This window comes from Rheinheimera tangshanensis, assembly GCF_014645135.1.
GTDB classification, from domain to species: domain Bacteria; phylum Pseudomonadota; class Gammaproteobacteria; order Enterobacterales; family Alteromonadaceae; genus Pararheinheimera; species Pararheinheimera tangshanensis.
The window spans coordinates 1-398,395 of the sequence record NZ_BMLH01000003.1 but is presented as its reverse complement, the minus strand read 5'-3'; the positions used below and the strand labels follow the sequence as shown (position 1 = coordinate 398,395).

Annotated in this window: 342 protein-coding genes, 15 tRNA genes and 2 riboswitches; of the genes, 160 read left to right on the top strand and 197 right to left on the bottom strand. The window is 46.8% G+C overall.

Translation table 11 applies throughout. The annotated features are described in order from the left end of the window. Positions 1-591: 591 nt before the first annotated feature. Both IEW88_RS08990 and IEW88_RS08985 read right to left on the bottom strand, forming a co-directional pair. A complete protein-coding gene (locus tag IEW88_RS08990; protein WP_147903663.1) occupies positions 592-876 on the bottom strand; it encodes a DUF6482 family protein in 285 nt (94 codons plus the stop codon). A 118-nt stretch (positions 877-994) separates the two neighbouring features. After that, complete coding sequence (locus IEW88_RS08985; protein WP_053426147.1) at positions 995-2,155, bottom strand: DcaP family trimeric outer membrane transporter; 1,161 nt, start codon at positions 2,153-2,155, stop codon at positions 995-997. 262 nt (positions 2,156-2,417) lie between these two features. Between IEW88_RS08985 and acs the strand changes: the two genes are divergently transcribed. Together acs and IEW88_RS08975 are read left to right on the top strand one after the other, a co-directional pair. Then, positions 2,418-4,367, top strand: a complete 1,950-nt coding sequence (acs, locus tag IEW88_RS08980) for an acetate--CoA ligase (RefSeq protein WP_147903664.1) — start codon at positions 2,418-2,420, stop codon at positions 4,365-4,367. A gap of 97 nt (positions 4,368-4,464) precedes the next feature. Further along, positions 4,465-5,136, top strand: coding sequence for a response regulator transcription factor (locus tag IEW88_RS08975; protein ID WP_053426149.1), 672 nt, complete (start codon positions 4,465-4,467; stop codon positions 5,134-5,136). Positions 5,137-5,151: 15 nt separating this feature from the next. Here the strand turns inward: IEW88_RS08975 and IEW88_RS08970 are convergent, their stop codons facing one another. Then, positions 5,152-6,216 carry an AI-2E family transporter gene (locus tag IEW88_RS08970; RefSeq protein ID WP_147903665.1) on the bottom strand — a complete coding sequence of 355 codons (1,065 nt, stop codon included), beginning with the start codon at positions 6,214-6,216 and terminating at the stop codon, positions 5,152-5,154. Between the two features lie 72 nt (positions 6,217-6,288). Next, the gene (locus IEW88_RS08965; RefSeq protein WP_147903666.1) at positions 6,289-9,825 is read right to left on the bottom strand and encodes a PAS domain-containing hybrid sensor histidine kinase/response regulator; all 3,537 of its coding nucleotides are present in this window, start codon (positions 9,823-9,825) and stop codon (positions 6,289-6,291) included. A 180-nt stretch (positions 9,826-10,005) separates the two neighbouring features. Here IEW88_RS08965 and IEW88_RS08960 point away from each other — a divergent pair, with 180 nt between their 5' ends. The 4 genes from IEW88_RS08960 to IEW88_RS08945 all read left to right on the top strand — a co-directional run bounded on the left by IEW88_RS08960 (position 10,006) and on the right by IEW88_RS08945 (position 14,551). Then, positions 10,006-10,272, top strand: coding sequence for a DUF4212 domain-containing protein (locus tag IEW88_RS08960; protein ID WP_053426151.1), 267 nt, complete (start codon positions 10,006-10,008; stop codon positions 10,270-10,272). A gap of 10 nt (positions 10,273-10,282) precedes the next feature. Continuing rightward, positions 10,283-11,998, top strand: a complete 1,716-nt coding sequence (locus tag IEW88_RS08955) for a sodium:solute symporter family protein (RefSeq protein WP_147903907.1) — start codon at positions 10,283-10,285, stop codon at positions 11,996-11,998. Positions 11,999-12,070: 72 nt separating this feature from the next. Continuing rightward, positions 12,071-13,891 (top strand): putative nucleotidyltransferase substrate binding domain-containing protein, encoded by a 1,821-nt coding sequence (locus IEW88_RS08950; RefSeq protein ID WP_053426153.1) that lies wholly within the window; start codon positions 12,071-12,073, stop codon positions 13,889-13,891. Further along, a complete protein-coding gene (locus tag IEW88_RS08945; RefSeq protein ID WP_147903667.1) occupies positions 13,892-14,551 on the top strand; it encodes a 3'-5' exonuclease in 660 nt (219 codons plus the stop codon). Positions 14,552-14,625: 74 nt separating this feature from the next. Here the strand turns inward: IEW88_RS08945 and IEW88_RS08940 are convergent, their stop codons facing one another. Both IEW88_RS08940 and psrA read right to left on the bottom strand, forming a co-directional pair. Next, a complete protein-coding gene (locus IEW88_RS08940) occupies positions 14,626-16,923 on the bottom strand; it encodes an acyl-CoA dehydrogenase (protein ID WP_053426143.1) in 2,298 nt (765 codons plus the stop codon). 19 nt (positions 16,924-16,942) lie between these two features. Further along, entirely contained in the window at positions 16,943-17,596 is a 654-nt protein-coding gene (gene psrA / locus IEW88_RS08935; protein WP_053426142.1) for a TetR family transcriptional repressor PsrA, read from the bottom strand. Between the two features lie 562 nt (positions 17,597-18,158). On the opposite strand from psrA, the gene IEW88_RS08930 reads away from it, so the two are divergent. After that, positions 18,159-20,753, top strand: coding sequence for a TonB-dependent receptor plug domain-containing protein (locus tag IEW88_RS08930; RefSeq protein WP_147903668.1), 2,595 nt, complete (start codon positions 18,159-18,161; stop codon positions 20,751-20,753). Positions 20,754-20,917: 164 nt separating this feature from the next. Further along, positions 20,918-22,765, top strand: coding sequence for a cytochrome c/FTR1 family iron permease (locus IEW88_RS08925; RefSeq protein WP_147903669.1), 1,848 nt, complete (start codon positions 20,918-20,920; stop codon positions 22,763-22,765). 64 nt (positions 22,766-22,829) lie between these two features. Here IEW88_RS08925 and IEW88_RS08920 read toward each other — a convergent pair whose 3' ends face one another. Continuing rightward, positions 22,830-24,167: a DUF2252 family protein gene (locus IEW88_RS08920; protein ID WP_147903670.1), complete on the bottom strand. Its 1,338-nt coding sequence runs from the start codon at positions 24,165-24,167 to the stop codon at positions 22,830-22,832. Positions 24,168-24,315: 148 nt separating this feature from the next. Beyond that, positions 24,316-25,317 (bottom strand): NADPH-dependent aldehyde reductase Ahr, encoded by a 1,002-nt coding sequence (gene ahr, locus IEW88_RS08915; protein WP_147903671.1) that lies wholly within the window; start codon positions 25,315-25,317, stop codon positions 24,316-24,318. A gap of 242 nt (positions 25,318-25,559) precedes the next feature. On the opposite strand from ahr, the gene rimO reads away from it, so the two are divergent. Beyond that, positions 25,560-26,960 carry a 30S ribosomal protein S12 methylthiotransferase RimO gene (gene rimO / locus IEW88_RS08910; protein WP_147903672.1) on the top strand — a complete coding sequence of 467 codons (1,401 nt, stop codon included), beginning with the start codon at positions 25,560-25,562 and terminating at the stop codon, positions 26,958-26,960. 68 nt (positions 26,961-27,028) lie between these two features. On the opposite strand, the gene IEW88_RS08905 is transcribed toward rimO, so the two are convergent. The 9 genes from IEW88_RS08905 to IEW88_RS08865 all read right to left on the bottom strand — a co-directional run bounded on the left by IEW88_RS08905 (position 27,029) and on the right by IEW88_RS08865 (position 38,016). Further along, a complete protein-coding gene (locus IEW88_RS08905) occupies positions 27,029-28,186 on the bottom strand; it encodes a GGDEF domain-containing protein (protein ID WP_147903673.1) in 1,158 nt (385 codons plus the stop codon). Between the two features lie 197 nt (positions 28,187-28,383). Beyond that, complete coding sequence (locus IEW88_RS08900; RefSeq protein WP_147903674.1) at positions 28,384-30,201, bottom strand: monovalent cation:proton antiporter-2 (CPA2) family protein; 1,818 nt, start codon at positions 30,199-30,201, stop codon at positions 28,384-28,386. 24 nt (positions 30,202-30,225) lie between these two features. Next, positions 30,226-30,759, bottom strand: coding sequence for an NAD(P)H-dependent oxidoreductase (locus IEW88_RS08895; RefSeq protein WP_053425951.1), 534 nt, complete (start codon positions 30,757-30,759; stop codon positions 30,226-30,228). Positions 30,760-31,085: 326 nt separating this feature from the next. Then, entirely contained in the window at positions 31,086-31,883 is a 798-nt protein-coding gene (locus IEW88_RS08890; protein WP_147903675.1) for a hypothetical protein, read from the bottom strand. Between the two features lie 325 nt (positions 31,884-32,208). Further along, the gene (locus IEW88_RS08885) at positions 32,209-33,846 is read right to left on the bottom strand and encodes a P-loop NTPase fold protein (RefSeq protein WP_147903676.1); all 1,638 of its coding nucleotides are present in this window, start codon (positions 33,844-33,846) and stop codon (positions 32,209-32,211) included. A 428-nt stretch (positions 33,847-34,274) separates the two neighbouring features. Continuing rightward, positions 34,275-35,024: an NUDIX hydrolase gene (locus IEW88_RS08880; protein WP_147903677.1), complete on the bottom strand. Its 750-nt coding sequence runs from the start codon at positions 35,022-35,024 to the stop codon at positions 34,275-34,277. A gap of 124 nt (positions 35,025-35,148) precedes the next feature. Beyond that, positions 35,149-36,351 carry an ABC transporter permease gene (locus IEW88_RS08875; RefSeq protein WP_147903678.1) on the bottom strand — a complete coding sequence of 401 codons (1,203 nt, stop codon included), beginning with the start codon at positions 36,349-36,351 and terminating at the stop codon, positions 35,149-35,151. Then, positions 36,352-37,152 carry an ATP-binding cassette domain-containing protein gene (locus IEW88_RS08870; protein ID WP_147903679.1) on the bottom strand — a complete coding sequence of 267 codons (801 nt, stop codon included), beginning with the start codon at positions 37,150-37,152 and terminating at the stop codon, positions 36,352-36,354. It abuts the gene before it with no gap. 39 nt (positions 37,153-37,191) lie between these two features. Further along, positions 37,192-38,016, bottom strand: coding sequence for a DUF3025 domain-containing protein (locus IEW88_RS08865; protein WP_147903680.1), 825 nt, complete (start codon positions 38,014-38,016; stop codon positions 37,192-37,194). Between the two features lie 297 nt (positions 38,017-38,313). Between IEW88_RS08865 and asnB the strand changes: the two genes are divergently transcribed. From asnB to IEW88_RS08850, 3 genes are all read left to right on the top strand, one after another. Next, entirely contained in the window at positions 38,314-39,978 is a 1,665-nt protein-coding gene (gene asnB, locus IEW88_RS08860) for an asparagine synthase B (RefSeq protein ID WP_147903681.1), read from the top strand. A 230-nt stretch (positions 39,979-40,208) separates the two neighbouring features. Then, a complete protein-coding gene (locus tag IEW88_RS08855; RefSeq protein ID WP_185148560.1) occupies positions 40,209-42,227 on the top strand; it encodes a hypothetical protein in 2,019 nt (672 codons plus the stop codon). After that, entirely contained in the window at positions 42,190-42,450 is a 261-nt protein-coding gene (locus tag IEW88_RS08850; RefSeq protein ID WP_053425967.1) for a VF530 family DNA-binding protein, read from the top strand. The genes IEW88_RS08855 and IEW88_RS08850 overlap by 38 nt, the downstream gene beginning before the upstream one ends. A gap of 63 nt (positions 42,451-42,513) precedes the next feature. Here IEW88_RS08850 and IEW88_RS08845 read toward each other — a convergent pair whose 3' ends face one another. After that, the gene (locus IEW88_RS08845) at positions 42,514-45,510 is read right to left on the bottom strand and encodes a di-heme oxidoredictase family protein (protein WP_229670413.1); all 2,997 of its coding nucleotides are present in this window, start codon (positions 45,508-45,510) and stop codon (positions 42,514-42,516) included. A 327-nt stretch (positions 45,511-45,837) separates the two neighbouring features. Here IEW88_RS08845 and IEW88_RS08840 point away from each other — a divergent pair, with 327 nt between their 5' ends. Beyond that, on the top strand, positions 45,838-46,428 hold the full coding sequence (locus IEW88_RS08840) for a LemA family protein (protein WP_147903682.1): 591 nt from the start codon (positions 45,838-45,840) through the stop codon (positions 46,426-46,428). A gap of 5 nt (positions 46,429-46,433) precedes the next feature. Further along, on the top strand, positions 46,434-48,290 hold the full coding sequence (locus IEW88_RS08835) for a M48 family metallopeptidase (RefSeq protein ID WP_147903683.1): 1,857 nt from the start codon (positions 46,434-46,436) through the stop codon (positions 48,288-48,290). A gap of 10 nt (positions 48,291-48,300) precedes the next feature. Here IEW88_RS08835 and IEW88_RS08830 read toward each other — a convergent pair whose 3' ends face one another. The 4 genes from IEW88_RS08830 to IEW88_RS08815 all read right to left on the bottom strand — a co-directional run bounded on the left by IEW88_RS08830 (position 48,301) and on the right by IEW88_RS08815 (position 56,942). Beyond that, a complete protein-coding gene (locus tag IEW88_RS08830; RefSeq protein WP_147903684.1) occupies positions 48,301-52,866 on the bottom strand; it encodes a sensor domain-containing protein in 4,566 nt (1,521 codons plus the stop codon). Continuing rightward, positions 52,863-53,252, bottom strand: a complete 390-nt coding sequence (locus IEW88_RS08825) for an MmcQ/YjbR family DNA-binding protein (RefSeq protein WP_185148561.1) — start codon at positions 53,250-53,252, stop codon at positions 52,863-52,865. Before IEW88_RS08825 ends, IEW88_RS08830 begins: the two co-directional genes overlap by 4 nt. 95 nt (positions 53,253-53,347) lie before the next feature. Further along, on the bottom strand, positions 53,348-55,369 hold the full coding sequence (locus IEW88_RS08820) for a S9 family peptidase (RefSeq protein ID WP_147903685.1): 2,022 nt from the start codon (positions 55,367-55,369) through the stop codon (positions 53,348-53,350). A gap of 52 nt (positions 55,370-55,421) precedes the next feature. Continuing rightward, on the bottom strand, positions 55,422-56,942 hold the full coding sequence (locus tag IEW88_RS08815) for a fumarate hydratase (RefSeq protein ID WP_147903686.1): 1,521 nt from the start codon (positions 56,940-56,942) through the stop codon (positions 55,422-55,424). Between the two features lie 316 nt (positions 56,943-57,258). On the opposite strand from IEW88_RS08815, the gene pabB reads away from it, so the two are divergent. The 3 genes from pabB to IEW88_RS08800 all read left to right on the top strand — a co-directional run bounded on the left by pabB (position 57,259) and on the right by IEW88_RS08800 (position 60,731). After that, positions 57,259-58,647, top strand: coding sequence for an aminodeoxychorismate synthase component I (gene pabB / locus IEW88_RS08810; protein ID WP_147903687.1), 1,389 nt, complete (start codon positions 57,259-57,261; stop codon positions 58,645-58,647). A gap of 4 nt (positions 58,648-58,651) precedes the next feature. Continuing rightward, the gene (locus IEW88_RS08805; protein ID WP_147903688.1) at positions 58,652-59,218 is read left to right on the top strand and encodes a CoA pyrophosphatase; all 567 of its coding nucleotides are present in this window, start codon (positions 58,652-58,654) and stop codon (positions 59,216-59,218) included. 133 nt (positions 59,219-59,351) lie between these two features. Then, positions 59,352-60,731 carry an L-serine ammonia-lyase gene (locus IEW88_RS08800; RefSeq protein ID WP_082335855.1) on the top strand — a complete coding sequence of 460 codons (1,380 nt, stop codon included), beginning with the start codon at positions 59,352-59,354 and terminating at the stop codon, positions 60,729-60,731. 491 nt (positions 60,732-61,222) lie between these two features. Here the strand turns inward: IEW88_RS08800 and IEW88_RS08795 are convergent, their stop codons facing one another. Then, entirely contained in the window at positions 61,223-64,411 is a 3,189-nt protein-coding gene (locus IEW88_RS08795) for an efflux RND transporter permease subunit (RefSeq protein ID WP_147903689.1), read from the bottom strand. Then, positions 64,411-65,631 (bottom strand): efflux RND transporter periplasmic adaptor subunit, encoded by a 1,221-nt coding sequence (locus IEW88_RS08790; protein WP_053425977.1) that lies wholly within the window; start codon positions 65,629-65,631, stop codon positions 64,411-64,413. Before IEW88_RS08790 ends, IEW88_RS08795 begins: the two co-directional genes overlap by 1 nt. A gap of 428 nt (positions 65,632-66,059) precedes the next feature. Between IEW88_RS08790 and IEW88_RS08785 the strand changes: the two genes are divergently transcribed. Further along, on the top strand, positions 66,060-66,368 hold the full coding sequence (locus IEW88_RS08785; protein ID WP_053425978.1) for an isoamylase early set domain-containing protein: 309 nt from the start codon (positions 66,060-66,062) through the stop codon (positions 66,366-66,368). Positions 66,369-66,435: 67 nt separating this feature from the next. Here IEW88_RS08785 and IEW88_RS08780 read toward each other — a convergent pair whose 3' ends face one another. From IEW88_RS08780 to IEW88_RS08765, 4 genes are all read right to left on the bottom strand, one after another. Then, positions 66,436-67,554, bottom strand: coding sequence for a beta-ketoacyl-ACP synthase III (locus IEW88_RS08780; RefSeq protein WP_147903690.1), 1,119 nt, complete (start codon positions 67,552-67,554; stop codon positions 66,436-66,438). 102 nt (positions 67,555-67,656) lie between these two features. Continuing rightward, positions 67,657-68,688, bottom strand: coding sequence for an RDD family protein (locus tag IEW88_RS08775; protein ID WP_221411384.1), 1,032 nt, complete (start codon positions 68,686-68,688; stop codon positions 67,657-67,659). Positions 68,689-68,745: 57 nt separating this feature from the next. After that, positions 68,746-69,978: a vWA domain-containing protein gene (locus IEW88_RS08770; RefSeq protein WP_229670411.1), complete on the bottom strand. Its 1,233-nt coding sequence runs from the start codon at positions 69,976-69,978 to the stop codon at positions 68,746-68,748. Then, a complete protein-coding gene (locus IEW88_RS08765; protein ID WP_053425982.1) occupies positions 69,926-70,771 on the bottom strand; it encodes an AAA family ATPase in 846 nt (281 codons plus the stop codon). Before IEW88_RS08765 ends, IEW88_RS08770 begins: the two co-directional genes overlap by 53 nt. Positions 70,772-70,897: 126 nt before the next feature. On the opposite strand from IEW88_RS08765, the gene cysK reads away from it, so the two are divergent. Both cysK and IEW88_RS08755 read left to right on the top strand, forming a co-directional pair. After that, positions 70,898-71,869 (top strand): cysteine synthase A, encoded by a 972-nt coding sequence (gene cysK, locus IEW88_RS08760; RefSeq protein WP_147903692.1) that lies wholly within the window; start codon positions 70,898-70,900, stop codon positions 71,867-71,869. Positions 71,870-71,974: 105 nt separating this feature from the next. After that, a complete protein-coding gene (locus tag IEW88_RS08755) occupies positions 71,975-72,418 on the top strand; it encodes a hypothetical protein (protein ID WP_147903693.1) in 444 nt (147 codons plus the stop codon). A 133-nt stretch (positions 72,419-72,551) separates the two neighbouring features. On the opposite strand, the gene IEW88_RS08750 is transcribed toward IEW88_RS08755, so the two are convergent. Continuing rightward, the gene (locus IEW88_RS08750) at positions 72,552-73,283 is read right to left on the bottom strand and encodes an enoyl-CoA hydratase (protein WP_147903694.1); all 732 of its coding nucleotides are present in this window, start codon (positions 73,281-73,283) and stop codon (positions 72,552-72,554) included. 17 nt (positions 73,284-73,300) lie between these two features. Further along, on the bottom strand, positions 73,301-75,037 hold the full coding sequence (gene ggt, locus IEW88_RS08745) for a gamma-glutamyltransferase (protein WP_221411385.1): 1,737 nt from the start codon (positions 75,035-75,037) through the stop codon (positions 73,301-73,303). A 148-nt stretch (positions 75,038-75,185) separates the two neighbouring features. Between ggt and rrtA the strand changes: the two genes are divergently transcribed. Next, positions 75,186-75,785: a rhombosortase gene (gene rrtA / locus IEW88_RS08740; protein WP_229670409.1), complete on the top strand. Its 600-nt coding sequence runs from the start codon at positions 75,186-75,188 to the stop codon at positions 75,783-75,785. On the opposite strand, the gene IEW88_RS08735 is transcribed toward rrtA, so the two are convergent. After that, positions 75,748-76,434, bottom strand: coding sequence for an RluA family pseudouridine synthase (locus tag IEW88_RS08735; RefSeq protein ID WP_147903695.1), 687 nt, complete (start codon positions 76,432-76,434; stop codon positions 75,748-75,750). The genes rrtA and IEW88_RS08735 overlap by 38 nt on opposite strands. Positions 76,435-76,538: 104 nt before the next feature. Between IEW88_RS08735 and IEW88_RS08730 the strand changes: the two genes are divergently transcribed. Further along, positions 76,539-77,198 (top strand): RluA family pseudouridine synthase, encoded by a 660-nt coding sequence (locus IEW88_RS08730; RefSeq protein WP_147903696.1) that lies wholly within the window; start codon positions 76,539-76,541, stop codon positions 77,196-77,198. 45 nt (positions 77,199-77,243) lie between these two features. On the opposite strand, the gene IEW88_RS08725 is transcribed toward IEW88_RS08730, so the two are convergent. From IEW88_RS08725 to IEW88_RS08715, 3 genes are all read right to left on the bottom strand, one after another. After that, positions 77,244-79,697 carry a S9 family peptidase gene (locus tag IEW88_RS08725; protein ID WP_147903697.1) on the bottom strand — a complete coding sequence of 818 codons (2,454 nt, stop codon included), beginning with the start codon at positions 79,695-79,697 and terminating at the stop codon, positions 77,244-77,246. Between the two features lie 171 nt (positions 79,698-79,868). Then, entirely contained in the window at positions 79,869-82,025 is a 2,157-nt protein-coding gene (locus tag IEW88_RS08720; protein ID WP_229670407.1) for a hypothetical protein, read from the bottom strand. A gap of 182 nt (positions 82,026-82,207) precedes the next feature. Further along, positions 82,208-82,813, bottom strand: coding sequence for an FMN-dependent NADH-azoreductase (locus IEW88_RS08715; protein WP_147903699.1), 606 nt, complete (start codon positions 82,811-82,813; stop codon positions 82,208-82,210). A 232-nt stretch (positions 82,814-83,045) separates the two neighbouring features. Here IEW88_RS08715 and IEW88_RS08710 point away from each other — a divergent pair, with 232 nt between their 5' ends. Further along, a complete protein-coding gene (locus tag IEW88_RS08710; RefSeq protein WP_147903700.1) occupies positions 83,046-83,627 on the top strand; it encodes a sigma-70 family RNA polymerase sigma factor in 582 nt (193 codons plus the stop codon). After that, complete coding sequence (locus tag IEW88_RS08705; RefSeq protein ID WP_053426083.1) at positions 83,611-84,279, top strand: ChrR family anti-sigma-E factor; 669 nt, start codon at positions 83,611-83,613, stop codon at positions 84,277-84,279. Before IEW88_RS08710 ends, IEW88_RS08705 begins: the two co-directional genes overlap by 17 nt. 156 nt (positions 84,280-84,435) lie before the next feature. Here the strand turns inward: IEW88_RS08705 and IEW88_RS08700 are convergent, their stop codons facing one another. Both IEW88_RS08700 and fadR read right to left on the bottom strand, forming a co-directional pair. Further along, positions 84,436-86,682 (bottom strand): aminotransferase class V-fold PLP-dependent enzyme, encoded by a 2,247-nt coding sequence (locus IEW88_RS08700; RefSeq protein ID WP_147903701.1) that lies wholly within the window; start codon positions 86,680-86,682, stop codon positions 84,436-84,438. Positions 86,683-86,824: 142 nt separating this feature from the next. After that, on the bottom strand, positions 86,825-87,544 hold the full coding sequence (gene fadR, locus IEW88_RS08695; RefSeq protein ID WP_053424722.1) for a fatty acid metabolism transcriptional regulator FadR: 720 nt from the start codon (positions 87,542-87,544) through the stop codon (positions 86,825-86,827). A 182-nt stretch (positions 87,545-87,726) separates the two neighbouring features. Between fadR and dsbB the strand changes: the two genes are divergently transcribed. Further along, on the top strand, positions 87,727-88,260 hold the full coding sequence (gene dsbB, locus IEW88_RS08690) for a disulfide bond formation protein DsbB (RefSeq protein ID WP_147903702.1): 534 nt from the start codon (positions 87,727-87,729) through the stop codon (positions 88,258-88,260). 59 nt (positions 88,261-88,319) lie between these two features. On the opposite strand, the gene bamJ is transcribed toward dsbB, so the two are convergent. The 6 genes from bamJ to prmB form a co-directional block, all read right to left on the bottom strand. Next, complete coding sequence (bamJ, locus tag IEW88_RS08685; RefSeq protein ID WP_053424724.1) at positions 88,320-88,940, bottom strand: BamJ family beta-barrel-assembly machinery protein; 621 nt, start codon at positions 88,938-88,940, stop codon at positions 88,320-88,322. Between the two features lie 87 nt (positions 88,941-89,027). After that, on the bottom strand, positions 89,028-89,306 hold the full coding sequence (locus IEW88_RS08680) for a YfcL family protein (RefSeq protein WP_147903703.1): 279 nt from the start codon (positions 89,304-89,306) through the stop codon (positions 89,028-89,030). 2 nt (positions 89,307-89,308) lie between these two features. Continuing rightward, positions 89,309-90,466, bottom strand: a complete 1,158-nt coding sequence (locus IEW88_RS08675; protein ID WP_221411387.1) for an ATP-NAD kinase family protein — start codon at positions 90,464-90,466, stop codon at positions 89,309-89,311. A gap of 34 nt (positions 90,467-90,500) precedes the next feature. Continuing rightward, on the bottom strand, positions 90,501-91,664 hold the full coding sequence (locus IEW88_RS08670; protein ID WP_147903704.1) for an MFS transporter: 1,164 nt from the start codon (positions 91,662-91,664) through the stop codon (positions 90,501-90,503). A gap of 107 nt (positions 91,665-91,771) precedes the next feature. Continuing rightward, positions 91,772-92,869, bottom strand: coding sequence for a chorismate synthase (gene aroC, locus IEW88_RS08665; RefSeq protein WP_147903705.1), 1,098 nt, complete (start codon positions 92,867-92,869; stop codon positions 91,772-91,774). 36 nt (positions 92,870-92,905) lie between these two features. After that, complete coding sequence (gene prmB / locus IEW88_RS08660) at positions 92,906-93,853, bottom strand: 50S ribosomal protein L3 N(5)-glutamine methyltransferase (RefSeq protein ID WP_147903706.1); 948 nt, start codon at positions 93,851-93,853, stop codon at positions 92,906-92,908. A gap of 35 nt (positions 93,854-93,888) precedes the next feature. Between prmB and smrB the strand changes: the two genes are divergently transcribed. Continuing rightward, positions 93,889-94,425 carry an endonuclease SmrB gene (gene smrB / locus IEW88_RS08655; RefSeq protein ID WP_147903707.1) on the top strand — a complete coding sequence of 179 codons (537 nt, stop codon included), beginning with the start codon at positions 93,889-93,891 and terminating at the stop codon, positions 94,423-94,425. Here the strand turns inward: smrB and sixA are convergent. Then, entirely contained in the window at positions 94,422-94,913 is a 492-nt protein-coding gene (gene sixA, locus IEW88_RS08650; RefSeq protein ID WP_053424730.1) for a phosphohistidine phosphatase SixA, read from the bottom strand. The two genes, smrB and sixA, sit on opposite strands and share 4 nt — an antisense overlap. 172 nt (positions 94,914-95,085) lie before the next feature. Between sixA and IEW88_RS08645 the strand changes: the two genes are divergently transcribed. Together IEW88_RS08645 and IEW88_RS08640 are read left to right on the top strand one after the other, a co-directional pair. Next, positions 95,086-97,857 (top strand): insulinase family protein, encoded by a 2,772-nt coding sequence (locus tag IEW88_RS08645; RefSeq protein WP_147903708.1) that lies wholly within the window; start codon positions 95,086-95,088, stop codon positions 97,855-97,857. A 54-nt stretch (positions 97,858-97,911) separates the two neighbouring features. After that, complete coding sequence (locus tag IEW88_RS08640; protein ID WP_147903709.1) at positions 97,912-100,149, top strand: putative bifunctional diguanylate cyclase/phosphodiesterase; 2,238 nt, start codon at positions 97,912-97,914, stop codon at positions 100,147-100,149. 71 nt (positions 100,150-100,220) lie between these two features. Here the strand turns inward: IEW88_RS08640 and IEW88_RS08635 are convergent, their stop codons facing one another. The 4 genes from IEW88_RS08635 to fadI form a co-directional block, all read right to left on the bottom strand. Beyond that, positions 100,221-100,568 carry a MaoP family protein gene (locus IEW88_RS08635; protein ID WP_053424731.1) on the bottom strand — a complete coding sequence of 116 codons (348 nt, stop codon included), beginning with the start codon at positions 100,566-100,568 and terminating at the stop codon, positions 100,221-100,223. A 591-nt stretch (positions 100,569-101,159) separates the two neighbouring features. Further along, complete coding sequence (locus IEW88_RS08630) at positions 101,160-103,253, bottom strand: S9 family peptidase (RefSeq protein WP_147903711.1); 2,094 nt, start codon at positions 103,251-103,253, stop codon at positions 101,160-101,162. Positions 103,254-103,492: 239 nt separating this feature from the next. Next, the gene (gene fadJ, locus IEW88_RS08625) at positions 103,493-105,616 is read right to left on the bottom strand and encodes a fatty acid oxidation complex subunit alpha FadJ (protein WP_147903712.1); all 2,124 of its coding nucleotides are present in this window, start codon (positions 105,614-105,616) and stop codon (positions 103,493-103,495) included. Continuing rightward, on the bottom strand, positions 105,616-106,926 hold the full coding sequence (gene fadI, locus IEW88_RS08620; RefSeq protein WP_053424735.1) for an acetyl-CoA C-acyltransferase FadI: 1,311 nt from the start codon (positions 106,924-106,926) through the stop codon (positions 105,616-105,618). Before fadI ends, fadJ begins: the two co-directional genes overlap by 1 nt. 211 nt (positions 106,927-107,137) lie before the next feature. On the opposite strand from fadI, the gene IEW88_RS08615 reads away from it, so the two are divergent. From IEW88_RS08615 to IEW88_RS08580, 8 genes are all read left to right on the top strand, one after another. Then, a complete protein-coding gene (locus IEW88_RS08615) occupies positions 107,138-108,091 on the top strand; it encodes an AAA family ATPase (RefSeq protein WP_147903713.1) in 954 nt (317 codons plus the stop codon). A gap of 10 nt (positions 108,092-108,101) precedes the next feature. Next, a complete protein-coding gene (locus tag IEW88_RS08610; protein WP_147903714.1) occupies positions 108,102-109,043 on the top strand; it encodes a DUF58 domain-containing protein in 942 nt (313 codons plus the stop codon). Continuing rightward, the gene (locus tag IEW88_RS08605) at positions 109,030-109,488 is read left to right on the top strand and encodes a DUF4381 domain-containing protein (protein WP_147903715.1); all 459 of its coding nucleotides are present in this window, start codon (positions 109,030-109,032) and stop codon (positions 109,486-109,488) included. The genes IEW88_RS08610 and IEW88_RS08605 overlap by 14 nt, the downstream gene beginning before the upstream one ends. Next, on the top strand, positions 109,488-110,480 hold the full coding sequence (locus IEW88_RS08600; protein ID WP_147903716.1) for a vWA domain-containing protein: 993 nt from the start codon (positions 109,488-109,490) through the stop codon (positions 110,478-110,480). The genes IEW88_RS08605 and IEW88_RS08600 overlap by 1 nt, the downstream gene beginning before the upstream one ends. Next, a complete protein-coding gene (locus IEW88_RS08595) occupies positions 110,470-112,296 on the top strand; it encodes a VWA domain-containing protein (RefSeq protein WP_147903717.1) in 1,827 nt (608 codons plus the stop codon). Before IEW88_RS08600 ends, IEW88_RS08595 begins: the two co-directional genes overlap by 11 nt. Continuing rightward, positions 112,290-113,930 carry a BatD family protein gene (locus tag IEW88_RS08590; RefSeq protein WP_147903718.1) on the top strand — a complete coding sequence of 547 codons (1,641 nt, stop codon included), beginning with the start codon at positions 112,290-112,292 and terminating at the stop codon, positions 113,928-113,930. Before IEW88_RS08595 ends, IEW88_RS08590 begins: the two co-directional genes overlap by 7 nt. A 116-nt stretch (positions 113,931-114,046) precedes the next feature. After that, positions 114,047-115,588, top strand: a complete 1,542-nt coding sequence (gene putP / locus IEW88_RS08585; protein ID WP_301331468.1) for a sodium/proline symporter PutP — start codon at positions 114,047-114,049, stop codon at positions 115,586-115,588. A gap of 143 nt (positions 115,589-115,731) precedes the next feature. Then, complete coding sequence (locus tag IEW88_RS08580; protein WP_147903719.1) at positions 115,732-116,955, top strand: EAL and HDOD domain-containing protein; 1,224 nt, start codon at positions 115,732-115,734, stop codon at positions 116,953-116,955. 17 nt (positions 116,956-116,972) lie between these two features. Here IEW88_RS08580 and IEW88_RS08575 read toward each other — a convergent pair whose 3' ends face one another. Continuing rightward, positions 116,973-117,287, bottom strand: a complete 315-nt coding sequence (locus IEW88_RS08575) for a ComEA family DNA-binding protein (RefSeq protein WP_053424743.1) — start codon at positions 117,285-117,287, stop codon at positions 116,973-116,975. A 370-nt stretch (positions 117,288-117,657) separates the two neighbouring features. Between IEW88_RS08575 and IEW88_RS08570 the strand changes: the two genes are divergently transcribed. The 4 genes from IEW88_RS08570 (at position 117,658) to IEW88_RS08555 (ending at position 121,018) form a co-directional block, all read left to right on the top strand. Further along, positions 117,658-118,335: a response regulator transcription factor gene (locus IEW88_RS08570; protein WP_147903720.1), complete on the top strand. Its 678-nt coding sequence runs from the start codon at positions 117,658-117,660 to the stop codon at positions 118,333-118,335. Further along, positions 118,336-119,658 (top strand): ATP-binding protein, encoded by a 1,323-nt coding sequence (locus IEW88_RS08565; RefSeq protein WP_147903721.1) that lies wholly within the window; start codon positions 118,336-118,338, stop codon positions 119,656-119,658. Further along, on the top strand, positions 119,655-120,047 hold the full coding sequence (locus IEW88_RS08560) for a lysozyme inhibitor LprI family protein (protein ID WP_147903722.1): 393 nt from the start codon (positions 119,655-119,657) through the stop codon (positions 120,045-120,047). Before IEW88_RS08565 ends, IEW88_RS08560 begins: the two co-directional genes overlap by 4 nt. Positions 120,048-120,124: 77 nt before the next feature. Then, complete coding sequence (locus IEW88_RS08555) at positions 120,125-121,018, top strand: TIGR01777 family oxidoreductase (protein ID WP_147903723.1); 894 nt, start codon at positions 120,125-120,127, stop codon at positions 121,016-121,018. On the opposite strand, the gene IEW88_RS08550 is transcribed toward IEW88_RS08555, so the two are convergent. Beyond that, entirely contained in the window at positions 121,009-123,489 is a 2,481-nt protein-coding gene (locus IEW88_RS08550) for an ABC transporter permease (protein ID WP_147903724.1), read from the bottom strand. The genes IEW88_RS08555 and IEW88_RS08550 overlap by 10 nt on opposite strands. Then, positions 123,479-124,195: an ABC transporter ATP-binding protein gene (locus IEW88_RS08545; protein WP_053424747.1), complete on the bottom strand. Its 717-nt coding sequence runs from the start codon at positions 124,193-124,195 to the stop codon at positions 123,479-123,481. Before IEW88_RS08545 ends, IEW88_RS08550 begins: the two co-directional genes overlap by 11 nt. On the opposite strand from IEW88_RS08545, the gene IEW88_RS08540 reads away from it, so the two are divergent. Further along, positions 124,194-124,799 (top strand): arylesterase, encoded by a 606-nt coding sequence (locus tag IEW88_RS08540; RefSeq protein WP_053424748.1) that lies wholly within the window; start codon positions 124,194-124,196, stop codon positions 124,797-124,799. The two genes, IEW88_RS08545 and IEW88_RS08540, sit on opposite strands and share 2 nt — an antisense overlap. Positions 124,800-124,966: 167 nt before the next feature. Here IEW88_RS08540 and IEW88_RS08535 read toward each other — a convergent pair. The 16 genes from IEW88_RS08535 to tkt all read right to left on the bottom strand — a co-directional run bounded on the left by IEW88_RS08535 (position 124,967) and on the right by tkt (position 136,567). Beyond that, positions 124,967-125,042: transfer RNA gene (locus IEW88_RS08535), tRNA-Ala, on the bottom strand. A 22-nt stretch (positions 125,043-125,064) separates the two neighbouring features. Next, positions 125,065-125,140, bottom strand: a tRNA-Glu gene (locus IEW88_RS08530). A 24-nt stretch (positions 125,141-125,164) separates the two neighbouring features. After that, positions 125,165-125,240: transfer RNA gene (locus tag IEW88_RS08525), tRNA-Glu, on the bottom strand. 35 nt (positions 125,241-125,275) lie between these two features. After that, positions 125,276-125,351, bottom strand: a tRNA-Glu gene (locus tag IEW88_RS08520). Between the two features lie 26 nt (positions 125,352-125,377). Further along, positions 125,378-125,453 (bottom strand) — tRNA-Glu (locus IEW88_RS08515). Positions 125,454-125,469: 16 nt separating this feature from the next. Continuing rightward, positions 125,470-125,545 (bottom strand) — tRNA-Ala (locus tag IEW88_RS08510). A gap of 293 nt (positions 125,546-125,838) precedes the next feature. Then, positions 125,839-127,104 (bottom strand): tetratricopeptide repeat protein, encoded by a 1,266-nt coding sequence (locus IEW88_RS08505; protein WP_053424749.1) that lies wholly within the window; start codon positions 127,102-127,104, stop codon positions 125,839-125,841. A gap of 4 nt (positions 127,105-127,108) precedes the next feature. Continuing rightward, on the bottom strand, positions 127,109-127,729 hold the full coding sequence (locus tag IEW88_RS08500) for an energy transducer TonB (protein WP_053424750.1): 621 nt from the start codon (positions 127,727-127,729) through the stop codon (positions 127,109-127,111). A gap of 1 nt (position 127,730) precedes the next feature. Continuing rightward, on the bottom strand, positions 127,731-128,132 hold the full coding sequence (locus IEW88_RS08495) for an ExbD/TolR family protein (RefSeq protein WP_147903726.1): 402 nt from the start codon (positions 128,130-128,132) through the stop codon (positions 127,731-127,733). A gap of 13 nt (positions 128,133-128,145) precedes the next feature. Then, entirely contained in the window at positions 128,146-128,670 is a 525-nt protein-coding gene (locus IEW88_RS08490; RefSeq protein ID WP_147903727.1) for a MotA/TolQ/ExbB proton channel family protein, read from the bottom strand. After that, positions 128,670-130,034 (bottom strand): MotA/TolQ/ExbB proton channel family protein, encoded by a 1,365-nt coding sequence (locus IEW88_RS08485; RefSeq protein ID WP_147903728.1) that lies wholly within the window; start codon positions 130,032-130,034, stop codon positions 128,670-128,672. The genes IEW88_RS08490 and IEW88_RS08485 overlap by 1 nt, the downstream gene beginning before the upstream one ends. Positions 130,035-130,040: 6 nt before the next feature. Then, the gene (locus tag IEW88_RS08480) at positions 130,041-130,814 is read right to left on the bottom strand and encodes a DUF3450 domain-containing protein (RefSeq protein WP_147903729.1); all 774 of its coding nucleotides are present in this window, start codon (positions 130,812-130,814) and stop codon (positions 130,041-130,043) included. Positions 130,815-131,055: 241 nt separating this feature from the next. Continuing rightward, positions 131,056-132,120, bottom strand: a complete 1,065-nt coding sequence (gene fba, locus IEW88_RS08475) for a class II fructose-bisphosphate aldolase (RefSeq protein ID WP_053424754.1) — start codon at positions 132,118-132,120, stop codon at positions 131,056-131,058. Between the two features lie 144 nt (positions 132,121-132,264). Next, positions 132,265-133,443, bottom strand: coding sequence for a phosphoglycerate kinase (locus IEW88_RS08470; protein WP_147903730.1), 1,179 nt, complete (start codon positions 133,441-133,443; stop codon positions 132,265-132,267). Between the two features lie 51 nt (positions 133,444-133,494). Further along, positions 133,495-134,508 carry an erythrose-4-phosphate dehydrogenase gene (gene epd / locus IEW88_RS08465; RefSeq protein WP_147903731.1) on the bottom strand — a complete coding sequence of 338 codons (1,014 nt, stop codon included), beginning with the start codon at positions 134,506-134,508 and terminating at the stop codon, positions 133,495-133,497. Positions 134,509-134,566: 58 nt separating this feature from the next. Next, positions 134,567-136,567, bottom strand: a complete 2,001-nt coding sequence (tkt, locus tag IEW88_RS08460; protein WP_147903732.1) for a transketolase — start codon at positions 136,565-136,567, stop codon at positions 134,567-134,569. A gap of 351 nt (positions 136,568-136,918) precedes the next feature. Between tkt and metK the strand changes: the two genes are divergently transcribed. From metK to IEW88_RS08425, 7 genes are all read left to right on the top strand, one after another. Continuing rightward, positions 136,919-138,070, top strand: coding sequence for a methionine adenosyltransferase (gene metK, locus IEW88_RS08455; RefSeq protein ID WP_053424758.1), 1,152 nt, complete (start codon positions 136,919-136,921; stop codon positions 138,068-138,070). 143 nt (positions 138,071-138,213) lie between these two features. Then, positions 138,214-139,773 carry an AbgT family transporter gene (locus IEW88_RS08450; RefSeq protein ID WP_053424759.1) on the top strand — a complete coding sequence of 520 codons (1,560 nt, stop codon included), beginning with the start codon at positions 138,214-138,216 and terminating at the stop codon, positions 139,771-139,773. A gap of 111 nt (positions 139,774-139,884) precedes the next feature. Further along, on the top strand, positions 139,885-140,613 hold the full coding sequence (gene rsmE / locus IEW88_RS08445; protein WP_147903733.1) for a 16S rRNA (uracil(1498)-N(3))-methyltransferase: 729 nt from the start codon (positions 139,885-139,887) through the stop codon (positions 140,611-140,613). Between the two features lie 23 nt (positions 140,614-140,636). Next, complete coding sequence (gene gshB, locus IEW88_RS08440) at positions 140,637-141,599, top strand: glutathione synthase (protein WP_053424761.1); 963 nt, start codon at positions 140,637-140,639, stop codon at positions 141,597-141,599. Positions 141,600-141,608: 9 nt separating this feature from the next. Continuing rightward, the gene (locus IEW88_RS08435; RefSeq protein WP_053424762.1) at positions 141,609-142,166 is read left to right on the top strand and encodes a YqgE/AlgH family protein; all 558 of its coding nucleotides are present in this window, start codon (positions 141,609-141,611) and stop codon (positions 142,164-142,166) included. After that, the gene (ruvX, locus tag IEW88_RS08430) at positions 142,166-142,597 is read left to right on the top strand and encodes a Holliday junction resolvase RuvX (RefSeq protein WP_053424763.1); all 432 of its coding nucleotides are present in this window, start codon (positions 142,166-142,168) and stop codon (positions 142,595-142,597) included. The genes IEW88_RS08435 and ruvX overlap by 1 nt, the downstream gene beginning before the upstream one ends. Next, positions 142,587-142,844 (top strand): DUF1653 domain-containing protein, encoded by a 258-nt coding sequence (locus IEW88_RS08425; protein WP_053424764.1) that lies wholly within the window; start codon positions 142,587-142,589, stop codon positions 142,842-142,844. The genes ruvX and IEW88_RS08425 overlap by 11 nt, the downstream gene beginning before the upstream one ends. Before the next feature lie 48 nt (positions 142,845-142,892). Here the strand turns inward: IEW88_RS08425 and IEW88_RS08420 are convergent, their stop codons facing one another. Together IEW88_RS08420 and IEW88_RS08415 are read right to left on the bottom strand one after the other, a co-directional pair. After that, positions 142,893-144,011: a PilT/PilU family type 4a pilus ATPase gene (locus IEW88_RS08420; protein ID WP_147903734.1), complete on the bottom strand. Its 1,119-nt coding sequence runs from the start codon at positions 144,009-144,011 to the stop codon at positions 142,893-142,895. Positions 144,012-144,016: 5 nt separating this feature from the next. Further along, on the bottom strand, positions 144,017-145,090 hold the full coding sequence (locus IEW88_RS08415; RefSeq protein WP_147903735.1) for a type IV pilus twitching motility protein PilT: 1,074 nt from the start codon (positions 145,088-145,090) through the stop codon (positions 144,017-144,019). A 42-nt stretch (positions 145,091-145,132) separates the two neighbouring features. On the opposite strand from IEW88_RS08415, the gene IEW88_RS08410 reads away from it, so the two are divergent. The 11 genes from IEW88_RS08410 (at position 145,133) to IEW88_RS08360 (ending at position 156,490) form a co-directional block, all read left to right on the top strand. Next, complete coding sequence (locus IEW88_RS08410; RefSeq protein WP_147903736.1) at positions 145,133-145,822, top strand: YggS family pyridoxal phosphate-dependent enzyme; 690 nt, start codon at positions 145,133-145,135, stop codon at positions 145,820-145,822. Continuing rightward, positions 145,815-146,630, top strand: coding sequence for a pyrroline-5-carboxylate reductase (gene proC / locus IEW88_RS08405; RefSeq protein WP_147903737.1), 816 nt, complete (start codon positions 145,815-145,817; stop codon positions 146,628-146,630). The genes IEW88_RS08410 and proC overlap by 8 nt, the downstream gene beginning before the upstream one ends. 9 nt (positions 146,631-146,639) lie before the next feature. Then, positions 146,640-147,182, top strand: a complete 543-nt coding sequence (locus IEW88_RS08400) for a YggT family protein (RefSeq protein ID WP_147903738.1) — start codon at positions 146,640-146,642, stop codon at positions 147,180-147,182. Then, entirely contained in the window at positions 147,183-147,473 is a 291-nt protein-coding gene (locus IEW88_RS08395; RefSeq protein WP_053424770.1) for a DUF167 family protein, read from the top strand. Then, positions 147,473-147,898, top strand: a complete 426-nt coding sequence (locus tag IEW88_RS08390) for a DUF4426 domain-containing protein (protein ID WP_147903739.1) — start codon at positions 147,473-147,475, stop codon at positions 147,896-147,898. The genes IEW88_RS08395 and IEW88_RS08390 overlap by 1 nt, the downstream gene beginning before the upstream one ends. 54 nt (positions 147,899-147,952) lie before the next feature. Continuing rightward, on the top strand, positions 147,953-148,567 hold the full coding sequence (gene rdgB / locus IEW88_RS08385) for an RdgB/HAM1 family non-canonical purine NTP pyrophosphatase (protein ID WP_147903740.1): 615 nt from the start codon (positions 147,953-147,955) through the stop codon (positions 148,565-148,567). Continuing rightward, positions 148,567-149,736, top strand: coding sequence for a radical SAM family heme chaperone HemW (hemW, locus tag IEW88_RS08380; RefSeq protein ID WP_229670405.1), 1,170 nt, complete (start codon positions 148,567-148,569; stop codon positions 149,734-149,736). Before rdgB ends, hemW begins: the two co-directional genes overlap by 1 nt. A 158-nt stretch (positions 149,737-149,894) precedes the next feature. Next, positions 149,895-151,736 (top strand): DUF885 domain-containing protein, encoded by a 1,842-nt coding sequence (locus IEW88_RS08375; protein WP_147903741.1) that lies wholly within the window; start codon positions 149,895-149,897, stop codon positions 151,734-151,736. 241 nt (positions 151,737-151,977) lie between these two features. After that, a complete protein-coding gene (locus IEW88_RS08370) occupies positions 151,978-153,102 on the top strand; it encodes a glycoside hydrolase family 43 protein (protein ID WP_147903742.1) in 1,125 nt (374 codons plus the stop codon). 173 nt (positions 153,103-153,275) lie between these two features. Further along, the gene (locus IEW88_RS08365) at positions 153,276-154,235 is read left to right on the top strand and encodes an alpha/beta hydrolase (protein ID WP_147903743.1); all 960 of its coding nucleotides are present in this window, start codon (positions 153,276-153,278) and stop codon (positions 154,233-154,235) included. A 410-nt stretch (positions 154,236-154,645) separates the two neighbouring features. Continuing rightward, the gene (locus tag IEW88_RS08360; protein WP_185148563.1) at positions 154,646-156,490 is read left to right on the top strand and encodes a diguanylate cyclase; all 1,845 of its coding nucleotides are present in this window, start codon (positions 154,646-154,648) and stop codon (positions 156,488-156,490) included. A 109-nt stretch (positions 156,491-156,599) separates the two neighbouring features. Here IEW88_RS08360 and IEW88_RS08355 read toward each other — a convergent pair whose 3' ends face one another. The 5 genes from IEW88_RS08355 to IEW88_RS08335 form a co-directional block, all read right to left on the bottom strand. After that, the gene (locus IEW88_RS08355) at positions 156,600-157,424 is read right to left on the bottom strand and encodes a LytR/AlgR family response regulator transcription factor (RefSeq protein ID WP_229670403.1); all 825 of its coding nucleotides are present in this window, start codon (positions 157,422-157,424) and stop codon (positions 156,600-156,602) included. After that, positions 157,421-158,506: a sensor histidine kinase gene (locus tag IEW88_RS08350; RefSeq protein WP_147903745.1), complete on the bottom strand. Its 1,086-nt coding sequence runs from the start codon at positions 158,504-158,506 to the stop codon at positions 157,421-157,423. Before IEW88_RS08350 ends, IEW88_RS08355 begins: the two co-directional genes overlap by 4 nt. 92 nt (positions 158,507-158,598) lie before the next feature. After that, on the bottom strand, positions 158,599-161,223 hold the full coding sequence (locus tag IEW88_RS08345) for a glycoside hydrolase family 3 protein (RefSeq protein WP_229670401.1): 2,625 nt from the start codon (positions 161,221-161,223) through the stop codon (positions 158,599-158,601). A 108-nt stretch (positions 161,224-161,331) separates the two neighbouring features. Continuing rightward, entirely contained in the window at positions 161,332-164,031 is a 2,700-nt protein-coding gene (locus IEW88_RS08340) for a TonB-dependent receptor (protein ID WP_147903746.1), read from the bottom strand. A gap of 341 nt (positions 164,032-164,372) precedes the next feature. Further along, a complete protein-coding gene (locus IEW88_RS08335) occupies positions 164,373-164,789 on the bottom strand; it encodes a hypothetical protein (protein WP_185148564.1) in 417 nt (138 codons plus the stop codon). A 399-nt stretch (positions 164,790-165,188) separates the two neighbouring features. Between IEW88_RS08335 and IEW88_RS08330 the strand changes: the two genes are divergently transcribed. The 4 genes from IEW88_RS08330 (at position 165,189) to IEW88_RS08315 (ending at position 169,644) form a co-directional block, all read left to right on the top strand. After that, on the top strand, positions 165,189-166,154 hold the full coding sequence (locus IEW88_RS08330; RefSeq protein WP_147903749.1) for a magnesium transporter CorA family protein: 966 nt from the start codon (positions 165,189-165,191) through the stop codon (positions 166,152-166,154). Between the two features lie 36 nt (positions 166,155-166,190). Next, positions 166,191-167,537, top strand: a complete 1,347-nt coding sequence (mgtE, locus tag IEW88_RS08325; RefSeq protein ID WP_147903750.1) for a magnesium transporter — start codon at positions 166,191-166,193, stop codon at positions 167,535-167,537. An 82-nt stretch (positions 167,538-167,619) separates the two neighbouring features. Next, on the top strand, positions 167,620-168,573 hold the full coding sequence (gene rimK, locus IEW88_RS08320; RefSeq protein WP_147903751.1) for a 30S ribosomal protein S6--L-glutamate ligase: 954 nt from the start codon (positions 167,620-167,622) through the stop codon (positions 168,571-168,573). A gap of 3 nt (positions 168,574-168,576) precedes the next feature. After that, entirely contained in the window at positions 168,577-169,644 is a 1,068-nt protein-coding gene (locus IEW88_RS08315; RefSeq protein WP_229670399.1) for a succinylglutamate desuccinylase/aspartoacylase family protein, read from the top strand. A 26-nt stretch (positions 169,645-169,670) separates the two neighbouring features. Here IEW88_RS08315 and IEW88_RS08310 read toward each other — a convergent pair whose 3' ends face one another. Together IEW88_RS08310 and IEW88_RS08305 are read right to left on the bottom strand one after the other, a co-directional pair. After that, positions 169,671-171,389 (bottom strand): potassium/proton antiporter, encoded by a 1,719-nt coding sequence (locus tag IEW88_RS08310; protein ID WP_147903752.1) that lies wholly within the window; start codon positions 171,387-171,389, stop codon positions 169,671-169,673. A 104-nt stretch (positions 171,390-171,493) separates the two neighbouring features. Continuing rightward, on the bottom strand, positions 171,494-171,808 hold the full coding sequence (locus IEW88_RS08305; protein ID WP_147903753.1) for a hypothetical protein: 315 nt from the start codon (positions 171,806-171,808) through the stop codon (positions 171,494-171,496). Positions 171,809-172,083: 275 nt separating this feature from the next. Between IEW88_RS08305 and IEW88_RS08300 the strand changes: the two genes are divergently transcribed. From IEW88_RS08300 to IEW88_RS08285, 4 genes are all read left to right on the top strand, one after another. Further along, a complete protein-coding gene (locus tag IEW88_RS08300) occupies positions 172,084-173,412 on the top strand; it encodes an amidohydrolase (RefSeq protein WP_147903754.1) in 1,329 nt (442 codons plus the stop codon). Positions 173,413-173,589: 177 nt separating this feature from the next. Beyond that, positions 173,590-175,461: a DUF885 domain-containing protein gene (locus IEW88_RS08295; protein ID WP_147903755.1), complete on the top strand. Its 1,872-nt coding sequence runs from the start codon at positions 173,590-173,592 to the stop codon at positions 175,459-175,461. A 127-nt stretch (positions 175,462-175,588) separates the two neighbouring features. Then, positions 175,589-175,960 carry a VOC family protein gene (locus IEW88_RS08290; protein ID WP_147903756.1) on the top strand — a complete coding sequence of 124 codons (372 nt, stop codon included), beginning with the start codon at positions 175,589-175,591 and terminating at the stop codon, positions 175,958-175,960. A gap of 141 nt (positions 175,961-176,101) precedes the next feature. After that, positions 176,102-177,415 carry a TonB family protein gene (locus IEW88_RS08285; protein WP_147903757.1) on the top strand — a complete coding sequence of 438 codons (1,314 nt, stop codon included), beginning with the start codon at positions 176,102-176,104 and terminating at the stop codon, positions 177,413-177,415. A 39-nt stretch (positions 177,416-177,454) separates the two neighbouring features. Here IEW88_RS08285 and IEW88_RS08280 read toward each other — a convergent pair whose 3' ends face one another. Next, entirely contained in the window at positions 177,455-179,047 is a 1,593-nt protein-coding gene (locus tag IEW88_RS08280) for an MFS transporter (protein ID WP_147903758.1), read from the bottom strand. Positions 179,048-179,284: 237 nt separating this feature from the next. Here IEW88_RS08280 and bdpA point away from each other — a divergent pair, with 237 nt between their 5' ends. Next, positions 179,285-180,778 (top strand): BAR domain-like protein A BdpA, encoded by a 1,494-nt coding sequence (bdpA, locus tag IEW88_RS08275; protein ID WP_147903759.1) that lies wholly within the window; start codon positions 179,285-179,287, stop codon positions 180,776-180,778. 64 nt (positions 180,779-180,842) lie between these two features. On the opposite strand, the gene IEW88_RS08270 is transcribed toward bdpA, so the two are convergent. From IEW88_RS08270 to IEW88_RS08255, 4 genes are all read right to left on the bottom strand, one after another. Continuing rightward, positions 180,843-182,123, bottom strand: coding sequence for a DEAD/DEAH box helicase (locus tag IEW88_RS08270; RefSeq protein ID WP_147903760.1), 1,281 nt, complete (start codon positions 182,121-182,123; stop codon positions 180,843-180,845). A 191-nt stretch (positions 182,124-182,314) separates the two neighbouring features. Beyond that, the gene (locus IEW88_RS08265) at positions 182,315-182,635 is read right to left on the bottom strand and encodes a DUF6172 family protein (RefSeq protein ID WP_053423576.1); all 321 of its coding nucleotides are present in this window, start codon (positions 182,633-182,635) and stop codon (positions 182,315-182,317) included. A 598-nt stretch (positions 182,636-183,233) separates the two neighbouring features. Next, positions 183,234-183,566, bottom strand: coding sequence for a DMT family transporter (locus tag IEW88_RS08260; protein ID WP_147903761.1), 333 nt, complete (start codon positions 183,564-183,566; stop codon positions 183,234-183,236). A gap of 29 nt (positions 183,567-183,595) precedes the next feature. Continuing rightward, a complete protein-coding gene (locus IEW88_RS08255) occupies positions 183,596-184,033 on the bottom strand; it encodes a MarR family winged helix-turn-helix transcriptional regulator (RefSeq protein ID WP_147903762.1) in 438 nt (145 codons plus the stop codon). A gap of 119 nt (positions 184,034-184,152) precedes the next feature. Between IEW88_RS08255 and IEW88_RS08250 the strand changes: the two genes are divergently transcribed. Next, positions 184,153-184,362: a hypothetical protein gene (locus IEW88_RS08250; RefSeq protein WP_147903763.1), complete on the top strand. Its 210-nt coding sequence runs from the start codon at positions 184,153-184,155 to the stop codon at positions 184,360-184,362. A gap of 35 nt (positions 184,363-184,397) precedes the next feature. On the opposite strand, the gene IEW88_RS08245 is transcribed toward IEW88_RS08250, so the two are convergent. The 6 genes from IEW88_RS08245 to IEW88_RS08220 form a co-directional block, all read right to left on the bottom strand. Further along, positions 184,398-185,147: a DUF2884 family protein gene (locus IEW88_RS08245; protein WP_229670415.1), complete on the bottom strand. Its 750-nt coding sequence runs from the start codon at positions 185,145-185,147 to the stop codon at positions 184,398-184,400. 138 nt (positions 185,148-185,285) lie between these two features. Beyond that, positions 185,286-185,798, bottom strand: coding sequence for an Lcl C-terminal domain-containing protein (locus tag IEW88_RS08240; RefSeq protein WP_147903764.1), 513 nt, complete (start codon positions 185,796-185,798; stop codon positions 185,286-185,288). A 9-nt stretch (positions 185,799-185,807) separates the two neighbouring features. After that, positions 185,808-187,484 carry an Lcl C-terminal domain-containing protein gene (locus IEW88_RS08235; RefSeq protein ID WP_147903765.1) on the bottom strand — a complete coding sequence of 559 codons (1,677 nt, stop codon included), beginning with the start codon at positions 187,482-187,484 and terminating at the stop codon, positions 185,808-185,810. Between the two features lie 153 nt (positions 187,485-187,637). After that, positions 187,638-189,314, bottom strand: a complete 1,677-nt coding sequence (locus IEW88_RS08230; RefSeq protein WP_147903766.1) for a flagellar assembly protein A — start codon at positions 189,312-189,314, stop codon at positions 187,638-187,640. A gap of 85 nt (positions 189,315-189,399) precedes the next feature. Next, entirely contained in the window at positions 189,400-189,735 is a 336-nt protein-coding gene (locus IEW88_RS08225; RefSeq protein WP_053423581.1) for a hypothetical protein, read from the bottom strand. A gap of 64 nt (positions 189,736-189,799) precedes the next feature. Beyond that, entirely contained in the window at positions 189,800-190,468 is a 669-nt protein-coding gene (locus IEW88_RS08220; protein WP_185148565.1) for a DUF2982 domain-containing protein, read from the bottom strand. A 376-nt stretch (positions 190,469-190,844) separates the two neighbouring features. Between IEW88_RS08220 and IEW88_RS08215 the strand changes: the two genes are divergently transcribed. The 3 genes from IEW88_RS08215 to IEW88_RS08205 all read left to right on the top strand — a co-directional run bounded on the left by IEW88_RS08215 (position 190,845) and on the right by IEW88_RS08205 (position 196,611). Then, positions 190,845-191,744, top strand: coding sequence for an efflux RND transporter periplasmic adaptor subunit (locus IEW88_RS08215; protein ID WP_229670385.1), 900 nt, complete (start codon positions 190,845-190,847; stop codon positions 191,742-191,744). Positions 191,745-191,746: 2 nt separating this feature from the next. Continuing rightward, positions 191,747-194,851, top strand: coding sequence for an efflux RND transporter permease subunit (locus tag IEW88_RS08210; RefSeq protein WP_147903769.1), 3,105 nt, complete (start codon positions 191,747-191,749; stop codon positions 194,849-194,851). Between the two features lie 155 nt (positions 194,852-195,006). Beyond that, positions 195,007-196,611, top strand: a complete 1,605-nt coding sequence (locus IEW88_RS08205) for an L-lactate permease (RefSeq protein WP_147903770.1) — start codon at positions 195,007-195,009, stop codon at positions 196,609-196,611. Here IEW88_RS08205 and IEW88_RS08200 read toward each other — a convergent pair. Further along, complete coding sequence (locus IEW88_RS08200; protein WP_147903771.1) at positions 196,601-197,398, bottom strand: substrate-binding periplasmic protein; 798 nt, start codon at positions 197,396-197,398, stop codon at positions 196,601-196,603. The two genes, IEW88_RS08205 and IEW88_RS08200, sit on opposite strands and share 11 nt — an antisense overlap. 185 nt (positions 197,399-197,583) lie before the next feature. Between IEW88_RS08200 and IEW88_RS08195 the strand changes: the two genes are divergently transcribed. The 10 genes from IEW88_RS08195 (at position 197,584) to IEW88_RS08150 (ending at position 205,228) form a co-directional block, all read left to right on the top strand. Then, complete coding sequence (locus IEW88_RS08195) at positions 197,584-197,940, top strand: PDZ domain-containing protein (RefSeq protein ID WP_053423587.1); 357 nt, start codon at positions 197,584-197,586, stop codon at positions 197,938-197,940. Positions 197,941-198,013: 73 nt separating this feature from the next. Next, positions 198,014-198,173: riboswitch (cobalamin riboswitch) on the top strand. Positions 198,174-198,305: 132 nt separating this feature from the next. Continuing rightward, positions 198,306-199,091, top strand: a complete 786-nt coding sequence (locus tag IEW88_RS08190) for an ABC transporter ATP-binding protein (protein ID WP_229670377.1) — start codon at positions 198,306-198,308, stop codon at positions 199,089-199,091. Further along, positions 199,088-200,086 carry a FecCD family ABC transporter permease gene (locus IEW88_RS08185; protein ID WP_147903773.1) on the top strand — a complete coding sequence of 333 codons (999 nt, stop codon included), beginning with the start codon at positions 199,088-199,090 and terminating at the stop codon, positions 200,084-200,086. The genes IEW88_RS08190 and IEW88_RS08185 overlap by 4 nt, the downstream gene beginning before the upstream one ends. 9 nt (positions 200,087-200,095) lie before the next feature. After that, positions 200,096-201,151, top strand: a complete 1,056-nt coding sequence (gene cobT / locus IEW88_RS08180; protein ID WP_229670375.1) for a nicotinate-nucleotide--dimethylbenzimidazole phosphoribosyltransferase — start codon at positions 200,096-200,098, stop codon at positions 201,149-201,151. Then, entirely contained in the window at positions 201,151-201,933 is a 783-nt protein-coding gene (locus tag IEW88_RS08175; RefSeq protein ID WP_147903774.1) for an adenosylcobinamide-GDP ribazoletransferase, read from the top strand. The genes cobT and IEW88_RS08175 overlap by 1 nt, the downstream gene beginning before the upstream one ends. After that, entirely contained in the window at positions 201,930-202,460 is a 531-nt protein-coding gene (gene cobU / locus IEW88_RS08170) for a bifunctional adenosylcobinamide kinase/adenosylcobinamide-phosphate guanylyltransferase (RefSeq protein WP_229670373.1), read from the top strand. The genes IEW88_RS08175 and cobU overlap by 4 nt, the downstream gene beginning before the upstream one ends. Further along, positions 202,447-203,061 (top strand): histidine phosphatase family protein, encoded by a 615-nt coding sequence (locus tag IEW88_RS08165; RefSeq protein WP_147903776.1) that lies wholly within the window; start codon positions 202,447-202,449, stop codon positions 203,059-203,061. Before cobU ends, IEW88_RS08165 begins: the two co-directional genes overlap by 14 nt. Further along, a complete protein-coding gene (cobO, locus tag IEW88_RS08160; RefSeq protein ID WP_147903777.1) occupies positions 203,058-203,657 on the top strand; it encodes a cob(I)yrinic acid a,c-diamide adenosyltransferase in 600 nt (199 codons plus the stop codon). The genes IEW88_RS08165 and cobO overlap by 4 nt, the downstream gene beginning before the upstream one ends. Next, complete coding sequence (locus IEW88_RS08155) at positions 203,657-204,499, top strand: cobalamin-binding protein (RefSeq protein ID WP_147903778.1); 843 nt, start codon at positions 203,657-203,659, stop codon at positions 204,497-204,499. Before cobO ends, IEW88_RS08155 begins: the two co-directional genes overlap by 1 nt. A gap of 78 nt (positions 204,500-204,577) precedes the next feature. Next, on the top strand, positions 204,578-205,228 hold the full coding sequence (locus tag IEW88_RS08150) for a DUF5610 domain-containing protein (protein WP_147903779.1): 651 nt from the start codon (positions 204,578-204,580) through the stop codon (positions 205,226-205,228). Between the two features lie 119 nt (positions 205,229-205,347). Here IEW88_RS08150 and IEW88_RS08145 read toward each other — a convergent pair whose 3' ends face one another. From IEW88_RS08145 to IEW88_RS08130, 4 genes are all read right to left on the bottom strand, one after another. Then, complete coding sequence (locus tag IEW88_RS08145; protein WP_147903780.1) at positions 205,348-206,235, bottom strand: hypothetical protein; 888 nt, start codon at positions 206,233-206,235, stop codon at positions 205,348-205,350. Between the two features lie 106 nt (positions 206,236-206,341). Continuing rightward, positions 206,342-206,722: a PH domain-containing protein gene (locus IEW88_RS08140; RefSeq protein ID WP_147903781.1), complete on the bottom strand. Its 381-nt coding sequence runs from the start codon at positions 206,720-206,722 to the stop codon at positions 206,342-206,344. Positions 206,723-206,784: 62 nt separating this feature from the next. Then, complete coding sequence (locus IEW88_RS08135) at positions 206,785-207,525, bottom strand: SDR family NAD(P)-dependent oxidoreductase (RefSeq protein WP_147903782.1); 741 nt, start codon at positions 207,523-207,525, stop codon at positions 206,785-206,787. Continuing rightward, positions 207,522-208,523, bottom strand: a complete 1,002-nt coding sequence (locus IEW88_RS08130) for an NAD(P)/FAD-dependent oxidoreductase (protein WP_147903783.1) — start codon at positions 208,521-208,523, stop codon at positions 207,522-207,524. Before IEW88_RS08130 ends, IEW88_RS08135 begins: the two co-directional genes overlap by 4 nt. A gap of 92 nt (positions 208,524-208,615) precedes the next feature. Here IEW88_RS08130 and msrA point away from each other — a divergent pair, with 92 nt between their 5' ends. Continuing rightward, the gene (gene msrA, locus IEW88_RS08125; protein WP_053423601.1) at positions 208,616-209,149 is read left to right on the top strand and encodes a peptide-methionine (S)-S-oxide reductase MsrA; all 534 of its coding nucleotides are present in this window, start codon (positions 208,616-208,618) and stop codon (positions 209,147-209,149) included. Between the two features lie 80 nt (positions 209,150-209,229). On the opposite strand, the gene IEW88_RS08120 is transcribed toward msrA, so the two are convergent. Continuing rightward, the gene (locus tag IEW88_RS08120; RefSeq protein ID WP_147903784.1) at positions 209,230-211,044 is read right to left on the bottom strand and encodes a TonB-dependent receptor domain-containing protein; all 1,815 of its coding nucleotides are present in this window, start codon (positions 211,042-211,044) and stop codon (positions 209,230-209,232) included. A gap of 34 nt (positions 211,045-211,078) precedes the next feature. Beyond that, positions 211,079-211,353: riboswitch (cobalamin riboswitch) on the bottom strand. Positions 211,354-211,555: 202 nt separating this feature from the next. On the opposite strand from IEW88_RS08120, the gene IEW88_RS08115 reads away from it, so the two are divergent. The 3 genes from IEW88_RS08115 (at position 211,556) to IEW88_RS08105 (ending at position 213,459) form a co-directional block, all read left to right on the top strand. Continuing rightward, on the top strand, positions 211,556-212,038 hold the full coding sequence (locus tag IEW88_RS08115) for a YajQ family cyclic di-GMP-binding protein (RefSeq protein WP_053423603.1): 483 nt from the start codon (positions 211,556-211,558) through the stop codon (positions 212,036-212,038). 183 nt (positions 212,039-212,221) lie between these two features. Next, positions 212,222-212,572 carry a VanZ family protein gene (locus IEW88_RS08110; protein ID WP_147903785.1) on the top strand — a complete coding sequence of 117 codons (351 nt, stop codon included), beginning with the start codon at positions 212,222-212,224 and terminating at the stop codon, positions 212,570-212,572. Continuing rightward, complete coding sequence (locus tag IEW88_RS08105) at positions 212,551-213,459, top strand: ketopantoate reductase family protein (RefSeq protein ID WP_147903786.1); 909 nt, start codon at positions 212,551-212,553, stop codon at positions 213,457-213,459. Before IEW88_RS08110 ends, IEW88_RS08105 begins: the two co-directional genes overlap by 22 nt. Here IEW88_RS08105 and thiI read toward each other — a convergent pair. The 3 genes from thiI to pomA all read right to left on the bottom strand — a co-directional run bounded on the left by thiI (position 213,441) and on the right by pomA (position 216,712). Further along, a complete protein-coding gene (gene thiI / locus IEW88_RS08100; RefSeq protein WP_221411388.1) occupies positions 213,441-214,901 on the bottom strand; it encodes a tRNA uracil 4-sulfurtransferase ThiI in 1,461 nt (486 codons plus the stop codon). The genes IEW88_RS08105 and thiI overlap by 19 nt on opposite strands. Before the next feature lie 81 nt (positions 214,902-214,982). Continuing rightward, on the bottom strand, positions 214,983-215,927 hold the full coding sequence (locus IEW88_RS08095) for a flagellar motor protein MotB (RefSeq protein WP_147903788.1): 945 nt from the start codon (positions 215,925-215,927) through the stop codon (positions 214,983-214,985). Between the two features lie 8 nt (positions 215,928-215,935). Next, on the bottom strand, positions 215,936-216,712 hold the full coding sequence (gene pomA / locus IEW88_RS08090; RefSeq protein WP_053423608.1) for a flagellar motor protein PomA: 777 nt from the start codon (positions 216,710-216,712) through the stop codon (positions 215,936-215,938). A gap of 210 nt (positions 216,713-216,922) precedes the next feature. Here pomA and xseB point away from each other — a divergent pair, with 210 nt between their 5' ends. Genes xseB through dxs form a run of 3 tightly spaced genes read left to right on the top strand, consistent with a single transcriptional unit; the run spans position 216,923 to position 219,937 of the window. Next, the gene (xseB, locus tag IEW88_RS08085) at positions 216,923-217,168 is read left to right on the top strand and encodes an exodeoxyribonuclease VII small subunit (RefSeq protein WP_053423609.1); all 246 of its coding nucleotides are present in this window, start codon (positions 216,923-216,925) and stop codon (positions 217,166-217,168) included. A 1-nt stretch (position 217,169) separates the two neighbouring features. Continuing rightward, on the top strand, positions 217,170-218,057 hold the full coding sequence (gene ispA, locus IEW88_RS08080) for a (2E,6E)-farnesyl diphosphate synthase (RefSeq protein ID WP_053423610.1): 888 nt from the start codon (positions 217,170-217,172) through the stop codon (positions 218,055-218,057). Positions 218,058-218,071: 14 nt separating this feature from the next. After that, positions 218,072-219,937 carry a 1-deoxy-D-xylulose-5-phosphate synthase gene (dxs, locus tag IEW88_RS08075; RefSeq protein ID WP_147903789.1) on the top strand — a complete coding sequence of 622 codons (1,866 nt, stop codon included), beginning with the start codon at positions 218,072-218,074 and terminating at the stop codon, positions 219,935-219,937. Between the two features lie 102 nt (positions 219,938-220,039). On the opposite strand, the gene IEW88_RS08070 is transcribed toward dxs, so the two are convergent. The 10 genes from IEW88_RS08070 to glyA all read right to left on the bottom strand — a co-directional run bounded on the left by IEW88_RS08070 (position 220,040) and on the right by glyA (position 230,295). Continuing rightward, positions 220,040-223,078 carry a ligand-binding sensor domain-containing protein gene (locus tag IEW88_RS08070; protein ID WP_229670371.1) on the bottom strand — a complete coding sequence of 1,013 codons (3,039 nt, stop codon included), beginning with the start codon at positions 223,076-223,078 and terminating at the stop codon, positions 220,040-220,042. A 32-nt stretch (positions 223,079-223,110) separates the two neighbouring features. Beyond that, a complete protein-coding gene (locus IEW88_RS08065; RefSeq protein ID WP_147903791.1) occupies positions 223,111-223,605 on the bottom strand; it encodes a phosphatidylglycerophosphatase A family protein in 495 nt (164 codons plus the stop codon). Beyond that, positions 223,605-224,564 (bottom strand): thiamine-phosphate kinase, encoded by a 960-nt coding sequence (gene thiL / locus IEW88_RS08060; protein WP_053423614.1) that lies wholly within the window; start codon positions 224,562-224,564, stop codon positions 223,605-223,607. Before thiL ends, IEW88_RS08065 begins: the two co-directional genes overlap by 1 nt. A gap of 32 nt (positions 224,565-224,596) precedes the next feature. Then, a complete protein-coding gene (gene nusB / locus IEW88_RS08055) occupies positions 224,597-225,010 on the bottom strand; it encodes a transcription antitermination factor NusB (RefSeq protein WP_046520722.1) in 414 nt (137 codons plus the stop codon). A gap of 9 nt (positions 225,011-225,019) precedes the next feature. Next, positions 225,020-225,484: a 6,7-dimethyl-8-ribityllumazine synthase gene (gene ribH, locus IEW88_RS08050; RefSeq protein WP_053423615.1), complete on the bottom strand. Its 465-nt coding sequence runs from the start codon at positions 225,482-225,484 to the stop codon at positions 225,020-225,022. Positions 225,485-225,613: 129 nt separating this feature from the next. After that, positions 225,614-226,723 (bottom strand): bifunctional 3,4-dihydroxy-2-butanone-4-phosphate synthase/GTP cyclohydrolase II, encoded by a 1,110-nt coding sequence (ribBA, locus tag IEW88_RS08045; RefSeq protein ID WP_147903792.1) that lies wholly within the window; start codon positions 226,721-226,723, stop codon positions 225,614-225,616. Positions 226,724-226,753: 30 nt separating this feature from the next. Further along, positions 226,754-227,404, bottom strand: a complete 651-nt coding sequence (locus IEW88_RS08040) for a riboflavin synthase (protein WP_147903793.1) — start codon at positions 227,402-227,404, stop codon at positions 226,754-226,756. Beyond that, positions 227,389-228,513, bottom strand: a complete 1,125-nt coding sequence (gene ribD / locus IEW88_RS08035) for a bifunctional diaminohydroxyphosphoribosylaminopyrimidine deaminase/5-amino-6-(5-phosphoribosylamino)uracil reductase RibD (RefSeq protein WP_147903794.1) — start codon at positions 228,511-228,513, stop codon at positions 227,389-227,391. Before ribD ends, IEW88_RS08040 begins: the two co-directional genes overlap by 16 nt. After that, positions 228,514-228,966, bottom strand: a complete 453-nt coding sequence (gene nrdR / locus IEW88_RS08030; RefSeq protein ID WP_147903795.1) for a transcriptional regulator NrdR — start codon at positions 228,964-228,966, stop codon at positions 228,514-228,516. A gap of 75 nt (positions 228,967-229,041) precedes the next feature. Beyond that, a complete protein-coding gene (gene glyA / locus IEW88_RS08025) occupies positions 229,042-230,295 on the bottom strand; it encodes a serine hydroxymethyltransferase (protein WP_147903796.1) in 1,254 nt (417 codons plus the stop codon). A gap of 235 nt (positions 230,296-230,530) precedes the next feature. On the opposite strand from glyA, the gene dinB reads away from it, so the two are divergent. Continuing rightward, the gene (gene dinB / locus IEW88_RS08020) at positions 230,531-231,583 is read left to right on the top strand and encodes a DNA polymerase IV (RefSeq protein ID WP_147903797.1); all 1,053 of its coding nucleotides are present in this window, start codon (positions 230,531-230,533) and stop codon (positions 231,581-231,583) included. A gap of 126 nt (positions 231,584-231,709) precedes the next feature. On the opposite strand, the gene IEW88_RS08015 is transcribed toward dinB, so the two are convergent. Together IEW88_RS08015 and IEW88_RS08010 are read right to left on the bottom strand one after the other, a co-directional pair. Further along, positions 231,710-231,922, bottom strand: a complete 213-nt coding sequence (locus IEW88_RS08015) for a cold-shock protein (protein ID WP_008898286.1) — start codon at positions 231,920-231,922, stop codon at positions 231,710-231,712. A gap of 289 nt (positions 231,923-232,211) precedes the next feature. Next, complete coding sequence (locus IEW88_RS08010) at positions 232,212-233,528, bottom strand: DEAD/DEAH box helicase (protein WP_053423621.1); 1,317 nt, start codon at positions 233,526-233,528, stop codon at positions 232,212-232,214. 138 nt (positions 233,529-233,666) lie between these two features. Between IEW88_RS08010 and IEW88_RS08005 the strand changes: the two genes are divergently transcribed. The 5 genes from IEW88_RS08005 to IEW88_RS07985 are packed head-to-tail and all read left to right on the top strand — an operon-like array spanning position 233,667 to position 236,461. Beyond that, positions 233,667-234,209, top strand: a complete 543-nt coding sequence (locus IEW88_RS08005) for a DUF2058 domain-containing protein (RefSeq protein WP_147903798.1) — start codon at positions 233,667-233,669, stop codon at positions 234,207-234,209. Beyond that, the gene (gene arfB, locus IEW88_RS08000) at positions 234,203-234,631 is read left to right on the top strand and encodes an alternative ribosome rescue aminoacyl-tRNA hydrolase ArfB (RefSeq protein ID WP_147903799.1); all 429 of its coding nucleotides are present in this window, start codon (positions 234,203-234,205) and stop codon (positions 234,629-234,631) included. The genes IEW88_RS08005 and arfB overlap by 7 nt, the downstream gene beginning before the upstream one ends. A 15-nt stretch (positions 234,632-234,646) precedes the next feature. Beyond that, positions 234,647-235,507 carry a TraB/GumN family protein gene (locus IEW88_RS07995; RefSeq protein ID WP_053423624.1) on the top strand — a complete coding sequence of 287 codons (861 nt, stop codon included), beginning with the start codon at positions 234,647-234,649 and terminating at the stop codon, positions 235,505-235,507. Further along, positions 235,504-236,022, top strand: a complete 519-nt coding sequence (locus IEW88_RS07990) for a GNAT family N-acetyltransferase (RefSeq protein WP_053423625.1) — start codon at positions 235,504-235,506, stop codon at positions 236,020-236,022. The genes IEW88_RS07995 and IEW88_RS07990 overlap by 4 nt, the downstream gene beginning before the upstream one ends. After that, the gene (locus IEW88_RS07985) at positions 236,006-236,461 is read left to right on the top strand and encodes a YaiI/YqxD family protein (protein WP_053423626.1); all 456 of its coding nucleotides are present in this window, start codon (positions 236,006-236,008) and stop codon (positions 236,459-236,461) included. Before IEW88_RS07990 ends, IEW88_RS07985 begins: the two co-directional genes overlap by 17 nt. On the opposite strand, the gene IEW88_RS07980 is transcribed toward IEW88_RS07985, so the two are convergent. Further along, positions 236,458-237,198 (bottom strand): class I SAM-dependent methyltransferase, encoded by a 741-nt coding sequence (locus IEW88_RS07980; RefSeq protein WP_147903800.1) that lies wholly within the window; start codon positions 237,196-237,198, stop codon positions 236,458-236,460. The genes IEW88_RS07985 and IEW88_RS07980 overlap by 4 nt on opposite strands. Before the next feature lie 45 nt (positions 237,199-237,243). On the opposite strand from IEW88_RS07980, the gene gloB reads away from it, so the two are divergent. The 3 genes from gloB (at position 237,244) to IEW88_RS07965 (ending at position 240,167) form a co-directional block, all read left to right on the top strand. Then, the gene (gene gloB / locus IEW88_RS07975; RefSeq protein ID WP_147903801.1) at positions 237,244-237,999 is read left to right on the top strand and encodes a hydroxyacylglutathione hydrolase; all 756 of its coding nucleotides are present in this window, start codon (positions 237,244-237,246) and stop codon (positions 237,997-237,999) included. A gap of 67 nt (positions 238,000-238,066) precedes the next feature. Beyond that, complete coding sequence (locus tag IEW88_RS07970) at positions 238,067-239,644, top strand: LysM peptidoglycan-binding domain-containing protein (protein WP_147903802.1); 1,578 nt, start codon at positions 238,067-238,069, stop codon at positions 239,642-239,644. A gap of 34 nt (positions 239,645-239,678) precedes the next feature. After that, positions 239,679-240,167, top strand: coding sequence for a hypothetical protein (locus tag IEW88_RS07965; RefSeq protein ID WP_147903803.1), 489 nt, complete (start codon positions 239,679-239,681; stop codon positions 240,165-240,167). A 17-nt stretch (positions 240,168-240,184) separates the two neighbouring features. Here the strand turns inward: IEW88_RS07965 and IEW88_RS07960 are convergent, their stop codons facing one another. From IEW88_RS07960 to pspA, 14 genes are all read right to left on the bottom strand, one after another. Further along, entirely contained in the window at positions 240,185-240,388 is a 204-nt protein-coding gene (locus tag IEW88_RS07960) for a hypothetical protein (protein ID WP_147903804.1), read from the bottom strand. A 60-nt stretch (positions 240,389-240,448) separates the two neighbouring features. After that, positions 240,449-241,090, bottom strand: a complete 642-nt coding sequence (gene maiA, locus IEW88_RS07955) for a maleylacetoacetate isomerase (protein ID WP_308936423.1) — start codon at positions 241,088-241,090, stop codon at positions 240,449-240,451. 79 nt (positions 241,091-241,169) lie between these two features. After that, on the bottom strand, positions 241,170-242,186 hold the full coding sequence (locus tag IEW88_RS07950) for a fumarylacetoacetate hydrolase family protein (protein WP_147903805.1): 1,017 nt from the start codon (positions 242,184-242,186) through the stop codon (positions 241,170-241,172). A gap of 9 nt (positions 242,187-242,195) precedes the next feature. Next, on the bottom strand, positions 242,196-243,338 hold the full coding sequence (locus tag IEW88_RS07945; RefSeq protein ID WP_053423634.1) for a homogentisate 1,2-dioxygenase: 1,143 nt from the start codon (positions 243,336-243,338) through the stop codon (positions 242,196-242,198). Between the two features lie 2 nt (positions 243,339-243,340). Beyond that, on the bottom strand, positions 243,341-244,405 hold the full coding sequence (gene hppD / locus IEW88_RS07940) for a 4-hydroxyphenylpyruvate dioxygenase (protein ID WP_147903806.1): 1,065 nt from the start codon (positions 244,403-244,405) through the stop codon (positions 243,341-243,343). 216 nt (positions 244,406-244,621) lie between these two features. Then, complete coding sequence (gene tyrR / locus IEW88_RS07935) at positions 244,622-246,184, bottom strand: transcriptional regulator TyrR (protein ID WP_147903807.1); 1,563 nt, start codon at positions 246,182-246,184, stop codon at positions 244,622-244,624. 173 nt (positions 246,185-246,357) lie between these two features. Beyond that, positions 246,358-246,699, bottom strand: coding sequence for a 4a-hydroxytetrahydrobiopterin dehydratase (locus IEW88_RS07930; protein ID WP_053423638.1), 342 nt, complete (start codon positions 246,697-246,699; stop codon positions 246,358-246,360). Positions 246,700-246,726: 27 nt separating this feature from the next. After that, positions 246,727-247,527 carry a phenylalanine 4-monooxygenase gene (phhA, locus tag IEW88_RS07925; RefSeq protein ID WP_147903808.1) on the bottom strand — a complete coding sequence of 267 codons (801 nt, stop codon included), beginning with the start codon at positions 247,525-247,527 and terminating at the stop codon, positions 246,727-246,729. Positions 247,528-247,791: 264 nt separating this feature from the next. Next, on the bottom strand, positions 247,792-249,006 hold the full coding sequence (gene megL, locus IEW88_RS07920) for a methionine gamma-lyase (RefSeq protein ID WP_147903809.1): 1,215 nt from the start codon (positions 249,004-249,006) through the stop codon (positions 247,792-247,794). Positions 249,007-249,145: 139 nt separating this feature from the next. Further along, positions 249,146-250,159 (bottom strand): TIGR01620 family protein, encoded by a 1,014-nt coding sequence (locus IEW88_RS07915; protein WP_147903810.1) that lies wholly within the window; start codon positions 250,157-250,159, stop codon positions 249,146-249,148. Next, the gene (locus IEW88_RS07910) at positions 250,156-251,535 is read right to left on the bottom strand and encodes a YcjX family GTP-binding protein (protein ID WP_147903811.1); all 1,380 of its coding nucleotides are present in this window, start codon (positions 251,533-251,535) and stop codon (positions 250,156-250,158) included. Before IEW88_RS07910 ends, IEW88_RS07915 begins: the two co-directional genes overlap by 4 nt. A 57-nt stretch (positions 251,536-251,592) precedes the next feature. Continuing rightward, on the bottom strand, positions 251,593-252,003 hold the full coding sequence (gene pspC / locus IEW88_RS07905; protein ID WP_053423642.1) for an envelope stress response membrane protein PspC: 411 nt from the start codon (positions 252,001-252,003) through the stop codon (positions 251,593-251,595). Next, entirely contained in the window at positions 251,996-252,232 is a 237-nt protein-coding gene (pspB, locus tag IEW88_RS07900; RefSeq protein WP_008898263.1) for an envelope stress response membrane protein PspB, read from the bottom strand. The genes pspC and pspB overlap by 8 nt, the downstream gene beginning before the upstream one ends. A 25-nt stretch (positions 252,233-252,257) precedes the next feature. Beyond that, positions 252,258-252,926 (bottom strand): phage shock protein PspA, encoded by a 669-nt coding sequence (pspA, locus tag IEW88_RS07895; RefSeq protein ID WP_053423643.1) that lies wholly within the window; start codon positions 252,924-252,926, stop codon positions 252,258-252,260. 183 nt (positions 252,927-253,109) lie between these two features. On the opposite strand from pspA, the gene pspF reads away from it, so the two are divergent. The 6 genes from pspF to IEW88_RS07865 are packed head-to-tail and all read left to right on the top strand — an operon-like array spanning position 253,110 to position 259,473. Beyond that, a complete protein-coding gene (gene pspF, locus IEW88_RS07890; RefSeq protein WP_147903812.1) occupies positions 253,110-254,192 on the top strand; it encodes a phage shock protein operon transcriptional activator in 1,083 nt (360 codons plus the stop codon). Next, positions 254,189-255,805 (top strand): ABC transporter substrate-binding protein SapA, encoded by a 1,617-nt coding sequence (sapA, locus tag IEW88_RS07885; RefSeq protein ID WP_147903813.1) that lies wholly within the window; start codon positions 254,189-254,191, stop codon positions 255,803-255,805. The genes pspF and sapA overlap by 4 nt, the downstream gene beginning before the upstream one ends. Beyond that, positions 255,802-256,821 carry an ABC transporter permease gene (locus IEW88_RS07880; protein ID WP_221411389.1) on the top strand — a complete coding sequence of 340 codons (1,020 nt, stop codon included), beginning with the start codon at positions 255,802-255,804 and terminating at the stop codon, positions 256,819-256,821. The genes sapA and IEW88_RS07880 overlap by 4 nt, the downstream gene beginning before the upstream one ends. Then, positions 256,821-257,714: an ABC transporter permease subunit gene (locus IEW88_RS07875; protein WP_147903814.1), complete on the top strand. Its 894-nt coding sequence runs from the start codon at positions 256,821-256,823 to the stop codon at positions 257,712-257,714. The genes IEW88_RS07880 and IEW88_RS07875 overlap by 1 nt, the downstream gene beginning before the upstream one ends. Beyond that, positions 257,714-258,706 carry a peptide ABC transporter ATP-binding protein gene (locus tag IEW88_RS07870; protein ID WP_147903815.1) on the top strand — a complete coding sequence of 331 codons (993 nt, stop codon included), beginning with the start codon at positions 257,714-257,716 and terminating at the stop codon, positions 258,704-258,706. Before IEW88_RS07875 ends, IEW88_RS07870 begins: the two co-directional genes overlap by 1 nt. Next, a complete protein-coding gene (locus IEW88_RS07865) occupies positions 258,703-259,473 on the top strand; it encodes an ATP-binding cassette domain-containing protein (protein ID WP_147903816.1) in 771 nt (256 codons plus the stop codon). Before IEW88_RS07870 ends, IEW88_RS07865 begins: the two co-directional genes overlap by 4 nt. A gap of 83 nt (positions 259,474-259,556) precedes the next feature. Here the strand turns inward: IEW88_RS07865 and IEW88_RS07860 are convergent, their stop codons facing one another. From IEW88_RS07860 to tig, 6 genes are all read right to left on the bottom strand, one after another. After that, positions 259,557-261,470: a SurA N-terminal domain-containing protein gene (locus IEW88_RS07860; RefSeq protein ID WP_147903817.1), complete on the bottom strand. Its 1,914-nt coding sequence runs from the start codon at positions 261,468-261,470 to the stop codon at positions 259,557-259,559. A 187-nt stretch (positions 261,471-261,657) separates the two neighbouring features. Then, the gene (gene hupB, locus IEW88_RS07855) at positions 261,658-261,930 is read right to left on the bottom strand and encodes a nucleoid-associated protein HU-beta (RefSeq protein ID WP_008898812.1); all 273 of its coding nucleotides are present in this window, start codon (positions 261,928-261,930) and stop codon (positions 261,658-261,660) included. A 208-nt stretch (positions 261,931-262,138) separates the two neighbouring features. Continuing rightward, positions 262,139-264,535, bottom strand: a complete 2,397-nt coding sequence (lon, locus tag IEW88_RS07850) for an endopeptidase La (protein ID WP_053423648.1) — start codon at positions 264,533-264,535, stop codon at positions 262,139-262,141. 147 nt (positions 264,536-264,682) lie between these two features. Beyond that, a complete protein-coding gene (gene clpX / locus IEW88_RS07845) occupies positions 264,683-265,957 on the bottom strand; it encodes an ATP-dependent protease ATP-binding subunit ClpX (protein WP_053423649.1) in 1,275 nt (424 codons plus the stop codon). Between the two features lie 65 nt (positions 265,958-266,022). Then, on the bottom strand, positions 266,023-266,628 hold the full coding sequence (clpP, locus tag IEW88_RS07840) for an ATP-dependent Clp endopeptidase proteolytic subunit ClpP (RefSeq protein ID WP_053423650.1): 606 nt from the start codon (positions 266,626-266,628) through the stop codon (positions 266,023-266,025). Between the two features lie 244 nt (positions 266,629-266,872). Continuing rightward, on the bottom strand, positions 266,873-268,183 hold the full coding sequence (gene tig, locus IEW88_RS07835) for a trigger factor (RefSeq protein WP_147903818.1): 1,311 nt from the start codon (positions 268,181-268,183) through the stop codon (positions 266,873-266,875). Positions 268,184-268,515: 332 nt separating this feature from the next. Between tig and IEW88_RS07830 the strand changes: the two genes are divergently transcribed. The 4 genes from IEW88_RS07830 to sugE all read left to right on the top strand — a co-directional run bounded on the left by IEW88_RS07830 (position 268,516) and on the right by sugE (position 271,269). After that, entirely contained in the window at positions 268,516-269,229 is a 714-nt protein-coding gene (locus IEW88_RS07830; protein ID WP_053423652.1) for a DUF969 domain-containing protein, read from the top strand. After that, positions 269,222-270,160: a DUF979 domain-containing protein gene (locus IEW88_RS07825; protein ID WP_147903819.1), complete on the top strand. Its 939-nt coding sequence runs from the start codon at positions 269,222-269,224 to the stop codon at positions 270,158-270,160. Before IEW88_RS07830 ends, IEW88_RS07825 begins: the two co-directional genes overlap by 8 nt. A gap of 12 nt (positions 270,161-270,172) precedes the next feature. Continuing rightward, positions 270,173-270,817: a pyroglutamyl-peptidase I gene (gene pcp, locus IEW88_RS07820; RefSeq protein ID WP_147903820.1), complete on the top strand. Its 645-nt coding sequence runs from the start codon at positions 270,173-270,175 to the stop codon at positions 270,815-270,817. 137 nt (positions 270,818-270,954) lie between these two features. Further along, positions 270,955-271,269 (top strand): quaternary ammonium compound efflux SMR transporter SugE, encoded by a 315-nt coding sequence (gene sugE / locus IEW88_RS07815; protein ID WP_053423655.1) that lies wholly within the window; start codon positions 270,955-270,957, stop codon positions 271,267-271,269. Between the two features lie 46 nt (positions 271,270-271,315). Here sugE and IEW88_RS07810 read toward each other — a convergent pair whose 3' ends face one another. From IEW88_RS07810 to IEW88_RS07800, 3 genes are read right to left on the bottom strand one after another with little or no spacing between them, the layout of a single operon-like run. Beyond that, positions 271,316-272,860 (bottom strand): cation:proton antiporter domain-containing protein, encoded by a 1,545-nt coding sequence (locus IEW88_RS07810; protein ID WP_147903821.1) that lies wholly within the window; start codon positions 272,858-272,860, stop codon positions 271,316-271,318. 20 nt (positions 272,861-272,880) lie between these two features. Next, on the bottom strand, positions 272,881-273,447 hold the full coding sequence (locus tag IEW88_RS07805; RefSeq protein ID WP_221411390.1) for an MgtC/SapB family protein: 567 nt from the start codon (positions 273,445-273,447) through the stop codon (positions 272,881-272,883). Further along, positions 273,444-273,695, bottom strand: coding sequence for a DUF1289 domain-containing protein (locus tag IEW88_RS07800; protein WP_147903822.1), 252 nt, complete (start codon positions 273,693-273,695; stop codon positions 273,444-273,446). The genes IEW88_RS07805 and IEW88_RS07800 overlap by 4 nt, the downstream gene beginning before the upstream one ends. A gap of 185 nt (positions 273,696-273,880) precedes the next feature. Here IEW88_RS07800 and IEW88_RS07795 point away from each other — a divergent pair, with 185 nt between their 5' ends. Together IEW88_RS07795 and ygiD are read left to right on the top strand one after the other, a co-directional pair. Then, entirely contained in the window at positions 273,881-277,048 is a 3,168-nt protein-coding gene (locus tag IEW88_RS07795) for an amidohydrolase family protein (protein ID WP_147903823.1), read from the top strand. Positions 277,049-277,263: 215 nt separating this feature from the next. Continuing rightward, positions 277,264-278,043 (top strand): 4,5-DOPA-extradiol-dioxygenase, encoded by a 780-nt coding sequence (gene ygiD / locus IEW88_RS07790; protein WP_147903824.1) that lies wholly within the window; start codon positions 277,264-277,266, stop codon positions 278,041-278,043. Here ygiD and IEW88_RS07785 read toward each other — a convergent pair. The 7 genes from IEW88_RS07785 to IEW88_RS07755 all read right to left on the bottom strand — a co-directional run bounded on the left by IEW88_RS07785 (position 278,040) and on the right by IEW88_RS07755 (position 284,767). After that, positions 278,040-278,273 (bottom strand): hypothetical protein, encoded by a 234-nt coding sequence (locus tag IEW88_RS07785; RefSeq protein WP_053423660.1) that lies wholly within the window; start codon positions 278,271-278,273, stop codon positions 278,040-278,042. The two genes, ygiD and IEW88_RS07785, sit on opposite strands and share 4 nt — an antisense overlap. Then, positions 278,258-278,893: a hypothetical protein gene (locus tag IEW88_RS07780; protein WP_147903825.1), complete on the bottom strand. Its 636-nt coding sequence runs from the start codon at positions 278,891-278,893 to the stop codon at positions 278,258-278,260. The genes IEW88_RS07785 and IEW88_RS07780 overlap by 16 nt, the downstream gene beginning before the upstream one ends. Positions 278,894-279,016: 123 nt before the next feature. Next, complete coding sequence (locus tag IEW88_RS07775; RefSeq protein WP_185148566.1) at positions 279,017-279,535, bottom strand: GNAT family N-acetyltransferase; 519 nt, start codon at positions 279,533-279,535, stop codon at positions 279,017-279,019. Between the two features lie 4 nt (positions 279,536-279,539). Beyond that, positions 279,540-281,747, bottom strand: coding sequence for a YgiQ family radical SAM protein (locus tag IEW88_RS07770; RefSeq protein WP_185148576.1), 2,208 nt, complete (start codon positions 281,745-281,747; stop codon positions 279,540-279,542). A 187-nt stretch (positions 281,748-281,934) separates the two neighbouring features. Then, a complete protein-coding gene (locus IEW88_RS07765; protein WP_147903828.1) occupies positions 281,935-282,498 on the bottom strand; it encodes a TMEM165/GDT1 family protein in 564 nt (187 codons plus the stop codon). 258 nt (positions 282,499-282,756) lie between these two features. After that, the gene (fghA, locus tag IEW88_RS07760) at positions 282,757-283,593 is read right to left on the bottom strand and encodes an S-formylglutathione hydrolase (protein ID WP_147903829.1); all 837 of its coding nucleotides are present in this window, start codon (positions 283,591-283,593) and stop codon (positions 282,757-282,759) included. A 64-nt stretch (positions 283,594-283,657) separates the two neighbouring features. Beyond that, positions 283,658-284,767, bottom strand: a complete 1,110-nt coding sequence (locus IEW88_RS07755) for an S-(hydroxymethyl)glutathione dehydrogenase/class III alcohol dehydrogenase (protein WP_425543301.1) — start codon at positions 284,765-284,767, stop codon at positions 283,658-283,660. Positions 284,768-284,873: 106 nt separating this feature from the next. Here IEW88_RS07755 and IEW88_RS07750 point away from each other — a divergent pair, with 106 nt between their 5' ends. Then, positions 284,874-285,776: a LysR substrate-binding domain-containing protein gene (locus IEW88_RS07750; protein ID WP_147903831.1), complete on the top strand. Its 903-nt coding sequence runs from the start codon at positions 284,874-284,876 to the stop codon at positions 285,774-285,776. On the opposite strand, the gene IEW88_RS07745 is transcribed toward IEW88_RS07750, so the two are convergent. Both IEW88_RS07745 and IEW88_RS07740 read right to left on the bottom strand, forming a co-directional pair. Next, a complete protein-coding gene (locus tag IEW88_RS07745; protein ID WP_147903832.1) occupies positions 285,754-287,073 on the bottom strand; it encodes a sensor histidine kinase in 1,320 nt (439 codons plus the stop codon). The genes IEW88_RS07750 and IEW88_RS07745 overlap by 23 nt on opposite strands. Next, entirely contained in the window at positions 287,063-288,445 is a 1,383-nt protein-coding gene (locus IEW88_RS07740; RefSeq protein WP_147903833.1) for a sigma-54-dependent transcriptional regulator, read from the bottom strand. The genes IEW88_RS07745 and IEW88_RS07740 overlap by 11 nt, the downstream gene beginning before the upstream one ends. Before the next feature lie 239 nt (positions 288,446-288,684). Between IEW88_RS07740 and IEW88_RS07735 the strand changes: the two genes are divergently transcribed. Genes IEW88_RS07735 through IEW88_RS07720 form a run of 4 tightly spaced genes read left to right on the top strand, consistent with a single transcriptional unit; the run spans position 288,685 to position 294,171 of the window. Next, entirely contained in the window at positions 288,685-289,932 is a 1,248-nt protein-coding gene (locus IEW88_RS07735; protein WP_147903834.1) for an efflux RND transporter periplasmic adaptor subunit, read from the top strand. 10 nt (positions 289,933-289,942) lie between these two features. Then, positions 289,943-290,632 (top strand): ABC transporter ATP-binding protein, encoded by a 690-nt coding sequence (locus IEW88_RS07730; RefSeq protein ID WP_147903835.1) that lies wholly within the window; start codon positions 289,943-289,945, stop codon positions 290,630-290,632. After that, positions 290,625-293,042 carry an ABC transporter permease gene (locus IEW88_RS07725; protein ID WP_185148567.1) on the top strand — a complete coding sequence of 806 codons (2,418 nt, stop codon included), beginning with the start codon at positions 290,625-290,627 and terminating at the stop codon, positions 293,040-293,042. Before IEW88_RS07730 ends, IEW88_RS07725 begins: the two co-directional genes overlap by 8 nt. 31 nt (positions 293,043-293,073) lie before the next feature. Further along, positions 293,074-294,171 carry an MBL fold metallo-hydrolase gene (locus IEW88_RS07720; RefSeq protein WP_221411391.1) on the top strand — a complete coding sequence of 366 codons (1,098 nt, stop codon included), beginning with the start codon at positions 293,074-293,076 and terminating at the stop codon, positions 294,169-294,171. A gap of 10 nt (positions 294,172-294,181) precedes the next feature. Here IEW88_RS07720 and IEW88_RS07715 read toward each other — a convergent pair whose 3' ends face one another. Genes IEW88_RS07715 through IEW88_RS07705 form a run of 3 tightly spaced genes read right to left on the bottom strand, consistent with a single transcriptional unit; the run spans position 294,182 to position 296,131 of the window. Then, positions 294,182-294,460: a superinfection immunity protein gene (locus IEW88_RS07715; RefSeq protein WP_147903837.1), complete on the bottom strand. Its 279-nt coding sequence runs from the start codon at positions 294,458-294,460 to the stop codon at positions 294,182-294,184. Positions 294,461-294,463: 3 nt separating this feature from the next. Beyond that, positions 294,464-294,607: a hypothetical protein gene (locus tag IEW88_RS07710; RefSeq protein WP_185148568.1), complete on the bottom strand. Its 144-nt coding sequence runs from the start codon at positions 294,605-294,607 to the stop codon at positions 294,464-294,466. Between the two features lie 51 nt (positions 294,608-294,658). Further along, complete coding sequence (locus IEW88_RS07705; RefSeq protein WP_147903838.1) at positions 294,659-296,131, bottom strand: amidohydrolase family protein; 1,473 nt, start codon at positions 296,129-296,131, stop codon at positions 294,659-294,661. A 183-nt stretch (positions 296,132-296,314) separates the two neighbouring features. Between IEW88_RS07705 and IEW88_RS07700 the strand changes: the two genes are divergently transcribed. The 6 genes from IEW88_RS07700 to IEW88_RS07675 all read left to right on the top strand — a co-directional run bounded on the left by IEW88_RS07700 (position 296,315) and on the right by IEW88_RS07675 (position 301,338). Next, entirely contained in the window at positions 296,315-296,839 is a 525-nt protein-coding gene (locus tag IEW88_RS07700) for an RNA polymerase sigma factor (protein WP_147903839.1), read from the top strand. After that, positions 296,829-297,428, top strand: a complete 600-nt coding sequence (locus tag IEW88_RS07695) for a hypothetical protein (RefSeq protein WP_147903840.1) — start codon at positions 296,829-296,831, stop codon at positions 297,426-297,428. Before IEW88_RS07700 ends, IEW88_RS07695 begins: the two co-directional genes overlap by 11 nt. Before the next feature lie 93 nt (positions 297,429-297,521). Beyond that, entirely contained in the window at positions 297,522-297,923 is a 402-nt protein-coding gene (locus IEW88_RS07690; RefSeq protein ID WP_185148569.1) for a hypothetical protein, read from the top strand. A 241-nt stretch (positions 297,924-298,164) separates the two neighbouring features. After that, the gene (locus IEW88_RS07685) at positions 298,165-298,896 is read left to right on the top strand and encodes a hypothetical protein (protein WP_147903842.1); all 732 of its coding nucleotides are present in this window, start codon (positions 298,165-298,167) and stop codon (positions 298,894-298,896) included. Positions 298,897-299,131: 235 nt separating this feature from the next. After that, positions 299,132-300,385, top strand: a complete 1,254-nt coding sequence (locus IEW88_RS07680) for a multidrug effflux MFS transporter (protein WP_147903843.1) — start codon at positions 299,132-299,134, stop codon at positions 300,383-300,385. Between the two features lie 278 nt (positions 300,386-300,663). Then, complete coding sequence (locus tag IEW88_RS07675; protein ID WP_185148570.1) at positions 300,664-301,338, top strand: hypothetical protein; 675 nt, start codon at positions 300,664-300,666, stop codon at positions 301,336-301,338. A gap of 4 nt (positions 301,339-301,342) precedes the next feature. On the opposite strand, the gene IEW88_RS07670 is transcribed toward IEW88_RS07675, so the two are convergent. Further along, a complete protein-coding gene (locus IEW88_RS07670) occupies positions 301,343-302,170 on the bottom strand; it encodes an AraC family transcriptional regulator (protein ID WP_147903845.1) in 828 nt (275 codons plus the stop codon). 222 nt (positions 302,171-302,392) lie between these two features. Here IEW88_RS07670 and IEW88_RS07665 point away from each other — a divergent pair, with 222 nt between their 5' ends. The 3 genes from IEW88_RS07665 (at position 302,393) to pntB (ending at position 306,539) form a co-directional block, all read left to right on the top strand. Beyond that, positions 302,393-303,184, top strand: a complete 792-nt coding sequence (locus IEW88_RS07665; protein ID WP_147903846.1) for an alpha/beta fold hydrolase — start codon at positions 302,393-302,395, stop codon at positions 303,182-303,184. A 437-nt stretch (positions 303,185-303,621) separates the two neighbouring features. After that, positions 303,622-305,154, top strand: a complete 1,533-nt coding sequence (locus IEW88_RS07660; protein ID WP_147903847.1) for a Re/Si-specific NAD(P)(+) transhydrogenase subunit alpha — start codon at positions 303,622-303,624, stop codon at positions 305,152-305,154. A 5-nt stretch (positions 305,155-305,159) separates the two neighbouring features. Next, on the top strand, positions 305,160-306,539 hold the full coding sequence (pntB, locus tag IEW88_RS07655; protein ID WP_147903848.1) for a Re/Si-specific NAD(P)(+) transhydrogenase subunit beta: 1,380 nt from the start codon (positions 305,160-305,162) through the stop codon (positions 306,537-306,539). A gap of 77 nt (positions 306,540-306,616) precedes the next feature. Here pntB and IEW88_RS07650 read toward each other — a convergent pair whose 3' ends face one another. Then, complete coding sequence (locus tag IEW88_RS07650) at positions 306,617-307,483, bottom strand: LysR family transcriptional regulator (protein ID WP_147903849.1); 867 nt, start codon at positions 307,481-307,483, stop codon at positions 306,617-306,619. 133 nt (positions 307,484-307,616) lie between these two features. Here IEW88_RS07650 and IEW88_RS07645 point away from each other — a divergent pair, with 133 nt between their 5' ends. The 4 genes from IEW88_RS07645 (at position 307,617) to IEW88_RS07630 (ending at position 311,627) form a co-directional block, all read left to right on the top strand. Further along, entirely contained in the window at positions 307,617-308,624 is a 1,008-nt protein-coding gene (locus tag IEW88_RS07645; RefSeq protein ID WP_147903850.1) for a zinc-dependent alcohol dehydrogenase family protein, read from the top strand. Positions 308,625-308,944: 320 nt separating this feature from the next. Continuing rightward, positions 308,945-309,826 (top strand): TrmB family transcriptional regulator, encoded by an 882-nt coding sequence (locus IEW88_RS07640; RefSeq protein ID WP_147903851.1) that lies wholly within the window; start codon positions 308,945-308,947, stop codon positions 309,824-309,826. Next, entirely contained in the window at positions 309,823-311,316 is a 1,494-nt protein-coding gene (locus IEW88_RS07635) for a serine hydrolase (RefSeq protein ID WP_147903852.1), read from the top strand. The genes IEW88_RS07640 and IEW88_RS07635 overlap by 4 nt, the downstream gene beginning before the upstream one ends. A gap of 128 nt (positions 311,317-311,444) precedes the next feature. Then, positions 311,445-311,627, top strand: a complete 183-nt coding sequence (locus tag IEW88_RS07630) for a DUF6435 family protein (RefSeq protein WP_053423688.1) — start codon at positions 311,445-311,447, stop codon at positions 311,625-311,627. Between the two features lie 257 nt (positions 311,628-311,884). Here the strand turns inward: IEW88_RS07630 and IEW88_RS07625 are convergent, their stop codons facing one another. The 5 genes from IEW88_RS07625 to IEW88_RS07605 form a co-directional block, all read right to left on the bottom strand. Beyond that, positions 311,885-312,298: a hypothetical protein gene (locus tag IEW88_RS07625; protein ID WP_147903853.1), complete on the bottom strand. Its 414-nt coding sequence runs from the start codon at positions 312,296-312,298 to the stop codon at positions 311,885-311,887. Continuing rightward, positions 312,299-313,174 (bottom strand): RHS repeat domain-containing protein, encoded by an 876-nt coding sequence (locus IEW88_RS07620; RefSeq protein ID WP_147903854.1) that lies wholly within the window; start codon positions 313,172-313,174, stop codon positions 312,299-312,301. It lies immediately after the preceding gene. 342 nt (positions 313,175-313,516) lie between these two features. Next, positions 313,517-316,582, bottom strand: a complete 3,066-nt coding sequence (locus tag IEW88_RS07615) for an efflux RND transporter permease subunit (RefSeq protein WP_147903855.1) — start codon at positions 316,580-316,582, stop codon at positions 313,517-313,519. A gap of 4 nt (positions 316,583-316,586) precedes the next feature. Next, positions 316,587-319,826: an efflux RND transporter permease subunit gene (locus tag IEW88_RS07610; RefSeq protein WP_147903856.1), complete on the bottom strand. Its 3,240-nt coding sequence runs from the start codon at positions 319,824-319,826 to the stop codon at positions 316,587-316,589. 70 nt (positions 319,827-319,896) lie between these two features. Next, positions 319,897-320,964 (bottom strand): efflux RND transporter periplasmic adaptor subunit, encoded by a 1,068-nt coding sequence (locus IEW88_RS07605; RefSeq protein WP_147903857.1) that lies wholly within the window; start codon positions 320,962-320,964, stop codon positions 319,897-319,899. A 275-nt stretch (positions 320,965-321,239) separates the two neighbouring features. On the opposite strand from IEW88_RS07605, the gene IEW88_RS07600 reads away from it, so the two are divergent. Then, complete coding sequence (locus tag IEW88_RS07600) at positions 321,240-322,703, top strand: OmpP1/FadL family transporter (protein WP_147903858.1); 1,464 nt, start codon at positions 321,240-321,242, stop codon at positions 322,701-322,703. A gap of 109 nt (positions 322,704-322,812) precedes the next feature. Here the strand turns inward: IEW88_RS07600 and IEW88_RS07595 are convergent, their stop codons facing one another. The 4 genes from IEW88_RS07595 to IEW88_RS07580 all read right to left on the bottom strand — a co-directional run bounded on the left by IEW88_RS07595 (position 322,813) and on the right by IEW88_RS07580 (position 326,338). Beyond that, positions 322,813-324,144, bottom strand: a complete 1,332-nt coding sequence (locus IEW88_RS07595; RefSeq protein ID WP_147903859.1) for a DUF4397 domain-containing protein — start codon at positions 324,142-324,144, stop codon at positions 322,813-322,815. Positions 324,145-324,346: 202 nt separating this feature from the next. Then, positions 324,347-325,306, bottom strand: a complete 960-nt coding sequence (locus tag IEW88_RS07590; protein WP_229670369.1) for a DUF4097 family beta strand repeat-containing protein — start codon at positions 325,304-325,306, stop codon at positions 324,347-324,349. Between the two features lie 11 nt (positions 325,307-325,317). After that, positions 325,318-325,851 carry a hypothetical protein gene (locus IEW88_RS07585; protein WP_147903860.1) on the bottom strand — a complete coding sequence of 178 codons (534 nt, stop codon included), beginning with the start codon at positions 325,849-325,851 and terminating at the stop codon, positions 325,318-325,320. Further along, on the bottom strand, positions 325,841-326,338 hold the full coding sequence (locus IEW88_RS07580) for an RNA polymerase sigma factor (RefSeq protein WP_229670367.1): 498 nt from the start codon (positions 326,336-326,338) through the stop codon (positions 325,841-325,843). The genes IEW88_RS07585 and IEW88_RS07580 overlap by 11 nt, the downstream gene beginning before the upstream one ends. Positions 326,339-326,595: 257 nt before the next feature. Here IEW88_RS07580 and IEW88_RS07575 point away from each other — a divergent pair, with 257 nt between their 5' ends. From IEW88_RS07575 to IEW88_RS07555, 5 genes are all read left to right on the top strand, one after another. Further along, the gene (locus IEW88_RS07575; protein ID WP_147903862.1) at positions 326,596-328,308 is read left to right on the top strand and encodes an esterase/lipase family protein; all 1,713 of its coding nucleotides are present in this window, start codon (positions 326,596-326,598) and stop codon (positions 328,306-328,308) included. Between the two features lie 54 nt (positions 328,309-328,362). Beyond that, positions 328,363-329,667, top strand: a complete 1,305-nt coding sequence (gene yegD, locus IEW88_RS07570; RefSeq protein WP_147903863.1) for a molecular chaperone — start codon at positions 328,363-328,365, stop codon at positions 329,665-329,667. Positions 329,668-329,811: 144 nt separating this feature from the next. After that, positions 329,812-331,227: a DEAD/DEAH box helicase gene (locus IEW88_RS07565; RefSeq protein WP_147903864.1), complete on the top strand. Its 1,416-nt coding sequence runs from the start codon at positions 329,812-329,814 to the stop codon at positions 331,225-331,227. Positions 331,228-331,251: 24 nt separating this feature from the next. Continuing rightward, positions 331,252-331,938 carry a pseudouridine synthase gene (locus IEW88_RS07560; RefSeq protein ID WP_147903865.1) on the top strand — a complete coding sequence of 229 codons (687 nt, stop codon included), beginning with the start codon at positions 331,252-331,254 and terminating at the stop codon, positions 331,936-331,938. A gap of 67 nt (positions 331,939-332,005) precedes the next feature. Beyond that, complete coding sequence (locus IEW88_RS07555) at positions 332,006-332,407, top strand: hypothetical protein (RefSeq protein WP_147903866.1); 402 nt, start codon at positions 332,006-332,008, stop codon at positions 332,405-332,407. A 36-nt stretch (positions 332,408-332,443) separates the two neighbouring features. On the opposite strand, the gene IEW88_RS07550 is transcribed toward IEW88_RS07555, so the two are convergent. Both IEW88_RS07550 and IEW88_RS07545 read right to left on the bottom strand, forming a co-directional pair. Further along, a complete protein-coding gene (locus IEW88_RS07550; RefSeq protein WP_147903867.1) occupies positions 332,444-334,024 on the bottom strand; it encodes an ATP-binding cassette domain-containing protein in 1,581 nt (526 codons plus the stop codon). Positions 334,025-334,222: 198 nt separating this feature from the next. Then, positions 334,223-335,407 (bottom strand): MFS transporter, encoded by a 1,185-nt coding sequence (locus tag IEW88_RS07545; protein WP_147903868.1) that lies wholly within the window; start codon positions 335,405-335,407, stop codon positions 334,223-334,225. Between the two features lie 176 nt (positions 335,408-335,583). Here IEW88_RS07545 and IEW88_RS07540 point away from each other — a divergent pair, with 176 nt between their 5' ends. Continuing rightward, on the top strand, positions 335,584-337,455 hold the full coding sequence (locus IEW88_RS07540) for a DUF885 domain-containing protein (protein ID WP_147903869.1): 1,872 nt from the start codon (positions 335,584-335,586) through the stop codon (positions 337,453-337,455). Positions 337,456-337,510: 55 nt separating this feature from the next. On the opposite strand, the gene paeA is transcribed toward IEW88_RS07540, so the two are convergent. After that, a complete protein-coding gene (gene paeA, locus IEW88_RS07535; protein WP_147903870.1) occupies positions 337,511-338,824 on the bottom strand; it encodes a polyamine export protein PaeA in 1,314 nt (437 codons plus the stop codon). 146 nt (positions 338,825-338,970) lie between these two features. Between paeA and IEW88_RS07530 the strand changes: the two genes are divergently transcribed. Further along, on the top strand, positions 338,971-339,756 hold the full coding sequence (locus tag IEW88_RS07530; RefSeq protein WP_147903871.1) for a CLCA_X family protein: 786 nt from the start codon (positions 338,971-338,973) through the stop codon (positions 339,754-339,756). Between the two features lie 92 nt (positions 339,757-339,848). Next, entirely contained in the window at positions 339,849-340,106 is a 258-nt protein-coding gene (locus IEW88_RS07525) for a hypothetical protein (RefSeq protein WP_147903872.1), read from the top strand. A 66-nt stretch (positions 340,107-340,172) separates the two neighbouring features. On the opposite strand, the gene IEW88_RS07520 is transcribed toward IEW88_RS07525, so the two are convergent. Further along, positions 340,173-340,424: a DUF4282 domain-containing protein gene (locus IEW88_RS07520; protein WP_053423711.1), complete on the bottom strand. Its 252-nt coding sequence runs from the start codon at positions 340,422-340,424 to the stop codon at positions 340,173-340,175. Positions 340,425-340,693: 269 nt separating this feature from the next. Between IEW88_RS07520 and IEW88_RS07515 the strand changes: the two genes are divergently transcribed. Next, positions 340,694-341,389 carry a 2OG-Fe(II) oxygenase gene (locus IEW88_RS07515; RefSeq protein ID WP_147903873.1) on the top strand — a complete coding sequence of 232 codons (696 nt, stop codon included), beginning with the start codon at positions 340,694-340,696 and terminating at the stop codon, positions 341,387-341,389. A gap of 48 nt (positions 341,390-341,437) precedes the next feature. Here IEW88_RS07515 and mazF read toward each other — a convergent pair whose 3' ends face one another. The 21 genes from mazF to IEW88_RS07410 all read right to left on the bottom strand — a co-directional run bounded on the left by mazF (position 341,438) and on the right by IEW88_RS07410 (position 358,315). After that, the gene (gene mazF, locus IEW88_RS07510; protein WP_147903874.1) at positions 341,438-341,773 is read right to left on the bottom strand and encodes an endoribonuclease MazF; all 336 of its coding nucleotides are present in this window, start codon (positions 341,771-341,773) and stop codon (positions 341,438-341,440) included. 116 nt (positions 341,774-341,889) lie between these two features. After that, positions 341,890-342,000: an AbrB/MazE/SpoVT family DNA-binding domain-containing protein gene (locus tag IEW88_RS18680; RefSeq protein WP_229670364.1), complete on the bottom strand. Its 111-nt coding sequence runs from the start codon at positions 341,998-342,000 to the stop codon at positions 341,890-341,892. A gap of 318 nt (positions 342,001-342,318) precedes the next feature. Beyond that, positions 342,319-342,408: transfer RNA gene (locus IEW88_RS07500), tRNA-Ser, on the bottom strand. Positions 342,409-342,523: 115 nt separating this feature from the next. After that, positions 342,524-343,582: a quinolinate synthase NadA gene (nadA, locus tag IEW88_RS07495; protein WP_147903875.1), complete on the bottom strand. Its 1,059-nt coding sequence runs from the start codon at positions 343,580-343,582 to the stop codon at positions 342,524-342,526. Between the two features lie 78 nt (positions 343,583-343,660). Then, a tRNA-Lys gene (locus IEW88_RS07490) sits at positions 343,661-343,736 on the bottom strand. A 21-nt stretch (positions 343,737-343,757) separates the two neighbouring features. Continuing rightward, positions 343,758-343,833 (bottom strand) — tRNA-Lys (locus tag IEW88_RS07485). Between the two features lie 17 nt (positions 343,834-343,850). Beyond that, a tRNA-Lys gene (locus IEW88_RS07480) sits at positions 343,851-343,926 on the bottom strand. A gap of 27 nt (positions 343,927-343,953) precedes the next feature. After that, positions 343,954-344,029: transfer RNA gene (locus IEW88_RS07475), tRNA-Lys, on the bottom strand. Between the two features lie 327 nt (positions 344,030-344,356). Beyond that, complete coding sequence (ybgF, locus tag IEW88_RS07470) at positions 344,357-345,220, bottom strand: tol-pal system protein YbgF (RefSeq protein WP_053423721.1); 864 nt, start codon at positions 345,218-345,220, stop codon at positions 344,357-344,359. Between the two features lie 21 nt (positions 345,221-345,241). Then, the gene (gene pal / locus IEW88_RS07465; protein WP_046520642.1) at positions 345,242-345,748 is read right to left on the bottom strand and encodes a peptidoglycan-associated lipoprotein Pal; all 507 of its coding nucleotides are present in this window, start codon (positions 345,746-345,748) and stop codon (positions 345,242-345,244) included. A 42-nt stretch (positions 345,749-345,790) separates the two neighbouring features. Beyond that, the gene (tolB, locus tag IEW88_RS07460; protein WP_147903876.1) at positions 345,791-347,140 is read right to left on the bottom strand and encodes a Tol-Pal system beta propeller repeat protein TolB; all 1,350 of its coding nucleotides are present in this window, start codon (positions 347,138-347,140) and stop codon (positions 345,791-345,793) included. Between the two features lie 4 nt (positions 347,141-347,144). Further along, a complete protein-coding gene (gene tolA, locus IEW88_RS07455; protein WP_185148571.1) occupies positions 347,145-348,050 on the bottom strand; it encodes a cell envelope integrity protein TolA in 906 nt (301 codons plus the stop codon). A 1-nt stretch (position 348,051) separates the two neighbouring features. Further along, entirely contained in the window at positions 348,052-348,483 is a 432-nt protein-coding gene (gene tolR / locus IEW88_RS07450) for a protein TolR (RefSeq protein WP_147903878.1), read from the bottom strand. Beyond that, a complete protein-coding gene (gene tolQ / locus IEW88_RS07445) occupies positions 348,483-349,166 on the bottom strand; it encodes a protein TolQ (RefSeq protein WP_053423725.1) in 684 nt (227 codons plus the stop codon). The genes tolR and tolQ overlap by 1 nt, the downstream gene beginning before the upstream one ends. Continuing rightward, the gene (gene ybgC / locus IEW88_RS07440) at positions 349,141-349,566 is read right to left on the bottom strand and encodes a tol-pal system-associated acyl-CoA thioesterase (RefSeq protein ID WP_147903879.1); all 426 of its coding nucleotides are present in this window, start codon (positions 349,564-349,566) and stop codon (positions 349,141-349,143) included. The genes tolQ and ybgC overlap by 26 nt, the downstream gene beginning before the upstream one ends. A 978-nt stretch (positions 349,567-350,544) precedes the next feature. Then, positions 350,545-351,555 (bottom strand): Holliday junction branch migration DNA helicase RuvB, encoded by a 1,011-nt coding sequence (gene ruvB / locus IEW88_RS07435; RefSeq protein ID WP_053423726.1) that lies wholly within the window; start codon positions 351,553-351,555, stop codon positions 350,545-350,547. A gap of 12 nt (positions 351,556-351,567) precedes the next feature. Then, complete coding sequence (ruvA, locus tag IEW88_RS07430; protein ID WP_127024496.1) at positions 351,568-352,191, bottom strand: Holliday junction branch migration protein RuvA; 624 nt, start codon at positions 352,189-352,191, stop codon at positions 351,568-351,570. 26 nt (positions 352,192-352,217) lie between these two features. Further along, positions 352,218-352,739 carry a crossover junction endodeoxyribonuclease RuvC gene (gene ruvC, locus IEW88_RS07425; RefSeq protein ID WP_053423728.1) on the bottom strand — a complete coding sequence of 174 codons (522 nt, stop codon included), beginning with the start codon at positions 352,737-352,739 and terminating at the stop codon, positions 352,218-352,220. Continuing rightward, positions 352,739-353,479, bottom strand: a complete 741-nt coding sequence (locus IEW88_RS07420; protein ID WP_053423788.1) for a YebC/PmpR family DNA-binding transcriptional regulator — start codon at positions 353,477-353,479, stop codon at positions 352,739-352,741. Before IEW88_RS07420 ends, ruvC begins: the two co-directional genes overlap by 1 nt. Positions 353,480-353,579: 100 nt before the next feature. Further along, positions 353,580-355,355: an aspartate--tRNA ligase gene (aspS, locus tag IEW88_RS07415; RefSeq protein ID WP_147903880.1), complete on the bottom strand. Its 1,776-nt coding sequence runs from the start codon at positions 355,353-355,355 to the stop codon at positions 353,580-353,582. A 140-nt stretch (positions 355,356-355,495) separates the two neighbouring features. After that, positions 355,496-358,315, bottom strand: coding sequence for a transporter substrate-binding domain-containing protein (locus tag IEW88_RS07410; RefSeq protein WP_147903881.1), 2,820 nt, complete (start codon positions 358,313-358,315; stop codon positions 355,496-355,498). An 81-nt stretch (positions 358,316-358,396) separates the two neighbouring features. On the opposite strand from IEW88_RS07410, the gene IEW88_RS07405 reads away from it, so the two are divergent. The 8 genes from IEW88_RS07405 to IEW88_RS07370 all read left to right on the top strand — a co-directional run bounded on the left by IEW88_RS07405 (position 358,397) and on the right by IEW88_RS07370 (position 364,884). Continuing rightward, positions 358,397-359,236, top strand: coding sequence for a DUF72 domain-containing protein (locus tag IEW88_RS07405; RefSeq protein ID WP_147903882.1), 840 nt, complete (start codon positions 358,397-358,399; stop codon positions 359,234-359,236). Between the two features lie 64 nt (positions 359,237-359,300). Continuing rightward, on the top strand, positions 359,301-360,041 hold the full coding sequence (gene cmoA, locus IEW88_RS07400; protein ID WP_147903883.1) for a carboxy-S-adenosyl-L-methionine synthase CmoA: 741 nt from the start codon (positions 359,301-359,303) through the stop codon (positions 360,039-360,041). Further along, a complete protein-coding gene (cmoB, locus tag IEW88_RS07395; RefSeq protein WP_147903884.1) occupies positions 360,038-361,003 on the top strand; it encodes a tRNA 5-methoxyuridine(34)/uridine 5-oxyacetic acid(34) synthase CmoB in 966 nt (321 codons plus the stop codon). Before cmoA ends, cmoB begins: the two co-directional genes overlap by 4 nt. 15 nt (positions 361,004-361,018) lie before the next feature. Continuing rightward, on the top strand, positions 361,019-361,909 hold the full coding sequence (locus IEW88_RS07390; RefSeq protein ID WP_053423733.1) for a LysR family transcriptional regulator: 891 nt from the start codon (positions 361,019-361,021) through the stop codon (positions 361,907-361,909). A 15-nt stretch (positions 361,910-361,924) separates the two neighbouring features. Further along, complete coding sequence (locus IEW88_RS07385) at positions 361,925-362,332, top strand: hypothetical protein (protein ID WP_053423734.1); 408 nt, start codon at positions 361,925-361,927, stop codon at positions 362,330-362,332. A 131-nt stretch (positions 362,333-362,463) separates the two neighbouring features. Next, positions 362,464-363,507, top strand: coding sequence for a phosphoribosylformylglycinamidine cyclo-ligase (purM, locus tag IEW88_RS07380; protein ID WP_147903885.1), 1,044 nt, complete (start codon positions 362,464-362,466; stop codon positions 363,505-363,507). A gap of 8 nt (positions 363,508-363,515) precedes the next feature. After that, the gene (gene purN, locus IEW88_RS07375; RefSeq protein WP_147903886.1) at positions 363,516-364,166 is read left to right on the top strand and encodes a phosphoribosylglycinamide formyltransferase; all 651 of its coding nucleotides are present in this window, start codon (positions 363,516-363,518) and stop codon (positions 364,164-364,166) included. Further along, entirely contained in the window at positions 364,147-364,884 is a 738-nt protein-coding gene (locus IEW88_RS07370) for a DUF3108 domain-containing protein (RefSeq protein ID WP_229670363.1), read from the top strand. Before purN ends, IEW88_RS07370 begins: the two co-directional genes overlap by 20 nt. A gap of 52 nt (positions 364,885-364,936) precedes the next feature. Here the strand turns inward: IEW88_RS07370 and IEW88_RS07365 are convergent, their stop codons facing one another. Further along, complete coding sequence (locus IEW88_RS07365; RefSeq protein WP_053423738.1) at positions 364,937-365,701, bottom strand: class II glutamine amidotransferase; 765 nt, start codon at positions 365,699-365,701, stop codon at positions 364,937-364,939. Between the two features lie 160 nt (positions 365,702-365,861). Here IEW88_RS07365 and fadE point away from each other — a divergent pair, with 160 nt between their 5' ends. Continuing rightward, positions 365,862-368,324 carry an acyl-CoA dehydrogenase FadE gene (gene fadE / locus IEW88_RS07360; protein ID WP_147903887.1) on the top strand — a complete coding sequence of 821 codons (2,463 nt, stop codon included), beginning with the start codon at positions 365,862-365,864 and terminating at the stop codon, positions 368,322-368,324. 214 nt (positions 368,325-368,538) lie between these two features. Here the strand turns inward: fadE and IEW88_RS07355 are convergent. From IEW88_RS07355 to IEW88_RS07340, 4 genes are all read right to left on the bottom strand, one after another. Further along, positions 368,539-368,615: transfer RNA gene (locus IEW88_RS07355), tRNA-Pro, on the bottom strand. Positions 368,616-368,635: 20 nt separating this feature from the next. Further along, positions 368,636-368,711 (bottom strand) — tRNA-His (locus IEW88_RS07350). A 33-nt stretch (positions 368,712-368,744) separates the two neighbouring features. Further along, positions 368,745-368,821 (bottom strand) — tRNA-Arg (locus tag IEW88_RS07345). A gap of 29 nt (positions 368,822-368,850) precedes the next feature. Beyond that, positions 368,851-368,927 (bottom strand) — tRNA-Pro (locus IEW88_RS07340). Positions 368,928-369,170: 243 nt separating this feature from the next. On the opposite strand from IEW88_RS07340, the gene folD reads away from it, so the two are divergent. Beyond that, the gene (gene folD, locus IEW88_RS07335) at positions 369,171-370,028 is read left to right on the top strand and encodes a bifunctional methylenetetrahydrofolate dehydrogenase/methenyltetrahydrofolate cyclohydrolase FolD (protein ID WP_053423740.1); all 858 of its coding nucleotides are present in this window, start codon (positions 369,171-369,173) and stop codon (positions 370,026-370,028) included. A gap of 66 nt (positions 370,029-370,094) precedes the next feature. Here the strand turns inward: folD and cysS are convergent, their stop codons facing one another. Continuing rightward, positions 370,095-371,474 carry a cysteine--tRNA ligase gene (gene cysS, locus IEW88_RS07330; RefSeq protein WP_147903888.1) on the bottom strand — a complete coding sequence of 460 codons (1,380 nt, stop codon included), beginning with the start codon at positions 371,472-371,474 and terminating at the stop codon, positions 370,095-370,097. Between the two features lie 181 nt (positions 371,475-371,655). Here cysS and IEW88_RS07325 point away from each other — a divergent pair, with 181 nt between their 5' ends. The 4 genes from IEW88_RS07325 to IEW88_RS07310 all read left to right on the top strand — a co-directional run bounded on the left by IEW88_RS07325 (position 371,656) and on the right by IEW88_RS07310 (position 374,430). Further along, positions 371,656-372,150: a peptidylprolyl isomerase gene (locus IEW88_RS07325; RefSeq protein ID WP_147903889.1), complete on the top strand. Its 495-nt coding sequence runs from the start codon at positions 371,656-371,658 to the stop codon at positions 372,148-372,150. Next, entirely contained in the window at positions 372,143-372,886 is a 744-nt protein-coding gene (lpxH, locus tag IEW88_RS07320; protein WP_147903890.1) for a UDP-2,3-diacylglucosamine diphosphatase, read from the top strand. The genes IEW88_RS07325 and lpxH overlap by 8 nt, the downstream gene beginning before the upstream one ends. Before the next feature lie 13 nt (positions 372,887-372,899). Further along, positions 372,900-373,697 (top strand): tRNA isopentenyl-2-thiomethyl-A-37 hydroxylase MiaE, encoded by a 798-nt coding sequence (miaE, locus tag IEW88_RS07315; protein ID WP_147903891.1) that lies wholly within the window; start codon positions 372,900-372,902, stop codon positions 373,695-373,697. Between the two features lie 133 nt (positions 373,698-373,830). Then, the gene (locus IEW88_RS07310; protein ID WP_053423745.1) at positions 373,831-374,430 is read left to right on the top strand and encodes a Yip1 family protein; all 600 of its coding nucleotides are present in this window, start codon (positions 373,831-373,833) and stop codon (positions 374,428-374,430) included. Positions 374,431-374,511: 81 nt separating this feature from the next. Here the strand turns inward: IEW88_RS07310 and purF are convergent, their stop codons facing one another. The 10 genes from purF to fabB all read right to left on the bottom strand — a co-directional run bounded on the left by purF (position 374,512) and on the right by fabB (position 387,330). Continuing rightward, on the bottom strand, positions 374,512-376,026 hold the full coding sequence (gene purF, locus IEW88_RS07305) for an amidophosphoribosyltransferase (RefSeq protein ID WP_147903892.1): 1,515 nt from the start codon (positions 376,024-376,026) through the stop codon (positions 374,512-374,514). A gap of 20 nt (positions 376,027-376,046) precedes the next feature. Beyond that, positions 376,047-376,535 carry a CvpA family protein gene (locus tag IEW88_RS07300; RefSeq protein WP_053423747.1) on the bottom strand — a complete coding sequence of 163 codons (489 nt, stop codon included), beginning with the start codon at positions 376,533-376,535 and terminating at the stop codon, positions 376,047-376,049. Positions 376,536-376,594: 59 nt separating this feature from the next. Then, entirely contained in the window at positions 376,595-377,326 is a 732-nt protein-coding gene (locus IEW88_RS07295; protein WP_147903893.1) for an SPOR domain-containing protein, read from the bottom strand. After that, positions 377,323-378,603 (bottom strand): bifunctional tetrahydrofolate synthase/dihydrofolate synthase, encoded by a 1,281-nt coding sequence (gene folC / locus IEW88_RS07290; protein WP_147903894.1) that lies wholly within the window; start codon positions 378,601-378,603, stop codon positions 377,323-377,325. The genes IEW88_RS07295 and folC overlap by 4 nt, the downstream gene beginning before the upstream one ends. A gap of 9 nt (positions 378,604-378,612) precedes the next feature. After that, the gene (gene accD, locus IEW88_RS07285; protein ID WP_147903895.1) at positions 378,613-379,485 is read right to left on the bottom strand and encodes an acetyl-CoA carboxylase, carboxyltransferase subunit beta; all 873 of its coding nucleotides are present in this window, start codon (positions 379,483-379,485) and stop codon (positions 378,613-378,615) included. A gap of 135 nt (positions 379,486-379,620) precedes the next feature. Beyond that, positions 379,621-380,415, bottom strand: coding sequence for a tRNA pseudouridine(38-40) synthase TruA (truA, locus tag IEW88_RS07280; protein ID WP_147903896.1), 795 nt, complete (start codon positions 380,413-380,415; stop codon positions 379,621-379,623). A 179-nt stretch (positions 380,416-380,594) separates the two neighbouring features. Beyond that, positions 380,595-383,414 carry a FimV/HubP family polar landmark protein gene (locus tag IEW88_RS07275; protein WP_185148573.1) on the bottom strand — a complete coding sequence of 940 codons (2,820 nt, stop codon included), beginning with the start codon at positions 383,412-383,414 and terminating at the stop codon, positions 380,595-380,597. A 278-nt stretch (positions 383,415-383,692) separates the two neighbouring features. Continuing rightward, on the bottom strand, positions 383,693-384,712 hold the full coding sequence (locus IEW88_RS07270) for an aspartate-semialdehyde dehydrogenase (protein ID WP_147903898.1): 1,020 nt from the start codon (positions 384,710-384,712) through the stop codon (positions 383,693-383,695). A gap of 136 nt (positions 384,713-384,848) precedes the next feature. Next, positions 384,849-385,982, bottom strand: a complete 1,134-nt coding sequence (locus IEW88_RS07265) for a 4-phosphoerythronate dehydrogenase (protein WP_147903899.1) — start codon at positions 385,980-385,982, stop codon at positions 384,849-384,851. Between the two features lie 133 nt (positions 385,983-386,115). Further along, positions 386,116-387,330, bottom strand: coding sequence for a beta-ketoacyl-ACP synthase I (fabB, locus tag IEW88_RS07260; RefSeq protein ID WP_147903900.1), 1,215 nt, complete (start codon positions 387,328-387,330; stop codon positions 386,116-386,118). Positions 387,331-387,495: 165 nt separating this feature from the next. On the opposite strand from fabB, the gene mnmC reads away from it, so the two are divergent. Genes mnmC through IEW88_RS07245 form a run of 3 tightly spaced genes read left to right on the top strand, consistent with a single transcriptional unit; the run spans position 387,496 to position 390,403 of the window. Next, complete coding sequence (gene mnmC / locus IEW88_RS07255) at positions 387,496-389,340, top strand: bifunctional tRNA (5-methylaminomethyl-2-thiouridine)(34)-methyltransferase MnmC2/FAD-dependent 5-carboxymethylaminomethyl-2-thiouridine(34) oxidoreductase MnmC1 (RefSeq protein ID WP_229670361.1); 1,845 nt, start codon at positions 387,496-387,498, stop codon at positions 389,338-389,340. A gap of 5 nt (positions 389,341-389,345) precedes the next feature. Continuing rightward, entirely contained in the window at positions 389,346-389,960 is a 615-nt protein-coding gene (locus tag IEW88_RS07250) for an Hpt domain-containing response regulator (RefSeq protein ID WP_147903902.1), read from the top strand. Continuing rightward, positions 389,945-390,403: a response regulator gene (locus IEW88_RS07245; protein WP_147903903.1), complete on the top strand. Its 459-nt coding sequence runs from the start codon at positions 389,945-389,947 to the stop codon at positions 390,401-390,403. The genes IEW88_RS07250 and IEW88_RS07245 overlap by 16 nt, the downstream gene beginning before the upstream one ends. Position 390,404: 1 nt before the next feature. On the opposite strand, the gene IEW88_RS07240 is transcribed toward IEW88_RS07245, so the two are convergent. Then, complete coding sequence (locus tag IEW88_RS07240; protein WP_229670359.1) at positions 390,405-391,289, bottom strand: flagellar protein MotY; 885 nt, start codon at positions 391,287-391,289, stop codon at positions 390,405-390,407. A gap of 111 nt (positions 391,290-391,400) precedes the next feature. Between IEW88_RS07240 and rnt the strand changes: the two genes are divergently transcribed. Beyond that, the gene (rnt, locus tag IEW88_RS07235) at positions 391,401-392,078 is read left to right on the top strand and encodes a ribonuclease T (protein ID WP_053423758.1); all 678 of its coding nucleotides are present in this window, start codon (positions 391,401-391,403) and stop codon (positions 392,076-392,078) included. A gap of 63 nt (positions 392,079-392,141) precedes the next feature. On the opposite strand, the gene IEW88_RS07230 is transcribed toward rnt, so the two are convergent. After that, positions 392,142-392,480: a Grx4 family monothiol glutaredoxin gene (locus IEW88_RS07230; protein WP_053423759.1), complete on the bottom strand. Its 339-nt coding sequence runs from the start codon at positions 392,478-392,480 to the stop codon at positions 392,142-392,144. Positions 392,481-392,705: 225 nt separating this feature from the next. Between IEW88_RS07230 and IEW88_RS07225 the strand changes: the two genes are divergently transcribed. The 4 genes from IEW88_RS07225 to IEW88_RS07210 all read left to right on the top strand — a co-directional run bounded on the left by IEW88_RS07225 (position 392,706) and on the right by IEW88_RS07210 (position 398,259). Then, positions 392,706-393,290 carry a Fe-Mn family superoxide dismutase gene (locus IEW88_RS07225; RefSeq protein ID WP_053423760.1) on the top strand — a complete coding sequence of 195 codons (585 nt, stop codon included), beginning with the start codon at positions 392,706-392,708 and terminating at the stop codon, positions 393,288-393,290. 230 nt (positions 393,291-393,520) lie between these two features. Then, positions 393,521-395,443, top strand: coding sequence for a PrkA family serine protein kinase (locus IEW88_RS07220; RefSeq protein ID WP_147903904.1), 1,923 nt, complete (start codon positions 393,521-393,523; stop codon positions 395,441-395,443). A 21-nt stretch (positions 395,444-395,464) separates the two neighbouring features. After that, a complete protein-coding gene (locus IEW88_RS07215) occupies positions 395,465-396,733 on the top strand; it encodes a YeaH/YhbH family protein (RefSeq protein ID WP_147903905.1) in 1,269 nt (422 codons plus the stop codon). A 23-nt stretch (positions 396,734-396,756) separates the two neighbouring features. After that, on the top strand, positions 396,757-398,259 hold the full coding sequence (locus tag IEW88_RS07210; protein ID WP_221411393.1) for a SpoVR family protein: 1,503 nt from the start codon (positions 396,757-396,759) through the stop codon (positions 398,257-398,259). Positions 398,260-398,395: the final 136 nt, after the last annotated feature.

The window sequence follows — 398,395 nt, the reverse complement described above, 5'->3', positions numbered from 1 at the left end:
TCAATCTGAGCCATGATCAAACTCTTCAATTAAAGTTTAATTGCCACCGAAATGGCTGCTCAGTATCACTGACTTAAAACGTCTGCTCTTTCGAACAGATTTCTGTATAAGTCACTTCACTGATAAATATTCTTTGTGCGATTGCTCGCTGCAGAATCTAAACCGTGAGTGCCCACACAGATGATTGATTGCTTATTGTTAAAGAGCAGTGCTGAACCGGTTAAGACCTTGCCCAGCGGGAGGCGTATCTTACACTTCCCAGAATTTGTGTCAAGCCAGTGTTTTGAAATTATTTATCAAACTCACCTACTCAACTCACTTCGCTTCGCTTCACTTTTGAGCCTTTCGACTCGGTCGCGCTTCGAGGCGGCCATTTTAGTGATTTTCAATCTCGTGTCAAGCGATGTTTTGCATCATTTTTCACTTCATTTCAAAACCACCCCAGAGCTGCTTTCGCACTACCCCGTTGGCATGGCGCGCATTATAGGGAGTTTTTAATCCTGCACAACCCCTAAAATGACAATTTGATGATATCTGTGATCGTTCGCTCAGAAATAAAGCAAAACGGGCGAAAAAGAGGCTTTTTCTCCCTCAAACAGGGATACGTAAGCTGTTATCCACCTTATCAGGCCCACCAATCATTTCGTCATACGCAGACTGATGCTGTAACCAAGCCATTTTTACAGTGGCTTCTGATAAGGATTGCTTGATTTGGTCCACACTTAAGAAACGCTGAGGTCTATTATCTGCATCAACCAGAAAAGCGACTTTATCATCGTAGTTAACCTGAGCGAGATAGATCCCCATTTCAATAGAGTGGATCACCAGTTCATCGATGACTACGTCTTGTCTGTTTAAATGTTCAAGTCTGTGCATAGGATGTCGCTCCCTTGAGTTGTTTGATTACTCTACGAAGCACTTTTAATTTTGGATGTATTCGACTGAAAATACGACTGGCAAACAAAAGTCGCCAGTCGTATAAGGAAGCTGAAGATCAGAAGTCGTATTTAGCACTAAACTGCACACGATTCAGGTCACCTTCATCGCCCGATAAAATTTCCCGGGTGGCATGACGAAGTTCAACACCAAACATCAGCTTACTGGCGGCCTGATAAATCAGATTCACTGCATAGCTGCTGGTGTTATCTGTAACGGCTAACCCCGTTAACTGTGCGTCGTTGTCTATGTGCTGAGCTGAATAAATCAGACTTGAGCGCCATTTGTCAGCCCAGGCATGCTTGTATGCAAGAGCATAACCTGTCACTTTGATTGCATCCAACTTGCCTGCAGCGTCCAATACAGCATCATTACTGGTATTTAAACCGATATAACGACCAAGCCCTTCGCCACTATTAACAGTAAAACGAATATCGTCTGTTGCTGAGACGTTATACTTGCCGGAAAGCGATACCGCATAGCCGTTTGTATTGTCATCCATACCGCCTGATTCAATAGCAAGCTGACGAGCCATCACGGCAACAGCCAGAGAACCCCAACTATCTGCGTGATTATATTTCACAACGACGTCAGGAACCGAGTTGTCATCAGTAACAATACGGGCACCACCTGTGTTTGGAGTGACTGTCGTTTCTGGATTTTCCAAAGCAACTTGCCAACCACCAGAGGTATAACGAACCTGCGCTTGACGGGCAAATATAGCGCCGTCGGTATTACCGATAAAATCTAAGCTGTCAGGTAAAGACGCCAGATCCATGAAGGTGGACCAGGTTTGACCCATCAACCAATTGTCGTAGGTTAAGAAGGCATGCCGAAGCTCTGGCGCATACCCGTTACTAATACGCTCATCGCCTATAGGGTAAGTCGACATCATATCGAACTCGAGGGTACCGTTAATTTTTTTACCGTTATCCAGGGTTGTTGCAGTCTTTAAGAAGAAACGCGATTGACGGGCATGCGCGTCAAATGTCGCCGACTCACCTTCTCCACCAACTGGGATTACACCTGGTACGTAAAAATCTCGACCAACTCCTGTTGCCATTTGTCCATCGGATGTGTCTGTCCACATCGTATCTAATTTAATATAACCGCCGTAGGTCAGCTCGGTATCACCAAAGGTGACAGCAGCAAAAGCTTGGCTACTAAGTGCGCCGAAAGATAATGCCACTAAGCTGGCAAGAGGTTTTTTCGTCAGCATTGTTTTCTCCTGGTCCAAGTTAAAATGTTGTTATTGTCTGTACCACAGCTCAACTTTGGTTCGCTTTTGGCAAAGGGACAATTAGCCTTTAGTCGCAGATTGTTTTTTATTCAGCCCGTTCAAAGACGGCGACAAACGAATTAGCTAGACTAAGGTCTAATGTTGCGGACACCTTAAAAAAGGTAGAACGAAGATAGCCATAACAGGTGGTTGTCACGAGTTGACCAAGCCACTGAGCCTACATGACAGGGGAATATTAATAATGAGTCACGCCCAACTTTACCCGGTACCAGAGCATACTAAAGCCAGAACTTTAGTAACCAACGAGCAGTATCTGGCCATGTATGAAGAGTCAGTAAAACAACCAGAAAAATTTTGGGCAGAACATGGCAAACGCATCAGCTGGTTTACACCTTTTACTAAAGTGAAAGATACCAGCTTCGACTTAGGTAATGTGCATGTGAATTGGTTTAGTGATGGCAGCTTAAATGCCAGCTATAACTGCCTGGATCGTCATTTACCAGCTAAAGCTAATCAGGTTGCCTATTATTGGGAAGGAGATGAACCTGGGGTGCAAAAGGCTGTCACTTATCAGGAACTCTACGACGAAGTCTGCCAGTTAGCGAATGCCATGCGTGCGCTAGGGGTCGGTAAAGGCGATCGTGTCACTATTTATTTACCCATGATCCCCGCAGCCGTAGTGTCCTTATTAGCCTGTGCACGGATTGGTGCTATCCACTCGGTCGTTTTTGCAGGTTTCTCACCTGATGCCCTCGGCAGTCGTATTCAGGATTGTGATTCAAAATTAGTGATTACTTCCGACCAGGCTGCCCGTGGTAGCCGCCTTACCTACCTGAAAGACAATACCGATCAAGCCTTAGCCCACCTGGGTGACGCCAACCCTGCTAAGCATGTCATAGTGGTGAAACATGTTGGCGAAAATATTGATTTTCATCAGGGTCGCGACCTGTGGTACCACGAACTATTAGCAAAGGAGCCAAAACATTGTGAACCAGAGGTGATGAACGCGGAAGATCCGCTGTTTATTCTTTATACCTCAGGTTCCACTGGCAAACCTAAAGGTGTGTTACATACCACTGGCGGCTACATGGTGTGGGCGTCCATGACACATCAATATGTATTTGATTACAAAGACGGAGACATTTACTGGTGTGCCGCGGACATCGGCTGGGTCACAGGTCATACCTATATAGTCTATGGTCCATTGGCGAACGGCGCTAGCAGCATCTTATTTGAAGGTGTCCCTACTTATCCGAGCGTTAAGCGTATTGCTCAGGTGGTTGATAAATACAAAGTCAACATTTTATACACAGCTCCAACTGCAATTCGTGCCTTGATGGCCCATGGCACTGCTGCGGTTGACGGCGCAGATTTATCCTCACTGACTTTATTAGGCAGTGTCGGTGAGCCTATTAATCCGGAAGCATGGAGCTGGTACCACGCCTCTTATGGTAAAAACAATTGTCCTATAGTAGATACATGGTGGCAAACTGAAACAGGTGGAATTCTGATCACGCCTTTACCTGGTGCTACAGACTTAAAACCAGGTTCAGCGACCAGGCCATTTTTTGGTGTCAAACCCGCTATAGTGACCAACGAAGGCGAATTAGTCGAGGGTGTGGCTGAAGGTAATCTGGTTATACTCGACAGCTGGCCTGGCCAAATGCGCTCAGTCTATGGTGATCACGAGCGTTTTGAGCAAACCTATTTCAGCACTTATAAAGGTATGTATTTTACAGGGGATGGCGCTAAACGTGATGAAGACGGTTATTACTGGCTAACAGGCCGGGTAGATGACGTCCTGAACATTTCAGGCCACCGTTTAGGCACTGCAGAAATCGAAAGTTGTCTGGTCGCTCATGACGCCATTGCCGAAGCTGCAGTCGTAGGTTATCCGCATGACATTAAAGGTCAGGGCATTTATGTCTTTGTAGCGCCACGGGTAGGCGTGGAGCCAAGTGATGAATTGACCAAAGCAGTGCGTGATTGGGTGCGTCGTGAAATATCCCCTATTGCTGCGCCTGATATCATACAGTGGACACCTAGTTTACCAAAAACCCGTTCAGGCAAAATTATGCGCCGTATTCTGCGGAAAATTGCGGCCAACGAATACGATCAGTTAGGAGATATCTCGACTTTAGCGGACCCATCTGTAGTGGAACACTTGATCCAGAACAGATTAAACCGCTAATCTGTTGACAATAAGTTGCTAATATTCAATTAATAGCAACAACACTTTAGCTGAACCCAGTCTCTGTTTTATAACGGAGGCTGGGTTAGGAGTTTATATGGCAAAGTTAATTGTCGCAGATGACCATCCTTTATTTCGAAATGCGCTGATCCATGCGATCAGCAATACCTTCGTGACCAAGGCAACGATAGAAACAGATAGTTTTGAAGCAACCTGTGAAGCTTTACTCGAGCATCCGGATACAGATTTATTGTTGCTGGATTTGCATATGCCGGGTAACTGCGGATTTTTAGGGCTGATCCAGTTGCGCAAGCAGTACCCTACTCTGCCTATAGTTGTCATTTCAGCCAGTGAGGATCTTGATGTAATTAAACGCGTGATGGCGTTTGGCGCCTCAGCCTTTATTCCAAAATCATCTCATCCGGCAGAAATTGGCAAAGCGTTAAGCGCAGTCATTGACGGAGAGCTCTGGGTGCCACCTGCGATACGCAGCCAGGTGATCAACCAACAAGAGCATCAACCCGATTTAGATTTGGCGAGCAAAGTCGCAGAACTAACACCACAACAGTATAAAGTTTTGTTTTACCTAACCGAGGGCTGGCTGAATAAACAAATTGCTTATGATTTACATATCTCCGAAGCTACTGTTAAAGCGCATATCACAGCAATTTTCAGAAAACTTGGGGTCACCAACAGAACGCAGGTGGTGATCCAGGCCCAGCGTCTGCAGCTGGAAGCTCCAGCTGACAAAACTCTGGTTGCACACTAAAACAGCAGACTGGTCTCAGCCTGATGATTCAGGCTTATGAGGCCGCTGAAACTCATCGATAAAAATCTGCCAGAATACCAGAAAAAGCGCTGCAACCATTGGACCCAATACAAAACCATTAATACCCATCAATGTAATGCCACCTAGCGTAGAGAAAAGCACCAGATAATCCGGTAACTTGGTGTCGCGCCCTACTAACAAGGGTCGTAATATATTATCAGCCAGACCAATCACTAAAGCGCCATAAGCCACCAGAATAGTTGCAATCACCCAGTCTCCTGTTGCGTACCAGTATAAGGAAACAGGTAACCACACCAAAGCAGCTCCAACCGCCGGCAATAAAGACAAAAAGGCCATCACCACGCCCCATAAAATTGGAGCAGGTAACCCTAACAACCAAAAAATAAGCCCGCCTAAAGCGCCCTGTACTATTGCAACAACTAAATTACCTTTGACGGTAGCCCGGGTCACTTCGGCAAATTTGGAAAACAGCAAACGTTCACGTTGATCACCTAATGGTAAAGCCCTGACCATCAGCTCGACTAAATGATGCCCCTCACGTAATAAGAAAAATGTCAGATATAACATCAAACATAAACTCAGAATAAAGCCAAAGGTATTCTGACCGATAGACAAAGCCTCTTTTGCCAACAAACGGCTGGCTTCTACCGCTCCCGAGGACAATTTTTCGCGCACTCCATCCGTTTGGATGCCAAAACGAGCTAAAAACTCAGTTACAACCGGAAAAGCCTGTCGAATGGACTCAATAAAGCCATCAGGATTTATTTCACCCTTTTCAATTTTGTCGTAAAAAGCGACGCCTTCCTGAATAAAAGCTGCACCAATGGCCAGTACAGGCAAAATTACAATCAGCACGCAAAGCAATAACGTGATCAACGCTGCACGGTTTGGTTTATCACCAATCAAACGCAAAATCTTCTGTTGTACCGGATAAAAAATAACAGTGATGGCGCAAGCCCAAAAAATGCAGCCCCAAAAAGGCTCCAGCACCAAACCAAACGCCAGGCTCACGACCACCAGCATGATTAAAAAAAAACGCTCTTCCAACTTGGCCAGCATGACTCCCTCCTAGCAACTGTTTTATCTTTCAGGCATTTAAACACAGCACGCTGAAAGCAACCAGACCCCGTTTTACGGTCGCTGGTTTTTTAAGTGGTTAATACCAGCACGCAGCGCTGCAGGTTTAATAGGTTTAGCTAAGAACAATAACCCTTCGGCTTTTGCACGCTGAGCCAGATCAGGCTCCGGAGCAGCGGAGACTAAGATACCAGGGACTTTCCCCCAATACGGCTGCAACTGTTGATACAGTTCGAGGCCGTTGATCCCTTGTCCCAATTGATAATCCATAATCAGTAGATCCGGTTTGTCCAGCGAAGGAGCCTCCTGCAACAGTTGTTCAGCGTACACATAGCTTTTTACCTCCCCCAACTGCCATTGCTGCAGCAATAAACTCAAAGCAGCCAGATTGGAACTGTCATCATCAACACAAAGGACCCGCCACTGCGGTAAAGATGTACTCTGAATCTCTTTCAGCGTATTTTCCTCAATCAAATCCTGCTCAGAGACCAGAGGCAAATACAGATTAAAAACGGTTCCCTTACCCACCACTGAACGAACATCCAGCTGATGCCCTAACAAACGCGTCATTCTTTGCACGACAGCCAGCCCCAATCCAACCCCCTGCTGGCCTCTGGCGGTGCTATCAACCCGATAAAAATCGTCAAAAATACGTTTTAACTCATGTTCTGCCACGCCAGGTCCGCTATCCCATATCTGCAACAACACCTGCTGCCCTCTTTTGCGACAAGACAGCAATACCTGGCCAGAAGGGGTGTATTTAATCGCATTGCTTAAAATATTTTGCAAAATACGGCGCAAATACGTGCCATCGGTTTGTACCTGCCATTCGCTAAAATGCGTACGAAACCTGAGCTGTTTTTGCTCTGCCAACCAGCTGAATTCATCCGTTAATGGCTTTAAAATGCTTTGCAATGAAACCACTTGGGTTTTAGGTTGCAAACGACCGTCATCCAGACGGGCAATATCAAGCAAAGTGGCAATCAGCTCTTCTGTCGCTTTTAAAGAGTTATCTAACTGGTGGATAATTTTTTGTGGATGACCTTCAATACTCTGATCCTGCAATGCCGCGGTGAAAAGTCGTGCAGCATTGAGTGGCTGCAAAATATCATGGCTGGCCAAAGCGAGAAAGCGTGTCTTGGAGACATTGGCCGCTTCGGCTTCAGCTTTAGCCTGCAGTAGTTGTAACTCAGTAGCACTTCGCCTTGCTACTTCCTCCATTAACTCCTGATTTATTTCACTGATCCTGTGGGTGCGTTCCTGTACCCGCTGCTCTAAGTGTTGTTTGGCTTCAGCCAGTTGCTGCACAGCACGCACATGTTCAGTGATATCTGTAAAACTGGTGACAAAACCACCACCAGGGATAGGGTTCCCCCGCATCTCTATCACTTTGCCATCAGGCCTTACCCGCTGAAATACGTGCGAGGTGCCGTTTTGCATATGTGCAATACGCTTGCTCACGTGCTCTTCTGGAGAGCCTTCGCCAAAAAGCCCACGCTCAGCATTAAACCGTACAATATCAGCTACAGGACGGCCAATTCGGATCATACCATCCGGGTAATCAAACATTTTCAGGTAGGCTTTGTTCCATGCCACCAGCTTTAAATCCCGGTCTACTACGCTGACCCCCTGACTTAAATGCTCTAAGGTCGAGAACAGAATTTTGCGAGAAAATTGAATAGCCTGAGTGGTATCGTCGAATAAAGTCACGACATCTTCGAGCTCAAGTTGCCTACCTTCAGTAGCTGCGCTGACCACTGCCAACGCAGAAGCCGCACCTATTACCCCGGCGAGTTCGCGCTCAACAAAGGCAACAAGTTCTGGTCCGGCGATACTGTCCTGCAGATCAAGATCCGGGAAGCGGCGTTGAAACTCTGCCATAGCTTCGTTACAGCGCTGTGCACCAATAAAACGCTCCAGCAACATAGTGATATCTGTACGGCGAACCCGGACCCGTCGCACCGGAGCTTCTTTGTGCTCCAAAGGCAAAGTCGGTTTGACAAAAGCAGCAGCCTGCAGACGATCTTTTAGATTCACTTTGACCAGCAGAGAAAACAGCAGATAACAACACAGATTCAACCCCAAAGACCAAATCACGCCGTGACTTAAGGTATCCAGTTGTACCCCAAATAACGCAGTAGGTTTGAGCGCTTCAATACCAAACAGACCTTGTTGTAATAGCGTTTGCTCAAGCACACCAACAGCGGATAGCTGTGGCACCATAAGACAGAAAAACCACAGGGTAAAACCTACAGCAAGGCCAGCATAAACACCAAAAGCATTGCCATGGCGCCAATACAGGCCCCCCACAACAGCTGGAGCAAGTTGAATAGCCAAAGCAAAAGCTAACAGACCCGTCTCAGCAAGTTCATAATTTCGGGCAAATAAAGCGTAGTAACCATAAGAGAGCAGCATCACAGTGATAATCATGGTACGGCGTACCAGCAGAATAAGACCGCTGTAATCTTTGATGCGTTGCCCATGGCCGGGACGACGCAAAATAGTAGGCATCACCACGTCATTACTGATCATGGTACTCAACGCCAGAGTTGAGATAATAATCATCGAAGTGGCCGCAGAAAAACCACCGATAAACACCAGTACACTCAGGGTGTGCCAGCCAGACTTTTCCGGGATCAGTAAAACAAAACTGTCCGCCAGATGCTCCTGTCCGGGAAATAAATGCATGCCAGCTAAAGCGATAGGGATCACAACCAAAGTGACTAAAAATAAATAACTGCTGTACCAGCGTTTGGCATGACGCAGGTGCCGGTGATCAACATTTTCAACAAAAGCGACATGAAACTGGCGCGGTAGCAGAAAAATAGCAGTCATCGCCAGCAAGGTTTTAACCGCAAAAGACAGCCAGCTTGTATGCTCTGTGTTGTACTGCAGATGACTGGCATGCTCAACAAACTGACTGACACCGATTTTTTCCGGCAAGAGCAACCAGTATGCCATCAACGCCAGGCAAAGCAGCGCGAATAACTTCACCACAGATTCAAAGGCAATAGCCACCATCACGCCACGGTTTTGCTCAGTCAGTTGCACTTTGCGGGTACCAAATAAAATGGCAAAGACGGTCATCGCCATCGCGCTGAACCAAGCGGTATCCTGCCACCAGGGTAAGGATTGATCGGATAAATCATGGCCCAGCAGCACCTGATAGGAACTTGCAACAGCCTTTAATTGCAAGGCGATATAAGGGATCACGACCACTAAACACAATAAAGCTGTGACTAAGGCAATATTTTTGCGTTTACCATAACGTGCGCTGATAAAGTCGGTGATGGAGGCGACGTTTTGTTTTTTTGCGACATACAACAGCTTAAATAAAAAAGATTGAGCAAATAAAAAGACCAAAATAGGGCCGAGGTAAATCGGGATATAGTCCCACCCCTGAGTCACAGCAGTTCCTACTGCTCCATAGTAGGTCCAGGAGGTGCAATAAACAGCCAAAGCAAGGCTATACAACAACCCTCCATACTTTCGTAGTAATTGATCACCAGCATGGCGTTCGCCCCAGTTGGCAATAAAAAACAGCAACCCCACATACAATAAGGCTAATAAAGCGACTATCCAGGCTGACAAAACGCACTCCCCTTTGATTTCTGACCTTACTTTTGGCGCAAAGCATCAGAAAGTCAATGATCTGTTTTTTCGGCTTCGACTAAAGTCGGGCTATCACTTCCTGTACCTGCTGCTAGATTAAGCATGCAAGTCAACAGAATTTCTATAACAACCACAAAAAACAACAAGAGGAAGACAACAATGGCATTTCAAACAAATGAATTAGCCAAAGCCTATTGGCGGGAGAATATCTCGCTGATGCTCAAACTGCTGGCAGTCTGGTTTGCAGTATCCTTCGCAGCAGGGATCTTATTTGTAGACCAACTGAACATGGTGCAGTTTTTTGGCTTTAAGCTCGGATTCTGGTTCGCGCAGCAAGGCTCGATCTACACCTTCGTTTTGCTGATCTTTATTTACGTGGTCAAGATGAATGCGCTTGATCGTAAATACGATGTCCACGAAGATTAAGGGGTAGATGATGGATTTACAGACTCTAACTTATATAGTGGTCGGTGCAACCTTTGCGTTGTATATCGGCATTGCTATTTGGGCCCGGGCGGGTTCAACACAAGAATTCTACGTGGCAGGCGGCGGTGTATCGCCTTTAGCCAATGGTATGGCAACAGCCGCTGACTGGATGTCTGCCGCGTCATTTATCTCTATGGCCGGTTTAATCTCTTTTATGGGCTATGACGGTTCAGTTTATTTGATGGGCTGGACAGGTGGCTATGTGCTGCTGGCTTTATGTTTGGCTCCCTACCTGCGTAAGTTCGGTAAATTTACCGTACCAGACTTTATCGGTGACCGTTATTACTCCCAAACAGCACGCACAGTCGCTGTTATTTGCGCCATTTTAATCTCCTTCACTTATGTGGCAGGCCAGATGCGTGGTGTAGGTGTGGTGTTTTCGCGCTTCCTCGAAGTCGATATCACTACAGGCGTGATCATCGGTATGGCCGTGGTATTTTTCTACGCTGTATTAGGCGGCATGAAAGGTATTACCTACACCCAGGTTGCTCAGTACTGTGTGCTGATTTTTGCCTACATGGTTCCTGCTATCTTCATCTCTATCATGATCACAGGTCATGTATTACCTCAAACAGGTTTAGGTGCCACCTTGCTGGATGGCTCAGGTATGCATTTACTGGAGCGATTAGACGGGCTTTCGGCAGAACTTGGCTTTGCTGCTTATACAGAAGGGACAAAATCCACAGCTGACGTCTTTGCTATTACTGCCGCATTGATGGTCGGTACTGCAGGTTTACCTCACGTTATTGTACGTTTCTTCACTGTACCACGGGTAAAAGATGCTCGTATCTCCGCAGGTTGGGCTTTGATTTTCATCATGATTTTGTACACAACTGCTCCGGCTATCGGTGCCTTTGCCCGTTACAACATGATTGATACCATCAATGGTCCCGATGCTCAGGGTACTTTAGTGACAGAAGCTCCAACCTGGATTAAAAACTGGGAAAAAACCGGTCTGATTAAACACGAAGATAAAAATGGTGATGGTCGTATGTTCTACTCAGGTGATGAGCGCAACGAAATGACCATCGACCGTGACATCATGGTGTTGGCAAACCCGGAAATTGCTCAATTACCAGATTGGGTCATAGCGTTGGTGGCCGCAGGTGGTATTGCTGCAGCCTTGTCTACAGCAGCAGGTTTGTTACTGGTGATCTCGACATCAATTTCGCACGATTTACTCAAACGAAATCTGATGCCTAAAATTACGGACAAGCAGGAGTTGCTAGCGGCACGACTAGCCGCCGCTGTAGCCATTATAGTGGCCGGTTACTTAGGTATTAACCCACCGGGCTTTGTCGCGGAGGTAGTAGCTTTTGCCTTCGGCCTGGCGGCGGCGAGTTTCTTCCCAGCCATCATTCTTGGTATTTTCTACAAGAAAATGAATAAGGAAGGTGCTATCGCCGGTATGTTGGCAGGTATCATTTTCACTGTGGGTTATATCCTGTACTTCAAGGGTATTTTCATCACTCCTTTGGCTGAAAACAAACCTGAAAACTGGTTGTTTGGTATTTCTCCAGAGGGTATTGGTACAGTCGGTATGGTGGTGAATTTTGTCGTCGCCTTTGCGGTCAGCAAAGTGACCAAAGAAGTACCACAAGAAGTACAAGATATTGTAGAACAAATCCGCTATCCAAAAGGTGCAGGTGAAGCTCAGGCTCACTAAAGTAGCGTAGAAAAAGCAGACTTGACAAGGCGTGGAGACACGCCTTGTTTTTTGATAAAGCAGGAAGGTTGTATGCAGATCCAGGAAGTAGTTACTTTTTTGCAGCAAACACCGCCTTTTGACGACTTAGCGCCACATGTACTGGAAAGCTTATGTCGCGAACTGACTGTTGTGTATTTCGCAAGTGGTGAAGAGCAACAACCTGAACCTCAGCTGATGCTGATACGCTCAGGTTTATTTGCCCTGCACACAGAGCAACAACGTTTAACCCATCTGCAAACCGGGGATTATTATGGTTATCAGTTACTCCTGACCGGACTTGCCGATCCTGACACTATCCGCTGCGAAGAAGATGGATTAGTGTATTTTTTTCCTCAGGAAAGTTTTGATAAATTAAGACACCAGTACAAAAATTTTGATCTATTTTTCCAGCGTTTATTTAGCCGTCGTTTGCATTTATATCAAAGCAGTCAACAACAAAACACTTCGACGCTAAAAGTCGCCGACTTCGTGACCCGACGCACTGTCTCTATTGACTGTCAGGACACAGTACAACAAGCCGCCTTGCTGATGACAGCTCAGAGGGTGTCGTGCGTCCTGATTAAACAAGATGAAAAATTGATAGGCATTTTGACCGACCGGGATTTACGCAGTCGTGTTTTGGCAAAAAACTTATCTGCCTCTACATGCGTCTCACAAGTGATGACTAAAACGCCACACAGCATTGATATCGACTGTTTTGCCTTTGAAGCTATTCAACAGATGAGCCAGCATAATATTCACCACTTACCCGTTACCGAACAAGACAAGCCTATCGGAGTGCTCACAACAACAGACTTGATCCGTAGCCAGCAAGAACACCCGGTTTTTCTAATCAGCCATATTCACCGTCAACATCAAGCTGCAGGTCTGCAGGCCATCACACCGCAAATACAGCAACTAGCACTGCAACTGGCTGAACAGCATATCCCTTCTTATGAGGTTAGTAGCATACTGACCAGTATTATGGACGCCTTAGTGCAAAGTTGGTTGAATATTGCAGAGCAACAGTTGGGCCCTGCCCCTTGTGTATATAGTTGGTTGGTGTTTGGTTCCCAAGCCAGGCGAGATATGCTACCCAGTGCCGATCAGGATAATGCTTTATTGTTGGAGAAAGAGCCCAGCGGTGCTATCGCAGAGTATTTTTCCGCGCTTGCCGATATCGTTTGTCATGGTCTGGCCTCGTCAGGGCAGGCTCTTTGTGATGGTCAGATCATGGCCGCCAATCCGGAATTGAGACTAAGCCTCAAAGGCTGGTCGAATCGTTTTGCCAAATGGCTCAATACGCCAGATCCACAAGCTTTACTCAACAGCAGTATCTTTTTCGATATGCGCCTGGTTCATGGCAGTAAAGGCTTATTTAACGTCTTGCATGAAGACGTATTGGCTCGTTGCAAAAATAATGAACTGTTTTTATACCATCTGGCTAAAAATGCCACAGAGCGTCAACCTCCACTGGGTTTCTTTAAACACTTTCTGCTTGAACAGGATGGTCGGCAACGTAAAGGACTGGATCTGAAAAAACGTGGTATTAGCCTCGTCACCGACTTAGTTCGGGTGTATGCCCTGTCTGCTGGGATCCAGGCAGTCAATACCAGAGAGCGACTGGCGCTGTTGCAACAACAAGCAGTCTTGACTCAGCGCCAGCAGCAAAATTTATTAGGAGCATTAGATGTGCTGGCTAATTTACGCTGGCAATTGCAAGCACAGGATATGCAGCGTGGCAGGCATTTATCTAACCTGTTGGATCCAAGCCAACTGAGTTTGTTACAACGTCATCAACTCAAAGATGCTTTTGCGGTGTTAAGTGACGAGCAGCAGATACTCAGACAACGTTTTTGTCGGGAACTCTAAATGTGGAACTGGCTGAAAAAACCAGTGGCTGTGCATCAACTGGTGGTAGATTTTGAGAAAGACTACAATCTGGATAAACAAAGTCTGGCCAGTAAAGCCAATTACCTGGTGCTGGATTTTGAAACTACAGGGCTTGATTCGAAAAAACATCACATTGTCAGCGCAGGCTGGGTAAAAATTACCGGCGGGAAAATTCATTTAAACTCAGCACGATACCAGTTGGTTCGAAGTCCGGCGTCAGTGGGACAAAGTGCAGTGATCCACGGTTTGCATAATACTGAAGTGCAACAAGGGATAGAGCTGGAAGACTTACTTCGCTTGCTGTTGCAGGAATTGACAGGAGCAGTATTGGTATCACACCACAGCGCACTGGAACTTAACTTTCTCAAACAAAGCTGCCAGAACTGTTTTGGTCGTTCTCCTGCGTTTAAAGCTGTCGATACCTTAAAGCTGGAGCTTTATAAAATGCGGCTCAAAGGAGGTCCTGTGGCACAAAACTCATTAAGCTTATCTGCTTGTCTGGCTCGTTACCACTTACCTGAAGTGACAGAGCACCATGCCCTCTCCGATGCCTTTGGTTGTGCTCAGCTTTTATTAGCACAATTAAAAAGCCGCGGAACATCTTGTACTTTGGCAGAACTGTTTCAACAAAGCCGTTAAGCCAAACAACAAAGGCAAATAAAACATAACAAAAAGCCAGGCGTTCGCCTGGCTTTTTTCGTTTAAACAACAACTTACACAGCGTTGTCTGACAATACACCCGGCTTAAAGCTATCGACACTAATAGAGCTGAAACGTAATTCGTTCATTCGTACCAGTTGCTTGGCTTCATCTGCCGTTACGACATTGATATCCAAAGCTTTGGTAATCAGCTGATCCATAGGAATTTTGCGTGGCAATGAGCCTTGTTTTTGCGCGGCATAAATTTTCTTCATAATAGGCTGAGCATCATGCACTGCAACAAAAGCCGATTCCATTAAGCCTGTCGGGTCTTCATCACCTTCACCGATAAAACACAGGTGGGTTAAACGATCACGAATCACACCTGGTTTTAACAGCGCATCAGAAATATCCTGAGTCACCGCATCGGCCGGCATTTTGTAACCGATACCGAAAGGGAATACTAAAGTTTTTAATAAACGAGCGACCACCCGGCTTGGGAAGTTCTGGAAGAAACCAGAAAATGCTTTGCCAATTTCAAACAGGTTACGTTCGATAGAGTACCGCACGAAAGGTAAATCAGCGACCTGACGACCATTATCTTCATAAAACTTCAGCACAGCAGACGCGATATACAAATGGCTCAACACGTCACCTAAACGAGCAGACAGCATTTCTTTACGTTTTAAATCACCACCTAACATCAGCATGGAAAAATCAGCGCTTAACGCCAAAGCACGACTCATACGGCTTAACTGCTTGTAGTATTTTGCAGTCTCACCAGACACTGGGCTTGAATTAAAGCGGCCCAGAGTTAAACCCTGCCACAGTGCGCCAAAGGTGTTACCTAAAGCAAAACCAATGTGCTTCATCAGCAAGCTATCGAATTGCTGTAAGCCTTCTTCGGCATTTGGATTCGCCGCAGCTTCCAATTCCTGCAATACGTACGGATGGCAACGGGTGGCTCCCTGACCAAAAATCATCAGGTTACGAGTCAGGATGTTGGCGCCTTCAACTGTAATAGAAACAGGCATCCCCATATAACCGTGTGCCAGATAGTTTTTCGGACCCACCTGAATAGCGCGGCCTGAATGAATATCAAAAGCATCGTTTAATAAAGTACGGGACATTTCTGTCATGTGATATTTAGCGATTGCAGTCACTACTGAAGGACTCAGCTTCAAATCGATAGCCCCGGCTGTCATAACCCGCATGGCTTCTAAGCTGTAGGTGTAGGCACCGATACGGCCCAAACTCTCCTGAACCCCTTCAAACTTACCAATGGCCATACCAAACTGCTGACGCACGTAAGAGTAGGCACCCGTCATACGAGTGGCTAAATGACCTGTGGCAGTAGCCAGAGCCGGCAGAGAGATACCACGGCCAGCGGATAAACATTCGACCAGCATACGCCAGCCGCGGCCAGCATAATCCGGTCCACCGATGATCCAGTCCAGTGGAATAAACACATCTTTACCGTAGGTGGTGCCGTTCATAAAGGCCATATTCATTGGAAAATGGCGATCACCAATCTGAACACCTTCATGGCTGGTCGGGATCAGTGCACAAGTGATACCCAGTTCAGTTTTTTCACCTAACAGGTTTTCCGGGTCATACAGCTTAAAAGCCAGACCTAATACAGTAGCCACAGGAGCCAGCGTGATATAGCGTTTGTCCCAGTTCAGGCGAATACCTAACACTTCTTTGCCTTCAAACTGGCCTTTGCAGATGACCCCAGTATCCGGGATACCACCAGCATCAGAACCTGCTTCCGGACCTGTTAAAGCAAAACATGGTACTTCTTTACCCGCAGCTAAACCCGGCAACCAACGGTCTTTTTGCTCTTGAGTACCATAGTGCATCAAAAGCTCACCCGGGCCTAAAGAGTTAGGTACCATCACCGTTACTGCAGCAGTTAAGCTGCGAGTCGCGATACGGGATACGATAGTTGAGTTGGCAATGGCAGAGAACTCACGACCACCATAGCTTTTTGGAATGATCATCGCAAAAAAGCCATTGTCCTTAATGTATTGCCAGACTTCAGGTGGTAAATCGCGCTGTTCCTGCACAATTTTGTAGTCGTCCAGCATTTTCAGCAGGGTTTCTACTTCATTGTCCATAAAGGCTTGTTCTTCAACAGACAACTCCGCCTTTGGAATAGCATGCAGCTTTTTCCAATCCGGCTTGCCCTGAAATAAGTCACCGTCCCACCAGACGTCTCCTGCTTCCATGGCTTCACGTTCTGTATCAGACAGCGGAGGTAAAATTTTCTTAAAGATGCCAAACACTGGTTTGGTGATCAGGTTACGGCGAATGTCTGCTACACCGAGCACAACAATCAGCACAACCAACAGCAGGATCAAAATTGACATAAATACGTCCTTCCAGAGATTAGTGAGCTTGACTAGATAAAGTTAAAGGTGACGCTATACCCGCGGCTAAATAAGGAATAAGCCTGTGGATCACGCCTTCTATTTCTACATTTTCGTTAAAGTCTGCCGCTGCAATTTCCTGTAAAGCCTGATTAGACGCCATGGTAAACACCACAGTGCCCAGCGAAAAATGCAAGCGCCAGAAAATTTCACTGGCTGGTAAATCAGGGCAAGCCTGCTGCACCAGCAACACAAATTTATCCAGGGTACGACCATAGTGATGATTAAAAAACCAACGCAAATGCCCCTGAACATCGGTATAACCACGACCCAGTAACTGTAAAAAGGTCCGGGTGCCGTGATGTTGTACTTTATTCAGTTCCAGCAAAGGTTGAATGAACACAGACAGCACCGCCGTTAAGTCATTTTGTTTTTGACTGGACAACAGCTGGCTGAACTCCTGATCCAAACGTGGCATCAGCACAGACAAATAACGCTGCAGCACCGACTGAATCAGCTCTTTTTTTGAACCAAAATGATAGTTCACCGCTGCCAGATTCACCTGCGCCAGACTGGTAATTTGCCGTAACGAAGTATCAGCAAAACCTGTAGAGGCAAAAAGTTGCTCTGCTGCATCCAGAATTTTGTCTTGTGTTGTTGTTTTATTCACCATAACCCTGACTAAATTAAAACACTTGTTTGAAATGTACGTTTGAAAAAAAATACTGTCAAGTCAGCAAGAGAGAAAAAGGCCAATCTGGTCAGATGAGCGACAAATATCACATGCCATTTACAACAAAAATGTAAAACAGAGACAAATTTTGCCCTTAAAAGGTGCAAAACCATGTCAGCGCAGATTGCTTAAAAAAAGCACTTGACATCACTAGCAGGATCAGACAATTTTGATTCATGCCAATACCACTCAATAAATAGGAGAGCAAAATGCAACGTTGTGCTGCAAACCCAAACAGCTACTACTGCTCTACCTATTACCTCTCCGAGTGGTTCAATAATTAGAACAGCTTCTGCCATAGCCAGAAGTGTGTTCTGTTTGTCTGTGTTTTAAAAACTACATCTGACATTACACCTATTTGCTCTCTGACAACATTTTTCAGGCATTGACTCGTCTGATGGTTGTTGCTGCATCTTTTGCTGCGCTTCTCGCTTTGGCACGTCCTTTTTAAGTTCGAAAAAACAGATTGCCATCAGGCAACAACGACACCAGAGGAAACATCATGTCACAGCATAAAAAAATGAAGCTCAGTAAAGTAGGTATGGCCACACTGTTTGCCTTGTTTGGCTCACAACAGGTTTATGCGCAACAGGCTGAAGCAACAGAGCAAGACGAAGCGACAATAGAAAAAATTGAAGTTACAGGCTCACGCCTCAAAGGCGTGGATATGGAAGGTGCAAACCCGCTGCAAATTTTCAGCCGGGACGATTTAGCGAAAAAAGGCTATGACAGCGTCAGTGCTTTTTTACGGGACCTGCCACAGGCCTCCAGTGCCGGTACTTTTACAGAAAACGGTGGCGTAGCCGGCAATGACGGCACACCCGCAGGGGCAGCCGGCGTTAGCTTACGCGGTTTAGGTTCAAGTTCTACTTTAGTGCTGGTCAATGGCCGCCGGGTTGCTGTGGATTCGTTTACTAACGGCTTTGATTCTTTTGTTAACGTCAATGCCATTCCGATGTCTGCATTGGAGCGTGTTGAAATTCTGACGGACGGTGCATCCTCTGTCTATGGTTCAGACGCAATAGCCGGCGTGATTAACTTCATCCTGCGCAAAGACTACGAGGGTCACGAACTTAGCGCCTCTTACGGTGACGATACGGCAAACGGAGACTTCAGTAAGTACAATCTGACCTACACAGGTGGTTTTAGTACAGACAACAGCAATACCACGGTAGTGATCGACTACTTTGACAAAAACGCTTTGTTCAATACCGATCGCCCAATCGACGTCACTTTTACCTCCTCTACCCGCGTTAGTATAGATGGCAACGATTACGCTGAGCCTTGGTGTGGCAGCGCAACCAGCAACGGCGGGACTCGCTGTCGTTATGATTATGTCAGCGAACGTGCGATTCAGCCGGACAGCAAGGCCGTTGGTGCAACCATCAACCATACCTATCGTTTAGGGAATGAACGGGAGTTCTTTGCTGAAGCCATGCTGCAACAAAATACTGGCTCAGCGTACGATTCTGCCGCAGCTTTTGATGTGCGGGTTGATGGTGATGCCAGCTTTGTGCCTGCATGGGCACAGGCCATTGATGCTGAAGATGGTGACGTCAATCAAATCCGTATCCGCTCACGTTTTCCTGAGCGCCGTATTCAGGACTACGATAGTCAAAGCTACCGGTTATTAGCAGGTTTACGGGGCGAGTTAGGCGAGTGGTCATGGGAAACTGCAGCCACCTATGGCAAAACGGATAACGAAATTACCCATGTTTCAGGGTATATGGGTATAGATAAAGTGGCCGATGCACTGGCAGATGGCAGCTTTAATCCATTTAATTTAGGCCGCGATAATTCAGACTCAGTCATTGCTGGTTTACGTGAAATCGCGCCTCGGCTCGGTGAATCTGACGTCTACTCTGTCGACTTTAATTTCTCTGGTACTTTATTTGCAGATATCAGCGCTGTATTTGGCGGTGAATTCCGTGGCGAGGAGATCTCTGATAATCCAGCAGAAGTGGCCCAAAGTGGCGGTATTTTTGCACTGGGAGCCAGTGACGCCGCTGCAGATCGGACTCAGTATGCGTTTTATAATGAGCTTAATATTCCGCTGACCGACAAACTCGATGCCATTGCTGCGTTACGCTATGACCACTACAGCGATTTTGGCGGCGACATCAATCCTAAATTATCTTTGCGTTACCGCCTGAGTGATGACCTGATTTTACGTAGCTCCTGGAGCACAGGTTTCCGTGCACCTTCACTATCACAACTGGGTGCTGGTACTTCGTTAACAGCCAACTACATTGACTGTGGCACAAATCAACCTTTCGACGCACTTTGTGGCGACTTTGGTGCCACTTCAGGTGAACTGGAATTTGACCAGGAAACCTTAGGTAATAAAAATCTGGACGCCGAGAGTTCAGAGGCGATCAATATTGGCGCGTCATGGAATCTGACAGAAGACTTACAGTTCACCATCGACTACTGGAAATACACTCACGAAGATATAGTTGATGTGGATGCTAATACCACCTTACGTGCTTGTGTCGCAGGCACAGCACCAGTGGTCAGCAACGAAGCTGATTTAAATGGCGAGTTTGGTTGTGTGATAGATGGCGGCAATGATTTAGTCTTCCTGCGCACCGGCTTCTTTAACGTTGGTAGCCAGGAAACCGATGGCGTTGACTTTAAACTGAACTATAAGCTGACAACCAGCAATGCCGGTGAATTCAAGTTCAACCTGGCCGGTACCCGCACTTTGTCGTACGAGCGCCAGATCACGCAGGACAGCCCGGCTGAAGATTTATTGGGCAAACTCAGCGGAGCTTCAGAAATTGCCCGCCCTGAATTCGTTGCCGATGCGGGTACTGAATGGCGTCTTGAAAACTGGAATGCCAGTTTAGGCGCCCATTACATCAGCTCCTTAGGCGATGGCGACTTTAAGTTTGATAACGAGACAGTGGACTCGTGGCTGACGTACAACGCCAGTCTGGGTTATGACATCAGCGCCAATCAAAGCCTGCTGCTGAGCATCCGCAACCTGACGGACAAAGAACCGCCTTACGCATCTTCACCTACTAACGGCTACGCCAGCTCAGTCCACGACTGGTTAGGCCGCAACTGGACGTTACGTTATTCAGTAAAATTCTAAGCTTTCTTCTACCTGGATGAAGTTGGGGCCTGAGTCTTCTCAGCGCCCCTTTTTTTGGTATTTATCGCAAAGTTTTACAGAAAAAACAGAAGAGACTAGGTTTCATCCTTCAGCTTCCGTATAATGAGAATAATTCTTGTTAAAGCGATAAATATAGGTGAATTATGGCACTTCGTGTAGTTTTGGTCTGGATAGCCTTGTTGGCTTTTCCAGCACTCGCTTCGGATAAACTGATCCAATACATTGAATATATTGGTGCTGACTACAGCGCGGCAGTGGTAGATGGCAAGATCGTCAGCGAAGCTGAATACGGTGAAATGCAGGAGTTCTCATCTTTAATAGCAGAAGAAGTTGCCACAGCCCCCGAAGCATTGCAGCAACAATCTGCTCAGTTAAAACAACTCATTGCTGATAAAGCAGCAGAAAAAGATATTCAGGCCTTAACTGCCCTGATGCGTCAAAGCGTCATTGCGGCCATGCCCTCCATTCCTTTGCCTAAACAAAGCCCGGATTTAAAACGCGGTGAAGCCTTGTTTGCCACCAACTGTGCCGCTTGTCATGGCGCAACAGCTATGGGTGATGGCGTAGCTGGCGCTCAGATGGACCCTGCCCCTACTAACTTTCATGAAGTAGAACGTTATCAGGCCCGCAGTGCTTATGGTTTGTTTAATACCATTACTTTAGGTGTAGCGGACACCGGCATGGCATCCTTCGCTCATCTGGATGAACAAAGCCGCTGGGATCTGGCGTTTTATGTCGGTCATATAGCGGGAAAAGGTTTAGATACCACTAAAGTACCAGAGGCCATGATTGAAAGCGGTGCAGTAAAAGATTTACTGACCGCGACTCCAAAGGATGTGATCAAACTCTACCCTGACTTTGGCGCAGAGCTGATGAGCCTGTTCAGAAGCCAGCCAGAGCGTTTTTTCCAGGCCCAAAGTAAAGATCCGCTAGTGATAGCGCAGCAGAAATTACAACTCTCTGCTGATTTATACAGCCAAAATCCACAAGCAGCTTATGACCAAGCTGTGTCAGCTTATCTGGATGGTTTTGAACTGGTCGAAAACCCATTGGGGACAGTCAATGTTGAGCTGCGTGACCAGATTGAACACGCCATGATGGGCCTGCGCCAACTCCTGAAAGACCCGGCGCAAAAAGATGTTGTGGCACCTCGTATTGCCGAAATTCAAAGCCTGTTAAAACAAGCTCAGGCTGAGTTATCAGAAACACAATTGAGTGGCATGAGTGTATTTTTGGCTGCGCTGCTGATTTTATTACGTGAAGGTTTAGAAGCGTTATTGGTGGTAGCTGCTATTTACAGCGTCGCGGTAAAAACCGATAAACCCGCATTGCGCCACACTGTGCACATTGGCTGGGTGGGTGCTTTGGCATTAGGTGTTGTGACCTGGTTTATTTCCAGTTTTGTGATTGATATCTCAGGTGCATCCCGTGAACTGACCGAGGGTTATACCGCACTGATCGCAGCTGCTATTTTGTTCTACATGGGATTCTGGATGCACAGCAAAACCAGCGCCAAAGAGTGGAGTAACTTTATCCAGCATAAAGTACAAAATGCCGTATCAGGCGGTGCTTATTTTGGTTTAGGTTTGGTGGTATTTTTAGCGGTTTACCGTGAAGCCTTTGAAACTATTCTGTTTTATCAGGCCTTGTGGTTGCAGGGCGGAGAACAGGCACAGCAAAGCTTTATCGCTGGTATAGCTTCAGCTTTAGTGCTGCTGGCTATTTTAGGTCTGGCAGTGTTTAAGTTCGCGCTGAAGTTACCACTGAAAACCTTCTTTGGCAGCACTGCTTTGCTGATGCTGGTTCTGGCCATCGTCATGGCGGGCAAAGGTATTGCTGCATTGCAGGAGGCTGGTACTTTATCAGTTAGTCAGTTGAACCTGCCTACTATTAGCTGGTTAGGTTTCTACCCTAATACTCAGGGTGTAATTTTACAGTCAGTTTTAGTGCTGATAGCTTTGGTGTATTTGGTTCGTAGCCGCAAAGGTTAAACTAAAAATGGGGTCAGATCACATTGTTAACTGTTAACAATGTGATCTGACCCCATTTTCATAGTTAGCTGCTTAATAGTCCCGCCAGTAACTCACAGTCTGTTTTTTGCTGCTCTGCGTAGTCCACGCAAGCCTGCACTAATGCATCTGTCGCTTTAGGTAAGTACTTCACTACGGCTTGTTCAAAGCGGAATGAGCGTCTGTCGCCTCTGCTGTGTGCTAAGGCCAAAGTTCGTCCACAGGCCTCGGCATACTCGGCCAGTTCTTCGCCTGGCGCTTTTTCAGCAAAACAGACATCTTCCGGATCGACATCCACATTGGCGTGATGCAGCGAACGCACCAAATAATGAGCACCATTCCAGTAATGTTCATCCAACACCAGATCTGGCCGGCGTTGCATTAATCTCTGACAATCCACCGTTAAATGGGCCGCATTTAAACGGTTGACCGGACTTAAATCAGGGAAGAAGTACAAAGGTGCAGCGTCACGTTGTTGTTTGGCCTCGACCACATGGCACAGCGCTAAGTCTTGTTCTGAATGGATATGTTTTGGCCCAACCAACAAATAATAGCGCTGCATATTCAACGAGCCAGTGCCAGCACCCTGGCGGGTCACTATATCCAAAATATCGTCGCTGACATAAGGCCGGAAGCCAGACTCCACCTCGTTGTAGAGCTCGGATGGTAAGCGGATGAATTTCGCAGAGTCCTGTTTAAAGCAAAGAGGCCGGGCCGACAGGTCAACACTTTTGGCTAAGGTACTTTTACGTAAAAAGTCTTCACCTTTGGCTGAGCGTTTAATTGCTTTTTTTAACACAGGTTTAAGTACATGATTTTTCGGAAAATCGTCCAGTACTGAATACCTTAATTCTGGCTCTTCCAAAATAGCCTGACATTGAGCTGTATAGGCCAGCAAAAAGGCGCGCACTGCTTGCACAGCATCTTTGGCAGACACCACCTGCAGAGTATCCAGCTCCAGCTTGTTGTCATTGGCATAACGTTGCTGCTTTAAACCCTGGCAGTACTCCGCAGCCAATAAAATACTCACCGCATAACGACTCCAATCCCAAACCGCATGACCAACACAGGCATCATCAAAATCGTTGGGGGCAAAAATCACTCTGTCCCCGGACGAGCCTTCTTCGGTAAAAAAACCGAAGTTGGATAAATGACAATCCCCTACTACTGTGGTCAGCGGGATTTTCGTCGTTAATAGCTCAGGCAACTTCAGTACTGAATTTTTGATATCCGCATAAAACAGCCCGGAACTGCCGCGTAAAAAGCGGAAGGGGTTTAATGCCATTTTCTGATGTTTGGTCAGGGCAGGATCCAGGCCAGGTGTAACTGAATCTGTGCGTTTGAATTCCTGTTGTAATTGCTGAATACGTGACTCTGATTGCATAACATCCTCAATAAATTCTTGCATCTATTTATTGATAGTACGCTAGTCGGCACAAAAACAAGTGGTAGTTTTGTAACAAAGCACAACAACAGCCTGACATGAAGCAGCGAGCACTGAACAGTGCCCGCTGTAACTGACGTTGAAAAGGTTATCGTTCCAATACAACACGATAACGCGCTTTACCACTTTCTAAATGAGCTATGGCCTCATTGATCTGGTCAAACTTGAACATTTCCACCACAGGCTGGATCTTATGTTGTACAGCAAAATCCAGCATCTTTTTGATAGTCGCCGGACTACCAACAGGCGAACCTGAAACAGAGCGCTGTGCGCCAATCAGACTAAACACATTGATATCCAAAGGCTCTAAGGTGGCGCCAACAAAATGCAGCCGGCCTTTAGGTTTGAGGGTGGAAAGATATAAGTTCCAGTCTAACTTCACATTGACAGTGGTTAAAATAAAGTCGAAACGCCCTGCCGCTGCGGCTATTTCGTCTGCATTTCTGGAGTTAATACAATGATGGGCACCTAGCTCTTTCGCTTCGGCCGTTTTGCTCTCGCTGGAGGTAAAAGCCGTAACTTCACAACCAAAAGCCCGTAAAAACTGCAGCGCTATATGGCCTAAGCCACCTATACCCACCACCGCCACTTTATCAGTGGGTTTGATATCAAATTGCACCAGTGGGTTAAATACGGTAATACCACCACAAAACAGTGGACCCGCTGTTTTTGCATCCATCCCTTCGGGTAAAGCCACCACGCTGGCGGCGTTAGCCCGCACTTTATCAGCAAAACCACCATGACGGCCGACTATGGTGCCTTGTGCTGTAGCACATAAGTTATGATCGCCACTACCACAGCTGCTGCAGTGATGACAGTAACCCGAATGCCAGCCCAACCCGACTACCTGACCTGTTTTAAGGTGACTGACATCAGAACCTACAGCTGCGACGCGCCCTACAACCTCGTGGCCTGCGACCAGAGGGTAAGCCGACATCCCCCACTCGTTATTGATCATTGATAAATCGGAGTGACAGATACCACAGTAATCCACGTCAATTTCCACCTCCTGACGACCCAACGGGCCCGGATCATACTCAATCACCGACAGAGGTGAATGAGGTTTATGTGCAGCATAAGCTTTGATCATCAAGTGTTCTCCAATTAAACGAAAAGTAAACTACGCCAAGAGTATTAGCGAAGATCAGTCGATTGACAGAGCTATCAGGTATATTTTTGCGGTTTTTAAGCGACTTTAATTGGATCCACTCCAGGATACGAAGATAAGCCCCTCTATTGAACATTTTTCATACAGCAAAGACTGTTTCTTCTAACCGATTCAGGTATAATCCGCGCACTTTTTTTCCGGCCATTTTACTTTGCAGGATTTACATGACAGTCGAAACCTTTGACCCATCACAAACCACCACACTGGAAACGCCAGTGAAAAGTCTGACCGCACAGGCACAAGCCAATGGCTCAGGCGCAAAAATTGGGTTTGTAAGCTTAGGTTGCCCAAAAAACCTGGTGGACTCAGAGCGCATCCTGACTCAGTTAAAAACTGAAGGTTATCAAATAGTTCCAAGCTATGATGATGCCGAATTGGTCATAGTCAACACCTGTGGTTTTATCGACAGCGCAGTGCAGGAATCTTTAGATACCATAGGCGAAGCGTTGGCTGAAAACGGTAAAGTGATAGTGACAGGCTGTTTGGGCGCGCGTGAAGATGAAATCCGTGAAGTGCATCCAAATGTATTAGGCATCACTGGCCCACATGCTTATGAAAACGTATTAAAGCAGGTGCATGATTTTGTGCCTAAGCCAAAATACGATCCATTTATTCAGCTGGTACCGGATCACGGCATTAAGTTAACGCCCAAACATTACGCCTACTTAAAAATTTCTGAAGGCTGTAACCACCGTTGTACTTTCTGCATTATTCCTTCGATGCGTGGTGATTTAGTCAGCCGTCCTATTGGCGAAGTACTGGACGAAGCAGCACGACTGCAAAAAGCCGGTGTCAAAGAGCTGCTGATTATTTCTCAGGATACCAGCGCTTATGGGGTGGATGTAAAACACCGCACAGGCTTCTGGAACGGCCAGCCAGTCAAAACCTCTATGCAATCTTTATGTGAAGCATTAGCCGATTTAGGTATTTGGGTTCGCTTGCACTATGTTTATCCGTACCCGCATGTCGATGATGTGATCCCATTAATGGCGCAAGGTAAGTTATTGCCATACCTGGATATTCCATTCCAGCATGCCAGCCCACGTATTTTAAAACTGATGAAACGCCCAGGCCAGTCTGACCGCGTGCTGGAGCGCATCAAAAAATGGCGCGAAATTTGTCCTGAATTGACCATTCGTTCTACTTTTATCGTCGGTTTCCCAGGTGAAACTGAAGAAGAGTTCCAGGAATTATTAGACTGGTTAGAAGAAGCACAGCTCGACCGTGTTGGTTGCTTTAAATACAGCCCGGTGGAAGGTGCTAAAGCCAACGACTTGCCGGATCAAATTGCGGAAGAAGTGAAAGAAGAGCGTTACCACCGCTTTATGGAAACTCAGCAGCGTATCAGCGCCGCTCGTTTACAAAGCAAAATTGGCCGTACTATCAAAGTGTTAATTGATGAAGTGGATGACGAAGGCGCCATAGGCCGCAGCTTCGCAGATGCTCCTGAAATTGACGGCGCTGTGTATTTAAATGGTGAAACCTCATTAAAACCGGGCGATCTGGTGGATGTAGTGATTGAAGAAGCTGACGAATACGATTTATGGGGCAGCTTAGTCGAATAAGTGCGTAACTAAATTGCAATTAAAGAAAAACGGCCTGTTGGCCGTTTTTTTATTCGCCAGATAAATCCTCAGATATGTTCTGAACCAAAAACGATACGGTTACGCCCCTGAGCCTTAGCCTGATACAAGGCCTGATCGGCATCGGCTAATAATTCTTTAAGGTCCCGCAAGGCACCAACGCAACTAGTACCCCCAACGCTGACCGTTAATTTCACCGGTCTGGCTTCAATTTCCCAGGCATGATGCGCGATACGTTCACACAAACGCTGACCAATGGCAGATGCTTGCTCAGCGCTGGTGTGCGGCATTAACACCGCAAACTCCTCACCACCTAATCGCCCTATTAAATCTGTAGTGCGAAGCCCCACTTTAAGTAAATCGGCCACTTTTTTCAGAGCCAAATCACCAATGGCGTGCCCCCATCTATCGTTAATTTGCTTAAAGTGGTCCAAATCAATCATCAGCACCACCACACTGTACTGCAGTCGCCTGTTTTGCAATAAAGCCTGTTCAGCTCTTTTTAAAAACTCTCGCCGGTTCAACAACTGGGTTAAATCATCCAGCTCAGTCAGGCGCAGGAGCTGATTCTCAGTATGAGAAAATGACAACAGAGGCAACATCAGCCCTGTACTGGTGGTTAAAAGCACATGGCCCAACAAGACCCACTGCAAACCAGGTGAACTAAAGGCTCTGTAGTCTTCGCCTATCAATGGTATAACCAACACAACCTGAAATAACATCAACAGGGCGTGCACAGCAAAAAACAATTGCAGTACATAAATAGGAAAAACCGGGATTAACCGGGCTTTTTTTAAAAGCACTATGGCATACATAAAGATCACAGCAATGCTGAATGAGGTTAATGCTGTTGAAGCATTATTGACCTGATACAGCATACTCAGCGGCAGTAGGTACAAAGTCAGTAATAAAGCCACTTGCTGTTTGGATCTGGCGCTCAGTTGCCCACGCAAAAATAAGACCAGCCCTGTCACCACTAAAGCAGGAGAGAGCAGTAACAAAATATCGGCCAGCAGATAAGTGATCAGAGGCTGGTCGATATAGTATCTTGCACCGGCAGCGCAACCACCAGCGACAAAAACAAAACAGGCGACAGACCACAACAGAAAACTCTGATCATGACGACGTAACAAATACACCATCGCCAGATAGCAGCCAATCATCACATTTACCAGCAGCGTTAACAGCAACAGCGTGGGTAAATGCAATTCAAATCCATGAAAATTAATAACTAATTACTCCGTTATCAGATAACGATGGCAGTATAGCCCTTTGAGTTTCCTATTTACAAACAACTTAGCTTGTCGCTTTATACCATTTAGCGCTGATAAACTAAGGCCTGTCGCGCACCTGGCAACGAAGTGAGCCTCACAACCCTAGGTGCTGGCCTGTGTTTATGCTGGTGCTAACTTGTATTTTTCCGATGGTCAGCAGATGAATATCCACCTTGATAACGCTGCGGTGCATCCCTGCTCTCTCGTTCCAACTGACGTTGCAGCTCTTCCCGGCTTTGCCTGAGCAACTGAATGTAGCTTTTCTCGTCCTGCTGTTCACGCACCAGCTGCATTTTATCAATCAGCTGGTAGTTTGCAGCCCTGAAACGGTCCGCCAGCTCTTTGGCTTCATACTGTCCCATCCCTAGCTGAGTTAATACATCCCTGCCCTGACGCAACGAAGCTTCAAACAGTTCACGCTCAATGTGGTCAACCCCTAACTGACGTAACTGATAGATATGCGCTACATCTTTGGCTCTGGCCATCAGGATTAAATGCGGAAAATGCTGCTTCGCACTGCTGACAATAGCGTTGATCGCCTGCACGTCATCCACCGCAATCACCAGAATTTTGGCATGCAGAGCGCCGGCGGCCTCCAACACATCCATCCGGCTCGCATCGCCGTAATACACCTTGAAACCAAATTTCGTCATGGTTTGAATAGTGTCAGAGTCATGGTCCAACACTGTAGGCACCACACCGTTGGACAACAACAAGCGCCCCATAATCTGACCATAACGGCCAAAACCGGCAATAATGACCGGACTGTCGGAAGCTTCAACATTGGTGTTCTGCAGCGGTGTATGCTGCTGGCGGGCTGACCAGACATCCAGAGCTTTCATTAACAGAGGTGAGACGGCAACAGACAAAGCGATTAATAAATTTAACATGGCACCTTCGGTCGCACTAAGCAGCGCCCCTGCTGTTGCCAAAGCAGCCAGAACAAAGCCAAATTCGCTCCCCTGCCCAAGCAAAACGGCGTAGCTCAATCGCTCCGGCGCAGCAATGTGTATAACCCGGGCTACTCCATACAACAGCAGCAGTTTTAATCCGACAAATAACAACAATAACAAACTGATCAGTGGCCATTGTGTACTGAGCAGCTGCATATTGATACTTGCCCCAATGGTGATAAAAAATAGCCCAAGAAACAGACCTTTAAAGGGTTCTAAATCAGCCTCCAACTGATGACGGAACTCAGAACTGGCCAGCAGCACTCCGGCAATAAAAGCCCCTAAACCTGCGGAGACCCCAACTATGGTCATCAGCTCCATCACCCCTATCACGAGTAATAAAGCCAGGCCAACAAACAATTCACGCGAACCATAATGGGCTACCCAATGTAGCAAATAACCAATCAGATAACGGCCAGTGAAAATAACGGCCACTACAGCAGCTAAAGCAGGTAAGGCTTTAAATTCAGCTGTATCGGCCGAAGGCGCTAGTAAACTGATGCCAATCAACAGTGGAATGGCCACCATATCTTGCAGCAACAAGGCACCAAACACAGATTGCCCGGTCTGAGTGCCCATTAAATTGCGATCTTTCATCAGTTGCACAGCCACAGCAGTGGACGACAAAGCCAAAGCCAGACCAATAAAGACCGACAGCGCGTACGATAACCCCAGTACGCTGGTGGCAAGGCCTATACCCAAAGCACAGACCAGCACCTGCAATGAGCCAAACAGGAAGACTCTGTGCCGCATGGCCCAGAGTTTTTTTGCATCCAGCTCCAGGCCTATACTGAATAACATCAGCACCACACCCAGCTCAGCCAGCAACTTAATGTCGTCGGTATTACTGGCAATAGAAAAACCTGCCGGGCCCAGCGCTACACCAGCTAATAAATACCCCAGCACAACGCCAAGGCCAAAGCGCTTGGCTAAAGGCACCACCAGCACCATAGCGGCCAGGTAAATCATTAAATAAGTCAGAACGTTAAGATGCATACTCAGTCCTTTAGTGCTGCTTTGTTAGTCCAGCGTTATGGCCGAAGAAAGTTGCTCCAGCCCAGAGCGGAATAATTCGGCAGCTTCTGTGGCAATAGTGCTGTCGGTTAACTCGGGCAGCATCAGGGGTTGTTGCCATTCCATGCCACAAGATAAAGCCAGTTGGCGCAAAGGTGTGAACATAGTCTGCTGATAACAAGGGTCTAATTCATGCTGGGGTGCGACTGCATGAGTAACTAACCAAAAGCCTTTTCCCTGCAGCGACATCACAGGCCCGGCGGAAGCATCTTTGCCATAAGCCCAGCCATACTGAAACACTTTATGCAGGTACTGCACTAATAAAGCCGGCGGCAAGCCCCACTGCATAGGGTAATGCAACACAATGGCCTTACTGTGGGCCAGCATCTTTTGCTCAAGTGCTACATCAATATAAAAATCAGGATACAACTGATACAAATCGCGCAGCTCAAGCCCAGGCCAGTGCTGCACAGCATTAAGCATCATTTGTTCCAACCTGGCATGGCGGGCATAAGGATGGGCATACAACAAGCTAATCATAAAGCGCCGATAGTCCGTTAAAAACAGTAGCACTAGTGTTTATGAACAACCTGGCTCTGGCAAGGGTGTGGCAGAAATAAAGCAGTGTTACAGATGAGGCCTAGCTGTGTGTCTCAGTGCGAATTTGCCTGAAAAATAGCCAGATAGGTTGAGTTGACTGGCGGGTGGTATCGAGAGGTCTGCTTAATCGTCACTTTGTGCCAATAACAGACATTCATTCCATTCTTAGCGATTAATTTCCAAAACTTATTGCCCAAACATAACATAGTTTCTAAGCGTAATTTACTATTAGTAAATGTCTCGCTCATGCACTGGTTAATTGAACATCAGCCACTTAGTATCGATACCGTGCGTGGTGAGTTAATAAAACTGTCGAGTGCAAAAATAACACGCCGTATCGCGCTTTCCTCTAGCGTTTTAAGTGATTTAAAACACAACTGTCTACTTTCCTCTAACTTTATACGCTTCAACTGGTTTAGTTTAAAATCATTCAAAATATTGACTGTTGGCTCGGTGCATGAAAAAACATAAATGAACAGCTTCCCTAATAAAAAGGAAGTCGCTTGGGTGTTGTTATCTGTTCGGTCTATGTGTGCAGCCTTAGTCGCAACGGTTCCAAGTCGCACAGAGGTTCGCGAGTAAGCAAAAATCTCGTTCATATCATGCTTTACTACATAAATCTTAAAGTAATCGGGGATCGTTTGTTTTTCACCAAACCTTTGCAAGTCTACTTTCGGAGTTGAACTAGTATTCAGCTTTGTATGTTCAGCAAGCATCGTTTTCATTACTATCCATTTCGAAAAAAAATGGAGTTGCTGTTCATTCAGCCTCATATCGCAAGTTGTAATAGCATTTTGAAGAATTGGCTTAACCTTCTCTTCCAAAGCACTCATCCATCCGCTATTGCAGGTGGCGCATACGACCCTGAATTTTTTAGTCTCTACACCACCTGAGCGAGTGTTAATAATTTCGTCCGAGTCATCTAACTTCGGAGTGGCCTGGATAGAGCCTTCAATATACTTGGCTGACTCCTGTTTACCTATATGCTCTCCAAGCCAATTTGGCCAAAAGTGCTCTTTAGTCAAGCCACTGCTGTTGCAAAAAATACAAAATTTTTGGGTCAAGGTCATCCTGTTCACTTATCAATTTATTTAAGAGTGATTATGTCTTTTTTCTATTACAGCCGCTCTCATTTTTCTGCTATTCATATTTGCATCATGTTACTTAACTGATTACTACATAGAAGTTTATTCACAATTGGTGGTGGCTAATACATGATGAAAACAAATAGCCTTTGGGGTCAGGTCTTGCACCTTGCCCTGGGTAATTTGTTCAATGTGTTTGACCAAAAAATAGCGGATAAAAACATAGGAAATTGCTAACCGTTTTGAACTGAATTCAGCGGGCAAGACGCAAGACCTGACCCTAATAGTTCACCATTGGCTTCTACTAGTAGAACTTAGACATCCTTAATTTATTCAAGACACTCATTTTAGAAATCTTATCCAGTGTGTTGGTGATTTTTTGTGCAAGCTCTTGGCAGCTGCCAGAGATGAGTAAGAATACTCGAATGAAATCTGTTAAATCTTCACCTTTGAAACTCATAAACAAATCATACATCTGCTCCTCAGTTAGCTCATTGAGTATCTCTGCCTCTGAACTATTGTATGAATTTGATTTTCTTCTTTTATTCAAAACATCGGTAACTGTAGGCTTCGGATTAAACTGCAAATATGCCTTTCTAAGCTCATCTTTGAAATTTTCATCACGAATACCGAACGGATTACGAATAACATTATCCACATCAAATATTTCAGGGGTGGCTTTTCTTTTATCTATAAAAAAACAAACAAGCTCGTCAGCTAGTTCATCTTTACCTATACCCCTCAAAACCTTCAAGCCATCACTATACTGAGAGCATGAAGTAGTTGAAGCAATATCTCTCATCCCCGCATCCATTGCCTCTGCAACTTCATCATCGTTAGTCTCGAAAGAATAATGGTAGATTTCCCACGCTTTGTTCCACTTGGTATTTTCTTTCCTAAGATCAACTTCTCTCTGTTTGTGCTGACAGAGTGTGATAAGTTTTTCTTTATCCAGAAAACCTTGCTCAATACTATGTGCGACAGCTAAATCAATTTCATCGGTAAGCTGAAAGCCATAGGAATTCAAAAATCTGTCCCAACTTTTTGCTTTTTTTGCATCCCAGCCATGGCTCTCGTCTTTTTTTCTCAACCCAGAGCGGTTAACAAATTTGAATTCAGGGATACGCTCAGGATCTTCACCATGGCAGTAATAACACCAGCTCAACACCACAGTTGAATGTATGACTTGTCGTTTTATCTCGTCATCAAAAGTATCTACAAGCGCTAAGAATTCCTTTGTGTGTTCCACTATTTTTATTATTACTCGTTTATTCTTAATATTTAGACCTATACAGCAATCACGCACGTAGCTCCGAAACTCAAAATCGGTTTCATACATGGTGTCAAAGCTCTGCTCTGCGGTGGGTTCAAAGTGCAATTGTCTATCTACAATTTTCTCTTTGTATTTTTTGTAGTCTTGAAAACTTTCATCTGTCGAGTCTTCATTTAGTAACAACACAATCTTGCAATTTTTTCTCTCTTTAAAGTAGGAAATTAGCCCCATGAAGTCTTTAATTTCTAACCCAGTACTATGTCTTTCAATATCATCAAAACAAATTATTGTATCTTTCAAGGCTAGTTGGGAAAGTGAACTAAAAGCCTCTCCAATACCACTTATATACTGGTCTATTATTGGTAGCTTTACGCTTCTAAATCTTTCTGCCCATATCTTTGCTTGGGCCTTTGCGTTCTTTTTTTGTCCAATAGTTTGGGTGTCTATAGCGTTAAGAAGAGTCAATTGCTTGAGTGCGTCAATGGAATTGACACCAAAAAGAGATACGTAGGAATATGATTTTAAGGCACATTCATCCTTAAATTCTTCGATGCACTTGTCCCAACAATGTGTCTTACCTACTCCCCAATTACCTTTTATAGCTAATACCTCTGGTGCTGACGTAGATAAAAACGTTTTGATTTGTTGCTTAACGAATTCAGTCGACATGGGGGAGCTCCAATTTTTCGCAGACTACTACAAACAAAAGGGGATAAACTGTGAAGGATGCGGTCATTTCTGCTCAACAATCAATATCGCTAAACCGCTTTGGATACGCCTTGGTAAGGTAAACTCCCGTTCTCAAAAAGTAAACGAGCAAATTGTCTGAATGATAAATATGCAGAAATGAGTATGCTAATGTCCGCAATTCGCTCATACCAGACGCTCAATTAACCGGATAATTTGAACTGATATTGAGCGACCTATGACCTTGGGGTTAAATTCGAATGCCTTTTGCATCCCGGTTCAAGCGATAGACTGGATAAAAAGCAGCCTTCTCCCCAGACAATCTACTCACTATAGGGAATAGCCATTTTATGGCAAAACACAATTCGAATAGCCTCTCCCCTTTGAACTAAAAGCCTTTAAATCTAAACCTACCCCATAAAAATCTCATATTCGTCAGGGCTTTTCATATAACCCGGTACTTTCTGACTGGAAAGTCGCGCACCAGTTAAGGCCGTTTGTACCAAAAGCTTGTTGTAGGGGCTGGCGTTGGGGTCGGCCAGGTAGTGGGCGCAGTCGAACCAACGCGCTTGTAGTATTTCGCGTGGGTCGGGTTTAGGTTCAGTTTCTTCGGCTGTTAAGCGGCATACCATATACAAATTCGATGCGCCAAACTGCCCCTGATGATGGTGGCGTAAGCCTAAAAAGCTTTCAAAACGGGCTGTTACTCCGGTTTCTTCCTGCACTTCACGTACTGCAGCGTCTGCCAGATGCTCCTTGGCATCCACCATGCCGCCTGGCAATTTAAAATAACCAGGGCGTTTGCCTGGCAGTGGTTTTTCCTGCACCAGTAACACCTTGCCAGCGGCAGATAACACCACAGCCCCTACCCCAATGCTATGAGTCGCAGCTAAAGGTAAATAACTATCGGCTTGTAGCTTTTTGCATAACATCAGTTGGTCGGGCGCACAATGATGAAAGCTAAAACCAAGCGCAACAGCTGCAGCAATCAGTTCTGAACGGCAGGCCGGTATCTCAAGCCAGACTAAAGCATGCTGATGCTGCCATACGTCGACAGAGGCGGCCAGGCGAGCGGCAAATTCGGCGGCAGAATCAGGTAATTGAGCTGGCCCTATGTAGCAGCCGTTGTAGGGATTTACGATAGCGTCAAATAACTTCATTGGACGATAGACTCTGCATAGGATTAGAAACGAGACGGGCGCCGATAAACGACGCCCCTACATTAAATAAGACAGACTTAGGGGGTAGACAAGCCACGCCCCACAGCAAAGAGGATTTGCCGTGTTATCTGAACAATACTTTTTCTTTTTGGAACCAGCTGACACAAAAGGCCAACATAGCCCCTGCTATCACTACTGTTGAGCCAAAAATAACTACTAGCATGCCGACATCCATAGTGCCCTTAATCAGCTCTTTAATCGCCAAAGCCACGTTCGCTATAGGCAACATCGCCATAGCCCAGCTCAGTTCTACGCCAGGCATTAAAGCAACAATCAACGGCATAAAGACCATCATGCTCAAAGGACCAATGTAGTTTTGTGCTTCTTTAAAGCTGCGGGCATAAATAGAGAGCGATAATAGTAAAGCTGCGAAAATGGCTGACAGCGGGATCAGCATCATCAGGATCAACAGCAAGTCGGCTACACCCAAAGTCGACATGGTTTTCGCCACTATATCCACGCCCATCAGGGAGCCTATGACATAACCCCAACCGCCAAAGCTGCTGACAGTAATAAGTGCAGAAGCAAGGCCTGTGGTTAGTACTGTCAAAAACTTACCTAACACGATAGAGGTTCTGCTGATCGGGCATATTAATAAGGTTTCTAAAGTGCCGCGTTCTTTTTCGCCTGCACCTATATCAACAGCAGGGTAAGAACAACCGATTAAACACAAAGGGATCAGGATATAAGCGACAAAACCACCGATTTTTTCACCTAAGTTTTCACGGCTTTCTGCTGTATTTACTTTTTCCAGCTTCACAGGTTGCAGTAAGGCATCTACCTTGTCCGCCTCCACACCTAAGCTATCGAGCTTGGCCAGTTGCAGCTTCTTGCTGTAATCCCGAAGTAACTCATTGAAATATCTGTCAATCATATCCAGCTGTGACGACATATTGTAAATCACTGTCCATTGGCTTTGCGAAAGGTTCGCCACATCCGCACTAAAGTCGTCGGCAATGATAATAGCTAAATCAAATTTATCGTCGCGAATGGCTTGTTTTAAGGCTTCAGGATCAGTCAGGTCCGACTCTACTTTTTTAAAGTTTTTATGATAAAACAAGGCTTCAGCCAGCTCTGGCGCTTTATCGGCGTTGATAATCACATACCTGTGCTCTTCAGCTTCGGCATTTTTAGCTACATTGGCAACCACCAGCCCCATAATGCCAAACAGCACAGGGAACACCAGGATCGGCAGCAAAATAACAAAAAACATGGTCTTTTTATCGCGGAGTAATTCGGTCAGCTCTTTTAAATAGACTTGCCACATTTAGTTGTACTCCCTGTTTTGTCCTGTCGGATGAATCACATTCATAAAAGACTGGCGTAAGTCACCGTCCGCACTTAAGGCTTTAAATACATCAAAGCTGTCGGAAAATGCGCTGATGCCTTTATCTATCACCACCACCCTGTCACATAAAGAGGCCACTTCATCCAAATGGTGAGTGGAGAAGATGACCGGCGTGCCTTGCTGTTTCAGGCTGCGGATAAAGTCCAGCACGGTTTGAGTGGTCATAATATCCAGGCCTGTGGTAGGTTCGTCCAAAATCACCACTTTAGGCGAATGCACTACGGCGCGGGCTATGGCGGTTTTTTGTTTCATACCACTGGACATAGCTTCTGCTTTTCGGTTGGCAAAGTCGTGCATATTCAGCAGCGTGAACAGCTCGTCAATTCGCTGTTTTAATGCAGTTTCGCTCATGCCATGCAAACGGGCGAAATAAGCGATATTTTCATAAGCCGTTAAACGGCCATACAAGCCTGTACTGCTGGATAAAAAGCCGATTTTTTTCCGCGCCAGTATCGGCTGCTTTAACACATCGACGCCTTCAATCAGCACAGAACCAGAATCTGGCTGTAACGCCGTTGAGAGGATACGTAAAGTGGTGGTTTTACCAGCGCCATTCGGACCCAATAAGCCCAATACTTCGCCCGAACCGCATTCAAAGCTGACATTACGGACCGAATGAAACGCTTCTTTGCTGTAGCGAACATCTTGTTTTTCGCTGTCTGACAGCTTTTGGCCACGACTGATGGCAAAAGATTTAGCCAGAGCTTCTATTTTTATCATGCCTTATTCCCTGCTGATGCTTCTGTTGCTTTGAATGAGTCAGGTCTGTCGTTTTGGTCTGAAGTAGCTGGTGTCGGCGTAAAAAGCCAATCCCTGCTCTTTGTACCAGCCCGGAACACCTAACAAAGGTAACGGACTAAGCTGTTGATTATCAAGTAACAGTTCTGTGCACACAAGCTGTTTCGCCAATAATTCATCAACAAAATTGTAACCTTTTATACCTTCAGGCAACGCTGTATGTTCCGGTAGTTCAATACACCATAATTTGCCTGTTAAACCAATAAAAGGCTTAGTCGCCATTTCATAGTTGGCATGGCCAAACATCAGCGGTGTAAGTGTTTTCCACTGAGCTTTATGTTGATAAAAAGCTTGTATCCATTGCTGATCACGCAGCAAATCCAGCAGATAACGCTGTGATGGTTTGATACAAAGCAGCACGCCACATTCATCCAGCAGGGTTAATTTATGCCGCACCTTAGAGCGTTCTTTGTTGCCAAATTGCTGAATTTGCGCCATATGCAACTGGTTCATCAACTTTTTACTTTGAGGAAATAAACACCAGATTAAAGCGCCAAAAAAGTCATGCCAGTTGTTGGCACGCATTGGAATTTGCTGACTTTGATAAATGAAGTCCTCATAGTACCGGCCATCCTGGTCCAGCACAGTGCTATCGACAAAGCTCCAATTTTTTAATGCAGTATAGCGATGTAACCATAAGGTCAGCAGTTCTGGGGATGGGAAATCTGTTTGTTCTGCTAAAGGAAAAATATCGGCTAAAGCGCTGAATAGCCCGGGCTCAGCAAAAAGCTCTGGCTGCCATTCCAGCGGTGCTGTGAATCGCGAATTTACGTTGTTTTTTTGCATGAATAAGAAAAAACCGTTTGTTGTACTGAAACCATACCGTAGCAATTACCTGTAAAAAGCACGAAAAACCTCTTGCAATTTTCCCGTAAGCTGGCAAATTCAAGGAGTACGTTTAGACGTACATACTGCCAAAATCTGTTTGCCCGTCGTTCTTGACGCTGCAGCTTTGTTGCCTGCGTTCGCTCGCCCCAATCACATAGGACAACTATGCTCATGGGGACTCGTTCGCTTGTCGCCTCTCTGCAACGCCAATAACTTAGGGGAAACGCTTAAATAATTAATTAGAGGTTACCCATCATGTGTTCGATATTCGGGGTGCTTGACATCAAGACTGATGTTAAAGCCTTGCGCCAGCAGGCGCTACAGTTATCTAAGTTATTACGCCACCGTGGACCAGACTGGTCGGGTGTATGGAACAACGACAATGCAATTTTAGTGCATGAGCGTCTGGCGATTGTAGATACTGAAAATGGCGCTCAGCCCCTGATTAATCCAAATCGAAATCACATTCTGGCAGTGAATGGTGAGATTTATAATCACAAAAATTTAGAGAAAAACTTAACCGTCGACTATCAGTTCCAGACCAAATCGGACTGTGAAGTGATATTGCCTTTGTATTTACAGCACGGCGCTGATTTTATTGATCAGCTGCAAGGTATGTTTGCTTTTATTCTGTATGACGCAGAGCAAAATCGTTACCTGATTGCCCGTGACCATATCGGTATTATTCCGCTGTATTACGGTTACGACGAACATGGTCAGCTGTATGTGGCCTCTGAATTAAAAGCTCTGGTGCCTGTCTGTAAACAAATGCAGGAATTCCCACCTGGTCACTATTTTGATAGCAAAGTAGGCAAACTGGTGAAGTACTATCAGCGCGACTGGCAAAGTTTTGATGCAGTCAAAGACAACCCGGCTGATTTAGGTGAACTGCGCGCTGCTCTGGAGCAGAGCGTAAAAAGCCATTTAATGTCCGACGTGCCTTATGGCGTGTTGTTATCAGGAGGTCTGGATTCATCACTGATTTCGGCTATTACTCAGCAATTTGCCCGTAATCGTGTGGAAGATGATGGTCAATCTGAAGCCTGGTGGCCTCGCCTGCACTCTTTTGCTGTGGGTTTACAAGGCTCACCTGACTTAGTGGCAGCACGTAAAGTAGCGGATGCCATAGGCACAGTGCACCACGAAGTGCTCTTTACTGTGCAGGAAGGTTTAGATTCTTTGCGCGACGTGATTTATTTCCTCGAAACCTATGATGTCACCACCATTCGCGCTTCAACCCCTATGTACTTAATGGCCCGTAAAATCAAAGCCATGGGTATTAAAATGGTGTTGTCGGGCGAAGGTTCTGACGAAATTTTTGGTGGCTATTTGTATTTCCACAAAGCGCCAAACGCCAAAGAATTCCACGAAGAAACCTTACGTAAGCTGGACCGCTTGCATATGTTTGACTGCAACCGCGCTAACAAAGCTATGTCAGCCTGGGGTATTGAAGCCCGCGTGCCTTTCCTCGACAAGCACTTTATGGATGTCGCCATGCGGTTAAATCCTGAAGCGAAAATGTGTGGCAAAGGCAAAATGGAAAAACACATTTTGCGCCAGGCCTTCGATGGTTTGTTACCGCACGAAATTTTATGGCGTCAAAAAGAGCAGTTCTCAGACGGCGTGGGCTACAGCTGGATCGACAGCTTAAAAGCACATGCTGAAAAAGAAGTGACGGATCAGCAAATGGCTACAGCGGCCTTCCGCTTCCCGGTCAATACACCGGACAGCAAAGAAGCCTATTACTATAGAGTGATCTTTGAAGAGCATTTCCCTCACCCTGGCGCAATATCCTGCGTGCCTGGCGGTAAGTCGGTCGCCTGCTCTACGCCTGAAGCTCTGGCTTGGGATGCGAAAATGGCACAAATGACAGACCCTTCAGGTCGTGCAGTGCGGGATGTTCACGAACAAGCCTATTGATATGAGCTCTCATCTGACGTAGTGATTCAGGTGAGGACTTAATACAGATGAAAAGCCACAGATTAGCACTGCCTTTCTGTGGCTTTTCTTTTCATCCTCTGCTATTCCTCAATTGATTGTATTTTTTTTCGGCGAATAATGCGTTTTTATCGGGTTTCGCTAGCGAAATAGTCCGGTAGATCGTATGTTAGGCGCCATCTGAATGTGCCCTGAATTATGGATCGACGACTGTGATCAATTTATCCAAATCCCTGTTCACTATAGTGCTGCTTGCTGGCTTAAGTGGGGATCTGAATGCAGAAACGGCTCTGACAGGCCAATGGCTTACCGATATAGAAAAACAAACCTTACTCGACCCTCAAACCTCAGGCGTCACCTTCCGAAAAGGAGAGCTGGTGGTGGTGGGTGATCAAAGTGCTCATGAAAGCACGCGGATGAAGCTGTTCCGTATCGACCCCAACACAGCCACAGCTATTACTCAGCCGATTCAAATCACAGTAGCAGACAGCTTAAAAAGCAGCTGCTTTTACAACTATTTAGCAGATAAGCCCGATTTAGAAGCTTTGACATGGGACAGGCTGGATGACACGACCCTAATCACAGTGACAGAAGATGCGTCGGCTTATCAGTTGAGTAATGAGTGTGCAAAAAAGTTTAATCAGTCCAACTCAACGGCTTACCCTACTCTGCTGTTAAAAATTCAGGTCGACAGTGCCTTAACCCGTGCCGAAATTGTGGCAATCCGACCTGTGCAGTTTCCGCTGGAGGCCAAAGTAGGTAATTTTCCGAATGACGGTATTGAAGGTTTAGCTGTGGATGACCACCAGAATTTATATCTGGCGCTCGAACAAGACATGGTCAATAAACCCAGATTATTTAAAACCCGTTTAACTCAGGACTTTTGGCTACGCGATAATTTTGTCAAAGTGATAGACGCCAACCTCACTTTACCTGTGCTGGATGACAACGATCATCCTATTAATGGTATTGAGTTTTTACCTAGTCCGATTTTAGGCCATCCGGGTTATTTAGTCGCAGTAGCGCGCAATGACGATGAGTTATGGGTGTTTGATTTAACCAACCGTATTCCACCTTTTGTGCAAAAGCTGAGTTTTTATGTCAGTACAGATGACAGTGGCCTTTGCCCTGCCTACGACAAACTGGTGCAAACAGCGCTGGAAGCAGTGACTATTCATAACGGCACAGTGTATTTAATTAACGACCCGTGGAAACAACACTACGGCGATAATATTCAGTGCGGCACCCATACCGATAAATTTAAACGTATGTCGCCACTGCTGTTTAAAATGCCGGTTGACCCACGCTGGTACACGCCGTACCGGCCTAAAACTCAAACCGCCTTACCTGCGATCAGTGGTTTAGCCGCTTTGGACCAAAACCATTATCTGGCGGTACAAGATAAAAAAATTCAACGCCAGGGTGACAGGTTAACGCTGATCCAATTGAATCAGGATCAACAACTGACAGCACAGAACTTATTTGTCACTAACTGGCCAGCCGGTCAGGCGTCTAACGATTTAGAAGCTATCTGTGCTTTACCGGGCCAAAATGGCGAGTTTTTAATAGCAGAAAGTGGCACCTGGCAAGGCTCGTTCGGCCGACTGTTTCATATCAAAGTCTTCCCTACCTATGCACAGGTGCTGAACACTTTCGAATTACCGGTTGAGCGTGACAGCAGCCCGGAGCAGGATGGCGATAACGTTGAAGGTTTGGCCTGTGCGAAAAAAGATGTGAACCGCTATCTGGTGATTTTAGGTGAACGTGGTTCAGCAACAGCTGCAGGATTTTTGCAATGGGGCGAACTGGACATAGCGGCAGCCAGTTTGCAGTGGAATAGCCAGAAAATTCAGGTGACAGGCCCGACTGCGGTGAAAAACCGTAACTACAACAGAGTGATAGCCGACTTACATCTCGAAGGCGACGTACTCTGGGCTAGCGCTGTACTTGATAGCTCAGATAACGGCCCTTTTACCAGTGCTGTGTATCCGTTGGCACTGGTGAATCCGTCAACAAAACAGCCGATTAGCTTAATGGCTGAACGGCCTGTACTATGGCAAATCGATGGTTTTAAAGTCGAAGCTTTGGCCAGCCCAAGCCCATTGATCCCAGGAACCGCGCTGATGATTGGCACAGACGATGAAAACTACCACGGCCAGTTCCGGCCTCTAGCGACGACAGAGCAAAGTCCTTATGGCAACCCAAGCCCCAAATCAGCCACAACACAATAACCCGCTGCATGGTTTCACCCTGCAGCAAATTCTGGAGCTGTTGCTTGAACAGCATGGCGGTTTTGCGCCTTTAGCAAAGCAAATACCGCTGAAATGTTTCAGTAACAACCCCAGCATTAAATCCAGCCTGACGTTTTTACGTAAAACGCCATGGGCCAGAACCCAAGTGGAAGAGCTGTTTATCAAATTGAAGTTGTATCAAAAAACTCAAAAGTCAGAGTAAGCTACAGCTCCTCAATAAAAAGCCCGGTACAGAGTCTGTCTGCACCGGGCTTTTTTGTCGATATTACAAGGAGTTCAGGAACGCTAATAAAGCTTCACGCTCAGCGGTAGGCAAGTTCACAAAGCGATTTTTAATCACTTCAGCTTCACCACCGTGCCATAAAATAGCTTCGGTTAAGGTACGGGCGCGGCCATCATGTAAATAACCTGCCGGAGTGCCACCAGCCACAAACTGGGTATAGCCTATGCCCCAAAGTGCTGGAGTTCTCCACATACTGCCAGTTGCCAGACCTTCGCTAAAATTATCAGCAAGTTCTGGTCCCATATCATGCAGTAACAGGTCAGTGTAAGGTTTAATCGTCTGGTTACGCACTTCGTCAAACTCAGAGCGAGCGCTGGTTTTCACTTCGCTGACGTGACAAGCCACACAGCGAATATCCTTAAAGACTTTTTCACCAGCTGCTATTTTGGCTGGATCGACATCCAGATAGGCCAGAGGAGAAACCCCTTTAGGAAAACCGCTTATGACACTGCGCTGCGCCGGCACAGCTAGTAAATGCAAGTACTGTGTCATCGCGGTCACGGCTTCATCCGGTAAACCCGGCTCAGCTGTTGCGCTGTCGCAATCTTGTGGGCCAGCTAAACAGGCCTGTTTCGGATAGACAGAAGAGGTCACCGCCATATCCAGCAAAGCGGCATTAGTTACCTGATGACGTATACTCACTTTACTGCCTTTCCAGCCATAGCGACCTAAGCGTACTTCTGCGGTTTCGGGATCGTACGCATAGTTCGCTGTCCCCAATACGCCATCAGCGTCTGGTGTACTGCGAACTCTGGATAAAATAGTTTCATCAGAGATCGCTTCCAATAATCCCATCCCTATTAAAGGCTGGGCCTGACGGACGGAATAGACTTCAGGTTCAGGTCCTTCAAAAGCAACAGTGGCTTTACGCAGCTCTACTTGCGTGCCATCGGCAAGACTGACGTTTCGGCTGACAAAATCAGCCACCCAGGCGGCGTTGCCCCAGTTTTGTAAGGCCCCAGTCTCAACAGAGCGGGCATTCATTTGCAGCGCCTGACCATAAATTGGATGCGGCAGGTAATGGCCATTGGCGTCGGTTCCGGTCGCTCCAACCCGCACTGCCATAGTATCCAACTTCTGGTTACGCACCGTAGGCGCCACGCTACGACCATTATTCACATGGCAGTTGAAACAGGACGATTGATTAAAACGCGGTCCCTGCAACTGACGACCTGCGTCGTTGCGATCATTGCCATCTTCGTTATGCTCGCCTGTCCATAAGTTGGTATGCAACCAGCGCCGCCCCTCCATAAAACGTTGCATATTCTGCATCCCAATAGTGTTATGCGGCTGCTGAAATATAAAGGTGGAATTGTCGGCATAATCGTAGGAAACAGAGCCTAAGCCCCCCTGCAGGGTGTGCTCTGGCAGAGGTTCGTTCATCAGGCGTGGCTGCACACCGTACCAAGGGCGCAAGCCTTGCCCCATCACATAGGTCAGCTCGTTGGTGTAATAACGAAAAGCACCGTTATCGCCTATGGCATCCATCGCCTCCCGCGTAGAGAAAAACGATCCGGTAAACTCAATCACGTCACCTTTTCGAAGGACTCTGGGATCAACAGAACTACCATTGGGGACCAGCACACCATCGGCATTTGCAGAAAGCGCTCTGTGGCCGGGGTAGCGGTCAAACACCACGCTGCAGCCGTCATTCGCGCCAATCACTCCGTTATAACCGCTGTCAGGACGTAACAACACACCATTGACTGGTTTTGCCACTACTGGGCAGGCGGCACCAGGATCCTGATAGGTCGAGTCATCCAGTAAATCACCAGGGCTCATCCACCCAAAACCTGTGACTCCAGGTTCATCAAAACGACGAACAAAAGAGTGCCCACCACCTTTTTGCGCTTGCTGGTAATATTGGTTCACCACAATACGAGGTTCAGTGACCCCAGCGACATTGCTATTGTCAATAAACTCCACACCCCAGGTGCGGTTTTTAAAGTAATTGGCGACAAAATTTAAATGCGCGCCAGGCCCTTTATCTAAAGGTTTGCCTGCCGGATCAACAGTGTCATTCACGCCAAAACCAATTTCATTCCAGTCTTCACCGCGCTCGCGTGCATGGCGCGAGCGTCCAACCATACCAAACCGGGTCACCAGGGTGCCATCGGCCAGAGTAAAGCGAACCATCTCAATGGGCTTTACCGGCGCTGGCAATGGAATACGTCCTGAGCCATTTAAAGGAAAAGTGATCGCAGAGGTATTGAGTTCAGGCATAGAGTTTGTGCTGTCAGGCGCTGCAAATTCTGCCTCAAACAAAGAATAACCATACTGAGTTTTACGGCTTATACCTTGAATGCGCAGGTAGCGAGCGTACATATTCAGGTTAAAAAATTCTTCCGTCTTGCCTTTAGAGTCAACGACATAACGCAGTTGATACCAATTCTGCGCGTCATCCGATATGTAAATAGCATACTCCGCAGCATGAGCATTCTCCCAATGCAAGGTCATCTTACCTACGGCGGTTTTTACTCCAAAGTCGAATTGGAGCCAGGCGTTGTCTGCATCACTAACCTCATCCCCCCAGGCACTTTCCCATCTGCTGGTCAGATCTGCGTCTGCAGCTTTGGCAGCCGTATTGTTTTCATTCTCATCACCGGAAGAGGTCACGCTGACAACAGAGAGAGGTTGAGCGACGGCCATTGTTAAAACACTGTCTGGTATTCTCAAAGAAGCAGGAGGAGGCGGTAAAGACGGGGCTCCGGCTTTGGGCAATGCAGCGGCTTTTACATCAGGCAAAGTCTCAAGTTCGGGTTCAGGTAACTCTTGTACCGGAGGCGGATTTTCTACAGGTGGGGTAACTATGGGGGGAGCAATCACAGGTGGTTTATCTGAACCTGATGGATCAGGTACTGCAGTTGTGTCACCGCCCCCACCGCATGCTGAAATGGATAATGCTAACAAAGGCAGCATCAGCCAAGGTTTTCGTTTTAACTTATTTGTACCTGATTGCACAAAAGAATACGGGCCCATACCACTAACTCCACGTTAACACTAAATAAAATTTCATCTCCCCCAGTTGTCAAAAAAGACTGAGGACGCTTTTCACCAAAGCGGCAACAAACAACCAAATCATGAGGGAAGAACTACTTTTCTTTTGTAATTAATTGTAGGCAGCTTTGTATTCAGACCTTTGTTTTTTCATTGGTGCATGAAGTGAGCATACTGCTGTAAAACACAGAGCGACCAAGCGACAACCCCATCACCACTTTGTCTGCACAGTGCTTAAGCTATTCAACTAATTTTTACAATGCTAGAGTGGCATGGAATAGATTCTATTATTGGTAATAAGGAAATCCCATGACCACCATCATTAGCTTAGTGATCGCCGCTGTTATTTTGTTTTTCATCATGGCTATTTATAACCAATTGGTGAAGCTGAAAAATCGATTTCAAAATGCCTTTTCCCAAATTGAAGTACAGCTAAAACGCCGCTACGACTTAATTCCTAATCTGGTGGAAACCGCCAAAGCCTATATGTCCCATGAACGCGAAACACTCGAAGCGGTGATAGCTGCGCGTAACAGTGCCATGAGCCAATTAGCAGCGGCTGCGGCTCAGCCCGGCGATGCAGGCGCTATCAGTCAACTGGCCGGAGCAGAATCAGCACTACAAGGTGCTATGACTAAATTCAGTATGGTGATGGAAGCTTATCCTGATTTAAAAGCCAATCAGACTATGATGCAGCTGACCGAAGAGCTGATCAGCACCGAAAATAAAGTAGCCTTTGCTCGTCAGGCTTTTAATGATGCAGTGACCGAATACAACAGCTATAAACAAAGTTTCCCGCCCGTGATATTTGCCGGTTTATTTGGTCATCAAAACGATGCCAAACTGCTGGAATTTGCTGATAGTGCAGAGATCCAGACTGCACCTAAAGTCAGTTTCTAAGCGCGATGGCCAGCAACTTTTTTGCCGCTCAGGATCAGGCGCGCAGCAATACCAAACTCCTGGTGTTGTTATTTACTCTGGCGGTGATCACGCTTTTGATCCTGACCAATCTGTTAGTGATGGTCACTTTAGGTGTGATGGAGCCGGAGCAGTATCAGTTGCTGCTCAGCCCACAGCATCCGGACTGGTTCAATCAACTGCCGTGGCACATGATGGGCTGGGTCAGCCTGTTGGTGTTTGCAGTGATCGCTGTGGTGGTCAGCATCAAGCGGGCAGAACTGAGTCAGGGCGGTCAAGTGGTCGCTAAAGCGCTGGGCGGTCGCCTGGTAGACTATCAACTGGCGGACAACAAACAACAACGGCTACTGAATATTGTTGAAGAGATGGCCATTGCAGCAGGAGTACCTGTGCCTCCGGTCTACCTGATGAACGAATCATCAATCAATGCTTTTGCTGCAGGTTATTCGCCAGCTGATGCGGTGATAGGCGTTACTCAGGGATGCCTGAACCTTTTAAACCGCGATCAATTACAAGGAGTGATAGCCCATGAATTCAGTCATATCTTAAATGGCGATATGCGACTGAATATCCGTCTGATAGCCTTATTGCATGGCATTGAATTTATCGGTCATTCCGGCTATTTCCTGCTTCGCAGCATGGGTCGTCACAGAGCTGTGGGGGCTGGTAGCTCAAAATCAAAAGACAATGGCGGTGGTATTTTAGGTTTAGCCTTAGGCCTGATGGTATTGGGTTATTTAGGCACTTTTTTTGGCAGCCTGATCAAAGCTGCCGTTAGCCGTCAGCGTGAGTTTTTAGCCGATGCCAGCGCTGTGCAATTTACCCGCAATCCATCAGGCATAGCGGGTGCACTCAAATCTATAGGCGCAGCAACGTTCGGCAGTCAGGTTAAAAACCCTAATGCAGATGAAATGAGTCACTTATTTTTTGCTGAAGCCATCAGTCGCTGGAGCAGCCTATTTGCCACGCACCCGCCTTTACAGCAACGGATCAAACGGCTGGATCCAAGCTGGGACGGAGTTTTCCCGACCGAAACACAGCTGAAACAGCAAAGCAGCGAACAGTCTTCAGCCACAGTTCAAATCGGACATCGGCAATCTGCGGCGGTGCTATCTGTATTGCCGGCATTTTTGCTGGAGACTAGCCGTCACGCCCTTTCAGCTCCAGCTTTGTGCTGTGCTTGTCTTCTTCAGACCGAACATCTGGAAAAACAGTGGGCTATGGTCAAAGCGCATGGCGACCCTCAACTGCTGCAGAATATCGATAGGTTATACGATGAAGTCAGTCGTTTATCAGGCAGGCAAAAGCTGCAGTTAATTCAAATAGCCGTACCGGCTTTAAAACAGTTGTCGCAGCAGCAGTTTGTTGAATTTCAGACGTTATGCCAGAACCTGAGCCGCTGTGATGGTCAGGAAGATTTATTGGAATGGACAATACTGAATTGGTTACAACACTGTGTTGGCAGTCAGTTTAATCCTTCACTGTTGCATCGCAGGGATCGCAGCAGCAATCTGGCGCAGGTTCAGCAATCTGTGCTGGCCTTACTGTCGTTGTGTGCCCAACAAGCCAAAGATGAAAAATTACAGCAGCAAGCCTGGAGTAGTGGTTTACAGCTGCTTGCTTTGCCTTCTGCCACTGCTCGTCCTGCTATGAGCCTCTCGCAGCTGACTGAACAGTTGCCCGCCCTTATTCACAGCACGCCACGCCTGAAACAGCAGTTATGGCAGATGCTAAAAATAGCAGTACAGGCCGATCAGCTGGTTAATGATCAGGAAGCCATGTTATTACAGGCGCTGGCGTTATTGCTGGAAATTCCTGTCGGTCCGGATCAGTCTGTTGCTTAAGATCGCGCAATCAGAAGTTCTGATTGCGCACCAGTTGTTCAAATTTTTCAGCGGGCAAAGGTTTACTGCATAAATAGCCTTGATAATAATCACAGCCTTGCTGACGCAGGAACTCCAGCTGTGCCTGTTGTTCAACCCCTTCAGCCAGAGCTTTTAATCCGAGAATATGTGCCATAGAGATAATAGCAGTGACTATGGCCTGACTTTCAGTATTCTCTGCCACATCATCAATAAAACTTTTATCTATTTTCAGTACATCCAACTGATAACGTTGTAAATAAGCAAAGGAGGAATAGCCTGTGCCAAAGTCATCAATGGCAAGATTGACCCCCATTTGATGCAAATCAGACAGCACCAGCTCAGCTTGTTGTTCACGTGACATAATGGCGCTCTCCGTGAGTTCAAGCTCCAGGAACCTGGCAGGGAAGCCCGTCTCATTTAGGATCTGCGCTGTCTGAGCTCCAATATTTCCATGACTGAACTGATGTGAAGATAAATTCACGGCTAGTTTCAGATCGGGTAAACCTGCTTCGCGCCACAAGGCCCCTTGACGACAGGTTTGTGCGAGCACCCAATCCCCTATAGATCCAATCAGTCCTGTATCTTCCGCTATGGGAATAAAACGTGCTGGCGCTATCAGTCCCTCGATAGGATCATTCCAGCGCACCAAGGCTTCAGCACCCACAATGCGGCCGGTTTCGATCTCGAGCTGTGGTTGGTAATACACCAAAAACTGATCCTGCGCCAAAGCTCCACGCAAGCGAGCTTCTAAATCAATACGCTGGCGGGCATACAGAGTTAAATCATCAGAGTAATACGCAAAACGCCCCCGCCCCTGCTCTTTCGCTCGGTACAAGGCAGCATCGGCGTTGCTGAGTAACGTCTCTCCTTCTGTGCCATGATCCGGATACACAGAAATACCAATACTTGCACCAATCCTGACTTCCGCATTGTTACTTAACAGCCAGGGTTGACTCATGTCGTTGATCAATTGGGTCGCGAAACGAGCGGCATCTTCACTTTGATGTAGTTGCTCCAGCAGAATAATAAATTCATCTCCACCAAAGCGGGCCACAGTATCTATTTCACGTAAACGTTGTTTCAAAGAGGCAGCCACCAGTTTTAACAACTCATCACCGGCTGGGTGACCAAAACTGTCGTTAATGTACTTAAAGCGATCGAGATCCATCATCAGTACCGCAAACTGATGCTGATCCCGTTTCGCTAAATCCACCGCATTTTGTAGCCGTGAGCTCATCAGCAAGCGATTCGGTAAGTCAGTCAGCACATCATGATGCGCCAGATACGCCAATTCCTGCTCCGACGCTTTTAACTGGGTAATATCTGCAAAGACAGCTACATAATGACTAATATCCCCGGCAGCGTCGAGAATAGTACTGATACTGAGCAGCTCAGGGTAGATTTCTCCGTTTTTACGCCTGTTCCACACTTCTCCCTGCCAGTGTCCCTGCTCAGAAAGTTCCTGCCACATTTGAGTGTAAAAGGCCTGATCGTGCCGTCCTGATGAAAACATCGCAGGAGTATTGCCTATGACTTCAGACTCTTTATAACCTAACATCTGCAATAACGACTGATTCACCTGAATGATACGGTTGGACGCATCCGTTACCATAATCCCCTCTCGGGTACTTTCAAACACAGCTGCAGCCTGCTGCAGGGACGATTCAAACTGTTGGCGTTTCACCGCGTTGCCTAAAGCTGTTGCCAGCATTTTTAGAGCATCCAGTTCAACCTGATTCCACTCGCGGCATCTGTGATGCTGCTCAACACCAAGTAATCCCCACCAGACACCATCGACCATCACTGGCATCAGAGCTATGGCCTGAATACGGAAACGTTTCAGTACAGGTTGCAACATCGGATCCATGTCTTTTGCCTGCCCTGCAACCATATTTCCTTTCATTAATTGCTCAATCGCCGGATACCAGCGGGATAACCTATGGTTTAACTGTTTGAAGGTACGGACATGTTCTTTTTGATCTCTGCGCCACTGCGTCAACAGAGCACCACTGATCAGCTCTTGTTGCACTGTATTCTTGTACAAATAGATAGCGTCCACATCCAAAGCTCGGGTGATAGACGGCAACATACTGCGTAATAACTGTAACCAGTCACTGTGCTGTAAAAAACGAGCCGCCATATCGGCAAGATTCGACATCACTAAAGCTCTTTGCTTTAGTTCCCGACGAAAGTGCACTTCAGCGCTAATATCATCAACTGTCACTAAAACACCAGACAACTGCTCTTGCTCAAATAAGGGTTCAGCATTTACCTTGAGCCAGCGTTGCACCTGACCACGTTCTATGCCCATCACCACATCGCGCACAGGTCCGCCGGTACGCAACACCTCATTGCTTGGATAAAGTTCGGTGGGGTATTGAGAACCGTCTTCATAAATGGTTTTCCACTCTTCGGCTCTTGGCTCCTGAGCTCGCATTTCTGCCAGACTGCAGTTGAGCATGCTCTCTGCAGCAGGATTCGCATCGACTATTGCCCCGGTTTTGTCGTGTAACACCAAGCCTTCAGACATGGTATTAAATAAGGTTTTCAGCTTATCACTGCTGGCTTCCTGCTCCAGTTTGGCTTGCCTGAGCTCAGTAATATCAACCATAGCTCCGATAATATGCTGCTGCCCTTTTGTGAGCTCAGGTAGTAAACGCAAGTCATCCCGAATAAAACGTAAATAGCCAGCGGCATCAAAAAAGCGATACTCATGACGATAATGACCATGCAACAAGGTTTGCTCGATGGCGAGTTCTGCCCTGGCTTTATCGTCGGGATGAACGCCCTTCTCCCACCATTGTTCCCGTAAGGATTGTTCTACACTGTACCCAAATAAACGCTCGACATTGCTACTCACCCAACTGGTTCTGCACTGGCTGCCATCTAACTCAATACGATGTAATACGGTCGAACTGGCCGCCAAAATAGCATCCAGTTGCTGTGAGTTTTGCAGCAGTTGCTGGTGGCTACGACTTAAATCTGCATAAAGCTGACGCTTTTCTGTCACATCATCAAAGGTAGCCAACAGCTGGTCGGGTTGGCCTTCCTGACTAAATCGTTGCATCATCAATTTGATGGTTAAAACACGACCTGATTGATGTTGCAGCTGAATATCGCTCTGGGCCAGATTTTGATCTTTAGATGCAAAACTGGTTGCCATAAATTGTTCGGGGTTTAATGCCAAATCACGCAAGGACAACCTGAGTAATTGTGCTTCGGAGTAGCCCAACAAAGACTGCAGTTTTTGATTGACCCGGATAAAAGGCTGATGAGTGCGGGATAATATGGCCATACCAGAAAATGGCATATCGAAAAATGCCTGAACCGTTTTATCCTGCTCCGTTTGTTTAGCCGCTAATGCCAGTTGATGTGACTGCATCAATTCGCGCCAATACAACAAAGCACCCAGCACCATTAGCATCAACAAGGTGCCGGAGATCATCGACAGCCACAGCAGCAAGGTATCTAAAGGCTGCAATACTTCCGCTACATCTATTTTGCTGACCAGCATCCAGTTGGTTTGCTGTATCGGTGTATAAGCGCCCAGTACTTGCTGATGGCGGTAATCTAACTCTTCAGCCGTATTAAATTGACGCTGCCTCAATGCCTTTGCAACCAACAGCGGGCCATCAATATCAGTATCAGTATCAGTATCAGTATCGTGTGTCGCAGAGAGTTGCGGGTGACGCAATGGATTTAAAAACACCACAGAACGACCTCGCTGCTGTACCAGCAGCACTTCAGCGGTCGGACTGGACACAGGCCAGTTTTGAATAGATGGAAATAAATACAGGCTGGTATCCACCACAAAGACCAACTGATAAATCTGTTGCCCTATCGCCAGTGGTATAAACCAGCTTAATTGGCAATATCCGTCCATGTTGCTGTGATCGCATTGGGTGGCTGGCTGAGCCTGGTCTTGTCCGGCAGACCAGACATCGAATTTTAGAGGGCTTCCTAATAAAAGTCGTTGCTTACCCTTGGGGTCAAGTAACAATACGGAATGAAAGGAGTGCTCGGTAATCAGAGCGGCCAATCGATTTTGTACCTGTGTGATATGTGTTCCTTGCTCAAGGTAATGCTGTAATTCTTGCCGGAATGAACTGTCTCGGGATAACCCATTGATATCGTATTGCCGCTCCGCCAACCAGAGTTCTAACTGCTGTTTTTTAATCTCAGTGACGTTGCGCAGATCGGCCAGGGCTTGTGTTTTTAGCTGGCTACCATGAATCGATTTGGTGATGTAAGCCATAGCGGGTATAGCTAGCAAAAACGCCAAAATAACAGCAATAACACGTAATTGTTTGTATCGTACTGAAACGACAGAATCAAAAAACTGCTGTTTTCGCCAGGTGGCCAATAGCACATAAATGATGCAGCCGCTGATACATACAAAAGCCACTCCTTTGACTGTGCCCAATAATGAATTTACTTCAGGATCACTGATGGTCAGATGCAATAAATGGTCGGAACCAAAAATCCACAGCAACGCAAAACCACAGTACAGCAGTACAATTCGAATAGCAGTTAAGGGGTAAGCAGGTTTAGTCATGTCTGTCCGTGTCGTTTATTTTTCTGATCTGGTTCGAGCTGTAAGGCCTGCCTCTGTACTTTAGATAAAGATTGGAGCACCAATAGTCTGGAGTGATCGATTTGTCTTTTTATTTCCAGCTCCGGCACAGTGTTATCTAAACGCAGCGTATTCCAGTGTTTTTTATTCATATGATAACCGGGGCTTATCGCCGGAAAAATATCTCGCAAAGCCAAAGCTTCATCCGGATCACATTTCAAATTCAGTCGCGCTTCGCCCTGTCCAGTGAATAGGATAGCAAAGATTTTACCTTTTATTTTATAGACATAGAGATCGGGACCAAAAGGAAAATCCTCCTCGCTTCCCATCAACTCAAGGCAGTAATGACGCACATCGGAAAATTGCATAGACATCATCCGGCTGATTGCTGCAGTAAAGAAACACAACGCAAATTACAAAAATAAAGAAGGCTGCACAGGCAGCCTTCCGCGAACAGAACCGCTTATTTGCTGGTATGCAATTTCATCCAGTCAAAGACTTCGTTGTACCAACGCTCGGCATTACGTGGTTTTAAAATCCAGTGGTTTTCATCAGGGAATATCACCAGTTTGGATTCAATACCTTTGCGCTGTAAGGTAGTAAAAGCCGCTAGTCCCTGCGCATAAGGCACGCGGTAGTCTTTTAAGCCGTGGATCACCAACATAGGCGTTTTCCAGTTATCGACAAAAGCTGACGGATTAAACTTCTGATAATCGCCGTCTTTGTTCCAAACCGGGCCGCCCATGTCATGTTCAGGGAACCACAACTCTTCGGTACTGCCATAAAAACTTGGCATATCAAATAAACCAGCATGATTGACTAAACATTTAAAACCTTCAGGCCAGTTACCAGCAATCCAGTTCATCATATAACCGCCGTAGGATGCACCCAAAGCGCAGGCGTTTTTGCCATCCAGCCACTTTTCTTTTTCAGTGATAAAAGCTAAACCTTTTTGTAAATCAATCAGTGGCTTGCCACCCCAGTCGCGGGCAATAGAGTCAGTAAAAGCCTGACCATAGCCAGTCGAGCCGTGGAAGTCGATCATCACGACGCCATAGCCCTGAGCGGCCCATAACTGCGCATTCCAGCGGTAGTTAAACATGTTACCAAAGCTGCCTTGCGGGCCACCATGCACGATAAAAGCAATGGGGTATTGCTTACCTTCTTTGTAATTGACAGGCTTCATCCAGTAACCATGCACCGTTTCGTCATTGGCTCCAGGGAAATTAAACTGAGCAAATTCAGCAAACTGAATATCTGCCAACGCCTCTTTGTTGATTTGAGTTAAAGCGGCTGGCGCTCCGGCTTCAGCAGTGATTTGGTAAATATCCGTAGGTTTATCCAGGCTATGATTAGTAAAAATAAGTTTGTTGCCTGCCACATTTAAGTCACCGGCAGTGCCCTCTGCATAGACTTTGCTGATATCACCAAAACTGGTGTTGATAGAGAAAATACCGTGCTGGCCCGTGTCTTGTGCTGTGACATAAATAGTTCTGTTGTCCGCTCCAAACTTGTAGTCACTGATGGACCTGTCCCATTCTGGTGCCAGCTCTTTGCGCTGACCTGTCACCATATCCAATAAAATCAAACCAAAACGATCGGCCTCGTACACTGGTTTTTTCATCGCAAGGTAGGCCATAAAGCGACCATCGCTGGAAAATGAAGGTTTGGCATCCCAGGCTGCGTTATCGCGGGTTAAATTGACTTTTTCGCCACCTTTAACCGATACCTGAAAAATATCAAAGTTGGTATGCCAGGCTTGATCGACACCTGGAATTTTCGCGCTGAATACCAGATTTTTACCATCTGGCGTAAATGACACTTCTTTAATACCAGCAATGTCGGTATTCCATTCTGGCAATAAGTCTTTGGCATCTGTGACTTTTTTGCCCGTTAAATCTGCTATGTATAAATGACTTCTGAATTCATCCGCCCAGGTATCCCAATGCCTTACCATCAACTGGTCGTAGACCATAGCACTGTCTTGTTGTCCGGCTTTGATTTGTTTCGCTTCGACGGTGCAGGACAAGGTTTCGCAACCCGGCTTTGCGGCCATTTGCAGTACAATTTTACTGTTGTCTTCTGCGACTAAGAAACCATCAACATCCAAAGGCAAATCCGTGATTTGTTGAGCTTCACCACCAGTTACAGGCAAACGCCAGACTTGCGAGGTCCCTGAACGGCCGGCGATAAAATACAGCGCACTGCCATCATGGCTCCAGGCTACACTGTGTTCTTTGTCGTCGTTAAAGGTTAAACGGCTGACTTTATTGTTTTGCTGCAAATCAATCAAATACAGATCGGCACTAGTATCTGCTGGAGCAAAGCCGCCATTTTTTTGGCCATACACCAAGTAACGACCATCAGGGGATACTACGACATCGTAAACTTTGTTGAGTTTATTTAAGTGTTCAATAGTAAGTGGGGTTTTGGCAACAGCAGCACCGCTTAACAAAGCCGCGGTCAGAAAGATCAAGGCTTTCATAGATTCTCCCGGTAGAAAAACGCCCTGAGGGTCAGGGCGTTATGTATTAATTTTAGTTATTGGCAAGTTCAGCTATCTTCACTTTCCAAATAGCAGGTCCTTGTTTATGCACGTTATTTCCCTGACTGTCAACCGCCACAGTGACAGGCATGTCTTCAACGTCAAACTCGTAAATCGCTTCCATACCTAAGTCGGCAAACGCGACAACGCGGGACTTTTTAATAGCTTTAGAAACTAAATACGCAGCACCACCGACCGCCATTAAATAGACAGCTTTGTGCTCTTTAATGCTTTCTACGGTTTTGTCGCCGCGCTCAGACTTACCAATCATGCCAAGCAGGCCAGTTTGACCTAACATCATGTCGGTAAATTTATCCATACGGGTGGCTGTGGTTGGACCGGCTGGGCCTACGACTTCAGAACCTACAGCATCGACAGGACCGACGTAATAAATAAAACGATTTTTAAAATCGACGCCTTCTGGCAGCGCTTCGCCTTTCGCTAACATATCAGCGATACGTTTATGCGCCGCATCGCGCCCTGTCAACATTTTGCCCGACAGGAGCACAGTTTCACCTGCTTTCCACTCCAGCACATCTGCAGGAGTCACTGTATCCAAATTCACTCGGCGAACATTGTTGCCCAGCTCCCAGGTCACTTCTGGCCAATCTTCCAGCTTCGGAGGTGTCAACACCGCAGGGCCTGAACCATCTAAATGGAAGTGCACATGACGGGTCGCAGCACAGTTCGGGATCATCACCACTGGTTTTGACGCTGCATGAGTAGCGACAGATTTGATTTTTACATCCACCACTGTAGTTAAACCACCCAGGCCCTGAGCACCGATGCCCAGTTTATTGACCTTGTCGTACAGCTCAACCCGCAGTTTTTCGTCGGCTGTTTCAGCACCTTTTTCCAGTAAGTCCTGAATATCCACAGGCTCCATCAGGGCTTCTTTGGCAAGCACTGCTGCTTTTTCTGCCGTACCGCCAATACCTATACCTAACATGCCTGGTGGACACCAGCCAGCACCCATTTTCGGCAGCGTTTCCAGCACCCACTCCACCACTGAATCCGATGGATTGAGCATCACCATTTTGGTTTTGTTTTCGCTACCGCCGCCTTTAGCCGCAATAGCCACTTCCACATGATGACCCGGGATCATATCGATATGCACTACAGAAGGTGTGTTGTCCTGGGTATTTTTGCGGGCACCTGCAGGGTCAGCCACAATAGAGGCGCGCAGCGGATTATGTGGGTTCAGGTAAGCACGACGTGTACCTTCATCCACCATTTGCTGCACTGTCATATCGGTTTTATCCCATTTGACATCCATACCGATTTTAACAAAACAGGTGACAATACCTGTGTCCTGACAAATAGGTCTGTTGCCTTCAGCCGACATGCGGGAATTGATCAGGATTTGGGCTATAGCATCTTTGGCGGCCTGATTTTGTTCTTTGTGATAGGCCTTTTCAAGCGCCTGAACAAAATCCAGCGGGTGATAAAAAGAGATGTACTGCAACGCATCTTCGATGCTGTCGATAAAGTCTTGCTGGCGAATTACGGTCATGTTCTTTGTGCCCTTCTGTTTTCCCCGCCGCTGTTGAAACTGCAGCTTTATTGACTTCGATTTTCACCCCGCACGCATAGTGGCCTATGTTTCCGGGGATTCACTCGCTGTCGTTACGCTGAAATTCCAATAACTTAGGGTAACATTATCTTTTCTTGTGTTTTGGCCTCTGTCTGTTCTGCATCCAGACAAAGCGGCTTTTCCTGTGTTCAGGTTAACTAATATCAGTTGGGCTGATATCATACAGCGCAACAGATCCAGCGGCTAGTCAACAAGCGTATTTTTGCCGGAATTAGCCCGTTTTATGAGACGACTTATGTCACAGTTTTTGAAGTTAGATGCCAAAGTGCCGCATCTGCTGGAGTATTTTTCTGCCGTAGCTTCAGAGCCATGGGCCATGTTGCTCGACTCAGCGGCAAGTAATCACGTCAATAGCCGCTTTGATATTCTGGTGGCTCGCCCTGTCGCGACCCTTGTCTATCAGCAGGGTCAATTAATCCAAACCGAACGAGGCCAACCTCAGTTGTTGCAAATGGATCCTTTTGGCGCCTTGCAGCAACTTATCCATACTTATTTTCCGGATACCCCCACGTTATCAGACCATGCTGATTTACCTTTTATCGGCGGCGCTTTAGGTTATTTTGCTTATGACTTAGGCACAGTGATTGAACCCGTGCCACAAGCGACAGATGCAGGAACTTTGCTTCCTGATATGGCGGTTGGTATTTATCTCTGGGCCCTGATTTTAGATAAACAACAGCAACAACTGTGGTATGTCGATTACCGGGGCAATGCGGCTGCGCACTGGACAGAAAATGCAGCACTTTTTAATAATACAGCTGACATCACACCTTTTGAACTCACAACAAAATGGCAAGCTAATATGGATAAAACAAGCTACAGCCAGAAGTTTGACCAGGTACAAAACTATCTGAAAAGTGGTGACTGTTACCAAATTAATTTAGCTCAGCGTTTTGAAGCCAGTTACAGCGGTGATGAATGGCAGGCCTATTTAACCTTACGCAGTAAAAATGCCGCTCCTTTTTCGGCTTTTTTGCGTTTGCCCCAAGGCGCCGTATTAAGTTTGTCGCCAGAGCGCTTTTTACAGCTCAAAGCAGGTCAGGTAGAAACCAAGCCAATTAAAGGCACCAGACCACGTTTTGCTGATGCCCAGCTTGATAAGCAAAGTGCCGATGAGCTGCAAACAGCCCCGAAAGACAGGGCAGAAAATGTGATGATTGTCGATTTACTGCGTAACGATTTAGGCAAACACTGTGTACCAGGCTCGGTCAAAGTACCTGCTTTATTTGCCATCGAGTCGTTTCCCGCAGTGCATCATTTGGTCAGCACTATTACCGGTACTTTAAGCCCAAGTGCTGACGCTTGTGATTTGTTGCGCGGCGCTTTTCCGGGTGGATCTATTACTGGCGCTCCTAAAGTGCGTGCCATGCAGATCATTGCTGAGTTAGAACCCAATAGTCGCTCTGTGTATTGCGGTGCTGTAGGCTATATCAACAGCTGCGGTGATATGGACAGCAATATCGCTATCCGCACTTTAGTTATGGCGCAAGGCAAAGCTTACTGCTGGGCCGGAGGCGGTATAGTGGCCGACTCACAGGTCGATGCCGAATACGCAGAGACCTTCCATAAGGTCAATAAGATCCTGCCTTTGCTCACTGAAACAACATCAGCCTTGATGGGCTAACCATATGAACCGGCAGCAGTTTTTACAACGTTTTTTCCTTCAACCAGCCAAAGGCTCTGTGTTGTTGCAGATGGAAAAAAGTAAAGCTGCTGCTGTACTGGTTGTATTAAGAGAGTATCAAGGCGAATTGCAACTGCTACTGACCAAACGCAGTTCTGACTTACGCCACCATCCGGGCCAAATCAGTTTCCCCGGCGGTAAGATGGAGGCAAATGAGCAAAGCCATCAGGCCGCTTTGCGTGAAACTCATGAAGAAACCGGTATCACTCCAGAGCAACTGCAGTTGATTGGCCAGCTCCCCAGCTACGCCACAGGTACTGGCTTTTTAATTCAGCCCTGGATCGCCTTGTTAAACCAAGAGGCGGAACTCAAACTGCAAGCCTCTGAAGTAGAATCGGCCTTTTGGCTGCCTTTGTCTTTCGTACTGGACTCACAAAACATTCACAGTGAATATTTTGCTATGCATGGCCAGTCGCATCTGGTGCACTTTATGCCCTATGGCCCACATCTGATCTGGGGCGCAACAGCGGCTATCCTCTATTCGTTAAAACAACAACTGCATTTTTACTGACTGTAACAAAATCAGCACAGCACCGCGTACAGTTTCTGCTGTACTAAGCACCGACCAGTTACAAAGCGAGTTACGAAATTCATTTGCTTCCGTTAGAATGGCGCCCAGTTCTTATAACGAAAAGCAGACTCCAATGATTATTAGTGCTTTTGATATGTTTAGCATTGGTATAGGCCCATCCAGTTCTCACACTGTAGGCCCAATGCGTGCCGCAAAAAAATTCTGTGAAAACCTGCAAGCCATGGGTTTATTTGATCAAGTAACCAGCGTTAAAGCTGAACTCTTTGGCTCTTTAGGCCAAACCGGTATTGGTCACGGGACAGGCAAAGCTGTCATTTTAGGTTTGTCCGGTTTTTTACCGGAAAACATTAACCCGGATGCAATCCCCGCTTTATTAAAATCCGTCGATGACACTCAACAAATTCTGCTGGATCAAAAGCATTCCGTCGCGTTCCCACGCGAAGGCGCTATCGTCTTTCACCGTCGCAAAACTTTAAAAGAGCATTCCAACGGCATGGAGCTGATCGCTTATGCTGGTCATGAAGTGTTGTTCAGCGAAATTTATTTCTCGATAGGTGGCGGTTTTATTGTTAAAGCGGAAGATTTTGCCAAAGAAAAAGAAGCCGCCAGTCAGTTTGCCGCTGACAACCCACCGCCTTTCCCTTTTGAAAGCGGTGCCGAGCTGATGAAGCTATGTAAGGAAAACGGTTTATCCATTGCAGGTTTGATGATGGAAAACGAAAAAGTGCTGCGTAGCGAGCAACAAATTCAGCAGGAGCTGGGTAAAATCTGGCAAACCATGTATGACTGTGTGCAGCGTGGCATTCGAACCGAGGGAATTTTACCTGGCGGTTTAAAGGTCAAACGCCGCGCCCCTGCCCTGCATAAACGCTTGATGGCGGAAAAAAGCTCCGATCCATTGCAAGTGATGGACTGGGTGAATTTATTTGCCTTAGCGGTCAATGAAGAAAACGCCGCTGGAGGCCGTGTAGTGACAGCACCGACTAATGGTGCCGCAGGTATTATTCCGGCCGTCTTGATGTATTACGACAAATACATTCAGCCTGTGACGCCGGACATTTACTGCCGTTACCTGTTAACAGCGGCCGCTATTGGTATTTTATATAAGAAAAATGCCTCAATTTCAGGTGCTGAAGTCGGCTGTCAAGGTGAAGTGGGGGTCGCTTGCTCTATGGCTGCAGGTGCTTTAACTGAGATCCTCGGCGGCTCTGTCGATCACGTCGAAAACGCTGCAGAAATTGGTATGGAACATAACCTGGGTTTAACTTGCGACCCTGTCGGCGGTTTAGTGCAGGTACCTTGTATTGAACGTAACGCGATGGGTTCTATTAAAGCCATCAACGCCTCACGCTTAGCTTTGCGTGGTACGGGTGAGCACAAAGTCACTTTGGATAAAGTGATAAAAACCATGTGGGATACAGGCCGTGATATGCAAAGCAAATACAAAGAAACGTCGCGCGGTGGGTTAGCCGTCAATATCATCGAATGCTAAATCCCCTGCGTCCTTGAAGCTGCTGCTTCGTTGGCTGCATCCACTCGCCCCGGTCACATAGTCAGCTATGTTCCCGGGGTCTCGTTTTCTTGCCGCCTCGCTGCAACATCAATGACTTTGGGGATTAGTCTGGCGTCCTTGAAGCTGCTGCTTCGTTGGCTGCCCCCTGCTTTTAAAATAAGAGTCTCGCCCCGGTCACATAGTCAGCTATGCTCCCGGGGTCTCGTTTGCTTGCCGCCTCGCTGTAACATCAATGACTTTGGGGATTAGTCTGGCGTCCTTGAAGCTGCAGCTTCGTTGGCTGCCCCTGCTTTTAAAATAAAAGTCTCGCCCCGGTCACATAGTCAGCTATGCTCCCGGGGTCTCGTTTGCTTGCCGCCTCGCTGTAACATCAATGACGTTGGGGATGAGTCTGAGTCCTTGAAACCAGTGCTTCGTTGCCGGCATACCCCATAAAAAAACCGCCTTTCGGCGGTCTTTTATGGGTGATGTCATTTCTGCTGTGGTAACTCATCCACTGTATAGGTTGTATCTTCAGCCTTTTTACGTCTGAATACCCCTAAAAAGTCATCGAGTATCACATACAAAGCGGGGATCAGCAGTAAAGTGATCACTGTCGCAAACAAAATACCGTAGGCCAGTGAAACCGCCATAGGCACCACAATTTGCGCTTGTAAGCTTTTCTCAAGCACTATAGGCGCAAGACCTAAGAAGGTGGTTAAAGATGTCAGCATAATAGGCCTGAAACGTCTGGTGCCAGCTCCAACCACAGCCTCTTTTAATGGGATACCATTGCGGCGCGACTCATTGACAAAATCCACCATCACCAGCGAATCATTGACTACAACCCCAGCCAATGCAATCAAACCGAACAAGGACATAATGCTGACACTAAGGCCCAGCAACATATGACCTAAAATGGCACCAATTAAACCAAAAGGGATCACTGACATAATAATCAGCGGCTGAGTATAGGATTTCAGCGGTATAGCCAACAGCGCATAAATCACAAACAATGCCAGCAGGAAACCTAAGGCTAAGTCAGTCATGGCGTCTGCTTCTTCCAGACTGGCCCCTTCCAATGCCGTCTCAATGCCGTATTTTTCTGCAAGTTTCGGCAGCACTTTGTCCTGTAACTCCTTCGTGATCTTCATAGGTTCGGCTAACGCTTTATCTACTGAAGCACTAATAGTGACGGAACGCTCACCATCTACCCTGTTGATCGCAGAATAACTGGGCTGAGCTTTGTATTCAGCGACTTGAGAAAATGGCACTTCGGCACCTGAGGCAGTGCGGATTTTCATATTCTCCAGATTGCCAACTGAACGACGCTCTTCTTTCGGATAACGCACCATCACTTTGACTTCTTCGCCATCACGCTGGATACGCTGAGCTTCAGCACCGTAAAAACCGTAACGAACCTGAGTGGCCAGGTCAGACAAGGTAATACCCAAAGCTTCAGCCTGAGGCTTAATCTTCAGCACTATTTCGTCGTTGCCACCACTGATACTGTCCTCAATATCATAAACGCCCTGATAGGCGACCATAGCAGCTTTTAACTCTTCAGTAGCTAAACGCAACTGATCAAGCTCTTTGCTTTTTAGCTGGAATGAGATATCACCGCCACCACCGCCACTGGTGGAAGAGAAAATTTGTAGTGTTTTTATGCCTGCAATTTCCGGGATTTGCTCGCGCCATAACCGGACGAACTCGTTGGCATCTATGTTACGACCTTCACTTTTCTCCAGTTCAATCACCAGCTCACCACGAGTGTCTGATTCGGTAAAGGTCAAGCGGTGCTTCATCAGCCCCTCTTCTCCCTTCGCCACGATTTGCTCGTTAGTTTTGACCAAAGCCGCTTCCAACTGCTGCATGGCTTGCACTGTCGCCTGACCTGATGAGCCTTCCATCATAGTTAAATTGGCATTAATAAAGTCACTTGGGATATTAGGAAAGAATACCCAACGTACATGACCACCAGCCATTAAACCTATCATCAGCACCATCATGGCGAAAAAGCTGGTCGCCGTGATGTAGCGATACTCAATGCACCACGCAATCGCCCTTTTGTAACGACCATAAACGAAACTGTCCGTTGCCCCAGATACTTTAAGACGAACAAACTTAAGTCCATTGCTGCAGGCACGACCTAAGCTGTAAAAAATGCCATGGCGATCTGGATCCCAGGGCTTACTGTCCATTGCAATTAAATGCGCGGGCAAAATAAACTTGGATTCGACCATAGAAAACAGCAGACAGAGGATCACTACCCAGGCGATAGACTCCCAAATCGGTCCTTGAGGACCACCGACCATCAACATAGGAATAAAGGCAGCAATGGTGGTTAACACACCAAAAGTGGCAGGCATAGCCACACGCTGAGCGCCGCGGATCACGGTCTCGGCGGATTTGCCGTATTTTTCAATTTCCGTGTAAGCACTCTCGCCTATGATGATGGCGTCATCCACCAGTATGCCCAGCACCAGAATAAAACCAAACAGACTGATCATATTGATCGACACATCAAACATCGACAAAGGCATCAGCGCTATAGTGCCAAGGAAACAGACCGGAATACCCACCATCACCCAAAAAGCGACACGAAATTCCAGAAACAACGTCAGACTGATCAGCACCAGTAAAGCGCCCATCAGCATATTGTCCGTCATCAGATCCAGCCGACCTTGCAGGTAATAACTCGAGTCGCCCCAATAATCTATATTCATACTATCGGGTAAATCAGCCTTTTTCTTCCCGACGTAGTCTTTCACCGCAGCCGCAATTTTTAAGGTATTGTCCTCGCCTACCGCATCCACTTTAATCGACACAGAAGGTTTGCCGTTAAAGGTAGAGTAAGACTCCATCTCGACAAAACCATCGTTCACTTTGGCGATATCACCCAATAATAAACGGGTACCATCGGCTCTGTTGATCAGCACTATGTCGGCAAAGTCTTGTTGACGGTAGGCCTGGCCTTTGGCACGGAGTAAAATATTGCCATTATCCGCTTTAATAGAACCACCGGGTAAATCCACAGAACTGCCACGCACTGCAGTCACAATCTGGTTAAAGGTCAGGCCATATTCGCGTAGCTTATGCTCTGACACCTCGATGGAGACCTCGTAGTCCAAAGCCCCAACCACTTCCACTTTGCTAACACCAGGCAGTTTTTTCAGCTCGTCCCGCACATCTTTGGCAAATTCTTTTAAGCCGCGTTGGTCGGTATCGCCATAGACAGATAACCACAGCACATTGCTCTGGAATTTAGTGTTGTACACTACCGGACGTTCTGTTTGTTCGGGAAAAGATGAGATAGAGTCCACCTGCATCTTAATTTCGTTCATCACTTCCTGAATATCATATCCGGATTGAATTTCCACATTGACAGTGGCTAAACCTTCCACCGCATTAGAGCGGATTTTTTTAATTCCATTGAGACTTCGTAAGGATTCCTCAATTTTATCAACTATACCTTCTTCCACTTCCTGCGGCGCAGCCCCCAGATAAGCCACCCGAATGGTGACCTGCTCTAATTGAATCTCAGGGAAGGTTTGCTTTTTAATAGTGAATACACTGGCGATACCTGCCAGCAATAAAATAACCATCAATAAATTAGATGCCACGCTATTGCGGGCAAACCAGGCTAACCAGCCTTTATGGGTTTGATCCAATGGCTGCATTAGCGTTTCTCTCCGTTCTCAGTGGCCGCTATCGCTGTTTTCTCTTTTTCTGCATGATCGACTGCCGTATCAGCCGAGGTACGCAATGCCATACCTTCCAAAGGATTAGCAATAGCGGTCAGTACTAATTGTTCAGCAGAATCTAAGCCAGCACTGATATAAGCGTACTCTTCGTCCATCCGTTGTACGGTAACAGAGCGAATATGCAGCTTATTGTCTTTACTTATGGTCAGCACCTTTTGATCTGGCTTTAATAAGTGCCGCTCAACCAACACCAGATTGTCGCCTGATTTACCATCGATACGGGCTTTGACAAAACGGCCAAAACGCAATGGAGCCTGACCGTCTGATTTTAAACGATAAGGATCTTTGATTTCGGCTACAGCATAAATAACCCGATTTTCATCATCCAGCATGCCTTCAGTACGCACCAGTCTGGCCTGCCAGTTCAGTGGCTGTCCTGCCACCTCTGCCGATAACAACACTTCAGGTTGCTGCTGCTCTGAGGTGGTGAAACCAGGCATATTTAAATAGCCCACATCGTTATCTGACAAAGGCAAGCGGACTTCCGCCACTTCTGTGCCATAAATAGTGCCCAGGTTAAAACCACGGCTGATAAACTGGCCAATGTTGGCATTTTTAACTTTGACTATGCCATCGTAGGGAGCCCGTATTTCAGTACGAATTAAATTGCGGCGGGCGTTTTCAAGTTCAGCCTCAGCAGAACGCACATTCGCCAGTTCCTGTGCCAATTGGGGACGGCGTAAACCCAGTTCAGGAGCTTTACCTGCGCTGAACTCACTCCACTCCTTTGCCGCTACTTTACCTCGGGCTTTTTCTTCCTCTAATAACGCCTGAGCGCGGGCCAGATTCGCCTCGGCCAATTTAACCGCCGTTTGATAATCGTATTGCTCGACCTGGATCAATAAGTCTCCGGCGCGGAAAAATCCCCCTTCGATAAAGTTATCCGCTACTTTAACAATAACTCCATTTACTTCAGAGGTTAGGCTGGTGATCACTTTAGGCTGCACTGTTCCCTGAGACCAGACCTGATAAGTCAGGTTTTGTCGACTGACAGGTTTGACTTCAACAAACAAATCTTTACGTGTTTCTTTTTTTTGCTCTGGTGGTTTTTTTCCCGCAACCAGAGCTGAAGCAATAATTACAGCGCCCAGCACAATTAATACAGGAACCCCAGCTTTCACCCACTTACCCGCCATTTTTAGTCCTTTAGTCACAATACTGTCTGACTTTATCTTACCTTTGTGTACGCCAGAACTGTACCTGTAGATGTTAAGGTTTTTATTAGTCGCCAAAATCCGTAGTGCGTTATTTATTCTTTTCTGTTGCCTCTTTTTTCAGTCAGACCTTAAAACAAAGGCCTTGCAGCGGGGTTTGACCTGCTTCATCAGAAGTTCGGACAGAACCCAATGTGAAGTTTCGACATATTTAGTTACAACTTCAGTCTGTGTCTGGCAGATAAATAGCTAAATCATCTATACCCATTCCAGAAAGTTCTTTTGGGGACTTCTGTAGCTTCGTTATGGTGGAGATGACCAAGATTTGGTTGTTTTTTAGACACATCATTGTCATCACGATGCAATAGAGTGTGGTTTTAAACCTAAAGTAATTCAGGAAGGAAGCGGCTATGAGTATCAGTAAACAGTATTTAAAAACGAAACCCGTCTGCAAAGTCACTTTTACTTTTGCAGGTCATCAGTATCCGCAGGCTCAAACTGTCGCTTTGGCGGGAGACTTCAACAACTGGGATCCCGTAGCTGTGTTGATGAAAAAAACTAAAACGGGTGATTTTACTGCCAGTTTAAATCTGGACAAAGAGAAGCAGTATCAGTTCAGATATGTGGTAGATGGGCAAACCTGGCTGAATGATGAGCAAGCTGACGCTTATGTGCCAACTCAGGTCAGCTATGAGCAAAACTCAGTCGTGCAGTTGTAAAAACGAACAGGGAGCAGAGTAAAATCAAGCTCAACGGCTTCATTTTGCTCTGCTCCCCATTGATCAATTAACGTTTTTCCAGCACCAGACAACCTACGGAGTAGCCTGCTCCGAAGGAGCATAAAATGGCTTTTTCGCCGGATTGAATACCTTCTTTATGTTTATGAAAGGCGATAATAGAGCCTGCTGAGGCTGTATTGGCATAAGTATCCAACACCAGCGGAGCTTCTTCAGGCAAAGGATCTCTGCCTAAGATTTTCTTGGCCGCAAACAGATTCATATTAATATTGGCCTGATGCAACCATAAACGTTTTAGATCATCCGGATTTACAGCTAAACGCTGCATCTCATTTAAAATCACATCCGCTACTATCGGCAGTAATTCTTTAAACACCTTACGGCCTTGTTGTTTAAAAAACGGCGCTTCAGGATCAGTTTGCGGATGGCAATGTTCGGTATACCCCACATCACAACGGATATTATTAGAAAATTCAGTTTTTAAACTCATGCCGAGAATGCGATACGCATTCTCTGAAGTGACTGTATCTTCGGCTTCAATAATAGTAGCGGTGCAGACATCACCAAAAATAAAGTGGCTGTCGCGACTGGTGTAATTCACTTGGGGTGAGGCAAATTCAGGATTGACCACCAACACCACTTTGGCCATACCACCACGAATGGCATTCACCGCATTGCTAATAGCAAAAGTAGCGGATGAGCAAGCCACGTTCATATCAAAAGCATAACCTGTTGCGCCCAAAGCCTGTTGCAGTTCGATAGACAAAGCCGGATAAGGCCGCTGCATATTAGACGCAGCACAAATAACCAGATCGATATCTGCGGCCGTCTTACCGGCTTGTGTCATGGCCTCCTGCGCTGCAACTATCGCCATCTCCACCATTTCAGGGTGCTCGTCTTCGCCACGCTTAGGGAAAACCGGCATCATCACGGCTGGGTCTAAGATCCCCTCTTTGTGCAACACATGGCGGGATTTGATGCCTGAGGCTTTTTCAATAAATTCGCAGCTGGAATACTCCAGTGCAGCCAATTCGCCTGATGCAATCTCAGCAGCATATTGTGCGTTAAATAAATCGACATACTGATTAAAACTGGCCACTAACTCTTCGTTGGTGACAATTTCGGTGGGAGTAAACAGGCCTGAGCCGCTGATCAGCACATTTTTCATTCAGAATACCTTTGTCATAAATGCAACTTCTTTTGATGAGTTGCTACATTGGTGGCTATTCTAGCTTAATACGACCACGACCTGCCGAGATTTTTTATCCGCTCAAGGCTGCTGGATCACGACAGTGCTGGCGACTTTATCTTGTATCGCTTGTCGGTTTGGATCCCATAAAATCTGCGCAAACCCAATCAGTCCTGTTGCAAAACCTGCGCCGTAACCGCCTTGCCGGCTAAAGGAGGCCCACAAGGTCAAAGGCTGGTTATCCAGTTGCACCACACGAATACCAGTCAATAACTTGCCTATGGTCTGGCCGTTATTCCAACTGACAAAAAAGGTAAAATAAACCATAGCCCAACCATAACCCAGGCCAAAGTCGGCCAGTATGCCTTTGACCCATTTGATCAGGCTGTAATCTGAGTTTTTTAGCTTCTCCAAGATTGAAGAGGATTCTTCGTTGACAGCTTCAGTTGTAGTAACGACGGGCTCCGCAGCCACTACTTTGGGTTCTGTTACATACTGATCCAGTAAAGCACGTTTTTCAGCACCTTTAAGCTCAGTGATATCCAACACCTCATTCAGCAAATCTCTCTGGTGTTCAGTTCTGACTCCAGTCTCTTGCAGCTCAAGCGCCAGCTCTTTTATCTTGTCTTCGACGCATCTGTCATCACAGGCTTTGCTGGACAACTCTATCGACACTTTAGCCAGTTCAGCACCTGCATGCGGGGTTAAATTCATGTCTGAGGCTGAGGTCCTTTCCTGCTCCTGTTCTTGCACCAGCTGTGGCGCCCAGCTTAAAGTCCCCAGCATAGCCAGAGTTGCAAACACCATCAGCAACAGATGATTGCTGTTGTGGGTTTTGTATCTGTTCCAGCATAAATACAGCATAGTGGGTAACACAAATATCAGACTGGCCGATGCCAGACCGCTGATAATTAAGCCGTCTATACCCATGGCAACCCCACGACGCAGGGGTTTGGCCAAAGGCTGGCCTATCAGCTCATCAGCCACAAAAAAGGCATGAGGCGTGACTATTTGCCGAACTTCTTTTTTGGTCAGTTGATGGCCCGTCTCGTCGACAAAAGTGTCGGGCGCAACTTCTCTGATATCCTGATGGTCCGGCTGTTCGTGCTGCATTAAATTTTCCGTAAATGCCTGATGAATAAACCACTTTAATCAGTTCGTCTGGCCTTTTCAATGCCGCTTTGATAAATGCCGGATGGCGCCGCTTAAACCGTCTAGCGTCATGGCATACATCTGGTTTTGCATCAGTTTTTGCAGTATCTCAATGGAGTGATAATGGCTCCACCAGGCTTGCGGCTGTGGGTTGAGCCAGACTGCATTGGGAAAATGCGCCAACAAGCGTTTTAACCAGACTTCGCCGGATTCAGGGTTAAAATGCTCGACACTACCGCCCGGATAAGTAATTTCATAAGGGCCCATAGTGGCGTCCCCCACAAAAATGACTTTGTAGTCACTATGATAAGTCTGTAACAGTTGAGTAATAGACACCGCATCGGCACTACGTCTTTGATGAGTGCGCCATACCTGTTCGTACGGGCAGTTATGAAAGTAAAAAAACTCCAGATGCTTAAATTCAGTGCGGGCGGCAGCAAATAGCTGTTCGCATTCATGAATATAATCATCCATAGAGCCGCCTATATCAAAAAACATCAGCACTTTGACGGCATTATGCCGCTCCGCCTGAAACTTTAAATCCAGCCAGCCTGCTTGCTGAGCTGTGGCTTTAATAGTGCCGTTTAAGTCCAGTTCTGTGGCTTGTCCGGTACGGGCAAAACGCCGCAATTGTCGCAGTGCCAGCTGCATCGCTCTGTGATTCAGCTCAGCGTTCTGATCAAAATCTTTAAAATCACGCTTATCCCAAACTTTAACCGCCCGGCGCTGACCACTGCCCTGCTGTCCAACTCTAATACCTTCAGGGTGAAAGCCATAAGCACCAAAAGGGGAAGAACCGCCTGTGCCTATCCATTTATTGCCGCCTGCGTGTTTTTCCTGCTGCTCTTTTAAACGTTGCTTAAATTGCTCCAGCAACTGCTCCAGCCCACCTAAAGAAGCCAGTTTGGCCTTATCTTCGTCACTCAACTGCCGAATCAGTCCGGGCAACAGCCAGTGGTCAGGAATAAGCGAGGCTAAATCCAGACTTTCAACGCCTTCAAAATACTCTGCAAAAGCACGGTCAAATTTGTCGTACTGGCTTTCATCCTTGATCAGACACAAACGCGCCAGCAGATAAAAGTCATCTGTACTTGCAAATATAAGTTGCTGCTGCAGCGCCTTGAGTAAATCCAACAGCTCGGTGATGCTGGATTTCAGACCGTATTTTCGTAAAGTTAAAAAGAACGAAATCAGCATATCAACGGCCAGCGCGACGAGCCATAAAGGCCAGTTTTTCCAGCAAAGCGACATCTTGCTCATTTTTCAGTAAGGCGCCATACAACGGCATTAAACCGCCCTGGTGCTGTTTATCCTGCAATACCGAAGGCGCTATTTGTTCGGCCAACAAAAGTTTTAACCAATCCAGTAACTCAGAGGTTGACGGCTTTTTCTTCAAAGCGTCTACCGCCCTTAAGTCAAAAAACACCTCTAACGCGGCTGTTAATAACTCGGCCTGTAGTTTAGGAAAATGCGCCAGCACTATTTGAGTTAAGGTGTCTTTGTCCGGAAAGCGGATGTAGTGGAAAAAGCATCGACGAAGAAAAGCGTCTGGCAATTCCTTCTCGTTGTTGGAGGTGATCACTACTATTGGTCGTTGTTTTGCAGTGATACGTTCTCCTGTTTCGTAGACATCAAAGGACATCCGATCGAGCTCATGCAATAAATCGTTAGGGAATTCAATATCAGCTTTGTCAATTTCATCAATCAGCAACACAGGGCGTTGTTCTGCGGTAAAAGCAGTCCAGAGTTTACCCGGTTTGATGTAGTTGCTGATGTTGGCAACCCGCTCACTGCCCAATTGGCCATCACGCAAACGCGATACTGCATCGTATTCATACAAACCTTGCTGAGCTTTACTGGTGGATTTGATTTGCCAGTTAATCAAATCAGTGCCTAAGCTTGCGGCTAATTCTTCTGCTAAGCGGGTTTTGCCAGTACCAGGTTCACCTTTGATCAATAAAGGTTTTTCTAAGGTCACTGCAGCGTTAACGGCCAGTGCCAATTCAGGAGATAAAATATAGTGTTCTGTGCTTTGGAAAATCATCTGTGATTACTTCTTTTTTAAAGGACAGGCTTAAGATGGGAATATCTTATATCAAATCTTTTCTTTCGTTTTAACAAGGCGCGGGTATTCTTATACCCATTCATCAAACCCTGAAGGTTTTTTATTATGTCAAAGATCTATGAAGATAACTCACTCTCTATTGGTAACACGCCGCTGGTGCGCTTAAAGCGTGTCACTTCAGGTGCCAATGTATTCGCCAAAATCGAGTCCCGTAACCCTAGTTTTTCTGTGAAATGTCGTTTGGGTGCGGCGTTAATTTGGGATGCGGAGAAAAAAGGTCTGTTAGGTCCAGGTAAAGAAATTATCGAACCTACGTCTGGTAATACAGGTATAGCTCTGGCTTTTGTTGCTGCCAGCCGTGGTTATGCTTTAACTCTGACCATGCCTGCGACCATGAGCTTAGAGCGCCGCAAGCTGCTGAAAGCTTTAGGTGCCAATTTAGTGCTGACTGAAGGCGCGAAAGGCATGAAAGGCGCTATTGAAAAAGCCAAAGAAATTCTGGCATCAGAGCCGGATAAATATGTGTTGTTACAGCAGTTCGAAAATCCGGCCAACCCACAAATTCACTTTGACACTACAGGCCCAGAGATCTGGAACGACACAGATGGCAAGGTTGATATCTTCGTGGCTGGTGTAGGCACAGGCGGTACTATTACCGGTGTCAGCCGTTATATTAAACAGGAGAAAAAACACCCGCTGATTAGCGTGGCAGTGGAACCTGTGGATTCACCGGTGATTACTCAGGCGCTGGCTGGTCAGGAAATTAAACCTGGTCCACATAAAATTCAGGGTATAGGCGCAGGTTTTATTCCGGGCAACCTGGATTTATCCGTCATTGATGCGGTAGAAACTGTCAGTAATGACGATGCCATTGCAATGGCGCATCGTCTGATGAAAGAAGAAGGTATTCTGGCAGGCATTTCTTCAGGTGCAGCAGTCGTTGCAGCCAAACGTCTGGCAGAAAAACCAGAAAATGCTGGTAAAAACATTGTGGTGATCATTCCAAGCTCCACAGAACGTTATTTATCAAGCGCGCTCTTTGCCGACTTCTTCACTGAAAGCGAATTACAAGCTTAATCAAGTATTTAGAACTATAAAAAGGCTACTTCTGTGGCCTTTTTCTTTACTTTTGCTACGGAGTTCCCCAGACTGTAGGTTGTTTATTTCATTTGGGTAAAACGAATGCAAAAAATTTTAGCACTACTTTTTTCATTGCTGCTGTTCGCCTGCTCTGAAGATGGTCCCAAAGTAAATGCCGATTTAGGCTCACCCGAATTTGCTGCCGGTGAGTTTTTTCATTCGTTGTACACTACTAAAGATTTAGAGCGTGCCAAAGCGCTGAGCACAGAATCTTACGCCCGTATTCTGGATGCGTACGGCAATACCAGAGGCGTGGTACGCACCTTATACAACATGAGTTTTGATGAAGTGGCGATCAGCATTGACCGCACCGGCAAAAACCTGCGTGAGCAATATGGTAACCATGCCGAAATCACTATGTTGTTTGAAGGCAAAAGCAACGGCAATAAAAAAATAGAGCTGCGCATTGTTAAAATGGTAAAAGAAGATGGCCGCTGGCTGGTGGAAGGGGTCAAACCCAATCCTTATTCACGAACAGACGTCTGATAACCTTCTGACGTGAAGCTGCAGCATAGTTGACTTCAGGCTATAGCCCCAGTCACAGAGCTAAACTCTGCTGCTGGGGTCTCAATCACTTGCCGCCTCCCTGCAGCTTCAACCAATGTGGCTATGCTGCAGGTTACCCTCTAAAAAACTGCTGGATCACCTTTTGACAATCTGGTCCTTGTAATAAACGACTAAAATCCACCAGCTCCAGCGCTATCGTCTGTTGTACAGCACCGCCTGCTTTCATCAGTCTTTTACTGCTTTGCACCGCATCTGTTGGTAAGGCTGCCAGCTTCCTCGCCTTATTCAGGGCAAACTCCAGCACCTCTTCTTTTGCCACCAATTGATTTACCAAACCTATACGCCAGGCTTCATTGCCATCTATAGCCTCTGATAGCAATAACAGACTGCTGGCACGCTGGTGGCCAATCAGCAGAGGCAACAACAGGCTCGACCCCGCTTCAGGACATAAACCCAACTGGGTAAAAGGTAACTGAAAACGGCAATCAGCAGTGCTGTAGACCAAATCACAATGCAGCAACACCGTAGTACCAATACCTATCGCCAAACCTGCCACAGCAGCGACTACAGGTTTTGGAAACTTCGCCATTTCATACAAAAACATCACTGTTGGATGAGTGTCATTGAGCTCACCACTTTGTAGAAAATCTGCTAAATCATTGCCCGAGGAAAAACACTCTGCAGAGCCTTGCAACAGAACGACCTTGACCGCATCATCCTGCGCCGCTTGCTGCAATTGCTGCACCAGTTGCTGATACATCTGCTTGTTCAGCGCATTTTTTTTATCCGGCCTGTTCAGAGTCAGGCTTAACACGCCATCCTCTGTCGATACTTTAATACTCATGTCCTGATCCTTTTTGCTTACTGACCCGCTGCAATGCCTTCACGCCTTGGATCGGCAGCACCTTCCAAACGGTCTTTTTTAATCTCTACAGCATGAATACCGCTATTTAAATCGGCTAATTTCGGTTGGTATCCCAGTTCTAACAATGCCGGCACCAGCTGGCTTAAGTTGGTATTTTGCTCCAGCACTAAGCCATCATTTCTGTGAGTAAAACGTGGTAAGTTGGCTGCTTGTTGCGCATCCATGTCCCAGTCAAGCACAGCTACCAGATTTTGTGCTACGTAGTTAATAATGCGGCTGCCACCCGGTGAGCCTGTGATGTAGACCAAGCTGCCGTCTTTATCAAACACCATCATAGGAGCCATTGAAGAGCGAGGTCTTTTCTTCGCTTCTACTCTGTTGGCCACCCAATAACCATCTACTTTTGCTTGCAATGAAAAATCGGTTAGCTGATTATTCAGTAAATAACCATTCACAAATAGTCCTGAGCCAAAAGCATTTTCAATGCTGGTGGTCATACTCACTGCATTGCCTTTACTGTCCACTACAGATAAATGGCTGGTGTTAGCAAATTCAATGGCGTTGCCTGATGCCAAAGGTTCGGCGCCTTGCGGCTGACCAGCGACAGCTGCAGCGCCTTCAGGAGCAGTCAATAAGCCAGCTCTTTGCTTCAGATAATCCGCTGCCAGCAAGCCCTGAACCGGCACTTTGACAAAATCCGGATCAGCCGCAAAACGTTCTCTGTCGGCAAAAGCTAATTTACCGGCCTGACTGATCAGATGAATAGCTTCTAACGAATTGGGTTTGAGTTTCGCCAGAGGGTAATGTGACAACATCCCCATCATTTGCAGTACAGCTAATCCCCCTGAGCTTGGCGGTGCCATGCTGCAAATTTTAAACTCCCGGTAGGGAATACAAAGCGGCTCACGCTGTTTTGGCTGATACGCCGTTACATCAGCAAGGGTGATATTGCCAGCATTCACCGTGGCCTGCTGCACAGCTTCAACTAAAGCTTTTGCATTATCGCCCTGATAAAAAGCCTGACTGCCCTGTTTGGCAATTTTTTTCAGTAAGGCCGCGTAGTCGGGGTTTTTACGCACAAAACCTGCTGGCAACCACTGACCTTCGGTTTTGAAATAGGCGGCACTTAAGGCAAATTTATCCAGCCCCGGATTCCAATTGGCTTTAAGTAAACCCGCTAATCGGGGCGATACCGTAAAACCCTGCTCCGCAATTTCAATAGCCGGAGTAAAAAGTTCGGCCCATGGCAGTACACCATGCTGTTGATGCGCGAGCTCCAATGCCTTGATCACCCCAGGCACACCCACAGATTTACCACCAACAAAAGCCTCACGCCAGCTCATCAGCTTGCCGTTTTGCATGAATAAATCAGGTCCGGCGGCCGCAGGTGCAGTTTCACGGCCATCAATAGAAGTTAAGCTGTTTTTTTGTTTATCCCAGTGCAGTAAAAATAATCCACCACCAATACCTGAACTTTGTGGCTCCACCAGGCCCAGCACCAGTTGCATGGCTATAGCTGCATCGGCCGCACTGCCCCCTTTAGCAAGGATCTGTTCGCCAGCTTTTACCGCCAAAGGATTTGCAGCAGAGGCCATATAGTGCCTGGCTATGACCAGTTGTTTTTGTTCTATAGCCGTAGTGGCTTCAGGATCAGTAATAGCGGCAAATAAAGCGGAGCTACTAAACAGCAAGGTCGCTGCCAGAGCCCAACATTTGGGTTTCATTGTTATCATTGTTTTTCCTACCTACGACAGACCTTCACCTTACCTAGTCGGGCCAGTTGGATCAATGACTGAAGCTGTTTTTCACGTTAAAAACCTTGACCTGAAGCGACGAATGCTTTTGCATAGCAGCAGTTTGATCAAGCACATGATGGTACTGATGAATTTTCGCGCATTGTCTTCTTTCCAGTTCGGCCTGCTGGCTTTTTTTTTGCTACTGGTCGCCCTGCATTTTCTGCCTGAACAGTTGCGCTCTGTGCTGGAATACCACAGAGCTCAGCCGGAACAAATCTGGCGCGCTTTGACTGGCCATTTGCTGCACAGCAACCATTGGCATTTAGCAATGAATCTGGCGGCTTTGGTGTTGACGCTGATGCTGCATCAGCTTTACTACAGCCTCAAATCCTTTACCTTGCTGCTGATCTTTGGTTGTCTGGGTATTAGTGTTCTTTTGTATCTGCTAAGCCCTGATATTCAAATTTATGTCGGTTTATCTGGCTGGTTACACTGTTTTATTACTGTGGGAGCGCTGCTTGATATCAACCATAAAATTCAATCCGGCTGGCTTATTTTATTCGGCGTATTTGCCAAAGTAGCTTATGAGCACTACCAGGGGCCAGATGCAGAACTGGCCGCTTTGATAGAGGCGAATGTAGCGATAGACGCTCATTTGTATGGGGTGGTCTGTGGTTTGCTACTTGGCCTGCTGTTTGTGCGTCTGATTAACACAACGCCTTTAAAAAATCAGCCTCAGCTTTAAAATGCATCAACTCACCGCTTTGTGGATGAGTAAACTCAAGTTCAGCAGCATGCAACATTAAACGACTGCTTTGTTGGTGCTGCGCGGGCTTTGCATAAAAAGGATCACCTAAAATTGCGTGCCCTATGCTTTGCATATGCAGCCGTAATTGGTGTGATCGCCCTGTCACTGGCTCCAATTGCACCAAAGAGGCCTGATGTTCAGGTAATTCTTTCAGCACCTTATAGTGAGTCACCGAGGCTTTACCATCCGAACTGATTTTATACAAAGGCCTGTTGTCCGGATCTGCAGCTATGGCTTTATCAACAGTACCAACGGGAGGATATGGCACACCTGAAACCACAGCCTGATAGAGCTTTTTTGTCCCCCGGCTTTGGAACTCTTTACTGATGGTCGATAAGGCTTTTTTAGTCAGAGGCAATACTAATAAACCTGAGGTGTCATAATCCAGCCGATGTACCACAGCAGCATTTGGAAACTCCTGCTGGACACGGCTTATCAGGCAATCCTGATTTTGTGGGTGGCGACCTGGCACAGTGAGCAAATGCGCAGGTTTATTCACTACCAACAGGAATTCGTCCTGATACAGCAAAGTCCAGGCCTCTTTTGTGGCGGGTAAAATCGCCAAATCATCAATAGCAGTTTTCATCGACCAAATAACTAGATACAAAGTGAAGGCTAGTATGCCAGAATTGGGGCTATAACTGCAGTAGCTAATCTGTACTAACCATCTGTATGAATAAGAGTAAGTGGATGCAACGGCCTTTTGTGTATAACCCACCAACTAATCCCGTGCTGGATATTTTGTATCTGGATAAAGACATCTTGGTTGTAAACAAGCCCAGTGGTTTATTAACCAATCCTGGCCGCAGCGCAGAGATGCAGGATTGCCTGTTAAGCAGGGTGCAGCAGCAGTTTCCATTAGCCCAACTGGTGCATCGCCTTGATATGAGTACCTCAGGTTTAGTGGTCTTCGCCCTTCGTCGTAAAGCTGAAGCTGCGTTAAAACAGCAGTTTGCCTCGCGCTCTGTGAAAAAAATCTATCGCGCCCGGGTCTGGGGTCAGATAGCTGAACAAGGTATGGTCAACGCACCATTGCTTGCGGATCCAACTCAGCCGCCGCTACAAAAAATCTGTCAGAAAACCGGTAAAGCTGCGCTTACCTATTTTCAGCGGTTAAGTTTTGACGGTCAAAGCAGTTTAGTGGAACTCAGACCTGTGACTGGACGTTCGCATCAGTTGCGGGTGCATATGCAAAGCCTGGGGCATCCGATTTTAGGCGATGCTTTTTATGCGCATGACGAAGCATATGCCGCTGCGCCGCGTTTATTATTGCAAGCCTTGTGTTTAGAAGTGTATCAGCCTTATTCATCGCAATTATTACGCTTTGAACTTGAACCAGATTTTGATTAAGTAAAAATGGGGTCAACTGACCCCATTTTCATTGGTATTGCTCTGTTACAGCTCTTGTTCAAATAAACGGAAGATGCGTTTGTACTCATCCAGCCAGCTGCTTGGCTGACGGAAACCATGTGGCTCGACCGGATAAATTGCTGTCTCAAAATTAGCATTTTCATGCTCAATTAAACGCTGTACCACCCGCACTACATCCTGAAAAAACACGTTGTCATCAACCATAGGCGCATTGATCAACAGTTTGCCTTTTAAACCTTCAGTAAAGTAAATAGGCGAGCTACGACGATACGCTATAGGGTCAACATCTGGTGTGTTCAGAATATTTGAGGTGTAACCATGGTTGTAATAAGCCCAATCGCTGACAGGACGAAGTGCTGCACCGGCTTTAAACAGATCCGGTTGGGTAAACAGCGCCATAAAGGTCATAAAGCCGCCATAAGACCCACCATAAGTACCAATACGTTTTTCATCTACATGAGCATTGGCCACCAGGTATTTCACACCATCCACTAAATCCTGAGTCTCAGGCGTCCCCATTTGACGGTAAATAGCGGTACGCCAGTCACGGCCATAGCCTTTTGAGGCACGGTAATCCATATCCAGAACCACATACCCTTTTTGGATCAGCAGGTTATGGAACAAATATTCACGGAAATAACCAGACCACCCCAAATCACTGTTTTGCAGATACCCTGCACCGTGGTTAAAAATCACGGCACGGCGTTTTTCGCCTTGCTGATAATCTTTAGGCAAGTAGAGTTTGGCAAATACCGGTTGTTTACCATGACTGGACGGAACTGCAACAACTTGTGGTGCCGCCAGATTTAGTGCGGTCAGTTCTTTAGATACGGTATAGGTTAACCGAGTCACTTTCGCTTTAGGTTTGTTGTCCATCAGGTACAACTCTGGTGGTGTTACAGAGTTAGACCAGGTCAGCAGCAGCTTGTTTTCATCCGGCGATAACTGGTAATCGGCCGAGCCTTTTAAAGCCGTCATCTGTTCCAGTTGACCGTTATTTAACGCCACACGATAAATTTCATAAATACCAGGATGGCTGACGTTACCTTTGAAATACAGGTACTGATCGTTTTTCGATAGATGCGGGTTGCTGACTTCAAAAGTACCGGCCGTCAGTTTTTTCGCATCGCCATTTAAAGCTTTGACATACAAATGCGCATAACCTGACTCTTCGGACAGGTAATACAAGGTCTCTTTCTGGCTTAACCAGCCAAAGTCGTTAAAGCTGTAGTTGATCCAGGCCTCGTCATGCAAACGGTGCTGACTCACCAGTCTCTTCCTGGCAAAATCGACAGTCGCCAGCCAGCGGTCTTTGTTGTCCCAGGCTTTGAGCATTACGGCAACCTGTGAACCTGAGTTATGCCACTGAATAGCGGACTGGTTCCAGCTCCAATCATTAATCAGCTCAATAGCACGAGGCGCCTTCTTCGACTGATAGGTTTTGCCTTGTGCTTTGGCATTTTCAGCTTTTACCGCCGCTAATACATCTTCATCAAAGCCAGGCAAGGTATCAAACTTCAGTTCTGTGGCTTGTTGAGTTTTGACATCCACTAAAAACAGCTGATGAGATTGAGGTTTCTGATCCGCCACACGACGACGCACCTCCTCTGCTGCGATCTGGCCTGAGGCCGTAATGTAGTTTGGCATAATGTCGGTTTTATCACGCCATTCAGCTTTGTCCGCGAGCGCAACCAAAAGCATATCGCCTTTAGGTGACAAACTGGCTGAAGCTATACGCTTGGTTTTATCCAAATACACCGCAGGTTGTGCCAGAGCCTGATTTTGGCTAGTTAGTAATTGCTGCTGTTCAAATTTCTCTGTTTTGTTTTTATGGGTCAGCGCAATAAACTCTATCAGCTTGTGTTGCTCCTGAGCCATATAAGTGTCTGGCACTTTGGGGGCAGCTGGCTTCTCAGCATTTTTTAAACTAACAAGTTCAGTCAATGCGCCTGTATTCAAATCAAGCACCTGATAAGTCCAGCCTGAACGGAAGACCAGTCGACCATCAGCTAAAAACTGTACTTCATCATAACGGGTCGAACTGCGCGTCACCTGGGTTAACTTGCCCTGATGCTTTACAAATACATTCCCTTCAAACAAGTAAGCCAGCGACTTACCATCCTGACTATAAACAGTCCGTGCTGACCCCATTAAATGCCAGTCGGCCATAGGTACAGTGGTAGTGACAGCACCCTGCTCTGCCTTTACGCTGTACCAGTCACGGATTTCAGAGCCCTGGCGTTTTTGCTGAAAATACAACTGACTGTTGTTATCGGCCCAAAAAGCACCTTCAGCAGGACGACCCAACCAGTCCGGATCTGCCATGATCTGTTCCAGAGTCAAAGGCGCATGAGCCGGATTTTCCGGGGCTTTGACGCTAACAGGACTGAGTTGATAAGTTTGAGGTTCCGCTGCCACAGCAGAACCTATGACACTTGCTGCGACAAAAGCCGCTATTAACCATGGTTTTGTTTTCATTGATGTTCTTTTTTAGTGGTGGTTGTCAGCTCTTTATACAAAGAAACGTATCAAAGACCAAGAGCAGTCGGCGGCTGTTAGGTTTAATGGTGGCTGGCAGGCGATGAGCGGTGTTAAAGAATGAGGGATGAAGCCTGTGAAACATTTCACAGGCTTATCAACTAAGCGTATCTAGTTCATCCTGAACCACCAGAAAAGCCCGGCGCCAATCAACACCAGCAGCAGGATCAACAGACTGCCCCAGGGGCGTTTTTTCTCCGCAAAAGGGTCGGTTAAACTACGTTTCGCCCCAGCTGGTAAACGGGCTAAGCCAGTTAAAGCGGCGCCAAAAGGTACATTAATTTTTGCTCTGGTATTCACAGCCCAGCCATTGGCATCCAACAGCGGTCCCAGATTACGCCGGCGTAAAGTTAAAAACGCCATCAACATGGAAGGCCCTGAAATCAGTAACAATACCCCCAATATCACCAATGGAATTTGCCACCATAACAAGGAGAACAATCCCGACATGACCGCCGCAAGGGCTGTACCAATAGCACCAACGGCCAACCCCATAGCCGCAAAGATACCGGCAAATTTGGCAATATCAAAACCAGCTACAGCAGCTGGCGCCGCAGGCGCTGCTGGTGTGGGTGCGGCAGCAACAGTAGTCACTCCAGTGGTAGTTTTAGCTTCAATATCTTTATCACGCGACGCGGCGAACTTTTGCAGCTGAGCTTCAATAAAAGCCGCTACTCGTTTATAAGGTGACCAGAAGGCTTGACCAATACTGACAGGCTGAACCACCACTTTAGTGACCATAGCTCGCCAATCACGGCCTTGTCTGTCATAAAATACACCATTGCGACCGGGCACCATCAACTCATCAACATCCCCTCCAGTCAGTGCCGCTACTATGTGTAAAGGCGCTTCACCTTGTCTCTCACAGGTGCAATACACCAGATAACAACCACTAAAAGGCGCCATAGTCGCATGACGTGCCATATCTGAGACTTTGAGTACCAGCTCACAACTGCGTTGATCCAGATACAAAGTACCGATCTGAAAAATAGCTTTGTGTTTACTCTGATAAAAGTCGCTTAAAGAGACGAAATTACGCAGCAAAGTGACTAAATCTCGCTGATAACGCACCAGACGTTCTACTGCATCCACATTATCTGCGAAAGTAGAAGCTGCAATATCTTGTGCTATCAAAGCTTCAAGCCGTTCTTTGCCATCACCTGAGACTATAGCCTGCAAACGATCCAACTCCAGTTGGTGCACTTTGGTGTCGGGCTTAGCGGCCTGCCACGCACACCATGGTTCTAACTGTTCGCAGATCTGCTGCCACTGCTCTGCAGTCAAGTGCCCGGCTTTGTGTTTGCCTTTTGCCGCTAATAAAGGTTCAACCACCCTTTGTTTAAACTCTGTGATAGCAGAGGTCCAGGCCGGGTTAATGCCTTCTCCCAAAGGCAAAGGCGACCCTGCTGTAACAGCAGCTAAAGGTAAAGCTGCCACATCTGCATCAGCACTACTGATGGCTTTATTACTTAAAACGTCATAGACAGCAACTGCAGGATTGAGAGCATCCGCAGCGCGATGGTCAAAAGCGGCCAATTGGCAACGAACAAAAAAGTCATCTACTTTGGCTTTCACAGCGTCAAAAGCAGCCACTGCCGCTGCCATGTTATCACCCAGAGGACAAAACTGCGGATCATCAGAGCCTCCTGCCGCATGCCACTGCACCACAGCCTCAACTTGCTGATAAAAGGCATTTAAACTATCGCTGTGAATACCTTCACCGCCACTGCGATCCGGCTGTCCACCCTGAGTTTGAATAATTTCAGTAATAAGTTGCGCTAATTCAGCATCGGCAGTCAATTCAGCCATGACTACGCCATCCCCATTAAAATGATGAGGAGAAAACAGCAGCGTCATATCGGCCAAATCCGAAACCTGCAACGCATCAGCGTCAGTTTTACCCACAATTTCCAGTACCCGAAGTGCCGCTGCTCTGAGGTTCGCACCTTCAGCATCCTGATCATGGATAGCGGCCAGTGGTAAGCCCGGCGCCTGAAACATAATGTCCGCGTCCTGCAAACGCTCACAGCACCAGCGCACCGCAGCCAGAATTTCAGGTACACGGATTTGACCGTCACCATCGGTATCTAATAAGGCTGCAGTGCGGTTATCAAATTCAAGGCCAGTGGTAGGGCAATTCAGGACTGTCCAGAGTTTTGGATCCAGTTCATGCAAGTGCTGCAAGTCTGCTGCAGAATCCAAAGCTACCTGGTCAAAACCACCGGAACGAAAAAAACGCCATTTATGTTGAGACTGAAGTGTTGCCAAAGTTTGCTCTCCCTGAGGCATAAGTTTCACCTAGCATAATTCACAGACGAGTCATATACCAAACTCTAAGTAGAGAAAGTCTATAAAAAACAATAGAAAAGTGGATGTAAAAAAGGCCCCTTGAGTAAAGTGGCCAAAGCTTGCGGGAACGAAAACGGCTTGATGGGTTAACTATGCAACTATCAGGCTGCTACAGCTGGCGCTAACTCAGCAATACGAGCTTTTGCTGCAGTCAAGGCTTTTTCCGCGCTTTCAGGCCCCATATTTAAGCCTTCAGCATAAATAAAGTTTAAATCTTTTAAACCGATGAAATTCAGGAAAGCGCTGACAAAGGGCGTTTGTGAATCCATCGCTGTCCCCTGATAAAAACCACCACGAGTTGCGAAAATAAACACTGGTTTGTCTTGCAACAGACCTATTGGGCCTGTTTCGGTGTATTTAAAGGTGATGCCAGCACGAGCCAGTCTGTCAAAGTAAGCTTTTAACTGGCTTGGCACACCGAAGTTGTACATAGGTACGCCGATCACAATGGCATCAGCCTTTTGAATTTGAGCTATGGCGTTATCCGACAAGGCTGCTAAAGCTTTTTGCTCATCAGAACGATCAGACTCAGGTGTCATCCAAGCCCCCATTTCTGCCATAGTTAAATGAGGATAGCTGTCTTGTACCAAATCCAGTGTTTCTGTGCTGAAACCTGCAGGTAAAGATGCTAAAAACTGTTGGCTTAATTGTGTTGATTGGCCTTTGTCGCCGCTGATAGAACTGTTAATTACTAATACATGTGCCATGGTAGTTACTCCTGTCTGGTGAATAACAGCAGAATAACTTTAATTTTTTAGATAAAAAATCAGAATAAATCAGACAAATCTTTCTATTTTTTAAACCAATCTAAAACTAAATCTTCAGCGTAAAAGTTTGCATCTACTAAACGATACAGACAGGATTGGAATAATGTTGGATCCAACATCAGTTCAAAGGCATGATGGTAGTACTTATCAGAGGCCCAGTATTCAAGGATCTATGTCAGTTCAACCACAAGACAATGCGCAGTGGGAACAAGCTTTAACTTTTATTGCAGTAGACCGCGATAAACAAGCCTACTCGCAATTATTCAGCTACTTTGCACCACGGCTAAAAGCCTTTGGTTTGAAAATGTTCGGCAACGAACAACAAGCGATGGAGATGGTGCAGGATACCATGCTGAACGTATGGCAAAAAGCCCGGTTATTTGACGCAAGTCGCGGCTGTGCCTCCACCTGGATTTTTACCATAGCCCGTAATGTACGTTTTGATATGTTACGTAAAAAACAAAGCCGCAAAGACGAATTGAGTGCGGACGATTTGTTTTTTGACGGTGACTACCCAGAACAGGAAGGCACAGATAGCAACGAATGGGATTTATGGTTGCTGGCTGAAAAAGTAGCTCCCCACTTTGCAAAGCTGCCTCCGGCACAACGTGACGTGATGGAAAAAGTGTATTTAGAAGAGAAATCGCACCAGGAAGTATCGGAAGAGCTGGCTATACCTTTGGGAACAGTCAAGTCACGTATTCGCCTTGCGTTAGACAGATTAAGAGAGGCTATTGATGATCCACGCAGTTAAACATCACCCGGCTCTGGAATTGCTGGAACAATACATCGAAGCCAGTCTGGCTCCGGAATTGAGCCTGGCGATAGCTGCGCACCTGGATTTATGTCCGCATTGCCAGCGCATAAAAATGGATTTGGAAGCTGAGGCTGGAACCGCACTTGCCAGCTTACCTGAAGAACAAGCTGCAGAAACAGAGTGGCAGCAGATGCTGGACTTTATCACGGCGCAACCAGAAGTTGTGGCCCAGATGCAACAGCGGCAGCCCTTTGCACTGCAAATTCAAAACAGTGAAATATTAGTACCGGCGTCGCTAAAACCTTTGTTGCACAATAAGTTAAAGTGGCTTAATTTGGGTGGGATCAGTACAGCAAAACTCGCAGGCGAAGACCAGCACAATGTGTCCTTGTTGTATATTCGCAAAGACAGCGAAGTACCACAGCATACACACCTTGGTTTGGAAATTACCTTAGTACTGAAAGGTAAAATCTATGACGAGTCGGGTTGTTATGGCGAAGGTGACTTATTGATAAATACACCGGACCATACACATACTCCACGTACCATGAGCGAAGATTGTTTGTGTTTGTCAGTGTTAACTGCGCCACTGAAGTTTAAAAAAGGCTTAACCCGCCTATTAAACCCATTGCAGCATCTGTTTTATTAAATAAATTGCGGCTTCCAACGACAAAGGGGCTCACCTAAAGTAGTTGGAGTTGCAGCGAGGCGACAAGGGATTGAGACCCCAGGAGCATAGTTTACCTATGCGACTGGGGCGAAAGCTCGAAGTCAACAAAGCTGCGGCTTCAAATACGAAGGGTAATCAGGCTAATAGCGCGACTCCACCCTTTAAATTAAACACCAAATCAAACCCAGCTCTATTCAGCACTTTTGCTGCCAATAAACTACGATTACCAGAACGGCAGACCAGCAACAAGGGCTGAGGGGTAGCAGTCTGTTGCTCGGTAACCTGCTGCACCAGTGCAGATAAAGGAACTTCCTTACAGACTAAATCAGGTAAGTACACAGACAAAGCACCTGCGGCTTGTTCATGGGGTTCACGCACGTCCCAGATTTGTAAGTTGGGGTGCTGTTGTATCAAGGCAGCGATCTGATGTTTATCAATCACAGCGGTCGCATCAGAAGCACAGACTTCCACTACCCCACAAAAATGCCCGGCCTGTTGTTGCAACCATTGTGTCTGACGCTGTAAATCGCTTAACCACAACTCTGGTGTAGCTTCGGTATGTAGTACCTGCTGCAATACAGGCTGCTCCTGCAGCATCAGATCCCAACGGGTGAAAAAACGCTGGGCATAATCATGGCTGGACAATAACAAGGTATGAGATTCAAGTTTCTGATCTAAAGCCCTTAAACTCAGACGAAAGGCCTTTGTGTCTCCACCTGGCAGATCCAATCGTCCTGTACCACCTGGCAAAATAAAATCGCCGACAAAAGCAAATTTTTGCTGATGGTGCTGCGTGACAACAATAGTCACAGCTTCAGGACTATGGCCCGGCGTAGCCAGACTTTCCAACTGATAAGCTCCCATTTGTAACAGCGGTGCGGCTAGAGGCCAACCCAGCACATCGGTCGGTACCTTATCCAGTAAATCAGCTAATAAGGTCGCCAGCTCAGGCCGCGCTGAGGGATGATCTTTATGTACATGGGTATCTAAAATAGCCCGCACTTTGAACTGATGTCCCTGCACCAACTGAGCAATCCGGCTGGCCAGAGGCAACACAGCGTCGATAATAATGACTTCCGAGGTGTCAGCTGATACCAGTAAATAGCTGCATAAATCTTCATGTTTTAACTGCACTAAACCAGTCACTGGCTGCAGCTCTGTACTGCTGGCATCACTTAACACCAGACAACAGGAGTTCACTACAGTTTTTAATGCCAAAATAGCCTGACAAGCCTGCTGACACTCCCCCACAGTCATTGCAGGGCCAAAAGATAAACGAATCGCGCCCTGACTACGCCACAAAGGTAAACCCATAGCGTTGAGCACAAAGCTGGTCGGAATTTTAGAGCTACAAGCCGAACCCGAGCTGACCCGAATACCTGCAGCGTCAAACAAATCCATAATGTCTTTGCTGGCAAAACCCGGTACAGAAAAGTTGATGGTGGTAGGTACTATATAAGGTTTGTCGCTATTAAGGACTAAATCAGGAAACACACGACGTAATGCCGATAGCAGTTGTTCGCGGTAAGCCCAAAGTTGTGGCTCTGACTGAAAAACTGAGTCCTCTTTTAATTTCAATTGCTGAAAAATCGCTTTTAATGCAGCAATACCAGGCAAGTTTTCCGTTCCTGAACGTAAACCACTCTCCTGACCACCACCGGCCAGCAGCGGCTGATAAGGCGTGCCTTCGCGCACATATAAAAAGCCAATACCTTTGGGCGCATACAGCTTATGGCCACTAAAAGGTGCGTAGTCTATCGTCATGTGCTCAAGCTGCAATGGCATTTTGCCAAGCGCCTGCACGCAATCCACCATCCACAGCACTTGCGGCGCTACGCTACGAATAAGTTGCTGTAAAGCCACTAAATCCTGCTTTACACCGGTTTCATTATTCGCTGCCATAGTGCAAATCAGCAACGTATTCGGCAGTTCAGTGCGGATAAACTCAAAATCCAGTACACCATGTTGATCCACAGGAATAGCTTTAATCCTGGCGCCTAACTGTAATACATGATTCCAGTGTTCCAGGCTCTGAGGCACAGCTTTGTGTTCAGTCGCACCATAAAGCAAAGTATAAGCTGGGCCCGTTTTGCCGGACATTCGGGCATGCAACAAAGCGGAGAAAATAGAACTTTGAATGCCTTCAGTCGCCCCTGAAGTAAAAACAATATCGCCGGAACCTGCGCCAACGAGCTGACGAGCCAATTGTCTGGTGGTTTCCAGCTCGACCTTGGCTTTAATACCAGTACTGTGACTGCTGCTTGGATTGCCAAAACACTGCTGCATCGTATGTTGCACGGCTTGCGCTGCACAAGCCAACACAGGAGTTGTAGCATTATTATCCAGATAAATTTCTTGAGGTCGCACAGCAGGCTTTTGCATCAGTTACACCATATAACTAAAGGTTATAATATATATAGTAACATGATAACCAGCACCACCTGATGTGGCAAGGCTGCTGAAAAGCCTTCATCAGCCTTATAGTAAAAAACCGCCATGACGGCGGCTTTTTACAACTTAGAATTTATTCAATTAAATCTTTTGGAATTTGTGAGCGTAAACCTGCCCAAATTTTACCGCTCTCTTTACCGTACTTACGTACTGCAAATACTACCTCGTCATGTTTACCTGCTTCAGCATATTGCTTTAACTGGTGATAATACTGACGGGCTAATTCACGGGCTTCAGGAGAGGAGAAATAGAAACGGGCAATTTTGTTATACAAACCGCGGAAGCCATTTAAAATCAGCACATAGATACGATTGGATGAATGCAGCGCCATTTCATGGTTTAAGTTGTAGTCAAAAGCCGCAAAAGCTTCGGCTGTGTCAGCTAAATCTTCAGCACCGGCAAAAGACGCAATCACCTGTTCTTTATGTGTCTTAATAGCACCACGAATATAAATAGCGCTGATGTTGGTACGGGCAGACAGCAGCTCATCGACCAGTTCCGGCATCCGCTCTTCATCTAAACGGGCTAGCGTTTCCAGAATATTTAAACCTGAGGTTTCCCAGAAGTTATTCACCTTCGTTGGTTTGCCGTGCTGAATGGTCAGCCAGCCATCACGGGCTAAACGTTGTAACACTTCACGTAACGTAGTGCGGGTAACTCCTATCAGCTCTGACAATTCACGCTCAGCTGGTAAAATGGACCCTGGAGCAAATTTGCCATTCCAGATAGATTCAACAATATATTCTTCAGCAAAACCAGCTGGGCTTTGCGCTTTAATCAAATTCATAGTCATGCGGAGAGACCCGTTGTCATTATTATAATGTCAGATAAATGGCACTGATTGTACCAGAGACAATCCAGTTAACAAGCTATGGATTAAAAATAGCTGTTCAGCGTACTGTGGGTTGTCTTTCCACTGTTTTTGCCTTAGATTGACCGACTTATAGTTTTGTTTTATCAAACAAAGGGATCCGAATGTTATCCAGTCTGGCAAAATGGTCAAAACAACGATCGGCATGGCTTGTGTTAGCGCTGTCAGCCACGGTGTTGTTAGGTCTGGCGTTGTACTTTCAATATCAGATGAATTTACAGCCTTGCATGTTGTGTGTGTATGCCAGAGCGGCATTAACTGGTGTGATACTGGCAGCACTGGTTGCCCTGATATCACCGACCAACGGTTTATTACGCTGGATAGCTTTGTTCACTTTTAGCGCAAGTTCGGTTTGGGGAGTGATGATCACCCACGAACATATAGGTGTCGAAGAGCTGGTGCAGTCCGGTGGTCTATACACCTGTAGTTTGTTTCCTGAGTTTCCACTGGGTTTGCCTTTAGATAAATGGTTTCCGGAAATCTTTAACCCTACCGGTATGTGCGGTGATATAGCATGGCGCTTTATGGATTTCTCTATGCCGGTTTGGACAAGAGTAATTTTTGTCGTCTATACCCTGCTATCACTGATGTTAATCTTCAGCCAGTTTAAGAAGAAAAAATACAATCCTTACGACTAAATTCGACATCTAAAGAAAAAGGAGCTCACAAGCTCCTTTTTCTTTATAAAAACAAACGATTAACTAACGATAGCTAAAAGTTCTACATCAAAAACTAAAGTGCTGAATGGAGCAATTTTGCCACCAGCGCCACGCTCACCGTAAGCCAGGTTATGTGGGATAGTTAAACGTAACTTGGTGCCAACAGGCATCAATTGCAGCGCTTCAGTCCAACCAGCGATCACACCAGAGACAGGGAATTCAGCAGGCTGACCACGGTCGTACGAGCTGTCAAACACAGTACCGTCAATTAAAGTGCCGTGGTAATGCGTGCGCACTGTTGACGCTTTAGTTGGCTTTTCGCCTTCACCTTGCACTAATACTTCGTACTGTAAACCTGAAGCAGTCACAGTCACGCCTGGTTTTTTTGCATTTTCAGCCAGGAAAGCTTCACCAGCACCCGCTAAGGCTTTGGCTTGTTGTTCCTGTTGTTGCTGCATACGCTGGCTGATCACCTGGAACGCAGCACCAATTTGCTCATCAGAGACTTCTGGCTCATCACCCTGGAAAGCAGCAGCTAAACCTGCGGCTACCGCCAGAATGTCTAAACCGTCAAACGGGTTGTCAGCAAGTTGCTGACCCATTTGCAGACCTATGCCATAACTGGCGTGTTGCTCTAAGCTGGTAAATTTAGTAGACATAAAGTTCACTTGTAGTTTGGCGCACAAAGCGCGTGGTAGAAGCGCAAATCAAATTCGGCTTCAGTTTCAATCTGATGCAATATCAGATCACGAAAGTTGTTGTAGCTGCTGCCATAAACCTAACACCAGCTGTTGATCCTGCTCCGTCAGTTCACCACCCGCAATCGCCATGCTCAGACTTTGCTGCACTGACTCTGCAAGTTCAGCTTGCTCAAATGGTTGCTCCGTCAGCTCTAACCGCCCGACGGCTAGATCAAAATGGCCACGTAAGTAACCACCGGCAAATAATTCATCATCACTGGCTTTTTGCACCATTGCATCTAAAAACTGGGCAACCTGCTGAATATAGGCCTGAACGTCCTGCATTTTTACTCCTCCAGACCTAGTCTGTACATCACGTAATCATTATAGCCGACCAGTACAGGCAAAAGCCCTTGTAACTGCTGATCAAGGCTTGCATCACCGGTATCGGCTAATAAAGGCCGGCCGGCAAGTTGCTGCAATTTAGTTTTAGTGGCAACTAAACAAATATTAGCGCGCCCTACTGCGCGAATAACCGCAGGGCTTAACTGCTGATTGCCCCGGCCAAACACATGACCCTGGCCACCTATTAAGGTGATCACCAACTTGCTGGGATAATCCTTTACCAGCTCAAGTAATTCTGTGGCTGTAACGTCAGATGCAATCAACTCACCATTCTCCACTACATCCACACCTAATAAGGTGTTGGGCAGGCCGAGTTCTTTCATCACAGCGGCTACTGTGGAACCTGAGCCCATCACATACCGCACATTCTCTTCCATTTCGCTTGCTATATAAGCGGCTAAATCATCCAGCACCAGCTCTTCGGATTCTTTACCACCGTTTTTTACACTTTGAATATATCGAAGCTCAGCCGGGATACGCATTTCACCAAAACGTTTGGCGCGCACTATGCCCTGGCGAAAGGCGGTTTCGTCTATATCCATCACTGCAGCTTCGGTTAAGGTGACCAACTCGCCTTTGACCAGCTGAGCTATGACTTTACCAGCAGCAGAGGGGCTAATGGCATACACTCCGGAGTGAATTTTACAACCTGCTGGCACACCAAGTACTGTCGCTCGTTCGCCGACCGCTGCACAGATATTGCGGGCTGTGCCATCGCCACCGGCAAATAACAATAAGTCTACGCCTTGCTCTGAGATAGCAGTAGCGGCTTGTTCTGTATCTTCTGCCGTGGTTTGACTGAACTGAGGGGTGTAACAAATCTCAAACTGAAAACCTAAAGAGGCCAATAGATCAGCGCCCATAGCACCGGCAACCGTCAGGATCTGCAGCTGGTCTTTCAGAGGCAACAGCGACTCTAACGCCAAGGCGGTTTTATGTTGCGCCTGCGGCACAGCCCCTAATGCCAAAGCTTGTTCTACGACACCGTCGCTACCTTTAAGCGCAACAGCACCACCTACTCCAGCTACAGGATTGATAATTAAACCTAAACGAAACAGACTGGCCACACTACCCTCTACAGCGTAAAAAAAACGCCGCATTGTAGCCTTTTAGCAAAGCTATGCCCAGCCAGAACTAGAGCTTTTGCTGCTGGCGTAAAGTATTTGGCAAAGAAAAGGCCATTAAAGTGGCCCCTAAAGCCGCCACTGCAGCACTGACAAAAGTTAAAGTAGCGCCTGGTCCATCAGCCCACAATATACCGGCACAATAAGCCCCTATAGCACCACCGCCACCGTAAACCACACCAGCATACAAGGCCTGGCCACGACTACGCTGCGCCGGGGCAAAAAAGCTTTGAATAAACTGCATAGCGCAACTGTGTGCCAGCGCAAAACTGGCAGCATGGAATAACATACTAAACGCCAGCCAGTGCCAGTGTTGTGCCAGATAAGCCACAATCAACCAACGCAGCACCGTCAGACCGTAACAAAAGGTCAGCAGCCCCCTGTAGCTAAAGCGGTTAAGCACTTTTCCTGCATAAAAAAACGCAATAATTTCCGCCAGTACCGCCAGCGCTATCATCATGCCCGAGGTCACACCGCTGTAACCTAAATCGCGGCAATACAAAATAAAGAAACCATAAAAAGGCGCAAAACTGATTTGCATTAAAAAAGTTGCGGCCATAAAACGTAAAAACACCGGATGCTTAAACAAGGTGCGAAAACGAATCGACTGCTGCCCTTCGGTGTTTTTCATGGTAAAAGAAGGCAATAAAAACAGAGTTCCCAGCAGCAGAGCCAAAAATACAGTAGCGCCCCAGGGTAAAAATTCTGAGCCAAAATGTTGTAGTAACAAACCGCCCAGCATCACGACCAGGATGTAGCCGACACTGCCAAAACTGCGGACCCGGCCATAGACACTACTGTCGTTATTCAGATAATGAAAGGCGCTGACTTCCAGCTGCGGTAAAATTGCAGTCCAGAATAAACTGAACAACCCCAACCCCAGCACCAGAGGCCAATAGCCAAAATCAACATAACTGCTGAGCCAGCCAATGGATGCCAGCACAGCGCCAAAACGCATGACGCTGATGGGGTCGCCTTTACGCTCCACCACCATAGCCCACAAGCTCGGGCCAATAATACGACTGGTGGTGACTATCGCCAGCAACAAACCTATATCGTGAGAGTTAAAACCGCGGCCATCAAGAAACATCGGCAGGTAAGGTACAAAAATGCCTAACACGGCAAAATAGGCAAAGTAAGCAAGTCCCAGGGCTGGGGTGGTAGCAAGTTTCATCGGGTCAGAGCCTTGGCTCTGCACCTTGTTCAACAAGGGCAGAGCAAAATTACAATTGAAAAACAGGTCTTCGATAAACAGGTCTGAGCTTAAGCTCAGACCTTTGATTAAGGCTGCCTTGCAATATCTGGTGTTGTGACGACCACATCAGCATTTTGTGCTCTGTGCCGCAGGAAATGATCCATCAGTACTATCGCCAGCATAGCTTCGGCTATAGGCACAGCCCGAATACCAACACAAGGATCGTGACGGCCTTTGGTGATCATCTCTGTTTCTTCACCACTGGTGGTAATAGTTTTACCTGCAATGCTGATACTTGATGTAGGTTTTAACGCAATACTGACGTTAACATCCTGACCAGAGGTAATACCCCCTAAAGTGCCACCTGCGTGGTTGGCGCTAAAACCTGCTAAGCGCAGCTCATCGCGATGGGTAGACCCCCGTTGTTCAACTACGGCAAAACCATCACCTATTTCGACGGCCTTCACCGCATTAATACTCATCATGGCATGGGCAATATCGGCATCAATGCGGTCGAACACAGGCTCTCCCCAACCCACAGGCACACCGGAGGCCACCACATTGATGCGGGCTCCTACTGAATCACCGTCTTTTTTCAGCTGACGCATATACTCATCTAACTGCTCGAGCACGTCGACATCAGGGCAGAAAAAAGCATTTTGTTCCACCTGGTCCCAATCCAGCTTTTGCGCTTTGATTGGGCCAAGCTGCGCCAGATAACCACGAATTTCGATACCAAACTTCGCTTTTAAGTACTGCTTGGCAATAGCACCAGCGGCCACACGAACTGCAGTTTCACGGGCTGACGAGCGGCCGCCACCGCGGTAATCGCGAATACCAAATTTATGCCAGTAAGTGTAATCGGCATGACCAGGGCGGAACAGGTCTTTAATAGCAGAATAGTCCTGTGAGCGCTGATCAGTATTTTCAATCAGTAAGCCGATGGATGCTCCCGTACTGTAACCTTCGAACACACCGGATAAAATTTTAACGATATCATCCTCTCGACGTGCCGTGGTGTAACGTGAGGTGCCAGGTTTGCGTCTGTCTAATTCGTGCTGAATTTGCTCCAGGTCGAGCTTTAAGCCAGGCGGCAAACCATCCACTATGCCACCAATGGCTGGGCCATGGCTTTCACCAAAGGTGGTCACTTTAAAGAGTTGGCCTATAGAATTACCCGACATCTTCTGCTCCTGAGTCTTGTTCTCTGTTCTGACGAATTACGCTTCTAAACTATGCTGATGTTTCACCAGGTCAGCTTTGCTGATGGCAAATACCCCTAAACCACCGCGTTCGAATTCCAGCCATTGTAATGGCAAATCCGGATACAGCTCTTGCAGTGCAACCATACTGTTGCCTACTTCACAAATCAGCCAGCCACCGTCATTTAAATGTTCTACCGCTTGCGCCAAAATACGACGAGTCAGCTCCAGACCGTCATGGCCAGAGGCTAACCCTAATTCCGGCTCGTGATGGTATTCATCCGGTAAGTCAGCCATATCCTCTGCATCAACATAAGGCGGATTGGTGACAATCAAGTCGTAAGTCTGACCTTTAATGGCGTTATAACCATCAGACAACATAGGGAACACCTGATACTCCAGCTCATGCTGTTCGATATTAAATATCGCCACATCCAGCGCATCTTCGCTGATATCCAGTGCGTCTACTTCAGCATTTGGAAACTGTTTAGCGCAGGCGATAGCAATACAGCCAGACCCTGTACACAAATCTAAAATACGAGCTGGTTCATGTTCTTTAAACCAGGGCTCGAAGCTGCGACTGATTAGCTCTCCTATCGGCGAACGTGGCACTAACACCCGCTCATCGACATAAAAACTTAAGCCACAGAAAAAGGCCTGCTGCGTCAGATAAGCCGCAGGAATGCGCTGTTCGATGCGTTGCAGTAACAAATCGCAAAAGACTTTGGCTTCAGTGCTGGTGATACGAAGCGGCAACAGGTTTTCGCTAATGCGGGCTATATCCAGACTATGAGCCAGCAGCAAGGCAGCTTCATCCCATGGATTGTCGGTGCCATGACCAAAATAGATATGGGCTTTATTAAACTGACTGACAGACCAGCGTAACCAGTCGTGGATGGAATGCAGCTCGCGGATGGCTTCGTCGATAATTTCCGCAGTCAGATGGCTGCTTTGATGCTCTGTCATTGTGTTTTACTCTAGTGATTGGTTAGACTTCGGGCATGCGAAAAAAAACACCAGTTTCAAATCTTCCTGATGAAGAAAAACAGCTGTTCCGGGACTCGGTAACAGGCGCACGCCCCTTGCAGCAGGACAAGATACCTTTTGCCCGTCAGCCCGGCAAGGTCAGAATGGCCGCTACTTTAACAAATAGCAGTCCAGATAGCCATTTGTTTTACTTTTCAGACCAGTACGAAGGTTTTTTCAGCGACAGTCAAACTCTGGCTTTTGTGCAAACAGGTGATGACCCGACCTTAGCCAGACAATTAAAACGCGGTGAATTTCGCCCCGCTGTGGTCTTGGACTTACATGGTTTAACCCAACAACAGGCCAAAACTGAACTGGCAGCTTTACTGGCGTACTGCGAGCAACAGCACTTTAACTGCGCTTGTGTGGTCCATGGTAAAGGGCTGGGCATACTAGCCAAAAGAGTACCAAACTGGCTGGTACAACATCCGAATGTGCGGGCTTTTCATACGGCCCCCACCGAATGGGGCCGGGATGGTGCGTTACTGGTGTTACTTAGAACTCCGACTTAAGAGACCGATTTTACCAAACGAAGCATACTTGGGCAGGCATATTCCAGCAGTATGCCCCTGTGCTGGTGGTAATCAATGCAGGCTACACCTGCAGTATCAAAAATCGGCGTCTGGCCACTGCGGGTAAAAGCTTCAACCAAAAAACTGACCAGCGGCATATGAGACACCAATAAAATTTTGGTCTGTGGGTTTTCTGCATACAACATATCCAGAAAATCGACCACCAGTTGTGCATTGCCTTCTGGGACCAGATCTGCATTGACTTCAACAGGGTGCGCTGACAGCCCTTTTTGCAGCAAAACTGCGGCAGTTTGCTGTGTCCTGCGATAAGGGCTGGAGAAAATCCGGTCAAATGCACTATAGTGGTGATGCAGCCACTGAGCCATTTCACTGACTTCGGCCTGACCTGCTGCTGTTAACTGTCGTTCACTGTCGCTCAAGTACTGCGGTTCAGCTTCACCGTGCCGCATAATAACCAAATTAACCATTGTTGCTACCAGTTACAACTTCGCGACGCTCGCGAAAAGAGTGCGCTATGATAATGAAAGTTAATGCCGACAGTAACTGCTAATAAAGCATAAAATTGCGTTACTATATTCCTAATCGCTATGATGAACCCTCGCATTCTGTATTTTCAGGGTTCCCGTCACGAGGCATAAATTGAAAAAAATCCAGTTAATGCAAAGCCCTAACGATAAACGTCAATACCTGGCGCTGACTTTATCGAATGATCTCCCTGTTCTTCTGGTGCATCAGCAAGATGCAGAAAAAAGTGCTGCGGCGCTGACAGTGAACGTTGGGCACTTTGATGATCCGGCGGAACGTCAGGGCTTAGCACATTTTCTGGAGCATATGCTGTTTTTGGGCACTGAAAACTATCCGGATGCCGGTGAATATCAGCATTTTATCAACCATCATGGTGGTAGTCATAATGCCTGGACTGGTACTGAACACAGCAGTTTTTTCTTTGATATAGACACAGACTATTTTGAGCAGGCGCTGGACAGATTCGCCGACATGTTCCGCGCACCGCTGTTTCATGCAGATTACATAGAAAAAGAACGTCAGGCCATTGAGGCTGAGTTTTCATTAAAGCTCAAAGACGACAGCAGACGCATTTACCAAGTGCATAAAGAAACGGTCAATCCAGCCCACCCTTTTGCCAAATTTTCGGTGGGTAACTTAACGACCTTGTGTGATACACCGGAGCAAAGCCTGCAACAAGCGGTGCAGCAGTTTTTTGATAGCCATTACGGTACACGCCGTATGACCTTATGTCTGGTGTCACCTTTACCACTGCAACAACTGGAGCAGCTGGTACACCAGTATTTTGACGCTTTACCAAACCATGTTAGTACCAAAGCCCCTCTATCCGAGCCTTTGTATCTGGCCGAACATCAGGCGCTACAACTGGATATCGCGCCACATAAATTCAGTCAGAGGCTGGTCGCCAGTTTCGCCTTACCCGACATCCAGCCCTTGTACAAATACAAGCTGATTTCTTTTTTAGCGCATTTATTAGGAGATGAAGGCTCGGGTTCTTTATTGGCTTATTTAAAAGACCAGGGCTGGGTCAATCAGTTGAGTGCTGGTGGTGGTATAGACGGCAGTAACTACAAAGATTTCACTTTATCTTTCGAACTGACAGAACAAGGCGTTTTAGCCAAAGATCAGATTTTAGAAGCCATGTTTGGTCAGCTGCAGTTACTTCGACAATCCGCCTTTCCAGAGCATTTGTTTCTGGAGCGCCAGCGTTTAGTGCAGTGGAGCTACCTGTATCAAGAGCCCAGCACAGCCCTGCAGGGTGCCTGCGATTTATCCGTCAATATGCAACATTATCCGGTCGATGATTATGTCTATGGGGACTACCGCATGGACCTGCCTCCAGAATCTCTGTATCGCGAGCTGTTGCAGAACTTCCGTCCCGACAATATGAGGGTGATGTTTATTGCACCCGATATAGAAGCCAACCGTGAAGCGCGCTGGTATCAAACCCCTTACCGTGTCCAGCGGCTTACGCACTCTCAGCTGGAACATTATCAACAAGCTCAGGTGCCTGAAGGCAATCATCTGCCAAAGAGCAATCCTTATCTGGTGACAGAGCTGAACTTACTCTCAAACTCTGCACATATGACCAAACCCCAGCTTTTGGTACAGCAGTCTGGCTTTAAGTTGTGGTTTAAAGCCGATACCGACTTTAAAACACCCAAAGGTCATATTTTTGTCCAGCTGAATTTACCCCGTTGTATTCAGTCTGTGGCTCATATGGCGTCCAGCCGGTTATGGCTGGAGTTATTTCAGGATCAGATCAATGAAAGTTTTTATGCCGCCACTACCGCAGGTTTAACTTACCATTTGCATGTCCAGCACAATGGCATCAGTGTGCACAGCAGTGGTTTGGCAGGGAACCAGATTAAGCTAGTCTCAGATTTATTAGCCCAAATGGACTGCTGTCAATTTGACGAACAACGTTTTGATGAAATTAAGCGCCAATTGATCAGACACTGGCAAAATCACAGCAAAAACAAACCAGTCTCTAAACTTTTTAGTCAATTGTCGTCTTTATTACAGCCGTTAAATCCGGATATTGATCAACTGGCTGCAGCGTTACAGCAACTCAGTTACAACGATTTTCTATTGTTTCACCAGCAGTTATTACAACAGGTCTATCTGGATGCTTTTATGGTCGGAAACTGGCGTACTGAAGATGCAACAGAGTTAAGTCAGGCTCTGCAATTGTGGCTATCCAGGCAACAGCAAGGCGACGCTTTACCCCGCCAACGTTTTAATACAGAGGGCATTGGTCCGGTGTGGGTTCAGGTTCAGGTTGAACACAGTGATCAAGCACTGGTGATCTATCTGCCGTCACGACAAAAACGCCCCGAAGATATGGCGCTTTTTATGCTGGCGAATCACTTACTCTCTCCTGAGTATTTCCATGTACTGCGCACCGAGCAGCAGCTGGGTTATTTAGTTGGTACTGGTTATGTACCGATGAATCTGTTGCCTGGTATAGCGTTTTACATTCAGAGTCCGACTGCATCCTGCGCTGATTTATACAAAGCGACTTTGGCGTTTTATAAAAACTTCCTGTGGGAATTAGAAGAGCTGGACGAAGATGAATTTGTGCAGATGAAACAAGGTCTGGCAACCCAAATTAAAGAACGGGACAGCAGCTTAGGTGCCAGAGCAAAACGGCTGTGGCTGGCGATAGGCCAGGGGGATCACCAGTTTGATTTAAACGAGCAGATCGAAAAAGCACTGGAACAACTCAGTCTGACCGATTTTATCGCATTTTTTTATCAGCTGTTGGCACCAGACTATGATGCAATTTTCCTGGCGACAGGAGATAAACCGGATCACAGTCATTTGACTGAACAAAACCCGTTCAATTTATTAGAGAAATTGCCTTTATTGTCGGAATGGCTTTGACAGTGTGGATAACATTAGTTACCGTGAATTGATATCCATTAAAAAAGTCTGACTGTGCGCCTGACTCCAGTTTTACCGCTGCCCTTTGCTGTCATATCAGCCATGCCTCTGCCTGCCGTTGCGGCAGGTTGGGAGCAGTTGCAACCTTACATGTTGACGCTGATCTCCGTCCTGTCGATAGTCGCTTTGGTGCTGGCTCACTTGAGTATTGTAAGGATGCGACGTTATCAGTCGAAGCTCGAGCAAAGTGAAGAGCGTTTACGTTTGTCTTTATGGGGCAGCGGCGATGAGTTATGGGACTGGGATATGAAGGCAGGCCAGTTGTATCGCTCCAGCTCCTGGCATCAGCCCTTAGAGAAACCAGGTGACAGCCAGCAATTTCCGCCGAATCGCTCTGAAATTCATCCACAAGATGTAGAAAGAGTCACCAGCGCACTGCAACAACATATGCATGGTATGACGCCTATTTTCGAAGCCAGCTACCGGATAAAAGCCGCCAACGGCCAATGGATCTGGGTACTCGACCGTGGCAAAGTGGTGCAGTTGAACGAACAAGGCCAGGCTATTCGCATGACTGGTACTTTAAAAAATATTCAGCAATTAAAAGAGACCGAAGAACGTTTAAGCTTATTTGCCCGCTGCCTGGACAATATCTCCGACGCGGTAATGGTCTGTGATACCAATTTTGCCTTATTAGAAGTTAATCCGGCCTTTGTCAGTATGACAGGCAAAAGTCGGGAGTCAGTGTTGCATACCGTGTTTGAGCTTTGCCTCTACCCTGCCCGCTTTTTACATGAAATCCGCCAGTCTTTATTAGAACAAGGTTACTGGGCTGGTGAAATCGAAGACAAAAGACACAATGGGGAGCTATATCAGGCTGAACTGAGTTTTGACGTGATCAAAGATGAACTTGGACAAGTGCAGCAGTTTGTTGGTGTGGTTTCAGACATCAGCGAACGTAAAAAACGCGAAGCGGAACTGAATCGTCTGGCCGATACCGACACCTTAACGGGCTTGCCAAACCGTGCCCGTTTTTCCAGCCACTTAAGCCAACTGGTGCGTGAACAGGTTGAACACGCGCTGTTGGTGTTCGATTTAGACAACTTCAAAAAGATTAACGATTCACTCGGCCATGAGCTCGGTGATACCTTGCTCTGTAAGTTGTCCGAACGCTTAAGTCATTTCACCCGCTTTAAAGCGAAACTCTATCGCCTGGGTGGTGATGAGTTCGCGGTGGTGCTGGAAAATACCAATGATATTCACAGTATCACCAGCCTGGCCAAAGATCTGCTGAAACAAATCAACCTGCCATTTTTTATCGAACAGCACGAACTGGCGATCACCAGCAGTATAGGCATAGTGTTATATCCGGAAGATGGCAGCGACCCTCAGGCACTGCTGCGTAATGCTGACACGGCCATGTACCACGCCAAACATGAAGGTGCCAACCGTTATTTGTTTTTTAACGACTCAATGAACAAGCTGGCAGTGAAACGATTGCAGGTGGAAAACCTGATCCGTCATGGCCTAAAAGAAGACTATTTCACCGTGTTTTATCAGCCCAAAATGGACATAGTCACAGGTCAGTTGGTGGGTATGGAAGCATTGGTACGTTTTATCACACCGAAAAAAGGCTTAATCAGTCCGGCCTCTTTTATTCCTGTGGCAGAAGAAACAGGCCAAATTCTTGAAATTGGTGAAGTGGTTTTGCAAAAAACCTGCGAAGACGTCAAACGCTGGATAGATATGGGGCTGTTTCATGGCCGTGTTGCGGTCAACTTATCAGCCAAACAGTTTATGTTACCCTTTTTGTGTGAGCAGATAGACGACATACTGCAGCGCTCTGAACTGCCCTCTTATCATCTGGAATTAGAAATCACCGAAGGCACAGTGATGCAATCGCCCACTCTGGCGATAGATACCATGAAGAAACTTCGGGCTCGTGGTATTCATTTAGCCATGGATGACTTTGGCACAGGCTACTCGTCTTTGGCCTATTTAAAACAGTTTCCGCTCAATACCTTAAAAATAGATAAAGCCTTTATCGATGATATGAATACAGCCCGTGGCCGCAATATGGTGGACACTATAGTTACCATTGCTCACAACCTGAACCTGACCGTAGTGGCCGAAGGAGTGGAGCAAGCAGAGCAGCTACAACAGCTGAAGCAGCTGCGCTGTGAGATTATTCAAGGCTATTTTTATAGTAAGCCGTTGTCTGCCCATGATTTTGGTTTGTTCTTAAAACAACAGAAACAACAAAAACCCAAACTGACTGCAGTTCCAGGTTAAAAGCAAAAAAGGGGTCAGATCACATTGTTAACTGTTAACAATGTGATCTGACCCCTTTTTCATCTGTTGGTTTAATCTGCGTCGTTATCTACAAAAGAGAAATCTTCACCACCATCTGCAATACGCTTCTTACCGAACACGGTATGAAATTTGCGTTTTTCCTGCAAACGTTGCTTGTACTTCATCCAGACCTTTTCATACTGGCTGGTTGCTTCCTGTTCACCTTTGCAAACAGCGATAAAACGTTGTTCTTCTTCATTGACTGGCTGGCGTGAGCCTGCTTCCAGTTCCTGCATGGCATTGCCATGTTTTTCCAGCAGATTACCCTCTGCCAGAGTAAAGCGCCCGGACCTGGTGAATCCCTTAGGGAAATTCTGGTCATCGAAAAAGCGACGGTTAGCGACAAAACTTTGCTGCATCACTTTTTTCCTCTAATTTTGTTGTATCTACAGCTATCCGAATCAAACTGTGCGCAGTATGGTAAACAAAATCAGACTCGTCAAACAAAAATTTTGCTTTGTCAAAAGAAATGATTTTGGAATGCCACAGAAGCCGCATTTTGTTCAGAAAATAATCGCAACTGATTGACGAATAACCCTTTTAATCCGTCCAAATTGCAAATTTTGATACGTCAGGAATTAGAGGCGAGATCAGTGTTAAAAGAAATTTGAAAAGCGACCGAAAGCGCGGCGTAAAGCCAGTCTTTTATGATTATGAAACAGTGGAAGCACTATAGGTCCTAAGCACAACGCCGCCAAAGCCCAGCGTTTAGCCGCCATACCAGAGCGTAACGCTGCAATATAAACACTAACGCTGCTCAGACAAAAAAGACTCAGGATAAAAACCACACTGAACTCCTGCTTGGTCACACTGCTTAAAAAACCGCCGCACTATACCAGACTGAGCTGAGCTTGGCTTCGAAAAATAACTACAATTGCGACGAAAGTCTGAGTCAGGGTTATAAAAAAGGCGCCGGCAACAACTGCAGCGCCTTTTGGTTATCTGCTTAATTAAGAGGCAGGAGTTGCCGGCAGCAGTGACAAGATAAAAGCGTATTCGTCAGCAATTTCAATCATGCGTGAGAAACGGCCAGATTTGCCGCCATGGCCCGCTTCCATATTGGTACGGAACAGTAAAGGTTGCTGATCGGTTTTAACGGTACGCAGCTTAGCGACCCATTTCGCCGGTTCAAAATACTGTACTTGTGAGTCATGCAAACCTGTAGTGACTAACATGGCAGGATAAGCCTGTTTTTTCACCTGATCATAAGGTGAATAGGACAACATATAGTCGTAATAAACTTTTTGTTTTGGATTACCCCACTCGTCAAACTCATTGGTCGTCAGTGGAATAGACTCATCCAGCATAGTAGTCACCACATCGACAAAAGGCACATGAGCCACCAGGCCACGGTATTTATCCGGAGCCATATTGGCAATAGCGCCCATTAGCAAGCCACCTGCACTGCCGCCCATCGCAAAGACTTTATCTTTCGCAGCATATTTTTCTGCCACCAGGTAATCAGTCACGTCGATAAAGTCGGTGAAGGTGTTGACCTTTTTCAGCAGCTTGCCGTTTTCATACCAGCTGCGGCCCATTTCCTGACCACCACGAATATGAGCTATAGCGTAAACAAAACCCCGGTCGACTAAAGAGATCACTGTACTTCGAAAGGATGGAGAGCTTGAGATCCCATAAGAGCCATAAGCATATTGATACAAAGGGGCTGAGCCGTCTTTTTTCAGACCTTTTTTATACAGCAGGCTGACCGGAATTTGAGTACCGTCTTTGGCCTTGGCCCAAACACGTTCTGTCTGGTAATTGTTTTTATCAAAACCACCTAAAACCTCCTGTTGTTTTAACAAACGTTTTTCACCTGTTTTCATATGCATTTCATAGACAGAAGGTGGAGTCGTCAGGGAGGTGTAGCTGTAACGCAGCCACTGGCTGTTTTGCTCTGGGTTGTTGTCAGTTTTCGCCACGTAAGCCGCTTCGTCGGATTCGACATAGCGGGCTTTGCTTAAATCAGACCATGGCATCAAACGCACTCTGTCCAAACCATTGCTGCGCTCGTTAATCACCAGATAGTCGTTAAAAAGCTGGAAGGAATCAATAAACACATCCGGGTCATGCGCAAGCAGCGGCTGCCAGCGGTCGCGATCACCAATCTGGTCATCATTGACCGTCATCAGGCGGTAGTTAGGCGCATCCCAGTCGGTCATGATGACCCAGCGGTTATTGATATGCTCTACTTCATATTTAAAATCGCGCTGACGCGGGGCTATCGCAGTAAATTTGCCTTTTTTATCGTCGGATTTGAGCACCAGCATTTCATTGGATACTGTGCTGCCGAGCCAAATCACGACGAACTTATCATCGGCACTGTTGCTAACCCCCATGTAAAAACTGCTGTCTTTTTCTTCGTACAGTACTTCGTCCTTGGCAACAGCCTGTCCAAGCGTATGACGACGAACTTTAGTGCCTAATAAAGTTTGCGGATCTTTTTCAATATAAAACAGCTGACTGTTATCTGCCGACCAGGCGATAGAGGCTTCAGCCCCAGTAATAGCCGTGTCTAAGTCTTTGCCTGTACGTAAATCCCGGACTTTGAGCGTGTAATTGCGACGGCCTGTAGTATCTTCTGCATAAGCCAGCAGCTGTTGATCAGGGCTGACCTGAAAGTTGCCAATCTGATAAAAATCTTTGCCATTAGCTAACTCATTGACATTCAGCATCACCTGTTCAGCGCCGCCCGCTTTGGGCTTACGGGCATAAATCGGATACTCTTTGCCTTGCTCATAGCGGGTGTAGTAGGAATAGTCGCCTTTCACCACAGGCACTGTACTGTCGTCCTGTTTAACGCGACCAATAATTTCATCAGCCAAAGTTTTGCTCAGTGTTTTGTATTGGTCTGCATACTGCTGGTAATACTGATTTTCTGCGTTGAGATAAGCCAGAACTTCAGGAGCCTGTCGTTTATCGTCCCGCAACCAATAATAAGGGTCTTGCCTGTCGCCATGTTCTGATTTCACGACATAAGGTTTGACTGGTGCCACAGGGGCTGCAGATGGCATAGCAGCCATCAATTGAAAACTGCTGAGCATAACAACTCCATAACCAAGGATACCGACCGGATTAGGCATATTTCTCTCTCTTTTGTGGTTGGACTGAGTGGTTAAAAACAACAAAACGTTAACACACCAGCAGTTTTACAACCACAGCAAGAACAGTTGATACGACGAATAAGATGTAACAAAACAATGCAGCAGCAAAGCAGCAGTAGCGCGGCAGAAAAAGAAAAGGCTTCTGTCAATAAGAAGCCTTTTGCGGGTCAAAGGAGGACTTAATAAAAAGTCGTGTTTTGCTCTGCTTTTTCCAACAGAAGTTTGCTTGGGGCAAAACGTGCGCCAAAACGACTCTCAAAGCTGCGCAGGTGCGCAACTAAAGTGGCTGACCCCATCTGATCGATATAACGGAAAGGGCCACCTAAGAACGGCGGGAAGCCGATACCGAAGATAGCGCCTATATCACCGTCACGGGCGCTGCTGATAATGCCTTCTTCTAAGCAGCGCACGGCCTCGTTCAGCATTTGCACTGTGCAGCGCAGCGCTATTTGATCGCCGCTGAGCTTAGCCTGCGGGTTTAAACCCAGCACGCTGTAGACTGATGCATCGACCTGCTTTTTACCTTTGGCTTTGGCGCCATAGAGGTAAAACCCTTTTTCGGTTTTACGGCCTTTACGGCCATCCGCCAGTAAGCGGTCAAAAGCCGCTGGTGCAGTAAAACGCTCACCCAATTCATTCAGCAGAATAGGCGATATTTTTGCGCCAACATCTATTCCCACTTCATCCAGTAAAGTAATAGGACCGACTGGGAAACCAAACTTCACCAGCGCTTTGTCCAACGCTTCAACTGGTTCGCCTTCAAGCAAAATATTAGCCGCTTCGTTCATATACAGCGCCAGAATACGGTTGACATAAAAACCTGCACCGTCTTTGACGACTATAGGCGTTTTACCTTGCTTACGGGCAAAAGCCACAGTAGTGGCTATAGTTTCAGCCGAGGTTTTGTCATGAGCTATCACTTCGACCAGTGGCATTTTATCCACAGGAGAGAAGTAATGCAGACCAATCACATTTTCCGGGCGAGCCGCTTTGGCTGCGATCTGGCCTATAGGCAATGAACTGGTGTTGCTGGCAAAAACCGTATGTTCTGAGCAGTTGGCTTCGATATCAGCGACCATCTGTTGTTTTAAGTTTAAATCTTCAAACACAGCTTCGACCACTAAATCCACATCGTGGAAACCGCTGTAATCTGTGGTACCTGTTAGTAAAGACATTTGTTTTTGTACTTCAGTCTTCGTGACAAAACGTTTACGCAGCTTTTTCTCCAGCAGGCTGTAGCTGTATTTCATTGCATTGGAAATACCCTGCTGGCTAATGTCTTTAATCCGCACTGGCACACCGGCTTTAGTGGCGGTAACGTTGGCGATACCACCGCCCATCAGACCACCACCTAAAATAGCGGCTTTGCGCACTTTACGCGGCTGCACATCCCCAGCCCCTGTCTCTTTTTTCATCTGAGTGGTGGCAAAAAATAACGAGCGTAAGGCTTTGGACTCGCTGGTCATGCAGAGCTCACCAAAAGCTTTGGCTTCCACATCCAGGCCTTTATTAAAACCACCGTCCACCCCAGCTTTAATGGCTTTGAGGATTTTCAGCGGTGCCGGGTAATTGCCATGCGTCTTGGCTAAAGTTTGTTTTTCAGCCTGACTAAACAAAATGGCGCGACCAAAAGGCGTTTTTTCCAGCACTTTACCGACAAAGTTCAGTTTGACATCCCGTGCCGCTGGTTTGCCTTTAAGCGCCAGTTGCACCGCCGCCTCCAGCAAAATGCTTTTCGGCACTACGGCATCCACTAAACCGATTTTTTTCGCCTGAGCAGCACGCAGCTGTTTGCCGGTTAAAATCATATCTAATGCTTTTTGAATGCCAACCAGACGAGGCAAACGCTGAGTACCACCGCTGCCTGGCAATAAGCCCAGCTGCACTTCAGGTAAACCCAATACAGTCTTGTTATCTGTAGTGGCAACACGGGCATGACAGGCTAAAGCCAGCTCTAAACCACCACCTAAACAAGGGCCATGAATAGCGGCTACTAACGGAATAGCTAAAGCTTCAAGCTGGTTAAACACCAGTTGGCCCATACGGCCAATGTCTTCAGCTTGCTGCGCTGTAGTGCAGCCATCCAGCATCGATATATCAGCACCAGCGATAAAGGAATCAGCTTTGCCACTGATAATCACCAAACCTTTGATGTCTTTGTTGTTTTTAATTTCGCCAAGGAGAGATTTAATCTCATCAGCAAAAGCAGCTTTAAGCACATTCATGCTCTCGCCAGCTACATCCATGCTGATCACACCAATCTGATCTGGCCTTACTGTTAAACTAAAAGTAGGCTGAGTCATTATTCAGTCTCCACAATCATAGCTGCGCCTAAACCACCTGCCGCGCAGGCTGTGGTTAAACCAATACCACCACCACGACGTTTTAATTCATTTAAGGTTTGAGTAATTAAACGGGTGCCTGTAGCCGCAAAAGGATGGCCGTAAGCCAAAGAGCCACCTATGACGTTAAATTTCGCCATATCAATGTCACCTATGGCTTCAGCTCGGCCCAGTTTTTGTTCAGCAAAAGTTTTGCTGCCAAACATTTTCATATTGGCCAGCGCCTGAGCGGCAAAAGCCTCGTGCATTTCAATCAGGGTTAAGTCAGATAACTTCAAACCAGCGCGATCCAAAGCAATTGGCGTCGCATAAGACGGGCCCATCAGCATATCTTCCCACACGTCGATAGCGGCAAAAGCATAGCTGCGGATATAACCCAGCACTTCATAGCCCATAGCTTTGGCGCGGCTTTCCGTCATCATCAGTACAGCAGAAGCACCATCTGTTAAAGGCGTGCTTGTAGCCGCTGTGACAGTACCAAACTGACGGTCAAATACTGGTTTTAACTTGCTGTAAGATTCCAGTTTGGAATCCATACGAATATTGTTGTCAATTTCAAGGAAGGTTTTGTACGGCTCGATATGAGCGGCCATTACTTCATCTTTTAACAAGCCGTCTTTCCAGGCTTGTGCAGCTAAGCTGTGTGAACGGTGCGCCAGTGCATCCTGATCAGCACGGCTGATACCATGAGTTTTGGCCATTTGCTCCGCCGTATCGCCCATAGACAAGCCCGTGGTGTATTCAGCTACTGCCGGAGGTACTGGCAATAAATCTTTTAAACCTAAACGGCGGAAAATCGCCAGCTTCTGACCAAAAGTTTTGGCTTTGTTTAAATCGACCAAAGCACGACCTAATTTTTTGCTGACGCCAATAGGTAAAACAGAGCTTGAATCTGCACCACCGGCGATGGCGATTTCAGTGTGCCCTGCCATCATACTTTCAGCCACGCTGACCACAGACTGGAAACTGGTGGCGCAAGCACGGGTCACACTAAAGGCATCGGTATGCACATTCATGCCCGTACCTAATACGATTTCACGGGCAATGTTTGGCGCTTCCGGCATCTGTACAACTTGACCAAAAACCAATTGATCTATTAACTTGGGCGACAGCTCGCTGCGGATCAGCAGCTCGTTCACCACCAGCTTGCCCAGCTCCAGTGCTGAAACACCATGGAATTCGGTGGCTTGTTTTGCAAATGGAGTACGCAGACCACGCACTATGGCGATACGGTCTCCCTGACGTGTGGTAAGTTGTATTGGCGCAGCCATGAACAATCCTCTTAATGTGACTCGTGACAGGTCTGACCTGTAGTTACTTTTGATTGTAACCAGAGATTAGACAAATTAAAACACTTGTTTTAAAACGTCTTGAACCTTATATAAAAGCAAGTGGTCTTAGCCTAGCTTTTTTTCAAGCTAACTGCTTGGAAAACAAACAACAATAAGTCATGACGATAACTAAAAAACAGTAGTGAGTATTATGGTAAAGGCATTCTCCGCTTTAAAAGACTATCTGGACAGTCAGGTCTTAGGTCAGCATGCGCTGACGGAAGGTATTTTGTTGGCGTTATTGGCCAATGGTCATTTGCTGGTGGAAGGCCCACCGGGTTTAGCTAAAACCCGTGCGGTGAATGCGCTGGCTCACGGCGTTGAAGGCCGTTTTCACCGCATTCAGTTTACGCCGGATTTATTACCCGCTGATTTAACAGGCACAGATATCTATCGCCCTGAAACAGGCCAATTTGAATTTCAGGCTGGTCCTTTATTTCACCATATTATTTTGGCCGACGAAATTAACCGCGCACCGGCTAAAGTGCAGTCGGCTTTGTTAGAAGCTATGGCGGAAAAACAAATTACGGTAGGACGCAAAACTTATGCGCTGCCCGAACTGTTTTTAGTCATGGCCACACAAAACCCACTAGAGCAGGAAGGCACTTATCCATTGCCTGAAGCGCAGCTGGACCGTTTTTTATTGCACCTGAAAGTCGATTACCCGGATGCAGCTACTGAACTGGCTATTCTGCGTTTAACCCGCGGTGAAGCTTTAGCCCATGTCAAAGCCAAATTAAGCCCTATTAGTCAGGCCGATATTTTTGCTGCCCGTCAGGATATTTTAAAACTGCACATGGCCGAAAGTCTGGAAAACTACATAGTGCAGCTGGTGATGGCAACCCGAAACGCCAAAGCTTATAGCGAGCAACTTGCCAAATGGATAGCTTATGGCGCCAGTCCACGCGCCAGTATTGCATTGGAGCGCTGCGCCCGTGCTAAAGCCTGGTTAGAAGGCCGTGATTTTGTTACGCCAGATGATATTCAGGCGGTATTTTTTAATGTGTTACGTCATCGTCTGATTTTAACCTACGATGCCGAAGCTCAGGGTTTAAGCACAGATGATGTGCTCAGAGAGATTTTAAAACTGGTTCCGGTTGCCTGATGTGGCTTTGATGAATACCCAACTTCAGCTTGAACAACTGGCCACAGACGGTATCCATCTGGATTTACCGCAGCTTTTGGCCTATCAGCGCCACCATGCTTTGCTGGATTTAGCTCCCAAAATGGCCATCCAAAGTAAGCTGGCAGGTAGTTATCTTGCCCGCAGTAAAGGCCGAGGTATGGAGTTTGATGAAGTACGGCATTACCAGATCGGTGATGACGTGCGTACCATCGACTGGCGGGTGACTGCCCGCACAGGCAAAGTACACACTAAGCTATTTCGCGAAGAAAAAGAGCGTCCGGTTTTTATCCTGACCGACTTATCCGAGTCGATGCGCTTTGGCACAAAGTTATTGCTTAAGTCAGTGCAGGCAGCACATTTAGCGGCTTTATTGGCCTGGCATGTGCGTGAAACCGGCGACAAATTGGGTGGTCTGATCTTTAGTGAACAACAACTGCTGGAGCTTAAACCTGCAGCTCGCAGTCAGGCGGTATTACGCTATTTAAACGCACTGATTAAGATTCAGCAAAACCAGGGGATGGCGGCAGAGTCCAATCTTAATCATGCTTTGGGTTTAATGCGGCGTTTAGCCCGTCCTGGATCACTTCTTTTTGTGATCTCAGATTTCAGCACACTTGACGCACAAGGCTTGCGTCATTTACAGGCGATGCGCCAGCATAATGAAATTCGTTGTGTGCATATTACCGACCCTTTGGATTTACAACTGCCCTTGTCCGCTTCAGGTTTAGCTGCAGTGACTGACGGCCAGCAACTCAAAACTCTGGACTTGGGCTCATCGAGCTTAAAAGACAGTTACAAGCAGCAACAAAGCCAGTGGCAGCAAGCCTTGCAACTGAATTTAAAAAAGCTGAACTGCCGCTATTTGGAAATCAGCGCTGCTTTGCCTTTAATTGAACAATTAAACAGGAGTTGGCCTGATGGCGAACACTGAACCGCAACTGGCGTTAGTTGATATACAGGAACCAGTGCTCAATACCTTCTGGCCACCGGCGCCAGGTTGGTGGTTGCTCGCTGTGCTGGTTGTTTTATTCATGGCTTATGGCTTTCGTTTTTTCTGGCAAAAATGGCAAAAAGCCTTACCTTTACGCCAGGCAAAAGCAGAGTTGCGCCTGATCAACAGGCCAGAGCAGAGTGCGCAATTAAACGAACTATTAAAACGACTGGTGCATTGCTACAGCCCACGACATCCGGTGTTGTCTGCGCCTGTGCAGCAATGGCAGGATTTTTTACAGCAGCAATTACCACTACAATCGTTACCTGACCTACAAAGCTTGTTGTATAAATCAGCGCCCACAGAAGGCGATTTTTCCGCTTATCTGCAGTTTGCTACACAGTGGCTAAATAAAGTTTGTGTCAAACAGCTGGAGCGGCTTTGATGTTTGAATTCAGCTACCCCTGGTTATTGATCCTGCTGCCTCTGCCCTTGCTGCTGCGACGTAAAACTCAGCAACAAGGCAGCCCGCTCAAACACAAAGCCTTAATTCAGGTTAGCGGTCAAAATTCTGGTTTAGCCAGCAAAGCCCCACGATCTGTTAAAACTTTACTCGCACTCCTATGCTGGTGTTTTTTAGTGCTCAGTGCCACTCAACCTAAATGGCTGGGTGAAACCGTGACCTTGCCACAACAAGGCCGCGATTTAATGTTAGCGCTGGATTTATCTGGTTCTATGGCCATCAGTGATATGCAGCATCAGGGTCAAAGCATTGACCGATTGAAGGCCGTCAAGCTGGTGGTCAGCGACTTTATTCAGCAGCGTAAGGGCGACCGGATAGGTCTTATTTTATTTGGTGACGCAGCTTATCAACAAACCCCTTTAACTTATGATTTAACCACTATTCAAACCATGTTGGATGAAGCGGTTCGGGGCTTGGTCGGTGAACGTACTGCGATAGGCGAAGCCATAGGCTTAGCTGTAAAACGCTTAAACACCTATGAAACCTCAAACAAAGTACTGATTTTATTAAGTGATGGCGCCAACACTGCGGGCGTGATCCAACCCTTGGAGGCCTTGCAACTGGCTAAAGCGGCTGGAGTAAAAATTTATACTGTAGGCGTCGGTGCAGAACAAATGGTGCAACAAAGCATTTTTGGCCGCCAATTGATTAACCCATCGCAGGATTTGGATGAAGTGCTGCTGACACGTATCGCAGAAGAAACAGGGGGCAAGTATTTCCGGGCCCGGGATTTAGCTGAACTGGCACAAATTTATAAGCTGCTGGATCAGTTAGAACCGATAGAACGCGACCAAATTAGTTATAGACCACAACAAAGTCTGTTGCACTGGCCCTTATTAGCGGCATTGTTTTGTTCTGTGTTGCTTGCCTTGGGCCAGATCCAATGGTCTGGGAGATTTAAAAATGTGGGCTGATTTTCACTGGTTAAGACCAGAGTATTTCTGGTTGCTGCTCCCCACTGTGCTGATTTGGGGTTTATTTGCCAAACTATGTCGCCCCCAAAGCGCCTGGCAACATTGCATAGCACCTCATTTGCAAAAAGAGCTGTTAACAGTGCCTGCTCTGCAGCGACAAAAACCTGTACTGTGGCTATTGTTGCTCATCTGGCTGATTAGCCTGATAGCTCTGGCTGGACCAAGTTGGCAACGTTTACCCCAGCCGGTGTTTCAACTAAAAAAAGCCACTGTGATCCTGATGGATATGTCGATGTCGATGCGTGCCACGGACTTATCGCCGGACCGTTTTACTCAGGCCCGTTTTAAAGCGCTGGACTATATCGATGGTATTAAAGAAGGTGAATTGGCTTTGGTCAGTTTTGCCGGTGACGCTTTTGTGATATCCCCTTTAACTCAGGATCACAATAACGTACGGCTGCTTTTGCCCGAACTCAGCCCCGATATCATGCCGGTGCAGGGTTCTAACCTGGAGGCAGCCCTGCTCTTGGCTGACCAGCTTTTAAAACAAGGGGGTTATCTGCAAGGTGATGTGGTGCTTTTTACCGATGGCTTTGCTTCCTCTGACTACACCCGCTTGCGTGAACTGATGGATAACTTTCCCCACCGCTTGTCTGTGCTGGCCTTTGGCACATCACAAGGAGCCCCGGTGCGGTTGAGCAATGGTGAGCTGTTAAAAGACCGCCAGGGCGCAATTGTCCTTCCCAGAGTCCCTTTGGTGCAGTTGCAACAATTGGCAGAGTTGCGCTCCGGTGTGTTTGCGGTAGCAAGTTCAGAAGAGAGCGATATTCAGGCCCTGTTGGCATTAAAACCTCTGGATAAAAAAGCAGACAGTGACGATCAGCAAAAACTTTTTGGTGATCAATGGCAGGACAATGCGGTTTATCTGGTCTGGTTATTGCTCCCACTCGCTTTATGGCTACACAAACGTGGTGCGCTGACTGTGTTTGTACTGGTACTTTTTATGCCAAAGGCTGAAGCTTTTGAATGGAGTGACCTGTGGCAAACTCAACAACAAAAAGCCCAACAAGCCTATCAGCAAGGCGATTACGCAACTGCCTGGCAGCGTTTTGAAGACCCTTTATGGAAAGGGAATGCCGCCTATAAAGCGCAGGATTATGCCGCAGCTGAGCAGTCTTATCGCCAGCTGGATACTGCAGATGCGCTTTATAACCTCGGCAATAGCCTGGCACAGCAACAAAAGTACCAGCAGGCGATAGAGGCCTACGAGCAAACGCTGACAAAAAATCCACAGTTTGAAAAAGCGCAGCAAAACCTGGATACGGTGAAAAAAGCGCTGGAACAGCAAAAGCAGCAACAGCAGCAACAGCAGCAACAAAAAGGGGATGGCGAGCAGCAGGACCAGCAGCAAGAAGATCAATCCGGCGACCAGTCCGGAGAAAAAGCTGAAGGTTCGGGTTCAAAACAACAATCAAAAGAGCAGCAATCCTCTGAACAGCAGTCTGCTGAACAAGGTAATGATGCCGCTTCACAAAAAGATCAGCCGCCTGGTCAAACTGAACAACAGCAAAAACAACAAGAGCAGCAACAAGCTTCAGAACAGGCAGAACAAGACAAAGACAACAAAGAAACTCAGCAACAAAAGGCTATTTCGCAAGCCTGGCCGAATGCTAATGCTGAACAAAGTCAGCAACTGGATAATCTATTGCGCAAAGTGCAAGATGACCCTTCGTTGTTATTGCGTCGCAAGATGGCGATTGAATATCAAAAACGTCGTTATGACCAACCACCAGCCGGAGTTGTTGAAGAATGGTAAAGCAGTGGTTCTGCCTGTTGTTAATACTAAGTAGTCCTGCCTGGGCCTTGACTGAATTAAAGGTATCTTTGGATAAGAATCCTTTGTTACTAGGTGAAACAGCGGTGCTGGAGTTGGTCGCCGATGATCAGGTTGCCACTCAGCCTGATTTTTCCGTATTGGATAAAGATTTTCTGGTGCAGGGTCCTTCGCTCGGCCAGCAAATGCAAATCGTCAATGGAAAAGCCAGCCGTACCACCAGTTGGCGTCTGTTACTCAAGGCCAAACAACAGGGCACTTTTATCATTCCATCTTTTGAGATTGAAGGTGTTAGTTCCACGGCTATTGAAGTCGAAGTGGTCGAAGGTTCAGCGCAGACTCAAACCGATAACGACGCTCAGCTGTTTTTACAAAGTAGTCTGGACAGCACTCAGCTTTATGTACAGCAGCTGGCGTATCTGGAAGTAAAAATCTTTTTTCAGGGCGACTTACAGCGAGGTTCGCTGAGTGAGCCCAAAGTAGAAGGTCTGAGCATCGAGCAACTGGGTAAAGATAAAGAAGGTTCTGAGCTGGTGAACGGAGAACGTTACCGCACCTTTACCCGTCAATACCGTGTGATCCCTGAGCGCAGTGGCACTTTTGTGCTGCCAGGCTCAGTCCTCAGCGGTGAAATGCTCGACAGAAACTCTGGTCGTTATGACTATTTTGCTCAAACCAAAGCGGTCAGTGCTAAGGCCAATGACATAACCATTGAGGTGGCGGCGAAACCGGATAACTTCCCTGGCGACTGGCTCATCGCTGATTTGGTCAGCCTGAATGAAGAATGGAGTCCGGCAACCGATCAGCTCACTCAAGGCGAGCCTGTCACCCGCACTATTACCATCACAGCACTGGATGTGGCAGAGCACCAGTTGCCGGATTTAACTCTTGACACTCCTGATGGTGTAAAACTTTATAAAGAACAACCTCATGCCAAGCAAGCCGAACGCAATGGCACCCTGGTCTCTCAAAAAGTATTCAGCATGGCAGTCGTTGCCAATCAAGCTGGTGAACTGGTTTTGCCGGAGGTGAAATTGCCCTGGTGGAACAAAAAGACCAACTCAGTGCATTACGCCACGTTGCCGGAAAAGCGCTTAACAGTGCAGCTGAATCCTGAATTACCCCAACAAAATGCAGCACCTGTGATTATACCAACAGCACAACCGCCCTTAAGTGGAACTGCAGTGGAAAATCCGTGGCAATGGAACCACACCAGCACGCTGCTCAGTCTGCTCTGGCTGAGCTCTGTGGCTGTATTGCTTTGGTTCAGACCAACAAAAGTTGTAGCCAAGTCAACTATTCAGCCTGCAGATATAGCCAAAGCAAATCCCAAAAAGTTGCAGAATGCTTGCCATAACAATGATGCACCTGCAGCACGACAGTGGCTGATGCTATGGGCAGAACAGCAATTCGGCCGCCCACCTGCCTCATTAACTGAATTAGCTGACTGGTGTAAAGATCCGGCTTTTGCAGAGCAATTACAGCTGTTAAACCAACAGCTGTATCAGAAAAATCAGCAAAGCTGGCAAGGGAAAGCCTTGTGGATTTGCTGGTCAAAACTAGTATTGGAAAAAGCCACTGCTTCATCAGCCTTGCCTGAGCTCTATCCACACTAGAGCCTGTTGAGGTTTTGAGAATAACTTTTGTTCACTCTGGAGATCAGCCGTGATTGGCAGCAGCACTTTGGTGGTCTGCCTTAAAAAACTGGCTGTTGGTTGCTGCTATTGGTAGCATGCGCCAGCCTTATAACTATAAAAAAGACCAATCTGGGAGAACCACTGTGGCCACGGGAACCATCTTAGCTTTATCTATTTATTTTCTTTCTATGTTGGCAATAGGTTTGTACGCCTATCGTCAATCCAGTAGTAATTTGTCTGAGTATATGCTCGGAGGTCGTAAGTTAGGCCCTGCAGTCACTGCTTTGTCGGCCGGCGCCTCTGATATGAGTGGCTGGTTACTGATGGGGGTGCCTGGTGCCATGTATGTGGCGGGTATCTCTCAAATCTGGATTGGGGTGGGTTTAGTCATTGGTGCCTATCTCAATTACATGCTGCTCGCCCCCCGTTTTCGGGTCTATACCGAATTAGCCAAAGATTCCATCACCCTACCCGACTATCTGGAAAATCGTTTTGCCGATCCAACACGGCTGTTACGTCTGGTCTCAGCTTTAGTTATCGTCGTATTCTTTACCTTGTACACCTCTTCCGGCATGGTGGCAGGCGGCAAGTTGTTTGATGAAGTTTTTGGTCTGGATTATGAGTTTGGTCTGTTTCTGACTGCAGGCGTTGTGATTGCCTATACCCTGCTGGGTGGTTTTTTAGCCGTCAGCATGACGGACTTTGTCCAAGGCATGATTATGTTTATTGCGCTGGTGATGGTGCCACTCGTTGCATTTAGTGCCTTAGACCAGCCAAGTCAGATGTTTGCGACTATAGAGCAACTGAACCCCAAACATCTGGATTTATTCACCGGCACCAGTGTGCTTGGCATTATCTCTTTATTGGCCTGGGGTTTGGGTTATTTTGGCCAGCCTCATATCATAGTGCGTTTTATGGCGATACGTTCAGTCGAAGATTTTAAAGCAGCCCGTCGTATTGGCATGTCCTGGATGATTATTTCTATTTTAGGCGCCATGGCCATAGGTTTTGTCGGTATCGCCTATGTGCAGCAAACCCAACTGCCACTGAAAGACCCGGAAACTATTTTTATCCTGCTGTCGCAAGTGTTGTTCCATCCATTTGTAGGTGGCTTGTTATTAGCTGCTATTCTGGCCGCTATTATGAGTACCATCTCTTCGCAGTTATTAGTGACATCCAGTGCGTTAACTCAGGATTTCTACAAAACCTTCCTGCACAAAGCAGCAACGGATCAACAGCAGGTGTTGATTGGTCGCGTTTCAGTATTTGCTGTAGCTCTTGTCGCTATCCTGCTCGCGCTTGACAGCAACAGTTCCATCTTAGGTCTGGTTGCCAACGCCTGGGCAGGCTTTGGTGCAGCTTTTGGTCCTGTCGTATTGATGAGCTTGTACTGGAAACGAATGAATCATTGGGGCGCCCTGGCTGGTATAGGCGCAGGAGCCTTAACTGTCTTGTTCTGGGCCTATAGTCCTTATCAAATTGATGGCAAACAATTAAATGACTTCCTTTACGCCATGATCCCCGGCGTATTTATTTCCACTCTCCTGACTTGGCTTGTCAGTCTGGCTACGTCGACCCCTGCAGCAGAAGTAAGTAATTTGTTTAAACAAGTATCTGATAAGTTAGAAAATAACTGAGTATCAGCGTTCGGGCGTTCCCCTTGATGGATTGCCCGATGTTGTTCTGATATGGCCTTTGAAAAAATCTGCAGGACCGTAGTCATTTCCCATAGATCTTTGCTACATTGAAGCATGACTTCTGTTTCGCTGTTCAGGGATTTATGTATTTTTACACCGCGCGCCAACCTATTTTGGATAAAGATAAAAACCTGTTTGCCTATGAGCTGTTGTTCAGGGATGGTGTAGAAAACGTATTTCCCGAAGTAGACAGCAACGAAGCGACGTCCAGAATGATTGAAGGCAGTCAGCTGAATTTAGGGCTGGATGAGTTTTTGGGCGATAAGCCCGGCTTTATTAACTTCACGCTTGACTCTTTGCTGAAGAAATATCCTTCGATGTTGCCCTGCGAACAAGTGGTGATCGAAATACTGGAAACAGTGCAGCCTGGAAAACGTTTATTAGCAGAATGCGAATCGCTGAAGGCTCAAGGCTATATTCTGGCGCTGGATGACTATATTCATCAGCCGGTTTGGCGGCATTTTTACCCTCTGATCGATATCATTAAAATTGATTTTCGTGCAACCAGCCTTGATATCATTATGCAAATCAAAGCGGCTATTAAAGACTTTCCTCACATCAAACTGTTGGCCGAAAAAGTAGAAAGTAACGAAGAGTTTTTGCAGGCACTGGACTTAGGTTTTGAGTATTTTCAGGGCTACTTTTTTTCGCGTCCGGAAATGATGCAAAGCCGCGCTTTATCACCAGCACAAATGACACTGGCTGAGCTATTGTATGAAACAGCAAAGCCGGAGATGGATTTACATACCATCACCAGTGTATTTGAACGCGATGTACATCTCTCTTATAAACTACTGCGTTACACCAACTCCGCGGTCTTTAAACGACGCACAGACATAGCGACTATTAAGCAAGCTATAGTGGTTTTAGGTCAGGCTGAGCTGAAACGTTTTTTATCTGTACTTTTTACGGCTCAAATCAGCAGTGATAAACCTGCAGAACTGATGCGACTGGCGATGACCAGAGCGCGTTTTGCCGAGGATATTGCTGTCCTTGCAGGCTTTGCTGAGGTATCCAAAGCTTTTTTAACCGGTATGATGTCACTGATAGATGCGATTCTGGATGAGCCAATGAGCTCAGTGATGAGTAAATTGCCACTGTCCAAAGACATCAAAGACGCGCTGATCGACGGTATAGGGCCTATGGCGCAATTTCTGCAATTGATTAAGTTTTACGAGCAAGCAGCCTGGGATGATGCCAATGCATTGATCTTATCACTCAAACTCGATAGTAAGTCTGTACCTGATGCTTACCATACGGCAGTACAATGGGCCAACGAACAAATGAAAGCGCTCGGCGACCACTGACGAGCGCCTTTTTCGGCTTAAAAACTGACGTGCTCCGCTACTTTAGCGGCTAATTTATCACCAATGCCTTTGACTTCTGTCAGCTGCTTTTGGTCTTTGATCGGACCATTTGCACTGATATAGTCTTTAATGGCCTTCGCCTTCTTTTCGCCTATACCAGGCACAGCAACCAGCTGCTCTATCGAAGCCTGATTAATATTCAGCTTGGCTTTATCAGCCACTTTGGCTGCGGCAGGAACAGACAGAGGGGCTTTCGCCAGTTCCTGAGCTACGGTCAGATTAACTGCACAGGCCAGACTGGCCACGACTGCTGCAACGAGTGCGATTTTCATCACAGTTCTCTCCTTTTAACAGTTTCTTGCCCTCTCACTGTGTTGCTGAAGGTTGTTGTCAGTAACTACAATCCGGTAAACGAAGACAAAGAAACTACTTTGAGTTGCAACCTCGTCAATAAAGATAGCTAAAAGACAACTTTTTGCATCATTATTTTTACATTTTAAAAACAAAAAATCACCTAATGAAAGGTGCAGTAAGACGAAAGTACAGCATGACCTCAATCAAGACGACTAAAGGTGTTCAGCCGCAATTCAGAGCCTGACTCTTACACTTTCAACGATTTGTCTGATGTTAAGGATTGCTGCAACTGGCAGAGTGATTTAGCATAACCCCACTTTGTCTTTGCCCATTTTAAAAGGAAGTCCCATGCGTTTATTAGTTGTTGAAGACGAGAGCTTATTGGCGGAACAAATTCGCGAACATTTGGTGCAGCAGCAATTTAGTGTAGACGTAGCTCATGATGGTGCTGACGGTTGGTTTAAGTTAAGTGAGTACCCTTATGATCTGGCCATTATTGATATTGGTCTGCCAAAAATGGATGGGCTGAGTCTTATTCGTAAAGCACGGCAAAATGACATTAAGACGCCGGTTATCGTATTGACGGCTCGTGGTAGTTGGCAGGAGAAAGTACAAGGTCTGGATGCAGGTGCGGATGACTATCTAACTAAACCTTTTCATACCGAAGAGCTGCTGGCTCGTATTAATGCATTGATACGCCGCGCTGCAGGTCAACCTGATCCGATGCTGCATTCAGGCCCGGTCCGACTGAACAGCAGGACTCAACAGGTTTGGTTAGGTGAAGATGAAGTCAGTCTGACCGCTTATGAGTACAAAGTGCTGGAGTACTTTATGCATAATCCAAATAAAGTGATTTCTAAAACCGAGCTGACCGAACATATCTATGATCAGGATTTTGATCTGGATAGTAACGTAATTGAGGTTTTTGTCTTACGTCTGCGCAAAAAACTCGACCCGGATGGTGAATTAAAACCTATCGAAACTTTACGTGGCCGTGGGTATCGTTTCACTATGGCAGTTAGCTAAATGCAGTTATCGCTCAAGGTTCGTCAGGGTATTATCAGCCTGTTTTTATTGTTCTTTTTATTGCCCAGTTCGTTTTTTGCGATAGAGCAGGCTTTTTATACCCAACTACTGACCAGCACTGAGCAAAAACTCGAAGTGCACATGTACTCCATTTTGGCCGAAGTTCAGCCTAAAGATGGCAAAGTGGAATTGAGTAATAATTTGCTGCCGCCAGATTTTTATCGCCCTGATTCAGGGCTTGCTGCTTTTATTACCAGCGAAAACGAATTGCTCTGGCAGTCCGATTCGTCAATCAATCAGCAGTTTGACCCTCCAACCCATCAAATTCTGCCCGCATCTCACGAATTTGTTTTGATGGAACAGTATCAGCAAAAATACTGGGTCTTGTCTTTTTCAGTGCTGTTTGATTTAGGTGATAACACTCTGCCGTTGACTATTCATGTTGTGCAGAATGATCAACTGCTGCAAGAGCCATTAAAAGCTTTCCGGAAAACCTTAAGCCAATGGTTTATTGGCATAGCCTTGGTCCTGATAGGTCTGACCTTGCTGGCGTATTACTGGATCACTAAGCCTCTGACCTCTCTGGATAAAGAAATTCATAAACTGGAAAGTGGTCAGCAAGAGCAACTGCTGCACGACTATCCTTCAGAACTAAATAAAATCAAAGAAGATTTAAACCTGTTGCTGGCGAATCAAAACAGACAAAAGCAGCGTTATCGTCATCACTTAAGTGATCTGGCCCATGCGTTAAAAACACCTATAGCGGTGCTGCGTACCTCAAAACTGTCAGAGCAACCTGAATTGCGTGAACAATTGGATCGTATTACCGGCATGATAGAACATCAGCTCAAACGCGCCTCCAGTTCAGGCCAGGATTTGTGGCATAAACAAATCAAAGTCAAACCGCTAATTGATAAACTGGAACAGGCCTTAAGCAAAATCTATCGGGATAAAGGCTGTCAGATTGACATCCAGTGCACAGATCAGGTGGTGTTTCGGGGCGATGAAACGGATTTAATGGAAATTCTGGGTAACCTGCTGGATAACGCCTGCAAAGCCTGCAATCACAACGTAAAGATCAGTGCTTTTGGTAAACCCTTGCAGCTGGATATTGAAGACGACGGCCCTGGTATACCGACCAATAAAAGAGAAGAACTATTCGAGCGAGGCACCCGCTTAGATACCTACAAAGAAGGACATGGCGTAGGTCTTTCCATCGTCTCTGAGCTGGTAAAATCCTACTCAGGTGAACTGCAGGTCTCTCAAAGTCCATTAGGGGGCGCCCGTTTTGTTATACGCTTTCCGGAGTCAGGCATTAAATGATCAAACCGTTGCTACTTTTGACCGTCATCAGCGCATTCCCGCTCAGTGCCCAACAAAACTGTGATCCGCAGCAGCAGAACAAAGTTGACTATATGCAGTGTCTGGATCAACAACTGCAGCAGACCAGACGAGAGCTAACCAGTTGGGAAAATAACCATCTGTTTAAACTGGAAGAACAAGCCAGCAGCACGGGTCGTAAAGATGGTCTGAAATTATTTAATAAAGCCCGTCAAAGCTTCGAGCTTTATACTGAACAGGACTGTCGTTGGCAATTTGTCGGTCAGTTGCCCGATAATCACACGGCAAGCGTCTCTTACAAACAATGCCAGTTGTATCACCTGAAACAACGTATCGAGTTTTTAAAGCACGTTAACTCGACATCAGACTAAACCACAATATGCCACACAACCGTATATAAGTGCTTATACTTGGCTGTATTCAGTCACTTATCGATACGGAGATACGGATGAAGATTTTAATTACAGGAGCGACAGGGCTGATTGGTAGAGCCCTTGTTGCACAGTGGCAAGACCAACACCAGTTGGTTATTCTCAGCCGTTCCGTCGCCAAAGCCAGAGAAATTTTAGCCATTGACGCCAGCTATCATCAGTCTCTTGATGAGATAGATTTTAATCAGCTTGATGCAGTGGTTAACCTGGCTGGCGAAGCTATTGCCGACAAGCGCTGGAGTGAATCGCAAAAACAAAAAATCTGTCAAAGTCGCTGGCAAATCACCGAAGCTTTAGTGGAAAAAATTCAGCACTGTACTACCCCACCTAAAGTGTTGATCAGCGGCTCTGCCATTGGCTTTTATGGCCGTCAGGGTAGCCAGATTGTTACAGAGGAGCACAGTTCTTTTTATCCTGAATTCAGCCATGATATTTGCGCACGTTGGGAAAATCTGGCACAACGTGCAGCCGGTGAGCACACCAGAGTCTGTATACTGCGCACAGGCATAGTACTGAGTAGCAAAGGAGGCGCTCTTAGCAAGATGCTACCGCTGTTTAAGCTTGGGTTGGGCGGTCCTGTTGGTGATGGCAAGCAATTTATGTCCTGGATCCATCTGGACGATATGGTGCGCTTAATCGATTTTTTACTGTACCGAGATGATTTAAGTGGGCCTTTTAATGCCACAGCCCCCCGCCCTGTCACTAACAAGCAGTTTAGTCAGTTGCTCGCTGAACGTTTTGGTAAAAAGGCACCTTTTACAGTGCCTGCTTTTGTGCTGCGTTTGGCTTTTGGCGAGATGGCTGATCTTCTGTTATTCGGTCAGAACGTACAGCCGAAACGACTGCTGGACAATAGCTTTGAGTTTCACCATCCACAGCTGAAAGAAGCTTTAAACGCCCTTCAATTTTGAAGGGCGCGACGTAACAAGGTGCTACCGGACATTTTCAGTAAAACCCTAACCTGCCATGCACCTAATGCGGTGACTAAGCCGACACCTAAGACAGGGCCTAACCACCATAAACTCCAGTGTGGACTGTAAGGCAAGTCAAAAAATTGCTGCTGAACTACAGCAAGCAGAACTTCTGCAAGCACTGTTGCAAATAGTCCGGCCAAAGCACCCAACGCAGCAAACTCATACAACAAGGCAGATTTTAAGAACACCGACTTCGCACCTAAAGTGCGCAGAATAGCCAGCTCCTGCTCACGTTGCTCCAACGTCGCCTGCACCTGCGCAACTAATACCAGCACTGCTGATGCAAACACCAGAATTAGAATAAAGGTTAAGGCCACAGACACCTGGCTGATAATGTCATTGACCTGCTTTAAGATAGTATCCACAGAAATCAGACTGACAGTAGGGAATTGTCGCACTATCTGATTCAACAAGTCTTGTTCTGACATATCCAGATAAAACGCCGTGATATAAGTGGCAGGAAACCCCTGCATCAGATCAGGCGACAGCACCATGTAGAAGTTGGGCTGCAGACTGTTCCAGTCCACTTTACGAATACTGCTTATTTTTGCATCGAATACCTGACCACCGACAGAAAACTGCAAGGTATCACCAAGCTTTAACTGTAAACGCTCCGCCATTTGAGACTCAACCGACACTTCAGCTTTAGATTGCGCGGTAAACCACTGCCCACTCTCCAGCTTATTGTTGTCCGGCATTTGTGTTAACCAGGTCAAATTCAGCTCACGTCCAACACCTTGTCGCTGCTCAGGTTTTTCTTTTGTCGCTTCATCGGCAAAGTTCTCACCATTAACCGCCAGGACCCGGCCATTAACCATAGGATAAAAGTCAGTCAGGCTGAGTTTGTGCTCAGCGGCCAGCTGCTGCAACGAGGTTTTATCTTGCTCCGTTAAATTCACCAGAAACTGATTCGGCGCGCCTTCAGGCACCTGCTGTTGCCATTGGTCCAGCAACTCAGAGCGTAAAAAATACAGCAACAGAGTTAAAAATAAAGCCAGACTAAAGGTGATCAACTGGAACGCATTAGGCCATAACCTGCGGCGTAAATTGGCAAGAGCCAGTCGTAACGCACTACTTTGCCCTGCAGCCATGGGTTTAGCTACCCGCACCAATACGGCAGCAAACCCCATCAACAAAGCGGCAAATACCAGACAGAGCGCAAATAACCAGCTGCTGATCCAAATATCACCACTAAAAAGCCACATCAATAACCAAATGGCGACAGAGCCACTGATTAAATGCACCGGGTCAAATTTTAATTGATCGGGCTTTTCCCGCAGCACATTAAGTGCAGGTACTGCAGCTAAACGCCATAATGGCCTGGCCGAAAACAACACAGCACAAATAGCCGCAGTTAACACACCTAAACCTAAAGGGCGGACACTAAATTCTGCCAGATACTCAGGCATCCAGAATCCAACGCCCCATTGACTCAGTTGTACCAGCAACTGACCTGCCAGCAAACCAAAACTCACACTGAACAACACGACAAAAAGCAAATGACTGCCGTAAATCTTCCTGCTCAGGGTGGTCGAAGCACCCAATGCTTTCATCACAGCGACAGAGCGGGCATGGCGCTGACTATACCGATTCGCGGCTACTGCTGCGGCACAAGCGGCCAGCACTATGCCAAGTAATCCCGATAACAATAAAAACCGCTCTGATCTATCCAAAGCGCCGCCTATGGCGGATTCTCTGTCCATTTTCTGCCATCTGTCTTGTGGTCCCAGCATTTGCTTCGTTTGCGTTTCTAACTGCTCAAGACCTTGCTGGCTACCTGCGAACATTAAGCGATAGCTGATGCGGCTACCTGGCTGGATAATTCCGGTTGCAGCGACATCATCAAGATGCATCAATACCCGTGGCGAACTGCCAAATACAGACAAGGGGGCATCAGGTTCAGCCACAATAACACCTGCTGCGGTAAATACTTTTTCACCTAACTCAAGACTGTCACCTACTTTAATGTTCAGCAAACTGTAAAGACGGCTTTCAAGATACAACTGATGGGGTTGCAAAGAGGCCAGTGCCGTAGCGTCGGTCAGCGAAGCACTTAATTTCAATTCACCTCGCAGCGGGTAAGCGGAAGAAACTGCCTTAACAGAAACAAGCTGCATCAAATCTTTGGCAAATAACATAGAGTTAAACTGCACTTGCCGTGATGACCGCAGTTGAAGCTCGTCAGCCTGTTGTTGCACTTGTTCATTAAAGCCAACGCTGGAGCGCAGAATTTGATCGGCAGCAACAAAATTAGCGCTACGCTGATACAAAGCAGAACGGACCGATTCGGTGATACCGGATAAGCTCACCACAGTCAGCACAGCTAAAAATAGTGAAAAGGCTATGACCCATAACTCCCCACGGCTTAACTCACGCCAGAACAGCCGCCAGGCTATTTTACCCCACATGACGTTGATCCTCTGTAGCTTGAGTTAAATCAGCCGTTAAGTGGCCTGCATGCATCTGAAATCTGAACTGGCAACGCTGAGCCAACTCATGATTGTGCGTCACCAGGACTAAAGTGGTACCTTGCTGCTCATTCAGTTCAAACAATAAATCTTCTATTTTTTCACCTGTCGCACTATCCAGATTGGCCGAAGGCTCATCGGCAAACAACACAGCGGGTTTGGTAATAAAAGCTCTGGCTATAGCGACTCGTTGTTGCTCCCCTCCACTCATCTGGTTAGGAAAGAAATCGGCTCTGTGGCTTAACCCAACCTGAGCCAATAGCTCCAGACCACGGGCCCGAGCATCAGGCATACCGGCCAACTCTGCCGGTAAGGTGACATTCTCTAATGCCGTCAGGCTGGGTAACAACAAAAACGACTGAAACACAAAACCAACAGAGCGTGCTCTTAATTCAGCACGTTCATCCTCACTAAGTTGATGCAACGCCTGACCTGCCAGGTACACTTCCCCTGAACTTGCCTGATCCAAACCTGCCAAAATACCTAATAAAGTAGACTTACCTGAACCCGAAGCTCCAACTATGGCAACTGTCGCGCCTTGATTGATCCTAAGGTCGATATTTTGCAGTATGGTAAGCTCAGATCCGGTAAGCTGAACTTTCTTCACAACATCTTTTGCAACAATATGAGGTACAGGTGTTTTCATGATTCGATTCATCTACGTTATGCTTTTGGTCTTGTGTTTCACCGCAGCTGCAGTGCAAGCCAAAACGCTGTTAATTCTGGGCGATAGTCTGAGCGCCGGTTATGGGTTAAGCCAACAACAAAGTTGGGTGTATCTGCTTCAGCAAAAGCTGAAAGAACAGAACACGGGGTGGACACTGGTCAACGCCAGCATCAGTGGCGAAACCTCAGGTGGAGGTCTGGCTCGCCTACCTGCCCTGCTCGAACAACACAAACCCGATTATGTGCTGATTGAACTGGGTGCCAACGATGGTCTGCGTGGTTTCCCTATTCCCCAGCTGGAAGCCAATCTCAATGCCATGGTACAACAAATAAAGCAGCAACAAAGCAAGGCTGTATTAATGCAAATACGTATTCCACCGAACTATGGCCCACGTTACACTAAATTATTCACTGAGTTATATCCAAAAATTGCAGAACAGCAGCAGATCCCGCTATGGCCTTTCTTTATGGAGACCATAGCGTTAAAACAACAATGGATGCAAGCCGACGGATTACATCCGAACCTGGAAGCACAGCCCGTGATCACAGATTTAATGCTACCTTTGGTATCGAGTCTAGAATAAAGATGTAACCAAGTTTGAGGAATGTCAGCAAGCGGCTTTTAAGCCGCTTTTTTTGCAGCCTTGAACTGTAAAGACACAATAGAGAATATGTCAGCAGCGAACGGAGGCTGAAGCGTTAAGTAGTTGAGATTATGATGAAGATGCGAAGCTTGATAGGTCTTTCAGTTTGGTGGAGCTAAGCGGGATCGAACCGCTGACCTCTTGCATGCCATGCAAGCGCTCTCCCAGCTGAGCTATAGCCCCACTCGCAGATGCAACGCTGAAGTGGCGTCCCTTAGGGGATTCGAACCCCTGTTACCGCCGTGAAAGGGCGGTGTCCTAGGCCTCTAGACGAAAGGGACACTGGGTAGGTCTTCATATGATGTTGGCGTCCCTTAGGGGATTCGAACCCCTGTTACCGCCGTGAAAGGGCGGTGTCCTAGGCCTCTAGACGAAAGGGACAGGCGCATAACCATCACATTTTTTTACTGACTAATTGGCGTCCCTTAGGGGATTCGAACCCCTGTTACCGCCGTGAAAGGGCGGTGTCCTAGGCCTCTAGACGAAAGGGACACTACAGTCAGTTTGTCAGATTTTGTTGGCGTCCCTTAGGGGATTCGAACCCCTGTTACCGCCGTGAAAGGGCGGTGTCCTAGGCCTCTAGACGAAAGGGACACTGGAACAAAATCTTTGGTGGAGCTAAGCGGGATCGAACCGCTGACCTCTTGCATGCCATGCAAGCGCTCTCCCAGCTGAGCTATAGCCCCACACCAATTGCAGAGGTTGCTAAGCAATCCCCTACAAGACGAGGCGAATTCTAGGGGCCGAGGCCAAAGGTGTCAACAGTTTTTTGGAAAGCCTTTACTGTTCGCGTATTTTTTAAACTAAGTGATGATTCATGCAGCAAATTACAGCAAAATAAAGCACATAGCTGCCCCGCCCCAGTCCTGAACTCTAATGTGGCATATAAGCATGAGGATAGCGGTGTAAGTGTAAAAAAGAATAGTAAAGATGATGACAAGAAAGAAAAAACCCTGCCTGGGCAGGGTTTTTTTAACGCTTAAAGAGACACGTTGTTTTTACTGGCGCGTTCTTTAATGTAGCTTTCCCAACTTGCAGCCTGACGGCCAAACTTAGGATCCGCTTTCACTTTCTGAACGGCTTGATACGCATCTTTAAACTTGTTCTGATAGAAGTATGCTTCTACCAGAGCCAGGTACACAGGAGCTTTAGCTTTTACACCAGCGTCCAGCGCTTTGTTCAAAGCAACTACGGCTGCAGAGTATTTTTCAGCGAGGATCAGTGAAGAACCCTGACGGCGATAAGCATCACCATCGTTGTCTAACTGAGCTGACTCACCGTAATACTGAGCGGCTTTGTCCATTTCACGAGCAGCCTGGAACGAACTGGCCATACTGTTCAGCATAGTTTTATCTTTTTTGATTAAACCAGACTTAATATGTTTTTCCAGTGTAGTACCTGCTTTGTAAGGCACGTTCGCGTTAGAGTAAAGTTGAGCTAACAACTTAAACTCGTTCGCTGAATCCAGCATACCTTGCATAGCTGCAACTTCTAATGTCACCAAAGCTTTTTCGTATTGCTCTTCAATACTGTAAAACTGAGCCAGGTAAGTCCACCAGCGCTTTTCTGAAGGGAAAAGTTTCACTGTGGTCTCTAATACTTCGATCGCTTTCTTGTTGTTTTTCATCTCGTAATAAGCTGAAAACTTCAAGGTGTAAGGACCAGCATTTGGCTTAGCTTTATCTTGCAGAGCAATGGCCATATCAGCAGGTTCAATGACCTTCTGATATTGCTTGGTTTCCATATAAGCACTGGCAATACGCAGATAAACGTTCCCATCCTTTTCACCAGTGAAATCTAACCACTGGTTATAGGTTTTGATCGCTTCATTGTATTGCTTGTCGCTTAACAGCAAGTCAGCTAACAAGCGATAAGCAGCAGCCTGATCGGTAAAACTTAATACATCAGGCGCTATTGCTTTGCGTAAGTAGCCTATGGCTTTTTTCTCGTCTTTCGCGGCCCACATGTTGCCTAAAAAACGATTTAAGTACGCCATGTCAAACTCGTTGCTTGACTCCACACCTTGCAAGGCTGCGATAGCTTCGTTTAACTTCTCTGCACCGTATAGTTCATAAGCTTTTGCTATAGCTTTACCAACTTTCTCACCTACAGCACTTGATTTGCGGTTTTTCCGCGCTTCAATTTTTGCAGGATCCGGAGCTGCTACAGCATAAGAACCCAGAGTTGTTACACCAAAACTGGCTAATACGATCAACGCTGAAGTAAGATTACTTATTTTCTTCATAGTGTTAACCTCCAGACTGGTCTAATGAGAAGTCCAGTTGAACCATAATACCTGGTTGCTGAACTGCTTTACCATCGACCACTTTTGGTGAATATTTCCAGCGTTTCAGTGCACGAATCGCTTCACGGTCAAATACACGTTTAGGTTCTGCTTCCACAACTGTCACGTCACCAACGCTGCCATCTTCCAGAATAGTGAAACGCATTTTTACCCAACCCTGTAAGCCGTCACGAGCAGCCTGTACCGGGTATTTTGGTTCAATACGTACTATTGGAGTCGCATCGCCATCACGCATCATTGCTGAAGACGGATCGCCTAATCCTGTACTGGCACCACCTACGTCTACTGACGGCAGGTTAAAACCTATAGAACCACCGGTGTCGGTTGATTCTGGTTCAGCAACCGGAGCCTTTGGAGGCTCTGGCGGCGGTGGTGGTGGTGGTGGCGGCACCCGAACACGAGTCTGAGCTTTAGACTCAGGCGGCGTCGAGTTAATTTCAATAACGATTTGTTCCTTTTTAGCATTGGTGAACGTATCATCCCCACCTATAAGGAATGCCATCAACACATACAGGAAAAACGTTATTACCGCACCAACTACCAGTGATAGTAATAACCTTACCATATTACTTGTTCTCCGCAGCGATCGAAATCTTATCGATACCAGCCAGCTTGATTTGGTCCATTACTGAAACCACGATACCATGCTTAGCTTCTTTATCTGCTTGGATGATTACTGTGTCTGTTGGCGATTCAGCTAACAGCTTTTCAACTGTTGCACCAACACGCTCAACGTCTACAGCACGTTTATCCATCCAAATTTCACCGTTTGCACGGATTGCAATAAAGATAGTGGCTGACGGCTTAGATTGAGCTTTCGCCGCTTTAGGACGGTTTACGTCAATACCAGCTTCTTTAACGAACGACGTCGTCACGATAAAGAAGATCAGCATAATAAATACAACGTCCAACATAGGCGTTAAATCTACTGCTGCCTCTTCGGCTTCACGTCTAATTTTACGTGCCATAAATTACTCTCTATCAATGATGAGGCATGTTGTCAGCTAAATCATGAACTGCTGACTTCACCTTACCTTCCAGTTTGGACGTTACAAATACACCTGATAAACACGCAACCATACCAGCCATAGTTGGAATTGTTGCCATTGAAATACCAGCTGCCATCAGTCTTGGGTTACCAGTACCTTGCACCGCCATAATTTCGAAAACGGCGATCATACCGGTCACAGTACCTAACAAACCAACCATTGGGCAGATTGCAACCAAAGTTTTGATTACACCTATCCGCTCACGCAGTTTGGTAGATGCCTCAGACACCCACGCATCACGAATTTTATGCGCATACCAGGAGGTTGTATCAGCCCGTGCGTTCCAGTCTGCGATAATTTTATTACGCATCACTGGAAACTCCCGATTGATAAACCAGAAGCGCTCTATGATCAATACCCACATGATGAAGAGCACTATGGCGACGATATACAGAACATCACCGCCGGTTGCGATAAAATCCCTGACAGATTCCCAAAGCTCTATCAGGCTATGCATTACGCTTTCTCCTTCTCCGCATGAGCAGCGATGATACCAGCACTTTGCTCATCCAGAACATGCAGGACTGAGTTTGACTTACTTTGTAACATAGAGTGGATAAACAGTAATGGCAGAGCACATAACAGACCTTGAACAGTTGTTACTAACGCCATTGAAATCTGGCCAGCCATAATTTTCGGGTCACCAGTACCGTGTAAGGTAATAACCTGGAACGCACCGATCATACCGATAACTGTACCTAACAGACCTAATAAAGGACCTACAGCAGCGATCAGCTTGATAATACCGATACCTTTTTCGATATCCGGAGTTTCACGCATGATAGCTTCGTCTAATTTCAGCTCTAAAGTCTCAACGTCAACAGATTTGTTGTCGTGGTAAACTTTCAGGATACGGCCCAGAGCATTTTTGTCTGAAGGGTTGTTCAGATTTTTCAGCTGAGCTTTCACACCAGCAGAAGCTGCTGACAGAGATACGAAACGCACAGCACCAATCAGTAAACCGATCAGTAACAGAGCAGTAATTACATAACCTGGAGTACCACCCTGGTGGAACTGTTCAGTTAATGTAGCTTCCTGAGTTTTCAGACGCAGTAAGTTACCGCCAGTTGGGTCGATGTATACTGGTTTGATTTCGCCAGGAGCTGCGTTTTTGAACGCTTCAGCATCAGCAACAATGTAAGACTCAGGTTGTTTAACCAGAGGTTGCATTTCCTGAGTGTCAGCGTTAAATACTAAGTAACCACCGTCAGAAATCAGGTTGAATGCACCGATACGAGTCACAGAAGCCTGAGCACCGTTACCATCCAGAGAAACAACGTTACCTTCGAACTTAGCTACTTTAGCAGACTCAGTCATTTCAGTTTGCAGAGCAACCCACAGTTCTTCCAGTTCGTTGATAGTTGGAAGTTCTTTAGCTTCAGCCAGTTTTTTCAGCAGTTCATCACGGCCTTTGTACTGAGCACTGATATTAGAAGTTGCAATAGAACCGATAGTTTCAGTTGCAGCACCACGAACGATACCGAACATTTCACCTAAAGTACCCTGAGCAGCTTGCAGCTCAGCTTCTTTCGCAGCTAATTTGCCTTCGTTATCAGCAAATTGTTGAGTCAAAGACTTGCCACGAGCTTCTTCAGCTGCAAACTCAGCTTTCGCTCTGTTTAACAGGGCTTGTTTGTCAGCACGGTCAGATAAAAATTCCTGTTCGCGCTGCTGGTTGATTTTACCTTCAGCAGTACGTGATTTTTTAACTTGCTCTAACAATTGGTCAAGTTTGGCTGTATCAGCAGCAGCTGTTAAGCACACGCCTGCAGACATAGTTACCACAGCTGCAACTACTAAACCTTTAAAAACTTTCTTCATTTATGCTTACTCCGCTGCTAACACTGGAAGTTTCAACAATTCTGGGGCAGCTTGTTTACCCGCAACACGAATCGCGAACTTGGTAGATTCCAGGTACTCTTGACCCAGAGCTTCCCACTGACCTGTAGTTCTGTTGAACATCCAGGCTTGTTTTTCATCCAGAGATTGAGCCAGTAACGCAACGCGACCTACGTAAACGTAGTTCACGGTAATTTCGCTGCCATCAACAGCCAGTTTGTCTGTGTAAGTCACCAGCGCTGTACCTAAATCTTTTTCGATTTGGTAGGCTTCGATCACCAGACGGTACATTTCAGAAGTGTTTACTGCTGAGTTACCTAACACTGAACGTAAACGCTCAATACGAGCTAAACGATTGTTCAGGTCGATAGGCATATCCGCTTTGATAAAGGCTTCTAAGGTATCAACCATACGATACATCAGAGGAACGATACCTTGCTTAGTACCTTCGATAGTACCAATTTGTTTATCAAAAGAAGCCAGTTGAGAATTCTGATCGGCAACTAATTTAGCAACGTGGTCGTTGTAAACTTTCAAGTTTTCAGTTTGTTCAACTAATTGACGGTACTCAGCCAATAATTCCTGGCTTTGGTCAAAAATGTTGTTAATTTTTTCCTGAGATTGAACTGAAGCGCGGATATTTTGCTGACCCGCTTTCTGCAGTTCTACCAGTGGATCTGCTGCTACTGAGGTGCTGGCCAATGCGAATGCTCCAAACAGAGCAGAAGCAACCAGACTCTTACGAATGTTATTGTTAGACATAGTTCCCAACCAATAATTGCTGATTAACGTAACCTGTTTTTGAAAGGTTATTTTTTGTAACAAAAGATAACCCGGTTAAAGGGTAAACCGCCCGCATCATTGCAGCAAACTGGCGTATTGTCAATATAACAACGACGGTCAACGATGACAGTTTTGTTGCAATTTAACGACGGTTTAGACCCATTTTTTCTTAAGCAAAACCGGGCGCCTTCCCGTATTAATATTCCATTAAAATTTTTGCTTATTTAATGTTCGGTGTTAACTTCCCCGACTCATACAGCTTGACCATTTGCTCAAGAGAAATGGCTTTTATTTTTGATGCATTACCGGCAGTACCGAAAGCCAGATAACGATCTTTACAAATTTCAGTCATAGCTTTGACTGATTCCTGCAAATACTTACGTGGATCAAATTCGGCAGGGTTTTTCGCCATATAGCGACGAATTGCGCCTGTTGAGGCTAAACGTAAGTCAGTGTCTATATTGATCTTACGCACGCCGAATTTGATCCCTTCCTGAATTTGTTCTACAGGCACCCCATAAGTTTCAGGGATAGCACCACCGTATTCGTTGATGATGGCTAACCACTCTTGAGGTACCGAAGATGAACCGTGCATCACCAGGTGAGTATCCGGGATGCGGGCATGAATATCTTTGATGCGATCAATCGCCAGAATGTCACCTGTAGGTGGACGACTGAACTTATAAGCACCATGTGAAGTACCACAAGCAATAGCCAGCGCATCTACACCCGTTGCTTTTACAAACTGTGCAGCTTCTTCCGGATCCGTTAGCATCTGGTCATGACTCAAAATACAATCTGCGCCAATCCCGTCTTCTTCCCCGGCAGCTCCCGTTTCAAGCGAGCCTAAACAACCTAATTCGCCCTCGACCGAAACACCACAAGCATGCGCCATATCTACAACACGGCGCGTTATATCGGCATTGTAGTCATAATCCATCGGTGTTTTGCCATCAGTACCTAAAGAACCATCCATCATCACAGATGAGAAGCCTAACTGGATCGCTTGTTGGCATACCGCCGCTGAGGTTCCGTGATCCTGATGCATGACCACAGGTATATGCGGGAATTCTTCCACTGCTGCCAAAATTAAGTGACGCAGAAACGGTGCACCGGCATATTTACGCGCACCGGCAGAAGCCTGCACTATCACAGGGCTATCCGTTGCATCAGCGGCCAGCATAATGGCACGCATTTGTTCTAAGTTATTCACGTTAAAAGCTGGTACTGCATAACCAAACTCGGCAGCGTGGTCCAGCATTTGGCGCATTGAAATCAGAGCCATGAGATCCTCTCTCTTTGTGTAGGGTAAGGGTTGTATTTAAAACCGCGGGCTCTGTTGTCACCTGAGGTGATCTTTAGTTATACAGAACCTGCGGCCGTTCTCTTTTAGATTTTTGTAGTGAATTGTAATCTAACAGCTTTAGTGTCAGGCTTTGGCTCGTTGTTCCAAAATTTCCACTGCTGGTAAAGTTTTACCTTCAAGAAACTCCAGAAATGCACCGCCACCGGTTGAAATATAGGAAATCTTGTCGGCTAACTCATATTTATCAATAGCAGCTAAGGTATCGCCACCACCGGCAATAGAAAATGCCTGACTGTCGGCTATCGCTAAAGCCAACGCTTTAGTTCCTTGTTCAAAGGATGCAAATTCAAATACACCCACAGGGCCGTTCCAGACAATAGTGCCGGCATTTTTCAGAATATCGACCAGTGCAGCACTGCTGTCAGGGCCTATATCAAACACCATATCATCGGCACTGATATCAGCAACAGACTTCGTCGTCGCCGGTGTATCTTCGGCAAAAGCTTTACCCGTCACTACATCGGTAGGTACAGGAATAGAACCACCATTGGCTTTGGCTTGCGCCATCAAACGTTTCGCTTCAGGAATAAGATCGGTCTCAACCAGAGATTTACCGACCTGATAGCCCTGAGCGGCAATAAAAGTATTGGCAATGCCACCACCCACAATCAGCTGATCCACGATACCGGACAAGGATTCCAGTACAGTCAGCTTTGTAGAAACTTTTGAACCACCCACTATGGCGACCAATGGACGTTTTGGATTTTTCAACGCTGCAGCCAAGGCATCTAATTCGGCAGCCAATAAAGGCCCAGCGCAGGCAACAGGTGCAAACTTCGCAACACCATGAGTAGTCGCCTGAGCACGGTGAGCCGTACCAAAAGCGTCCATCACAAACACATCACACAAAGCGGCCAGCTTTTTTGACAAGCTTTCATCGTTTTTGCCTTCGCCTTTGTTAAAACGCACGTTTTCAAAGACCACCACTTCACCGGCATTGACTTCTACACCGTCCAAGTACTCTTTGACTAAACGCACAGGCACAGATAAAGCAGCGTTTAAATACTCCACCACAGGCGCCATAGAAAACTCTTCGGCATAGACGCCTTCTTCAGGGCGACCTAAGTGTGAACACACCATCACTTTGCCACCTTTTTTCAGCGCTAACTCAATAGTAGGTATGGCTGCTTTTAAACGGGCATCTGAAGTCACTTTGCCGTTTTTCACTGGCACATTTAAATCTTCACGGATCAACACCCGCTTCCCTGTTAAATCGATATCGGCCATCTTCATTACTGACATACCAGACTCCTGTGATTTGAGTAATTTTTTAGTATTTATTTAAATAATAATTCAGACAAACCGCATCATTGCGCGGCTTGTATCGAGCATTCTGTTGGCAAACCCCCATTCGTTGTCACACCAAACCAAACATTTGACTAAACGTTTATGGCTGACCCGGGTTTGCGAGCCATCGACAATGCAGGAGTGCGCATCATGATTAAAGTCGACGGATACCAGCGGCTCTTCGGTGTAATCCAGAATACCTGTCAGTGCCCCAGCCCTTGCGCGCTCTAAGACCTGATTGATTTGAGTGACATCCACATCCTGATGCAGAGTCACGCTTAAATCCATGGCGGTTACATTCACTGTTGGCACACGCACAGCAATGGCTTCAAAACGCCCGGCTAAATGCGGCATGATGCGCTCAATACCGCGGGCTAACTTAGTATCGACCGGAATAATAGACTGACTGGCAGCCCTGGTACGCCGTAAATCCGTGTGATAAGCATCTATCACCTGCTGATCATTCATAGAGGCGTGAATAGTGGTAATAGTGCCGCTCTCTACACCAAAGTGCTGATCCAACACCTGAATGACCGGCACAATGCAGTTGGTGGTGCAAGAGCCCGCAGAGACTACTGTCATCTCATCGGTCAGCAAATGCTGGTTAATGCCAAAAATGACTGTGGCATCAATATCGGCATCTGCAGGATGTGAAAACAATACTTTTTTTGCACCTGCATCTAAATGCAGTTGTGCATCGGCACGGCTATGAAACACACCAGTGCATTCCAGCACCACATCAACCTCTAATTCTTGCCAGGGTAATTGCGCAGGATCGGCCTGGCAGAATAAAGCGATGACATCGCCATTGACCACTAAACCTTGTTTCGTTAACTCCACAGGAAAACCAAAACGACCATGCGAGGTGTCATATTTTAATAAATGAGCGATACCTTTAGCATCCGCTAACTCATTAATAGCAACCACCTGAACCTGCTCTGTTAAACCACACTCGTACACAGCGCGCAGAATATTCCGACCGATACGGCCAAAGCCGTTAATTGCCACTTTAATGGTCATTATTACCCAATCTTCAGAGGTTTACTGATTAAAAAGAGGGGCCACCAGGCCCCTTTCATTAGTACGCGAATAACTCGTTGGCAGCTGCAACGACGGCTGCCGTGGTAATGCCAAAGTGTTCAAACAGCTGTTCAGCCGGAGCCGACTCGCCAAAACTGTCCATACCAATGATTTTTCCGGTCAAACCAACATACTTGTACCAGCTATCTTTAATACCAGCTTCGACAGCAACACGTTTGGTCACTGCGGCTGGCAATACGGCTTCACGGTAAGCAGCGCTTTGAGCTTCAAATACATCGGTGGAAGGCACAGACACAACCCGAACTTTACGCCCTGCAGCAGTTAACTGATGACAGGCCTGCACGGCCAGCTCTACTTCAGAACCCGTAGCGATCAGAATAAGTTCTGGCGTACCAACAGAATCTAACAATACATAACCGCCTTTACGCACATCAGCCAGTTGCTGCGCTGTACGAGGCTGTTGCACCAAATTCTGACGGGTGAAAATTAAGGTACTTGGGCCTTCAGTGCGTTCAATAGCGGCCTGCCATGCCACAGCCGATTCCACTGCATCACAAGGACGCCAGTTCATCAGATTTGGGGTCACACGCAGCGAAGCGAGTTGCTCAACAGGTTGATGCGTTGGGCCATCTTCACCTAAACCAATAGAATCGTGGGTGTAAACGAAAATAACCCGCTGTTTCATCAAAGCGGCCATACGCACTGCGTTGCGGGCGTATTCCATAAACATCAGGAAAGTCGCGCCGTACGGGATAAAACCACCGTGTAGGGCTATACCGTTCATCATCGCAGACATACCAAACTCGCGCACACCGTAATACAGGTAGTTACCGCTGGCATCTTCTGCAGTCACGCCTTTAGAACCTGACCAAATCGTCAGGTTCGAGCCTGCCAGGTCAGCTGAACCACCTAATAACTCAGGCAACAAAGGACCAAAAGCATTTAAGCTGTTCTGAGAAGCTTTACGGGTGGCGATAGATTGAGGGTTATCCTGCAAATGTTGAATGTAAGCTGCTGATTTTTCTGCCCAGTCTGCGGGTAAATCACCGGCCATACGGCGTTTAAATTCAGCCGCCAGTTCAGGGTAAGCTTTGGCATAAGCCGCAAATTTTTCATTCCAGCTTTGCTGAGCCGATGCACCTTTGGTTTTGCCATCCCACTCTTGATAGATATCTTGTGGAATGACAAAAGGAGCATGCTCCCAGCCTAAATATTCACGCGCAGCCGCAATTTCAGCATCACCTAAAGGCGCGCCGTGGCAGTCGTGTGAACCCGATTTATTCGGTGAACCATAACCGATAATGGTTTTGCAGCAAATTAAAGTAGGTTTGTCTGTAACAGACTTGCCCTGTTCAATGGCAGCAGCAATAGCAGAAGAGTCGTGACCATCGACACCTGCAATCACATGCCAGCCGTAAGCTTCAAAGCGCGCAGGTGTATTTTCAGTGAACCAGCCTTCAACATGACCATCGATAGAAATACCGTTGTCATCCCAAAACGCAATCAGTTTACCTAAACCTAAAGTACCGGCCAATGAACAGGCTTCGTGCGATACCCCCTCCATCAAGCAGCCGTCACCTAAAAAGGCGTAGGTGTAGTGATCAACCACTTCGTGGCCAGGCTTATTAAACTGAGCCGCTAAGGCTTTCTCAGCAATTGCCATGCCTACAGCATTGGTAATGCCCTGCCCTAAAGGTCCGGTTGTGGTTTCCACACCAGGTGCGTAACCATATTCAGGGTGACCAGGAGTACGGGAGTGTAATTGACGGAATTGCTTTAAATCTTCAATGCCTAAATCATAGCCAGAGAGATGCAACAGGGAATACAACAGCATAGAACCATGGCCATTAGACAACACAAAGCGGTCACGATTGGCCCAGCTTGGGTCTTGTGGATTGTGAATCAGATAATCGCGCCACAATACTTCAGCAATGTCTGCCATGCCCATAGGGGCGCCCGGGTGACCTGATTTCGCTTTTTGCACTGCATCCATACTCAATGCACGAATGGCATTAGCGAGTTGTTTACGAGATGGCATCTTCTCTCCTGCTTGATTGACTTTATATGACTTTGATCCAAGGGATGGGGTTCCCCGTACTCTTGCTCTGCTCTTTTTGTCTTTATTCGATTGGCGGCTAAGCGGGTGAACACTGTTTTTACATGGATACGGCAAAGTTGGGCTTATTTTCACAGAGCGTCGACCAAATCGCAAATTTTAATCCACGGCAAAGCAAAGTTTTCAGACCTTTGGACGATACATTAACAAGCTTTAGCATTAAAGACGTCCGGGCGGCAGAAAGTTCTGGCAATGACCTTCGCCTTTCACTAAAATAGCCGCCCCAAATTACAGCGCCCAGGCGCGATAACAACCAACATGTGGAATACGTAAATGGCACAACACATTTTTACCTCTGAATCTGTTTCTGAAGGACATCCGGATAAAATCGCTGATCAGATCTCTGATGCAGTGTTGGATGCAATTTTAGAACAAGATCCAAAAGCCCGTGTTGCGTGCGAAACCTTCGTAAAAACAGGCATGGTGTTAGTAGGTGGTGAAATTACTACCTCAGCCTGGGTCGACATCGAAGAACTCACTCGCAACACGATCCGTGATATTGGTTACGTGCATTCCGATATGGGTTTTGATGCTAATTCCTGTGCAGTATTAAGCGCTATTGGTAAGCAGTCGCCAGATATCAATCAGGGCGTAGATAAAAAAGATCCAAGTGAACAAGGTGCGGGCGATCAGGGTTTAATGTTTGGTTATGCCAGCAACGAAACTGACGTATTAATGCCAGCTCCTATCACTTACTCTCACCGTTTAGTGCAGCAGCAAGCTAAAGTACGTAAAGACGGTACATTGAGCTGGTTGCGTCCTGATGCCAAGTCTCAGCTGAGCTTTGTCTACGAAAATGGCAAGCCAGTGGGCATAGATGCTGTGGTTTTATCCACTCAGCACTGCGACACCATTTCTACAGCAGACTTACGTGAAGCTGTGATGGAACACATTATCAAACCAGTGTTACCAACAGAATGGTTGAGCAATAAAACCAAGTTCTTTATTAACCCAACAGGTCGTTTTGTGATTGGCGGTCCTATGGGTGATTGCGGTTTAACAGGCCGTAAAATCATCGTCGATAGTTATGGTGGTATGGCGCGTCACGGTGGTGGTGCTTTCTCTGGTAAAGACCCTTCAAAAGTGGACCGCTCTGCTGCTTATGCCGCTCGTTATGTGGCAAAAAACATCGTAGCGGCTGGTTTAGCTGAGCGTTGTGAGATTCAGGTGTCTTATGCTATAGGCGTGGCAGAACCTACGTCTATCAGTGTTGAAACTTTTGGCACCAGTAAATTAAGCGAAGATCAACTGATAGCGCTGATCCGTCGTCACTTCGATTTACGTCCTTATGGCCTGATCCAGATGTTGCAGTTAGAGCGCCCGATTTACCGCGCAACAGCAGCCTACGGTCACTTCGGTCGTAACGAATTCCCATGGGAAAACACCGACAAAGCAGAAATACTGCGCTCTGAAGCAAAAATCTAAGTTTTTGTTTTAGCTTATAGAAAAACCGAAAAGGAGAGCGTTGCTCTCCTTTTGGCTATTTACGGTTTTGTCAAAGCAAGATAAGGTAAAAACTATAAAAAAACAGTCACAGCAGATGACTAAAACAACCACACGGAGTATACATGACGTCTAGTGCCGTAAAAACTTCCTGGCTCAATCGCAGCCTTAATGCCATAGAGCGAATTGGTAATAAACTGCCCGACCCTGCCATCTTATTTGCTTTACTGATGTTTTTTGTCTGGGGCTTATCCTGGGCTTTGTCAGGTGTGACCTTCACAGATATAGACCCACGGACAGGTCAGCCTTTTCAGGTAAAAAATCTGTTGGAGGGTGCGGCTTTTGCTGATTTTATGGCGAAAATGGTGAGCACTTTTGTCAACTTCCCGCCTTTAGGTGTAGTGCTGGTTGCTATGTTAGGTTTAGGGGTCGCTGAGTACACAGGTTTTATCAACGCTGGCCTTCGCAGTATCTTAGCGGTCACGTCAAAACGTCTGCTGACACCAGTTCTTATTGCTGTAGGCGTTTTAAGTCATGTAGCTGTAGATGCGGGTTACGTCTTAGTTATCCCACTGGGTGCCGTGATTTTTTATGCTGCCGGCCGTCATCCTTTAGCGGGTATCGCCGCAGCTTTTGCCGGTGTCTCTGGTGGTTTTGCCGCCACTTTATTTGTACCGTCCAGTTTAGACCCTTTGTTGGCCGGTTTAACTCAAGCCTCAGCCCGTTTATCGGCCGATCCTGCCGCCGCTAGCCTGGTGATTAACCCACTAAATAACTATTACTTCACCACAGCCTCAGTGCTGCTGATTGTGATTGTAGGTTGGGTGCTGACCGATAAATTTGTCGAACCACGCCTGCAGCAAACCAAAGTGGATGGTGACCCGGAGCAACTCCCTTCGATGGAAGCATTAAACGATAACGAGCGCAAAGGCTTACGTTATGCTTTGCTCTCTATGCTGATCGCTGCCGCTGCTTTAGTAGCTGTAGTTTGGCCTGAAAACTCAGCCTGGCGAGCCAGTACAGGTGAACTCACCTCAGCCTCAGCGCCGCTGATGCAGTCTATCGTCGGACTTATTTTTGTATTTTTCCTGCTCCCCGGCATAGTCTACGGTTATGTTTCAGGCAAAGTAAAAACGCATAAAGATGTAGTGCAAGGTATGACCAAAGCCATGAGCGGTATGGGTTACTACATCGTCATGGCATTTTTCTGTGCTCAATTTATTTTCGCTTTTGGTCAATCCAACTTAGGTGCTTTACTGGCAATTAAAGGCGCGAACTATTTGCAGGAAATGGCATTCCCTATGGCGGTAAACCTGATAGGTTTAGTGCTACTAACCGCAACTGTGAATTTACTGATAGGTTCAGCTTCTGCTAAATGGGCGCTGATTGGAGCTGTATTAGTGCCAATGTTGATGCAGCTGGGTGTTTCACCGGATTTAACCCAGGCGGCCTACCGTGTCGGTGACTCGTCCACCAACATCATTACGCCTTTAATGCCGTACTTCCCATTGATCGTGGTGTTTTGCCAGAAATATGTGAAATCTACAGGTATTGGTACTTTAGTGGCGCTGATGTTGCCTTATTCAGTGGCGTTGCTGCTGTGCTGGACCAGCTTTCTGATTTTGTACTGGATGTTGGGTTTACCTTTAGGTATTGGTGCCAGTTACGTCTACCCAGCCCCTTAAACCAGCGTTTTTAATGGCTGGTGAAGCAGATTGTTGCGTCACCAGCCATACCCAGCCCCGCTTTTGCCTGTTACCATACACACTTTCTCAAACGCTTAAGAAGCTATAGTTATGCGTATTCCCAGAATTTACCAAGCTGGCAGTATCCCGCTACAGCAGGAATTTGCCCTGGCCGAAGACGGTGCCAATCATATAGGCCGTGTATTACGGATGCAGGCAGGTGACGAGTTGTGCTTATTTAATGGAGACGGCCAGAATTATCAGGCTCTGATCACTGCCGTTGAAAAAAAACAGCTGCTGGTCAAAGCCATTAGCTCCACCGATAATCCGGTAGAGTCTCCGCTTAAACTGCATTTAGGTCAGGGCATTTCCCGTGGTGACCGCATGGATTTTGTCATTCAAAAAGCAGTGGAGCTTGGCGTGACTGAAATCACTCCGCTGTTTACCGAACGTTGTGGGGTTAAATTGGATGCTGAGCGTTTGGCTAAACGTACAGAGCAGTGGCAAAAAATAGCGATAGCAGCCTGCGAGCAATCCGGACGTAGTGTGGTGCCCCAGGTTCATACGGCAATTCAACTGACCAAATGGCTGGCACAAGAGACAAAAGATTTGAAGCTGACCTTGGATCCATGGACTTCAGACTCCATTAAGACCATTGCTGGCAGTCAAGCTATTCGTTTAGTGATAGGCCCTGAAGGCGGTTTTACCGATGCCGAAGTAGCCCAAACCAAAGACGCAGGTTTTATGGCGGTTCGGTTAGGGCCGCGAGTGCTACGTACAGAAACTGCAGCTTTAACAGCCATTAGTGCATTACAGTTACAATTTGGTGATCTGGCCTGAGCCAATCACAAACAGGAGTAAAGATGATTAAATTAGGCATAGTGATGGATCCGATCGCGGACATCAATATCAAAAAAGACTCCAGTTTTGCCATGTTATTACAGGCTCAGTCACGGGGTTATCAGCTGCATTACATGGAAATGAATGACCTGTATTTAATCGAAGGTCAGGCCCGTGCCCGCACCCGTTTATTGTCCGTTCAGCAGAACGGTGAACATTGGTATGACTTTGGTGGCACTCAGGATATAGCTCTGTCCGATTTAGACGTAATCCTGATGCGTAAAGACCCACCTTTTGATACTGAGTTTATCTACGCTACTTATATTCTGGAAAGAGCTGAAGACGAAGGCACCTTGATTGTCAACAAACCACAAAGTTTGCGTGATGCCAACGAAAAGCTCTACACCAGCTGGTTTGCACAGCATACGCCAAAAACTCTGGTCACCCGCGATGCGGCTCGCTTAAAAGCCTTTTACCAGCAAGAACAGGACGTGATCTTAAAACCGCTGGATGGCATGGGCGGCGCCTCCATTTTCCGCTTAAAACCAGAGGACGCCAACGTCAGTGTTATTATCGAAACTCTGACAGAACACGGCAGTCGTTATGCCATGGCGCAGCGCTTTATCCCAGAAATTAAAGACGGAGATAAACGTGTACTGGTCGTCAACGGCGAACCTGTCCCCTATTGTTTAGCGCGAATTCCGGCTAGCGGTGAAACCCGCGGTAATTTAGCCGCTGGTGGTCGTGGTGAAGCCCGCCCTTTAAGCGAAACTGACTGGGCTATAGCCCGTGCCGTAGGTCCTACGTTAAAGGCCAAAGGTCTGATTTTTGTTGGTCTTGATATTATTGGTGACCGACTGACTGAAATTAATGTCACCAGCCCAACCTGCATCAGAGAAATTGAAGCAGCTTTTCCGGTCAGCATCACAGGCATGTTATTTGACCAGATTGAACTACTGTTAAAGCAGAAGCAGCAACAGTCCTAAGGCGGTACTATGGACAATTTTCAGAATCATTTATTGATTGCGATGCCAGGTCTTGATGACCCGATGTTTAAACGCAGTGTAACTTACATTTGTGAGCACAATGCTGAAGGGGCTATGGGTATCGTTATCAATCATCCTATGCCCGTCAAAGTCACAGAACTATTGAGTCAGTTGCAGATTGAACATGATACAGAAAGCGCTGCGGCCAAAGCTCATGTCTGTGCTGGTGGTCCGGTGCAAAGTGACAGAGGTTTTGTGTTGCATACTCCCAAAGAAGGCTACACCAGTAGTATGAGGTTAAACAACGATCTGATGGTCACGACCTCACGGGATATTTTAGAGAAACTCACGACAGAAGATGCGCCAGAAAAGTTTATTCTGGCTTTGGGTTATGCTGGCTGGAGCGCTGGTCAACTGGAAAAAGAAATGGCTGAAAACAGCTGGCTGATGATCCCGGCCGACAACAACATTATTTTTGAAATGAGCCATGCCGAAAAATGGCAAGGCGCAGCTCATGCCATGGGTATTGAAGTCTGGCAACTCAGCCCAGAAGCAGGTCACGCCTGATGAGCAGTGTAACGGTATTAGCTTTTGACTACGGTTTAAAAAGTATAGGTGTGGCCGTAGGTCAAAGCATGACAGGCACAGCCACTATGCTCAAAGCCTTAAAAGCTCAGGATGGTATCCCAAACTGGGATCTCATCGAAGCTTTAATTAAAGAATGGCAACCTCAACTTTTAGTGGTAGGTTTACCCTTGAATATGGACGGCACAGAACAGCCCTTCACGGCTCGGGTACATAAGTTTGTGAATCGCCTGCATGGCCGTTATGGCCTGCAAGTCAAAACTCAGGACGAGCGTCTAACGACGGTCGATGCCCGTTCACAGCTTTTTGCTGAAGGTGGTTTTAAAAAACTCAGCAAAGAACTGGTGGATAGCTTGTCAGCCAAACTGATTTTAGAAAGCTGGTTTGAAAATGGCGGCGCTTATGGCGATTAAAACCGGCTTCTACCGTCATTACAAAGGGCCTTTGTATCAGGTGCTGTCTGTGGTGCGTCACAGCGAAACCGATGAAGAACTGGTCCTCTACCGCGCTTTATACGGTGACTTTGGTTTATGGGTGCGGCCTTTGGAGATGTTTATCAGCAATGTTGAAGTGGCTGGCGAACTGGTACCGCGTTTTAGTTTTGTCTCTGAACAAGCCCCAGTTGAACTCGGTACTTTACCACCAACAATAGCTCTATGATGGCAAGGCGCAGAGCTCAAATCTTTGCGCCTTTTGGGAGCCACTCAATTAATCATTATCCGTCAAACCCGCCACTGTCACACCAGACAATAAGCCAGCTCCAGAGCTACCTTCCTGCAGTTTCATCATCAAGCGTAAATCGTTGGGTGAATCGGCATAATGCAGCGCATCGGCGTGGCTGATTTGGCCTGCTTTGTACAAATCGTACAGCGCCTGATCAAAGGTTTGCATACCCAGTTCTCTCGATTTACTCATCACAGCTTTGATTTCGCCTATCTCACCGCGTTTGATTAAATCAGCAATCAGTGGCGAATTGAGTAGCACTTCGATAGCGGCTACTCGTTTTTTACCATCGACAGTAGGTACCAGTTGTTGCGCTACTATGGCGCGTAAATTCAGCGATAAATCAAACAGTAACTTGCCGTGTTTTTCTTTAGGCACTAAATGCATAATGCGGTCTATCGCCTGATTGGCGTTGTTCGCGTGTAAAGTCGCGATACATAAATGACCGGTTTCAGCAAAAGACAAGGCGTATTCCATGGTGTCCTGACTACGAATTTCACCTATCAGTATCACATCAGGCGCCTGGCGTAACGAGCTTTTCAGCGCCGCTTCAAAAGATTCTGTATCTATCCCTACTTCACGCTGCGTCACCAGACTTTTTTGGTGATCGTGCACAAATTCAATAGGATCTTCGATAGTTAAAATATGACCCCGGGCATTCTGATTCCTATACCCCAGCAAAGCAGCTAAAGAGGTAGATTTACCAGCACCTGTACCACCGACAAAAAGTACCAGCCCACGTTTGGACATAATAATGTCTTTGAGCACAGGTGGCAGACCTAAATCCTCCGCTTTTGGAATAGTGGTGATGATACGACGCACCACCATGCCAGCCTGATCCCGCTGCCAAAAGGCGGAAATACGAAAACGACCCGCTTCATTGGCGATAGCAAAGTTGCATTCTTTTTCTTGCTGAAATTGGGCTTGTTGTTTTGGCGTCATCGCGGAGAGCACCAGCGCAAGTGACTGCTCTGAGTTCAGCACCTGGTCAGCGATAGGCAGCATCTCGCCATTAATTTTGGCTGAAGCAGCAAGTCCTGCAGTGATAAATAAATCCGAAGCACCAGCAGCTACCATTTTATGTAAATAGTCAATTAAGCCCATTGCTGTCACCCCATCCGCCCCATGCCGCTCATAGTCCCCATGCTATTAAAGGAATTTTTATCCTGCGCTTTGGACAAGGCATCTTTTTGACTGATCACGCCGCGGTTGACCAGATTAATCAAACATTGATCCATGGTTTGCATGCCATGAGCGGCGCCTGTCTGGATCACTGAATACATCTGCGCAATTTTGTCTTCGCGAATGAGGTTACGAATCGCAGGGATCCCTAGCATAATTTCGTGCGCAGCCACCCTGCCACCGCCATTTTTCTTCAGCAGAGTCTGGGAAATGACCGCTCTTAAAGATTCTGACAACATAGAGCGCACCATGGATTTTTCATCACCTGGAAAGACGTCGATAATCCTGTCTATGGTTTTGGGTGCTGAGGTAGTGTGCAAAGTACCAAACACCAGATGACCGGTTTCAGCCGCTGTCATCGCCAGACGAATGGTTTCCAAATCCCGTAATTCGCCCACCAAAATCACATCCGGGTCTTCACGCAGCGCTGAGCGTAAGGCATTACTGAAACTATGGGTATCCCTGTGCACTTCACGCTGGTTAATTAAACTGAGTTTATTCTGATGCACAAATTCAATAGGGTCTTCGATGGTCAGAATATGGTGGTTTTTGGTGCTGTTGATGTAATCAATCATCGCCGCCAGCGTAGTGGATTTACCCGAGCCTGTCGGCCCTGTGACCAGCACCAGCCCCCTGGGATTATCGGAAATACTGCGAAATACCTCCGGGGCATGCAAGTCTTCCAGGCTTAACACATCGCTTGGGATAGTACGAAACACAGCCGCAGCGCCGCGGTTTTGCACAAAAGCATTGACACGAAAACGGGCTAAGCCCGGAACTTCAAAAGAAAAATCGGATTCGAGCTTTTCTTCGTACTCTTTACGCTGACGGTCATTCATAATGTCGTACACCAAAGCGTGCACGGCTTTATGGTCCAAAGCCGGTATATTTAACCGACGTACATCACCATCGACCCGGATCAGTGGCGGTACTCCAGCGGATAAATGCAAGTCCGACGCTTTATGTTGCACACTAAAGGCGAGTAATTCGGTAATATCCATGATGAAAAGCACTCCAAAGCAAAGGCGAAGAACAGAGTTGATATGACAAACAACATAGCAGAAGCGTTGAATTCAGCCTACAACGCCATCACAGAATTTCAGACAAAACAGCAATTAAACCAACAAAGCCGCCTGATTGCGGTCAGTAAAACCAAACCTGCTGCCTCTGTGGCACTAGCCTACCAGGCAGGACAACGCGCCTTTGGCGAAAATTATGTACAGGAACTGGTGAGTAAAGCGACAGAGTTACAGCAGCTCGCTGGTATAGAGTGGCATTTTATTGGTCCTATTCAGTCAAATAAAACCAAAGACATAGCCCAATACGCGGACTGGGTGCACAGTGTTGAACGTTTAAAAATTGCCGAACGTTTATCAGCGCAGCGTCCCTTGGATAAAGCGCCGCTGCAGGTGCTATTGCAAGTGAATATCAGCGGCGAAGAATCCAAATCCGGCATAAAGCCCGACGAATTGTTGCAGCTGGCTGACGCTGTCGCACAATTACCGCAGCTTCAACTCAAAGGTTTAATGGCTATTCCAGAGCCTGGCAAAGGCGCACAAGCCTTCGAGCAGATGCAAAAGCTGTCACTGCAATTGCAACAGCAACATCCTGATGCGAAAGAACTCTCCATGGGCATGTCAGATGACTGGCAAGAGGCTCTGCGCTTTGGTTCTACTATGATAAGATTAGGCACGGCCATTTTTGGAGCCCGGGAAAAACAGACGCATGATTGATAACACGGTCGCATTTATAGGCGCAGGCAATATGGCGCAATGCATTATCGGCGGCATGATAAAGCAGGGTTATCCTGCTGAAAATATTATTGCTGCCAATCGTAATGCGGAAAAACTAAAGGCCTTAAAAAGCCAGTACAAGATTGAAACCACCACAGACAATATTGAAGCTGTGACTAAAGCCGATGTCATAGTGCTGGCGGTAAAGCCTCAAATGATGGCTGAAGTTTGTCAGCAGATCATAGAACAAGCGCCAGAGTCTCAGGAAAAGCTGTTTATCTCTGTTGCAGCAGGTATTTCTGTCGAGCGTTTTGAGCAGTTGCTGGGCCAGGTGCGTATTATCCGCGCTATGCCGAATACTCCTGCTTTGGTAGGTTTAGGTGTGACAGGTTTATTCCCAAGCCGCTGCTCAGTATACGAACAATCTTTTGCTGAAAAGCTGTTTGCGGGTACAGGTAAAACAGTCTGGCTGGAAAAAGAACAGGATATCAACGCTATTATTGCCGTGACAGGCAGCGCACCAGCCTACTTTTTCTATTTTATGCAGGCGATGCAACAAGTGGCGCTGGAGCTCGGCTTTGATGAGGCACAAGCCAAAGCTATGGTGGCCCAAACTGCGTTAGGCGCAGCTACTATGGCGAATCAGTCCGAATTTAGTTTCGAAGCTTTACGTGCGCAAGTCACCTCTAAAGGCGGTACTACACACGAAGCCATTGAAACTTTTAAACAGCATAAGCTTGAAAGCATGGTCAAAGACGCCATGTATGCAGCAATACGCCGAGCTGAAGAAATGGCAAATACTCTTTAAGGATCCATAATGACCGAAGCGTTCTTTTTTCTGATAAGCAGCCTGATTAAACTCTATCTGATGGTGGTGATACTGCGCATTTGGCTGCAAAGTGCTAAAGCAGATTTTTATAACCCGTTTAGCCAGTTTATTGTCAAAGCCACCAATCCGGTGATCATCCCGCTGCGCCGTTTCCTGCCCAGTCTGGGCCCTGTGGATACAGCGAGTTGGATTTTTGCCTTTGCCATTTGTGTGCTGCATGTGGCGATAGTACAAATGTTGCAGTTAGGTCAGGTGATCTATATCTATTTGCCACTCAGTGCGCTGGTTTTGCTGATCACCGAAGCGCTGCAATTGGCCTTCTGGATTTTAGTGATTAGGGCATTACTGAGCTGGTTCAGTCAGGGCCGTAATCCTGTGGAGCTGGTGATGCATCAGTTGACAGAGCCATTGTTACGCCCGGTGCGCAGAGTGATCCCGGCTATGGGTGGTCTGGATTTATCTTTACTGGTAGTGCTTTTGGGCATTCAGTTTATCCAGATTTTATTAAGCAATATGTTACGTGGTTTCTAAATGTTAACCCGGCTGACCAATGGCGATATTTTGCTGCAATTGCATGTGCAGCCAGGTGCCAGCCGTGATCAGTTTTTAGGCTTGCATGGCGATGCGATCAAAGTGGCGATTAAAGCCCCTCCTGTGGATGGCAAAGCCAATGCCCATTTACAACAATTTCTGGCATCAAGCTTTGACGTGGCTAAACGTCAGGTGCTGCTGGAAAAAGGCGAACTGAGCCGACAGAAAAAATGGCGTATTGTCGCGCCTTGCACTGTGCCTGACGCCTTACAAATTTATCTGGAGTCCTGATGAAAATTTATCTGCTTGCTGCAAGCCTGGTTCTGGGCCTGTTTTTAAGTCCGGTTCACGCCGAACAAAAGAAAGTTCTGGGGCCCTGGGATGTGCATTATATTGCCTTTGACAGCACTATGATTGACGCTAAAATCGCCCAAAGTTACCAGTTACAGCGCAGCAAATATCAGGCTGTGCTGAATATCTCTGTACTCAAGAGCAGCGACCAAAAAGCCCAACAAGTGCGGATTTCCGGCACAGCGACAGATTTAACGCAAAAGCAAATTGAACTGAGCTTTCGTGAAGTAAAAGAAGGCGACGCCATTTATTATCTGGCGCAGGTGCCAGTGCATGACCAAAAACACCTGAACTTTAAACTGGATATCTGGCAAGGCACAGAAAACCAGAAGCTGGAGTTCTCTCAGGTTTTCTATATAGATTAATCCTCTTGTTACGGCTCAGCATCCCTGAGCCTTGTTGTTTCAAAGGTTTCCCTAATGCAAAAACTTGTTTTAGCCACAGGCAATAAAGGCAAATTAGCCGAATTATCTGCCCTGCTCGCCCCTTTTGACTGGCAAGTGTTGCCTCAGTCCGATTTTCAGGTGCCGGATGCGATTGAAGATGGCTTAAGTTTTATTGAAAACGCACTGATTAAAGCCCGTCATGCCAGTCGTTTAACAGGTTTACCTGCCATAGCCGACGATTCAGGTTTAGCTGTAGACGCTTTAGGCGGCGCACCCGGCATTTATTCGGCCCGTTATGCCGGTGAGCACGGCAATGATTTAAAAAACCTGCAGCAGTTACTGGTGGATTTAAAAGATATACCACAAGGCGAACGTGCAGCGCAGTTTCACTGTGTATTGGCTTTTGTCCGCCATGCCGATGATCCTGTGCCAGTGATAGCCCATGGCATCTGGCATGGTCAAATTGCCTTTGAAGCGACAGGCTCCGGTGGTTTTGGTTATGACCCTATTTTTCTTCCGAACGATAGCCAAGGCAGCGCCGCAGAATTAACCGCAGAGCAGAAAAAGCAATTAAGTCATAGAGGCAAAGCTTTACGTTTATTGGTGTCCTTATTAAAAGGTGAACCATTAAAAGGCGACCAAGCCTGATGACTGCTATGTCGGTATCGCCTTTAGCGCTGCAACTGCCGCCGCTGGCGTTGTATATTCATATTCCCTGGTGCATTCAAAAATGCCCTTATTGCGACTTTAACTCGCATGCGGTGAAACAAGGTATACCTGAGCAGGAATATGTCAGCCATTTATTGGCCGATTTACGTCAGGATTTGGGCTATGTGCAGGGCCGCGTCATCAGCTCGATTTTCATTGGTGGAGGTACACCCAGTACCTTTAGCGGTGAAGGCATTCAGGCTATTTTGGATGGGGTGCGTACAGAGCTGCAGCTGTCCCCTGACTGCGAAGTGACGATGGAGGCCAACCCTGGCACGGTCGAAGCCGCCCGTTTTGCCGCTTATGTCGCCGCTGGTGTCACCCGTTTCTCTATAGGCGTACAAAGTTTTCAGACCGAACAGCTCAAAGCCTTAGGCCGTATTCATGATTGCGATGAAGCAATAAAAGCTGCTCAGCTTGCCGCAACTTTGCCGCTTAAAAGCTTTAATCTGGATTTAATGCATGGCCTGCCGAATCAGGATGTCGCAGGAGCTTTGGCGGATTTACAGCAAGCTATTGATCTAAAACCACCACATTTATCCTGGTATCAGCTGACCATTGAACCTAATACCGCTTTTGCCTCACGCCCGCCTGTGCTGCCGGAAGACGAAGCCTTGTGGGATATTCAGGAGCAAGGCCATCAGTTGCTACAACAACATGGTTACAGTCAATACGAGATATCCGCTTATAGTCAGCCAGGCCTGCAGTGCCGGCATAACCTGAACTACTGGCGTTATGGTGACTATTTAGGTATTGGCTGTGGCGCTCATGGCAAAATTACTATGCCGGAAACTGGCCAAATTATAAGGCCGGTCAAAATTAAACACCCCAAAGGCTATATGGATATCAGCAAAGGTTATCTGGACGAAACTAGTGAAGTGGCGCCAGAAGACAGAGCCTTTGAGTTTTTTATGAACCGCTTTCGTTTACTCGAAGCTTGTCCTAAACAGGATTTCAGCGCTTATACCGGTTTGCCCATCACATCTGTGACAGATGCGCTTGCCAAAGCAGAGCAACTGGGGTTAATTAACAGCACAGAATTGCACTGGCAAATCAGCCCCAAAGGTGCACGTTACCTGAATGATTTGCTGGCTTTATTTATCGACTAACAATTAATAATTAATAGACCCAAAGTAATTGGAGTTGCAGCGAGGCGACAAGTGATTGAGACCCCAGGAGCATAGTTTACCTATGTGACTGGGGCGAGATCGCGAAGTCAACAAAGCTGCAGCTTCAAGTGCGAAGGGTATAAAATGAAGGTCCACTTATGTATTTACGTTATTCAGCATTGGCGCTGGCAGTAAGCCTTGCCACAGTAGCAGGCTGCAAACCAGCCCCTACTCAAATTGATCAAAGCAAAGTGATTGAAGCCACTGTGGTTTTGACTGAAAACCAAAAAGCCGATGCGCTGTTTGAACAAATTTTTCAGCAGCAAGTGGATAATAGCCCGGAAACTCAAACGGGTTTAGGTTTAAAAACCAATTACGATCAGTGGGATGATTTATCTCAGGCCCACAGAGATAAAGAGCTGGAGCAAACCAAACAACAGCTGGCTCAAGTACAGGCTCTGAATATGCAAAGTCTGGACAGCGGTCGTCAGTTGAGCGTGAAATTACTTACTGCATCTTTGCAGGAAGAATTGGACGACGCTAAATGGGACTTATACAGCTACCCTGTCAATCAAATGTATGGCTACCACTCCAATGTGCCATCCCTCTTGATCAACCAGCACAGCATCAGTGATGAAAGCGACGCCAAAGCTTATATCGGCCGCTTAAAAAACGTCATCACTTACTTCAAACAGTTAGAACAACTGTTGCAAGTTCGGGCTGATGCCGGCGTGTTACCACCAAAATTTGTGTTTGCTCATGTGATAGGTGCCAGCCGCAACATTATCAGCGGCGCACCTTTTGACGGTGGCAACGACAGCACTTTACTGGCCGATTTCCGTGGCAAAGTGCAGGAATTAAAGCTGGAACAAGCGGAAAAAGACTTGTTGATCAAAGAAGCGGAGCTGGCCTTAGTCGGCAGTGTAAAACCAGCCTATGAAAACCTGATCAAGTTGCTGACCACACTGGAAGAGAAAGCCGGTACTGAAGATGGCGTTTGGCGCTTTAAAGATGGCGATAAGTTTTACGCGACCCGCTTAGCCCGCATCACTACTACAGATTACAGCGCTGAAAAAATTCACAATCTGGGTTTATCTGAAGTGGCACGTATTCATGATGAAATGAAAGCCATTATGAAAAAGGTTGGTTTTAAAGGTGATTTACAGCAATTCTTCGCCTTTATGCGCGACGACCCACAATTTTATTATCCGGACACAGCAGAAGGCAAAGCCGCCTATTTAGCTGAAGCCACCCGTATTATCGACACCATGAAATCGCGTTTAGACGAGCTGTTTATCGTCAAACCTAAAGCCGATATGGTGGTCAAAGCCGTAGAGCCATTCCGCGAGCAATCTGCGGGGAAAGCTTTTTACGAACAACCTTCAATGGACGGCAGCCGCCCTGGTATTTATTACGCCAATCTGTACCGCATGAGTGGTATGCCGAAGTATCAGATGGAAGCCTTGGCGTACCATGAAGGTATTCCAGGCCACCATATGCAAATTGCGATAGCGCAGGAGCTGGAAAACGTACCTAAGTTCCGTAAGTTTGGTGGTTACACTGCTTATATTGAAGGCTGGGGTTTATACACTGAGTTCTTGCCCAAAGAGATTGGCATGTATCAGGACCCCTACTCCGATTTCGGCCGTTTAGCGATGGAGCTGTGGCGCGCCTGCCGTTTAGTGGTCGACACCGGCTTACACGACAAAAAATGGACTCGTGAGCAGGCCATTCAGTATCTGGTCGACAATACACCGAACTCCAAAGGCGAAGCAGTTAACGCTATCGAACGTTACATCGTGATGCCAGGCCAAGCCACGGCTTACACTGTGGGTATGCTGAAACTGTTGGAACTGCGTGAAAAAGCCAAAACAGCACTCGGCGACAAGTTCGATATCCGCCAATTCCACGACGTAGTACTGAAAAACGGCGCTGTGCCTTTGGATGTGCTGGAGCAGCTGGTGGATCAATATATTCAGTCGGCAAAAGCCAAGGCTTAAACTGAGATTTTGTTACTGTCCTGTCTTTCGGAGGCGCCCCTGGTGGGCGCCCTTTTTTATGCTGCTGGCCAGCTGCTGAAATCCATCTGAAACACCAAAAGTGACTATTTTTCAAGCACAGCTATTGATCAAATAAGGTAAAGCTATTAACCGGATTCGTAACAGCCTCGCCGTTCCGTTATGCCGAAAATTTCTACACACTGTGCCTTATTCCATTCTTGTGGCTTAAGGATACCCTTCAATGATTACCGTTAAAACCTTCAGTACAACTAGAAAACCCTTAGCGCAGCTGTGCCTGGCTTTCTCTTTTTCAGGCTTATTCGCCTGCGGCACAACACAGGCAGAGACAGCGCCCTCGAGCTTTGACAACCCCATTATCAAATACGATACCCAGGACCCAACCCGGCTGGTGGGCGACTTGATCTACACCGCAGATCCAGCCGCTTTGGTGCTAGGTGATACCCTGTATCTGTATAGCACGCACGACGAGGCGTTACCGGATGGCAAAGATTACCGGATGTACGACTACCGGCTTTGGACTAGCAAAGACTTAGTCACCTGGCAAAACAAAGGCGCTGTGTTTCGCTACTCAGACTTTGCCTGGGCCAGAGGCGATCAAAAAACTGGTAACGCTTACGCCCATCATGTGATCCACCGTAAAGATGCTTCGGGTAAGTCTAAATACTATTTTTATGCCGCAGCAGAAGGCGGCCAAACCGAAGGGAAATTTGGTTTTTCTATTGGCGTGGCCGTATCGGACAGCCCTGAAGGCCCCTTTAAAGACGCCCGCGGTATGCCGATGATTTTGCTGGAAGATACCGCAAAAGATAAAGACCACACCTGGCGCAATATAGACCCGGCCGTCTTTATTGATGACGATGGCAAAGCCTACCTGTATTGGGGCAATCAGCAATTATGGTGGGTGGAACTGGAAGCCGATTTAGTCCATCTGAAAGGCGAAAGCTACAGCCTGGATGCAGAAGGAAAGATGCAAAATCGCGATACCAGCAAGGTCAAAATCCATACGGTAGATACTTTGCCTAATTTCGAAGAAGGCCCTTATCTTTCAAAACACAACGGTATTTATTATCTGGTATACGCGGCAGGTTTTCCGGAAAGTCTGGCCTATGCCACCAGCTCATCCGCCAAAGGCCCATGGAAATACCAGGGCATCATTATGCAGCCACTGCCTAACACCACCACTATCCATCCGGCTATGTTCGATTTTAATGGCCAGACCTATCTGGCCTATCACAACGCCGACCTGCCGGGAGGTGGCAATTACCGCCGCTCAGTCAGCCTCGACAGAGTGTATTTCAATAAAGACGGCACCATTAAACCCATAGTGAGAACGTCCAAAAAATAGCCCGAACCATCTGTTTATACCCAATGGATTTCAAGATGCTCGTAGGCGGCAAGTGACTGAATCCTCAATCACATAGAAATCCTATGTGATTGAGGTGAAGGCACGCGGCCAACAACCGAGCAACTTGAAAGACGAAGGGTATATTCAAAAGACACAACAAGGAAAGGAATAAGATGAAAACTAATTTTATCAATCGCAACTCCTCACACTGTAGCCTGCTCCGGCAAAGCCTGTTGCTGGCCGCTTGTTTGTTCACAGCACAAGCTGTAGCGCAGGCCAACGACGCAATGACGCCAATCAAAGCCCCCGATCAGAGCAACGCCATAGAACTTGGCACTGGCCCACTGCCTGATGCCAAGGCGCAAGAATCCTGGCATTCGCAGTACGGCAGCAGATTTGTGCGTAACGTTACAGTGGCCACACTAACGCCCTTTTTACCTGATGCCAGCAATGCCAGCGGCGCTGCCGTCATTGTGGCCCCTGGCGGTGGTTTTCGCACCTTGTCGATGGACAACGAAGGCTGGGATGTCGCCACAGCTTTAGCCAAACAAGGCATTGCAGCCTTTGTACTGAAGTATCGCTTAAATCAAACCCCGGCCGATATGGCGGCCTTTGAGCAAGAAATGGCACAGATGTTTTCCGGCACAGCCCGCCGTCCACCCCGCCCTGATCCGGCCGAAATGGCCACTCGTCTGGCGCCACAGCTGGAGGATTCAAATGCCGCCTTTGCACTTATTCGCAAACGCGCCACTGAATGGAAAGTCGATCCGGACCGTATTGGCATGATAGGTTTTTCTGCCGGTGCCATGCTGACAATGGCCACTACACTGGTAGGTAAAGACGCCAAACCTGCTTTTATCGCCAATATCTACGGCCCATTGGCTGAAGTCAAAGTGCCTGCCGATGCGCCACCACTCTTTGTTGCCCTTGCTGCGGACGACCCATTTTTCGCCAATGGCGACTTCGGCCTGGTGAAGAACTGGCAGCTAGCGAAAAAGCCGGTTGAATTTCACTTTTACGAGCAAGGCGGCCACGGCTTTGGCATGTACCCCAAAGACACAACTAGCACTGGCTGGTTTAACGCCTTTAGCAGCTGGCTAAAAATGCACGGCATGATGCAGCCGAAAACCTGAAAACCAGACGGCTCACCTGGCAGCCTGCTGCGGAATTACGAAGTTATTACAAGGGGCGTCCCTTTTTGGCGCCCTTTTTTAGGATTTGTTTATTAACTGGCATTTTTAGCTGTTCGACATGTTGTGCCAGAAAAGATACAAGGCTTATGCTGGAATACTCTGTGTTCACATTAATCCGACTTACCTGCCGTTTTAAAACCACAGAATTTCCAGAAAATCACTGTGCTAACAACAAAAATTCGTTTATAACTAAGGCTTTATCAGCGTATCTTTAATCCCTAGTTGTTCATGGAGTGAACCGGATGATGTTGTTTGATTTATCGTCTCTGCGCCTTTTGCCTCCCTCTATCCTATTGACTAAAAGCTGCCGCTTCGCTGCGATAGTGCCAGTACTCACATTGTGGTTGGTTATGGCTGTTAGTTTAGCAACATCTTTTACTGCACTTGCCAAAGAAACTTTTAGTCTTGCTAACATTCAGGCTGAGCGGCGTGAGCTGGAGATGGCTTCTGCGACAGATAAGGTAGACGTTATTCAAGACATCGATCAGCGTATTGCCGACAGTCATAACGACCAAGTGCGTCGTGCCTCGCTGTATATAGTCAAAGCCAATATACTCCAACACCATGGCCTTAAAGCCATAGAAGATAACATTGCCAAGGCACTGTTATTAATTGACGAGCAAACCCAGCCTGAGTTGTATCTCTATGCCATGGTGGTTAAAAGTTACGGCATGTATATCTATCAAAACCAGGCAGAGCAAGCCGCAATAGTACTGGAAAAAGTGCAGCAGCACCCGGCGTTAAAAAATGATCTTTATGTGCAGGTACAGGGCTTGTCGAGTTTATTGGAAGTCTATTATAAGCTGAAAGATTTCAACAAAATTGCTAAACCCCTATTTCAGTTAGCCAGAACATTGACATCAAAAGAAATAGCGCCCGAATATCAAGGTTTTTTTAAAGAACTGGACGCCGAACTGGCTTATCACAGCGGTTTGATTGGTGATACCAATCAGGCGATAGCCGGTTACAGAAAAATAATCACCGACAGTAAACCCAAAGGGCAAATAGAAAATATCGCTGTAGCTAACTGTAATATCGCGAATATGTATTTCCTGCCATTGGCAGAAAAAATTCAGTATGCCAAAGCCTCGCTTGCAGCTGCCCGCAACTTGTCTTGCTCGGATGCGATGGAAAAGCTGGTCCTGTTAGACGAGGTACAGCAAGGCAATCTATCCAATATTGCACGACTGTCGCAGTTTCATTCAAATCAGCAAATGCCGAGCTTGAACCAACGTTCTGCTTATTATGCGGGTTTAGCTTATCTGAAGTTAAACGACTTAGCTGGCGCGCAAAGCATGGCAAATCGGATGACCGACACCGAGAACTGGGAACGTTATGATTTGCTGCAAAAAATTTATGAAAAGCAAGGCAATTACAGAGATGCATTTACTGCCAGTCAGCGTTATCACCAATTACGGGCGCAAAAAGATGCAGATGCCCGAGCCTTGATGCTTAGCAGCTATCAAACCCGTTTAGAGATGGCACAGGAGGATACCATTGCAGCAGAACAAGCAAAACAAGCAGAGCAGCTGCAAGCCGCAGAACAAAAAGCCGAAGCGCGTTTGCAGTTGATGCTGACAGTCATTGCTGCTGGTGTTGGGATCACAGTCGTTTTAACACTCTACCTGTACCGCAGTCGTCAGTTACAACGCAAACTTCAGCAATTATCGGACACAGACCCACTGACTGGCTTACTAAACCGCCGGGCATTTTTACGCCAAGCTGAGCACTTAAAGCAATTGGCAGAGCGCCAGCAATTCCCGCTCTCTGTAGCACTTATTGACCTCGATTTTTTTAAACAAATTAATGACCAATACGGCCATCAGGCGGGCGATACAGTGCTTTGTGCCTTCGCTAAGGCTGCGAACAGTACACTTCGACAAACAGACCTATGCGGACGCTTCGGGGGGGAAGAATTTATTCTGCTTACGACCCAACAAGACACAGCCGCCTTTGCGGCGTCATTACAACGGCTACAACAATGTTTTAGTGAACTTTGCTTGCAGGACAAGCAGTTAGGTTATGCGGTAAGTTTCTCTGCTGGTATCACTACTGTGTTCGAGCAGAACGCGGGGATTAATCAACAGATTGAGGACGCGATTCGTCAGGCTGACGAGCACCTCTACCGCGCCAAAGCTAGCGGCCGACAACAGGTTTGCACAGAAGATCTATGTTTGCAGTTGGTAAGCGCATAGAGTTCAGCTTTCTATACACTTGGTTTGTACCGGTGCCGTAAATGATACAGATGCAATTCATCTTAAAGGCCAGCCCCTCTCTACTCGCCAGATGAGCAATGCTTGGTCCCTACCCCAACAACCTCTGTTTCAATGCTCTGGCATAAGTACGACTCACCTTCAGCACCTTATTATTTGCTAGCACAGCCTTGTATTCGGAGTTAGACAAAGGTTGAAGTTTTTCGATATAAGTCAGGTTCACTACGGTCGATTTATGAATACGGACAAAAACATCGGGTAAGCGCTCGTCGATCAGGCTTTTTAAGCGAGCCCGCATCACATGAGTTTCTGTTTGGGTATGCACGCACATATAGTCACCTGCGGCATCTATCCAGATAATGTCCTGATACGGGATCAACTGAATGGGGTTGCGGCCGTCCTGGATCACCAGTTTTTGGCTTTCTATGCAGTATTGCGGCTCTGCAGCTGTAGTTTTTTCCGCTGTGCTGCTACTTTGATTATGCCCTTCCGTGCTGAGTTCGGCCACAGCGGCAAGTAACTGGGCTTTATCGGCGCGAATAGAAGTCACTTCGCCAACTCTGGCTATAGCTTCGGCTAAACGCTCACGTTTAACCGGTTTTAATAAGTAATCCAGGGCTCGCACTTCAAAAGCTTTCACCGCGTGTTGGTGAAAAGCTGTGACAAAAACTATGGCGGGACACTGCTCAGGTTGCAGCTGGCGAATAAGCTCAAAACCACTTTGTTCTGGCATTTCAATGTCGAGAAAAATCAGGTCCGGCATTTGTGTATTGATTGCACGGATAGCTTCAGCCACGCTGTTGGCCTCGGCTATTACCCTGATCTGTGGAAATGCCTCCAGCCTCAATCTAAGGCCTTCTATGGCCGCAGGTTCGTCATCAACAATCAACGTGTTTAATAATCGCACACTGCTCATAGCTTTTGCCCACCTGCGACTTCTTTGGGAATACTGATTTGGATCCAAGCGCCCTCTTCTGCTCTGTTGCCAAAACTCAGAGTACTTTGGTTAGGATAAATCAGTGCTAAGCGCTCTTCACAGTTATGCAAACCTATACCGGTAGATGAGCCACCTGCTGTCGTTTCTGGTTGCTGGCTAAAACCGCTGCCATTGTCCAGCATACGGATCAGCAACTGACCATTTTGCTGACTGAAGCTGACGGAAATAGCGTAGCTTTGTTGCGACATTTTCATACCATGTTTTAGTGCATTTTCTGCCAGAGGTTGCAGCAATAACGACGGCACCAAACAGTTTTTTACCTCGTCATCCGCCACAATAGACAGATCCAGTTTGTTTCTGAACCGGCACTGCTCGACATCAAAATAGGTTTGCAGAATTTGAATTTCTTCCGCCACTGTTACTTTGGCGAGCGGGTCTGTGTACAGGCTATAGCGCAATAAATCACAGAGCTTCTCCAGCATAGACACCGCATGCTGATTGTCCTGCTTTAAAATTAAGGTGCAAATGGCATTGATGCTATTAAACATAAAATGCGGATTGAGCTGATAACGCAGCATTTTTAGCTGAGCTTCTTTGGCCAGATGAATAGCCTCAGCCGCTTTTTGCCGCTGCTGCATGGTCTCAAAAGTGGCCTTGGAAGCGTAATACAAAGCTGTCCAGGTTAATAACATGGTTAAGGAGGCCGAATTCCAGGTACCAAAGTCAAACCAGGTCATTCTCAACCAGACTTGACCATAAAGCCACTGCAAGGTCTGCCATTTCCACTGAGTCCAGACCAGGCAACTCACTAGGATCACCAACAGATGCCAGAGAATTTTTAAGCGCGCTTCCTGTGTACTAAGACGGCCATACCAATGCCGCAACAACAGGGTTAACAGAAAACCAAAGCTGGTATCCAGCAGCAAATGCGGCAGGCCAACCTGCCAGGGCTCCTGGCTGGGAATCTTAATCATCAGCGCGGTTAGCACGGCATACACAGCCCAGCCGCCACATTGGCAGAGCCAGAACAATTGACTACGACTTAAGGATTGCAACACCATATGATCCCTATTTAAAACAAAAAATGGTGCCGCTGCCGACACCACTTTTCATTTTTTAACTGTTCTTAAAGACTTGGCACTGACTGGCCAGGTCAGTTAGCGCAACCTACCACTACAGTACCAGTGGCAGCTGCCGTGCTCTGTTGTGCAGTCAGCACCATCTCTGCCACAGCCAGGCTATGTTGTCCGCTGGAACTAAAAACCAAAGCATCGGACACCTGTTTTACCGCCGATGTGTCAGCACAATCCAAAGCTACTTCGACACTATGCCACACACCAGGCTTTAACTGTGCAAGAGCTTTAGTTAGCGAAAGCTTACGCTGACACACAGCTTGCTGGTCACAAAGTACGCCCAGATTTAGTTCGGCCGGCGCTTGCTGGTCAAGTCGCAAGCTCAGGCGCAGCGCTTTGGCTTTGCTGAAATCGCTGGCAGCCACACTTTTCAGATAACGCAGGCTGGCTGAAGCCTGTGCCGTGCTGTTCCAGCGCAGCTGTCTGCCATCTTCCTGATAGGACAAATTCACCGACTGCATCGCCAGGCTGTTACCATCGGTGCTAACGCCATATGGTGTGGTAATCAAAGCGCTGTTTTCCGAACCCGCCACGCTGCTGTCAGTCAGCACCCAGGCCATATCAGAGGCTAAGTTGCGGACAAACAGCGGTTGAATGCCATCGTCAGAACTGCTGGCTGCTACAACAGACACTTGCTCAGAGAATTGCCCCAGCTCTTTGTGATCGGCATAGCTTAACCCATAGCCATAGGCAAACAAAGGATCGTAGTTGGCATCGCCTTTATTCAGCACAAACTGCTGATCGTACTTAGGCCAGGAAAAACTCAGTTTGCCCTGAAAATCATAACGGGTTTTGCCTTCGGCATCTGACAGCAGCAGATCCGCCACCCCCTGGCCTTCAGAACCTGGTAACCAGGCCACGACAAAAGCATCCGATGCATTAATTTCTTTATTGGTCCAGAGCGGTCTGCCTGTTAAAAATACGGTGACCACAGGAATACCCTGCTGTTTTAGCTGTTTAATTAAAGCCAAATCACGCTTGTCGCCATGCTGGTATTCCAGTTGCTGAATATCACCAAACCATTCGGCATAAGGTTCTTCTCCTATCACCACCAGGGCGACATCAGGTTTTTTGCGGTACTTGCCATCAACTGCCAGCTCCACTTCACCACCAGCGGCCTTTACTTGCTGCGCTATGCCCTGATACACCGAAGTGGCATTAGGGAAATCGGCGTTGGTATTGTCCGTACCCTGCCAGGACACACTCCAACCGCCTGCTTGTTTAGGAATATTATCGGCGCCATCACCGGCCACCAGCACGCGGCTTTTGGCTGCGACTGGCAGTACTTTTCCGTTGTTTTTTAGCAGCACCAAAGATTTGCGTACGGCTTCACGGGCTAAGTCTTTATGCTGCTGACTATTAAATACCGCAGCAGTGCCAGATTCAATCCGCTCTGACGGTTTACCACGGCCAAGCAAGCCCCAACGGATTTTCGCCCGTAAAAAGCGCCGTACCGCATCATCAATCCGAGCTTGCGGAATAAGGCCCTGCTCTACCTGACGAATAGTATTGTGGTAAAAAGCTTCGAAGTGCTCAGGCACCATCAACACATCAACACCGGCGTTAATAGCGCCAGCGCACTGCTCCAAATCACAGCCTTCAACAAACTTATGCGCGTTCCAGTCACTGACGACAAAGCCATCAAAACCCATTTGGTTTTTCAAAACCTCGGTCAGCAGGTATTTATGACCATGCAAACGCACACCATTCCAGCTGTTAAAGGACGCCATCACCGACTGCACACCCGCTTCAATCGCTGTCATATAACCTGCAGCGTGAATATCGCGCAGGCCTTGTTCGTCAATCAGGGTATCGCCGCGGTCTATGCCTTTTTCAGTGCCGCCGTCACCGACAAAGTGTTTAGCTGTGGCAATACGGCCATAGCCTTGCAGAAAATTTTTGCCTAAAGAGCCCTGTAAACCCGACACCATTTGGCCTGCATAGGCTTTAACTATGGCCGGATCTTCAGAGTAACTCTCATAAGTACGGCCCCAGCGGTCATCCCGCACTACGGCCACAGTAGGCGCAAAACTCCATTCTATGCCGGTAGCAGCCACTTCTTTGGCGGTAGCCACACCTATGCGGTGTATAAGATCTGGATCATTGGCTGCACCTAAACCAATATTGTGTGGAAACAGGGTAGCGCCATAGACATTGCTATGACCATGCATAGCGTCTGTGCCCCAAATGGTTGGAATGCGGCTGCCATCCTGACTGGCATCAATGGATGCCTGATACATTTCGTCAGCGTATTTCAGCCAAACCTCAACTGACGCCCGTTTTTTGCCATAAGGCGCTGTATTGCCGCCGTTCAGGTAAGAACCAAAGCCATATTTACGCATTTGCGCCAAGGACAAATAACCAATCTCAGGCTGGATCATCTGCGCCACTTTTTGCTCTAAAGTCATACGGGCCAGGATCTGGTCCAGCATTTTTTCCAGCTCTGGGTCACGTTTTAGCCCCGTGTTGACATAAGGCCATTGCACGGCAGTGCTTTGAGTTTTTGTCTCGGCTATGGTTTCGCTCTGACTTGCAGTTGCTGTGGCTTGAGCTGCGGTAGCGGCCAGCATGAAACTCAATGCGGCCAGACTTTGTTTTTTGTAGCGGTTTTTACTAAGAGTGTTAGTGATCCTGGTACTGATCATCAATAGATTCCTTCGCATGGTCACAGCGCACCACCTGCTCTGGTGTGAAACGCCGGATAAAAAGAAACCGCTGATCAAAACGAGCGGTTTCTGCACTAGTGAGAAAGCTTAGAAATTAAAGCCTGCACGTACGCCGTAATACCTCGGCATGTTAAAACTGCCTTTTGGGAAGCCTTTGCCCGTATTACTCCACTGTTGCACTGTTTCGTCTGTGGCATTGCTGACAAACACCTCAGCAAACCAGACCTGACCGACAGGCTCATATTTCAGTGAGGCATTGGCAAAGGTATGAGCGTCTCTGCGATCGTCTATATAACGCACCGCTTCCTCAGACACCGCAAAGTCCATATCGTCCAGATGTCTGTCGACGTTCCAGATAGTGTTGTAGGACTTGTCTTTCCAACTCAGATTAAACCAGCCATGGATAAAGCCGTAACTGCCTAAATCAAAACTATGGGTGTAGCTTAAGTTGGCGGTGTATTTCGGCACCATCGCCAGCTGATTGCCTTTCAGATTCGTGATCAGCCTGTCGTTTTCAGGGTCAATCGACTCTTCATAAGACAAACCAAACAGGTACTCAGGATCGTAATCCCATTTGGTTATCCAGTCTTCGGTCACCTGAGCGTCCGTATAAGTGACATAACCATTGATGCGGCCTGCTGGATAGGGTTTCCAGTCAAATTCCAGCTCCAGGCCTTTGATGGTCGAGCCCGGCACGTTTTGGGTGTAATAGGCCACCACTGGCATATTGCGGTAATCCAGCACAGGCTGACCGTTTGCATCCAGCACAGGGCTGCCATCCGGGTTTTCTACCGGAGCCAGACGTTCGACAGTGCCGACTGAACCTACTGAGGCATACTGCATATCTGTGTAGTCGGTGTAGAAAAACACTGCCTGTAAATTCAGTGAGTTATCTAACAAGCTAGTTTTTGTCCCCAGCTCATAGGTCACTACTTGTTCAGGATCAAACTGAGTTTCGATACGTTGTACCTGACCTGTTCTGTCATTGACCACTTCAAACACGTCGCCTATACCACCGGCTTTAAAACCTGAGGCCACATAACCATAGACCATAGTATTTTCCGTCAGATCATAATCCAGACCTAAGCGGAAATCGTGGTTGCGCCAGCTGCCTTTGTTGTCATTGGCAAAAGAAGATTTGTAAATGGACGGATCTTCAAAGGCATTAGTCGGCAGATTGGATAAAACGGTGCGGTTATACCAACCCGGCGCACAACCATCGGCATTGGAACAACGTAAAGTGCGGCCGCCCACGTCTTCTTTGGTTTCGTCACTGAAACGGTAACCCAAGGTCAGGTGCAAATCAGAGCTTAAGTTGTAGGTCGCCTGGCCAAAAACCGCCAAAGCGTCGGTAGAACGGTCGGGCTGATCCCAAAAGGCTTTATCATCCATAGGGTTGTCGTAATAACCGACAGTCTTGGTTTTTTCATGGAACAGGTTTACACCAGCTATCCAGACTAAATCACCCAGCTCATCCGACTGCAGTTGCAGCTCTGTCGAGTAAGAACGTGCGCCTGTGCCATCAAGGAAAAACATAGCGCCGTCCCAGACATCCAGCCCTGTATCAATATCCTGAGCCGATTGGCGCTGCATATCCTCATAACCCGCTAACCAGACCAGACTCAGCTCGTCGGTCAGCTCGTAGTTTAAGGTGTTACGCAGGTAAGTGATGTCCAATTCCAGTTTACCCGGCACGTTCACTACGGCCTGATAGGTGTTGTCGCTGGGTAAAAAGTTAGAACAATCGCCACCCAACTCCGCAGGTCTGCCGCGTAATTTTTCGCAGTTGACCATATCGACAGAGCCCGCACTGTCGTTTTTGTAATACTGAAACACAGTGTGGTTAGAAAAATTGCCTGCTGCAGGCTCCCACAAGGTACTGACGCGGAATGAATGCTCATTGGCGTTGTTGTAAAAATCGCTTTTATCGGCCGCAGTTAAAGCCCGCACTTTTTGTGCTTCAGGATCTGTACCTGCTGCATCTATCCACCAGTTCTCGCGTTGGGTTAAAGTTTGGCCTATACCCTGATAAGAGTCCTCTGAAATGACTTCCGCGTCCAGCACGCCGGCTGGCAGATAACGGGTGTCGTATTGGTTCGGGTCAAAATAACCTTCGACATAAGAATCACGTTTTAAGCCTTTGCCAGAAAAACGCACGGCAAAATCATCGCTCACCGCCAGGTTAAACATGCCGCCGACACTCTTGGCATTAAATTTACCCATCTCGCTATTCAGGTTACCAAAGGTATTGCTCAGATCGGGCTTGGCGGTCAGCACGTTAATGCTACCCACTGTAGAGTTACGGCCAAACAAGGTGCCTTGTGGGCCACGTAAAGCTTCAACCCGTTCTACGTCATACATCAGCGCCAGCGCGCCCTGCATCCGTGGCGAATAAATACCATCTAAGTGCACACCTACGGCAGGGTCACCCAGTTCGGTGATATTGGTAGAGCGGATCCCCCGCATGGTGATCACAGGTGCCGCCTGCTCAGAGGAGACAGCGATATCCAAACCAGGCACTAAATTGGCGATATCCACCACATTATTTACGCCGCTTTGTTGCAGCTGGGCTTCACTCAGGGCTGAAATAGCCACCGGAGTTTCCATCAGTTTGGTTTTGCGTTTGGTGGCCGTGACTGAAATCACTTCCAGCTCGGTTTCATTGGCAACGGCCTGAGCTTTGGCCGCTTCTGTGTTGCTGCTATGACTAACATCAGCTTGCTGCGCCACGGCAGAAAAAGCGCATGCCATAGCTATCGCAAGCGAAAGTGCGTTACGTTTATGCATTGTCTCACCCCTGTCTGTTAATACTTTTTTGTTTTATGTTGTGATGGCGAACCAAACAGCAGGGTTTGCCACGGCTTTAACCTTAATGGCTGGCCAAACACAGAGAAACAGAGATTCGACAAGGCGAGCTGGTTACACTACAACACGATTTTTGCTGGGTTTTGCTGTATTCACGTCAGCCCAGCTGATGGATTTTGCCCTATGTAATTCATTGGTTTAGTTTTAATAGGCTTGCCGAAGGAATTGCAGATAAAAACTTCGTAAATAGCCAAGGACTTGAAGCTAAAAGGGCAAGACGCAAGACCGCCTCTGGTGGGCGGCTCCAAAACACACTGATTGTATTAAGAAGCCTTTTGCTGAAAATCCTGAGTTTGCACCGGAAAACCTTCCGATGCTAACCATTGAAATGCTTCGTGCTGCGTTGGATATACTCTTCGTTCAAACACTTCAGTACTATCAACAATCATGCGCTCCAGCTGATACTTTTTCACCATATGTGGGCAGTAAACCTGTGCAGCAAAACGAAGATTATTGGCAATACACCAGTCCACCAGTTCTCTGATTATTGGCTCGATCTCAGGCACACCTAATTCCCATTGATCCAGATAAACGACATGAGCCCATTGAGAATCCAACAACTGAGCCGCAACCTTTTTAAACTCTGTCGAGTATTGTTCAGCGGTGATCCAGTCCCAACTTCCGCTGACAACAGCTAAAACAACTTTCTGTTCACACCATATTTGGAATTTTCGACTCATACACATTCACACCACATTGTTCTGTACTATTAAGACTAGCGTATAAATGCGTTGCAATTAGAGAGATAACGGATATTTATCAACCCGAAGTCCAGCTTTTGTGATTTGCAGCCAGGCAATTTAGTTGATTGAGCAGCATTCGACTGCTCAAGCAGGCTTCTTATAGGTTTTAACTTTGCATACTTTATTTTGGTGTAGCAAATGAAAGCGACTCGGTGAGCAAAAACTTGAGAGCACGAAAAAAGGTATAACCATCAACGTATCCAATCCACATGGTTGAACTATGTTCTGCTCAGATTTTCAGCAAAGTCTTCAATCTAAGTCTAAGTTCCACAACAGCATTTGCATTCGTGTTACCTTTTTGCTTATGCTGCCAAAAGTTTTCCAAAGGCTATCACCATGATTGAACTTCACCAGTATTGTCCGGAGCAAAAACAATGGCAGATCAGCGATTTTCAGGCGCTGCATTACCCTTTGCTCACCGATACGAAGATCTGGATTAATTTGACGGCCGCCAATCAGATGGAACAGCGGCAAGTGCTGGAGTTTTTCCGTATTCATCCTCTAATCGCTGAGGATTTTTTACGTGAACGCCATCCACCGAAGATGGAGTTTAGCGACAGCTTTAGCTTGTTAATTTTACGTGGTTTTTCTGGCCCGGATTTCAGTGATTATCCCGGCCATAGTCAGATTTCTGTACTCTTTAACGAGCAGGTTATTTTGGTTAAATACCATAACCAGCAAGACGACAGCAAAATTGATCTGCCGTTTTCAGCCATGGTCGGTATCGAGAAGTTTAAAGACTGGATAAAAAAATATATTCACGCAGTTTCCGCCACTTATCTGGAAAAGCTGCTGCAGTTTGAAGACGAGCTGGGTGAGTTGGAAGATAGTATGCAAAGCAACGGTAACGATCAGAAAATGGCGCAAATCATGAAATACCGCTCGGTGTTTCGGAAAATTGATCGCAATCTGGCTTACCAGAAAGAAATGTTTTCAGATCTTTTATATGAAGAAGATGCCAGTCATCCATTTAAACGTCATTTTGATGCGATAGAATTGCGCGATTTTTACGAGAAGTTTGAGCGCCTGCACAGCATGACGCAGATGTACTATGACCAGTTAAGTGATTTGGTCGGCAGTTATATTTCAACTTCGTCGCATCAAATTAACGAAAAGATGAAAGTACTGACTATGCTCAGTGCAGTATTTATTCCACTGACCTTTATTGTGGGTGTGTACGGTATGAACTTTAAGTACATGCCCGAGCTGGACAATCCGTCCGGCTATTATATTACCTGGGGCCTGATGCTTGGATTGGCAGTAGGTCTGCTGGCTTATTTCAAAATCCGCCGTTGGTGGTAACGCTGTAGCCTGACAGCAAACAGCAGGAGCGGTTTAATGGTAGAAAATTCCCAACTGGATATTGAAGAAATAGTCCGCGACAGTTTTGATGAAAACGAAACTGAACAGCTGGCAGAAAAACTGGACCAGTTGGAGCCGGAAGAGATAGCTTTTGCCCTTGAAGCTATGCCACTGGAACAACGGGTTGGCACCTGGCTGACGCTGGAAAAAGAACAACAAATCGCCGCCTTAACCTATATGAGGGTGGATGCACGCAGCAACATCTTTAAACAACTGGAAACAGCACAACTGCATGAACTGGTTGAAGAAATTGATGTTGATGATCTGATTGAACTGCTGGACGAATTACCGGACGCCATTTATCAGTACGCCTGCTCGAGACTGGATCAAAGCGAAAAACGCTGGCTGGATCAGGCCTTAACTTACGATGATGAACAATGTGGTCGTTATGCTGACCACGATGTATTGATTGTAAGCAAAAACGCCAAAGTACGGGACGCGGTACGATTATTTAAAAAACTAACCGAAGATGCCGAATATCAGGAAGCCTTGTTTGTGGTCGATCGCACCGGCCGTTATGTCGGTTTATTGCAGGGCATACGCTTATTAGGCCAGCCGAACCATATGCCTGTGGTGGAATTTATCGACGCCGAAGCCCCTGTGGTGCAAGGGGATATGGAGCTGGATCAAGGCTCAGATTTAGTGGCTCGCTCAGGTTACAGCGCTTTGGCTGTGGTGGATAGCGAAGGCAAGCTCCTGGGTCGTTTATCTATAGGTGAAGCACTGGAAAACGTGCGGCGCAGTCTCGAAGGCCAGTTTATGCATACGGCTGGTCTGGATGAAGAGGAAGATTTATTCGCCCCTATTATCAACAGTGCCAAACGCCGTGCTTTATGGCTGGGTATAAACTTATTAACCGCCTTTTTAGCGGCCTGGACCATAGGTTTATTCGAAGCTACTTTGCAGCAAGTAGTGGCTTTGGCTGTGTTGATGCCTATAGTGGCCTCTATGGGTGGCATCGCAGGCAGTCAAACTTTAACTTTGATTATCAGGGGTTTAGCCCTGGGGCAAATTACGCCACAAACTTACTGGACTTTAATGCGTAAGGAGCTTGGGGTCGGTGTTATTAACGGTGTGCTCTGGGCTTTGGTGATCGCTGGTATTACGTATCTATGGTTTGGTGATTGGATTATTGCCACAGTGATCAGTCTGGCCATAGTGATCAATATTTGTGTCGCCGCTTTTAGTGGCGTAGTGATCCCGGTCTGGCTGGAAAAAATGAAGATAGACCCAGCCCTGTCAGGTTCAGTGATACTAACTACGGTTACAGACGTGATAGGTTTTTTTGCCTTCCTGGGCTTAGGTTCTTTGTTTTTGCTTTAATGTAAATTTTTTGATTTTATACAGATACTTGGCTGGGAAAGCGCACTAGAATACTCATAACAAAAAAATTAAAGGTGTTGTTATGAAAATTGCGGTTTTATCGCGCAATAGTGAGTTGTATTCGACCCGCAGGTTGGTCGAAGCGGCCGAAGAAAGGGGTCACCAGATTGAGGTGATAGACCCGCTGATGTGTTATATGAACATCAACAAAACCAAATCCGGCATTCACTACAAAGGTGAAGTGCTGGAACAGTTTGACGCCGTGATCCCCCGCGTTGGCGCGTCCATTACCTTTTATGGCACTGCAGTATTGCGTCAGTTTGAAATGATGGGCGTGTATGCACTGAATGAATCCAGCGCCATCAGCCGTGCCCGCGATAAACTCTGCTCATTGCAACTCTTAGCCCGCGAAGGCATAGGTTTGCCTATTACCGGCTTTGCCGATAAACCCGGTGATATTCCTGATTTAATCGACATGGTTGGTGGCGCACCACTGGTGATTAAACTTTTAGAAGGCACTCAGGGCATTGGCGTCGTTTTAGCCGAAACCCGCACTGCAGCCGAAAGCGTGATTGAAGCTTTTATGGGCCTGAATGCGAATATTCTGGTGCAGGAATATATTAAAGAAGCCAATGGTGCTGATATCCGTTGTTTTATTATCGGCAATAAAATTGTTGCTGCAATGAAACGTCAGGCTAAAGCTGGTGAATTCCGCTCTAACTTACACCGAGGTGGCACAGCCTCTCTTGTTAAACTCAGCGCTGATGAAAAACGCACCGCTCTTGCTGCAGCTAAGATCATGGGCTTGCATGTAGCTGGGGTGGATATTTTGCGTTCCAACCATGGCCCCGTGGTGATGGAAGTCAACAGCTCACCAGGCCTGGAAGGTATAGAAGGTGCAACTGACATAGATGTGGCAGGCCGGATGATTGAATATCTGGAAAAAAACGTGCCTTTGCATCAGGCACGGATGCACCAAAAAGCGCTGCAAAAAGCACAACAAAAAGCCTCGAAAAAAAAGCAGGCGGACTACTAGCAGATGTTAACCACAGAAGGCAAATCCATGCTGACGGAAAAACAACAGCCCTTTAGCTTAGGCGGCACAGAGATCCAGCCAGGCCAGCGTGCCGTGGTGGATATTCCTTTTGGTAAACTCTACACCCACACTGAGCTGAATATCGGCGCTCATGTGGTGCATGGCAAAAGACCCGGGCCTGTATTGCTCATCACCTCGGCTTTGCATGGCGATGAAATTAATGGCGTGGAAATTTGCCGTCGTCTGTTGAAGATGCCCAAACTCAGCCAGTTGCGGGGTACCCTGATCGTTGTGCCTATCGTCAACACTTATGGTTTTGTCCAGCAATCTCGTTATTTACCCGACAGACGCGATTTAAACCGCAGCTTTCCGGGCAGCGAAAAAGGCTCACTCGGTAGTCGTATGGCTTACCAGTTTACCGAACGTATTTTAAAACAATGTACCCATGTCATTGATTTACATACGGGTGCTATTCATCGCAGCAACCTGCCTCAGGTACGGGCCAGTGCCAAAGACAAAGTAGCCTTGCAAATGGCCGAGGTATTTAACGCTCCTATTATTATCAAAGCGGCCAGCCGTGAAGGCACAATGCGTGGTACAGCCAACGCCTTGGGTATTCCTATTATTTTGTACGAAGCAGGTGAAGCGCTGCGCTTTGATGAACAGTCGATCAAAATTGGTGTGCATGGCATTTTAAATGTGATGCAAGACTTGCGGATGTTCAGCCCAAGCAAAAAGGCGGTCAAAACAGGCTCTTTGTTCAGTAAAAAAAGTAGCTGGATCAGAGCAGAGCACGACGGCATAGCACGTTATTACGTAGGCCTTGGTCAAACGGTGCAACAAGGCGATGTGCTGGCGCATATTTACAGCCCCTACTCCGATTTTGAAGTGGCGGTTGAAGCCAGCTTTAACGGCATAGTGATAGGCCGCAATAACTTACCGCTGGTAAATGAGGGCGAAGCTTTATTCCATATAGCCGAAGTCAGCTCATTGGATGAAGCAGAAAAAACTCTGGATGCCATCACAGACGAGGTCGATGCTGCGATGCCATCCATATTGGGCGTGGTGTAAGAATGGGGTCAGAAGACCCCATTTTGTTATAACGGACTAGCTTTAGGCGCTATACCCACAGTGGCTATGCGTTGCCCTACCATTTCACGGACGGAAAGTGTCACTTCGCTAAAGTCTTTGCTGGCACCCAACACAGCCTGGTCTGCTAAAGTCTGACGCAATAATTCATCCAGCGACACCCCTCCTTCAGCCGACAACTCGATGCCATAGGAATGCTGCAAGTCTTCCACTTTGGTATAGCCTTTTAAGCGTAATTCGGTCGCAGGCAGCTCCTGATGGCTGGCTTCAGACACTCCGGCGCAGACCAAATCGACAAATTCGCGCGCCTCTGGTTTCATCACAATAAACAAATGATCACCGGCATGCAGCAAGGTTGACCCACGGGGCGGGATCACCTCATTACCACGAGTGATCATCGCCACCACAGTTCCATCAGGCAAAGCCATTTGGGATAAACGACGCTTTGCCGCTCTCGAATTATCTCCCAGTTGGTATTCGACTATGTCCGCATCAACATCACCCAAAGCAGTGATCTCGAGCGTTGCCGCAGGCGTTACTGGTGGAGGTTCTGTCAGTCCCAAAGTACGAGCCACCCAGGGTAAGGTAGAACCTTGAATGGTGGCTGAAATGAGCACTACGAAAAACACCACACTAAAAATCAGCTCTGCGCCAGGTAAACCATAAATCAGCGGGTAAATCGCCAGAATAATAGGCACTGACCCCCGTAAACCCACCCAGGATACTAAGGTCATTTCGCGCGCATTAAAGCCAAATATCTTCAACACCGGCAGTACAGACAAAGGTCTGGCGATCAGGATCAACACTGCGGCTATGCAAAGCCCTTCCAGCCAGACATCAAGCAAGGAAGACGGGTTAATCAGCAAACCTAAAAATACGAACATGATAATTTGGCCCAACCAGGCCAAACCGTCGTGAAACAAAAAGGTACTGCGCTGAAAAACAAAACGGCTATTGCCTATCACCACACCAGCAATAAAAATGGCCAGAAAGCCACTGCCCCCCAGATTAGCCGCAATACCAAAAGCCAATAAACCCAAAGCGGCCACCATAACGGGGTATAAACCTGAGGTGGTTAAATGAATGCGGTTAATAACACGTACAGACAACCAGCCACCAGCCAAACCTACCGCAGAACCTATGCCCATTTGCTGGATAAACAGCATCAGTAAGCCAGTGCCGGGTTCCAACCCTTTCACCATGACTTCCAACAAACCCACGGTCAGGAAAATCGCCATAGGGTCGTTGGTTGCACTTTCAATTTCCAGCGTCGATTTTAGTCGCGGATTGATATGAATACCGGCGTTACGCAATAACGAAAATACCGCGGCAGCATCAGTAGAACCGACTATGGCACCAATGAGTAAGCCATAAAACAACGATACATCCAGAATATAGGCGGCAGCTACACCAGTGATAGCTGAGGTGACTAATACACCTAAAGTAGCCAGTACAGAGGCGGGTTTCCACACTTGCTTAATAGAGGCCATGGGGGTTTGTAGACCACCATCAAACAGAATAACAGCTAAAGCTAAAGAACCCAGCGCATGGGCAATTTGCGCATTATCAAAGACGATACCACCTGGGCCATCTTCCCCTGCCAGCATACCGACCATTAAAAACAGCACCAGTACGGGCAACCCCAGGCGGGCCGACAACTTGCTGGATAAGATGCCAAAAATAATCAGAATAGCGGCTAATAAAATAATTTGGTCAATCACAAACATAAATAGGGTTCTCACATTGTGGCTACAGGCCAAACCTACAGCAGAACTTCATTTTGCAGCACCTGACTTTTTAAAGTGGGAGACTGCCTGACACTACAGCTGAGTTAACTTAAAACCACAGGAGGAGCACGTGCCAAAAAAGGCAGTAAGGAAAAGACATGCCATCTTGTCACTAAATAGCTATAAGTTTGGCTGAATACCGGGCTAAGGACTTTCTGATGCAATTGAACCAGACTATTGTCATCGTCATCGGATAACATCATATGTTTGGCAGGTGAAGCAGCCGAGGTCAGTTGGGCCAGGCTATGGCTGGCTGAAGTTTGAGGTGACTCTAGCCACTGTTGGGCAGCCGAAAACTGCGCTGAGGGAAGCAGTGAACTTAAATAAAAAAACAGCGCAATAAAACTTAACAGTCTCATAGTCAACCACCTGAAAGCATAAGAGAAACAACCCCTTGGTCTACAAAGTTCGTGAGTAAGTGTGTTGATCATACCATCGGATCGGCAGCACAACCTGACAAATTTAACCAAAAGATCAGGTTTTTCAGTCTTCTACCTCATATGCGTTCACCAATAGTCTTTAAAAGGCTGGATTTGAACGCATATCTGTTCCAGCCCCTTGTCCTTTGTTGATTTTTTATGCTGTGATGAATACGCGACCAACCGCCTAAAACAACAACAAAAAGGATTTCAGAATGCGTCTGCTTCCCCTCGCCTGCCTGATCAGCTCAGCCTTGCTCAGCACCAGCACTATAGCTGCAACCAAAGACTTAGCCGCAGCTATTCACACCGATTATCAACAGCATCTGGAACCGCTGTTTAACCACTTTCACCAAAACCCTGAACTGTCTTTTATGGAGTTTAAAACAGCAGAGCGCTTAGCCAAAGAGCTCAAAGCGGCTGGCTTTGAAGTGACTACCGGAGTAGGTAAAACCGGGGTCGTCGCTATTTTAAAAAATGGCAAAGGACCACTGGTGATGATGCGCGCAGATATGGATGCTTTGCCGGTAGAAGAAAAAAGTGGTTTGCCTTATGCGTCCAAAGTAAAAAGCAAAGATTGGCACGGCAACGAAGTTTCGGTGATGCACGCCTGTGGTCATGATATGCATGTCACCAGCTTAATTGGCACAGCACGTCAGATGGTTAAAATTAAAGATCAGTGGCAAGGCACTTTAATGCTGATAGGCCAGCCTGCAGAGGAGTATGTTGGTGGTGCACAGAGCATGCGTGACGATAACATCTGGCAGCGTTTTGGCACACCGGATTACGCCATGGCGCTGCATGTGTCCAGCGAAATTGAAGCAGGTAAAATTGTTGCTGTCGAAGGTTCGCCCTACTCTGGTGTCGATTCGGTGGATATTCATATTCATGGCGTTGGTGCACATGGCGCCAGCCCGCACCGGGGTAAAGATCCGATCGTCTTAGGCTCCCAAATCGTGCTGGCACTGCAGACTATTGTCAGCCGGGAAGTAGCGCCAAAAGAGCCCAGCGTCATTACCGTTGGCTCTTTTCACTCAGGCTCGAAGCACAATATTATCCCCGACTCAGCTCATTTACAGCTGACAGTACGTAACGATACTTTAGAAACCCGAGAGCAGCTGATTGGCGCTATTAAAAGAGTAGCGACCAATATGGGCCGGGTCGCGGGTTTGCCTGAAGATAAACTGCCTGAAGTGACAGTAGACCCACAAACCACACCACCTACAGTGAACGATATTCCACTGACACAACGTTTAAAGCAGCGTTGGGTCAGTCACTTTGGTGCTGATATTCTGGATCAGAATTACAAACGTTTAGGTATGGGCGCAGAAGATTATCCGTTTTTAATTATGAACCCGACCATTCAGAGTGTGTATTTTCAGATTGGCGGTACACCCAAAGAGGACTTTGAGCGGGAAAAACAAGGCGGCGCACCTGTGCCCAGCCATCACAGCCCTTTATTTAAAATTGCACCAGAGCCTTCGATTAAAGCCGGTGTGGAAGCAACTGTGGTGGCTTTGCTGGATCTGATGCCAAAACACTAAACGAGGCTTCAGAGAATACAAACCAAGGCTTGCCTCAGGCAGGCCTTTTTGTAAGATAAAGTTACAAATGAGTTTCGACTCGGGTGACAATTCAGGTTAGTCTGATAGTCACATCCTCAGTCCGGCTGTTTCAAACCGATGATGTTCCATAATCAATAACTAAAAGGAAAACGCAACGTGCGCCATTCATTATTAGCTCTTAGCATTGCCGCATTACTGGCAGGCTGTAATCCGGCACAAGATACCAAAACAACCACCGCAGCCGCAGCTGAACCTGCGACAGCAGCAGAAACTAAAGCAGCTTTATCTGAATCAGAGCGGTTAAACCAGTGGTTTGAAACCAAATACGAAGAGCAGCTGCAAATGAGTCCGCTGCAAATGACCTTCTTAGGTCGTAAAGATAAGCAAGATCAGATTGACGACGTGACAGAAGAAGCCGAAGACAAGCAATTGGCCTGGGCTGCCGCTTCTGTTGAAGAATTAAAATCTCAGTTTGATTACAGCAAGTTAGATACGGAAGCCAAAACTTCGTACGACTTATGGATTTATCAGTATGAACAAAGTCGTGACGCTGCCGCATTTCGTGTAAACACTTATGTGTTTAATCAGATGCAAGGTGTACATGCGTTATTGCCTCAAGTTTTGATGAACTTCCATAAAGTTGACGAAGTGGTCGATATGGAAGCCTATGTCAAACGTATTGGCGGAATTGCCAAAGCTATTGCTGACTTGCAGCAACGTGCCGCTAAGTATGCTGAAGCAGGTGTACGCCCACCACGCTTTGCGTACGAAGGTGTATTGGAACAAGTCAATAACCTGTTAGACGGCGCGCCTTTTAAACAAAGTGACAAAGACGCTCCTTTATGGGCTGATGCCAAAGCTAAAGTGGAAGCGTTGAAAAAAGCCGACAAACTGGATGATAAAAAAGCTGAACAGTTACTGGCTGACGCGAAATCAGCTTTAACCACTCAGTTCCAACCTTCTTATGAAGCCCTGTCTGCTTTTTTAACCAGCGAACTGGATAAAACTCAGGTTAATGTGACGGGGGTATCGACTCAGCCTAACGGCGTGGCGTATTACAACCATCGCTTAGCCCAATCAACAACAACCAACTTAACTGCGGATGAAATTCACCAGATAGGTTTAAATGAAGTTGACCGCCTGACCAAAGAAATGAATGCGATTAAAGATAAAGTGGGCTTTAAAGGTTCTCTCAAAGAGTTCTTTACCTTTATCAAAACTGATGCACAATTTTTCTATCCGGATACAGATGAAGGCCGTCAGGGTTATTTAAAAGACTCAGAAGCTTATTTAGCCTTTATTGAGAAAAAGCTGCCTGAATACTTCGGTATTCTGCCCAAAGCGGCTTTAACAGTAAAACGGGTGGAAGCCTTCCGTGAACAACCAGGTGCGGCTCAACATTATTACCCTGGCACACCAGATGGTAAACGTCCTGGTATTTACTACGCGCATTTATCTGATATGAAACAAATGCCGAAAAATGAAATGGAAGCCATCGCTTACCATGAAGGCAGCCCGGGCCACCATATGCAGATTTCTATTGCACAAGAGCTAACCTCAGTACCAACTTTCCGTACTCAGGCTGGTTTTACTGCTTATGTTGAAGGCTGGGCTTTGTATTCTGAGTTACTGGCCAAAGAAATGGGCGCTTACCAGAGCGACTACTCTGATTTTGGCCGTTTAATCACGGAAATGTGGCGCGCAGTGCGTTTGGTGGTCGACACAGGTATGCACAGCAAAGGCTGGACTGAACAACAAGGTATTGAGTATTTCAAAGAAAAAACCCCTGTTGCCGAAGGTGCAGTCACTTCTGAAGTGCGTCGTTATTTAGTGTGGCCAGGTCAGGCAACAGCCTACAAAATTGGTATGTTAAAAATTCTGGAAATCCGCGCTAAAGCCAAAGAACAGTTAGGCGACAAGTTCGATATCAAAGGTTTCCACGATACAGTGTTAGGTGGTGGTGCCTTGCCATTACAAGTACTGGAAAAACGAGTGCAGAACTGGGTCGATAGCGTAAAAGCGGCTTAAGTTCCGGACAACCTCTTGAAAATGGCCCGTTTAAGGGCCATTTTTTTGCCAAACACTTCAATTCGATGCAACCAATTTTGCATTGCAGGCGTATTGATTAGGCTTTTTCTCACTACAGGATAATTTTATGTTTAGTTATGCCACTTTAGGTTCAAACGATTTAGATAAATCAGTTGCCTTTTATTTGGAGCTGTTAAAAGAGCAAGGTGCTAAGACGTTGATCAAAATGGACCGCATTGTATTTATCGGCAAAAGTATGCAAAGCCCTATGCTGGCTATTTGTATTCCTTACAACAAAGAACCAGCGACACCAGGTAACGGTACTATGCTGTCTATCGCTCCAGGCACTAAAGAGAAGGTAGATGAGCTGTATCACAAAGCTCTGGCGCTGGGAGCAAGCTGTGAAGGTGCTCCAGGTCAACGTATTGAAAAAACGTTTTACGGCGCTTACGTACGGGATTTAGACGGCAATAAGCTTTGCTTTAATCATTTCGGCTAATTTTCATACCACTGCCAGAGCAGATTTAGGTGAAGCCTGAGTCTGCTCTTGATTTCTTCGCCCTTTTCATGTCAAATAATTGTAAATAAAAACCCTCTATTCTCCTCCTCCGGATAAAACCATTTGCGAAAGGATTCTTTGATGCGCACTTTGCTGCTGTTCACTAGTCTTGCTTTTAGTCCATTTGTCTACTCAGATCTGCTCGATGCCTTACAACAGTATGAGCAACAAGACTATCAAAAAGCCTCTGCAGAATTTTCCTCACTCTTACCCTTGGGGAATGAACTGGCCGCTTTTAACCTGGCCGTTATGCATTACAAAGGGGAAGGTAGAAAAGCCGATACAGTCAAAGCTCTGGCTTATTTTCAACTGGCCGATGCGCTCGGGGATAAAAGAGCGTCAGCTCTTGCCAAATCTGTCGCAACTAAACTGTCAGCAGAGCAGCAGCAACAAGCGACTGAGCTATTTCAGGAACTACTAAGCAAAGTACAGATCCGTGATTTGCCTGATGACGAAGTGGATTTAGCGGCTCTGCCTGAAGTGATCAACCGTAAAGCTCCTGCTTATCCGAAGGAGGCGGCCCACAGCGGCATTTTCGGTTACACAGTGATGAAGTTTTTAATAGATGAGCAAGGTCATGTCAGCACAGTGGAAGTGTTGGGATCCTTTCCTGACAAAACCTTCAACAAAGTATCTGTCAAAGCGGTTAAATTATGGAAGTATGCTGCCACAGGACAAAAACACCAAGGTAAAGTGATGCTGCATTACAGTCTGGGGCCTTTAAAGGAATATCAGGTGAAGGCCTTTATGCAGCAGCATAAGTTAATGGATTTTGCTGTCGCCGGCTCCCCCCAGCACCAATTCTTGCTAGGTACTCTGCTGGATATGCTGGCGACTAACTCTAGCTATGTTGTGCAGGCGGATAAAAATCTGGCTTTAGAGCCAACCGCCGAACTACCAGCCCAGCTCTTTGACCGCAGATCCGGCTTCAGTAGCCGTATCCAAGGTTTTTCTGGTACAGCCATGGTAAAAACTGATGTGACTGGCAAAGTGACTGAAGTGCTCAATGCCGACAAACTAAGTAAGCAGCAAGCCAATACTCTGCTGCTGGGCAAAGTACTGGATGAAGATGCCAGCAATGGCGTTTTCAGACTCTGGGCCGATCCTGGCAAAACGACCTATGTCACTCCTGTTGTTTATGTGTCTGAATTACATACTGGCGGCTATTGGTGGACTATGGCGGCGAAAAACGGCAATTTAGCAGCACAACGCCAATTGGCCATGATATCTGAGTCCTGGGAGAATTATCTGTTACAGCGCAACGATCCCCAGGTACAGGCCTGGAGTGGCGTTAGAAAAATACTGCAGGGGAACAAGGCTGAGGGTCAATTACTGCTGGATAAAGCCGTAGCGCAAAACTACGAAACCGCGGCGGAGCTTAAAGCCGCACTGTAAGCTCTGTCGACACATCAGCCCACCTCTGCGTGGGCTTTTTTAACGCTCAGACTTCTTTTGTAAAGCATCATGCATATCCTCCAGTCGTACCCCTCTGGTATCTATACCGTGGCGATGCAATAACAATGCAGCGGTAACCAAAGCAGCCATAATCAACAAGGCCGACCACGCCATCTGGTCGAACACACCAATGACACCAAGTAAAGCCCCTAAAATACCACCAAACTTTGAGCTGGCAGCCACTATACCAGAACCAGTGCCACGCAAATGCACCGGATAAATCTCTGCCGCGTAAGGGATCAGCATGGCGATCACCCCACTGGAGCTGACCAGCAGCAACGCAATGGATACAGAGAGCAAGGTCACAGAACGGCTATCGAGCCAGTCAAACAAGCAAAAACTTAGCAAAGACAAAGCCGTTAACAGAATAAACAGCAATAAGGTTTTTATGCTACTCCAGCTGTGATACAGCCAGATCACCACTGCCACGCCTGGCAATGCAAAAAAAGCGGATTTGGTGATAATAGCGCTGGCCTGCCCTGCTAAGCCCATTTCGCCTAAATTGGTTGGCAGCCATAACATAAAACCAAAGTTCACCAACCCCCAGGCCACACCTGCCGCCACTAAACCTAAAGTAATACCAGGATAATGCCCTTTTAACAGCTGTTTAAATCCTGCTTGCTCAGAGGCAGGCTCTTCCTCGACCACTACGCTGCTTTGATCCTGCGCCTGAACCCCACTGAAACGCTGTAGCACCAGCCGGGCTTCGCTGGTTAAACCTTTACTGGCAAGATAACGCGGAGATTCCGGAATATAACGGTTTAAAAAAATAACCAACAAACCTGTCGGCAACCCCAACATCCATAAAACACGCCAGCTAAACATGGGCTCCAATAACGCCGCAGAGCCAGAGGCGACCAGATAACCTGCTGCAGTGCCAAAGCCACCCAGAGCCACCAGTAACCAGCCCCGGTGAGCCGACGGAATAGTTTCGGCCATCAGGGTAAAGGTAATAGGTAATAAGCCCCCCGCTGACATCCCCATTAAAAAGCACATCACCAGATTCCATTCAAAAGTCGGCATAGCACCACAAATCGCGGTACCGATAAACATCAGTGCTGACAACAAAATAGCGGCTCTGCGACCAAACAAATCCGCCATCAGGCCCCAAATCACTGAGCCTATGGTGGTGCCCGTTAAAGCCACCAGAGCTAAAACGCCGGCTTCTTTTGAACTGATACCATATTCAGCTTTCATACCCGGCATAACAAAACCCAAAGTGGCAGGTTTCATCACATCCACTATCACAGCAGCCATCAGCACCATGACTAAGGTCCAATGTTCTTTGTTGAGCGGTAACTGATCCGCTACATGAAAATGCAATCTGCTGTGATCTGCAGTGCGAAGTTGCTCTAGCCTTGGCATCAATCCATACATGGCAAACAGCAAACCCAACGGAATAAGTCCCATACCAATCAACATATTATTGTCCATCGGCATACCCACCATCTGATAATTCATATGAGAAGCGTGGATAAACATGGGCACATGAGCCAGAACCCCCAAAGTGATAGCAATACAGCCCAGCCAAAAGGCGAACGGATGGTAAAAATTAATTCCCTGAGATTTCATGGTACTTGTCTCTGTGATTGGCCCCTGCTGAGGCTCTGATGTAAGCGCAAAGCATACCGGGCAACTTGCTTGAATAGCAAGAATAGAAACAGCAGCCTGCAGATAAAAGCTGTTGATTAGAAAACAAAAATTAGCGCTGTTTTGGCTGGCAAATTCAGCTACCATAAATCTTCGTTCTGTCAGCCTTACACCAGACTGTAAGGACAGTTTCTTTGCCCTACTCCATCTGAGGATTGTATGCGCCCTTTGTCTGTTGCCCTGCTTTGTTTATGGAGTGGTTTTGCTCTGGCCAAACCCGGTGAACTGGTATTTTCCAGCGACTTTGAACAAGACGCCCATCAGTGGAATATTCTTGCAGGTTGCCAGCGTAGCTCTGAAATGGCGCGAACTGGTACAAGCGCTTTATTTTGTCAGGATGGCAGCAGCTCGTTAGTCAGCCGCTATCCTGTGTCTGAACTGGGTTTGCTGGAGTTTTGGGTCAAGCCTCAGTCCGCTTTTGCCAGCTACCGTATTAATATTTTGACCTCCTCTTCTGTCGCTTTGGATGCGCAGTGGCAACAGGTTGGCTTAATTGAAGCGCCTGCCGGCACTGAAGCTTATATGGCACATCGGGTTTCTATTGATGATCCGGGTCGTAAGTATCTGCGCTTAGATATAGAAACCTTGCATGGTGGTCTTGCACTGGACGATGTGACTCTGGAACGTATCTTACTCGACACAGCGCTGCAGAAAAATGAGCAGAAAATTATCAGTGGTATTCTGGATAAACTTCAAACTAATAAAAACTACGAATTACAAAGCGAGTCGTTCCGAACTATTGGCAAAAACTACGCAGCACAGCTGGAGAGTCAACGCCAGTACCTGGAGTACGCCAACGCTATTTATTCAACCATTACCTTTGCACTAGCCAGTTCAGAGCGCAATAAAATGTCCAATCCAATGGCCTACTCTTCATTTCGTACTATTCTGGCCGACACCAAAAGAGTGGCTTCGCCTTTACAGCAAGCCCGGCTCAATTCAATGGTGAAACCCTTTGGTGATTTAACCACTGCGACTTTGACCGTGGTCAGTGGTGGGTTATACGCCGCTTTTGCGGAGCCTTTTAAGTCTTTCCTGGCCACAGCTTTTGATAAATCCAATTATGAAAACGCCGATTTAAACCGCAAAGATCGTAAATTTGCCGAGGAGAATGGTTTAAAAATTTACGAGCAGGCAGAGAAGTTTTTAAACGAGCTGGAAAAAGAGCTGGTGCAGGTATCCGCCCTGGAAAACGATTTGCAAAGCATGCTGAAGATGGTGGAAGTATTTCGCAAAGATTTAGATAAACACCTGCGCGATTATCTCCAGCACGCCGGTCTTGCCCGCACTCAGGAAAACTACAGCAGGGTGATGAGCAAAGAAGACTCCATTCGTGCTCTGATCATTAACGAAGTGGGTGAAAATGTGACCAATAAAGCGCAGGGGTATCTGGCCGCCAATGACAATACGCAGCTTATCCAATACATGTTAAAAACCTCTGAGCAGCTCGAAGGCATGCAGGAATTTAAAGAACGTTTTAACCAAATCACTTCGTCGGCTATTACCTTTTACGACAGATTTGAACGCTCAGTCGCACCGGATCAAAACCCATTCACTGACGCCAAAGACAAAGCGGCCTGGGAGCAGCATGCACAAAAAGCCCGCAGCTATATCAGGCAATCCAAAGAGGCCTTCGCCAAGGCTTATATGTAAGGGATAAACAAAGCAAAGAAACCAGTCAAAGTACAAGAACTTTGACTGGTGAAAAGACATAAAGTTATTTAGTAGGGCGTGGTTTGGCTTTTGGTTTTGCCTTAGGTTTTACTTTGTTGGCACTATCCAGATCAATCCGGGTTTCGCTGGCTTTATTAGAGCGGCCTGAGAGCACCTTGCGCGAAATACTTTTGAGCAATGACTCACGGTTACTGACTTCAAAACCAGGTACCAGCACTCGTTTAATTTTACTGCCGATCAACTTTTGGATGCGCTCTAAGGTTTGCTCTTCTTCACGACTGACAAATGAAATCGCCTGCCCTTCGGCACCTGCCCGGCCAGTGCGACCTATGCGGTGTACATAATCTTCCGGCAGATAAGGTAAGTTAAAGTTAACCACATAATCCAGCCCCTGAATATCCAAACCCCGGGCTGCAACTTCAGTGGCGATTAATACCTGTAACTTAGCGGATTTAAAATCAGCGATAGCACGGCGTCGTGCACCCTGACTTTTATCTCCATGACACACAGCGGCTTCAATACGGCGTTGTTGTAAACCTGCTAACAAGCGGTCAGCCTGCTCTTTGGTACTGGTAAAAACCAACACCTGAAACCAGTTATTTTCTGCTAACAGCTGTTCGAATAATTCGATTTTGCGGCTTTCTTCCACCGGATACACCACGTGGTGCACTGTATCTGCAGTACTGTTGGTTTTCGCCACCCGGATTTGCTGATGATTTTTCAGAATTTTATGCGACAACTCATTCACTGCTGGTGAGGTTGTAGCGGAGAACAACATGGTTTGGCGTGAAGTGGCTGTCATTTGAATAAGTTTCAGCACATCCGTAACAAAACCCATATCCAGCATACGGTCGGCCTCGTCCAGCACGACAAATTCAACATCAGTTAAAATCACATTGCCAAGAGCCATATGCTCAATTAAACGGCCCGGTGTACTGATGACAATATCGACACCGGCTTGTAGTTTATTCGCCTGCCCGCCCATTTTTACGCCACCGTACAGTGCCGTCACGCTCAAAGGCACAAACCTGGCATACGCAGAAACAGACTCGGCGATTTGCTCAGCTAATTCACGGGTTGGAGTCAGAATTAAGGCGCGTGGGCGCTGTGCCACTGTATCTTTTGGTTTATCCAGCATGCGTTGTAACACAGGAATAGCAAAAGCAGCCGTTTTTCCCGTACCTGTTTGTGCTGTAACTTGTAAATCTTTACCACGACGAGCCGGCACTATCGCCTGCTCCTGTACCGGAGTCATAGTACTGTAGCCGCATTCAACCAAAGCGCGTTGTAAATCCGGAGCTAAATCTAAAGATGAAAATTGCATAAGAGTTCCTCTGTAGAATAGCTACAGTAAAAAATGAGGGCAGAATATACAGTATTTTAGCGGTAGAAGAGACAATTCTTTGTGATTGAATGAATTTTACGCAGTTTTTCTGTACTTTTCAGCTGCCAGAGGCAAGCTGGTTTTCAATTAAAAAGTGAAATGCTTATCTGCAGCGACAAGCATCCAGAGTATTAACCTTCGTCAGCTTCGTCGATGTCAAAGCCAAGTTCGCGTGGTTTATGTTTACAGGCACGAGCAAGAATTTCTACATAGAAACTCTCCAACTCTTGAGCCACAGCAGCATCAATATGTTTATTAATTTCAGAGGTGAAAATCTTTTCAGCTTTCTCTTCAGACGCACCAAAGCGGCAATCAAAAGTCCAGTAATCCATACCTACAGGCAGGGTTTTACGGCGCTCTCTGTTCAGATACTTTTTAATATCATATTTAATGGAGTCTACCCAGCGGGCCGGTTGCAGTTTGGGGTGGGTCAAAGCTATGGTTTTTTTCATTACAAATCCTGAATAGGTAGGCCGGCGCGCATTCTACATGGAAGAGCGCAAGACTGCTATTTTCTGGAAAAATTTAACGGAAAAACGCGGGGGCAGGATCACCCCCCCCCCACCATCAATCTGAACTAAAAGTATTGTCCAGAAGACAGCATATAGATAAATCTTAGTATAATTACAATGTTGCTGAGGGTCGCATAGTCAAAGCGATCATGCCCCAGTTCTTTATCCAAACATTGTGTTATTTTAAGAGTTCTTGATTTAAGGTAATCCAATACCAACAAAATGACTTCAAATAAGAACTCAACTTCAGGACTATTCATAATTAACACCTCAGATAAGTGAGTTAAGCTCTTTGCTCAACTACATCTATAGTGCGTGTTAATTAAAATAAATATTAATATCAATCAATTAAAGGCCGACCCACTTCCAGTACTCAATAATTTTGTCACTTTTTTTCACGCAACTCAAAAACTGCCAGATGATTTTTCACCATATCTGTATGCACTTCCTGCCGCTCAACTGCGACAGCGTTATCCCCACTTTTACCTTTGTTCAAGGTGATGCACATTCATTGGCTGAGGAAGTAAACAACGAGCCCTTAATGACTCACAACCTTAGAAAACACCTGCATAATCACCACACCAGCGATGATCAAAGCTATGCCAACCAGAGCTGGTAAATCGAGTTTCTGACCAAATAAAAACCAGGAGATGGTGGTGATCAGCACTATACCAACCCCAGACCAGACTGCGTAAGCTATGCCTATAGGAATAACTTTTAAGGTGAGTGACAGAAAATAAAAAGCGATAGCAAAACCCAGAATAACCAGCATTGATGGCCAGAACCTAGTAAAACCTTCGCTGGCTTTAAGGGATGACGTGGCGATCGTTTCAGCTACTATAGCTGTGGCTAAAAATAACCAGTGTTTCATTGCAGCTCTCCTTTGATCAGTGGTCCGGCTCAGATGTCCCTGCTAAGTAAATTCTGATACATCTGTGCCAACAGTTCAGACATGTGCTGTTGCTGCTGCGAAGTCAAGCCTGCCAGCATTTTACTGGCTATCTGGCGTTTTTTTATTTGTAACTGCGTAGCGACGTGTTGGCCTTGGCCTGATAATACTAATAATTGCCGCCTGCCATCGCTCGGATCGGTATGACGCTGCACTAAGGCCGCCTGCTGCAAGTCATTTAGCAACCGGGTAATTTGTGCTTTATCCCGCCTTAACAATTCCGACAGTTGTTGCGCTGTGCAGCCGTTTGTTCTGGCGATCAGTATCAGTAAGCGGCCATGCATAGCAGTTAAGCCTGGTAATTCAGGCCCGAGTTGCTGGAAAAACTGCCCTCTGAGTTCAGCAGTAAGTTGCTGTAGTTGATCCAGTACATCCTGTTTTTGTTCCATGATCGTTCCTCATCACACAGATAGTTGACTTCATCCACAAACACACAGATAATTAAGTTGATTATATCAACTAAACATATAATTTACCAAAGCTCAAACCAGCCCACAATGAGGTATTTATGTCAGATATACACAGTTGCCCAACCTGTAATGCCAGAGCAAGGCAAGTGAGAGATGCAGACTCAGGGGAACTCAGGCTTAAAGCTATACAGGATGATGAAGCTGCCGCCAAAATTGCTCAGTTAAAGCTGTTGTTGGAGAAAGAGAAAAACCGTAATGAGCGGCTAAAAGCTAAACTCGCCGAACTGGATGGACAGCCTGAAGTTTAATGATGAGCTGAGTGATTTAACTGGCCCACTCAATTTTATTTCATCGTGACAACATCATAGGCAAGAAGTTGGGGAACACGCTGTTGCAGCTGCGTTTCAATCTGATCAAGCTCAGTCAGGCGCTGACAAAACAACACAGATTTTTGCTCCAACTCGTCGGCTTTTAAATCCAGCCCTGTGTTAATTTTTGCCAATAATTCATCTGCCGGTTGCCAGTTCTGGCTTTCAGTCCGTTCAAAATCGTCTTCACTTTGGCGCAAAGCATCACGTAAAGCGTCCCACACTGCGCCTACAGTGTATTTGGCAAGGTCTTTCAGTTGAGTTTTTAATTCCCCATGTAAAAAGGAGTCCAGTTCATTCAGACTTTGTGGTGCCAGATAAAAATGCTCACCACTTCGGACAAAACGTGAGGTCAGCTGATAGGTGGTTTCGCGGATCAGCGCTTGCCATTCCTCCTGCTGAGCTGTGCTGCCAATACCAACCAACATATTTTCAATGGCCGTCAAACCAAGTTCGACGCTGTCCACCGCTATGGTCACCAGCTCTGGTACAAATTTACGTAACCCCTGAGCGTATTGGCGAACCAACTCCTGCTCTGCCGGGTTTAAGGTGATCCATTCACCCCGGATAAATAGATCTTTATCCTGATTGATCTGAAACACTGTGCGGTTGGTGTTTTGAATACGAATTTGTTCAGGAGAAATAAGAATACCGTGGCGAAAGGCCATATTGCATTCAGCCGCCAAGCCTTGCCAGCTGCAGAACATCAGAAACAGGATCAACACAAGGCGCAAAATATCAACTCTCTTTCAACGGGATTGGTCAGGCAATGCAGGCTAGCTTAGGTGAAAAAGATTGCGAAATCATCTGGAAGTAACGCATTGCTGTGGTCTTTCATCGAAAAGACCACAGCATATAACCTTTTATTCATCACTGAATCGGACCAGGCGCACATACAAACGAATAATTTTCTCTTTGGTATTGTTTTTGCCACTGTACATCGCAATGGCCCAGGCCCTGTCAGGCTGATTGACCACTGTAGTTCCTGTCCACATGTTTTCACTGTTGCTGGCAGGAAAAGCGGTCAGGTTGATAGCCGGGTCTACACAGCTGCGTTCAACCAGCGTCAGCACTTCTTTGGCATTAGGCAAACGCCAGGTGCTAAAACCTGCCAGAGTACTGCGTTTTGCTTCAGTTAAAGCCTCGGGCCAGTCCAGTTGCTGCGCTGTTCCGGTACAGGTGCGGCTGGAGCTATCCCAACTTTGCCCAATCAGACAACGTGACCACATCAGCTTAGTCTTAGTATCCAGCACTGTGCCATCTGCGTTCAGCTGAAAATTACTGATAGGTTTAGTCGTCGTAATATCGCTGTAACATACTTGAGCTGCATAAGCGGGTAATGCCACCATCAGCATCATCAAAACATATTTTGACATAAATTTTCCTTATGGTGAGCGCACCAGACGCACATAACCTAACTGGTTTTGCTGTTTTGGCAAGGTGTTGTCGTTGCCGTTACGGATATCGAACACCCAGGCTGAGATACCCCCGCCGCCCTCAGCGCTGGTTTGAGCTGTCCAGTAAAACATATTGTTTTGTATCGAATAATCAGGTTCAAACCGGAAAAACGTCGGATCTAACAAATGATTTTCACCCACACGACCAAAGTCAGCGATGGACATTAACTCTTCCAAGGTAGGCAAACGCCAGTTTGCACCACCGCAATAGGCAGTTTCATTCACCTCTTCGACATAGACCTCAATACCACAGTTTTCTGCACTGGGGCAGGTACTTAAAGCCGCGGCCGGGACACCGGCTTCATCACCATTGCCTGGATTAGTGCTGACAAAACTGTATCTGTTATTGGCAGCGCGCAAGGTACTGGCTGGTGGGGCGGTAATCACCGGTTCTTTTAATTCCCAAATAAGACCAGTGACATTATCGCGCAGACAGGCAAATTCAGTGGCTGTGTCGGGTAACTCATCACCAAATGGATCCAGCTTGGTAAAATCGAAGGCTTTTTCACCTTTGCCTATTTTGCGCAGATACTGCACCACGCTGTCACGTCCGCCATCCCCATCCTGACGTGGGTAACTTTCATCACCACAAGGGATCACTCCGGAGAGATCATAACAATTCACTACACCGGTGTCGGGCAAGTCACCCAATACCGCATTGCTGACCGTCACCAGCATGGTATCGGTAGAGGTTTGGTTATTGCTGTCTGTGGCAATTAACTGCAGCTCTAACTGACTGGTACCTGAAATATCAGGAGCAATAAAAGACGCCTGACAAGAGGTTGGATTCACCAGAACTAATGCCTGACCTTTTAACTGACTCCAACGACAACTAAAACTACCTGCCACTGTGCGAGTGCCACTGCCGTCTAACAGCACTTCAGCAAACTCACGTACCTGCTGATCGGGTCCGGCATTGGCAATAATTTGTTGCGTGCTGGCGCGTATCGGCACTTTAATACTGCCTTGGGCTGTTAACCCCTCATCATCAGTGATCAGCAGACTCAGCTCAATATCAGTTTGGGCAGCCACTAAAGGGGCCACAAAACTAAGGGTCGCTGTGCCTGCGCCTGTTAAAGTGACTTCTGGTCCTGATGTCTGGCTCCACTGATAGGCGGCAATACTGCCATCAGCATCTAAGTCATAAGAGGACGCAGCGCTGATACTGACGGTTAGCCCTTGAGCTACAGGTAAAATCGAAGGTTGGGTAATTTGAAGAACAGCAACAGGCCCTTTATTCTCAGCCTTGACCAATACCTGAGTTTCGTCCGTTAAGTTTTGTCCCGCAGGTGTAGTGTAAGTCACCTGAAACACTAAGATGCTATCTGCTTTTACCGCTGGTGCGGTTAAAGTCACTGCGGCTGTGCTGGCAGGCATCCCTGTGACTGCAGTTCCGGATAACTGACGCCAGGCAAAAGTTCCACCTGCCGGGTCACCCAAAGCGGTCAGGGTAAAACTGTCGGTTTCATTGACAGTCTGCTCTCTGCCGGCATTGACACTGGATGTCGAGCCTGACTGGTCAGAGTCGTCACCACCCCCCCCCCCACAGCCAATCAGCGCAGTGCTTAGTAAAAGCAAAATAAACCATTGTTGTATTCGGATCATTGTCTTGTTTCCACCACAGGCCGCTCGTGGCACTGTCAATCAGCACCAATAACAGCAAAAATTTGACATCAGAAGTAACACAGGATAAACGAAGCAAAAGACAGGCCAGTTTTGCGCAGGAATACGGCAGAACTGGCATAAAGATTAGGAAGGCTACAAGGCTTCGACAACAACACCTTGCTCAGACAATCGAATACGGGAAGGACCATACTCTTTTTTTGTTCTTAATAGTTCGTTGCCAAAACTGGTTTCGACTCCGGCAAATAGTTGCTGTGTCACTTCAATACAAACTGACAATAACAACTGTCGTCTTTGCTCTTCCAGTTGCTTGATATCTGCAATAAAGGCGGAGGCAATACTACGGTGTTCTTCAAACTCTTCCACCATAGCGGCCATCTGCTCTTGTACTGCCGCAGATTTCTCCATCTGTTTAAGTTGCTCGACGTGTTGTTTCACCAGTTCCATCTCGGCTTTTAAACCGGCTAAACTGGCCCTCAGTACAGTTTGTTTTTCTATCAGAGGATCCATCTGCTTATTCAGCACTATTTGCAATAAGCTGCCTGATGGCGCCCCCAGATTGCCGCAACGTAAGCCATTGCCCAGGTAATAACGGCCACCGACAATTTTTCCGTTAGCCTTTTCGACTGTACCGGCTAGTACCGAATTCGCTTCAACCTGACAATGCAGCAGTTGTTTGGACACTGTTAGGATGCCCTCACATTTGATAGCGGCGTATTGCGCCAGCGTACAGTGAATATTACCTTTAGCCCTCAGCTGGGTGCTCAGTTCAGTATGTTCACTGACTTCGCCTATCTGATGGCCGATGATAGCGCCACCTATAGTGATGTCACCGCCAGACTCAATCAAATCACCTTCAAAAATACCTTTGACAAATACATTGCCACCGGCAATCACTTTCATTGCTTCAGCAACGTCGCCGTTAATGACCACCGCACCTTTGAAAATAATATGACCTGATCCTGTGTCGACTTTATTGATCACAAAGACTTCATCAACCGCAACACAGGCCTCCATCAAACGCGGCATTCCATCTTTGCTGGCAATTAAAAGATCGGGGTTATCTGCAGAGATCTCAGAACCTTCAGCCGCTCCCCAAGGTAACTGCTGTCCATCCAAAGCAGAGAGCCGGGTCCCTGTCACCGTCATGCCTTCTTTGCCTTTGGTCGGCGGAAGACGACGCATCAGAGCTTCCCCCTTTTTGACCGACGCAATAGCACCAAAATCACGTAAATCGACTTTGCCTTCAGAGCGGGCAACAGGCTGTTTACTGCGGTTAGACATATCACGGATCAGCAGTTCGAACACAGAATCACGGCCTGGTGTTGGTAACCGCCCGGCTGCAATTTCGGCTTTAATTTTACTACCGGGTTCGGCACGACTGGCTTGTGCTACCAACTGCAGTATCTGCTCTTTCTGGAAACCAAAAACGATGCCGGCTTCCTGCCCTGTCTTTACGGCTTCATTGGCTGAGATAGGGTTCCCGCCATAAGCAGCTGTGATTTCGGCGGTAGCGTGCATGGCGTCGCTGCTAAGCTCAATCTTCAGCTGAGCATGTACACGCTGAGCAACTTTATACTTCAGTACATAGCCTTCGGCCTGTAACTGCTGTTTGATTTTCTGCTGGATTTGCTGATATTCCAGCAATAAATTTTTGATTTGGTCTTGCAATAATAAACAACGACCGTAACCAGCCTGGTGTAATTGCTCTTTGAGTAAATCCACAGTCAGATTGGTCTGAGTGACAGGCATATGAATAAAGACTAAATCGTCCTGGAGGCTAAACTGACACGCTAACACATTTACTGTCACAGGCAATTACCACTTAAAGAGAGCAAGCCACCATGATGTCAAACTCGTCCGGCTTAAGCCGGCATTGAGTTTGTACCTAATTTTACTAAATATAGTTTTCCTGGTGAATACGGATAAACAAATCTGTACCTACTTTACTGTAATCTACTTTGTATTCTTTGTTATTCAAAGCTTGTACAAATAACAAAGTTTTGTTTTCACTGAATACGTCGGAGCTGGCGATATCAACTAATTCCAGATAACGGGCTTTTGCATCCGCTTTGCTTGACGGAACTTCTTCAGTGAATATTTTCACGCCGTGACGAGTGGCAACAATCACCGGATCTCCCGTGTCATTTACTATGACTAAATCCACTTTTTTCTGTTTGTGGATCAGGGTGTTACGCCCACTAACTAAAAATGCTTTTTCATAATTATTCATAACTGAAATACCGTTTTTAATTTTGTTTTATTGCGCCATTATGATACAGACGCATATCAAGTGTCTAGGTCACTGTATTATCTAAACATTGTAACCGGATTTGATTCACTTTGCGGCAAAACTCAGCAGGTTCCGGACCTATAGCACTCATTGGAATAAATAGATCAAAGCCTGTTAATTGCCTCAATAATTGCATGCGCCGGGCAAACATTGCAATAGCACCTTTATAACTGCGCGTTGTTCCTCTGTATTCACCAACTTCTACCATCAGATCTGTTGGACAGGTCCCTGAGGGGCAATTACTGCCCAGTGCAGCAATCAGCAAGTGGCGCTGCTCTACCATTAAATGGACAGCTAAACGCGGTTGCAGTTGAGCGAGAAAATCATCGTAGCTTTTCAGTTTTACACCGATATAAGCGATTTGTTTACCATCCAGCTCCGGCACTGCAACAAAAAAAAGCCCGGTCCAGGGAATACGCCAGTGCCCTTTGTGGTGTATATAACAGAATCCCTGCTGGTCAAGCTCTACGACATAAAAAGGTTCTGTTAATTTGGCATACCCCGCCAACAATCCAAGCAAACAACAAATCAACAACAAGACCCAGGCTGAACTGTGCAATAGATCTGGCGTTAGCAATAGCAAGAACAGCCATAACAACAAAGCAGAGCTACTGAAAAGCAGAGTTTTCACACCACCTTTGGCTGTTGCCGCTCTGTACTGCAATTTATCCATCAGCCCATGTACCAAAAATAAAATGCAGCCATCAGTGCCACCCATACAATGTAAAACCGCATATTTTGGCAAAACTCACACTTTTGTTCCGACATTCTCTACTCCGATACGACCAACACCTGAGTCATTGCGATAACACGTGCACTCTGCTGGCTATTATTCCCTACAATAAAGCCCATTATTCTAAGAGTACCAGACCGGGGTTATCGTGACGCAAAAAAATTCGAATCTAATATGGGTGTTGTTAGTGGGGTTATCCCTGTTTATTGTCTACCTTTTCTTTCAAAATCAATCAATTGAGGAGGAAAGAAAGGCAGAAAGCTCAGCGACCTTAGTCACCACCCAAGTCGTCAGGCACTCAGCTTTAGTGCGCCAGGTGACAAGTTTAGGTACAGCTCTTGCTAATGAGTCTGTGCAAATTGTCAGCAACACCAGTGATTATCTAATTGAATTAAATATTAACGAAGGTAAGTTGATTGAAAAAGGCCAACTGATCGCTCAGTTAAATGATGTGGAAGAACGAGCCAGGGTAGCTGAACTCTCTGCCTCTTTGGTGGACCAAAAACGCCAATTGGAACGGGTGAAAAACCTGGCAAAAACTCAAGCCACAGCCCAGTCTCTGCTGGATGAACAGCAAACCAGGGTGAATACCACACAAGCTCAGTTGGACGCAGTCAAAGCCCGCTTAAATGAAATGACGATCCGGGCTCCTTTTACTGGCGTTTTAGGTTTACGTCAAGTCAGCGAAGGTGCCTATTTAACCGCAGGTACGGTACTCACTACACTGGATGATTTAAACAAAATCCGTCTGGAATTTAGCGTGGCTGAATATTATCTGGCTCAATTAAAACCTGGTATGACAGTCAACTCCAGCAGTGTGGCTTACCCTGGAAAAGTCTTTACCGGTCAGATCAAAGCGATAGACACCCGCTTAGACCCTGTCACCCGTTCTGTAAAAGTGCATGCCTTAGTGTCAAATGACGAACTGGAATTACGCCCTGGTATGCTGCTGAATGTCAGCGTGACGCTGGCAGAAGTGCAGGCGCTGCAAGTCTCTGAAAAGGCTATAGTGCCACTGCAAAACAAGCAGTACGTCTTTGTGGTCAATCAGGACAACACTGTGACTCAAACTGAAGTGCAGCTGGGGCAACGTATGCCGGGTCTGGTGGAGGTTGTATCAGGGTTAAATGCAGGCGATCAGATAGTGATTGAGGGCACTACTAAAATCCGCTCAGGTTCTGTGGTGACTCCTACTGTTAGCAAAGCGGGGCAATAAGCATGTGGTTATCTGATGTTTCGGTCAAACGACCGGTCTTTGCCACTGTAGTGAACTTGATTTTACTGATTTTTGGTATCGTCTGTTTCACTATGCTGCCGCTTAGGGAATTCCCTGATATTGATGCGCCTATAGTGACCATCAGTACCGACTATCCGGGAGCCTCAGCTGAAATCGTTGAAACCAAAATCACACAGCCCATTGAGGATATGATTTCGGGTGTGGAGGGTATTAAAAATATAAACTCCAATAGCCGTGATGGCCGCTCCAACGTCACCATTGAGTTTAATATCAGCCGTGATATAGACGCCGCTGCCAACGATGTGCGCGAGCGGGTGTCCCGTATTCTGGATAACCTGCCGGATCAGGCGTACCCGCCTGAAGTGTTTAAAGCTGATGGCGATGACGACACTATTGCCTGGTTTGTGCTCAATAGCGAAACCATGACCAATCTGGAGTTATCTGATTATGCCGACCGTTACATCGTTGAGCGTTTTTCAGTCGTTGATGGTGTGGCCCGTATTCAAATCGGTGGGGAACGCCGCTATGCGATGCGCTTATGGCTGGACAAAGACGCCATGGCGGCCCGTGGGGTGACAGTCCAGGATATTGAAACTGTGCTGCGGGCTGAAAACGTTGAATTACCGGCAGGTAATATCAAATCTGAAGATCGGAACTTTACAGTACGGGTGGTTCGGACTTACAAAACTCAGCAGGACTTCAGACGCTTAGCTATTAAACGCGGTGAAGATAATTACCTGGTGCGTTTAGGTGAAGTAGCTCAGGTTATTTTAAGTTCGGAAGATGAAGAAAACGAATTCCGTGGTGATGGTAAAAACCTGCTGGGTATCGGCATCATCAAACAGTCAAAAGCCAACACGCTGGATGTGGTGCAAAATGCCCGCGCAGAGATGGAAAAAATTAAAGCCAGTCTGCCAGCAGGTACAACGATAGAACCGGGTTATGACTCTTCACTCTTTATCGCTGAATCTATTAAAGAGGTGTACAACACCTTAGGTATTGCCATGGGCATGGTGGTCCTGGTGATTTTCCTGTTCCTTGGGAATTTACGCGCTACTTTTATTCCTGCCATCACTGTTCCAGTCGCTTTAGTTGCCGCGGTCACTGTGCTCTACGCTCTGGATTTTTCCATCAATTTGCTGACGCTGCTGGCCATGGTTTTAGCCATAGGTTTGGTTGTGGATGACTCCATCGTCGTACTAGAGAACATTTACCGCCGCATCGAGGAAGGCGAACATCCGCTGCTGGCATCATACCGTGGTGCCCGTGAAGTAGGTTTTGCTGTAGTCGCCACCACTTTAGTACTGATTGCGGTTTTTGTTCCCTTGGTCTTTATGCAGGGTGAACTGGGTAAACTCTTTACTGAATTTGCGTTAGCCGTAGCTGCTGCTGTGGCCTTCTCTGCTATTACCGCATTAACCCTCTCCCCTATGCTGGCCAGTAAGTTGTTGACGCACAAAAAACGCGAATCCCGTTTCAGTGCTGCTATGCACAAGGGGTTTGCCAAACTGGAAGCGGGTTACAGTAATCAGCTGAATGCAGTGATAGCAAGGCGCTGGCCGACTATGGCCGTGCTGGTGATGAGCTTTGTTGCAACTATACTGCTATTAAAGTTAATTCCTTCTGAGCTGGCACCACAGGAAGACAGAGGCACCTTTTTTGTCAATATGAGTGGCGCTGAAGGCGCAAGTTACGCCAACAACAGCCGTAACATGCGTTTAATCGAAGACATACTGATGCCCTACTACGAAAAAGGTGAGTTTAATCGCTTGCTGATCCGGGTCCCTGGCTGGGGTAATTCAGGCGGCGTGGCCATAGTAGGCACTGAAAACTGGAATAATGGCAAAAGACGTACCTCAGAGCTGATGCAGGAAGTCAGCGGTAAACTGAATCAATTACCTGATGTCAAAGCCTTCACCTTTATGCGCAGCGGCTTAGGTGGCGGTCGTGGTGGTGGTCGTCCTGTACAGTTTGTAATTCAGGGCAATACCTATCAGGAACTGGTGCAGTGGCGCGATATAGTGCTGGCAAAAGCTGCAGAAAATCCACAACTGCAAATGCTGGATCACGACTACAAAGAGACTGTGCCTCAAGTGCTGGTGGAAATTAACAGTGAGCGGGCTGCCGATTTAGGGATTTCTGTTGGCGCTGTAGGTCAGGCATTGGAAGCTATGCTGGGCGGTCGCAGAGTCACCACTTTCCTCGACCGGGGTAAAGAATACGACGTGATACTCGAAGGCGCAGACAAAGACTTTGCCAAGCCTGGCAGTATCAGTAATGTCTACGTGCGGGCGAAAGAGTCTGGCAAGCTTATTCCACTGGATAACCTGGTGGTGCTTAAAGAAGAAGCCACTACATCCAGCTTAAACCGCTACAACAGGATGCGTAGTATCACTATTACCGCTAACCTGGCGCCTGGCTACAGTCTGGGTGAAGCGCTGGAGTTTTTAGAACAAACGGTGAAAGACAATATCGAAGGTACAGTCGGTATTGACTACAAAGGTGAATCACTGCTGTTTAAAGAAAGCGGCGAGTCGACAGTGCTGATTTTTGCATTAGCTTTGCTTATTACCTTTTTGGTTCTGGCGGCGCAGTTCGAAAGTTTTGTCCATCCTTTTGTCATTATGCTGACGGTGCCGCTGGGCTTAGTCGGTGCTTTGGCTGGTTTATATTTGGCTGGTATGACGCTGAATATATACAGCCAGATAGGCTTAGTGATGCTGATAGGTTTGGTGGCGAAAAACGGTATTTTAATAGTTGAATTTGCTAACCAGTTGCGTGACGCTGGCGTCGAGTTTGAAGAGGCGATTAAGCGGGCTTCCGCTTTACGATTACGGCCTATTGTGATGACCGCTTTTACTACCGTATTCAGTGCTATTCCACTGATCATCACCACAGGCCCTGGCTCTGAAAGCCGTATGGTGATAGGTATGGTGATCTTCGCAGGTGTAGGTGTTGCCACCTTGCTAACCATTTATGTCGTGCCTGTGGCTTATATGGTATTGGCCCGTAATACAGGCTCACCACTGGCTATTAGTAAAGAGCTGGACTTACTGGACAAAGAGTCACCGGACAAAGGGTCGTAACATTCAGGGTTCGACTGAGTAAAAAGACCTCGCTTCGTGCGGGGTCTTTTTTATCCAAGCGCAAATTAAAACACAGTCCTTTGTTTTAGCTCTGGTTTATATGGATAAAAATCAGCTACCTTAACCACGAGATCTGATGAATGGAGCAATAGCAAATGGACGCCTGGCTTTTGTTGAGTGCACTTTTTCCGCTACTGAGCGTGCTCACGTTTTTAGTCCTGTTGCGCTGGCCTGCCCGCCAAGCCATGCCGCTGTGTTTGCTGGGTACAGCTATCTTAAGCGCTTTTGTCTGGTCTGTATCGCTGTTACAGATAGCAGCAGCTATTGCTGAGGGACTAGTCATCGCTGCCACTGTGCTATGGGTAGTGTTTGGCGCCTTGCTGCTTCTAAACCTGCTCGAGAATAACGGTAGCTTTTTATTGATCCGTCGTGGTTTTGCCGCGATTTCCGGCGATCATCGTATTCAATTATTATTTGTTGGCTGGTTACTGGTGGCGTTTTTAGAAGGTGCTGCTGGTTTTGGTACGCCAGCCGCCATAGCGGCGCCTCTGTTGATTGCTTTGGGTTTCAGACCATTAGCTGCAGTGGTTTTAACTCTGATCGCAGATTCAGTCCCGGTCTCTTTTGGTGCCATAGGAACTCCAGTACTGGTCGGACTGACCAACGGATTGCCGGGCATATCGCCAGAACTGATTGAACAAAGCGCCGTAACCGCAGCCAGTATTGACCTGTTTTGTGCCAGTCTCATACCTGTACTGATGTGCCTGATATTGTGCCGCTATTTTAGCGATAAGCCCGACTGGCGTTCAGGTTTGACTATTGCACCTCTGGCTTTTTTATCCGGCCTTTGTTACAGCTTGCCCGCTTTTTTTGTCGCCCGTTACCTAGGCCCTGAATTTCCCTCTTTGTTAGGTGCTTTGGCAGGTTTGATCGTGCTGACCTTGTTAGTGCGTTTTGGTATAGCGGTACCTGCGACTTTGTGGCGCTGTGACAACGAAACAAATAACACCAGCACAGGAGAAGTTGCGCCTGAGCACTTAGCTTTATTCAAAGCCTGGGGAGCTTACCTGTTGCTGGCGGTTTTATTGGTGCTCAGCCGATTGGAGTTTTTACCTTTTAAAGCTGTTTTGCAGACCGTGCAACTCAACTGGTCAGAGATTTTTGGTTCAACTTTATCCACCTCAGTTCAGCCTTTGTATCTACCCGGTACTGTGTTTGTGTTGACCGTACTTTTGTTGTTGCCATGGCAAACTAAGCGTCGCCAGTTGATGCGCAAAGCCACTACTGAAAGCTTACACAGAATTTGGCCAGCGGCTATTACGCTAGCCAGCGCAGTGCCTATGGTACGGCTGTTTTTACATTCAGATCTCAACAGCGCAGATTTGCCGGCTATGCCAATCTATCTCGCCTCTGTTACGAGCCAGCATTTAGTGGAGTTCTGGTTGTGGTGTGCCCCATGGATAGGCGCTTTAGGGTCCTTTATTGCCGGGTCAGCCACCTTTTCCAACCTGATGTTTGCCAGTGTGCAACAACAATTGGCGCTCGATGCTACCCTGCCTTTATCTCTGGTACTGGCACTACAAATGCTCGGCGCAAACGCAGGTAATATGGTGTGTGTAGTGAACGTAGTAGCTGCGGCTTCGGTCTGCAAGCTGACCGGCCAGGAAGGGCAGATCATGCGTTTTACCTTGTTGCCGATGGCGCTATACTGCTTACTGGCAAGCGCAATAGCCACTGTACTCTACAGTACTACAGCTTAGTCGAAGGGGTCAGCACATCTGTGGTTGTGCTCTGATAACGCTTCACCGTTTTTTCTATATCACCTTGCTCAAACAACTTCTGCCAGGCTTTTTGCAGTTTGATTAACATAGCTTTGGATAAGGTTGTTTTACTGAAACCAAAATAGACAGGGCTTTGATACACCAGCACTAAAGCCTGGTAATTTTTAGCATTTTTATACTGATGTGTTTGCCAATAATGCAGTACTGACTGATCCTCCAAAATTGCATTGACTCTGCCCGCCTCCAACAACGCAAGTTTGTCCTGAATACTGCTGATACTAACCAGTTGTCTGGCAAAAAAGGGGTTTTGTTCCAGTAACTCAAACTCCTCGCCGTAATAAGCGCCATTGAGCTTCGCAATACGTCCCAGGTCAACCTTGTCAGATAAGTCATTTAATTGTTCGATCTTAGGTAACTTGCTCGGATCACCAATCAGCCAGATAGATTCAATATGGTGAGGACCAATAAAGGCAAAGTCAGCTTTGCGGGCATCGCTGTATGACAAATGACTGACTAAATCCAATTCACCGCTTTTAAGTTGTGCCAACGAACGCAACCAGGGGCTGTTGACAAACACCAGCTCGCATCCCACCTCTTTTGCCAGCAGTTGCAACAACTCGACACTCTGCCCTTGCCAGCCTTGTTCTCTTAAAATCAAGTGGGGAGGGAAATCGGTTTCTGCCGCCATCCGCAGCACACAGGCCTGAATACTGGCAGAGCAAAGTAATACCATTGCAGCTAATGCAGACAATACTCTTTTGCGCATTCCTGATCCTGTTGATTTAATTAGACAGTTCTACTATTACACGACATTATTTGCTTTACCAGATGCCTCTTCAAGTAGTGATAAATATCTTTAGCAATCACTTGTTTCTATTTCTTATTCGTTTTAATGTCAAATATGTAAGCGATTGGTTTTGTTAGTTAATTTAAAGATAAGGAGTTGTCGAATTGAATAAAAAAATACTGTTGTTATCTGCTGCGTTTTGCAGTGTATTTATCAGCACTGCAGCTTTGGCAGCGGACAAAGGCAAAATAGGTTTGTCTCTGGATATTGCAGTAGAAGGAGGTTTTTTTAACCCTACTTTATCCAGCGTAAAAGTGAAACAACTTGTGGCTGGCGGCGCAGCAGAAAAAGCCGGAGTATTGGTAGGCGATCAAATTCTGAAGATTGCGGACTGCGCTATTCCTGGTTGTCCTGCCGATGATGCCAAAGACTTGCTGAAGAAAAATAAAGGCGAGTCTGTCAGCTTCTTGATTAAGCAAGCAGACGGTGCACAACTGACGAAAACTGTAATTGCTGAATAAGCATCTCCACCACGCTAAAGACACCTGACCGCCGGACATTTCTGCTAACGCCCGGCTCCCAGCTCTGCTACACTGCACAAGTTTTGTCAAAGGTGTTCTGCATAAGCAATAGCTACTGTCATGAACTTGAAAGGGAAACAGGTGTAAATCCTGTACTGTACCCGCAACTGTAAGCCACTTTGCTCGAGCAGAGTATGGCAAGTCAGATGTCCTGCCTTTACAAATCTCAGGCGTTGCCGGACTTCCAATGTCATTGGGGTATACAGTCCGTGCGGCACACAGTGCGGGCTTACACTGTGCCGGAACTCTGCGGTTTTTTCTGCTGCCAGTGCTGGTCCCTGCCCGTTATTTCATGGAGCTTTGTTGTGGGCCAGACCCCGGTTATCGAATTTTCAGAGGTGCAGCTACGCATCCATCAGCAACAGATCTTAACAGCGCTGAATTTTGTCATTCAGCCGGGCCAATTTGTCGCTTTACTTGGTCCTAACGGCGCAGGTAAAACCAGCTTATTGCGCTTGCTACAAAAAGAATATCAGCCAAGCTTTGGACAGATTAAGTTGCAAGGTCGGCCGCTTAGCGCTTTTAGCCAATCCGAACTGGCTGCGAAAGTGGCACTGGTCAGTCAGTTATCTGGTCCTTTATTTGATTTAACTGTAGCTGATGTGGTGCTGATGGGGCTGATCCCTCATAAAGCCTTATGGCAAACCAATACAGAACAAGACTTGCAGCAACTTAAACACAGCCTTGAACTGGTTGGTTTAGCCAATAAAGAGCGTCACTCTTTTGCTCATTTATCAGGTGGTGAACAACAACGGGTGTTATTGGCCCGCGCTGTGATGCAAAAGCCTCTGTTGTTACTGCTGGACGAACCGACTAACCATCTGGACTTGTATTACCAGCATCAGGTGCTGCGTATTGCCAAAGCGCTGGATATTACCGTGATTGCCAGTATTCATGATCTCAATCTGGCATCGCGTTATTGCGACCGTTTATTGCTGTTGAATAAAGGCCAACTGGTCGCAGATGGCACAGCAGAACAAGTGCTGACGCAGCAGTTGCTCACCGAGGTATTCCGCATCCCCTGCCTTATTGATCAAAACCCTTTTGGTGATTGTCCTCGGGTAAGTTTTGGTTATAAGGACAATTTATGAGCAAAGTGTTAGTGGCAGCTTTGCCTGTCCCTTTACGTTTTTTATTGGCAACAGCCTTGTTACTGCTGGTCTGCATGCTGGCTTTAAACACCGGCTCCGTGTCTATCCCCTTTACTGGCTTATTCGGCTTTGCCGCGCTGGATGAAATGCAATCGACTGTGCTGTGGCAACTGCGTTTTCCGCGCTTATTATTGGCATTACTGGCGGGGAGCGGTTTAGCTCTCTGTGGCGCTTTGCTGCAAAATGCCAGCCGCAATCCACTGGCCGATCCTTATTTATTTGGCATAGTTTCAGGCGCTGCTTTGGGGGCAACCATTGCGACTATAGTGCTGCCAGAGTGGCAACTACTGACTCCTCTCTTCGCTTTTTTTGGCGCTTTGCTGGCAGTATTTCTGGTGCTGCTAATTGGCGCTCGTAGTCGCTGGCAACGTTTAGAAACTTTGCTGCTTTGTGGTGTAGCGGTCAGCTTTATGCTCAGTGCCATCACTACCACCTTGCTGTATTTATCTGAGCCTTTTGCCGCCAATAGGGTGATGTTTTGGCTGATGGGCAGTTTAAGTCAGGCCAGCCTGACTCATGTGGCTCTGATCAGTCCCCTTGTGTTTATCACCTTGTTGCTGGGCCTACTGTATCGCCGCCAGCTCGACGCCTTGGTTTTAACCGATGAAAGTGCCCGCAGCCTGGGGGTCAAGGTCCAACCTTTGCGTCTGATTATTCTATTGCTTTGTGCTGCGGTCAGCGCCGCTATCGTAGCCTGTTGTGGCGGTATAGCTTTTGTCGGCCTGATGATCCCCCATCTGGTGCGTTCTTTGTTTGGCTTATCCAGTGTGGCTTTATTACTGGGTTCTGTCTGGTTGGGCGCTTTATTTTTAGTCGCGGTCGACACCTTGTCGCGCAGCTTGTTGCCAGATCAGGAGCTACCTATAGGTGTGGTCACATCCGCCATCGGCAGCTTGTTCTTTTTATCCATGTTATTTAAATACCGCCGCGGTTAACGGAGTTTTATGATGTTATTTGAGATACCTGCTCTGGATAAAACGGCGACGGCAGCCATACAGCAACGCATTGATTTAAAAACTAAACCTGCAGGTGCTTTGGGTGTGCTGGAGATGCTGGCGTTACAACTGGCGCTGATACAAAACTCAGAGGCCCACTTATCACTCAATAAGCCTGTACTGCTGATATTTGCTGGCGATCATGGCATCAACGCTCATGGTGTCAGTATAGCGCCCAGCGCAGTCACACAGCAGATGGTGCTGAATTTTCTTGCCGGAGGCGCTGCGGCCAACTGCTTTAGTCGCAGTAACGGCATTGAGTTAGCTGTAGTAGATGCCGGTATCTTATCTGCCCTGCCCGACGCAGCCGGTTTAATTCAGCAATCGTTAGGCTGTGGCACCGCAGATTTCAGTCAGGGTCCGGCCATGACTCTGGCTCAGGTGGAAGCGGGTCTGGCCTTAGGCCGCCATATCGCCCGGCAGCAGATCCTGGCTGGTTGTGATCTCTTACTGCTCGGTGAGATGGGCATAGCTAATACCAGCAGCGCAGCAGCCTTACTGGCCGCTGCGACTGATTTGCCGGTTGAAACTTGTGTTGGTCGGGGCACCGGCATCAGCGATGCGCAATTTGCATTAAAACTGAATTTAATCAAACAGGCGCTGCAGCGGCCTTATGCCAAAGATCCGCTATCCGTACTCGCTGAATTTGGTGGTTTTGAACTGGTCCAGCTCTGTGGCGCTATCTTAGGTGCAGCTTCTTTGCAGAAACCTGTACTGATTGATGGCTTTATTGTTTCAGTCGCAGCTCTGCTCGCTTGCCAGCTAGCGCCCAATTGCCGGGATTATTTAATTTTTGCTCATCAGGGAGCTGAGGCCGGTCATAAGGCGGTGTTACAACAGCTCAATGCAACAGCCTTACTGGATTTAGGCTTACGTTTAGGCGAAGGCACAGGTGCCGCTTTGGCTGTACCGCTCGTGCGTGCCGCCATCAGCTTTTACAACGATATGGCCAGTTTTGCTGATGCTGGCGTGACTCAAGTGGTGGAAGCCGGAGTCGCGACGTGATGAGCACTTTGCTGCAATGGCCCCTCCGACAATGGCAACTCTTTTGTCTGGCGTTAGCATTTTTCAGCCGTATTCCAGTGCCTGCATCGACCCCTTACAGCCCGGAGCTGTTAAATCAAAGCAGCCGTTATTTAAGTCTGGTGGGGTTGTTATTAGGTGCTCTGCAAGCTTTGGTGCTGCTATTGGCTGCTCAACTGCTGCCTTTTTCCATTGCCGTGCTGCTCAGTTTAATCTCAGGTCTGGTGCTGACCGGTGCTTTTCATGAAGACGGTCTGGCCGACACAGCGGACGGTTTAGGTGGCGGTTTGTCTCTGGATCGTAAACTGGAGATTATGAAAGACAGCAGAGTAGGCACTTATGGTCTGGTCGCGCTGTTCTCTGTGTTTTTAATCAAATGGCAAAGCCTGTTCGCTTTAGACACCCAAGCGGTTTGGGCTCTGGTGCTGGTAGCTGGCTTATCGCGCGCAACCGCAGTCAGCCTGACCTTTGTGTTGCCTTATCAGCAATTAGACGTTGTCAGCAAAAGCAAACCTATAGCGACCTCCTTACAAAAACGAGCCTTGCTGTCGATTTGGCTTTTTGTCCTGCCGTTTTTATATTTTATCCCTCTGTCTTTAACTTTATCTCTGCTTGCAATATTAGCCTTGAGTTTTATCCTGCTGTTTTTTTACTACCGCAGCCAGTTGCAAGGCTATACCGGAGATTTATTAGGCGCAGCGCAGCAAGTTACTGAACTGAGTTTGTACTTGGTATGGCTGATATGGTGGAGACAACAGGGATGAAAAAAACGCTGATTTTAGGAGGAGCCCGCAGCGGTAAATCCAGTCTGGCAGAGCGTCTGGCTAAAACCTCAGAGCTGGTGACTTATATAGCAACAGCCACAGCTTTTGACGCCGAAATGAGCCAACGAATAAAACTGCACCAGCAGCAAAGACCTAAACACTGGCATTTGCTTGAATGTCCTTTATTACTCAGTGAAGCTTTACATCAGCTTTCAGGCTCGGGCCAAACAGTGTTAGTCGATTGCCTGACCCTGTGGCTGAATAATCAGTTGTATCATTCGCCAGATCAGAACTTTGCGTTTTTACGCCAGCAGCTCGCTGAAGCTGTTGCACAGTTTGAAGGACAACTAATTTTAGTCAGCAATGAAGTCGGTATGGGACTGGTGCCACTGGGCGAGCTGAATCGTCTGTTTGTCGACCAGCAAGGTTGGCTGAATCAGCAACTGGCTGCCGTCTGTGATGAAGTTGTGTTTGTGGCAGCGGGTTTACCGCTGTATTTAAAACGAGGCACAGATGCAACAGATTGATTTAGTCCGCCATGGTCCTGTGGCCGGTCCTGCGGCTTTGTATGGCTGGACAGATGTCGCGCTGCAACAGTCAGCGCCAGCCTGTCTTGACTGGTTAAACAAACAAAATTATCAACAGGTGCTGAGCTCGCCGTTACAGCGCTGTCGCCATAGTGCCGCAGCTCAGGCACAGCGCCTGCAACTTGGGCTTGTGATAGAGCCGGATTTCAAAGAAATGAATTTTGGCCGCTGGGACTCTGTGCCTTTTGATGAGCAAAGTCCGGACTGGCCGTTACAACAAGACTTCTGGCAGCAGCCTTTTGCAATCACGCCGCCTGCAGGTGAATCTTTAACTGAGTTTCAGCAACGGGTTTTACAGGCTTTTGAACGACACAGTCAGTATCAAAGTGGACGAGCATTATGGCTGTTGCATGGTGGTGTGATCCGTCTGCTACTGGCCCATTTACTTCATATTGATCTCAGACACAGCCACTGGCTGCAACAGCTATCAATTGGCTATGGCAGTGTCAGTCGGATCAGCCGTTATAACGAACAGAGTCCCTGGCAAGTCCATTGCATTGCCGCGCCAGGTTTTTCATTTGAACAACGAGAACTGCCATGACCGATCTGAAACAACAAAACCATAAAAAACGTCAGCAAAAACTGAAAGAACAAGTCGATAGCCGTATTGCCGCTGCTACGGCCGACAAAGCCTTATTGCTGGTGATCACCGGCAATGGGAAAGGTAAATCCACAGCGGGTTTTGGTACTGTGGCCCGCGCTGTCGGCCATGGTTTAAAAGCTGCTGTGGCGCAGTTTATTAAAGGCAGTTGGGACTGTGGCGAGCGCAATTTATTGCAGCAGCACGGTGTTGAATTTGCCGTGATGAACACAGGGTTTACCTGGGATACCCAGGACAGAGCTGCCGATATTGCTGCCGCTGAGCAGGTTTGGGCCAAAGCCGAACAGTTTTTGCAGGATGACAGTATTCAGCTAGTGCTACTGGATGAGCTGACTTATATGGTGAGTTACCACTACATAGACTTAGAGAGAGTAGTCAAGGCACTAAATAACAGACCCACGACTCAACATGTGCTGATCACAGGCCGTGCTGCGCACCGGACTTTAATTGAGATGGCCGATACCGTTAGCGAAGTGCAGTCAATCAAACATGCTTTTGATGCAGGCATACAAGTACAAAAAGGAGTCGATTGGTAATGTCTGTGCTACGTATTGTGTTGTGCTGCTGTGCTTTATTTACAGTGACGGTACAAGCCAAACCGGCTCAACGTATTGTTGCGCTCTCTCCCCATTTAGTAGAGCAGCTCTATAGCCTTGGTGTAGGTGACATGATTGTTGGCACAACCGATCATGCCGATTACCCGGAAGGCGCAAAAAACATACCTCGTGTTGGCAATTATGCCCAATTGCAGGTCGAGAAAATTCTGGCGTTAAAACCGGATCTGGTTCTGGTCTGGACGGACGGCAACCCGCCGGCTGATGTCGCCAGGTTACGCCAGTTTGGCTTAACTGTGGTGGATTCGAATCCACTGCTGCTGACAGACATTGCCAAAGAACTACGTTTATTAGGTCAGCTGACAGGCGCTGACGCGGCGGCAGAACAACAAGCTCAGCTAATGGAACAAGGCTTAGCTGAACTACAGAAAAACTACAGCGATAAAATTAAAGTCACAGTTTTTTACGAGCTCTGGCAACAACCACTGTCGACTGTGGCACAAAAAGCCTGGCCGCAGCAGCAGTTGGAGCTTTGTGGCGCCCACAATCCCTTTGCTGATGCTATAGGGGATTACCCGCAGGTTAGTTTGGAGCATGTGGTCGCCAGTCAGCCGCAACTGATTATTCAGCCTGTGTCGGTGAATGAACCACGCGCCCTGCTCGACTGGAGCCGCTGGCCCGCCATTCCGGCCGTTAAATATCAACAGTTTAGCCAGCCAGATTCAGACCTGGTGCACCGCACCACAAGCAGAATGCTGCATGGGGTGCGGCAACTTTGCGCCGACATCGACAAAGCGCGGCAATTTTTTGCCAAAAAGTCCTAAAGTTATTTAAACCAGCGCCGATAACCTGATTAGTCAGAACTATACTGCAAACGATCCAGCCCCTAAGGGAGTGTATTTATGTCATCTGTGAACGGTGTCGGCGCATCAAATGCTTCAGCCCAGGCTCAAGCGAACAAAGCAGAAAGCAATGAGAAAACCGAAGAGAAAAAGCTCTCTGGTTACGATGCATCACGCATGAATAAGCAAAAACTCAATGCTGCTATTATGGAAAACCAACTGAAACTGAGCGCAGGTGAAGACGATAACTCGATGAAGTTATTGTATAAAACAGCTCTTGAAGGCATTAACAAAGAACTGGAAGCTGAATTTGGTCCCAATGCCGCAGAGAAAATTAAAAATAGTGGTGTCGATACCTCAGCTCAAGCGACAGCCGATCGTATCGTAGGTTTTGCCACAGCGTTTTATCAGAAATACTCAGAACAAAACCCCGATATGCCGGAAGAAGAGCGGTTGGATAAATTTCTCGCCTTAGTAGGTGGTGGTGTAGATAAAGGGTTTGAAGACGCCCGCGGTGTTCTGGATGGCTTGGGTGTGCTCAATGGCAAAATTGCCGAAGACATCGACAGCACCTATTCCTTGATCCAGGACGGTTTTGCCAAGTTCCGTGAAATGATTTTAAACCCGGATAAAACTACCGAAGATCAAGACATGAGTGAATCTGTTGCGGCCAATACCGGCAGCGAATTACGGTTTTCGGTGAAAGTGTAATTCATTCTCTGTAATAGCGACTCCTGACGTGCTGGTTTCAGTGAATGTTTGAAACCAGCGGTTTTTACACTGGCCTTAGACCGTTAAGGCCAGTTTTTTTGTTTCAGGCACAAGAAAATTTAATGGCTGCTCAGCCCTGTTTTCATCAGTAACGCTGGGTTTTGTTTGCTTCCTTCCTCACTGATCCAAATCTGATTATCCTGATCAATGCAGACTCCTTCGACTTGACCTTTAGTCGGTAACGTCTTGGTTTGTAACAATTGCAGCTGATGATCATAACGGGCTATCTGAGACTGAAAACCCGCATTACTTAAGTGAGCCCAAATTGCTGTTCGCGGATCCGGGTAGCCGACCAACCACCACTGCTGCTGGTTATGATCAAAAATCGCATCCGTCACCAAAAAGCCGGGATTAGCGAAAGGCAGAGCATCACCAAGATATTGCTGTTTCACATCAGGACTGATTTTGTAACGTGCAGGGATTTGGCTCTGCCAGCTTTTACTGATCAGCCACAATGCACCTTGTTGATACACCATAGCCTCGAAGTCCAGATCATGTTGATAAGGCTGACGTTTTTCATCTGGCGGCAACAAGACCTCCAGTCGTTCAGGCCGATAAGGTTGTGATAAATCAGACCAATCCAGAGGTACTTTGTAAATAAATAATCTATGTTTACGACCCGCATTGTTACCTGTATCGGCCAGATATAAAAATTTACCATCTGAAGTGATAGCTTCCCAGTCACTATTTCTGACGGACAATTGAAGCTGGGCGCGGATCAAACCGCTGCGATCAAACCGATATAAGACCGGTTTTCCCCCCGAATCATTAAAGCTTATAAAGTCTTGCTCCAGGCAAAGTAAGCCTGAGGTCTCCAATAGCTCTGGCGGCAAAGTGACAATAGACTGCCCCTGAACTGGCGCGGTCTGACTGATGCTACAGCCACTTAACAGCAACAAAAGCCCCGCCAGGCCGGACAATATGCTGTATCTGATTGGATGGCTCACAACAACTCCCTGAAGTGGCAGAGCCGGCAACAAAGACACGGCATGCATAATGATGCCTGCACTGGCATCTTTTTGGATAACGGCTCAACGCCTCTGTGGTTTCATTCTATGAACGGCAACAATACTGAGCCAGCGCTTTTTGTACATCCAAAATGGAACCGTCTTTATTAAAGGTTTTAGTGAGAGGACTGTCTGCACCGCTGAGCCAGATATGCAAGTCAGATTCCAGGTCAAAGTGACCTTTGGTTTGTGCACTAAACCGCATAATAGAGCGATAAGGCACGGACATAAACTCTTTTTTCGACCCGGTTAAGCCTTGTTTATCAACAAAAATCAAACGCCTGTCGGTAAAAACAATCAAGTCGCGAATCACTTTATAGGCTTGTTGCAGTTTTTCATCTGGTAGTAAAATCTGGCTGAACTCAGTTTCAATATCAGCCAAATCAATTTGTCCTGCATTGCCCAATAAACCGCTAAAAAGTCCCATCTGTATTCCTTGTTCAAGCCTGTGCAACTGAGCTTATCTTTGCCTCAGGCTTAGAGCAAGAACTAAAAACTCAGCACTCTGCCATCCCAGTTCAGCAATAAACCACTGTGCTCAGACTGAAGCTGCTCAGCCACCTGTGCCAGATGTTGCGCCGTTTGGGCCGGAGTCTGTAACTGCCCTGCAGGCAAATTGCGCTGAAAAGGTTCAGACAAAGCAGAATCTGTAGTACCAGGATGCAAAGTGACCACTGCCGCGGTTTTATTACTGCGCTTGAGTTCAATGCTGGCGGTTTTTATCCATTGATTCAATGCAGCTTTCGCACTACGGTAGCTGTACCAGCCACCTAATTGATTGTCACTGATACTGCCTACTTTGGCACTTAATTGCAGATAACGAATGCCAGAAGTTTTACTTAAATAAGGCCAAAGCCCTTGTAAATACATCACCGGAATTTCCAGATTCAGTTGCAAAGTTCTACGAAGCAACAGAGCACAGCTTTGACTTAAACTTTTTTCCGGCAAAAGTTTTGGCTCAGTCTGCTGATGCAGCCAGCCGATGCAGTTAAAAATAAGTCCGACCTGATACTGCTGCAGCGTACTTGTCACTGCGCTGAAAAAACTCCGATGCACAGTCCAGTCCGCAGTTTCCGCCAGATCCGGCGCCTGGATCACCAGAAGCTTCGGATCACTGAGATCCGGGCTGTAACGGGACAACCAAATCACATGCAAACCTTGTTGCAGATAATGAGTCGCCAGCGCCTGCCCTATCGCGCTGCTGGCCCCAATGATAAGTACTGCGCTCATCGCATTGCCTCAGTGTGATCAGAGTATTCATGCACAGCTTGCGCTAACTGCAGCCCGGCCAAATAAGCATTCTCAACCCGCCCGCCGTAACTCCAGTCACCAGCGGCCCATAACTGCTGTGCAGGCATAGCCAATATACCAGGAGGAGCCATCTGGTCTTTTTGACTGGCGTAAAGCCAACGATGCGCCACCAGCGTCTTGATATCCCCCTTTACCTGAAGCTCCTGGCGTAAGATTTGACTCGATCTCTCAAACCAAAACTCTGCAGGCTCATCCAGATGCAAAGCGCTGAATTGTGCATTAAAGTGCAGAATGTAACAGCTGCTGCGGCCAGTTTTATGCTGCTGGTGACTAATAAATCGCAGTTGCGGGTGCTGACAAAAAATAGCATCTCCGTAAGGGATAGACTGAGCTTGCACTGCAACAGCCCAGCAGGGTTCCAGTAAATCTGTGACAGAGTCAAAAATGTTGGCCAAACCGCTTTGCGTCATCAGTTGCTGCGCCTGAACCGGTGGTACAGTGACAAGAACTGCATCAAAACCAGCATAGTGTTGACCATCTTCAGCGTATAAAGTCCAACACTGCTGCTGATAGTCCAGCTTATGAATACGACAGCTGGTGAGCAGTGGTATTCCCTGCAGCAAAGCAGAGACCGGACTTTGCATCGATGGGATCCCAATAAAACGCTGTTGTTTATCTTCGGAAGCTGTCAGGGAAATCACCCCTTCATCATCGGATAAAAGTGCCGTTTTGCAGCGCCATAACTCAACCAGCCCCGCCTCAAGCCACTGCTTGACCTGCTGTGTAAACACATCGCTGCGGGCAGTAAAATACTGAGCCCCCATATCCAGGTAGCCTTGTTCTGTTCTTTTACTGCTCATACGGCCACCTGCAGCACGGCCTTTATCGAACACTGTCACCTGATGGCCCTGCCGAACCAGACTTGCCGCCGCTGACGCTCCTGTAAGCCCCGCACCTAACACTGCTATTTTTTTCATGGCTGTATTTCTTTAAACCAAAAACTTTCTTTTGAACTGATATCGAACTTACGCTGTATCATAAGCTTAAGATCAACGATGGAGATAAACCCATGGCTCAGACAGAAATAGCAACCTTTGGAGCTGGCTGCTTCTGGTGTATTGAATCAGCGTTTAATCAGTTACAAGGCATTAAAAAAGCGGTCAGCGGTTATATGGGAGGCCAGACACTGAATCCGGATTACCGTCAGGTTTGCACAGGCACCAGTGGCCATGCAGAAGTGGTGCAAGTCGAGTTTGATCCGGTTCAGGTCAGTTTTGAACAGTTGGTGCAGGTGTTGTTTTTTCTACATGACCCAACTCAGCTCAATCGTCAGGGCAATGATATAGGCACTCAGTATCGCTCTGCTGTATTTTACCATTCAGCGCAACAGAGGGAGCAGGCGCTTGCGTCGATAAAAGCAGCTCAGCCGTTATTCGATTTGCCTATAGTGACGGAAGTGACAGCCGCCAGTACTTTTTATCCGGCTGAAGATTATCACCAGGGGTATTATTTACAGAACACTAACCAGCCTTATTGCCAGTTTTTGATCACACCTAAACTGGCTAAATTTCGTCAGACTTTTGCAAGTCTGCTGAAAGCTTAATGGCGAACTAATCTGCTGCAAATAGCCGATAGCATGGGAGATAAACAGAAGGGTCAGAGCCAAGGCTCTGACCCTGGTGATTAAAAATCAGGAGTCCAGTTTAAACGCAGTGACCATTCGGCCCCTGCTGTAGCATAACCAGGCAAGTACAGATAGTCTTTATTCGTAAGATTATCCGCTTTAACCGAAATCTGTAGCTCAGGGCTTAACTCATAGCTGGCCCCAACGCCCCATAAGGTGTAACCACCCAGCTGGGGTGTAGCGAAATCTCCCGTCTGGAAATCACTCTGGTAGTCTGAAGTGACAAAAACACGCCAGTCTTGCCACTGATAAGCACCTTGCCAGTGCACTGTGTGTTTAGAACGTTTGATCAGCGCTGCATCAGTCACTTTATCTTTCGCATCAGTGTAGCTATAAGCCAATTGCTGATGCAGCTGTTGCCAGCTATGACTGACACTGAATTCAGCACCTTTGATTTTAGCTTCACCAACGTTTTGTGGCACCCAGTTACCATCAGCCATTGGCGCCCATTGGATCAGATTATTGACGTTCTGCTGATAAACAGAGCTTTCAATCTGCACATCGCCTGCACTGTACTTTAAACCCAACTCATCTGAAGTTGCAGTCTCAGGTGATAAACCGGCATTGCCACTGAACGGATAATACAGGTCGTTAAAGCTTGGCGCTTTAAAGGCGCTGCTGCGACTGGCCCGAACCAATAACTCGTTAGTCAACTGATAACCCAGGCCCAACTCGTAGGTATTGTAATGACCATACTGGCTTTGTTTATCATGGCGGCCTGTTACATCAGCCAACCAGGCACCTGACTGATAACTCAGACCGGCAAACACTGCTTTATTGATGCGGGAATCGACGTCATAACCCAGATCGCTGTCTGACACGTCTTCCTTGTACCAGTTCACTCCAGTTAACGCAGTTAAACCTTGCGTCAATGGTCTGCTGTATTGATAATCCAATTCATGCCGCTTGGTTTCAAACAAAGTGGCCGGACTGTTGTCTCCCCAGTTCAAATCTTCTGTCTGATTCTGAGAAAGGCTCAGCTTCTGACTGGATGTAGCGCTATCCAGTGCCCAACCTAAACGGCTTTGATTGGTCTTAGTCTCAACCTGATCTGCACCTGGCCATGTGGGATCAAAGTCATACTGGCCACGGCTTCTGAGTACATTGTGATCAGCAGACCATACACCGTAAGACGTCTTGAATTCACCCGCTACTTTACCATAACGCTGGTCAAAACCATCTTGGTCAGCTTGAGTGCCGGGACGGACATCAAAACCTTCAGAGTCGGACCAGCCCAAATTACTGCGAAGGGTCAAATCACCATAGGTTTGACTAGTGGCGACATCCGCTTCATGGCTGTGGTAACGACCGGTTTTTAACTGTAATGAGGTATGGTCAGATTTACGAGTACTGATAGCAATCACACCAGCTAAAGCATCTGAGCCGTATAAAGCCGCTTTGGGCCCTTTAATCACTTCAATTTGTTCTATTTGTTGCAGAGAAATTTCAGCTAAAGAGGCATAACCTAAAGTGGCAGAACCTGCACGTACACCGTCAATCAGCACTAAGGTATGACCAGCGGCACCACCGCGTAAAAATACGGTATTGGTCTGGCCTTTACCGCCTGAGCGGCTGATTTGTATTCCAGCAACCTGGCGCAATAAAGCGGGCAGATCAGACACCTGAGCCTGTTCGATTTGCTCACGGTCAAGCACTGTGACTGACGATAAAATCTGATGCACGGGCTGAGGTTGGCGAGTGGCGTATACACTGATATGTTCCAGTGGATCGTCCGAGCTATCGTCCGCTTGGGCGGTCAATACAAAAGCAGGCAGGCCAACGACAAGCGTCGCCAGCAAAGATTTTTTAAACATGATGTCTCCCAAAGACGCCCACCGCGTCCTGATTAGTGAATGAACTTTTCAGGCCGGTCTCCGGGCTAACAGCAGGCAAAAATAACCAAAGTGGTTGGAGTTGCAGTCACCAAAGCTGCAGCTTCAAGTACAAAGGATATAAAAGCGACTTTAATCCCTTCCCATCCGTAGACAGTGGTTTGATTAAAGCCAGAGCAAAGCTCTCTGTTATTTTACCGTTGCGGGGGCAGCTCTGGATTTACACCAGATTCCCGTTTCACCCGCAAATATGAAACATATTCTGTGGGCACCTGAAAAACGCGGCGTCAGTGTAGCTGCGACAAGATGAAAGTCAATAGAAATCCAGACGTCTCTATCCTGCGGTAAATACAGAGTTCCAGGGATTTAAGCTTGTTACCACAACAGGCCAGCACAAGCTAAATAGTAGTAATTAGCCAGTGTTGAGGTTCGCTCTGTGGATTCTTTCGCTTATAATGGCCCTATAACTTTCAATGGAAAAAAAGAGAACGCTATGCCTTCATTTGATATTGTTTCTGAAATTGATATGAATCAAGCCAAGAACGCGGTTGAAAACGCTAAACGTGAGCTTGAAACCCGTTTCGATTTTCGTGGAGTGGATGCAAAAATTGAGCTGAACAAAGATCACATTGAGCTGACTGCAGAAGCGGATCAGCAAGTTATGCAACTGTTTGATATTTTCGCCACCAAAGCCAGCAAACTTCAGCTGGATGTCAGCAGTTTTAAAATTGAAAAAGAAGATCGTCACGGCAAATACATCACTCGCCATATCACGATCAAACAAGGCATCGACAAAGAAATCGCGAAAAAAGTCGTCAAGCTGGTCAAAGACAGTGGCATTAAAGTACAAGTCGCGATTCAGGGCGAAGAGCTGCGTGTGACAGGTAAAAAACGTGACGATTTGCAAGAAGTGATGCAGTTAGTCAGAACCAGTGATCTGGGACAGCCATTCCAATTTAAGAACTTCAGAGACTAAGTTCATCTGCCACTGTTGTTCACCACAACCGCAAGAGAGCTACCGGTTCCAAAAGCCATAGCTCTCTTACCCACTGAATACAGGATATCAGAGCAAGACTTTTCACCTCTCTTTGTTTCACGCTGGAGATTGTAATCCTAAAGCTGATACAATCGGGCTAAGTCTTTTAAAGAAGAGTGTCTTGTGAAGCGTCATCTTTACCATGCGATTTGTTTGTTGGTGTTCACCGCAGCTACTTTTGGTTTTCTGACAGAGGTAAAAAGTAGTGGCATTAGCCTGAACCAATACGATAAGCATCTGCATTTTCTAATCTTTTTTTGTCTTACCGCTCTGTTGCAATGGAGTTATAAACCCAAATTGTGGCAAGCCGTCGTTATTATGGCTGCTTATGGTGTCGCTATTGAGTTTCTGCAGAATTACCTGACCAGCTACCGCAGGGCCGAATTACTCGATTGGGTAGCAGATATAACGGGTATGGCTGCCTTTTATTTGTGCTACTTTGCTGTCAGAAAATGGCGCAACCGCACCCAATAACAACGCCTTTGTGGACCGTCGTAGGCCAAGGTGCTATTGGTCTGCTGGCTACGGCCCGTTTGCATCAGGCGGGCTATCCGGTGCAATTGCATCGTCGCACCAGTGCACCTTTCGATTTTATGTTCCAGTCGGCTGATGATGCGTTCTCGCTGTCTTTACATACCCCATTAAAAATCCCCTACTCTTTCGTCCTTTTACCCGTCAAAGCTTATGCGGTTGTGGATGCGGTACAGCAGCTATTACCTTTATTGGCAGAGAATGCTCAGTTAGTGTTAAGTCATAATGGCATGGGCACTATAGAGCAGGTCTTGCCCTTGCTTAAGCCGAAGCAAGGGCTATGGTTTCTCAGCACCAGCCACGGCGCTTTTAAAGCCAACCAAACAACAGTGATCCACAGTGGCAAAGGACAGTCTGTTCTGGGCGCTCTTAATCAGGCAGCTTTTGCACAACAACAGTCTGTGGAAAAGGCGATGCAAGCTGCATTGGGCCCGCTGGTCGTCGAGGACGATATCAAGCCATCACTCTGGCTGAAATTGGCGGTCAATGCAGTGATTAACCCGCTGACGGCATTGCATCAATGCAAAAATGGCGAACTCAGTCGCAGCCACTATACCTCAGCCATAACCCTGTTAATTGAAGAATTTGTGCGGGTTGCAAACGCTGCAGGGCAAGATTTTAGTGTTGAGGCAATACAAAACAGAGTGAAGCAGGTGATCGAACAAACCGCAGAGAACTACTCCTCAATGCAACAGGACTTTGTAAAAGGCCGCCGCACTGAGCTTGAATACATTACTGGTTTTCTACTGCGACAGGCAGAGCAGCATCAACTACAACTACCTGCGCATCAAGCTATTTATCAGTTGTTACTTCAAAAGTCACCGCGATAAACGCCAACATTCTGATGGCCTTGCTCCGTCAAGAGCAAAGCTTGCAGGCGACTCATCACGCCACGCTCACAGTACAGATAATACTGCTGCCCTTGATCAAGCTGACTAAACTGACCAGCCAGCTTGTAAAACGGTAATAGCTGCACCTGATGACTGACACCTGTTAAAGGTTTGATATCCACTTCATCCGGAGCACGGATATCCAGAATAATAGCATCCTCTGCCATCGCACTTTCATCCAGTACAGTGCTGATTTGCTGCTCGGCCTGAAATTCAACAGTACGAATATCCAGCACATTAGCATCCAGAGCCAGCTTTTCCAGCGCAGCTAAATCCAGTTGCTGCTCAGCCTGTAAAACTTTGGCTAATTCGGCGTTGATGGTAGGTTTGTTTGAAATAACACCACAGTATTCAGGCATAGTTTTAGCCATATCTTCAGCGCCAATTTTTCGGGCTAAATCGATGATTTCTTGTTTATCCTGATAAATCAGCGGCCTTAACACCAAGGTATCAGTGGCTTTATCAATCACACTTAAATTGGCGATGGTCTGACTCGCCACCTGACCGACACTTTCACCTGTGACTATCGCCTGCACACCAATACGTTCCGCCACTATAGCCGCAGCGCGCATCATCTGGCGCTTGAGCACAACGCCCATCAGGCCGTTATCAACTTTTTCCAGAATTTCTGTGACCACAGGGGCAAAATCTACACTGATAAATTTGACCTTGTGCGACAAACTGAATTTTTGCCATAAGTAAAACGCCATTTGACGTACACCAGTTTCGTGCGCAGCACCACCTAAATTAAAAAACAGATAGTGAGTACGCAGCCCCTTGCGGATCATCAAATAACTGGCTACCGCAGAATCAAAACCACCAGAAATTAACGACAATACATCGGTTTGACTTGGCAGTGGGAAACCACCCATGCCATCAAACACCTGACTGACGATAATCAACTGGTCGCGTTTAATTTCAACGCGCACCACTTCATCGGGATTTTTCAGTTGTACACGGGCGGAAGGGATATGTTGGTTGAGACCACCGCCTATATAACGCTCGGCTTCAAGAGAGCTGAATTCATGATCGCCCGTACGTTTGACCCGCACACAAAAACTTTTGCCTTCAAGCCTTTGGCTAAACACAGCTTTGACTTGTTCAAAAATATCGTGCAGTGAACTGTAGGCGCCGGACTGCATTTCCATAAACTGTACTATGCCGGGAATACAACCTAAATGATCAATCATCTGCTGACGTAATTTAGGGCTGCTGGATTCAACCTGCACCAGCAAATGGTCATAGTTGTTTTTGATGGCAACAGATGGGTCTAACCGCAACAAAATCGTTTTCAGATTCTGCTCTAACAGCATGGTCTGACGTTTCCGGACCGATTTACTTTTAATCGATATTTCCGGGTGCAGTTTGACTAAAAATTCCATCAGGTAAAGCTCGCTGAAAAAATAAAGGCGCGAATTATAGCGCGCCTTGCCACAACAGTTTAGCTTTAATTGCTGCTGTTGTTACTGTTTGGGTGTGCCCTGCGCTGCAGGTTCCAGGCTGATAGGCTCAGACTCTTTTGGTTTGCCTTGCATAATAGAAATCTCAACCCGACGGTTACGTCTTCTGTTGCTTTCGGTATCGTTCGGCACCAATGGACGGGTTTCTGCATGGCCTACCACCACCAGACGATTTTTATCAAAACCCGGCGCTCTTATCATTTCTGAGGCGACAGACACTGCGCGCTGAGCAGATAAATCCCAGTTATTGCTATGTAGCTCGTCAGACACCTGATCGTTATCGGTGTGGCCTGACACAGTGATCTCTCCCGGAACCTCTTTGAGTAAAGCTCCTATATTTTGGATAATAGGTTTAAATTTGGGCTGTAAAAATGAAGAACCGGAAGGGAAAGAGCCATTTTCACGGATGCGGATAATGATTTGTTGACCCAGAGATTCCAGTTCGATAGCGCCATCGATAATTTGCTTCTCTAATTGCTCAGCAATTTTTTTCAAAAGCTCATTGGTTTGTTCCTGCAACTCAGCTGAGGCAGCGACTGTATCCATAGGCTCTTCTTCGGTACTGGTTGACTGGCCACCGGTTTTATCTTCCCGTTGCTCCTGACGCCCGCCAGCTTCATCCTCTTTGCCCGCCTGAAAGTTCAACATTTGTTGCGTCATTTCCACGGTTTGCTGTTGGATAGTATCGATAGGCGTTGGATCTGGACGGCCAGGGCGAAACTCCATAGCAATCACGCTGGTGCCTTTGGGAATATCTTTCACTTCAATTTTATTTTGCACACCAAAAGCGTACTGCATCGAACCTGCAATTTGCTTAAATTTCAGCACATCCATTTCCGAAAATGACAGCAACAGCACAAAAAAGCACATCAACAGCGACATCAAATCAGCGAAGGTTCCCATATAAGCGGGTAAACCTGGTGGTGGGCACTTTTTACACTCAGCCATACCTGCCCCTACTCTGCAGCGGCAGGGGCTGCCGGGTCACGTTTTTTCGACTGCAGGTAATTACGTAATATACCTTCGATTACTTTAGGGTTTTGACCATCCTGTATGCCCATAATGGCATCCAGTATCAGTTGATTGTTGGTTTTCTCTTCTTCATTACGCACAGCCATTTTTTCTGACAGAGGTAAAAAAATACAGTTGGCTTGCATTGCACCATACATAGTGGTCAACAAAGCCACAGCCATAGCAGGACCTATAGCTTTAGGGTCAGACATATTAGATAACATGGCTACCAGACCGACCAAGGTCCCTATCATTCCCATAGCTGGTCCCAGATCACCCATTTGCTTAAAGACTTGAATAGCGACATCGTGGCGGGCATAGGTCAGCTCAATATCTTTTTCTAAAGTGCCACGCACCACATCAGCATCATGGCCATCAACCAACATATTGATGCCTTTTTGCATAAAAGGATTAGGAATTTCAGCTTCTTCCAGAGCTAAGAAACCACCTTTACGGGCCGCATCGGCCAGCTGCACTGCTTTTTCAATCAGCTCCTCGGCTGACTCAATTTTAAACATAAAGGCTTTGCCAGCAGCTTTCATCGAATCAGCGAGCTGAGTGAAAGTAAATTTGATCATGACCGCAGTAATACTGCCACCGAATACGATCACGATAGAGACAAAATCGTAAAACATGCCCATATTGCCGCTGGAACTGAGCCACATTGCCCAGCCCATCATGCCCATGACCGCGACTAATCCTATGACGGTTGCTAAATCCACTCTGTATCTCCCGGAAAACTGAATGCAAATCGTTGATCTTGTACCAGCGTAAAGTTGGTTTTATCTTAGCTTATAGTGAGTTATCGGCAAAAGTATGGGATAGTTAACTATAAATTAAGGCTCCAAACAAATTTATCCTTTCCCAACGCGGGCCTGATTGCTCATAATAGCGCGCAGGGCTTGGTCAGACACCCATTATCAGGCGAAAATATGACAAAAAAGAAAACAGATTTCAGCCATTTTGAGCAGAGTATTGCCGAGCTGGAACAGATAGTACAGCAGTTGGAGCAAGGCGATCTGAGCCTTGATCAGGCTTTGCAACAATTTGAACGGGGTATAGAGCTCTCCCGCACCAGTCAGCAGCAGTTACAATCTGCCCAACAAAGAGTCCAGTTATTAGTTCAGGACTCAGGGCAAGATCAGCTCGAACCTTTTGTGACCACCGAAGGTGAATGATTTGACGTTAGATTCTTTAACCTCTTACCAGCAACGGCTGGAACTAGTACTGCAACAGCACTTAGATAAGAAGTCTTTAACTGACCCACGCCTGCATCAGGCTATGGCCTATAGTCTGCTGCTTGGCGGTAAACGTATGCGGCCTTTTTTAGTCTACAGCTGTGGTCAGATGTTAGGTGCAGCATTAACAGATTTAGATGCCCCGGCAGCGGCCATTGAAGCCCTGCATACCTACTCTTTAATCCATGATGACTTACCCGCCATGGATAACGATGATTTACGTCGCGGCAAAGCCACCTGTCACAAAGCTTTTGATGAAGCGACTGCTATTCTTGCCGGCGATGCACTGCAAACCTTCGCTTTTGAATTATTAAGCAGCCATGATTACCAGCAGGTTCCGGCGCAGCGAATCGTGGCGATGATCCAACAGTTAGCTCTGCATGCTGGCTACAATGGCATGTGTGGTGGTCAGGCTATTGATTTGGCGCATACCAATCAAAAAATGTCGGTTGAAGCACTAGAGCAGATGCATCAGCTAAAAACCGGAGCTTTGATTGAGTGTTCAGTACGTTTTGCTTATCTGGCCAGTCCAGTGGATAATGTGGAGCATTTAGACGCTTTAGTTCGCTACAGCAGAGCCATAGGTCTGGCCTTTCAGGTTCAGGACGATATTCTGGATATTGAAGGCGACACCCAGGTACTGGGGAAGACCGCAGGTTCGGATCAAAAAGCCAATAAAGCCACTTACCCTGCTTTACTGGGTTTGGAGCCAGCGAAACGAAAAGCACAACTATTGGTTGAAGAGGCATTAGCCGCTTTACGTGAACTTCCTTATGCAACAGACGAACTGGTGGCGTTAGCCCGGTACGTCATTGCCCGACAGTTTTAGATACAGGCATTCTCATGACATTAGCTAGTCAGGATTTCCCTTTACTCCACAAAGCCAACTGGCCTGCTGATTTGCGCCAGTTACCACAAGATGAGCTACCAGCTCTGAGTGATGAATTACGGGCATTTTTACTCAAAACCGTCAGCCAAAGCAGCGGCCATTTCGCCTCAGGACTTGGCACTATTGAGCTGACGGTAGCTTTGCATTATGTCTACAACACCCCTTTTGACCGTCTGATTTGGGATGTGGGTCATCAGGCTTACCCTCACAAAATTCTGACGGGCCGTCGTGACAAGATGCACAGCATCCGCCAGAAAGACGGTTTACACCCTTTCCCGTGGCGGGAAGAGAGCGAATACGATACCTTAAGTGTCGGTCACTCCAGTACGTCTATCAGTGCAGCCTTAGGTATGGCCATCGCCGCCCGTGCTGAACAAAAAAACCGTAAAGTCGTAGCAGTGATCGGTGATGGCGCTATTACCGCAGGTATGGCTTTTGAAGCCCTGAATCATGCCGGCGAAGTTAAACCCGATATGCTGGTGATTCTGAACGACAACGAAATGTCGATTTCAGAGAATGTTGGCGCATTAAATCGCTATTTCGCCCGCATTTTATCCGGTAACTTTTACACCAGCCTGCGTGAAGGCGGTAAAAAAATACTCAGTGGTGTACCTCCTTTGCATCAGTTAGCCAGCCGCGCTGAAGAGCATTTTAAAGGCATGGTCACGCCAGGTACTTTTTTTGAAGAGCTGGGCTTTAACTACATAGGCCCCATTGATGGTCATGATGTCAAAGGTCTGGTCGACACCATCCGTAATATGCGCAACCTCAAAGGTCCGCAGTTACTGCATGTGGTGACCAAGAAAGGCAAAGGGTATTTACCTGCTGAACAAGACCCTATTGGTTATCATGCCGTCAGTAAATTTGATCCGGCAGCCCAATGCCAACCCGCCAAAAAAGCCGGTAAAGCCACCTTCTCTAATATTTTTGGTCAGTGGATTTGCGATATGGCGGCTGTGGATCCAAAGCTACAAGGTATTACGCCTGCCATGCGAGAGGGCTCAGACTTAGTGCAGTTCTCAAAAAGCTATCCGGAGCGTTATTTCGATGTAGCTATTGCCGAACAGCATGCGGTGACTTTAGCGGCAGGTATGGCAATAGAAGGTTTAAAACCTGTAGTCGCCATCTACTCCAGCTTCCTGCAACGGGGTTATGATCAGCTTATTCACGACATTGCAATTCAAAATCTGGATGTACTTTTTGCGATAGACCGCGCTGGTGTTGTAGGGGCCGATGGTCCAACTCACCAAGGTTCGTTTGATTTAAGCTTTATGCGCTGTATTCCCAACATGCTGATCATGGTGCCTTCGGATGAAAACGAATGCCGTCAGATGTTGTACACCGGCTATCAGCACAAAGGTCCTGCAGCTGTGCGTTACCCCAGAGGGAGCGGTAACGGTGAAGCGCCAGAGTCTGTAATGACTGAATTAGCTCTGGGTAAGGGCGTCATTCGCCGTCAGGGTGAAAAAGTGGCGTTGCTGGCCTTTGGCCCTCTGTTGCAAGCCTGTCACACAGCAGCAGAACAGCTCAACGCTACGTTGGTGGATATGCGGTTTGTCAAACCTCTGGATCAACAGTTGCTCACAGAGCTAAGTAAAACGCACAGTCATTTTGTCACTATTGAAGACAATGCGTTGATGGGCGGAGCCGGTTCTGCAGTGAATGAGTATTGCATCGCTGAACAGCTGCCTGTAAAGCTGCTGAATATTGGCTTGCCGGATATTTTTATCAAGCACGGTACTCAGGAACAGATCTATGCCGAATTAGGTTTAGACTCTGCCGGTATTCAGGCGAAAGTAGAGGTTTTTCTTCGCCGTTAAGTCTGTTCTGCCAAGGGGCGGACCTTGTGTCCGCCGTCTCAGATTCCACTACAGTTCAAGTGAGCAGCGCTGGCGACAACGCTGTGGCCTCAAAAACTAAGGCTATGAACCTAAATAGTTTTTCACCTCAAACCAGGCTAAACCATCGGCCAGCAGTTTTTCAATCTGCACATCAATATGCCCTGAATCTTCAAACTCAAAAGCGTCTACCTGAGGATCAAAACCTAAAGTAGCACAGCCATTGCGGCCCGATTGTTTGACCTTACGTAACGCGATTTCAGACAGTTGCAACGAAATCTCCCAAGAAATCAGCTGCCCGCCTAATAATTCCAGTGGAAAACAACTATAACCAATAGAACAGGTTAAAGACACAGTCCGGCCGTCCGGGATCTGAAAATGAGCATTAGCAACCAGTTGGTTCAGTTGCAGTGCTACATCACGTACTAAAGCAAATTCAACATCCCGCAGCACCAGCACAAACTGCTCACCAGCGTATCGAACCACATAATCAGCACCGCGGCTTTCGCGCAGCAATAAACCACTGATTTGCTGCAAGACGCTATCCCCTGCACTGTTACCATATAAATCATTGATAGATTTAAAATTATCCATATCCAACTGCAGCAGGGCTATGCATTTACCTTGCTGCAACATCGCATCTCTGTTGTGTTGGTATTGCTCTATATCTTTAGGCAGTTGTTCGAACAGGAAACGACGATTTCGAAGTCCTGTTAAGGTATCTTTGTGTGTCAATTGCGACAGCTGCTCGTTAAGTTCATACAAACGGGCATTGCTGCTTTCAAGCTCTGCGGTACGCAAACGTACCAGTTTACTCAACTCCAGCTGCTGCATCACCGCATTACGTCGCCATAACCAGGCTAAGCCGTATAAAGCTAATACCACTAACAATAACCATAATCCCTTATAGACCACAGTCTCGGTAAACAATCTGGGAACAACCAGATCCAGCATCAGTTGCTGCCGCTCTGTCCAGTTTTGACTGCTGTAACGAGCCTGAACAATAAATTGATAACTGCCTGGCGGCAGGTTGGTATAAATAGCCTCGCGACGTTGCCCTACTTTTTGCCACTCAGTATCAAAGCCTTTGAGCTGATAGCGAAACTCAATAGCATTGGCTTTGATAAATTCCAGCGCGCTGTAGCTGATACTGATATTCCGATCAGACATGTCTAAGACTAACTGACGTTGATCGGGTAGCAAAGCATAAGATTTCTGGCCAGTCACTTCCTGCAGCAAAGGCTGCAATGCTCTGTCTGGCGCCATTTTTAACTGCAATGGTACAGCCACCAAACCTTTTAAACTGGGATACCACAATTGGTCCAGCCATTTAGCAACTTTGCTATGACCTGCGCCATTGCAGCAGCGACCAGGGGCCGTACCCAACTGTCGGTCATAAGGAGATAAGATCAATTCGAAACTTAATGGAGGTCTGCCATCACCTCCTGCGGCTGGTTTAAATCTGAATACTCCTTTTAAGCTGCTGGCCCATACATAGTCAGAGTCCCTGTCGTACCATAAACTGATCACAGGATCCAAAGGCAACCCATTGCTGCTATCGTATTGTTGCCATTGCCCCTGAGCTGTTTTGATAAATAAGCCATCATCTAAGGTAGCAATAAGCATTTGTTGATCGGGCAAGGTTAATACGCTGGTGATATAAGCTCCAAATAGCGGAGTCCCGAGCCCGACTCTGTTTAATTTGTCCTGCTGATACCAATACAAACCGCTGGTCGTGCCAATAAGTAAGTCTTGTCCCTGAACTTCAATGACAGTAACAAAACCCGATTCCAGATCGGCGTTAAAAGGCGCAGCAAGCAGAGTTTTACCATCGTAGTGATATAGACCACTGGAACCCCCAAACCACAGACCCGCTTGCGCATGAGGTTGCACCACCCGAATGGCACTGGAGGCTAATTCTTTAAAAGGACGGCTAATACTTTGATCATCAAAATTGTACAGCAGCAACCCATTGTCTGTACCCAGCCACAGCTGGTTGTTTCTGTCATAAAAGTCAAAAACTGTGCTCTGCCCAAGCGCCTGATGATTCACCAATTCAATAAAATGCTGATCCGCTTTTAATAACCCAACATTGGTCTGAGTCGCGACTAAAAGGCTGTTTAAACGCGCAGAATAACGCACGCTGCGCACCACAACATCCTCCTGCCCCTGCCCTACCACCCGGCGCATTTTTCCCGGAGAAGCCCGATACAATCCCTCGCTAAAACTGGCCATCCAAATGTTATGGTCTCTGTCCTCGAAGATATCGCTGAACCAGGGCGAACTTCCGAGCTCCTCGGCACTGATTTGCTGCCATCCCTGTCCGACCTGACGGTGATGTAATTTGTTATAGCCGGAGATCCAATCGTTGCCTGAACTATCCCGAAACAATTTATATACCGCGGAATTGTCTGCACCAGGCAGAGTGCATCGCACAACCTGCTGTTGCTCGTCCAGATGGAAATAACCTGATTCGCTGGCAAAATGCAGGCTGTCATTAAACCAGCTTAAATCATACAGTGGATGTTGTTGCAGCTCATCAGGTAACAGAATTTGCTGCGTTTGTCCTTGTGCATCCAGCTTATACAAAGAGCGGGCTGTGCTTACCCATACCGCATTGCCTGCCTTTTCCATCTGTACTACAGCTTCTTTAATGCTATGAATACGGCTGACTTTACCTTGCTTGACCCTGAACAGATTTTCAGCAGCAACCCATAATTCATCGGGGGCGACCTGTACCATGGAGGTCACTTCAGCCAAAATAGGATAACGGTCAAATTTTAGAGTCTGAGGGTTAAAACCTGATAAACCTGCCTTAGTGCCGACCCACATATAACCTTGTTGATCTAACAGCAGTTTATTGATGGAGTTACTGGCAAGTTGACGACTGGTTTTGGTGCTGAACTGGGTAAAGTGATGGCCATCAAAACGATTTAAACCATATAAAGTGCCGATCCACAAATAACCTTGCTGATCCTGACTGACAGCCCTGACCGAATTGGAAGACAACCCATCAGCACTGTTCCAGTGTTTGATATCAAAATCATAAATTGAACCAAACTGGCCCTGACCGAACGCAGTCATAGAGAGAAAAGCTAAAAAAACCAAGAGCGCAAAACGCACAAAAATCACCGGGTAGCAGGGAAAAATTTATATTAACTAAAAGCTTGCCACTGCACCAGTACGAACAGAATGAGCCAGCTAAAGAAACCGGCCAACATATCGTCAATCATAATACCAAAGCCGCCATGGACTTTTTTGTCCAACACGCGAATAGGCCAGGGTTTGACGATATCAAAAAAGCGGAAAAGTAAAAAACCAAGCAAAATATACTGCCACTGAAACGGGATACACCACATCGCCAGACTGTAACCCGCAACTTCATCCCAGACGATGGCGCCATGATCATGTTCACCTATGTCTTTGGCGGTTTGGCCACAGACATAACAGCCCAATACAAAAGCAAAAAGTACCCAAATCAGGGCAAGTTGCGGGATCAGTAAGGATTGCAGATAAATCAGCGGTAACGCAGCTAAAGTCCCAAAAGTACCGGGAGCTTTAGGTGCCAGACCAGAACCAAAACCCAAAGCAAGGAAATGAGTCCATTTTTTCAGGTCAAACTGAGGCTTTTGTTGTTCAGTGGAAGTCATTAAAAGTGCTCAAAGCCCTGATGCTGGTAAGCAAAAGGAACATCGCCTTGCTTAAATTCCAGCTTACCTACAGCACCTGTGATGCGGCCAATACAAGTGACAGGCACACCATAAGGAGACAATAAGACTTCTAAAGAGCCACGGCGATTCTCAGGCACGGTAAACAGCAGTTCGTAATCTTCGCCACCAGACAAAGCATACTTCAAGGCTTGCTCCGCATCGCAACTGTCTTTCAGCGCCTGAGACAAAGGTAACTTAGTCACATCCACAACTGCGCCAACTTTAGAGCGCCTTAGAATATGCAGCAAATCACCAGCCAAACCATCTGACACATCCATAGCTGAACTTGCGATGTTGCGCAGCGCCTGACCTAAAGCCACACGAGCTGTTGGATAATGAAAACGTTGCAAAATATGAGCACGGTGTTTTTTGCTGACTTCAACTTTATTCTGCACAAGTTGTAAACCTAAAGCAGCATCACCCAAGGTACCAGTAACATAGAGGTAATCGCCATTTTGCGCACCAGCACGGGTTATTGCTTTGTCTTTTGGCACTACCCCTTTGGCGATCATGGTTAAACTTAAAGGGCCACGGGTGGTATCACCGCCTATCAGCTGACAGTTGTAGTAATCTGCCGTTTCGCTTAACCCCTCAGCAAAAGCGGTTAACCAGTCTTCATCCACTTTAGGTAAAGTTAAGGCTAGCGACAACCAGCAGGGCTCAGCGCCCATAGCAGCTAAATCGCTGACATTCACTGCCACCAATTTATGCCCAAGCGAGCGCGGATCGACGTCCGGAAAAAAATGGATACCTTCGACCATACTGTCAGTGGTGATCACCAGATCACAGCCTTCACGCACCTGCACGACAGCACCGTCGTCACCAATACCAATGGTAACGTCCGTGCGTTTACGGCCCGCTTCAGCAAAACAACGTTGAATTAACTCAAATTCACCCATAAAAAAGCCGACTTACGCCGGCTCTCCATTTTTTATTCGGTTCGCAGGCGTTTGACGGCTTTATCAAGTATGCCGTTAACAAACTTGTGACTGTCATCGGCAGCAAAGGCTTTTGCCAGTTCGATGGCTTCGTTGATCACCACCTTGTAAGGCACATCCAGACGGTATTTCAGCTCATAGGCTGATACTCGTAATATGGCTTTTTCGACCAGATCAATTTCTTCAAATGGACGATCTAAAAACGGCTTTACTGCTTCATCCAATACAGGATGATTCACAGCCACACCACGTAAAATATCCTGGAAATAGCCCACGTCCAGATGTTTGGTGTTCTGTTCCAGCAATAACTGCTGTTCAATATCACCCACAGGGTTCTTGCTGACTTGCCAGCTATAAACTCCCTGAACGGCTAAAGAACGGGCTAAACGACGCGCATTAGGTTTCATCAACAAATCCTACAACTGAGAGAGAACGTTTACCATTTCTAAAGCAGACATAGCGGCTTCACCACCTTTATTGCCCATTTTAGTGCCGGCACGCTCTACGGCTTGTTCAATACTGTCCACCGTTAACACACCAAAAGCAACAGGAACACTGTGCTGCATCATGACCTGAGCCAGGCCCTTGGTGCACTCGCCAGCTACATATTCAAAATGCGGTGTACCACCACGGATCACGGCACCTAAAGCGATGATCGCGTCATACTTACCACTGGCTGCAACTTTTTGTACAGCTAATGGCATTTCAAAAGCGCCAGGGATACGAACCACAGTGATGTCTTGATCAGCGACGTCACCAACACGTTTTAAGGTATCTACAGCACCGTCTAATAAACTTTCGACAATAAAGCTGTTGAATCTGGCCACAACGATGGCAAATTTTTTACCTTTAGCGGTTAAGCCTGCTTCAATCACCTGCATTGGAGATCCTTATTGCAATTTAGCTGCAAAAAAATGGTTTTAAACACCAGAATTCAAAAAAACGGGCGCCATGATAACACAAGATAGCCCGTCCCCTGCTACTGTTTCTGTAGCAGTTGTTACAGAGTCTTATTCAGACACATAGTCCACGACTTCCAGACCAAAACCTGAGAGCGCGTGGTATTTTTTCGGCGCGCTTAATAAACGCATTTTTTTTACGCCTAAACTGGCAAGAATTTGGGAGCCAACACCGACGTTACGGGACGTACCTTTCCATAGTTCAGTTTTGGCTTTTTCACCTTTATCTTCGGCTTCAAAATTTTGCACCATCTGCACCAGTTCAGCACTGCTTTCATTTTTACCTAACAGCACCAGCACACCCCCCTCGGCAGCGATGCGCTTCATTGCACAGTGCAACGAGAAGCTACGATTGGCGCCACGGTCGGATAACAACAAATCACTGAACGTATTGTGTAAGTGCACACGAACTAACGTTGGCTGCTCAGCTTCAACTGGACCTTTGATTAAAGCAAAATGAATTTGATTGTCGATGGTGTCACGGAAGGTGACTAAATTGAATTCACCAAATTCAGTGGGTAACTGACAGCTGGCGACTTGTTCAATAGTGGTTTCATGTAAGTTACGATATTCAATTAAATCAGCGATAGTGCCAATTTTAATACCGTGTTTTTGCGCAAAAATTTCTAAGTCAGGACGACGCGCCATAGTGCCGTCTTCATTTAAAATCTCAACAATCATAGCCGCTGGTTCTAAACCCGCCATTCGCGCTAAATCACAACCCGCTTCGGTATGACCGGCACGCACTAAGACACCGCCGTCCTGAGCCATTAAAGGGAAAATATGGCCAGGGTAGACAATATCTGTTGGTTTGGCATCACGGGCCACTGCAGCTTTCACAGTGCGGGCACGGTCAGCTGCTGAAATACCTGTAGTGACACCTTCAGCCGCCTCAATAGATAAAGTGAAAGCGGTCGAAAATGGTGATAAGTTTTTGTCTACCATCAGAGGCAGCTTTAATTGCTCACAGCGCTTTTTCGTCAAGGTTAAACAAATTAAACCGCGGCCATAAGTGGCCATAAAATTCACTGCATCGGGTGTGACGTATTCGGCCGCCATCACTAGATCGCCTTCGTTTTCGCGGTCTTCGTCATCCATCAGAATAACCATCTTACCCTGACGAATATCTTCAATAATTTCTGCTGGTGTATTCAGTTGCATACTTCACCTCAGGCCCCGGGCCTTACTGCGTTATAAAAAACCACGTTGTTGCAATAAATCCATAGTCACGCCTTTACTGCCAGTCCCTTCGCGGCCTTGCAGTAAACGTTCTAAATAACGCGCTATTAAATCCACTTCCAGATGCACTTGACTGCCGACTTTCAGGCTCATCAAAGTAGTTTCCCGTGCCGTATGAGGCACTATGGTTAAACGAAAAGCACTGGAACTTAGTTCGTTGACGGTCAGGCTGATGCCATCCACAGTGATAGAGCCTTTTTCCGCTATGTAATGTGCTAAGTCTTTTGGCATTTTTATCCAGACTTGCCAGGCTTCGCCAAACTTTTCAATTTTTTCAACACTGCTGATACCATCGACATGGCCGCTGACCAGATGACCACCTAAGCGCCCAGTGGAGAGCAAGGCTTTTTCCAGGTTCAGTAACTGCCCAGCTTTGTACTGGCCAAACAAAGTCCGTTTAACGGTTTCGCCTGACACATCGGCAGTAAAACTTTTGCCATGTAGCGAGGTTACGGTCAAACACACGCCATTACTGGCAATACTGTCGCCCAATTTCACATCAGTAAAATCCAGACTGTCTGATTCAATAGTCAGCTTTAAATCAACACCTGACGCTTTAATAGCGCTGATTTTCCCCGTAGCTTCGATTATTCCGGTAAACATGGCTCTAACCTTGCTGTTAATTTTAAATCAGGCCCCAGTCTCTCAACTGAAGTCCATACAAAATGTTGAGCCTGACAAAGCTCACTGTAATTTGGTAACTGCAGCATGGCCTTGGCTTTATCCCCCAGAAGCACAGGCGCCTGGTAGATAATCAGTTCATCCACTAACCCCGCCTGCCACAAAGAACCAGCGAGCACAGCGCCGGCTTCTACCCACAAATCATTGATATTTTCTGATGCTAAAACAGGCATTAATTCGCTTAAATTCAGCCCCAACTCATCCGCATCCACAGCAATAAAACGCACCTGCGGGTTCTCAAATCTGGGTTTATAGTGCTTATCATGCACCAGCACTATGGGGCCATTTTGCGAAAATAAAAGCTCCCGACCTGTTAATTTAAGGCTGCGGTCTAAAATGACCCGAATGGGCTGACGTACAGAGCCATCCTCCAGTCTGGAGATCGCAAGCCCTTCAGGCCGAACCGTTAAACGGGCATTGTCCGCTAGCACAGTAGTAGCAGTCGACAAAATGGCATGAGCTTGTGCTCGCATCAGCTGCACATCAGAGCGGGACTCTGGAGAGCTGATCCACTGACTCTTACCATTAGCAAGGGCAATACGTCCGTCCAGACTGGTGGCAAGTTTAAGTCGGATATAAGGTTTTTGCCGCTCCATCCTGCTTAAAAAGCCTGGATTTAATGCACGGGCTTGCTCTTCTAATAGACCAACCTGCACTTCAATGCCTGCATCTTGCAGAATTTGAATACCACGCCCAGCCACTAAAGGATTAGGGTCAAGCATCGCCACTACCACTTTTTTTACGCCAGCGTTGACCAGAGCTAAAGCACAAGGACCAGTGCGGCCATAATGACTACAAGGCTCTAAGGTGACATAACAGGTTGCACCTGAAGCGAGATGCTCTGCCTGACGCAAGGCGAATACTTCAGCATGGGGCCCACCAGCCTGACGATGGTAACCTTCACCGACTATCTCGCCATCCCGGACTATGACGGAGCCGACATTAGGATTAGGCGCAGTGGTAAAACGCCCCTGGGCAGCAAGCTCTATCGCGCGCGCCATATAGTGCTTATCAAGTTCGGAAAAGCTCACTTAGTCATCTCCAAGCCGGGCAATTTCTTCGCCAAACTCACGGATATCTTTAAAGGAGCGGTAGACGGATGCAAAACGCACGTACGCCACTTTATCCAGTTTCACCAGCTCATCCATAATCAACGTACCCAGCATTTGGCTTGGCACTTCGCGCTCGCCCGTGGCGCGTAATAAGCTTTCCACTTTGCTGATCAGAGATTCAATCTGCTCTGTAGGGACTGGGCGTTTTTCCAGCGCACGCATCACGCCACTGCGAAGCTTCGCCTCGTTATAAGGCTCGCGGGAACCATCACGTTTTACGATACGAGGCATCACCAACTCTGCAGCTTCAAAGGTGGTAAAACGCTCATGGCAGGCGCCACATTCACGTCTTCTTTTTACTTGAGACCCCTCCGCCACTAAACGGGAGTCAATCACTTTGGTATCGTCGGCACGACAAAAAGGACAAAACACGGAATTTCTCCGAAAAAAATGGCCGCATTAGGCGGCCATCATAACACTCTATCTTTGCTCAGTCATAGCGGGCAATCAGGCATAAACAGGTAAACGGCGACAAACCTCTGACACCTGCGCACGCACTTTGTCGATGACGCCAGCGTCACCGCGGCTGTCCAGCACGTCACAGATCAGGCTAGCCACTAAACGAGCTTCAGCTTCTTTAAAACCACGACGGGTAATAGCCGGAGTACCGATACGTAAACCACTGGTGACAAATGGAGAGCGCGGGTCGTTTGGCACTGAGTTTTTGTTCACTGTGATATGAGCCTGCCCCAACCAAGCGTCCGCTTCTTTCCCGGTGATGTCTTTGTCGATTAAATCCATCAGGAATAAGTGGTTTTGCGTGCCGCCAGACACAATTTTATAGCCACGTTTGATCATTTCATCGCACATAGCCACAGCGTTTTTCAGCACTTGTTGCTGATACACTTTAAACTCTGGTTGCAATGCTTCTTTGAACGCTACTGCTTTTGCCGCAATGACGTGCATCAAAGGACCGCCCTGACCACCAGGGAAAACGGCAGAGTTGAGTTTCTTTTCGATCTCTTCGTTTTTACGCGCCAGAATTAAACCACCACGCGGACCAGCTAAGGTTTTATGTGTCGTGGTAGTGACTACATCAGCCACAGGCACTGGGTTTGGATACAAGCCAGCCGCCACTAAACCTGCCACATGAGCCATATCGACCATCAGGTAAGCGCCCACTTTGTCGGCGATTTCACGGAATTTCTGCCAGTCGATAATGCCTGAATAGGCTGAGAAACCAGCGATAATCAGTTTAGGTTTGTGTTCCAAAGCTAAAGCTTCAGCCTGAGCATAATCAATCACACCGGTTTCAGGGTGCAGGCCGTATTGCACAGCTTTGTACAACTTACCTGAAGAGCTTACCGTAGCACCGTGAGTTAAGTGACCACCGTGCGCCAGGCTCATACCTAAAATGGTGTCGCCTGCGTTTAATAAAGCTAAAAATACCGCTGAGTTCGCCTGCGAACCTGAGTGCGGTTGCACGTTTGCGTAATCGGCACCAAACAATTCCTTCGCACGGGCGATAGCTAAATCTTCAGCCACGTCCACGTACTCACAACCACCGTAATAACGTTTATGCGGGTAACCTTCAGCATATTTGTTCGTTAACTGAGAACCCTGAGCCTGCAATACACGTGGGCTGGCATAGTTTTCAGAAGCGATCAGCTCAATGTGATCTTCCTGACGTTGGGTTTCGTTGGTAATGGATTGCCATAATTCCGGATCAAAATCGGCAATGTTCATTTCGCGCTTTAACATGCTTGCTCCCAGGTGGCCAAAAGGGCCAGGCTATTTACAAAAAAACTGCGCTGTATTCTACATGGAATCCGTCAAAGATGCAGCTATAAAGTAGCCGTCTAAACTTCTAAAACCAAGTTTCAGATGGGTGGTCGGTGGAGTAACAGTATCAACTGTAAATAAAACCAGTATCTGGCTTTACAAAAAGCCAAAACTGGTCAATTATACAACTGTATAAACCAACAGTGCTTTGTAAATGAAAAAAATCATTCATATCGACATGGACTGTTTCTTCGCTGCAGTAGAGATGCGGGACAGACCCGACTGGCGCACTATTCCGTTAGCTATAGGTGGCAGTCGCACTGAACGGGGTGTAATCAGTACCTGTAACTACCCTGCCCGGATCTATGGCGTGCGCTCCGCCATGCCGACAGGTCAGGCTTTAAAGCTCTGCCCTCACCTATTGTTATTACCTGGCAATATGGAAAAATACAAAGCAGCCAGCCTACAAATTCAGGCTATTTTTCATCGCTACACCGACAAAGTGGAGCCTTTATCCTTAGATGAAGCCTACTTAGATGTCAGCGACAGTAGTTTATTTTCAGGCAGCGCGACACTTATCGCTGAAGATATTCGTCGGGTTATTTTTGCCGAAACAGGCCTAACAGCGTCTGCTGGTGTAGCGCCGAATAAATTCCTCGCCAAAATCGCCAGTGATGAAAACAAACCTGATGGTTTATTTGTCTTACCGCCCGAAAAAGTCAGCGACTTCGTAAAATTCCTGCCTTTACATAAAATCCCTGGTGTTGGCAAAAAAACTGCTGAACGACTGGCAACTTTAGGTTTTTACAAATGCGTTGATATCCAAAATGCGCCTTTGCATACACTGGTTAAACACTTTGGAAGTTTTGCTGAAACCTTGATAGAACGTAGTTTTGGCCGCGATAGCCGTGATGTGCAGAACGATTACCCGCGTAAATCTGTTGCTGTTGAACACACTTATACTGAAGATCTACCGGATCTGAATGCAGGCCAACAAAGTTTATCTGAACTGTTACCTAAACTTCGACGTCGTATTGAACGCTGTGAAGCTAGTGCTTATATTCAAAAAATTGGTATTAAACTAAAATTTGCCGATTTTCAGCAAACGACTATTGAGAAACAACAACCCGAATTAGATATGGCCAGTTTAAAACAATTATTAGAGCAAGCATGGCACAGAGGTCAGGGTAAAAAAGTACGGTTGGTGGGTATTCATGTTGGATTAAAGGCGCAGGAAGCTCAGGCTCAGTTGTCACTAGAGCTTTGATATTCAAGTAAAGAAAATCTCATAAATTTATAATTAACTAGTTAAAACAATTGATTGCGGAAGATAATCACTGAATTTCGGATATAAAAAAAGCCAACTTAAAGTTGGCTCTTTTTCAGAAAACTATTAACCGGTAACAGTTACGTTCTCAGCCTGAGGACCTTTTTGGCCTTCAGTAACTTCGAAAGTTACGCGTTGACCTTCAACTAAAGTTCTGCGGCCTGTGCCATTGATAGCGCGGAAATGTACGAATACGTCTTTGCCGCCTTCACGCTCGATGAAACCAAAACCTTTATCTTCGTTGAACCACTTAACGGTACCGGAAATTAATTGTGACATAACATTCTCTTACTTTAACTAAATTTGCCAATTGTTTGGCGACTTAAATATTACCGGCCGTGTTCGAGCTAGTACATATTACGACCCCATTATCAGTGAACCCGACAAAGTGGTCAATAGCTATTACTGATCCGACAGAAAAATAGTTTTTCTGGTTTTGGCCGTTCCAGTTACTCTAAATAATTCTTCAGCCAAAACAATTGCTTGCAATAAAAACTGTCGAACAAATCTACAAAGTAACGACCTGAGTGTAGCACTATTTTCCGAATAAAAAACATACTACTGTAAATTATTTGATCTTTTTCTTTACCGGTGCCATGCCATCATCACCCGCCTGATAAAAATTAGGTTTGGCTGCAGGCTTTGCTTTTTGCGTTGCATCAGTTGATTTTATTTTAGCTTTTTTCACCACGGGCTTAGTTTTCTTCACCGCTTTTGCGGGCGCATGCAGGTCTACACCTTTAAATTTTGCCGGTAAAGACTCCACTTTGAGCATAGGCAAAGGACGACGTAAGAAACTTTCTATGGCACAAAAAGCGACCCAGTCTTTTGGCCCAACCAAAGAAATTGCTATCCCTTTAGCTCCGGCTCTGCCAGTACGACCTATGCGGTGTACATACTCTTCAGCATGTTTTGGTAAATCAAAGTTCACCACATGACTGACCTGCAATAAATCTAAACCGCGGGAAGCGACATCAGTGGTCACTAACACCTGATATTTGTTCGCAGCAAAATTCTGCATCACACTATTGCGCTGGCTTTGAGTGAGTTTGCCACTCAAACCTACAGCAGGGTACCCCATAGAATCACAAAGTTTTGCAAGACGATCGGTATCTTCCCTGGTGGCAGTAAAAATAATCAGCTGACTTACTTGTTCCTGCTTCAATAAATAAGCCAGTAAAGCCTCTTTGTGAGACAGATGGTCGGCAAAATAACAACGCTGCTCAATATCTTCGTGTTGCTGATAAGAAGCCCCGACAGAAACCCGGTGTGGCGACTTTAACAAGGACATTGCCAGCTCATTCACTTCGGCATGATCTAAAGTGGCAGAGAACATCAGAGTTTGGCGTAAGCGGTGATCAGCAGCTTTATTGATTTCATTGAGTTGTGGCATAAAGCCCAGATCCAGCATCCGGTCTGCTTCATCTAAAATCAGCATTTCCAGGCCCTGAATAAAAAATGTTTTGTGCTGCAGGTGATCAATAAAACGACCCGGCGTTGCCACTATGATAGTCGGCTGACGTTTGAGGATTTTTTCCTGCTCATTGAAGTTCTCACCGCCGACTATTAAAGCGCTGGTTAATGGCGTATTGGCGACAAACAAACGTAATTTGGCATAGACCTGATGCGCCAGTTCACGGGTTGGAACCAGAATCAAAGCCCGGGCATCTTGTTTAGATAAAGGTCTGCTGCGCAATAAACGTTGCATCATCGGCAGCAAGTAAGCCAGAGTTTTTCCTGAACCGGTTTGCGAAGAAACCATTAAGTCTTTGCCTGTCATAGCGGCAGGCACAGCCTCCTGCTGAATTGGCGTTGGTTTCGCAAAGCCAAGATGCTGGATAGAACGGACTAAACGAGGGTCTAACGCAAGATCGTGAAATAACAAGATAAGGTCCCGGACAAATTCAATATAAGTGCCTTATCATAACGCATTTTTCGCATCGGCAGTTAGTCTGCCCTTCAGCTCTTTGCAGCGCAGCTGTATCATGAAACAATAGCGCCATGAAAGAGACAGGATATTTTTATGAGTAAATCACTGCAGGAACAATTGCTCAAAGCAGGCCTTGGCAACGAGAAAAAGCTAAAAGCGATAAAAAAAGAAAAGCATAAAGAACGAGTGCAAGCAGGCAAAAATGGCACAGTGGTCAATGAAGCCTCAGTGCTTGCCGAGCAAACCAGACAACAGCAATTGCAACGCGATCAGGAGTTAAACCGTCAGCGTAAAGCTGAACAGGATAAAAAAGCACTGGCGGCGCAGGTGAAACAACTGGTTGAACTCAATACCATTGCACACAAAGGGGAAACCGCTTTTAATTTTACCGATGGTAGTCTGGTCAAACGTTTGTATGTCAGCAACCGTATCCATGCAGAATTGACCAAAGGTCAGGCAGCTATCGCCAAGCTGTCTGATCAGTATTATGTGATCCCGGTCAAAGTGGCAGAAAAAATCCAGCAACGTTTGGCAGAGACCATTGTAGTGCTGCATAACACAGGTCAAAGCGCTGAAGTTCAGGCCGAAGACGATCCTTATGCAGCCTATCAGATCCCGGATGATTTGATGTGGTAACTTTAGTTCAGGTCAAACCCGGTCTTGAGCTTGATCTGGATGAGCTGGAATTCAGCTTTATCCGCGCTCAGGGCAGTGGCGGCCAACATGTCAATAAAGTATCGACGGCAGTGCAACTGCGTTTTGATATAGGCCGCAGCAGTTTACCGGAAGAGTTTAAACAAAAACTGCTGCAGTATCCGGATGACCGAATCAGTAAAAGTGGGGTCATTGTCATTAAAGCTCAGGCTCACCGTAGCCAGGATATGAATAAAGAGGATGCAGTAGCGAAATTACTGCAACTACTGCAATCCGCCAGTTTCGAAGCGAAAAAAAGACGCGCCACTAAACCCACTTTTGGTGCGCGCATGGATAGACTCAAAGAGAAAACGCAGCATAAAGAGCGCAAAAAATTGCGCGGCAAAGTAGGCTCTTTTGACTAATCAGAGGTTTCAGTAGTGTTCCGTATTTTTAGCTTTTTTACTTTCGTATTACTCAGCAGTGCTGTATTCGCTGACGGAGTTTGGAAAATCAGCAAAGGCCCTGAGCATTTTTATCTGGCAGGCTCCATTCATTTGCTCAGTACGGACGATTACCCTTTGCCGCCTGAATACCTCAAAGCGCTACACAACAGCGATAGCCTGGTGTTGGAAACCGATTTGGCACAGCTGTCAAGCCCTGCGGGGATACAGCAGATGATTGATTTAAACTCCTACCCTTCAGGCGAAAATCTGCTGCAACAACTATCAGAACCTCTGGCCAGGCAACTGGCCGACTATTGTAAAAAAAATAATATTCCGCTTGAGCAGATCACGCGTTTTAAACCCGCTTTTGCCGCAGTGATGCTGACGACCACTCAGCTTCAGGCTCAAGGGGCAACCGCCCCTGGAGTAGACGCCTACTTGCAGGATGAAGCGAAAAAAGCTGGAAAAAAAGTAACGGGGCTTGAAACTATGCAACAGCATCTGGCCGTGCTGACCGAACTGAATAACAGCGGTGCTGAAACCTTGATTAAAAGTACCATGGAAGATTTAACTGACAGCAGCGAAGACTTTGATGCAATGCGAAAAGCATGGCGCAGTGGTGATTTGCAACAACTTGAGCATTTGTATCTGGATGATTTAAAAAGTTATCCGGCCATCTACCAAAGCTTGATTGTAAAAAGAAACAATGCCTGGGTTAAACAATTAGTGCAGGCTCGTTATCAGACTCCGGTCTTTGTTGTGGTAGGCGCTTTGCATTTGGCGGGCAATGACGGCTTGATTAAGCAGCTTGCACAACAGGGATATCAGATCACAAAAGTACAAGGCAGCTTATGAAACATGCGCCTTATCAACTAAGCCCGGTAACGCCTGAGCAATCGGCTTATCTGCATAACTGGTTTGATTCACAACAGGAGCTGGATCAATGGGGCGGTGAAGGTTTTTCTTTTCCTATCCGCGCTTTACAATTTTTACAGCAATTGTATTTACCAGGAACTCAGAGTTATTGGCTTTATCAACACAGGCAGCGTGTCGCCTTTGGCCAACTCTGCGACCGTTTTGAATGCAACCATCTGGCCCGTTTATTAGTGCATCCGGACAACCGAGGTCAGGGCCATAGCAAAACCTTAATCAAAGGATTAATTGCACAAGGTTTACAGCAGCAACCACTACGGGACTTTTCGTTGTTTGTTTATCGTAAAAACCATATTGCAGTGCAGTGTTACCAGCAGTTAGGTTTTGTTGAAGCTGAACAACCAGGTGTGGCCGATCCCTTGTTGTTTTTTATGAAGTTAAGCCGTAAAGCAGCAAAACAACTGTTAAAGGATCATCAGGATGCCAATCTGGGTTGATGCAGACTCCTGCCCCAAAGTGTTAAAAGAGATGTTATTTAAGGCCGCTGAACGAAAACAGCAGCCTTTGTATCTGGTGGCTAACCACAGCTTGCAAATTCCTCGTAGCCCGTACATCAGAGCTGTGCAGGTAGAGCATGGTTTTGATGTGGCAGACCGCTATATTGAACAGCGTATCAGTTCCGGTGATTTGCTGATCAGCAATGATATTCCGCTGGCCGCAGCTGTTGTGGCCAAAGGCGCACTCTGCATTACCAGCAAAGGCCGCTTACTGACGCCAGATAATATTAGTGACCGGCTGACGATGCGCAATTTGCAGGAAGAGCTACGCAGCAGTGGTGTTCAGCTGTCCGGCCCAGCGCCTCTGGGTCCACAGGACAAGCAACAATTTGCCAATCAGCTGGATCAATGGCTCCAAAAGCAGACCAAAACCAGTTAATCGTGGTAAAGCCCCTGCCGGGCACTGATGCCTTTGACGGAGGTTTGAAAAGCCGGAGTGCGTTGCCATTTAGGCCGGATTGGCGTCAAAGGTAATACTCTCTTACGGGCAACCAGCAAATACGAAGCGCCAAAATAGCCCAGATAAGTCTCACACCACTGTTGCCAACGGCTATCTGGTTTATGTTTACCAAGCAAACTAGACCAAAAAAAACGTTGTTCATACATCACTTCAAAACCAAGTAAATGCAGCCAATCTTTAACCCGGGATGGCGTGAAAAAACGCCCGGCCCAAGGCAACTGCTGCTTCACACCAGGCCAGAGTTTCATCAGTCCGGCACTGCTTAGTGGATTATAACCACTTAACAATAGATAACCATCCGGCATCAGGACACGATGAGCTTCACGCACTATATGGTGTGGGTCTGGGTAAAACTCCAGACAATGCGATAACAATACCGCATCTATTGACTGTTCTAAAAAAGGCAATGCATCGGGCTCTGCGACCACTGAGGCCTGTTCAGCTTGTTCTGTTAAGTTAATTTGATGTTTGATAGCGCAGGCTGAAGTATCTAAGGCACAGCTTAAACTGCCCACTTTCAAGAGATGGTAGCCAAATATTTTCGGCCACCACTGGCTCAATTGCCCTTCTATGGCTTTGGCCATCAGTTCCCCTTGCGGCAATTGCTGCCACTGTTTGGGAACTACTGTACTGTGGTAACTTAACGCAGGTTTCATCCGGTACACTATACCTTATCAGAACGTTAGCCATGGGTATTCATTATGCAAGACATCACCGCCATAGCGGCTTTTAAGGATAACTATATTTGGTGCCTGCGCCAAGCGAAGTTGGCGCTGGTGGTCGATCCCGGTGACGCTGCAGTGGTGCAACAGCATTTACAGCAGCATCAATTACAGCTCGCTGTGATCCTGATCACCCACCATCATCCGGATCATACTGGAGGCATCCTGGCACTAAAACAACTCTGGCCGGATGCTGTAGTCTATGCACCGGCTTTAGAACAAAACAAAATCTCTTATGCAGACCATTGGTTAGAGGACAATGAACAACTTGAGCTGACTGATTTCAATTTAACTTTTCAGGTCATGCAACTTCCTGGTCACACTTTGGGTCATATCGCCTACTATTCAGCGCCCATTCTGTTTTGTGGTGATACGTTGTTTAACGCAGGTTGTGGTCGTTTGTTTGAAGGCACAGCAACTCAGATGTGGCAAAGTTTGTCACGTATTCTGGCCTTGCCTGATCAAACATTAATCTACGCCACACACGAATATACCCTGGCCAATCTGGAGTTCGCCCTTTGGGCAGATCCGGATAATCAAACATTGGCCAGCTATCAACATTGGTGTCAACAGCAACGAGCAAAGCAGCAACCTACGCTGCCTACTCCCCTTGCTGTGCAACGACAAATCAATCCCTTTTTAAGGACTGGAGATGTCGGGTTGCAACACCGCTGGCAACAACATAATGCCGTGGATCTGTTCACTGCATTACGATCCGCCAAAGATCGATTTTGATCCCTAACCTTGCTTTTGAAGGCTGAGCAGGTAACATAAGGCGGATTTTTTATTTTGGGAAAAGCGAATGCTGAAAAAATTATCTGTCGCGGTAGCGGCTGCACTGCTGGCCAGTTGTGCCGTTCCAACCCAACAGGATAAAACAGCAGGCTCTGCTGACGGGCAGTATGAAAGCAAAGATGCTCCTATTCAGGATAAAGCAGCGTCGGCTCAGCAAGTCGCCAATGCCTTGTTGAAACATAACTCACCGTTGCAACCCGACGCTAAGTTAGCTCAGTACGATAATTTGTGGCAACGTATTGCTGATCAAATGACATTAACAGTGCCGTACAATGACGATATAGAAAGCCAAAAGCGTTTTTTTATCCGCAATCAAAAGCTGCTGAAAACAGCCTCTGATAACGCAGCTCCTTTTTTATATCACATAGTCACTGAGCTGGAGCGGCGCAATATGCCGCTTGAATTAGCACTGCTGCCTATAGTCGAAAGTACTTATAATCCTAAAGCAGGTTCCTTTTCTGGTGTACTGGGAATTTGGCAATTTAGTTCAGGCACAGGGCGTAACTTTGGCTTGAAGCAAAACGCATGGTATGACGGACGCCGTGACGTGATTGAATCCAGCCGCGCAGCTATGGACTATTTGCAGTATCTGTACAGCAATGTAGAGCAGGACTGGCTCAGCGCTGTCGCCGCTTTTAACGCAGGCGAAGGCCGGGTTTTTAAAGCAATTGAACGTAATAAATACAGAGGAAAACCGACAGATTTCTGGTCTCTGCATTTGCCGAAACAAAATACCAGCTATATCCCCAAATTATTAGCTCTAGCGGAACTGCTGAAAAATGCAGAAAAGTACGCTATCCCTATGCCGATACTTGCCAACCAGCCACAAACTAAAGTGATTCCTATGAACAGGGGGCTGGATTTAAACAAAGCAGCAGACCTGTTAGGTATCAGTGTGGCCGAAATCAGACGACTGAATCCTGGCTTTAAAAGTACCACTGTGCCCAGCGCCAGTTACCAGCTGGTGGTACCTATCGATAGCCCTGACTCCATCGAGCAGCGCCTTGCCGCTTTACCTCAAGTAAAAGTAGCTCCTGTGGCTGCATCAGGCCGTTATAAGGTCAAGTCAGGCGATAGTTTAAGTAAAATTGCTGCAGCTCATAAAACGTCAGTCAAAGCGATACAGCAAGCGAATCAGTTAAGTAATAGCCAGTTAAAAATAGGTCAGCAACTTATTATTCCGGGTCTGTCTCAGATGGCGGAGACTACGAAAGTAGCTCGCTCAGACAAAGCAGCTCATCCCACGAGCTCTGGAGCTCAAAGCTACAGGGTCAAAAGTGGAGATAATTTATGGGAAATAGGCCAAAAACTCAAAGTCAGCACTGAACAACTGACGAAATGGAATAAGCTCACGGCCAAAACACAGCTCAAGCCCGGTCAGACCTTGACTTACTATACAAAACCCGTGGAAAAATCGGCGTCTGCAGCTAAAAGTATGACGTATGAAGTCAAATCAGGAGACTCGTTGGCCAGCATAGCCCAACGATTTAAAGTAAAAGTTGCTGATATTGTCAGATGGAATAATATTAAAGCAAATAAGTACTTACAACCTGGACAGCAATTGACTTTGTATCTGGCGAGTTGACAGACTAGGGTCGTAAATAGGGTTGAGGTGTTGCATGGTTAAATCTGGCCTGTCGTTAATCTTGTTGCTATGGGCTCCAGTATCCTGGGCCTATTTTACTCTGCCAGGGCATGGTCAGTTGGTGTTACTGGATGGCAGCAAACAAAGTCTGCACTTTGGCTTTGCTTTTACTCAGAAAAATGGCACCGAAGTATTTCAAGCCGGAGTTCAGGAAGTCGAAGTCGCTGAGTTACCGGATAAATATACCCTGGCTCTGGTTCTGCATCAGGAAGAACAAATTTGGGTGACGGATTGGCTCAATCAACCTTTGCAGGGCTTTGAATGGACCTTGGGTAAACACAGCTTTAAACTAACTAAAAACACCGATCCTAAATATAAAGAAAAGGCTCGTGGTGGTTATGTGCTGATGTTTGACAATACGGCCTATTTTTTTCATAAAAATATGGCGCAAATTAAATTTTACTTTACGAAAGACGGCGTCAGCGAAGTGCGGATTGAAGGTATGTATACCCCTGGCCGCTAGGCCCGCAATAGCTGAGGCTAATCCTCTTTTTGCAATTGCAAAGCTGGAACTATCCCCCACAACAGACACAGTGTGGGGGCCATCCAATGAAACCACCAGTGCCAATCCATAGTACGGCCCTGTGTGAGCAGATAGAAACTCAGTAGCACCTGAGTCAGCAACCCCAAAGTCCCTATATAAAATAGCACTGCATTGACAGGTTTTTTAGGCAGTTTCATCATACTACGCTCTCCCACTACATCGATAATCGCAGAGTAACAAAAACAGTCAAACGAGGCGACTTAAACTGCGTCCACTTGCTGCTCAGGAGCGGCTTTTTGAAAGGCTTCCAGCTGATTACAACGCTGATAAATGGCAGTGATCAGAGGATAATCCGTCATCTGTAATTGAAAACGTAAGGCGTTATAGACTTGTGGTACTAAACACAGATCCGCGACTGTCACTGTATCACCAAAACAATAACATCCTGCCGTTAACTGCAATCGTTTCTCCAGAGCAATAAAACCCACCGCCAGCCAGTGTTTTATCCACTGCATTTTTTGTGCTTCAGACAAAGCCAAAGGCCCTGTCAGGTACTGCAACACACGTAAGTTGTTCAAAGGGTGAATATCGCAGGCGATATCTAATGCAAAAGCCATCACTGCCGCTTTTTGCGCTGGTTCTTCCGGATACAAAGGCGCTTGCGGGTAACTGTCTTCCAGATACTGAATAATGGCCAAAGATTGATTCAGACTCAACTCACCTTCTTCAAGCGTAGGTACCAGTTCTGATGGATTAAGCAACTGATAACCAGCACTGTGTTGCTCTCCGCCATTATTAACCAGGTGGACAGGGCAATGCTCGACCTGCAGCCCTTTTAAATTCAGTGCAATACGCACTCTGTAGGCGGCGCTTGAGCGCCAGTAACCGTGTAATTTCATCATCTCAGTCCTTGTAACACAGATACAAAAAAGCCAGTCGTCCCATTCAGGTCAAACGACTGGCCTTATCAATCTACCCTCATTAAGCTCGGTATTTCACTACGTTTTGCTCTATAGCACCAAAGATGGATTGGCCGCTTTTATCCAGCATTTCAATCCGGATGCTGTCACCAAACTTCATAAAAGAAGTTTTAGGTGCGCCATCGCGGATAGTTTCAATCATACGGATTTCAGCGATACAGCTGTAACCTAAGCCCCCTTCATCAATAGAAGTGCCGTAGTCAGTGCCTTGTTTATTCGACACTGTGCCAGAACCAATCACAGCACCCGCACCTAAATTACGGGTTTTCGCCGCATGAGCCACTAACTGACCAAAATCAAAAGTCATATCGACACCGGCATTGGGTTTGCCAAACAGCTTACCGTTTAAATGCGAGACTAAAGGTAAATGTAATTTCGCATCCTGCCAGTCTGCGCCTAATTCATCCGGTGTCACAGCCACAGGGCTAAACGCAGACGCAGGTTTTGATTGAAAGAAACCAAAGCCTTTGGCCAGTTCATTTGGAATTAACCCCCGTAACGATACGTCGTTCACCAGCATCACCAGACGGATTTTATGCCGTGCCTCTTCTGCGCTGACCGCCATAGGCACGTCATCAGTGATCACGGCGACTTCGCTTTCAAAATCAATGCCATAGTCTTCGCTGACGACTTCAATCTGATCGCGTGGGCCAATAAAATCATCTGAGCCGCCCTGATACATCAAAGGATCAGTCCAGAAACTCGGCGGCATTTCCGAGTTACGGGCACGGCGTACCAGCTCAACATGATTAACATAAGCACTGCCATCGGCCCACTGATAAGCGCGTGGCAATGGGGATTCACACCGCGCTTGATCAAAAGCTTGTTCGCCCTGCACAGAACCACTGTTCAGCGCCTGATAGACTTCTGATAGCTGTGGCGCGGCCACAGACCAGTGATCCAGCGCCTGTTGCATAGTGGTTGCAATAGCAGGCACTGCCATACAACGGGTTAAATCACGGCTGACAACCACGAGCTGGCCATCACGCTGGCCATTTTTCAAACTTGCTAACTTCATTTTTAATCCTTACACACTGGCCGGTTTGATTTTCCAGCTATTCACATAGTCCGGGTTTTCAGTGGCTAAAGCGGCGTCCCCGACAAAAAGTGCATCGCGGGTGTCCAGCATCACGGCCACTTCATCGGTAAATTTCTTCTTGTACTCACGGCCCGCAGCAAAGGCTTTGGGATGAGGCCCATGGGTAAAGCCTGCAGGGTGGAAAGTCACCATGCCACGCTCAATATTGTCACGGCTGAAAAAATCACCAGCATGGTAAAACAGCACTTCGTCGTAATCGTCATTGTTATGATAAAACGGCACTTTTAATGCGCCCGGATCGCTTTCAATAGGGCGAGGTACAAAAGTACAGACCACAAAACGCTGTGCAACAAAAGTAGTATGAGCTGACGGCGGTAAGTGATACCTGTGGCTCATTAAAGGCCGGATATCCCGCCAGTTAATCCGCATCACCGCCAAATCACCGTGCCAGCCAATCGCATCCAGCGGATTGTAAGGGTACGTAATTTGCGACACCTCACCGTGACGTTTCACCTGTACCCGGCTTTGCTGCTCGCTGTACTGAGCTTTGAACGCTTCATCTATTTTTGGTGTGTCAATCATCGCCGCATCAAAAATGGCATGATTGCCAACCAGACCTTTTTCCGGTAACTGGAAAGAATCGTTGGTGGCTTCAATCATCAACAAAAACAATGGCTCTGTCACTTCTAAACGCCACATAGTGGAACGTGGGATCACCACATAATCACCATCACGCAAGCTTAAATGACCATAGTCACAAAAAAGCTCCGCCGCACCTTCGTGGACAAACAGCAGCTCGTCACCGTCGGCATTGCGCACCAGATAATCCATCGACTCTGTTAAACGCCAGGTACGCATTTTACAATGTGCATTGTGCAATAAAGTCGGCACTTGCCATGGCGATACGTTGTGATTTCCCGCTATGTCGTTAAAGTTATACAAACGTGGTTTTAACGGCCCTTCCCAGTCACTCCAGCCCGTTGGGGCGTGGGTATGATGGAAATGGGTGGCTGGGCCAAAAAAGCCACTACGACCCACTTCACGCTCATAGATGGCTCTGTCTGGAAAATCAGCATGAGCCTGACGGGAAACTTCACCTTCTTTTAGCGGAAAAGATGCCCATTTACGCATAATTAAATCACTCCACGGCGAATTTGATCTTCTTCAATGGATTCAAACAGAGCTTTAAAGTTGCCTTCGCCAAAACCTTCATTGCCTTTACGCTGGATGATTTCAAAGAATACTGGGCCAATCACAGTTTGGGTAAAGATCTGCAATAAAATACCGTCTTTCATCGGGGCACCGTCAATCAGAATACGCAGCTGTTTTAACTGTTCCAGATCTTCAGTATGCCCCTCTACACGGGCGTTCACACGCTCATAATAAGTATCAGGCGTTGGCATAAAATCCATACCACGTTGGCGCAGGGTTCGCACCGTCTCGTAAATATTATCTGTGGTCAGGGCGATATGCTGAATACCTTCGCCTTTGTATTCGCGGATAAATTCTTCAATTTGAGATTTATCATCCGAAGACTCGTTGATTGGAATACGAATTTTGCCACATGGCGCTGTCATCGCCTTAGACACTAAGCCCGTCAGCTTGCCTTCAATATCAAAATAACGGATTTCGCGGAAGTTACCTATACGCTCATAAAAACCAGCCCACACGGCCATATTGCCACGGCGGACGTTGTGCGTCAGGTGGTCAATGACTTCTAATCCAACCTGGTTTTTTGCCATTTCAGCTTGCCAGTTATCGTGGAATTTGAAATCCACGTCGTACACTGAGTTTTGGCCATAACGGTCAACAAAATACAGCAGGCTGCTGCCGATACCGTACACAGCAGGGATATTCAGCTCCATAGGGCCGACCTGATTCTGATACGGCTTAGCACCGTTAGCAATAGCATGTGTTAAGGCTTCAGCTGCGTCTTTCACGCGAAACGCCATAGCACAAACGCTTGGGCCGTGTTCTGCGGCAAACTGCTCAGCTTGGGAATTTGGCTGACCGTTCACAATAAAATTCACATCACCTTGTTTGTATAACCAGGCCTCTTTCGAGCGGTGTTTGGCGACTTCAGTAAAGCCCAATGATTTAAACAGCTGCTTCAGATCTGCAATACCCTGCTCTGTCGCTGCGGTGTATTCAACAAATTCAAAACCATCGGTGCCCAAAGGGTTAATAGGGTCAAACATAAAAGTCTCCAGACAAAAATAATGCAAGTTTGTGCTTATCTTGCGCTTGCCGGATAAAAAAGGAAGAGAGGCCTGAAGGATGACTAAAAGGCTAAAAAAGGTCTGTTTTGTACAAAAAACCTGACAAAAACATCATTTTGCTGAAATATGAAGCAAAAAGGCCCTAAAACGAGCTTTAAGGCCTTTGATTTGTAGAGCAAATCACACAATACGTATCTAAATTTTTACGCTCTTGCGGTTAATACCGTATTCGCGCAGTTTATTGGCGACAGCGGTGTGACTTAACCCTAGTTTTTTCGCCAATTGACGTGAACTTGGATAAGCCGGATAGAGCTTCCTGAGCAAATCAGCCTCAAAATTTCGCACCGCTTCATCCAAAGTACCGTCAAAGTCTTTTTCCAGATAACCAAAGTCACTGGTGTAGCTTGGCAGCTGCATATGCTCTTTGTCCAGCTCATAGCCTTCGAGCAAAGTGACGGCCCGGTACAAGGCATTTTCTAACTGGCGCACATTACCTGGCCAGGGGTAGTGCTGCAGGAAATTGGCACAGGAATCGGTTAATTTGGGGGCTTTGCGGCCTAAACGAGCAGCAAAACGGGCAATAAAAAACTCAGCCAAAGGCACAACATCCTGCTTACGCTCCCGCAATGGCGGTAAGTTTAGCGTCAGTACGTTAAGACGATAGAACAAGTCTTCACGAAATTTGCCTTCCTGCACCATAGTGGGTAAGTCTTTTTGCGTGGTACAAATCACCCGCACATCGACTTTGACTTCGTTTTCATCACCGACACGGCGGAAACTGCCATCCTGCAAAAAGCGAATAAGCTTAGTTTGCAGCTCACGCGACATCTCCCCGACTTCATCAAGGAAAACGGTGCCTTTATTGGCCTGCTCGAAAATACCTTTCTTGGCCTCACTGGCGCCAGGAAAAGCATTGGGACCATGACCAAAAAGCTCAGACTCAGCCACTAAATCCGGCATAGCAGCCACGTTGACTGCTAAAAAAGGTTTGCCTGTTCTGCTGCTGGCAGCATGACAAGCTCGGGCTAATACTTCTTTACCCGTGCCAGTTTCCCCCATAATCAAAATAGGGGCATCCAGCTGAGCCATTTTCTTGGCTTCACGCACCACTTTGCGCATTAAATTGCTGTGGGCATGTAAGTTATTAAAGCTTTCCTGATCGCCTTTTTTAAACACCACCATCTGCTCGCCTAACCGACTTTCAGATTTTAAGTTCAGTACAGCGCCAGCCAGAATATCTTTGCCAGAATCATCCGGTACCAGCACAGGCAATAAATCGGCGATAAAACGTTTGTTTTGGATCTCGACTCTGCGGGTTTGCGCCAGTACATCCTCACTTTCCAGCCAACGACTTAAGTTAAAACCTTTGACCATAGCAGTCAGGGATTGACCTTCAATAGCACTGCGCTCCATCGACAAAGCTTCAAGCGCCGCTTCGTTAATAATGGTGACATTAGCACGAGTATCTATTGCAATAATGCCATCAGGCAAAGTGCGTAATAAGGTGCTGAGCTCATTGTGTTCGCGCTCGGATGGCATAAAAGCTGTGGTTTTGACATCATCCACACCTGTAATGCGGCGGATTTTCGCCATCAGCTCCTGAAACTTCTCAAACTCGACCGTTGGGAAGGATACAAAAATCCGGCCAAGGGCTGGATCCACCTCGATACCGCGTAAATCCAACTGATAACTCACCAGGATATTTAACACTTCCTGGGTGATCCCCAGCCGGTCCTGGCAATGAATTTCTAACCTCATGATACAAAACCACCTTATGCTTTTGCTTGATTCCAATCATACGGTAAAGAGGTTCGGGCAGACCAGTATTATTTGTAAAGAAATATGCACAACCCCTTGGGATATGGGAGATATAGAAGTTATAGGATGCAATAAGGAAAAAGGCCTGCAGAAGCAGGCCATAAAGGTCGGTGTTAAGAAACTAACAAGGCATCCGTTTTAGCGGCGCAGATAAAATCGTTTTTATGCAGGCCTTTGATTGAGTGTGACCACCAGGTGACGGTTAACTTGCCCCACTCCAACAATAAAGCCGGGTGATGACCTTCATCTTCCGCTAACTGCGCTACCTTCTGATGGAACGCCCATGCCAGTTTAAAGTTCTTAAACTTAAACTCACGCTCCAATTGCAAAATGCCGTCACGTACTACTGGAGTCCAGTCCGGGATTTGGTGCATTAACACAGCTAATTCTTCATCCGACACCTTAGGTGCATCGGCACGGCAGGCTTCACATTTGGCTTGTTTTAATTCAGACATTTTCTCATTCTCTATAGTTGGCCGCTTTTAGCTGACCTTTTTTTCTTTAGGCGGAAATTTCGGTGCATGCAAACCCAAAGTCCGGGCTTGTTGTACCATCGCCATCAAATCCAACTGGGATACGTCAAATAAATCGTTAATCGAATTAATCATAAAATACACAGGCTGCATAATGTCGATACGGTAGGGGGTACGCAACACATCGACCACATCAAAGGTCTTACGCTCTGGCACGTCTGAGCCAATAGCATACTGAGTTTCACCAGGTGAGGATAAAATACCGCCGCCATAAATCCGTAAGCCGTCTTTGCTATTTAATAAGCCAAATTCGATAGTAAACCAGTACAAACGAGCCAGATAGACACGGTCTTCTTTGCTGGCGGCTAAGCCCAGTTTGCCATAGGTATGGGTAAATTCAGCAAAAGCCGGATGGGTCAGCATGGCGCAGTGACCAAATATTTCGTGGAACACATCAGGTTCCTGCAGGTAATCAAATTCTTCCCTGCTTCGAATAAAAGTGGCTACCGGGAATTCTTTATTGGCTAGCAGTTGGAAAAACCGATCAAAGCTGATCAAAGCCGGCACTTCTGTGACTTTCCAGCCTGTTGCTGGCTCTAATACTGCGTTAATTTCAGCAAGCTGCGGAATACGATCCAATGGCAGATTGAGTTTTTTCAGTCCATCCAGATATTCATCACAAGCCTTCCCTTCAATGCAAGACAACTGACGCTGCATTAATTCAGACCAGATTTGATTTTCTTCAGCAGACCAGTGAATAAAGCCATCTTGATCCGACTGGTGCGATACGTATTTACTAGATTTGCTCATAGAACCCTGTTGTTTTTCTTTATTCTACCCAACGTAATTGGTGATGCAGTGTGGCAACAGGTGTGTGAGCCCCCAGGAGCATAGCCATCCTATGTGACTGGGACGAGAACACGCACTTAACAATGCTGCAGCTTCAAGTACGAAGGGTAAACGGGCTTTGCCCTTTAGTTGCGGCCGATACTAGAGGATTGGACAACAGCTGTTAACCCATGCTCGAGTTGACGTTAACGTCAACTCTGTTGTTTTTGTAAAGCAATGGTTACATTAAACTATTGCGATCTGCTGGCGTTGCTGCATCAGCGTCAGTGCCTGCTTCAGGTCGGCAATAATATCTTCAACATGCTCAAGCCCTACCGAAATGCGAATTAAACCATCACTGATCCCTGCCATCTGCCGCTCCTCGGCAGTATAGGGACTATGAGTCATAGACGCTGGGTGCTGAATAAGTGACTCCGCATCGCCAAGGCTGACTGCAAGACTAAGTAATTTGCATTGGTTGATAAAATAACGACCATCATCCAGACTGCCATTCAGTTCAAAGGCCAACACGCCACCGGCAGCTTTCATTTGTTTGCCGATAAATTTATAACCCGGATGTGATTTTAAACCCGGATAATAGACCTGGCCTATGGCCGGATGAGCTTCAAGGAATTCCGCTACTTTTTGCGCATTCTGACAATGCCGTTCCATCCGCACCGACAAGGTTTTTAAACCACGGATAATCAGCCAGGCATCATGGGGGCTAATGGTGGCGCCCATATCTTTTAAGGTAGTCAGTTTTATCTGGGTAATGCGTTCAGTGCTGCCGACAATGATGCCTGCCACCACATCGCCGTGGCCGTTCAGGTACTTGGTCGCGCTATGTAAAATAAGGTCTATGCCGTAGTCGGCTGGTTTTTGCAGTAAAGGCGTCAGGAAGGTGTTGTCGATCACCGAAATCAGTTGGTGCTGTTTGGCAAACTGACCGATAAACTCTAAATCCAGCACAGTCAGAGTAGGGTTTATCGGCGTTTCGGCAAAAATCATTTGGGTGTTGGGTTTTAGTGCTTGTTTGATGGCGTTATGGTCCGTCATATCAACAAAACTGACCTCTATACCGTAGCGGGCAAACTGATGGTTAAACAACGCAAAACTACAGCCATAAATGGCTTTGCTGGCAATCAGGTGATCACCTTGCTGTAAAAAAGCCATAGTAGCCGCTGCCACAGCGCCCATACCTGTGGCTGTCGCAGCGGCATCTTCCATGCCTTCCAACGCCGCAACTTTTAGCTCCAGCTCACGTGTCGTTGGGTTGCCTAAACGGGTGTAGATATAACCAGGCTCTTCGCCGGCAAAACGGGCTGCGCCTTGTTCGGCGCTATCAAAGACAAAAGTGGAGGTCTGGTACAAAGGCGTGGCTAAAGCACCATGGGGGTTTAAACCAGTTTTTCCGGCATGGATACATACCGTATCGGGATGACTGTACTGCTGCTTACTCATAAAAACACCTGTTGTGACTACTGTTTTATTTTTTATGAGTTTTTTATACCGAGCAGGTCAGGTAGCGACAAGGCATATAGACATCTGACGGTCTGAAGCAGCACCGTCAGTTTGGCTAGAAACGACAAGAGATGTAGCGTTAAGTTGACAAAGATTCCGTCTTCCCCAATAAACGCCGTACTAAGGCTTTGCTTAAATCCAACAAACTTAGTTTCTTGTTTTGCGCCAATGGTAAAGGGCGTAGCAGTTGCTGTGCAGCTAAACCTAAACGGGCCACCAGCATACCGGCTATTAAGCCTTGCCCTGCACGCATTGATAATTTGCTGGTCAGCTCAGCCCCCAGCATATCGGAACCCAGATCCAGCGCCAGCTCTGAACTTCCCGCCCATAACAAAGCAGCAAATAGCCGTTTTATTAAAAGCAGACTGCGGAGTTGCCCGAAAGAGGCACCATAAGTTTCAGCCATTTGGCGTAATAATTTGCTGGTGCGCCACATCACCAGCAGCATATCGGCCAGAGCAAAAGGGCTGACCGCCACAGCAATAGCGGCATCAGCCGAAGCCTGATGAATTTGTTGACGCACTTTTGCATCGGCTTTACTCAGTACAGTAATTTCAAACAGCTCCAACAGTTCCTGATCGCTGTGTTCTGCTTGTTTTTGAGCTTTCCAGCCCTCCACATCCTGTTTTGTAGATTCAGGTAATACGGCAGCAATATCCAGACAGAGCTGTTGTGCTTCACCGTATTGGATACTGGCATGAATACGCTGATGAGCTTGCTGCCAGCTGCGGGTTTTGGCTAAACGTCGCCATAAGCGCCATTCCCGTGTCAGCAATAAGCTGCCTAACGTTAATAAAGCGGCGCAAAATAAGGCTTCCAGTACAGTGCTTATACCTGGCGCTATAAAAGCCTGTTGAATAGTTGTCACAGCACTGTACAAAGCCACAACCACTAACAGCACCACACTACTGATCCCAGCCCACATCAGCCCCGACACTCTCTTGCGTTTTGGTGGTTCTGGTTCAACCTGTGGTTCAACCACAAAATCTGCCTGCTCAAACTGCACAGCCTTTGCCATAGGCAGTTCTGAAACTGCATCCGAGCCAATAAAATCGGCCTCTTTAAAGCGTTTTGCTTGTTTTAAATCTGTCATGTCAGTTTATCTCCTAACAGGTACTCCAGCAGATGATCCAGACGGATATGTTGCAGTACTTGCTGTTTAGGCCATGGCAAAGGCGCCAGGGACTGAAATTCAAAATGATGTTCGGTAAATAGCTGATGATCCGGCCAGTAGCGCGGCACATCACCCGGATAATAGGTCAGTGCTTCTCCTGTTGTTGCGCTAAAACCTCGTAAACACGCTTGCTGCAAACCGTTTTGTTTCACAAAACCTGCTTCGCTGGCTTTAATAGCCGCTATCGCCATCACCTCGTAAGGGCAGAGTTGAAACTTTACACTCTGCAGATGCTGCAACAAGAGCTGCTGCAATAGCAACGTCAGTGCCTGATGTTGATCCGGCGTAACATGGTCGGCTTTACTAACAGCAAATAACACCTTACTGATCCGAGGTTTGAAAATACGCCGCAGCCAGTGCTCCGGGCCGTAATCAAAGCTTTGTAAAATCAACAACAAACTTTGTTTCAACTCTAAAAGTGCCGACTCACCTGCATTCAATGCGCCCAAAATATCAACCAGCACCACCTGACGGTCTAAACCTGAAAAGTACTGGCGGTAAAAAGGCTCAATCACCTGAGTTTGATAACTGGCAAAATGCTTTTGCATTAAGTCCACCAAAGCACCACCTTGTGCCAGTTGTTCTGGCAGCAAAGGCAGCAGTTGCAGTAAAGGCGTACCTTCAAATTCACCAGGCACCAGTAATCGGCCAGGCTGATTTAAATAAGCACCTGCGACTTCACGGAATTGCTGCAACAAGGTACTGTATTCACCGCATAACTCCTGCACAGAAAGTACCGAAGCATCATTCAAATCAATAGTTCGCAGTTTCTGCTTAAAACTCTCTGCAGTAGCCGCTCTGTGGGGTTGCGCAAACAGCAACCAGCTTTGCTCACACCACTGCTGGTAACTTTGTTGCAGCATAGGCAAATCCAGCAGCCACTCCCCCGGATAATCCACCAGCACCAGTTCGGTCTCCTGATAATCCTGAAAACGGGCGCGCAAGCTTGATTCGCTCTGATAACGCAACGCTAAGGTCAGTTGACTCCAGCCAACAGTAGACGGAGGCCAGCAGGCAGGTTGTTGCTGCAGGTAACTTAAGTTTTTTTCAAAAGCAAAACGTGGCAGTTGCGGCAACTGATTATCATCAATCCGGGCGCCTAACCAACGGTTTTGCATCACGGAAAAAAATGGTAGATGAGAAGAGTGACTCTGGGTCAACTGGTGCACTATCGCAGTCAAGAGCGCAGTTTTTCCTGCGCCGCTTAAGCCAGTTACGCCCAGTCTGAGCTGACGGTGAAAGGTGCGCTTCGTCAGTTGTTCTGAATGCCAGCGCGCCTTTTTTAACCAATCCATGCAGTGATCCTATATGGCGTCTATTCGACGGGTCGACAAACTTATTCCCTGCTTTAACTATAACTTGCTGATTTCTCTGTTCAGTTGAAACTTGGCAGAGGTGACATGAGTTTCCATGTCGCGTAAGCGTAATTCCAGACTGTTAAACTGATTCATCAGGTGGTGTAAAGCCGATTTAGGTGCTTCACCCCGTTGCCATACCCTGGTTTTTACTTCCACAGGGCGCTCATCGTAAGAAGGTTCGGTCAGGCCTTTTTTCGCTTCATGCACTGATTTCTTTTCCAGAATAAACCAGGCAGCGACGTATAAAACAGGTAACAAACCACCTAAACCTAACAACACCGAAGTGACCACAATCAAGCGCACTAACCACACTTCCCAGCCGAAGTAGTCTGCAATACCTGCACAGACCCCGGCCAGTTTGCCGTTGCGGTCATCCCGCAACAGCTCTTTGCGTATTTTAGTCATGTTTCTCTCTCCACTTCGGTGATTCCGCATCTAAAATCGCTTCCAGCGTTTTGATGCGGTCCGCCATTTTCTCGGCGCGATGAGACAACTCATTCAGTTGAGCCAGTTCACTGTCCCCCAAACCTTCACCAATTTTGTTTTTGCTTCTGTAGTGCATAAACACCCACAGTGGCGCTACAAAAATCATGAACAGGATGAACGGTATACCAATGACCTCACTAATTTCCATTTTTAGCTCCTACAACGCCTGATAATCAGGCGTTATCTTTTTTAGACATTTTAGCTTTTAATTCAGCCAGTTCGTTATCGATTTTGTCAGATGATGCCAGTTCTGCAAACTCATCTTTTAAGGTCTTTTTGCCTAAATCGTAGGATTCAACCTGAGCTTCCAGCGAATCGATTTTTTGTTCATAACGTTCAAACTTGTACATGGCATCGTTTAAACGAGTGCTGTCTAAGGTACGTTTTACATCCAAACGGGAGGATACCGTTTTCTGACGCATCAGCATGGCTTTCTGACGGGCTTTGGCATCAGCCAACTTATCCTGCAGCTGACCCACTTCATCCTGTAATTTGCTGACATGTTCATCTAAATGAGTGATGTCAGCCGCTACAGCTGCAGCCTGGTCGGCTGCTTTCTGACGTTCAATCAGTGCAGCACGAGCTAAGTCTTCACGTTCTTTGCTTAAAGCCAGTTCAGCTTTCGCCTGCCAGTCGGCTACTTCAGCTTCTAATTTAGCCACGACACGTTGCAGTTCTTTTTTCTCTGCGATGGTTTTGGCTGAGGTAGAACGCACTTCAACCAGTGTGTCTTCCATTTCCTGAATAATCAGGCGGACCATTTTTTCCGGATCTTCTGCTTTATCTAATAAAGCATTGATGTTGGAGTTCACGATATCTGAAAAGCGAGAGAAGATACCCATAATGTTTTACCTCTAAATGACTTGTTGGATTCGCTATTATCTATTCAGTTTTCTTGCCAACTTGCCAAAACAACTTAACCTATTGTTTTATATTAATTTTATTTATATCACAAAAAGACTATGCCAAGCTCATGTTATGAAATACACTACTTATTAGTTAATTTCACCACTTCGTGAACCCAGATGAGCAGAAGTTTTCAGCAAGACAATTTAATAGGCCAGTCCAACAGCTTTTTAAACGTATTGGATCAGGTTTCGCAAATCGCACCTTTGCATAAACCTGTGTTGATCATCGGAGAAAGAGGCACAGGTAAAGAGCTGATTGCTGCCCGCCTACATTACCTGTCCCAGCGCTGGGATCAAAACTATTTAACGCTCAACTGTGCGGCTCTGAACGAAAACCTGCTGGAAAGTGAACTGTTTGGCCATGAAGCTGGGGCTTTTACTGGTGCAGCCAAACGCCATGAAGGCCGCTTTGAACGGGCCAACGGCGGCACCTTATTTCTGGATGAATTGGCGAACACTCCTGCTATGGTGCAGGAGAAGTTACTGCGTGTTATTGAATATGGCGAGTTTGAACGAGTCGGTGGCAGTCGCTCAGTGAAAGTGGATGTGCGTTTAATTTGCGCGACCAATGAAGACTTACCTTCGATGGCTGAACAGGGTGAATTTCGTGCCGACTTACTGGACCGGCTAGCCTTTGATGTGATCACCTTGCCCCCGATGCGGGAAAGACAAGAAGATATTCTGGTATTGGCCGAGCATTTTGCCGTTAATATGGCGCGGGAGCTGGGGTTTGAGCTTTTTAGTGGTTTCAGCGAAAAAGCCAAACGTGCCCTGCTGGAGTACGATTGGCCAGGTAATGTGCGTGAACTGAAAAACGTGGTGGAGCGCAGTGTCTATCGCACCAATAATCCTTACGTACCGGTGCATCATATTCAGCTTGACCCTTTTGAATCACCATTTCGGCCCAGAACCCGGGTTCGTACTTTAGATCGCAGACCACAACCAGACAAAGCAGTGGTAGCATCCAAAGAGCAAAGCAGCGATAATTCGCCCGCTTTAGCAAAGACGACATCAGCTTTTGATTTTAATCAGGTGCAGGATTTTAAAATCCTATCTGAACACTTTGAAATGGACTTAATCAAACAAGCCCTTGCTGCGAATCAGTTTAACCAGAAGAAAACCGCTGAAGCATTGAATCTGACCTATCATCAGTTACGTGGTTATATGAAAAAGTACAAACTGCTGGACAGCCAACAATGATCAAAGCCTTACTGAGCCTGATGGTTCCCTGCGGCTCACTCTTAATACTCAGCGCCTGCCAGCCTGATATCCCGGAAACTATTCAGCAAGGTATGGTGTACTGCGCCGAAGGCTCTCCTGAAAGCTTCAACCCACAGCGGGTTACCTCTGGTACTACTATTGATGCGATTAGTCAGCAATTATATGACCGACTGCTGGATATTGACCCTGCGACAGGCGAATTGTTGCCCGCACTTGCCACTGCATGGCACTTAAGTGAGGATGGTAAAACCTACTGGTTTACCTTACGCTCTGATGTGCAATTCCACCACACTGCGTTTTTTTCTCCAGGCAGAACCTTAAACGCCGACGATGTAACTTTTACTTTTAACCGTATTTTGCAAACCGAACATCCGTACCATCAGGTCGGCGGAGCAAATTATCCGTATTTTCAGAGTGTTGGCTGGGATTCTTTGGTCAAAGCCGTAGTGGCAGAAAACAGCACAACAGTGCGCTTTGAACTGGCTCGTCCTGACAGCTCATTTTTATCCAATCTGGCGACTGATTTTGCTGCCGTTTTATCTGCCGAATACGCCAAACAATTACTGCAACAAGGCAAACCTGAACTGCTGGATCAAAGACCCATAGGCACAGGACCTTTTTTCTTTAAAGAGTATAAAAAGGATCAGTTTATTCGTTATTACCGCCACCCAGAATACTGGCGCGGTAAAACAGAGCTCACTCAGCTGGTCTTTGATTTGGTACCTGACAATGCCAAACGTATGGCCAAATTATTAACTCATGAATGTGATGTGGTGGCTTATCCACGTAATGCTGAACTGAAACTCATCACCGAACGGCCTGATGTCGAAGTACAAAGCCAAACCAGTATGAACGTGGGCTTTTGGGCTTTTAATACCAAAAAAGCGCCTTTTGATAATGTGCTGGTACGAAAAGCTCTGGCTTATGCCATTAATAAAGATGCGATTTTAGAAGCCGTTTATTTTGGTTATGCGGATAAAGCGAAAACTATACTGCCCCCGACCTCCTGGGCTTTTTACCATGACTTGCCTGAACAGCAGTATGACCCGGTCAAAGCCAAAGAGTTGTTGGCTCAGGCTGGCTTTGCCAATGGTTTTCGTATGGATATCTGGGCTATGCCAGTGCAACGTTTATACAATCCGAATGCGTTAAAAATGGCAGAACTGATGCAGGCAGATTTAGCAAAAATTGGGGTAAGGGCCAGCATAGTGTCGTTTGAGTGGAATAGCTTCAGACGTAAACTCTCTGAATTTGAACATGATTCAGTATTGATTGGCTGGTCAGCTGATAATGCAGATCCTGATAATTTCTTCCGTCCTTTATTAAGTTGCAGTGCAGCAGAGTCTGGTAGCAACAGAGCCAACTGGTGTGATCCTAATTTTGACAACCTGATTAATCAGGCACTGTTAACCGCTGATGTAAAACAAAGGCGCAGTTTTTATTTAACAGCTCAGCTTTATCTGGATGAACAAATGCCTTTAGTCAGCATTGCTCACTCCAAACGATTTCAGGCCAAAAGCATCAACGTAACTGGAGTGACCATTAACCCGTATGGTGGTATTTCGATGGCTCGGGCGAGAAAATCCTTATGATGCTGCATTATTTTTTACGCCGTGCTTTTTTAATAGGCTTTGTATTTGTTGCCCTGACAGTATTAGCCTTTAGTTTAAGTTACCTGTTCCCCGGCGATGTGCTCACCAACGTATCAGGACTCAGCAGTATTCAACCTGAACAGCAGCAAAACCTAATTCAGTATTACGCTTTAGATCAGTCACTGCTTCAACAGTACATCGCTTATCTAAACCGCATATTAGATGGTGAATGGGGCTTGTCATTCTCTAGCCAACAACCTGTTTTATCTGAAATTATCGCTGTATTTCCGGCCACATTAGAACTGGCAAGTTATGCACTGCTCCTCTCTTTTGTCTTAGGTATTCCTTTAGGTTTATTTGCTGCCGTTAAAGCCGATAGCTTTTTGGGTAAGCTGATTTCCGCTATCACACTGGTCGCGTATTCCATTCCTATTTTTTGGTGGGCGCTGCTACTGATTATGTTGTTTTCGCTGACACTTGGTGTGTTGCCAACGGCCGGGCGTATCAATGTGTTGTTCGATATCCCAACTACTACAGGTTTTATGTTGCCGGATATCTGGTTATCCGATATCGCTTATAAAGCTGAAGCCACTCAGGACGCTTTACGACATTTACTGCTACCTGCCGTAGTGCTGGCTACTTATCCAACCACAGTAATGATCCGTTTTACCCGCGACTCTATGCTGGCTGTGCTGGAGCAAAGCTACATTAAAACAGCACGAGCTAAAGGCTTAAGCCGGGCTCAGGTGTTGTATCACCATGGGTTACGTAACGCGCTTTTGCCGGTGATCCGACAAATTGGTCTGCAGTTCAGCACCCTGATCACCCTTGCAATGATCACCGAAGTGATTTTCTCCTGGCCCGGTATAGGTCAATGGCTACTGGACAGTATCTATCAGCGCAATTATCCGGCTATTCAAGGCGGCTTACTGGTCGTATCCTGCTTAGTGATCGTCGTGAACATGCTGACTGAAATCCTGCATACCTTGTTTAACCCACTGGCCAGGAAAGCATAATGAAAAAATTCCGGCTGTATTTTGAGGAACAGAACCGCGGGCCTTTGACCCAGCTGTGGCAGCAGTTTCAACGCCAGCATGCTGCCGTTTTGGGTTTGGTGATGTTTTCGTTTTTTTTGTTGTTGACTATCTTTGCCCCCTTGCTCACCCCTCACAATCCGTACTTACAAAACCCGGATCTGCTGTTACTGGCGCCGTCCTGGAGCGATCAGGGGTTAGTGCAATACCCTTTTGGTACCGATGATTTAGGCCGGGATCTCATGTCGCGTCTGATGAAAGGCGCGACTTACACCTTTGGTATAGCACTGGTTACAGTGATTGGCTCTTTGCTGATGGGTCTGGCACTGGGTGCTATGGCGGGCATGAGCAAAGGCGTTAAATCCAGTATTTTTAACCATGTGCTGGATTTGGCGTTAACTATCCCCTCCCTGCTGCTGGCTATTATTATAGTGGCCGTATTGGGCCCGGGGCTGTGGAATACCACCTGGGCTATTATGCTGGCGCTGTTACCGCAATTTGTGCACGGTATTCGTAATGCGATACAAGATACGTTAAAACAGGATTATGTCGCTGCTTACCGGCTGGACGGCGCGTCAAACTGGCAAGTGTTACGTTACGCAGTGTTGCCTAATATCTGGGAGCATTTAACTGTAATGGCGACCATGGCACTTTCGACCGCTATTCTGGATATCGCAGCTTTGGGCTTTTTAGGCTTAGGTGCTCAGGCTCCAACCTCTGAGTGGGGGGTGATGATAGCTGACGCGCTGGACTTAATTTATCTGGCCCCCTGGGCCATAGCGCTGCCGGGTATTCTGGTGTTTGCGTCTGTTTTATCGGTGAATCTGGTGGGTGATGGCTTGCGCACAGCAATGAAAAAGCGGCGGGAGAACTGATGATTCTGCTCGATATTAAAAATATGACGATAGAGCTGGAGACGCCGGAAGGCCTTATTCGCGCAGTGGATAGGATCAATCTGACTATACGAGAGGGCGAGATCCGTGGCTTAGTCGGTGAATCCGGTTCAGGCAAGAGTTTAATCGCCAAAGCTATAGTGGGTGTACTGAATAAAAGATGGCATATCACAGCTGATCGTTTTAGTTGGGCTGGCCAGGATTTATTGCGTTTGTCCTATGAGGAACAGCGCAAAATTATCGGCCGCGATATTGCGATGATTTATCAGGAACCCAGCCGCAGCATGGACCCAACAGCCCCAATTCTGGAGCAGCTGATAGAGTCTATCCCGGATTCAGAGCTGGAAAGCAGCTGGTGGGGCCGGCCTTTTGAACGGCGGAAAAAAGCCATAGCTTTGCTGCATAAAGTGGGGATCCGCGACCATCAGGCGATTTTCAACTCATACCCTTATCAGTTGCCTGAAGGGGTGTGTCAAAAGATCATGATCGCCATGGCCATAGCGAAAAAACCCAAACTATTGATCGCAGACGAGCCAACGACAGCCTTAGAAAGTACTACTCAGGCGCAATTATTCCGCTTACTGGCCAGCTTTAATCAGCTCAAAGGCATGTCTATTCTATTAATCAGCCATGAACTGGAAACTGTAGCGCGCAATACTCAAACCTTGAGTGTGCTTTATTGTGGTCAGTTGGTGGAAGCTGGAGAAACGGCCACTATTCTTAAATCGCCGTTACATCCTTATACCGATGCATTAATCAAAAGTGTGCCCGAATTTCAGCCGGAGCTTATCAGTAAACAACCTTTGTATGCCTTACATGGCAGTATTCCTACGTTGCAGCACTTGCCTATAGGCTGTCGTTTAGGCCCACGTTGCCCTAATGCCCGCAAAGAATGTGTCAAAACGCCTGTGCTGGAGCGTTTGCAAAATCATTATTTCAGTTGCCATTTTCCGCTGCAGGGTAAAAAGTTATGACCACCCCTTTACTGGAAATCCGCCAGCTATATAAAAGTTATCAGAAAGCCCAGGGCATTTTTGGCCGTAAAACCATTCAGGCTCTGTCAGATATCAGTTTCAGTCTTTACCCTGGGCAAACCCTGGCTATTGTCGGTGAAACCGGCTCAGGCAAAAGTACACTGGCAAAATTACTGGTGGGGATAGAAAAACCAGACAGTGGTGAGATCCTGCTCGAGGGGCAGGCTGTCACCATCAGTGACTATAAAAAATACAATCACGTCATTCGTTACATCTTTCAGGACCCTGCCCGTTCGCTGAACCCTCATCAGAAAGTCGGACAAATGCTGGACGATGTCTTGCGATACAGCACGCAACTGAATGAAGAACAACGTCAGGATAAGATCCATCAAACCTTGCAACAATTGGGCTTAATGGAAGAACACGCAGACTATTACCCCCATATGTTCTCTGGCGGTCAATTACAGCGCGTAGCGCTCGCCAGAGCCCTTATTATGGATCCTAAGCTATTGATACTGGATGAAGCTTTAACAGCGTTAGACCCATCACTACGAGCTCAGATCGTAAACTTATTGCTGGAGCTACAAAAGAGCACGGGATTATCCTATTTATTGATCACTAACCACCTGCGTCTGGTACGGCATATCAGTGACCACATGCTCGTGTTACATCAGGGCAAAGCGCTGGATTATGGCCAAACCAACGAAGTATTCAGCAACCCGCAACATGACTACAGCAGGAAGTTGATTAAAAGCGCGCAAAGCTAAGAGCTGCAGTGCGCCTAAAAGCGAACATAAAAAAACCAACCTTGCGGTTGGTTTTTTTATGTTCGGGCTAACTACGACTGAGATTATTCGTCAACTGTCGCAGCTGGCAGTGAGCGGGTAATTTCGGCATTAGCTTTTAATGCGGCCAATAAAACACCAAAACTACTTTGCGCTTTCTGATCAGCAAACTGTTGTAACTGCTCAACCGGAGGCTTGGTTGTGACTTCAGTATCAGTCACTTTTGTCACTGCAACCAAAGCAGCATCACCACTGGCCAGATTTAACATAGCGACAGTCGTAGGCTGGCCTTCTGTAGGTTTGGCCAGTTCAAAGGCTTTAGTACGGATATCCGAATCAATATCACCACCAAAACGAGTGACAGCAGCTTTGCTTTCCAACGTCAGCTTCGCAGCGGCAACCACGTCAGCCAAAGGCTTACCTGCAACTACTTCCGCTAACATAGCTTCAGCTTTAGCCTTAGCCAGCTCAGAACTTTCGCTTGCAATAACAGCAGATTTCACTTGCTCTTTGACTTCTTCAAACTTCTTCGTGGTTTCAGGCTGATGTGCATTTACCCGCACCACTACAACATGCTGTGGAGCTACTTCAATCACGTCACTGTTTACACCAGCATTGATAAAGTCTTCAGAGAATAGAGTTTCCAGCACTTTAGGTGCTGTTAGTTCAGCGGGTGCATTTGCGCGACTGAAGGCTGGCACAGAGACCACTTTCGCACCTACAGCATCTGCCGCTTCTTGCAGGCTGTCTGCGATTTCAAAACTCTTTTCACCTAACAACTGCTGCAGTTCAGTAAATTTCTCAGCCGCTTTTTCTTCTTTCACTGTTGCCAGAATTTGCTCTTTGACATCAGCAAAAGCTTTAGTGGAACCCGGCTGAACTTCGGTCAGTTTGATGATGTGGTAACCAAACTCGGTTTTCACGACAGGACTGATGTCGCCAGCTTTAGTCAGAGCATAAGCTGCTTTTTCAAACTCAGCATCCATCACGCCTTTTTCGATAAAGTCTAAATCACCGCCTTTTTCTGCAGAAAAAGTATCAGCAGATTCTTTTTTCGCCAGTTCAGCAAAATCAGCACCTTGCTGTAATTGTGTCGCTATAGCTTCTGCCTTAGCTTTGATTTCTGCATTCTCGTCAGCAGACTCTAACAGGATATGTGACACACGACGACGCTCTTCAGTCTGGTAACGCGCCTGATTGGCATCGTAATAAGCTTGCAGATCAGCATCAGCCACAACCACTGATTTCGCAATGTCAGCAGCAGTTAACTCAACATAGTCGGCTGACACAGTTTCTGGCGATACGAACTGATTGATGTTGCTTTGGTAATAGTCCTGCAACAGCTGATCATTCATTTGAACAGCAGAAGCAAAATCAGCGGCTTTTAACACAGCGTACTGAATATCGCGGCTTTGTTGTTGCAACTTAGACAGCAACTGCATTTCAGACACTGTTGCAAATTCTGAACCTGCTAAACCAACCACCAGCTGGTTGGCTGACATTTGCGCTCGCAAATAATCACGGAACTGGTTTGGCTCATAGCCGTTTTGACGCAGCAGCGCTATGTAACGGTCGTTGTTAAACACACCGTCTACCTGAAACTCAGGCATAGCACGGATAGTGTCACGCAATACATCATCGCTGACCATTAAATCTAACTGTGTGACAAGCTGACGCTGCAGTTGTTCGTCAATCAGTTTTTCCAGCACAGAACTGCGGAAATTATTCATATAGTTGCTGTCAGCTGACAACATACCAAACATCTCACCAAACTGCTGCTGCATTCTGGCTCTTTCATTTTGGTAAGCGGTGTCGAACTGAACTTTGGTTATTTCATCGCCGTTGACTGTGGCAACAGGTACTTCGCTGGTGTTGCCAAGATAACTGCCAACCCCGGCTAAAGCGAACGTCAGGATCACAAAACCAAGAATGACCTTGGCGATCATGCCCTGCGAACCATCTCTGATCTTTTCTAACATTGTATCTACGTCTCTTTTGGCAACTTTTGGTTGTCTTAAAAAAAAAGCGCATCTTAGCAGATACGCCTTTTTCATAAAAGCTGTGGCAGCGTCAGGCTTAATGCGTTTTGCTTTTCTCTGCCCGTATCACTTGGACCCGGCAGAACCATCAGCTTCATAGGCCTGGCTGGTCAGCCAGGCGTTCAGCTTAGTTTACGCTGTCTTTCAGCGCTTTACCTGGCTTGAACGAAGGAATTTTCGCAGAAGCGATTTGGATAGTTTCGCCAGTTTGTGGATTACGGCCTGAACGTGCAGCGCGCTCGCGAACTGCAAATGTACCAAAACCAACTAAGGCTACTGAATCGCCTTCCTTAAGAGCCTCAGTAACAGCGTCGATGAACGCGTCCAGAGAACGACCAGCTGCCGCTTTAGAAATGTCTGCACCAGCAGCGATTTTGTCGATAAGTTGAGACTTGTTCACAATATCATCCCCTTCAATTGTTATTATTTTCAACAACTACAGTAATTTACTTTGTCGTAGTAGCGTGTTTGTTATATCAAGCCTGATGTGGGCTTGCAAGCACAAAACGACGCTCTACAAAAATTTCTGTTAGGCCACAACCCTTGCAGGACAAGGGCTGCGTCGAAACTGCCCATAACTTAACACAGCCAGAGCAATTGAAAAGCCCCTAAGCCGGATTTTTTACGCTTTTTTTGCTTTTTGTTGGATTTTTTTCCACTTCAAGCACTGACATGCCGGTTGGCGGCTCTTGCAGAGCCAATTCCAGCACTTCGTCAATCCATTTTACCGCACGAATTTCGATATCGCCTTTGACGTTATCCGGAATATCTTTTAAGTCCCGAACGTTGTCATGCGGTATTAAAACCCGTTTGATGCCACCGCGGTGTGCAGCAAGCAGCTTCTCTTTCAGGCCACCTATCGGCAGAACTTCGCCACGTAAGGTAATTTCACCTGTCATGGCGACATCGGCCCGCACCGGGTTGCCTGTTAAGCTCGATACCAAAGCAGTCACCATAGCAATACCTGCGCTTGGACCATCTTTTGGAGTCGCCCCTTCTGGCACGTGCACGTGAATATCACGTTTCTCATAGAAGTCTTCGTTAATACGCAGCTTCTCAGCACGGCTTCGAACTACGGTCATGGCGGCCTGGATCGACTCTTTCATCACATCGCCTAAAGAGCCTGTGTACGTCAGTTTGCCTTTACCTACCACAGCAGCAGCTTCAATCGTCAGCAAGTCACCGCCGACAGAAGTCCAGGCTAAGCCAGTCACCTGACCGATACGGTTACTGTCTTCGGCTTTACCATAGTCATGACGCTGCACACCTAAGAAATCCTCCAGATTGTCCTGGTTGATCACCACTTTCTTCAGGTTTTTGTCCAGCAGAATGTTTTTCACTGCTTTGCGGCATAACTTGGAAATTTCACGCTCTAAGCTACGCACACCAGCTTCACGGGTGTAATAGCGGATAATGCCGATAATTGCGCTGTCTTCAATCTCAATTTCGTGAGGTTTTAAACCGTTGCGTTCAATCTGTTTGTTGATCAAATGCTGCTTGGAAATATTCAGCTTCTCATCTTCGGTGTAACCCGCTAGACGAATCACTTCCATCCGGTCCAGCAAGGCTGCCGGAATATTTAAGCTGTTCGATGTGGCAAAAAACATCACGTCGGATAAGTCGTAATCCACTTCCAGATAGTGGTCCGAGAAGGCGGTATTTTGCTCTGGATCTAACACCTCAAGCAAAGCTGCAGCCGGATCACCACGGAAATCAGAGGCCATTTTGTCAATTTCATCCAGCAGGAACAGCGGGTTGCGTACGCCAACCTTAGCCATTTTCTGAATGATTTTGCCCGGCATAGAGCCAATGTAGGTGCGTCTGTGACCACGGATTTCCGCTTCATCACGCACGCCACCTAAAGCCATACGCACATATTTACGGCCTGTTGCTTTAGCAACAGACTGACCCAGTGAAGTTTTACCTACGCCTGGCGGTCCGACTAAACATAAAATCGGGCCTTTTAATTTGTTGACACGCTGCTGCACGGCCAGATATTCCAGAATGCGTTCTTTGACTTTATCCAGACCATAGTGGTCCGAGTCCAAAATACGTTCTGCGCCTGCCAGGTCTTTTTTCACCTTGCTGCGCTTTTTCCACGGCACATTAGTCAGCCAGTCGATATAGCTGCGCACTACTGTGGCTTCAGCCGACATAGGCGACATCATTTTTAACTTTTGCAGTTCAGCCGTCGCTTTAGTGCGGGCTTCTTCCGGCATTTGCGCCTGTTCGATTTTCTTCGACAGAGTTTCGAACTCATCCGGTGTATCTTCCAGCTCGCCCAGTTCACGCTGAATGGCTTTCATTTGCTCATTCAGGTAATACTCGCGCTGGCTTTTTTCCATCTGCTTTTTAACACGGCTGCGAATACGGCGCTCGACTTGCAGAATATCGATTTCGCTTTCCATCATCGCCATCAGGAACTCTAAACGTTCCGTCACATCGATGATTTCTAATACCTTCTGCTTGTCATCAACTTTTAATGGCATATGGGCAGCCATGGTATCAGCCAAACGTGCAGCGTCATCTATGCCAGAAAGCGCAGTCAGCACCTCAGGTGGGATCTTTTTATTCAGTTTGATATAGCCTTCAAACTGATTGACGGCAGAGCGTAAAATCACTTCCTGCTCGCGGCTGTCCATTTCCGGTGTCGGAATCAAATCCACATAAGCGGCGAAAGTGTCTTCTGTATCAGTAAATTCAACTAATTGAGCGCGTTTACCGCCTTCCACCAGCACTTTGACCGTGCCATCAGGAAGCTTAAGTAATTGCAAAATAGTGGCGACAGTACCCACCTGATACAAGTCAGTATCTTTAGGGTCATCCAGCGTGGCGTCTTTTTGCGCAACTAAAAAGATTTGTTTCTCTTTTTCCATCGCGGCATCCAGGCATTTGATGGATTTAGCCCGGCCAACGAACAGCGGGATCACCATATGCGGATAAACGACCACGTCTCTTAATGCCAGTACAGGCATATGCAAACGTTCAGTCTTTGCTACTGTCATGAAATCTCTCTCGAATTATTTACTGCAGGTGACATGATTCAACAGTATATGGGGGCTGTTTATGTCACTTCAATGAGTTAGCGCGGTAAAAATGGGGTCAGAGTAAAATTAAATCGGCGATTTAATTTTACTCTGACCCCAATTTACTTACACAGAAGCTGCTGCTTCTACTGTCTCGTATATTAATATCGGCTGAGACTCGCCGCGGATCACTGTCTCATCAATAACAACTTTGCTGACATGCTCCATAGAAGGTAAGTCGTACATGGTATCCAGCAAGACGTTTTCGACTATTGAACGCAGACCACGGGCACCTGTTTTACGCTCCATGGCTTTTTGCGCTATGGCTTTGAGCGCATCTTCACGGAACTCCAGCTCGACATTTTCCATTTGGAACAAAGCGCCAAACTGTTTCACCAGCGCGTTTTTCGGCTCGCTTAAAATTTGCATCAATGCGGCTAAATCCAGTTCAGTTAAAGTCGCCACCACAGGCAGACGACCAATAAACTCAGGGATTAAACCGTATTTGACTAAATCTTCCGGTTCCACATCTTTAAAGCTTTCGGTCAGGGTACGGCTTTGTGAGGTTGCACGCACTTCAGCACCAAAACCTATGCCTGAACCTTTAGCGCAGCGCTGTTCAATGACTTTATCCAAACCAGCAAAAGCGCCACCACAGATAAACAGAATTTTTGAGGTATCAACCTGTAAAAACTCTTGCTGTGGATGTTTACGGCCACCCTGAGGCGGAACTGAAGCCACAGTACCCTCAATCAGTTTCAGCAGTGCCTGCTGCACACCTTCACCCGATACGTCACGGGTAATAGATGGATTGTCAGACTTGCGTGAAATTTTGTCGATTTCATCGATATAAACAATGCCACGTTGAGCTTTTTCTACATCGTAATCACATTTTTGCAGTAACTTCTGGATAATGTTTTCGACATCTTCACCAACATAACCTGCTTCAGTTAAGGTGGTAGCATCGGCCATAGTAAATGGCACATCCAGTAAACGGGCTAAGGTTTCGGCCAATAAAGTTTTACCGCTACCTGTAGGACCAATCAGCAGAATATTACTTTTGCTCAGCTCAACATCCTGTTTGTGCTGCATGCTACGTAAACGTTTGTAGTGGTTGTAGACCGCTACTGCCAGAACTTTTTTCGCATGCTCCTGACCTATGACATAGTCGTCCAGATGAGCACGGATCTCTTTTGGCACCGGCAATTTATTGCTGTCGCGTTTTGGCGAAATATCTTTGATTTCTTCGCGAATAATATCGTTGCACAAGTCGACACATTCATCACAGATATAAACCTGTGGGCCAGCAATCAGTTTGCGCACTTCATGTTGTGATTTGCCGCAAAAAGAGCAATACAACAACTTGCTGCTTTTCTCGCCATCAGAGCGATGATCAGACATGTAACTTCCTCTTCCACTACAGAGGGATGGCTGGCTTCGCGCCCCTATCCACCCCTGAATTAAACTTACTTCGCATCCCTTTGAGTTAATATGGCATCGATTAGGCCATATTCCAAGGCTTGTTGTGCACTTAAGAAGTTATCACGCTCCGTGTCTTTACAAACCTGTTCATAAGTTTTGCCACAATGCTCTGCCATCAAACGATTTAATTTCTCTTTGATGGTCAGGATTTCACGGGCATGAATTTCAAAATCTGTGGCCTGGCCCTGGAAACCACCTAAAGGTTGATGGATCATCACACGAGCGTTTGGCAACGCATAACGCTTGCCCTTAGTACCACCAGATAATAAAAAAGCACCCATACTGCAAGCCTGACCGACACAGACGGTAGCAATATTTGGCTTTATGTACTGCATGGTGTCGTAAATCGACATGCCGGCAGTGACAGAGCCGCCTGGTGAATTGATATAAATATAAATATCTTTTTCCGGGTTCTCAGATTCTAAAAATAACAGCTGAGCGACAATCAGGTTTGCCATATGGTCTTCAACCTGACCCGTTAAAAAAATCACCCGCTCTTTTAATAAACGCGAGTAAATATCAAAAGAACGCTCACCCTTAGCGGTTTGTTCAATAACGATAGGAACTAAGGCATTCACTAATTCATTCATTCTCGGCTCAAATGCCATAATGCGGTTTCCTTAAAAAGAGGGGCTGTATCCAGAGCCTAAATAATTGATGTTGCAGAGCCGCGACGAATGCTCAGAGCCCGATGAACATAGCACTCCTATGTGATTGGGGTGAGAACGTGCAGTCAACAATGCAGCGGCTTCAAGTACGACGGCTCTAAAATAAAAATGGCCCGAACTATGATGCTCGAGCCATTAAAACTGCCTGACAAACAGATGTCAAATCTTAGTTTGCAGCTTGTGGATTCATGATCTCATCAAACTTGGCTTTTTGTTCTGTCACTTTAGCTTTTGCCAGAACCAGGTCAATGGCTTGTTCTTCTAAAGCAACATTACGCATACCTTGCAGCAGCTCTTTGTTGCTGTTGTAGTACTGGATCACTTCTTGTGGATCTTCGTACGCAGAAGCTACAGTTTCAATCAGAGACTGAACGCGTGCATCTTCAACCTGCAGTTTGTTGGTTTTGATCACTTCGCCCAATAATAAACCTACTTTGACGCGGTCTTTGGCTTGTTCAGTGAACAGAGCAGCTGGCAGTTCTGGTAATTGTTTTGGATCCAGATTGTTGCCAAAACGCTGTAACGCCTGACGACGTAATACATCGATTTCGCTGTCAATCAGAGCTTGTGGCACTTCCACTTCATGAGTGGCTAACAAGCCTTTAATCACCTGATCTTTCACACGAGCTTTGATGCTGTTGTTCAGCTCACGCTCCATGTTCTTTTTCACTTCAACTTTTAATGCATCAACAGTAGATTCAGCTAAACCGAACAGCTTAGCGAACTCGTCGTTGACTTCTGGTAATTGCTGAGCTTCAACTGCTTTTACAGTCACAGCAAACTTAGCCGCTTTACCTTTCAAGTTTTCAGCATGGTATTCAGCAGGGAAAGTCACATCAACAGTCACTTCTTCACCCGCTTTTTTGCCGATGATACCGTCTTCGAAACCTGGGATCATACGACCCTGGCCTAACTCTAACGTGAAGTCAGCAGCTTTACCGCCTTCAAACTCTTCACCATCGATAGAACCCACGAAGTCGATGATCACGCGATCGCCCGACGCTGCTGCAGCGTCAGTTTTTGCCCATGTTGCATGCTGCTTACGCAGCGTGCCTAACATAGTTTCTAAATCATCAGCCGTGATTTCAACCACTGGCTTGGTCACTTCGATTTTGTCCAGAGCGTTCAGCTCAACTTCCGGATACACTTCGAAAGTCGCTGCGAATTCTAAATCTTTACCTTCAGCCAGTTGGCCTGGAGCAAAAGTAGGAGCACCAGCTGGTGTCAGTTTATTCGCAATAATGGCTTGGTAAAAATGGTTTTGCATCTGACGTGAAGCCACGTCTTGTAATACCGACAGACCAAACATTTTTTTGATCATAGCTACAGGTGCTTTACCTGGACGGAAACCGTCAATACGGCGATTTTTCGCGATATTTCTTAATTCTTTTTCTACTTCAGTGCTGATGGCAGCAGCTGGAACAGTAATAGTCAAACGGCGTTCTAAACCCTGTGTGGTCTCAACAGAAAATTGCATCTTGTTACCTCAAAATCAAATCGGGCGTCTCGCTACGCCATCTTTTCGCTTGTCCGGGCTCTGTCTTTACGCACACAATCCAGACCTGTTATATAGGACGCGGCATTATAGCGAGGGTTTTTCGCCGAGTCGAGCTTTTGATACAACATCAGATTTGACGCGGCTTAGAGGCCTAATTTCACGTCATTTTTCTATCCAAAGAATCGGGATTTCAAATAAAAAACAGCAAAAGGCAAGCATCGCTTTTCCAATGATTTTTAGCGTTTTCTTCTCGCTTTACCCCCCTCTTTTGTGTAGCAATAGTCAGAGATAACAAAAATAACAGGACCCTTATGACCGATTTCAGCCTTTGGCCTTTGCTTGGCATCGCCGTGGTGATGCTCGGATTTTTATTGAAATTTAACCCTGTACTTGTGGTCACTGTCGCAGCTTTTGCTACGGGTATGGCGGTGAAGATGCCGATACTGACCTGGCTGGAATCTTTGGGCACTGCCTTTTTGAAAACCCGAAATTTGCCATTGATCTTGTTACTGCCTTTGGCTGTTATAGGTCTGTTAGAGCGTCATGGTCTGCGCGAAAAAGCTCAAAACTGGATCCAACAGATTAAAGCCGCTACAACAGGACGTTTGCTGCTGGTGTATCTGGCACTTCGCGAAAGCACGGCTGCTGCAGGTCTCACCAGTTTAGGCGGGCATCCACAAATGGTCAGGCCTTTACTCTCTCCTATGGCAGAAGCGGCTTTTGAGCAAAAACACCACAGCCTGCCGGATAAAATAAAGTATAAAATTCGTGCTATGTCGGCTGCGACCGACAATATAGGCTTGTTTTTTGGTGAAGATATTTTTGTCGCTTTTGGCGCTATTATCTTAATGCACACGTTTTTACGTGAGTCCGGTATCGAAACCGAGCCTTTGCATATCGCACTCTGGGGTATTCCTACCGCTCTGGCTGCATTTTTAATTCATGGGACCCGTTTGTTACGTTTTGATGCTTATCTGGCCCGTCAGCTTCAACAGCAATTAAAGCAGGAGCAACGCCATGATTAGCATGACTTTGCTGTATTACGTTGCAGCTTTATTGTTTTTTGCAGTAGCGTTTTTTAGCTTTAAAGACAAAAGATACAGCAGCGCTTTATTCTGGTTTAGTTACGGTCTGATTTTTCTGCTGGGTGACTTTATGCCGCCAGCGCTGGTTGGTGCCATAGTGGTGTTAATGGCTATAGTGGCAGGCTTTGGTGGTGTCAAAGGTGGCAACTACCAGACGCTTGAACTGCAACAACGGCTGAGCTCCGTCAAACGTCTTGGCAATGCATTGTTTATTCCTGCCCTGATGATCCCCTTACTGACAGTATTTTCAGCTTTGGTGTTGGTACATATCAAGGGCGATGGCTGGTCTTTGTTGGATCCAAAAAATACCACTTTATCGGCGCTGGGCTTAGCAGCTTTTTTTGCTGTCCTAGCCGCTTTGTATTTCACTAAAGAGAAACCTCAACAAGCTTTCAAAGAATCTTCACGTTTAATTGAAGCCATAGGCTGGGCCTTTTTATTGCCGCAGTTACTGGCCACCTTGGGGTTGTTGTTTAATCAGGCCGGTGTCGGTGAAACCGTATCGCAGCTGACGAGTTTGTACTTAAATTTAAACCATCCTCTGCTGGCAGTGGCTTGTTATGCTATCGGCATGGCCTTATTTACTGTGATTATGGGCAACGCTTTTGCCGCTTTTCCAGTCATTACCGCAGGCATAGGTATTCCTTTATTGGTGCTGCAGCATGGTGGCGACCCTGCCATTATGGCGGCCATCGGCATGTTTTGTGGTTACTGCGGTACCTTATTAACCCCTATGGCAGCAAACTTTAATATAGTGCCGGCTGCACTTTTAGAACTGCCGGATAAAAACGCTGTCATTAAAGCTCAGGCGCCGACTGCGCTTCTGCTACTTGGCGTCAATATAGCGCTGATGTATCTATTAATGTTTTAAACCGGAGCCTTCATGCACACTATTTTACTGACTGGCTTTGAGCCTTTTGGCGGCGAACAAAGCAACCCCTCCTGGCTGGCTGTACAACAGCTTGACGGTTATCAACTGGACGATGAAGTGCAGATTGTCAGCCGGCAACTGTCTTGTGTATTTGAGAAAAGCCAGCAGGAACTTAAAACAGCCATTGCTGAATTAAAACCTGTGCTGGTATTGGCTTTGGGTCAGGCTGGTGGCCGCACTGAACTTTGCTTTGAAAAAGTCGCTATTAATTTTATCGATGCCCGTATTGCCGATAATGCCGGACAGCAGCCTGTCGGTGCGCCAGTGGTCGCCGAAGGCCCTGCCGCCTACTTTACCACCTTGCCCATCAAAGCTATGGTCAACCGTTTGAAGCAACAAGGCATCCCCGCAGCAGTGTCTTACACAGCTGGGACTTATGTCTGCAATACGGTGTTTTATGCGATGATGCACCAGTTAAAGGACAAACCCAAAGTACGGGCTGGTTTTTTACACATTCCTTATGCTCCAGAACAAGCGATAGGCAAAGCAGTCACTTCTATGCCAGTGGATATGGTAGTGCGAGCATTAAAACTCTGTTTGCCTGTGGCATTGCAAAGCAGCGAAGATTTGCAGATAGTAGCGGGGACGCTCGACTAGATTTAGGCTTCCAGCTTGCCCTAAAGCGCTGGCATAGTTAAAATTGTGGTGCTTTTTTCTACTATGGCCTGTTGGGACGACCCAATAGCGCATCTATTTAGCGGGGACGACCCCAACTTCAAACACTGGAATACCTTATGAACTGGTTATTACTTGTTGTGGCTGGCTTATTGGAAGTCGGCTGGGCTGTGGGTTTAAAATACACTGAAGGTTTTACCAAATTCTGGCCATCGGTCTGGACTCTGGGAGCTATGCTACTGAGCATTACCATGCTTGGGCTTGCAATGCGTGATCTGCCGGTCGGCACGGCTTATGCGGTCTGGACTGGTATAGGTGCTGTCGGCACTGTCATAGTCGGAATTTACCTGTTAGGCGACCCGGCCACCGCTGGGCGCTTAATCAGTATTGGCTTGATCTTACTCGGTATTATTGGCTTAAAACTTAGCTCTTAGAGAGCCATTTTTAAATGTCAGGGGCACAACAGTGCCCCACTAAAAACTAAATCGTAATATGCTGCCGTACTCGTTCACCTAAACCCACACCAGCTTCTGACATGGTCAGATAGGTATGATCAGCTCCTGCATCCAAAATCGCAGCGGCTTCATCTTTGTGCATACTATGTGAGACGATTAAACCAGCAAAACCTGCTTGTCGCAGTTTTCTGGTCGCTATCACTTTGGCTTCTACATCATTTAAGCACAGCACTACGGCTTTGATGCCCCCTAAGGTTAAACCTTGCCAAAACACCTGATCCTCAGCATCAGCAAACAGCACGTTATTGCCTTTTTCCTGATGCTCTGCCACTTTGGCCGGATCGGAGTCCAGCGCCACTAAATGGCATTTATGCTCCAGATACTGATAAGCCGCCGAGCCTGTGCGCCCCATGCCCATAATCAGTACTTCAGCATCACCTAAAGATACAGGCTGCTCATCCGGGTGATGAATATCGCGCTCAAAAGGAATAAGCCGATGTGCCAGACGTTCATACAAAGGGTGGGCAAAGCGATTCAGCGGCGCAGACACCACAAAAGACAAAGCTACGGTTAACGCCAGTGGAATAAGAAATTGCGGCATCACGCTGGCAGCGACAATAAGCGCAAATTCGCTGTAATTACTCAAGGCCAAACCGGATAAGAATGCGCTACGGGCTCGTAATTTGAATAACACCAGCAACGCAAAAAACAATACAGCTTTAAAGGGTAATAATACCGTCATCAAAGCCGCAAAGAGCCAGGCCTGTTGATCCGGCAGACCACCTAAACCTATTTGCAGGAAAAAACCGACCAGAAAAAACTCTTTTAAACCCCATAAGGTTTTAGACAGCTCACCTGCTCTGTTGTGACCAGCCAACAAGGCTCCAAATACCAAAGCTCCTAACTCTGAGCTTAGGCCTATGGCATGAAATCCTGAACCACCTAATACCACAGCAAGCAGCACACCAAATAAAATCTGCAAGTCATCATGGCCAGTTAAATCCATCAGCTTGTACAGTAATGGGCGTAATAAAGGCACCAACAGCACCAGCAAAGCAAAAGGCGATGGCGTAATGCCCTGTGTAAAACTCAACAGCGCCATGGCTATTAAATCCTGCATAACCAGAATGCCAATAGCGACACGACCATGGAAAGCTCTGATTTCTCTTTTACCTTCCAGTACCTTGGCCGCCAGCACTGTACTGGAAAATGCCAAAGCAGCCGAGAGCATCACAGCGTAATACCAATCGGGTTCAAAGGTCAGATAGATGATAGGGGTATAAAGCAAGGCTGAGCTGGCAAAATGCGCCAAACTACCACCCAGCACTTCAGGTTTGCCTAAACTGCGGATATTTAATTTTAACCCAACAGTGAATAGCAGCAGCAACACCCCTAAGTGAGCGACATGAGCAATAATGGCATTGCCTTCTTTAGGCAAATCCAACTCTGTCGCCGAGGCTGTGATCATAAAACCAGCGGCCAGATAGCCAATCAGAGGCGGCAAACCAATTAAGCGCACCAACAAACCCAAACTAAAAGCAAAACCTATCCATACGGCTTCTAATAACATAACAATCCTGTCTCTATCTTTTATTGTTTACCTTGGCCAGGTTCTGTTTCCGACACTTCATTGCCATCTGTAGCTTTTCGGGTAATCCAGTCTTTTGTAGTTCTGTGCACACCCCGGCGTAAAGCCGCGCTGGCATTTTCCAGCATATCAACCCCAGTCAATACACCAACCACCACCACAGACAACCAAATCGCCACCTGATAATGACCCAAACCTGTGGCAACCCCTATTGCGGCCAGCACCCAAATAGTAGCAGCAGAGGTCACCCCCACCACTATGCCTTCACGGGTTAGCATGACACCTGCGCCCAGAAAACCAATACCTGTGACCACCTGACCAATAATACGGCTAGGATCTGTCACTACGTTACCAACAACACGATTGGCATCAAGCACGGCATGGCCCAAAGGCAAGGACAAAGCAACGAATAAATAGGTACCTAAAGTAATCAGAATTGAAGTCCGGATCCCTGCAGGTTTACCGCGTAACTGCCGCTCTAATCCCACAATACTGCCAGTGAGTAAGGTAATACCTATGGCGTGCCAGGATAAAGGGCTGATATCAAACCAGACTGGATCCAGCATCATACTGCCCCTCCGGCCATTAACTTTTCTGCGTTACGAGCTCTGGCCGCTCTCCACTCCGCTTCGGTCATAGGCACTGTTTCACCCAGACTGCGAGCGAGCGTTTTACGCTTTTGAATATTTAATGCAATTTGTTGGTACTGTTCTGGCGTTTTTTTCCGCCAGTCGACAATTTCATCCATATGGCGATAACAACCGACACACACTTTATCTTCATTTAGCCTGCAACAGGCAACACAAGGAGAGTCCACTTCAGCTCCGGCTATTTATTCTAATTCACTCCAGTGTAACCACTTTTTGATGCAGGCCAAAGTTTTACTCCACTGAACCTGTAATCAGTCTGAAATGTTGGGCTTTTAACCGCAGTTTTGCCTGCAAGGCTTTACCCTGTGTTGGCTTTATGGCAGCGTACGGTCAACCAACAAGAGGTCCACCGATGAAAAACTATAACTACAGTCTGTTAGCCCTGGCTTTATGCTCCACTCTGGCCATTGCCGCCGATGATAAGAAACCCAGCTGGAATGTCGATAAACCCGCAGGCAAATTCACTGACATCAACATCGATGTGCAACAAGGCACCTGGATGAATGTCAGTGTCAGCCCGGACGGCAAAACCATTGCTTTTGATTTGCTGGGTGATATTTACACCATGCCCATCAGCGGTGGGAAAGCCAAAGCCTTAACCTCTGATATCGGCTGGCAAATGCAACCCGTATTCAGCCCAGACGGCAAATACATCGCTTTTACCAGCGATCAAGGTGGTGGTGATAATATCTGGGTAATGAAAGCCGATGGCTCAGAGCAAAAAGCAGTCACAGATGAGACCTTCCGTTTACTCAACAGCCCGGCCTGGAGTCCGGATGGCGAGTTTATTGTGGCCCGTAAACACTTTACTGCGGGTCGTTCTTTAGGCGCTGGCGAAGTATGGCAATACCATAAATCTGGCGGTGCTGGTGTGATGCTCACCGCCAAAGCCAATGACGAAAAAGACTTAGGCGAGCCCGCTTTCTCGCCAGACGGCAAATATATTTATTTTTCACAGGACGATACGCCAGGTAAAACCTTTCATTACAGCAAGGACTCAGAACAAGGCATTTATGTTATTAAACGTTTTGAGCGCGAAACCGGCAAAATTGACGTGCTGCTGCAAGGCGCTGGTGGCGCTATCCGCCCTACGCCTTCGTCTGATGGCAAATATTTAGCTTATATTCGCCGTGTTGATTTCCAGAGCACTTTGTTTTTATACGATTTAGAAAGTGGCGAGCATATCCAATTAGATAACCAGCTTGACCGTGATATGCAGGAAACCTGGGCTATTCATGGTGTGTACCCTACCTTGAGCTGGACACCAGATAACAAAAAGCTGGTGTACTGGGCCGGTGGTAAAATCAACAGTCTGGATATCGCCAGCAAAAGCAAAACACAAATCCCTTTCTCAGTTGAGCGCAGCAAAAAAATTCAGCAGGCAGTTACATTTAAACAGGATTTAGACAAAGACCAGTTAGATGTGAAGGTCCTTGGTAATCTGCATATGTCGCCTGACGGTAAAAAGGCGGTGTATTCGGCTTTAGGTCATTTGTATATCAAAGACTTAAAGTCAGGTTCAGCCAAACGCCTGACCAGCCAGAACGAACATTTTGAGTTTTACCCGCAGTTTTCCCGTGATGGCAGCAAGCTGGTTTATGTCAGCTGGCATGACACAGCTCAAGGTAGGGTGAAAGTGCTGGATTTAGCCTCAAACCAAAGCCGTGATTTAACGCCAGAGCCAGGTAAGTATGTAGAACCTACCTTCAGCCCGGATGGCCGTACTGTGGTGTATCGTAAATCTGGTGCTGGTTCGTTACTGGATAAAAAGTGGTCACTCAATACTGGCCTTTATGCAGTCAGCGTCAGTGGTGCTGATAAACCAAAACTGATTAGCCGTAATGGCTATGCCCCTATGTTTGGCAAAGACAGTAAAAGAGTGTTCGCGCAGGATTATGGTGCATCGCCGACACTGCTCAGCATAGATTTGACCACAGAGCAGCAACGCACTTTATACACGGCCAAATACGGCACCGAGTTTAAGTTATCACCAGATGGCAAGTATTTAGCTTTTGTTGATCGTTTTAAGGTTTATGTCACGCCTTTCGCAGAGCGTGGTGCGGTGATTGACATTAGCGGCTCGGACACCCAATTCCCGGTCAAACAGCTCTCCGTCAAAGCAGGGACTGATATCAGCTGGACCTCTGACAGCAGCAGCTTGTATTGGCACTTAGGGCCTGAACTGTATCACCACAGCATTGCCGGTTTGTTTGATGTAAACAGCAAAGTCAAAGTCGATGCCAAAAATGGCAGCAGCATTGGCTTTACTGTACCTATGGATAAACCACAGGGCCAAATCGCTTTTGTTGGTGGTCAGGTCATTACCATGGAAGGCGATACCGTCTTGCAGGATGCGGTAGTACTGGTTGAAGGCAATAAAATCAAAGCTGTTGGTACTAAAGCTGACGTCAAAGTTCCGGCCGGTGCAGAAGTTATCGATATTACCGGCAAAACTTTATTACCGGGTTTGTTTGACGCACACGCCCACGGCGCTCAGGGCGTCAATCAGCTGATCCCACAACAAAACTATGCGAACTACGCCAGTTTGGCTTTGGGCGTGACCTCTATTCACGATCCATCGAATGACACTCAGGAAATTTTCACCGCCAGCGAAATGCAAAAAGCAGGTATCACAGTAGGTCCCCGTATCTTCTCTACCGGCACAATTTTGTACGGCGCTTATGGTGCAGGCTATACCTCCCATATCGATAGTCTGGACGATGCAAAATTTCACTTAGAGCGCTTGAAAAAAGTGGGTGCCTTTTCGGTGAAAAGCTATAACCAGCCGCGTCGTAATCAGCGCCAACAGGTGATTGAGGCAGCACGTGAACTGGAGATGCTGGTAGTGCCTGAGGGTGGCTCATTATTGCAGCATAACCTGAGCATGGTGGTGGATGGTCACACCACACTGGAGCACTCTTTACCTGCGGCTGTGCTGTATGACGATGTCAAACAACTGTGGCAACAAAGCAACACGGCTTATACACCGACCCTGATCGTGGCCTACGGTGGTATTTTTGGTGAAAACTACTGGTACGATAAAACTGATGTCTGGAAACATCCACGTTTGAGCAAATATGTACCAGCTGATGAGCTACGTCCGCGCAGCATGCGTCGCCCTAAAGCACCCGATCATCACTACAACCATATCTCTATTGCCAAAATGGCCAAAGAGTTATCCGATCTAGGCGTCGTCACTAACATTGGTGCTCATGGTCAGCGTGAAAGTTTAGGTGCACATTGGGAGATTTGGATGTTTGCCCAAGGCGGCATGAGCCCGCTGGAAGCCCTGAGAACAGCCACTATTAACCCGGCCAAAACTTTTGGTATGGATCATCAACTGGGCTCTATCAAAGCAGGCAAGCTGGCTGACCTGATTATCCTGGATGCCGATCCACTGAAAAACATCATGGACAGCGACAAAGTGAAATACAGCATGGTCAACGGCCGTTTGTATGACGCAGAGTCAATGAACCAGATTTACCCTGAGAAAAAACAACGGGCCCCCTGGTTTTTTTAACTCAATTGACCAAAGGCACAGGGTCAAGCTCTGACACTGCAAAAGCCAGAGCAGTAACTCAGACAAAACCGGCTTAGTCCGGTTTTGTTTGTTAAATCTAAAGGTTCTCAGTTCGATAAAGCATCGAATAAATCGAACAAAAGAGGCACAATTTAACCATATTCAATCGAAGTTATAGCTTCTATACTGCTCTTTTACTTTCGGAGAGCCAGAATATGTCGATTCAACCTGCTTTATTTATTGGCCACGGCAGTCCTATGAATGCGCTGGAGCAAAATGCCCAGGTACAGCAATGGCAATCTGTAGTAAAAGGCCTGCCCCCAAAAGCCATCCTGATGGTATCAGCGCACTGGTACACTAAAGGCACTGCGGTCACAGCCATGGCTGCCCCCAAAACTATTCATGACTTTTATGGTTTTCCACAAGATTTACATCAGGTGCAGTACCCTGCTCCGGGTAGCCCACAACTGGCGGCTGAAATAAAAACTCTGTTAAACCCACATCAGGTGGAATTGGATTTAACCTGGGGCCTGGACCATGGCGCCTGGTCTGTATTGATCCATATGTTTCCTAAGGCGGATATTCCAGTGGTGCAACTGAGCCTGGATCAGCATTTAAGCCCAGCTGAGCATCTGCAACTGGCAAAAAAGCTGGCCCCACTGCGTCAACAAGGTGTGATGATTCTGGGTTCAGGAAACGTGGTGCATAACCTGCGGATGCTGGACTGGCAAAGCACTCAGCCACCTTTATGGGCCGAACAGTTTAACCATCAAATAAAAGAATTATTACTCAGTAAAAAGGTGGAGGAGATAGCTCGGTATCAGAGCCTCGGGGAAGCGGCCAGACTAGCGGTGCCTCACCCGGACCATTTTTTACCTTTACTTTATGTACTCGGCAGCATGCTGGATGGGGACGACATCAGCCTGTTTAACAACGACATTTTATATGGCGCTTTAAGTATGTTGTCCGTCAAGTTAAGCCAGAACAGCGTTTAATCGAGGTAACGTTTCTTTTGCTGTTGCACATCGCTAATCGCCTGAGACAACTCAGCGCCAGTCAGACGATGCTGCTGCATGAGTTGTTGCATAGCCTCAGACAATTCTGCACTGCTGTACTCTGTCACAGGAATTTTTGCCTGGCGATAATAGGTGGTGCCAAAATCAATCAAAGCACACAACAGATACACCAGCAGAAATACTGCCGGATACTTTATTTTGTGTACCATGTTTTTAACTCCTGTTCCCATTGCTTGCGCTCTTGCGGCCACAACTGTGCCGAAGTCGCTTCATCAAACTTATATCTTTTATTGGCTTTGAGTTTTAATAACACAGCGCCGGGTAGACTTTCCAAATCTTCATATTCTAACTCGCCGGCTTTTAGCACTTTGGCGTAGTCGAGGATCTTCACAGTAAATTCTTTAGTTAGTGGTGTCGGTGCCATCAACTTGACCTGACACAAGGTATTGCGACATTCGCTATCGAGGATCCGTAATTCATTATTCGTGGTAGTCACAGCTAAATGGGCTAATAAGTACTCTGTGGCCTCAGCCCAGCCTTCATCACGGTCCTGGTCGTCCCAAGCCGCATGTTGCTCCAGCAATAACGTTTCTTCGGCCATCAAAGCGCGGATCCCCAGATAGGCATGGAGCACTTGAGTAGCTTCTGGATTTTCAGATTCAAAATCATTCACTTGCTTTAACTGAGATTGAGTCATGGGTTCAGGCAATAGCATAAATGCCAACCAGGGTTTGGCCTGATACGCAAAAACAGCAGCAATAGCCAGCAGCAAACAGAGCATCCACTGTGCAGCAACAGATTGTAAATTGAGCGAAAACTTCAACGCCATACGAACTCCAATCAAAAGGCGGCAAAGTTTAACAGAGCCTGAATAAGTACTAAAGCGGCTTGTTTAAATGGCGCGGGAAATAATAAGCCAAAGCTCAGGCTCTGGCCTTTAGACTATAAAAACTTAGATGGTTCTGGAAAACAGCAATAAATCCTGATTTTCAAGCAAAGACAATTCTGTTTTACCTTCGAGGCCAAAGCCTAATTTAGTGGCCACAAGCTTAGAGCCTTCATTCTGCGGATGGATCACAGCCACTAATCTTTTCAAACCTAAGCCTTGTGCAAACTGAATGACGGCCTGCCCGGCTTCAGTGGCCAGCCCCTTGCGCCAAAACTCTGGCAAGAAGCGGTAACCAAGCTCAGTTTCCTGAATTTCTTCCAAAAACTTAATACCACTGAAACCTATCACCTGGCCCGTTTCTTTCCAGACACAGGCAAAACGACCGTACCCATACACCTGATAATCCCGCAGTGGATGCTGCATAAGATAATCCAGTGTGTCTTGTTTTGACTGCGCTGGTTGGTTGCCAACATAACGTATCACTTGCGGCACTGTCATCAGCTGATACATTGCATCCACATCATCCAGTGTAAAAGCGCGCAGAATCAACCTTGGTGTTTCAAGCACAGCTTCCATCGCCATCATCTTAGCCTTTGGCTCTCTTGCTAAAGGACGGTTTACCGGATGAGCGTTTAATTTTCTCTACCGCTTTAGCCGCCGGATTAACTCCGGTATGACGGGTTAACGCCACCTGACCCGGTTTTTTGCCCGGTACTTTGGTGCCACGCAGGAATAGGTCTTCTTTACCCTCTTCCGGCACCAGACAACCTTTGCCACGGCCAATCAGCTGTTTGAGGCCCATTTTGACCAAAGCTTCACGGATCATTGGCCAGCCTTTCGGGTCGTGATAACGCAATAAAGCTTTATGCAAGCGACGCTGACGCTCCCCTTTAGGCACAGGCACTACTTCGGTATTGCCTTTGATATTCTTTAGCGAGTTCATCTCTGTGTGATAGATGGTAGTCGCGTTGGCCATAGGACTTGGGTAGAAGTTCTGCACCTGATCCAGTTTAAAGTCACGCTCTTTTAGCCAAAGCGCTAAATTCACCATGTCTCTGTCAGTGGTGCCAGGATGCGCTGAAATAAAATACGGGATCAGGTACTGCTCTTTGCCCGCTTCACGGCTAAAGCGGTCGAACATTTCTTTAAACTTGTCATACGCGCCCATGCCTGGTTTCATCATTTTCGACAAAGGGCCAGTTTCAGTATGCTCAGGAGCAATTTTTAAATAACCGCCGACATGATGCTGCACTAACTCTTTGACGTAGTTAGGGTCTTCAACCGCTAAGTCGTAGCGAACACCGGACGCGACCAGAATTTTCTTCACGCCATCTACTTTGCGGGCTGCACGGTATAGATCTACAGTTGGGCTTTGGTCTGTGTCCATATGCTCGCAAATAGTCGGATAGACACAAGAAGGTCGGCGACAGGTTTGCTCCGCTTTTGGATTTTTACAACGCAGGCGATACATATTGGCGGTTGGGCCACCTAAATCCGAGATCACGCCGGTAAAACCCGGCACTTTGTCACGAATTTCCTTAATTTCTTTTAAAATCGATTCCTGAGAACGGCTTTGAATGACGCGGCCTTCGTGCTCGGTAATAGAGCAAAAGGAACAGCCACCAAAACAACCACGCATGATATTGACCGAGGTTTTGATCATCTCATAAGCAGGAATTTTTGCCTTGCCATACACAGGATGAGGCACACGCTGATAAGGCAGGCCAAACACGCCGTCCATCTCTTCCGTCGTTAATGGAAAAGCTGGCGGATTCACCCATAAATAACGGTCACCATGGCGCTGGAAAATAGCACGGGCACAACCTGGGTTGGTTTCCTGGTGCAGGATACGTGAAGCATGAGCATACAGCGGCTTGTTCACACTGACCTGTTCAAAAGCTGGCAACTTCACATAAGTTTTTTCCCAGGGTTTTTGCCGCGGAGGCTGCACCAGTATCGGCTTAGCTTCCACTTCAGGCGCTTTGCTTAAGTCTATACCTTGCTGCGCAAATTCAGAAAAAGTGCCACAACCGACATCGTCTGCACCATAAGGATTAGGCACGGGATCAATTTTACCGACTTTATCAATAGCGGTAGAGTCGACACCACGCCAGCCCGGCAAAGGTTCTTTACGAATAACCGCAGTACCACGAATATCGTGCAGCGTATTGATATCTTCACCATTAGCTATGCGATGCGCCACTTCCACCAGAGGGCGCTCTGCGTTGCCGTAAATTAGTAATTCTGCTTTGGCATCAAAAATAATGGAGCGACGAACTTTTTCCTGCCAGTAATCATAATGGGCGATACGGCGCAAACTGGCCTCTATACCACCAATGATCACAGGCACATCTTTATAAGCTTCTTTACAGCGCTGCGAATAGACAATGACAGCCCGGTCTGGTCGTTTGCCGCCTTCATTGCCTGGCGTATAGGCATCGTCGTGACGTAATTTTTTGTCCGCTGTATAGCGGTTAATCATCGAATCCATATTGCCGGCAGAGACGCCAAAAAACAGATTAGGTTTGCCAAGCGTCATAAAAGCATCTTTAGACGACCAATCCGGTTGAGCAATAATGCCCACCCGAAAGCCCTGACTTTCCAGCATACGCCCCACAACAGCCATACCAAAGCTCGGGTGATCAACATAAGCGTCACCGACCACCAGAATAATATCGCAACTGTCCCAGCCGAGTTGTTTCATCTCGGCACGGCTCATTGGCAAAAACGGTGCAGTACCAAAGGACTCAGCCCAGTATTTAGGATAAGAAAATAGTTCCCGCTCGGCGGCCATGCGGTCCACTGCTGCGGATTTTCTTAAAGGGGCCTGATTCGTTTGCATCTGTTATTCACTCGGTTTTGCCTGCCAAAAATGGCCGAGCATTATACTTGACTCAGCAGGATAATACTAACATTAAGGCAGAGTTGAGTTGTTCACAAATTAAACAACTCAATATTCTCAGTCCGTTTTCGACTCTGGGTTAATACATCAGAATAGTCACGACACCCAGTAGCATAAAAATGGCGCAGGCAACACGACGTGCCCAGTCTAACGAAATACGTTCCAGCAACCAGCTACCGGCGTAAACGACAGGCACATTAGCGGCCAGCATGCCGATGGTAGTGCCTAAAATCACTTGCCAGGTTTCAGGGTAAGTGGCTGCCAAAAGCACAGTAGCTACTTGTGTTTTATCGCCAATTTCTGCCAGGAAAAACAAAATACAGCTGGCAAAAAAGGCACCGTATTTCAAAACACTGACTTCTTCACTGTCGTCTTTATCCGGAATAAGCAACCACAAGGCCACGGCAATAAAAGATCCACCTAACAGCCAGCTATGCCAACCCTCTGGAATAAACTGCACCACCCAGGCACCAAACCAGGCTGATGCGGCATGATTAAGCAAAGTAGCCACCAGAATACCGGCAATAATAGCGCCACGGGAGCGAAAGCGGGCCGCGAGGAATAAAGACAAAAGCTGAGTTTTATCGCCGATCTCTGCAACAGCAACAGAAGCGAAAGAGGCAACAAAGGCATCAAAAAACATAAACTGCACCTGGCGGGAAAACTAAACATAAGACAACAGACCAACTCCCGCCTGGGGTTAGTACGTTGTCTTAGGTCTCATTAATACCTGATCAAAGCTGATCGGAGGGACGTTATTGCCATGTACAGTGAGGTACAAGTATGTTGACAACAACACAAAACCTGGCGGTTTTGTAAATTACTCCCCTAAGCGCGGCGCCATTCTAGCCGTGCTTGAGGAGTTTGGGCAAGTAAAAAATCCGTAGCGATGGAGCTCAACCTAAGCCTTCAGGTGCTTTGCATGAAAATGCAGGTGCTCTTCAATAAAGCTGCTGATAAAAAAGTAGCTGTGATCATAACCTGGTTGCAGGCGAATTTGCGCTGCGCTTTGGCTGCGCTGATTGGCTTCGATCAGAGATTGAGTGCGAAGCTGCGACGGGTAAAACTGATCGCCCTCGCCTTGATCAATCAGCATAGGCAACGTGCTTTGGCGCTGTGCCAGCAAAAAACTCGCGTCGTACTGCAGCCACTGACTTTGATCGCTGCCCAAATAAGCAGTCAACGCTTTTCTACCCCAGTCGCACTCTGTCGGCTGGCAAATAGGCGAAAAAGCCGATACGGAGCGATAAGCGCCCTGTTCACGCAGAGCAATCACTAAAGCGCCATGGCCGCCCATGGAATGGCCACTGATCGCTTTGACTGATGTAACAGGCAAATGTGCTTCGACTAAAGCAGGTAATTCACGGCTGATATAGTCGTACATCTGATAGTGCTCAGCCCATGGCTCTTGGGTCGCATTGACATAAAAACCAGCGCCCTGACCTAAATCATAAGCAGCATCGTCCGCCACCTTTTCGCCCCGTGGGCTGGTGTCCGGGATCACTAAGGCTATACCCAATTCTGCGGCGACACGCTGCGCACCGGCTTTGACTGAAAAGTTTTCATCGGTGCAGGTTAAACCGGATAACCAATACAGCACTGGTACTTTTTGTCTTTCGGCAGCAGGCGGCAAATACACAGAAAAGTGCATCACGCCTTTGACGGATTCTGAGTGATGCTGATATTTAATCTGGCGGCCAGCAAAGAGTTTATGTTCGGATAACTGAATTAAGGTCATAACTTTGTCCTTGTATAGAGAAAGCCCGGCGAACCGGGCTTTTTATAAAAATTAACACCTAAAATTAGAAATGAATGACGGTGCGAATCGATTTCCCTTCATGCATCAAATCAAAAGCTTCGTTGATTTGCTCCAAAGGCATGGTATGGGTGATAAAGGTATCGAGTTCAAACTCACCTTTTAAATAACGCTCTACATAATCCGGCAATTCAGTGCGGCCTTTGACACCACCAAAAGCAGTGCCACGCCATACCCGACCTGTGACTAATTGAAAGGGTCGGGTAGAGATTTCAGCACCAGCAGGTGCCACACCAATAATCACCGACTCGCCCCAGCCTTTATGGCAGCACTCTAAGGCCGAACGCATCACGTTGACGTTACCAATACACTCAAAGGAGAAATCCACGCCGCCGTCTGTCATTTCAACAATCACATCCTGAATAGGCTTGTCGAAATTCTTTGGGTTAATCACATCAGTCGCACCCAGTTGACGGGCAATATCAAACTTAGATTCGTTGATATCGATGGCAATGATACGGCTGGCTTTGGCCATCACAGCGCCAATAATGGCAGACAAACCTATGCCACCTAAACCAAAGACGGCCACAGTATCGCCTTCTTTCACTTTGGCGGTATTCATCACAGCGCCCATACCTGTGGTAACGCCACACCCTAATAAACAGACCTTTTCCAAAGGTGCTGCTTTATTAATTTTGGCTAACGAAATTTCTGGCAGCACCGTATATTCAGAAAAAGTAGAAGTGCCCATGTAGTGATAAATAGGCTGACCGTCTTTGGAAAAACGAGTAGTACCATCTGGCATTAAGCCCTGGCCCTGGGTAGCACGAATGGCCTGACACAGGTTGGTTTTACCAGATAAACAGAATTTACATTGACCGCATTCTGGTGTGTATAAAGGGATCACGTGATCGCCCACAGCCACACTGGTCACACCCTCGCCTACAGCTTCAACTACACCGCCACCTTCATGACCTAAAATACAAGGGAATTTGCCTTCAGAATCCTGACCCGACAAAGTATATGCGTCGGTATGGCAAACACCGGTTGCAACAATACGTACCAGCACTTCGCCTTTTTGCGGTGGCATTAAATCCACTTCTTCAATTTTTAACGGTTGACCCGGGCCCCAGGCCACAGCAGCACGTGTTTTGATCATTTGCATCTGAATTCTCCAGTTTGAGTTGTCACTGAGTATAACTCATTGTAATTTTTTCTTAATCGATGATAATCCCCACAAATAACAAATGAGTTTTGCATAAATGAAAGAATGGCAAGGCATCAGCGAATTTGTGGCTGTGGCAGAACTCGGCAGTTTTTCTAAAGCAGCCAAGGTCTTAGGTATTTCAGTCGCTCAGGTCAGTCGCACTGTGCTGCAATTAGAACAGCGACTGAACTGCAAACTGGTACTTCGCACCACTCGTCAAGTGCGTTTAACAGAGCAAGGCACTCTGTATTACCAACAGTGCCGCGCTTTGGTGAACGGCCTGCAACAGGCCAATCAGCTGTTGACCAGCCTGCAACACGAGCCTTCAGGCGCAATAAAAATCACGGCTCCTGTTTATTATGGCGAGCAATTTATTGCGCCTTTGCTGCATGAATTTTTATTACGTTACCCCAAAGTGCAGCTGGATTTGCAACTCACCAATGAGCAGCTGGATTTAGTACAAGGCGGTTTTGATTGCGCTATTCGCTTAGGTCAACTGACTGATTCAAGTTTACAGGCCAAAGCTTTAGGTAAACGCACTTTGTATTTATGCGCCAGCCCGGACTACCTGCAAAAATTCGGCACCCCAGCAACAGTAGCGGAATTGCATCAACACCGCTGTTTAGTCGGCTCTGTTGATTTCTGGCGTTTTGAACAACAAGGCCAAAAGCTGCAATTTAAACCCCAGCCTTATTTACGCTGTAATAGCGGTGTGGCTTTAACAGATGCGGTACTCAAAGGTTTAGGGGTAACCCAACTACCGGATTATTACTTGCAGCCCTATCTGGAAGATGGTCGTTTAGTCGCTTTATTAGCAGAGCAACAACCGCAGGACGAGGGTATCTGGGCACTGTATCCACTCAACCGGCATTTACCGGTTAAAGTGCGCTTACTACTGGATTGGTTGCAGCAGGGTTTGGAAAACAGTCCAAAGGCTATTGCCCAAAACGTATGCTAAAACAACTACCGCCTGGCTCAGCGGGTTTGTATTCCAATTGAGCGTCCTGCGCCTGCAACAAAGCGCGCGATAAAGGCAAGCCTATACCCGAGCCTGTGGCCTTGGTGGTGAAAAACGGAATAAAGATTTGCTCTGCCACTTCGGGTGCAATACCTGGTCCAGTGTCGCTTATATCCAGTTGCCATTGCTGTTGTGTGGTGCGCTCAAGCCTCACACTAAGCTGTTTCTGAGCACTGTGCTGCATCGCATCCAAAGCATTTTGCAGCAGGTTAATCAGCACCTGCTCCATGAGGGCTTCATCCAGCCATAACAGGGCTTGGCTGGGTAAATCTGTATCCAAATGAATATCCAACCTTGTGATGACATCACGCTCCAAGGCCAGACAATTTTTGACAATGGCCACCAGATTGGTCTGTTGTAAATCCGCTTGTACCGGCTGGCTTAGCTGTTTAAAGGACAGGATAAAATCACTCAAGTGCTGGCCACGTCTGTAGATGGTCGTCAGCGCTTCGCTAAGATCAACATGGTCTTCCTGACTTAGCACAGTGCCTGCCACTGGCAAAATCTGCTGGCAGCTTTGTGCCAAAGACGCCATAGGGGTCACCGAATTGGCAATTTCGTGCGTCAACACCCTGGTGAGTTGCTGATAAGCCTGCACTTCTTGCTGCAGCAGTGCCTGATTAATACTTTGCAGCGTCACCAGTTTACGTAACTGCCCCTGAATTCGGCTGCAGACAATGCTCAGCACCAGCCGGTCTGTGTAGCCTTGCTGCTGCCACTGCAACTGGCCCTGATAATGCGTAGTGGTGCTATGCAGTATCAGGGCCAGTTGCGCTAAGTTCGCTTCGTCAAACTGACCTTGTTGCAGTTGTTGCTGCTGAGCGGACGTGAGCATACGCAGCGCTGCCGGGTTCGCTTGCAGTAACTGACCGTCAGCGGCAAACTCCAGCACAGCAACATCCAGTTGGCTCAGCAATGTTTGCAAATACTGAGCTTTAGCTTCCGCTTGTTGGCGGCTATTGCCTAATTGCTGCTGCACCACACCCAGTAGCTGCTGCAGTTCTGGCTGGTCGCGCAGATTTAACGACGTATCCTGATTCGCCAAAGCTTTCAGCACCAAAGCAGTCTGACGCTGTCGGGTGCTGCAGTGTTGCCAAATCAACCAGGCCGCTACTATCGCAGCCAAAGTTAAGGCGACGGCAAAAGCCGAAGCTCCCCCCTGCCACTGTTGGTAGCTAAAAATCAACAGCACAGTAAAACTGCCAAGCAAGAGCAGCAGACGAGTGTTAAAGGCCATATTTTTCCAACCGCCGGTATAAAGCACCTCGGGTTAAACCCAGCGCTTTCGCCGCCTGACTGACATTACCCTGATAATACTGCAGCGCCTGACGAATGGTTTTTTCTTCGACAAATTCGAGGAAAAATTCCGTATCTGCCTCTTGCTCAGATAAAGTAGTGGCACGCGCGTTCTGCACTGAGCTTTGTAGATGACTAAAATCCAGAGTATTGCCCTCGGCCAAGACCACAGCACGCTCTACCGCATGCGCTAATTGACGCACATTACCAGGCCAGTCGTAACTCTGCAGAGTGCGCTTATCGGCAGTGCTGATGTGTAAGCCATCGCGCTGATAACGCTCTGAATAATGTTGCAAATACCACTCCAGCAGCAGAGGAATATCTTCTTTACGCTCACGAAGCGCAGGCAAGACTATCTCCACCGTATTGATACGGTAGAGTAAATCCTGACGGAAGCTGCCCTCTGTCACTGCCTGATAGAGATTCTCGTTGGTGGCGCAAATTAGACGAATATCTACAGCCACTGCCTGACTGGAACCTACAGGCACCACAGTGCGATTTTGCAGTGCTGTTAATAGTTTCGCTTGCTGTGGCAAAGCTAAATTAGCTAATTCGTCCAATAATAATGTGCCGCCACTGGCTTCGACAAAACGGCCGGCATAGTCATTTTTTGCGTCAGTAAAAGCGCCCTTTTTATGACCAAACAACTCACTTTCCAGCAGACTGCTACTTAAACTGCCCATATCCACACTGACAAAAGGCGCAGCAGAGCGTTGTGAGGCCTGATGAATCGCCTGAGCAACCAAAGCTTTTCCTGTGCCGCTCTCCCCCAGCAGCAGTACATTAGCCTCTGTCCCCGCTACTTTTTCAATAGTGCGTAATACCTGTTGCATAGCAGGGCTTTGCCCCAAAAGTGGAATGGCATCACTGGTGGAAGCCGTTTTTGCAGCAGCGCCTTGTCTGGAGTCGTGGTGCAGTGGCTGCTGCAGAGCTTGTTGCAGCGTCTGCAGTAACTGCTCATTCTGCCAGGGTTTTGCAATGAAATTTGCGGCCCCGTTTTGCATCGCCTTAACCGCCAGAGGTAAAGCGGCATAAGCGGTCATCATCACGACTTTCAGATTGGGCTGCGCCTTTAAAGCCTGCTTTAAATAAAACAAACCTTCTTCGCCACTTTGGGTGTCGCGGCTGAAATTCATATCCAGCAACAGCAAATCAAAAGGCTGTCCGTCAGTCGGCTGCTGCAGCGTACTAAGCAATAAAGCGGGCTCATGTAAGGTCACTATCTGGGCAAAGTGCTGCTTCAAAAAAATACGACTGGCGATCAAAATATCCTGGTTATCATCCAGTACCAGTACCTTATAGGGCTGTTTCATGACTACATCCTTGCGGTTGATTCCAGAACCCTACCGAAAACGCCACACCTTCGCAACAATCTTTTAAATCCAATAGCTTAAGGCGTTTTCAGACTGTCCATTAGTGGACAGTCTGTTGTATCACCAGCGGACAGTTCCAAACAATAAAAAACAACAAATCATTGATAAACAATAACTTACACTCTGGCACAGCCATTGCGTTATAAAGCGCACAGAACATGATTTTTTGGAGCATAGCAATGGATAAAAAAATCACTCCAACCCGCCGTCGCCTGACAGCACCAGCTCTGGTCGTCAGCTTGCTGATTGGGGTCGCCTGGTTTGGCAGTACCTGGCAAGCCAGCGCACAAATGTCATTGGCTTTGCCACTGAGCTCAGTCAGCACTGCCATAGTGCAGCAACAAAGCATGCAGGAGAGTATTGCGCTGCGGGCCAATGTGATGCCGCAGCAGACCGTATTTCTCGATGTGATTGAAGGTGGCCGGGTGGAAGAAAAGCTGGTGGAACAGGGTCAGTTTGTAACCCAGGGCCAGCCATTGGTCAGGTTAAGCAACACAGCACTGCAGCTGGATCTGATCAGTCGTGAAGCTCAGGTCACAGAGCAGATGAATTTCCTGCGTAATACTCAAATGACCATCGAAACCAACAGATTAAACCTCAAACGTGATGTGCTGGATATTGAGCATCAGTTAGTCACACTCAAACGCAATTTGGCTCAGACAGAACCCTTGGTCAAAACCGGCGTGTTGGCCAAAGAAACACTGCTGAATTTGCAACAGGATTTACGCTACCAGCAAGAACGCCTGAAGCTGACGCAACAGCAACAGAAGCAGGATGAGGCCATTCGGAAACAGCAATTAAGCCAATTGAGTGAAAGTGTGGCTATGCTGACCAAAAACCTCGAATTTGCCCGCCAGAACGTACAAAACCTGTTGGTGCGTGCTCCGGTCAGCGGTTATTTAAGCGAGTTTAATGTCGAAGCCGGTGAGTCACGCGCTCCGGGCAGTCGTATGGGCCAAATTGATATACCGGATAAGTACAAGTTAGTCGCCAGCGTCGATGAATTTTACTTAAGCCGCGTCACGACAGGCATGCAAGCCAATGCCAGCGTCAATCAAGAAGAGGTGCAACTGACCGTCAGCCGTGTCGATAGCCGGGTAGTTAATAATCAGTTCCAACTCGAATTTACTCTGCCCGGCGAGCACAAGGTCAAACGCGGTCAGTCGGTGAACTTAACTTTGCAACTCGAAGCTGAGCAACGTGCTGCTCTGGTGCTGCCTCGCGGTGCCTACCTGACTGACAGTGCTGGACAGTATGTTTATGTTCTCGATAGCCAAACCGCGGTGGCACGCAAACAAGCCGTTACTTTAGGAAAACAAAGCGCCAACCAAATTGAAATTGTCAGCGGCCTTGAGGCCGGTGATCAGGTGATCATTTCCAGCTATCGCGATTTCGCGCAAGCCGATACTATTCAACTAGAGCAATAAGGACTATTCCATGATCCAATTACAGCAATTAAACCGCGTATTTCGTACTGCGGAGCTTGAAACCACTGCACTGAACCAGATTGATTTAGTGATTGAACAAGGGGATTTCGTCGCCATTATGGGCCCTTCTGGCTGCGGTAAATCTACTCTACTCAGCATTCTGGGCATGCTGGACAGCCCAAGCTCTGGTGCCTACTTATTTCAGGACACCGACATTGCAAATTTCAGTGAAAAACAATTGGCACAGCTGCGTAAAACCCAGCTTGGCTTTGTGTTTCAAAGCTTTAACCTGATTGATGAGCTGAGTGTGTTTCAAAATGTGGAGCTGCCGCTGCAGTATCAGGGCATTGCCGCAGCAGAGCGTAAACAACGGGTAGAAGCCATCTTAAAACGCATGCAAATTGACCACAGGGCCGATCATTTGCCGTTGCAGCTCTCTGGCGGTCAACAACAACGGGTTGCGGTAGCACGAGCCTTAGTGATAAACCCGGCGCTGATTTTAGCCGACGAACCTACTGGCAACCTGGACTCGAAAAACAGTGAAGAAGTAATGCAGATGCTGCGCCAGCTGAACCGCGAAGGTACGACTGTGGTCATGGTGACTCACTCAGAACATGAAGCTCGATATGCCAGCCGTATAGTACGAATGCTGGATGGTCAGATCATTACAGAACGAGCTCTGGAGGCCAAATATGCTTAATTCTTTCAGCATGACAGGCAATTATTTCATCACTGGCATCAGAGCTGTACTGCGGCATAAAACCCATTTAGCACTGAACTTGCTGGGCTTAACCACAGGTTTGGCTTCGGCTTTATTGATACTGCTCTACGCCAGCTATGAACTGGGTTATGACCAAATGCACCCTAATGCAGAAAACAGCTACCGACTGGAGCAATTTTTTCTGCCTGTGAATCAACGTTTCCCGGTGTCGAGCCCAGCGATGAAAGCCTTGCTGGAAAACTATGATCAAGGGATCAAAGTGACCCGCATTAACAGTGGCGCCGATACGCTGCGTTTAGCCGGTTCCAGTCAGCAATTGAGTTTACAGAAAGCTCAGGCTGTGGATGCCAATATCACGGACTTTTTCCAGATTGAGGTACTCCAGGGTGATTTAACTGCGGCTTTAACACAACCCAACCAGATCGCTTTATCAGAACAGGAAGCTTTGCGATTATTTGGACAGACCTCTGTGCTTGGCCAGCAATTTCAACTCGGTGAACAGCGTTATACCATCAGCGCTCTCTATCGTATGCCTGAACAAAGTCATTTTCAGGCGGGTTCTTTGCGCCGGATCAGCGATGAAGTGGCCAATGGCCGTCTGGCGGTCAATAACGTCTATAGCTATATCCATTTACCCTACGGTCTTGATCAAAGGGCTCTGCTGCAAGAATTAACCACTCAGTTGAATCAGCAAGCTTATCAAGGCGGCAAAGTGACAGAACTGCAACTTCGCGCTCTGACCGATATTCATCTGCACTCCAATCTGGCCTATGAGTTTAATGTCAACGGCTCAGCTGGTACTGTACAGATTAGTCTGGTTCTGGCCGCTTTACTGCTGTTGATTGCAGCTATTAACTTTATCAATATGAGCACAGCGCGCGCCGCGATGAGAGCAAAAGAAGTGGGCGTACGCAAGGCTTTGGGCGCGAGCCGTAGTCAGCTGTTTGTGCAGTTTATGCTGGAATCCTTACTGATCGCCTGCTGTGCCGGTTTACTGGCAGCTGTTGCAGTAGAGTTGGTGCTGCCAGAATTTAACCTATTGGTAAATCGCCCGCTTCAGCTGAATTATATTGGCAATTTTGGTCTGATTTTGCTGGCGAGTGTGTTTAGTGTCGGCGTGCTAGCAGGTGTATATCCGGCGGTGTTTATCTCAGCTTTTGATGCAAAAAAAGTACTGAGTGGCGATTTTCAGCGAGGCAACACTGCCATCTGGTTACGTAAAGGCTTACTGGTACTGCAAGGCGCTATTACTATAGGTTTATTAGTGGCAAGCGTGGTACTTCAGCAGCAATTGCAGCTGCTGCAAAATCAGAGTACGGGTTATCAGCGTGAGGCCAGATTAATGGTAAACGCCGTAGAGAACAGCCTGCTGTTTCATGCCGAAAACAAAAATCTGTTACAAAGTCTGCAAAAGGTAGAAGGTGTCAATGCAGTGTCCATGCTGGATATGCAAATCACAGATACTATTTCTCAGGCTATGGATATTCAGCTACCAGGGCAAACTGCGGGCACAGCGCTGCCACCTATTTCTCAGATGGGCACAGGCTTTGATATTGCTAAAACCGCAGGCCTGACCTTGCTGGCTGGTCGTGATTTTAGCGAAACCTATCAAAGCGACTGGTATCAGACTCATGGCGATCATGCCACAGCGGCGGTGATCATTACCGAATCTCTGGCGCGCAAAGCGGGCTACACCCATCTGCAGGATGTGATTGGTCAGCAGTGGCTGTTGCCTGGCGATGTGCCGGTACTGCGGATGCAGGTTGTCGGGGTCGTTGCCGATATTCAAGTTGGATCAGCCTTAAAACAACAAGAACCTTTGCTGCTGATCTGTGGCCGCTCACCTATGACTTACGCCAATATCATGCTTAGCATGGCGCCGGACATGGCCGTTAGCGCCCGTGATAAAGTACAGCAACTGCTGAGCGAGCGCCTGCAGCGTCAGGATTTAAAACTCAGCTGGTTGAGTGATGATTACAATGCGATTTATCAGAACCAGCAACGTCAGGGCAAAGTAATAGCCATCTTTGCAGCACTGGCCATAGCTTTAACTTGTGTCGGTTTGTTTGGTTTGGCTGCTTTTAGTGCCGAACAACGTTCACGTGAAGTAGCAATGCGCAAGGTGCTGGGCGCTGGCCGCTTTAATCTGGTGAATCTGTTGGCCAGCGAATACCTCAAGCTGATGACCATCAGCGCTGTACTGGCTATCCCCGCCACCTTCTGGGCACTGAATAGCTGGCTGAGCGAATTCAGCGTCCGGATCAGCCAAAACCCTTTGTGGTACCTGCTGGCGGCAGCCGTTACTTTCGCTATTTGCTGGTGCACAGTAGCCGCTTTAGCCTGGCAGGTTGCAGGGCGCAAACCTGCTATGGTATTAAGACAACAATAACGAGTAAACAATTGATTAATAAGGGCTATTAATGAGACCAAAGCTGACTCCAAAAGCTATGTTGCTCATCGGTGTGCTGCTGCTTTGCGCCTGCAGCACACCGAATAAGGTTCAGCGTCAGGTAAACAAAGATGCAGTACTGCCACAGATCACTCAAGGTGAACATCAGGGTGCCTACCGTAATCTGTATCGCACGCCTTTGGGGCAGCGGCAGTATCCGGCGCACTGTGAGGCAAACTGCTATCCGGCGGATCAGGCGCTGCAGTGCAATACTCCGGGTCAGGATTGCCGCTACACTGCAGCTCAGCAAGCACCTGAGTTAACTACTGGTTTTGGTGTGCAATGGCTGGGTCATGCCAGCTTTGTGATCAATACACCGGATGGCCAGCAACTGCTGTTGGACCCTGTATTTGGCCAGTTTGACTGGCCGGTCCGTTGGGTGCAATGGTTTGCCGGCATTATCAAAAGACCTTACACCCCGACTATCAGCAGTACCACTTTGGCAGAAACAGATGCCGTGTTGTACTCCCATTTGCATTACGACCATTTCAGCCACCAGAGCATCGAACAAATAGGCAATAAGCCAACTTATTACCTGCCTCTGGGGATGGCGGATTACATGCCAAAGGGTGGATACCACATTATTGAGCAGGCCTGGTACAGCCAAAGCCAGCAAGGTGAGCTCAGCATCCATCTGGTGCCAGCCCATCATTTTAATAACCGCAGATTGTTTAACGATGACAATAAGGCCCTCTGGGGAGGCTGGTTGTTAGAGCACGGTGAAAACACTTTGTTTTTTGCGGGAGATACCGGCTATTCAGAGCATTTTAAAGATATTCAGCAAAAATATGGGGATATTGATATCTGCCTGCTGCCGATAGCCTCCTATCATCATGAAGAGCATGCTGACTGGTATCGTTATGTGCATACCACACCTGAAGATGCGTTAGTGGCGGCGACAGAACTGGGTTGCAAAGTGATGATCCCCTGGGGCTATGGTAATGGGAGTTGGCAGATGGGGGACATCAGTTCACATTCGCCACTCTTACGCTTATTGCATATGCAGCGACAACTGAACAGTCAGGTGCCGCTGCTAATTTTAAATGAAGGTGATAGCGTACAGTTATAACAGCCTTGTATCAGGCCACTGGCTTTAAGCGCGCCTTTTCAGCCAGTTTATTGCTCAGTTTGCCTGTCACAGCCCAAACGATTAACGCCACCCAGGCTATCCAGGAAAAACCAGCCGGCACATTCAGTAAGGCAATTTTGCCGGCATGCTGGCGATTAAAAACGAATGCCAGCAGGCTGGGTAAAAACCAAATCAGCAGAAAAAGCGTGCCAAACCCAACTAAAAATACCAGATCAGCTTGTTGCCATGCCTGGACAAAGGTATCGAAAAATTGTTGTACAGTTTCCATGGGTTATTCCTCGTTTTTGTTCATTTCAAATTTGTTTTGCAGTACAGCGGCAACCAGCCAGAACACCATAAAGAGCACCAGAAATTCGGCATCGGTCAATGCGACCTGATTGCTCAGCTCAGACACGCAGTCATTTAAAGTTTCCATCCATCTATCCTCGTTAAGCTTGTGAAATAAATTAGTGTGTAAGGGTTCAAATTAAAGTTTCAGATTTGACAGCGAAGCCAACTGAGCTTTCAGCTCGTCCACAGACCAGGCTTTGCCTTGCTGCACTACGGTATGCACAGTGTTCAGCGCGTTCAAATCCTTAAGTGGATTGGCATCGAGCACGATAAAATCAGCGACATAGCCTGTTTTCAGCTGGCCATAATCAGTCAGCCCCAGATGCTCAGCCCCGCCGCTGGTGGCCAGCTTCAACACCTGCCAGTGCGTCAGACCTGCCTGCTGAGTCAGTAACAATTCGCGCAAATAAAAAGGACCGCTGGCGCTTAAATCTGTGCCTATCGCCAGCGGCACGCCGGCGTCGTAAAGACGTTTAAGCAATTGCTTTACCTTCGGCATTTGACGCTGAGCGGCGGCAAAGTCTTCTTTTGACCAGTCATAACTGAGCGCAGCAAAAAAGGCGCGCCAGCGGCTACGATTTTCCGGGTGAAAGACCCACATATTTTCTTCCGGATATAAGCTGTTCAAGTCACGGCCAAAGTAGAACAACTCATTGGCAACTAAGGTCAGGTCGACTCTGGTTTGTTGACGCGCCAGAGTGCTAAACAGCTTTTGCATTGGCTCACTGTCGTAGTCGACATAGTCGAACCACCGGTACAGATAACGGCTGTCATATGGATTTTTTCGTTCAAGCAAATAGGCCTGTTTTGTATCGCCTGTCAGTAATTCAGCACTGGTTGGCAACGCATGGGTTAGCATGTCGATACCCAGATCCGCTGCATACTGCCAACTGACGCTATCCAGATGAGCCAGAGTTTTCAGGCCCGCTTCTTTGGCTAACCGCACTCCGAGCGCAACCTCGCCTTTGCTCAGCCCGGCGTATAACTTAATGTAGTGAACGCCCAGTTGTTTTTGACGGGCAATCTCAGCGCGCCAGCTTGCTTCGTCTTTTGGATAGACAGAGCCACCTAACACTGGCGTAGGTTCGAAAACAAAACCAGCGTATTTTAACTTGGGGCCGGGCCAGTTACCTGCTTGTTGCTGCGCGACATATTCAGCGTTGGCTTCTGGTTCGCCTGCTGGGCTAAAGGCTGTAGTCACTCCGGTGGCTAAGGTGCTGATGGCGTGATAGCGCGTCAGCTCACTATGACCTTTCACACTGATTACAGGTTTACCATCCTGCATCTCAGCCCGATGTGGCCCTGCAGTCAGGTGCAAATGCACATCAATCAGACCCGGCATCAGATACTGATCTTTGATATCCACCGTTTTGCTGGCTTCAGGTAATTTTGTATTCGCTTGTTGTTGGCCCATTTGTAGGATGCGGCCTTCTTTGACCAGTAGCCAGCCATCCTGAACCAACTGCTCTGTCGCAGGATTGAGTAAAGTGGCATTGTGATACAACACGCTTTGTGCCAGTTCAACAGGGGCCTGGGCTACCGCCTGTAATGCAGGCCACAGGGCCATCAGACAAAGCGCGACAGATTTTTTTACATGCAGTGTTTTCATGTGAAGACTCCTTAAAACCAAAATAAAGTTGCTGTGTTTGCTTAAGAAGTCGGGAGTATTTCTTCAGCCGTTACAGAATTTTTTTTATTTATTTTTGTAACACTTTGCCAGCTGGGGCAGACTTACTTTTGACAGAGTGATAACTTCAATAAAGACTCTAATACATTGAACAGGGAGGTTTTTTTGGCTAGTTCCGACCACAAAACTGTAACAGCTGAGCAGTTTTTGTTAGAGCTGTGGCAACAAAATCAGGGTGCGATCAGCCGCACTCTGATGGCTTCAGAGGCCGATCCCGCTGCACGACAGGACTTAAAACAGGATATTTATCTGGCATTGCACCAGTCCGCCGAACGTATTCAGGCTGCAGAGCTGCCGCGGGCTTATTTGTTTCGCATAGTGCACAACGTGACTGTCGATCATATAGCCCGCGCCAAACGCCAGCACTGGCAGGAATTAGATGAGGACACCCAGCATCTGCTGCTACAGGATTGTCCGTCGCAAGAAGTCGACGAACAGCAGCAAAGCCAGCAGCTATTGCGGGCTGTCAGGCAACTCTCCCCAGCGAACCGTCAGGTGATTTTGCTGGCGATGGAAGATTTAGACGCACCTGAGATCGCAGAGATCCTGCAATTAACCCAGGGCGCAGTGAGAGTGCGGTTAAATCGCGCCAAAACAGAACTGATGGAGATCATGCACCATGGCAGATAATTTTGACTTTGCCGCTCTGGCCAAAAGCTGGCAACAACAACCCACAGCAACAGAACTTCCACCCAATAGCGCTGATTTAACCCAAGCTAAACAGCGCCAGGCTGAACAAAAGTGGTTGATGTACGGCGAGTGGTTCGGGGCTGCTGTGATGTTTATTGCCGCCTTCTGGCTCGCATTTAACATTCCTGATTGGCTGAGCTATCTGTCTGCGTTGTTTCTGATAAGCGGAGCCCTCAGTTCCGCTTATGTCGCCTGGACAGTACACAAACCTATACTGGAATATGACAACTGGAGCAGCGGCGGGCTGGTACAATTTCGGGCGAGGGCCTGTACATTAACCCTACGCTATTACCTGTATACCCAGCTATCCTGTGCTGCACTGGTGGTATTTGCTGGTTTGTTATGGCTGATGCAGTGGTGGCAAATCGCTCAGGTGACCCCGACCCTGCTGGTTTTTTACAGCCTCATAGTCGCTCCGCTTTGCCTGGCTGCTATCTATCATTTGCAACAAAAGAAAAAACAAAAAGAGTCAGAGCTGAAGCAACTCAGCAGTCTGGCTGAAGATTTTCAGCCGGATGCAGAGTTGTAAAACAGCATCCTGCTTACAATTTCAAACATCTGGCTGCTTGGCAAGTTAAGCCTGATAGATTAACTTAACTTTTTTGCAACTTTTGAGGTCATGATGAAGAAGTGGTTGCTAGTAGCACTATTGTCCACCGGTGCACAGGCCTATGAACCGGACCGGGATCAAATACTGCGGTTTGAACCTTCGCCTTTTCAGAATACAGAGCTTAATTGCCAGCGTGATAAAGATGTGGTGCCCAGACGTAGCGATCTGGTGCTGGATCACTACGCGTTGCTGGCGGCGGATAACGGGGAGCGGGTCGCCACTATTACGGTGACAAATGGAGCTAGTGGCCAGCGTATGTTTAATCAGGAACATCTAGTGGCTATCATGGCGGACTGCAGCCGGATTTATCCCCAGTCATTCGAGCTGACGCTGGCTGCAGGTCAGCAAGAAACCTTTCAAATCTACTTTGGCCGTCGGGCACAACCTGTATTGCAGCTTATCACTAATAACTGATGCAGAAGTACAGCGTTCAGCTGAGCCCGAACTTATAAAAATTAGCCTAGCCAGCCCCCCCGATTTTGCAGCGAACACGTTCTAATCATGGATAAACCAGAGAACGGGGAAATCTCTTTCACTTTTTTGGGGGAATACCATCACTGAAAAGCAAACAGGAGGTAAATTTTTTGATAAAAATACTCAAGTAAAAAACGTTTTTGCCGACAATAATCTGATGACGGACAACAAGGAGAGTAAGATGAAAGTGGAGCCACAAGGGATAAGTCAGGCGTTGCACATACCGCCAAACAAGCCAGCACTGCACATCAAAAAAGACACAGATAGTTCAGAACAATTAACTCGTGAGCTAACGCAACTCGCCGAAGATACTTATCACAAAAATCAGCATCAGGAACCTGCCCCAACCTACCACAAGTCAATGACTATAGTGTCCAATCATGTATTGACCACTGCGGAAATTGAAGAAAAAGCGCTACTCAGGAATTCGACGGCCATGTTTAATCTTTACATGCCTGGCGGTGAAGTGTCTCAATCCGTTGAAAGAATGTTTTCTCAGTATGACAACATAATGTCTGAGATAAAAAGCAAGCAGCCTGAATTAGTCAATAAAGACTGGGCTATAGCACTGAATCAATCAGGTGAACCAGAAATTACAGGCAAACTAAGTCATGACGAAAAAGCCTTGATACTAGAAACATTGAATGCCAACGAAGATTTTATGAGCGCAGCCAGGGATTTTAAGTCTGGTTTCTTAGCGCATTTGAAATTTGGCAGCTCAGGCTGGTCAGATTATGACGTCAACGAAAACAATTTTTCAAAAGTATTTGATTTAAAAGAAATGCTTGATCATTCACAAGGCGGAGAAGAATTTAAAAAGTTCTGGAATAAAGATTTTAGCTGGCTTGAGTTAAACAATAACATTTCAGCTCAACTAAAAAGAAATGCGGAAAAAATAAAGCCATTGTGGTGAGTCTGGCTTTAACACGAACAAAAACCCAGTCGGACGTATTCGTCATCTGACGCGGTGTCTTGGCTGTGTCCGATCGACTCTCTGCCTGAGCCAAATGATCCACTATCCCTGTCGATTCCCCCCACTCTCAACCGACCCATGTAGAATTTGTTTACATTTCCCAACACTCTGGTCTGTGAAAAGCGTTACACTAGCCGCGCCTTTTTCAGGCCGTTTTAAACAAGGAATGCAGTACATGTCTGATTACTCTACTCATGCACCCACATCGCGTATTTCCACCGGCGAATTTACTATGCTGGTGGCACTTTTAATGTCGATTGTTGCTATCTCTATTGATGCCTTATTGCCAGCGCTGGACGCTATTCGTGCTGATATTTCGATGAGTCACCCCAATCAGGCGCAACTGGTGGTCAGTGCCTTGTTTTTTGGTATGGCGATAGGCCAGCTGATTTGTGGCCCTTTGTCGGATGCGACAGGCCGTAAGAAAGTTTTAAACGGTGGCATAGTGCTGTTTTTAGTCGGTACTGTGATCTGTTATGTCGCCACCGATATCAACACCTTATTATTCGGCCGTTTTGTGCAGGGTTTAGGGGTTTCAGGCCCTTATGTTTCGGCTATTTCTATAGTGCGGGATAAATACTCCGGCAATGATATGGCACGCATTATGTCGCTGGTGATGATGATATTCGTGATGGTGCCGGCTTTAGCACCAAGCCTAGGTCAGGTGGTGTTATGGATAGGTTCATGGCGCGATATTTTTATCCTTTATGTATTTTATGCGCTGCTCATTGTCGTGTGGATTTTCTGCCGTTTAGAGGAAACCTTGCCCAAAGAGCACCGTATCGCCATGAGTTCTAAAGGATTTGCTGAAGGTTTCAAAGAAGTGATCAGCAATGTGCCTACGGTCTGCTACATGGTGTGTATGGGTTTATTTTTTGGCAGCTTTATTGGTTATCTGAATTCATCGCAACAAATTTTCCAGGACTTGTTTAAAACAGGTGAGCTGTTCACTTTGTATTTTGGCTTACTGGCGATAGTTTTTGGCGCAGCCTCTTTAGTCAATTCCCGCCTGGTGCAAAAATGGGGCATGCAACATTTATCTAACCGTGCGGTCTGGGGCATTATTTTAAGCTCAGCAGTATTTTTAGCGCTGCATTGGGTGATTGACATTCAGCTATGGATTTTTGTGTTGTATGCGTCCGTGCTGTTTTTCTGCTTTGGTCTGGTGTTTGGTAATATCAACGCCATGGCAATGGAACCTATGGGCCATGTAGCTGGTATAGCGGCTGCCATTATTGGCTCTACTTCATCCATTATGTCGATGAGCATAGGCACAGTGATAGGCCAAATGTACAACGGTACTGTAATTCCTGTGACAGCAGGCTTTTTGATTTTTAGCAGCATCAGCATGGCAATTTTAACTTTTGCGCAAAAATACAAAAAACAGCATCAGGATGGACAAGCTGAACAGGCTTCTGAACCAGCCTGACAATCTCTTGGTTCTATAATAAGAAGCCCATGAATTACATGGGCTTTTTTATACAAGTCACTGAAATTTAGTTCCGCTCCAGAGTTTTGCTACGGAAAATAATTGCCACTCTGCCACCAGAAATCCACCCCTACAAGCCCGCCTTAAGCTGCCAACCTGTCGGCAAAACCCTAGCCACAACATAAATTCACTTTTTTATAACCTCATTAAAAACTCAGGCACAGAAGCTGCAACCCTAGCAACATCCACAGGGAACATGAGCTATCAAAGGGATAATGATGATCAGTTTATTCAGTAAAATAGAGAGCTTTGGTAAAAATTCAATTGCGGCTCTGGATCGTTCCAACAACGTATTACAGACAGGTCCAGCTATGCCTGTTAGCCATGCAGAAGACACTTCGGACACCGCCTACAGAGCACCCAGCGCTATCGTAACTCTGTCTGAAAAAGCTCTGGAGCTGCAAAAAAGCTATAACGGCACACCAGCCTTTTTGATTAAAGACGCCTACGTGTCTGCGCCTCACAGACTAGCCCCAGATCCAGCTACACCTCTGGAAGATATGGTGTATCGCAGAGATGGTTTACGCATCAATACTGAAACTAATCCGCCCCGCTGGATGGATTCCACCGACATCGTCAATTATGACGAGTGGCTCAAAAGCGAGCAGATGATTGACCAGCATGTAGATAAGCGGATCGCTATTTTTAAAGAGGGCAAAGCAGAAGGACTCACTGACGCTCAAATTATTCAGCAGATAGAAGACTACAACTCAACCCTGCCAGACCGCTTCCATCACGATACCCAAGTAGAAATGGATCTCGGTATGATTTATCGAACCAAACAATGGGTTGGAGTGACAGATGAAAGTCTGCAGTCCAGCCTCGGTACCAGACGCAGAGAATCTTATGAACAGCTCTATACCAAGGCCACTGCCAAGTTTAAAACCGGCTAACGTGTTATTGCAGACTCTGCAATTGCAACCATTCCCTGGGGCTATGACCAGTTTTCCGTCTGAAGGTCCGGGCTAAAGCCGATGGGCTTTCATAACCCACTTCATCAGCGATCAGGGCGATGGGACGACCTTCACGCAGTACTTTTTGCGTAAGGCTTACCCGCCAGCTCACCAGATAATCGGCTGGGGTAATACCGACCACTTTATGAAACTTGGCAGCAAAACTTGCTCTGGACATGCTGGCTGCGCTCGCAAGCTCAGCCACAGACCAGGCTTTCGCGGGCTGGTCGTGCATTAAAGTCACAGCTTTTGATAGCCTTAAATCAGCAAGCCCGGCCATCATACCGGTCGATACACTACGATTAGCCATCATGTAACGTAATAACTGGATCACCACCAACTCGAACAAACGGTTCAGTACCGCATTTTTGCCACAATGCTGCGCAAAGGCCTCGTCAAACAACCAATTCAGATTACCGCTAAGCATTGCAAGATCAGCCAAAGGCATGACGACATAAGCAGGTAAAGCTGTGGTTAGCGGATTATCCAGCCCGCCGTCAAAACTCAATGCAGCTGACACCAGTTCTACCTGCTGCTCTGAGCTGGCAGACAAGCTATGACCACAAGGCCGTGGAATAAATAACAAACTGGGTTCAGTGATCACAACGGGCTTTTGCTGATCCAGCTGAAATGCCGCATCACCAGAGCGCAACAAATGCAGCTTGGCTGTCCTGTCCGTTGCATCAAAAGCCATGTCAGCGCTAAGCACACCACCAAAGATAGTAGTGGCATGCATGCCAAATTGAGCAAGCAAGGTTGATAGCCGGTCCACACTTTTCTCCAGATCCGAAAATCAATAATTTAGACGATCTGTTGCATAAATTAGACCATTTGAACCCAAAAGAAAAGAATGGCAGCTTACTATACTCACAGCCGCGACCAAGAGGAAACAACGACCCCCTCTTGCCTGAAGCGAGCGAAAGACCCATGAGGCAGGCGCACGAAGAAGAGCGCAGCCAACGAACTCAGCTTGCAACTCCAAAAGGAAACGAACATGACTCATTTCAAATCACGTTTATTCACTACAGCTATCGCAACATTCGGCCTGACCTTTGGCGCCGCCGCCTTTGCCGCTGAAAAACCTACAGTGGTATTGGTACACGGTGCTTTTGCTGAATCATCCAGTTGGAACGGTGTAGTGTCTGAACTGCACGAACAAGGTTACCCGGTCATAGCTCTGGCGAACCCGCTACGCAGCGTAAAAAGTGATGCCGCTTATTTACAAGATGTAGTCACCAATACCAAAGGGCCTGTGGTTTTAGTCGGTCACTCCTATGGCGGTTCAGTGATCAGCCAAATCGCACCAGACCAAGACAAAGTGAAAGCTTTAGTTTATGTCGCTGCTTTTGCTCCTGAACAAGGTGAAAATATTGCAGAATTATCAGGACGTTACCCTGGTGGCACTTTAGGCCCAACCCTTGCGGCTCCGGTGGTATTAAAAGATGGCAATAAAGATTTGTACATTCAACAGGACAAATTCCACACTCAGTTTGCAGCAGATGTATCTGCAGCTGAAGCCGCGTTAATGGCTGCCACTCAGCGCCCGGTGACTGAAGCGGCATTGCATGAAGCTTCAGCAGCACCTGCCTGGAAAAAAATTCCGTCATGGGCGATTTACGGCACAGCGGACAAAAATATCCCGGTCGCTGCAATGAAATTTATGGCAGAGCGTGCTGGTGCTAAAAAGATTGTTGAAATCAAAGATGCTTCTCATGTGGTAATGACATCCAAACCAGAGCAGGTTGCCAAACTTATCGTTGAAGCAGCAGAAGCGACTGCGCAATAACTCTCTTAATAAAGCCGCAATGCAAAAGCCCTGACGTATCACTCAGGGCTTTTGTTATTACTGACCACTTTGCTGTTCGGCCTGTATTCAATTCGCGGCAAAACTGTAATTGCCGCCCCCCTCTAAGCTATAACTATCCTCTAAGCTATAACTAAAAGGCATTAGTCAATTGGTCTGACCTTGCCCTATAGTCGTTACGCCGATTTTTTCTACAAAAAACAGTAATTTCGGCACTACAAAGACTGGCGCAGCAGCACGACCTGACCGAGCCTGTGCTGACATCATCTTCTTATGTCAGCACAGTGGTAGTCCCTTCAGGAAGAAGCAAACCTAGCCGCGGCAACCAGCTCAACTGCTATGCCTTTATCCTGGTTGATAGGGGCTACAGATCCATCTGCTTAGCAGGATCCAATAAGAAAACAGGACAAGAGGTCAGGATGTTTATTGCAATACCCAAAGAAAAACTGCACGACGAAACCCGGGTGGCGGCCACCCCAGCGACAACGGAACAGCTACGCAAATTAGGTTTTACTGTACTGGTAGAAAGTGGCGCTGGCAGTAGCGCAGGTTTTAGCGATGAGGCTTATGTAGAGGCTGGTGCCAGCATAGCTGATAGCACCAGGCTCTGGGCCAGTGAGCTGATTTATAAGGTCAATGCGCCGACGGAGCAGGAAATCCATTTACTGCAAAAAGGCAGTACCTTAGTCAGTTTTATCTGGCCAGCACAAAACCCGGAGTTAGTGGCGCGCCTTGCGGCTCAAGGTGTGAATGTATTGGCGATGGATATGGTGCCACGTATTTCCCGCGCTCAGTCACTGGATGCCCTGTCTTCGATGTCAAATATCGCCGGTTACCGCGCTGTGATTGAAGCGGCTCATAGTTTTGGCCGTTTTTTAAGTGGTCAAATTACCGCAGCAGGTAAAGTGCAACCTGCAAAAGTGCTGGTGATTGGCGCTGGTGTGGCAGGTCTTGCTGCTATTGGTGCGGCCCGTTCTTTGGGTTCTATAGTGCGGGCTTTTGATACCCGCCTTGAAGTGGCAGAACAAATTGAGTCTTTGGGTGGTGAGTTTTTAAAACTGGAGTTTGCCGAAGATGGCTCTTCATCCAGTGGTTACGCCAAAGTGATGTCGGATGAATTTATTGCCGCTGAAATGGCTCTTTTTGCCGCGCAGGCCAAAGAAGTCGACATTATCATCACCACGGCCCTTATTCCGGGCCGGCCTGCACCAAAGCTCATCACCAAAGAAATGGTCGATTCGATGAAACCCGGCTCTGTCATTGTTGATTTAGCGGCAGCCACAGGCGGCAACTGTGAATACACAAAGTCAGGTCAAATCACCGAAACGGTATCAGGTGTCAAAGTGATAGGTTACACCGACTTACCAGGTCGTTTAGCGGCCCAGTCCTCACAGCTTTATGGCACCAATCTGGTGAATCTGGCCAAGCTCTTGTGTAAAACCAAAGATGGTCAGATGGTACTGGATATGCAGGATGTGATTATCCGCAATATGTCTGTAGTACATCAGGGGGAAGTCACCTTCCCGCCGCCAGCTATCAGTGTGACAGCTGCGGCCAAACCTGTTGTGGCCAGTGCTGCACCAACTGCAAAAACAGAGAAAAAATCAATCAGTTCCAACTGGTTTATCGGCATAGCGGCAGTGTTACTGCTCTGGATAGGTTACGCAGCGCCCAGCGACTTCTTAGCACACTTTACGGTGTTTTTACTCTCCTGCGTGGTGGGGTATTACCTTGTCTGGAACGTGACTCATGCCTTGCATACGCCTTTGATGTCGGTCACCAATGCGATATCCGGCATTATAGTTTTGGGCGCTTTACTGCAAATCAGCAGCGATTCCCTGCTGGTACAGGCGCTGGCTTTTTTCGCCGTACTGATTGCCACCATTAATATAGTAGGTGGCTTTACCGTCACACGGCGCATGCTGAAGATGTTCACCAAAGGCGGGGAGTAACAGCCATGACACAAGGATTAATCACTTCAGCCTATCTGGTAGCGGCTGCTTTTTTTATTGCCAGCTTAGCCGGTTTATCTAAACAGGAAACAGCCCGCCGCGGTAACTGGCTGGGTATTTTGGGCATGACCATAGCCCTGCTCGCCACCATTGCGGGCGTTAGTATGGATGCCATGTTGCCGTTAGTGATAGCTCTGGCGATAGGCGGTGCTGTAGGCCTGCGGTTGGCGCTTAAAGTAGAAATGACGCAAATGCCAGAATTAGTGGCCATTTTGCATAGTTTTGTTGGTTTAGCCGCAGTGCTGGTGGGTTACAACAGCTTCTTTGAAACTCATACAACCGCAGGTGCAGCGCTCACAGTGCATTTGACCGAAGTATTTTTGGGAGTGTTTATCGGCGCTGTGACCTTTTCAGGTTCCATCGTGGCTTTTGCCAAATTACGTGGCATAGCCAGCTCCAAACCATTAAGTATTCCACATAAACATAAGCTGAATTTGCTGGCTTTAGTCGCATCTGCTCTGCTGCTGGTTTATTTTGTCAGCTTCGAAGGTGGTGAAACTGCGTTGCTGCTGATGACGTTAATCGCCTTAGTCTTTGGTTTGCATCTGGTCGCTTCTATTGGCGGTGCCGATATGCCGGTGGTGGTGTCTATGCTGAACTCCTACTCAGGCTGGGCCGCTGCTGCTGCAGGTTTTATGCTGTCGAACGACTTACTCATTGTCACTGGCGCTCTGGTCGGCTCGTCCGGCGCTATCCTGTCGTACATTATGTGTAAGGCGATGAACCGCTCTTTTATCTCTGTCATCGCCGGAGGTTTTGGTCAGGTCGATGCCAAACAAAGTTCAGGCGACGAAGAGCAAGGTGAATACCGCGAAATCAACGCTGAAGATGTGGCGGATTTGCTACGAAACTCAAGCTCTGTGGTGATCACGCCGGGTTATGGCATGGCGGTCGCTCAGGCGCAGTATCCGGTGGCGGAGATTTGCCTGAAACTCAAAGAGCGTGGCATTAAAGTACGTTTTGGTATTCACCCTGTGGCAGGTCGTATGCCCGGGCATATGAACGTGCTGCTGGCTGAAGCCAAAGTGCCTTATGACATAGTACTGGAAATGGATGAAATTAATGAAGATTTTTCTGATACAGATACAGTGCTGGTGATAGGCGCCAACGATACGGTCAACCCGGCAGCTGCTGAAGACCCAACCAGCCCTATCGCTGGCATGCCAGTGCTGGAAGTCTGGAAAGCACAAAACGTAGTGGTGTTTAAGCGTTCGATGAACACTGGCTACTCGGGTGTTAACAACCCATTGTTTTATAAAGATAATACCCAAATGTGTTTTGGCGATGCCAAAGCCACTGTGGACGCGATTTTAAAAGCTCTGTAACAAGGCATTGAGTCTACCCAGCTAAAAAAGTCCGCCTGATTTAATGATCGGCGGACTTTTGTTTTACACCACTGCAGCTATTTAGCAGCACCAAGCCTTTGCGTTATAAAGTCTATAAAAGCTCTAAGCCTGCGTTGATGGCGTAAATCCTGATGATAGCCCAACCAGATAGGCCGTGATGGCGGCGCACTGGCAACAGGCAGTTGCTGCAATCCCTGCATTTGCTCAGCCAGCCGCACAGGTAACACGGCAAGCCCAAGCCCCGCGACACACAATCTGGCCTGCGCTTCTCTGCTATTGCTGCTAAACGCCAGCTTTGCGCCCGGAAACTGGTTGTTAAGCCAGACCACGTCGGGTAAATCACTAAAATAATTATCCATGCTGATCAATTTGAGCTGCTCTGGCGTGTTGAGCAAACTCAGGTCAAAATCAGCGGCAGCATACAAGCCATAATCCAGCAATAGCAGCTGACGCTGCGCTATATCCGGCTCATCAAAAGCCTGCAGCCTGAATACCAGATCCGCCTCACGCCGCGCCAGATTAAACAGTCTGCTGTCATTAAGAAGCTCTATGCTGACATCTGGGTGCAACTGTAAAAATTCAGCACAGCAGTCCGTCAAAACAGAATGACTAAACCAGTCAAAAGACGAAATACGTAAGGTCCCTGTCAGTTTTACTTCCTGACCGGCCAACTGCCGCATCGCCGCATCCGCTTCTTCGGCCATACGTTTAGCTGCAGGCAATAAAGCCAGCCCGGCCTCGGTCAACAGAAAGCCTTCTGTTGTGCGCTGAAACAGCTTCAACCCCAAACTCTGCTCCAGGCTTTGAATTCGTCGGCCTAAAGTGGGCTGAGTAAAACCTACAGCACGTGCAGCTGCCGTTAAAGTGCCCTGCTCCGCCACCGCCAGAAATAAACGGATATCGCTCCAGTCCAAATGTTCCATAGCTGCCTCTTCAACTTACTCATGCATTTTCGCATAGCATCAATGCATATTAGTTGATTTCAGCTCTTTTAAGCATGGGCAATACTGCATTCAGCCCAATAACAGGGCGCCGAACACAGCAGAGGACATTCAGATGAGCACTCAATACAGCATGCAAGCCCTACAAATCAGTGAAGCCAACGGCAGTTTCAAGTTAATCCAACAATCTATTCCTCAACCCGGACCAGGCCAGGTGTTGGTAAAAGTAGCAGCCAGTGGCATCAACCCACTGGATTTGAAAATCAGAGCAGGACTGGCAGCCCATGCTAAACAGCCTTTTCCTGCGGTATTGGGCATAGATATGGCAGGTGAAGTGGTAGCAACAGGCTCTGATATCCATCACTTTGTAAAAGGCGACAAAGTGTACGGCATGACGGGAGGTGTAGCAGGTCAGCAGGGTTCCTTAGCTCAGTATCAGTTAGTGGATGCGGACTTTCTGGCCAAAGCTCCATCTAATATCAGCCTGCGTCAGGCCGCTGCAATGCCTTTGGTGGTGATCACAGCCTGGGAAGGTTTGATAGACAGAGCCAAAGTCGCAGCAGGACATAAAGTGCTGGTGCAAGGCGGTGCTGGTGGTGTCGGTCATGTCGCAGTTCAACTCGCTAAAGCTTTTGGTGCAGAAGTTTATGCCACAGCTTCAGCCAAAGATGCTGACTATATCCGTTCTCTCGGTGCTGTATTTATCGACTATCGGCACACCACTGTAGCGCAGTATCTGGCCGAACATACCAACAACACAGGCTTTGATATTGTCTACAACACTATGGGCGGCACTAGTCTGGATCTGGCTTTTCAGTCGGTAAAAACTTATACGGGCCATGTAGTTAGCAGTCTCGGCTGGGGTACACATAGCATAGCGCCTTTATCATTCAAAGCCGCCAGCTACTCAGGTGTGTTCACTTTACTGCCGTTATTAACAGGTCAACACAGAGCACAACATGGCGCTATTTTGCGCCGTGCCAGCCAACTGACAGAACAAGGGCTGCTCGCTGTGCGACTTGATCCGGAAGAGTTTGACTTTGGCCACATAGAGCAGGCTTATGAAAAAGTAGCAACGGCAAGCAATAATGGCAAAGTGGTTGTCACTGTAGCAGCTGAATAAACAACTCAGGGAGTTCACCACCAACTGCTATCTATTGGAGCTGTGCCTGAGGGCACAGCAAACTTGATTCGATGTTATGGTTGAGATTGCGCAGACATCTGCGGCCTGTTCCGCATCAACTGCATCAACTTCTGTGCGACATCTTTGCATGAATACAACTTGCCCCTCCACAGACTCTAATGCTCTGCCCTTTGCATCGCTTTGGAAGACACAGCTCCTGTTCAGACAAACTAAACTGACATCAAAAGTTACACAAGGTATTTGCTCAAGCTTCATTTTAGTAGTAGCTTAAAATACTACTAAAAAACAAGTACGAAAGAATGTCTAAAATTCCATTAAATCAACTGGGTTTTACCGAGCTTGAAACTGATCTCTACCTTGCACTTTTAACTCAAGGCGAAATGACAGGCTATGCAGTGGCCAAACAGATCAATAAAGCCGTTGCCAATGTGTACAAAGGCCTGGAGTCATTGACGCAAAAAGGCGCAGTGATCCAGACCCATCAGGATAAAAAAATTTACTGCGCCGTGCCCTGGCGCCAGTTGCTGGACAGTGAACAACGCAAGTTTAGTCAGACCATAGAGGCTTTGGCCGAACAACTGGATGCCTTGCCTGAGCCGGATGAAAACGAACAAGTGTATCAGTTAAGTAATCTGGACCAGGTGCGGTCTGAAACCTTAGCTTTTATCCACAGAGCACAGCATTTAATTCTGGCGGACATAGAACCTGACGCGCTGATGTATTTTGCCGAAGCACTGCAACAGGCCGCCGCACGAGGCGTTGAAGTGCGGCTGAAAGTCTATGAAAAAGTGAGTTTACCCGGAGTGCTCCTGACCTTAAGGCAAAATGGCACAGAAGTGTATGCCAGAACCGACACCATCCGTTTTAAGCTCAGTGCTGATGGCCGGCATTTTGTGACGGCGTTACTGCACTCCAACAAAAAAGACTTGATCCAAGCCTTTAAGAGCAGCAGTGCCCTGATGAATATGAATATATTTTCAGGCCTGGCTTATGAGTTGATCCTGACCGAACTAAAACAAGCGCTAAGCCAATCCAATCTGGAACTGGCACAACAGATTTTGCAAAACACCGCACATCTGCACCCTTTTACCACGCAAAATCAGGTATTTCAGCACTACCGTCAACAGTACCAGCAGCGTTACAACACCAAGCCACTTACAGACGATCAGGAGCCATCATGAACAACATCATTCTCGGCCTGCTGGCAAGTTCGGCCTTTGTTATGCATTCAGCCTATGCAGTTGGCAACAAAGATTTTGCCCCATTGGAACAACTGATTGAAAAAACTAAGACTCAAACCAAGCTTCAGTCAGGAACAGCAATAGCCCTGGTGCAAGATGGCAAAGTGCTGTATCAGGGCTACTTTGGTTATGCTGACATCAAAGCCCGGCAAAAAGTCCAGCCAGACACTGTGTTTTATATTGCTTCGGCTACTAAACCTTTTACCGCTTTTGCCACCTTGTTGCTGGAACAGCAAAATAAACTGAGCACCAACACCTCCTTACAACAGATGTTTGCCGATACTCAATTCAGGGGTGTTGATGTCAGTAAAATTTCAATCAAACAACTGCTGACGCATCAGTCTGGTCTGGATAATCAGCCTTTAGTCTGGGCCACAGCTTATAGCGGCATTCACACCCCAGCCTCTTTAAAAGCTCTGGTGGCCGGGTCCTATCCGGATGCAGAAAGCAAAACAGGCCAGTTTAATTACAGCAATGTGGGCTACAACATCCTCAGTACCTGGCTGGATCAGCAGTCTGATCTCAGCTGGCAACAACAGCTACAAACACTGATTTTTACACCACTGCAGATGCAGCACAGCTCCACTTTGGTCAGCGAAGCGAAGCGCAAAAACTGGATGCTGGCTAAACCTTATTCAGCAATGAGCCCCAACCCAGCACAAGAGTTGTATCTGCAAAAAACCGATCGGACTATGCATGCGGCGGGTGGCATGCTGGCCACAGCGCCGGATCTGGCCAAATTTTTAATAGCGCAAATGCAAGATGGCAACTCAGTTTTTCCTGAAACTGTAATTAAAAAAGCACAACAGACCGAAGTGGTCACAGACAGCAACTACAACGATTTTAAACGCTCAGGTTACGCCTGGGGCTGGTACAGCGGTGACTACAAAGGTGAGCGCATGCTGCATCATTTTGGCAGTTTTGCTGGTTTTCACGCTCACTTGTCTTTTATTCCGGAGAAAAATATTGGTTTAGTGGTGCTGAACAACGAAGACTTTTTAAGTGGCCATGTCACTAATCTGATTGCCGATTACAGTTATGGTTTGTTACTGAACGAAGCCAATATAAAAACCAAAGTTGCCGCCCGCTTTGACGATTTGTGGGTAAAAGCAGCTGGCCTGCCAAAAGCCGTGCTAAAAGAGCAGCAAAAAATTCAGGGGCGTACTTTTCAGCTGTCTTTGCCTGCAGCAGCTTATGTAGGCACCTATCGCCACCCGCAACTGGGTGATATTCAACTGACACTGACCGACAAACAGCAACCGCAACTGCAATGGGGAGAACTACAGACTGTGGCGACTGGCTATGACCAACCCGATGCAATACGGCTAGGCTGGGTACCCAACTCAGGAGAAATCGCCAACTTTAAGCTTGATGGTAAAAAAGTCACCAGCCTGTCTTTTAATGAAATGACATTCCAGAAAATCAACTGAAGCAGATTCAAACTCACTCAGCACAAGGTTTTGTTCTTCGTCAGTTGAACAAAACCTTGAGTGCTGACGTATACAGATTTACTCAAGCCACAGCGTTAACCCAACGCCTCAACCAAAGAGCCCAGTCCATGTTTAGTTTTTTTAAACGAGATCCAATCAAAGCCCTACGCCAAAAATACGATGCCAAAGCCGAGCAAGCTATGCTCGCCCAGCGAAAAGGCGATATGCGCTTATTTGCCGACTTAACCGCAGAAGCAGAAGAATTATGGGCACAGCTGGAAAAGTTGCAGGCTGAAACCAAGCAAAGCTAAAACTCTTGGTTGTTACAAAGCTTGAGCAAAAGGCCACTGTTTTATACTGGCCTTTTTAGCTTTTAAGACTGATGGATAGTGGTTGTTAGCTATGAGCGAATAGTAGATCTAAAAATGATTTATTTTTGGAAAAACTAAATGACCGCTTTGCTGCTGTTGCGGACATTGTGGGATTAGTCTGAGAACTAAAGAAGAACACCCATAGCTCGGTGGAAACTATGGGATCCCCAACTTGAATTAGTTAAACTTTAAATATTTTAAGTGCCATAGATCACTCGTCGCGCTCGATAAGCACAAACTAGCAATACAAACAAATTTACCCAAGGTGCTACCGAGTTAAAGCCATCAACAATGAAACCATATGTCATGAATAAAAAAGACATCGTCACGCAGACAATAAAAGATTTAACGCTATAGAAAGACAGTAAAAACAATGTGGCATATGCGATGACGTAAGGCCACCTTGTAATGTAGGTAATGGCTCTCATGCCATCGATATAGCATTGATTAACATCCGACAATGCAACTATTTTAGCGCATTCAGCCTGAATGTATTCAATATCTATACCTATAGCGCTATATATACCTCCCCCATGCGAGGTAGACATTAACAGCGACACCACTTCAGACGCAATCATTAAAACAGCACATATGAAAGGCATTGGTTTCATTTATTCAACTCCTGCAGGGCAATTTGGTTGTGCACACCATTTCAATCTTGGTCCAGTTAAACTTCGCGCAGACTCCGCCCATCTTGTTGTTCCTGTTGGAGTTATTTTCAAAATTGTTTCCATACTTGAGTATGGACTGTCTCCGGCAACATCCGAACGGTAATTAATTCTATATAATTCTGATTCCTTCAACGTTACTTTGATTGAATACTCATCATAAGCAATCGGAAATTTCGCCGATTCTACGAGAGTTTTCTTAATCCCTTCTTTCATAACATGTCCACCTAACGAGAATGCAAGATCTATTGTGTTGTTTATATCATCACGTGACTCACCGACTTTGCCACCATCCACAATTTTGGTTTTTCCTGTTTCTTTCCACTCAAGACGCTCTCCAAAATTAACTTCTGATCGACTCACTTTTGAACTAGCCGTAAATTCGGAGCTATTAACAGAAACTCCACCACAAATACGTGTTCCAACACCATCTTTTTTACAAGTCCCATCCGGAGCCACCGCATTCATCGGGTCATTGCCGACATAGGCATACCAGTTCATGCCGTCTTTGTAGCCGATCGGATCGGTTTGCAGAAAACGGCCTAACTTCGGATGGTACACCCGTGCTTTGTAGTGATAAAGCTCGGTGCCGGGCAGCAGGATTTGGCCGGTGTAGCGAAAGCGTGATGCGCTTTGATTAATCGGCTCGCCGTAAGGGCCGTATTGGTGTTTTTGTACTACAGCACCAGAAGCATTAGTCTCCGCCATAATACTACCGCGCTCGTCTGCCAAGAGATACATCGGGCTGCTGGTGCCACTGCCGTCAAAGCTTACCAACGGGTCGTCACTGCCGATGCCATGCACATAGCGTTTAAGCATGGTGCCGGCAGCGTTATATTCCGCTATTAACTCTTAGCAGACATCGCAATTACCAGCGTTCGAATGTCCGCAATTGGCACTAAGCGGTTATCCGATTTACTTATACTCAGACAACTTAAGCAATTCGAACTGAATCGACCGAAGATTGGAATTGCGGTCTAAAGAGGACTAAGCAGCCAAAGCGAGGAAAGTCATGGTGCTTAGCAGACCCTGTCCAGCATGGATGCTGGACAGGAGCCTATAGGGACATATTTACGGCGAGTCTGCGTGCACTATGGCTTTTCCGCTGCCACCTTCACCAACTACTGAAGAGCGGCAGATTTAAACTAGCAACGAAGCAACTTAAGGCGCCGTAATCACCCTATTCGCCAGCACTTTGGCTTTGCCCAAAAAGCCGGACCAGCGAATATTAAAACGCACTAAACCCCAGTAGGTAAGCGGCACCAGCAGTAAACTGGTTAAGGTGGAGAACACCAAACCACCAATGATAGCGATTGCCATAGGCGCATAACTTGGGCCGTCGCCGCCTATAGTGGCATCACCAAAAGCCAGTGGTAATAAACCTAGCACTGTGGTGGATACCGTCATCAGAATAGGTCGTAACCGGGCTTCACAGGCTTCGATAATCAATGGTACCAGCTCTGCATCAGGGCTTTCATTACGCAGCTGATTGATACGGTCTACCAGCACTATGCCGTTATTCACCACTATGCCCATCAGCACCAGCATGCCTATCATGCCCATAATGCCCATAGAAGTGCCGGTGAATAAAAAGGCCCAGAACACACCGACAAAAGAGAACAACAAGGAGCCTATGACCGCGGTTGGCATAATCAAGGACTCAAACAGCGCCGCCATCACTAGATAAATCATCGCCACAGCCAGCAACATATTGATTTGCATAATGCCCTGCGCTTCATCCTGATACTGGAAGCTGCCTTCAAAAGACCAGGCGTAACCTGCTGGCAACTGCAGCTGATTTAATCTTTGGGTCAGCTCTTCACGGGCTTTATCCATCGTCAGGTCTTTATTCATATTCATGCCAATGGCAAGCGTAGTCTGACGATTAAAGCGGCGGATTTCCGACAGCAGGGGTTCTACTTTCAGTTCAGCCACCTGCGCTAAGGTAATGACTACATTGTCTTTCACCAGCACAGGAATAGCGGCCAATTCAGCCGGTGAATGGCTGACTTTTTCGTCATACAACACCCTAAGCTGCAATTCGCCCTGCTCGTCCGAGCGGTAGGTGCGTAAATTCGTGCCACGCAGCGCCAATGTAACGGCTTGCGCCACTTCGCTGGCATCCAGGCCCTGACGTTGTAACTCTTCATTGTTCAGCTGAATTTGCATTTCAAACTGGCCATCGGAAATTTCAGAGCGCACGTCTTCCAGCCCTTTAATTTGTGAGATCACAGGCACTATGTCAGCAGCTAATTTGGTCAGCATTTCAGTCGAAGGGCCAGATAAATGCACCTGCATACCACCGCCGTTATCACTCCAGCCAAAACTGGGTTGTGAGCGCACTAGCTGTGGCCAGCCTTTGCGAATAGCTTCCTTAATTTCAGAGACAGGTTTTACCAGCGGATCGTTAAACATAATGATCGACATCGCATGATTGGCGGTGTAATAGCTGTACACAGACTCAATTTCATACTCGTCTTTGTGCTGATATAAGTAGGCTTCCATCCGGTTTACTTCCTGCTCTACCTCGGCCAGATTGTAATTGCCCTGCACGTTGTAGTTCAAAAAGGCTCTGTTACTGTCGCCATCATTATCGTCACCACCAGACACCTGGCTTAACGGAATAGCAATACTGAACAGCAATAAAAAAGCGATGCCGGTTGCAGCTTTAGGTGAAGCCATCACCCAACGTAAACAGCGGCCATAAAACTTATCGACTTTGCTCGGTGCCGCATTGTCTGAGCTATGGATTTGCTTAATCTTTGTAGTTAACAGCGGAATTAAAGTTAAGGCCATCAGCAAAGACACAGCAAGCGCTATGGTGATGGCAATAGCAACATGCTCCAGAAACACAGTGACATCGACTTTCTGGCCGATAATATTGGGTAAAAATACGATGGCTGTAGTCGCAGTACCGGCCAGCACGGCCAGACTCACTCTGTTTACTCCCAATTCTGTGGCTCTTTTCATATCAGCATCGGCAGCACGTTCGCGGAATATACTTTCAGTCACTACCACTGAGTTATCCACCAGCATACCGACCGCCAGCATTAAGCCCATCATACTCAGCACATTCAGGCTGTAACCGAGGAAGTACATAGCACCCAAAGTGATGGCGATAGACACAGGCACAGACAACACCACCACTAAAGTAGTGGGAATATGGCGTAAGAATAAATACAACACTCCAAAAGACAACACAGCGCCCATAGCGCCAGAACCCAACAGGTTCGACAAAGAGTCTGTGACGCCTTTGGCGGTGTCGTCCATCAGGAATAAATTAATACCGTTAAAGGCCGGATCTTTACCCGCTGCATCTACTACAGCTATTGCTGCGCGGGATACATCGACCAGATTCGCATTCGACTCTTTAAAGACGTTCATACCGACCGCATAGGTCTGGTGTAAATGCCGGCCTTCAATACGTTTGGGCAGCTCCAGCATCACATCAGCCACGGCGCCCAGAGTTAGACCGGCACGAATAGGCAAAGCGCGGATTTCATCCAGACTGGTAAATTCGCCAACAGGTTTCACCAGAATACTTTCATTTGGATTACGCAGCTCGCCCGCTGTCATCGCAAAATTACTGGCCTGCAATAATTGCACTAACTGCACCGGGTCGACCTGCAAATTGCGCATACGTTGTGGGTCAAGGCGAATAGTCACCTGGCGTTTATCCACACCATACAGCTCGACTTTCGATACACCAGGCACCCGCTCCAGCGGACGCTTAATCACACGCTCCAGTAAGTCGTAGGCCATGGCTAAATCGCGTTCACTGGAAATACGCAGCTGGAAAATAGGCATATCGCTGGTATTAAACTGATACACCATCACCCGCTCTACATCCCGTGGTAACAGGTGACGCATATTGTCTAAACGCTCACGTACTTCAATACTTTTGGTATTGATGTCCTCTTCCCAGTTAAATTCCAGCGAAATGTCAGCACCGTCTTCTTTGGAAAAACTGCGCATCTTTTTAATGCCGGTCACTGTGGCCAGCGCTTCTTCCACTGGCCTGGTGATCAAACGCTCGGTTTCGCTGGGCGTAGCATTGGGATAAGGCACATGCACATAAATTTCCGGGATATCGATACCCGGGAATTTCTCCAAAGGCAACATTCTGCTCGCGATTAAACCAAACACCAGCAAGGACAAAAACAACATACATAAAGTCACAGGCCGGGTTAAGGCAAAACGGGTGATGGCTAAGGGTTTATGATCCATGTTGTTACTCCTTAGCCGCTGGTACGTCACGCGCAGTCAGGCGGTATAGCACAGGGATAAACACCAGCGTCAGCAAGGTCGACAGGCTTAAGCCCCAAATCACCGTAATGGCCATTGGAGCGCGGATTTCAGCACCATCACTGCTGCCCAGCACCATAGGTAATAAACCCAGCACTGTGGTTAAAGTCGTCATCAGTACAGGACGTAAACGGGTTGCACCGGCTTCAACTATGGCATCAGACACCGCCATGCCTTCATCACGCAGCTGATTAATACGGTCTATCAGCACTATGGCGTTATTCACCACTATACCGGCCAGCATAATCAGGCCGATAAAGACGATGACAGAAACCCGGGTGCCCGTCAGCCACAAACCAAGTACGGCACCAGCACCAGCCAAAGGCACAGTAAATAAAATCAACAAAGGTTGCAGCAGGTTTTCAAACTGCGACGCCATCACCAGATAGACCAGAAACACCGCTAACAGCAACGCCATCATCAGGGAATTAAAGGAACGTTCCATCTCTTCACTTTGACCGACAATAGTAGCGCCAACACCATAAGGCAGCGTCAGCTGTGCCAATACAGCTTTGGCTGCCGCTGTGGCCTGCTCCAGGTCGCCGTAAGCTAAATTAGCGCTCACCAAAGCCACACGTTGCTGACCAATACGGGTAATTTCGCTTGGGCCTACTTCACGTTTAATGTCAGCGACTGCAGACAACGGCAGCGGCTTTTCACTATTTGGGTTGATGATAATTTGCGACAGTTGCTGCTCTGAGTTGCGGAAGTTTTCTGCCAGACGCACACGGATATCGACTTTGCGATCGTTAATCGAATACTGGCCTGCAACTTCACCACCAATATAATTCGCCACCCGTTTCGATACATCTGCCGCGGTTAACCCCAGCTGAGATAAACGGTCATGATGAAAATGTAAGGTAATTTCCGGCTGGCCAGAACGCAACGAGCTTTTGATATCGGTAAATCTGTCATTAGCAGCCAATGCCTTAGCCAATTGATCCGAGGTGGCTTTTAAGCTGGTTAAATCATGGCCGGATAATTCTATTTCCAGTGGCGTGCTGAAACTAAACAGCTCTGGTCTGTCGATCTTGGCGCTCAGATCCGGCATGGTGCTGACCGCATCGCGAAACAGTTGAATTAAACGTTCTTCATCCGCTTTGGTGGCACTGTCTTTTAAAATAATATTTAACCGGCCCCAATGACTGCCACCTACATTGGGATCCACAGTCATTTGCTGGCCTGTACCTGCCTGGGCATAACTGCGGTCAATTTCAGGCTGTAATGAGGCCACATCCGCCAGTTGTTTTAATACCTTGTCCGTACGTTCTATCGCGCTGCCAACAGGAAGTTGAACTTCGACATAAAACTCGCCCTGACTCATGCTTGGGATCACGTCAAAACCTAAACCCGGGATCAGTGAATAAATCAGCGCGGTCAGGCCTATAGTGGCTGCCAGTACCAAAGCTTTGGCACGCAAGGCGGCGGTTAATACAGCACGGTAACCCGATTCCAGAGCCCGTAAAAAAGCCTGCACTATGTTCAGCAGCGGATTAAAGACAAAACTTAAGCCTTTAGCTACTGCACGGAACAGGATAGTGAATACCGTAAATAAACCTAAAAATACAAAACGTACCGCCAGATACAACAAATGAAACGGCACCAGCGGCCATAAATACCAGCGCGATGGCTTAATGGATAGTTTTGCAGCTTGAGTATCCGAAGTGATAGCTGCAGCTGATGTTGTGCGCTCACGGGCCGCCATGGCGGGAATAAGAGTTAAAGCCACCAGCAATGACGCCAACAAGGCGTAAGTGACGGTTAACGCCTGATCTTTAAATAACTGGCCTGCGACCCCTTCGACAAACACCAGCGGGAAAAATACCGCCACTGTGGTTAAGGTTGAAGCCGTAATCGCCATCGCCACTTCACTGGCGCCTTTTTTCGCCGCTTCCATCGGAGCCATGCCCTGCTCTTTATAACGGGCGATATTCTCCAGTACCACAATGGCGTTATCCACCAGCATACCTATAGCCAGGGCTATACCGCCTAAGCTCATAATATTTAAGCTGATATCCTGCGCATACATCAGGTTGAAGGTGGCAATGACTGACAGCGGAATCGAGATAGAAATCACCAGCGTGGTCCAGACATTACGCAGGAACAAATACAGCACTATCATCGCCAGAATACCGCCTTCAAAAGCGGCTGATTTCACTTCATCTATGGCTTGTTTGATAAAAGTGGATTGGTCATACACTAAGGTTAACTGATAACCAGCAGGCAGATTCTTTTGTAAATCCTCCAGCTTGGCTGTAACAGTTTTTGCCACTTGAACTGTGTTGGCATCACCTTCTTTGTAGATGGCAATTTCTATCGCTTCTTTGCCATGCACATAGGTAATACTTTGACGGTCGACAAAAGAGTCACGAATTTCGGCAATATCAGACAACCGAATTTGGCTTTCACCTACTTTGGCAATATACAAATTGCGGATTTGATCCAGATTGGCAAACTGATTAATGGTCCGGACTAAATAATCATGACTGCCGGTTTCTAAACGGCCACCAGCCTGGTTAATGTTTTGCTCTTTTAACCGCTGATTGATGGTGCTGATATCCAGCTTTAACTGGCTGAGTTTTTCATTATCAATCAGGATTTGAATTTCCTGAGTTAAACCGCCATCAGGCCGCACTGCAGCCACACCGGCTAAGGATTCTAAACGGCGGCGTAAATCTTCTTCAGCAAAAGTACGTAAGCTCACCAGTTGAGCTGGCGTTAAATCCTGTTTCTCATCCCGGCTTAACGCCAAACGGACCACAGGGTCTAAATTCGGGTTAAAGCGCAGTAACAATGGTTTTTTCACATCCAGCGGCAGGTACAGCACGTCGATTTTCTCACGCACTTCGAGGCCTGCCAGATCCATATCTGAGCCCCATTCAAATTCCATAATCACATCAGAGCGACCAGCGCGGGACACCGAATGTACTTTACGAATGCCTTTGACAATACCTACAGCTTCTTCAATTGGCTTGCTGACTAACTGCTCCACTTCGGCTGGCGCTGCACCTGCGTATTCAGTGCGGATGGTTAAAGTGGGGTAAGACAAATCTGGCAGTAAATTGACGGCCAGTCGCCCCATAGCGACCAGACCAAATAACATAATACCTAAAGTGAACATCCACATAGTGACCGGACGTGCAACGGCTGTATCCACGAGTTTCATAGAGGATCCCTTACTTTTTATCTTTATTATTGATGGTGGGGATTAGGCCCCACCAATGAGGGAGATTGAATTAGCTTTTCGCAATAACCTGAACAGGACTTTGCTCTTTTAGGCTGGCATGACCTGCAGTGACCACTTGCTCACCTTCAGTTAAACCTTCCACCACTTCAAACATAGTGTCGGATTCATAGCCCGTGGTAATGGTTTTACGTTCGACTTTGCCGTCTTTATTCACCACAAAGACTGAGCTGCTGTTATCCATCGCCATCACAGCACGTTTAGGCACTAATAACGCCGCGGCTTTAGCGTCGTATTGCACTTCGACCTGAGCAAACATGCCAGCTTTTAATGTCAGGTCACTGTTATCCACCGCCACTGTGACGCGGGCAGTACCAGTTGTTGCATCTACCACCGGAGAGATACGGATAATTTTCGCTTCTTTGGCTGGCAGAGCAGCAAAATGCAAGTGCGCAACCTGGCCTACTTTAGCGCGTGGTAACTGATGCTCTGGTAAATTGATCACCGCCTCTAAACGCTCTTGTGACACAATTTCAAACAAAGCTTTGGATGAATATTCAGTGATCAACTGGCCTACTTTGACATGACGACGGGCAATCACACCGCTGATAGGCGCAATGATTTGAGTTTCTTTTAATGCCAGCTCAGACAAAGCCACAGAAGCGGATAAAGATTCCACCTGCCATTTTAACTTGTCATAGACATCAAAACTGACCAGTTTTTTCTGGTACATAGTTTCTAAGCGCGCCAGCTCGCTTTTTAATTGGCCCAATTCAGCTTTGCCTTTGGCTAAGTTCAGTTGCTGACGTTCGGTATCTAAGATAGCCATCACCTGACCGGCTTTGACATAATCCCCTTCTTCAACAAACAACTGCTGCACTATGCCAGTTGATTTGCTGTTCACTTCAGCATCTTCCTTGGCTTCCAATGTGCTGGTGGTGCGATACAAACTGCTGATTTCACCACGGCTGACCAAAGCAGCTTCGACTGGGATGCTGATCACAGCGTCCACTTTAGCAGCATCCGGACTTCCTTCGGCGCTGCCGCAACCAGTTAATACCAAAGAACCAGCCAATAAGGCAGTAGTTACAGCAGTAGCGAGTAATGAGCGGGTTTTCATAATTTATCCTTAAACAAGCAAAGTCGAATCAGTTGCGATGGAATTGCATCCCTTGTGCCACTTCAAAAAACACACACAAATCATTTTAAAAACAATAACTTAAATAAAAAATCTTAAAAATTCAGCCTGGATTCACTTCAATGTTTTAGTGAATTTCACCACTTTTTAGTCAATGCAAGATCCGACCAGTAGCAAAATTTGCCAGACTTAGAGCATGTACTCTAGGGCTTAGTCTCTCTATAATGCCGCGAAATTTATTACAGGGTACAAAAACAATGTTACGAAAAGCTTCATTACCTTTAGCCATCAGCCTTGCTTTGGTCAGTCAGTCTGCTTTTGCTGAAGGTTATAAATTATTTGAACAATCAGTCAGTGCAGCAGGTAACGCTTATGCAGGCCGCGGCGCACAAATTACAGACGCCTCTTTGGTCTACTCCAACCCTGCTGCTTTAACCAAACTCAAAGGCGCACAATTTTCTGGTGGTGCCAACCTGATTTACGCTACAACCCGTTACAGCGACGCGTCAGCCCAAAGCGCCAACGGTATGCCTGTCACAGGCCGTGACTCAGGCAAACTGACTTTATCTGAATTAGTTCCTTTTGCTTTTTACAGCGACCACTTCACTGACAATTTAAGCTGGGGTATAGGGGTTTACGCTCCATTTGGTTTGTCATCTGATTACAACGACGATTGGGTTGGCCGCTATTTTGGCGATGAAACCTCAATAAAAGTAGTTTCTATGCAACCTACCGTGGCTTACAAATTAAGCCAGGATTGGTCCTTCGGTTTAGGTGTAAATGTTAACTATGCAGAAGGCACCTTATCTAAGTTCAAAGATCATTCAGGTTTATGTGAACTGGGAACTAATATCAATGGTTTATATGGCGCCAATGTTTACAACGCTGCCTATTGCAACAGTCATTATGAAGTGAATGGCGATGATGTAGCTGCAGGTTATAACCTTGGTTTTCATGGCGATTTAGGTTCAACCAAACTGGCGTTGGTCTATCATTCTGAAGTGAAATACACCTTAAAAGGTGACTCTGAAATTACCAATACGCCTATCACTGGTGCCAACGTTGCTGGCAATCCGAACTTTATCGTGGTAGGTGCAAACTTGCCAGCCATCAGTTTAGCAACTGGCAAACTGGCATCGAACAGCTACCTGTCAGAGCAAAGCAAACTGGATTTAACCACTCCTGCCAATCTGGCGTTTAGCATTGATCAGAAGCTGACAGATGTTTTATCTGTGCAAGCCAGTGTGAACTGGACAGGCTGGAGCAGCTTTGAGTCTATTGATATTGTCAGTGATGACGCCACACCTAGCATTTCTCTGAGTACTCAACAGCCACAAAACCTGAATAAAGCCGGTTACATTGGCTATATCCCGGAACATTGGCAGGACACCTGGTCGTTTTCTGTTGGCACCACAGTGCAGTACAACGAGGAGCTGACGTTAAAAACAGGTCTGGCTTATGATGAAAACCCGATCAGCAGCAGCCATAAAACAGCGCGTGTTCCTACAGCGGACCGGATCTGGTGGACCTGGGGTGCAAACTGGGCTCTGACACCAGAACAAAGTGTAGATTTTGCTTATGGTTATATGTGGATGAATAAAGTCAGCATCGATGAACACGAATACAGCGCCAATGGCGATCGTATTTACAACTCTGGTGTTCAGGCAACTTACCGCAACAAAGCTCAGGTACTGGCGGTACAGTGGAATTATAAGTTCTAAGCAACGTTGTAACAGACAAGGAAAACTGCCCTGTGAGCGGCGTTTTCTGTCGATAAAAAACGGCCACTTTCTGTGGCCGTTTTTGTTTTACAACTTCACTAGCAGCGAACTATTTAACCAGTGTGATTTTGAAACCACTTGGAGCCGCAGCTGACGGTTCTGCCGCCAGAATATAGTTTTTGCCTGCCTCCAATTGCAGCATCTCTGTTTTATCTAACAGACTGATGGTGCCATTGTCCGCCACATGCACCAAAGAGACAGAGTAGAAATCTTTTGGCAGAACCAAGCTTGCGTACTTTTTAAAGTCTAATGCTTTGACGTGGAACTTTGCGCTTTCGATAGTTTCGTTTTGACGCACAAAATAGAAATGCAGGTTTTTAAAATCAGGCACCAGGTTCGCTACGTTAATTTCATGCTCGTGCACTTGAGGCAGGTTTTTCTCTGTAAAACTAACCAGACCTACTTTTTGTTCAGCATCACGGAACAACAGCACCGACTTACTTTGTCCGGCGTTGATGGTCAGTAACACATTGTTTAATAGCAACTGATTGTTTTCATTTAACACAGCGATGCTGTAATCATTTTTATCTAACTGAATGTAATCTGTCAGCGTATCCTGCACTAAATCTGCGACAGGTAAGTTATTGATCGCAATCTGACCTTGCTGATTATCCAGACTGTTATAGATCCGAACCTGACCTTTGGCCAGACGGTGTTCGAGCGCTTCCACAGCCGTAGAGTTGCCAACGATGTCTAACGACACTTGCTGTTGCATAGGGCCCAGTTTGTCACGTACCACTAACACATAGCTGGTGGTGTATTGGAAGTTATAGGCAACAGCCTCAAAAAATGGAGTTTTGCTACCAGCCGTGGTGATAAACAGCTTATATTTCCCACGTTTGAGCATTTTACCTGTGCTTGTCACTTCTTTTGCAGAAACAGACTCGACTAAGGTGGCTTTACTGAAGTCATCTGTTTCAGCCGCAGTATACAAATCAACTTTGTCGTAGCTATTGGATAAGTTAGCAACGAAGACACGGAACTCATCGTCAAACTTTTCTTCACGTTTGTGAGTTAATGTCAGAATGCTTGGGTTTGCAGCGTCACCTGCCATCAGCAACAAGGTTTTATCGCCTTTGTTCAGGGTGATATCGGCTTCTTTAATCAAAGCACTACTGGTGGCATTTTTCAGCTGATATTTGTATGAACCCGGGTCAATCGCCAGCATGTTGGACGCATCACCAAAAGTGGCACTGCCTGCAGCAATCTCATTCACAGTCAAAGAGCTGTTGGCACTATTGCCTGCACCATTGTAAAACTGCACGTATCCCTGATTAAAACCCTCTTCTGCTTTATCCCCTGAGCTGCCACCGCAGGCGGCCAAAGCGATCAGCGAAAATAATGGCAAAGCCAGACGACTGGCACGCAGTATCATGTTCATGAAGCTATCCTGTAACTTGGTTGTTAGTTGGCCAAGAGATTATGTATAGCCCTATGAAAATCCTAGCGTTTTTACCAACTCAGACAGTTAATAACAGCCCTTTACAAATCATTTATAACTGAACACCAAATGGCTATTGCAAAGTTAAGTAAAGATAATCACTGCAATTAAAGCAGCAGGCCTGGGGCCTGCTGCTTTGGCTTTAATGTGTTTCCAGTTTCATTGAACCACTGACGGTATTCATTTCAACACTGCCTTCCCCTTTGCCCGTACTGAATTCAAGGCTGCTACGAGGACCATACTTTGCTTTCTCCGCTTTTTGGCTGGTCAATTCATTTTTGATAGAACCACCAGCGTTGGCCACCAGATTAAATTTTGCGCTGATGGCTTTTTCCAGTTTTAATTTGGCGTTACCGCTAACCGTGCTCGCTTCTATACGTGGAGTCAGGCTACCTTTGACTTCAGCATCCAGGGATCCATTGACAGAACTCATATTCAGTTGCTGCACATTCGTCAGCTCTAAATCAGCCTCGCCATTGACCACTGATACTGAAACTTCTGAGGCCGAAGATTTCGTCTCAATACTGCCGTTCACCGCATCAATACTCAACCTTCCTTCTGAGCCCGTGTCTTCAATTTCACCATTGACCGTATTCAGAGTAATGCGGCCATTGTTATTTACACTGGTAATTTCGCCATTGACGGTCTCCAGTTGGATAAACTTCTGCAGCTTTTCTGCATAAACAGACCCATTCACCGTCGTAACTTTGGTGCTGCCCTGCACCCCTGATACTTTGACACTGGCATTCACCCCTTGAAACTCCAGTTCAGTGCCAAAAGGGACTTCAATTTTTAACCGTGAACCTTCTTTTTCCTGATCGTCCCAGTTGCCATAGTTACGCAGACTCGGCATTTTCACTTTAAAACTGGTAAAGCCATTTTTTGAATCCAGCTCATAACCTTCGGCTTTTTCGTCCAGGGTACCTGAGACTTTAAAGCGGTTTTCTGAGTTGGCGACGATTTCGACTTCACCACGCATATTTTCGATATAAATTTTCTCATTACCGGCCACTTGCAGGTTTTCATTCACCGACTCTGCGGCTACTACAAGCTGGCTGAACAGGGACAAAGCCAAGCCTAAAATCAGTTGTTGTTTCATCATGTTACTCCAGATTAAACCAGGCCCGACTGGACCACTTTTTGTAAATAATTATGTTGCTGGCTATACAATTGCCTTAATTGTTTCAGCAACATTGCTTCATTCGGGTTGTATTTCAGTGCCAGTTGTACCTGACCTATAGCTTGTTGCCACTGTGCAAGTTGTTGCTGCCAGTCGGCATACACCGGATCAACGACTTTCATACTGGCCAACTGCTCAGCTTTCGCTTGCTCATAGCTATAAACGATAGCGGTTTGTGCATCCACCTGCTGCGGGTTAAACAAGCCTGCTTGCACTGGTGCTGATGGTTGCAAAGCCGCTGGTTGCCAAAACAAAGTGACAGCGAATAACACAGAAGCTGCACTTGCGACATAAGCACCGGCAAAAGGTACAGACAACCATTTGTTAGGTCTGAGCGGCACCGGCTCCTCATTTTTTATCTCTGCAGGTATTAAACGCAGCTCCAGCTCTGGCCATAAATCGCGGGAGGGTTTTAATTCACTGGAAAGTCCGGCGATCAGGGCATCTAATTCATGTTCAGTTTTCATCTAACCACTCCCGTAATAACTGCCGTGCTCTGTGGTACTGCGATTTCGAACTGCCCTCGGCTATGCCGAGCAGCTGCGCAATCTCCTGGTGCTGATAACCTTCTAAGGCAAACAACACAAACACAGCTCTTGCCTGATGAGGCAAACGTAAAATCAACTGTTCTAATTCCCTGCTCTGTCCCAGTTCGGCCCCTGCTAATTCAGGCATTTCTTCAGTGGCTAGTCTGAGCAACTTATCCTGACGCCACAGATCGATAGCTGTACGGGTCGCAATGCTGTGCAGCCAGGTACTGAAAAGACTGTCGCCGCGGAACAGACTCAGCTGTTGCCATACTTTGACAAAAACCTCCTGACAGGCATCTTCTGCTTTACTACGATCCGCCAGTAAGCGTAAACAGACCGCGTACACCCGGCCGCAATGCTGCTGATACAGTTGTCTGAACGCGCTACGATCGCCTTGCTGCGACAGGCAAACCAGTTCATCCATGTCATGCGTTCTTTGCTCTGGATAGTCAGACCTTAACATCCCGCCCCTGCTATTTTAAAAATGCTGCTTTTTGTTGTTATAGGGTTAGTCGGAGCCACAGCAACAAAAGGTTTAAATGCCGGAATAAAAAACTTCAAATTAGTATCAGTGATGTCCATACTATAGCTGAGTGACTGATTTTTAATACAAATTTTGCTTAGTTTGCTACAAAGTCACCGCATAATCTGAAGGTGTTTTCAACAAAACAGGAGAGACAGGTGCACACTAAGCTAAAAAAAGCCGGTTTGTTGATGCTCTGTCTGTTTTTGCTTGCCGGTTGCACCAGCCCCCATTTTTTAAAACTCCTGCCATCGACTAAAAGAGCGCTGGAAGCTAATCAGTTATTTAGTTACCAGTATGCCCGCATGCAACAAATGGATAGTCAGGAGCTGGCCTCCTATTGTCCTGAGCTATTGAGCTTGCCAGACACAAGCGCCAACAAAAGCTTATTACAACTGAGTTGCGCACAATTTTGGTTAGCGTCTGCTGAGTTAAAGGGCACAGCGCTGCAACAAGCGTCCCAGCTTTACAATCAAAGTCTGACACAGTTTCTACGCACTATGCTGCCTAAACAAAAGTACCGTCACCCCGCGCTTCGTATCGTGCTGGAGCCCGTGAAGGATGAAACCGGACTGGCTTTCGAAGATTTCGTGCTGGCCAGCGAGTTTCAGGCCATTAAAAGCCATCACCAGGGAATTGCCCATTCAGGCCTTGGGGTTAGTTTGGTGGCGATACGGCCCAATACCGGTAAAGGCCAGGATAAATATTATCCGCCTGAGGGTATCTTCCGCTCCGTGACTGTTAGTCTGAAACAGCTGAAATTTACTAAAGAGCTGCAAATTCAGCTGACCTTGCAAGGACATCTGATGCAGGAAGCGGCTGAATTAAAGTTTGCCTCAGGCTCTTATCCACTTCTGTATGACGCCGCCAGCAGTTACTTGTGGTTGATGCAGCAAGCCAAGCTGGCCGATTTAGAATTACCCGGCTTATTTAACGCAGAGCTGGCCGACAATAAACTGGGTATTTACAGCGTGACGCCGCTGCAAAACAACAAACAACCCCTGTTGATGATCCATGGTTTGAATTCCAGCCCTTTGATTTGGTATGAACTGACGATGGCTGTGCTACAGGACGAAGAGTTAAAACAGCGCTATCAGATCTGGCATGCGTTTTACCCTTCAGGCCCACCACCTTTTTACAACTCTATGCGTTTACGTAAAAAACTGGATGAGCTGCAGAGCATGCTCAAAGCCAGAGGTGGCAGCAATCAACTGGATGAAATTGTCGTCATAGGCCACAGCATGGGCGGTGTGATCAGTAAAACTATGGTGCAAACAACTGACTATCTGCTTTGGGATTTAAGCTTTACCGAGCGCCCTGAGCAGCTGGGTTATGCCAAGCAAGAACTGGACAACATTAAAGATATTTTTATCTTTCATGCCAGACCTTATATCGACAAAGTAGTGTTTATCGATACCCCACATGGCGGCTCTGAAACCTCCGAATCTGTGGTGGCAAAAGTGGCCAGCTGGTTTATTAATTTGCCAAAAAATTTCACGCTGTTGATGAGTAACTTTATTTTGAAACTGGGACCAGACAAAATCACTTTGCCTATGCGTGAATACTTAAGCGGCGGTGGTCCCCATTCGGTTCAGGTCTTATCACCCCGTCATCCGCTGCTGCAGGGTTTAAATAAGCTGGAATACCAACGACCTGTCTATTCTATTGTCGGCAGCAATGGACCTTTATCATGCAAGGATGAAAAAAGCTGCAGTCAAATCAGTGATGGCGTGGTGCCTTTTTTCAGCGCCCATCAAAACAAAGCCGTACAGGAAATCATTGTGCCTTCAAGCCATAACTCCTACCAATCGCCCCAAGCCGTGCAGTTTTTAGTGCAAGTACTGCGGCAACCCGCTGGTGAAGCCAACTGACAAGCCGAAGGATTAAGGCTATACTCGCCGGCCTTTTTTCTGACAGGTGATGTTATGTCTGCTCCTTATCTTGCCGTTGATTTTGGTACCTCCAACTGTGCCGCAGGTTTTATGCTGGAGCAACAGCCGCATTTACTGGCGTTGGAGCAAGACGGCAGCCGCTATTTGAGTTCAGCCTTGTATATTGAACGTCAGCGGGATCCAGACGACGAAGACGCCTACCTGTCCGCCAGTTTGACCCGCTTACTGGCGCAAAACAGCACAGTGCTGGTCGGTAAAGCCGCACACGAACGCTACAGCATGGACCCTTTGGGCGGGGTCTTTATTCGCTCGCCTAAGTCGATGCTGGGCAGTCGCTTAACACCAGCTCAAACTGAAATTTATACCCAAGTGGCGACTTTATTGCTCAGCCGGATCAAACAAGGTGCAGAGCAAAAGTTAGCTCATCCGGTTGAACGAGTGCTGATTGGCCGTCCCATCCATTTTCAGGGCATAGATTTAGCTTTAGGTGATGAACGGGCTTTGGCGATTTTAAACCAGGCGGCAAGCAGGGTTGGTTTTAAAGAAGTCGATTTTGCCTACGAGCCGGTCGCAGCAGCGATTGAATACGAACGTCATCTGAATAAAGAGCGACTGGTATTGGTGGTGGACATTGGTGGCGGTACCAGTGATATCAGCCTGATCCGGTTAGGACCACAACATAGCCAGACCTTTGACCGTAGCAGCGATCTATTAGGCCACAGCGGTAAACGTATTGGTGGTGTGGATATGGACATCAAACTGACCATCTATGGCCTGATGAAGCTATTTGGCCGCCAGAGTCTGGCGCAGGATGGTAAACCTTTGCCCGGCGCGCTGTTCAGTGATGCAGTCAATATCATCGATATTCACGCCCAGGAACGCTTTTATGCGGAAAAAACCTATGACGAACTGTTGGATTTACAGCAACTGGCGGCTGAACCGGCCCTGATCCAACGCTTTATCCAGGTCTATCAGCAGAACCTGAGTTATTACCTGAACCAAAAAGCTGAGCAAGCCAAAATAGGTCTGACTGAGCATCCTGCTGTAGATGTGGTGCTGGAGCGTATTGAGCAACATCTGGTGCAAAACCTGTCACAGCAACAGTTAATGGATGCCTTGTATCAGGAATTATCCGGTATCAGTAAGCTGATCCAGCAGTGTATACAAAGCGCTGGTGTTAAACCCGACAGTATCTTTGTTACAGGGGGCGCCTCTGCTGTGCCCGGTGTGCAACAGATGCTGCAGCAGTTATTGCCGGATGTGCCGGTGATCCGGGGGGATCAGTTTGGCTCTGTCGCTATGGGCTTAAGCAAGCTCGCCTCGCTTCGTTTTGCCTGACCCGATTTTGGCTTTAATTCCACTCAATTTGCCAAACTGCACAAAAAACCAACAATAGCGCTGGTCGCGCCAGCGCTTTCCCGTTACAATGCGCGGCTTTTTGCGTGGGCCAATTGGGGTTCGCGCTTTTATTTGAGAAATTTAATGTCATTTTCTGCTTTGGGTTTAAACCCAGCTTTAGTTGAGGCCGTGCATCAGGCCGGTTATACCCAACCAACCCCTATTCAACAACAGGCCATTCCTGCTGTGTTACAGCGCCGTGATCTGTTGGCTGCCGCTCAAACCGGCACAGGTAAAACTGCCAGCTTTGTATTACCTATACTACAAATTTTATCCGCTCAGCCTATTCAGAAACCTCGTCCGGTCAAGGCACTGATTTTGACGCCGACCCGTGAGCTGGCAGCGCAAATTGAAGAGCAAATTCAAAAATACGGTAAAGAGTTAAGTCCAAAACTTAAGCATCATGTGGTGTTTGGTGGTGTTAGCATTAATCCACAAATGATGGCTTTACGTGGTGGTGTGGATATTTTAACCGCTACCCCTGGCCGTTTACTGGACTTATTAAGCCAAAACGCCTTAAAGCTGGATCAGGTGCAAATGCTGGTGCTGGACGAAGCCGACCGCATGTTGGATATGGGCTTTATCCGTGATTTGAAAAAAATTCTGGCACTCTTGCCTAAGGTTCGTCAGAACCTGCTGTTTTCCGCCACTTTCAGTGATGAAATTAAATCACTGACCAAAGGCCTGTTACAAAACCCGCTGATGATCCAGGTCACACCGGAAAACACTACTGTCGAGAAAATTGAACAGCAAGTCTACTTGCTGAACAAAGGTCAGAAAACTGCCGCTTTGTGTCAGCTGATCACTGAAAATAACTGGCAACAGGTGCTGGTATTTATGCCCACCAAACACGAAGCCAACCGCTTAAGTGAACAGCTGACCTATGCCGGTATTCCATCTGCTGCTTTGCATGGTAATAAAAGCCAAAATGCCCGCACTAAAGCTTTGGCCGACTTTAAAGCCAATGAATTACGAGTCTTAGTTGCAACAGATGTAGCCGCCCGTGGTATAGATATTTCTCAGCTGCCTTATGTGGTGAACTTTGCGCTGCCACGCTCACCTGCTGATTACGTGCATCGTATTGGCCGTACTGGCCGTGCTGGCAAATCGGGTTTGGCTGTATCTTTTGTTGCACCGGATGAAATTCCACAACTGAAACAAGTGGAACGTTTAATTGGTATTAAATTACCAAGCCAGAGCATGAATCCAAACCCATTGCCTGAAGCTATGGTCGCTATCGCTAAAGCGCCACGTCCTCCTCGTCCTGTGCGTAAGCCACAAGCTGAAAACACCAAAGCGAAACAGAGTGGCACCAAGCCTGCAGCCCATGGCGGAGCAAAACCAGCTCAGGCTCAAAAGCCTGCACGTCGCTTTGAAGCGCCTAAAACGCCTGGTATTCAGACTCAGGCCGCAGGTCATATGGCCACACCAGCTGCTGAGCACAACAACGGCAATGGTCAGCGTCGTCGCTTTAAACCTAAGCCTAAAACCACGGCTTAAGCTGTTACTCAGGTAGAGAAACGGATGAAAATTCGTTTAGCCAAATACCTGGCCGACCACGGCCTTTGCTCAAGACGTGCCGCTTCAAGGTTGATTGACGAAGGCCGGGTGTTGGTGAACCAGCGCCCAGCTAATCATATTGACCATGTTGATGAAGACGATTCGATTCAGGTCGATGGTCAGCCTTTTCGGGCTGTGGCTGAAAAACATTATCTGCTCTATCACAAACCTGTCGGCATAGACTGTAACCTCAATCCTGAAAAAGCTGACAGCCTCTACCATCTGCTGCAGCAATTTCCAATGCGGCTATTCCCGGTTGGACGACTGGATAAAGACTCCTGTGGTTTAGTGCTGTTGACCAATGATGGCGAACTGACGCAACGTTTATTACACCCTGATTTTTATCATGAAAAGACCTATCAGGTAAGGGTGGATATAGCTCTTACAACTCAGGCTTTAGCGCAATTGGCATCCGGCGTGAGTTGGACTGTTGGCCCTAATACCTATCAATCCCGTCCTTGTCAGGTCACGCAACTTAGCTCCAATCGGTTTGAAATTGTACTGACCCAGGGCTTAAACCGACAAATCCGCTATATGTGCCGTTCCGTCGGTTTGAAAGTAGTACAGCTCAAGCGTATTCAGCTTGCACAGTTTAGCCTCGCCGATTTAGCTGAAGGTTGTTTTCAAACCGTTAACCTCAGTGCAGGCTAAAGCGGTTATCAATTTCCATTTTGTGCTGTAAAGTTAGTCATGAAAAAACTACTGAAAAGGGCGCAAAATGAAGCACTTCACCTTTTGGGCTTTTACTATGTTCTGCTTTGCAGCCGCTGCAGAAGCTACCCCACTGCAAGGCAGCTGGATGCTAAAATCTGCGGTTTACACCAAAGCCGATGGCACTGTGATCACTCTGTCAGGTGACGAACTGAAATCGGTAAAAGTCTTATCAAAAAGCTATTTCAGCTTTGTCACAGTCAATAAAGACGGCAGCTTCAGTAGTGCCTTAACAGGCTCCTACCAGTTGAAAGGTAATGACTATAACGAAACTCCACGAACAGGTTCAGTCATCAACATGCTCAATAAAACGTATCAATTTAAAGCCAGAGTAGAGGGCGATCTCTGGCATCACAGTGGTATGGAAGATGGAATGAAAATTGAGGAAGTCTGGGTAAGACTGGATTAGCTTGGCAAAGGCAAGTTTAACCAAGATAAGACTGAATTAATCCAGTCTTATCAACGCAGAGAAATCAAGCTGCTGCCACTGTGCATCCTGATGAGTCACCAGTATAAAACCGGCTGGATATTTCCGTAAGAAGGCTTTGAGCATAGCGAGAGCCTGAAAATCCAGATGATTGTCAGGCTCATCCAACAGCAAAAAAGGCGCATAAGGCTGCAATGCCAAAATCAGTAACAGCAACTTCATCCGCTCTCCACCGCTGAGTTGCTGCGTTGGCACGTTCAGACGCAAAGCATCAAGGCCTATGCCAGACAAGGCAGTTCGGATCTGCGACTCCTGCGACATGGTGGTCAGCCCCCTGATCGCATCAACAGCCCCCGGAAAACTATCCAATAAAGATAAATGCTGGTCCAAGTACCAGAGTTTCTGCTTTACCTGCACCAAGCCCTGTTCTGGCTGAATAAAACCCGCCAGTGCTTGAAGTAAGGTCGATTTACCACTGCCATTGCCTCCGCTGACAAGGCAACGTTGCTGCACATTAAGCTGAAAGGATAAAGGCGCACTATGACCATAAGGCAACACAACTGTGTCACAACAAATCACTGGTCCACTGCAAGGTTTCACCTCGCGGGGCTCTGGTAGTTTGGGCAATTCACGATAATCCAGTTGTCGCTGTATCTGCTGCCGCTTTGCACCAAGCTCTTGCTGCTGAGCTTGCACCTGCAGTTGCAAACGTCCCCGGCTCTGCTCAGCCTGTTGTGCTTTTTTCCCCAGCAGTATCGGTGCCTGATTGCTGTGTACGCGGTTCCGTTTTGCCTGCTGATGCTTTTGCTGTTGCAGTTCCAGCAAACGCTGTTGCTGCTGTTGCTGAATGCTTTGTCGCTGCTTTAACTTGTCATTCTGTTGCTGTAACTGCTGCTGTTGCCTTTGGCTCTGCTGTAAAAAGTCCTGGTAGTTGCCCTGATATTTCTCCAACCCTAAAGGCGATAATTGATATATACAATCTACAGTCGACAATAACTCCACATCATGGCTCACCAGCAGATAACCAGCCTGGTGCTGCTGCAGTTGTTGCTGAAGCCACAAACGAGCCTTTTTATCTAAATGGTTTGAAACTTCATCTAGTAGCAAAAACTGCTCTGTTGCAAAAGCTTTGGCAAGACGCAGTTTCATCAATTGCCCTCCGCTTAATGCACCTAGTGACAAAGCAGGCTCTGAGGGCAAGTCTAATTGCTGTAGCCACTGCACTAACTCAACTTTGGCCAGCCAGCGATCACCAATATGATCAAAATCGTTTTGCTCCAGACCGCCGACCTCGACTCGATCTAAAGCTGCGAACAATGTATCCAGCCCCAGATAATGGCTGATACTTTGATTAAGATCAGGCTCCTGTTGTGACACGTAATAAAATGGCTGCTGCCAAAGCAGTTCACCACTGTGCACCAAGCCAGTTTCCTGCCGGGCTAAATAACGTAAAAATAAGGATTTACCACAGCCATTTAACCCAACCAAAGCCTGAGCTTTGTTCTGAAGTTGTAAATCAATAGCTGGGTGTAACCACTCAAGCCCCGGATGGAGCCATTGGAATTGGCGACATGATAAAACGTTGGATAATTCAGACATACAGACTCCTGAAATACAGGAATACTGTGCTCACAGACAAAAAGAAAAAAGCAATAAAGACCTGTTAAACAACAGCATTCCTGATGATTTGTACAATAACGGCTACAAATTTTCGGGAATTTAGTTGTTCATTTCAGCGATACTCGAAGTAAAAGTGGTTTTATGCTAACAAGCAACACAAAATGGACGCAAGTTGTTTTATTGCATTTTTGATGCACTGTGCTGTAGCCAAAAACTTAAAAATAAGGTCAGCATAAACATCAGCAAAGAACCTATGACCACGCCAGTCCAGCCCCAGTGTTGCCAGAAAGGCGATAAATACAACCCGCCAGAACTGGCGCCGAGATAATAAAACACCAGATACAAAGCGCTGGCACTGGCTTTAGCTTTTACCGCCTGCTGATTGACCCAACCGCTGGCGAGCGAATGGCAAAGGAAAAAACCAAAAGCGCTGATAAAAAAACCACTCACGATCAGAGGCAAAGCTGCAAATAAAGTCAGTACAGTGCCCAACATCATAATGCCTATGCCCAGCGCCATCCCCAAAGCCGGATGGATTTTTTGACCCACTTTGCCAGATAAAGCAGAACCAATAGTGCCGGTTAAATAGGTAATAAATAACAAGCCAATCCAGCCGCTAGATAGCAAATAAGGTGTTTCGGTGAGGCGAAACGCGACAAAAGTATACTGATTTAAAAAGATAAAAAAGTTAAGACCGCCAATCAGATAGGTCAGCAACAAAGTTTTTTGTCTTAAATGAAACCAGTTGTCCGACATGGCTTGTTTGAATTGAAATGGCTGCTTCTGAAAATAGCTGGATTCAGGCAGATAACGCCAGACCAGATAAGTACAAAGCACGCTACCCAGCCCCATAGGCCAGAATACCCATTGCCAGTGATTCAGTTCAGCAAACCAGCCAGATAACAAACGTCCGCTGATGCCTCCCAATGAATTGGCGCTGATGTAATAGCCCACAGCCACCACCATGGCGGTTTTACTGAATTCTTCGCCCATATAAGCAATGGCAATAGCGGGTAAACCGCCCAGACAAAAGCCCTGCAAAGCACGCAGCACGAGCAGTGAGTGATAGGATTCAACCTGGGTCAGTGCCAATGTACTCAGCGCCATACCGCCCAAACTCCAAAGCAGCAAAGTACGCCGGCCATAAGCGTCCGATAAGGCTCCATACACCAGCAAAGACAACCCCAGCGCCAGCGTGCCTATGGCATAACTCCAGCTGGTTTGTAGTGGCGTTAGCTGAAACTCACGGCTTAACAGTGGCAATAAAGGTTGCAGCATATGCAGGTTGGCAAACACAAATACCGCGGCCAGACAAAGCGCAAAACTAGCGGCGTAAAAAGCGGGTGTTCTTTTTTCAATCATCGTATTCGTCAACAACCTTGAGCCACAGAAACGACTCACCAAAGATGGCTAAGTATACCGCGAACAAGCCAATTTTTACTTTGTTTTACCGCAAATGCCTGTCGTACAGCTGAAATAACCTCAGGCAAAGCGTAAGATAAACCCCACTTTACGCACTCAAACCAAAAGGAAAAACTATGCGTCTCTCTTTTCTCGCTCTGACCATCAGCAGCCTGCTAGTCGCAGGTTGTAACGATGCCCCCAAACAAGCAGAACCCGTGTCTCCCACTACAACTGCAGCCGCTGTTATTCCAAAAGCCCAATCTGCAGCTCAACTGTACCAGCAGGCTACCCAAATTCTGTTTCAGGCTCGCGCCTTAAATGCCTCAGCGTTAGGCTTATCCGAAGAGGTGGTAGGCAAAGCTTTTAACACAGAGCTGGAAAACTACAGCGCAGAAGCCGAAGCACAACTTCGGCAACAGCTGAACGCTGTGATTAGCCAACTTGCAGCTCTTCCTGTGCCAGCCGATGCTGTAGAGGCGGAAAACCAGGCTGTGATGCTAAATATTATGCAGTACTACGCCGGTAGCAACGAGTTACCTCATGGCTATATCGACTCCTGGATGGGGCACTCTGCCTTTGTGGTCAATCAGATCAATGGCCCTACCATAGATATGGCCGGTGCCTTACAAAACTCTCATCCCGTATCGAATGAACAGGACGCCAAAAACTACTTAAGCCGACTGGAGAAGTTTGGCACTGCGCTCAAAGCGGTTGAGCAAGGTTTTACCTCTGACGCTGAAGCGGGCTGGATAGCCCCTAAAATTTTGTTAGAAAAAGCTCTGGCCATACTTGATGGTTATGCTGGCGGTGAAGCCACAGAGCATGTGTTGTATAAGGATTTCGCGAAAAAGCTGGATACATTAAAAGACCTGTCAGCAGAAGCTAAGCAGCAGTATCTGACTTCAGCTGCTGTTTTAGTTGAGCAGCAAGTTCAAGCAGGTTATCAGCAACTCGCCGCTGCAGTGCGCGCGCAATTACCAAAAGCCAGAACTGAATCTGGTATTTGGGCTCAGCCCGGTGGAGATAAATTTTATGCCTACTCAGTGAAGCAGCTAGGCGACACTGATCTTACCCCGGAGCAAATTCACCAGATAGGTTTGGATGAAGTAGCCCGTATTAGCAAGGAAATGGATAGCATCTTACAAGCCCAAGGCTATAAAGAAGGTTCTGTTGGTGCACGCATGACAGCACTGAACAATGAAAAGCGTTTCTTGTACGAAGACTCAGACGCTGGTCGTCAGCAAGTGCTGGATGATTTAAATAAATACATAGCGGAAATTAATCTGCGCATGCCTGAGCAATTTGCCACCAAGCCACCTTATCCGGTGGAAGTGCGCCGTATTCCGGTAGAAATTCAGGACAGTGCAGCAGGCGGACAATACAGCTCGCCCGCTATGGATGGCAGTAAACCAGGTATTTACTGGATCAATCTGCGCGATATTAAAGCTAACGCTAAATTTGATTTAAAAACGCTGACTTATCATGAAGCCAATCCAGGCCACCACTGGCAGGTGGCCTTGAATTTAGCTCAGGAACATTTGCCCTTACTACGTCGTGTTGCACCATACAACAGCTATGTTGAAGGCTGGGCTTTGTATTCGGAGCTGGTCGCGAAAGAAATGGGCATGTACAAAGACGATCCTTTTGGTGATTTAGGCCGTCTGAAAGCCGAGTTATTCCGCTCTGTGCGTTTAGTGGTCGACACCGGCCTGCATGCGAAAAAATGGACCAGGGAGCAAGCTATCAGCTACATGGCTGAAACGACTGGCACCACAGAGTCTGATGTAGTGTCAGAAATCGAACGTTATATGGCATGGCCTGGTCAGGCTTTAGGTTACAAGCTGGGCATGCTGAAGATTGTGGAACTACGCTCTTATGCCAAAGAGCAGCTAGGCGACAAATTTGACATCAAGGCCTTTCACGATTTAGTGCTGTTAGGGGGCGCAGTGCCTATGTCGGTGCTGGATAGCAAAGTGAAAAACTGGGTGGCGGCTCAGAAGGTATAAAATAGTTGTGGGGCAGATATAGAGTCTGCCCCCTATTGGTTTGCTTTGTGAGGGGTTAACCCCCAGCCTGCTCGCCTTGCTCTGCGACTTTTACTTTGGTGACCAGCAACTGGTCAATTTTGTAGCTGTCGATGTCGACCACTTCAAACTTGTAGCCCTGATAGACCACAAAGTCGGTGCGCTTTGGAATTTTTCGCAGCATATACATCATAAAGCCGGCAATGGTTTCGTAGTTTTCATCATCAGGGAAACTGTCGATATCAAAGACCCGCATCACATCATCCAGTGGCGTTAACCCCTCTACCAGCCAGGACGCCTCATCGCGCTGCACTATTTGTTCCTCGTCTGAATTCACCAACTCACCCATCACTATGCTCATCACATCCTTCAGGGTGACCATACCAACAGTCAAGGCGTACTCATTGAGCACGACAGCAAAGTCGATACCACTGGATTTAAAATGTGCCAGCACTTCATACAGGGACAGAGAGTCAGGCACTATTAAAGGGGTGTGGATCATGCCTTCTTTGAGTAAATTAATAGGCTGCTGATGCAACACCTGCATCAAAATATCGCGACTGTCGACATAACCCACTACTTTATCCAGACTGTCATCACAGACAATAAATTTAGCATGGGGATGCTCAGCAATTTTGTTTTTAATACTGTCAGCCGATTCTTTTAAATTAAAGTAAATCAAGCTTTCGCGTGCTGTCATCGCAGAAGTCACAGTGCGGGAATCCATATCAAACACGTTCTCCAGCAGAGTACGTTCCTGCTGCTGCAATACGCCAGCCTGAGCGCCCTCATCCATCATGGCCACTATGTCTTCTGGTGTAATTTGGTCGATCCGCTGAGTTGGTACGTTAAAGAGTTTAAACACCAGATTGGCCAAACTATTAAAAAACCAAACCAAAGGTTTAAAAATGACCAGCATTAATAAAATAAGGTTGACCACAGAAATAGCTACTTTTTCCGGCGCTAACATCGCCAGGCGCTTTGGCATTAAGTCAGCAAACAAAATAAACAAGGCTGTGACAAAAAATACTGATAAACCAAAGGCTATGCCTTCATTGGCCGGGCTTTCAAAAAATAAATTCAGCAGGTTCAAAATAGAAGGAGTAAAAGCTGCCTCACCCAAAATACCACCTAAAATAGCCACCGCATTTAAACCAATTTGGGCTATGGTGAAAAAACTGCCAGGGTTGGATTGCAGTTGTAAGACTAAGGCCGCCCTGGGCTCTCCATCAGACGCCAGTTGTTTTAAGCGGATTTTGCGTGAAGCAGCTAAAGCTATTTCAGACATGGAAAAGAAGGCGCTGGCACTGATCAGCAGTAACATAATCAGTAAATTTTCTAGCAGGGACATAAAATCACTCTTTTTAAATGGACTTTGGCATAGAAAAGCCATCAGGTTTTAATGAAAATCACTATACCGCTTGTCAGTATACGACTTAAACTGTGTTTTCCCAGCATAAGCCTTTAAAAAATGTTTAAATTTGAACCAGTTACCCTATGGCAGATTTAGTACCCCGCATCCAGCAAGCCTATTTTCGTAACGGCCCGGCACATCGATCCGGTGCCGATGTCAGCTTTTTGGATATAGTAAAAATTTTTGGTTTCCAAAGTATTAAAATTGGTCGATGGGTTACAGCTTCCGAGCAACAACTGGCAGCGAATCTGTTTTTTGACGCTTTATCCGACCTGATGCTGCTGTTACAGGTGCCAGAACGAGTGATTTCACTGAATCAAAGCCTGAGCCTGAATTTTGGCATTGGTGGCCAACAAGGCAGCTGCGCTTTTTATCAGCCGCAGGGGCGTTTACTGGCGCTGGCGAAAAATGCGGGTGGAGGCAGCTTAGCGCACGAGTGGTTTCATGCTTTTGATCATTATATTTGCAGCAAATTATTCAGCGATGAGCTTCCAGCTTCTGCTTTTGCCAGTTCCAGTTGGCTAAATAATGCAAAAGTTTCCCCTCACCCACTCAATCAATATTTAGAGCAGAGTTTTGCTGCGTTGTTTTTAACAGCCAATGGCTCTGAACCCAATCACTATGTCAAAACCTCTGCCGCCTTTGATCAGCAACATGGTATTTATTATTACGCCAAACCAGAAGAGCTGGCCGCGCGGGCTTTCGAACATATGCTGCAACAGCAACAACTTAAAAACAGCTTTTTAGTCAGCGGTACTTTGAAAAGCAAAGCCTCCAAAGCCGGCTTATACCCAGACTCTGCGTTATCTTCAGTGTTAGCACAGCACTGGCTTGGTTATTTTTCTTTACTCGGTCGTGCTTTGCGTTAACTTTTGTTATTCGCAAAAGCCATGGCATAAAAATTGAACAACATCCTTTACTAAACAAATACTGACGGTATTTTGACCAGAGGATCTGAGTAATGAACACAACATGGCGCACAGAAGAACTACGTCGTTTAAATCAGACGATGAAAGCGATAGAGATATTGGCTGAACAACCTGATTTGGCGGTGCTCTATCAAGGCAAAGCCTGGCAATACCGCGACCTGCTGGAGCTTTCTGTCAGGATCTTTAGATTGGCTCGACAAGAGGGTTATGATGTACAGGCCTTTGAACTCTGGTTTGCTAAAGATGCAGAGCTCTTTGCTCATTATGGTCTTGAGTGGCGGGTGGGATGAAGCTGGAGCATTAAAATTGCAGCAAGAGCATCATGGACTTGCTGCAGAATCGTGGTATCAAAGCGTTTATTGATCGCTCTTCTCAGCTATTTTTTGCAGATTGGCATTGATCTTAAATAACACGATCAACAACTCGCACCAAATACGAGCCCCAATAGCGCCACCAATCAAAATACCTAATCCAACCAGAAAACCACCACCATAATCAGAAAACATGGCGCCTAAACCGCTGAACACTGAAGCTGCTAACAAGATCCAATACACTGCGGTGATAATTTTTGGCGTTAGCATAGAGTCAAAGAAAAATATACTTTTCATCGGGAAGTCCTTTTATACATTCCGTTAGTTCTGTCACCCTAATTCTGGTCACAACCAAAACCGGGATTATTGATAGCCATGATCAATAGTGGCTAGTTATAAGGTAATGAATTACCTGAGTTATTTCAACAGTTATACAAAAACCTACTTTTCGGCATCAACCAAAATAAGTAAAAGTCCCAAAGCTATGGACCAGTGAGGGTCAAGAGTCAAAATATTGTATGATCAAACTTTTGGAGCGCTATCTCACTTTGGAGGCAAGTTTTTGAATGTGGCTGAATGACCAGAAAATTATCCCTTCCGCTATCCGTAGGTATAGAAAAGCCCTGGCGGCTTCTACGCCCAGGCATATAGTGATCGACGGCCTGTTTGACCAGCAGAAGTTAGATAGCATCTGCGCTGTATTGCAGCAGGAACAATATTGGCACAGCCAGAAACACAGCTACTCTGCCTTATACGTCGACGAAAGCCAATGGCATGCAACTCCTGACACAGAACGCTTTGTGCAGCGGGATCTGTGGCAAGGTTATATAGCAGTTGCAAATCATGCCCAATCAGCTATTGCGCTGGAGTTTTTGCAATTTCTGCGAGGCACAGAGTTTATGGCCCTGCTCTCTAAGATCTTTGATGTCCAAGTTACAGATATTCATGTTGCCAAGCCTGAAATTAATACCAATTTCTTCCGCTTAGGCGCCAGGGATTTTGTCAATCAACATGCAGATGATTCACCCGGCAGAGAAATCTGTTTGCTGCTGTATTTGAATAAAGACTGGAGCAATGAACAAGGCGGTGAACTGGTTTTTATGGGTAAAGATGATCATTCAGTCACTATCGCGCCTTTATACAACCGCTGTGTATTGTTTGATCCCTCCTCAGAGGGCTCTGAGCATTGGGTAAAAGCTGTAACTCATGGCGCCGCCGCTGCTTATCGCTACAACGTGACAAGTTGGTATTGGTCGGAGTGATGAGTTATTTGGCTGGATAGGGTTAAATGACAAAGCTTATGCCCAAAATCAAATCGAGAGAATGGTCGCAATTAATACTTTTACATTGGCCAAACAATCAGCACTCACCCTATCCACTTTTTTAAGCCTTCGGGCTTGTGCATCTAAAGACTTCAACTGATCAGTCAGAATAACGCCCTGTGTTTTTTCTGAACCAGTCACAACCACTTCAAAAGGATAACCTTTGACCTGACTGGTGATTAGACACAACCAGACAAAACCAGTGACCTTATTAAACTGTTTTGGACTTAATACCACTGCAAGCCTTTTACCTGCCTGTTCATGTCCTGCCTGAGGATCAAAATCGATAATAACAATATCACCCGCATCAGGAACTGGATTCATAGCAGCTCCCTGCCCTGTGCATCATCTACAAGTGATTGATGTTTGTTTTGGGCTGTAACCCTGGACAGCAAATCCTCCAGTGAAGGTTTGCTGGGCGTAATCACGATCTGATTACCTTACTGCTGTATTTCGACCTTGTCGCCCACTTGTAAAGACAACCTGTCCAGCAAGTCTTTTGGCAAACGAAGCGCTGCGCTGTTACCCCTTTTAGATATGGCGATGGACATAAATACCTTTTCGATGGATATACATTGTAGATACTTTGGAGTAGAGATTAGGTGTGAGGATGGGGCAAGGCAAAGCTACGGTCGGTTGCTTGTAAGTAGGCAAGAACAGTAATGCCAAGGGGCACAGTTGAGGATTAAGGCTGGCGGAGAGAGAGGGATTGCCAGCACCATCCGTGGTGCTGGCCCTGCGGGCCGCGCTAAAGCGCGTCCAAATTCGCTCCCGGCGAATTTGTCGAACTAAGGGTTCGAACCAAGACTTCGCTCTCCGGATTAAATGAAAAAGGCCCACGCTTTTGCGTGGGCCTTTTTCATTTAAACTGGCGGAGAGAGAGGGATTCGAACCCTCGTTAGGGGTTAACCTAAACACACTTTCCAGGCGTGCGCCTTCAGCCACTCAGCCATCTCTCCGAGGCTTGCTACAGCAAGCGCGGCTATCCTATTGAAAATCACCGCGCCGTGCAACTGTTAAATACAAAGCCTTGTTCTTTTGCTGGATTTTTCAGCAAAACTCACTAGTAACGCTTTAAGCGTTGCCTTTTACCGGCATTTGCGCTGATTTTGCGAAGTTCAGCATTCGATCCAGCGGGATTAACGCCTGTTCGCGTAAATCGGCATCTACAAATATCTCGTGGCCTTCAGACTGCAGCAAAGCGTCCTCAATCGCCTTCAGACCGTTCATCGCCATCCATGGACAATGCGCGCAGCTGCGGCACGTTGCGCCGTTACCGCCCGTTGGAGCCTCGATAAAGGTCTTCTCTGGCATAGCCTGTTGCATCTTATAGAAAATGCCCCTGTCTGTAGCCACGATAAAGGTGTCATTTGGCATGGTCTGGCTGGCTTTGATCAGCTGACTGGTCGAACCTACCGCATCGGCTAAATCCACCACGTTGGCTGGGGATTCAGGGTGAACCAGCACAGCAGCGTTTGGATATTGCTTTTTAAGCTCCACCAGCGCTTTGGCTTTAAACTCGTCATGCACAATACAGGCGCCCTGCCATAACAGCATGTCGGCTCCGGTTTGTTTTTGCACATAAGCACCCAGGTGACGATCCGGGCCCCATAAAATCTTTTTGCCTTCGCTGTCTAAATGCTCCACCACATCCAGAGCTATAGAAGAGGTCACCACCCAATCAGCACGGGCTTTTACAGCAGCAGAGGTATTGGCGTACACAACCACAACACGGTCAGGGTGCTCATCGCAAAATGCGCTAAACGCATCTGCAGGGCAGCCTAAGTCCAGTGAACAAGTGGCTTCAAGAGTCGGCATTAATACGGTTTTTTCCGGGTTCAGAATTTTGGCAGTTTCGCCCATAAACTTTACGCCGGCCACTATTAAGGTTTTGGCTGAATGCTTATTGCCAAAACGTGCCATCTCCAGCGAGTCTGACACACAACCGCCCGTCTCCTCAGCCAATGCCTGAATTTCTGGGTCTGTGTAATAGTGCGCAACCAATACAGCATCACGCTGCTGTAATAAAAGCTTGATACGTTCTTTGTAGGCAGCTTTTTGATCCGCGTCTAACGGTAAAGGTTTTTTCGGGAATACAAAGTCAAGTTCGTTAAAATGCAGTGCTTGATCCATAACGGCCACCCGGTTTTAAAAAGTGCGGCATTATACACAAAAAGCTTAGCTTAAAACACAAAGAAGGCGATGATTGCATGGTGGGTCATGATGGATTCGAACCATCGACCAACGGATTAAAAGTCCGCTGCTCTACCAGCTGAGCTAATGACCCATGCAAGGAGAATCGAGAAAGTGGTGGGTCATGATGGATTCGAACCATCGACCAACGGATTAAAAGTCCGCTGCTCTACCAGCTGAGCTAATGACCCAAACAAGGGTATCGAAGTGGTGGGTCATGATGAATTCGAATCATCGACCAACGGATTAAAAGTCCGCTGCTCTACCAGCTGAGCTAATGACCCAGTTCGATACAAAAGTTTGCGCGGGAGTGGTGGGTCATGATGAATTCGAATCATCGACCAACGGATTAAAAGTCCGCTGCTCTACCAGCTGAGCTAATGACCCCTGCCGCGGACGCATATCTTACTTATTTAAATTTCCAGTGCAACCAAAAATTATCAGAAAGGCCATTTTCTTTGTTCAACTGCTTAAAATGCCAGCATAAAAACGCAGACTCAGGCAAAACAGAAACTGATGGTATTATTTATGTACAGCAAAATGGTTACTACCGCTTGCAAGTTACAGCACTGAGCACGGCTGCCATTGCATAACTTTTCTGCATGATTCTAAGAAAAATTTTGTCTGACCTGATTTAGAAATCAGAGTTCAGGACGTCAACATATAAAAAACCCCGGCATCTGGCCAGGGCTTATATTCATCACAACAGCTTGATTACAGAGTCTCTAACTTCGCCTTCGCCGCTTTTGCAGGTTTAGACTGTGGGTACTTGCTAACTAAAAGCTGATAAAACTGCTTGGCTGCAGCTGTATCCCCCTCGCGTTCTGACAATTGGCCCAATTTAGACAAAGAATCTGCAGCTTTTGCTGACTGTGGATATTGAGCTACTACACGCTCAAACTGCGCTTTGGCTTTCAACAGTTCATTTTTAGTAAAAAACAACTGGCCTAACCAATAGTAGGAGTTTGGTGCATAGCTGGAATCCGGGTAAGTACGGACGAAATTTTCAAACGCAGGGATAGCTGCATCATAGGCGCGATCTTTTAGCACCAGATTCACCGCACTCTCATAAGCATCACTTTCCGACGGGCTCGAAGAAGCTACTGTATCGTCTGCATCAGCGGTCGGTCCAGCAGTCTGAGACTCACCACCATTAACTACGGCGGCAGGATTGCCCACAGGCGCTTGTTCAGCTGGAGTTGCTGGTGTGCTTGGTTGTGTCGGAGTGGCGGAAGTTGAACCTGAAGCGGCACCAGTGCCCATTCTCCGATCAATTTCCTGATAAATATTGCGTTGTTGCTGCAATATTTCTTCTAATTTGTAGGAATGCATCTCAGTGATGCCACGCAATTCAGACACTTCGTCTAATAAAGCGGACACTTGCTGTTGCATAGCAACCTGAGCATTAGCTCTGGCCTCAACAATACGTTCCAATGCAGCTATACGGTCAGCCGTGGATGCGTATTTTGGAGTCTGGATAGCGCCACCGCCAGCGCGGGACAGATCGGCTACAGGAGCCGGATCTGCCCACGAGGCAATGCTGATAACAGAAAGCGCAGTAACTAAAGATTTTTTCACTGCTTTGCTTCGTATCAGTTATTAGTAAACTAAAACAGCGCGACGGTTCTTAGAGAAAGCGCTCTCGTCGTTACCTTCAACAGCTGGTTTCTCTTCGCCGTAGCTAACTACTGACATTTGGCCAGCAGCAACGCCCAGGTTTGCTAAGTATTGAGTCACAGCTTGACCGCGACGTTCGCCTAACGCGATGTTGTACTCTGGAGTACCACGAGCATCAGTGTGACCTTCAACAGTTACAGTGATGTTAGTGCGAGCGCGTAAGAAAGCAGCGTGAGCTTCCAGCACAGAAGCGAATTCTGAACGGATAGCTGACTGGTCGAAGTCGAAGTAAATAGTGTTGTCTTGACGCAGAGCTTCTAATTGCTGACGCAGCAATTCTTCAGCTGACAGGCCTTGTTCAACTACTTGGTTAGTGTTTGCACCAGTGTTTGCATCAGTAGCAGCTACTTCATCAGTTGAGCTACAAGCAGCTAAAGTTAACACTGGCACTGCAACTAACAAGCCTTTTAAAACTTTGTTTAAGTTCATAATTGTTGTCCTTAGTAAATCAATTAACCAAATTTTCGTTTTTTATAAAAATGGTGACCAAGCCGGAGATTTGACTCTGCCGTTTGCCGCCGGTAACCGTGCTTTAAAGCGCCCATCCATGGATACCAGTGCCAGTACTTGTGACGAACCGTACAAAGTACTATAAATTATCATTGAGCCATTCGGCGCAATGCTTGGTGACTCGTCCAGATAAGTGCGAGTCAACACCTGCATATAGCGACTCTCAACGTCCATGCGGGCGATATTATACTGGCCATTTGTTCTGTTGACCATAACAATACCACTTCCATCTGGTGTATAAGAGGCAGCTAGATTCATTTCCCCCTCAAATGTTACCCTTTCAGTAACACCTGAAGCTATATTTACGCTATAAATTTGTGGATTACCACCACGTTCTGAACTAAAAATCAGCTTAGAACCATCCGGAGACCAGTTCGGTTCCGTATCAATACGTCTATGATTCGTCAGTTTTGTCAGTGCTTTAGTCGCAATGTCCATCACATAAACTTCAGCATTACCATCTTTTGATAACACCATAGCCATTTTACGACCATCAGGCGACCATTTCGGTGCACCGTTAATTCCTTTGAAACTGGTCAATATACTGCGACGGCCAGTGTAAATATCTTGAATATAAATTTGTGACTGGCGTTTCTCGAAAGTCACATAAGCTAGTTTAGTACCATCAGGTGACCAGGCTGGCGACATCAACGGCTCTTTCGCTCTTAATAACACCTGCTCATTTTCACCGTCGTAATCAGCTACAACTAGTTGATATTTAAAGTCAGCTTTGTCGCGTACTAACACATAGGCTATTTTAGTTAAAAAAGCACCACGTTCACCAGTTAATTTTTCATACACTATATCACTAATACGATGCGCATATTGTCTAAACTGATCACCGCTAATGGTTGTCTCGCGTGCATCAAGAATATGAGTCAGGCCTGTGGTCAGTTGACCACCGATAATTGCCGACGATGAACCACCGCCTGAAGCGCCTTTAAAGACGTCGACTAACTCGAAACGTACTGCATATCTGTTAACACCAACCTCACGGATAGTGCCTGTTACCACAGCTTCAACACCCTGTTTCATCCAGCGCTGGTAATCAATTTCTTTGCTATTGGTGGGCTGCTGTGGCATCCGCGTAACAGCGATAGGATTGAATTTACCGCTGCGCATTAAATCTGCAGACACAATATCAGCAATACGTTGATTTGGAAGCGTATTTCCTTCAAATTTAAATGGCACTATGGCTACAGGACGCGCACTGTCTACGCCATCAGTGATGACAATTTCTAAACTGGCATACGATTTTGCACTTAGCACCAGGGCAAACGCCACCAGGCTTTTTCCTATCAACTTCAGCATATTGTTATCTCAGTTCCGGTCTCAAAATTGTTGTTAAATCCTTCAATGCATCATAAACATCAGGGTCTGGCGACATAGGGAAGTTCCCTGCCTTTTGTATTGCACGCATTGCCGATTCACAAAGCGCTCGGTCTCCGCCCAATATCGAACTGGAGGTGACAAAACCATTGCTGGCCAAACGAATATTCACCCGGCACTCTTTGCCACGCATTGTATCGTCTACAAACCAATTCTGTTGGATTTTTGCAATAATCATCGCCAGGTAGCGTTGTTTTTCGGTCAGGATCTGACCGGCTTTCGCTGCTCGGCGTGCTTCTGCTTCCTCTTCCAACTGCTCAGCTAACATTTCTTCTGCAGCTTCGCGTTCACGTTTCTCTTGTTCTGCTTTGGCTTTTTCTGCTTTTTCTTTAGCAGCTTTCTCTTTAGCGGCTTTTTCTTTCGCTAGTTTTTCTTTTTTCTTTTTCTCTATTTCTTGCTGCTTTTTCTTTTCATCTTCTTTCTTTTTCTTTTCGGCAGCCAGCTTTTGTTGTTTCTCTTTTTCTACAGCCTGTTTTTTCTTTTCTTCAGCCGCTTTCTTTTCAGCTATCTCGGCTTCTTTTTTCTCTTGTTCCTGCTTTTTCAAACGCTGCTCTTCGAGACGCTTTTCACGTTCTTGCTGCTGTTTCTTTTTCTCTAAATCTTTCTTACGTTTTTCTTCGTCTTTCTTTTTCTGCTGATTTTTCTCTTTCAGCTCATCAAATTGAGACTGATCGACTGTAGTGGCATTCAAGGGCGCACTTAAATCCCCCGGCATAGGCACTACTAAAATCTCTTCATTTTTGAAGAAATTAAAATTAACAAATAACAACACCGCTACAAGAAGGTGCAGAGCACCCGAGATGATCAGCGACTTCTTAAACGCTGGTTCCATCTCAGTTTTGCTCCACATCGTCAGTCATTAAGCCAACAGAAGGGGCTCCAGCATCTTTCAGCAGATTTAATAACTGGATAATAGCAGCGTAATTCACACGACCATCACCCTTGATAATAACTTGCGTGCCAGGTTCTAACTGCAGAGTACCAGCCACCTCAATCTGCATTTCCTGAGCATTAAAAGGGCCTTTATTAACGCCATCTTTCTCAAAATAATACAGACCGCCTTCGTCTACTGTCGCCACTAGCGGCGTTTTACCATCTTTCATCTGCTCTATAGGCTCGGCATCTGATTTGGGTAATTCGACTTTGACGCCTTGTGTGATGATCGGCGTGGTCACCATAAAGATAATCAACAATACCAGCATCACGTCTATATAAGGAACGACGTTGATCTCTGCCACCATACGGCGTTTTTTACGAACGTACATTAGTTGTTTTCTCCGCTCGCCATCGCCTGACGGTGCAGAATGTTGGCAAACTCTTCAACAAAGTTGGCATAGGCGCTTTCCAGCATCTCCACTTTATGAGAGAACTTGTTGTAAGCAATAACTGCCGGAATAGCTGCAAATAAACCTATAGCTGTCGCAATCAGCGCTTCGGCTATACCCGGAGCCACCATAGCTAAGGTTGCTTGTTGCACGGCCCCCAAAGCGATGAACGAATTCATAATACCCCAGACGGTGCCAAACAAACCTATATAAGGGCTGATAGAACCAACTGTCGCTAAAAAAGGCAGATGAGTTTCTAAACGCTCCACTTCTCGTGACAAACCTACTCGCATAGCTCGCTGAGTACCTTCCATCACAGCGCCAGCCTGACGACTGGTCTTGTGCAGACGGGCAAACTCTTTAAAACCCGCTTTAAACAGCGCCTCAACACCTGTTACCGTCACTTTGGCACTGACTTCGTTGTAGAGCTTGGACAAGTCAATCCCAGACCAGAACTTGTCTTCAAACTGTTTGGTCTCTTCCACGGCTGCACCGAGTGCTTTATTGCGTTGAATGATCATGGCCCACGACATCACAGACATGCTCAGTAACATCAGCATAACCAGCTGCACAACCACACTAGCGTGAAGAATTAAATCAAGAACTGATAGTCCGCCTGTCACCTGATAACACCCCTAAAACATCGCGAGGTATTGCACTCGCTTTCATTAATGATAGTTTTACGCAAGCAATACTAACCTGCGCTGAACAAAGCAATTCCGTATCTGCGTTGTAGATTTCTTGCCAAAAAACCAAGCTGGCCTTTTTCAGCTGCCTAATCTCGCTTTTCACCGACAAGAGTTGATTAAACCTTGCTGGCTTGTGGTTTTCCATCTGAACACTTTTCACCATAAAGCCAATATCCTGACTCAATAATAAATCCTGTTCTATACCTAAACTTCGTAACCACTCTGTTCTGGCTCTTTCAAAGAATTTCAAATAGTTAGCATAATATACTACGCCACCGGCGTCGGTGTCTTCGTAATATACCCGGACTGGAAATTCAAAGCCTTGCAGCATCATACTCGTTTGTCATCCAAATTGGCCGCTATGATATTGGAGCCCACAGCCGAACTCAACAGGGCGAGCCTTGTGGACGTTAAAAATATTTTGATTTTATGACATTCTGACGACTATCTAGGGCTATGGGTCAAAAATTCCTGAAAAGTTTCCTCTTCACGACAAAAGGGGAAAAAATAGCGACTAATGACCATTTTTCTCAGTCACATTAAATTTGTTCAAAAAATAGTAATTTGTAATTAAAGCAGACGATGTTCAGCTTCCCTTAATTTTCAAGGCTTACCGCCAGACAAAAACCAAAATAAGATTAAAATTCGTACAAAACAGATATTTATTCAGATTAGAAAAGGTAATGTGAAATCTCAATTTTTCTAGTTTGAAGTAATTGCACTAACTCCCTAAAATGCCCCCGTGTTCTGAGCTAGCGCAAAAGTAGTGGTCCTAGTGGCCCAACTTTAGTGATGAATACTGGTGATGTGATTGTCTGATTGAAGATAATTATGTTGCTTCTCAACATGTTCCCTGGATTTTGAAGATTTACTTCAACTTGTTGCATTCGCCCGCTAATTTAGCGGGCTTTTTTTTACATTTTGCTTTCCTGCAAAATGCCCGGTCGGGCCACCGTCGCTTCGCTCCCGTGTTAAAAATCGCTCCATACGATTTTTTTGCCTTCACCCATGACCCCATCCGGCCAGTGGACAGAGCCACTGGCGCTCAGCCGTGCATTGCCAAACTGTTGGCAATGCTAATTCCGGCTTCGCCCTTCGGGCCATCGTCGTTACACTCCGATGTTCAAAAAACAGCAGGATAGCTGTTTTTCACAGCTTAAGCTGCCGATGGCGAACATCATGGACGATGTGAGTGAAATTCGTTCCTGACGAATTTACTCGGGCTATCCTTGCCCTCGCCTTATCAGGCCAGCTGAAGCTGTTCAAAATCGCTCCCGGCGATTTTGTGTGTCTAATGAGAAGGAATACTTACTTAATTCGATTCTGGTAAATCAAAACCAAAGTGTTTGTAGGCGGCTGGAGAGACGATACGGCCTCGTGGTGTGCGCTGGATAAAACCTTGCTGAATTAAAAAAGGCTCGATCACATCTTCAATGGTTTCTTTTTCTTCGCCTATGGCTGCTGCCAGGTTATCCAGACCTACAGGGCCGCCGCCAAACTTTTCGATAATGCTCAGCATTAGCTTACGATCCATATAGTCAAAACCACTGGCGTCTACGTCCACCATATGCAAAGCCGCTGAGGCAATATCCACCGGCACCAGACCACTGGATTTGACCTGAGCATAATCTCTGACTCTTCGCAGCAGACGATTGGCAATACGAGGAGTGCCTCGGGAGCGACGGGCTATCTCAGTGGCTGCAGGTAACTCCAGTTCTAAATTCAGATAATGCGCTGAGCGTAAAATAATTTGCGCCAGCTCATCGACCTTATAAAACTCCAGCCGCTGCACTATGCCAAACCTGTCACGCAGAGGTGAGGTTAAAGCCCCAGCTCTGGTGGTGGCACCTATTAAGGTAAAAGGCGGTAATTCAAGTTTAATAGAACGGGCCGCAGGCCCCTCGCCTATCATAATATCCAGCTGATAGTCTTCCATCGCCGGATACAATATCTCTTCCACTACAGGGCTTAAGCGGTGAATTTCATCGATAAAAAGCACATCGTTGGGTTCGAGGTTGGTTAGGAGCGCTGCTAAATCACCAGCTTTCTCCAGCACAGGGCCTGAGGTGTTTTTAATATTCACCCCCATTTCATTCGCCACCACCATAGCAAGGGTAGTTTTTCCCAAACCAGGAGGACCAAAAATCAATAAATGATCCAAAGGCTCGCCACGACCACGGGCTGCTTCGATAAAAATCGCCATTTGTTCTTTAACATGGGACTGCCCGGTATAATCAGCCAAGGATTTAGGCCGGATGGCGCGGTCAATCAGCTCGTCTTCGCGACTGGCTTTGGTATCGATCAGACGATCGGCTTCTATCATGACAATTCCTGCTTAAATCATACTGCGCAGCGCGAGTTTAATCAGCTGCTCGCTGCTCATATCGGCCTGCTTAATTTTTTGTACCGCTTTGCTGGCTTGTAGTTGACTATAACCCAAAGCTACCAATGCGCTGATCGCATCCTGCTCAGCGCTTTCTACCAGCTCAAACGAATCGACTTCATCGCCGGCCAGCACTAAATGGTCGGTGACTGGAGTGCTGATATTCAGCCCCCAGTCTTTTAAGCGGTCACGCATTTCAATCAGTAAACGTTCGGCGGTTTTTTTGCCTACACCGGGCAATTTCACCAGGGTGCTGATATCGTCATGCTGCACACAGCGGACAAACTGCTGGGCTGAAAGGCCAGACAAGATAGTAAGAGCTAACTTAGGCCCTATACCATTGGCTTTGATCAGTTGACGAAAGAGCGCTCGCTCCGTGCTGGTATGAAAACCGTAGAGCAGTTGCGCATCTTCGCGCACCACAAAGTGGGTATAAATGACAGCTTCTTTGCCCACTTCAGGCAGTTTGTAGAAACTGGTCAGTGGTAGCTGCACTTCGTAGCCCACACCTGCCACATCAATCAATAAATCCGGCGCCTGCTTTTCTAAAATAACACCACGTAATAATCCAATCACAGTTAAAAGCTCCGGTCTTCAATAAATTAGCGCAATCGACCACGTACTGTTTTGGTGGCCTGCCCCGCCATATGCAATAAACTTTGGTGAGTATGCCCGTGACACATAGCCACGGCAAGGGCGTCGGCAGCGTCCGCTTGCGGATTGCCTGGCAATTTTAATAAGGTACGGATCATATGCTGCACCTGAGCTTTATCCGCAGCTCCAGTGCCCACCACTGCTTGTTTCACCTGACGGGCTGAGTATTCAAACACCTCAAGGCCAGCATTTTTTGCTGCTACTATAGCAGCCCCCCGGGCTTGTCCGAGCTTTAAAGCTGAGTCTGGGTTACGCGCCATGAAGACTTGTTCTATCGCAAAGACATCCGGCTGGGTTTGCTGAATGATTTCGCTGACGCCATCAAAAATTTGTTTTAAGCGATCAGGTATATCATTGAGCGTCAATCGAATACAGCCACTGGCAATGTATTCGAATTTCTGTCCTGTTTGGCGCACCACCCCGTAACCTGTTAAACGGCTGCCGGGGTCAATACCAAGGATAATAGCCATTAAGGCACTAACGCCATCACGTCATCCGCAATGTCAGCATTGTGGTAGACGTTTTGCACATCGTCGAAGTCTTCCAGCATATCGATGAGTTTAAAAAATTTCACTACATGCTCTGCATCTACTTCAGCTTTCACCGAAGGCACCATAGTAATTTCAGCATCATCTGCCACCAACTTAGCAGTCTCTAAGGCTTCACGTACGTCATTGAAACTGTCCGGACTGGTAATGACTTCAAGACTGCCATCCTCATGACTGACCACATCTTCTGCACCAGCTTCTAAGGCTATGTCCAGCACCTGATCTTCTGATAAACCTGGCGCAAAGGAGATGATACCTTTTTTACTGAATAGATAGCTGACCGAACCTGCAGTACCCATATTGCCGTATTTGGTAAAAGCACTGCGTACATCAGCGACGGTACGTTTATGGTTGTCGGTTAGGGTTTCTACCACAATAGCGACACCACAAGGGCCGTATCCTTCATACACCAGCTCTTCATAATTGCTACCGTCCTGCTCACCAGCACCACGTTTAATTGCTCTGTCTATCGCATCGCGGGTCATGTTATTCAAAAGCGCTTTGGCAACGGCAGTACGTAGACGTGGATTAGCATCGACGTCAGGACTGATGCGGGCTGACACCGTCAGCTCACGAATCAATTTAGTGAAAATTTTGACCCGCTTGGCATCCTGACGAGCTTTGCGGTGCTTCATGTTAGCCCATTTACTATGACCAGCCATCAGCATCAAACTCCATTGTAATTATAAAACTGAAGCGGCCTTAGCCGCTTCAACATAGGTCTTCAAAAGCGCGCAATAAAAAGTTGCGGCATTTTATCAGTTATTGTTTTTTTACCACTTGAATACCCAGCTCGGCCAGTTGTGCCGGATTAGCTTCGCCTGGTGCGTCTGTCAGCGGACAAGCGGCAGTGGCAGTTTTTGGGAAAGCCATCACGTCACGAATTGAACTCGCGCCTGTCATTAACATCACCAGACGGTCTAAACCAAAAGCTAAACCTGCGTGCGGAGGTGCGCCATAACGTAAGGCTTCCAGTAAGAAACCAAATTTTTCAGCCGCTTCTTCATCACTGATGCCCAGCAACTGGAATACTTTGGCTTGTACGTCTGGTGTGTGAATACGCACAGAACCACCACCTAGCTCGGTGCCGTTGAGTACCATATCGTAGGCATTAGACAGCAGCGCTCTGTGATCCAGCTTGTCCATTTCCGTCGCCAGGAATTCGGCTGTGTCCAAAGGTGAAGTGAACGGATGATGCACGGCAGAGAAACTGCCATCATCGTTTTCTTCAAACATAGGGAAATCGACAACCCACAATGGTTTCCAGCCCTGTACTGTTAAGCCTAAATCTTCACCTAACTTCAGACGCAGAGCGCCCATAGCTTCGCAAACTACTTTGTAGCTGTCTGCGCCAAAGAAAATTAAATCACCAGTGGTCGCTTCAGTGCGGCTTAAAATTTCGCTGATAATTTCTGGCGTTAAAAACTTGGCTACAGGAGACTGAATACCTTCAGCACCAGCATTGATATCGTTCACTTTTAACCAGGCCAGACCTTTAGCGCCGTAAATGCCAACAAAAGCTGTGTAGTTGTCGATGTCTTTACGCGACACTTTTTCTGCAGCACCCGGCACTTTTAATGCCACTACTCGGCCTTTTTTATCATTGGCCGGGCCTGAGAATACTTTAAATTCGACGTCTTTTAACAGATCGGCAACATCAACAAACTGCATAGGGTTACGCAGGTCTGGTTTGTCTGAACCGTATAAACGCATCGCCTCGTTATACGTCATGCGTGGCATTTTGCCTAAATCGACATTCAACAGCTCAAGGAACATCTGATGCACCATCTGCTCCGTCACTTCCATCACTTGCTCTGAGGTCATGAACGAGGTTTCGATATCAATCTGAGTAAATTCCGGCTGGCGATCGGCGCGTAAATCTTCGTCACGGAAACATTTAACGATTTGATAGTAACGATCTAAACCCGCCATCATCAGCAATTGTTTAAACAACTGAGGTGATTGTGGCAATGCGAAAAACTGACCTTTGTGCGTCCGGCTTGGCACCAAATAGTCGCGCGCGCCTTCAGGAGTCGCTTTGGTCAGAATAGGAGTTTCCACATCTAAAAAGCCCTGACTATCCATAAAGTTACGGACAAAGCTGGTGACTTTAGCGCGAAATTTTAAGCGGTCGCTCATCAGAGGACGGCGTAAATCAATGTAACGGTATTTTAAGCGCTGCTCTTCGCTGTTGTTCTGGTTTGGATCCAGCGGGATAGGCGCTGATTTATTCAAAATGGTAAGGCTGGAGGCATAAACTTCCACTTCACCTGTAGCCATTTCGCTATTGACCTGAGAGTCAGGACGAGCACGCACAGTGCCTGTCAGTTGTACACAGTATTCATTACGTAAATCAGCAGCCTGAGTGAATAAGTCGGTTAAATCCGGATCAAAAAACACCTGAACCAGGCCTTCGCGGTCGCGCAGGTCAATAAAAATCAAACCACCTAAGTCACGGCGACGGTTGACCCAACCACACAATGACACCTGTTGACCAATGTTTTCTGCCTTTAATGAACCGCAATAATGGCTACGCATTAACTTATCCTTTCAGTCGAACTTTAATCTGCCTGCGAAAATGAGCGCTAATTATATAGAAAAGACGATTAATGTCACTGCCCTTAAAGCCTGTTAATCATTGGATTTCAATTTTAAATGTTCCGAACACTACTCAAGGGCTATCTGCTAAAGCGATATTGGCTTTTGCCTTGCTGCTTCACCTGATACATCAACTTGTCAGCGGATTTGAGCAAGCCAGTTGCATCTGTGCCATCATGCGGATAAATTGCAATCCCAATACTGGCACCTACACTCGCCTGACAAACAGATAAATTCAGCGGTTCCTGCAAGTAGAGTAAAATCTTTTCTGCCACAATAGCTGCATCGTCTTTGTCCACCAACCCAGTTAACAGAATGACAAACTCATCCCCACCAAAACGGGCAACGGTATCTGTTTTTCGTACACAGTGGCTTAAAATAGCTGACAATTTCACCAGCATTTCGTCCCCCACATCGTGACCGTATTGATCATTGACCTGTTTAAAGCCATCTAAATCTATAAACATCAAGGCCAGCATTTCATTATGACGGGCATGCTGATGCAAGGCAGTTTGCAGGCGCTCAATTAACAGACTGCGGTTCGGTAGCTGAGTTAAATCATCGTGGCCCACCATAAAACGCATTTTTTCTTCAACCTTACGGCGTAAATTTACCTCGCGACGTAATGAAAAGTTCCAAATCAAAAAACCTGTAATAACGACCAATGATAAACCTGCAATCTGCAACACCAGAATAAAAACACGACGTTGATCAAGCCCTTGCTTGATCTCCAGATTTAACCACTTGTCCAACAGGCTTTTTCGGTCAGCGTCATTGATGGTTTTAATACCTTTATTCAAAATCACCAATAGTTCAGGTAAGTCTTTGTGCACACCAAAATAAGAGGGGTAAACAGGTAAATCTGTTGGTACAAAAGCCCTTAAGTTGACATAACGAGGATCCCGCAGTGCAATGCCAGAAGACACGACAGTATCAAGTACAAAGTCAGCTTGCCCTGAGACGACCATGTCCAGCCCCTGATCTAAATTGTCCACTTCAATGATCTTATGCTGTGGGAAATCTTGTTTGAGCTGTTTCACGAACTGATACTCGCGCATAATAGCAATGCGCTGCGCTCGCATTTGTGCGACCTTATCATCAAATTGTGCATCATGTTTCCCCACCATAATCCATTGTAAAGTCCAATAGTCGGTGCTGAACGCGCTAAAGCTGCGTCGCTCAGGTACATCGGAAATATTTGCGACCATTTGCAATTTTCCAGCTTTAAAATCGTCCAGCAACAGCTCCCAATCACTGTAAGGTGTGGGGACAAACTGTGACTCCAGACGCTGATTTAGCAAATTCAGTACATCTGTCGTGATGCCCGCGGGTTCACCTTTTTCATTAACAAACTCTACAGGACGCCAGTTACTCATGACCCCAACCCGGATCTGCTGATGCTGATTAAGCCACTGCCGTTCGGCCTGAGTAAGTGGCACTTTGTCACGAAAAGTTTGAAAATATCCGCCCTCTTCCTTACCTAACCAACGTTTTTCAATCTCCACCATCTCATCCAGGCTAATTTGAGCAAATCCTCGCTGGATACTTTGATAAAGCGCTTGATCGTCAGGACGGATCAGAGAATACACAGCTGACTCATAACGAATGCCGGGAAGAAGCTTAAGACTCTGTAGGCTATTATTTTGTGCAAGACGTCTTTTAACTATCACATCCGAAGCCACAAAGCCTGTCAGCTGTTTTTTTAATACGGCTTCAATCATTTGCTCTACCGTATCAAAAACCTGAAGCTGGACAGTAGGTAATTGCTGCTGCAACTGCGCACGGAAATTTGCTGTATGTAACAACCCTATCGTCGCCTTGTTCAGTTGCTCTGGATCGGAAAGGTCAAACTGACTGTTATAAAATAAAGAGGAGTAAATATTATAAAGATGATAAGCAGGCTTTAAACCGGTGAATTTTTCTGCATTTTCTATCTGAGCCATTTGTACGTCAATACGACCTTTACGCAAATAAGCCAGAGAATCTTCTGATTGGTTGGGCACAAAACTAATAGCAACACCAGTTTTTTCTGACCACAAGCGCCATAAATCAACAAAAATCCCCTGCACATCACCTATGCTGCTAACGTCCATATAAGGTTGATTACCTATGGAAACGCCGATTAATAATGTATCAGGATTTGTGTCCACACTAAGCCACTTACGCTCTAACTGGTCTCTGAAGCTCACAGCCATCTGATCTGCGGCCTGCATCAACGCCTGTAATAGCTGCGGATGCTCTCGTCTGACTGCGAAAGTCAGCTCTATTTTGCGTATGGGGACCTTTTTATAGACAGGATAAAACGACATTAGCTCAGGATAATGGGCGTATCGGGGGGGTAAACGATCCAAACCGGTAAAAGCTTTGATCTCGCCTTTTAAAGCGGAATCGTACATTTGCGATACAGAAGCATATCGCTTAAGCACCAGATCAGATTGCCGCTCCTTCAGGCTGTCGATATGAGTGGAGCTCTCAACGACCCCCACCAAATGAGGTTTTAAATCCGCTAAATTATATACCCCGGCTAAGTCCCGATGTACAAAAACATTACTAAAAATATCCAGATAATTCTGACCTAATAAATACCGCTGCTCCCGCTCAGTCGTTCGCCCCAAACCACCATGTAAGTCGATATGCCCTGCATCCAGCATAGTCAGAGTCTCGGCCCAGTCGGCGGCAATAAACTCCACCTCTATGTCGTGTTGTCTGGCGATTTCTTGCCAGTAATCCACCACCAGACCTGCGGCTTGGCCTTTTTCGTCAACAAACATATAAGGATACGTATCGTTGGAGATCCCTATTTTAATTGATGCAGGAAGCGGGCTGGGCACGCCGGAACTCTGAGCCTGGGCGATACAGCCTGTAACTAAAATTAACAGCAGCAGAAACGTTTTAATCATGTTCAGGACAGAGATCTTTACCTTGGTTTAACAGCTTAAATGCAGCGATAATACGCCACTCATTTACAACGGAAATCATCGATGCTTTATCTTGGCTGCCCGGTCTGGGCTAACCCTCAGTGGAAAAACCTGATATTTAACAGCAAACTGGAACCGTCTGACTTTCTAGCTAACTATAGTAGGTATTTCAATTCTGTAGAGGGCAATACCAGCTTTTATGCCGATCCTTCTCCACAGACAGTGACACGCTGGGCGGAGCAAAGCAGCGAACATTTCCGTTTCACTTTAAAAGTACCTAAGCGTTTAAGCCACCAATTTCAGCAGTTTCAGGCTGAGGAGTTACAACACTGGCTAGATTTAATAGCACCTTTGGCCGATAAATTAGCCTTGGTTCATTTGCAACTGCCCGCTTTTTTTTCACCAGAGCATTTGAGCTGGTTAAAACAAATGCTGAACCAAATGTGTTCATCCTTTGCTGTCGCTGTTGAAGTACGTCATCCGGTATTTTTCGACAAAGCGGAACATGAAATCACACTCAACCGGCTGCTAAGGGATTTTGCAGCGGAGAGGGTTATTTTTGACAGCAGAGCCTTGTTTTCAGTGCCCGCGACAACACCGGCATTAGTGGACGCACAACGTAAAAAACCTTATTTGCCTGTACATGCAGTGGCACTCACCAACAGCCCTCTGCTACGTTTTGTCGGAACTGATGATATGGCAGTGAATCAGCATTATTATCAGCCCTGGCTGGGTAAAGTGCGGCAGTGGCTGGATGAAGGTAAAACACCTTTTTGTTTTTTCCATAGTCCGGATAATTTAACAGCCCCGGTATTAGCACGGCAGTTTGTAATGGATTTGGGTATTGATCACCCCATACTGGCTCCCTGGCCGCAGGATCAAACTCAACTCAGCTTGCTTTGATTTCGTCTTAAAGTCGAAATACGTTAAACTATCCGCCAATTACAGCTATGAAGTTGTTCCATTGATGCAAAAAGATCATATTTACGCTGACCCTCTGGGCCATATTCAGGATTTTTGTTTTGACTCCGCCGTGGTCGATGTCTTTCCGGACATGATCCAACGCTCTGTGCCTGGCTATCAAACGATCATTCAGACCATAGGTAAACTGACCAGCCGTTTTCAGCAAGCTGACAGCAATTATTACGATTTGGGCTGCTCTTTAGGCGCCGCCAGTTTAGCCATGCGCCGTCAAATTACAGAGCCAGGTTGCCAATTGATTGGTGTCGATAATAGTACCGCTATGGTCGAACGCTGCACCCGTCATTTACAGGCCTTTCGCTCTGATGTACCAGCTACCGTATTACTGGCCGACATCCGTGATATTCCTATGGAAAACGCTGCGATGGTGGTCAGTAATTTCACGTTGCAGTTTCTGGCTAAAGAAGACAGAGCCCGCCTGATTGAACGTATTTATAAAGCGCTTAAACCCGGTGGTATTTTTGTATTGTCGGAGAAAATTATCGAACCCGATGCCACAACTCATGAATTGCTGATTGATTTACACCATGACTTCAAACGCGCCAACGGCTACAGCGAACTGGAAATTAGCCAAAAACGCACAGCCCTTGAAAATGTGATGCGTCCTGACAGTCTGGCCGAACACAAAGCCCGGCTGTCCGCCGCAGGTTTTGAACATATCAGCCTGTGGTTCCAATGTTTTAACTTTTGCTCTATGGTGGCAATTAAAGCCGAGGCAAAGCGATGAGCCGTTTTCAGATTTTTTATCAGCAAATAGCAGGCAATAAACTACTGCACTGGCTGGAGACCCTGCCCGCTCAATTAAAAAGCTGGGAGCAAGAGGCTTTGCATGGCGACTTTAAGCACTGGCAAAAAGTACTGGATCACTTGCCTGTTGCAGCCAAAAGCTGTGTCGAATTAAAAACTAAAGTCGAATTTGGTCTAGCCGAAGATTTAAGCGAAGGCCAAAGACAACGGCTTGAGGTGTTGTTACGCCAGTTGATGCCATGGCGCAAAGGCCCGTTTACCCTGCATGGGTTAACCATAGATACCGAATGGCGCTCCGACTGGAAATGGGACAGAGTGTTGCCTCATATCAGCCCGCTGCAACACAGAACAGTGCTGGATGTCGGCTGTGGCAGTGGCTATCACTTATGGCGCATGAAAGGTGAAGGCGCCGAATTTGTCGTAGGCATAGACCCTTCGCAGCTGTTTTATTGCCAGTTTGAAGCTATTAAACATTTTAATCCTGATCCAACAGTGCATTTATTGCCGGTCGGTATAGATGATATGCCAGAGCTAAAAGCCTTTGATACGGTATTTTCAATGGGCGTGTTGTATCACCGCCGCTCCCCAATCGACTTTTTAGCGCAGCTGAAGCAGCAACTGCGTCCGGGTGGCGAACTTGTGCTGGAGACACTAGTCATTGAAGGCGATGATCAGGCCGTCTTAGTGCCCACAGACCGCTACGCTAAAATGCGTAATGTCTGGTTTATCCCAAGCACAGCAGCTTTATTACTTTGGTTACAGCGGGTTGGCTTTAAAGACGCCAAAGTAGTGGATTTATCAGTGACCAGTCTGGATGAACAACGTAAAACCGGCTGGATGGAAAATGAAAGTCTGATTGATTTTCTTGACCCAACTGATCATAGTAAAACCATTGAGGGTTATCCGGCACCGCTGCGCGCTGTGATAGTAGCTCAGGCCTGAACCTAAGGACTTTTGATGCCGTACCGCCCTAAATCGACCATGGAACAATGGCGCATACTGCAAGCTGTGGTAGATGCGGGAGGCTACGCGCAAGCGGCTGATCTACTTAATAAAAGTCAGTCATCACTCAATCACGCCGTGGCTAAACTGCAGTATCAGCTCGGTGTAGAGCTATTGGAAGTCAAAGGCCGTAAAGCCTTTTTAACTCCGGCAGGCGAAGTGATGTTACGCCGTTCCCGCCTGTTAACTCAGCAGATTGAAGATTTGGAGCTCTTGGCCTCAAATATCAATGTGGGTTGGGAGCCGGAAATTCGCATTGCGGTTGAACTGGTGTATCCCAAACAAATCTTGTACCGCGCTTTAGCTAAATTTCATCCGATTTCCCGTGGTAGTCGCATTCAGATTATTGATACTGTAATCACAGGCTCCACTGAAATGATACTGGAGCATAAAGCGGACTTAGTTATTGCCGCTTCTCCCAGTGTACCTAAGGGCTATATTGGCGAACCTTTGACCGTGATTCAGATGGTTCCTGTGGTAGGCAAAGACCATCTGTTGGCTCAGCTGCCAGAACTCGATTTAAATGAACTCAGCCAGCATTTGCAAATCGTAATCCGTGATACAGCCAGCAAACCAAAAGACGTAGGCTGGTTGCGGGCAGAACAACGCTGGACAGTGAATAATTTTTTTGAAGCTGTCGATATTCTGAAAAACGGCATTGGTTTTTGCTGGTTGCCAGAGCATTTAATTGATGGCTTACTCAAGCAAGGTATTTTAGTCAGGCTTGCTATTACGCAAAGTTCAGCCCGCATCGTGCCTTTAGCCTTAGTGACACCTAAAGAAGAAACATTAGGACCCGGCAGCCGTCAATTGCGTGAGCTGCTGTTAGCCGAACATAAAGTTTAATAGCTGGGGATATATATGAATAAGCAAGAATTAACTGAATTAATGAAAGCCACAGCACAGGATGCCGTTGTCTATGCGGCAGAGGAGCATCAGGTGCTGCTGGATTTTAGTCTTGACAGCTTAGTCAAAGTGGATGAAATACTGAGCGAGCTGTATTTACGTCAGCAAGAACAGCGTCATGCCGACGATTTGTTGTTTACCCTATCCAACGTATTTGGTGCCTATACAGGTGAAGTATTTATTCATCATGTCGGTGGTGAGTGGTATCACGATCAGTCAACACCAGATGCGCCTTATATTTGTGTGCACCATAACGGCAAAGAGTTCCCGTTTGCCTCTTTGGTTTATCATCAGATTGCCAAAACTCCAAATGCTAGTTTACGCAATTATGTGGCTCAAGCTATGAGCAATGCGATGCAATAAACTGCGAGGTTATAAGACACTAGCGAGCATTCGAAAATGCACAGCAGTTAATTCTTTTGTCTGACGGCGTTACAAGGTAAAATGCCGCCAATTTTTTTGGACCTTCACTTTTTAGCCATTTGGGGATTGCCGTGAGCGAGCAAAAAACGTCGTTAAGTTACAAAGACGCTGGTGTGGATATTGATGCCGGTGAGGCCTTGGTTGACCGTATTAAAGGTGCGGTAAAACGCACAACCCGTAAAGAAGTGATGGGCGGTTTAGGCGGCTTTGGTGCTTTGTGTCAAATCCCAGCTGGCTATAAAGAGCCGGTTCTCGTATCAGGCACTGACGGTGTAGGTACTAAACTGCGTCTGGCGATGGATTTAAAACGCCATGACAGCGTAGGTATCGACTTAGTGGCCATGTGTGTGAACGATATCGTCGTTTCAGGTGCAGAGCCGTTATTTTTCCTCGACTACTACGCCACAGGCAAGCTGGATGTCAATACCGCAGCTACTGTAGTGGAAGGTATTGCCAAAGGCTGTGAGCTGGCAGGTTGTGCTCTGGTCGGCGGAGAAACAGCTGAAATGCCAGGTATGTACCATGGCGAAGACTACGATATCGCAGGTTTTAGCGTTGGAGTGGTTGAAAAGTCTGAAATTATTGATGGCAGCAAAGTAAAAGCTGGCGATCAGTTAATTGCGCTTGCCGCTTCAGGTCCTCACTCCAACGGCTTTTCGTTAATTCGTAAAGTACTGGAAGTCAGTGGTCAGGATCCTCAGACTCTGCTGGAAGGCAAAACTATTGCCGATCATCTGTTAGAGCCGACCCGCATTTATGTGAAAAATTTACTGGCGTTGATTAAATCTATGCCTGTGCATGCCTTGTGTCATATCACTGGTGGTGGTTTCTGGGAAAATATTCCACGTGTACTGCCAGAGAATACTCAGGCAAAAATCATCGAAAGCAGCTGGCAGTGGCCTGCTATTTTCAGCTGGTTACAACAGCAAGGTAATGTAGAACGTCACGAAATGTACCGCACTTTTAACTGTGGTGTAGGTATGATAGTCGTAGTCCCTGCCACTCATTTAGATGCAGCTTTAGCTCAATTAAAAGCTGCTGGTGAAAACGCCTGGCATTTAGGTGAAATCAATCAGGTAGCAGCCGATCAGCCTCAAGTTGTGATCCAGGGCTAAATCCAGCCATGAAATCTATTGTGGTATTGATTTCAGGTAGTGGCTCCAATCTGCAGGCTATTTTAGATGCCTGCAGTGCTGGTTTTATTGATGGCAAGGTCACTGCTGTCTTATCCAACAAAGCCAAAGCTTATGGTTTGGAGCGGGCTAAAAAAGCCGGCGCTAAAGCTATAGTGCTGGATCATAAAGCCTATGCCGACCGCGTAGCTTATGATCAGGAGTTGATCGCAACTATTGACCAGCATCAACCTGATTTGGTGGTGTTGGCTGGTTTTATGCGTATTTTAACGCCTGAATTTGTCCAGCATTATCAGGGCCGTTTGCTGAATATCCATCCTTCGTTATTGCCAAAATATCAGGGGCTGAATACCCATCAGCGCGCTATTGAAGCAGGTGATACAGAACATGGCTGTTCAGTGCATTTTGTCACGGCAGAATTGGACGGTGGGCCCGTAATTTTACAAGCCAAGGTGCCGATTTTTCCCGATGACGATGCAGAGGCCGTTGCACAACGTGTACATGAACAAGAACATCGGATTTATCCATTGGTTGTACGCTGGTTTTGCCAGAACCGTTTACAACAGCAGTCAGATAAGGCATTGTTAGACGGCCTTTTATTGTCTGACCATGGATATGCAAATGACCAGGATGATGAATAAATGGCGCCTTAGTGCGTCATTTTTTTTACTCTTTTCTACCTTGTTATCAGCTGAAGAACCTACAGCTGCCCCTTCAGCTCAATTCTCAACTTTCGAGGCCAGTTATAATGTGCTGCGCTCAGGCAAAAAACATGGTGAAGCCAAACGTTATCTGAAAACTACAGAACAAGGCTATGAACTGGGTTACAGCAGCGATATCAGTTGGCTGATTTTCGAAGATAAACGTTCAGAGCAATCCTTTTTTACTATCAAAGAGGGGCGCATTCAGCCTAGTCGTTATGTGATGCAGCGAACAGGTTCAGGCCCTAACCGATATTACGAACTGAACCTGAACTGGGACAGCAGAGAGTTAAGGGTTGAGAAATCGAAAAAGCTCAAAGCCATCCAATGGAATGAGCAATGGTTGGATCCACTGAGCTACCACAGCCAGCTTGCTTTGGATTTAAAAGCTGGTAAAACTGAATTTGTGTATCAGGTGCTGAACCGTCATGGTGATGAGCGCAAATACAGTTACAAAGTGGCAGGCGAAGAATGGTTATCCCTGCCTTACGGCAAAGTAAAAACTATTCGGATTGAACGCACTGGCACTGGTGCAGATAAAGAAGTGTTGGCCTGGGTCGCACCAGAGCTGGATTATTTGTTGGTGCGTTTGTGGCAAGCTGAAGATAACGTCGAACAATTTGATATTCAACTGGCGACTTTCAAACCGGCAAACTAAAGCTTTCCCTTATATACTCAAGAAACTTCAAATGCGAAGGGTACAGAGCCGCTTATTGCGGCTCTCCTGCTTTAAACAGCTGAGCTTGCCCTGACGTCATCACCTGCCATTGTTCGTTACAGGTCAACGGTAAAGTGGCAATAATAGTCACCACATCCTTTTCTGTGGTTTCTTTTGAAAAATCTATATCCACATCCATATCTGACAACAACGCCACACCAAAAGGGGCCCTTCGGGTGATCCAATGTAATTTGGTGCTGCAATAGGCCAGCAGATAATCACCATCCGATAACAGCAAATTAAAAACCCCCAACTGCTGCAAAGCAGGACACAAAGTCGCCAGATAATCAAAAGCCTGCTTCATATCTGCAGGCGCAACAGGAAACCGCTGTTCAAGCCTATGCAGTAAATAACAAAACGCATGTTCACTATCGGTTTGTCCTACCACATGATGCTGTCCAACCGGCAAGGTTTCGAAACCTTGTAATTGCCCATTATGCGCATAAGTCCAGTAGCGTCCCCATAAAGTGCGGGTAAAAGGATGAGTATTTTCAAGCCCTACTCCACCACTGTTCGCCTGACGGATATGCGCCACCACAGCTGTACTTTTTATCGGATAGTCACTAATAAGCCTCGCTATTTCCGATTGATAGCTCGGGTCCGCGTCTTTAAAGGTACTGACGCCTTTGCCCTGATAAAAAGCCACACCCCAGCCATCTTTATGTGGACCAGTTTTACCACCCCGCTCTCTCAGACCTTTAAAACTAAAGCAGATATCGGTAGGCACATTGGCAGACATCCCTAATAACTCACACATAAATCAGATAGCTTCCTATACTTGATAACTCAACACTCGGAAGCTGCAACATAAGTTGACAGTCAACCAGTATGCAAAGTAAGGAATTACTTGCATCTTTGCAACAGGCGCACTACTCTAAGCCCACAGTGGTCTGACCTCTAGTTATCAGGAGTAATTTATGGATGTATTAATTTTTTGGGTAGCCTTGCTTGGCGCAGTTGCCGTGCTCGCCTACCACAGAGCAAGTTTAACTATGTTTACTGCGGTAATAGCCGCCTTATTAGCGGCTGCAACCTTTACTGATACAGTAGGTGCAGTCAGCTGGATCCTGTTCCTGGTTGTGGCTCTGCCATTAAATCTGGCGAGTATCCGTCAACAGTATTTAACCAAGCCTTTGTTAAAACTGTACCGCAAAATTATGCCGGAAATGTCGACTACAGAAAAAGAAGCCATTGATGCAGGTACTACCTGGTGGGAAGGCGATTTATTCCGTGGTACGCCGGAGTGGCACAAGCTGCACAATTATCCTAAACCACGTTTAACTGCTGAAGAGCAGGCCTTTTTAGATGGTCCTTGCGAGGAGTTACTGGCTATAGTCGATGACTGGCACACCACACACGAACGTGCTGACTTATCTCCTGAAGTCTATCAGTACTTAAAAGACCATGGTTTCTTTGCGATGATCATCAAAAAACAATATGGTGGTCTTGAGTTCTCTGCTTACGCCCAGTCTTGTGTACTGCAAAAATTAACCAGCAAAAGCATGGTGTTATCCAGCGTTGTAGGTGTACCTAACTCATTAGGCCCAGGCGAGCTGTTACAACATTATGGCACTAAAGAGCAGCAGGACCACTATCTGCCGCGCTTAGCCAAAGGTTTAGAAATTCCTTGTTTTGCCTTAACTAGCCCGGAAGCAGGTTCTGATGCCGGTGCTATCCCTGATCTGGGTATTGTCTGTAAAGGTGAATGGGAAGGTAAAGAAATTATTGGTATGCGCCTGACCTGGAATAAACGCTATATCACGCTGGCACCTATCGCCACTGTGTTAGGTTTAGCCTTTAAAATGCAGGATCCGGACGGCTTATTAGGCGACAAAAAAGACTTAGGCATTACCTGTGCTTTAATTCCTGTCACAACGCCTGGTGTAAAAATTGGTCGTCGTCACTTCCCGCTGAACGTGCCATTCCAGAATGGTCCTACCCAAGGTGAAGATGTGTTTGTGCCGCTGGATTACATTATTGGTGGCCCGAAGATGGCTGGTCAAGGCTGGCGTATGCTGGTGGAATGTTTATCTGTAGGCCGTGCTATCACGCTGCCGTCCAACAGCACAGGTGGTATCAAAGCAGCAGCATTACTGACAGGTGCTTATGCCCGCATTCGTCGTCAGTTCAAGCTGCCAATCGGTAAAATGGAAGGTATTGAAGAAGCCTTAGCCCGTATTGGCGGTTACGCTTATATGGCAGAGGCCTCGACTACTATGTCGGTAGGTTCTATCGATTTAGGCGAGAAGCCCTCTGTTATTTCCGCTATCACCAAGTTCCATATGACAGAGCGTATGCGTCAGGCCATTATTGATGCGATGGATATTCATGGTGGTAAGGGTATTTGTATGGGCCCGAACAACTATTTAGCCCGTGGTTATCAGGGTGCTCCTGTTGCTATTACTGTAGAAGGTGCAAACATCCTGACTCGTAATATGATTATTTATGGTCAGGGCGCAATTCGCTGTCATCCATTTGTTTTGGCTGAATTACAGGCTGCTGGCTTAGAAGATGAACGCGCTGCTGTGACCGCCTTTGATCGTGCTTTGTTTGGCCATATTGGCTTTAGTATCAGCAACTTCTTCCGTGCTTTATGGTTAGGCTTAAGCAATTCAGCCTTCTCTGCCAGCCCGTATGCAGATGCAACAGCGAAGTACTACAAACAAATGAACAGATACAGCGCTGCATTGGCACTGATGTCTGATGTCGCCATGGGTACCATGGGTGGTGACTTGAAACGCCGTGAACGTATTTCAGCCCGTTTAGGCGATATGTTATCCATGTTGTATCTGACCTCTGCTGTGCTGAAGCGTTTTAATGACGACGGTCGTCCGGCGCAGGATTTACCTTTAGTGCAATGGGCTTGTGAAGACAATATGTACAAAGCTCAGGTGGCTTTGGATGAGATGCTGGATAACTTCCCGAACCGTATCGTAGGTTCAGTCTTAGGCAAGCTGTTATTCCCGTGGGGCCGCACTTTACGTAAGGCTTCCGATCAGCTGGATCATCAGGTGTCACGCATTATGCAAACCCCTTGTGAAGCACGCAGTCGCTTAGGTACTAATCTTTACCTGACGCTGGAGCCTAACAACCAGATTGGTTTAATTGAAAAAGCCCTGACGGATATTCTGGCCGCTGAGCCTATCTTCGACAAAGTGGTGCATGCAGCCAATAAACGCCTGCCATTCTTCCGCTTACACGAAGTGGCTGCGTTAGGCCTAGAGCTGGGTGTGATCACTGAAGCTGAAGCAGAGAAGCTGCGAGTGGCTGAACAAGGCCGTCTGCATGCCATTAACGTGGATGATTTTGACCCACTGGATTTGGCTGCTGATAAGTCTTTGTTTGATAAAAAACCAAAACCTAAGTCAGTTGCTGCTTAAACTGCAATAGCTCGCGAAAAAGCCTGCCCTGTGCAGGCTTTTTTTATGCCTGTGACAATGTTTGGTTCAGAGATTTAGAGAAGGAGATAAAGCACAGTTCGAAAGGATCATTAATCAGGAGGAAAAGGATCTGGAGGTTGTTTTTGGTAGAGATATTCAGGACGCCAGAAAGCAAAAAACAGCATTGCTGCTGTTATTGTTTTTAGATAGAGAATGGTCGGTGATGCAAGATTCGAACTTGCGACCCCTTGGACCCAAACCAAGTGCGCTACCAAGCTGCGCTAATCACCGACATATAAACCAGTCTAAAATGGGGTGGCTGATGGGGCTCGAACCCACGACAACCGGAATCACAATCCGGGACTCTACCAACTGAGCTACAGCCACCACGGTAGAACTTTACTATCTTACTTGTTGCAATGGCGCGCCCGATAGGACTCGAACCTATGACCCACGGCTTAGAAGGCCGTTGCTCTATCCAGCTGAGCTACGGGCGCCAAATTCGAGGCCGTTAGGCTCTCTTAAATGGTCGGTGATGCAAGATTCGAACTTGCGACCCCTTGGACCCAAACCAAGTGCGCTACCAAGCTGCGCTAATCACCGACTTCGCTACACTACTGCAACGGGGCGGAATATTACAGCCCAAGCCTTGGAGCGTCAAACCTTTTTTGCAGCTAAAAAACTGATTGCTTAATATTTGAACCCATTTGCTACAAAAGCGACCAATACGGTGAAAATATGCTGATTTTTTAACTTTTTACGCGACTTAAACTGATCTGCTTGGCCTCTTTGCCGTAGCTGTGCGAAAATACAAATCCTCAGATTTCAGGTCAACAGAGCAGTTTTATGGCAGCACAAATCATAGATGGCAAAGCGGTAGCACAATCTACCCGTCAACAGGTCGCATTAAGGGTTCAGCAACGCCTTGCAGCAGGAAAAAGAGCCCCAGGCCTTGCCGTGGTACTGGTAGGTATGGATGCAGCCTCTCAGGTCTATGTAGGCAGTAAACGTAAAGCCTGTGAAGAAGTAGGTTTTGTATCTTTCTCTTATGATTTGCCATCAAGCACCACTCAACAAGAGCTCTTTGATTTAATCGACAGCTTAAACGCAGATAACAAAGTAGACGGTATTCTGGTGCAATTGCCTCTGCCGGCAGGTTTAGACGCTTCGGCTATTCTGGAACGTATCAATCCACTGAAAGATGTCGATGGTTTCCACCCTTATAATATTGGTCGTTTAGCGCAGCGTATGCCTGCCCTGCGTCCTTGCACGCCTAAAGGCATCATTAAGCTGTTGCAAAGCACGGGGATTCAAATCCGTGGCATGGATGCAGTAGTTGTAGGTGCCTCTAATATCGTCGGTCGTCCTATGGCGCTGGAGCTATTATTAGCTGGTTGCACGACCACCGTCTGTCATAAGTTCACCAAGCAGCTTGAGCAGCATGTGCGCCGTGCTGATTTAGTGGTAGTAGCTGTGGGTAAACCTGAATTTATTCCGGGAGACTGGATTAAACCTGGTGCACTGGTGATTGATGTTGGTATTAACCGTTTGGAATCCGGCAAACTGGTGGGTGACGTTGAATTTGATAAAGCCAAAGAGCATGCGCGTTTCATTACGCCAGTGCCTGGTGGTGTAGGCCCTATGACAGTGGCCTGTCTGATTGAAAATACTTTGGAAGCTTGCGAGCAGTTCCACGATCAATAATCAGATGCAGCCATAAATGAATAAAGGGGCAGAGCTAAAACTCTGCCCCTTTTTCGTGGAAACTATTTAACCCCGACGCCAGGTGGTCACACCTGCCTTATCTTCCAGAATAATACCCTTAGCCACTAAAGCATCGCGGGCAGCATCAGCTGCAGCCCAGTCTTTGTTCGCGCGTGCAGTATTACGCTGTGCAATCAAGGCTTCAATTTCAGCCACGTCATCTGAATCTGTACCTGACTGTAGAAAGGTTTCTGCATCGCCCTGCAAAATCCCCATCACACCGCCAAGTTTAATAAGCAGGCCAGCGAGCTGTGAAGCTTTGGCTGAGTCTGTGGCTTTTTCTTTATTGATATCACGCGCCAGTTCAAATAACACAGGCAAAGCCAGAGCTGTATTGAAGTCATCATCCATAGCTGCACGGAAGGTGTTGACGTAATCGTTATTCATATCAACATCTGTCGCAGGTTTTACTCCACGCAATGCTGTGTACAGACGGCCTAACGCTGCATGTGCCTGCTGCAAGTTTTCCGCTGAGTAGTTCAGCTGACTACGGTAATGGCTGGAGATCAGGAAATAACGCACGGCCTCCGCGTTGTAATCTGCCAGTACATCTTTGACAGTAAAGAAGTTGCCTAAAGATTTAGACATCTTTTCTTTATCCACCTGCACCATACCTGTATGGATCCAGGTATTGACGTATGGAGTGTCATGGGCACAGCAGGACTGGGCGATTTCGTTTTCATGGTGCGGGAACTGTAAATCTGAACCACCACCGTGAATATCAAAATGCTTACCTAAGTGCTTTGCACTCATAGCCGAACATTCGATATGCCAACCTGGACGGCCTTCACCCCAAGGTGATGACCAGCTTGGCTCATTGGGTTTAGCCATTTTCCACAATACAAAATCCAGCGGATCATCTTTGGCCTGATCAATTTCCACCCGGGCGCCGGATTGCAGCATGTCCAGGTTCTGCTGGCTGAGCTGGCCGTACGCCTCATATTTACTGACATCAAACAGTACGTCACCGTCAGAGGCTATGTAGGCGTAACCTTTAGCCACTAAGGTTTCAATCAGTTCAATGATTTCAGCCATATGAGTGGTAACACGAGGTTCAATGTCGGCAGGCATTAATCCCAGCGCATGAAAGTCATCATGCATAGCAACCGTATAACGGGCCGTTAAAGCGTCGCAGCTTTCACCGTTTTCATTGGCTCTTTTGATGATTTTGTCGTCTACATCTGTGATATTACGCACATAAGTGACGTCATAACCGCAAAAACGTAAGTAACGGTTCATCACATCAAAAGCAACATAAGTACGGGCGTGGCCAACATGACAGAAATCATAAATAGTGATGCCGCAGACATACATAGAAACTTTGCCAGGGACTAAAGGCACAAAGGACTCTTTTTTACGGGTCAGGGTATTAAAAATCTGCAGCATGGGCTCCTCGGAAAATCATCAAAACAGCAATCACAAAGTGCAACAGTGTAACATCAGCAAATGCCTTGAGCTATCCTCGCTTTGTTGCTTTGTAATTTACTGAATGCATTCCCTGAAGTTACTTGGGTATAAGACGCAGCTGCGGTACACTATCGCCATTTTTGAGCTTGAGGAGATCATCATGGTTAGCTTACATACCAATTTTGGTGTTATTAAACTGGCATTATTTGCCGACAAAGCCCCTGCGACAGTAGAAAACTTCCTGAATTACGTCAAAGAAGGTTTTTATGACAACACCATTTTTCATCGTGTAATCAATGGTTTTATGATCCAAGGCGGTGGTTTCACGCCTGATATGGAACAAAAAGAACCAGGCAAACCAATCAAAAACGAAGCCAATAACAAAGTAGCCAACAAAGCCGGCACTATAGCTATGGCCCGCACCAGCGATCCGCATTCGGCCACCTGCCAGTTCTTTATTAACGTAGCCAATAACGACTTTTTAGATTTCAGCTCAGAAACTTCACAAGGCTGGGGCTACTGCGTCTTTGGCGAAGTGGTCGAAGGTATGGACGTGGTGAACAAAATCAAAACTGTGTCGACAGGACGCAAGTTTGGTCATGCAGATGTACCCAATGATGCCGTGATCATCGAAAAAGCAGAAATCCATGGCTAAAGGCCACAGCCTTTTTATTGCCGATCTGCATTTAAGCGAACAACGCCCGGATATTACCGCGGCGTTTTTGCTTTTTTTGCAGCAAAAAGCTATTGATGCGGATGCGCTCTATATTCTGGGTGATTTGTTTGAAGTCTGGATTGGCGATGATAACCCCTCGCCTTTACTGACTGAAGTTGCAACAGCGATCAAAGCTTTAACAGCTCAGGCTGTGCCGGTGTATTTTTGTCATGGCAACCGCGACTTTTTACTCGGAAAAAATTTTGCTAAGCGCTCAGGCATGCAATTGCTTGCGCCTCTGACTGTGGTCAATTTATACGGCACGCACACTTTACTGATGCACGGTGATTCACTATGCACCCTGGATATTGGCTATCAGAAGTTTCGCGCCTGGTGGGACCAAAAATGGTGGCAAAAGCTCATATTGTCTTTACCGCTATGGTATCGACAACATCTGGCTCGCAAAGCCCGTCGTGTCAGCGCTATGGACAAAAAAGGCAAAACCTCTGACATTATGGATGTCACGCCAGATGAAGTGCCTAAAGTGATGGCTCAGTATCAGGTGCAACATTTAATTCATGGTCATACCCACAGGCCAATGGTGCATCAGTTAGAACTTGCCGATGGCAGTGCAGCTCAACGTTATGTGTTAGGCGACTGGTACAGTCAGAGTTCTTATTTAGATGTGTCAGCGGACGGCTGGCAACTGTACTTCAACCCCTTGCCCCAGGTTTAATGCTGAGATCTTTATGAGTTTTACCGAATTACTTCAGCCCATTCATCAGTTTTTACAGTGTGAAACCCCGGATAGCTGGATAACCGAAGCGCAGAGACCTGAGCGGTTGGCGGTTTTATTACAAGACCACTTAATTTGCGAATTAAAAGCGGCGCAAACCGCTATGTATCTGCTACGCCGTTATGCCTGCGACAAAGAAAGCTCTTTCACCCTACTGAATTGGCTGAAACCTTTTGAAGATTTCGCCTATCGTTTTGACGGTGATATTCAGGGATTAAAGCAGGCTGAAAAACTAAACAAAAGTATTATTGGTCGTTCTGATTTTGCGCACTCCGATCGTATTATCGACCGTATGGTGTTGTTAATTCGTGAAGAGCTGCACCACTTTTGTCAGGTACTGGAAATAATGCAGGCACGCGGTATTCCTTATGAAAATATCAGCGCCAGCCGTTACGCCAGGACGCTTATCCAGAACTGCAAAACCCATGAGCCACAAATTCTGATCGATAAACTGATCTGTGGTGCTTATATCGAAGCCCGCTCCTGTGAGCGTTTCGCCAGGCTGGCGGAATGTGTTGATCCAGAGCTAGCCAGCTTTTATACCTCCTTATTACGCTCAGAAGCACGACATTTTGCTGACTATCTGGAACTGGCTCAGGTGATCTCCAAAACAGATATCACGCCACGGGTAGATTTTTTTGGCAAACTTGAAGCAGAGCTGATTTCAACAACGGATCCGGATTTTAAATTCCATAGTGGCGCTCCAGTAACTCTGCCTTTCAGCCCTTTTCAGACGCATCAGCAAGCATAGCTGGTGCATGCGTCCTTGCTTCCTCAGAGATTTTCTCTTCTAAACTTGACGAACCCGCTTCTATTAGCCATAACAAAGGTAAGGGTTTGTTAAGGCCCTGAAATGAACAACGTAGTAGCCAAGGATAACAACTATGATTTTAAATCACTTATGGGGGCTGTATGCCCATCCCAAAGAAGAATGGCATACGATAGACGCACGTCACGAGAGTTTCAGATACAGTTTAATTCACATCTTGCTAGTCGCCTTAATTCCCTCTATTTGCGCTTATTATTCAGCGGTACATATCGGCTGGAGTATTGGTGTAGGTGAGCCAATACGATTGACAGCAGACAGTGCCTTAATGCTCTCATCCGCTATGTATGTAGCTTTGATTGGTGGTGTTTTTGCGCTGGCTTATCTGGCCCATTGGATGGCTCATACTTTTGGTGCTGAACCTACCTACACCCAAACGTTGGAGCTCGCGTCCTACACCTCAACACCACTTTTTATGGTGGGCTTTGCCGCTTTGTTCCCTGAGCTTTGGTTTGTCATGCTGGTGGGGTTGGCAGGCTTAACCTATTCAGTGTATTTGTTGTATGTGGGCGTGCCAATTTTGATGCATATTCCTGAAGAACGTGGCTTTATTTACGCCAGCTCAGTGGTTACCACAGGCTTGATACTGCTGGTTTGCGTGATGACAGCAACAGCAATTCTGTGGAGCTCTGGCTTTGGTCCAGCCTTTACACACTAATGGTTTGACGTACTTCTTTAACAACAAAAGGGCCGGTTAAAAACCGGCCCTTTTTAATTTCATCAGACTAAATCAAGTCTATTAATTACCTTCGTTATGTAATTCTAAACTTGCAGACAACTCAGCTTCTTTTTTACGTTTGGACGCTTCGTTACGTTGTGCATCCAAACGGTTTAAATAAGCCTGGTCGATGTCGTTGGTTACATAAACACCATCAAACACCGAGGTTTCAAAACGCTTCAGTTCCGGATTTTGTGAACGTACTGCATCCACTAAGTCTTCCAGCGACTGGAAAATCAACCCATCAGCACCAATGATTTTGCAGATGCTTTCGACATCATGACCATGAGCAATCAGCTCGTTGGCCGAAGGCATATCAATACCATAGACATTCGGGAAACGAATTTCCGGAGCAGCAGAGGCGAAATACACTTTTTTCGCACCTGCTTCGCGTGCCATATCAATGATTTGCTCTGAGGTAGTACCACGTACTATAGAGTCATCCACCAGCAAAACGTTTTTACCTTTGAATTCCTGCCAAATCGCATTTAGTTTACGTTTGACTGACTTTTTACGTTCGCCTTGACCCGGCATAATAAAAGTACGACCAATGTAACGGTTTTTCACATAACCCTGACGGTATGGCAAACCTAACTCATGCGCAATTTGTAAAGCAGCATCGTTACTGGTTTCAGGAATTGGAATGACCACATCAATATCTAAATGCGCCCATTCTTTTTTGATTTTCTCACCGAGCTTTTTACCCATAGCCACGCGGGATGCATACACAGATACATTGTCTATGGTGGAATCCGGACGGGCAAAATATACATATTCAAAAATACATGGGGCATAACTTGGGTTTTCAGCACATTGCTGGCTGAACAGCTGACCATCTTCAGTGATGTACACAGCTTCACCAGGCGCGATATCACGCAATACAGTAAAACCATCTGCATCCAAAGCCACACTTTCAGAAGCCACCATATACTCAGTGCCAAGCGCTGTCTCGCGTTTTCCCATTACTAAAGGACGGATACCGTTTGGATCACGAAAGGCCACTAAACCATGGCCAATGACGACCGCTACTACCGCATAACCACCGCGGATTTTACGGTGTAAATTGGCTACAGCACGGAAAATATGGTCAGGATTTACATGCATATCGGCATGAATATCCAGCTCATGGGCAAAAGCGTTTAACAGTGCTTCTGAGTCGGAGTTGGTATTGACATGACGACGGGCCGTTCGGAATAACTCGTCTTTTAATTCTTCAGAATTGGTCAGGTTGCCGTTATGTGCCAGGGCTATACCAAAAGGGCTATTGGTATAAAACGGCTGAGCTTCGGCCGTGCTGGCAGAACCTGCTGTTGGATAACGCACATGACCTATGCCCATATTGCCAGACAAACGCTGCATATGGCGGGCTTCAAATACGTCTTTCACTAAGCCATTGGCTTTGCGTAAGCGTAAGGTTTTGTTGTCTACTGTCACTATGCCGGCGGCATCCTGACCACGGTGCTGCAACACAGTTAAACCGTCGTACAACGCCTGATTGACCGGATACTTACCTACGATTCCAACAATACCACACATCGATTATTTCCTCGCCACGCTTAGGGTCGCTGCATAAAACTGGAATGGGCTTTGATGTACTCAAAAAACCATTCAATGATAAAACCAAATTCGGGTATTAGTTTGGACGCTTGCCACCATTCGCTTTGATCGGCGCTGGTAAACGCATCCAGGAAAAATAACAATGCACTGACCACCAGCACACCACGCAGGGCGCCAAAGATCAGGCCAAGTAATCGGTCTGTGCCGGATAAACCTGTAGATTCCACCAAGCGGCCAATCAGGTAATTAATTAAGGCACCAAGGATAAGAGTAGAGATAAACAGAACGGCAATAGAAACCGCATTTCGCACCAGTGCGTCTTGCAATTCAGTGAAATAGGTTGCCAGATAGGGGTAGTAATAACTAGCCACAAAAAAGGCCAGTATCCAGATAATCAGAGAAACCGCTTCTTTGGCAAATCCCCTGACCAGACTGATGACAGTCGACAGAGAGATAATTGCCAGAATGGCATAATCAATCCAAACCATTTGCTACCAAAGGATGCTTAAGGACGGCGCGCATTCTACCAAAACACGCGCCATAACACCTAATTATTTTCGATAGGCTTAAAAGCAGTCAACTTCAGACCCGCAGTCCCGGTCAGTTGCTGTAGTTGAGGTAATTTTTGCTCCAGACGCTCTTTTTTCAATTCAGGCCCCACCACGACACTGACCATAGACTGGCCCTGAGCGTTAGTGGTCGAGCGGGTAAAAGTGGTAAAACCGGCTTCTTTTAATTTAGCCACTAAAGCAGTCGCATTATCTACTTTGCTGAAGCTCCCGACCCTGACTATCCAGGCCGTCTCGTTCAGCGCAGGATTGCCTTTAAGCTCCACCGGCTTTTCTGTAGCTGGAGGTGTTACGGACTGAGCTACAGGATCAACAGCAGGCTCTGGCGCTAAAGGATTATCGGTAGGTACAGGTATTGGATCTGTATCTGTGCCTTGAGCCGCTTGCGCCACCATAGTTGCGCTATCTGTCGAGGCTTCACTGCCAGGGGCTCCGGCTGTTACCTCTGCAAAACTATTATCCGGTAAAGCTGCATCAACAGCAGGCTGATTAACGGGAGTAGCCAATAATTCCTGCTGCTTTTCCGCTAATTGCTGTTTAGTAAAGACTTGCTCCTGTTGTACTGTGGAAAATTCAGGACGCTGTGGAATAGCTTTAAACTCGTCTTTGACCACCTGTTTTTGCCCATCCAGCAAATCAGGTAAGAAAACGATGGCAGCTATTATTAAAATGCTGCTGCCAATTAAGCGATTTTTAAAGGCGCTGGTCATACGTCTGTCTCCTTTTGCAGCGCTAGAACTGCCGACACTGTAACAAAAGAGCCGAAAATCACCAATAAATCATTAGCCTGCAGAGATAACAGCGCTTGTTGGTAACCCGACTCCAAATCTGCATAACAGCAATAACTGCTGTGGGCCGGCAGATGCTTTGCTAATAAATCAGCCTGAGCACCACGAGCACCGGGTAGATCCACCAAATGCCAGTGAGCAGCCAAGGTATGAAAAGGTGCCAGACTTTGCTGAATGTCTTTGTCTTTAAGCATTCCCACCAACAGATGGACCCGAGCATAACCTGCTTTGATGAACTCAAGCTGAGCCGCCAGATAACCAGCCGACTGCGGGTTATGCGCCACATCCAATAAAATACCAGGAGTTTTACTCAGCCATTGCATACGTCCGGGCAGACTTAATTCAGCCAGCACCTTGCTGGCTTGTTGCTTCGAAGGTAATAAAGCCAAAGCTTCCAATGCAGTCAAAGCTGTAGCTATATTTTGTAGCGGTACAGCGGTCAAAGGTAAAGCATCCAGACGATTATGCACACCTTGCCAATGAAAACACGCCTCTGTGACAAAGTACTGGTAATGCGTATTGATGCAAAGCAGTTGAGCCTGAACATCCCGGCTGTACTTGAATACAGACTGCGGTATATCGGTTTCCCCTATCACAGCAGGTTTGCCTGCGCGAAACACCCCAGCTTTTTCGCGGCCAATGCTTTCTCTATCTGGTCCTAAATAATCCTGATGATCTAAATCGACAGTGGTCAGAATGCTTAAATCCGGCTCAATGATATTAGTGGCATCCAGTCGACCGCCCAAACCCACTTCAATCAGGCATAAGTCCGGTTGCATTTGTTTTAAAAGATAAAAAGAAGCCAGCGTAGTGAACTCAAAGTAGGTCAGTTCGATGTCGCCGCGTAGCTGTTCGATAAAGGCAAAAGCATCACACCAAAGATTGTCAGCAACATCTTCGCCATTGATACGTAAGCGCTCGTTGAAGTGTAATAAATGCGGCGAGCTATAGACACCCACAGACAAGCCCTGAACAGCACAAAGCTGCTCAAGAGCGCGGGCAGTAGTGCCTTTGCCATTGGTGCCGGCGATCAGAATTTTTTTACCAGGCAGCAGATGCAAATCGGCTCGCTGTGCAATCTTCAGCACACGACCCAATCCCAGTTCAATCTGATGTTGCGGATGTTTTTGTTCTATATAACAAAGCCAATCCGTCAGGGTCTGACAGGATTGGCTTGCAGGCGATAAAAGATTGGTCATAACACCTTATTAGGCGACGCGGTGTTCCTTGGCAGGAGCTGGCCATCGCATGAATTTAGCCACAAGTCGGGCAATTGTATCGCGCATTTGGCGGCGGTCAACAATCATGTCGATAGCACCGTGTTCCAGCAGGAATTCACTGCGCTGGAAACCTTCAGGTAATTTTTCGCGGACTGTCTGTTCAATAACACGGGGACCGGCAAAACCTATCAGCGCCTTTGGCTCACCAATGTTTAAATCGCCCAGCATAGCCAGACTCGCAGACACACCACCCATGGTAGGGTCGGTCAACACAGAAATATAGGGTAAACCTGCTTCGCTCAATTTAGCTAAAGCCGCGCTGGTTTTGGCCATTTGCATTAAAGACAGTAAAGCTTCTTGCATACGGGCGCCACCACTGGCAGAGAAACAGATAAAAGGTACTTTGTGTTCTAACGCGTACTCCACACCTTTGACAAACTTAGCTCCTACAACAGACGCCATAGAGCCGCCCATAAAGGCAAATTCAAACGAAGCGACGACCACTGGCATGCCCAATAAAGTACCGCGCATCACCACCATGGCGTCTTTTTCATTGGTTTCTTTTTGTGCAGCAACAATACGGTCTTTGTATTTTTTGCTGTCTTTAAATTTCAGCAGATCCTGAGGTTCCAGCTCTGCAGCCAATTCGACCATACCACCTGTATCAAGAAAATTGTTGATGCGGTCTCTGGCACTGATACGCATATGGTTGTCACATTTAGGACAAACACCTAAGTTCCGATCCAGTTCTGCTTTGTACAATACAGCGTCACAAGAGGTACATTTAGTCCAGACCCCTTCAGGAATATTACGACGGGATGAAGACGAAGTTCTGGGCAGAATTTTTTCTAACCAACTCATAGTTGTTCCTTGGTAGCGCAGCAGGGCCTGAGCCCAAACTTAGTTTATTGTGTAAAAAAGCGCCGATCATGCGGCTAACGGCGCTTATTAAAGCACAAAGCCATGATAGAACCTATAGCTAACTGGTCGTAGTAGTTAGCAGAATGTGTCGGGTAGGAACAAGGGACCCAGTGGCATTTTCGGAATACCAAAGTGTTCAGGGTAGTCCACATCCACCAGATACAAGCCTTCCGCTTTGGCTGTTGCTGCAGCTAATGTTCGATCTTTAGCAGCCAGCAACTCTGCAATCCATTCTGGTTCTTTTAAGCCCATACCGACTTGTAGCAAACTGCCGGTTATATTTCGAACCATATGGTGCAAAAAAGCATTGGCCTTAATATCAAGCACGATAAACTGCCCTACCCGGCTTAAGTGCAGATGCATCAGATTACGGAAGGGGCTGTGTGATTGGCACTGGATAGCACGAAATGACGTGAAATCATTTTCACCCAGCAAATGGACAGCGGCTTGCTGCATCAGTTCAATATTCAGTTCCTGATGATAATGACTTAAACCAGCACCCAAAATGGCGGGCCTGAATTTATTGTTGTAAATGACATACCGGTAACGACGCGCTGTTGCAGAAAAACGGGCATGAAAATCATCTGATACTTCCTTTGCCCAGCGCACGGCTATGCCATCTGGCAGATTGGAGTTCGCGCCCATAATCCAGGCACGCATATCGCGGGTAGCGTCAGTATCAAAATGCACCACCTGCCCTGTGGCATGCACGCCGGCATCAGTGCGGCCAGCACAGGATAATTCGATAGTCGTATTGGCAACCTTGGATAACGCAGCTTCCAAATGACCTTGCACACTTGGCACTTCACGTTGCCTTTGCCAGCCAAATAAACCGACACCGTTGTATTCAATACCTAACGCAATTCGCATTCTGACTCCCACCATTTAGGAGCAGAAGTATAACTCAGCCATAGAGGGAAACTCACGAATTTTAACGACAACAGCCTGCGCTCACAGCAAAAACAGAGGCATGATCTAGCTTTCGCAGATTAAGGCATAAACAGAACTAAGGAACTACTGACTCAGAGCCAAGGCTCTGAGTCAGTGATTTAAAGCTGACTTTTTAAGCTCTGAGCTTCCTGTTTGATATGTTCTGGTGCTGCGGAATTTAACACTTTATCAATCAGGTGTTCCGCACCATCCTGTTCGCCAATTTCAATATAAGCGCGGATTAAATCCAGATCGGCGGCGAAACCTTGTTCTGTTGGATCCAGTTCTGGTTCATGCTGTGCAGCGATAAAATCCTGATAATCCTCCAACCCAACATCTCTATTGCGCACAAGGTTTTGACTAAGCTGCGGCTCATCTTCAGAATCATCCAACAGCTTGTCCAGCGCCAGTAAAGACAGCTCAAGATCATCAGATTGAGCCAGCTTCGATGCTGACAGTTGTTCCTGCTCAGCAACCTCTGTTGCCACATCGCTATCCGCGGTATCTTGTTCGCCTGTATTCTGTGGTATGGCACTTAAGTCAGGTGTAGCGGGCTCAAGCGAATTTAACTCAGCCAGTACTGCATCCGTTACCTGCTCATCTGCCAGCTTGGTTTGAGTGTCAACCTGAGCATAATCAGCCAGTAACGCATCAAAATCTGTACCTTCCAAAGCATCAAGCTCAGCGGAGATATCCTCATTTGCCTGTTGAGTTGCAGCGGTATCTGCCGCAGCGACCTCGGCAGTATGGATCTGGTCCTCATCCAATTCATCCTCCGCCTCATCAGCAGATATGGCATCATCAGAAAATTCCAGCTCCGGATATTCCTCCAGTACTTTACTGGGATTCTCCACAGATACGCTTGCTGCGGACACCCGGCTGACGCTCAAATCCTCCTGCAGCTCCAGCTCATCAGGCAACGACTCGATCAACTCAGCGTCCACGGCCTGTTCCGTCAGATCTTGCCACACATCTTTGGCTTCAGTTTCCGTCAGCTCTGCTGTTACCTCAGGCTCAACTTCGTCTGCCAATTCGGCTAAATCGGCGTGATCAGCATGAAAATGAGCAGGCATTTCTGCTCCATCTTGCTGTTTTGCTTCATCCGACAACAGTAACGCCACATCATCCGGGCTCAGCGGATAATCATCTTCGTCAAATTCCAGATGAGTATCGGTAGATAGCGCCGTATCAAATTCAGGCGTAAGTTCCTCAGGCAAACCAGACTCGTCGAGTTCAGGTTCACTGACTGTTACAGAGCTGGTAGCGTCAGGCCAGTTTGCAGAGCCGTCCAGCAATGCATCAATATCTATCTCGCCATCCTCCCCCATCTCTAAAGATGTAGGTGTTGATAGCTCCTCGTCAGCAAGTGATTCAGCAAATTCATCCAATTCTGAACTATCAAAATGCGATTGTTCAGGTTTTACATCGACTAAATCTTCTGCCGCAGTGTCGGCTTTAGTTTCAGCGCCGTTATCGGCAATAACTTCAACTTCAGGCACTTCTGAAGTCACCACTAACTCATCAAGCAGTGAGTCAAAGTCGACTTCTTCGACCTCTTCAATTTCGTCCAGGCTGAACTCGTCCCTGGTTTCAGCGGCAGCAATGGCAACCAGTTCATTGTCAGGTTCGTCGAGTTCAATTTCCTCAATCAGCTCATCCAGCTCGTCTGGTGTCTGCTCTGTTTGCTTTTGCTTTTGTTCTTCAGCTAATTGCTCTGCGACCGCCTGAGCAAATACATCTTCGGTATCATCCAGTTCAGGCTCTTCATCAAACAAGGCCGATAAATCAGCACCAGATAAAATATTATTTGGATCAAAATCTTTTTCGGCTTTGATAGGTTGATCCAGCAGGTCGTCCAACAACTGGTCATCCATTGAGCTGGCATCGAGTAAATCCTTACTGTCGAGCAAATCATCGTCGTTCATCAGAATGTCATCGAACTCGTCAGCATGAGTATCGAGTAACATATCGTCATGTAAATCTATGGGTTCATCATCCAAACGTATGCCTTTACTGCCCGTATCCAGCAAAGACTCATCCAGTGTCATCAGGCTACTTTCGTCAAAGTCGAGACTTTCATCCAAAGGAGGCAGCGGTGAGCGGTAACCCGATTCTTGCTGAGGCACAGCTGTGGCTGCTGTGACTATTTGTTCTGATTTTCTGGTACGGCGTTTAATCCAGCCTAATACCGCAAACAACACAAACAAAGTGGGTAAAGTCGCAAGAAGGACCCAGGTCAGACTGCTGGAGGAAATCTTTTGCCACAGCTCGGCAAAATTTGTCCCTTGCTGCTCCCGCTCAATCTGCGCTCTTTGTTGCGCTAGCATTTCTGCTTGTTGTGCCACCAGTAATTGTAACTGCTGCTGTATTTCACTGTCTTTATCCACTTGGGATTTCATTAACAGCATTTGATCAGCCAGTTGATCCAGTTTGTCTTTCAAAGCGGTGTTATCTGCTAATACAGCTTCAACCGTTACTTTTGATTCATCCAGCTTTTTCTGTAGATCAAGCAGTTGTCCTTGTTGTTGTCCCTCAACACGGATCAACTCCTTTTTAATTTCTTGCTTGGCTTTGTCTACGTCTTTCTGTTGCGCTGTGTTGACGCCCTGCTTCACTTTCGCTGCAGCAGCTGCGCGCACCCGGTCAGCCCAAATACGGTCATCTTCTTCTGATTTACGCTGTGCATCCACAGCATCCACCTGCAGTATTTCGTCTACATTAGGGATAGCTAAAAATGAACCGACATTCAGATGGTTAAAGTTATCATCAAGAAAAGATTGTGGATTTTTCAGGTAGATGGCGTACATCACCTGATAAATATTTAAACCTGGATGAGGCCGAACTTCTTCAGCAATACGCCATAAGGTATCGTTTGGGGTTAAAGGGCCGACCCTGCTGCGATCCGGATTTTCGGTGCTTTTAGGACCCTTGAGACGCACAGTGGTGTCCGCAGTAGCCTGAACGCTGCAAATCTGCAACACAATACTAAAAATGAGAAGCCCAACTAAACGCATCGATGATCCCTTAAGGCCGGAGATTATTTTTTCTGACACAAAAACACTGCAAACATCGTTCCATAACTGAATAGTAAACCAGAAGGATGTCACTGGCTACGCTTAAACAACATCTGCATATCTGAGTACATCGGCCGAAAAGTCCATTGCTTTAGAAACAACAAAGGCTCCATCAGGAGCCTTTGTTTCTGTTGAGTATATTTTTACAGATAATCACGAATTAAATGTTCTGCGATCTGAATGCTGTTAGTTGCGGCGCCTTTACGGATATTGTCCGCAACAACCCATAAGTTAATACCGTTTTCATGAGTGAAATCCTGACGAATACGGCCAACAAACACATCATCCTGACCGGCGGCATTGCCTACCTGAGTCGGGTAATCAGCATTCTCTTCCATCAGAGTCACACCTGGTGCATTGGCTAACAGAGCTTTGACCTGTTCCACACTGATTGGCATGCGGGTTTCCAGATGCACAGCTTCAGCATGACCATAAAACACAGGCACACGCACCGCAGTAGCATTGACGGAAATACTGGCATCCCCCATAATTTTTTGGGTTTCCCAATGCATTTTCATTTCTTCTTTGGTGTAACCATTATCCAAAAATACGTCAATTTGTGGAATACAGTTGAACGCTATCTGACGGGCAAACTTCCCCCCTTCTTCTAAAGGACGCCCATTGAGTAACTGCGCTGTTTCTGTGGCTAAAGCTTCCACACCTTGTTGGCCTGCACCAGCAACCGATTGATAAGTAGCCACATTAATACGACTGATACCTACAGCATCATGAATAGGTTTTAACGCCACCAGCATTTGAATGGTGGAACAGTTCGGGTTGGCAATGATATTGCGGTTACGAAACTCAGCAATAGCATGCGCATTCACTTCCGGCACCACTAATGGAATATCGGCTTCGTAGCGGAAATGCGAGGTGTTGTCGATCACTACGCAACCTGCATCCGCAGCACGGGGGGCATAAGTTGCAGACACACTGCCACCTGCAGAGAACAAGCCTATTTGCACCTTAGTCCAGTCAAAGGTCTCAGCATCCAGTACTTCGATTTGTTTACCCTTAAAGGTGACATGGCCACCAGCGGAGCGGCTGCTGGCTAAAGGATAAAGTTTATTGACTGGAAAATCGCGCTGTTCCAAAATTTCAATTAAATGCTGGCCTACTAAACCTGTAGCACCTAACACAGCGACGTCGTATTGCTGAGCCATGGTTATTCCCCTCTGATTACTGGCTGCTTTACCCTTCTTACTTAACGCTGCCGCATTGTTGACTTCGATCGAAGCCCCAGTCACATAGGACTACTATGCTCCTGGGGTCTCGCTCGCTTGTCGCCGCGCTGCAACGTCAATTAATTTGGGTGTTAAAACCTAATGTTGTTAAAAACTCAGGCACCTCTTGTCCTGTCAGCCGCACCGAACTGAATTCACGCCGCGGTGGGTATGACTTTCTAAGCCAGTCAAAACCTTGTGTTTTTTTGTCTTGCATCATATAGAAACGAAACAAAGCATCGTCCCGGCGTACATCATATAACAGCCGGGCTAAATTTTGGACATCTAAAAGTCTAAAATTTGAATTTATTTTCAGCTCTGAAATTTGAGGTTCTGGTAACACCTGCGACAGTGACTTGGTCGGACTGAGCTCCAACTGCTGGCAAAGTGCCTGATACAACATTTCAGTACCGCGGGCTTTGCCTTCAATGCTGTGGCCTGCAATATGCGCACTGGCTATATCTGTATGAGGAATTAACCTTAAATCAGGTTCCGGTTCATTGGCCCATACATCCAACACCAGTGGCCTATGGTGGCCTGATTGGGCTTCTGCCAATAAAGCCTCGTTATTAGTCACCTCACCACGGCAGGCGTTAATTACTGCACAATCCGGCTTAAGTCGTTTTAAAGTCCGACTATTGAGTAAATCTACTGTGGCGTCTGGCCCGTTTTTCACCAAAGGCACATGAAAGCTGACGATATCAAGCTGGGGTAATAATTCCTCAAACGGAATATGTGGAAAATCAACTTCAGTGGCTGCACGCTCTGGATCACAGCATAAAACCCTGACAGACAATGCCTGCAACACACGTACCAGCAACTTGCCTATATTTCCGACTCCAACCACGCCCACAGTCTTTTGCTGTAGATTCCATTGGTACTTTTCACAGAGTACGAAAATACTACTCAAGACATACTCAACCACAGACTGAGCATTGCAGCCAGGCGCACTGCTAAAACCAATACCCCGTTGTTGCAGATACGCCTGATCAATGTGATCGGTGCCAATGGTGGCAGTACCAACAAATTTCAGCTTTGGGCTTTTTGCTAACAAATGCTGATTGACTTTGGTGACAGAACGCACCAGCAGCACATCAGCATCACTCATCTGCTCTGAAGTCAAAGTACGGCCATTCACCAGCCTGACTTCGCCTAAATCAGCAAAGAAATCATTGACGTACGGCATATTTTCGTCGGCATATATTATCATCTGTATCAGTCCTGAACGGGAATAGCGACATTGTAACGACAGGGTTTGCATTGAGCTATCGGATTTCGGAACTTTTGATAAGCCAATAAAAAAGGCCAGGCTACAAGCCTGACCCTTCAAAGGATAATGGAGATTAGCCCTGATATTTTTGCATCACTAAAGTGGCATTAGTACCACCAAAACCAAAGCTATTGGACATCACAGTGGTTAATTTGGCTTCTGTCGCTTTAGTCACGATATTTAAACCTGCAGCTGCTTCATCCAGGTTGCTGATATTAATAGAAGGAGCAATAAAGTTATGCTCCATCATCAACAGCGAATAAATGGCTTCGTGCACACCAGCAGCCCCTAAAGCATGACCAGTCATAGCTTTAGTTGCACTAATGGCTGGCGATTTGCCGCCAAAGACTTGCTGGATAGCACCTAATTCTTTGACATCACCGACCGGCGTGCTGGTACCGTGGGTATTAACGTAGTCGATTGGACCTTTGACGTCTTTCATCGCCATTTCCATACAACGCACTGCACCTTCACCACTTGGCGCGACCATGTCGTAACCATCTGAAGTTGCGCCGTAACCGACGATTTCAGCATAAATTTTAGCGCCACGGGCTAATGCGTGTTCCAGCTCTTCCACTACTAAAATACCGCCACCGCCGCTGATGACAAAACCATCACGGTCAGCATCATAAGTACGTGACGCCAATTCAGGCGTTTCGTTGTATTTAGTCGATAAAGCGCCCATGGCGTCAAATTCCATCGCTAAAGTCCAGTGCACTTCTTCTCCACCACCGGCAAAAATAATGTCCTGTTTGCCAAGCTGAATAAGCTCGACCGCATGACCAATACAGTGCGCACTGGTTGCACAGGCTGAGCTGATGGAGTAGTTCACGCCTTTGATTTCAAAAGGAGTAGCTAAACAAGCTGAACAGGTACTCGACATGGTTTTTGGCACAGCATAAGGACCGACACGTTTCACGCCTTTTTCACGCAAAGTATCAGCAGCTTCAATCTGAGTTTTAGACGAAGCACCACCAGAGCCGACCACTAAGCCAGTGCGGAAATTTGATACTTGCTCCGGTGTTAAGCCGGCATCTTCAATAGCCTGTTGCATAGAGATGTAGGCATAAGCTGCTGCATCCCCCATAAAACGTAAAGCTTTACGGTCTATTAAAGCGGCAGTATCAATGTCAATCTGGCCCCAAACCTGTGATCTCAGACCCATGTCGGCAAATTCCTGCGACGCTTTAATGCCTGAGCGTCCAGCCTTTAACGAGTTCAGCACCTGCTGTTTATCGTTACCAATGCTGGATACTATGCCTAACCCTGTGATCACTGCTCTTTTCATGCTTGCTCCAAACAAAAAATCGGATGTCTTTTAGTAATTGCGCCACATTGTACGGAGTTTCTTGTCGAAACTGGTCCGCTTTCAGCGTACAGCTGTACACTATTATCTATTTATATTGCGCCTAAGTTACAATACCTTATTCTTTTTCGATAGAGTTTGATTTCCTTGCAACAGGCTAAAGTTCACTACAACGATGCTGGCACACCGGTCTCGGAGCTGTTTGGCGATATTTATTTTTCTGACAATGGCGGTCTGGATGAAACCGATTATGTATTTTTGCATAAAAATCAGCTACCTGAACGCTGGTCTACCCATCCACGCCCATTTTTTCATATCGCAGAAACAGGCTTTGGTACAGGTCTAAACTTTCTGCTGACCTGGCTGAGATTTCGGCAATACAAAGCCCAATCAACTACTTGTCAGCGGCTGTATTTCAGTAGTTTTGAAAAATTCCCCTTTAGCAAAACAGACTTAACCAAAGCCTTGGCGGCCTGGCCGCTACTGGCTGAACTTACCAACTTACTGATAGAAAGTTACCCTGTTGCTTTACCCGGCCCACATCGCATGATCTTTGATAATGGTTCAGTAGTACTGGATTTATGGCTGGGTGATGTGAATGAATTACTGCCCCAAGTGCCGGCGCAAAACAAAGTAGATGCCTGGTTTTTAGATGGTTTTGCCCCCAGTAAAAACCCGGATATGTGGCAACAAAATTTATTTAATCAGATGTTCAGACTAAGCCATAGCACCACTACCGCTTCTACTTTTACCTGTGCAGGTTTTGTCCGCAGAGGTTTAAATGACGCAGGTTTTTCTGCCAGAAAAACCAAAGGCCATGGCCAAAAACGCGAAATGTTAATTGCCACAGCGGAGCAAGCGGAGGAGCTTAGCGCCGCACCATCAGAGCAGATCACCGTGATAGGGGCTGGCGTTGCGGGTATTAATGCTGCTTTTGCCTTATGGCGAAAAGGCTTAAAAGTGCAACTTCTATGTGCGGATGAAGCAGCAGGAATGGGCGCGTCTCATAATCGTCAAGGCGCTGTCTACCCTAACCTGCATGCGACTTACGATTTGATGTCGTCCTTAAGCTGTCAAAGTTTTTTATATGCCAGACAGTTTTATGCCAATTGGCTGGAAAAATTAGCAGTGGCCGCTCAGTGGTGCGGTGTATTAACTTTGGCCTGTAACGATAATCTGGCTAAACGCCAACATAAAATCCTGCAGCAAGCTTTTGCCTCAAGCGGTTTATTCAGCAGTTTCACCAAAGAACAAGCTTCAGAAATAGCAGGTTTGACCTTACCTTATGATGGACTATTTTTCCCAAGCGCAGGCTGGTTATGCCCTCAGGACTATTGCCAGCAGATGGCTAATTGGCTTAGCAGCCAAGGCGTAGAGATTATCTACAGGACCCAAGTACAACAAATCACAGAGCGCGAACACTATTGTGAACTGGAAACATCTGCCGGAACTTTGCAAGCAATCACAGTGATACTAGCCACTGGCGCAGAATTAAATGCTCTGAACTATCAGGAATCTTTCCCGCTTCGAAAAATTCGCGGCCAGGTCAGTCATCTGCAAAGCCAAACGATGACGCCACTAAAAACTGTAGTTTGCCATCAGGGTTACATCACCCCAGCCCATCAGCAATTGCATTGTGTTGGAGCTACCTTTGATCGCAGCAATGGACACAGCGAAGTGCTGGAAGCCGATAATCAACAAAATCTCGATCTAGTTAATCAGACATTAGGACAACCTGACTGGTTTGAGGATGTTGAAGTCATATCTGCCAAAGCAGGCTTACGCGCCACTGTGCCAGATCATATGCCTGTACTTGGTCAGCAAAAACAACTCTGGCGTTTTGGCGCTTTAGGGGCGCGAGGTTTAACCTGGGCGCCTTTACTTGCCGAAGTTTTGGCTTGTGCCATTATGAAAGAGCCACTACCTTTAACGGTACAACAGCTCGATAGTATTGATATACAACGTTATCTTACCCACAGCACAGCGGAATAACATAGTTGAACTTACTTTTTGCTGAAGACGATGAACTACTGGCCCAGCTGTTTCAGTTACAGGCTGAAATTCTGGGCTATCAGGTCCTGTGGGTAGCAAATGGTGATCTTGCAGTGCAGCAGGCTTTAAGTTACCAGTTTGATCTGCTCCTTATGGATATTCAGATGCCCGTCATGGATGGGATCAGTGCGATGCAGCTATTGCGTCAGCTGGGCTATGACAGACCTATTATCGCCATGTCAGCCGAAGAAGTGCCAGCCACAGGCTTTGATCTGGTGCTGAAAAAACCATTGCAATGGCCAGAGCTACAGCAGCAACTGGCAAAGTTTAAGGCTATTCCTTCAATAGAATTAGAACTGCCAACAGAGCTGAAAGAGGCTTATCTGGCGCATGCTAAACAGTTAGTACAGCAACTGGCTACACTCGCAGAACAACAAAATTGGATTGATTTTATGGCTATTGTGCATCAACTTAAAGGCAGTGCTGCCAGCTTTGATTTAGCACCTTTGGGTCAACTGGCCGATCAATTGCAAAAAGAATGGAAAACTATCCCGGCAGGACAAAGAACAGAGCGCGCCACCTATTTTCTGGAGCAGTGCAAGGCATGCAAACTAAAGTAAAAGTACGGGAACAAAAAATATTGTTAGTGGATGACCTGGAATACAACAGGCAATTACTGCGTAACAATCTTACCGCTTTGTTTTCAAAAGAAAAACTGAGATACAGAGCCTTCAATTATTTTCAGGCACACAATGCGTCCACGGCGTTACTCACCTTTAGCCAGCAACTACCGGAGCTGGTATTTTTGGATATTGAGCTGCCTGATGGTTCAGGTCTTGAGCTACTAAAACGTTTTAAAGAACTAAAACCTGAATGCTTTGTCGTGATGGTCAGCGGAGTCAGCACACTGGAAAACGTCAAAACCAGCATAGCCTCGGGTGCAGCGTCTTTTATTGTCAAACCTTTTACCGGTGATAAAATTCTTGCGGTATTAAAACAATTTGACCGTTACTACAACAAGCTTCCTAAAGTAATCGAAGAACCACTGATCCAAAAGCCCTAGATCAGGGCTTTTCCATTTGAATGACAACGCGGCGGTTTTTGGCTCGGCCCAAAGAGCTTTCATTCGAAGCCACGTGACGCTTTTCTCCCAAACCTTCAGTGCGTATTCTATTTTCTTCCAGACCAAAACTGACCAGTTTGGTTTTAATGGCTTCAGCGCGTTTTATCGACAACTGCTCGTTCATCCAACGACCACCAAAGGAATCACTGTAGGCCTGAATATCAATACTCTCGATACTTTGATCATGTTTTAAATAGTCAGCAATTTGCTGCAAACGCTTCTTCGAGGCTTTGGTCAGTTCATCGCCGCCTGATTCGTAGGTCAACACAGTAAAAGCGATATCATCAAAGGTGTAAGGCAATAAAGAACTCACACACTGAGTAAACTGGTCCATGGCTTCAATAAAATGTACAGGATTTAAAGACACGCTCACCTTGTCATAAGGGCTATACCAGTCTGAGAAGTAGAAGGTTGGGCTATAACCTTGCTCCAGCTCAGTCAGCATGATCCAGCTCTCGGCTTTACCTAAATCACCGTCAAACTGTTTCAACATTTTCATGCTACTGATAGCTTTGGCCTGCTCACCCGGACGCCAGACCGGCGGAACTGACAGCACTTCTGCCAAGGCATAATGATCAGGCAAACGCAACATGTTCAATTCAAACTGCATGTTCAGCTCTTTTCCGGCTGTGCTTCGGAAAAACGCTTCACCAAAACGCGGCACTGGATGACTTAGTTCACACACCAAAGGCGAGTTTTGCTTCAAAGACCAGGTAGATTGGTCGACTGTCGCTGAATACTGACGCAACCCGGCCTGCGTCTGAGCAGCCGCCAGCAGAATTGGTACCAGACAAAGCTTATATCGCATAGGTTTCCCTTTTTTCATCTCAACACCTGTTGTTTTTCAACTTCCACCAGGACAAACAAGGTACTCAAACAAGACGCTTTGCAAATTATTTGGCATAATGCCTGCCTATCTTATCAGGACACAGGTCTTATGACTCAAGCTTTACATCCGTTAGCACAACGTTTTCGTGGCTACTTCCCTGTTGTTATCGACGTCGAAACCGCAGGCTTTAATGCAAAAACAGATGCATTGTTAGAAATCGCTGCAACTTTGTTGACTATAGACGAAAAAGGCATGCTTGTTCCAAGCCAGACCTTGCATTTTCATATTGAACCTTTTGAGGGGGCCAACATGGAAGCCAGCTCCTTAGCTTTTAATGGTATAGATCCCTACAACCCGCTTCGTGGCGCAGTTTCAGAGCGGGAAGCTCTGACCGAAATTTGCCGGGCTGTGCGTAAAGCGCAGAAAGATGCCGACTGTCAACGAGCTGTAGTGGTGGCTCATAATGCAGCTTTTGATCAAAGTTTTTTAAATGCAGCCATTGATCGAATTAAATTAAAACGCTCGCCTTTTCACGCTTTTGTATCCTTTGATACCACGACTTTATCTGCGCTGGCTTTAGGTCAGACCGTTCTGGCAAAAGCTTGTAAACAAGCAGGTATTGATTTTGACAACAAAGAAGCACACAGCGCTTTGTATGACACAGAACGTACCGCTGAATTATTCTGCTACATAGTCAATCGTTGGCATCAACTTGGCGGCTGGCCCCCACCTATGCTGATGGATGACTGTGAACAGGAAGAGAGCACGGAATCAGACCCGGCTTAATTCACTTTCTTCTTTAGAAACACAAAAGGCAGCTTGCGCTGCCTTTTTGCTTCAAACACTACATTATTCTGCGCTTTCGCTGTTGTACTTAGCCGCAGTTTCATTAATCAGCGGCTGCAATTCACCACGCTGGAACATTTCCAGAATAATGTCACAACCTCCAATCAGTTCTCCTTCAACCCATAACTGTGGGAAGGTTGGCCAGTTGGCATATTTTGGTAATTCAGCACGGATATCCGGGTTTTGCAGAATGTCGACAAATGCAAAAGGTTGACCACATGCAATCAGGGCTTGAGACGCCTGAGCTGAAAAACCGCAACTCGGTAATTTTGGCGAACCTTTCATATAAATGATAATTGGATTATCAGCCAACTGTTGTTTAATTTTCTCAATGGTTTCCATCTTCAGCCTCTGGCACTACTGGGTTTAAAAATTTGTCTCATTTTACGCTGTGTTTACTCATTTCGCACTTGAGATTTTGCAATACGCCCCAAGAATATGGGGAGCAGACTACTGCATTGCAATAAACTCTGATTGTGAAATTTACGACTAAAACTTGAGTAATTTAGTCGGGTTTTGTAGTCTACGCGATGCAGACCCCATAAACAACGCCTACGGAGAACGACAATGGCTTTCGAATTACCAGCATTACCTTTCGCAAAAGACGCATTATTACCTCACATCTCTCCTGAAACTCTGGATTATCACCATGGCAAACACCATAACGCCTATGTGGTGAAATTAAATTCACTGGTTGAAGGTACTGAATTTGCTGGTAAGTCTCTAGAAGACATCATCCGCACTTCTCAAGGTCCTGTATTTAACAATGCAGCTCAGATTTGGAACCACACTTTTTACTGGAACTGCTTATCACCAAATGGCGGCGGTGAACCAACTGGTGCTTTAGCTGCTGCAATTACTGCACAGTGGGGCTCTTTTGCTGCATTCCAGACTGCTTTTAATGACAAAGCTGTCAATAACTTTGGTTCAAGCTGGACCTGGTTAGTGAAAAAAGCAGACGGTTCTTTAGATATCGTCAATACCAGCAACGCTGGCACACCACTGACTGATAGCTCAGTAACACCTCTGATGACAGTGGATTTGTGGGAACATGCGTACTACATCGATTTCCGTAATGCACGTCCAACCTACCTGAATGCATTCTGGGCATTAATCAACTGGGAATTTGCTGCGAAAAACTTCGCTGCTTAATCTTCGGTTGTTGTAGATCCTCAAGCCCGGCTCGCCGGGCTTTCTTTTTTGTTCCGAATTAAAAACCAGAGGCTCTACGCTGGGCTCCCACCTGTTCTGTGCACGCATCGCTACAAAAAAATTCATATTTTTCTGTGAATTAGTTGAGCGAAGCGCTTTTTTACTGTCTAACCTTACATCAGTGGCTTTATTTGTATTCAGTTCCCACAGACCAGTTTCGGAGGTGCACTATGGGCATTTTTGAGCACTACAAATCCAGATATGAAGCAGCTAAAGAAGAGGAATACAGCATCCAGGAGTATCTGGAGCTGTGTAAAAAAGATAAAAGTTGCTATGCCAGCGCAGCCGAGCGCTTGTTAATGGCCATAGGTCAGCCTGAGCTGATTGATACAGCCCAAGATCCCAAACTAAGCCGATTATTTTCCAACAGAGTGATAGCTCGTTATCCGGCTTTTGCCGAGTTTTATGGCATGGAAGATGCGATAGAACAAATAGTCTCCTACCTGAAGCACTCAGCTCAGGGCCTGGAAGAGCGCAAACAAATTTTGTATCTGCTAGGCCCTGTAGGGGGTGGTAAATCATCTTTGGCCGAAAAGCTAAAATCGCTGATGCAGCAGGTGCCTGTCTATTACATCAAAGGCTCACCTGTGTACGACAGCCCTTTGTGTCTGTTTGATGTCAATGAAGATGGCACTATTCTCGAGCAGGAATACGGCATTCCCAAACGTTACCTGAAAACCATTATGTCGCCATGGGCCAGTAAACGCCTGCATGAATTCAACGGCGATATCAGCCAATTTAAAGTGGTAAAAAAATACCCTTCGATTCTGGATCAAATCTGCATTGCTAAAACTGAGCCTGGTGATGAAAACAATCAGGACATTGCATCCTTAGTAGGTAAAGTCGATATCCGCCAGTTGGAGCATTTTGCCCAAAACGATCCGGATGCTTACAGCTATTCAGGCGCGTTATGCCGTGCCAATCAGGGCCTGATGGAGTTTGTTGAGATGTTTAAAGCACCTATTAAAGTGCTGCATCCACTGTTAACTGCCACTCAGGAAGGCAATTACAACGGTACTGAAGGTCTGGCCGCCCTGCCCTTTGAAGGCATTATTCTGGCACACAGCAACGAGTCGGAATGGCAGACCTTTCGCAACAACAAAAACAATGAGGCCTTTTTAGACAGGGTTTATATTGTCAAAGTGCCTTATTGCCTGCGGGTGTCTGAAGAAGTCAAAATTTACGAAAAACTGCTGGAGCATAGTGAATTAAAAGTCGCACCTTGCTCTCCAGCGACGTTAACCTCGCTGGCACAGTTTGCCGTATTGTCGCGTTTAAAAGCGCCGGAGAACTCCAGTTTATATTCAAAAATGCGGGTGTATGATGGCGAAAGCTTAAAAGACACAGACCCTAAAGCGAAGTCTTACCAAGAGTACCGCGATTATGCGGGCGTGGATGAAGGCATGTCGGGTTTATCCACCCGTTTTGCTTTCAAAATTTTATCCCGTGTCTTTAACTTTGACTCGACCGAAGTGGCCGCTAACCCTGTGCATTTGTTTTATGTGCTGGAGCAGCAGATTGAGCGGGAGCAATTCCCGTCCGATGTGTCAGAGCGTTATCTGGAGCATTTAAAAGGCTACTTAATTCCGAAATACATAGAATTTATCGGCAAAGAAATTCAAACCGCCTATTTAGAGTCTTACTCCGAATATGGCCAGAATATTTTTGACCGTTATGTCATTTATGCTGACTTCTGGATCCAGGATCAGGAATACCGCGACCCAGAAACCGGTCAGTTGTTTGACAGAGCTGCACTGAATGCTGAGCTTGAGAAAATTGAAAAGCCAGCGGGCATCAGCAATCCCAAAGATTTCCGCAATGAAATCGTCAATTTTGTTTTGCGGGCTAAAGCCAAAAATAATGGCAAAAATCCTACCTGGACCAGCTATGAAAAACTTCGCACTGTGATAGAGAAAAAGATGTTCTCCAGCACAGAAGAGCTGTTGCCTGTGATTTCGTTTAATGCCAAAACCTCCACCGACGATCAGAAAAAACATGATGATTTTGTCGACCGGATGATGGAGAAAGGCTACACCCGTAAACAAGTGCGCTTACTGAGCGAGTGGTATTTACGGGTTCGCAAATCACAGTAAGGTCAAAGCCCCGGAGGTTGTATGGCGCATTTTATTGACCGACGCTTAAATGGCAAAAATAAAAGTGCTGTCAACCGACAGCGCTTTATTCGCCGCTACAAGCAGCAAATTAAACAAGCTGTGTCCGATGCCATCAGCAAACGCAGTGTCACTGATATCAACAACGGTGAAAAAGTCTCTATTCCCGGCAAAGACATTACCGAACCTTTTTTCCATCAAGGCCAGGGCGGCCACAGAGAGCGGGTGCATCCTGGTAATGACCAATTCAGCCCTGGCGATAAAATCAAACGGCCTCAAAGCGGACAAGGGGCAGGTTCAGGCCAGGGCGATGCCAGCGCAGATGGCGAAGGCGAAGACGAATTTGTGTTCTCAATCTCCAAAGATGAATACCTGGATTTGTTATTTGAAGATTTAGAACTGCCCAATCTGAAAAAAAACCAGTTGGATAAGCTGGTGCAGTACAAAAATGTGCGGGCAGGTTTTCGCTCTGAAGGCGTACCGACCAATATTGATATAGTGCGGTCCTTACAAGGCTCACTCGCACGCCGTGTCGCTATGACGGCTGGTAAAAAACGTGAACTGCATGAACTGGAAGCTAAATTGGCTTTGGTTGAAGCAGAAGCTGTGCCGGATCAGCATCAGTTGATGGCGCTACGCGAACAGATAGCGCTTTTGGAAAAACGAATAGATGCAGTGCCTTTTATCGACAGCTTTGATTTACGCTTTCGCAATTTCCAGAAACGGCCTGAACCTACCAGTAAGGCGGTGATGTTTTGCCTGATGGACGTATCGGGTTCGATGGATCAGGCGACCAAGGACATGGCCAAACGTTTTTATATCCTGCTTTATATGTTTTTAAGCCGCAGCTATAAAAATGTCGAAGTGGTGTATATCCGCCATCATACCCAGGCCAAAGAAGTCGACGAACAAGAGTTTTTTTACTCACAAGAAACAGGCGGCACTATAGTGTCCAGTGCGCTAAAGATGATGGCAGATATAGTCAAAGACAGATATAACCCAGCCGAGTGGAATATCTACGCTGCCCAGGCCTCAGACGGCGATAACTGGGCCGATGACAGCCCGCAATGTGCCGATTTATTAGCACAGCAAATATTGCCTTTTGTGCGCTATTACGCCTATATCGAAATTACCCCACGGCCGCATCAGAGCTTGTGGCTGGAGTATGAAAAATTGCAGCAGAGTTTTGATAACTTTGCCATTCAGCCGATACGACAAGTCGCAGACATTTATCCTGTATTTCGCGAACTTTTCAAAAAACAGGCCGCTTAGCTACTGACTTCAGGGAGTTGCTTATGTCTTCTGCCACACAAAAACAACCTTTATCCGACGGCCCGGACTGGAGCTTTGAATTATTAGGCCAGTATCAGGCAGAAATTGAACGGGTCGCCAAACTATACAAACTGGACACCTACCCCAACCAGATTGAAGTCATTACGGCCGAACAAATGATGGATGCCTATTCCAGTGTTGGCATGCCTATTGGTTATAACCACTGGTCGTACGGCAAAAAATTTATTCAAACCGAACAAAACTACAAACGTGGCTTTATGGGGCTTGCGTATGAGATTGTGATTAACTCCAATCCTTGTATTGCCTATCTGATGGAAGAAAACACCATGACGATGCAGGCGCTGGTGATGGCGCATGCCTGTTATGGTCATAACTCTTTTTTTAAAAACAATTACTTATTTCGTACCTGGACTGATGCGTCGTCCATTATCGATTATCTGGTATTTGCCAAGCAGTACTTAAGTCACTGCGAAGAAAAATACGGTATCAGTGAAGTGGAAGATATGCTGGATTCTTGTCATGCGCTGATGAATTACGGCGTAGACAGATACAAAAGACCACAAAAAATTTCGATGGATGAAGAGCAAAAACGTCAGAAAGACCGTGAAGCTTATCTGCAATCTCAGGTCAATCAGCTGTGGAAAACTATCCCGAACAAAGACGATTTATCGGCAGAGCATGAGTACCGTTTTCCATCTGAACCTCAGGAAAACATTTTGTATTTTATTGAAAAAAATGCGCCGCTGCTCAAACCCTGGCAACGTGAAATAGTGCGTATAGTACGCAAAATTTCGCAGTATTTTTACCCACAAAAACAAACCCAAGTGATGAATGAAGGCTGGGCTACCTTCTGGCATTACACCATATTGCAGCATCTGTATCAGGAGAACTTAGTTACAGACAAGTTTATTCTGGAAGTACTGCATAACCACACCAATGTGGTATTTCAGCCTGAATACCACAGTAAATATTACTCAGGCATTAATCCTTACGCTCTGGGCTTTGCCATGTTTACCGACTTGCGCCGCATTTGCGAACACCCAACCGCAGAAGACAAAGAATGGTTTCCGGATATCGCAGGCTCGGACTGGCTGGAGACGTTGCATTTTGCGATGCAAAACTTTAAAGATGAGAGTTTTATCAGTCAGTACTTATCACCCAAAGTGATCCGTGATTTCCACTTATTTGCCATCACAGACGATGATCGAGAGAGTACTTTGGAGGTCTCTGCTATTCACAATGCAGAGGGCTATCAACAGATCCGTCAAACCTTATCCGCACAATACAACCTAAGTACCATTGAACCCAATATCCAGGTGTACAGCGCCGATATTACCGGCGATCGCAGCTTAACCTTGAGATTTGTTCCGAATCAGCGCATTCCGCTGGCCGATAATTTCCAGCAGGTACTAAAGCATGTGCACCGGTTATGGGGCTTTAATGTGCAACTGGAGCAACTCAATGAAGATGGCAGCATAAAACTTTTAGGCAGTTGCCCGCTGTAGATTTAAAATGGGGGTCAGATCACATTGTTAACAGTTAACAATGTGATCTGACCCTGAGGGATCCCCACGAATTTTTCATTAAGCAGCCCACCGGACAGCATACTCAGCAGTATGCTGTCTGAACCGTTCGATTATT

What these genes read in the sequence shown, in the direction of transcription:
- IEW88_RS08990 (WP_147903663.1), bottom strand. Translation starts at nt 876, where the DNA reads ATGCACAGACTTGAACATTTAAACAGACAAGACGTAGTCATCGATGAA.
- IEW88_RS08985 (WP_053426147.1), bottom strand. Translation starts at nt 2,155, where the DNA reads ATGCTGACGAAAAAACCTCTTGCCAGCTTAGTGGCATTATCTTTCGGC.
- acs (WP_147903664.1), top strand. Translation starts at nt 2,418, where the DNA reads ATGAGTCACGCCCAACTTTACCCGGTACCAGAGCATACTAAAGCCAGA.
- IEW88_RS08975 (WP_053426149.1), top strand. Translation starts at nt 4,465, where the DNA reads ATGGCAAAGTTAATTGTCGCAGATGACCATCCTTTATTTCGAAATGCG.
- IEW88_RS08970 (WP_147903665.1), bottom strand. Translation starts at nt 6,216, where the DNA reads ATGCTGGCCAAGTTGGAAGAGCGTTTTTTTTTAATCATGCTGGTGGTC.
- IEW88_RS08960 (WP_053426151.1), top strand. Translation starts at nt 10,006, where the DNA reads ATGGCATTTCAAACAAATGAATTAGCCAAAGCCTATTGGCGGGAGAAT.
- IEW88_RS08955 (WP_147903907.1), top strand. Translation starts at nt 10,283, where the DNA reads ATGGATTTACAGACTCTAACTTATATAGTGGTCGGTGCAACCTTTGCG.
- IEW88_RS08950 (WP_053426153.1), top strand. Translation starts at nt 12,071, where the DNA reads ATGCAGATCCAGGAAGTAGTTACTTTTTTGCAGCAAACACCGCCTTTT.
- IEW88_RS08945 (WP_147903667.1), top strand. Translation starts at nt 13,892, where the DNA reads ATGTGGAACTGGCTGAAAAAACCAGTGGCTGTGCATCAACTGGTGGTA.
- IEW88_RS08940 (WP_053426143.1), bottom strand. Translation starts at nt 16,923, where the DNA reads ATGTCAATTTTGATCCTGCTGTTGGTTGTGCTGATTGTTGTGCTCGGT.
- psrA (WP_053426142.1), bottom strand. Translation starts at nt 17,596, where the DNA reads ATGGTGAATAAAACAACAACACAAGACAAAATTCTGGATGCAGCAGAG.
- IEW88_RS08930 (WP_147903668.1), top strand. Translation starts at nt 18,159, where the DNA reads ATGTCACAGCATAAAAAAATGAAGCTCAGTAAAGTAGGTATGGCCACA.
- IEW88_RS08925 (WP_147903669.1), top strand. Translation starts at nt 20,918, where the DNA reads ATGGCACTTCGTGTAGTTTTGGTCTGGATAGCCTTGTTGGCTTTTCCA.
- IEW88_RS08920 (WP_147903670.1), bottom strand. Translation starts at nt 24,167, where the DNA reads ATGCAATCAGAGTCACGTATTCAGCAATTACAACAGGAATTCAAACGC.
- ahr (WP_147903671.1), bottom strand. Translation starts at nt 25,317, where the DNA reads ATGATCAAAGCTTATGCTGCACATAAACCTCATTCACCTCTGTCGGTG.
- rimO (WP_147903672.1), top strand. Translation starts at nt 25,560, where the DNA reads ATGACAGTCGAAACCTTTGACCCATCACAAACCACCACACTGGAAACG.
- IEW88_RS08900 (WP_147903674.1), bottom strand. Translation starts at nt 30,201, where the DNA reads ATGCATCTTAACGTTCTGACTTATTTAATGATTTACCTGGCCGCTATG.
- IEW88_RS08895 (WP_053425951.1), bottom strand. Translation starts at nt 30,759, where the DNA reads ATGATTAGCTTGTTGTATGCCCATCCTTATGCCCGCCATGCCAGGTTG.
- IEW88_RS08885 (WP_147903676.1), bottom strand. Translation starts at nt 33,846, where the DNA reads ATGTCGACTGAATTCGTTAAGCAACAAATCAAAACGTTTTTATCTACG.
- IEW88_RS08880 (WP_147903677.1), bottom strand. Translation starts at nt 35,024, where the DNA reads ATGAAGTTATTTGACGCTATCGTAAATCCCTACAACGGCTGCTACATA.
- IEW88_RS08875 (WP_147903678.1), bottom strand. Translation starts at nt 36,351, where the DNA reads ATGTGGCAAGTCTATTTAAAAGAGCTGACCGAATTACTCCGCGATAAA.
- IEW88_RS08870 (WP_147903679.1), bottom strand. Translation starts at nt 37,152, where the DNA reads ATGATAAAAATAGAAGCTCTGGCTAAATCTTTTGCCATCAGTCGTGGC.
- IEW88_RS08865 (WP_147903680.1), bottom strand. Translation starts at nt 38,016, where the DNA reads ATGCAAAAAAACAACGTAAATTCGCGATTCACAGCACCGCTGGAATGG.
- asnB (WP_147903681.1), top strand. Translation starts at nt 38,314, where the DNA reads ATGTGTTCGATATTCGGGGTGCTTGACATCAAGACTGATGTTAAAGCC.
- IEW88_RS08850 (WP_053425967.1), top strand. Translation starts at nt 42,190, where the DNA reads ATGGCAACCCAAGCCCCAAATCAGCCACAACACAATAACCCGCTGCAT.
- IEW88_RS08845 (WP_229670413.1), bottom strand. Translation starts at nt 45,510, where the DNA reads ATGGGCCCGTATTCTTTTGTGCAATCAGGTACAAATAAGTTAAAACGA.
- IEW88_RS08840 (WP_147903682.1), top strand. Translation starts at nt 45,838, where the DNA reads ATGACCACCATCATTAGCTTAGTGATCGCCGCTGTTATTTTGTTTTTC.
- IEW88_RS08835 (WP_147903683.1), top strand. Translation starts at nt 46,434, where the DNA reads ATGGCCAGCAACTTTTTTGCCGCTCAGGATCAGGCGCGCAGCAATACC.
- IEW88_RS08830 (WP_147903684.1), bottom strand. Translation starts at nt 52,866, where the DNA reads ATGACTAAACCTGCTTACCCCTTAACTGCTATTCGAATTGTACTGCTG.
- IEW88_RS08825 (WP_185148561.1), bottom strand. Translation starts at nt 53,252, where the DNA reads ATGCAATTTTCCGATGTGCGTCATTACTGCCTTGAGTTGATGGGAAGC.
- IEW88_RS08820 (WP_147903685.1), bottom strand. Translation starts at nt 55,369, where the DNA reads ATGAAAGCCTTGATCTTTCTGACCGCGGCTTTGTTAAGCGGTGCTGCT.
- IEW88_RS08815 (WP_147903686.1), bottom strand. Translation starts at nt 56,942, where the DNA reads ATGACCGTAATTCGCCAGCAAGACTTTATCGACAGCATCGAAGATGCG.
- pabB (WP_147903687.1), top strand. Translation starts at nt 57,259, where the DNA reads ATGTCACAGTTTTTGAAGTTAGATGCCAAAGTGCCGCATCTGCTGGAG.
- IEW88_RS08805 (WP_147903688.1), top strand. Translation starts at nt 58,652, where the DNA reads ATGAACCGGCAGCAGTTTTTACAACGTTTTTTCCTTCAACCAGCCAAA.
- IEW88_RS08800 (WP_082335855.1), top strand. Translation starts at nt 59,352, where the DNA reads ATGATTATTAGTGCTTTTGATATGTTTAGCATTGGTATAGGCCCATCC.
- IEW88_RS08795 (WP_147903689.1), bottom strand. Translation starts at nt 64,411, where the DNA reads ATGCAGCCATTGGATCAAACCCATAAAGGCTGGTTAGCCTGGTTTGCC.
- IEW88_RS08790 (WP_053425977.1), bottom strand. Translation starts at nt 65,631, where the DNA reads ATGGCGGGTAAGTGGGTGAAAGCTGGGGTTCCTGTATTAATTGTGCTG.
- IEW88_RS08785 (WP_053425978.1), top strand. Translation starts at nt 66,060, where the DNA reads ATGAGTATCAGTAAACAGTATTTAAAAACGAAACCCGTCTGCAAAGTC.
- IEW88_RS08780 (WP_147903690.1), bottom strand. Translation starts at nt 67,554, where the DNA reads ATGAAAAATGTGCTGATCAGCGGCTCAGGCCTGTTTACTCCCACCGAA.
- IEW88_RS08775 (WP_221411384.1), bottom strand. Translation starts at nt 68,688, where the DNA reads ATGCAGCACGAACAGCCGGACCATCAGGATATCAGAGAAGTTGCGCCC.
- IEW88_RS08770 (WP_229670411.1), bottom strand. Translation starts at nt 69,978, where the DNA reads ATGTCGCTTTGCTGGAAAAACTGGCCTTTATGGCTCGTCGCGCTGGCC.
- IEW88_RS08765 (WP_053425982.1), bottom strand. Translation starts at nt 70,771, where the DNA reads ATGATTTTCCAAAGCACAGAACACTATATTTTATCTCCTGAATTGGCA.
- cysK (WP_147903692.1), top strand. Translation starts at nt 70,898, where the DNA reads ATGTCAAAGATCTATGAAGATAACTCACTCTCTATTGGTAACACGCCG.
- IEW88_RS08755 (WP_147903693.1), top strand. Translation starts at nt 71,975, where the DNA reads ATGCAAAAAATTTTAGCACTACTTTTTTCATTGCTGCTGTTCGCCTGC.
- IEW88_RS08750 (WP_147903694.1), bottom strand. Translation starts at nt 73,283, where the DNA reads ATGAGTATTAAAGTATCGACAGAGGATGGCGTGTTAAGCCTGACTCTG.
- ggt (WP_221411385.1), bottom strand. Translation starts at nt 75,037, where the DNA reads ATGATAACAATGAAACCCAAATGTTGGGCTCTGGCAGCGACCTTGCTG.
- rrtA (WP_229670409.1), top strand. Translation starts at nt 75,186, where the DNA reads ATGAATTTTCGCGCATTGTCTTCTTTCCAGTTCGGCCTGCTGGCTTTT.
- IEW88_RS08735 (WP_147903695.1), bottom strand. Translation starts at nt 76,434, where the DNA reads ATGAAAACTGCTATTGATGATTTGGCGATTTTACCCGCCACAAAAGAG.
- IEW88_RS08730 (WP_147903696.1), top strand. Translation starts at nt 76,539, where the DNA reads ATGCAACGGCCTTTTGTGTATAACCCACCAACTAATCCCGTGCTGGAT.
- IEW88_RS08725 (WP_147903697.1), bottom strand. Translation starts at nt 79,697, where the DNA reads ATGAAAACAAAACCATGGTTAATAGCGGCTTTTGTCGCAGCAAGTGTC.
- IEW88_RS08715 (WP_147903699.1), bottom strand. Translation starts at nt 82,813, where the DNA reads ATGGCACATGTATTAGTAATTAACAGTTCTATCAGCGGCGACAAAGGC.
- IEW88_RS08710 (WP_147903700.1), top strand. Translation starts at nt 83,046, where the DNA reads ATGTCAGTTCAACCACAAGACAATGCGCAGTGGGAACAAGCTTTAACT.
- IEW88_RS08705 (WP_053426083.1), top strand. Translation starts at nt 83,611, where the DNA reads ATGATCCACGCAGTTAAACATCACCCGGCTCTGGAATTGCTGGAACAA.
- IEW88_RS08700 (WP_147903701.1), bottom strand. Translation starts at nt 86,682, where the DNA reads ATGCAAAAGCCTGCTGTGCGACCTCAAGAAATTTATCTGGATAATAAT.
- fadR (WP_053424722.1), bottom strand. Translation starts at nt 87,544, where the DNA reads ATGACTATGAATTTGATTAAAGCGCAAAGCCCAGCTGGTTTTGCTGAA.
- dsbB (WP_147903702.1), top strand. Translation starts at nt 87,727, where the DNA reads ATGTTATCCAGTCTGGCAAAATGGTCAAAACAACGATCGGCATGGCTT.
- bamJ (WP_053424724.1), bottom strand. Translation starts at nt 88,940, where the DNA reads ATGTCTACTAAATTTACCAGCTTAGAGCAACACGCCAGTTATGGCATA.
- IEW88_RS08680 (WP_147903703.1), bottom strand. Translation starts at nt 89,306, where the DNA reads ATGCAGGACGTTCAGGCCTATATTCAGCAGGTTGCCCAGTTTTTAGAT.
- IEW88_RS08675 (WP_221411387.1), bottom strand. Translation starts at nt 90,466, where the DNA reads ATGCGGCGTTTTTTTTACGCTGTAGAGGGTAGTGTGGCCAGTCTGTTT.
- IEW88_RS08670 (WP_147903704.1), bottom strand. Translation starts at nt 91,664, where the DNA reads ATGAAACTTGCTACCACCCCAGCCCTGGGACTTGCTTACTTTGCCTAT.
- aroC (WP_147903705.1), bottom strand. Translation starts at nt 92,869, where the DNA reads ATGTCGGGTAATTCTATAGGCCAACTCTTTAAAGTGACCACCTTTGGT.
- prmB (WP_147903706.1), bottom strand. Translation starts at nt 93,853, where the DNA reads ATGACAGAGCATCAAAGCAGCCATCTGACTGCGGAAATTATCGACGAA.
- smrB (WP_147903707.1), top strand. Translation starts at nt 93,889, where the DNA reads ATGCGAAAAAAAACACCAGTTTCAAATCTTCCTGATGAAGAAAAACAG.
- sixA (WP_053424730.1), bottom strand. Translation starts at nt 94,913, where the DNA reads ATGGTTAATTTGGTTATTATGCGGCACGGTGAAGCTGAACCGCAGTAC.
- IEW88_RS08635 (WP_053424731.1), bottom strand. Translation starts at nt 100,568, where the DNA reads ATGCAGCAAAGTTTTGTCGCTAACCGTCGCTTTTTCGATGACCAGAAT.
- IEW88_RS08630 (WP_147903711.1), bottom strand. Translation starts at nt 103,253, where the DNA reads ATGCTCAGCAGTTTTCAATTGATGGCTGCTATGCCATCTGCAGCCCCT.
- fadJ (WP_147903712.1), bottom strand. Translation starts at nt 105,616, where the DNA reads ATGACTCAGCCTACTTTTAGTTTAACAGTAAGGCCAGATCAGATTGGT.
- fadI (WP_053424735.1), bottom strand. Translation starts at nt 106,926, where the DNA reads ATGGCTGCGCCAATACAACTTACCACACGTCAGGGAGACCGTATCGCC.
- IEW88_RS08615 (WP_147903713.1), top strand. Translation starts at nt 107,138, where the DNA reads ATGGTAAAGGCATTCTCCGCTTTAAAAGACTATCTGGACAGTCAGGTC.
- IEW88_RS08610 (WP_147903714.1), top strand. Translation starts at nt 108,102, where the DNA reads ATGAATACCCAACTTCAGCTTGAACAACTGGCCACAGACGGTATCCAT.
- IEW88_RS08605 (WP_147903715.1), top strand. Translation starts at nt 109,030, where the DNA reads ATGGCGAACACTGAACCGCAACTGGCGTTAGTTGATATACAGGAACCA.
- IEW88_RS08600 (WP_147903716.1), top strand. Translation starts at nt 109,488, where the DNA reads ATGTTTGAATTCAGCTACCCCTGGTTATTGATCCTGCTGCCTCTGCCC.
- IEW88_RS08595 (WP_147903717.1), top strand. Translation starts at nt 110,470, where the DNA reads ATGTGGGCTGATTTTCACTGGTTAAGACCAGAGTATTTCTGGTTGCTG.
- IEW88_RS08590 (WP_147903718.1), top strand. Translation starts at nt 112,290, where the DNA reads ATGGTAAAGCAGTGGTTCTGCCTGTTGTTAATACTAAGTAGTCCTGCC.
- putP (WP_301331468.1), top strand. Translation starts at nt 114,047, where the DNA reads ATGCGCCAGCCTTATAACTATAAAAAAGACCAATCTGGGAGAACCACT.
- IEW88_RS08580 (WP_147903719.1), top strand. Translation starts at nt 115,732, where the DNA reads ATGTATTTTTACACCGCGCGCCAACCTATTTTGGATAAAGATAAAAAC.
- IEW88_RS08575 (WP_053424743.1), bottom strand. Translation starts at nt 117,287, where the DNA reads ATGAAAATCGCACTCGTTGCAGCAGTCGTGGCCAGTCTGGCCTGTGCA.
- IEW88_RS08570 (WP_147903720.1), top strand. Translation starts at nt 117,658, where the DNA reads ATGCGTTTATTAGTTGTTGAAGACGAGAGCTTATTGGCGGAACAAATT.
- IEW88_RS08565 (WP_147903721.1), top strand. Translation starts at nt 118,336, where the DNA reads ATGCAGTTATCGCTCAAGGTTCGTCAGGGTATTATCAGCCTGTTTTTA.
- IEW88_RS08560 (WP_147903722.1), top strand. Translation starts at nt 119,655, where the DNA reads ATGATCAAACCGTTGCTACTTTTGACCGTCATCAGCGCATTCCCGCTC.
- IEW88_RS08555 (WP_147903723.1), top strand. Translation starts at nt 120,125, where the DNA reads ATGAAGATTTTAATTACAGGAGCGACAGGGCTGATTGGTAGAGCCCTT.
- IEW88_RS08550 (WP_147903724.1), bottom strand. Translation starts at nt 123,489, where the DNA reads ATGTGGGGTAAAATAGCCTGGCGGCTGTTCTGGCGTGAGTTAAGCCGT.
- IEW88_RS08540 (WP_053424748.1), top strand. Translation starts at nt 124,194, where the DNA reads ATGATTCGATTCATCTACGTTATGCTTTTGGTCTTGTGTTTCACCGCA.
- IEW88_RS08545 (WP_053424747.1), bottom strand. Translation starts at nt 124,195, where the DNA reads ATGAAAACACCTGTACCTCATATTGTTGCAAAAGATGTTGTGAAGAAA.
- IEW88_RS08505 (WP_053424749.1), bottom strand. Translation starts at nt 127,104, where the DNA reads ATGAAGAAAATAAGTAATCTTACTTCAGCGTTGATCGTATTAGCCAGT.
- IEW88_RS08500 (WP_053424750.1), bottom strand. Translation starts at nt 127,729, where the DNA reads ATGGTAAGGTTATTACTATCACTGGTAGTTGGTGCGGTAATAACGTTT.
- IEW88_RS08495 (WP_147903726.1), bottom strand. Translation starts at nt 128,132, where the DNA reads ATGGCACGTAAAATTAGACGTGAAGCCGAAGAGGCAGCAGTAGATTTA.
- IEW88_RS08490 (WP_147903727.1), bottom strand. Translation starts at nt 128,670, where the DNA reads ATGCATAGCCTGATAGAGCTTTGGGAATCTGTCAGGGATTTTATCGCA.
- IEW88_RS08485 (WP_147903728.1), bottom strand. Translation starts at nt 130,034, where the DNA reads ATGAAGAAAGTTTTTAAAGGTTTAGTAGTTGCAGCTGTGGTAACTATG.
- IEW88_RS08480 (WP_147903729.1), bottom strand. Translation starts at nt 130,814, where the DNA reads ATGTCTAACAATAACATTCGTAAGAGTCTGGTTGCTTCTGCTCTGTTT.
- fba (WP_053424754.1), bottom strand. Translation starts at nt 132,120, where the DNA reads ATGGCTCTGATTTCAATGCGCCAAATGCTGGACCACGCTGCCGAGTTT.
- IEW88_RS08470 (WP_147903730.1), bottom strand. Translation starts at nt 133,443, where the DNA reads ATGTCAGTAATGAAGATGGCCGATATCGATTTAACAGGGAAGCGGGTG.
- epd (WP_147903731.1), bottom strand. Translation starts at nt 134,508, where the DNA reads ATGACCATTAAAGTGGCAATTAACGGCTTTGGCCGTATCGGTCGGAAT.
- tkt (WP_147903732.1), bottom strand. Translation starts at nt 136,567, where the DNA reads ATGCCATCTCGTAAACAACTCGCTAATGCCATTCGTGCATTGAGTATG.
- metK (WP_053424758.1), top strand. Translation starts at nt 136,919, where the DNA reads ATGGCACAACACATTTTTACCTCTGAATCTGTTTCTGAAGGACATCCG.
- IEW88_RS08450 (WP_053424759.1), top strand. Translation starts at nt 138,214, where the DNA reads ATGACGTCTAGTGCCGTAAAAACTTCCTGGCTCAATCGCAGCCTTAAT.
- rsmE (WP_147903733.1), top strand. Translation starts at nt 139,885, where the DNA reads ATGCGTATTCCCAGAATTTACCAAGCTGGCAGTATCCCGCTACAGCAG.
- gshB (WP_053424761.1), top strand. Translation starts at nt 140,637, where the DNA reads ATGATTAAATTAGGCATAGTGATGGATCCGATCGCGGACATCAATATC.
- IEW88_RS08435 (WP_053424762.1), top strand. Translation starts at nt 141,609, where the DNA reads ATGGACAATTTTCAGAATCATTTATTGATTGCGATGCCAGGTCTTGAT.
- ruvX (WP_053424763.1), top strand. Translation starts at nt 142,166, where the DNA reads ATGAGCAGTGTAACGGTATTAGCTTTTGACTACGGTTTAAAAAGTATA.
- IEW88_RS08425 (WP_053424764.1), top strand. Translation starts at nt 142,587, where the DNA reads ATGGCGATTAAAACCGGCTTCTACCGTCATTACAAAGGGCCTTTGTAT.
- IEW88_RS08420 (WP_147903734.1), bottom strand. Translation starts at nt 144,011, where the DNA reads ATGGGCTTAATTGACTATTTACATAAAATGGTAGCTGCTGGTGCTTCG.
- IEW88_RS08415 (WP_147903735.1), bottom strand. Translation starts at nt 145,090, where the DNA reads ATGGATATTACCGAATTACTCGCCTTTAGTGTGCAACATAAAGCGTCG.
- IEW88_RS08410 (WP_147903736.1), top strand. Translation starts at nt 145,133, where the DNA reads ATGACAAACAACATAGCAGAAGCGTTGAATTCAGCCTACAACGCCATC.
- proC (WP_147903737.1), top strand. Translation starts at nt 145,815, where the DNA reads ATGATTGATAACACGGTCGCATTTATAGGCGCAGGCAATATGGCGCAA.
- IEW88_RS08400 (WP_147903738.1), top strand. Translation starts at nt 146,640, where the DNA reads ATGACCGAAGCGTTCTTTTTTCTGATAAGCAGCCTGATTAAACTCTAT.
- IEW88_RS08395 (WP_053424770.1), top strand. Translation starts at nt 147,183, where the DNA reads ATGTTAACCCGGCTGACCAATGGCGATATTTTGCTGCAATTGCATGTG.
- IEW88_RS08390 (WP_147903739.1), top strand. Translation starts at nt 147,473, where the DNA reads ATGAAAATTTATCTGCTTGCTGCAAGCCTGGTTCTGGGCCTGTTTTTA.
- rdgB (WP_147903740.1), top strand. Translation starts at nt 147,953, where the DNA reads ATGCAAAAACTTGTTTTAGCCACAGGCAATAAAGGCAAATTAGCCGAA.
- hemW (WP_229670405.1), top strand. Translation starts at nt 148,567, where the DNA reads ATGACTGCTATGTCGGTATCGCCTTTAGCGCTGCAACTGCCGCCGCTG.
- IEW88_RS08375 (WP_147903741.1), top strand. Translation starts at nt 149,895, where the DNA reads ATGTATTTACGTTATTCAGCATTGGCGCTGGCAGTAAGCCTTGCCACA.
- IEW88_RS08370 (WP_147903742.1), top strand. Translation starts at nt 151,978, where the DNA reads ATGATTACCGTTAAAACCTTCAGTACAACTAGAAAACCCTTAGCGCAG.
- IEW88_RS08365 (WP_147903743.1), top strand. Translation starts at nt 153,276, where the DNA reads ATGAAAACTAATTTTATCAATCGCAACTCCTCACACTGTAGCCTGCTC.
- IEW88_RS08360 (WP_185148563.1), top strand. Translation starts at nt 154,646, where the DNA reads ATGGCTGTTAGTTTAGCAACATCTTTTACTGCACTTGCCAAAGAAACT.
- IEW88_RS08355 (WP_229670403.1), bottom strand. Translation starts at nt 157,424, where the DNA reads ATGAGCAGTGTGCGATTATTAAACACGTTGATTGTTGATGACGAACCT.
- IEW88_RS08350 (WP_147903745.1), bottom strand. Translation starts at nt 158,506, where the DNA reads ATGGTGTTGCAATCCTTAAGTCGTAGTCAATTGTTCTGGCTCTGCCAA.
- IEW88_RS08345 (WP_229670401.1), bottom strand. Translation starts at nt 161,223, where the DNA reads ATGATCAGTACCAGGATCACTAACACTCTTAGTAAAAACCGCTACAAA.
- IEW88_RS08340 (WP_147903746.1), bottom strand. Translation starts at nt 164,031, where the DNA reads ATGCATAAACGTAACGCACTTTCGCTTGCGATAGCTATGGCATGCGCT.
- IEW88_RS08335 (WP_185148564.1), bottom strand. Translation starts at nt 164,789, where the DNA reads ATGAGTCGAAAATTCCAAATATGGTGTGAACAGAAAGTTGTTTTAGCT.
- IEW88_RS08330 (WP_147903749.1), top strand. Translation starts at nt 165,189, where the DNA reads ATGATTGAACTTCACCAGTATTGTCCGGAGCAAAAACAATGGCAGATC.
- mgtE (WP_147903750.1), top strand. Translation starts at nt 166,191, where the DNA reads ATGGTAGAAAATTCCCAACTGGATATTGAAGAAATAGTCCGCGACAGT.
- rimK (WP_147903751.1), top strand. Translation starts at nt 167,620, where the DNA reads ATGAAAATTGCGGTTTTATCGCGCAATAGTGAGTTGTATTCGACCCGC.
- IEW88_RS08315 (WP_229670399.1), top strand. Translation starts at nt 168,577, where the DNA reads ATGTTAACCACAGAAGGCAAATCCATGCTGACGGAAAAACAACAGCCC.
- IEW88_RS08310 (WP_147903752.1), bottom strand. Translation starts at nt 171,389, where the DNA reads ATGTTTGTGATTGACCAAATTATTTTATTAGCCGCTATTCTGATTATT.
- IEW88_RS08305 (WP_147903753.1), bottom strand. Translation starts at nt 171,808, where the DNA reads ATGAGACTGTTAAGTTTTATTGCGCTGTTTTTTTATTTAAGTTCACTG.
- IEW88_RS08300 (WP_147903754.1), top strand. Translation starts at nt 172,084, where the DNA reads ATGCGTCTGCTTCCCCTCGCCTGCCTGATCAGCTCAGCCTTGCTCAGC.
- IEW88_RS08290 (WP_147903756.1), top strand. Translation starts at nt 175,589, where the DNA reads ATGTTTAGTTATGCCACTTTAGGTTCAAACGATTTAGATAAATCAGTT.
- IEW88_RS08285 (WP_147903757.1), top strand. Translation starts at nt 176,102, where the DNA reads ATGCGCACTTTGCTGCTGTTCACTAGTCTTGCTTTTAGTCCATTTGTC.
- IEW88_RS08280 (WP_147903758.1), bottom strand. Translation starts at nt 179,047, where the DNA reads ATGAAATCTCAGGGAATTAATTTTTACCATCCGTTCGCCTTTTGGCTG.
- bdpA (WP_147903759.1), top strand. Translation starts at nt 179,285, where the DNA reads ATGCGCCCTTTGTCTGTTGCCCTGCTTTGTTTATGGAGTGGTTTTGCT.
- IEW88_RS08270 (WP_147903760.1), bottom strand. Translation starts at nt 182,123, where the DNA reads ATGCAATTTTCATCTTTAGATTTAGCTCCGGATTTACAACGCGCTTTG.
- IEW88_RS08265 (WP_053423576.1), bottom strand. Translation starts at nt 182,635, where the DNA reads ATGAAAAAAACCATAGCTTTGACCCACCCCAAACTGCAACCGGCCCGC.
- IEW88_RS08260 (WP_147903761.1), bottom strand. Translation starts at nt 183,566, where the DNA reads ATGAAACACTGGTTATTTTTAGCCACAGCTATAGTAGCTGAAACGATC.
- IEW88_RS08255 (WP_147903762.1), bottom strand. Translation starts at nt 184,033, where the DNA reads ATGGAACAAAAACAGGATGTACTGGATCAACTACAGCAACTTACTGCT.
- IEW88_RS08250 (WP_147903763.1), top strand. Translation starts at nt 184,153, where the DNA reads ATGTCAGATATACACAGTTGCCCAACCTGTAATGCCAGAGCAAGGCAA.
- IEW88_RS08240 (WP_147903764.1), bottom strand. Translation starts at nt 185,798, where the DNA reads ATGTCAAAATATGTTTTGATGATGCTGATGGTGGCATTACCCGCTTAT.
- IEW88_RS08235 (WP_147903765.1), bottom strand. Translation starts at nt 187,484, where the DNA reads ATGATCCGAATACAACAATGGTTTATTTTGCTTTTACTAAGCACTGCG.
- IEW88_RS08225 (WP_053423581.1), bottom strand. Translation starts at nt 189,735, where the DNA reads ATGAATAATTATGAAAAAGCATTTTTAGTTAGTGGGCGTAACACCCTG.
- IEW88_RS08220 (WP_185148565.1), bottom strand. Translation starts at nt 190,468, where the DNA reads ATGGATAAATTGCAGTACAGAGCGGCAACAGCCAAAGGTGGTGTGAAA.
- IEW88_RS08210 (WP_147903769.1), top strand. Translation starts at nt 191,747, where the DNA reads ATGTGGTTATCTGATGTTTCGGTCAAACGACCGGTCTTTGCCACTGTA.
- IEW88_RS08205 (WP_147903770.1), top strand. Translation starts at nt 195,007, where the DNA reads ATGGACGCCTGGCTTTTGTTGAGTGCACTTTTTCCGCTACTGAGCGTG.
- IEW88_RS08200 (WP_147903771.1), bottom strand. Translation starts at nt 197,398, where the DNA reads ATGCGCAAAAGAGTATTGTCTGCATTAGCTGCAATGGTATTACTTTGC.
- IEW88_RS08185 (WP_147903773.1), top strand. Translation starts at nt 199,088, where the DNA reads ATGAGCAAAGTGTTAGTGGCAGCTTTGCCTGTCCCTTTACGTTTTTTA.
- cobT (WP_229670375.1), top strand. Translation starts at nt 200,096, where the DNA reads ATGATGTTATTTGAGATACCTGCTCTGGATAAAACGGCGACGGCAGCC.
- IEW88_RS08175 (WP_147903774.1), top strand. Translation starts at nt 201,151, where the DNA reads ATGAGCACTTTGCTGCAATGGCCCCTCCGACAATGGCAACTCTTTTGT.
- cobU (WP_229670373.1), top strand. Translation starts at nt 201,930, where the DNA reads ATGAAAAAAACGCTGATTTTAGGAGGAGCCCGCAGCGGTAAATCCAGT.
- IEW88_RS08165 (WP_147903776.1), top strand. Translation starts at nt 202,447, where the DNA reads ATGCAACAGATTGATTTAGTCCGCCATGGTCCTGTGGCCGGTCCTGCG.
- cobO (WP_147903777.1), top strand. Translation starts at nt 203,058, where the DNA reads ATGACCGATCTGAAACAACAAAACCATAAAAAACGTCAGCAAAAACTG.
- IEW88_RS08155 (WP_147903778.1), top strand. Translation starts at nt 203,657, where the DNA reads ATGTCTGTGCTACGTATTGTGTTGTGCTGCTGTGCTTTATTTACAGTG.
- IEW88_RS08150 (WP_147903779.1), top strand. Translation starts at nt 204,578, where the DNA reads ATGTCATCTGTGAACGGTGTCGGCGCATCAAATGCTTCAGCCCAGGCT.
- IEW88_RS08140 (WP_147903781.1), bottom strand. Translation starts at nt 206,722, where the DNA reads ATGGGACTTTTTAGCGGTTTATTGGGCAATGCAGGACAAATTGATTTG.
- IEW88_RS08135 (WP_147903782.1), bottom strand. Translation starts at nt 207,525, where the DNA reads ATGAGCGCAGTACTTATCATTGGGGCCAGCAGCGCGATAGGGCAGGCG.
- IEW88_RS08130 (WP_147903783.1), bottom strand. Translation starts at nt 208,523, where the DNA reads ATGAAAAAAATAGCAGTGTTAGGTGCGGGGCTTACAGGAGCGTCAGCG.
- msrA (WP_053423601.1), top strand. Translation starts at nt 208,616, where the DNA reads ATGGCTCAGACAGAAATAGCAACCTTTGGAGCTGGCTGCTTCTGGTGT.
- IEW88_RS08120 (WP_147903784.1), bottom strand. Translation starts at nt 211,044, where the DNA reads ATGTTTAAAAAATCTTTGCTGGCGACGCTTGTCGTTGGCCTGCCTGCT.
- IEW88_RS08115 (WP_053423603.1), top strand. Translation starts at nt 211,556, where the DNA reads ATGCCTTCATTTGATATTGTTTCTGAAATTGATATGAATCAAGCCAAG.
- IEW88_RS08105 (WP_147903786.1), top strand. Translation starts at nt 212,551, where the DNA reads ATGGCGCAACCGCACCCAATAACAACGCCTTTGTGGACCGTCGTAGGC.
- thiI (WP_221411388.1), bottom strand. Translation starts at nt 214,901, where the DNA reads ATGGAATTTTTAGTCAAACTGCACCCGGAAATATCGATTAAAAGTAAA.
- IEW88_RS08095 (WP_147903788.1), bottom strand. Translation starts at nt 215,927, where the DNA reads ATGGCTGAGTGTAAAAAGTGCCCACCACCAGGTTTACCCGCTTATATG.
- xseB (WP_053423609.1), top strand. Translation starts at nt 216,923, where the DNA reads ATGACAAAAAAGAAAACAGATTTCAGCCATTTTGAGCAGAGTATTGCC.
- dxs (WP_147903789.1), top strand. Translation starts at nt 218,072, where the DNA reads ATGACATTAGCTAGTCAGGATTTCCCTTTACTCCACAAAGCCAACTGG.
- IEW88_RS08065 (WP_147903791.1), bottom strand. Translation starts at nt 223,605, where the DNA reads ATGACTTCCACTGAACAACAAAAGCCTCAGTTTGACCTGAAAAAATGG.
- thiL (WP_053423614.1), bottom strand. Translation starts at nt 224,564, where the DNA reads ATGGGTGAATTTGAGTTAATTCAACGTTGTTTTGCTGAAGCGGGCCGT.
- nusB (WP_046520722.1), bottom strand. Translation starts at nt 225,010, where the DNA reads ATGAAACCTAATGCGCGTCGTTTAGCCCGTTCTTTAGCCGTTCAGGGA.
- ribH (WP_053423615.1), bottom strand. Translation starts at nt 225,484, where the DNA reads ATGCAGGTGATTGAAGCAGGCTTAACCGCTAAAGGTAAAAAATTTGCC.
- ribBA (WP_147903792.1), bottom strand. Translation starts at nt 226,723, where the DNA reads ATGCAACTGAATACACCAGCAGAAATTATTGAAGATATTCGTCAGGGT.
- IEW88_RS08040 (WP_147903793.1), bottom strand. Translation starts at nt 227,404, where the DNA reads ATGTTTACCGGAATAATCGAAGCTACGGGGAAAATCAGCGCTATTAAA.
- glyA (WP_147903796.1), bottom strand. Translation starts at nt 230,295, where the DNA reads ATGTTAAAGCGCGAAATGAACATTGCCGATTTTGATCCGGAATTATGG.
- dinB (WP_147903797.1), top strand. Translation starts at nt 230,531, where the DNA reads ATGAAAAAAATCATTCATATCGACATGGACTGTTTCTTCGCTGCAGTA.
- IEW88_RS08015 (WP_008898286.1), bottom strand. Translation starts at nt 231,922, where the DNA reads ATGTCACAATTAATTTCCGGTACCGTTAAGTGGTTCAACGAAGATAAA.
- IEW88_RS08005 (WP_147903798.1), top strand. Translation starts at nt 233,667, where the DNA reads ATGAGTAAATCACTGCAGGAACAATTGCTCAAAGCAGGCCTTGGCAAC.
- IEW88_RS07990 (WP_053423625.1), top strand. Translation starts at nt 235,504, where the DNA reads ATGAAACATGCGCCTTATCAACTAAGCCCGGTAACGCCTGAGCAATCG.
- IEW88_RS07985 (WP_053423626.1), top strand. Translation starts at nt 236,006, where the DNA reads ATGCCAATCTGGGTTGATGCAGACTCCTGCCCCAAAGTGTTAAAAGAG.
- IEW88_RS07980 (WP_147903800.1), bottom strand. Translation starts at nt 237,198, where the DNA reads ATGAAACCTGCGTTAAGTTACCACAGTACAGTAGTTCCCAAACAGTGG.
- gloB (WP_147903801.1), top strand. Translation starts at nt 237,244, where the DNA reads ATGCAAGACATCACCGCCATAGCGGCTTTTAAGGATAACTATATTTGG.
- IEW88_RS07970 (WP_147903802.1), top strand. Translation starts at nt 238,067, where the DNA reads ATGCTGAAAAAATTATCTGTCGCGGTAGCGGCTGCACTGCTGGCCAGT.
- IEW88_RS07965 (WP_147903803.1), top strand. Translation starts at nt 239,679, where the DNA reads ATGGTTAAATCTGGCCTGTCGTTAATCTTGTTGCTATGGGCTCCAGTA.
- IEW88_RS07960 (WP_147903804.1), bottom strand. Translation starts at nt 240,388, where the DNA reads ATGATGAAACTGCCTAAAAAACCTGTCAATGCAGTGCTATTTTATATA.
- maiA (WP_308936423.1), bottom strand. Translation starts at nt 241,090, where the DNA reads ATGATGAAATTACACGGTTACTGGCGCTCAAGCGCCGCCTACAGAGTG.
- IEW88_RS07950 (WP_147903805.1), bottom strand. Translation starts at nt 242,186, where the DNA reads ATGAAGTTAGCAAGTTTGAAAAATGGCCAGCGTGATGGCCAGCTCGTG.
- IEW88_RS07945 (WP_053423634.1), bottom strand. Translation starts at nt 243,338, where the DNA reads ATGCGTAAATGGGCATCTTTTCCGCTAAAAGAAGGTGAAGTTTCCCGT.
- hppD (WP_147903806.1), bottom strand. Translation starts at nt 244,405, where the DNA reads ATGTTTGACCCTATTAACCCTTTGGGCACCGATGGTTTTGAATTTGTT.
- tyrR (WP_147903807.1), bottom strand. Translation starts at nt 246,184, where the DNA reads ATGAGGTTAGAAATTCATTGCCAGGACCGGCTGGGGATCACCCAGGAA.
- IEW88_RS07930 (WP_053423638.1), bottom strand. Translation starts at nt 246,699, where the DNA reads ATGTCTGAATTAAAACAAGCCAAATGTGAAGCCTGCCGTGCCGATGCA.
- phhA (WP_147903808.1), bottom strand. Translation starts at nt 247,527, where the DNA reads ATGAGCAAATCTAGTAAATACGTATCGCACCAGTCGGATCAAGATGGC.
- megL (WP_147903809.1), bottom strand. Translation starts at nt 249,006, where the DNA reads ATGAGTAAGCAGCAGTACAGTCATCCCGATACGGTATGTATCCATGCC.
- IEW88_RS07915 (WP_147903810.1), bottom strand. Translation starts at nt 250,159, where the DNA reads ATGACAGATTTAAAACAAGCAAAACGCTTTAAAGAGGCCGATTTTATT.
- IEW88_RS07910 (WP_147903811.1), bottom strand. Translation starts at nt 251,535, where the DNA reads ATGGATTGGTTAAAAAAGGCGCGCTGGCATTCAGAACAACTGACGAAG.
- pspC (WP_053423642.1), bottom strand. Translation starts at nt 252,003, where the DNA reads ATGACTAAAATACGCAAAGAGCTGTTGCGGGATGACCGCAACGGCAAA.
- pspB (WP_008898263.1), bottom strand. Translation starts at nt 252,232, where the DNA reads ATGGAAATTAGTGAGGTCATTGGTATACCGTTCATCCTGTTCATGATT.
- pspA (WP_053423643.1), bottom strand. Translation starts at nt 252,926, where the DNA reads ATGGGTATCTTCTCTCGCTTTTCAGATATCGTGAACTCCAACATCAAT.
- pspF (WP_147903812.1), top strand. Translation starts at nt 253,110, where the DNA reads ATGAGCAGAAGTTTTCAGCAAGACAATTTAATAGGCCAGTCCAACAGC.
- sapA (WP_147903813.1), top strand. Translation starts at nt 254,189, where the DNA reads ATGATCAAAGCCTTACTGAGCCTGATGGTTCCCTGCGGCTCACTCTTA.
- IEW88_RS07880 (WP_221411389.1), top strand. Translation starts at nt 255,802, where the DNA reads ATGATGCTGCATTATTTTTTACGCCGTGCTTTTTTAATAGGCTTTGTA.
- IEW88_RS07875 (WP_147903814.1), top strand. Translation starts at nt 256,821, where the DNA reads ATGAAAAAATTCCGGCTGTATTTTGAGGAACAGAACCGCGGGCCTTTG.
- IEW88_RS07870 (WP_147903815.1), top strand. Translation starts at nt 257,714, where the DNA reads ATGATTCTGCTCGATATTAAAAATATGACGATAGAGCTGGAGACGCCG.
- IEW88_RS07865 (WP_147903816.1), top strand. Translation starts at nt 258,703, where the DNA reads ATGACCACCCCTTTACTGGAAATCCGCCAGCTATATAAAAGTTATCAG.
- IEW88_RS07860 (WP_147903817.1), bottom strand. Translation starts at nt 261,470, where the DNA reads ATGTTAGAAAAGATCAGAGATGGTTCGCAGGGCATGATCGCCAAGGTC.
- lon (WP_053423648.1), bottom strand. Translation starts at nt 264,535, where the DNA reads ATGACAGTAGCAAAGACTGAACGTTTGCATATGCCTGTACTGGCATTA.
- clpX (WP_053423649.1), bottom strand. Translation starts at nt 265,957, where the DNA reads ATGTCTGATCATCGCTCTGATGGCGAGAAAAGCAGCAAGTTGTTGTAT.
- clpP (WP_053423650.1), bottom strand. Translation starts at nt 266,628, where the DNA reads ATGAATGAATTAGTGAATGCCTTAGTTCCTATCGTTATTGAACAAACC.
- tig (WP_147903818.1), bottom strand. Translation starts at nt 268,183, where the DNA reads ATGCAATTTTCTGTTGAGACCACACAGGGTTTAGAACGCCGTTTGACT.
- IEW88_RS07830 (WP_053423652.1), top strand. Translation starts at nt 268,516, where the DNA reads ATGACCGATTTCAGCCTTTGGCCTTTGCTTGGCATCGCCGTGGTGATG.
- IEW88_RS07825 (WP_147903819.1), top strand. Translation starts at nt 269,222, where the DNA reads ATGATTAGCATGACTTTGCTGTATTACGTTGCAGCTTTATTGTTTTTT.
- pcp (WP_147903820.1), top strand. Translation starts at nt 270,173, where the DNA reads ATGCACACTATTTTACTGACTGGCTTTGAGCCTTTTGGCGGCGAACAA.
- sugE (WP_053423655.1), top strand. Translation starts at nt 270,955, where the DNA reads ATGAACTGGTTATTACTTGTTGTGGCTGGCTTATTGGAAGTCGGCTGG.
- IEW88_RS07810 (WP_147903821.1), bottom strand. Translation starts at nt 272,860, where the DNA reads ATGTTATTAGAAGCCGTATGGATAGGTTTTGCTTTTAGTTTGGGTTTG.
- IEW88_RS07805 (WP_221411390.1), bottom strand. Translation starts at nt 273,447, where the DNA reads ATGATGCTGGATCCAGTCTGGTTTGATATCAGCCCTTTATCCTGGCAC.
- IEW88_RS07795 (WP_147903823.1), top strand. Translation starts at nt 273,881, where the DNA reads ATGAAAAACTATAACTACAGTCTGTTAGCCCTGGCTTTATGCTCCACT.
- ygiD (WP_147903824.1), top strand. Translation starts at nt 277,264, where the DNA reads ATGTCGATTCAACCTGCTTTATTTATTGGCCACGGCAGTCCTATGAAT.
- IEW88_RS07785 (WP_053423660.1), bottom strand. Translation starts at nt 278,273, where the DNA reads ATGGTACACAAAATAAAGTATCCGGCAGTATTTCTGCTGGTGTATCTG.
- IEW88_RS07780 (WP_147903825.1), bottom strand. Translation starts at nt 278,893, where the DNA reads ATGGCGTTGAAGTTTTCGCTCAATTTACAATCTGTTGCTGCACAGTGG.
- IEW88_RS07775 (WP_185148566.1), bottom strand. Translation starts at nt 279,535, where the DNA reads ATGGCGATGGAAGCTGTGCTTGAAACACCAAGGTTGATTCTGCGCGCT.
- IEW88_RS07770 (WP_185148576.1), bottom strand. Translation starts at nt 281,747, where the DNA reads ATGGCCGCCGAGCGGGAACTATTTTCTTATCCTAAATACTGGGCTGAG.
- IEW88_RS07765 (WP_147903828.1), bottom strand. Translation starts at nt 282,498, where the DNA reads ATGTTTTTTGATGCCTTTGTTGCCTCTTTCGCTTCTGTTGCTGTTGCA.
- fghA (WP_147903829.1), bottom strand. Translation starts at nt 283,593, where the DNA reads ATGACCTTAATTCAGTTATCCGAACATAAACTCTTTGCTGGCCGCCAG.
- IEW88_RS07750 (WP_147903831.1), top strand. Translation starts at nt 284,874, where the DNA reads ATGAAAGAATGGCAAGGCATCAGCGAATTTGTGGCTGTGGCAGAACTC.
- IEW88_RS07745 (WP_147903832.1), bottom strand. Translation starts at nt 287,073, where the DNA reads ATGGCCTTTAACACTCGTCTGCTGCTCTTGCTTGGCAGTTTTACTGTG.
- IEW88_RS07740 (WP_147903833.1), bottom strand. Translation starts at nt 288,445, where the DNA reads ATGAAACAGCCCTATAAGGTACTGGTACTGGATGATAACCAGGATATT.
- IEW88_RS07735 (WP_147903834.1), top strand. Translation starts at nt 288,685, where the DNA reads ATGGATAAAAAAATCACTCCAACCCGCCGTCGCCTGACAGCACCAGCT.
- IEW88_RS07730 (WP_147903835.1), top strand. Translation starts at nt 289,943, where the DNA reads ATGATCCAATTACAGCAATTAAACCGCGTATTTCGTACTGCGGAGCTT.
- IEW88_RS07725 (WP_185148567.1), top strand. Translation starts at nt 290,625, where the DNA reads ATGCTTAATTCTTTCAGCATGACAGGCAATTATTTCATCACTGGCATC.
- IEW88_RS07720 (WP_221411391.1), top strand. Translation starts at nt 293,074, where the DNA reads ATGAGACCAAAGCTGACTCCAAAAGCTATGTTGCTCATCGGTGTGCTG.
- IEW88_RS07715 (WP_147903837.1), bottom strand. Translation starts at nt 294,460, where the DNA reads ATGGAAACTGTACAACAATTTTTCGATACCTTTGTCCAGGCATGGCAA.
- IEW88_RS07710 (WP_185148568.1), bottom strand. Translation starts at nt 294,607, where the DNA reads ATGGAAACTTTAAATGACTGCGTGTCTGAGCTGAGCAATCAGGTCGCA.
- IEW88_RS07705 (WP_147903838.1), bottom strand. Translation starts at nt 296,131, where the DNA reads ATGAAAACACTGCATGTAAAAAAATCTGTCGCGCTTTGTCTGATGGCC.
- IEW88_RS07695 (WP_147903840.1), top strand. Translation starts at nt 296,829, where the DNA reads ATGGCAGATAATTTTGACTTTGCCGCTCTGGCCAAAAGCTGGCAACAA.
- IEW88_RS07690 (WP_185148569.1), top strand. Translation starts at nt 297,522, where the DNA reads ATGAAGAAGTGGTTGCTAGTAGCACTATTGTCCACCGGTGCACAGGCC.
- IEW88_RS07685 (WP_147903842.1), top strand. Translation starts at nt 298,165, where the DNA reads ATGAAAGTGGAGCCACAAGGGATAAGTCAGGCGTTGCACATACCGCCA.
- IEW88_RS07680 (WP_147903843.1), top strand. Translation starts at nt 299,132, where the DNA reads ATGTCTGATTACTCTACTCATGCACCCACATCGCGTATTTCCACCGGC.
- IEW88_RS07675 (WP_185148570.1), top strand. Translation starts at nt 300,664, where the DNA reads ATGATCAGTTTATTCAGTAAAATAGAGAGCTTTGGTAAAAATTCAATT.
- IEW88_RS07665 (WP_147903846.1), top strand. Translation starts at nt 302,393, where the DNA reads ATGACTCATTTCAAATCACGTTTATTCACTACAGCTATCGCAACATTC.
- IEW88_RS07660 (WP_147903847.1), top strand. Translation starts at nt 303,622, where the DNA reads ATGTTTATTGCAATACCCAAAGAAAAACTGCACGACGAAACCCGGGTG.
- pntB (WP_147903848.1), top strand. Translation starts at nt 305,160, where the DNA reads ATGACACAAGGATTAATCACTTCAGCCTATCTGGTAGCGGCTGCTTTT.
- IEW88_RS07650 (WP_147903849.1), bottom strand. Translation starts at nt 307,483, where the DNA reads ATGGAACATTTGGACTGGAGCGATATCCGTTTATTTCTGGCGGTGGCG.
- IEW88_RS07645 (WP_147903850.1), top strand. Translation starts at nt 307,617, where the DNA reads ATGAGCACTCAATACAGCATGCAAGCCCTACAAATCAGTGAAGCCAAC.
- IEW88_RS07640 (WP_147903851.1), top strand. Translation starts at nt 308,945, where the DNA reads ATGTCTAAAATTCCATTAAATCAACTGGGTTTTACCGAGCTTGAAACT.
- IEW88_RS07635 (WP_147903852.1), top strand. Translation starts at nt 309,823, where the DNA reads ATGAACAACATCATTCTCGGCCTGCTGGCAAGTTCGGCCTTTGTTATG.
- IEW88_RS07630 (WP_053423688.1), top strand. Translation starts at nt 311,445, where the DNA reads ATGTTTAGTTTTTTTAAACGAGATCCAATCAAAGCCCTACGCCAAAAA.
- IEW88_RS07625 (WP_147903853.1), bottom strand. Translation starts at nt 312,298, where the DNA reads ATGAAACCAATGCCTTTCATATGTGCTGTTTTAATGATTGCGTCTGAA.
- IEW88_RS07620 (WP_147903854.1), bottom strand. Translation starts at nt 313,174, where the DNA reads ATGCTTAAACGCTATGTGCATGGCATCGGCAGTGACGACCCGTTGGTA.
- IEW88_RS07615 (WP_147903855.1), bottom strand. Translation starts at nt 316,582, where the DNA reads ATGGATCATAAACCCTTAGCCATCACCCGTTTTGCCTTAACCCGGCCT.
- IEW88_RS07610 (WP_147903856.1), bottom strand. Translation starts at nt 319,826, where the DNA reads ATGAAACTCGTGGATACAGCCGTTGCACGTCCGGTCACTATGTGGATG.
- IEW88_RS07605 (WP_147903857.1), bottom strand. Translation starts at nt 320,964, where the DNA reads ATGAAAACCCGCTCATTACTCGCTACTGCTGTAACTACTGCCTTATTG.
- IEW88_RS07600 (WP_147903858.1), top strand. Translation starts at nt 321,240, where the DNA reads ATGTTACGAAAAGCTTCATTACCTTTAGCCATCAGCCTTGCTTTGGTC.
- IEW88_RS07595 (WP_147903859.1), bottom strand. Translation starts at nt 324,144, where the DNA reads ATGAACATGATACTGCGTGCCAGTCGTCTGGCTTTGCCATTATTTTCG.
- IEW88_RS07590 (WP_229670369.1), bottom strand. Translation starts at nt 325,306, where the DNA reads ATGATGAAACAACAACTGATTTTAGGCTTGGCTTTGTCCCTGTTCAGC.
- IEW88_RS07585 (WP_147903860.1), bottom strand. Translation starts at nt 325,851, where the DNA reads ATGAAAACTGAACATGAATTAGATGCCCTGATCGCCGGACTTTCCAGT.
- IEW88_RS07580 (WP_229670367.1), bottom strand. Translation starts at nt 326,338, where the DNA reads ATGGATGAACTGGTTTGCCTGTCGCAGCAAGGCGATCGTAGCGCGTTC.
- yegD (WP_147903863.1), top strand. Translation starts at nt 328,363, where the DNA reads ATGTCTGCTCCTTATCTTGCCGTTGATTTTGGTACCTCCAACTGTGCC.
- IEW88_RS07565 (WP_147903864.1), top strand. Translation starts at nt 329,812, where the DNA reads ATGTCATTTTCTGCTTTGGGTTTAAACCCAGCTTTAGTTGAGGCCGTG.
- IEW88_RS07560 (WP_147903865.1), top strand. Translation starts at nt 331,252, where the DNA reads ATGAAAATTCGTTTAGCCAAATACCTGGCCGACCACGGCCTTTGCTCA.
- IEW88_RS07555 (WP_147903866.1), top strand. Translation starts at nt 332,006, where the DNA reads ATGAAGCACTTCACCTTTTGGGCTTTTACTATGTTCTGCTTTGCAGCC.
- IEW88_RS07550 (WP_147903867.1), bottom strand. Translation starts at nt 334,024, where the DNA reads ATGTCTGAATTATCCAACGTTTTATCATGTCGCCAATTCCAATGGCTC.
- IEW88_RS07545 (WP_147903868.1), bottom strand. Translation starts at nt 335,407, where the DNA reads ATGATTGAAAAAAGAACACCCGCTTTTTACGCCGCTAGTTTTGCGCTT.
- IEW88_RS07540 (WP_147903869.1), top strand. Translation starts at nt 335,584, where the DNA reads ATGCGTCTCTCTTTTCTCGCTCTGACCATCAGCAGCCTGCTAGTCGCA.
- paeA (WP_147903870.1), bottom strand. Translation starts at nt 338,824, where the DNA reads ATGTCCCTGCTAGAAAATTTACTGATTATGTTACTGCTGATCAGTGCC.
- IEW88_RS07530 (WP_147903871.1), top strand. Translation starts at nt 338,971, where the DNA reads ATGGCAGATTTAGTACCCCGCATCCAGCAAGCCTATTTTCGTAACGGC.
- IEW88_RS07525 (WP_147903872.1), top strand. Translation starts at nt 339,849, where the DNA reads ATGAACACAACATGGCGCACAGAAGAACTACGTCGTTTAAATCAGACG.
- IEW88_RS07520 (WP_053423711.1), bottom strand. Translation starts at nt 340,424, where the DNA reads ATGAAAAGTATATTTTTCTTTGACTCTATGCTAACGCCAAAAATTATC.
- IEW88_RS07515 (WP_147903873.1), top strand. Translation starts at nt 340,694, where the DNA reads ATGTGGCTGAATGACCAGAAAATTATCCCTTCCGCTATCCGTAGGTAT.
- mazF (WP_147903874.1), bottom strand. Translation starts at nt 341,773, where the DNA reads ATGAATCCAGTTCCTGATGCGGGTGATATTGTTATTATCGATTTTGAT.
- IEW88_RS18680 (WP_229670364.1), bottom strand. Translation starts at nt 342,000, where the DNA reads ATGTCCATCGCCATATCTAAAAGGGGTAACAGCGCAGCGCTTCGTTTG.
- nadA (WP_147903875.1), bottom strand. Translation starts at nt 343,582, where the DNA reads ATGGATCAAGCACTGCATTTTAACGAACTTGACTTTGTATTCCCGAAA.
- pal (WP_046520642.1), bottom strand. Translation starts at nt 345,748, where the DNA reads ATGAACTTAAACAAAGTTTTAAAAGGCTTGTTAGTTGCAGTGCCAGTG.
- tolB (WP_147903876.1), bottom strand. Translation starts at nt 347,140, where the DNA reads ATGCTGAAGTTGATAGGAAAAAGCCTGGTGGCGTTTGCCCTGGTGCTA.
- tolA (WP_185148571.1), bottom strand. Translation starts at nt 348,050, where the DNA reads ATGGAACCAGCGTTTAAGAAGTCGCTGATCATCTCGGGTGCTCTGCAC.
- tolR (WP_147903878.1), bottom strand. Translation starts at nt 348,483, where the DNA reads ATGTACGTTCGTAAAAAACGCCGTATGGTGGCAGAGATCAACGTCGTT.
- ybgC (WP_147903879.1), bottom strand. Translation starts at nt 349,566, where the DNA reads ATGATGCTGCAAGGCTTTGAATTTCCAGTCCGGGTATATTACGAAGAC.
- ruvB (WP_053423726.1), bottom strand. Translation starts at nt 351,555, where the DNA reads ATGATAGAAGCCGATCGTCTGATCGATACCAAAGCCAGTCGCGAAGAC.
- ruvC (WP_053423728.1), bottom strand. Translation starts at nt 352,739, where the DNA reads ATGGCTATTATCCTTGGTATTGACCCCGGCAGCCGTTTAACAGGTTAC.
- IEW88_RS07420 (WP_053423788.1), bottom strand. Translation starts at nt 353,479, where the DNA reads ATGGCTGGTCATAGTAAATGGGCTAACATGAAGCACCGCAAAGCTCGT.
- aspS (WP_147903880.1), bottom strand. Translation starts at nt 355,355, where the DNA reads ATGCGTAGCCATTATTGCGGTTCATTAAAGGCAGAAAACATTGGTCAA.
- IEW88_RS07410 (WP_147903881.1), bottom strand. Translation starts at nt 358,315, where the DNA reads ATGATTAAAACGTTTCTGCTGCTGTTAATTTTAGTTACAGGCTGTATC.
- IEW88_RS07405 (WP_147903882.1), top strand. Translation starts at nt 358,397, where the DNA reads ATGCTTTATCTTGGCTGCCCGGTCTGGGCTAACCCTCAGTGGAAAAAC.
- cmoA (WP_147903883.1), top strand. Translation starts at nt 359,301, where the DNA reads ATGCAAAAAGATCATATTTACGCTGACCCTCTGGGCCATATTCAGGAT.
- cmoB (WP_147903884.1), top strand. Translation starts at nt 360,038, where the DNA reads ATGAGCCGTTTTCAGATTTTTTATCAGCAAATAGCAGGCAATAAACTA.
- IEW88_RS07390 (WP_053423733.1), top strand. Translation starts at nt 361,019, where the DNA reads ATGCCGTACCGCCCTAAATCGACCATGGAACAATGGCGCATACTGCAA.
- IEW88_RS07385 (WP_053423734.1), top strand. Translation starts at nt 361,925, where the DNA reads ATGAATAAGCAAGAATTAACTGAATTAATGAAAGCCACAGCACAGGAT.
- purN (WP_147903886.1), top strand. Translation starts at nt 363,516, where the DNA reads ATGAAATCTATTGTGGTATTGATTTCAGGTAGTGGCTCCAATCTGCAG.
- IEW88_RS07370 (WP_229670363.1), top strand. Translation starts at nt 364,147, where the DNA reads ATGACCAGGATGATGAATAAATGGCGCCTTAGTGCGTCATTTTTTTTA.
- IEW88_RS07365 (WP_053423738.1), bottom strand. Translation starts at nt 365,701, where the DNA reads ATGTGTGAGTTATTAGGGATGTCTGCCAATGTGCCTACCGATATCTGC.
- fadE (WP_147903887.1), top strand. Translation starts at nt 365,862, where the DNA reads ATGGATGTATTAATTTTTTGGGTAGCCTTGCTTGGCGCAGTTGCCGTG.
- folD (WP_053423740.1), top strand. Translation starts at nt 369,171, where the DNA reads ATGGCAGCACAAATCATAGATGGCAAAGCGGTAGCACAATCTACCCGT.
- cysS (WP_147903888.1), bottom strand. Translation starts at nt 371,474, where the DNA reads ATGCTGCAGATTTTTAATACCCTGACCCGTAAAAAAGAGTCCTTTGTG.
- IEW88_RS07325 (WP_147903889.1), top strand. Translation starts at nt 371,656, where the DNA reads ATGGTTAGCTTACATACCAATTTTGGTGTTATTAAACTGGCATTATTT.
- lpxH (WP_147903890.1), top strand. Translation starts at nt 372,143, where the DNA reads ATGGCTAAAGGCCACAGCCTTTTTATTGCCGATCTGCATTTAAGCGAA.
- miaE (WP_147903891.1), top strand. Translation starts at nt 372,900, where the DNA reads ATGAGTTTTACCGAATTACTTCAGCCCATTCATCAGTTTTTACAGTGT.
- IEW88_RS07310 (WP_053423745.1), top strand. Translation starts at nt 373,831, where the DNA reads ATGATTTTAAATCACTTATGGGGGCTGTATGCCCATCCCAAAGAAGAA.
- purF (WP_147903892.1), bottom strand. Translation starts at nt 376,026, where the DNA reads ATGTGTGGTATTGTTGGAATCGTAGGTAAGTATCCGGTCAATCAGGCG.
- IEW88_RS07300 (WP_053423747.1), bottom strand. Translation starts at nt 376,535, where the DNA reads ATGGTTTGGATTGATTATGCCATTCTGGCAATTATCTCTCTGTCGACT.
- IEW88_RS07295 (WP_147903893.1), bottom strand. Translation starts at nt 377,326, where the DNA reads ATGACCAGCGCCTTTAAAAATCGCTTAATTGGCAGCAGCATTTTAATA.
- folC (WP_147903894.1), bottom strand. Translation starts at nt 378,603, where the DNA reads ATGACCAATCTTTTATCGCCTGCAAGCCAATCCTGTCAGACCCTGACG.
- accD (WP_147903895.1), bottom strand. Translation starts at nt 379,485, where the DNA reads ATGAGTTGGTTAGAAAAAATTCTGCCCAGAACTTCGTCTTCATCCCGT.
- truA (WP_147903896.1), bottom strand. Translation starts at nt 380,415, where the DNA reads ATGCGAATTGCGTTAGGTATTGAATACAACGGTGTCGGTTTATTTGGC.
- IEW88_RS07270 (WP_147903898.1), bottom strand. Translation starts at nt 384,712, where the DNA reads ATGGCTCAGCAATACGACGTCGCTGTGTTAGGTGCTACAGGTTTAGTA.
- IEW88_RS07265 (WP_147903899.1), bottom strand. Translation starts at nt 385,982, where the DNA reads ATGATAATATATGCCGACGAAAATATGCCGTACGTCAATGATTTCTTT.
- fabB (WP_147903900.1), bottom strand. Translation starts at nt 387,330, where the DNA reads ATGAAAAGAGCAGTGATCACAGGGTTAGGCATAGTATCCAGCATTGGT.
- IEW88_RS07245 (WP_147903903.1), top strand. Translation starts at nt 389,945, where the DNA reads ATGCAAACTAAAGTAAAAGTACGGGAACAAAAAATATTGTTAGTGGAT.
- IEW88_RS07240 (WP_229670359.1), bottom strand. Translation starts at nt 391,289, where the DNA reads ATGAAAAAAGGGAAACCTATGCGATATAAGCTTTGTCTGGTACCAATT.
- rnt (WP_053423758.1), top strand. Translation starts at nt 391,401, where the DNA reads ATGACTCAAGCTTTACATCCGTTAGCACAACGTTTTCGTGGCTACTTC.
- IEW88_RS07230 (WP_053423759.1), bottom strand. Translation starts at nt 392,480, where the DNA reads ATGGAAACCATTGAGAAAATTAAACAACAGTTGGCTGATAATCCAATT.
- IEW88_RS07225 (WP_053423760.1), top strand. Translation starts at nt 392,706, where the DNA reads ATGGCTTTCGAATTACCAGCATTACCTTTCGCAAAAGACGCATTATTA.
- IEW88_RS07220 (WP_147903904.1), top strand. Translation starts at nt 393,521, where the DNA reads ATGGGCATTTTTGAGCACTACAAATCCAGATATGAAGCAGCTAAAGAA.
- IEW88_RS07215 (WP_147903905.1), top strand. Translation starts at nt 395,465, where the DNA reads ATGGCGCATTTTATTGACCGACGCTTAAATGGCAAAAATAAAAGTGCT.
- IEW88_RS07210 (WP_221411393.1), top strand. Translation starts at nt 396,757, where the DNA reads ATGTCTTCTGCCACACAAAAACAACCTTTATCCGACGGCCCGGACTGG.